Annotated in this window: 413 protein-coding genes, 10 tRNA genes, 3 rRNA genes and 27 pseudogenes (2 of these 453 only partly in view); 256 read left to right on the forward strand and 197 right to left on the reverse strand. The window is 74.2% G+C overall.

Annotation, left to right across the window (positions count from 1 at the left end; translation table 11 throughout):
- From dnaN to OVA14_RS04465, 17 genes are all read left to right on the forward strand, one after another.
- Positions 1-1,012: the 3' portion of a DNA polymerase III subunit beta gene (gene dnaN, locus OVA14_RS04385; protein ID WP_267505060.1), read on the forward strand. 131 nt of this gene lie to the left of the window's left edge; the window shows 1,012 of its 1,143 coding nt (coding positions 132-1,143); its start codon lies beyond the left edge, outside the window; the stop codon is at positions 1,010-1,012.
- Between the two features lie 47 nt (positions 1,013-1,059).
- Positions 1,060-1,941: a phosphogluconate dehydrogenase (NAD(+)-dependent, decarboxylating) gene (gnd, locus tag OVA14_RS04390; RefSeq protein ID WP_267505061.1), complete on the forward strand. Its 882-nt coding sequence runs from the start codon at positions 1,060-1,062 to the stop codon at positions 1,939-1,941.
- The gene (gene recF / locus OVA14_RS04395; RefSeq protein ID WP_267505062.1) at positions 1,942-3,117 is read left to right on the forward strand and encodes a DNA replication/repair protein RecF; all 1,176 of its coding nucleotides are present in this window, start codon (positions 1,942-1,944) and stop codon (positions 3,115-3,117) included.
- The gene (locus tag OVA14_RS04400; RefSeq protein ID WP_267505063.1) at positions 3,110-3,619 is read left to right on the forward strand and encodes a DUF721 domain-containing protein; all 510 of its coding nucleotides are present in this window, start codon (positions 3,110-3,112) and stop codon (positions 3,617-3,619) included. Before recF ends, OVA14_RS04400 begins: the two co-directional genes overlap by 8 nt.
- A 115-nt stretch (positions 3,620-3,734) precedes the next feature.
- Entirely contained in the window at positions 3,735-4,436 is a 702-nt protein-coding gene (locus OVA14_RS04405) for a FadR/GntR family transcriptional regulator (RefSeq protein WP_267505064.1), read from the forward strand.
- 166 nt (positions 4,437-4,602) lie between these two features.
- Positions 4,603-6,027, forward strand: a complete 1,425-nt coding sequence (locus OVA14_RS04410) for a four-carbon acid sugar kinase family protein (RefSeq protein ID WP_267505065.1) — start codon at positions 4,603-4,605, stop codon at positions 6,025-6,027.
- A 43-nt stretch (positions 6,028-6,070) separates the two neighbouring features.
- Positions 6,071-6,967, forward strand: a complete 897-nt coding sequence (locus OVA14_RS04415) for an NAD(P)-dependent oxidoreductase (protein ID WP_267505066.1) — start codon at positions 6,071-6,073, stop codon at positions 6,965-6,967.
- 2 nt (positions 6,968-6,969) lie between these two features.
- On the forward strand, positions 6,970-8,397 hold the full coding sequence (locus OVA14_RS04420; RefSeq protein ID WP_267505067.1) for a GntP family transporter: 1,428 nt from the start codon (positions 6,970-6,972) through the stop codon (positions 8,395-8,397).
- Between the two features lie 340 nt (positions 8,398-8,737).
- Entirely contained in the window at positions 8,738-10,801 is a 2,064-nt protein-coding gene (gene gyrB / locus OVA14_RS04425) for a DNA topoisomerase (ATP-hydrolyzing) subunit B (protein ID WP_267505068.1), read from the forward strand.
- A 25-nt stretch (positions 10,802-10,826) separates the two neighbouring features.
- Complete coding sequence (gene gyrA / locus OVA14_RS04430; RefSeq protein WP_267505069.1) at positions 10,827-13,427, forward strand: DNA gyrase subunit A; 2,601 nt, start codon at positions 10,827-10,829, stop codon at positions 13,425-13,427.
- Complete coding sequence (locus OVA14_RS04435) at positions 13,424-13,834, forward strand: DUF3566 domain-containing protein (RefSeq protein ID WP_267505070.1); 411 nt, start codon at positions 13,424-13,426, stop codon at positions 13,832-13,834. Before gyrA ends, OVA14_RS04435 begins: the two co-directional genes overlap by 4 nt.
- Before the next feature lie 75 nt (positions 13,835-13,909).
- Positions 13,910-13,986: transfer RNA gene (locus OVA14_RS04440), tRNA-Ile, on the forward strand.
- A 30-nt stretch (positions 13,987-14,016) separates the two neighbouring features.
- Positions 14,017-14,089: transfer RNA gene (locus tag OVA14_RS04445), tRNA-Ala, on the forward strand.
- 117 nt (positions 14,090-14,206) lie between these two features.
- Positions 14,207-15,601, forward strand: coding sequence for a threonine/serine ThrE exporter family protein (locus tag OVA14_RS04450; protein WP_267505071.1), 1,395 nt, complete (start codon positions 14,207-14,209; stop codon positions 15,599-15,601).
- A 132-nt stretch (positions 15,602-15,733) separates the two neighbouring features.
- Positions 15,734-17,686, forward strand: coding sequence for a BCCT family transporter (locus OVA14_RS04455; protein WP_267505072.1), 1,953 nt, complete (start codon positions 15,734-15,736; stop codon positions 17,684-17,686).
- Between the two features lie 80 nt (positions 17,687-17,766).
- On the forward strand, positions 17,767-18,201 hold the full coding sequence (locus OVA14_RS04460) for an NUDIX hydrolase (protein WP_267505073.1): 435 nt from the start codon (positions 17,767-17,769) through the stop codon (positions 18,199-18,201).
- Complete coding sequence (locus tag OVA14_RS04465) at positions 18,201-18,386, forward strand: hypothetical protein (RefSeq protein ID WP_267505074.1); 186 nt, start codon at positions 18,201-18,203, stop codon at positions 18,384-18,386. Before OVA14_RS04460 ends, OVA14_RS04465 begins: the two co-directional genes overlap by 1 nt.
- 79 nt (positions 18,387-18,465) lie before the next feature.
- Here the strand turns inward: OVA14_RS04465 and OVA14_RS04470 are convergent, their stop codons facing one another.
- Complete coding sequence (locus OVA14_RS04470) at positions 18,466-19,044, reverse strand: hypothetical protein (RefSeq protein ID WP_267505075.1); 579 nt, start codon at positions 19,042-19,044, stop codon at positions 18,466-18,468.
- A 144-nt stretch (positions 19,045-19,188) separates the two neighbouring features.
- Here OVA14_RS04470 and OVA14_RS04475 point away from each other — a divergent pair, with 144 nt between their 5' ends.
- Complete coding sequence (locus tag OVA14_RS04475) at positions 19,189-19,728, forward strand: peptidylprolyl isomerase (RefSeq protein ID WP_267505076.1); 540 nt, start codon at positions 19,189-19,191, stop codon at positions 19,726-19,728.
- 7 nt (positions 19,729-19,735) lie between these two features.
- Positions 19,736-20,596, forward strand: coding sequence for a rhomboid family intramembrane serine protease (locus OVA14_RS04480; RefSeq protein ID WP_267505077.1), 861 nt, complete (start codon positions 19,736-19,738; stop codon positions 20,594-20,596).
- Between the two features lie 113 nt (positions 20,597-20,709).
- Here the strand turns inward: OVA14_RS04480 and OVA14_RS04485 are convergent, their stop codons facing one another.
- Positions 20,710-20,979 carry a cell division protein CrgA gene (locus tag OVA14_RS04485; RefSeq protein ID WP_267505078.1) on the reverse strand — a complete coding sequence of 90 codons (270 nt, stop codon included), beginning with the start codon at positions 20,977-20,979 and terminating at the stop codon, positions 20,710-20,712.
- Between the two features lie 40 nt (positions 20,980-21,019).
- On the opposite strand from OVA14_RS04485, the gene OVA14_RS04490 reads away from it, so the two are divergent.
- From OVA14_RS04490 to OVA14_RS04500, 3 genes are read left to right on the forward strand one after another with little or no spacing between them, the layout of a single operon-like run.
- On the forward strand, positions 21,020-21,775 hold the full coding sequence (locus tag OVA14_RS04490) for a class E sortase (RefSeq protein WP_267505079.1): 756 nt from the start codon (positions 21,020-21,022) through the stop codon (positions 21,773-21,775).
- Positions 21,775-21,933, forward strand: coding sequence for a hypothetical protein (locus OVA14_RS04495; RefSeq protein WP_267505080.1), 159 nt, complete (start codon positions 21,775-21,777; stop codon positions 21,931-21,933). The genes OVA14_RS04490 and OVA14_RS04495 overlap by 1 nt, the downstream gene beginning before the upstream one ends.
- A 40-nt stretch (positions 21,934-21,973) precedes the next feature.
- Complete coding sequence (locus OVA14_RS04500; RefSeq protein WP_267505081.1) at positions 21,974-22,654, forward strand: anthranilate synthase component II; 681 nt, start codon at positions 21,974-21,976, stop codon at positions 22,652-22,654.
- A gap of 27 nt (positions 22,655-22,681) precedes the next feature.
- Here the strand turns inward: OVA14_RS04500 and pknB are convergent, their stop codons facing one another.
- The 7 genes from pknB to OVA14_RS04535 all read right to left on the reverse strand — a co-directional run bounded on the left by pknB (position 22,682) and on the right by OVA14_RS04535 (position 31,644).
- Positions 22,682-24,487 carry a Stk1 family PASTA domain-containing Ser/Thr kinase gene (gene pknB / locus OVA14_RS04505; RefSeq protein ID WP_267505082.1) on the reverse strand — a complete coding sequence of 602 codons (1,806 nt, stop codon included), beginning with the start codon at positions 24,485-24,487 and terminating at the stop codon, positions 22,682-22,684.
- Positions 24,488-24,584: 97 nt separating this feature from the next.
- Entirely contained in the window at positions 24,585-26,303 is a 1,719-nt protein-coding gene (locus OVA14_RS04510; RefSeq protein WP_267505083.1) for a protein kinase domain-containing protein, read from the reverse strand.
- Entirely contained in the window at positions 26,300-27,784 is a 1,485-nt protein-coding gene (locus tag OVA14_RS04515; RefSeq protein WP_324288044.1) for a penicillin-binding transpeptidase domain-containing protein, read from the reverse strand. The genes OVA14_RS04510 and OVA14_RS04515 overlap by 4 nt, the downstream gene beginning before the upstream one ends.
- Complete coding sequence (locus OVA14_RS04520; RefSeq protein WP_267505084.1) at positions 27,781-29,190, reverse strand: FtsW/RodA/SpoVE family cell cycle protein; 1,410 nt, start codon at positions 29,188-29,190, stop codon at positions 27,781-27,783. The genes OVA14_RS04515 and OVA14_RS04520 overlap by 4 nt, the downstream gene beginning before the upstream one ends.
- Positions 29,187-30,428 (reverse strand): PP2C family protein-serine/threonine phosphatase, encoded by a 1,242-nt coding sequence (locus tag OVA14_RS04525; protein WP_267505085.1) that lies wholly within the window; start codon positions 30,426-30,428, stop codon positions 29,187-29,189. Before OVA14_RS04525 ends, OVA14_RS04520 begins: the two co-directional genes overlap by 4 nt.
- Before the next feature lie 2 nt (positions 30,429-30,430).
- A complete protein-coding gene (locus tag OVA14_RS04530; protein WP_267505086.1) occupies positions 30,431-30,970 on the reverse strand; it encodes an FHA domain-containing protein FhaB/FipA in 540 nt (179 codons plus the stop codon).
- Positions 30,967-31,644, reverse strand: a complete 678-nt coding sequence (locus tag OVA14_RS04535) for an FhaA domain-containing protein (protein ID WP_267505087.1) — start codon at positions 31,642-31,644, stop codon at positions 30,967-30,969. Before OVA14_RS04535 ends, OVA14_RS04530 begins: the two co-directional genes overlap by 4 nt.
- 93 nt (positions 31,645-31,737) lie before the next feature.
- Between OVA14_RS04535 and OVA14_RS04540 the strand changes: the two genes are divergently transcribed.
- Positions 31,738-31,821, forward strand: a tRNA-Leu gene (locus tag OVA14_RS04540).
- 76 nt (positions 31,822-31,897) lie between these two features.
- Here the strand turns inward: OVA14_RS04540 and OVA14_RS04545 are convergent.
- From OVA14_RS04545 to OVA14_RS04565, 5 genes are all read right to left on the reverse strand, one after another.
- Positions 31,898-32,953: a M20 family metallopeptidase gene (locus OVA14_RS04545; RefSeq protein ID WP_324288045.1), complete on the reverse strand. Its 1,056-nt coding sequence runs from the start codon at positions 32,951-32,953 to the stop codon at positions 31,898-31,900.
- Positions 32,954-33,076: 123 nt separating this feature from the next.
- Positions 33,077-34,270: a M24 family metallopeptidase gene (locus tag OVA14_RS04550; RefSeq protein ID WP_267505089.1), complete on the reverse strand. Its 1,194-nt coding sequence runs from the start codon at positions 34,268-34,270 to the stop codon at positions 33,077-33,079.
- 205 nt (positions 34,271-34,475) lie between these two features.
- Entirely contained in the window at positions 34,476-35,198 is a 723-nt protein-coding gene (locus OVA14_RS04555; RefSeq protein WP_267505090.1) for a DUF3159 domain-containing protein, read from the reverse strand.
- Between the two features lie 86 nt (positions 35,199-35,284).
- Positions 35,285-36,670, reverse strand: a complete 1,386-nt coding sequence (locus OVA14_RS04560) for a glucose-6-phosphate dehydrogenase (RefSeq protein ID WP_267505091.1) — start codon at positions 36,668-36,670, stop codon at positions 35,285-35,287.
- Positions 36,671-36,737: 67 nt separating this feature from the next.
- A complete protein-coding gene (locus OVA14_RS04565) occupies positions 36,738-36,998 on the reverse strand; it encodes a hypothetical protein (RefSeq protein ID WP_267505092.1) in 261 nt (86 codons plus the stop codon).
- A gap of 219 nt (positions 36,999-37,217) precedes the next feature.
- On the opposite strand from OVA14_RS04565, the gene OVA14_RS04570 reads away from it, so the two are divergent.
- Both OVA14_RS04570 and OVA14_RS04575 read left to right on the forward strand, forming a co-directional pair.
- A complete protein-coding gene (locus OVA14_RS04570) occupies positions 37,218-37,799 on the forward strand; it encodes an HhH-GPD-type base excision DNA repair protein (RefSeq protein WP_267505093.1) in 582 nt (193 codons plus the stop codon).
- Positions 37,800-37,973: 174 nt separating this feature from the next.
- Positions 37,974-39,212: a PHB depolymerase family esterase gene (locus OVA14_RS04575; RefSeq protein ID WP_267505094.1), complete on the forward strand. Its 1,239-nt coding sequence runs from the start codon at positions 37,974-37,976 to the stop codon at positions 39,210-39,212.
- 137 nt (positions 39,213-39,349) lie between these two features.
- Here OVA14_RS04575 and nagB read toward each other — a convergent pair whose 3' ends face one another.
- The 7 genes from nagB to OVA14_RS04610 all read right to left on the reverse strand — a co-directional run bounded on the left by nagB (position 39,350) and on the right by OVA14_RS04610 (position 46,597).
- Entirely contained in the window at positions 39,350-40,132 is a 783-nt protein-coding gene (gene nagB, locus OVA14_RS04580; protein ID WP_267505095.1) for a glucosamine-6-phosphate deaminase, read from the reverse strand.
- On the reverse strand, positions 40,132-42,057 hold the full coding sequence (gene nagE / locus OVA14_RS04585) for an N-acetylglucosamine-specific PTS transporter subunit IIBC (protein ID WP_267505096.1): 1,926 nt from the start codon (positions 42,055-42,057) through the stop codon (positions 40,132-40,134). The genes nagB and nagE overlap by 1 nt, the downstream gene beginning before the upstream one ends.
- Before the next feature lie 94 nt (positions 42,058-42,151).
- Positions 42,152-42,886: a GntR family transcriptional regulator gene (locus tag OVA14_RS04590; protein ID WP_267505097.1), complete on the reverse strand. Its 735-nt coding sequence runs from the start codon at positions 42,884-42,886 to the stop codon at positions 42,152-42,154.
- 637 nt (positions 42,887-43,523) lie between these two features.
- The gene (locus OVA14_RS04595) at positions 43,524-43,721 is read right to left on the reverse strand and encodes a hypothetical protein (protein ID WP_267505098.1); all 198 of its coding nucleotides are present in this window, start codon (positions 43,719-43,721) and stop codon (positions 43,524-43,526) included.
- Positions 43,722-44,037: 316 nt separating this feature from the next.
- Complete coding sequence (locus tag OVA14_RS04600; RefSeq protein WP_267505099.1) at positions 44,038-45,042, reverse strand: pirin family protein; 1,005 nt, start codon at positions 45,040-45,042, stop codon at positions 44,038-44,040.
- Positions 45,043-45,125: 83 nt separating this feature from the next.
- A complete protein-coding gene (locus OVA14_RS04605) occupies positions 45,126-45,353 on the reverse strand; it encodes a hypothetical protein (RefSeq protein ID WP_267505100.1) in 228 nt (75 codons plus the stop codon).
- Positions 45,353-46,597, reverse strand: a complete 1,245-nt coding sequence (locus tag OVA14_RS04610; protein ID WP_267505101.1) for an inorganic phosphate transporter — start codon at positions 46,595-46,597, stop codon at positions 45,353-45,355. The genes OVA14_RS04605 and OVA14_RS04610 overlap by 1 nt, the downstream gene beginning before the upstream one ends.
- Before the next feature lie 107 nt (positions 46,598-46,704).
- Here OVA14_RS04610 and OVA14_RS04615 point away from each other — a divergent pair, with 107 nt between their 5' ends.
- From OVA14_RS04615 to OVA14_RS04635, 5 genes and pseudogenes are all read left to right on the forward strand, one after another.
- Positions 46,705-47,193, forward strand: coding sequence for a MarR family winged helix-turn-helix transcriptional regulator (locus tag OVA14_RS04615; protein WP_267505102.1), 489 nt, complete (start codon positions 46,705-46,707; stop codon positions 47,191-47,193).
- A gap of 24 nt (positions 47,194-47,217) precedes the next feature.
- On the forward strand, positions 47,218-48,528 hold the full coding sequence (locus OVA14_RS04620) for an MFS transporter (protein ID WP_267505103.1): 1,311 nt from the start codon (positions 47,218-47,220) through the stop codon (positions 48,526-48,528).
- A gap of 95 nt (positions 48,529-48,623) precedes the next feature.
- Positions 48,624-48,731 (forward strand): annotated as a pseudogene (locus tag OVA14_RS04625) (DUF2510 domain-containing protein); the annotation flags it as partial.
- Between the two features lie 121 nt (positions 48,732-48,852).
- Positions 48,853-49,335 carry an RDD family protein gene (locus OVA14_RS04630; protein WP_267505492.1) on the forward strand — a complete coding sequence of 161 codons (483 nt, stop codon included), beginning with the start codon at positions 48,853-48,855 and terminating at the stop codon, positions 49,333-49,335.
- Between the two features lie 89 nt (positions 49,336-49,424).
- A complete protein-coding gene (locus tag OVA14_RS04635) occupies positions 49,425-50,138 on the forward strand; it encodes a GOLPH3/VPS74 family protein (protein WP_267505104.1) in 714 nt (237 codons plus the stop codon).
- Here the strand turns inward: OVA14_RS04635 and treS are convergent.
- From treS to aztB, 5 genes are all read right to left on the reverse strand, one after another.
- A complete protein-coding gene (gene treS, locus OVA14_RS04640) occupies positions 50,135-51,841 on the reverse strand; it encodes a maltose alpha-D-glucosyltransferase (RefSeq protein WP_267505493.1) in 1,707 nt (568 codons plus the stop codon). The two genes, OVA14_RS04635 and treS, sit on opposite strands and share 4 nt — an antisense overlap.
- Positions 51,842-51,980: 139 nt before the next feature.
- Positions 51,981-53,201 (reverse strand): zinc metallochaperone AztD, encoded by a 1,221-nt coding sequence (gene aztD / locus OVA14_RS04645; protein WP_267505105.1) that lies wholly within the window; start codon positions 53,199-53,201, stop codon positions 51,981-51,983.
- Positions 53,202-53,282: 81 nt separating this feature from the next.
- Positions 53,283-54,191 (reverse strand): zinc ABC transporter substrate-binding protein AztC, encoded by a 909-nt coding sequence (gene aztC / locus OVA14_RS04650; protein ID WP_267505106.1) that lies wholly within the window; start codon positions 54,189-54,191, stop codon positions 53,283-53,285.
- The gene (locus OVA14_RS04655) at positions 54,191-55,447 is read right to left on the reverse strand and encodes a hypothetical protein (protein ID WP_267505107.1); all 1,257 of its coding nucleotides are present in this window, start codon (positions 55,445-55,447) and stop codon (positions 54,191-54,193) included. Before OVA14_RS04655 ends, aztC begins: the two co-directional genes overlap by 1 nt.
- Positions 55,444-56,364, reverse strand: a complete 921-nt coding sequence (aztB, locus tag OVA14_RS04660) for a zinc ABC transporter permease AztB (RefSeq protein WP_267505108.1) — start codon at positions 56,362-56,364, stop codon at positions 55,444-55,446. The genes OVA14_RS04655 and aztB overlap by 4 nt, the downstream gene beginning before the upstream one ends.
- A 43-nt stretch (positions 56,365-56,407) precedes the next feature.
- Here aztB and OVA14_RS04665 point away from each other — a divergent pair, with 43 nt between their 5' ends.
- Both OVA14_RS04665 and OVA14_RS04670 read left to right on the forward strand, forming a co-directional pair.
- A complete protein-coding gene (locus OVA14_RS04665; RefSeq protein WP_267505109.1) occupies positions 56,408-57,214 on the forward strand; it encodes a metal ABC transporter ATP-binding protein in 807 nt (268 codons plus the stop codon).
- A gap of 42 nt (positions 57,215-57,256) precedes the next feature.
- Positions 57,257-57,913 (forward strand): DUF6611 family protein, encoded by a 657-nt coding sequence (locus OVA14_RS04670; protein ID WP_267505110.1) that lies wholly within the window; start codon positions 57,257-57,259, stop codon positions 57,911-57,913.
- Here OVA14_RS04670 and OVA14_RS13760 read toward each other — a convergent pair.
- Together OVA14_RS13760 and OVA14_RS04675 are read right to left on the reverse strand one after the other, a co-directional pair.
- Positions 57,813-58,124, reverse strand: coding sequence for a substrate-binding domain-containing protein (locus tag OVA14_RS13760; RefSeq protein ID WP_420710643.1), 312 nt, complete (start codon positions 58,122-58,124; stop codon positions 57,813-57,815). The two genes, OVA14_RS04670 and OVA14_RS13760, sit on opposite strands and share 101 nt — an antisense overlap.
- Positions 58,125-58,170: 46 nt before the next feature.
- A pseudogene (locus tag OVA14_RS04675) lies at positions 58,171-58,716 on the reverse strand (hypothetical protein); the annotation flags it as partial.
- 363 nt (positions 58,717-59,079) lie between these two features.
- Here OVA14_RS04675 and OVA14_RS04680 point away from each other — a divergent pair.
- From OVA14_RS04680 to OVA14_RS04690, 3 genes are all read left to right on the forward strand, one after another.
- Entirely contained in the window at positions 59,080-60,426 is a 1,347-nt protein-coding gene (locus OVA14_RS04680; protein WP_267505112.1) for an ABC transporter substrate-binding protein, read from the forward strand.
- Between the two features lie 497 nt (positions 60,427-60,923).
- Complete coding sequence (locus tag OVA14_RS04685; protein WP_267505494.1) at positions 60,924-62,057, forward strand: carbohydrate ABC transporter permease; 1,134 nt, start codon at positions 60,924-60,926, stop codon at positions 62,055-62,057.
- Positions 62,054-63,028 carry a carbohydrate ABC transporter permease gene (locus tag OVA14_RS04690; protein WP_267505113.1) on the forward strand — a complete coding sequence of 325 codons (975 nt, stop codon included), beginning with the start codon at positions 62,054-62,056 and terminating at the stop codon, positions 63,026-63,028. The genes OVA14_RS04685 and OVA14_RS04690 overlap by 4 nt, the downstream gene beginning before the upstream one ends.
- Positions 63,029-63,330: 302 nt before the next feature.
- Here OVA14_RS04690 and OVA14_RS04695 read toward each other — a convergent pair whose 3' ends face one another.
- Positions 63,331-63,459, reverse strand: a complete 129-nt coding sequence (locus OVA14_RS04695; RefSeq protein WP_420710613.1) for a hypothetical protein — start codon at positions 63,457-63,459, stop codon at positions 63,331-63,333.
- 77 nt (positions 63,460-63,536) lie between these two features.
- Positions 63,537-63,773, reverse strand: a complete 237-nt coding sequence (locus tag OVA14_RS04700) for a PLDc N-terminal domain-containing protein (RefSeq protein WP_267505114.1) — start codon at positions 63,771-63,773, stop codon at positions 63,537-63,539.
- A 129-nt stretch (positions 63,774-63,902) separates the two neighbouring features.
- On the opposite strand from OVA14_RS04700, the gene nhaA reads away from it, so the two are divergent.
- On the forward strand, positions 63,903-65,156 hold the full coding sequence (gene nhaA, locus OVA14_RS04705; RefSeq protein WP_267505115.1) for a Na+/H+ antiporter NhaA: 1,254 nt from the start codon (positions 63,903-63,905) through the stop codon (positions 65,154-65,156).
- Positions 65,157-65,327: 171 nt separating this feature from the next.
- On the opposite strand, the gene OVA14_RS04710 is transcribed toward nhaA, so the two are convergent.
- Positions 65,328-67,199, reverse strand: a complete 1,872-nt coding sequence (locus tag OVA14_RS04710) for a glycogen debranching N-terminal domain-containing protein (RefSeq protein ID WP_267505116.1) — start codon at positions 67,197-67,199, stop codon at positions 65,328-65,330.
- A 113-nt stretch (positions 67,200-67,312) separates the two neighbouring features.
- On the opposite strand from OVA14_RS04710, the gene OVA14_RS04715 reads away from it, so the two are divergent.
- The 4 genes from OVA14_RS04715 to OVA14_RS04730 are packed head-to-tail and all read left to right on the forward strand — an operon-like array spanning position 67,313 to position 71,584.
- On the forward strand, positions 67,313-68,332 hold the full coding sequence (locus OVA14_RS04715) for a LacI family DNA-binding transcriptional regulator (RefSeq protein WP_267505117.1): 1,020 nt from the start codon (positions 67,313-67,315) through the stop codon (positions 68,330-68,332).
- 14 nt (positions 68,333-68,346) lie between these two features.
- Positions 68,347-69,585: a sugar ABC transporter substrate-binding protein gene (locus tag OVA14_RS04720; RefSeq protein ID WP_267505118.1), complete on the forward strand. Its 1,239-nt coding sequence runs from the start codon at positions 68,347-68,349 to the stop codon at positions 69,583-69,585.
- Between the two features lie 2 nt (positions 69,586-69,587).
- Positions 69,588-70,754 (forward strand): carbohydrate ABC transporter permease, encoded by a 1,167-nt coding sequence (locus OVA14_RS04725; protein ID WP_267505119.1) that lies wholly within the window; start codon positions 69,588-69,590, stop codon positions 70,752-70,754.
- Positions 70,751-71,584: a carbohydrate ABC transporter permease gene (locus tag OVA14_RS04730; RefSeq protein ID WP_267505120.1), complete on the forward strand. Its 834-nt coding sequence runs from the start codon at positions 70,751-70,753 to the stop codon at positions 71,582-71,584. Before OVA14_RS04725 ends, OVA14_RS04730 begins: the two co-directional genes overlap by 4 nt.
- Here the strand turns inward: OVA14_RS04730 and OVA14_RS04735 are convergent.
- From OVA14_RS04735 to OVA14_RS04785, 12 genes and pseudogenes are all read right to left on the reverse strand, one after another.
- Entirely contained in the window at positions 71,581-71,889 is a 309-nt protein-coding gene (locus OVA14_RS04735; RefSeq protein ID WP_267505121.1) for a hypothetical protein, read from the reverse strand. The genes OVA14_RS04730 and OVA14_RS04735 overlap by 4 nt on opposite strands.
- Positions 71,890-71,993: 104 nt before the next feature.
- Positions 71,994-72,335, reverse strand: a pseudogene (locus tag OVA14_RS13765) (amylo-alpha-1,6-glucosidase); the annotation flags it as partial.
- On the reverse strand, positions 72,307-73,566 hold the full coding sequence (locus tag OVA14_RS04740) for a glycogen debranching N-terminal domain-containing protein (RefSeq protein WP_267505122.1): 1,260 nt from the start codon (positions 73,564-73,566) through the stop codon (positions 72,307-72,309). The pseudogene OVA14_RS13765 and the gene OVA14_RS04740, both read right to left, overlap by 29 nt.
- Before the next feature lie 139 nt (positions 73,567-73,705).
- Positions 73,706-75,175: an MFS transporter gene (locus OVA14_RS04745; RefSeq protein WP_267505495.1), complete on the reverse strand. Its 1,470-nt coding sequence runs from the start codon at positions 75,173-75,175 to the stop codon at positions 73,706-73,708.
- On the reverse strand, positions 75,172-75,702 hold the full coding sequence (locus OVA14_RS04750) for a hypothetical protein (protein WP_267505496.1): 531 nt from the start codon (positions 75,700-75,702) through the stop codon (positions 75,172-75,174). Before OVA14_RS04750 ends, OVA14_RS04745 begins: the two co-directional genes overlap by 4 nt.
- A gap of 130 nt (positions 75,703-75,832) precedes the next feature.
- Positions 75,833-76,543 (reverse strand): annotated as a pseudogene (locus OVA14_RS13460) (glutamyl-tRNA reductase); the annotation flags it as partial.
- 118 nt (positions 76,544-76,661) lie between these two features.
- Positions 76,662-76,847: a CsbD family protein gene (locus tag OVA14_RS04760; protein ID WP_267505123.1), complete on the reverse strand. Its 186-nt coding sequence runs from the start codon at positions 76,845-76,847 to the stop codon at positions 76,662-76,664.
- 89 nt (positions 76,848-76,936) lie between these two features.
- Entirely contained in the window at positions 76,937-77,503 is a 567-nt protein-coding gene (locus OVA14_RS04765; RefSeq protein WP_267505124.1) for a hypothetical protein, read from the reverse strand.
- The gene (locus OVA14_RS04770) at positions 77,500-78,099 is read right to left on the reverse strand and encodes a hypothetical protein (RefSeq protein WP_267505125.1); all 600 of its coding nucleotides are present in this window, start codon (positions 78,097-78,099) and stop codon (positions 77,500-77,502) included. The genes OVA14_RS04765 and OVA14_RS04770 overlap by 4 nt, the downstream gene beginning before the upstream one ends.
- A gap of 21 nt (positions 78,100-78,120) precedes the next feature.
- Complete coding sequence (locus OVA14_RS04775; RefSeq protein WP_267505126.1) at positions 78,121-78,429, reverse strand: hypothetical protein; 309 nt, start codon at positions 78,427-78,429, stop codon at positions 78,121-78,123.
- Positions 78,426-78,614 (reverse strand): DUF2273 domain-containing protein, encoded by a 189-nt coding sequence (locus OVA14_RS04780; RefSeq protein WP_267505127.1) that lies wholly within the window; start codon positions 78,612-78,614, stop codon positions 78,426-78,428. Before OVA14_RS04780 ends, OVA14_RS04775 begins: the two co-directional genes overlap by 4 nt.
- The gene (locus OVA14_RS04785) at positions 78,611-79,018 is read right to left on the reverse strand and encodes an Asp23/Gls24 family envelope stress response protein (protein ID WP_267505128.1); all 408 of its coding nucleotides are present in this window, start codon (positions 79,016-79,018) and stop codon (positions 78,611-78,613) included. Before OVA14_RS04785 ends, OVA14_RS04780 begins: the two co-directional genes overlap by 4 nt.
- A gap of 184 nt (positions 79,019-79,202) precedes the next feature.
- On the opposite strand from OVA14_RS04785, the gene OVA14_RS04790 reads away from it, so the two are divergent.
- The 10 genes and pseudogenes from OVA14_RS04790 to OVA14_RS04835 all read left to right on the forward strand — a co-directional run bounded on the left by OVA14_RS04790 (position 79,203) and on the right by OVA14_RS04835 (position 88,113).
- The gene (locus OVA14_RS04790; RefSeq protein WP_267505129.1) at positions 79,203-79,760 is read left to right on the forward strand and encodes an RNA polymerase sigma factor; all 558 of its coding nucleotides are present in this window, start codon (positions 79,203-79,205) and stop codon (positions 79,758-79,760) included.
- Between the two features lies 1 nt (position 79,761).
- Positions 79,762-80,319 (forward strand): hypothetical protein, encoded by a 558-nt coding sequence (locus tag OVA14_RS04795; RefSeq protein WP_267505130.1) that lies wholly within the window; start codon positions 79,762-79,764, stop codon positions 80,317-80,319.
- On the forward strand, positions 80,312-80,656 hold the full coding sequence (locus OVA14_RS04800) for a hypothetical protein (RefSeq protein WP_267505131.1): 345 nt from the start codon (positions 80,312-80,314) through the stop codon (positions 80,654-80,656). Before OVA14_RS04795 ends, OVA14_RS04800 begins: the two co-directional genes overlap by 8 nt.
- Positions 80,657-80,711: 55 nt before the next feature.
- Positions 80,712-81,810 (forward strand): annotated as a pseudogene (gene hemE / locus OVA14_RS04805) (uroporphyrinogen decarboxylase).
- The gene (gene hemG, locus OVA14_RS04810; RefSeq protein ID WP_267505132.1) at positions 81,807-83,369 is read left to right on the forward strand and encodes a protoporphyrinogen oxidase; all 1,563 of its coding nucleotides are present in this window, start codon (positions 81,807-81,809) and stop codon (positions 83,367-83,369) included. The pseudogene hemE and the gene hemG overlap by 4 nt, the downstream one beginning before the upstream one ends.
- Before the next feature lie 81 nt (positions 83,370-83,450).
- Positions 83,451-84,158 carry a hydrogen peroxide-dependent heme synthase gene (gene hemQ, locus OVA14_RS04815; protein ID WP_267505133.1) on the forward strand — a complete coding sequence of 236 codons (708 nt, stop codon included), beginning with the start codon at positions 83,451-83,453 and terminating at the stop codon, positions 84,156-84,158.
- Between the two features lie 152 nt (positions 84,159-84,310).
- A complete protein-coding gene (locus OVA14_RS04820; RefSeq protein ID WP_267505497.1) occupies positions 84,311-85,486 on the forward strand; it encodes a ferrochelatase in 1,176 nt (391 codons plus the stop codon).
- Positions 85,483-85,740: pseudogene (locus tag OVA14_RS13770) on the forward strand (hydroxymethylbilane synthase); the annotation flags it as partial. The gene OVA14_RS04820 and the pseudogene OVA14_RS13770, both read left to right, overlap by 4 nt.
- 121 nt (positions 85,741-85,861) lie before the next feature.
- A complete protein-coding gene (locus tag OVA14_RS13775; protein ID WP_420710644.1) occupies positions 85,862-87,568 on the forward strand; it encodes a uroporphyrinogen-III synthase in 1,707 nt (568 codons plus the stop codon).
- A gap of 68 nt (positions 87,569-87,636) precedes the next feature.
- A complete protein-coding gene (locus tag OVA14_RS04835) occupies positions 87,637-88,113 on the forward strand; it encodes an aminoacyl-tRNA deacylase (protein ID WP_267505134.1) in 477 nt (158 codons plus the stop codon).
- A gap of 140 nt (positions 88,114-88,253) precedes the next feature.
- Here OVA14_RS04835 and OVA14_RS04840 read toward each other — a convergent pair whose 3' ends face one another.
- From OVA14_RS04840 to OVA14_RS04875, 8 genes are all read right to left on the reverse strand, one after another.
- The gene (locus tag OVA14_RS04840; protein ID WP_267505135.1) at positions 88,254-88,517 is read right to left on the reverse strand and encodes a peptide methionine sulfoxide reductase; all 264 of its coding nucleotides are present in this window, start codon (positions 88,515-88,517) and stop codon (positions 88,254-88,256) included.
- A 140-nt stretch (positions 88,518-88,657) separates the two neighbouring features.
- A complete protein-coding gene (locus tag OVA14_RS04845; protein ID WP_267505136.1) occupies positions 88,658-89,338 on the reverse strand; it encodes a response regulator in 681 nt (226 codons plus the stop codon).
- Positions 89,335-91,839 carry a sensor histidine kinase gene (locus tag OVA14_RS04850; RefSeq protein WP_267505137.1) on the reverse strand — a complete coding sequence of 835 codons (2,505 nt, stop codon included), beginning with the start codon at positions 91,837-91,839 and terminating at the stop codon, positions 89,335-89,337. Before OVA14_RS04850 ends, OVA14_RS04845 begins: the two co-directional genes overlap by 4 nt.
- A gap of 4 nt (positions 91,840-91,843) precedes the next feature.
- Entirely contained in the window at positions 91,844-92,449 is a 606-nt protein-coding gene (gene kdpC, locus OVA14_RS04855; RefSeq protein WP_267505138.1) for a potassium-transporting ATPase subunit KdpC, read from the reverse strand.
- An 18-nt stretch (positions 92,450-92,467) separates the two neighbouring features.
- Positions 92,468-94,597 (reverse strand): potassium-transporting ATPase subunit KdpB, encoded by a 2,130-nt coding sequence (gene kdpB, locus OVA14_RS04860; RefSeq protein WP_267505139.1) that lies wholly within the window; start codon positions 94,595-94,597, stop codon positions 92,468-92,470.
- Positions 94,594-96,285: a potassium-transporting ATPase subunit KdpA gene (kdpA, locus tag OVA14_RS04865; RefSeq protein ID WP_420710614.1), complete on the reverse strand. Its 1,692-nt coding sequence runs from the start codon at positions 96,283-96,285 to the stop codon at positions 94,594-94,596. The genes kdpB and kdpA overlap by 4 nt, the downstream gene beginning before the upstream one ends.
- 79 nt (positions 96,286-96,364) lie before the next feature.
- A complete protein-coding gene (locus tag OVA14_RS04870; protein WP_267505141.1) occupies positions 96,365-96,532 on the reverse strand; it encodes a hypothetical protein in 168 nt (55 codons plus the stop codon).
- An 84-nt stretch (positions 96,533-96,616) separates the two neighbouring features.
- The gene (locus OVA14_RS04875) at positions 96,617-97,675 is read right to left on the reverse strand and encodes a magnesium and cobalt transport protein CorA (protein WP_267505142.1); all 1,059 of its coding nucleotides are present in this window, start codon (positions 97,673-97,675) and stop codon (positions 96,617-96,619) included.
- Positions 97,676-97,966: 291 nt separating this feature from the next.
- Between OVA14_RS04875 and OVA14_RS04880 the strand changes: the two are divergent.
- From OVA14_RS04880 to OVA14_RS04905, 7 genes and pseudogenes are all read left to right on the forward strand, one after another.
- Positions 97,967-98,422 (forward strand): annotated as a pseudogene (locus OVA14_RS04880) (ATP-binding cassette domain-containing protein); the annotation flags it as partial.
- 941 nt (positions 98,423-99,363) lie between these two features.
- A pseudogene (locus OVA14_RS13780) lies at positions 99,364-99,462 on the forward strand (hypothetical protein); the annotation flags it as partial.
- A 539-nt stretch (positions 99,463-100,001) separates the two neighbouring features.
- Complete coding sequence (locus OVA14_RS04885; RefSeq protein WP_267505143.1) at positions 100,002-101,054, forward strand: serine hydrolase domain-containing protein; 1,053 nt, start codon at positions 100,002-100,004, stop codon at positions 101,052-101,054.
- Positions 101,055-101,130: 76 nt separating this feature from the next.
- The gene (locus OVA14_RS04890) at positions 101,131-101,583 is read left to right on the forward strand and encodes a hypothetical protein (RefSeq protein WP_267505144.1); all 453 of its coding nucleotides are present in this window, start codon (positions 101,131-101,133) and stop codon (positions 101,581-101,583) included.
- 145 nt (positions 101,584-101,728) lie between these two features.
- Positions 101,729-102,709 carry a porphobilinogen synthase gene (hemB, locus tag OVA14_RS04895; protein WP_267505145.1) on the forward strand — a complete coding sequence of 327 codons (981 nt, stop codon included), beginning with the start codon at positions 101,729-101,731 and terminating at the stop codon, positions 102,707-102,709.
- Positions 102,706-104,010, forward strand: coding sequence for a glutamate-1-semialdehyde 2,1-aminomutase (hemL, locus tag OVA14_RS04900; RefSeq protein WP_267505146.1), 1,305 nt, complete (start codon positions 102,706-102,708; stop codon positions 104,008-104,010). The genes hemB and hemL overlap by 4 nt, the downstream gene beginning before the upstream one ends.
- 99 nt (positions 104,011-104,109) lie before the next feature.
- Complete coding sequence (locus OVA14_RS04905; protein WP_267505147.1) at positions 104,110-104,754, forward strand: hypothetical protein; 645 nt, start codon at positions 104,110-104,112, stop codon at positions 104,752-104,754.
- Between the two features lie 12 nt (positions 104,755-104,766).
- Here the strand turns inward: OVA14_RS04905 and nucS are convergent, their stop codons facing one another.
- Positions 104,767-105,462 (reverse strand): endonuclease NucS, encoded by a 696-nt coding sequence (gene nucS, locus OVA14_RS04910; protein WP_267505148.1) that lies wholly within the window; start codon positions 105,460-105,462, stop codon positions 104,767-104,769.
- Entirely contained in the window at positions 105,459-106,649 is a 1,191-nt protein-coding gene (locus OVA14_RS04915; protein WP_267505149.1) for an MFS transporter, read from the reverse strand. The genes nucS and OVA14_RS04915 overlap by 4 nt, the downstream gene beginning before the upstream one ends.
- Before the next feature lie 82 nt (positions 106,650-106,731).
- On the opposite strand from OVA14_RS04915, the gene OVA14_RS04920 reads away from it, so the two are divergent.
- Both OVA14_RS04920 and OVA14_RS04925 read left to right on the forward strand, forming a co-directional pair.
- A complete protein-coding gene (locus OVA14_RS04920) occupies positions 106,732-107,688 on the forward strand; it encodes an ABC transporter ATP-binding protein (protein WP_267505150.1) in 957 nt (318 codons plus the stop codon).
- 4 nt (positions 107,689-107,692) lie between these two features.
- Complete coding sequence (locus OVA14_RS04925; protein ID WP_267505151.1) at positions 107,693-109,330, forward strand: hypothetical protein; 1,638 nt, start codon at positions 107,693-107,695, stop codon at positions 109,328-109,330.
- A gap of 144 nt (positions 109,331-109,474) precedes the next feature.
- On the opposite strand, the gene OVA14_RS04930 is transcribed toward OVA14_RS04925, so the two are convergent.
- The 3 genes from OVA14_RS04930 to OVA14_RS04940 form a co-directional block, all read right to left on the reverse strand.
- Positions 109,475-109,957 carry a hypothetical protein gene (locus OVA14_RS04930; RefSeq protein WP_267505152.1) on the reverse strand — a complete coding sequence of 161 codons (483 nt, stop codon included), beginning with the start codon at positions 109,955-109,957 and terminating at the stop codon, positions 109,475-109,477.
- Positions 109,958-110,088: 131 nt separating this feature from the next.
- Complete coding sequence (locus OVA14_RS04935) at positions 110,089-111,354, reverse strand: serine hydrolase domain-containing protein (RefSeq protein ID WP_267505153.1); 1,266 nt, start codon at positions 111,352-111,354, stop codon at positions 110,089-110,091.
- 230 nt (positions 111,355-111,584) lie between these two features.
- The gene (locus tag OVA14_RS04940) at positions 111,585-112,904 is read right to left on the reverse strand and encodes an MATE family efflux transporter (RefSeq protein ID WP_267505154.1); all 1,320 of its coding nucleotides are present in this window, start codon (positions 112,902-112,904) and stop codon (positions 111,585-111,587) included.
- A gap of 152 nt (positions 112,905-113,056) precedes the next feature.
- On the opposite strand from OVA14_RS04940, the gene OVA14_RS04945 reads away from it, so the two are divergent.
- The 5 genes from OVA14_RS04945 (at position 113,057) to OVA14_RS04965 (ending at position 116,450) form a co-directional block, all read left to right on the forward strand.
- Positions 113,057-114,997, forward strand: a complete 1,941-nt coding sequence (locus OVA14_RS04945) for a M13 family metallopeptidase (protein ID WP_267505155.1) — start codon at positions 113,057-113,059, stop codon at positions 114,995-114,997.
- Between the two features lie 118 nt (positions 114,998-115,115).
- Positions 115,116-115,385: a hypothetical protein gene (locus OVA14_RS04950; protein WP_267505156.1), complete on the forward strand. Its 270-nt coding sequence runs from the start codon at positions 115,116-115,118 to the stop codon at positions 115,383-115,385.
- A complete protein-coding gene (locus OVA14_RS04955; protein ID WP_267505157.1) occupies positions 115,385-115,822 on the forward strand; it encodes a phage holin family protein in 438 nt (145 codons plus the stop codon). The genes OVA14_RS04950 and OVA14_RS04955 overlap by 1 nt, the downstream gene beginning before the upstream one ends.
- Complete coding sequence (locus OVA14_RS04960; RefSeq protein ID WP_267505158.1) at positions 115,819-116,037, forward strand: DUF3618 domain-containing protein; 219 nt, start codon at positions 115,819-115,821, stop codon at positions 116,035-116,037. The genes OVA14_RS04955 and OVA14_RS04960 overlap by 4 nt, the downstream gene beginning before the upstream one ends.
- A gap of 2 nt (positions 116,038-116,039) precedes the next feature.
- Positions 116,040-116,450, forward strand: coding sequence for a pyridoxamine 5'-phosphate oxidase family protein (locus tag OVA14_RS04965; protein ID WP_267505499.1), 411 nt, complete (start codon positions 116,040-116,042; stop codon positions 116,448-116,450).
- Here the strand turns inward: OVA14_RS04965 and OVA14_RS04970 are convergent.
- A complete protein-coding gene (locus OVA14_RS04970; RefSeq protein WP_267505159.1) occupies positions 116,447-117,256 on the reverse strand; it encodes a class II glutamine amidotransferase in 810 nt (269 codons plus the stop codon). The two genes, OVA14_RS04965 and OVA14_RS04970, sit on opposite strands and share 4 nt — an antisense overlap.
- Positions 117,257-117,382: 126 nt before the next feature.
- Here OVA14_RS04970 and OVA14_RS04975 point away from each other — a divergent pair, with 126 nt between their 5' ends.
- The gene (locus OVA14_RS04975; protein ID WP_267505160.1) at positions 117,383-118,795 is read left to right on the forward strand and encodes an ATP-dependent DNA helicase; all 1,413 of its coding nucleotides are present in this window, start codon (positions 117,383-117,385) and stop codon (positions 118,793-118,795) included.
- A gap of 23 nt (positions 118,796-118,818) precedes the next feature.
- Here OVA14_RS04975 and OVA14_RS13470 read toward each other — a convergent pair whose 3' ends face one another.
- Positions 118,819-119,397 (reverse strand): MarR family winged helix-turn-helix transcriptional regulator, encoded by a 579-nt coding sequence (locus OVA14_RS13470; protein WP_324288046.1) that lies wholly within the window; start codon positions 119,395-119,397, stop codon positions 118,819-118,821.
- Between the two features lie 62 nt (positions 119,398-119,459).
- Between OVA14_RS13470 and idi the strand changes: the two genes are divergently transcribed.
- The 8 genes from idi to OVA14_RS05020 are packed head-to-tail and all read left to right on the forward strand — an operon-like array spanning position 119,460 to position 126,741.
- On the forward strand, positions 119,460-120,008 hold the full coding sequence (gene idi, locus OVA14_RS04985) for an isopentenyl-diphosphate Delta-isomerase (RefSeq protein ID WP_267505161.1): 549 nt from the start codon (positions 119,460-119,462) through the stop codon (positions 120,006-120,008).
- Entirely contained in the window at positions 120,005-121,024 is a 1,020-nt protein-coding gene (locus OVA14_RS04990) for a polyprenyl synthetase family protein (RefSeq protein ID WP_267505162.1), read from the forward strand. Before idi ends, OVA14_RS04990 begins: the two co-directional genes overlap by 4 nt.
- Complete coding sequence (locus OVA14_RS04995; RefSeq protein ID WP_267505163.1) at positions 121,021-121,977, forward strand: phytoene/squalene synthase family protein; 957 nt, start codon at positions 121,021-121,023, stop codon at positions 121,975-121,977. Before OVA14_RS04990 ends, OVA14_RS04995 begins: the two co-directional genes overlap by 4 nt.
- Positions 121,974-123,560: a phytoene desaturase family protein gene (gene crtI, locus OVA14_RS05000; protein WP_267505164.1), complete on the forward strand. Its 1,587-nt coding sequence runs from the start codon at positions 121,974-121,976 to the stop codon at positions 123,558-123,560. Before OVA14_RS04995 ends, crtI begins: the two co-directional genes overlap by 4 nt.
- The gene (locus OVA14_RS05005; RefSeq protein ID WP_267505165.1) at positions 123,557-123,886 is read left to right on the forward strand and encodes a lycopene cyclase domain-containing protein; all 330 of its coding nucleotides are present in this window, start codon (positions 123,557-123,559) and stop codon (positions 123,884-123,886) included. Before crtI ends, OVA14_RS05005 begins: the two co-directional genes overlap by 4 nt.
- Entirely contained in the window at positions 123,883-124,242 is a 360-nt protein-coding gene (locus OVA14_RS05010; protein ID WP_267505166.1) for a lycopene cyclase domain-containing protein, read from the forward strand. The genes OVA14_RS05005 and OVA14_RS05010 overlap by 4 nt, the downstream gene beginning before the upstream one ends.
- Entirely contained in the window at positions 124,205-125,119 is a 915-nt protein-coding gene (locus tag OVA14_RS05015; RefSeq protein ID WP_420710615.1) for a prenyltransferase, read from the forward strand. Before OVA14_RS05010 ends, OVA14_RS05015 begins: the two co-directional genes overlap by 38 nt.
- The gene (locus OVA14_RS05020; RefSeq protein ID WP_420710616.1) at positions 125,116-126,741 is read left to right on the forward strand and encodes an SDR family oxidoreductase; all 1,626 of its coding nucleotides are present in this window, start codon (positions 125,116-125,118) and stop codon (positions 126,739-126,741) included. The genes OVA14_RS05015 and OVA14_RS05020 overlap by 4 nt, the downstream gene beginning before the upstream one ends.
- A gap of 13 nt (positions 126,742-126,754) precedes the next feature.
- Here the strand turns inward: OVA14_RS05020 and OVA14_RS05025 are convergent, their stop codons facing one another.
- Entirely contained in the window at positions 126,755-127,411 is a 657-nt protein-coding gene (locus OVA14_RS05025; protein ID WP_267505168.1) for an NUDIX hydrolase, read from the reverse strand.
- 496 nt (positions 127,412-127,907) lie between these two features.
- Here OVA14_RS05025 and OVA14_RS05030 point away from each other — a divergent pair.
- The 3 genes from OVA14_RS05030 (at position 127,908) to rrf (ending at position 133,181) form a co-directional block, all read left to right on the forward strand.
- A 16S ribosomal RNA gene (locus tag OVA14_RS05030) occupies positions 127,908-129,431 on the forward strand.
- 404 nt (positions 129,432-129,835) lie between these two features.
- Positions 129,836-132,951 (forward strand): 23S ribosomal RNA (locus tag OVA14_RS05035).
- Positions 132,952-133,064: 113 nt separating this feature from the next.
- Positions 133,065-133,181, forward strand: a 5S ribosomal RNA gene (gene rrf / locus OVA14_RS05040).
- Together the 16S, 23S and 5S rRNA genes form the textbook arrangement of a ribosomal RNA operon.
- Positions 133,182-133,526: 345 nt before the next feature.
- Here the strand turns inward: rrf and OVA14_RS05045 are convergent.
- Positions 133,527-134,912: a DNA recombination protein RmuC gene (locus OVA14_RS05045; protein WP_267505169.1), complete on the reverse strand. Its 1,386-nt coding sequence runs from the start codon at positions 134,910-134,912 to the stop codon at positions 133,527-133,529.
- Positions 134,913-135,009: 97 nt separating this feature from the next.
- Between OVA14_RS05045 and OVA14_RS05050 the strand changes: the two genes are divergently transcribed.
- Complete coding sequence (locus tag OVA14_RS05050; protein WP_267505170.1) at positions 135,010-135,726, forward strand: MBL fold metallo-hydrolase; 717 nt, start codon at positions 135,010-135,012, stop codon at positions 135,724-135,726.
- Between the two features lie 58 nt (positions 135,727-135,784).
- On the opposite strand, the gene OVA14_RS05055 is transcribed toward OVA14_RS05050, so the two are convergent.
- Positions 135,785-135,997 (reverse strand): DUF5302 domain-containing protein, encoded by a 213-nt coding sequence (locus tag OVA14_RS05055; RefSeq protein ID WP_267505171.1) that lies wholly within the window; start codon positions 135,995-135,997, stop codon positions 135,785-135,787.
- A 66-nt stretch (positions 135,998-136,063) separates the two neighbouring features.
- Positions 136,064-137,164, reverse strand: coding sequence for a DUF998 domain-containing protein (locus OVA14_RS05060; RefSeq protein ID WP_267505172.1), 1,101 nt, complete (start codon positions 137,162-137,164; stop codon positions 136,064-136,066).
- Positions 137,165-137,246: 82 nt separating this feature from the next.
- Here OVA14_RS05060 and OVA14_RS05065 point away from each other — a divergent pair, with 82 nt between their 5' ends.
- Positions 137,247-138,461, forward strand: a complete 1,215-nt coding sequence (locus tag OVA14_RS05065) for a glutaminase (protein ID WP_267505173.1) — start codon at positions 137,247-137,249, stop codon at positions 138,459-138,461.
- Between the two features lie 3 nt (positions 138,462-138,464).
- Here the strand turns inward: OVA14_RS05065 and OVA14_RS05070 are convergent, their stop codons facing one another.
- The gene (locus OVA14_RS05070) at positions 138,465-138,872 is read right to left on the reverse strand and encodes a TIGR03618 family F420-dependent PPOX class oxidoreductase (protein ID WP_267505174.1); all 408 of its coding nucleotides are present in this window, start codon (positions 138,870-138,872) and stop codon (positions 138,465-138,467) included.
- The gene (locus OVA14_RS05075) at positions 138,869-139,501 is read right to left on the reverse strand and encodes a TetR/AcrR family transcriptional regulator (RefSeq protein ID WP_267505175.1); all 633 of its coding nucleotides are present in this window, start codon (positions 139,499-139,501) and stop codon (positions 138,869-138,871) included. Before OVA14_RS05075 ends, OVA14_RS05070 begins: the two co-directional genes overlap by 4 nt.
- A 519-nt stretch (positions 139,502-140,020) precedes the next feature.
- On the opposite strand from OVA14_RS05075, the gene OVA14_RS05080 reads away from it, so the two are divergent.
- Positions 140,021-140,254 (forward strand): hypothetical protein, encoded by a 234-nt coding sequence (locus OVA14_RS05080; RefSeq protein WP_267505176.1) that lies wholly within the window; start codon positions 140,021-140,023, stop codon positions 140,252-140,254.
- 83 nt (positions 140,255-140,337) lie between these two features.
- On the opposite strand, the gene nrdF is transcribed toward OVA14_RS05080, so the two are convergent.
- The 4 genes from nrdF to nrdH are packed head-to-tail and all read right to left on the reverse strand — an operon-like array spanning position 140,338 to position 144,276.
- Positions 140,338-141,456 carry a class 1b ribonucleoside-diphosphate reductase subunit beta gene (nrdF, locus tag OVA14_RS05085; protein WP_267505177.1) on the reverse strand — a complete coding sequence of 373 codons (1,119 nt, stop codon included), beginning with the start codon at positions 141,454-141,456 and terminating at the stop codon, positions 140,338-140,340.
- Between the two features lie 26 nt (positions 141,457-141,482).
- Positions 141,483-143,612 carry a class 1b ribonucleoside-diphosphate reductase subunit alpha gene (nrdE, locus tag OVA14_RS05090; RefSeq protein ID WP_267505178.1) on the reverse strand — a complete coding sequence of 710 codons (2,130 nt, stop codon included), beginning with the start codon at positions 143,610-143,612 and terminating at the stop codon, positions 141,483-141,485.
- 8 nt (positions 143,613-143,620) lie between these two features.
- Complete coding sequence (nrdI, locus tag OVA14_RS05095; RefSeq protein WP_267505179.1) at positions 143,621-144,019, reverse strand: class Ib ribonucleoside-diphosphate reductase assembly flavoprotein NrdI; 399 nt, start codon at positions 144,017-144,019, stop codon at positions 143,621-143,623.
- Positions 144,020-144,048: 29 nt separating this feature from the next.
- A complete protein-coding gene (gene nrdH, locus OVA14_RS05100) occupies positions 144,049-144,276 on the reverse strand; it encodes a glutaredoxin-like protein NrdH (RefSeq protein WP_267505180.1) in 228 nt (75 codons plus the stop codon).
- 453 nt (positions 144,277-144,729) lie between these two features.
- Between nrdH and OVA14_RS05105 the strand changes: the two genes are divergently transcribed.
- The 5 genes from OVA14_RS05105 to OVA14_RS05125 all read left to right on the forward strand — a co-directional run bounded on the left by OVA14_RS05105 (position 144,730) and on the right by OVA14_RS05125 (position 151,476).
- Complete coding sequence (locus OVA14_RS05105; RefSeq protein ID WP_267505181.1) at positions 144,730-145,269, forward strand: type 1 glutamine amidotransferase domain-containing protein; 540 nt, start codon at positions 144,730-144,732, stop codon at positions 145,267-145,269.
- Between the two features lie 494 nt (positions 145,270-145,763).
- Complete coding sequence (locus OVA14_RS05110; RefSeq protein ID WP_267505182.1) at positions 145,764-146,198, forward strand: iron chaperone; 435 nt, start codon at positions 145,764-145,766, stop codon at positions 146,196-146,198.
- A gap of 101 nt (positions 146,199-146,299) precedes the next feature.
- Positions 146,300-147,013, forward strand: coding sequence for a hypothetical protein (locus OVA14_RS05115; protein WP_267505183.1), 714 nt, complete (start codon positions 146,300-146,302; stop codon positions 147,011-147,013).
- Positions 147,014-147,198: 185 nt separating this feature from the next.
- Complete coding sequence (locus OVA14_RS05120; protein WP_267505184.1) at positions 147,199-149,724, forward strand: ATP-dependent Clp protease ATP-binding subunit; 2,526 nt, start codon at positions 147,199-147,201, stop codon at positions 149,722-149,724.
- A gap of 150 nt (positions 149,725-149,874) precedes the next feature.
- Complete coding sequence (locus OVA14_RS05125; protein ID WP_267505185.1) at positions 149,875-151,476, forward strand: DHA2 family efflux MFS transporter permease subunit; 1,602 nt, start codon at positions 149,875-149,877, stop codon at positions 151,474-151,476.
- Positions 151,477-151,489: 13 nt separating this feature from the next.
- Here the strand turns inward: OVA14_RS05125 and OVA14_RS13475 are convergent, their stop codons facing one another.
- The 8 genes from OVA14_RS13475 to paaA form a co-directional block, all read right to left on the reverse strand.
- Entirely contained in the window at positions 151,490-152,239 is a 750-nt protein-coding gene (locus OVA14_RS13475; protein WP_324288047.1) for a DUF805 domain-containing protein, read from the reverse strand.
- A gap of 57 nt (positions 152,240-152,296) precedes the next feature.
- Positions 152,297-153,040, reverse strand: coding sequence for a maleylpyruvate isomerase family mycothiol-dependent enzyme (locus tag OVA14_RS05135; RefSeq protein WP_267505186.1), 744 nt, complete (start codon positions 153,038-153,040; stop codon positions 152,297-152,299).
- A gap of 98 nt (positions 153,041-153,138) precedes the next feature.
- Positions 153,139-153,912: an enoyl-CoA hydratase/isomerase family protein gene (locus tag OVA14_RS05140; RefSeq protein ID WP_267505187.1), complete on the reverse strand. Its 774-nt coding sequence runs from the start codon at positions 153,910-153,912 to the stop codon at positions 153,139-153,141.
- A 110-nt stretch (positions 153,913-154,022) separates the two neighbouring features.
- Positions 154,023-155,180 carry a 1,2-phenylacetyl-CoA epoxidase subunit PaaE gene (gene paaE / locus OVA14_RS05145; protein WP_420710617.1) on the reverse strand — a complete coding sequence of 386 codons (1,158 nt, stop codon included), beginning with the start codon at positions 155,178-155,180 and terminating at the stop codon, positions 154,023-154,025.
- A gap of 2 nt (positions 155,181-155,182) precedes the next feature.
- Positions 155,183-155,677 carry a 1,2-phenylacetyl-CoA epoxidase subunit PaaD gene (paaD, locus tag OVA14_RS05150; RefSeq protein ID WP_267505188.1) on the reverse strand — a complete coding sequence of 165 codons (495 nt, stop codon included), beginning with the start codon at positions 155,675-155,677 and terminating at the stop codon, positions 155,183-155,185.
- Positions 155,677-156,576, reverse strand: coding sequence for a 1,2-phenylacetyl-CoA epoxidase subunit PaaC (gene paaC, locus OVA14_RS05155; RefSeq protein WP_267505189.1), 900 nt, complete (start codon positions 156,574-156,576; stop codon positions 155,677-155,679). The genes paaD and paaC overlap by 1 nt, the downstream gene beginning before the upstream one ends.
- On the reverse strand, positions 156,573-156,878 hold the full coding sequence (paaB, locus tag OVA14_RS05160) for a 1,2-phenylacetyl-CoA epoxidase subunit PaaB (RefSeq protein ID WP_267505190.1): 306 nt from the start codon (positions 156,876-156,878) through the stop codon (positions 156,573-156,575). The genes paaC and paaB overlap by 4 nt, the downstream gene beginning before the upstream one ends.
- A gap of 42 nt (positions 156,879-156,920) precedes the next feature.
- Positions 156,921-157,910, reverse strand: coding sequence for a 1,2-phenylacetyl-CoA epoxidase subunit PaaA (gene paaA, locus OVA14_RS05165; protein ID WP_267505191.1), 990 nt, complete (start codon positions 157,908-157,910; stop codon positions 156,921-156,923).
- 142 nt (positions 157,911-158,052) lie between these two features.
- On the opposite strand from paaA, the gene paaI reads away from it, so the two are divergent.
- The 4 genes from paaI (at position 158,053) to OVA14_RS13480 (ending at position 161,532) form a co-directional block, all read left to right on the forward strand.
- Positions 158,053-158,517 carry a hydroxyphenylacetyl-CoA thioesterase PaaI gene (gene paaI / locus OVA14_RS05170; protein WP_267505192.1) on the forward strand — a complete coding sequence of 155 codons (465 nt, stop codon included), beginning with the start codon at positions 158,053-158,055 and terminating at the stop codon, positions 158,515-158,517.
- A gap of 40 nt (positions 158,518-158,557) precedes the next feature.
- Complete coding sequence (gene paaK / locus OVA14_RS05175; protein WP_267505193.1) at positions 158,558-159,874, forward strand: phenylacetate--CoA ligase PaaK; 1,317 nt, start codon at positions 158,558-158,560, stop codon at positions 159,872-159,874.
- A gap of 76 nt (positions 159,875-159,950) precedes the next feature.
- Positions 159,951-160,565 carry a TetR/AcrR family transcriptional regulator gene (locus tag OVA14_RS05180; RefSeq protein ID WP_267505194.1) on the forward strand — a complete coding sequence of 205 codons (615 nt, stop codon included), beginning with the start codon at positions 159,951-159,953 and terminating at the stop codon, positions 160,563-160,565.
- A gap of 361 nt (positions 160,566-160,926) precedes the next feature.
- A complete protein-coding gene (locus OVA14_RS13480) occupies positions 160,927-161,532 on the forward strand; it encodes a transglycosylase family protein (RefSeq protein WP_324288048.1) in 606 nt (201 codons plus the stop codon).
- Positions 161,533-161,604: 72 nt separating this feature from the next.
- Here OVA14_RS13480 and paaZ read toward each other — a convergent pair whose 3' ends face one another.
- From paaZ to OVA14_RS05215, 5 genes are all read right to left on the reverse strand, one after another.
- Positions 161,605-163,665, reverse strand: coding sequence for a phenylacetic acid degradation bifunctional protein PaaZ (gene paaZ / locus OVA14_RS05195; protein WP_267505195.1), 2,061 nt, complete (start codon positions 163,663-163,665; stop codon positions 161,605-161,607).
- A 50-nt stretch (positions 163,666-163,715) separates the two neighbouring features.
- On the reverse strand, positions 163,716-164,615 hold the full coding sequence (locus tag OVA14_RS05200; protein ID WP_267505196.1) for a 3-hydroxyacyl-CoA dehydrogenase family protein: 900 nt from the start codon (positions 164,613-164,615) through the stop codon (positions 163,716-163,718).
- The gene (locus OVA14_RS05205) at positions 164,612-165,394 is read right to left on the reverse strand and encodes an enoyl-CoA hydratase/isomerase family protein (RefSeq protein WP_267505197.1); all 783 of its coding nucleotides are present in this window, start codon (positions 165,392-165,394) and stop codon (positions 164,612-164,614) included. The genes OVA14_RS05200 and OVA14_RS05205 overlap by 4 nt, the downstream gene beginning before the upstream one ends.
- Positions 165,395-165,476: 82 nt before the next feature.
- Positions 165,477-166,661: a thiolase family protein gene (locus tag OVA14_RS05210; protein ID WP_267505198.1), complete on the reverse strand. Its 1,185-nt coding sequence runs from the start codon at positions 166,659-166,661 to the stop codon at positions 165,477-165,479.
- 182 nt (positions 166,662-166,843) lie between these two features.
- Positions 166,844-167,038 (reverse strand): hypothetical protein, encoded by a 195-nt coding sequence (locus OVA14_RS05215; RefSeq protein ID WP_267505199.1) that lies wholly within the window; start codon positions 167,036-167,038, stop codon positions 166,844-166,846.
- Positions 167,039-167,166: 128 nt separating this feature from the next.
- Here OVA14_RS05215 and OVA14_RS05220 point away from each other — a divergent pair, with 128 nt between their 5' ends.
- A complete protein-coding gene (locus OVA14_RS05220) occupies positions 167,167-167,682 on the forward strand; it encodes a DinB family protein (RefSeq protein ID WP_267505200.1) in 516 nt (171 codons plus the stop codon).
- Positions 167,683-167,755: 73 nt separating this feature from the next.
- On the opposite strand, the gene OVA14_RS05225 is transcribed toward OVA14_RS05220, so the two are convergent.
- Positions 167,756-170,167 carry an ATP-dependent DNA ligase gene (locus OVA14_RS05225; RefSeq protein ID WP_267505201.1) on the reverse strand — a complete coding sequence of 804 codons (2,412 nt, stop codon included), beginning with the start codon at positions 170,165-170,167 and terminating at the stop codon, positions 167,756-167,758.
- Position 170,168: 1 nt separating this feature from the next.
- Positions 170,169-171,176: a Ku protein gene (locus OVA14_RS05230; RefSeq protein ID WP_267505202.1), complete on the reverse strand. Its 1,008-nt coding sequence runs from the start codon at positions 171,174-171,176 to the stop codon at positions 170,169-170,171.
- Between the two features lie 103 nt (positions 171,177-171,279).
- Between OVA14_RS05230 and OVA14_RS05235 the strand changes: the two genes are divergently transcribed.
- Positions 171,280-172,380 carry a carboxylate-amine ligase gene (locus OVA14_RS05235; RefSeq protein ID WP_267505203.1) on the forward strand — a complete coding sequence of 367 codons (1,101 nt, stop codon included), beginning with the start codon at positions 171,280-171,282 and terminating at the stop codon, positions 172,378-172,380.
- A gap of 81 nt (positions 172,381-172,461) precedes the next feature.
- Entirely contained in the window at positions 172,462-173,307 is an 846-nt protein-coding gene (locus OVA14_RS05240; protein ID WP_267505204.1) for a DUF1206 domain-containing protein, read from the forward strand.
- Between the two features lie 37 nt (positions 173,308-173,344).
- On the opposite strand, the gene OVA14_RS05245 is transcribed toward OVA14_RS05240, so the two are convergent.
- Positions 173,345-173,761, reverse strand: a complete 417-nt coding sequence (locus OVA14_RS05245) for a hypothetical protein (protein ID WP_267505205.1) — start codon at positions 173,759-173,761, stop codon at positions 173,345-173,347.
- Between the two features lie 159 nt (positions 173,762-173,920).
- Between OVA14_RS05245 and dcd the strand changes: the two genes are divergently transcribed.
- Genes dcd through OVA14_RS05260 form a run of 3 tightly spaced genes read left to right on the forward strand, consistent with a single transcriptional unit; the run spans position 173,921 to position 175,817 of the window.
- A complete protein-coding gene (gene dcd, locus OVA14_RS05250) occupies positions 173,921-174,502 on the forward strand; it encodes a dCTP deaminase (RefSeq protein ID WP_267505206.1) in 582 nt (193 codons plus the stop codon).
- Entirely contained in the window at positions 174,499-174,906 is a 408-nt protein-coding gene (locus tag OVA14_RS05255) for a hypothetical protein (protein ID WP_267505207.1), read from the forward strand. Before dcd ends, OVA14_RS05255 begins: the two co-directional genes overlap by 4 nt.
- Complete coding sequence (locus tag OVA14_RS05260; protein WP_267505208.1) at positions 174,903-175,817, forward strand: hypothetical protein; 915 nt, start codon at positions 174,903-174,905, stop codon at positions 175,815-175,817. The genes OVA14_RS05255 and OVA14_RS05260 overlap by 4 nt, the downstream gene beginning before the upstream one ends.
- Positions 175,818-176,131: 314 nt before the next feature.
- On the opposite strand, the gene OVA14_RS05265 is transcribed toward OVA14_RS05260, so the two are convergent.
- Positions 176,132-176,650 carry a 2'-5' RNA ligase family protein gene (locus OVA14_RS05265; protein ID WP_267505209.1) on the reverse strand — a complete coding sequence of 173 codons (519 nt, stop codon included), beginning with the start codon at positions 176,648-176,650 and terminating at the stop codon, positions 176,132-176,134.
- Between the two features lie 359 nt (positions 176,651-177,009).
- Here OVA14_RS05265 and OVA14_RS05270 point away from each other — a divergent pair, with 359 nt between their 5' ends.
- Complete coding sequence (locus OVA14_RS05270; RefSeq protein WP_267505210.1) at positions 177,010-177,750, forward strand: hypothetical protein; 741 nt, start codon at positions 177,010-177,012, stop codon at positions 177,748-177,750.
- Positions 177,751-177,842: 92 nt separating this feature from the next.
- Here the strand turns inward: OVA14_RS05270 and OVA14_RS05275 are convergent, their stop codons facing one another.
- Together OVA14_RS05275 and OVA14_RS05280 are read right to left on the reverse strand one after the other, a co-directional pair.
- Positions 177,843-179,300 (reverse strand): MFS transporter, encoded by a 1,458-nt coding sequence (locus OVA14_RS05275; RefSeq protein WP_267505211.1) that lies wholly within the window; start codon positions 179,298-179,300, stop codon positions 177,843-177,845.
- A 48-nt stretch (positions 179,301-179,348) separates the two neighbouring features.
- Positions 179,349-179,912, reverse strand: a complete 564-nt coding sequence (locus tag OVA14_RS05280) for an NUDIX domain-containing protein (protein WP_267505212.1) — start codon at positions 179,910-179,912, stop codon at positions 179,349-179,351.
- Between the two features lie 266 nt (positions 179,913-180,178).
- On the opposite strand from OVA14_RS05280, the gene dnaK reads away from it, so the two are divergent.
- From dnaK to OVA14_RS05310, 6 genes are read left to right on the forward strand one after another with little or no spacing between them, the layout of a single operon-like run.
- Positions 180,179-182,041 carry a molecular chaperone DnaK gene (gene dnaK / locus OVA14_RS05285; protein ID WP_267505213.1) on the forward strand — a complete coding sequence of 621 codons (1,863 nt, stop codon included), beginning with the start codon at positions 180,179-180,181 and terminating at the stop codon, positions 182,039-182,041.
- Positions 182,038-182,661, forward strand: a complete 624-nt coding sequence (locus tag OVA14_RS05290) for a nucleotide exchange factor GrpE (RefSeq protein ID WP_267505214.1) — start codon at positions 182,038-182,040, stop codon at positions 182,659-182,661. Before dnaK ends, OVA14_RS05290 begins: the two co-directional genes overlap by 4 nt.
- A 17-nt stretch (positions 182,662-182,678) precedes the next feature.
- Positions 182,679-183,641, forward strand: coding sequence for a DnaJ C-terminal domain-containing protein (locus tag OVA14_RS05295; RefSeq protein ID WP_267505215.1), 963 nt, complete (start codon positions 182,679-182,681; stop codon positions 183,639-183,641).
- Positions 183,641-184,075, forward strand: a complete 435-nt coding sequence (locus OVA14_RS05300; protein WP_267505216.1) for a heat shock protein transcriptional repressor HspR — start codon at positions 183,641-183,643, stop codon at positions 184,073-184,075. Before OVA14_RS05295 ends, OVA14_RS05300 begins: the two co-directional genes overlap by 1 nt.
- A 50-nt stretch (positions 184,076-184,125) precedes the next feature.
- Positions 184,126-185,427: a hypothetical protein gene (locus tag OVA14_RS05305; RefSeq protein ID WP_267505217.1), complete on the forward strand. Its 1,302-nt coding sequence runs from the start codon at positions 184,126-184,128 to the stop codon at positions 185,425-185,427.
- Positions 185,420-186,091 carry a hypothetical protein gene (locus OVA14_RS05310; protein ID WP_267505218.1) on the forward strand — a complete coding sequence of 224 codons (672 nt, stop codon included), beginning with the start codon at positions 185,420-185,422 and terminating at the stop codon, positions 186,089-186,091. The genes OVA14_RS05305 and OVA14_RS05310 overlap by 8 nt, the downstream gene beginning before the upstream one ends.
- 33 nt (positions 186,092-186,124) lie before the next feature.
- Here the strand turns inward: OVA14_RS05310 and OVA14_RS05315 are convergent, their stop codons facing one another.
- Complete coding sequence (locus OVA14_RS05315) at positions 186,125-186,613, reverse strand: Hsp20/alpha crystallin family protein (RefSeq protein ID WP_267505219.1); 489 nt, start codon at positions 186,611-186,613, stop codon at positions 186,125-186,127.
- 237 nt (positions 186,614-186,850) lie between these two features.
- On the opposite strand from OVA14_RS05315, the gene OVA14_RS05320 reads away from it, so the two are divergent.
- The 5 genes from OVA14_RS05320 to OVA14_RS05340 all read left to right on the forward strand — a co-directional run bounded on the left by OVA14_RS05320 (position 186,851) and on the right by OVA14_RS05340 (position 191,722).
- The gene (locus tag OVA14_RS05320; RefSeq protein ID WP_267505220.1) at positions 186,851-187,507 is read left to right on the forward strand and encodes a dihydrofolate reductase family protein; all 657 of its coding nucleotides are present in this window, start codon (positions 186,851-186,853) and stop codon (positions 187,505-187,507) included.
- Between the two features lie 78 nt (positions 187,508-187,585).
- On the forward strand, positions 187,586-188,263 hold the full coding sequence (locus tag OVA14_RS05325; protein ID WP_267505221.1) for a response regulator transcription factor: 678 nt from the start codon (positions 187,586-187,588) through the stop codon (positions 188,261-188,263).
- On the forward strand, positions 188,256-189,653 hold the full coding sequence (locus tag OVA14_RS05330; RefSeq protein WP_267505222.1) for a sensor histidine kinase: 1,398 nt from the start codon (positions 188,256-188,258) through the stop codon (positions 189,651-189,653). Before OVA14_RS05325 ends, OVA14_RS05330 begins: the two co-directional genes overlap by 8 nt.
- A 57-nt stretch (positions 189,654-189,710) precedes the next feature.
- Complete coding sequence (locus OVA14_RS05335; protein WP_267505223.1) at positions 189,711-190,517, forward strand: hypothetical protein; 807 nt, start codon at positions 189,711-189,713, stop codon at positions 190,515-190,517.
- Positions 190,518-191,302: 785 nt separating this feature from the next.
- Positions 191,303-191,722 (forward strand): GNAT family N-acetyltransferase, encoded by a 420-nt coding sequence (locus OVA14_RS05340; protein ID WP_267505224.1) that lies wholly within the window; start codon positions 191,303-191,305, stop codon positions 191,720-191,722.
- Positions 191,723-191,748: 26 nt separating this feature from the next.
- Here the strand turns inward: OVA14_RS05340 and OVA14_RS05345 are convergent, their stop codons facing one another.
- Positions 191,749-192,531: an alpha/beta fold hydrolase gene (locus OVA14_RS05345; protein ID WP_267505225.1), complete on the reverse strand. Its 783-nt coding sequence runs from the start codon at positions 192,529-192,531 to the stop codon at positions 191,749-191,751.
- A gap of 44 nt (positions 192,532-192,575) precedes the next feature.
- The gene (locus OVA14_RS05350) at positions 192,576-193,319 is read right to left on the reverse strand and encodes a Pr6Pr family membrane protein (RefSeq protein WP_267505226.1); all 744 of its coding nucleotides are present in this window, start codon (positions 193,317-193,319) and stop codon (positions 192,576-192,578) included.
- Positions 193,320-193,462: 143 nt separating this feature from the next.
- On the opposite strand from OVA14_RS05350, the pseudogene OVA14_RS05355 reads away from it, so the two are divergent.
- The 3 genes and pseudogenes from OVA14_RS05355 to OVA14_RS13490 all read left to right on the forward strand — a co-directional run bounded on the left by OVA14_RS05355 (position 193,463) and on the right by OVA14_RS13490 (position 197,305).
- Positions 193,463-195,689 (forward strand): annotated as a pseudogene (locus tag OVA14_RS05355) (ATP-dependent Clp protease ATP-binding subunit).
- Between the two features lie 319 nt (positions 195,690-196,008).
- Positions 196,009-196,518, forward strand: a pseudogene (locus tag OVA14_RS13485) (MFS transporter); the annotation flags it as partial.
- A 136-nt stretch (positions 196,519-196,654) separates the two neighbouring features.
- Positions 196,655-197,305, forward strand: coding sequence for an MFS transporter (locus OVA14_RS13490; protein WP_324288049.1), 651 nt, complete (start codon positions 196,655-196,657; stop codon positions 197,303-197,305).
- A gap of 34 nt (positions 197,306-197,339) precedes the next feature.
- On the opposite strand, the gene OVA14_RS05365 is transcribed toward OVA14_RS13490, so the two are convergent.
- Positions 197,340-198,668 (reverse strand): cytochrome P450, encoded by a 1,329-nt coding sequence (locus tag OVA14_RS05365; protein WP_267505227.1) that lies wholly within the window; start codon positions 198,666-198,668, stop codon positions 197,340-197,342.
- Between the two features lie 362 nt (positions 198,669-199,030).
- Between OVA14_RS05365 and OVA14_RS05370 the strand changes: the two genes are divergently transcribed.
- Complete coding sequence (locus OVA14_RS05370; RefSeq protein ID WP_267505228.1) at positions 199,031-199,927, forward strand: matrixin family metalloprotease; 897 nt, start codon at positions 199,031-199,033, stop codon at positions 199,925-199,927.
- 12 nt (positions 199,928-199,939) lie between these two features.
- On the opposite strand, the gene OVA14_RS05375 is transcribed toward OVA14_RS05370, so the two are convergent.
- Positions 199,940-200,377, reverse strand: a complete 438-nt coding sequence (locus tag OVA14_RS05375) for a MarR family winged helix-turn-helix transcriptional regulator (RefSeq protein WP_267505229.1) — start codon at positions 200,375-200,377, stop codon at positions 199,940-199,942.
- 116 nt (positions 200,378-200,493) lie between these two features.
- Between OVA14_RS05375 and OVA14_RS05380 the strand changes: the two genes are divergently transcribed.
- Both OVA14_RS05380 and OVA14_RS05385 read left to right on the forward strand, forming a co-directional pair.
- Positions 200,494-201,684 carry an MFS transporter gene (locus OVA14_RS05380; RefSeq protein WP_267505230.1) on the forward strand — a complete coding sequence of 397 codons (1,191 nt, stop codon included), beginning with the start codon at positions 200,494-200,496 and terminating at the stop codon, positions 201,682-201,684.
- Between the two features lie 321 nt (positions 201,685-202,005).
- Positions 202,006-203,631 carry a DEAD/DEAH box helicase gene (locus OVA14_RS05385; protein ID WP_267505231.1) on the forward strand — a complete coding sequence of 542 codons (1,626 nt, stop codon included), beginning with the start codon at positions 202,006-202,008 and terminating at the stop codon, positions 203,629-203,631.
- 139 nt (positions 203,632-203,770) lie between these two features.
- On the opposite strand, the gene OVA14_RS05390 is transcribed toward OVA14_RS05385, so the two are convergent.
- Entirely contained in the window at positions 203,771-204,364 is a 594-nt protein-coding gene (locus OVA14_RS05390) for a GAP family protein (protein ID WP_267505232.1), read from the reverse strand.
- An 896-nt stretch (positions 204,365-205,260) separates the two neighbouring features.
- Here OVA14_RS05390 and OVA14_RS13785 point away from each other — a divergent pair.
- The 3 genes and pseudogenes from OVA14_RS13785 to OVA14_RS05400 all read left to right on the forward strand — a co-directional run.
- Positions 205,261-205,398: pseudogene (locus OVA14_RS13785) on the forward strand (histidine kinase); the annotation flags it as partial.
- 356 nt (positions 205,399-205,754) lie between these two features.
- Entirely contained in the window at positions 205,755-205,886 is a 132-nt protein-coding gene (locus tag OVA14_RS05395; protein ID WP_267505233.1) for a hypothetical protein, read from the forward strand.
- A complete protein-coding gene (locus OVA14_RS05400; protein ID WP_267505234.1) occupies positions 205,883-206,539 on the forward strand; it encodes a response regulator in 657 nt (218 codons plus the stop codon). The genes OVA14_RS05395 and OVA14_RS05400 overlap by 4 nt, the downstream gene beginning before the upstream one ends.
- Positions 206,540-206,576: 37 nt before the next feature.
- Here the strand turns inward: OVA14_RS05400 and OVA14_RS05405 are convergent, their stop codons facing one another.
- Positions 206,577-207,533, reverse strand: a complete 957-nt coding sequence (locus OVA14_RS05405; protein ID WP_267505235.1) for an ROK family protein — start codon at positions 207,531-207,533, stop codon at positions 206,577-206,579.
- A 75-nt stretch (positions 207,534-207,608) separates the two neighbouring features.
- On the opposite strand from OVA14_RS05405, the gene OVA14_RS05410 reads away from it, so the two are divergent.
- Positions 207,609-208,736: an SRPBCC domain-containing protein gene (locus OVA14_RS05410; protein WP_267505236.1), complete on the forward strand. Its 1,128-nt coding sequence runs from the start codon at positions 207,609-207,611 to the stop codon at positions 208,734-208,736.
- A gap of 99 nt (positions 208,737-208,835) precedes the next feature.
- Here OVA14_RS05410 and OVA14_RS05415 read toward each other — a convergent pair whose 3' ends face one another.
- Both OVA14_RS05415 and OVA14_RS05420 read right to left on the reverse strand, forming a co-directional pair.
- Complete coding sequence (locus OVA14_RS05415) at positions 208,836-209,522, reverse strand: YdeI/OmpD-associated family protein (protein ID WP_267505237.1); 687 nt, start codon at positions 209,520-209,522, stop codon at positions 208,836-208,838.
- A 173-nt stretch (positions 209,523-209,695) separates the two neighbouring features.
- Positions 209,696-210,742 (reverse strand): threonine aldolase family protein, encoded by a 1,047-nt coding sequence (locus OVA14_RS05420; protein ID WP_267505238.1) that lies wholly within the window; start codon positions 210,740-210,742, stop codon positions 209,696-209,698.
- 397 nt (positions 210,743-211,139) lie between these two features.
- Between OVA14_RS05420 and OVA14_RS05425 the strand changes: the two genes are divergently transcribed.
- Positions 211,140-212,492: a cryptochrome/photolyase family protein gene (locus OVA14_RS05425; RefSeq protein ID WP_267505239.1), complete on the forward strand. Its 1,353-nt coding sequence runs from the start codon at positions 211,140-211,142 to the stop codon at positions 212,490-212,492.
- A 108-nt stretch (positions 212,493-212,600) separates the two neighbouring features.
- Here the strand turns inward: OVA14_RS05425 and OVA14_RS05430 are convergent, their stop codons facing one another.
- The 8 genes and pseudogenes from OVA14_RS05430 to OVA14_RS05465 all read right to left on the reverse strand — a co-directional run bounded on the left by OVA14_RS05430 (position 212,601) and on the right by OVA14_RS05465 (position 219,487).
- Positions 212,601-213,320 (reverse strand): hypothetical protein, encoded by a 720-nt coding sequence (locus OVA14_RS05430; protein ID WP_267505240.1) that lies wholly within the window; start codon positions 213,318-213,320, stop codon positions 212,601-212,603.
- A gap of 12 nt (positions 213,321-213,332) precedes the next feature.
- Positions 213,333-214,227 (reverse strand): annotated as a pseudogene (locus OVA14_RS05435) (ABC transporter ATP-binding protein).
- A complete protein-coding gene (locus OVA14_RS05440) occupies positions 214,224-214,583 on the reverse strand; it encodes a GntR family transcriptional regulator (protein ID WP_267505241.1) in 360 nt (119 codons plus the stop codon). The pseudogene OVA14_RS05435 and the gene OVA14_RS05440 overlap by 4 nt, the downstream one beginning before the upstream one ends.
- Before the next feature lie 243 nt (positions 214,584-214,826).
- Positions 214,827-215,690, reverse strand: coding sequence for a metal ABC transporter permease (locus tag OVA14_RS05445; protein ID WP_267505242.1), 864 nt, complete (start codon positions 215,688-215,690; stop codon positions 214,827-214,829).
- Positions 215,687-216,424: a metal ABC transporter ATP-binding protein gene (locus OVA14_RS05450; protein ID WP_267505243.1), complete on the reverse strand. Its 738-nt coding sequence runs from the start codon at positions 216,422-216,424 to the stop codon at positions 215,687-215,689. The genes OVA14_RS05445 and OVA14_RS05450 overlap by 4 nt, the downstream gene beginning before the upstream one ends.
- The gene (locus OVA14_RS05455) at positions 216,421-217,338 is read right to left on the reverse strand and encodes a metal ABC transporter solute-binding protein, Zn/Mn family (RefSeq protein WP_267505244.1); all 918 of its coding nucleotides are present in this window, start codon (positions 217,336-217,338) and stop codon (positions 216,421-216,423) included. The genes OVA14_RS05450 and OVA14_RS05455 overlap by 4 nt, the downstream gene beginning before the upstream one ends.
- Before the next feature lie 164 nt (positions 217,339-217,502).
- On the reverse strand, positions 217,503-218,609 hold the full coding sequence (locus OVA14_RS05460; RefSeq protein WP_267505245.1) for an ABC transporter permease: 1,107 nt from the start codon (positions 218,607-218,609) through the stop codon (positions 217,503-217,505).
- Positions 218,606-219,487, reverse strand: a complete 882-nt coding sequence (locus tag OVA14_RS05465) for an ABC transporter ATP-binding protein (RefSeq protein WP_267505246.1) — start codon at positions 219,485-219,487, stop codon at positions 218,606-218,608. Before OVA14_RS05465 ends, OVA14_RS05460 begins: the two co-directional genes overlap by 4 nt.
- 166 nt (positions 219,488-219,653) lie before the next feature.
- Here OVA14_RS05465 and OVA14_RS05470 point away from each other — a divergent pair, with 166 nt between their 5' ends.
- Positions 219,654-220,040 (forward strand): ester cyclase, encoded by a 387-nt coding sequence (locus OVA14_RS05470; protein WP_267505247.1) that lies wholly within the window; start codon positions 219,654-219,656, stop codon positions 220,038-220,040.
- A gap of 86 nt (positions 220,041-220,126) precedes the next feature.
- Here the strand turns inward: OVA14_RS05470 and OVA14_RS05475 are convergent.
- Positions 220,127-220,797: pseudogene (locus tag OVA14_RS05475) on the reverse strand (response regulator).
- Entirely contained in the window at positions 220,794-222,164 is a 1,371-nt protein-coding gene (locus tag OVA14_RS05480; protein WP_267505248.1) for a sensor histidine kinase, read from the reverse strand. Before OVA14_RS05480 ends, OVA14_RS05475 begins: the two are co-directional and overlap by 4 nt.
- A 239-nt stretch (positions 222,165-222,403) precedes the next feature.
- Between OVA14_RS05480 and OVA14_RS05485 the strand changes: the two genes are divergently transcribed.
- The 6 genes from OVA14_RS05485 to OVA14_RS05510 all read left to right on the forward strand — a co-directional run bounded on the left by OVA14_RS05485 (position 222,404) and on the right by OVA14_RS05510 (position 228,124).
- Positions 222,404-222,985, forward strand: coding sequence for an RNA polymerase sigma factor (locus OVA14_RS05485; protein ID WP_267505249.1), 582 nt, complete (start codon positions 222,404-222,406; stop codon positions 222,983-222,985).
- Positions 222,982-223,845 (forward strand): hypothetical protein, encoded by an 864-nt coding sequence (locus tag OVA14_RS05490; protein ID WP_267505250.1) that lies wholly within the window; start codon positions 222,982-222,984, stop codon positions 223,843-223,845. The genes OVA14_RS05485 and OVA14_RS05490 overlap by 4 nt, the downstream gene beginning before the upstream one ends.
- Positions 223,842-224,597, forward strand: coding sequence for a hypothetical protein (locus OVA14_RS05495; protein ID WP_267505251.1), 756 nt, complete (start codon positions 223,842-223,844; stop codon positions 224,595-224,597). The genes OVA14_RS05490 and OVA14_RS05495 overlap by 4 nt, the downstream gene beginning before the upstream one ends.
- Positions 224,598-224,766: 169 nt before the next feature.
- Complete coding sequence (locus tag OVA14_RS05500; protein WP_267505252.1) at positions 224,767-226,071, forward strand: hypothetical protein; 1,305 nt, start codon at positions 224,767-224,769, stop codon at positions 226,069-226,071.
- Between the two features lie 29 nt (positions 226,072-226,100).
- Positions 226,101-226,916: a hypothetical protein gene (locus OVA14_RS05505; RefSeq protein ID WP_267505253.1), complete on the forward strand. Its 816-nt coding sequence runs from the start codon at positions 226,101-226,103 to the stop codon at positions 226,914-226,916.
- A gap of 50 nt (positions 226,917-226,966) precedes the next feature.
- On the forward strand, positions 226,967-228,124 hold the full coding sequence (locus OVA14_RS05510; RefSeq protein ID WP_267505254.1) for a hypothetical protein: 1,158 nt from the start codon (positions 226,967-226,969) through the stop codon (positions 228,122-228,124).
- A 90-nt stretch (positions 228,125-228,214) separates the two neighbouring features.
- Here the strand turns inward: OVA14_RS05510 and OVA14_RS05515 are convergent, their stop codons facing one another.
- From OVA14_RS05515 to OVA14_RS05530, 4 genes are all read right to left on the reverse strand, one after another.
- Positions 228,215-229,456 carry an MFS transporter gene (locus OVA14_RS05515; RefSeq protein WP_267505255.1) on the reverse strand — a complete coding sequence of 414 codons (1,242 nt, stop codon included), beginning with the start codon at positions 229,454-229,456 and terminating at the stop codon, positions 228,215-228,217.
- A 155-nt stretch (positions 229,457-229,611) separates the two neighbouring features.
- Complete coding sequence (locus OVA14_RS05520) at positions 229,612-230,439, reverse strand: MetQ/NlpA family ABC transporter substrate-binding protein (protein WP_267505256.1); 828 nt, start codon at positions 230,437-230,439, stop codon at positions 229,612-229,614.
- A 48-nt stretch (positions 230,440-230,487) separates the two neighbouring features.
- On the reverse strand, positions 230,488-231,243 hold the full coding sequence (locus OVA14_RS05525; RefSeq protein WP_267505257.1) for a methionine ABC transporter permease: 756 nt from the start codon (positions 231,241-231,243) through the stop codon (positions 230,488-230,490).
- On the reverse strand, positions 231,240-232,262 hold the full coding sequence (locus tag OVA14_RS05530; protein WP_267505258.1) for a methionine ABC transporter ATP-binding protein: 1,023 nt from the start codon (positions 232,260-232,262) through the stop codon (positions 231,240-231,242). The genes OVA14_RS05525 and OVA14_RS05530 overlap by 4 nt, the downstream gene beginning before the upstream one ends.
- A 232-nt stretch (positions 232,263-232,494) precedes the next feature.
- Between OVA14_RS05530 and OVA14_RS05535 the strand changes: the two genes are divergently transcribed.
- The gene (locus OVA14_RS05535; RefSeq protein WP_267505259.1) at positions 232,495-233,277 is read left to right on the forward strand and encodes a hypothetical protein; all 783 of its coding nucleotides are present in this window, start codon (positions 232,495-232,497) and stop codon (positions 233,275-233,277) included.
- Here OVA14_RS05535 and OVA14_RS05540 read toward each other — a convergent pair.
- Together OVA14_RS05540 and dcm are read right to left on the reverse strand one after the other, a co-directional pair.
- A complete protein-coding gene (locus OVA14_RS05540; protein ID WP_267505260.1) occupies positions 233,230-233,838 on the reverse strand; it encodes a DNA cytosine methyltransferase in 609 nt (202 codons plus the stop codon). The genes OVA14_RS05535 and OVA14_RS05540 overlap by 48 nt on opposite strands.
- A gap of 370 nt (positions 233,839-234,208) precedes the next feature.
- Positions 234,209-234,706, reverse strand: a pseudogene (gene dcm / locus OVA14_RS05545) (DNA (cytosine-5-)-methyltransferase); the annotation flags it as partial.
- 367 nt (positions 234,707-235,073) lie between these two features.
- Between dcm and OVA14_RS05550 the strand changes: the two are divergent.
- Positions 235,074-236,183: a hypothetical protein gene (locus tag OVA14_RS05550; RefSeq protein WP_267505261.1), complete on the forward strand. Its 1,110-nt coding sequence runs from the start codon at positions 235,074-235,076 to the stop codon at positions 236,181-236,183.
- On the forward strand, positions 236,176-237,255 hold the full coding sequence (locus tag OVA14_RS05555; RefSeq protein WP_267505262.1) for a hypothetical protein: 1,080 nt from the start codon (positions 236,176-236,178) through the stop codon (positions 237,253-237,255). Before OVA14_RS05550 ends, OVA14_RS05555 begins: the two co-directional genes overlap by 8 nt.
- An 85-nt stretch (positions 237,256-237,340) precedes the next feature.
- On the opposite strand, the pseudogene OVA14_RS05560 reads toward OVA14_RS05555, so the two are convergent.
- The 4 genes and pseudogenes from OVA14_RS05560 to OVA14_RS05575 form a co-directional block, all read right to left on the reverse strand.
- A pseudogene (locus OVA14_RS05560) lies at positions 237,341-237,769 on the reverse strand (short-chain dehydrogenase); the annotation flags it as partial.
- 16 nt (positions 237,770-237,785) lie between these two features.
- On the reverse strand, positions 237,786-238,013 hold the full coding sequence (locus tag OVA14_RS05565) for a hypothetical protein (protein WP_267505263.1): 228 nt from the start codon (positions 238,011-238,013) through the stop codon (positions 237,786-237,788).
- Positions 238,014-238,033: 20 nt separating this feature from the next.
- Entirely contained in the window at positions 238,034-239,326 is a 1,293-nt protein-coding gene (locus tag OVA14_RS05570) for a M18 family aminopeptidase (protein ID WP_267505264.1), read from the reverse strand.
- Between the two features lie 74 nt (positions 239,327-239,400).
- Positions 239,401-239,811, reverse strand: coding sequence for a DUF3054 domain-containing protein (locus OVA14_RS05575; protein WP_267505265.1), 411 nt, complete (start codon positions 239,809-239,811; stop codon positions 239,401-239,403).
- 64 nt (positions 239,812-239,875) lie between these two features.
- On the opposite strand from OVA14_RS05575, the gene OVA14_RS05580 reads away from it, so the two are divergent.
- A complete protein-coding gene (locus OVA14_RS05580) occupies positions 239,876-240,241 on the forward strand; it encodes an SH3 domain-containing protein (RefSeq protein WP_267505266.1) in 366 nt (121 codons plus the stop codon).
- Between the two features lie 210 nt (positions 240,242-240,451).
- Here OVA14_RS05580 and OVA14_RS05585 read toward each other — a convergent pair whose 3' ends face one another.
- The 6 genes from OVA14_RS05585 to OVA14_RS05610 all read right to left on the reverse strand — a co-directional run bounded on the left by OVA14_RS05585 (position 240,452) and on the right by OVA14_RS05610 (position 246,138).
- A complete protein-coding gene (locus OVA14_RS05585) occupies positions 240,452-241,171 on the reverse strand; it encodes a GOLPH3/VPS74 family protein (RefSeq protein WP_267505267.1) in 720 nt (239 codons plus the stop codon).
- Positions 241,168-241,704 (reverse strand): small multidrug efflux protein, encoded by a 537-nt coding sequence (locus OVA14_RS05590; protein WP_267505268.1) that lies wholly within the window; start codon positions 241,702-241,704, stop codon positions 241,168-241,170. The genes OVA14_RS05585 and OVA14_RS05590 overlap by 4 nt, the downstream gene beginning before the upstream one ends.
- Before the next feature lie 121 nt (positions 241,705-241,825).
- Positions 241,826-242,722 (reverse strand): MerR family transcriptional regulator, encoded by an 897-nt coding sequence (locus tag OVA14_RS05595; protein ID WP_267505269.1) that lies wholly within the window; start codon positions 242,720-242,722, stop codon positions 241,826-241,828.
- Positions 242,723-242,871: 149 nt separating this feature from the next.
- Complete coding sequence (locus OVA14_RS05600) at positions 242,872-244,311, reverse strand: SDR family NAD(P)-dependent oxidoreductase (protein ID WP_267505504.1); 1,440 nt, start codon at positions 244,309-244,311, stop codon at positions 242,872-242,874.
- 223 nt (positions 244,312-244,534) lie between these two features.
- Positions 244,535-245,032, reverse strand: a complete 498-nt coding sequence (locus OVA14_RS05605; protein WP_267505270.1) for a LapA family protein — start codon at positions 245,030-245,032, stop codon at positions 244,535-244,537.
- On the reverse strand, positions 245,029-246,138 hold the full coding sequence (locus OVA14_RS05610; protein ID WP_267505271.1) for a diacylglycerol/lipid kinase family protein: 1,110 nt from the start codon (positions 246,136-246,138) through the stop codon (positions 245,029-245,031). Before OVA14_RS05610 ends, OVA14_RS05605 begins: the two co-directional genes overlap by 4 nt.
- A gap of 90 nt (positions 246,139-246,228) precedes the next feature.
- Between OVA14_RS05610 and OVA14_RS05615 the strand changes: the two genes are divergently transcribed.
- Entirely contained in the window at positions 246,229-248,721 is a 2,493-nt protein-coding gene (locus OVA14_RS05615) for a DEAD/DEAH box helicase (protein WP_267505272.1), read from the forward strand.
- A gap of 6 nt (positions 248,722-248,727) precedes the next feature.
- On the opposite strand, the gene OVA14_RS05620 is transcribed toward OVA14_RS05615, so the two are convergent.
- The 3 genes and pseudogenes from OVA14_RS05620 to OVA14_RS05630 form a co-directional block, all read right to left on the reverse strand.
- Positions 248,728-249,984, reverse strand: a complete 1,257-nt coding sequence (locus OVA14_RS05620) for a M20 family metallo-hydrolase (protein ID WP_267505273.1) — start codon at positions 249,982-249,984, stop codon at positions 248,728-248,730.
- 70 nt (positions 249,985-250,054) lie between these two features.
- Complete coding sequence (locus OVA14_RS05625; RefSeq protein WP_267505274.1) at positions 250,055-250,360, reverse strand: amidohydrolase family protein; 306 nt, start codon at positions 250,358-250,360, stop codon at positions 250,055-250,057.
- A 76-nt stretch (positions 250,361-250,436) separates the two neighbouring features.
- Positions 250,437-251,651 (reverse strand): annotated as a pseudogene (locus OVA14_RS05630) (amidohydrolase); the annotation flags it as partial.
- 174 nt (positions 251,652-251,825) lie between these two features.
- Here OVA14_RS05630 and OVA14_RS05635 point away from each other — a divergent pair.
- Positions 251,826-252,986: a helix-turn-helix domain-containing protein gene (locus OVA14_RS05635; RefSeq protein ID WP_267505275.1), complete on the forward strand. Its 1,161-nt coding sequence runs from the start codon at positions 251,826-251,828 to the stop codon at positions 252,984-252,986.
- 209 nt (positions 252,987-253,195) lie between these two features.
- Complete coding sequence (locus tag OVA14_RS05640; protein WP_267505276.1) at positions 253,196-254,533, forward strand: MFS transporter; 1,338 nt, start codon at positions 253,196-253,198, stop codon at positions 254,531-254,533.
- Positions 254,534-254,618: 85 nt separating this feature from the next.
- Here the strand turns inward: OVA14_RS05640 and OVA14_RS05645 are convergent, their stop codons facing one another.
- Positions 254,619-255,278 carry a VOC family protein gene (locus OVA14_RS05645; protein ID WP_267505277.1) on the reverse strand — a complete coding sequence of 220 codons (660 nt, stop codon included), beginning with the start codon at positions 255,276-255,278 and terminating at the stop codon, positions 254,619-254,621.
- Positions 255,279-255,408: 130 nt separating this feature from the next.
- On the opposite strand from OVA14_RS05645, the gene OVA14_RS05650 reads away from it, so the two are divergent.
- The 10 genes and pseudogenes from OVA14_RS05650 to OVA14_RS05695 all read left to right on the forward strand — a co-directional run bounded on the left by OVA14_RS05650 (position 255,409) and on the right by OVA14_RS05695 (position 265,681).
- Positions 255,409-255,603: a hypothetical protein gene (locus OVA14_RS05650; protein ID WP_267505278.1), complete on the forward strand. Its 195-nt coding sequence runs from the start codon at positions 255,409-255,411 to the stop codon at positions 255,601-255,603.
- 108 nt (positions 255,604-255,711) lie between these two features.
- The gene (locus OVA14_RS05655; protein WP_267505279.1) at positions 255,712-256,827 is read left to right on the forward strand and encodes a LacI family DNA-binding transcriptional regulator; all 1,116 of its coding nucleotides are present in this window, start codon (positions 255,712-255,714) and stop codon (positions 256,825-256,827) included.
- A gap of 117 nt (positions 256,828-256,944) precedes the next feature.
- Complete coding sequence (locus tag OVA14_RS05660; protein ID WP_267505280.1) at positions 256,945-258,627, forward strand: ABC transporter substrate-binding protein; 1,683 nt, start codon at positions 256,945-256,947, stop codon at positions 258,625-258,627.
- A gap of 31 nt (positions 258,628-258,658) precedes the next feature.
- Positions 258,659-259,639 (forward strand): ABC transporter permease, encoded by a 981-nt coding sequence (locus OVA14_RS05665; RefSeq protein WP_267505505.1) that lies wholly within the window; start codon positions 258,659-258,661, stop codon positions 259,637-259,639.
- Positions 259,636-260,583 (forward strand): ABC transporter permease, encoded by a 948-nt coding sequence (locus tag OVA14_RS05670; protein WP_267505281.1) that lies wholly within the window; start codon positions 259,636-259,638, stop codon positions 260,581-260,583. The genes OVA14_RS05665 and OVA14_RS05670 overlap by 4 nt, the downstream gene beginning before the upstream one ends.
- A pseudogene (locus tag OVA14_RS05675) lies at positions 260,580-261,629 on the forward strand (ATP-binding cassette domain-containing protein); the annotation flags it as partial. The gene OVA14_RS05670 and the pseudogene OVA14_RS05675, both read left to right, overlap by 4 nt.
- A 97-nt stretch (positions 261,630-261,726) precedes the next feature.
- On the forward strand, positions 261,727-262,251 hold the full coding sequence (locus tag OVA14_RS05680; protein WP_267505506.1) for an ATP-binding cassette domain-containing protein: 525 nt from the start codon (positions 261,727-261,729) through the stop codon (positions 262,249-262,251).
- A gap of 3 nt (positions 262,252-262,254) precedes the next feature.
- Positions 262,255-263,439, forward strand: a complete 1,185-nt coding sequence (locus tag OVA14_RS05685; RefSeq protein WP_267505282.1) for a glycoside hydrolase family 1 protein — start codon at positions 262,255-262,257, stop codon at positions 263,437-263,439.
- Positions 263,440-263,488: 49 nt separating this feature from the next.
- Positions 263,489-265,072 carry a glucoamylase family protein gene (locus OVA14_RS05690; RefSeq protein WP_267505283.1) on the forward strand — a complete coding sequence of 528 codons (1,584 nt, stop codon included), beginning with the start codon at positions 263,489-263,491 and terminating at the stop codon, positions 265,070-265,072.
- Positions 265,073-265,240: 168 nt separating this feature from the next.
- Entirely contained in the window at positions 265,241-265,681 is a 441-nt protein-coding gene (locus OVA14_RS05695) for a nitroreductase family deazaflavin-dependent oxidoreductase (protein WP_267505284.1), read from the forward strand.
- A gap of 69 nt (positions 265,682-265,750) precedes the next feature.
- Here the strand turns inward: OVA14_RS05695 and OVA14_RS05700 are convergent, their stop codons facing one another.
- Positions 265,751-266,362, reverse strand: coding sequence for an SDR family NAD(P)-dependent oxidoreductase (locus OVA14_RS05700; protein WP_267505285.1), 612 nt, complete (start codon positions 266,360-266,362; stop codon positions 265,751-265,753).
- Between the two features lie 51 nt (positions 266,363-266,413).
- Between OVA14_RS05700 and OVA14_RS05705 the strand changes: the two genes are divergently transcribed.
- Positions 266,414-267,103, forward strand: a complete 690-nt coding sequence (locus OVA14_RS05705) for a DNA alkylation repair protein (RefSeq protein WP_267505286.1) — start codon at positions 266,414-266,416, stop codon at positions 267,101-267,103.
- Here OVA14_RS05705 and OVA14_RS05710 read toward each other — a convergent pair.
- The 4 genes from OVA14_RS05710 to OVA14_RS05725 form a co-directional block, all read right to left on the reverse strand.
- Positions 267,100-267,477: a hypothetical protein gene (locus OVA14_RS05710; protein ID WP_267505287.1), complete on the reverse strand. Its 378-nt coding sequence runs from the start codon at positions 267,475-267,477 to the stop codon at positions 267,100-267,102. The genes OVA14_RS05705 and OVA14_RS05710 overlap by 4 nt on opposite strands.
- Before the next feature lie 89 nt (positions 267,478-267,566).
- Entirely contained in the window at positions 267,567-268,250 is a 684-nt protein-coding gene (locus OVA14_RS05715; protein ID WP_267505288.1) for a Pr6Pr family membrane protein, read from the reverse strand.
- Positions 268,251-268,400: 150 nt separating this feature from the next.
- The gene (locus OVA14_RS05720) at positions 268,401-269,039 is read right to left on the reverse strand and encodes an NAD(P)-dependent oxidoreductase (protein ID WP_267505289.1); all 639 of its coding nucleotides are present in this window, start codon (positions 269,037-269,039) and stop codon (positions 268,401-268,403) included.
- 92 nt (positions 269,040-269,131) lie between these two features.
- Positions 269,132-270,505 (reverse strand): DUF6421 family protein, encoded by a 1,374-nt coding sequence (locus tag OVA14_RS05725; protein ID WP_267505290.1) that lies wholly within the window; start codon positions 270,503-270,505, stop codon positions 269,132-269,134.
- A gap of 306 nt (positions 270,506-270,811) precedes the next feature.
- On the opposite strand from OVA14_RS05725, the gene OVA14_RS05730 reads away from it, so the two are divergent.
- Positions 270,812-271,324 (forward strand): hypothetical protein, encoded by a 513-nt coding sequence (locus tag OVA14_RS05730; RefSeq protein ID WP_267505291.1) that lies wholly within the window; start codon positions 270,812-270,814, stop codon positions 271,322-271,324.
- An 80-nt stretch (positions 271,325-271,404) separates the two neighbouring features.
- On the opposite strand, the gene OVA14_RS05735 is transcribed toward OVA14_RS05730, so the two are convergent.
- Positions 271,405-271,743, reverse strand: a complete 339-nt coding sequence (locus OVA14_RS05735) for a hypothetical protein (protein ID WP_267505292.1) — start codon at positions 271,741-271,743, stop codon at positions 271,405-271,407.
- Positions 271,744-271,757: 14 nt separating this feature from the next.
- Positions 271,758-272,570 carry an exodeoxyribonuclease III gene (locus OVA14_RS05740; RefSeq protein ID WP_267505293.1) on the reverse strand — a complete coding sequence of 271 codons (813 nt, stop codon included), beginning with the start codon at positions 272,568-272,570 and terminating at the stop codon, positions 271,758-271,760.
- Positions 272,571-272,643: 73 nt separating this feature from the next.
- On the opposite strand from OVA14_RS05740, the gene OVA14_RS05745 reads away from it, so the two are divergent.
- The 4 genes from OVA14_RS05745 (at position 272,644) to OVA14_RS05760 (ending at position 275,412) form a co-directional block, all read left to right on the forward strand.
- A complete protein-coding gene (locus OVA14_RS05745) occupies positions 272,644-273,192 on the forward strand; it encodes a maleylpyruvate isomerase N-terminal domain-containing protein (RefSeq protein ID WP_267505294.1) in 549 nt (182 codons plus the stop codon).
- Between the two features lie 34 nt (positions 273,193-273,226).
- The gene (gene pyrE, locus OVA14_RS05750) at positions 273,227-273,778 is read left to right on the forward strand and encodes an orotate phosphoribosyltransferase (RefSeq protein WP_267505295.1); all 552 of its coding nucleotides are present in this window, start codon (positions 273,227-273,229) and stop codon (positions 273,776-273,778) included.
- Positions 273,779-273,862: 84 nt separating this feature from the next.
- Positions 273,863-274,786, forward strand: coding sequence for an AEC family transporter (locus tag OVA14_RS05755; protein ID WP_267505296.1), 924 nt, complete (start codon positions 273,863-273,865; stop codon positions 274,784-274,786).
- 29 nt (positions 274,787-274,815) lie between these two features.
- Positions 274,816-275,412, forward strand: a complete 597-nt coding sequence (locus OVA14_RS05760) for a hypothetical protein (protein WP_267505297.1) — start codon at positions 274,816-274,818, stop codon at positions 275,410-275,412.
- A 96-nt stretch (positions 275,413-275,508) separates the two neighbouring features.
- Here the strand turns inward: OVA14_RS05760 and OVA14_RS05765 are convergent, their stop codons facing one another.
- Positions 275,509-276,327 carry an HAD-IIA family hydrolase gene (locus tag OVA14_RS05765; protein WP_267505298.1) on the reverse strand — a complete coding sequence of 273 codons (819 nt, stop codon included), beginning with the start codon at positions 276,325-276,327 and terminating at the stop codon, positions 275,509-275,511.
- A gap of 278 nt (positions 276,328-276,605) precedes the next feature.
- Between OVA14_RS05765 and OVA14_RS05770 the strand changes: the two genes are divergently transcribed.
- The 4 genes from OVA14_RS05770 to OVA14_RS05785 all read left to right on the forward strand — a co-directional run bounded on the left by OVA14_RS05770 (position 276,606) and on the right by OVA14_RS05785 (position 282,684).
- A complete protein-coding gene (locus OVA14_RS05770; RefSeq protein WP_267505299.1) occupies positions 276,606-279,434 on the forward strand; it encodes a hypothetical protein in 2,829 nt (942 codons plus the stop codon).
- Positions 279,435-279,512: 78 nt separating this feature from the next.
- Positions 279,513-280,973, forward strand: a complete 1,461-nt coding sequence (locus tag OVA14_RS05775; protein ID WP_267505300.1) for a SpaH/EbpB family LPXTG-anchored major pilin — start codon at positions 279,513-279,515, stop codon at positions 280,971-280,973.
- Positions 280,974-281,048: 75 nt separating this feature from the next.
- Entirely contained in the window at positions 281,049-281,987 is a 939-nt protein-coding gene (locus OVA14_RS05780) for a class C sortase (protein ID WP_267505301.1), read from the forward strand.
- A 19-nt stretch (positions 281,988-282,006) separates the two neighbouring features.
- Positions 282,007-282,684 carry a TrmH family RNA methyltransferase gene (locus OVA14_RS05785; RefSeq protein WP_267505302.1) on the forward strand — a complete coding sequence of 226 codons (678 nt, stop codon included), beginning with the start codon at positions 282,007-282,009 and terminating at the stop codon, positions 282,682-282,684.
- Between the two features lie 70 nt (positions 282,685-282,754).
- On the opposite strand, the gene OVA14_RS05790 is transcribed toward OVA14_RS05785, so the two are convergent.
- The 6 genes and pseudogenes from OVA14_RS05790 to argG form a co-directional block, all read right to left on the reverse strand.
- Positions 282,755-283,543: a DNA-formamidopyrimidine glycosylase family protein gene (locus tag OVA14_RS05790; RefSeq protein ID WP_267505303.1), complete on the reverse strand. Its 789-nt coding sequence runs from the start codon at positions 283,541-283,543 to the stop codon at positions 282,755-282,757.
- Between the two features lie 25 nt (positions 283,544-283,568).
- Positions 283,569-288,293 (reverse strand): annotated as a pseudogene (locus OVA14_RS05795) (DEAD/DEAH box helicase).
- 83 nt (positions 288,294-288,376) lie between these two features.
- The gene (locus tag OVA14_RS05800) at positions 288,377-289,180 is read right to left on the reverse strand and encodes an alpha/beta fold hydrolase (RefSeq protein ID WP_267505304.1); all 804 of its coding nucleotides are present in this window, start codon (positions 289,178-289,180) and stop codon (positions 288,377-288,379) included.
- A complete protein-coding gene (locus OVA14_RS05805; RefSeq protein WP_267505305.1) occupies positions 289,177-290,436 on the reverse strand; it encodes an RNA polymerase sigma factor in 1,260 nt (419 codons plus the stop codon). Before OVA14_RS05805 ends, OVA14_RS05800 begins: the two co-directional genes overlap by 4 nt.
- A gap of 16 nt (positions 290,437-290,452) precedes the next feature.
- Positions 290,453-290,782 carry a YciI family protein gene (locus tag OVA14_RS05810; protein WP_267505306.1) on the reverse strand — a complete coding sequence of 110 codons (330 nt, stop codon included), beginning with the start codon at positions 290,780-290,782 and terminating at the stop codon, positions 290,453-290,455.
- 167 nt (positions 290,783-290,949) lie between these two features.
- Positions 290,950-292,371: an argininosuccinate synthase gene (gene argG / locus OVA14_RS05815; RefSeq protein WP_267505307.1), complete on the reverse strand. Its 1,422-nt coding sequence runs from the start codon at positions 292,369-292,371 to the stop codon at positions 290,950-290,952.
- An 86-nt stretch (positions 292,372-292,457) separates the two neighbouring features.
- On the opposite strand from argG, the gene OVA14_RS05820 reads away from it, so the two are divergent.
- The 4 genes from OVA14_RS05820 to OVA14_RS05835 all read left to right on the forward strand — a co-directional run bounded on the left by OVA14_RS05820 (position 292,458) and on the right by OVA14_RS05835 (position 296,029).
- Positions 292,458-292,952 carry an SRPBCC family protein gene (locus OVA14_RS05820; RefSeq protein WP_267505308.1) on the forward strand — a complete coding sequence of 165 codons (495 nt, stop codon included), beginning with the start codon at positions 292,458-292,460 and terminating at the stop codon, positions 292,950-292,952.
- A 55-nt stretch (positions 292,953-293,007) separates the two neighbouring features.
- Positions 293,008-293,490, forward strand: coding sequence for an SRPBCC family protein (locus OVA14_RS05825; protein ID WP_267505309.1), 483 nt, complete (start codon positions 293,008-293,010; stop codon positions 293,488-293,490).
- A gap of 64 nt (positions 293,491-293,554) precedes the next feature.
- On the forward strand, positions 293,555-295,015 hold the full coding sequence (locus OVA14_RS05830; RefSeq protein WP_267505310.1) for a TIGR01777 family oxidoreductase: 1,461 nt from the start codon (positions 293,555-293,557) through the stop codon (positions 295,013-295,015).
- A 30-nt stretch (positions 295,016-295,045) separates the two neighbouring features.
- Positions 295,046-296,029, forward strand: coding sequence for a trypsin-like serine peptidase (locus OVA14_RS05835; protein ID WP_267505311.1), 984 nt, complete (start codon positions 295,046-295,048; stop codon positions 296,027-296,029).
- 87 nt (positions 296,030-296,116) lie between these two features.
- On the opposite strand, the gene OVA14_RS05840 is transcribed toward OVA14_RS05835, so the two are convergent.
- The 5 genes and pseudogenes from OVA14_RS05840 to OVA14_RS05855 all read right to left on the reverse strand — a co-directional run bounded on the left by OVA14_RS05840 (position 296,117) and on the right by OVA14_RS05855 (position 299,524).
- On the reverse strand, positions 296,117-296,611 hold the full coding sequence (locus tag OVA14_RS05840) for an FBP domain-containing protein (RefSeq protein ID WP_267505312.1): 495 nt from the start codon (positions 296,609-296,611) through the stop codon (positions 296,117-296,119).
- Between the two features lie 279 nt (positions 296,612-296,890).
- The gene (locus OVA14_RS05845) at positions 296,891-297,514 is read right to left on the reverse strand and encodes a YhgE/Pip family protein (RefSeq protein ID WP_267505313.1); all 624 of its coding nucleotides are present in this window, start codon (positions 297,512-297,514) and stop codon (positions 296,891-296,893) included.
- A gap of 702 nt (positions 297,515-298,216) precedes the next feature.
- Positions 298,217-298,306: pseudogene (locus OVA14_RS13790) on the reverse strand (hypothetical protein); the annotation flags it as partial.
- 157 nt (positions 298,307-298,463) lie between these two features.
- Positions 298,464-298,904 (reverse strand): annotated as a pseudogene (locus OVA14_RS13795) (YhgE/Pip family protein); the annotation flags it as partial.
- A complete protein-coding gene (locus OVA14_RS05855; protein ID WP_267505314.1) occupies positions 298,901-299,524 on the reverse strand; it encodes a hypothetical protein in 624 nt (207 codons plus the stop codon). The pseudogene OVA14_RS13795 and the gene OVA14_RS05855, both read right to left, overlap by 4 nt.
- Positions 299,525-299,615: 91 nt before the next feature.
- On the opposite strand from OVA14_RS05855, the gene OVA14_RS05860 reads away from it, so the two are divergent.
- Both OVA14_RS05860 and OVA14_RS05865 read left to right on the forward strand, forming a co-directional pair.
- Positions 299,616-300,149 carry a TetR/AcrR family transcriptional regulator gene (locus tag OVA14_RS05860; protein ID WP_267505315.1) on the forward strand — a complete coding sequence of 178 codons (534 nt, stop codon included), beginning with the start codon at positions 299,616-299,618 and terminating at the stop codon, positions 300,147-300,149.
- A 63-nt stretch (positions 300,150-300,212) separates the two neighbouring features.
- Positions 300,213-301,499: an adenylosuccinate synthase gene (locus OVA14_RS05865; RefSeq protein ID WP_267505316.1), complete on the forward strand. Its 1,287-nt coding sequence runs from the start codon at positions 300,213-300,215 to the stop codon at positions 301,497-301,499.
- A 70-nt stretch (positions 301,500-301,569) separates the two neighbouring features.
- Here OVA14_RS05865 and OVA14_RS05870 read toward each other — a convergent pair whose 3' ends face one another.
- Positions 301,570-302,196, reverse strand: a complete 627-nt coding sequence (locus OVA14_RS05870; protein ID WP_267505317.1) for a maleylpyruvate isomerase N-terminal domain-containing protein — start codon at positions 302,194-302,196, stop codon at positions 301,570-301,572.
- A 266-nt stretch (positions 302,197-302,462) separates the two neighbouring features.
- On the opposite strand from OVA14_RS05870, the gene OVA14_RS05875 reads away from it, so the two are divergent.
- On the forward strand, positions 302,463-304,028 hold the full coding sequence (locus tag OVA14_RS05875) for a glycosyltransferase (RefSeq protein WP_267505318.1): 1,566 nt from the start codon (positions 302,463-302,465) through the stop codon (positions 304,026-304,028).
- 10 nt (positions 304,029-304,038) lie between these two features.
- Positions 304,039-304,338 (forward strand): chorismate mutase, encoded by a 300-nt coding sequence (locus OVA14_RS05880; RefSeq protein WP_267505319.1) that lies wholly within the window; start codon positions 304,039-304,041, stop codon positions 304,336-304,338.
- 90 nt (positions 304,339-304,428) lie between these two features.
- Here OVA14_RS05880 and OVA14_RS05885 read toward each other — a convergent pair whose 3' ends face one another.
- From OVA14_RS05885 to purS, 6 genes are all read right to left on the reverse strand, one after another.
- Positions 304,429-304,893: an SRPBCC family protein gene (locus tag OVA14_RS05885; protein ID WP_267505320.1), complete on the reverse strand. Its 465-nt coding sequence runs from the start codon at positions 304,891-304,893 to the stop codon at positions 304,429-304,431.
- Positions 304,894-304,996: 103 nt separating this feature from the next.
- Positions 304,997-307,288 (reverse strand): phosphoribosylformylglycinamidine synthase subunit PurL, encoded by a 2,292-nt coding sequence (gene purL, locus OVA14_RS05890; protein ID WP_267505321.1) that lies wholly within the window; start codon positions 307,286-307,288, stop codon positions 304,997-304,999.
- A 71-nt stretch (positions 307,289-307,359) separates the two neighbouring features.
- Positions 307,360-307,851 (reverse strand): DUF3817 domain-containing protein, encoded by a 492-nt coding sequence (locus OVA14_RS05895; protein WP_267505322.1) that lies wholly within the window; start codon positions 307,849-307,851, stop codon positions 307,360-307,362.
- Positions 307,852-307,953: 102 nt separating this feature from the next.
- Positions 307,954-309,519 (reverse strand): AMP-binding protein, encoded by a 1,566-nt coding sequence (locus OVA14_RS05900; RefSeq protein ID WP_267505323.1) that lies wholly within the window; start codon positions 309,517-309,519, stop codon positions 307,954-307,956.
- 53 nt (positions 309,520-309,572) lie between these two features.
- Positions 309,573-310,262 carry a phosphoribosylformylglycinamidine synthase subunit PurQ gene (gene purQ / locus OVA14_RS05905; protein ID WP_267505324.1) on the reverse strand — a complete coding sequence of 230 codons (690 nt, stop codon included), beginning with the start codon at positions 310,260-310,262 and terminating at the stop codon, positions 309,573-309,575.
- On the reverse strand, positions 310,259-310,516 hold the full coding sequence (purS, locus tag OVA14_RS05910) for a phosphoribosylformylglycinamidine synthase subunit PurS (protein ID WP_267505325.1): 258 nt from the start codon (positions 310,514-310,516) through the stop codon (positions 310,259-310,261). Before purS ends, purQ begins: the two co-directional genes overlap by 4 nt.
- A 118-nt stretch (positions 310,517-310,634) precedes the next feature.
- On the opposite strand from purS, the gene OVA14_RS05915 reads away from it, so the two are divergent.
- The gene (locus tag OVA14_RS05915) at positions 310,635-311,528 is read left to right on the forward strand and encodes a neutral zinc metallopeptidase (RefSeq protein WP_267505326.1); all 894 of its coding nucleotides are present in this window, start codon (positions 310,635-310,637) and stop codon (positions 311,526-311,528) included.
- Here OVA14_RS05915 and OVA14_RS05920 read toward each other — a convergent pair.
- Positions 311,525-312,208, reverse strand: a complete 684-nt coding sequence (locus OVA14_RS05920) for a DUF4166 domain-containing protein (RefSeq protein ID WP_267505327.1) — start codon at positions 312,206-312,208, stop codon at positions 311,525-311,527. The genes OVA14_RS05915 and OVA14_RS05920 overlap by 4 nt on opposite strands.
- Between OVA14_RS05920 and OVA14_RS05925 the strand changes: the two genes are divergently transcribed.
- Positions 312,207-313,214 (forward strand): epimerase, encoded by a 1,008-nt coding sequence (locus tag OVA14_RS05925; protein WP_267505328.1) that lies wholly within the window; start codon positions 312,207-312,209, stop codon positions 313,212-313,214. The genes OVA14_RS05920 and OVA14_RS05925 overlap by 2 nt on opposite strands.
- Before the next feature lie 122 nt (positions 313,215-313,336).
- On the opposite strand, the gene OVA14_RS05930 is transcribed toward OVA14_RS05925, so the two are convergent.
- Together OVA14_RS05930 and purD are read right to left on the reverse strand one after the other, a co-directional pair.
- Positions 313,337-314,194, reverse strand: a complete 858-nt coding sequence (locus tag OVA14_RS05930; RefSeq protein WP_267505329.1) for a phosphoribosylaminoimidazolesuccinocarboxamide synthase — start codon at positions 314,192-314,194, stop codon at positions 313,337-313,339.
- Positions 314,191-315,450: a phosphoribosylamine--glycine ligase gene (gene purD / locus OVA14_RS05935; protein ID WP_267505330.1), complete on the reverse strand. Its 1,260-nt coding sequence runs from the start codon at positions 315,448-315,450 to the stop codon at positions 314,191-314,193. The genes OVA14_RS05930 and purD overlap by 4 nt, the downstream gene beginning before the upstream one ends.
- 108 nt (positions 315,451-315,558) lie before the next feature.
- On the opposite strand from purD, the gene OVA14_RS05940 reads away from it, so the two are divergent.
- From OVA14_RS05940 to OVA14_RS05955, 4 genes are all read left to right on the forward strand, one after another.
- Positions 315,559-315,924, forward strand: coding sequence for a sterol carrier family protein (locus OVA14_RS05940; RefSeq protein WP_267505331.1), 366 nt, complete (start codon positions 315,559-315,561; stop codon positions 315,922-315,924).
- A 291-nt stretch (positions 315,925-316,215) separates the two neighbouring features.
- The gene (locus OVA14_RS05945; protein WP_267505332.1) at positions 316,216-317,628 is read left to right on the forward strand and encodes a hemolysin family protein; all 1,413 of its coding nucleotides are present in this window, start codon (positions 316,216-316,218) and stop codon (positions 317,626-317,628) included.
- Positions 317,625-318,650, forward strand: coding sequence for a CNNM domain-containing protein (locus OVA14_RS05950; protein ID WP_267505333.1), 1,026 nt, complete (start codon positions 317,625-317,627; stop codon positions 318,648-318,650). The genes OVA14_RS05945 and OVA14_RS05950 overlap by 4 nt, the downstream gene beginning before the upstream one ends.
- 70 nt (positions 318,651-318,720) lie before the next feature.
- Complete coding sequence (locus OVA14_RS05955) at positions 318,721-319,608, forward strand: hypothetical protein (RefSeq protein WP_267505334.1); 888 nt, start codon at positions 318,721-318,723, stop codon at positions 319,606-319,608.
- 110 nt (positions 319,609-319,718) lie between these two features.
- On the opposite strand, the gene OVA14_RS05960 is transcribed toward OVA14_RS05955, so the two are convergent.
- Complete coding sequence (locus tag OVA14_RS05960) at positions 319,719-321,089, reverse strand: short-chain fatty acid transporter (RefSeq protein WP_267505335.1); 1,371 nt, start codon at positions 321,087-321,089, stop codon at positions 319,719-319,721.
- A 109-nt stretch (positions 321,090-321,198) separates the two neighbouring features.
- Between OVA14_RS05960 and OVA14_RS05965 the strand changes: the two genes are divergently transcribed.
- Positions 321,199-321,657 carry a hypothetical protein gene (locus tag OVA14_RS05965; RefSeq protein WP_267505336.1) on the forward strand — a complete coding sequence of 153 codons (459 nt, stop codon included), beginning with the start codon at positions 321,199-321,201 and terminating at the stop codon, positions 321,655-321,657.
- Between the two features lie 4 nt (positions 321,658-321,661).
- Entirely contained in the window at positions 321,662-322,822 is a 1,161-nt protein-coding gene (locus tag OVA14_RS05970; protein WP_267505337.1) for a hypothetical protein, read from the forward strand.
- Here the strand turns inward: OVA14_RS05970 and purF are convergent.
- Entirely contained in the window at positions 322,749-324,206 is a 1,458-nt protein-coding gene (gene purF, locus OVA14_RS05975) for an amidophosphoribosyltransferase (protein WP_267505338.1), read from the reverse strand. The genes OVA14_RS05970 and purF overlap by 74 nt on opposite strands.
- A 100-nt stretch (positions 324,207-324,306) precedes the next feature.
- Here purF and OVA14_RS05980 point away from each other — a divergent pair, with 100 nt between their 5' ends.
- Positions 324,307-325,206, forward strand: coding sequence for a macrolide 2'-phosphotransferase (locus OVA14_RS05980; protein WP_267505339.1), 900 nt, complete (start codon positions 324,307-324,309; stop codon positions 325,204-325,206).
- A 48-nt stretch (positions 325,207-325,254) separates the two neighbouring features.
- Here the strand turns inward: OVA14_RS05980 and OVA14_RS05985 are convergent, their stop codons facing one another.
- Complete coding sequence (locus OVA14_RS05985; RefSeq protein WP_267505340.1) at positions 325,255-326,433, reverse strand: glycine C-acetyltransferase; 1,179 nt, start codon at positions 326,431-326,433, stop codon at positions 325,255-325,257.
- Entirely contained in the window at positions 326,433-327,482 is a 1,050-nt protein-coding gene (tdh, locus tag OVA14_RS05990) for an L-threonine 3-dehydrogenase (RefSeq protein WP_267505341.1), read from the reverse strand. Before tdh ends, OVA14_RS05985 begins: the two co-directional genes overlap by 1 nt.
- Positions 327,483-327,665: 183 nt before the next feature.
- Between tdh and purM the strand changes: the two genes are divergently transcribed.
- From purM to OVA14_RS06005, 3 genes are all read left to right on the forward strand, one after another.
- A complete protein-coding gene (gene purM, locus OVA14_RS05995; protein WP_267505342.1) occupies positions 327,666-328,766 on the forward strand; it encodes a phosphoribosylformylglycinamidine cyclo-ligase in 1,101 nt (366 codons plus the stop codon).
- A gap of 132 nt (positions 328,767-328,898) precedes the next feature.
- Positions 328,899-329,366, forward strand: a complete 468-nt coding sequence (locus OVA14_RS06000; RefSeq protein ID WP_267505343.1) for a DUF4190 domain-containing protein — start codon at positions 328,899-328,901, stop codon at positions 329,364-329,366.
- Between the two features lie 94 nt (positions 329,367-329,460).
- Complete coding sequence (locus OVA14_RS06005; RefSeq protein ID WP_267505344.1) at positions 329,461-329,826, forward strand: hypothetical protein; 366 nt, start codon at positions 329,461-329,463, stop codon at positions 329,824-329,826.
- A 69-nt stretch (positions 329,827-329,895) separates the two neighbouring features.
- Here OVA14_RS06005 and OVA14_RS06010 read toward each other — a convergent pair whose 3' ends face one another.
- The 4 genes from OVA14_RS06010 to OVA14_RS06025 form a co-directional block, all read right to left on the reverse strand.
- Entirely contained in the window at positions 329,896-331,341 is a 1,446-nt protein-coding gene (locus tag OVA14_RS06010; RefSeq protein WP_267505507.1) for an L-serine ammonia-lyase, read from the reverse strand.
- Positions 331,342-331,485: 144 nt separating this feature from the next.
- A complete protein-coding gene (locus OVA14_RS06015; RefSeq protein WP_267505345.1) occupies positions 331,486-331,710 on the reverse strand; it encodes a DUF3073 domain-containing protein in 225 nt (74 codons plus the stop codon).
- Between the two features lie 153 nt (positions 331,711-331,863).
- On the reverse strand, positions 331,864-332,223 hold the full coding sequence (locus OVA14_RS06020) for a fluoride efflux transporter FluC (RefSeq protein WP_324288059.1): 360 nt from the start codon (positions 332,221-332,223) through the stop codon (positions 331,864-331,866).
- Between the two features lie 12 nt (positions 332,224-332,235).
- Entirely contained in the window at positions 332,236-332,640 is a 405-nt protein-coding gene (locus OVA14_RS06025) for a CrcB family protein (protein ID WP_267505346.1), read from the reverse strand.
- 72 nt (positions 332,641-332,712) lie between these two features.
- Here OVA14_RS06025 and OVA14_RS06030 point away from each other — a divergent pair, with 72 nt between their 5' ends.
- The 9 genes and pseudogenes from OVA14_RS06030 (at position 332,713) to OVA14_RS06065 (ending at position 345,051) form a co-directional block, all read left to right on the forward strand.
- Positions 332,713-333,453: a MerR family transcriptional regulator gene (locus OVA14_RS06030; protein WP_267505347.1), complete on the forward strand. Its 741-nt coding sequence runs from the start codon at positions 332,713-332,715 to the stop codon at positions 333,451-333,453.
- Positions 333,454-333,538: 85 nt separating this feature from the next.
- Positions 333,539-336,823, forward strand: a complete 3,285-nt coding sequence (locus OVA14_RS06035; protein WP_267505348.1) for an efflux RND transporter permease subunit — start codon at positions 333,539-333,541, stop codon at positions 336,821-336,823.
- 686 nt (positions 336,824-337,509) lie between these two features.
- Entirely contained in the window at positions 337,510-337,941 is a 432-nt protein-coding gene (locus OVA14_RS06040) for a DUF2510 domain-containing protein (protein WP_267505349.1), read from the forward strand.
- 233 nt (positions 337,942-338,174) lie between these two features.
- Positions 338,175-340,544, forward strand: a complete 2,370-nt coding sequence (locus OVA14_RS06045) for a DEAD/DEAH box helicase (protein WP_267505350.1) — start codon at positions 338,175-338,177, stop codon at positions 340,542-340,544.
- Between the two features lie 95 nt (positions 340,545-340,639).
- Positions 340,640-340,906, forward strand: a pseudogene (locus OVA14_RS13800) (hypothetical protein); the annotation flags it as partial.
- 130 nt (positions 340,907-341,036) lie between these two features.
- Positions 341,037-341,399 (forward strand): hypothetical protein, encoded by a 363-nt coding sequence (locus OVA14_RS06050; protein WP_267505351.1) that lies wholly within the window; start codon positions 341,037-341,039, stop codon positions 341,397-341,399.
- 35 nt (positions 341,400-341,434) lie between these two features.
- Positions 341,435-342,568, forward strand: coding sequence for a serine hydrolase domain-containing protein (locus OVA14_RS06055; protein WP_267505352.1), 1,134 nt, complete (start codon positions 341,435-341,437; stop codon positions 342,566-342,568).
- A 93-nt stretch (positions 342,569-342,661) separates the two neighbouring features.
- Positions 342,662-344,671 carry a DNA helicase RecQ gene (gene recQ, locus OVA14_RS06060; RefSeq protein ID WP_420710621.1) on the forward strand — a complete coding sequence of 670 codons (2,010 nt, stop codon included), beginning with the start codon at positions 342,662-342,664 and terminating at the stop codon, positions 344,669-344,671.
- A 2-nt stretch (positions 344,672-344,673) separates the two neighbouring features.
- The gene (locus OVA14_RS06065; RefSeq protein ID WP_267505353.1) at positions 344,674-345,051 is read left to right on the forward strand and encodes an RNA-binding S4 domain-containing protein; all 378 of its coding nucleotides are present in this window, start codon (positions 344,674-344,676) and stop codon (positions 345,049-345,051) included.
- Here OVA14_RS06065 and OVA14_RS06070 read toward each other — a convergent pair.
- The gene (locus OVA14_RS06070; RefSeq protein ID WP_267505354.1) at positions 345,048-345,464 is read right to left on the reverse strand and encodes a VOC family protein; all 417 of its coding nucleotides are present in this window, start codon (positions 345,462-345,464) and stop codon (positions 345,048-345,050) included. The genes OVA14_RS06065 and OVA14_RS06070 overlap by 4 nt on opposite strands.
- 159 nt (positions 345,465-345,623) lie before the next feature.
- Between OVA14_RS06070 and OVA14_RS06075 the strand changes: the two genes are divergently transcribed.
- Positions 345,624-346,475: an HpcH/HpaI aldolase/citrate lyase family protein gene (locus OVA14_RS06075; protein ID WP_267505355.1), complete on the forward strand. Its 852-nt coding sequence runs from the start codon at positions 345,624-345,626 to the stop codon at positions 346,473-346,475.
- A gap of 75 nt (positions 346,476-346,550) precedes the next feature.
- Here OVA14_RS06075 and OVA14_RS06080 read toward each other — a convergent pair whose 3' ends face one another.
- Together OVA14_RS06080 and OVA14_RS06085 are read right to left on the reverse strand one after the other, a co-directional pair.
- A complete protein-coding gene (locus tag OVA14_RS06080) occupies positions 346,551-346,742 on the reverse strand; it encodes a CsbD family protein (RefSeq protein ID WP_267505356.1) in 192 nt (63 codons plus the stop codon).
- Positions 346,743-346,826: 84 nt separating this feature from the next.
- On the reverse strand, positions 346,827-348,617 hold the full coding sequence (locus OVA14_RS06085) for an MDR family MFS transporter (RefSeq protein ID WP_267505357.1): 1,791 nt from the start codon (positions 348,615-348,617) through the stop codon (positions 346,827-346,829).
- 417 nt (positions 348,618-349,034) lie between these two features.
- Between OVA14_RS06085 and OVA14_RS06090 the strand changes: the two genes are divergently transcribed.
- Complete coding sequence (locus OVA14_RS06090) at positions 349,035-349,598, forward strand: M15 family metallopeptidase (protein WP_267505358.1); 564 nt, start codon at positions 349,035-349,037, stop codon at positions 349,596-349,598.
- 13 nt (positions 349,599-349,611) lie between these two features.
- On the opposite strand, the gene OVA14_RS06095 is transcribed toward OVA14_RS06090, so the two are convergent.
- On the reverse strand, positions 349,612-355,653 hold the full coding sequence (locus tag OVA14_RS06095) for an Ig-like domain-containing protein (RefSeq protein WP_267505359.1): 6,042 nt from the start codon (positions 355,651-355,653) through the stop codon (positions 349,612-349,614).
- A gap of 494 nt (positions 355,654-356,147) precedes the next feature.
- On the opposite strand from OVA14_RS06095, the gene OVA14_RS06100 reads away from it, so the two are divergent.
- A complete protein-coding gene (locus OVA14_RS06100) occupies positions 356,148-357,332 on the forward strand; it encodes a CapA family protein (RefSeq protein ID WP_267505360.1) in 1,185 nt (394 codons plus the stop codon).
- Positions 357,333-357,367: 35 nt separating this feature from the next.
- On the opposite strand, the gene pgm is transcribed toward OVA14_RS06100, so the two are convergent.
- Entirely contained in the window at positions 357,368-359,002 is a 1,635-nt protein-coding gene (pgm, locus tag OVA14_RS06105; RefSeq protein WP_267505361.1) for a phosphoglucomutase (alpha-D-glucose-1,6-bisphosphate-dependent), read from the reverse strand.
- 66 nt (positions 359,003-359,068) lie between these two features.
- On the opposite strand from pgm, the gene pheA reads away from it, so the two are divergent.
- The 4 genes from pheA (at position 359,069) to OVA14_RS06125 (ending at position 362,139) form a co-directional block, all read left to right on the forward strand.
- Positions 359,069-360,007, forward strand: coding sequence for a prephenate dehydratase (gene pheA, locus OVA14_RS06110; RefSeq protein ID WP_267505362.1), 939 nt, complete (start codon positions 359,069-359,071; stop codon positions 360,005-360,007).
- Positions 360,008-360,127: 120 nt separating this feature from the next.
- Positions 360,128-361,186: a YeeE/YedE family protein gene (locus tag OVA14_RS06115; RefSeq protein WP_267505363.1), complete on the forward strand. Its 1,059-nt coding sequence runs from the start codon at positions 360,128-360,130 to the stop codon at positions 361,184-361,186.
- A 26-nt stretch (positions 361,187-361,212) separates the two neighbouring features.
- Positions 361,213-361,440 (forward strand): sulfurtransferase TusA family protein, encoded by a 228-nt coding sequence (locus OVA14_RS06120; protein ID WP_267505364.1) that lies wholly within the window; start codon positions 361,213-361,215, stop codon positions 361,438-361,440.
- Positions 361,441-361,515: 75 nt separating this feature from the next.
- Positions 361,516-362,139, forward strand: a complete 624-nt coding sequence (locus tag OVA14_RS06125; RefSeq protein ID WP_267505365.1) for a putative glycolipid-binding domain-containing protein — start codon at positions 361,516-361,518, stop codon at positions 362,137-362,139.
- On the opposite strand, the gene OVA14_RS06130 is transcribed toward OVA14_RS06125, so the two are convergent.
- Positions 362,136-363,113 (reverse strand): diacylglycerol/lipid kinase family protein, encoded by a 978-nt coding sequence (locus tag OVA14_RS06130; RefSeq protein ID WP_267505366.1) that lies wholly within the window; start codon positions 363,111-363,113, stop codon positions 362,136-362,138. The two genes, OVA14_RS06125 and OVA14_RS06130, sit on opposite strands and share 4 nt — an antisense overlap.
- A gap of 106 nt (positions 363,114-363,219) precedes the next feature.
- Here OVA14_RS06130 and serS point away from each other — a divergent pair, with 106 nt between their 5' ends.
- The 9 genes from serS to OVA14_RS06175 all read left to right on the forward strand — a co-directional run bounded on the left by serS (position 363,220) and on the right by OVA14_RS06175 (position 370,011).
- Positions 363,220-364,482, forward strand: a complete 1,263-nt coding sequence (gene serS / locus OVA14_RS06135; RefSeq protein ID WP_267505367.1) for a serine--tRNA ligase — start codon at positions 363,220-363,222, stop codon at positions 364,480-364,482.
- Positions 364,482-365,279, forward strand: coding sequence for an HAD family hydrolase (locus OVA14_RS06140; RefSeq protein WP_267505368.1), 798 nt, complete (start codon positions 364,482-364,484; stop codon positions 365,277-365,279). The genes serS and OVA14_RS06140 overlap by 1 nt, the downstream gene beginning before the upstream one ends.
- A 103-nt stretch (positions 365,280-365,382) precedes the next feature.
- Positions 365,383-365,467: transfer RNA gene (locus OVA14_RS06145), tRNA-Ser, on the forward strand.
- Between the two features lie 16 nt (positions 365,468-365,483).
- Positions 365,484-366,755, forward strand: a complete 1,272-nt coding sequence (locus tag OVA14_RS06150) for an LCP family protein (RefSeq protein WP_267505369.1) — start codon at positions 365,484-365,486, stop codon at positions 366,753-366,755.
- Between the two features lie 65 nt (positions 366,756-366,820).
- Positions 366,821-366,909 (forward strand) — tRNA-Ser (locus OVA14_RS06155).
- Between the two features lie 228 nt (positions 366,910-367,137).
- On the forward strand, positions 367,138-368,958 hold the full coding sequence (locus OVA14_RS06160) for a cell wall-binding repeat-containing protein (protein ID WP_267505370.1): 1,821 nt from the start codon (positions 367,138-367,140) through the stop codon (positions 368,956-368,958).
- A 112-nt stretch (positions 368,959-369,070) separates the two neighbouring features.
- On the forward strand, positions 369,071-369,274 hold the full coding sequence (locus OVA14_RS06165; protein WP_188718584.1) for a cold-shock protein: 204 nt from the start codon (positions 369,071-369,073) through the stop codon (positions 369,272-369,274).
- Between the two features lie 82 nt (positions 369,275-369,356).
- A tRNA-Arg gene (locus OVA14_RS06170) sits at positions 369,357-369,429 on the forward strand.
- Positions 369,430-369,588: 159 nt separating this feature from the next.
- Positions 369,589-370,011 (forward strand): hypothetical protein, encoded by a 423-nt coding sequence (locus OVA14_RS06175; protein ID WP_267505371.1) that lies wholly within the window; start codon positions 369,589-369,591, stop codon positions 370,009-370,011.
- Positions 370,012-370,362: 351 nt separating this feature from the next.
- Here the strand turns inward: OVA14_RS06175 and OVA14_RS06180 are convergent, their stop codons facing one another.
- Positions 370,363-370,785: an OsmC family peroxiredoxin gene (locus OVA14_RS06180; RefSeq protein ID WP_267505372.1), complete on the reverse strand. Its 423-nt coding sequence runs from the start codon at positions 370,783-370,785 to the stop codon at positions 370,363-370,365.
- A 112-nt stretch (positions 370,786-370,897) separates the two neighbouring features.
- Here OVA14_RS06180 and OVA14_RS06185 point away from each other — a divergent pair, with 112 nt between their 5' ends.
- Both OVA14_RS06185 and OVA14_RS06190 read left to right on the forward strand, forming a co-directional pair.
- Positions 370,898-372,640, forward strand: coding sequence for a cation:proton antiporter (locus tag OVA14_RS06185; RefSeq protein WP_267505373.1), 1,743 nt, complete (start codon positions 370,898-370,900; stop codon positions 372,638-372,640).
- Positions 372,641-372,667: 27 nt separating this feature from the next.
- On the forward strand, positions 372,668-373,039 hold the full coding sequence (locus OVA14_RS06190) for an FKBP-type peptidyl-prolyl cis-trans isomerase (protein ID WP_267505374.1): 372 nt from the start codon (positions 372,668-372,670) through the stop codon (positions 373,037-373,039).
- 103 nt (positions 373,040-373,142) lie between these two features.
- Here the strand turns inward: OVA14_RS06190 and OVA14_RS06195 are convergent, their stop codons facing one another.
- Entirely contained in the window at positions 373,143-374,504 is a 1,362-nt protein-coding gene (locus OVA14_RS06195) for an FAD-binding oxidoreductase (protein WP_267505375.1), read from the reverse strand.
- Complete coding sequence (locus OVA14_RS06200) at positions 374,501-375,046, reverse strand: histidine phosphatase family protein (RefSeq protein WP_267505376.1); 546 nt, start codon at positions 375,044-375,046, stop codon at positions 374,501-374,503. Before OVA14_RS06200 ends, OVA14_RS06195 begins: the two co-directional genes overlap by 4 nt.
- Positions 375,047-375,138: 92 nt before the next feature.
- Here OVA14_RS06200 and OVA14_RS06205 point away from each other — a divergent pair, with 92 nt between their 5' ends.
- The 5 genes from OVA14_RS06205 to OVA14_RS06225 all read left to right on the forward strand — a co-directional run bounded on the left by OVA14_RS06205 (position 375,139) and on the right by OVA14_RS06225 (position 378,586).
- A complete protein-coding gene (locus tag OVA14_RS06205; RefSeq protein WP_267505377.1) occupies positions 375,139-375,642 on the forward strand; it encodes a methylated-DNA--[protein]-cysteine S-methyltransferase in 504 nt (167 codons plus the stop codon).
- Positions 375,639-376,118: an RNA polymerase sigma factor gene (locus OVA14_RS06210; RefSeq protein WP_267505378.1), complete on the forward strand. Its 480-nt coding sequence runs from the start codon at positions 375,639-375,641 to the stop codon at positions 376,116-376,118. Before OVA14_RS06205 ends, OVA14_RS06210 begins: the two co-directional genes overlap by 4 nt.
- Positions 376,111-376,728, forward strand: coding sequence for a methylated-DNA--[protein]-cysteine S-methyltransferase (locus OVA14_RS06215; RefSeq protein WP_267505379.1), 618 nt, complete (start codon positions 376,111-376,113; stop codon positions 376,726-376,728). Before OVA14_RS06210 ends, OVA14_RS06215 begins: the two co-directional genes overlap by 8 nt.
- Positions 376,729-376,758: 30 nt before the next feature.
- Complete coding sequence (locus OVA14_RS06220; RefSeq protein ID WP_267505380.1) at positions 376,759-377,676, forward strand: asparaginase; 918 nt, start codon at positions 376,759-376,761, stop codon at positions 377,674-377,676.
- Between the two features lie 142 nt (positions 377,677-377,818).
- Positions 377,819-378,586, forward strand: a complete 768-nt coding sequence (locus OVA14_RS06225; RefSeq protein ID WP_267505381.1) for an alpha/beta fold hydrolase — start codon at positions 377,819-377,821, stop codon at positions 378,584-378,586.
- Between the two features lie 266 nt (positions 378,587-378,852).
- On the opposite strand, the gene OVA14_RS06230 is transcribed toward OVA14_RS06225, so the two are convergent.
- Together OVA14_RS06230 and upp are read right to left on the reverse strand one after the other, a co-directional pair.
- Positions 378,853-379,614, reverse strand: a complete 762-nt coding sequence (locus OVA14_RS06230) for a winged helix-turn-helix domain-containing protein (protein ID WP_267505382.1) — start codon at positions 379,612-379,614, stop codon at positions 378,853-378,855.
- 590 nt (positions 379,615-380,204) lie between these two features.
- Entirely contained in the window at positions 380,205-380,843 is a 639-nt protein-coding gene (gene upp / locus OVA14_RS06235) for a uracil phosphoribosyltransferase (protein WP_267505383.1), read from the reverse strand.
- A 51-nt stretch (positions 380,844-380,894) separates the two neighbouring features.
- Between upp and tadA the strand changes: the two genes are divergently transcribed.
- Entirely contained in the window at positions 380,895-381,356 is a 462-nt protein-coding gene (gene tadA, locus OVA14_RS06240; protein ID WP_267505384.1) for a tRNA adenosine(34) deaminase TadA, read from the forward strand.
- A gap of 24 nt (positions 381,357-381,380) precedes the next feature.
- Here the strand turns inward: tadA and OVA14_RS06245 are convergent, their stop codons facing one another.
- On the reverse strand, positions 381,381-381,797 hold the full coding sequence (locus OVA14_RS06245; protein WP_267505385.1) for a hypothetical protein: 417 nt from the start codon (positions 381,795-381,797) through the stop codon (positions 381,381-381,383).
- Positions 381,798-381,844: 47 nt separating this feature from the next.
- On the reverse strand, positions 381,845-382,807 hold the full coding sequence (locus OVA14_RS06250; protein ID WP_267505386.1) for a cation diffusion facilitator family transporter: 963 nt from the start codon (positions 382,805-382,807) through the stop codon (positions 381,845-381,847).
- A 124-nt stretch (positions 382,808-382,931) separates the two neighbouring features.
- Between OVA14_RS06250 and OVA14_RS06255 the strand changes: the two are divergent.
- Positions 382,932-383,597, forward strand: a pseudogene (locus tag OVA14_RS06255) (pyrroline-5-carboxylate reductase family protein); the annotation flags it as partial.
- Between the two features lie 148 nt (positions 383,598-383,745).
- On the opposite strand, the gene OVA14_RS06260 reads toward OVA14_RS06255, so the two are convergent.
- The 4 genes from OVA14_RS06260 to OVA14_RS06275 are packed head-to-tail and all read right to left on the reverse strand — an operon-like array spanning position 383,746 to position 386,786.
- Positions 383,746-384,315 (reverse strand): hypothetical protein, encoded by a 570-nt coding sequence (locus OVA14_RS06260; RefSeq protein WP_267505387.1) that lies wholly within the window; start codon positions 384,313-384,315, stop codon positions 383,746-383,748.
- Positions 384,312-384,695, reverse strand: coding sequence for a YchJ family protein (locus OVA14_RS06265; protein WP_267505388.1), 384 nt, complete (start codon positions 384,693-384,695; stop codon positions 384,312-384,314). Before OVA14_RS06265 ends, OVA14_RS06260 begins: the two co-directional genes overlap by 4 nt.
- The gene (locus OVA14_RS06270; protein WP_267505389.1) at positions 384,692-385,363 is read right to left on the reverse strand and encodes a potassium channel family protein; all 672 of its coding nucleotides are present in this window, start codon (positions 385,361-385,363) and stop codon (positions 384,692-384,694) included. The genes OVA14_RS06265 and OVA14_RS06270 overlap by 4 nt, the downstream gene beginning before the upstream one ends.
- Positions 385,356-386,786 (reverse strand): TrkH family potassium uptake protein, encoded by a 1,431-nt coding sequence (locus OVA14_RS06275; RefSeq protein ID WP_420710624.1) that lies wholly within the window; start codon positions 386,784-386,786, stop codon positions 385,356-385,358. The genes OVA14_RS06270 and OVA14_RS06275 overlap by 8 nt, the downstream gene beginning before the upstream one ends.
- A 128-nt stretch (positions 386,787-386,914) precedes the next feature.
- Here OVA14_RS06275 and OVA14_RS13805 point away from each other — a divergent pair, with 128 nt between their 5' ends.
- Both OVA14_RS13805 and OVA14_RS06285 read left to right on the forward strand, forming a co-directional pair.
- On the forward strand, positions 386,915-387,592 hold the full coding sequence (locus OVA14_RS13805; protein ID WP_420710625.1) for an ArsR/SmtB family transcription factor: 678 nt from the start codon (positions 386,915-386,917) through the stop codon (positions 387,590-387,592).
- A gap of 127 nt (positions 387,593-387,719) precedes the next feature.
- Positions 387,720-387,818, forward strand: a complete 99-nt coding sequence (locus OVA14_RS06285) for a 30S ribosomal protein bS22 (RefSeq protein ID WP_021011861.1) — start codon at positions 387,720-387,722, stop codon at positions 387,816-387,818.
- 98 nt (positions 387,819-387,916) lie between these two features.
- Here OVA14_RS06285 and OVA14_RS06290 read toward each other — a convergent pair whose 3' ends face one another.
- From OVA14_RS06290 to OVA14_RS06300, 3 genes are all read right to left on the reverse strand, one after another.
- Entirely contained in the window at positions 387,917-388,171 is a 255-nt protein-coding gene (locus OVA14_RS06290) for a glutaredoxin family protein (protein WP_267505390.1), read from the reverse strand.
- Positions 388,168-389,484, reverse strand: a complete 1,317-nt coding sequence (aspS, locus tag OVA14_RS06295) for an aspartate--tRNA(Asn) ligase (RefSeq protein ID WP_267505391.1) — start codon at positions 389,482-389,484, stop codon at positions 388,168-388,170. The genes OVA14_RS06290 and aspS overlap by 4 nt, the downstream gene beginning before the upstream one ends.
- 61 nt (positions 389,485-389,545) lie before the next feature.
- Complete coding sequence (locus tag OVA14_RS06300) at positions 389,546-389,842, reverse strand: hypothetical protein (protein WP_267505392.1); 297 nt, start codon at positions 389,840-389,842, stop codon at positions 389,546-389,548.
- A gap of 80 nt (positions 389,843-389,922) precedes the next feature.
- On the opposite strand from OVA14_RS06300, the gene OVA14_RS06305 reads away from it, so the two are divergent.
- The 5 genes from OVA14_RS06305 to ccsB are packed head-to-tail and all read left to right on the forward strand — an operon-like array spanning position 389,923 to position 394,616.
- On the forward strand, positions 389,923-390,576 hold the full coding sequence (locus OVA14_RS06305; RefSeq protein WP_267505393.1) for a histidine phosphatase family protein: 654 nt from the start codon (positions 389,923-389,925) through the stop codon (positions 390,574-390,576).
- The gene (locus tag OVA14_RS06310) at positions 390,576-391,154 is read left to right on the forward strand and encodes a TlpA family protein disulfide reductase (RefSeq protein WP_267505394.1); all 579 of its coding nucleotides are present in this window, start codon (positions 390,576-390,578) and stop codon (positions 391,152-391,154) included. The genes OVA14_RS06305 and OVA14_RS06310 overlap by 1 nt, the downstream gene beginning before the upstream one ends.
- Before the next feature lie 56 nt (positions 391,155-391,210).
- Positions 391,211-391,924 (forward strand): cytochrome c biogenesis CcdA family protein, encoded by a 714-nt coding sequence (locus OVA14_RS06315; RefSeq protein WP_267505511.1) that lies wholly within the window; start codon positions 391,211-391,213, stop codon positions 391,922-391,924.
- Positions 391,908-393,677 carry a cytochrome c biogenesis protein ResB gene (gene resB, locus OVA14_RS06320; RefSeq protein WP_267505395.1) on the forward strand — a complete coding sequence of 590 codons (1,770 nt, stop codon included), beginning with the start codon at positions 391,908-391,910 and terminating at the stop codon, positions 393,675-393,677. The genes OVA14_RS06315 and resB overlap by 17 nt, the downstream gene beginning before the upstream one ends.
- A 9-nt stretch (positions 393,678-393,686) precedes the next feature.
- A complete protein-coding gene (gene ccsB, locus OVA14_RS06325) occupies positions 393,687-394,616 on the forward strand; it encodes a c-type cytochrome biogenesis protein CcsB (protein ID WP_267505396.1) in 930 nt (309 codons plus the stop codon).
- Positions 394,617-394,683: 67 nt separating this feature from the next.
- On the opposite strand, the gene OVA14_RS06330 is transcribed toward ccsB, so the two are convergent.
- Entirely contained in the window at positions 394,684-395,535 is an 852-nt protein-coding gene (locus OVA14_RS06330; protein WP_267505397.1) for an endonuclease domain-containing protein, read from the reverse strand.
- Positions 395,536-395,764: 229 nt separating this feature from the next.
- Positions 395,765-396,736 carry an o-succinylbenzoate synthase gene (locus OVA14_RS06335; protein WP_267505398.1) on the reverse strand — a complete coding sequence of 324 codons (972 nt, stop codon included), beginning with the start codon at positions 396,734-396,736 and terminating at the stop codon, positions 395,765-395,767.
- Between the two features lie 237 nt (positions 396,737-396,973).
- Between OVA14_RS06335 and OVA14_RS06340 the strand changes: the two genes are divergently transcribed.
- The 7 genes from OVA14_RS06340 to OVA14_RS06370 all read left to right on the forward strand — a co-directional run bounded on the left by OVA14_RS06340 (position 396,974) and on the right by OVA14_RS06370 (position 403,045).
- Positions 396,974-397,306: a hypothetical protein gene (locus tag OVA14_RS06340; protein ID WP_267505399.1), complete on the forward strand. Its 333-nt coding sequence runs from the start codon at positions 396,974-396,976 to the stop codon at positions 397,304-397,306.
- A 57-nt stretch (positions 397,307-397,363) separates the two neighbouring features.
- Positions 397,364-398,356 carry a hypothetical protein gene (locus tag OVA14_RS06345; protein ID WP_267505400.1) on the forward strand — a complete coding sequence of 331 codons (993 nt, stop codon included), beginning with the start codon at positions 397,364-397,366 and terminating at the stop codon, positions 398,354-398,356.
- Positions 398,357-398,442: 86 nt separating this feature from the next.
- The gene (locus tag OVA14_RS06350) at positions 398,443-398,784 is read left to right on the forward strand and encodes a hypothetical protein (RefSeq protein ID WP_267505401.1); all 342 of its coding nucleotides are present in this window, start codon (positions 398,443-398,445) and stop codon (positions 398,782-398,784) included.
- Between the two features lie 64 nt (positions 398,785-398,848).
- The gene (locus OVA14_RS06355) at positions 398,849-399,943 is read left to right on the forward strand and encodes a hypothetical protein (RefSeq protein ID WP_267505402.1); all 1,095 of its coding nucleotides are present in this window, start codon (positions 398,849-398,851) and stop codon (positions 399,941-399,943) included.
- Positions 399,944-399,987: 44 nt separating this feature from the next.
- A complete protein-coding gene (locus OVA14_RS06360) occupies positions 399,988-401,055 on the forward strand; it encodes a hypothetical protein (RefSeq protein WP_267505403.1) in 1,068 nt (355 codons plus the stop codon).
- 41 nt (positions 401,056-401,096) lie between these two features.
- Entirely contained in the window at positions 401,097-402,023 is a 927-nt protein-coding gene (locus OVA14_RS06365; RefSeq protein ID WP_420710626.1) for a 1,4-dihydroxy-2-naphthoyl-CoA synthase, read from the forward strand.
- Positions 402,011-403,045: an AMP-binding protein gene (locus OVA14_RS06370; RefSeq protein ID WP_267505405.1), complete on the forward strand. Its 1,035-nt coding sequence runs from the start codon at positions 402,011-402,013 to the stop codon at positions 403,043-403,045. Before OVA14_RS06365 ends, OVA14_RS06370 begins: the two co-directional genes overlap by 13 nt.
- A 33-nt stretch (positions 403,046-403,078) precedes the next feature.
- On the opposite strand, the gene OVA14_RS06375 is transcribed toward OVA14_RS06370, so the two are convergent.
- The 3 genes and pseudogenes from OVA14_RS06375 to OVA14_RS06385 form a co-directional block, all read right to left on the reverse strand.
- Positions 403,079-403,849 (reverse strand): response regulator, encoded by a 771-nt coding sequence (locus OVA14_RS06375; RefSeq protein ID WP_267505512.1) that lies wholly within the window; start codon positions 403,847-403,849, stop codon positions 403,079-403,081.
- Positions 403,846-404,364 carry a sensor histidine kinase gene (locus OVA14_RS06380; protein ID WP_267505513.1) on the reverse strand — a complete coding sequence of 173 codons (519 nt, stop codon included), beginning with the start codon at positions 404,362-404,364 and terminating at the stop codon, positions 403,846-403,848. Before OVA14_RS06380 ends, OVA14_RS06375 begins: the two co-directional genes overlap by 4 nt.
- Positions 404,365-404,626: 262 nt before the next feature.
- A pseudogene (locus OVA14_RS06385) lies at positions 404,627-405,118 on the reverse strand (histidine kinase); the annotation flags it as partial.
- Between the two features lie 131 nt (positions 405,119-405,249).
- Here OVA14_RS06385 and OVA14_RS06390 point away from each other — a divergent pair.
- The 4 genes from OVA14_RS06390 (at position 405,250) to OVA14_RS06405 (ending at position 409,503) form a co-directional block, all read left to right on the forward strand.
- Positions 405,250-406,272 carry a tripartite tricarboxylate transporter substrate binding protein gene (locus tag OVA14_RS06390; RefSeq protein ID WP_267505406.1) on the forward strand — a complete coding sequence of 341 codons (1,023 nt, stop codon included), beginning with the start codon at positions 405,250-405,252 and terminating at the stop codon, positions 406,270-406,272.
- Between the two features lie 5 nt (positions 406,273-406,277).
- Positions 406,278-406,919 carry a tripartite tricarboxylate transporter TctB family protein gene (locus OVA14_RS06395; RefSeq protein WP_267505407.1) on the forward strand — a complete coding sequence of 214 codons (642 nt, stop codon included), beginning with the start codon at positions 406,278-406,280 and terminating at the stop codon, positions 406,917-406,919.
- Between the two features lies 1 nt (position 406,920).
- Positions 406,921-408,456 (forward strand): tripartite tricarboxylate transporter permease, encoded by a 1,536-nt coding sequence (locus OVA14_RS06400; RefSeq protein WP_267505408.1) that lies wholly within the window; start codon positions 406,921-406,923, stop codon positions 408,454-408,456.
- Positions 408,457-408,531: 75 nt separating this feature from the next.
- Positions 408,532-409,503: a 1,4-dihydroxy-2-naphthoate polyprenyltransferase gene (locus OVA14_RS06405; protein ID WP_267505409.1), complete on the forward strand. Its 972-nt coding sequence runs from the start codon at positions 408,532-408,534 to the stop codon at positions 409,501-409,503.
- Between the two features lie 49 nt (positions 409,504-409,552).
- On the opposite strand, the gene OVA14_RS06410 is transcribed toward OVA14_RS06405, so the two are convergent.
- On the reverse strand, positions 409,553-409,912 hold the full coding sequence (locus tag OVA14_RS06410) for a DUF4229 domain-containing protein (RefSeq protein ID WP_267505410.1): 360 nt from the start codon (positions 409,910-409,912) through the stop codon (positions 409,553-409,555).
- A 49-nt stretch (positions 409,913-409,961) separates the two neighbouring features.
- Here OVA14_RS06410 and OVA14_RS06415 point away from each other — a divergent pair, with 49 nt between their 5' ends.
- The 6 genes and pseudogenes from OVA14_RS06415 (at position 409,962) to OVA14_RS06440 (ending at position 415,076) form a co-directional block, all read left to right on the forward strand.
- Positions 409,962-410,441: a PLDc N-terminal domain-containing protein gene (locus OVA14_RS06415; protein ID WP_267505411.1), complete on the forward strand. Its 480-nt coding sequence runs from the start codon at positions 409,962-409,964 to the stop codon at positions 410,439-410,441.
- A pseudogene (locus tag OVA14_RS06420) lies at positions 410,323-410,769 on the forward strand (thiamine pyrophosphate-binding protein); the annotation flags it as partial. The gene OVA14_RS06415 and the pseudogene OVA14_RS06420, both read left to right, overlap by 119 nt.
- 286 nt (positions 410,770-411,055) lie before the next feature.
- A complete protein-coding gene (locus OVA14_RS06425; RefSeq protein WP_267505412.1) occupies positions 411,056-412,135 on the forward strand; it encodes a 2-succinyl-5-enolpyruvyl-6-hydroxy-3-cyclohexene-1-carboxylate synthase in 1,080 nt (359 codons plus the stop codon).
- Positions 412,113-413,024, forward strand: a complete 912-nt coding sequence (locus OVA14_RS06430) for an SDR family NAD(P)-dependent oxidoreductase (protein WP_267505413.1) — start codon at positions 412,113-412,115, stop codon at positions 413,022-413,024. The genes OVA14_RS06425 and OVA14_RS06430 overlap by 23 nt, the downstream gene beginning before the upstream one ends.
- Positions 413,024-414,199, forward strand: a complete 1,176-nt coding sequence (locus OVA14_RS06435; protein WP_267505414.1) for an AI-2E family transporter — start codon at positions 413,024-413,026, stop codon at positions 414,197-414,199. Before OVA14_RS06430 ends, OVA14_RS06435 begins: the two co-directional genes overlap by 1 nt.
- Before the next feature lie 43 nt (positions 414,200-414,242).
- Positions 414,243-415,076, forward strand: a complete 834-nt coding sequence (locus tag OVA14_RS06440) for a PPK2 family polyphosphate kinase (protein WP_267505415.1) — start codon at positions 414,243-414,245, stop codon at positions 415,074-415,076.
- A 125-nt stretch (positions 415,077-415,201) separates the two neighbouring features.
- Here OVA14_RS06440 and OVA14_RS06445 read toward each other — a convergent pair whose 3' ends face one another.
- A complete protein-coding gene (locus OVA14_RS06445) occupies positions 415,202-416,422 on the reverse strand; it encodes an isochorismate synthase (protein WP_267505416.1) in 1,221 nt (406 codons plus the stop codon).
- 67 nt (positions 416,423-416,489) lie between these two features.
- On the opposite strand from OVA14_RS06445, the gene OVA14_RS06450 reads away from it, so the two are divergent.
- From OVA14_RS06450 to OVA14_RS06465, 4 genes are read left to right on the forward strand one after another with little or no spacing between them, the layout of a single operon-like run.
- On the forward strand, positions 416,490-417,251 hold the full coding sequence (locus tag OVA14_RS06450) for a class I SAM-dependent methyltransferase (RefSeq protein WP_420710627.1): 762 nt from the start codon (positions 416,490-416,492) through the stop codon (positions 417,249-417,251).
- Positions 417,251-418,261, forward strand: coding sequence for a polyprenyl synthetase family protein (locus OVA14_RS06455; RefSeq protein ID WP_267505418.1), 1,011 nt, complete (start codon positions 417,251-417,253; stop codon positions 418,259-418,261). The genes OVA14_RS06450 and OVA14_RS06455 overlap by 1 nt, the downstream gene beginning before the upstream one ends.
- Before the next feature lie 40 nt (positions 418,262-418,301).
- Entirely contained in the window at positions 418,302-419,657 is a 1,356-nt protein-coding gene (locus OVA14_RS06460; RefSeq protein WP_267505419.1) for an FAD-dependent oxidoreductase, read from the forward strand.
- The gene (locus OVA14_RS06465; RefSeq protein ID WP_267505420.1) at positions 419,654-420,550 is read left to right on the forward strand and encodes a sulfite exporter TauE/SafE family protein; all 897 of its coding nucleotides are present in this window, start codon (positions 419,654-419,656) and stop codon (positions 420,548-420,550) included. The genes OVA14_RS06460 and OVA14_RS06465 overlap by 4 nt, the downstream gene beginning before the upstream one ends.
- Positions 420,551-420,567: 17 nt before the next feature.
- Here the strand turns inward: OVA14_RS06465 and OVA14_RS06470 are convergent, their stop codons facing one another.
- Positions 420,568-422,019 carry a phospholipase D-like domain-containing protein gene (locus tag OVA14_RS06470; protein ID WP_267505421.1) on the reverse strand — a complete coding sequence of 484 codons (1,452 nt, stop codon included), beginning with the start codon at positions 422,017-422,019 and terminating at the stop codon, positions 420,568-420,570.
- Between the two features lie 25 nt (positions 422,020-422,044).
- The gene (locus OVA14_RS06475) at positions 422,045-422,533 is read right to left on the reverse strand and encodes a YajQ family cyclic di-GMP-binding protein (protein ID WP_267505422.1); all 489 of its coding nucleotides are present in this window, start codon (positions 422,531-422,533) and stop codon (positions 422,045-422,047) included.
- Positions 422,534-422,583: 50 nt separating this feature from the next.
- Here OVA14_RS06475 and OVA14_RS06480 point away from each other — a divergent pair, with 50 nt between their 5' ends.
- Positions 422,584-423,102 carry an AAA family ATPase gene (locus OVA14_RS06480; protein ID WP_267505423.1) on the forward strand — a complete coding sequence of 173 codons (519 nt, stop codon included), beginning with the start codon at positions 422,584-422,586 and terminating at the stop codon, positions 423,100-423,102.
- 35 nt (positions 423,103-423,137) lie between these two features.
- Here OVA14_RS06480 and OVA14_RS06485 read toward each other — a convergent pair.
- Positions 423,138-423,222, reverse strand: a tRNA-Tyr gene (locus tag OVA14_RS06485).
- A gap of 141 nt (positions 423,223-423,363) precedes the next feature.
- On the opposite strand from OVA14_RS06485, the gene OVA14_RS06490 reads away from it, so the two are divergent.
- The gene (locus OVA14_RS06490; protein ID WP_267505424.1) at positions 423,364-424,167 is read left to right on the forward strand and encodes an inositol monophosphatase family protein; all 804 of its coding nucleotides are present in this window, start codon (positions 423,364-423,366) and stop codon (positions 424,165-424,167) included.
- 174 nt (positions 424,168-424,341) lie between these two features.
- Complete coding sequence (locus tag OVA14_RS06495; RefSeq protein WP_267505425.1) at positions 424,342-425,538, forward strand: M23 family metallopeptidase; 1,197 nt, start codon at positions 424,342-424,344, stop codon at positions 425,536-425,538.
- A 53-nt stretch (positions 425,539-425,591) separates the two neighbouring features.
- Here OVA14_RS06495 and OVA14_RS06500 read toward each other — a convergent pair whose 3' ends face one another.
- The gene (locus OVA14_RS06500; RefSeq protein WP_267505426.1) at positions 425,592-427,250 is read right to left on the reverse strand and encodes a glycoside hydrolase family 13 protein; all 1,659 of its coding nucleotides are present in this window, start codon (positions 427,248-427,250) and stop codon (positions 425,592-425,594) included.
- A 164-nt stretch (positions 427,251-427,414) separates the two neighbouring features.
- On the opposite strand from OVA14_RS06500, the gene OVA14_RS06505 reads away from it, so the two are divergent.
- The 7 genes and pseudogenes from OVA14_RS06505 (at position 427,415) to OVA14_RS06535 (ending at position 436,055) form a co-directional block, all read left to right on the forward strand.
- Complete coding sequence (locus tag OVA14_RS06505) at positions 427,415-428,668, forward strand: sugar ABC transporter substrate-binding protein (protein WP_267505427.1); 1,254 nt, start codon at positions 427,415-427,417, stop codon at positions 428,666-428,668.
- Positions 428,669-429,076: 408 nt separating this feature from the next.
- A pseudogene (locus OVA14_RS06510) lies at positions 429,077-430,147 on the forward strand (ABC transporter permease subunit); the annotation flags it as partial.
- 306 nt (positions 430,148-430,453) lie between these two features.
- The gene (locus tag OVA14_RS06515; RefSeq protein WP_267505514.1) at positions 430,454-431,353 is read left to right on the forward strand and encodes a sugar ABC transporter permease; all 900 of its coding nucleotides are present in this window, start codon (positions 430,454-430,456) and stop codon (positions 431,351-431,353) included.
- Between the two features lie 125 nt (positions 431,354-431,478).
- Positions 431,479-431,820: a DUF485 domain-containing protein gene (locus OVA14_RS06520; protein ID WP_267505428.1), complete on the forward strand. Its 342-nt coding sequence runs from the start codon at positions 431,479-431,481 to the stop codon at positions 431,818-431,820.
- Positions 431,817-433,445 (forward strand): cation acetate symporter, encoded by a 1,629-nt coding sequence (locus OVA14_RS06525; protein ID WP_267505429.1) that lies wholly within the window; start codon positions 431,817-431,819, stop codon positions 433,443-433,445. Before OVA14_RS06520 ends, OVA14_RS06525 begins: the two co-directional genes overlap by 4 nt.
- Before the next feature lie 95 nt (positions 433,446-433,540).
- On the forward strand, positions 433,541-434,056 hold the full coding sequence (locus OVA14_RS06530) for a GNAT family N-acetyltransferase (protein WP_267505430.1): 516 nt from the start codon (positions 433,541-433,543) through the stop codon (positions 434,054-434,056).
- Positions 434,057-434,084: 28 nt separating this feature from the next.
- On the forward strand, positions 434,085-436,055 hold the full coding sequence (locus OVA14_RS06535; protein WP_267505431.1) for a glycoside hydrolase family 13 protein: 1,971 nt from the start codon (positions 434,085-434,087) through the stop codon (positions 436,053-436,055).
- Positions 436,056-436,121: 66 nt separating this feature from the next.
- On the opposite strand, the pseudogene OVA14_RS13810 reads toward OVA14_RS06535, so the two are convergent.
- A pseudogene (locus OVA14_RS13810) lies at positions 436,122-437,106 on the reverse strand (EamA family transporter).
- A gap of 87 nt (positions 437,107-437,193) precedes the next feature.
- Between OVA14_RS13810 and OVA14_RS06545 the strand changes: the two are divergent.
- From OVA14_RS06545 to OVA14_RS06590, 10 genes are all read left to right on the forward strand, one after another.
- A complete protein-coding gene (locus tag OVA14_RS06545; RefSeq protein ID WP_267505432.1) occupies positions 437,194-438,105 on the forward strand; it encodes a LysR family transcriptional regulator in 912 nt (303 codons plus the stop codon).
- A 50-nt stretch (positions 438,106-438,155) separates the two neighbouring features.
- A tRNA-Thr gene (locus tag OVA14_RS06550) sits at positions 438,156-438,227 on the forward strand.
- 38 nt (positions 438,228-438,265) lie between these two features.
- Positions 438,266-438,339 (forward strand) — tRNA-Met (locus OVA14_RS06555).
- 312 nt (positions 438,340-438,651) lie between these two features.
- Complete coding sequence (locus OVA14_RS06560) at positions 438,652-438,918, forward strand: hypothetical protein (protein ID WP_267505433.1); 267 nt, start codon at positions 438,652-438,654, stop codon at positions 438,916-438,918.
- 47 nt (positions 438,919-438,965) lie between these two features.
- A complete protein-coding gene (locus OVA14_RS06565; RefSeq protein ID WP_267505434.1) occupies positions 438,966-439,412 on the forward strand; it encodes a MaoC family dehydratase N-terminal domain-containing protein in 447 nt (148 codons plus the stop codon).
- Positions 439,412-439,840 carry a MaoC/PaaZ C-terminal domain-containing protein gene (locus tag OVA14_RS06570; RefSeq protein ID WP_267505435.1) on the forward strand — a complete coding sequence of 143 codons (429 nt, stop codon included), beginning with the start codon at positions 439,412-439,414 and terminating at the stop codon, positions 439,838-439,840. Before OVA14_RS06565 ends, OVA14_RS06570 begins: the two co-directional genes overlap by 1 nt.
- Positions 439,841-439,849: 9 nt before the next feature.
- Positions 439,850-441,022 (forward strand): UDP-N-acetylmuramate dehydrogenase, encoded by a 1,173-nt coding sequence (locus OVA14_RS06575; RefSeq protein WP_267505436.1) that lies wholly within the window; start codon positions 439,850-439,852, stop codon positions 441,020-441,022.
- Between the two features lie 161 nt (positions 441,023-441,183).
- Complete coding sequence (locus OVA14_RS06580; RefSeq protein ID WP_267505437.1) at positions 441,184-442,368, forward strand: adenosylhomocysteinase; 1,185 nt, start codon at positions 441,184-441,186, stop codon at positions 442,366-442,368.
- Between the two features lie 49 nt (positions 442,369-442,417).
- A complete protein-coding gene (locus OVA14_RS06585) occupies positions 442,418-442,831 on the forward strand; it encodes a VOC family protein (RefSeq protein WP_267505438.1) in 414 nt (137 codons plus the stop codon).
- A 47-nt stretch (positions 442,832-442,878) separates the two neighbouring features.
- Positions 442,879-443,388 (forward strand): hypothetical protein, encoded by a 510-nt coding sequence (locus OVA14_RS06590; RefSeq protein ID WP_267505439.1) that lies wholly within the window; start codon positions 442,879-442,881, stop codon positions 443,386-443,388.
- 191 nt (positions 443,389-443,579) lie between these two features.
- Here OVA14_RS06590 and OVA14_RS06595 read toward each other — a convergent pair whose 3' ends face one another.
- A complete protein-coding gene (locus OVA14_RS06595; RefSeq protein ID WP_420710628.1) occupies positions 443,580-444,776 on the reverse strand; it encodes a pyridoxal phosphate-dependent aminotransferase in 1,197 nt (398 codons plus the stop codon).
- Positions 444,777-444,853: 77 nt separating this feature from the next.
- Positions 444,854-445,318, reverse strand: a complete 465-nt coding sequence (gene rraA, locus OVA14_RS06600; protein ID WP_267505440.1) for a ribonuclease E activity regulator RraA — start codon at positions 445,316-445,318, stop codon at positions 444,854-444,856.
- A 135-nt stretch (positions 445,319-445,453) separates the two neighbouring features.
- Here rraA and OVA14_RS06605 point away from each other — a divergent pair.
- The 3 genes and pseudogenes from OVA14_RS06605 to nusG form a co-directional block, all read left to right on the forward strand.
- Positions 445,454-445,526 (forward strand) — tRNA-Trp (locus OVA14_RS06605).
- 141 nt (positions 445,527-445,667) lie between these two features.
- Positions 445,668-445,865: a preprotein translocase subunit SecE gene (secE, locus tag OVA14_RS06610; RefSeq protein WP_267505516.1), complete on the forward strand. Its 198-nt coding sequence runs from the start codon at positions 445,668-445,670 to the stop codon at positions 445,863-445,865.
- Positions 445,866-445,982: 117 nt separating this feature from the next.
- Positions 445,983-446,098 (forward strand): annotated as a pseudogene (gene nusG / locus OVA14_RS06615) (transcription termination/antitermination protein NusG); its annotated part runs 493 nt beyond the window's last position; the annotation flags it as partial.

Raw genomic sequence — 446,098 nt, forward strand, 5'->3', positions numbered from 1 at the left:
CTCGTCCTTCGACTTCGAGTCGTCGGCGCGCACGAAGGTCGCCGCCGACGTCGAGGCCGAGGGCGTCGTGCTCGTCTCCGGCCGGCTGCTGAGCGACATCGCTTCGAAGCTGCCCCAGCGCGAGGTGCGCGTCGAGGACGACGGCACGAAGGTGACGATCCGCTGCGGCAGCGCGAACTTCTCGTTCGCCCGCATGCCGCTCGAGGAGTACCCGACCGTGCCGACGGTGCAGGGCCTCACCGGCGTCGTCGAGGGCAAGGCCTTCGCCGAGGCGATCGGTCAGGTCGCGATCTCGGCCTCCCGCGAGGACGTCACGCCCGTCATCACCGGCGTGCAGCTCGAGGCCGCCGACACGACCCTCACGCTCATCGCGACCGACCGCTACCGCGTCTCGGTGCGCAGCGTGCAGTGGGACGCCGGCGACCGCACCGAGCCCGTGACCTCGCTCGTGCCTGCGCGCACCCTCGTCGAGGTCGGCCGCACCTTCGGCTCGGCGGAGCGCATCGAGATCACGCTCTCGGAGCCCGGCGATCGTCAGCAGATCGCGTTCTCGACCGCCGACCGCACGGTCACGAGCCTGCTCATCAAGGGCAACTACCCGCCCGTGCGCCGCCTGTTCCCCGAGAGCGTCGACCACCACGCCGTCGTCAACACCGCCGAGCTCATCGACGCGACGCGGCGCGTGCAGCTCGTGCTCGACGCCGAGGCCGCCATCCGCTACACGTTCTCGGAGGGCCAGGTGCAGCTCGAGGCGATCGGCTCCGAGCAGGCGCAGGCCTCCGAGACGATCGACTGCGTGCTCGACGGCGAGGAGATCGTGCTCTCGATCAAGCCGCAGCTGCTCATCGACGGCATCAACGCGACGCACTCGGAGTTCGTGCGGATCGCGTTCACGCGCTCCGAGAGCACGAACAAGCCCGGCCCCATGCTCATCCGCGGGCAGACCTCGCGGGACGACGCCGAGGCCACCGACTTCAAGTACCTGCTGCAGCCGAACCTGCTGCTGCGCTGAACCGCCGGGGGCGGGCCGAGGCCGCGAGGGCGGCAGGAGGAGCGATCATGCACATCGGACTCGTCGGGCTCGGCCGCATGGGCGGCAACATGCGCCAGCGGCTGCGCGAGCGCGGCGTCGAGGTCACCGGCTACGACCGGAACCCCGAGGTCACCGACGTCGCGGACGTTGACGCGCTCATCGCGGCGCTGCCGGCGCCGCGCATCGTCTGGGTGATGGTGCCGGCGGGCGAGATCACCGACGCCGTCGTCTCGGAGCTCGGCGCGAAGCTCGAGCCGGGCGACCTGGTGATCGACGGCGGCAACTCCCGCTTCACCGAGGACGAGCGCCACGCGGCGCAGCTCGCCGAGCGCGGCGTGCGCTTCGTCGACGCCGGCGTCTCCGGCGGCATCTGGGGCCTCGAGAACGGCTACGGCCTCATGGTCGGGGGCGAGCCGGGCGACATCGCCGAGCTCATGCCGGTCTTCGACGCGCTGCGGCCCGAGGGTCCGCGCGAGGAGGGCTTCGTGCACGCGGGACCGGTGGGCGCCGGCCACTACGTGAAGATGGTGCACAACGGCATCGAGTACGGCCTCATGCAGGCCTACGCCGAGGGCTTCGAGCTGCTGGAGAAGAAGGAGCTCGTGCACGACGTGGCCGGATCCTTCAAGGCCTGGCAGCGCGGCACGGTCATCCGCTCGTGGCTGCTCGACCTCATGGTGCGGGCGCTCGACGAGGACGACGACCTCTCGGAGATCGAGGGCTACGTCGACGACTCGGGCGAGGGTCGCTGGACGGTGGAGGAGGCGATCGCGAACGCGGTGCCGATGCCCGTCATCGCCGCCTCGCTCTTCGCGCGCTTCGAGTCGCGCCAGGACGACTCGGCCGCCATGAAGGCGGTCGCGGCGCTGCGCGCCCAGTTCGGCGGGCACGCCGTCAAGCAGGCGTAGGTGCGCGTCAGCCGGCTCGCGCTGACCGACTTCCGCAACTACCGGACCGCGGACGTCGCCTTCGAGCCTGGCGCGAACCTGCTCGTGGGCCGCAACGGCCAGGGCAAGACGAACATGGTCGAGTCGATGGTGTGGATCGCCACCGGCTCGAGCCACCGCGTGCCGACCGACGTCGCGCTCATCCGCGCCGGCGAGCAGCGCGCCGTCGTGCGCTGCACCGTCACGAACGACGAGCGCTCGTTCCAGCTCGACGTGCAGCTGAACGCGAAGGGTGCGAACCGCGCTGTCGCGAACGGCACCGGCGTGCGGATCCGGGACCTGCCGCGCTACCTGCAGGCGGTGCTCTTCAGCCCCGAGGACCTCCAGCTCGTGCGGGCGGACCCCGCGGGGCGCCGCCGCTTCCTCGACGAGCTGGCCGTCATGCGGGCGCCGCGCCTCGCGGGCGTGCACGCCGACCTCGACCGCGTGCTGCGGCAGCGCAACTCGCTGCTGAAGAGCGCGAGGGCGTCGCGGCTGCGGCCGGACGAGCTCACGACGCTCGAGGTGTGGGACGGCCGGCTCGTCGAGCTCGGCATCGAGGTGCGCCGCACCCGGCAGGCGCTCGTGGCCGAGCTCGCTCCGCACGTCGCCGAGGCGTACCGGCTCGTCGCGGGCGACGAGCACCGAGCCGAGATCGCGCTCGTCACGAACGTGCCCGAGACGCCCGAGGCGTTCCACGCGCTGCTGCAGCAGCGGCAGCGCGACGAGCTCGACCGGGGCGTGAGCCTCGTGGGCCCGCACCGCGACGACCTCGAGCTGCAGCTCAACGACCTGCTCGCCCGCCACTACGCGAGCCACGGGGAGTCGTGGTCGTTCGCGCTCGCGCTGCGGCTCGGCTCCGCGCAGCTGCTGCGCGACGGCCTCGGCGGCGACCCCGTGATGATCCTCGACGACGTCTTCGCCGAGCTCGACGCCGGGCGCCGCCAGCGGCTCGCCGAGGCCGCGGGCGGCTTCGAGCAGGTGCTCATCACCGCCGCGGTCGAGGAGGACGTGCCCGAGGCGCTGCGCCACCACCGCATCCGCATCGACGCCGGCGAGGTCGTCGAGGGCGACGCCCCGCAGGCGGCGACGGCCGACCCCGAGTCGGACCCCGTGGCCGATCCGGTGCCCGAGGCTGCGGGGGACGGCCGTGGCTGAGCAGCCGTGGCAGCGCCTCGCGCCGACCGAGCCCGAGCGGGTGTGGCTGCGGCTCAAGGCGAAGATGGGCGACCCGGAGGTCGTCACGCGCGACGGCCGTCGCCGCTCCCGCCGCGACCCGGACGCCTCCGTGCCGTTCGGGAAGGGCAGGGATCCGCGGGCGCTCGGCGACGTGCTCGGCGGCTTCGCCGACGACCGCGGCTGGACGGGCACGCTCGCGAAGGCCGACGTCATGGCGCACTGGCCCGACCTCGTGGGGGAGGAGAACGCCGCGAAGACCGAACCGGTGGGCTTCGAGGACGGCGTGCTCACGGTGCGCTGCGCGTCCACCGCGTGGACGCAGCAGATGATGATCCTGCGCGCGGAGACCACGACGCGCATCATCCAGCGCTTCCCCGACTGCGGCCTCACGCAGCTGCGCTTCGAGGGGCCGAGCCTGCCGAGCTTCCAGCGCGGCCGCCGCTCGGTGCCGGGCCGCGGTCCGCGCGACACCTGGGGCTGAGCATCGCGCGGGCTGAGCATCGCGCGGGTCGAGGGTCCCGCGCGCTGGGCGTCGCGCGGCGTCGACTCGCCCACCCGCAGGGGCTACGCTGTCTGACACCAACGGAGGAGGACGGATGCCGAGGCCATCGCGCACCCACGACGCCGTCGACCGCCTGCTCGACGCGATCATCCAGGGCACGCTCACGGCAGGGGAGCAGCTGCCGCCGGAGGGCCACCTCGCCGTCGAGTTCGGGGTCTCGCGGCTGACGATGCGCGAGGCCGTGCGGCTGCTGCAGGCGCAGGGCGTCATCGTGCAGGTGCCGGGCAGCCGCCACCGCATCGCCCCCGTCGCGGAGTGGACCGGCATGGACGCCGTCGTCCGCCACGCGCGGAGCGCCGGCGAGCGCGAGCGCTCCTCGCTCGAGCTGCTCGACGTGCGCATGATGATCGAGACGGGCGCGGCGCAGCTCGCTGCCGCGCACCGCACCGAGGAGCATCTCGCGCAGCTCGAGGCGACGCTCGCCCGCATGCTCGCGCAGCACGAGGCGGGCGACGTCGACGCCTTCGTCGAGGCGGACCTCGAGTTCCACGACGTCGTGCTGCACGCAGCCGACAACCGCATCCTGGTCGCCGCGCTCCTGCCGCTCACGACGATGCTCGCCGAGACCCGCGGCGAGACGAGCGCGATCCCGGAGATCCGGGAGCACGCGATCGCCGAGCACCGCGCGGTGCTCGAGGCCGTGCGCGGCGGCGACCCGATCGAGGCGCGCGACGCGATGGCGAGCCACATGCAGCAGACCCGCGACGACCTCGTCGGGCTCGTGCACCGCCGCTGACCCGCGGCTCCCCGCTCGCCGGTCGGGCGGCTCGCGGTGGTGGCTGCGCCGGCGAGCCGAGGTCGGCACGACGGGGCTTGACATCGCCGTGCGTCGTCTCGCATGATGTCTGATATCTGATGGGGAAGCGCGTCGCGCGACCCGACCATGGACGAAGGAGTCTTCCGTGCACGTCGACCTGCTGCTCGCAGACGCACCCGCCCCCATCGAGGTCCCCGCCGAGCGCGTGCGCGCCGCGATGGATCCGGCCTCCGTGCTCGTCGTGCTCGACGACGACCCCACCGGCACGCAGTCGGTCGCGGGCCTGCCGGTGCTCACGCGCTGGGAGCGCGAGGACCTCGACTGGGCGATGGCGCAGGACGCCCCCGCCCTCTACGTGCTCACGAACACCCGGTCGCTCGACCAGACCGCCGCCGAGCAGCGCAACCGCGAGATCGTCGCCGTCGCGCTCGACGCCGCCGAGGCGCGCGGCAGGCGCGTGACCTTCGTCTCGCGCAGCGACTCGACCCTCCGCGGCCACTTCCCGCTCGAGACCGACGTGCTGACCGAGGCCATCGTCGCGCGCGGTCACGCGGCGCCGCACCTCGTGGTGCTCGTGCCGGCCTTCCCGGACGCCGGCCGCATCACGGTCGACGCCGTGCACCACTGGGTGGTCGACGGCGAGGCGACGCCCGTGGGCGAGACGCCCTTCGCGCAGGACGCGACCTTCGGCTTCCGCTCGAGCGACCTGCGCGACTGGGTGGCGGAGAAGACCGGCGGCAGGATCGCCCGCGAGGCCGTCCACTCGCTCGCGCTCACGACCATCCGCCGCGGCCCCGAGGCCGTCGCCGACGAGCTGCGGACGCTGCCCGCCGGCACGGTCGTGGCGGTCGACGTCGTCGACGAGCACGACATGCGCGCCGTCGCGATCGCCCTGCACGAGCTCGACCGCGAGGGCCTCGGCGCGCTGCTGCGCGTCGGCCCGCCCTACCCCCGCGCCCACATCGGGCAGGAGGTGCCCGACGTGGTGCGCCCGGAGGACCTCGACCTCCGCGCCGAGCGCGGCGGCCTCGTCGTCGTCGGCAGCCACGTGCCCCTCACCACCGCCCAGCTCGCCGCGCTCCGCGAGGCCCGGCCCGCGACCGCCACGATCGAGCTCGACGCGCGCAGCATGATCGACGAGCGCCGGGAGGCGCACCTCGACGCGCAGGCTCGTGCGGTCGCCGACGCGATCGAGGCCGGCACGGTGATCGTGCACACGAGCCGCGAGCTCATCACCGGCGCCGACGGCGACGCGAGCCTCGACATCGCCCGCCGCGTCTCGAGCGGCATCGTCGAGCTCGTCGCGCGCGTGCTCGAGCTCGCACCGCCCCGCTTCGTCATCGCGAAGGGCGGGATCACCTCGAGCGACGTCGCCTCGGAGGCCCTGCGCATCCGACGCGCGCAGGTCGTCGGTCCCATGCTGCCCGGCATCGTCTCGCTCTGGCAGCCGGAGGCGGGCCCCGCGGTCGGCATCCCCTACATCGTCTTCGCCGGCAACGTCGGCGACACCGACTCCCTCGCCGCCGTCGTGCAGACCCTCGCGGGCGACGACGACCCCGCGGCCGGCTGACGGCTCGACCGTCCCCACCACCACAGAATCGGAAGGATCCGAGATGACCAGCACCGTCGCCGTCATCGGGCTCGGCGCCATGGGGCTCCCCATGGCGTCCCGCCTGGCCGAGCAGTTCGACGTGATCGGCTTCGACATCGCCGAGGCGCGCCTCGCGCTCGCCGCCGAGCAGGGCGTGCGCCCCGCCGGGAGCGCTGTCGAGGCCGCGGCCGACGCGGAGGTCGTGCTCGTCGCCGTGCGCACCGGCGAGCAGCTCGAGTCGCTGCTCTTCGGCGAGCAGCCGCTCGCCGAGCACCTGCGCCCCGGCGCCGCCGTCCTGCTCACGAGCACCGTCGGCACCCGCGGCATCGCCGAGCTCGCCGCGCGCCTCGAGGCGATCGGCGCGCACCTCGTCGACGCCCCGCTCTCCGGCGGGCCGCTCCGCGCCGGCCAGGGCGACCTGCTCATCGTGGTCGGCGCGACCGAGGCCGCGCTCGCGATCTCGCGCCCCGTGCTCGAGCAGCTCGCCTCCACCCTCACCGTCGTCGGCGACCGCCCGGGCGACGGCCAGGCGCTCAAGACCGTGAACCAGCTGCTGTGCGGCGTCCACATCGCCGCCGCCGCCGAGGCGCTCGCGCTCGCCGACGCGCTCGGCCTCGACCGCGAGCGCACGCTCGAGGCGCTCCAGGCGGGGGCCGCAGGCTCGTTCATGCTCGGCAACCGCGGACCGCGGGCGCTGCAGGCCTACGACGAGGACGGCGCCGAGGTGCTCAGCCGCCTCGACATCTTCGTGAAGGACCTCGGCATCGTCGGCGACGCCGCGCGCGCCCACCACCTCTCGACCCCCGTCGCCGCGGCGGCCGAGCAGCTCTTCCTCATCGGCGAGGCCGCGGGCCTCGGCGAGCTCGACGACTCGGCGGTCATCCGGGTCGTCGCCCCCCGACGCGCGAAGGAGCGCTGACCATGGAACTGCCCCTCCCCGCCCTCATCGCGATCGGCCTGGGCGGCATCGCGCTGCTGCTGGTGCTCGTCATCACGCTCAAGATGCAGGCGTTCTACGCCCTCATCCTCACGGCCATCGTCGTCGGCATCGTCGCCGGCCTGCCGCTCTCGACGATCCCCGCCACCGAGACCGAGCCGGAGCGGCTCGGCGTCATCCAGGCGATCATCGCCGGCGTCGGGGGCACCCTGGGATCGGTCGCGGTGCTCGTCGCCCTCGGGTCGATGCTGGGCAAGATCATCGAGATCTCGGGCGGCGCCGACGCGCTCGCCGGGAAGTTCACCGGCTGGCTCGGCCCGAAGCGCGTGGGCGTGGCCCTCACGGCGGCCGCCGCGATCCTGGCCATCCCCGTCTTCTTCGACGCGGGCTTCATCATCCTCATCCCCATCGTCTACGCCTTCTCGAAGGCGGCCGGCCTCAGCCCCATGAAGTTCGGCCTGCCGATCGCCGGCATCATGCTCGCGGTGCACGTGGCCGTGCCGCCGCACCCCGGCATCGTCGGCGGCGCCACGATCCTCGGCGCCGACATCGGCTGGATCACGATCCTCTCGCTGTTCATCTCGATCCCGCTCGCCGTCGTCTCGTACGTCGTGGCGAAGCGCTTCAACCGCAGCGAGTACCCGATGCTGGCGGCGACGAAGCAGATGTTCGACGAGTTCGGCTCCGAGCAGGGCCCGCGCACCGGCACCCTCTCGGAGGGCGAGCGCGCCCCGAGCGCCTGGACGATCCTGGCGATCATCATCCTGCCGCTCGCCCTCATCATGGTCGGCACGACGATCGCGCCCGCACTGCCCGAGGGCAGCTTCGAGCGCGGCCTCCTCGGCATGATCGGCCAGCCGATCTTCGCCCTCATGGTCGCGATCGCCGCGGCGATGATCCTCCTCGGCGCCCGCCGCGGCTGGTCGCGCGAGAAGCTCGGCGAGGTCATGGAGTCGGCGCTCCCCGCGGCCGCCGTCATCATCCTCGTCACGGGAGCCGGCGGCGCCTTCGGCCGCATCCTCACCGAGACGGGCATCGGCGGCGCGGTCGCCGAGGTGCTCGCGGGCACCGGCATGCCGATCCTCCTCGCAGCCTTCCTCATCGCGCTCATCATGCGCGCGGCGCAGGGCTCGGCGACCGTCGCGATCACGACGGCCTCGGGCCTGCTGCTGCCGACGGTCGCGGCGCTCGGGCTCGGGCCGATCCAGCTCGCGCTCGTCGCGCTCGCGATCGGCTACGGCGCGCTGGGCCTCAGCCACGTCAACGACTCGGGCTTCTGGATCGTCACGCGGTACCTCGGCCTCTCGGTCAAGGACGGCCTGCGCACCTGGACGCCCCTCACGACGATCCTCGGCGTGGTCGGCTTCCTCATCGTGGTGGCGATCTCGCTCGTCGTGCCCGTCGGCGCATAGCCGGGAGCACCCCATCGGACGGCCCGCGGACGCGCTCCGCGGGCCGTTCCGCGCACGTGCGGGATGATGGAGGTGCGGGCCCCGACGCGGCATCGGGCGGCCCGCACCGCTCCGAGCGGGGGATCGTCCCCGTTGCTGGAGCGCCTCGCCCCGGCCCTGCACGGCATCCCTCGCCGCCGAGCGCGACCTCGGCACCCATTCGGATCGTCGTGACGCCCGATCGAGGCGCAGAGCGGCGCTGTGCGTCGCCCGACCTCGCCGATCGCGGTAGACTGGGGAGGTTGTCGGACCCGCGTTCCGCGGATCGACGGATGCACACCGAAGGCGGATGCGAGAGACGATGGCAGAGCACGACGAGGCAGCAGCGCAGCCGGAGCAGCCGACCGAGGAGCAGGCGGCGCCCGCGCCCCGCGGCGGCTCCGCGCCCGAGGTCGAGTACGGCGCCGACGCGATCCAGATCCTCGAGGGCCTCGAGGCCGTGCGCAAGCGCCCCGGCATGTACATCGGCTCCACGGGCCCGCGCGGCCTGCACCACCTGGTCTACGAGATCGTCGACAACGCCGTCGACGAGGCGCTCGCCGGGCACTGCGACGACATCCAGGTGACGATCCTCCCCGACGGCGGCGTGCGCGTGCGCGACAACGGTCGCGGCATCCCCGTCGACCCGCACTCGAGCGACCCGACGAAGTCGACGGTCGAGGTCGTGCTCACCGTGCTGCACGCCGGCGGCAAGTTCGGCGGCGGCGGCTACGCGGTCTCCGGCGGCCTCCACGGCGTCGGCTCCTCGGTCGTGAACGCGCTCTCGACGACCCTCGACGTCGAGGTGCGCCGCCAGGGCCACGTGCACCGCCAGTCCTTCTCGGTGGGCGTGCCCGACGGCCCGCTCGTCACGGGCGAGGCGACCGACGAGACCGGCACGACCGTCACCTTCTGGCCGAGCAGCGAGATCTTCGAGACGGTCGAGTTCGACTACGAGACCCTCGCGAAGCGCTTCCAGCAGATGGCCTTCCTCAACAAGGGCCTGCGCATCGCCATCGAGGACCTCCGGCCCGAGGCGATCGTCGAGCCCGACGCCGGTGACGAGGGTGCCGAGCCCGCGCCCCGCTCCGACGACTTCCGGTACGAGCACGGCCTCAAGGACTACGTCGCCTACCTCAACGAGTCGAAGAAGGCCGACCCGGTGCACCCGGAGATCATCGACTTCGAGTCCGAGGACACCGAGCGGCGCATCTCGGTCGAGATCGCGATGCAGTGGACGACCTCGTACCAGGAGGGCGTCTACACCTACGCGAACACCATCAACACGCACGAGGGCGGCACGCACGAGGAGGGCTTCCGCGCGGCGCTCACGACGCTCGTGAACAAGTACGCCCGGTCGACGAACCTCCTCAAGGAGAAGGACGAGAACCTCTCGGGCGACGACGTGCGCGAGGGCCTCACCGCGATCGTCTCCGTGAAGCTCGGCGAGCCGCAGTTCGAGGGCCAGACGAAGACGAAGCTCGGCAACACGGAGGCCAAGGCCTTCGTGCAGCGCGTCACCTTCGAGGAGCTCGGCCACTGGTTCGAGTCGAACCCGCAGATGGCGAAGGAGATCGTGCGGAAGGCCATCCAGGCCGCCACCGCGCGCATCGCGGCCCGCAAGGCGCGCGAGCAGACCCGCCGCAAGGGCCTGCTGGAGTCGGGCGGCATGCCCGGCAAGCTCAAGGACTGCCAGTCGAAGGACCCGGCGATCTCCGAGATCTTCCTCGTCGAGGGCAACTCGGCTGGCGGCTCCGCGGTGCAGGGCCGCGACCCGCACACGCAGGCGATCCTGCCGCTGCGCGGCAAGGTGCTGAACGTCGAGAAGGCGCGCCTCGACCGCGCGCTCGGCAACGCCGAGATCCAGTCGATGATCACCGCCTTCGGCGCGGGCCTCGGCGAGGACTTCGACCCCGAGAAGGCCCGGTACCACAAGATCGTGCTCATGGCCGATGCCGACGTCGACGGCCAGCACATCACGACGCTCCTGCTGACGCTGCTCTTCCGCTACATGCGCCCGCTCATCGACCTCGGCTACGTCTACCTCGCCGCGCCGCCGCTCTACAAGATCAAGTGGACGAACGCCGAGCCCGAGTACGCGTTCAGCGACCGCGAGCGCGACGAGATGATGGCGCAGGGCCAGGCGGCGGGGCGCCGCATCCCGAAGGACAACGGCGTGCAGCGCTACAAGGGCCTCGGCGAGATGAACTACCAGGAGCTGTGGGAGACCACCATGGATCCCGAGACGCGCATCCTGAAGCAGGTCACCCTCGACGACGCCGCCGTGGCCGACGCGATCTTCGCGACGCTCATGGGCGAGGACGTCGAGGCGCGACGCACCTTCATCCAGAAGAACGCCCGCGACGTCCGCTTCCTGGACATCTGAGCCGGATCGGCGCTGAGAGACACCCATGACTGACACGAACACCCCCGACGAGCCCCAGGAGCGCACCGGCATCGAGCAGGTCGACCTGCAGCTCGAGATGCAGCGCTCGTACCTCGACTACGCGATGAGCGTGATCGTCGGCCGCGCCCTGCCCGAGGTCCGCGACGGCCTGAAGCCCGTGCACCGCCGCGTGCTCTACGCGATGTACGACGGCGGCTACCGCCCGGACAAGGCGTTCTCGAAGTGCTCGCGCGTCGTCGGCGACGTCATGGGCCAGTTCCACCCGCACGGCGACTCCGCCATCTACGACGCGCTCGTGCGCCTCGTGCAGCCGTGGAGCCTCCGCTACCCGCTCGCGCTCGGCCAGGGCAACTTCGGCTCGGCCGGCGACGACGAGGCCGCCGCCCCGCGGTACACCGAGACGAAGATGTCGCAGCTCGCCATGGAGATGGTGCGCGACATCGACGAGGACACCGTCGACTTCCAGGACAACTACGACGGCCGCACCCAGGAGCCCTCGGTGCTGCCCGCGCGGTTCCCGAACCTGCTCGTCAACGGCTCCGTCGGCATCGCCGTCGGCATGGCCACGAACATCCCGCCGCACAACCTCCGCGAGGTCGCCGACGGCGCCATCTGGCACCTGCAGCACCCCGATGCCACGAAGGAGGAGCTGCAGGCGGCGCTCCTCCAGCGCATCCACGGCCCCGACTTCCCGACGGGCGCGCAGATCCTCGGCACGAAGGGCATCCAGGACGCGTACCGCACGGGCCGCGGCTCGATCACGATGCGCGCCGTGGTCACGGTCGAGGAGATCCAGGGCCGCACCGCGCTCGTCGTCACCGAGCTGCCGTACCAGGTGAACCCCGACCGCCTCGCGGTCCGCATCGCCGAGCTCGTCAAGGACGGCAAGCTGCAGGGCATCGCGAACCTCGAGGACCAGACCTCGGGCCGCACCGGCCAGCGCCTCGTCATCACGCTGAAGCGCGACGCGGTCGCGAAGGTCGTGCTGAACAACCTCTACAAGCACACGCAGCTGCAGGAGAACTTCGGCGCGAACATGCTGGCGATCGTCGACGGCGTGCCCCGCACGCTCTCGGTCGACGGCTTCATCACGAACTGGGCCGAGCACCAGGTCGAGGTCATCGTGCGCCGCACGCAGTACCGCCTCGCGCAGGCGGAGGAGCGGATGCACATCCTGCGCGGCTACCTCAAGGCGCTCGACGCGCTCGACGAGGTCATCGCGCTCATCCGCCGCTCGTCGACGACCGAGGCGGCGCGCGACGGCCTCATCGAGCTGCTCGAGATCGACGAGCAGCAGGCCCGCGCGATCCTCGAGCTGCAGCTGCGCCGCCTCGCGGCGCTCGAGCGCCAGAAGATCCACGACGAGGCCACCGAGCTCGAGGCGCGCATCGCCGACTACCGCGACATCATCGCGAGCCCCGACCGCCAGCGGTCGATCATCGTCGACGAGCTCACCGAGATCGTCGACAAGCACGGCGACGACCGGCGCACGCAGATCCTGCACGGCTTCGACGGCGACGTCTCGATCGAGGACCTCATCCCCGAGGAGCAGGTGGTCGTCAGCCTCACGCACGGCGGCTACATCAAGCGCACCCGCATCGACCAGTACCGCGCGCAGCACCGCGGCGGCAAGGGCGTGCGCGGGGCGCAGCTGCGCAGCGACGACGTCGTCGACCACTTCGACATCACCTCCACGCACGACTGGCTGCTGTTCTTCACGAACCTCGGCCGCGTCTACCGCATGAAGGCGTACGAGATCGCCGAGGCCGGCCGCGACGCCAAGGGCCAGCACGTGGCGAACCTGCTCGCGATGCAGCCGGAGGAGCAGGTGCAGACGGTGCTCCGCCTGCGCACCTACGACCAGGCCGACTACCTGGTGCTCGCCACGCAGCAGGGCCAGGTGAAGAAGACGCGCCTCGAGCTGTACGACACGAACCGCACGGGCGGCATCATCGCGATCAACCTCGCCGAGGGCGACCGCCTGATCTCGGCGATGCTCGCCGACGCCGACGACCAGATCCTCGTGGTCACGAAGCAGGGCCGCGCGGCCCGCTTCGAGGCGACCGACGCGGCGCTGCGTCCCATGGGTCGCGCGACGGGCGGCGTGCGGGGCATCCGCCTGCGCGAGGACGACGAGGCGCTCGCCGCCATGGTCATCGGCGACGAGGGCTACGTGTTCGTCGTCACCGAGCAGGGCTTCGGCAAGAAGACCGCCGTCGACCAGTACCCCTCGAAGGGCCGCGGCACGCAGGGCGTGCTGACGTTCTCCTCCGACCACGACCGCGGCGTGCTCGTGGGCGCGACGATCGTGCACGACGGCGACGAGCTGCTGCTCATCCGCGCCTCCGGCAAGGTCATCCGCTCGAGCGTCGACGAGGTCGAGGCGCGCGGCCGCACCACGATGGGGGTGCAGTTCGCCGAGCGCAGCGAGAAGGACCTCGTCATCTCGATCGCGCGCAACGTCGAGCAGGAGGTCGAGGAGGAGGTCGCGGCCGCCGTCGAGGGCGCGGCCGATGCCCCTGGCGCTATCGTGGACGCCACGGATGCTCCCGCGTCCGACGCCGAGACCGGCACCGACTCCGGCACCGAGGGGACCGACGCATGACCAGCATCGCCGAGAAGCTGCAGAGCAAGGCCCCGCGCCGCTCCGGCTCGGGCAAGCAGGTGCGCCTGCGCCTCGTGCACATCGACTTCTGGTCGGCCATGAAGGTGTCGGCGATCCTGGGCCTCGTGCTCGGCATCGTGCAGCTCGTGGTGACCTTCGTCATGTGGACGCTGCTGCAGGTCGTCGGCCTGTTCGGCAAGATCGACGAGGTGCTGCAGGACATCCTGTCGCAGCCCGAGTTCGCGATCACGTCGATCCTGTCGCTGCCGCAGGTCATGATGTTCACGCTGCTCGTGGCGGTGCTGAACTTCGTCGTCATCACGGTGCTCGGCGCCGTGATCGCCGTGCTCTACAACCTGTCGGTGCGGGTCACCGGCGGGCTGCAGGTCGGCTTCGCCAACCAGTAGGCGGATCCGCGCGAGCGACGCGCAGGCGGCGGTCCTCACGGCCCGCCGGGTCTGGTAGAGTCGTTGCTTGTGCTCGGGGCTATAGCTCAGGCGGTTAGAGCGCTTCGCTGATAACGAAGAGGTCCCTGGTTCGAGTCCAGGTAGCCCCACCACGCACAACTCCCACGGCCAGCGCCGGCCACGGGGCCTTAGCTCAGTTGGTAGAGCGCCTGCTTTGCAAGCAGGATGTCGGGAGTTCGATTCTCCCAGGCTCCACGCCTCAGCCCCTGCTCTCGCGGGGGCTTCGTCGTACCCCGGCCCGATCGCCGGGACCTCGGCGCGCGGCATCTGCCCGCGGCGAGCCGCCGAGCGGCGGATGCCAGGATGGAGCGGATGGACCAGCAGCGACCGGGGCTCCTCGCCCGACTCACCCGCGCGATCCGCACCGATGCGTCGTCGAGGCCCGCCACCGAGCTGCTGCAGACGGTCGACGTCGTCCGCGCGACCCGCGTCATCGACCTCGCGATGCGCATCGCCGAGGCGCTCATGACGGTGGGTGCCTCGGCGAACGATGTCGCCCTCGCGACGAACCGCGTCGCCGCGGCGCTCGGCATCCGACCGCTCCACACCGACGTCACCTACAACTCCATCGGCGTCTCCTACCACCGCGGCGACGACGACGACCCGATCACGCTGCTCCGCGTCGTGCGCGCGCCCTACCCCGACCACGCGAAGCTGCAGCGCCTCCAGGCGCTCGTCGCAGAGATCGAGGCCGGGCTCGAGCTCGAGGCGGCGCGCGCCCGCTTCCACGCCATCCGCCGCACGCCCTTCCTGTACCGCCCGGCGATCGTCGTGCTGGCGCAGGGGCTGCTCGGCGCCGGCGTCGGCGTCTACTTCGGCGCGACCTGGGCGGTCGTGCTCATCGCGTTCCTCGCATCGTGCGCCGCGGCCGTCGCGCAGCGGGGCATGGCACGGCTCCGGGTGCCCTTCTTCTTCTCGCAGATCGCCGGCGCGCTCGTCGTCACGGCCGCAGCGGTCGCGGCCAACCAGCTCGCGCAGCTGGGGATCCCGTGGCTCGCGGGCATGCGCCCCTCGATCATCGTCGCCGCCGGCATCGTCCTGATGCTCGCGGGCCTCACGGTCGTCGGCGCGGCCCAGGACGCGATCGACGGCTTCGCGCTCACGGCGGGCGGTCGCATCCTCGACATCGTGCTGCTCACGCTCGGCGTCGTCCTCGGCATCGTCGGCGGCCTCACGATGGCGAGCAGCCTGGGGATCGGCTTCGCCGTCACGAGCGCGGCGCCGCCCGTCGGCGCGCCGCCGCTGCAGGCGATCGGCGCCGTGCTCATCGCCATCTCCGTCGCGGTGATGAACGGCGCGGGCCTGCGCACGACCGTCGTCAGCGCCGTGCTCGGGTGCATCGCCTGGGCCGGCTTCTCGCTCGCCGCGCTCGCGGGCGTGGAGGTCGCGCTCGCGAGCGGCCTCGGCGCGCTCGTCGCCAGCTTCGTGGGCATCCTCGTCGCGCACCGCCTGCACGTGCCGTCCATCGCCGTGACGACGGCGGCCATCGTGCCGCTCGTGCCCGGCTACGCCGTCTTCCGCGGCCTGCTCGAGCTCGTCGAGGCCGGGCAGGACGCGGCGAGCATCGTGGTCGGCGCGTCGACCCTGGTGGGCGCCGGCGCGATCGGCATCGCGCTCGCCTCCGGCGCGAGCCTGGGGCTCTTCCTCGGCGCGCCGCTGCGCGACTCCGTCGAGAGCGTCGTGCGAGGTCGCGGTCGCGCTCGCTGACCGCTCGAACCCCGCTCTGACCGGGGAGATCTGATCTCGACTGGCCATCGCCGTCGCACAGGCGTATCGTGGCGCGGTCCACCGATGCCGCCGCACGACCTGCGGTGCATCGTCGCGCGCACCGAGAGATCCATGACTGAGACGACACCGAAGCACGACATCGAGACCGAGAACGCCCCGAAGCCGCAGGAGCTCCAGCAGCCCGAGCGGCGCACGCGCTCCGCTCGCAGGCCCGAGCCCCTCCACCCCGCGCTGGACGCGCCGCCCGCGCCCGATGCCGGAGCCCCCCGCCGACCCCTCGATCGCATCGTGTTCGGCGTCGCCGCGGCGGTCGCCCTCGCGTTCGTCGCGTGGGGCATGCTCTCGACCCCCTCGCTGAGCGCCGCCTCGGCCGCCGGCGTCGACTGGGTCGTGCACAGCACCGGCTGGCTCTTCGCGCTCGCCGCGACCGGCTTCGTCGTCTTCGTCATCTGGATCGCCGCGAGCCGGTTCGGCACGATCCCGCTCGGCGACGACGGCGAGGAGCCCGAGTTCTCGACCGTGTCGTGGATCGCGATGATGTTCTCGGCCGGCATGGGCATCGGCCTCGTCTTCTTCGGCGTGACCGAGCCGGTGAGCCACCTCGTGACGCCCCCGCCCGGCACGGGCGGCGGCGACGATGCGGAGGCCGTGCGCACCGCCATGGCCACCACGATGTTCCACTGGTCGCTGCACCCGTGGGCGATCTACGCCGTCGTCGGCCTCGCGCTCGCCTACAGCGTCTTCCGGAAGCGCCGCTCGCTGCTCGTCTCCTCGGCGTTCACGACGCTGCTCGGCCGGCGCACGGTCGAGGGCCCCCTGGGCCGCGCCATCGACATCTTCGCGATCTTCGCCACGCTGTTCGGCTCCGCCACCTCGCTCGGCCTCGGCGCCCTGCAGATCGCCTCGGGCCTCGAGATCGTCGCGGGCATCGGCCCCGTCGGCAACGGCGTGCTGGTCGCCATCATCGCGATCCTGACGATCCTGTTCGTCATCTCCGCGGTCTCGGGCATCTCGCGCGGCATCAAGTGGCTCTCGAACACCAACATGGTGCTCGCGGCGCTGCTGGCCCTCTTCGTCTTCGTGCTCGGCCCCACGGTCTTCATCCTGAACCTGCTGCCGACGACGGTCGGCGGCTACGTCGAGCAGCTCGCGCTCATGTCGGCGCGCACCGAGGCCGCGGGCGGCGAGGAGGTCGCGGCGTGGCTCTCGGGCTGGACGATCTTCTACTGGGCCTGGTGGGTCAGCTGGACGCCCTTCGTCGGCATGTTCATCGCGCGCATCTCGCGCGGCCGCACCATCCGGCAGTTCGTCACGGGCGTGCTCGTCGCGCCCACGCTCGTGTCGCTCGTCTGGTTCGCCATCTTCGGCGGCCTGGGGATCGACCTCGAGCGGGCCGGCGTCGACCTCGGCAGCTCGGGCACCCCGGAGGCGACGCTGTTCACGGCGCTCGAGTCGCTGCCGCTGGCGCAGGTCTCGGCCGTCGTGGTCATGGTGCTCGTGGCGATCTTCTTCGTCTCGGGCGCCGACGCGGCCTCGATCGTCATGGGCACGCTCTCGCACCGAGGCTCGCTCTCGCCCTCGCGGCGCACCGTCGTCTTCTGGGGCATCGCCACGGGCGGCGTCGCGGCCATCATGCTGCTCATCGGCGGCGAGGACGCGCTCACCGGCCTCCAGCAGGTGACGATCGTCGCGGCGCTGCCGTTCGTCGTCGTCATGATCGGCCTCGCCGTCGCGCTCACGAAGGACCTCTCGCAGGACCCCGTCGTGGTGCGTCGCGCCTACGCGGTCGCCGCCGTCGAGCACGCCGTCGTCGCAGGCGTCACCGAGCACGGCGACGACTTCCAGCTCTCGGTCGAGCAGACCGCGCCCGGCGAGGGCGTGGGCGAGCTCGTGCCGACGCCGGATCAGGCGCCCGAGGTCGCGGCCCAGTCGCCCGCGGAGGCGGCCGATCCTCCGGCGCCGCGCGACGACGGAGACGCGGGCGGCGGCGGCGAGCCGACCGACGAGGCGACCGACGAGCACGCGCCGCAGCGGGAGGGCGCGCCCCGGCACCCCGGCGCCTGAGCGCACCGGCCGCGCCTCGACGCCCGAGCCCGCCCCGATCCGTCGGGGCGGCGCTCGGGCGTCGCCCGTAGGATGGCAGGATGCGCATGCGAGTCGCCGCCTACGCCCTCATCACGAGGGGCGAGGGCGATGCGCGCGAGGTGCTGCTGCCGCACTGGAACGAGGCGGGCATGAGCGGCTGGACGCTGCCCGGCGGCGGGATCGACGCCGGCGAGCACCCGGCCGACGGCGCCGTGCGCGAGGTGCGCGAGGAGACGGGCTACGACGTGCGGCTCACGGGGCTGCTCGGCGTCGACTCCGCGGTCGTGCCCACCTCGTCGCGTGGCGACGCGATGCAGGCGCTGCGCATCCTCTACCGCGCCGAGGTGATCGGCGGCGAGCTCGCCGTCGAGGTCGACGGCACGACGGACGACGTCGCCTGGCACCGGCTCGACGAGGTCGCGGCGCTGCGCCGCGTGCACGCCGTCGACTGGGCGCTCGGCCACCTCGACGATCCGGGGAGCCCGCTGCGCTGATGCCTCCGCTCGTCATCCTCGGCATCGGCCTCATGGTCGCGTGCATGCTCGTGAGCGGCTTCGACGCCGTGCGCACGATGCGGCACGGGCGCGAGCCCGAGCGGCGCATCCGCGCGTTCCTGCTGGCCGCGGGGCTGCTCGTCGCGGGCGGCATCTGCGTGGCCGTCGGCTCGGCGACCGCCTAGGTCCCGCGATCCGCCGCGCCCGCGCTGCGGGCACGCGAGAGGGGCCCCGCCGCGGCGGAGCCCCTCGTCGAGCGCTGGATCAGGCCTGGGCCGAGCCGGCCTCCGGGCCGTCGGCGATGCCGCCGCGGCTGGGGCCGTCGACCGAGTCCTCGGTGTCCGGGATCCACAGGTCGTCGTCGGCGCGCAGCGTCTGCCACGCGGCGTAGCCGGCGGTCACGACCGCGACGGCGCCCACGCCGATGAGCACCCACTGGAACGCGTTGGGGCCGGAGCGCGACGACTTCGAGGGCTTCACCTCGGGCACCGTCGCGTACTTCTTCACGTTGTCGATCGCGCCCTTGACGCGCTCGTCCTTCGCGATCTGCGCGAGCGCCGCGAACGAGCCGAGGCCCGAGGCGATCGCGGGAACGACGTTGCCGTTCCAGCCCTTCGTCGCGCGCGAGAGCGTGTCGCGGCCCGCGTCGACGCCGCGGTGCACGAAGCGCTCCGCGGTCGGCACGAGGGACTCGCCGGAGTAGGCCTTGGCCTGATGGCCGGCCTCGCGGGCGATCTTGGCCGCGTGGTCGGCGACGACCTTCTGCTCCGCCCACAGCTTGTCGGCCTGCTTGCGCAGCTTCTTGAGCTGCTTGGTGCGCTTGCGCGTCAGTTCGAGCGACATGAGTGTCCTTCCCTGTCGAAGCCTGGGCTCGATCATTGCACCTCTCCCTGAGCGGCGTCACCCAGCCTGCGCGCGGGTTTCGCTGTCGTCGAACGGGGCGGCCGCGACCGGTGCCCGCGGGGGCCGCTGTGGGATGATCGAGCCATGGCACACCACACCGCTGTCGCGACGATCCGCACGAACCTCGGCGAGATCAAGGTCGAGCTCCTCGGCGACCACGCGCCCCACACCGTCAAGAACTTCACCGACCTGGCCACCGGCGGCCGGGAGTGGACGCACCCCGGCACGGGGAAGACCTCGACCGACCGCCTCTACGACGGCGTCGTCTTCCACCGCATCATCCCCGACTTCATGATCCAGGGCGGCGACCCGCTCGGCCAGGGCGTCGGCGGCCCGGGCTACGAGTTCGACGACGAGATCCACCCCGACCTCACGTTCGCGAAGCCCTACGTGCTCGCGATGGCGAACGCCGGCACGCGCGGCGGCAAGGGCACGAACGGCTCGCAGTTCTTCATCACCACCGTGCCGACGCCGTGGCTGCAGGGCAAGCACACGATCTTCGGACTCGTCGAGGACGAGGCGTCGCAGCGCGTGGTCGACGCGATCCAGGCCGTCGCCACCGACGGCCGCGACCGCCCGCTCGAGCCCGTCGTGATCGAGACCGTCGAGATCGCGCAGGCCTGATCCTGCCGTGACCGCGTCGACGTCGGCGGACCGCTGCTACCGGCACCCGGACCGGCAGAGCTGGGTGCTCTGCAGCCGGTGCGGCCGCACCATCTGCGGCCAGTGCCAGACGCAGGCGCCCGTCGGCGTCCGCTGCCCGGAGTGCGTCCGCGAGGAGCGCGACGAGCAGCGGCAGACGCAGCGGCAGACCCGCATCGCGCACGGCGGCCCACGCACCGAGCTGGGCCGCCGTGCGCGCGCGTACTTCGCGCAGCCGACGCCCGTGACGACCTCGATCGGCATCGTCACGATCCTCGTCGGCGTGCTGCAGGTGCTCCCCGGCGACCTCTCCGCGTCGCTGCTGTGGTACCTGCCCTACTCGCTCTCCGAGCCGTGGCGCTTCGTGACCTGGGCGCTCGTGCACGCGAGCCCGCTCCACCTCGCGTTCAACATGCTCGTGCTCTTCATGGTGGGACCCTCGATCGAGCAGCGCATCGGCAAGCTGCCCTACCTGGCCGCCTACGTCGTGAGCGCGATCGGCGCGGCCGTCGCGATCGCCTGGCTGCAGCCGGGCTCCGCCGTCGTGGGCGCCTCCGGTGCGATCTACGCGCTCTTCGGCATGGCGATCGGCATGCAGCGCATGCTGGGGCGCGTGCAGCCCGCGCTGCTGCTGGTGGTCGGCATCAACCTCGCCATCACGTTCCTCTTCGGCGGGATCTCGTGGTCGGCGCACGTCGGCGGCCTCGCGGTGGGCCTCGCGCTCGGCTTCGGCATCGGCCTCGTCGACCGGCGGATGCGCTCGGGCGCCGGGGTCTGGATCGTCATCGCCGCGGTCGCCGCGGTGTGCGCTGCGGCCTTCGCGCTGCGCATCCTCTCGCTGCTGGGCTGAGCGCGCGCGATGCCGCCGCCCGGGTCCCGGGCGTGCGGCCGCGTGCGCGGCGGGGTAGTTATCCCCAGAGTTCTCCACACCTGGGGAGAACTACACCGGTGTAACTCGCTCGACTACTTCCAGCGCGTGGTCATGATGAAGCCCACGAACATCACGGCGAAGCCGATGACGATGTTCCACGAGCCGAGCGCCTGCACGGGCAGCGTCGTGCCCGAGATGTAGTAGACGATGACCCACAGGAACCCCAGCAGCATGAAGCCGAACATCACCGGCTTGAACCAGGCGGGGTTGCGCTCCTCGTCGTGCGGGGAGCGGGCCGGCTTGCCCTCGGCCTTGCGCACGGCGCGGGCGGAGGCCTTGTCGACGGACTTCTCGGGGCTCATGGCACCCCATGGTAGTGCAGGAGGCTCGTAGGATTGAGCCGTGGTCCGGCAGCAGCGAGCGCATCGGCGCCCCAGGCGGCGCGCCACGTTCGCGAGCGTGCTCGGCGAGCTCCTGCTCACCGCGGGCGTCCTCGTGCTCGGCTACCTCGCCTGGCAGGTGACGCTCGGCGACGCCGTGCTCGGCGAGCAGCAGCAGCAGGCGGGGCGGGCCTTCGCGCAGGAGCTCGACGCCGCCGCGGGCATCGCGCCCGAGGCGGTCGCCGCGACGCCCCTGCGCACCGACGAGCCACCGGCGGAGGTGCGGGCCGGCGACCGGGAGTCCTTCGCCGTCGTCTACATCCCGCGCCTGGGCGAGTTCGAGCGCGTCGTGGGCGAGGGCACGAGCCGGGAGGTGCTCGACTCGCTGCAGCAGGGCCTCGCGCACTACGAGACCTCGGCGATGCCGGGGGAGCTCGGCAACTTCGCCGTCGCCGGCCACCGCAACGGCCAGGGAGGCCCCTTCACGCACCTCGACGAGATGCGCCTGGGCGACCGGATCTACGTCAAGACGACCGAGGCCTGGTACGTCTACGAGTTCCGCAACCACGAGTACGTCGACCCCTCCGCCGTCGGCGTCGTCGCGCCCGTGCCGCAGATGCCGCAGGTGCCCGCGGACGGCCGCTACCTCACCCTCACGACCTGCAACCCGGAGTGGTCGCCGGCCGGTCGCCTCATCGCCTACGCGACGATGGTCGGCTGGAGCCCCCTCGACGCCGGCATGCCCGCCGACCTGGCCGCAGGCCTCGGGGGCGCCTGATGTACGCGGCGCTGTGGCGCATCCTGCCCGGGCCCTGGTTCGTGCGGCTCCTCATCGTGCTCGCGCTGCTCGCGGCCGTCGCCTCCGCGCTCGTCCTCCATGTGTACCCGTGGGTGATGCAGACCTACTTCCCCACGCCAGACCCCGTCCTCGAATGACGCGCACCCCGCGTCGTCGAGCCCGACCGAGAGCCCAGGCATGACCCGCATCCTCGTCGTCGACAACTTCGACAGCTTCGTCTACACCCTCGCCGGCTACCTGCAGGAGCTCGGCGCCGAGGTCACCGTCGTCCGCAACGACGAGGTGGAGGCCTCGAGCATCGGCGACTGGGACGCCGTGCTGCTCTCGCCCGGGCCCGGGGCGCCCGCCGACGCGGGCGTCTCGATCCCGATGGTGCACGCCGCCATCGAGACCGGCACGCCGCTCCTCGGCGTGTGCCTCGGCCACCAGGCGATCGCCGAGGCGCTCGGCGGCGTCGTGACGCACGCGCCCGAGCTGATGCACGGCAAGACGAGCCTCGTCGAGCACGACGGCTCGAGCGTCTTCGCGGGGCTGCCGAGCCCCCTGACGGCGACGCGCTACCACTCGCTTGCGATCGTCGAGGGCACCGTGCCCGACAGCCTCCGGGTGACGGGCCGCACCGCGCACGGCGACGCCGCCGACCCGGGGTCCGAAGGCCCCGGCGTCATCATGGCCGTGGAGCACCGCGAGGCGCCGGTCTGGGGCGTGCAGTTCCACCCGGAGTCGGTGCTCACCGAGGGCGGCTACCGGATGCTAGGCAACTGGCTCGAGGCCGCTGGCCTCGCCGGCGCCGCGGAGCGCGCCGCCGGGCGCGCGCCGCTCGTGACGCTCGCTCCCGCACCCGACCACATCGCCTAGGCGCGCCGCGGAGGAGCCGCGAGGGGATCAGTCCTCGTCGCCGCCGTCGCCGCCGTCCCCGCCGCCGTTCCCGTTCCCGCCGCCGTTCCCGTTCCCAGGGCCCGGCTGCTCGGTGGGCTGCGGGTCGGGCTCTGCCGTCGGGGAGGGCCGGTTCGAGCCGTTGCAGTAGAGCAGCGTGATGGTGCTGCCCTGCGGGTGGCTGCCGGGCGTGAGCGACTGCTCCACGACGTCACCGCCGACGCAGCGCGTCGTGAAGCGGCGCTCCACCTGCAGCCCGAGCGACGCCATCTCGGCGGCGGCGCTGTCGATCGACTGCCCCGTGACGTCGGGCACGGCGACCTCGCCGGTCGAGAGCACGAGGTTGACGGTCGCGCCGCGCGCGACGTCGGTGCCTGCCTCGGGGTCGGTGCTGATGACGAGGTCGGACGCGACGGTCGCCGAGTCCTCGCGCGAGACCGAGCCGACGACGTAGCCCGCGGCCTCGAGCGCCTGCCGGGCCTGCGCCTCGGTCAGGTTCGCCACGCTGAGGAGCGGCGCGGGCGGCGGACCGTTCGAGACGACGACCTGCACGGTCGTGCCCGGGGAGATCGCGATGCCGGCCTCCGGGTCCGTGCGCAGCACGGTGCCCGCGTCGGCCTCGTCGATGACGCGACGGACCTCCGCGGCGAGGTCTGCGCCCTCGACGGCGGCCACGGCCTCGTCCTCGGTGAGGCCCACGACCTCGGGCACCGTCGTCGACAGGCCCGCGATCGGCAGGCTGCCGCCCAGGCTGACCGCCCACACGACGGCGGCGACCACGAGCAGGCCGATGAGCGCGACCGAGCCCCACAGCCACGCGAGCGGCACGCGGCGGTCGCGCGGCGGGGCCTGCTCCTCCGCGGGGTCGTCGGCGGCGAGCGCGGCGAACATCGTCGTGGCGGCGCCGATCTCGACCGGCGCGGTCTCGGTGCGCTCGAAGGGCACCAGCACGCCGGCGAGCGCGTCGTCGAGCGCCTCCTTGAAGTCGGAGGCCGACTGGAAGCGCGCCTCGCGGCGCTTCTCGAGCGCCTTGCCGACCACCGAGTCCATCTCGGGCGAGATGCCCGGCGTGATCGTCGACGGGGCGGGCGGCTCCTCCGCGACGTGCTGGTACGCGACGCCCACCGCGGTGTCGGAGGTGAAGGGGGCAGAGCCCGTGAGGAGCTCGAAGAGCACGACGCCCGTGGCGTAGAGGTCGGTGCGGGCGTCGACCGACTCGCCGCGCGCCTGCTCCGGGGAGAAGTACTGCGCCGTGCCGAGGATCGTGCCGGTCTGCGCGACGTTGGCGCTCGTCTCGGTGACGGCGCGTGCGATGCCGAAGTCCATCACCTTGATCTGGCCGCCGGGCGTGACCATGACGTTGCCCGGCTTGATGTCGCGGTGCACGATGCCTGCGCGGTGCGAGTACTCGAGGGCCGTGAGGATGCCCTTGGTGATCCGCACCGCCTCGGACTCCGGCAGCGGGCCCTCGGCGATGATGTCCTTCACCATGCGGCCGTCGACGTACTCCATGACGATGTACGGCACGGCGGCTGGCTCGCCCTGGGCGTCGACGGCGGGCTCCTCGCCCGCGTCGAACACGCGCACGACCGTGGGGTGCGACATGCGCGCGGCGGACTGGGCCTCCTGTCGGAAGCGCGTGCGGAACTCCGGGTCGAGCGAGAGCTCGGGCTTCAGGAGCTTGACGGCCACCTGCCGGTCGAGCCGGGTGTCGCGCGCGAGGTGCACCTGGGCCATGCCGCCCTGGCCGATCAGCTCGCCGATCTCGTAGCGGTCGCCGAGGGTGCGCAACGACGCGATGATGCTGTCGGTCATCGCCGCTCCTCCCCGGGGCCCGGTCTCGGGCCCGTGCCATCCATGCTCCACGACGTCCCGCTGGGTGCGGGACCGGACGATTCTACGCCAGGCCCGCTCAGGGCAGCGGGACGCCGGTCTCGGTGGGCGTCGGCTCGGGCGTCGGCGTCTCCTCGGCGGTCGCCGTCATCGTGAGCGTGGGGGAGTCGCCGCTCGTGAGCGTCTCCCCGCCGTCGACCTCGCACGCGTAGGAGTAGGAGATCGTCGTCTCGCCCTCGGCCATGTCGGTGAAGTCGACGCGCGCGGCGCCCGCCTCGACGACCTGCTCCCGGCCTCCCGGGTACTGGATCGTGGCGGTGTACCCGCCGAGCGAGTAGCCGGCGGGGCAGCTGGCCTCGTCCCACACGACCGAGACGTCGGAGCCTGCGACGATCGCCGAGGGGTCGGAGTCGTCGGACATGCGGGGCGACTCGCTCGGGTCGTCGAGCGAGGCGACGCCGGCGTAGATCGTGCCGGTGATCGTCGAGCCCTCCGTCACGGGGCCGGTCGGGTCGACGACGTAGATCGTGCCCGCGTCGGCGGCGCTCGTGGCCGCGTCGCCCGTCTGCACCGAGGCGCTCAGCCCCAGCTCCTGGATGGCCGCGCGGAACTCCGACTCCGTCATGCCCAGGAAGTCGGCCTGATCGATCTCGATGGTGTCGGGGCCGGACTCGGTGGGCTGCTGCGAGGTCTCGGTGGGCACCGGCTCGTCCCGGCCGCCGTTCAGCAGCATCATCGCGATCGCGACGCCTGCCGCGACGAGCAGCACTGCGAGGATGACGACGGGCCAGATCCAGGGGTTGCGGCGGCGCTCCCGCTCGCGCTGCTGCTGCACCGTCGCGCGCGTCACGGGCAGCGATGCCGTCGCCGGGCTCGACTGCGTCGTGATGATGCGCGTTGCCGCCTGCGTGGGGGAGTCGATCGTGGCGAACGAGTCGGTGGAGGCGATGCCGGGCACGATCGCCGCGGCGCCCGCGATGTCGCCGCGGCGCAGCATCGTCGCGGCGCGCGAGAGGTGCGCCGCCGAGGTCGGGCGGTCGGCGGGCGTCTTCGCGATGCACGAGAGCACGAGGTTGCGCACGGGCTCCGGGATGGTGCCCGGCAGGTCCGGCGGGGTGTCGTTGATGTGCGCCATCGCGATCGCGACCTGCGACTCGCCCGTGAACGGTCGGCGGCCCGCGAGGGCCTCGTACGCGACGATGCCGAGCGAGTAGATGTCGGTCGCGGGCGCGGCCGCTTGCCCCGAGGCCTGCTCGGGCGAGAGGTACTGGACCGTGCCCATGACCTGGCCGGTCGCGGTGAGCGGCACCTGGTCGGCGATGCGCGCGATGCCGAAGTCGGTGATCTTCACCCGGCCCTCGGGCGTGATGAGCAGGTTGCCCGGCTTGATGTCGCGGTGCACGAGGCCGGCCTGGTGGGCCGCGTGGAGCGCCGCAGAGGTCTGCGCGACGATGTCGAGCACCTTGTCGGCCGAGAGCGTGCGATCGCGGTCGAGGATCGCGCTGAGCGGCTCGCCGGGCACGAGCTCCATGACGAGGAAGGCGCTGCCCTCCTCCTCGCCGTAGTCGAAGACGTTCGCGATGCCCTCGTGGTTGACGAGCGCGGCGTGGCGGGCCTCGGCGCGGAAGCGCTCCAGGAAGCCCGGATCGCCCATGTACTCGTCCTTGAGGATCTTCAGCGCGACGGTGCGCCCGATCACCTGATCGGTCGCCTGCCACACCTCGCCCATGCCGCCGATGGCGATCCTGCTGGTCAGCTGGTATCGCCCACCGAAGGTGAGTCCGCTGGAAGGTCTCATGGGTTCAGCACCGCCTCGATCACTGCTCTCCCGATAGGTGCGGCGACGACGTTGGACGTGTCACCGACGATGTTCTCATCCGGCACGACGACGGCGGCGACCGCCACGCTCCGGTCTCCCTGCTGACCGTACCCGGTGAACCAGAGGTTGAAGGGGTCGGCCGGGTCGGAGGTGTTCTCGGCCGTGCCGGTCTTGCCGCCCACGGTCGCACCCTCGACCTGCGCGTTCGTCGCGAGGCCCTCGCGCACGCCGCGCTCCATCGCCTGCCGCAGCGCCGCCGCGGTCTCGGACGAGATCGGGTTGCCCTGGATGGTCGGCTCCGGATCCTCGAGCACGTCGAGGTTGGGGGCGAGCACGCGGTCGACGAGGTTGGGCGCCATCATCGTGCCGTCGTTCGCGATCGCGGCGCTCACCATCGCCATCTGCAGGGGCGTGACGCGCACGTCGAACTGGCCGAACGACGTCAGCATGACCTCGGCGGGCGAGAGGCCCGTCGGGTACTGCGAGGGCGTGACGGTCATCGGCACGGCGAGCTGCTGGCCGAAGCCGAAGGCGGCCGCCTGCGCCGCGATGGCGTCCTCGCCGAGCTCGGCGCCGAGCTCGGCCATGGGGATGTTGCAGGACAGGACGAGCGAGAGCTCGATCGTCGCCTCCTCGCCCGGCCCGCAGGTCTCGCGGGAGGCGTTGCGGATCTCGCGGGTCGACTGCGGCAGCTGCAGCGTGGCGGGGTTGGGGAACTCGGAGTCGAGGTCGTACTCGCCGGACTCGAGCGCGGCCGCCGTGACGACGAGCTTGAAGACCGACCCGGGGAAGTACAGGTCGCCCGCGATCGCGCGGTTCGCGAGCGGCTGCTCGGGGTCGGCGTTCAGCTGCGCGTAGGTGTCGCGCACCGCGGCGAAGTCGTGGCTCGCGAAGGTGTTCGGGTCGAAGGTGGGGCTCGAGTACATCGCCAGGATCTCGCCCGTCTCGGGATCGAGCGCGACCACGGCGCCCTCGCGGTCGCCGAGGGCCTCCGCTGCCGCCTGCTGCGCGGCCGGGTCGATCGTGAGCTCCACCGAGGAGCCCGCGGGGTCCTGGCCCGTGATCGTCGAGAGGATCTGGTCGAGGAACTGGCTGTTCGCGGTGCCCGTGAGCTCCTCGTTCATCGCGCCCTCGATGCCCGTGTTGCCCTGGCCGAGCGTGTTGTAGCCGGTCACCGAGGCGTACAGCGGGCCCTGCGGGTACTCGCGCTGGAACTCGTACTCGTCGCCGGAGGGCGTCGAGAGCGCCACCTGCACCCCATCGACGACGATCGAGCCGCGCTCGACCGCGAACGAGTCGTAGAGGGTGCGGGTGTTGCGGTCGTCCGCGTGCAGGGCGTCCGCCTGCACGGCCTGGATCATGGTGGTCGACCCGAAGAGGCCGATGAACATCACGAGCAGCAGCGTGCTGACGCGCCGGATGGGCCGCCGCATGCTCTGCTCCCGGTCTGCGCTGGTCATGCGAACCCCCTCCCGCGCACCGAGTCGCTCAGCCGCAGCAGGAGCGCGACGATGAGCCAGTTGGCCAGCAGCGAGGAGCCGCCGGCGGCGAGGAACGGCGTCGTGAGGCCCGTGAGCGGGATGAGCCTCGTCACGCCGCCCACGACGATGAAGACCTGCAGGCCGATGACGAACGCGAGGCCGACGGCGAGCAGCTTGGTGAAGTCGTCGGGCCCCTGGAACCCGATCCGGATGCCGCGCGAGACGAGCACCATGTAGAGGCACAGGATCGCGATGATGCCCGCGAGCCCGAGCTCCTCGCCGAGCGAGGGGATGATGTAGTCGCTGTTGGCGTAGGGCGTGATCTCCGGCCGCCCGAGCCCGAGGCCCGTGCCGAGCAGCCCGCCCTGCGCCATGCCGAAGACGCCCTGCACGATCTGGAACGAGCCGCCCGTCGCGTTGTAGATGTCGTTGTCGAAGGCGTGGATCCACGAGTGGATGCGGCGCTGCACGTAGGAGAGCAGGAAGTAGGCCGCGACGCCGCCGACCGCGACGAGGCCGACGCCGATGACCATCCACGACCGCCGGCCCGTGGCCACGTAGATCATGACGAGGAACAGGCCGAAGTAGAGCAGCGAGGTGCCGAGGTCGCGCTGGAAGACGAGCACGAGCATGCACATCGCCCAGACCAGGAGGATGGGCCCGAGGTCGCGCACGCGCGGGAAGCGGACGCCGAGCACGCGGCGGCCGACGACCGAGAGGGAGTCGCGCGCCGTCATGAGGTAGCCGGCGAAGAAGATCGCGAGGGCGATCTTCGCGAGCTCGCCCGGCTGGAACGAGAACGGCCCCAGCCCGATCCACACCGTCGCGCCGTTCACGGTGCGGCCGATGCCGGGCAGCAGCGGCAGCACGAGCAGGACGAACGCGGTCGCCATGGCGACGAAGCGGTAGCGCGCGAGCACGCGGTGGTTGCGCACGATCACGATCGCGAGGATCGCGATGACGAGCGCGATGCCCGTCCAGGCGATCTGCCGCATCGACGCGGCCTCCCACCCGGACGCGCCCATCGCGATGTCGATGCGGTAGATCATCGCGATGCCGAGGCCGTTGAGCGCCGTCGCGACCGGCAGGATGATCGCGTCGGCCTCGCGCGCGACGACGCGCAGCGCGATGTGCAGGGCGAGCGTGAGCGCGGCGAGGAAGCCGGCGAGCTGGAGCGGGAAGAGGTCGACGCGCTGCAGGGCGCCCAGCTGCACGAGCACCATCGCGCCGCCGCCGACCGCCCACGCGACCACGAGCAGGAACAGCTCGAGGTTGCGCAGCTTCGCGGGGTTGCGGATGCGCACCTTGATGGCCTCGGTCACCTCGCGCAGCTGCACGATGCCGGTCTGGAGGGCGCTGGGGGAGGTCTGGGGGGCCGTGCTCATCGTTGGGCCTCCAGGCGGGCGACGATCGCCTGCGCCGCCTCGAGCGAGCCGGCCGAGATGGTCTGCTCGACCGTGCGCTGGTTGAAGGGCGTGAGGTCGGCGATGGCGATGTCGGTCTCCTCGACCACGGTCGACAGCGCGATCGGGCCGATCGCCTGCTGGATGCCCTGGTAGATGGCGACGTTGCCCGCCTCGTCGACGCCGACGAAGTAGCGGTCCTGCGTCCACTGGTAGAAGACGGTCGAGGCGGCGACGATGCCGACGATCGCGACGATCGCGCCCACGCCCCAGCTGACGCGGCGGTTGCGGCGCATCCGCCGCTGCTCGGCGAGCAGCTCCTGCAGGAACTCCTCGCTCTCGGGCTCGAAGTGCTCGAAGGCCGGCTGCTGCCGGGACTGGCGGGGGTGGAGGAGGAGCTGCGACAGGCTCACCGAGGTGCGCTCCGGCTCGATCGCCTCGTACGAGATCGGGGCCGCGGCGGAGCCGACCGTCGTCGGCTCGATCGACGACGAGCGCCGGTCGGCGATGTCGCACATGACGACCGTGACGTTGTCGGGGGCGCCGCGCGAGAGGGCCTCGTTGACGAGGCGCTGCACGGTGGAGGGCGTGTCGAGGCCCTGCTCCAGGATGGCTCGGATGCGGTCCTCGTCGACGTAGCTCGAGAGGCCGTCCGAGCAGACGAGCCAGCGGTCGCCGTCGAGGGCGTCCTCGACGCCCATGTCGATCTCGGGGTTCGTCTCGACGTTGCCCAGCACGCGCATCACGACGTTGCGGCGCGGGTGGTGCTCGGCCTCCTCGCGCGTGATGCGGCCGGCCTCCACGAGCTTCTGCACGAAGGTGTGGTCGGTCGAGACCTGCTCGAGCGCGCCGACGCGGTAGCGGTAGATGCGGCTGTCGCCGATGTGCGCGATCGCGATGCGGTCGCCCACCCGCACGATGCCGGAGCCGGTCGTGCCCATGCCCGAGAGCTCGGGGTGCTCGACCATCGCCGCCTGCAGCGCGTCGTTGCCGGCGCGGAGCGCGTCGGCGAGCGACTGCGCCGCCTCCTCGGCCGTCGCGTACTCGCGGTCGGCCTCGCGCGCGCGGCGGGTGACGATCGCGCTCGCGACGTCGCCGCCCGCGTGGCCCCCCATGCCGTCGGCCACGAAGAACAGGTGCGCGCCCGCGTAGCCGGAGTCCTGGTTCTCCGTGCGGATGCGACCGACGTGGCTGATCGCCGCGGCGAGGGGGGCGCTCAAGCTCAGCGCCTCAGCTCGAACGTGGTCGTGCCGATGCGGATGGAGCTCCCGACGCGCACGGGCGTGGCCTCGGTGACGCGCTTGCCGTCGACGAAGGTGCCGTTCGTGGAGCCCTGGTCCTGCAGCATCCACTGGTCGCGCCAGCGCACGATCTTGGCGTGGGCGCCGGAGGTGTAGTCGTCCTTGATCTGCAGGCCAGAGCCGCTCGAGCGGCCGATCGTGAGGCCCGTCTCGGGCAGGTCGAGCTCGAGGCCGGCCTTGGGGCCGGAGGTGACGACGATGCGGCGCGCGAGCGCGTCGCCGCCGCTCGGGGCCGCGCGCTCGGTGACGGTCGTCGGGGTGTCGGCGCCGGCCGCGCTCGGCGCCGGCGCGGTGGCAGCCGCGGCGCTGCGGGAGCGCTGGCTCTGCACCGCCACCTGCTGCAGCTGCGTGAGGCGCGGGCCGAAGAGGTCGCTGCGCAGCGAGTAGAGCACGATGAAGATGAAGAGCCACAGGAGGGCGAGGAAGCCGATCCTGATGATGATGAGGGTGAGTTCGCTCACGCTTGCTCCTTCGACTGCGCGAGCACCCGGTAGACGATGCGGGTGGCGCCGATGTCGATGATCGAGTCGGGCTCGAGCAGCGCGGTCTTCAGGGCCCTGCCGTTGAGCGTGGTGCCGTTGGTCGACCCGAGGTCGCTCACCTGGGCGCGCGTGCCGTCCCAGATGATCTCGGCGTGCTTGCGGCTCGCGCCCGCGTCGTCGACCGTGATGTCGGCGTCGGAGCCGCGGCCGATGACCGTCCTGCCCTTGCGCAGCGTGTGCCGCTTGCCCTTGATGTCGACCACCGCGGTCCAGACGACCTCGCCGGCCTCGGTGTCGGCGTCGATCTCGAACATGCCGGTCGTGAGCGCCTCGTCCTGCTGCAGCCCCAGGTCGACGGGGCCGGGGAACGAGTAGCCCGACTGCCGCGCGTGGGTCTGCACGGCGCCCGTGAGCTCGTCGAGCAGGGCGTCGCCGAGGCGGCGCAGGCGCTGGTGGTCGGCGGGCGCGAGCCGCACCGTGAGCCGGTTGGGCACGAGGATGCGGTCGCGCGAGACCACGGTGGCGCTCGTGTCGAGCTCGCGCTTCAGGGCGCTCGCGATCTCCACCGGCTCGACGCCGGAGCGGAACGTCTTCGCGAAGGCGCCGTTGACGGCCTTCTCGAGCCCGCGCTCGATCGAGTCCAGGAATCCCATCGGTGACCGTCACCTCCTTCAGCCGCCCCAGCGTACCCGGAGCGGCTTGGAACCTGATATTCTCGGGGGGTTGCCCGGGCTGCCCCGGGCGTCGCGCGAGTGGCGGAATTGGCAGACGCGCTGGCTTCAGGTGCCAGTGTCCGTACGGACGTGGGGGTTCAAGTCCCCCCTCGCGCACGATCGGCCCCGGGCTCCACCCCGGGGCCGTTCCTCGTCTCCGGGGTCTGCTCGGTCGCCGTGCCGGCGGCGCGGCTCAGCGCGCGGCGAGGGACAGGGCGAGGCGCGCGTACGTGCGCGCCGCCGCTTCGAGGTCGGCGATCCGCACGCGCTCGTCGGGCTGGTGCGCCTGCCCCGTGATGTCGCCCGGGCCGAGGATGATCGCGGGGCAGCCGTGGTGGCGCGCCACGAAGCCGCCCTCGCACGCTGCCGTCCACGCCTCCACCGGAGCCGGCCGGCCCTCCGACTCGAGCGCCGCGACCGCGGCGCCGACGAGCGGGTGCGCGGGCGACGTCTCGAACCCAGGCATCTCCATGAGCAGCTCGGCGCTCGCGGCGCAGCCCGTGCCGGCGATCGCTGCGGCGATGCCGACCTCGAGCTCGGCGAGCGCGGCGGCACCCGTCTCGCCCGGCATCAGGCGCCGGTCGACGAGCAGCGTGCAGCGGTCCGGCACGATCGACGTGCCATGGCCGCCCTCGATGCGGCCGACGCTCCAGGTGGCGGAGCCCAGCAGCCCCGCGGCGCCCTCGCGCAGCCGCGCCTGGTCGCGCGCGATCCAGTCGACGATGCGCGCGGCGGCGGTGATCGCGCTCGCGCCGTCCTCCGGTCTGCCGGCGTGCGCGGCGCGTCCCTCGACCTCGATGCGCAGGTTCGCGGCGCCGCGGCAGGCGACGACGACCGCGAGGTCGGTGGGCTCGGCGACGATGCAGCCGAGGTAGGGCCGCGGCGGCAGGGCGAGGTGCGCCGCGACGCCGGTCGCGAGGTCCTCCTCGTCGACCGTCACGAGCAGCTCGAGCGGCAGCGACGGCCGCACCCGGTGCACGGCGGCCAGCGCCTGCAGCGCCGCCGCGAGGCCGCCCTTCATGTCGACGGCGCCCCGCCCGGTGAGCCAGCCGCCGTCGGCGCGCGGGCTGAAGGGGTCGGCGCTCCAGCCCTCCCCGGCAGGCACGACGTCGCTGTGCCCGAGCACGAGGACCCCGGGGGCCGATGCGCTCGGATCCGGCCCGAACCGGATCGACAGGTTCGGCCGCCCGGGCGCGACCTCCTGGCGGCTGCTCCGGCCGCCGAGGCGCGACGCGATCGCCTCGAGCACGCGGACCGCGGCGAGCTCCGTGCCGCCGGGGTTCTCGCTCGCGGCGAGGATGAGCGCCGCGGCGTCGGCGACGACCGTCGCGCCGTCGACGAGCGCGCGCCGCCGCCGCGTCCGCGCCCGCCGTCATCCCGCCTCCCGCACGATGAGCTCGCGCGGCGCGTCGGTGAGCACCTCGACCGCGCCCTCGCCGATCGCGACCGACTCGCTCAGCTCGCAGCCGAAGCCCTGCATCCACATGCCCGCGATCACGTGGAGGCACATGCCGGGCTCGAGCACCGTGGGGTCGTCCTGCCGCACCGAGACCGTGCGCTCGCCCCAGTCGGGCGGGTAGCCGATGCCGATCGAGTAGCCGAGCCGCGATGCCTTCTCGTAGCCGGCACGGGCCAGGTGGGCGCGCCAGCCGGCATGCACCTCCTCCACCGCGCGGCCGGGGCGCAGCGCGTCCAGCACGAGCTCGAGCCCCTCGGCGGTCACGGCGGCGAGTCGCGCGAGCTCTGGCGTCGGCCGGCCGAGCGCGACCGTCCGCGCGAGCGGCGCGTGGTAGCGGCGGTGCGCGCCCGCGAGCTCGATCGACACCGCCTCCCCGGCTGCCAGGCGGCGACCGGACCACGTCATGTGCGGGGTGTCGGCCGACTCGCCCGTCGGCAGCATCGGCACGATCGCGGGGTAGTCGCCGACCACCTCGCCGACGCCGGAGGCCTGCACCTGCGCGATCGCGGCCGCGACGTCGGCCTGCCGCACGCCCGGCGCGACCGCAGCGACGCCCGCGCGCATCGCGGCGCTCGCGACCGCGCCCGCGCGACGCATGAGCTCGAGCTCCGCGGGGCTCTTCACGAGGCGCACCCAGTTGACGAGGTCGTGGGCGTCGACGAGCTCCGCGCCGGGCAGCCCCTCGCGGAGCGCGAGGAACGAGCGCACCGTGAGGAAGTGCGCCTCGCCCTCGTAGCCGATCCTGCCGCCGCCCAGCCCGCGGGCGCGGAGCTCGGCGGCCGCCCAGTCGAAGGGGTGCGCGTCCGTGCGGTGCACGAGCGACTCCGGGTAGCCGAGGATGCGGTCGGCCGGCAGCGCCGCGGAGCGGTGGGCGCCCGTCGCATCCATCGCGCGCATGACGAGCAGCGGCTCGGCGTCGAGCCGCACGAGCAGCACCTGCGGCATGTAGAACGACCACGCGTCGTAGCCGGTCAGGTAGTGGAGGTTGGCGGGATCGACGACGAGCAGCCCGTCGAGGCCCTGCGCCCGCATCCGCTCCCGCGTGCGCTCGAGCCGTCGCCCGAGCTCGGTCGCGCCGCTCGGCGGATCGGTGGGGGTGCCTGGCATGCCGCTCCTCGGATCGCTCGCGTGGGGTCACCCTACGACGGCGACGCCGGGAGCCGGGGATGGGAGCCGGGAGTGCGGGCCGGGCAGGAAGAAGCGGTGCGGACTGGCTCAGTGACGCTCGCTCAAGTGCAAGTCCTGGTGAAGGCGCCTGGTCGGTCCGCACCGCTCGGCTTGGCGGCGACTCTACGCCCGCGCGCCGCCGCGGTCAACGGTCGGTCTGCGGCGCCTCGGCGAGCGCCGGAGCGGGCACGGGCCGCGGCCTCCGGATGCCCGGGTGGCCCTTCGGGATCGAGGCGAACAGCACCCAGCCGGAGGCCGCGACGCACGCGATCACCAGGGGATACGTGAGCGCGACGCGCATGATCGCGAGGGCGGTCGTCTCGTCGAGCCACCACAGCGCCGTGAAGACCACGACCCGCACCACGTACTGCAGCACCCAGATCCAGGAGGCCCGGCCGTAGGCGCGCACGAGCACGGGGTCGCGGCGCCACCGGGTGCGCGTGCCGATGACGCCGCCCACGATGACGCCGAGCAGCGGCCACCGCACGAGGATCGAGAGGGTCCACGCGAGCGCGCTCGCGGCGTTCGAGAGCAGCTGCACGAGGAAGACGTTGCGCGCCTCGCCCGTCCAGAGCGCGAGCAGGGCGGCCACCGCCATCGCGAGCATCCCGACGAGCGCGGCGCGAGGGCTGCGACGCCGCGCGAGCGCCGCGACGACGAGCACGGCGCTCGCGGCGAGCGACCAGCCGACCGCGGCGGCGACGTCCTCGCGGGAGGCGACCCAGGCGACGAGGAACGCGACGGGCGGCAGCGAGGCCTCGAGCGCCGCCCTGCCGCCGCCGAGCAGCCGCGCGAGCGACTCCTCGCGCGTGGGGTCGGCGGCCGGCGCCTCGGGCGCCGCGGGGCCGTCGGGAGGGGTCGCGCGCATGAGGTGAGGGTACCCTTACCTCGGTGCCGACGGCCAGCGCGTCGCGGCTCCTCGGCGCGGTGTTCGTCGGTTCGCCGCTCCTCGGCTCAGCGGCCCTCGGCGCTCGTCGCCCAGGCCTCGGGGCCGCGGGATCCTGCCGGGTAGGCCTCCATCGGCACCGCGTCGTCGCGCCAGGCCGCGAGCACGGGCTCGACGATGCGCCAGCACTCCTCGGCCGCGTCGCCCCGCACCGCGAGGCGCGGGTCGCCGTCGAGGATCGAGGCGAGCACCTCGCCGTAGGGGAGCAGCTGCCCGCCGCCCAGCTCGCCGCGCAGCACCGTCTGGTCGAGCGTGAAGGGGTCGCCGCGGCCGTTGGTCGTCAGGTGCAGCTCGAAGCCGTCGGGCTTGAAGTCGATGACGAAGCGGTCGGGGGTGTCGCGGCCGTGGAGGCCCCGGGGCACGTGGGCCGGCGGCCGCCAGTGCACGACGGCGCGCTTGCGCACGCCGCCGAGCGACTTGCCCGAGCGCAGCACGAAGGGCACCCCGGCCCAGCGCTGGTTCTCGATCGCCACCTCGACCTCCGCGAGCGTCTCGGTGCCGCGGCCCGCGTCCACGCCCTCCTCGGCGGTGTAGTCCGGCACCTCGCGCCCCTCGACCGAGCCCGCGGCGTAGCGGGCGCGGCGCGAGTCGCGCACGGGATCGACGACCCGCGCGGCGCGCAGCACCTGCCCCACCGCGTCGCGCAGGTCGCGCTCGCCGACCGACGCCACCGGCTCCATCGCGAGCATCGCCATGATCTGCAGCAGGTGCGACTGGATCATGTCCCGGAGCGCGCCGTTGCGGTCGTAGTAGCCCGCGCGGCCCTCGAGCGTGACGGTCTCGTCGTAGAGGATCTCGACCCGCTCGATGCCGTCGCGGTCCCACGTGGGCTCGAGCAGCCGGTTCGCGAAGCGGAGGCCGAGCAGGTTGAGCACGGTGTGGAGGCCCAGCATGTGGTCGATGCGGAAGACGCGCTCCTCGGGCACGATGCGCGTGACGAGCGCGTTCAGCTCGCGGGCGGCGGCGAGGCTGTCGCCGAACGGCTTCTCGACCGCGAGGATCGTGCCCTCGGGCACGCCGACGCGCTCGAGGGCCTCGCACACGAGCTCGGTGACCTGCGGCGGCAGCGCGAAGTAGAGCACCAGGCGGTCGCAGGCGATGGAGGCGAGGAGCGCGCTGAGGGCGTCGTCGGCGGTCGCGTCGCCCGCGACGTAGCGCGTCGAGGCGACGACCGCCTCGGCCGCGGGGCCGGCGGCGCCGCCCTCGGCGAGCGCGTCGCGCACGCGCGAGCTCCAGTCGTCGGCCTCGAGCTCGCGGAGGTCGGCGCCGACGATGTGCACCCGCCGCTCCGGCTCGGCCGCGAGCAGCGTGCCGATGCCCGGTAGCAGCAGGCGCCGGGTGAGGTCGCCGGAGGCGCCGAGGATGAGCAGGGTGGTCGCCGGCTGGCTCGTCATGGGCCCCATGCTTCCACCGCCGCGGTCGGCGTCGGCTGAGCGGCGGGCGCTCAGGCGCGCCCCCGGCTCACCAGAGGACGCCGCCGCCGATCGAGATGCCGCCGTAGGTCAGGAGCACGACGACGCCCGCGACGACGGCGGGCGCGATGCCGCGGCCGCCCGCGTGACGCGACTTGAAGAGCGCGATGACCGCGAGGATCGCGGCGATCGCGGCGAGGCCGCCTCCGAGGATGAGGCCGATGAAGAGCGGGATGGGCATGAGGACGAGGCCCAGGAGCCCGATCCAGAACGCCCACCACGCCCACGGGTTGGAGCGCTTGGTCTGCATGCCTCCAGGATCCCAGCGGGCGCCTCCGAACCGGCCGGGAGCCGTGCGGATCGCGCGTCCGGAACGCGGTGGGGAATCCTATTGCGAACACTGTTATGCGTGTGCTTCACTATCCCCAGGCCAAGGGTCCGGCCCCCCGCCGGAGCCCCTCGACCAAGAGCCGTCTCCCCGGGTGTCGTGACCACCCGGGGAGGCGGTTCTCTCTGTCAGGCTGGAGCCATGACTCGCGACCTGCACCTCACCGGCGACGACGCCGCGGACACCCTGCTCTCGCAGGACGACTTCGCGCTGCTCACGGGCATGCTGCTCGACCAGCAGATCACGATGGAGGCCGCCTTCTCCGGCCCGGCGAAGCTCCACGACCGCCTCGGCGGGCTCGACGCCGCCGCGGTCGCCGCCATGGATCCGGAGGCCTTCCAGGCCGCGATGGCCGAGAAGCCGGCCGTGCACCGCTTCCCGGGCTCGATGGCGAAGCGCGTGCAGCAGCTCGCGCAGGCGATCGTCGACGACTGGGGCGGCGACGCCGGCGCGCTGTGGCGCGAGGGCTCGCCCGACGGGCGCGAGGCGCTGCGACGCCTGCAGGCGCTGCCGGGCTTCGGCGAGCAGAAGGCGCGCATCTTCCTGGCGCTGCTGGGCAAGCAGTGCGGCTTCGACGGCGCAGGCTGGCGGGAGGCCGCGGGCGTCTACGGCGAGGAGGGCTCGAAGCGCTCGGTCGCCGACATCGTCGACCCTGCGTCGCTGCAGGAGGTGCGCGCCGCGAAGCAGGCGGCGAAGGCCGCCGCGAAGGCCGCGAAGGGCTGAGCTGCCCGCAGGGTCACCGCGAGGCGGCGGCGCCTCCGGTGCCGTCGCCTCGACCAGCGAGCCTGTGGAGAGAGATCCGGAACCTGACTCACTCGTCAGGTAGCGTGCGGAGCAGCCCGTCGTGGCAGCCCGGTCGATGGCGCCCGGGCACGGCGGGCGGACAGGAGCGTCCGCATGCCCATTCGCCCGTCCCGCCGCCCGCTCGCCCTGCTGGCAGCCGCAGCAGCGGCCGCCCTCGGGCTCGTCGGCGTCGCCGTCGCCCAGCCGCCCGCCGCGCAGGCCGCCGGCGCCTGGTCGACCCAGACCATCGCCGGCATGACCGTGCACGTCTACGTGCCCTCGGCCGCCCCCATCGTCGAGGGCGGCCGCGCCCTCATGGTCAGCCTGCACGGCTGCGTGCAGTCGGCGAGCGCGATCCGCGACGGCGGCCAGTGGGTGGGCGCCGCCGAGGAGACCGGGATGGTCGTGGCGGTGCCCGCCGCGCCGAGCGGCGGCGTGCTGCTCGGCTGCTGGGACTACTACGACGGCAACCACTCGCGCACCGCGCCCGCTCGGCACGACGACAACCTGCTCGACCTCGTCACGGCGCTCCGCGGCCGCGCCGACCTCGCCATCGACGCCCGGCAGGTGTACCTCTCGGGCCTCTCGTCCGGCGGCGGCCAGACGATGGTGATGGGCTGCCTCGCGCCCGACGTCTTCGCCGGCATCGGCATCAACGCGGGCCCGACGGTCGGCACGACCTCTGGCCAGATCGGCTCGGTCGCGGTGACCGAGGCCCAGGGCCGCGCGACCTGCGAGCGCTTCGCCGGCGCCGCCGCCGGCTCCTTCTCGACGCAGCTCACCTCGGTGGTCTACGGCTCGAACGACACCACCGTCGCCCCGGGCTACAACACCCTGAACGGCCGCATCATGGCAGGGCTCTACGGCGCGACGACGCAGTCCTCGTCCTCGCTCGCCGGCCTGCCGGGCTCGAGCACGAACGGCACCGAGACGCGGTGGTCGGATGCCGAGGGTCCGCGGGTCTCGGTGATCCAGAACACCGGGCTCGGCCACAACTGGCCCGCGGGAGGCGGCTCGGGCGGCGCCTACATCTCGACCACGAGCATCGACTACCCGCGCACGGTCACGCGCTTCTTCTTCGAGCACAACCGGCGGGTCGACGGGGTCGCGCCCACGCCCACGCCGACGCCGACGCCGACGCCGACCCCGACGCCGACCCCGGATCCGCAGGGCTGCGTGACCGCGACGAACGCGGCGCACCAGGCGGCCGGCCGGGCGGTGAGCTACGGCGTGAACCCCTACAACCCGTTCTACGCGATCGGCACGCAGGACTACCTCGGGCAGGGGGATGCGACGGTCACGAGCCTGCAGCGCCTCAGCGCCACGAGCTGGGACCACGTGCCGAGCTGCTGAGGCGGCGCTCCGCGCGCGCTCGATCGGCCGGAGCGGGAGGTCAGCCGCATATCGCAGCTGCCTCGTCGCTCAGGCCGATCGAGCGCGGGCCGCCCTCCCGCCGTCTGAGCTGCTCCGCGGCCGGAGGCCGCCTGCGCCTACGCGCCCGGCTGCACCGCGGCGCGGTGCGCCACGGTCGCGCGGTAGTAGTCGGCGAGCCGCAGCTCCGAGGCCGCGGCCTCGTCGATGACGACCGTCGCGCGACGGTGCAGCTGCAGCACCGAGCCCGGCCACATCGACGACACCGGCCCCTCCACGACCTCCGCGATCGCGCGCGCCTTCGCGGCGCCGTGGGCGACGAGCAGGGCGCGCCGCGCGTCGAGGATGGTGCCGAGCCCCTGCGTGAGGCAGTGCATCGGCACCTCCTCGGCGCTCGCGAAGAAGCGCGCGTTGTCCTCGCGGGTGCGGGGCGCGAGCGTCTTGACGCGCGTGCGGGAGGCGAGGGAGGAGGTGGGCTCGTTGAAGCCGATGTGGCCGTTGGTGCCGATGCCGAGCAGCTGCAGGTCGATGCCGCCCGCCGCGACGATCTGCGCCTCGTAGTCCTCGCAGGCCGCGTCGAGGTCGGCGGCGAGGCCGTCGGGCACGTGCACGAGCGCGGGGTCGAGGCCGAGCGGCCGCACGACCTCGCGGTCGACGACCGCGTGGTACGACTCCGGGTGGTCGCGGCGGATGCCGACGTACTCGTCGAGCGCGAACGCCGAGACCCGCGAGAGGTCGAGCCCCGCATCCGCCCGCGCGGCGAGCGCGCGGTAGGTCGCGAGCGGGCTCGAGCCCGTCGCGACGCCCAGCACCGCGCGCGGCCTCGCTGCCACGAGCTCGGCGATGCGCGCGGCCGCGAGGGCCCCGACCTCCTCGGGGCCCTCGACGATCACGACCTCCATCAGCGCAGCCGCAGCTGGGCGTCGCCGCCGTTCAGCAGGATGACCGGGGTCACGGTCGCGAGGCCCTCGGCTCGGATCGCGCCGAGGTCGAAGCGCAGCAGCGGCTCGCCCTCGCGCACGTGCTGGCCCTCGGCGACGAGCGTCTCGAAGCCGCGGCCCTGCAGCCGCACGGTGTCGATGCCGACGTGCACGAGCAGCTCGGTGCCGTCGTCGAGCAGCAGCGCGACCGCGTGGCTCGTGGGGAACACGTGCGCGACGGTGCCGTCGGCAGGCGCCACCACGGTGTCGCCCGTGGGCTCGATCGCGACGCCCGGGCCCATGATCCCCTCGGCGAACGTGGGGTCGGGCACCTCGGCGAGCGGCACGACGCGCCCCTCGAGCGGCTGGCGGATCGTGACGACCGAGGTCGCGACGGCCGCGGCGGTGGCCACGCCGCCCGCGGCGGGCGCCGCGTCGACGACGGCCCGCACCTGCGCGGTGGTGGGGGAGGCGACGCGGCCCGCGATGAGGTCCTCCATCGCGTCCTTGACGAACTGCACCTCGAGGCCGTAGATCACCTGCACGGAGCGGCCGCCGGGCTTCATGACGCCCGCGGCGCCCGCGCGGCGGATGGCGGCGTCGTCGACCTTCGCGACGTCGGCGACCTCCATGCGCAGGCGCGTCGCGCAGTTGTCGAGGTCGACCACGTTGTCCTTGCCGCCGAGGCCCGCGAGGATCGCGGACGCCTGCGCGAGGAACTTCGACGAGCCCGAGGCGCCCTCGATGCCCACCTCGTCGTCCTCGCGGCCGGGGGTCTTGAGGTCGAAGCGCTTGATGAGGAAGTAGAAGACCACGAAGTAGATGGCGAACCAGACGACGCCCATCACGAGGATCATCCACGGGTTCTGCGCGAGCGGGTTGACCCAGTTGAGCGCGAGGTCGATGAAGCCGCCGGAGAAGCCGAAGCCCATGCGGACGGGCAGCATCGCGCTGATGGCGAGCGAGATGCCCGTGAACGCCGCGTGCACGACGTAGAGCCAGGGCGCGAGGAACATGAACGCGAACTCGAGCGGCTCGGTGACGCCCACGAAGAACGACGCGAAGGCGGCCGAGATGAGGATGCCGGCGGTCACCTTGCGGCGCGTGGCCCTGGCCGTGAGGTACATCGCGAGGGCCGCGCCCGGGAGGCCGAACATCATGATCGGGAAGAAGCCCGTCATGTACTGGCCGGTGACGCCGTAGGTGCCGGTGTTGTTGAGGAAGTCGCCGAGGTCGTTGATGCCGGCGACGTCGAACCAGAACACCGAGTTGAGCGCGTGGTGCAGGCCCGTGGGGATGAGCAGGCGGTTGAAGAAGCCGTAGATGCCCGCGCCCACGGGGCCGAGGCCCACGAGCAGCTCGCCGAAGCCGACGAGGCCGGAGTAGACGACCGGCCAGAGGAAGAACAGCGCGAGCGCGACGACGAGCGAGGCGCCGGCCGTGACGATGGCCACCGAGCGCTTGCCCGAGAAGAACGAGAGCGCCGTGGGCAGCTGGACGTCCTTGAAGCGGTCGTAGCAGAGGGCGCCGATGAGGCCCGCCAGGATGCCGATGAAGGCGTTCTCGATGTTGCTGAAGGCGGGGTTCACCGCCTCGACGTCGGCGGCGCCCGTGAGGCCGGCGACCGTCTCGGGCGAGAGCAGCGTCGTGATGACGAGGTAGGAGACGAGACCGGCGAGCGCGGCCGTGCCGTCGGACTTCGAGGCCATGCCGAAGGCGACGCCGATCGCGAACAGCAGCGGCAGGTTGTTGAGCAGTGCGCCGCCCGCGGCCGCGAAGAACGCGGAGGCGACGTTCTCGCCCGCTGCGGTGGCGATCCAGTAGCCGATGCCGGAGAGGATCGCCGCGACGGGCAGGACGGCGATCGGCAGCATGAGCGACTTGCCGAGCCTCTGGAAGAACTTCATCGTACGACTCCAAGGGTGCGAGGGAGGGTCGTGCGGACTCTACCCCCGATCCGCACGCTGGTCTAGACCACCTTTCGGCGGCGGTCCGGTCGCGTCAGGCGAGCGGCAGCGCGAGCCGCTCGGCGAGCGGGAAGGTGAGCTCGTAGCGGTCGGCGGGGAAGGTCACGCGCGAGAACTCCACCGGCACGCCCGCCGAGACCGCGGTGCGCGTGAGCCGCAGCACCGGGAAGGTCGGTGCGATGCGCAGCTGCTCGATCTCCTGGGCGTCCGGCAGCGACGCCGTCACGACCTCCGTGCCCTCGGTCGGCAGCAGGTCGAGCGACTCGAGCAGCTCGTAGAGGCTGCCCTCGGCGGCCCGGCGGTCGAGGCCCGGCACGAGCGCCACGGGCAGCCACGCGTCCTCGAGCGCGAGCGGCACGTCGTCGCCGAGCCGCAGGCGGCGCAGGTGCACGGTCTCGGCGTCGTCGGCCAGCCGCAGGTGCGCGGAGACCTCGGCGGGGCGGTCGGTGCTGCGGGCGTAGGAGAGCACGCGGGTCTCGGGCCGCAGCCCGTGCTCGCGCACGGCGCTCGCGAACGAGCGCAGCCGCACCTGCAGTCGCACGGGAGGCGCGAGGCGCTCCGTGCCGACGCCGCGCCTCGTGCGCACGAGGCCCTCGCGCTCGAGCACGTCGATCGCGCCGCGCACCGTCATGCGGGCCACGCCCAGCTGCGCGGCGAGCGCGCGCTCGGCGGGCAGCAGGCTCGCCCGGCGCCAGGGCCGAGGCGAGGGCGCGCACCGCCTCGAGCGCCGATGCTCCGCCGGGTGCCGCCATGCCCTCCAGCATCCCACCTCGACCCGTGCGGCGGCGGAGCCGGCGCGAGCCGGCGGGCCGGGCGGCTCCCAGGGTGCGCGGCTAGCGTCCGGCCATGGCCGCCCTGCTCGACCGCCTCCGCCCGCTCCCGACGCCCGAGGACCCTGCGGCGCTCGCGGCGCTGCAGGCGGATCGCGCCCGCAGCGCCCGCGCGTGGCTGCTCGCCGGCACGGTCGGCGCGCACGTCGCCTCGCTCGCCGTGCAGGGCACGATGGGCGGCCCGACCCTGCCGATCGCCATCGGGGCGGTGCTGCTCGCGGCGTGGCTGCTCGTGCTCGGCACGACGCAGGCGGTGCTGCTCATGCGGGCCGAGCCGCGGCGGCGTCCCGCCTGGCTGGGCGCGCTCGCGGGCGTGGCGGTCGCGGTGCTCGCATCGCCGCTCGCCGGGCTCCTCGCGTTCGTCGGGGCGATGCTCTGGTACGTCGCCGCCGTGGGCGTCGCGCTGCTCGGCCTCGTGCTCGTCGTGCTGGGGATCCGCGTGCGCGGTCCGCGCCCGAGCGGCGGCGCCGCGCTGCTGGGCCTCGCCGCGGCCCTCGTCACCATCGCGCTGAACGCGATCGACGCGCTGGTGCTGCTGCCCGCGACCCTGCTGCCCGGGCGCTCGATCGACGAGGCCTACGCGGCGCTCGGGGTCGCGGGCGAGGGCAGCGCGCCCGTCGTGGCCGCGACGCTCTGCGCGCTCTGGGCCGCAGGCGCAGCGCTCGTCGCGATCGCGCTGTGGCTCCACGCCGCGCCGTCCCAGCTCGCGCTCGGCTGGATGCTGGCGCTCGCCGCGCTCGCGGCGCTCGGCCGCTCGGTGCTGACGCTCGTCATGGGGTGGGCGCTCGACGACGCCGGGGGCCGCGGCGGCATGTCGATCGCCGACGCGCCGCTGTGGCTCCTCGCGCTCGCGCTCACCGCCGCCGCCAGCTGGCTGCTGCTGGGCCGCCCGCGCCGCTACCGCGCCGTCGGTCGAGGAGCGCGGCCGCAGGCCGCTCGCGCCGCTAGCTGCGCCGTCGGTCGAGGAGCGCGGCCGCAGGCCGCTCGCGTCACGAGACCCGCGTCGCGCGAGGGCTCTCGTGACGGCAGCGCCTGCGGCGCGGCCTCCTCGACCGACGGCGACGACGGCAGCGCCTGCGGCTCGCGGCCGCTAGCGGTCGCGGCGCTTCGCTCGGCCGCGCGGCAGCAGCTCGACGTCGGGGATGCGGGGGCTCGGCAGGGGCGCGGCGTCGTCGTCGACGACGGTGCCGAAGCGCTCGCGCGCGCCCGCGTCGTCGCGCTCGCGCATCCACGTCTCGCGCGCCTCGGCCACGACGGCGTGATCCGTGCCGACGAAGTTCCAGAACATGACGACCTCCTCCTCGAAGGGCTCGCCGCCCAGGAGGATCGCCACGGCGTCGGCCTCGGCCGTCACGACCGCGTCGGTGCGGCCGGGGTCGAGGTAGGCCATCGCGCCGCGCGGCACCGGCACGTCGTCGACGAGCACGCCGTCGGTGAGCGCGAGCACGCCGTGCTCGAACGCCGGATCGAGCGGCAGCCCGGCCTCGGCGCCCGCGCCCAGTCGCAGCTCGACGCCCAGGAGCGGCGTGAACGCCGGCACCGCGCTCGTCGCACCGCCCCACGAGCCCACGAAGACGCTCGCGAGCACCCCGGGCGCCGGCTCGGTCGTCGGCACCGCGTCGTGCCCCGCGAAGCCGGGCTCGCGCTCGCGCTCGCCGCGCGGCAGCACCGTCCACAGCTGCACCCCGTGCAGCACGCGGGTCTCGGGCGTCGAGTACTCGCTGTGCGCGATGCCGCGGCCCGCGGTCATGAGGTTGATGCCGCCGGGGCGCACGACGTGGCGGCCGCCCGCGGAGTCGCGGTGCTCGATCGCGCCGTCGACGAGCCACGACCAGGTCTGCAGGCCCGTGTGGGGATGCGGGGGCACGTCCATGCCGGGGCCGTCGCCCAGGTCGGTGGGGCCGAACGCGTCGGCGAAGCACCAGGCGCCCACGAAGTGCCGGTGCTTGTTCGGCAGCACGCGCTGCACGGGCATCGCGCGAGGCCCGCCGAGCGGCACGTCGCGGGGGAGCAGCAGCTCCACGCCCGCCTCGAGCGCCTCCTCGACGCAGGCGCGCTCGCTGTCCTCGACGATCGTCGCCTCGTCGTTGCTCATGCCCCGAGGCTACGCGCCGCGCCTGCGCGGCCGCCGCCGCCTCCGGCCCCTGCCCTCACGCCACAGGATGCGCGGCGCGCGCCTCAGATGCCGAAGAGCGCCTTGCCGAAGACGATGACGACGATGCCGGCGAGCGCGAGGACCACGCAGAGCGCGAGGAGGCCGCGGCCGACGGCGGTGGAGCCCGGGCGGCCGCTCTCGAGCGAGCGGATGCCGAGGGCGTAGACGAGCGGGATGCCGGCGCCCAGCAGCAGCCCGACGGCCAGCACCGACGCGATCGCGACGCCCAGGGCGCCCAGGTCGAAGCCCATCAGCGGTCCTCCTCGCGCAGCGTGCGCCGCTTGCGCGGCTTCGACACCGGCGCGACGCCCGAGGCGACGGCGCTCAGCTCGCGGTCGATGCGGCGCTTGCGGGCCTTCTTGGGCTCCTTCGGGGCCTCCCACTCGTCGGCGACGTTGCGGTGGTCGACGTGGCTCGCGCGCGAGCGCACCCACATCGCGGCGCACGCGGCGATGAGGATCGCGGTGACGACGACCGAGCCCCACAGGTGCCCGAAGATGCCGGCGATCGCGAAGCACAGCGCGCCGACGGCGCCCGCGGCCGGCAGCGTGATGAGCCACGCGAGCAGCATGCGGCGGGCCACCGACCAGCGCACCTTCGCGTCGGTGCGGGCCATGCCGGAGCCGATCACCGAGCCGGAGGCCACGTGGGTCGTCGACAGCGGCAGGCCCAGGTGGCTCGAGGTGAGGATGATCGAGGCGCTCGAGAAGTCGGCCGACATGCCCTGGCGGGGCGAGATGTCGACGATGCCCTTGCCGAGGGTGCGGATGACGCGCCAGCCGCCCATGTAGGTGCCGGCGGCGATCGCGACGGCGCAGACCACGCGCACCCACAGCGGCATCTCGGCCTCCGGGTCGAGGCTGCCGTGCGCGACGAGCGCGAGGAAGATGACGCCCATCGTCTTCTGCGCGTCGTTCGTGCCGTGCGCGAGCGACATGAGCGACGCCGCGCCGATCTGGCCCCAGCGGAAGTCCTTGCGCTCGGCGCGCTCCGAGAGCCGCGCGGTCGCGCGGTGCACGAGCCAGGTGCCGACGAACGCCACGAGGCCCGCGATGACGGGGGCGAGGAGCGCGGGGATGAGGATCTTCTGCGAGACGCCGCCCCACAGCACGCCGCCGACGCCGAACGCCGCGATCGTCGCACCGATGAGGCCGCCGAAGAGCGCGTGGCTCGACGAGCTCGGCAGGCCGAAGAGCCAGGTCAGGACGTTCCAGATGATGGCGCCCGTCAACCCGCACAGGACGATGAGCATGAGGCTCTCGCCGTCGACGCCCGTGAGGTCGACGATCCCGGAGCCGACCGTGCGCGCCACCTCGATCGAGAGGAAGGCGCCGACGAGGTTCAAGGAGGCCGAGAGCGCGACCGCCGCCTTCGGCTTCAGCGCTCCCGTGGCGACGGACGGTGCCATCGCGTTCGCCGTGTCGTGGAAGCCGTTCGTGAAGTCGAAGGCGAGGGCCACGAGCACGACGATCACGAGGATCGCGAGTTCCTGCATCGCGCCAGTCTTCACCACGGGCCCGCCCGCGTCCAACGGAGCGGCGATCCGGTCGCGCGGAGGCGCAGGGCCTGGACAGATGCATAAGTTGCTTATATGATTGTGGGATGCACAGCGGAGACGACCAGGGCGGAGACGAGCGCAGCGGCGCGGCCGAGCCGCTCGACGCCGCCGCGCGACTCGCCGCCGCGGTCGACCGCCTGGTGCGCATGCACCGGCGCACCGAGCTGCCGGGTGCGCTCAGCCCTGCCCGCGCCTCCGCGCTCTACACGCTCGTCGAGCGCGGGCCGCAGCGCCTGGGCGCGCTCGCCGAGGGCGAGCGCGTGAGCCAGCCCGCCATGACACAGATCGTGCAGGCGCTCGAGGCCGACGGCCTCGTGGAGCGCGCGCCCGACCCCGCTGACCGCCGCGCGACCCGCATCGCGATCACCGCGGCGGGCCGGGCGCTCTCGGCGGAGCGCCGCGCGCTCCGCGCGGGCACCGTCGCCGCCGTGCTCACCACCCTCGACGCCGACGACGCCGGCGCGATCGCGAGGGCGCTCCCGGCGCTCGAGCGGCTCGCGGACGCCGCCGACGCCGTCCACCCGCCGCGCTGACGCGCGGCCGAACCGAGGAGTCCCATGGCATCCGTGCCGACCGCATCCGCGCGCGCCCGCGCAGCCGAGACCGCCGCCGAGACCGGTGCCACCCGGCCCGAGGCGGCCCGCAGCAGCCTGCTCCAGCAGCCCAAGGCCGTCTGGGCCGTCGCCTTCGCCTGCGTCATCTCGTTCATGGGCATCGGCTTCGTCGACCCGATCCTCCCCGCGATCGGCGAGCAGATGCACGCCTCGCACGCCGAGGTCGAGCTGCTCTTCACGAGCTACCTGCTCGTCACCGCCCTCGCGATGCTCATCACCGGCTGGGTCTCGAGCCGCATCGGCGGCAAGCGCACGCTCATCCTCGGCCTCGTGATCATCGTGGCCTTCGCGGGCCTCGCCGCCCTCTCGCCCACGATCGGCGCGATGGTCGGCTTCCGCGCCGGCTGGGGCCTCGGCAACGCCCTCTTCATCGCCACGAGCCTCGCCGTGATCGTCGGCAGCGCCTCGGGCGGCGTGCCCGGTGCCATCGCGATCTACGAGGCGGCGATGGGCATCGGCATCGCGGTCGGGCCGCTGCTCGGCGGCCTGCTCGGGTCGATCGGCTGGCAGCTGCCGTTCCTGGGCGTCTCGGCGCTCATGCTCGTCGGCCTCGTCGGCACGGCGCTGCTCGTGCCTTCCGCGCCCACGGCGCCGAGGCCCATCGGGGTGCTCGAGCCCCTCAAGGCCCTCCGGCACCGCGCCCTGCTCATCCTCAGCCTCGTCGCCCTGCTCTACAACTGGGCGTTCTTCACGGTGCTCGCCTACGCGCCCCTCGTGCTCGGCCTCGACGCGCTCGCGCTCGGCGGCGTCTTCTTCGGGTGGGGGCTGCTCGTGGCGATCTTCGCCGTGGCCGTCGCGCCCCGCCTCGAGCGCCGCTTCGGCCTCGTGCCCGTGCTCGTCGGCACGTTCGCGGTCATGGCGCTCGACCTCGCCGTCATGGCCGCGTGGACCGACGTGCCGGCCGTGCTCATCACGACCGTGATCGTCTCGGGCGCGTGCTCGGGCCTCAACAACACCCTCGTCACGCAGGCCGTCATGCAGGTGGCGCCGGTCGAGCGCCCCGTCGCCAGCGCCGCCTACAGCTTCGTGCGCTTCCTCGGCGGCGGCCTCGCGCCGCTCGTCGCGGGCCTCGTGGGCGCGGCCGTGAGCATCCACCTGCCGTTCTGGCTGGGCGTCGCCGCGCTCGTCGCGGCCGTCGTGCTGCTGCTGTCGGTGGGCCGCCGCGTCGAGGAGGCCGTGGAGGCATCGACCGCGGAGGTGCTGCCCGAGATCGCGGGCGACAGCCCCGCCGAGGTGCCCGTGCAGCAGCGCTGACCGCCGCCCGCGGCGTCCGTCCGCCGCACCGGCCCCCGGCGGGCGGCGCCCGCGGGCACGGGGAGGCGCCTGGCCGCGCCGCCTACCATGGAGGCATGAGCGAGCAGCCCGCCGGGTGGTACCCGGACCCCTACGCGGCGATCCCCGGCACCGAGCGCTGGTGGGACGGCGCGCAGTGGCTCGCGCAGACGCGCGAGGCGCAGCCGGCGGCCGGCGCCCCCGGCGCCCAGCCCTCGTGGCAGCGCCCCGGGCCGCAGGGCTCCTGGCAGCCGCAGCGGCCCGAGGGGCCCGACGGGGTCGAGCTCGCGAGCCTGGGGCCGGCGCCTGGGCGCCTACGCCCTCGACCTCATCCCCTTCATCGTGCTCTCGCTCGTGATCGTCGGCTCGTCCGGCTACTTCGACGCCGTCTCGCGCGCCGTCGCGAGCGGCGACGAGCAGCTGACGGAGGCCATGGAGATCCTCGCGCCGGGCTCGCAGACGGCCGTGACGCTGACCGTCGTGACGCTCTTCGCACAGCTGCTCTACAACGTCGGGCTCCACGCCACGACCGGGCAGACGATCGGCAAGCGGCTCGTGGGCATCCGCCTCGTGCGCGCCGACGAGCCCACCCGCAGCCCCGGTCTCCCCGCGGCCTCGCTGCGCTGGCTCATCCAGCTGGGCGCGCCGCAGGCGCTGCAGGGCGTGCCCGTCGTCGGCTTCCTCGTGGGCCTCTTCGGCCTCGCCGACCACCTGTGGCCGCTGTGGGACCAGCGCAACCAGGCCCTGCACGACAAGGCAGCCCGCACGCTCGTCGTGCGCGTGCGCTGAGGTTCCCTCCGCCGGGCGTCGGAGGGCGCCGCCCGCCGATCGGCCGATCGGGGGATCCGCTCCCGCTCCGTCGTGCGTAGCGTCGGAGCATGGACATCACGATCCCCGAGGCCCTGCTGCTGCTCGCGCTCGACGACGAGCGGGGCACCGCGATCCTCGACGACGGCACGCTCGGCACCGCGCTCTCGGCTGCAGCGATCGCGCAGCTGCTCGTCGACGGCCGCGTCCGCATCGCCGGCGAGGGCGAGCCCGGCGCGAGGCCCGGCCGCCTCGTCGAGGCGGCGGGCGCCAGCGACGACCGGCTCGAGCCGCTCGTCGCGCGCATCGCGGGCCGCACGCCGACGAGCGCCCTCCAGATCGCGGCGGGATTCGGCGGCGCGGGCTCGCCGAGCGGCAGGGTGCGCCGGCAGCTGCTCGACGACTTCGCCGAGCTGGGCGTGCTCGTCCGCGAGCAGGACCGGTTCCTCGGCATGGTGTGGCGCGACCGCTGGGAGCGCGGCGAGCGTCGCGAGCTCGAGGACGCCCTCCAGGCGCGCGCCCGCGCGGTGCTCGCCGATGCCGACGGCGCCGCCGACGACCCTGCGGACGCGCCGATCGACGCGGCGCTCGCGATCCTCCACGGCGCCGACGCGCTGCCGAAGGCCTTCCCCGACCTCGACGAGGCGGCGCTGCGGGCCCGCGGCGAGGCGCTCGCCGAGGGCTCCTGGGCGAGCGCGCAGGTGCGCGAGGCGGTCGCATCGATGCAGGCGGCGATGACGGCCGTGCTGCTCACGACCGTCATCATGCCCGCGTCGTCGAGCTAGGAGATCCCCAGCCAGTAGAACGTCTGCGTGCCGAAGGTGAGCGAGAAGCGGCCGTCCTCGGCGATCGTCGGGAAGGCGCCGCCGCCGAAGAGGTCTCGCAGCTGCCTGCCCGCGAACTGCTGCGCGTCGATCGTCACGTGCACGGGGTTGTGGCTGAACGAGAAGACGCACAGCACGTCCTCGGCGCGCGGCCCCGAGTAGGAGCCGTCGCCCCCGTAGGAGCGCACGAACGCGAGCACCGCCTCGTTGTCGGTGTCGAGCACCGTGATGCTGCCGAGGCCGAACACGGGGTGGGCGCGGCGCACGTGCAGCACCGAGCGGATCCAGTGCAGGAGGCTCGTGGACTGCGCCATCTGCGACTCCACGTTGACCGCGGCGTAGTGGTAGACGAGCGACTGCACGACGGGCAGGAACAGCTTGCCCGGGTCGGCGGCGGAGAAGCCGGCGTTGCGGTCGGGCGTCCACTGCATGGGCGTGCGCGAGGCGTCGCGGTCGTCGAGCCAGATGTTGTCGCCCATGCCGATCTCGTCGCCGTAGTAGAGGAACGGCGAGCCGGGGAGCGAGAGCAGCAGCGCGTTCGCGAGCTCGAGCTCGGCGCGCGAGTTGTCGAGGAGCGAGGCGAGCCGACGGCGGATGCCGACGTTCGAGCGCATGCGCGGGTCGTACGCGTACCAGCCGTACATCGCCTGCCGGTACTCCTCGCTCACCATCTCGAGCGTCAGCTCGTCGTGGTTGCGCAGGAACACGCCCCATGCGGCGCCCGGCGGCACCTCCACCTGCTCGGCGAGGATGCGCTTCAGCTCGAGCGCGTTCTGCGCGCGCAGCGAGTAGAAGATGCGGGGCATCGTCGGGAAGTCGAAGGCCATGTGGCACTCGGGCTCCTCGGCGGTGCCGAAGTAGGCGGCCGTCTCGGCCGGCCACTGGTTGGCCTCGGCGATGAGCACGCGACCCGGGTACTCGTCGTCGACCATGCGGCGCAGGTGGCGGATGTACTCGTGCGTCGCGGGCTCCGACTCGCCGTTGCCCTCCTCCGACTCGTAGAGGTAGGGGATCGCGTCGAGGCGGATGCCGTCGACGCCGAGGTCGAGCCAGAACCGCAGCACGTCCTCCACCGCCTGGTGCACGGCGGGGTTCTCGAAGTTGAGGTCGGGCTGGTGCGAGAAGAAGCGGTGCCAGTAGAACTGCCGGCGCACGCTGTCGAACGCCCAGTTCGACTCCTCGGTGTCGACGAAGATGATGCGGACGTTCGGGTAGCCCTCGTCGGTGTCGCGCCACACGTAGAAGTCGCCGTAGGGCCCCTCCGGATCCTCGCGGGAGGCGAGGAACCAGGGGTGCTGGTCGGAGGTGTGGTTGATGGGCAGGTCGATCATCACGCGCATGTTGCGGGCGTGCGCCTCGGCGACGAAGTGCCGGAAGTCGTCGATCGTGCCGTACTCCGGGAGCACCGCCGTGTAGTCGGCGACGTCGTAGCCGCCGTCCTTCAGCGGCGACTGGAAGAACGGCGGCACCCAGATGCCGTCGATCCCGAGCCACTGCAGGTAGTCGAGCTTGGAGGTGAGGCCCTGGAAGTCGCCGAAGCCGTCGCCGTTCGAGTCGACGAAGGATCGCACCATCACCTCGTAGAAGACGCTCTTGCGATGCCAGTCGCGATCGAGCGCCAGGCCGGGCACGTTGCCGCCGATGATCGGGATCGGCGAGGTCATCGGGTAGGACACGGAGGCTCCTCCTCGTCGTACGCAGGGGCATCCAGCCAACCACGTCCGCCGGGGAGCGCGCAGGATGCGCGCACAGCGACGGCGCCGGCCCCGCGGGATGCGGGGCCGGCGCCGTGGGGTCGGACCGTCAGCCGACGAGCGCGAGCTCGTTCGGGGTGCCCTCGATCGTGCCGGTCGCGAGCACCTCGCCCGTGGCGAGGTCGATGCGGTGCACGGCGTTCGCCGCGGGCTCGGTGACGATCGCCTGGTCGCCGTCGACGACGAGCGCGGGGTGCGCCTCCTGCCACTCGGCGGGGCCCTCCCAGGCCTCGATCACCGGGTAGGAGGCCGTGATCGCCTGCGTCTCGACGTCGATGCGGTGCAGCGCGCCGTCGGTGCCGAGGAGCCACGCGGCGCCCTCGGCGTCGCGGCCGACGCCGCGCCAGGTGTACTCGACGCCCTCGGGCAGGTCGACGACGTCGAGCTGCGCGCCGTCGAGGTCGGCCGCGGCGGTGTCGACGAAGCCGACGCGGTGCAGCAGCGAGCCCTCGGCGTCCGGGTCGTCCTTGTAGTCGACGACCGCGATGGCCGACTCGTCGGTCACGTAGGCGTTGCCGACGCGGCCGAACTCGTCCGGGCTCTCGAGCTTCGCGAAGGCGCCGTCGACGTAGGTGAGCACGCCGTCCTCGCAGCCGAACAGCACGGCCTCGTCGGCGGCGACGCCCTCGCCGTGGACGGCGGGGCACTCCTCGAAGCGGGCGGTCTCCTCGCCCTGCGGGTCGAGCACGCGCACGCCGCTGCGCGACTCGCTGTCGCCGAGCGTCGAGAGCATCGTGCCGTCGGCGAGCTCGACCGCGACGCCGTGGTGCGCGGCCTCCGAGGTGAACTCGGTCGTCTCGGGCAGGCCCTCCGCCCCCAGCAGCGCGTCGGTGTCGAACGCCCAGAAGTCGCCGGTGCCGTCGTCGAAGAGCACGGTGCGCCCCTCGTGGCGGACGACGTGGCCCGGGGTGGTCGCGGGGAAGGTCGTGCCGGTGAGCTCGGGCGCGCTGCCGTCGGCGCCGGTCGCGAGCACCTGGAAGCCGCCCTCGGTCGTGACGAAGGCGTGCTCGCCGTCGCCGGCGGTGTTGAGCCGGTTGAAGCCGGGCAGCGGGATGTCGGCGAGCTGCTCGAGGGTGACGGCGTCGAGCACCGCGAGGCCGCCGTCGTAGGCGATCGCGAGGCGCTGGCCGGGCTCGGCGGCCGCGCCGGTCGTGGTCGGCGCGGCGCTCTCGCCGGGCGCCGCGGCGCTCGTGCAGCCGACGAGCGCGATCGCCGCGGCGGTGGCGAGGCCGAGCGCGGCGGCTCGGCGGCGGGGGGATGCGATGTGCATGGGGTCCTCTCTGGGAGTGGTGGTGGGTCTCAGGTGGTGGTGGGCCGCACGTGGCGGTGGGTCGCAGGTGGTGGGGGAGGCTCAGCCGAGCGCGGCGACGATGCGGTCGCCGTTCGCGGCCATGAGCTGGAGGTAGGTCTCGGCGCCGCCGCCGGGGGCGGTGAGCGACTCGGTGAAGAGCGTCTCGACGCGCACGTCGACGCCCGCCTCCTCGGCGAGCACCTGCACGAGCCGGTCGGGCTGCGAGGAGTCTGCGAAGAGCACGGGCACGCCGCCCTCGCGGATCGCGCCCGCGAGGTCGGCGAGGTCGCTCGCGCTCGGGGCGGCGAGGGTCGAGCCGCCGGGGATGACGGCGCCGACGAGGCGGAAGCCGTAGCGCTCGGCGAGGTAGCCGAAGACGTGGTGGTTCGTGACGAGGGCGCGGCGCTCCTCCGGGATCGCGCCGAAGCGCGTCTCGAGGTCGGCATCGAGCGCCTCGAGCTCGTCGACGGAGGCGTCGGAGGCGGCGTCGAGCGCGGCGCCGTCGATCCCCTCGACCTGCGAGAGTCGCGCGCGCAGCGCCTCGACGACCGAGACCATCTGCGTCGGGTCCGTCCAGAAGTGCGGGTCGGGACCGGCGGCGTCCTCGCTCGAGTACTGGAGCACCTCGACGTGGTCGCCGGCGGTCAGGATCGGCACCCCGGCCGCCGCGGCGGCCTCGACGTGCTGGGCGAGGCCCTCCTCGAGGCCGAGGCCGTTCTCGACCACGAGGTCGGCGGACTCCATGGTCGCCGCCTGCTGGGCGGAGATCTCGAAGGAGTGGGGATCGGCGTCCGGCGGCATGAGCACCGTCACCGCCGCCTGCTCGCCCACGAGCCCGTCGACGACGTCGCCGAGGATGTTCGTGGTGACGACGACGGAAGGGCGGTCGTCGCCCGCAGCCGGACCGCTGCAGCCGGTCGCGACGAGCGCGGCGGCGGCGAGCGCGACGATCGCGCGGCGGGCGCGCATCAGCCGGCCTCGACGAGGTGGAGCGGCGAGGGCAGGGCGAGGGTGCGCGCGATGCGTGCGCCGTCGGCGTAGTCGACCTCGAACACGGCGTCGGAGGTCGCGTCGGGCACGTAGGCGCGGCTCGCGTCGACCTCGAGCGAGAGCGCCTCGGCCGCCTCGGGGTCGGCCAGGGCGCCGGCGAGCAGGGGCTCGCTCGCGCCGATCGGCGCGCCGGCCCCGTCGAAGGCGAGCACGCGGCCCTCGGCGTCGATCGCGACGACGTGGCCGTCCGCGTCGTCGACAGCGGCGACGCGCACGAGCGGCGCCTCGGTCTCGACGAGGGTCCACGCGCGCTCGCGGGTGTCGAGCAGCCAGTAGCCCGCCTCGCCCGCGACCGCTGCGGCCGTCGCCCGGCCCGCGCGCATCGCGAAGGCGGTCGGTCGGAGCGCCGCGCCGGTGCCGGCGGGCAGGTCGATGCGCTCGAGCGCGACGCCCGCGTCCTCCTCGACGGCGAGCACGGCGCCCTCGGCGCAGCCGAGCACGACGCCGACGCGGGTCCGGATGCCGCCCGCGGCGTCGGTGCAGGGCACGCTCTCGGCGACCGCACCCTCCGCATCCCTCGCCTCGACGGCGGAGGCGGTGGCGAGCACGAGGCCGTCGCCGAGGGGGGCCGCGAAGCCTGCGGGCGCGGCGCCCTGCTGGCGGCCGAGCTCGACGACCTCGCCCTGGCCGAGCGCGTCGCGGTCGAGCAGCACGACCTCGTCGCCGGCCCGCACGGCCGTGACCGACTCGCTCGACACGATCGCGACCGCGCCCTGGGGGTCGCCGGTGCCGGCGTCGAGCGTGCCGACGTCGAGCGTGCCGACGATGCGGGGCTCGGCGCTGTAGTAGTGGGCGTGGTCGCCGTGGTCGACGGTCCAGGCGCCCGCGTCGACGATCACGACGCCCTCGGCCGTGGTGGCCGCGAGGAAGCGGCCGTCGTCGGCGACGTGGGTCGTGGCGCCGATGCCGCCCAGCTCCTCGACCTCCTCGGTCACCGGGTCGAGCAGGCGCACGGCGCCCGCGGCATCGATCGCGGCGAGCAGGTGGGCGGGCTCGGCGAGCTCGGCGGCACCCTCGACGTAGCCGTGCGGCCGCGCCTCGTCCGCCGCGGTCGACGCGGCGGGCGCCGGGGCGGGGGCTCCCGCGCAGGCCGTGAGCACGAGGGCTCCGGCCAGGGCGGCGGCGGCCGGGGCCGCCCGTCGGATGCTGCGGGCGGCGGTGGGTGACGGCGTCACGCGATGCTCCTCTCGAGGGCGCCCTCGGCGCCGGTCTGCTGCTCGGTGGGCGGTGCGGTGCGCGCGCCGTCGCGCGCCCGGAGGTCGGTGAGGCCGCGGATGCCGGCGGAGGCCGCGAAGGCGAGCACCGCGGCGATCGCGATCGAGGCGCCCGCGGCGGTGCCGAGGTGCCAGGAGCCGAGGAGCCCCGCGGCCACCGCCGCGGCGCCGAGGGCCGCGCCGAGCACCATGGTCGCGAGCATGCTGCGGGTCCAGAGCGCGGCGGCCGCGGGCGGGGCGACGAGGAGCGCGACCACGAGCAGCGTGCCAACGGCCTGGTAGGAGGCCACGACCGCCACGGTGACGAGGGCGGCGAGCCCGACGCGCGCGAGGCCGGGGCGGAGGCCCAGGGTCGCGGCGATGCGCTCGTCGAACGCGAGGGCGGTGATCGGGCGGTGCAGCGCCGTCGCGAGGAGCGCGGTGGCGGCGAGGCCGATCGCGAGGGCGACGAGCTCCGGCTCGCGCACGGCGAGCACGTCGCCGAAGAGGATCGCGGTGACGTCGGTGGCGAAGGAGCCCGAGGCCGAGACGACCACGACGCCGAGGGCGAGCATGCCGACGAAGGCGATGCCGATCGCGGTGTCGTCGCGCAGCGCCCGGCGCCGGGTGAGCCACCCGATGCCCGCAGCCATCGCCGCGGCGCTCACGGCGGCGCCGGCGAGCGGCGAGCCGCCGAGGAGCGTCGCGATGGCGACGCCGGGCAGCATGCCGTGGCCGAGCGCCTCGCCGAGGAAGGCCATGCCGCGCGCCACCACCCAGGCGCCGGCGATCGCGCAGATCGCGGCCGCCAGCACCCCGCCGAGCAGCGCGCGCACGAAGAACGCGGTCTCGAACGGGGCGAGGAGCACGGCGAGGCCGGGCAGATCGGTGGGAGGCACGCGTCGACCATAACGATAATCGTTCTCAACGTACAATCGAAGCGTGCGCACAGCCTCCGACCCCGTCACGACCTCCGCCATCACGACATCCGCCGACGCCGCCTCGGCCGCGGCCGCCCACGACGTCGCCGTCCGCGGCCTCGCGGTGCGCAGAGGCGGCGCCCTCGCGCTCGTCGACGTGACCTGCACGCTGCGCGCGGGCGCCGTGACGGCCGTCGTGGGCGGCAACGGGAGCGGCAAGTCGACGCTGCTCGAGGCGCTCGCGGGGCTCCTGCCGATCGCCGCGGGGCGCATCGACGGGCCGCCGGCGGCCCGCGCGCTCGTCGTGCAGCGCTCCGAGGCCGACGACCGGGTGCCGCTGCGTGCCCGCCAGGTGGTGGCGATGGGGCTCTGGCGCGAGCGCGGCGCGCTCGGCCGGCTCGGGCGCGAGGACCGCGCGCGCATCCTCGCCGCCCTCGAGGAGGTCGGTGCGGCCGACCTCGCCGACCGGCAGCTCGCCTCGCTCTCGGGCGGGCAGCGCCAGCGCGTGCTCGTGGCGCAGGGGCTCGTGCAGCGGGCGCCGCTGCTGCTGCTCGACGAGCCGGCCGCGGCGGCCGACGCCGCGGCGCGCGACCGCATCGACGCGGCGCTCGCCGCCGCGGCGGGTCGCGGCGCGGCGGTCGTCGTCGCGACGCACGACCGCACGAGCCTCGCCCGCGCCGACCGCGCGCTGCTGCTCGACCGCGGCCGGGTCGTGGTCGAGGGCTCGCCGGCCGCTGCGGCGGCAGCGCAGGCCGAGGCTCGCCGCGGCGGCGCTCGCCCTCGGGAGGGCGTCGTGAGGATGCGCGCCGGGGCCGTGCGGGATCCGTGAGCGGCGCGCCGCCGCGGCTCCCGCGGGCGCACCATCGGAGCCGTGCCTATCCACGCAGCCCCCATCCGCCCCGGTCGCGCCTCGGCCGTGCGCCCGCGCCCGAGCCGCCTCCACCCCTGGGGCTCCTGCACGCTCACGGTCACCCGCTACGGCGGCGCCATCACCTCGCTCACCCTGCTGCCGCCGGACACGAGCGCCGATCGACGGCGATGGGTCGCGATCTCGTCGGTCGCGCCGCTCGTCGCGTGCGTCGCGACCGTGCTCGTGGGGCTCGGGCTCGCGGCGCTCGGGGTCGACGGCACCCTCGCGTTCGGCGTGCCCGCGGTGCTGGGCCTCCTGCTCGTCGTGACCGCGGCGCGCGAGGCGGGGCCGGCGCTGCGCCGGGCGGTCCGAGTCTCGGCGCGCGTCTCCGCCGTCGCGCCGCGCGCCTCCATGCAGCGCGAGGTCGCGGTGCTCGAGCGCCTCGTGGCGCCGATCGAGGCCGCCGAGCGCGCGTGGCGCGAGGGCCGCGGCTCGGAGGCGTCGCTCCGCGAGGCCTGGCGCGCCGCCTACGACGAGCCTGCGCCTGCGCGAGGCTCGTGCGCGCGGGCGTGCTGCGCTAGCCGCGGGGCGCGGTCGAGCCGCGCACGACGAGCTCGGGCGCGTAGCTCGTGTGGCCCGTGTCCGGGCCGCCGGCGGGGGCCTGCACGCGCTCCATGATCCAGGCCACGGCATCACGGCCGTGCTGCGCCGGGTCCTGCCGGACGGTCGTGAGGCCCCACGCGCCGGCCGACGGCACGTCGTCGACGCCCGTGATGCTGAGGTCCTCCGGCACGCGCAGCCCCAGCTGGTGCGCCGCGAGCACGATGCCGAGCGCGACCTCGTCGGTGCCGGCGGCGATGGCGCGGGGCCGATCGGGGCCCGCGAGCAGGCTCGCGCGCCGCGGCGTGCGCGCCCGCGAGGGTCGTGGGCACCGTGACGACGGGGCGCGGCTCGAGCCCGTGGCGGCGCATCGCGGCGTCGTACGCGGAGGAGCGGCGGTCGGACGACGAGGCGGCGAAGGGCTGCACCTCGGTCGCGCTCGAGACGTGCAGCACGTCGCGGTGGCCGAGCGCCACGAGGTGGTCGACGGCGAGCGTGCCCGCGGCGGCGTCGTCGAGGCTGAACGAGCGCACGTGGGGCGCCGGCTCGCCGACCGTGGCGACCGGCACGCCGCGCGCCGCGAGCAGCCGCAGGTCGTCGTCGCGGAGGCTCCAGGTGATGCTGAGCAGCCCGTCGACCTCGCCGCGGCGCAGGAACCGCTCGATGCGCTCGTGCCCGCCCTGCCCGAGCTGGCCGATGTCGTAGAGGATGACGTCCTGCTCGTGCGCGTCGGCGGCGTCGGCGATGCCGTGCAGCACCGAGCCGAAGTACCAGCGGTCGGGAGCGGGCGAGAGCACGCCGATCGTGCTCGTCACGCCCGTGGCGAGGCGGCGGCCGGCGCCGGAGGCGCGGAAGCCCGCCTGCTCCGCCGTCTCCTGCACGCGCGCTCGCGTCGCGGGCGAGACGCCCGTGACGCGCGCGCGAGAGCGCGCGCGACGCGGTGGCCTTCGACACGCCTGCGGCGCGCGCGACGTCGTCGAGCCTCGGCATGCCGCCTCCTCGCGCCACCCCCGGCGGGCTGTGCCCGCGGGGCTCCACCGGAACCGGTTCCGATCCTAGCGCCGCGCACGCGGGGGTCGGGGAGGAGGATCACGGACATCGTTGCCGAATCGCAACCATCCGATCGTGGGGCGGCGCGGGGGAGGTGAGGTAGCGTCAGCGGCAGTGGAACCGGTTCCGGTTCGGCGACGCCACCGCATCCTGCGCACGGCCCGCCCCCTGCACCAGCGAACGAAGGAGTTCATGTGAAGCACGCACGACGCGTCGGCCTGCCGCTCGGCATCGCCGGCGCCACGGCGCTCCTGCTCACGGGCTGCGTCGGCGACGCCGCACCCGGCAGCAGCGAGGACCCGGGCACCGCCCCCAGCGGCGACTGCGCCGACTACGCCGACTACGGCACCTTCGACGGCGCCGAGGTCAACATCTACGGCACGATCCTCGACGCCGAGGCCGACCGCCTCAACGAGTCGTGGGCCCAGTTCGAGGAGTGCACGGGCATCGACGTGGTCTACGAGGGCTCGGCCGAGTTCGAGGCCCAGATCAACGTCCGCGTCCAGGGCGGCAACCCGCCGGACCTCGCGATCTTCCCGCAGCCGGGCCTCCTGGCCTCCGTCGCCGCAGGCGGCAGCGTGCTGCCCGCCCCCGAGGCCGTCCAGGCCAACGCCCAGGAGTTCTGGACCGAGGACTGGCAGAACTACGGCACCGTCGACGGCACGTTCTACGCCGCGCCGCTCATGGCCTCGGTCAAGGGCTTCGTCTGGTACTCGCCGTCGGTGTGGGAGGAGAACGGCTGGACCGTGCCCACGACGCTCGACGAGCTCGACGAGGTCACCGCGTCCATCGCGGAGTCCGACGTCACGCCGTGGTGCGTCGGCTTCGGCTCGGGCGAGGCCACCGGCTGGCCGGGCACCGACTGGGTCGAGGACTACGTGCTCCGCACCGCGGGCCCGGACGTCTACGACCAGTGGATCACGCACGAGATCCCCTTCGACGACCCGGCGATCGCCACCGCGCTCGACCGCGTCGGCGACCTCATCAAGAACCCCGACTACGTCAACGGCGGCATCGGCGACGTCTCGACCATCGCGACGACGGACTTCGGCGAGGCGGGCCTGCCCGTGCTCGACGGCGAGTGCGCGATGCACCACCAGGCGTCGTTCTACGAGGGCTTCTGGCCCGAGGGCACGACGGTGGCCGAGGACGGCGACGTGTGGGCCTTCATCACGCCCGGCACCGAGGCGGGCGCGCCCGCCGTCACCGGTGGCGGCGAGTTCGTCGGCGCGTTCAGCGACGACGAGGAGGTCGTGGCGGTGCAGACGTTCCTCTCGAGCGACGTGTGGGCCAACAGCCGCGTCTCGCTGGGCGGCGTCATCTCGGCCAACTCGGGCCTCGACCCGGCGAACGCCTCGAGCCCGCTGCTGCAGCAGGCCGTGGAGATCCTCCAGGACGACGCCACGACGTTCCGCTTCGACGGCTCGGACCTCATGCCGGGCGCCGTGGGCGCGGGCACCTTCTGGACCGGCATGGTCGACTGGATCTCGGGCGCCGACTCGGCGTCGGTGCTCTCGACGATCGAGCAGAGCTGGCCGTAGCAGGCAGCTGACGCCCGCTGTGGGGGCCGCGAGAGCGGCCCCCACAGCGGCATCACGGAGGAGAACGCATGACCACGATGGATCTCATCGGCAAGGTGCTCCAGGCCGTCGTCGGCCTCGCGGCGTTCGGCGTCGTGCTGGCGCTGCTGCTCTCGTTCCTCGATCGCGAGGATCGGGTGGGCGAGCGGCAGGGCTTCGTCGCCTCGCTGAAGCAGGGGCTGCGGCCCCGCATCATCATCGCCGCGGCCTTCGTGCTGCTCGCGGTGCTCGCCCGCGTCCTCTACGGCGTCGTGCCGTGGATGACGCAGGCCCTCACCAACTCCCTCATCCTCATCGGCATCGCCGGCGTCGTCGGCGTCGTGCTGCAGCTGGTGCTCGACCGCGCGCTCGCGCCGGCCGCGCCTGCGCTGCGCTCCGCCGTCTACCGCCTGCTCGGTGCCGCGCTCGTCGTCGTGCTCGTGGTGCTCGCCCCCATGGGCGAGAGCGGCGCGATCCCGATGCTCGAGTGGGTGACCCCGGCGCTCGCGCTCGCGGCGGGCATCGTGGGCTGGCCGCTCGTCGGCGGCCTCGTGCTCACCGCGCTCATCGCCTTCGCGCCCGCCGCGTGGCGCCGCTCCGCGCGGCTCGCCGCCTGGGTGCTCGCGGCGGTCGCGGTCGTCGTCGTCGCGACCGTCCTGGAGGCCGGGCGCGAGCAGCCGATCGGCGTGTGGCCGTGGGCGTTCGCCGCCGCCCTCAGCATCGCGGGCATCCTGGGCTTCCTCGCCGACCGCGACGAGGACTCGAAGCCCATGCTCGTGTTCCTCATCCCCTCGGCGCTGCTGCTCACGATCGGCCTCGTCTACCCGGCCGTGCGCACCGCGATCCTCGCCTTCACCGACAGGACCGGCACCTTCAACGGCGTCGACAACTTCGTGTGGATGTTCACGCAGCCCGAGGCGCTCATCACGCTCGCGAACACCGTCGTGTGGGTCGTGCTCGTGCCGCTGCTCTCGACCGCGATCGGCCTCGCCTACGCCGTCTTCATCGACAAGAGCCGCGGCGAGCGCGTCTACAAGATGCTCGTGTTCATGCCGATGGCGATCTCGTTCGTCGGCGCGGGCATCATCTGGAAGTTCATGTACGCGTACCGCGGACCGCAGCAGGACCAGATCGGCCTCATCAACCAGCTGATCGTCCTCTTCGGCGGCGAGCCGCAGCAGATCCTCCAGAACAGCCCGTGGAACACCCTCGCGCTCATCGTCGTGATGATCTGGATCCAGACCGGCTTCGCCATGACGGTGCTGTCGGCCGCGATCAAGGGCGTCCCGACCGAGCAGATCGAGGCGGCCTCGCTCGACGGCGCGAACCCGTGGCAGCGCTTCGCGAACGTGACGCTGCCGGGCATCCGCTCGTCGCTCGTCGTCGTCGTGACGACGATCTCGATCGCGACGCTCAAGGTCTTCGACATCGTCCGCACGATGACGGCCGGCAACTTCAACACCTCCGTGGTGGCGAACGAGATGTACACCCAGGCGTTCCGCTCGGGCGAGCCCGGACGGGGCGCGGCGCTCGCGCTCGTGCTCTTCCTGCTCGTGCTGCCGATCGTCGTCTACAACATCCGCGTCCTCAACCAGCAGAAGGCGATCCGATGACCAGCGCAGCGATCACCCCCGACCCCGAGATCACCCGGGCCTCTGCCGATCGAGCGCTCGGCGCGAAGGCCGATCGCGTGAAGCGCCGCCTCACGAGCCCGTGGGCGACGATCGCCGCGATCGTCATCGCGGTGCTGTGGACGATCCCCACCTTCGGCCTGCTCCTGTCGTCGTTCCGCCCGGCGGACCAGATCGGCACGAGCGGCTGGTGGACCTTCTTCAGCGACCCGCAGCTCACGCTCGCGAACTACGGCGACGTGCTGTTCTCGGGTTCCGCGAGCTCGCCGCAGCTCGGCGAGTACTTCGTGAACTCGCTGCTCATCGCGATCCCGGGCACGCTGCTGCCGCTCGTGCTCGCCTCGCTCGCGGCGTACGCCTTCGCGTGGGTCAAGTTCAAGGGCTCGTCGACGCTGTTCGTGGTCGTCTTCGCGCTGCAGATCGTGCCGCTCCAGATGGCGCTCATCCCGCTGCTCCAGCTGTTCGTCACCTTCCTGCAGCCGTTCCAGGACGCGCTGCACGAGGCGGTGCCCTTCATCTCCGAGCGGCAGTACCTGCCGGTGTGGATCGCGCACACGATCTTCGCCCTGCCGCTGGCGATCTTCCTGCTCCACAACTTCATCTCGGAGATCCCGGGCGAGGTGATCGAGGCGGCGCGCGTCGACGGCGCGGGCCACGGCCAGATCTTCTTCCGGATCGTGCTGCCGCTGGCGATGCCGGCGATCGCGTCGTTCGCGATCTTCCAGTTCCTGTGGGTGTGGAACGACCTGCTCGTGGCCCTCGTGTTCTCCTCCGGCACACCGGACACGGCGCCGCTCACACAGCGATTGGCCGAGCTCGCGGGCTCCCGCGGCGAGAACTGGGAACGCCTGACGGCAGGCGCCTTCGTCTCGCTCGTGGTGCCGCTGCTCGTGTTCTTCGGCCTCCAGCGGTTCTTCGTGCGCGGCCTGCTCGCGGGCTCCGCGAAGGGCTAGGCCGCCGAGCGCTGCTCGACGCGGATGCGGGGTGCCGGGAGACCGGCACCCCGCATCCGCGTGAGCGGCCTCGGGCGCGAGACGGGCCTCGTGACGCGAGTGCCCTGCGGCCGCGCGCGCCTCGACCAGCGCGGTCGGGGAGCGGCCTCCGGCGCCGCCAGCGCGCATCCGGGCCGGCGAGCGGTCGCTCGCGGCGTCGTCGGTCGTCGAGCGGTCGCGTGCGGCGGCTCGGGTCGCGTCCCGCCGACCACCTGCGACCGCTCGGCGTGGGCCGCTGGCGGGAGCGACCGCTCGGCGCGGGCTCAGGCCTCGCGGACGCGGCCGTCGTGCTGCTCGAGCATGTGATCGGCGCGCTGCACGAGCAGCGGGTCGTGCGTGGCGACGACGGCCGCGATGCCGCGCGTGCCGACGAGGTCGACGATGACGTCCATGATCGTCGCGGCGGTGCGCGAGTCGAGCGGGCCGGTGGGCTCGTCGGCGAGCAGCCTCGGCGCGGGCTGGACGGGCCTCAGCGCACCGGCTCGCCCATCATGCGTCGGCCGACGACGAACCACGCGAGCGGGCCGAGCACGGGCACGAGGAGCACGAGCGCGATCCACACGAGCGAGACCGCGAGCGGCGTCGAGCGCGCGCGGCGCGAGATGCCGACGAACGCGGCGACGCCGAGCCCGACGACCGCCACGAACGCGAACGCCCAGATGACGTCGTAGGAGGCGGGCAGGAGGGGGTTCGCTGCGGTCGGCATGCCCCGCACGCTACCGGCATCGCCCGGGATCGTCGCAGGGCGTCCGCGGTAGGATGGGCCATGGTGTGCCGGGAAGCCTGGTCGGCGTCGCCGGGCAGCTCGCCCGGCGGGTGACGAGAGGAGTTCCCCGTGGAGCACACCCCCGCCGCCGGACGCCGCGCGCGCATGGCGCAGGCCCTGAGGCTCGAGACCACGAGCGGCGCCCTGCTGCTCGCCGCCGCCGCGATCGCGCTCATCTGGGCCAACTCGCCGTGGCGCGAGTCCTATGCCGACCTCATGGCCCTCCGCATCGGGCCCGAGGCGCTGCACCTCGACCTCAGCGTCGCCGCATGGGCCGCCGACGGCCTGCTCGCGGTCTTCTTCTTCGTCGTCGGCGTCGAGCTCAAGCACGAGATCGTCGCGGGCAGCCTCCGCAACCCCCGCCAGGCCGCGGTGCCCGTGCTCGCGGCGATCGGCGGCATGGCGCTGCCGGCGCTCGTGTACGTCGGCGTCGTGCTCGTCGGGAACGACCCGGAGGCCCTCAGCGGCTGGGCGATCCCCGCCGCCACCGACATCGCCTTCGCGCTCGCGGTGCTCGCGATCTTCGGCCGCGGCCTGCCGATCGGCCTGCGCACCTTCCTGCTGACGCTCGCGGTCGTCGACGACCTCCTGGCGATCATCGTCATCGCCGTCTTCTACACCTCGGGCGTCGCGATCCTCGCGCTCCTCGGCGCCCTGCTCGCCGTCGCCGCCTTCGCGGTCGTCGTGCGCACCCGCTGGGCGCGCTGGTGGCTGCTCATCCCCATCGCGCTGGTCGCCTGGTGGCTCATGCACGAGTCGGGCGTGCACGCGACGATCGCGGGCGTGCTGCTGGGCGCCGTGGTGCCGGCGAAGGCGATCCACGGCGAGGCCGAGCCGCGCACGCACGCCTACGAGGCGGCGGTGCGGCCCTGGTCGACCGCGATCGCGCTGCCGGTCTTCGCGCTGTGCTCGGCCGGCGTCTCGGTCGCCGACGGCGGCGGCTTCGCCGAGCTCGCGGCGCAGCCGGTGCTGCTCGCGGTCGCGGGCGGCCTCGTCGTGGGCAAGCTGCTGGGCGTGCTCGGCGTCACGGCGCTCGTGACGCGCCTGACGCCGCTGCGCCTGCCCGACGGCATCGGCATCCGCGACCTCGTGCCGGTCGCGCTGCTCACGGGCATCGGCTTCACGGTCTCGCTGCTCATCGCCGAGCTCTCGTTCGACGACGCGGGCCGCACCGACGCCGCGAAGCTCGCGGTGCTCATCGGCTCGGGCGTCGCGGCGGTGCTCGCCGCGCCGCTGCTGCGCTGGGACGCGAAGCGGCAGCGATCGGCCGACGAGAACGAGGACGGCGTCGCCGACGCGCCGCAGGAGCGCATCGGGGGATAGCGGGCCTCGTGACGGCAGCGGCTGCGCCGCGGCCTCCTCGGCCGACGGGGTGATGGCAGCGGCTGCGCCGCGGCCTCCTCGGCCGGCGGAACGGGCGCCGCGCAGCCCGGCCCGCCGGCCGAGGAGCGCGCCGCGCAGCCGCTCGGGTCACGAGACCCGGACGCGCCGCTCCTACCGGGCAGTGAGCGCGGCGTGCACGGGCACGACGGCCGCCGCGCTCCAGGCCTGCGGCCTGCAGGAGGCGGGGTAGGCGACGGGCGTCGCCGCCTCCTCGGTCGAGAAGCCGGCGAAGAGCTCGGGCAGGCGCCCGTCGAAGGCGTCGGCCGTGCGCACGAGCTGCGCGGCGAGCGCCCTCGCCTCGTCGACGAGGCCCGCGCGCAGCATCCCCTCGATCACGACGCCCGTGTCGTGCGGCCACACCGAGCCGCAGTGGTACGACAGCGGCCAGTACCCGCCCTGGTCGTCCGCCATCGTGCGCAGGCCCCAGCCGGAGGCGAAGGCGGGCGCGACGAGGAGGGCCGCGACCGCCGCCTCCTCGTCGGGCGTCAGCAGCGTCGTGCCGAGCAGCTGCCCCATGTTCGAGGTCTTGGCGTCGACAGGCTCGCCCGCACCGTCCAGCGCGATCGCGGGGTAGCGCTCGCCCCCGCGCTCCACCCAGAAGGCCTCGCGGAAGCGCTCGCGCATGGCCTGCGCCCACGCGCGCCACTCGCCGCCGTCGGCGCCGAGCGCCTCGAGCAGCGCGGCGCCGCCCTCGGCGGCCAGGCACGCCTGCGCCTGCACCTCGCAGAGCGCGATGGGCCCCTCGGCGATGCGGCCGTCGCGGTAGCGGATGGAGTCGCCGGAGTCCTTCCAGCCCTGGTTCGCGAGCCCGGTGCCGGTCTCGTCGACGTACTTGAGGAAGCCGGAGCCGTCGGGGCTGCCGTGGTCGCGCAGCCACGCGAGCGCCGCCTCGAGCGCGGGCCGCAGCTCGGCAACGACCTCGAGCGGCAGGCCGGCGCGCCACGCGTCGTGCAGCAGCGAGATCCACAGCGGCGTCGCGTCGACGGTGCCGTAGTAGACGGGCGGCAGCACGATGCCCTCGCCGGGCATCGTGAACGTCGCCTGCCGCACCTCGTGCAGGATCTTGCCGGGCTGCTCGGCGGTCGCGGGGTCGACGGCGACGCCCTGGCGCGCGGCCAGCGTGCGCAGGGTGCCCTCGGCGAGCTCGAGCGAGAGCGGCAGCAGCAGGCGCGCGGCGATGATCGAGTCGCGGCCGAAGAGGGTCATGAACCACGGCGCGCCCGCCGCGGCGAAGGGACCCTGGCCCGCGTCGAGCAGCAGGGCCCGGAGGTCGTCGGCGGCGCGCGCGGCCCAGCGGTCGAGCGAGGCGTCGCCCGAGGGCGGGAGGTCGTCGATGCGGCGGGAGGATGCCGGGCCGACGACGATGGTCGGGTCGTCGATCGCGAGCTCGAGCGCGACCTCGGCGGCGCCGCCCGGCGGCACCTCGAGGCGCCAGCGCGCGACGACGGCGTCGCCCTCGCGGCCCGTGGTGGCGCCGGCAGCGGCGATCGACACGGAGCGCGTGCCGTCGCCGGCCCGGAGGCCCTCCCACGCGAGGTCGACGGGCGCGGGCACGCCCGACTTCACGCTCGAGAGCTCGGCGACCGAGACCTCGATGCGCAGCTCGACCTCCGCGACGACGGGCTCGTCGAGCCCGTTCGCGATCGCGACGTGCTCGGCGAGCGCGCCGGGCGCGACGCGGCGGACGCGCTCGACGAGCACGCGAGGGTCGGGCGTCTCGTCGTCGATCGCGCGGGCGACGCCGTGGAAGGCGGCGCTCGTCGCGTCGCGCGCGGTGCCCGTGGCCTCCACCGGCTCGCCCGCCACCCGCAGCTCGAGCGCGCGCACGTAGCGCCAGTCGCCGTGGAAGACGCCGTGGATGGGGGAGCCTCCCAGGTCGCCGGACGGGCTCGACCAAGCCTGCGTCGGGGCCTCGAGCACGACGAGCGCGTCGTTCAGCAGCGGCTGGCGGCCGCGGGGGGTCTGGGGAGCCTCGTCGCTCATGATGGCCTTCCGGCAGGGTTCACATCGGGCGAGGCATACGCTACCGTCAGTTTTGGAACGATCCAAGACCGGCGCCGAGCGCGTCGGTCGGCACGAGGGAGTGAGGCCGGGAGATGGTCGCGAGCACGAGGCTCTCCGATGTCGCCGCGCACGCCGGCGTCTCGGTGCAGACGGTCTCGAACGCCCTCAACAACCCCGACCTCCTGAAGCCCGCGACGCTGCAGCGGGTGCTCGCATCGGTCGACGCCCTCGGCTACGCGCCCAACATCCAGGCGAAGCGGCTGCGGCAGCGCACCGTCTCGACGATCGGCCTGCGCATCGAGCCCGTGACCGACAACATCGCCTCGGGCCTCCTCGACCGCTTCCTCCACGAGCTCACGGCCCGCGCCGACGAGCTCGGGCGCCACGTGCTGCTCTTCACCGCCGCGAGCGACGAGGAGGAGGTGCAGAAGATCCGCCGCCTGCAGTCCGAGCGCGCGGCCGACCAGTTCGTGCTCTCCGGCACGCACCCGGGCGACGGCCGCGTCGACGCGCTGCTGGCCGCGGGCCTGCCCTTCGTCGCCTTCGGCCGGCCCTGGGACGCGAGCCCCGAGCACGCTTGGGTCGACGTCGACGGCGCCGAGGGCACGCGGCAGGCGACCCGGGCGCTGCTCGAGGCCGGGCACCGCCGGATCGGCTTCGTCGGCTGGCCCGCGGGCTCCGGCTCGGGCGACGACCGGCGCTCGGGCTGGGCGGGCGCGATGCGCGAGGCCCTCGGCCTCGACGAGGCCGCGCTCGAGCGCCTCACCGCCCGCAGCGTCGACCGCGTCGGCGAGGCCGTCGGCGTCGCGGCGCCGCTGCTGCCGCACGTCGACGCGCTCGTGTGCGCCTCCGACTCCCTCGCCGCCGGCGCCATCGCCGCGGCGGCGGCGAGCGGCGCGCGGCTGCCCGTCGTCGGCTTCGACAACACCTCGCTCTCGGCGGGCCTCGGCTTCCCGAGCGTCGACCAGAGCCTCGACCAGGTCGCGTCCGCGGTGCTCGCCGCGTTCGACGACCCCGCGTCGACCACCCTCGTGCGGCCGCGCCTCGTGCGCCGCGACGACACGCGGTGGGGGATCGCCCCCGCCGCCGAGCGGGGCACGACCCCATCCTGAAAGGAAGCAGCACCATGCGACACAGCACCAAGCTGGGCAGCGTCGCCCTCGCGGGCGCGCTGGCCCTCGTCCTGGCCTCGTGCTCGTCCGGCGGCGGCGCCGGCGAGAGCGCCGAGCCCGAGACCGGCCAGGCGCTCACCATGCTCATCGGCTCCTCGGGCGAGGCGGAGACCGCCGCCGTCCAGGCCGCGGCCGACGCGTGGGGCGAGGAGACCGGCAACACGGTCGAGGTCATCGCGGCCTCCGACCTCAACCAGGAGCTCGCGCAGGGCTTCGCGGGCGACCAGGCGCCCGACGTCTTCTACATGGGCTGGGACCAGTTCCAGACCTACGCCGACGACGGCTTCCTCGAGCCCTACGCGGGCAGCCTCGCCAATGCGGGCGACTTCTACCCGGCGCTCGTCGACACCTTCTCGTTCGACGGCGAGTTCGTCTGCGCCCCGAAGGACTTCTCGACCCTCGGCCTCGTCATCAACACGCAGCTGTGGGCCGACGCCGGCCTCACCGACGACGACATCCCCACGACGTGGGAGGAGCTGCAGAGCGTCGCCGAGACCCTCACGACGGGCGACGTGACGGGCCTGTCGATGGGCGCCGAGTACGCGCGCGTCGGCACCTTCATGGCGCAGGCGGGCGGCGGCCTCATGGACGGCGACGCGGTGACCGCGAACTCCCCCGAGAACGTCGAGGCGCTCGAGTACGTGCAGGGCCTGCTCGCCTCCGGCGCGCTCGCCTGGCCGGCCGACCTCGGCGCGGGCTGGGGCGGCGAGGCCTTCGGCAACCAGTCGGCCGCGATGGTCATCGAGGGCCCGTGGATCAACGGCGCGCTCGAGAACGACTTCCCCGACGTCGAGTTCCAGGTGGCCGAGCTGCCCGCGGGCCCGGCCGGCCAGGGCACCTTCACGTTCTCGAACTGCTGGGGCATCCCCGAGGGCCAGGACACGGCCGAGACCGCGCAGGACCTCGTGGCGTTCCTCACGAGCGACGAGCAGCAGCTCGCCTTCTCCGACGCCTTCGGCGTGATCCCCTCGACGCAGGGCGCCGCGGCGACCTACGCCGAGACCTACCCGGAGAACGCGGCCTTCGTCGCGGGCGCCGAGTACGCCGAGAGCCCCGTCGCCTTCAAGGGCGCCGCGGACGTCGTGTCGGAGTTCAACAACGCGATCACGACGCTCGGCGACGCCGACGCGCAGGCCGTGCTCGACCAGCTGCAGTCGCAGCTGGAGACCGCGTACGAGGCCTCGCAGGGCTGATCGTGACCACCACCTCGAACGCCCCGGCGCCGCGCACGCGGCGCCGGGGCGGACGGGGCCCCTCCGCGCGCAGCGGCGAGGCCGTGGCCGGCTGGCTCTTCACGCTGCCGGCGCTGCTCATCATCGGCGTCTTCCTCATCGCGCCGATCGCGCTCGCGCTCTGGGTCTCGTTCACCGACTGGAACGGCCGCAACTCACCGCTGTTCAACGACGCCGTCGACGTCGTCGGCCTCGACAACTACGCCGCGATCACGACCGACGACAGCCTCACGCGCGAGCTCTTCGGCCGCTCGATCCGCAACAACGTCTTCTACGTTCTGCTCGTCGTGCCGCTCCAGACCGCCCTCGCGCTCTTCCTCGCCGTGCAGGTCAACCGGCGGCTCCTGCGGGCCAAGGGCTTCTTCCGCACCGCCTTCTACTTCCCGTCCGTGACCTCGTCGATCGCGATCACGGGCGTCTTCCTCTTCCTCTTCTCCGCGACGGGCGTCGTCAACCGCATCCTCGGGTTCCTGTCGATCCAGGGCCCCAACTGGTTCGCCGACCCGCGCGGGCTCGTCCACATCGCGCTCGCCGGCGTCGGCCTGACCTCGCCGCCGGCCGGCTGGGACGCCCCCGGCTTCCTCGGGGTCAGCGGCTGGGAGTGGATCGCGGGGCCCTCGGTGGCGCAGTCGGTGCTCATCATCCTGGCCGTCTTCACGACGTCCGGCACCTTCATGCTGCTCTTCCTCGCGGGCCTGCAGAACATCGGCGCGGAGGTCGGCGAGGCCGCCGTCATGGACGGCGCGGGGCCCGTGCGCACCTTCTTCTCGGTGACGCTGCCGATGCTGAAGCCCACGCTCTTCACGGTGCTGACGCTCGGCCTCATCGGCACGTGGCAGGTGTTCGACCAGGTGTACCTCACGCGCGGCACGCCCGCGGCGCCGACGATGTCGAGCCCCGCGTACCTCGCGTTCAACCAGGCCTTCGAGAACAACGAGCCGGGCATCGCCGCGGCGATCGCCTTCATCCTCTTCCTCATCATCATCCTCATGACGCTGCTGCAGCGCTGGGCGCTCGCCGACCGCGACCCGAGCGGCTTCGGCCGATCGCGGCGCGGTCGCAGGCAGGCGCTCGCCGACGCGACGGCGCGCACCCGCGCGAGCAGCGCGACCCCGGGAGGCGCACCGTGAGGCAGCGCATCACCGGCGGCCTCGTCGCCGGCTACGTCGTGCTCGTCGTGCTGGCGGCGGTCTACATCTACCCGTTCGTCATCGCCGTCGTCGACTCGTTCAAGACCGACGCCGAGGCGACGAGCGACCCGATGGGGCTCATCCCGCAGACCTTCACGTTCGCGGCCTACGAGCGGCTCTTCCTCGGCACCGACCTGCCGCTGTGGGCGATGAACTCGGTCGTCATCACGGTGATCGTGACGGTGTTCCGCGTGTTCTTCGACTCGCTCGCCGCCTACGCGCTCTCGCGCCTGCGGTTCCGCGGCCGCGGCGCGATCTTCGCGCTCTTCATCGCCGTGCTCGCGGTGCCCTCGGTCGTGCTCATGATCCCGCGCTTCCTCGTCATCAAGGAGCTCGGCATCTACGACACCTACGCGGGCATGATCATCCCGCTGCTGGCGGACGCCGCGGGCATCTTCATCATGAAGCAGTTCTTCGACTCGATCCCCGCCTCGATCGAGGAGGCGGCCAGGATCGACGGCGCGGGCGTGTTCCGCACCTTCTGGTCGGTGACGCTCCCGATGGCGACGCCCGCGCTCATCACGCTGACGATCCTGTCGTTCCAGGGCTCGTGGAACGAGTTCGCGCACTTCGTCGTCTCGCGCCAGAGCCCCGAGCTCCACACGCTCACGACAGGCGTCGCCTCGCTCGTCTCCGGGCAGCTGGGCTCGGGCAACCAGTTCCCGCTGAAGCTCGCGGCGGCGGTGCTCATGACGATCCCCGTCGCGGTCGTGTTCTTCCTGTTCCAGAAGCGGATCATGGCCACGACGGAGGGCGCCGAGAAGGGCTAGTCGTCGTGGGGCCGCATCTCCGATGGGCGGCCGTCGACGATCCGGAGCGCGCCGCGTCCACCGGCATCCGATCCCCGAGGATGCGGTGAGCGCGGCGCGAGCCCCGTGAGCAGGACGGGCATGGGCCCGCCGTCGGCGCCGATGACGACGCGGCGCCGGTGGATGTCGCGCGGCGCGGCCGCGTCGCGGGTCGTGACGGCGCGGTGCACCGCGAAGGCGCCCGCGGCGGCCCAGGCGGCGACGCCGCACGCGCCCGGCAGCGGCACGGGCACGGCCGACTCGTCGAGGCCGTAGCCCGCGAGCACGCGGGGGAGCCTGCCGTCGAGGGCCGCGGCGGCGCGCTCGAGCCTGCTCGGCGAGCCTGGCGCGCCTCGGCGCCGAGGCCCGCGCGGAGCAGCCCGTCGATCGCCACGGCCGTCTCGTGCGGCCACACGGCGCCGCCGTGCGGCGCGAGCGGCCAGTGGTCGGGCGAGGCGGCGTCGAGGCTGCGGAGGCCGAAGCCGCTCGAGAGGCGCGGGTCGAGCAGGAGCCGAGCGACCTCCTCCTCCTCGTCGGCGTCGAGCAGGCCGGAGCCGGGCAGGTGGCCGATCGCGGCGGTGAGCGCGTCGACGGGCTCGCGGTCGGCGTCGAGCGCCGCGGCGGGACGGCGCTCGGCGCCGTCCTCGATCCAGAAGTCGGCGCGGAAGCGCTCCCGCAGCCGCTCGGCCCACGCCCGCCAGCCGTCACCGTCGTCGCCGAGCGCGGTGAGCAGGCTCGGCCGCGGCCGCGGCCGCGGCGTGCGCGAGCGCCTGGGCGTCGACGGGGAACCACTCGCGCGCGTCGTCGCCCTCCGCGGCGGGCGGCAGCCACTCCTCGTACGGACCCGTGGGGAGGCGCCCGAGGTAGCCCTCGCCGATGCGCTCGATCATCCACGCGAGCGAGGCGTGCAGCGCCGGCCGCAGCTCGCGCACGGCGTCGAGCGGCATCCCCGCCCGCCACGCGTCGTGCAGGAGCACCACCCACGCGGGCGTCGCGTCGAGCGAGCGGTAGTCGCCGCCGCGCTCGAGCGCGTTCGGCATGCGTCCCGGCTCCTCGCCGCTGCGCGCGTCGACGCGCACGCCCTGGTGCGCGGCGAGGGTGCGGAGCACGCCCGCGGCGGGTCGCGGATCGACGGGCAGGAGCAGCCGCGCGGCGCCGATCGCGTCGCGCGCGAGGATCCCCAGGCGCCACGGGGCGCTCGCGGCCGGCACGGGGCCGTGGCCGACGTCGAGCAGGAGGGTCTCGATGTCGGACACGGCCCGCGCGGTCCAGCGGTCGAGCGCGGGCCTGCCGGTGAGCGGCGGCGCCGAGAGCTCGACGGTCGACGCGCGGTCGTCGACGGCGGGGTCGTCGAACTCGAGCTCGACGTCGAGGGTCGCCCAGTCGCCGTCGCGCACGATCGCGCGGCGCGAGACGACGATGCGGCGGCCGCGCACGCGCACGGCGCCGCCCTCGGAGGTCACGGCCATGCTGCGCTCGCCGCTGCGCACGAGCGCGCCCGCGGGCAGCTCGGCGATGTCGACGTCGCCGTGCTCGGGCCGCCCGCCCGCGATCGCGTCGACGGGCGAGCCGCACACCTCGAGCTCGAGCTCGAGCATGATCGCGACGGGCACCTCCTGGCCGTTCTCGATCGTGATGCGCTCCACGAGGCCGCGCGACCACGCCTCGCGGGTGCGGTGCACGACGACGCGGTGCTCGGCGCGGGCGCCGTCGAGGCCGCCGACGAGGCCGCGGAAGGTCACGCGGCCGTCGTGGTCGACGCTCGAGAGCGGCTCGACGCCGCGGCCGTCGACCGTGAGCGAGAGCCCGCAGATCCACCGCACGCCCGCGTGGTGCACGCCGTGCGCGCCGTCGCGCATGCCGCCGTCCGGGTCGGACCAGGCCTGCGTGGGCGCAGCGATGGCGGGGAGGGAGTGGTGGAGGAGCGGCGGCCTGCCGGGACCGCGCCCGAGCCGGTCGCACATCGTGACTTCCGATCGCTGCTGAACGCTTGTCTGCACGCTAGACCTGCCGCCGATCGCCCCCGCCCAAGGCGGCCTCAGCCTTGGCGCACGGGAGCCTGAGGCGCGCGCGCGGCGCGCCGATCCGGGGCCGGATGCCTTGCTACGGCGTCGGCGTGCGCGCGTCGTAGGCGAGGAAGGTGCCCTGCACGCGCGTCACGACGGCGATGAGGGCGACGACGAGCAGGCCGCCCACGAGGGGCGGGCACCAGAGCGCCACGAGCGAGGCGGCGGCGCCGGCGTAGAGGTCGCCCATCCGGGGCCCGCCGGCGACGACGACCGTGAAGATGCCCTGCGTGCGCCCGCGCATGTCGTCGGGCGCGGCCGTGAGCAGCATCGTCGAGCGGAAGATCGCGCTGATCTCGTCGCTCGCGCCCATGCCGGCGAGCGCGAGCGCGGCGAGCGCGAGGGCGGGCCACGAGACCTCGGCGATCGTCGCGCCCACGCCCACGCCCCCGCCGAGCCCCAGCTGCATCCAGAGGATGACGGCGCCGAGCAGTGCCGAGCAGCCGCCGTAGAGCGTGATCGAGCGTGCGACGGCGAGGCCGTGGCGGTGCACGTGCGCGACGGGCCCCGAGAAGAGGCTCGCGAGCAGCGTGCCGACCGCGGCCGCCGCCGTGAGCACGCCGACCGTCACGGGCCCGCCGCCGATCGCGATCGCCCCGACCGCGGGCAGCAGCGCGAAGGGCCGGCCGAAGGTCATGGCGATGATGTCGACGAGGAACGACATCCGGATGTTCGGCGCGTGCCGCAGGAACCGCATCCCGTCGCGCAGCGACTCGAGCCCGGGCTTCGCGACCGCGCCGAGCGGCGGCAGCTTCGGCAGGCCCAGGATGCCGAGGAAGCCGGCGGTGAAGAGCACGGCGTCGATCGCGAAGGTGATCGGCAGGCCGACGCTCGCCACGAGCACGCCCGCGAGCGCGGGGCCGACGGTGAGCATGATGCCGATCGCGATGCCGTTGAGCGCCGTCGCGCGCGAGATGAGGTGGTCCGGCAGGATGCGCGGCGTGACGGCGCTGCGCGTCGCGCCCGAGATCGTGGCGGCGACGGCGTTGAGCGTCGTGAGCACGTAGAAGGGCCAGACGGCGGCTCGCTCGCCCTGCGCGATGAGCATCGCGTCCCAGCTCGAGAGCGCCACGAGGCCGAGCACCGCGGACCAGCCGACGAGGCTCGAGACGAGCAGCACGCGCCGGCGGTCGAAGGCGTCGGCGAGCATGCCGCCCCAGAGGCCCGCGACCACCATGGGCAGCAGGGCGATGCCGCCGACGAGCGCGACGGCCATGGTGCTCGCGGTCATGTCGTAGAGCTGGAGGCCCACGGCGACGATCGTCATCTGCGCGCCGATGCCGCTGACGGCGTTGCCGATCCAGAGGCGCGCGAAGGCGGGGGAGGCGCGCAGCGGCGCGAGGTCGACGAGGCGGCGGACCTTCGTGGGCGCGGTGGCGGCGCCGGGGGCGGCCCCGTCGATGGCGCCGGGCTCGTCGAGCGCGGCGCTCGCGGGCGGCAGGATGCGGTGCGACCCCGTCGCCGGGTCGGCCTCGCTCGGTCCCTCGTCGGCGCGCGGGCCGCTCACGCGACGTCGTCGATGCCGAAGAGGGCGTCGACCGCGGCGAGGAAGTCGTCGTGGCGGCCGTCGGCCGCGAGCTCGCGCGCGCGCACCGTCGGCTTGTGCAGCAGGACGCCCGCGAAGTGGCGCAGCGCCTGCTCGGCGACCTTCCGCTCCTCCTCGGTGCCGCGCTTGGCGACGCGCGAGAGCTCGGCCTCCAGGGCCTCCTCGACGTGCTGCCGCAGCGCCGTGATGGCGGGGGCGACGCGGCGCTCCTCGGTGCCGCGCTCGAAGCGGCGCGCGGCCTTCCGCACGATCTCGCGGGCGTCGTCGGTGGCGGTGAGGTGCTCGAGCGGCGCGTGCAGGCGGATGGTCTCGAGGTCGAGCAGCTCGATGCCGTGCACCTCGCGCACGTCGGGGTCGACGTTGCGCGGCAGGCCCATGTCGACGATGACCTGCGCGGGGCGGCCGTGCTCGACGGGGCAGGAGGCCTCGGCGCCGCCCACGTGCATGGGGCACGTGGAGGGGTCGGCGTGGCCGCCGTGCACGGCCACGGGGCAGCCGGCGCTCGAGGCGGCGAGCCTCGAGGCCGGGGTGCGCGTGCGTGGCGGCGAGGCGGGCGCGGCCCGCGCGCACGAGGGCGGCGTCGACGACGTGGTGGTCGGCGCTCGTGCAGGTGACGACGACGTCGGCGGAGGCGATGGCCAGGTCGGCGTCGCGGCCGTCGACGGCGGGGATGCCGTGGCTGCGGGCGAAGCGCTGGCGGCCGGAGGGGCTCCACACCTCGATGGAGGATGCGCCGCGGCGGCGGAGCTCGGCGAGCGAGACGGCGGCGAAGCGGCCGGTGCCGACGAGCAGCACGCGGGCGGTGGTCCAGTCGACGCGGGCGCTCGCGAGGTCGAGGCCGAGCCGCACGATCGAGCGGCCGGCCTCGCCGAGCCCGGTGCGGTTCTTGATGCCGCGCTGGGTCTCGGAGGCGCGCTGGAAGAGGCGCTCGAGCTGGGGCGAGGTGGTGCCCGCGCGCTGCGCGGACGTGAGCGCGCGGCGCACCTGGCCAGCGATCTCGCCCTCGCCGACGACCACGGACTCGAGGCCCGCGGCGACGGCGAAGAGGTGCTCGGCCGCGTCGCCGTCGGCGAGCGGCGCCATGGCCTCGGGGTGGTGGTCGCCGAGCGCGGCGGCCGCGGCGGCCTGCGCGATCTCGGGGGCGTCGTGCTCGTCGGCCGCGACGTCGAGGTAGAGCTCGAAGCGGTTGCACGTGGAGATGACGACGGCGCCGGCCACGGCGGGGTGCGCTGCGAGGGAGGTCGGCATCGCCTTGGCGTCGGCCGTCGCCAGCGCCTCGAGGGCGGTGAAGTCGGCGTTCTTGTGGCTCGCCGTCAGGCAGATCAGCACTGCCCCATCCTACCGTCGCGAGGATCCGTCCCCCAAGCCGGTCGGCGGAGCCGCCGTCCGCCCGCAGCGGACGACGACGACCCCCGGCACGAGGGCCGGGGGTCGTCGCGGTGCTGGCTCACTTGCCGAAGGCGTCCTTCGCGGCGTCCTTCACGTGCTCGCCGGCCTGCTTGGCCTTCGCCTCGGTCTGGTCGGCCTTGCCCTCGGCCTCCAGGCGCTCGTTGCCGGTCGCGGCGCCGAGCACCTCCTTGGCCTTGCCGCCGAGCTCCTCGGCCTTGTTGCGGATCTTGTCGTCCATGCCCATGGGGGCCTCCTTCTTCGCGTGCGGCTCGCGCCGCGGGGTGGTCGGCGGCGAGCGCCGCCGGTGGTCGGGTCGTGGTCGGGTGGGGGTGGCTACTCGGCGCGCTTCGTGTGGGCGACCGCGGCGCGGAGCCCACCGCCGAGGTGCAGCACGATCGGGGCGCCGACGCCGAGGCGGGTGCGGGTGGCCCGGGCGGCCTCGGCGGTGCGGTCGAGCACCTCGTCGAGGCGGGCGCCGGTGCGCACGGTGACCGCGATGCGCCAGCTGCGGCGGCCGCGGCGCGAGCGCCAGGGCTGCACGCTCGACTGCAGCACGTCGGGGTCGTCGCCCAGCGCGTGCTCGAAGAGGTCGAGCACCGCGGCGCGGTCGACGCGGATGTCGCCGACGACCGCCGCCTCGGCGGTGCGGCCGCGGCCGCGGGTCGTGGCGTGCACGATCGCGAGCACGAGCAGCGCGGCACCCGCGATGGCGCCGACGAGCGCCCAGTCGAGCGGCAGGCCCGCGGTGCCGGCGGCGATCGCCGAGTCGAGGGTGGGCTGCACGGGCGCGAGCAGCTGCGGCGCGGCCGTCGTGGCCAGCAGCCACGCGCCGCCGGCGAGCCAGGCGAGGCCGAGCACGACGAGGATCGTGCGGTTCAGGGAGCGGCTCGAGCGGCTCATGCGTGCTCCTCCTTCGCGGTGACGCGCAGGCGTCCCTTGGGGCGCAGGGCGTCGACGAGCGCGGCGGCGCCCTCCTTCGCGGCGGCCGCGTCGAGGCGGTAGCCCGGCTGCGTGCGCAGCGCGACGTGGGCGCTGCCGCGCGAGACGAGCGTGCGGGCGCGGTCGGGGGTGGATCGGGCGGCGCGGGCCGCGGCGCGCGAGAGCGCAGCGGCGATCACGCGGTCCTCGGCGATGACGACGACCCCGTCGCGCTCGAGCGCGTGGCGCGCGCGCCGACCCCGGGTGAGGGCCAGGCCGAGGAGCACGAGGCCGAGGACCAGCGCCGCGATCGCGATGCCGATGCCCGCGGGCGAGCCCTGGGCCGCGACGGCGTCGACCTCGGCCGAGCCGGGCAGCGCGAGGCCCGGGATCGCGATGCCCGCGCGCTCCGCGAGCACGAGGGCTCCGGGCGCGAGGACCGCGAGCGCGGTGGCCGCGAGCGCGATGCTCGCCGAGAGCGAGCGCGATCGGTGCAGCTCCCGGCGCTCGAGCCGGCGCATCGTGCGCCGCTCGGCGGGGGAGAGCGCCGGCAGCGCCTCCTGCGTGGTGTCGGTCATGGGTGCTCCTGTGTCTGGGGGTCAGCGCGCGCGGGGCGCGTCGGCTGCGAGCAGTGCGGTGATGCGCAGCTCGCAGCGGTCGAGCTGGGCACCGGTGATGCGTGCCGCCTGCTCCAGCAGGCGACGGCGGGCCGCCTCCGCCGCTTCGACGACGGGGGCCTCGCTGAGGCGGACGGGGGTGGCCACGCGGAGGTCGAGCGAGCGTCCCCGCTCGACGACCTCCGCGCGGACCTGGGCCGGGGGTGCGCCGAACGCCTCGGCCGCGGCCGCGCGCACCGCATGCTGCAGCGCGCGCGGCGCGATCCGGATGGCGCCCGGGACCTCGGTCATCCCGCGCTCCGGCCCCGCGCCGCGTCGATCGCTGCGCGGAGGTCCACCTTCCGCGAGGCGACGGCGCCGATGAGGGCGCCGATCGCGCCGAGCACGACGGCCAGGAGGAAGCCCCAGAAGCCGAAGGCCAGCCCGATCGCGGCGAGCGCGATGCCGGTGAGGAGTCCGATGGTCACGGCGTTCATGCGACTCGCGACTCCTCGGGCTCGGGCTCGTCGCCCGGGATGTGCACGTCGGAGACGGTCACGTTGACCTCGGCGACGTCCATGCCGATGAGGTCCGTGATCGCACGGCCCACGGCACGACGGACGCCCTCCGCGACGACCTGCAGCTGCTCGGGGTAGGCGACGACGACGGTCACGTCGGCCGCGACCTCCTTCTCGCCGACCTCGACGCGGACGCCCTGGCCGAGGTCCGTCTGGCCGATGGCGTCGCGCACGGCGCCGACGACTCGGGCGGCGCCGCCGCCGAGGGCGTGCACGCCGGGCACCTCACGGGCGGCGATGCCGGCGATCTTCGCGACGACCGGGTCGACGACCGTGGTCGTGCCCTTGATGGCCTCGGTCTGCTGAGCGGTGTTCACAGCCATGTTCGTGTCTCCTTCATGTCTCGGGGGCCGCTATCGCGACCCTTCGACACTGAGACGGCACGAGCGGGAGGTTCGTCACGGATCCGTCGGACTTTCTTCTCGGAGGCCTCGTACGAGCGATCCTCGGCCCGCTCCCAGCACCTGCTCAGCGATCGGTTCGTCCCCCTTGGCTACGGTCGGCGCGATGACCATGCGACTCGAGGACGCGCCCGACGCCCTCCTCGCGCAGCGCGCGAAGGACGGCGACGACCGGGCCTTCGCCGTGCTCGTGCGCCGGCACTCGCCCTTCCTCGTCGCGTTCGCGACCCGCTACCTCGGCGGCTCCGCCGACGCCGACGACGTCGTGCAGGAGGCGCTCGTGGCCGCCTGGCGCCGCCTCGACGAGCTGCGCGAGCCCGAGCGCATCCGCTCCTGGCTCGCGACCTCCGTCGCCCGCCGCGCGACCGACGTGCTGCGCACGCGCGCCCGGCGCGACGTGCAGCGGCTCCCCGAGGTCGAGCAGGCCGACGACCGCTCGCCCGACCCCGAGCGCGCGGCCGAGGGCAGGCTGGCGACGCGCGCGCTCGGCGACGCGCTCGCGCGACTGCCGCGCGAGCAGCGGGAGGTCTGGCTGCTGCGCGAGATGGCGCAGCTCTCGTACGACGAGATCGCCGCGCGCGTGGGCGAGCCCACGGCGACGGTGCGGGGCAGGCTCGCCCGCGCGAGGAGCGCGGTGCTGGCCGCCATGGAAGGGTGGAGGTGACATGGACGAGACGATCGGCGACTCCGGCCACACGCTCGAGCAGCTCTCCGCCTACTTCGACGCAGGCCGCGTGCCGCGCATCGCGGCGATCGAGGCCGATGCCGAGGCGCGCGCCGTGCTGGCCTCCATGGAGCGGCTCTCGCGGCTGACGCGCGAGCTGGCCGACGAGGAGTCGACCGCGGCCGAGCCGGCCTGGGTCGAGCGGGTGCTCGACGTCGTGCGCAGCGAGGTGCGGGCGGGCCGCGACCTGCCGATGCACGCGATCGACGCGCGCACCGAGACGACCGTGACCGAGGGCGCCCTGCGCGAGCTCGCGCGGCGCGCGGGCGACGACGTGGGCGACGTGCTCGTCGGCAGCGTCCTGCTGCGCTCCCGCGCCGACGCCCTCGACGTCCGCATCACGATCGGCGTGCGCTTCGGCGCACCCGTGCGGCTGCGGGCAGATGCAGTGCGCGAGGCGGTCCGCTCGGCCGTCGAGCCTCACGCGCCGCGGCCGCTCGGCCGCATCGACGTCGTCGTCGACGACATCTTCGAGGTGGGGGAGGGCGACCATGCCTGACCAGGGGTCCGGCGCCGTCGAGGCGCCCCGGGACGCGACCCCGCAGCGCGTCGCGGAGCTCGCGGACGCCGCGGTCGCTGCGACGCCGGGCGTCGTGCGGGCCTACCGCGCGGCACCCGCGCTCGGCGGCGGGCTCGCGCCCTCGCCCGTGCTCGCGCACGTCTCGATGCTGCCGAGCCGCAGCGTCCTCGTGAGTGTGGGCGTCGACGCCGGCGCGAGCGCGCGCGACGTCGCCGACGCCGTCGCGGCCGCCGTGCGGGCCGCGCTGCCCGCCGACTGGGCCGACTGCCGCGTGCGCGTGCAGGTGCGCCGCATCGAGTCGCCGGAGCCCGCCTGAGGCGCTCCCGCCCGCGCGGCGCCCTCATAGCGTGGAGTGGGATGATGGGGGCACGATGCCTGCGCTGCGCGACGACCACCCGCTGAACACCCGCACCGGCGCCGCCCGCCTGGTGCGCGCCTACCGCGGCGACCGCCCCGACGTCACCCCCGTCTGGTTCATGCGCCAGGCGGGCCGCTCGCTGCCTGAGTACCGGGCGCTGCGCGTGGGGCGCGACATGCTCGACACCTGCCTCGACCCCGAGCTCGCGAGCGAGATCACGCTCCAGCCCGTGCGCCGCCACGGCGTCGACGCCGCCATCTTCTTCAGCGACATCATGATCCCGCTGCGCCTCGTGGGCGTCGACGTCACGATCGAGCCCGGCGTCGGTCCCGTGCTGCCCGAGCCCGTGCGCACGCCCGCCGACGTCGAGCGCGTCACGGCCCTCGATCCCGCCGTGCTCGACGCGACGCTCGCGCCCGTGCGGGAGGGCGTGCGCCGCACGGTCGCGGGCCTCGCCGAGCTCGGCGACGGCACGACGCCGCTCATCGGCTTCGCGGGCGCCCCCTTCACGCTCGCCGCGTACCTCGTGGCCGGCCGCCCCTCCAAGGACCACCTCGAGGCGCGCCGCCTCATGCGCGCGCACCCCGAGGCCTGGGATGCGCTCATGCGCTGGGCCGCCGACGTCACGGGCCGCTTCCTGCGCGCGCAGGTCGAGGAGGGCGCGAGCGCCGCGCAGCCTGTTCGACTCGTGGGCGGGCTCGCTGCCGCTCGAGCAGTACCGCGAGCACGTCGCGCCCGCCAGCCGCCGCGCGCTCGACGCCGTGCGCGACCTCGTCGACGCCACGGGCCGCCGCATCCCGCTCGTGCACTTCGGCGTCGGCGCGGGCGAGCTCTACGGGGCGATGGACCTGGGCGTCGACTGCATCGGCGTCGACTGGCGCGTGCCCCTCGACCAGGCGCTCGAGCGCATGGGCGCCGACGTCACCGTGCAGGGCAACCTCGACCCCGCGGTGCTCGGCGCCGACTGGGCCACGATCGAGGCCGCGATCGACCACGTGCTCGTGGCCGGCTCCGTCGCCCGCGCCCACGTGTTCAACCTCGGCCACGGCGTGCCGCCGGAGACCGACCCCGCGGTGCTCACGCGCATCGTCGAGGCGGTGCACGCCCGATGAGCGCCGCGGCCGGGCAGCCGCGCTGGGACACGATCGTCGCGGGCGCCGGCATGGGCGGCCTCGTCGTCGCCCACGAGCTCGCGGCGCGCGGCTACCGGGTGCTCGTGCTCGACGCGGCCGAGCACCTCGGCGGCGTCGCCTCGCGGCTCGAGCTCGACGGCCTCGTGCTCGACGCGGGCGCGGAGTCGTTCGCGACGCGCGGCGGCGCCGTCGCGGAGCTCGCGGCCGAGCTCGGCCTCGGCGACGACGTCGTGGCGCCGAACCCCGCGGGGGCCTGGCTGCAGCTCGACGACCGCGCGGTGCCGCTGCCGAAGGCCACGCTGCTCGGCATCCCCTCCTCGCCGCTCGCTCGCGACGTCATCGACGCGGTCGGCTGGGGCGGGGCGCTGCGCGCCTACGCCGACCGCCTCATGCCCGTGCTGAAGCTCGGCAAGGACGAGGCGCTCGGCCCGCTCGTGCGGCGCCGCATGGGCACGAAGGTGCTCGACCGCCTCGTCGCGCCGCTCGCGGGCGGCGTCTACTCCGCCGACCCCGAGGCGCTCGACGTCGCCGTCGTCGCGCCCGGGCTCAACAACGCGCTCACCCGCACGGGCTCGCTCTCGGGCGCCGTGGCCCTCGTGCTCGAGGATCGCGCCGCCGCGGTGCGCTCCGGGGAGGCGGCGCCCTCGAACGCCTCCCGCCCCGGCTCGGCCGTGCTCGGCATCCGCGGCGGCGTCCACCGCATCGCCGAGGCCCTCGTCGAGCGCGCCCGCGCGCACCGCGCCGAGCTGCGCACGGGCGTGCGCGTCGTGGGGGCCGAGCAGGCTGAGGACGGGTGGATCGTGCGGACCGAGTCGGGCGAGGCGCTCGAGGCCTCGTCGCTCGTCGTCGCGATGCCCGAGCGGCAGGCGCTGCGGATCCTCGGCGGGCTCGAGGGCTTCGAGGCGCTCGCGGCCGACGCCGACGGCGCGGGCGTCACCGTCGAGCTCGTCACGCTCGTGCTGCCCGAGGGCGCGGTCACGGGCGACCCGCGCGGCACCGGCGTGCTCGTCGCGGACGACGCCGCGAGCATCCGCGCCAAGGCGATGACCCACTCGAGCGCGAAGTGGCCGTGGCTGCGCGAGGCGGCCGCGGGCCGCGAGGTCGTGCGGCTCTCGTACGGCTCCGGCGCCGGCGCGCCCGCCACCGAGGGGCGCACGGATGCCGAGGCGGCCGAGCCTGGCGCTCGCCGACGCCCGCGCGATCTTCGGCCGCGACCTCCCCGCCCCGCTCGCCTCGGCGCGCGTGCGCTGGGAGCAGGGCCAGCCCTCGAGCGTCGTCGGCGCCCGCGGCCGCCAGCAGGCCCTCCGCGACGCCGCCGCCGCGCTGCCCAACCTCGTGCTCGTCGGCTCGGCCGTCGCCGGCACCGGCCTCGCCCAGGTCGTGCCCGACGCGCGCGCCGCGGCCAAGCGCATCCGCCGCGAGGGCTTCGCCGTGCCCGGCACGCCCTGGAGCGACGACGTCGAGGCCGAGGTCGCCGCACACGAGGCGGAGGTCGAGGCCGCAGCGGCCGGCGCCGGCCCCGGCACCCCCGGACCTGACACCACCGGACCTGACACCACCGCGGCGGAGCACGCCGCACCCGAGCCCGGCGAGGCGCCGGGCACCACGCGAGGAGAGGCATGAGCGACCACGCCCACCACCGCGCCGAGCCCGCAGGGCACGGCGACGCCCACGCCGCGCCGCAGGGCGACGGCTACACCCTGTTCACCGTGCACCGCCGCGCCGGCGCGCCCTCGGGCGGCGCGCCGCTGGCCGACGCGCTCGCGGCCGTTGAGGCGGCCGGCGTCGTCGTGCGCGGCATCTACGACGTCTCGGGCCTCCGCGCCGACGCCGACCTCATGGTCTGGACGCACGGCAGCGACCCGCAGGCGCTGCAGGCGGCGGCCCGGCGCATCCGCCGCTCCGCGGAGCTCTCGGGCACCGAGCTCACGTGGAGCGCGATGGGCGTGCACCGCGACGCCGAGTTCAACAAATCGCACGTGCCCGGGTTCCTCCGCGGCATCGACCCCAAGGGGTGGATGACGGTCTACCCCTTCAACCGCTCCTACGACTGGTACCTGCTGCCGCCCGAGGACCGCAGCCGCATGCTCGCCGAGCACGGCCGCGCCGGCGCGGCCTTCCGCGGCGTGCTCGCGAACACCGTCTCGGCGTTCGCGCTGGGCGACTACGAGTGGCTGCTGCCGCTCGAGGCCGACGACCTCACCGAGCTCGTCGACATGATGCGGGAGCTCCGCAACACCGAGGCGCGCCTGCACGTGCGCGAGGAGGTGCCCTTCTTCACGGGGCGCCGGATCGAGACCCACGAGATCGAGGAGGTGCTCGCATGAGCGAGCAGACGAGCGGCTGCTGCGGCGGCGGATGCTGCGGCGGTGCCGCCCAGGCGCCCGCCCAGGACGTGGCGCGCCAGCAGCAGGAGATCCAGGCGCAGGCCCAGCAGGAGCAGCGCCGCGAGACGAAGCCCGCGGGCGCCACGGGCGTCATGCTCGCCGAGGGCGCGCTCGTGCCGAGCGCGAGCCCCGCGGCGCAGGGCGGCCCCGAGCACGTCGAGGAGCCCGTCGCCTACGACGGCATCCTCCTCTCCGGCTTCGGCGGCCCCGAGGGGCAGGACGACGTCATCCCGTTCCTCCGCAACGTCACGCGCGGCCGCGGCATCCCGGACGAGCGCCTCGAGGAGGTCTCGACCCACTACCGCCACTTCGGCGGCGTGAGCCCCATCAACCAGCAGAACCGCGACCTCATCGTCGCGCTCCGCGCGGCGCTCGACGAGGCCGGCGTCGACCTGCCGATCTACTGGGGCAACCGCAACTGGGCGCCCTACCTCGACGAGGCGCTGCAGGAGGCGGCCGCCGCGGGCGCACGCACGCTCCTGGCGATCCCCACCTCCGCCTACTCCTCCTACTCGTCGTGCCGCCAGTACCGCGAGGACTGGGCCGACGCGCTCGAGGCCGCCGGCCTGCAGGAGACGCTGCGGATCGACAAGGTGCGCCAGTTCTTCAACCACCCGGGCTTCCTCGCGCCCTTCGTCGACGGCGTGCGCGCCTCGATGGCCGAGGCGCGCGACGCGGGCTTCGCCGACGCCGAGGTCGAGGTGCTCTTCGCGACGCACTCGATCCCCACGGCCGACGCCGAGCGCTCCGGCGCCCCCGACCTCCACGAGTGGGGCGAGGGCGGCGGCTACGCGGCGCAGCACCTGGCCGCCGCCGAGTGGGTCATGGAGCAGGCGGCGCCCGAGGTCGCGTGGCAGCTCGTCTACCAGTCGCGCTCCGGGCCCCCCTCGCAGCCCTGGCTCGAGCCCGACATCAACGACGCGATCGAGGCGCTGCGCACCGACGGCGCCGGCGCCCGCAAGGCCGTCGTCATCGTGCCGCTCGGCTTCGTGAGCGACCACATGGAGGTCATGTGGGACCTCGACGAGGAGGCCATCGAGACGGCCACCGAGGCGGGCCTGTGGGTGCGCCGCGCGCCGACGCCGGGCGTCGACCCGCAGTACGTGGGCGCCCTCGTCGACCTCGTGCAGGAGCGCCTCGAGGGGCGGCCCGCCGCGGAGCGCAAGTCGGTCACGTCGATCCACACCTGGTACGACACCTGCCGGCCCGGCTGCTGCGAGAACCCCCGGCTCGGGTTCCGCCCGGCGATCGCCGGGCTGCAGCCGTGACGCTCAAGGTCGGCACCCGCGGATCGGCCCTCGCGCTCGCGCAGACGCGCGCGCTCGCGGCGCGCTTCGCGGGCGAGGTCGAGATCGTCGAGGTCACGACGCAGGGCGACGTCGACCGCACCTCGCTGTCGCAGCTGGGCGGCTCGGGCGTGTTCGTCTCGGCCCTCCGCGACGCGCTGCTCGCGGGCACGGTCGACGTGGCGGTGCACTCGATGAAGGACCTGCCGACCGCGCCGGCCGGGGGCATCGAGATCGCCGCGGTCACGAAGCGCGAGGACGCCCGCGACGCCCTGTGCGCGCGCGACGGCCTCACGCTCGCCGAGCCTCCCCGAGGGCGCGCGCGTCGGCACGGGCTCGCCGCGGCGGGCGGCGCAGCTGCGCGCCGCGCGACCCGACCTCGAGGTCGTCGACATCCGCGGCAACGTGCCCACGCGCCTCGCGCGGGCGCAGGGGGATCCGGAGACGGGGGATGGCGCCGACCTCGACGCCGTCGTGCTCGCGCTCGCGGGCCTGCGCCGCCTCGGGCTCGAGGCGGCCGCCACCGAGGTGCTCGACATCACGCGCTTCCCGACGGCGCCTGCGCAGGGTGCGCTCGCGGTCGAGGTGCGCGCGGGCGACGCCGCGGCGCGGCAGGCGGTCGCGCGCACCGACCACCTGCCGACGCGCGCGGCGGTCGACGCGGAGCGGCGCGTGCTCGCGGGCCTCGAGGCCGGCTGCGCCGCGCCGCTCGGCGCGCGCGGCGAGCTCGAGGACGGCATGCTCTTCCTCACCGCCTCGGCGTACGCGCTCGACGGCTCGCGCCGCATCACGGCCTCGCACGCGCACACGCTCGACTCGGCCTCCGACCGCGCCGAGGCTCGCGGAGGCCGCGGAGGACGTCGCGTCCCGCGCGGTCGCCGAGATGCTCGAGGCGGGCGCCGCCGAGCTCGTGGCCGCCGCGCGGTAGCGGCGCCGCCCGCCGGCGACCGCTGCCCGGATCCGTCGGTCGAGGAGACCGCTGCCCCTCGCCGTCGGTCGAGGAGGCCGCCGCCCCTCGCCGTCGGTCGAGGAGGCCGCCGCCGCAGGCGGCTGCCGTCACGAGACCCCGCCGGCACGCCGGGCCTCGTGCCGCGAGCGGCCCCGCCGCGCGCTCCTCGACAGGCAGGGCACCGCACCACCTGGCAGACTGTCCGCACGATCCACCCCGGAGGAGCCATGCGCGTCCTGATCCCCAGAGGCGGCAGCTGGGGCGACGACGTCGCCCGGCGCGTCGCCGACGCCGGCCACGAGCCGCTCGTCCTGCCGCTCGTCGCCATCGAGCCCGCCGACGACCAGGAGCGACTGCGGGCCTCGATCCAGCACCTCGCCGAGGGCCGCTTCGACTGGCTGGTGGTGACGAGCCAGTCCACGGTGCGCGTGCTGCCGCGCATCCCGGCCTCGGTGCGCGTCGCCGCCGTGGGCTCCGTGACGGCCGCGGCGCTGCGCGAGCGCGGCGTGCCGGTGGCGTTCATCCCCACGCGGCAGTCGGCCGCGGGCCTCGTCGACGAGTGGCCGATCCGCGAGGGGCGCGTGCTCTGGCCGCATGCGCGCGATGCGCGGCCCACGATCGCCGAGGGCCTGCGCCACCACGGGATGCAGGTGAGCGAGGTCGTCGCGTACCGCACCGAGCCCGTCTACGCCGACGGCGAGGCGCTGCGCGCGGCGCTCGCGGCGGATGCGGCCGACGGCCCGGGCGCCGAGCCTGCCGATGGCGAGCCGCTGCAGCCGCAGGCCGAGCTGCAGGCGGCCGGGCACGACGCCGCGCCGAGGGCGACGGGGACCGCTGCCGACGAGGTCGGCTCCGAGGCCGGCACGGAGCGCGACGCCGCCGTGGCCGACAGCGCCTCGGCGCCCGTGCCGATCGACGCGGTGCTCGTGACCTCCGGCTCGATCGCCAAGCAGGTGGCGCGACTGACGCTGCCGGAGGCGACGCGGGTGATCGCGATCGGCGAGCAGACCGCCGAGGACTGCCGCAAGCACGGCCTGCGGGTCGCGGCCGTCGCGGCGCAGCCGAGCGCGGCGGGCCTCGTCGCCGCGCTCGTCGCGGCGCCCCCCGCCGCCTGAGGCCGCGCGCCGCCCTCGCCCTGGCCCCGCCCCGCCGTGGCCCGCAATGCCGGGCGTAGCCTGGGCGCATGAGCGAGACGAACCCCGCGCTCGACGCGCTCGCGGCCTCCGGCCTCGCGCACGAGATCACCCGCCACGGCCGCGTCGGCTCGCTCGCCGAGGCCGCCGCCGCCCGCGGGGTCGAGCCCCGAGACATCGTGAAGACGATGGTCGTGCGCCGCGGCGACGACGACCACCTGCTCGTGCTCGTGCCGGGCGACCGCGCGATCGCGTGGCCGAAGCTGCGCGCGCTGCTGGGCGTCAACCGGCTCTCGATGCCGGATGCGGATGCCGCGTTCGCGGTCACCGGCTTCCGCCGCGGCACCATCACGCCCTTCGGCACGACCTCGCCGCTGCCCGTCGTGGCCGACGAGCGCGTGCTCGGCCGCCGCGTGTCGATCGGCGCCGGCGCGCACGGCGTCGCCGCGACCCTCGACGGCGACGCGCTCGTCGCGCACCTGCGCGCCACGGTCGCCGAGGTCACGGAGCCCGAGCCGCCCCGCTGACGGCTGGCACCGCTAGGGGCGGCGCGCCGGGCAGCCCGAGGGGTGCCCGAGCGGATGAGCGGTGCCGGTGCACCAGCACCTCCCGTCCGGCCGAGCACCGCTCGGCGGCGCGGCCGACCGCAGCCGCGCGCCGCGTCGACTCAGCGCCGATCCGGCAGCGCCCGCAGCACCGCGAGCACCTGCTCCTCGGGCATCTCGCACGGGCGCAGCACCGTGCCGGCGCTCGTGCGCCACACGTTCGCGTCGATCCGGCCCCTGCCGCCCAGCTCCTCGCCCGCGATCGTCGCCGAGCGCCCGCCGCCGTGCTCCACCCGCGTGAGCCCCCAGGCCCGCCCGTGCACGACCTGCCGCGACCACCCCTCGGGCACCCGCGCCACGAGCGCCGCCAGCTCCTCGCCCTCCATCCCCACACCCTCCCACCCGCACATGTGCAGAGATTCGTCGGAATGCACCCGCCAGAACGGCAGATCCCTGCACATGTGCGGGAGGCCGGCGGAGGTGGAGCGGGCGGGGCGGAGAGGGGTGGGGTTGGGCTGGGAGGGGGTCAGGGGGTCGAGAGGAGGCGGTAGCCCATGCCGGGCTCCGTGAGCAGGTGCACGGGGTGGGCCGGGTCGGGCTCCAGCTTCTTGCGCAGCTGGGCGACGTACAGGCGCAGGTAGCCGGTGTCGCGCACCTCGGCGGTGCCCCACAGCTCGGTGAGCAGCTCGGCGCGCGTCACGAGGCGCCCCTCGGCGCGCGCGAGCTGCTCGAGGATCCGCCACTCCGTGGGCGTCATGCGCACGCGCTCGCCCTCGCGGAGCACCGCCTTCGCGGCGAGGTCGATCTCGACCGCGCCCAGCCGCACCACGGGGTCGGTGGGCTCCCCGCTGCCGCGCCGCCGCCCGAGGGCGCGCAGCCGCGCCAGCAGCTCGTCGATCGCGAAGGGCTTCGTGACGTAGTCGTCGGCGCCGGCGTCGAGCGCCTCCACCTTGTCGGCCGAGCCCGTGCGGCCCGAGACCACGAGGATCGGCACGTCGCTCCAGCCGCGCACCGCCTCGATCACCTCGACGCCGTCGAGCCGCGGCATCCCGAGGTCGAGCATGAGGATGTCGGGATGCTCGGAGGTCGTCAGGCGGATCGCCTCCGCGCCGTCGGCCACCGTCACCACCTCGTAGCCCACGCTCTGCAGCGTGAGCCGCAGCGCCCGCACGATCTGGGGGTCGTCGTCGGCGACGAGCACCTTCACGGCGCCACCTCCTCGTCCGCGATGCGCAGCCGCACCACCATCGTCAGGCCGCCGCCCGGGGTCGTCTCCGCCTCGATCGAGCCGCCCATGGCCTCGGCGAAGCCGCGCGAGAGCGCGAGGCCGAGCCCGAGGCCCGTGTCGTTGTCGGTGTCGCCGAGCCGCTGGAAGGGCACGAAGGCGCGGTCGCGCTCGGCGGGGGCGATGCCCGGGCCGTGGTCGGCCACGCGCACCTCCACGTGGTCGCCGAAGGCGCTCGTGGCGACGGTCACGGGCCGATCCTCGGGGCTGTGGCGCAGCGCGTTCGTGAGTAGGTTGACGAGCACGCGCTGCAGCAGCACCGGATCGGCGACCACGGCGGGCACGCGGTCGAGCTCGAGCGCGACGGCCGCGGGGCGCGCCCCGCACTCCTCGAGCGCGGGCAGGATCGCCGCGTCGACGTCGACGGCGCGCGCGGCGACCGCGAGCGCGCCCGCCTCCACGCGGCTCACGTCGAGCAGGTCGGTGACGAGGCGGCCGAGGGTCGCGAGGCTCTCGTCGGCGGTCTCGAGCAGCTCGGCCCGCTCGGCCTCGCCCAGCGGGATCGACGCCGATCGGAGGGCGCCGACCGAGGCGGCGGCCGCGGCGAGCGGGCGACGGAGGTCGTGGCTCACCGCGCGCAGCAGGGCGGCGCGCACGCGGTCCTGCTCGGCGAGCGGCTCGAGCTCGCTCGCGACGGCAGCGACCGAGCGGTGCTGCAGCGAGGCGGCGAGCTGGTGCACGACGACCTCGAGGATGCGGCGCTCGCCCGCGTCGAGCAGGCGCCCGTGCAGCTCGAGCTGGGCGCTGCCGCCGACGTCGACGACGAGGGGCGCGCGGCCGCTCTCGCCCGCACCGTCGACGGGGAGGCCGTCGAGCGCGACGACGTGGTCGCCCTGCAGCAGGCGCACGCCCGTGAGGCCGAGCGCCTCGCGCGTGCGGGCGAGGATCGCCTCGATGGAGTCCTGCCCGCCGAGCACCCCCGAGGAGATCGCGGCGAGCAGCTCCGACTCCGCGGCGGAGCGCCCCGCGACGCGGGTGGTGCGCGCGGCGCGGTCGACGACCCACGAGACGAGCAGCGCCGAGACGAAGAACACGACGACGGCGACGACGTGCCAGGGCTCGGCGACCGAGAGCGTGAAGGCGGGGTCGACGAGCACGAAGAGGAAGAGCAGCCCCGACAGCAGCGCCGCGAAGGTCGCCGCCCAGATCCCGCCGATGAGCGCGACGACGACGACGCCGAGCTGCAGCAGCAGGGCGTCGGCCGCGATGGAGGCCTCCTCGGCCGAGAGGTAGAGGCCCCAGACGAGCAGCGGGATGCCGAGCGCCGCCGTCGCCCAGCCGACCAGCTGGCGCGCGCGCGAGAGCGGCGCGTCGGGCAGCGAGGGCAGGCGGCGGCCCTGCGCGGCTGCCGCGTGGCTCACCATGTGCACGTCGATGTCGCCGGACTCCCGCACGACGGCCTGCCCGATCCCCGGGCCCGTGAGCATCGTCTGGAGCCAGCTGCGGCGGCTCGCGCCGATCACGAGCTGCGTCGCGTGGCTCGCGCGGGCGAACTGCACGAGCGCCCGGGGCACGTCGTCGCCGACGACGGTGTGGAAGGTGCCGCCGAGCCGCTCGACGAGCGCGCGCTGCGCGGCGAGCGCGGCGGGGTCGCGGTCGACGAGGCCGTCCTGCCGCTGCACGTGCACGGCCAGCAGGTCGCCGCCCGAGGAGCGCGCGGCCACGCGGGCGCCGCGCTTCAGCAGCGTCTCGCCCTCCTGGCCGCCCGTGAGCGCGACGACGACGCGCTCGCGGGTCTCCCACGCGGCGTCGATGCCCTGCTGCTCGCGGTAGCGCTGCAGCGCCTGGTCGACCTCGTCGGCGAGCCACAGGAGCGCGAGCTCGCGGAGGGCCGTGAGGTTGCCGAGGCGGAAGTAGTTCGAGAGCGCGGCGTCGACGCGCGCCGCGGGGTAGACGTGGCCGGCCTCCAGGCGCGCGCGGAGCGCCTGCGGCTGGAGGTCGACGAGCTCGATGCGGTCGGCGGCGCGCAGCACGGCGTCCGGCACGGTCTCGCGCTGGCGGACGCCCGTGATCTGCTCGACGACGTCGCCGAGCGACTCGAGGTGCTGCACGTTGACGGTCGAGACGACGTCGATGCCCGCCGCGAGCAGCGACTCGACGTCCTGCCACCGCTTCTCGTGGGCGAGGCCGGGCGCGTTCGTGTGGGCGAGCTCGTCGACGAGCGCGACCTCGGGGGCCCGCGCGAGCACCGCCTCGAGGTCGAGCTCCTGCAGGGCGACGCCCCGGTGCCGGACCTCGCGGAGCGGCACGAGCTCGAGCCCCTCGACGAGCGCGGCGGTGGCGGCGCGGCCGTGGGTCTCGATGACGGCGGCGACGACGTCGCGGCCCGAGGCGCGCAGCTGGTGCCCCTCCTCCAGCATGGCGAAGGTCTTGCCGACGCCGGGAGCGGCGCCGAGCAGCACGCGCAGCGCGCCTCGGGCCATGCGGTCACCCCCTCGCGAGCTCGTCGAGCGCGAGGTTGAGCTCGATGACGTTCACGCTCGGGTCGCCGAGGAACCCGAGGTCGCGCCCCGCGATCCTACGCTCCACGAGCGCGGCGACCTCGGCTTCCGGCAGGTCGCGCGCCTCGGCGACGCGCGGCACCTGCAGCCGCGCGTAGACGGGGCTGATGTGCGGGTCGAGGCCCGAGCCGGAGGCGGTGAGCGCGTCGGCGGGCACGGCCGCCGGGTCGACGCCCTCGAGGGCGGCGATCGCGGCACGGCGCTCCTCGATGGCGGCGACGAGGTCCTCGTTCTCGGGGCCGAGGTTCGAGCCGCTCGAGGCGCCGCCGTCGTAGCCGTCGCCGGCGGCGGAGGGCCGCGACTGGAACCACTCGGGCAGCGGGGCGCCGTCGGCATCGGTCCAGGACTGGCCGACGAGGGCCGAGCCGACGACCTGCCCGTCGGGCTCGCGCACGAGCGAGCCGTTCGCCTGGGCGGGCAGGAGCGCCTGGGCGGCGCCGGTGATGACGAGCGTGTAGCCGACGCCGAGCACGAGGGTGGCGACGAGCATGGCTCGGAGGGCGGTGAGGTGGGTCTGCAGCAGGGTGCGCATGATGGCTCCGTTGCGGGCTCAGAGGCCCGGGATGAGGCTCACGACGAGGTCGATGAGCTTGATGCCGAGGAAGGGGGCGATGACGCCGCCGAGGCCGTAGATCAGCAGGTTCCGGGACAGCATCCTCGAGGCGCTCTCGGCGCGGGTGCGCACGCCGCGGAGGGCGAGGGGCACGAGCGCGACGATGACGAGCGCGTTGAAGATGACCGCCGAGAGGATGGCCGAGGCGGGCGACGACAGCTGCATGATGTTGAGCGGCGCGAGCTGGGGCAGCGCGACCGCGAACATCGCGGGGATGATCGCGAAGTACTTCGCGATGTCGTTGGCGATCGAGAAGGTCGTGAGCGCGCCGCGGGTGACGAGCAGCTGCTTGCCGATCCGCACCACGTCGATGAGCTTCGTCGGGTCGGAGTCGAGGTCGACCATGTTGCCGGCCTCCTTCGCGGCGGAGGTGCCGGAGTTCATGGCGACGCCGACGTCGGCCTGCGCGAGCGCGGGCGCGTCGTTCGTGCCGTCGCCCGTCATCGCGACGAGGCGGCCGCCCTCCTGCTCCTTGCGGATGAGCGCGAGCTTGTCCTCCGGCGTCGCCTCGGCGAGCACGTCGTCGACGCCGGCCTCCTCGGCGATCGCCGTGGCGGTGAGGCGGTTGTCGCCCGTGATCATCACGGTGCGGATGCCCATGGCGCGCAGCTCCGCGAAGCGCTCCTTCAGGCCGTCCTTCACGATGTCCTTGAGGTGGACGACGCCGAGCGGGCGCGCCATGTCGCCGATGCGCTCCGCGACCACGAGCGGCGTGCCGCCGGAGCGGGCGATCTCGTCGACGCTCGCCTGCAGGCGCACGTCGGCCTCCTGCCCGAGCCACGCGAGCACGGCGCTCGAGGCGCCCTTGCGGATCTCGCGGGTGCCGCGCGCGTCGGGCAGGTCGACGCCCGACATGCGGGTCTGGGCCGTGAACTCCACGGGCACGCCCTCCGCCTCGCCGACGCGGTGGCCGTCGCGGCGCGCGAGCTCGACGATCGAGGCGCCCTCGGGCGTCGGGTCGGCGAGCGAGCCGGCCGCGGCGGCCTCGGCGAGCTCGGCCACGTCGACGCCGGGCATCGGCAGGAAGGCGACGGCGCGGCGGTTGCCGTGCGTGATCGTGCCGGTCTTGTCGAGCAGCAGGGTGGAGACGTCGCCCGCCGCCTCGACGGCACGGCCCGACATCGCGAGCACGTTGCGCTGCACGAGGCGGTCCATGCCGGCGATGCCGATGGCGCTGAGGAGCGCGCCGATCGTCGTGGGGATGAGGCACACGAGCAGGGCGACGAGCACGGTGACGCTCACGGGGCTCGCGACGTAGCCCGCGATGGGGTTGATCGTGAGCGTGACGACGAGGAACACGATCGAGAGGCTCGCGAGCAGGATCTCGAGCGCGATCTCGTTGGGCGTGCGCTGCCGGTCGGCGCCCTCGACGAGCCCGATCATCCGGTCGACGAAGCTCTCGCCCGGCTTCGTCGTGATGCGCACGACGATGCGGTCGCTCAGCACGCGCGTGCCGCCGGTGACGGCGCTGCGGTCGCCGCCGGACTCGCGCACGACGGGCGCCGATTCGCCCGTGATGGCCGACTCGTCGACGCTCGCGATGCCGTGCACGATCTCGCCGTCGCCCGGGATGACCTCGCCGGCGACGACGACCACGTGGTCGCCGAGGCGCAGCTCGCTCGAGGCGACCTCCTCGAGGTCGGCGCCCTCCGCGCCGCGGTCGGCGGGCGACCAGGCGGCGAGGCGGCGGGCGGCGGTGGTCGTGCGCGTGCGGCGGAGGCTGTCGGCCTGCGCCTTGCCGCGGCCCTCGGCCACCGACTCCGCGAGGTTCGCGAAGAGCACGGTGAGCCACAGCCAGATCGCGATGGCCCACGTGAACAGCAGCGAGGGCTGGCCGGGCTCCGGCAGGAACGGCTGCGCGATCGCGATGGCGGTCGTGAGGGCCGCGCCCGCCTCGACGATGAGCATGACGGGGGTGCGCAGCATGTGCTTCGGGTGCAGCTTGCGCAGCGCGCCGGGCAGGGCGGCGCGCACCTGCGCCGCGGTGAGGGCGCGGCTCGGGCGGGTGCCGGAGCGGGGCGCCGAGGCGGCGTCCGCCTCGGTCGGGGTGTGCTGGGTGACGGTCACAGGAGGCCCTCCGCGATGGGTCCGAGGGTGAGGATGGGGAAGTAGGTGAGCGCCGTGACGATCACGGTCACGCCCACGAGGAGGCCGACGAACAGCGGCCGGTGCGTCGGCAGCGTGCCGACGGTGACGGGGCGGCGGCCCTGCGCGGCGAGCGTGCCGGCGAGCGCGAGCACGAGCACGATCGGCACGAAGCGGCCGAGCAGCATCGCGACGGCGAGCGCGGGCGCGAGCCAGTCGGTCGAGGCGGTGAGGCCCGCGAAGGCGGAGCCGTTGTTGTTCGCCGCCGACGTGAAGGCGTAGAGCACCTCCGTCATGCCGTGGAGGCCCGGGTTCCAGATCGAGGTGCCCGTCACCGACTCGCGCACGCCGGGGATGGCGAAGCTGAGCGCGGTGCCGACGAGCACGAGCGCGGGCCCGACGAGGATGTAGAGCGCCGCGAGCTTCATCTCGCGCGGCCCGATCTGCTTGCCGAGGTACTCGGGCGTGCGCCCCACGAGGAGGCCCGCGACGAACACGGCGATGATCGCGAGCACGAGGATGCCGTAGAGGCCGGCGCCGACGCCGCCGGGGGCGACCTCGCCGAGCATCATGTTGAGCAGCGGCATCATGCCGCCGAGCGCCGTCCACGAGTCGTGCATCGAGTTCACGGCGCCCGTCGAGGTCAGCGTGGAGGCGGTGCCGAAGAGGGCAGAGCCGAGCACGCCGAAGCGCACCTCCTTGCCCTCCATGGCGCCGCCCGCGAGCTCGGGCGCGGTGCCCGCGCCGATGCTCTCGGCCGCGGAGGCGGCGACGAGCGAGACGGCGGCGAGCACGGCCATGGTGCCGAGGATCGCGAGGCCCTGGCGGCGGTCGCCGACCATGGTGCCGTAGGTGCGCGTGAGCGCGACGGGGATGAGGAGCAGCAGCGCGATCTGCAGCAGGCTCGTCCAGGCCGTGGGGTTCTCGAGCGGGTGCGCGGCGTTCGCGTTGAAGAAGCCGCCGCCGTTCGTGCCGAGGTTCTTGATCGCCTCCTGCGAGGCGACGGGGCCGAGCGGCACGGTCACCTGGGCGCCCGTGAGGCTCGTGGCGGTGCCGAAGGGCGAGAGGGTCTGCACGACGCCGCCGAGCACGAGCACGAGCGCCGCGAGCGCCGACAGGGGCAGCAGGATGCGCACGCACGCGCGGGTGAGGTCGACCCAGAACGAGCCGATGGTGCCGGTGCGCACGCGCGCGAGGCCGCGCACGAGCGCGATCGCGACGACGATGCCGACGGCGGCCGAGACGAAGTTCTGCACCGTGAGGCCGCCGAGCTGCACGAGGTGGCCCATCGTGAGCTCCGGCGAGTACGACTGCCAGTTCGTGTTCGTCGTGAACGACGCGGCGGTGTTGAGGGCGAGCAGCTCGGGCACGGCGGGCAGGCCGTTCGAGAGCGGCAGGAGCGCCTGGGTGCGCTGCAGCAGGTAGAGCAGCAGCACGCTGATGAGCGAGAACGCGAGCAGCGCCTTCGCGTAGGCCTGCCAGGACTGCTCGCGAGCGGGGTCGACGCCGAGCAGGCGGTAGGCGCCGCGCTCGACGGCGAGGTGCCGCTCGCTCGTGAAGGTGCGGGCCATGAAGTCGCCCGCGGGCTTCCAGGCGAGGGCGAGCAGGAGCACGAGCGCGGCGACCTGGCCGATGCCCGCGAGGAGGGTGGTGGTGTCCACGGCGGTCATCCCTCCGGGTGCACGAGCGTGCGGAGCAGGAGGCCGAGCGCGGCGATGCCGAGCGCGAGCGCGATGATGTCGAAGGCGATCACAGCGAGTCGGCGCCCTTCACGAGGAGGCCGAGGAGCGCGAAGATCGCGATCGTGCCGGCGACGACGACGAGGTCGAGCATGTGGAGTCCAATCCCGGTGCTGGGTGCTGGCGGCGCCGCACGCGGCAGCCGGGCCCGTGGCGCGGACCGAGGACGATCGAACACCCGTCGCCCGCGCCCCGAGCCCGCTCCTCACGAACCCCTCACGCACTCCCTCACGGGCCTCACGCACCCCTCACGGGGCGGCGCTCAGAGCCAGCGGTTGCGCTTGAAGGCCACCCACAGGCCCACGCCGAGCGCCGCCATCGCGACGATCGACGCCGGGTAGCCCCACTCCCACGCGAGCTCGGGCATGTGCTCGAAGTTCATGCCGTAGACGGTGCCGACGAGGCTCGGGGCGAAGAGGATCGCGGCCCAGCTCGTGATCCGCTTGATCTCGTCGTTCTGCGAGATCGCCTGCTCCGAGAGCCGCTGCGTCTCCTCGCTCTGCGCGAGCCCAGCCTCCGAGAGTCGCCGCATCGCGTCGTTCTGCTGCTGCGAGACGAGCGTCGAGTGCACGGTGAGGGCGCTCTCCAGGAGCGTGCGGAACGCCTCGGCCCGCTCGGCGATCCGGAGCGCGTGGTCGAGGACGTCGCGGTAGCGCGTCTGCAGCTCGACGGCGAGGTCGTACTTGTCGGCGCCGTCGAGCAGCGACTCGACGATGCCGCGGAGCGGGCTCGTGGCGCGCTGGAAGCCGATGACCTCGCTGAGCAGCTCGTAGATGCGGCGCGAGACCTGCTCGTCGCCGCCGAAGAGCGAGTCCTCGATCTCGTCGATGTCGTTCTCGAGGCCCGCGACGACGGGGCTGTAGCCGTCGACGATCTGGTCGAGCACCGCGTAGAGCACCGACTCGGGGCCGAGGCGCAGCAGCTCGGGGCTCGCCTCCATGCGCGTGCGGACGCCGGTGAGCTCCGGCTTGGCCGCATGGCGCACGGTCACGACGAAGCTCGGCCCGATGAACACGTGCACCTCGCCGAAGTGCACGGTCTCGGTCGCGTCGACGTACCAGGCGGGCCGCAGCACGAGGAAGAGCGTGTCGCCGTAGCGCTCGACCTTGGGGCGCTGGTGGCCCTTGCGCGCGTCCTCGACGGCGAGCGGGTGGAGCGAGAACTCCTCGGCCACCGCCGCGAGCTCGCCCGCGCTGGGTTGGAACAGCCCGATCCAGGCCATGCCCGAGTGCTCGTGCAGCTCCTCGAAGGTGTCCTCGAGGCTCGGGGGCGTCGATCGGCGCACGCCGTCCACGTAGATCGCGTTGTCGATCAGAGCCATCGTGCCCGCCTTCCCGCCCGTGTCCGCGGGCAGTCCCGGCGGCCTCTCGCCGCCCCCAGGGAGCATAGATCGGCGCCGGCCGCGCCGATGCGCACGCTCGCCGGGGCTTCCGGAGGCCGCACGGCTCCGGTAGCGTGGCCGGGTCCTCGCCGGTGGTGTCAGCACCGGCGCCGCAGACACCGGGAGACGCCAGCATGACCGAGATCCACGGAGCCGCGACCGCGCGCTGACCCGACGACCCACGCATCGTCGACGCATCCGTCAGCGCACCCCACGCTCTCGGAGGACCTCTTGGCACATCCCGCCATCGCGCTCTCGCGCGTCCAGCTCACCTGGCCCGACGGCACCGTCGCGCTCGACGGCGTCACCGGCGCCCTCGGCCACGGCACCACCGGGCTCGTCGGCCGCAACGGCGCCGGCAAGACCACCCTGCTGCGCCTCATCGCCGGCGAGCTCGCGCCCACCGCGGGCGAGCTCTCGGTGCAGGGCGGCGTCGCGACGCTGCCGCAGCGGCTCGCGCTCGGCCCGGGCACCGTCGCCGACGCGCTCGGCATCGCGCCCGTGCTCGCCGCGATCGAGGCCGTGGAGGCCGGCGACGTCGCGCAGGCGCGCTTCGACGCCATCGGCGACCGCTGGGGCGTCGAGGCCGAGGCGCTCGCGGCCCTCGCCGCCCTCGGGCTCGCCGGCGACGCGGCGCTGCTGCGGCGTCCCGTCGCGTCGCTCTCGGGCGGCGAGGCGGTGCTCGTGGGGCTCGCGGCCATCCGGCTGCAGCGCGCCGACGTCGCCCTGCTCGACGAGCCCACGAACGACCTCGACGCCGAGGCGCGCTCGCGCCTGCACGACGCCGTCGGCTCCTGGCGCGGCACGCTCGTGGTCGTCAGCCACGACGTCGCGCTCCTCGAGCGCGTCGACCGCATCGCCGAGCTCCACGGGCGGGAGCTGCGCACCTTCGAGGGCCCGTACTCCGCCTACCGCGCGGCGATCGAGGCCGAGCAGGCCGCGGCGGCGCAGGACGTGCGCGACGCCGAGGCGCTCGTGCGGCGCGAGCGGCGCGACCGCATCGCGGCGAACGAGCAGCGGCAGCGCGCGGAGGCCGCGGGTCGCCGAGCGTCGCTGGCGGGCGGCATCCCGAAGATCGTCGCGAACGGCCTGAAGAACAGCGCCGAGCGCACGACCGCGCGCTCGAAGGGCCTCCACGAGGGCCGGGAGGCGGGCGCCGTCGCGCAGGCTCGAGGCGGCCGAGGCGCGCGTGCGCGACGACGCGACCATCCGCATCCGCCTGCCCGAGACGCGCGTGCCCGCCGGGCGCGACGTGCTCGCGCTGCGGACGCCCGACGGCCGCGACCTCCTGGTGCGCGGGCCCGAACGCGTGGCGCTCACGGGGCGCAACGGCGCGGGCAAGTCGACGCTGCTCGGCGCGATCGCGCGCTTCGGCGGCGACGGGCGCGCCCCGCTCGGCGCGCCCGAGCCCGCCGCGCGCGTCGTGCACCGCATCCGGGAGGCGGGGATGCTGCCGCAGCGCATCCGCTTCGACGACGAGGCCGTCGGCCTCGTGGAGGCGGTGCGCCAGACCGCGCCGGAGCGGCCGCCGGGGGAGGTGCGGGCGCAGCTCGCGCGCTTCGGCTTCCGCGGGGCGCGCGGCGAGCAGCGGGTGGCGCAGGCTCTCCGGCGGCGAGCGGTTCCGGCTCGCGCTCGCGAGGCTGCTGCTCGCGGAGCCCGCGCCGCGGCTGCTGCTGCTCGACGAGCCCACGAACTCGCTCGACCTCGCGTCGATCGACCGGCTCGTCGAGGCGCTCGCGGCCCACGAGGGCGCCCTCGTCGTGGTGAGCCACGACGAGCCCTTCCTCGAGCGCCTCGGCATCACGCGCCGCTGGTCGATCGCCGACGGCGTCCTCGTCGACCGCCCCGCCTGACCGCCCCGCCCAGCCCGACGCCCCGCCCCGCCTGACGGCCCGCCCCGCCTGACCGCCCCGCCCCGCCCGACGCCCCGCCCCGGCTACCCAGCCCGCCCAGCCCGCTCGGGTGTGGTCGCTTCGCGCCCCTTCCGGCCCCTCTGCCGGGCCTCACGTGACCACACCAGGGGCCGTGAGCGACCACACCCCGGCTGGGTGTGGTCACTTCGCGCCCCTCTCCGCCCGCTCCGAGGGCCTGAAGCGACCACACTCCGCCGGCGCGGGGCGCGGGGCGCGGGGCGCGGGGCGCAGGGCTGGCGGGGCGCGGGGCCGGCCGGCCACGGGGCTGGCGGGGCGCCACGGGGCCGGGTAGCGTCGGTCGGCTGGCCGCACGGCCACCCGCACCGCCCGGTCCGGCGGCGACAGGGGAGACCATGCCCGGCACGACCACGCCCAGCGCCCGCATCCAGGTGGACGAGGCAGCGCTCGACGCGGCCATCGCGGAGGCGTCGTTCTCGGGCGTCGTCGTCGTCGACGTCGGGGGCGAGCGCGTGCTCGAGCGCGCCGAGGGCTGGATGCACCGCGGCTTCCGCGTGCCCATGCGGGCCGATGCCCGCATCGCGATCGCGAGCGGCAGCAAGCTGCTCACGGCGCTCGCGGTGCTGCGGCTCGTCGAGCAGGGCGCGCTGCGGCTCGACCAGCGGGTGCGCGAGCTGCTCGGCCACGACCTGCCGCTCATCGACGACGCCGTCACGGTCGAGCACCTGCTGGGCCACACCTCCGGCATCGGCGACTACCTCGACGAGGAGGGGGACTGGTCGCCCGCCGACTTCCCGCTGACCGTGCCGCCGCACGCGCTCACGACGGCGGAGGCGTTCCTGCCGCTGCTCGGCGGCTTCCCGCAGCAGCACGCGCCCGGCGCCCGCTTCGCCTACTGCAACGGGGGCTACGCGGTGCTCGCGATCGTGCTCGAGCGCGTCGCGGGCGAACCCTTCCAGGCGGTCGTCCGCCGCCTCGTGCTCGAGCCCGCGGGTCTCGCCGCCACCGACCACCTCCGGCTCGATGCGCTGCCGGGCGACGCCGCGCGACCCTACGTCTTCGACGAGGGCGACGAGGAGGCCGTGCTGCGCCTGCCCGTGCAGGGCAGCGGCGACGGCGGCGCGTTCACCACGGCCGCCGACCTCCATCGCCTCTGGCTCGCGCTGCTCGACGGGCGCATCGTTCGCCCGGAGACGGTCGCGCTGATGACCGCGCCGCGCCACGAGGTGCCCGGCGAGGGGAAGCGCGCGGGCCTGGGCGTGTTCCTCCACGGCGAGCACGACGCGCTCGTCGTGGAGGGATGGGATGCGGGGGCGTCGTTCCGCTCGACCCACCTCATCGCCTCCCGCACCACCGTGAGCGTGCTCGGCAGCACCTCCGACGGCGGCTGGCCCGTGATCGGCGCGCTCGAGCCGGCGATCGACGCGGCGCTCGCGGCGGGCGCCTGAGCGGGGATCGGCCGCGCGTTCGATCGAGCGCGGATCGCCCGGCCCGCGCGGCCGCCCGCGGTGGCAGGATCGCGGCATGAGCGATCCGCACGTGCTGGGGGAGGGCCTCGCGCCCACGCCGTTCACCGCCGAGGAGATCCGGCGCGGCTGCCCCGACGGGCACGAGCTGCGCATCCGGACCACGGAGGGCGGCGCGACGAGCCTGCGCGCCAGCCGCTTCGAGGACGGCGACGCCGAGGGCGCGACCATCGTCTCCGGCCCCGTCGACGAGGCGGGCGCGTGGCTCGGCGAGCCGGTGCGGGCCCGCGCCACCTGGGCGCAGCTGCAGGCACACGCCGCCTTCCCCGCCGACCGCACGACGATCGCGGCCGAGCGCGTCGCGCTCTCGATCGGCGAGCGCGACTGCCTGTGCTACGCGGTGCGGGGCGAGGAGGGGGTCAGCACGTTCTGGTTCGCGCTCGCGCACCCCGGCATGCCGCTGCGGTACGGCTCGGGCGACGCGCTCGTGGAGGTCGTCGCCATCCGCTGAGGCGTGCGCCGGCGGCTCCGTCGGCGATCGGGGACCCCCGCGCGCATCGGGGACCCCAGGAGCGGGTCCCGGATGCGCGAAGGGGTCCGCGATCGAGCGGGCCGACCCGGCCGCGGGTGGGCGCGCGAGAGTACCCTGGAGGGACATGAACCCCACCCTCCGCCCCCGCCGGCTGCGGCAGAGCGCGCCCATGCGCCGCCTCGCGGCCGAGACCCGCATCCACCCCGCCCAGCTCGTGCTGCCGATGTTCGTGGCCGAGGGCATCGACGAGCCGAAGCCGATCTCGTCGATGCCGGGCCAGGTGCAGCACACGCTCGACTCGGCCGCCCGCGAGGTGGAGCGCGCGATCGCGGCGGGCGTCGGCGGCGTCATGCTCTTCGGCGTGCCCGAGCGCAAGGACGCCGTGGGCTCCGGCGCCGACGACCCCGAGGGCATCCTCAACCGCGCCACCGCGTTCCTCGCGGAGCGCTTCGGCGACCAGACGGTGATCCAGACCGACCTGTGCCTCGACGAGTTCACCGACCACGGCCACTGCGGCGTGCTGTCGGCAGACGGCGAGGTCGACAACGACGCCACGCTCGAGCGCTACGCCGCCATGGCGATCGCGCAGGCCGAGGCCGGCAGCAGGCTGCTGGGCCTCAGCGGCATGATGGACGGCCAGGTCGCGCACGTGCGCGAGGCGCTCGACGCCGCGGGGCACGAGGGCACCGCGATCCTCGCCTACTCGGCCAAGTACGCCTCCGCGCTCTACGGCCCCTTCCGCGAGGCCGTCGACTCGAGCCTGACGGGCGACCGCAAGACCTACCAGCAGGATCCCGCGAACCGCCGCGAGGGCCTCCGCGAGGCGCTGCTCGACATCGCCGAGGGCGCCGACGTCGTCATGGTGAAGCCTGCGAGCCTCTACCTCGACGTGCTCGCCGACGTCGCCGCGGCGTCCGACGTGCCCGTGTGGGCGTACCAGGTCTCCGGCGAGTACGCGATGGTCGAGGCCGCTGCCGCGAACGGCTGGATCGACCGCGACCGCCTCATCGCCGAGAGCCTCACGAGCATCGTGCGCGCAGGCGCCGACGCCGTGCTCACCTACTGGGCGATCGAGCAGGCCGAGTGGATGGGGGCGCGCGCATGAGCACGAACGCAGAGCTCTTCGAGCGCGCGAAGGCCGCGATCCCCGGCGGCGTCAACAGCCCCGTGCGCGCCTTCGGCTCGGTCGGCGGCACGCCTCGCTTCCTCGTCGACGCGAAGGGCCCGCACGTCACCGACGCCGAGGGCCGCCAGCTCGTCGACCTCGTGGCCAGCTGGGGTCCGGCGATCCTCGGGCACGGGCATCCGGAGGTCATCCGCGCCGTGCAGGACGCCGCGTCGCACGGCCTCTCGTTCGGCGCGTCGACGCCCGCCGAGGCGCTGCTGGCCGAGGAGGTCGAGGCGCGCGTCGCCCCCGTGGAGCGCCTCCGCATGGTGTCCACGGGCACCGAGGCGACGATGACGGCCATCCGGCTCGCGCGCGGCGCGACGGGCCGCGAGCTGCTCGTGAAGTTCGACGGGCACTACCACGGGCACTCCGACGGCCTGCTCGTGGCCGCGGGCTCGGGCCTCGCGACGCTGGCGATGCCCGGCTCCGCCGGCATCCCGGAGGCCGTGGCCGCCACGACGCTCGTCGTGCCCTACAACGACCGGGCCGCGATCGAGGCCGTCTTCGCGGCGCACGGCGACCGCATCGCGGCCGTCATCGTCGAGGCGGCGGCCGCCAACATGGGCGTCGTGCTGCCCGACGGCGACTTCAACGCCTTCCTCGCCCGCACGGCGCACGCGCACGGCGCGCTGCTCATCAGCGACGAGGTGCTCACGGGGTTCCGCGTGCACCGCGCGGGCATGTGGGGCCTCGAGGGCTGGACGGGCGACGACGCCCCCGACCTCCTGACCTTCGGCAAGGTCATCGGCGGCGGCATGCCGCTCGCCGCGCTCGGCGGCCGCCGCGAGCTCATGGAGCTGCTGGCGCCGCTCGGCCCGGTGTACCAGGCGGGCACGCTCTCGGGGAACCCCGTCGCGGTCGCGGCGGGCCTCACCACGCTGCGCCTCGCCACCGACGACGTCTACGACCGCCTCGGCCACGCGGCCGACGTCATCACGGCCGCGCTCGCGGATGCGCTCGCGGCCGAGGGCGTCGCGCACGCGATCAGCCGGGTCGGCAGCCTCTTCTCGGTCGCGTTCCGCGAGGGCGCCCCGCGCGACTTCGACGAGGTGCGGGCGCAGGACGCGTTCCGCTACCCGCCGTTCTTCCACGCGATGCTCGAGGCGGGCGTGAGCCTGCCGCCGAGCGTGTTCGAGGCCTGGTTCGTGACGGCCGCGCACGACGAGGCGGCGCTCGGCCGCATCGTCGAGGCGCTCCCGGGCGCTGCCCGCGCGGCGGCCGCGGCGACGCGCGACTGAGCCGCGGCGCCCCGGCGCCGGCGGCGCTCGCGTCCCCCGACCGCTGGGGGAGCGCTGGGAGCCCTCGACGGCGGCGCCGCGCGGGCGTAGCGTGAGCGCATGGCGAGCCGCCCGGGGTGCCCCAGCTGCGGCACGGCCCTGCGCGAGATCGTCTGGGGCTACGGCACGATCGCCGATGTGGCCGACGCCGGCGAGGTGGTGATCGGCGGCTGCGTCGTCGACGTCGACCAGGACGGCCGGGTGGCTGTGCTGCAGTGCCCCGCGTGCGGCACCCGCACCGACGACGCCGGCGTCGCGCTCGCGCAGCCCGCGCCGGTCGTGGGCGTCGTCGAGCACCCCTTCAGCGTCGGGATGGGCGGAGCCGGCACCGCGCCGGCCGCCGCGGATCGGGAGGTCGTCATGACGGATGCGCAGCAGCCGGGCTGGAGCGGAGAGGACTTCGGCGGCGCGGTCGGCGAGGGCTCGTGGCCAGGCCGGGCCGAGCCGTACGCCTCCCGCGAGGATGCGCTGCCGCCGGCCTCCGCGCCGCTGCCCGACCACGTGGCGCCGTACGCCTCGCGCGACCGCGAGGCGCCGCCCGCGGGGACGAGCACGTGGCACGACCACATCGACCCCGTCGAGCCGCCGAAGCCAGGGCCCGATCGCGCAGCAGCGCCCGATGCGGCGCGCGAGGCTGCCGACACCGGCACGAGCGACGTCACCGACGCCGAGGAGGAGGGCTGGCCGCCGAGCCGCTCCGACTGATGCCGCGAGGCCTCAGAACAGCCGCGCGTGCCCCGAGTCGATGCCGCGCATGTCGTCGTAGTCGAGCACGACGCAGCGGATGCCGCGGTCCTCGGCGAGCGTGCGCGCCTGCGGCTTGATCTCCTGCGCCGCGAAGACGCCCGTCACGGGCGCGATGCGCGGGTCGCGGTTCAGGAGCTCCAGGTACCGCGTCAGCTGCTCGACGCCGTCGATCTCGCCGCGCCGCTTGATCTCGACGGCCACGGTCGCGCCGCCCGCATCCCGCGCCAGGATGTCCACCGGCCCGATCGCCGTCATGTACTCGCGCCGCCACAGCTCGTAGCCGTCGCCGAGCCGCTCGATCTGCTCGGCCAGCAGCACCTGCAGGTGCGCCTCCACGCCGTCCTTGACGAGGCCGGGGTCGACGCCCAGCTCGTGCGAGGAGTCGGCGTGCACCTCGTGCACCGAGACGATGAGCGAGTCGCCCGTCTTCCGGTGCTTCACCGTCCACACCTCGGTGATGCCGGCGGCGGCCTGCTCCTCGTCGGGCTCGGAGGCCTCGAAGGTCGCGGGCGGGCTCATCCAGTTGAGCGGCTTGTACGAGCCGCCGTCCGAGTGCACGAGGATCGAGCCGTCGGCCTTCAGCATGAGCACGCGGGGCGCGAGCGGCAGGTGCGCCGAGAGGCGCCCGGCGTAGTCGACGGAGCAGGTGGCGACGACGAGCCTCATGCGGATGCCTCCTCGGGCGTGGGGGAGCGGCGCTCGCGCGCGACGTGCGCGGTGACGAGCGACATGAGCACGAACGCGAGCACGGCGGTGAGCGCGAGGCGGATGCCGAGCTCCTCGCCCAGCAGGCCCAGCAGCGGCGGCCCCGCGAGGAACGCGAGGTAGCCGATGGCCGAGACGGTGCCGACTCGAGCGCCCGCGAGGCGCGGGTCGTCGGCGGCGGCGCTCATGCCCACGGGGAAGCCGAGGCTCGCGCCGAGGCCCCAGAGGACGACGCCGGCCACGACGAGCGCGGGCAGGTCGGCGACGATCACGAGCAGCAGGCCCGCGGCCGCGACGACGGCGGAGGTGCGCAGCACCGGCACGCGCCCGAAGCGGTCGAGCAGCCAGACGCCGCCGAGGCGGCCGGCCGTCATGGAGGCCAGGAACAGGGCGAGCATGAAGGCGCCGCCCTCCTTCGTGAAGCCGTGGCCGTCGACCATGACGAGCGCGAGCCAGTCGTTGGCCGAGCCCTCGGTGAGCGCCATGCCGAGCACCATGAGGCCCAGCAGCAGCGTGCGCGGATCCTTCCAGACGCGCAGGCGCTCCGCGAGCGTCACGGGCTCCTCGTGCGCCTCGGCGATCTCGTCCGGCAGGCGCCGGTAGGCGTAGGCCGCGACGCCGGCCGTGAGGGCGAGCACGACCGTCGCCTGCACGCCCAGGCCCACCCCGAGCAGCTCGAAGAGCCCGCCGATGCCCGCGCCGGCGACGGTGCCGAGCGAGAAGAAGGCGTGGAAGATCGGCATGATCGAGCGGCCGAGCGCGCGCTCGTTCGCGGCGCCGGAGATGTTCATGGCGACGTCGGTGATGCCCGTGAGGCTGCCGCCGATGATGAAGCCGAGCACGAGCAGCCAGGTGATGCCGGCCTCCGCGGCCCAGCCGGCGATCGCGAGGCCCGTCGCGGTCGCGACGAGGCCCACGCCCACCGCGCGGCGCGTGCCGAAGGCGTGCACGACGTGGCTCGCGGCCAGGAGGCCCGTCACCGAGCCGAGCGAGATGCCGAGCAGCAGCAGGCCCATCTCGCCCGTGGTCGCGCCCAGCGTGTCGCGCACGTGCGGCACGCGCGCGAGCCAGCTGGCGAAGCCCATGCCCATCGTGAAGAAGGCCGCGAAGACGGCGTTCCGCCATGCGGCGAGCTGGGGCTGGGGCACCACGACATCCTGCCGCATCCCGTGAGCCGATGCTCGGCTCCGCCAGCGCGTCGCCTGGGGCGATCGGGAGTACGTTCCGAGCATGGGCGATCCCGTGATCCTCACCCAGGGCCTCGTGAAGCGGTTCGGCAGGGTGCGCGCGCTCGACGGCCTCGACCTCGAGGTCGCCGCCGGGGAGGTGCGCGGCTTCCTGGGCCCCAACGGCGCCGGCAAGTCCACCACGATCCGGGTGCTGCTCGGCATGCTGCGGGCCTCCGAGGGCGCGGTGCGCGTGCTCGGCATGGACCCGTGGCGCGACGCCGTGCCCATCCACCGGCGGCTCGCCGCCGTGCCGGGCGACGTCACGCTGTGGCCGAACCTCACGGGCGGCGAGGCGATCGACACCATCACGCGCCTCCGCGGCCACCACGCGCCCGCGCCCGAGCGGCAGCGGCTCATCGAGGCGTTCGACCTCGATCCCCGCAAGCGCGCGAAGACCTACTCGAAGGGCAACCGCCAGAAGGTCGCGCTCATCGCGGCCCTCGCCTCGGAGGCCGACCTCTACGTCCTCGACGAGCCGACCAGCGGCCTCGACCCCCTCATGGAGGCGGTGTTCACCGAGGAGGTGCGGCGCATCGCCGACCGCGGCGCCACCGTGCTGCTCTCGAGCCACATCCTCAGCGAGGTGGAGCGGCTCTGCTCGCACGTCTCGATCATCCGGGCAGGGCGGATGGTGGAGTCCGGCACGCTCGAGCAGCTGCGGCACCTGCAGCACACCGCCGTCGCCTACACGGGCCCGGCGCCGGAGGGGCTGCCGGTGAGCGACGTGGCGGTCGACGGCGCCCGGGTGCGCATGAGCGTCGCGCCCGACGACCTCCCCGCGGTGCTCGGCTTCCTCGCCGCGCGCGGCGCGGCCGCGGTCACGATGCAGCCGCCGAGCCTCGAGGAGCTGTTCCTCAGGCACTACGGGCCGGAGGCCGCGGCCGAGGACGCCGCGAGGTCCGGGCCGTCCTCCGAGCGCGGCGCGTCCGCCCACGGCCGCCGCGCGAAGCGGCGGTGACCCCGTGCGCGGCCTGGGCCTGCTGCTCGGCTCGATCCTGCGGCGCGAGCGGCTGCTCCTGCTCGTGTGGACGGTCGGCATCGTGGGCCTGTGGGCCGCGGGACTCGGCGGCGTCGGCGCGGCCTTCGACGAGGAGGCCCGGCGCGGGCTCGTCGCGCTGCTCGCGGCGCAGCCGGCGCTCCTGCTGCTGCGCGGCGCGCCGGCAGGCATCGAGCTCGGCGCCGTCATGTTCGTCTCCACCGCCGGCTACCTGGCGGTGATGCTGGGTCTGATGCTGACCTTCTTCGCCGTGCGGCACTCCCGCGGCGACGAGGACGCCGGCCGCGCCGAGCTCGTGCGCGGCGGCGCGGTGGGCCGCTGGGCGCCGCTCGCCGCGACGGTGCTCGCCGGTCTCGTCGAGGTCGCCGTCGTGATCGGGCTCTTCCTCGCCGTCTCGGTGGCGCAGGGGCTCGACGCCTGGCCCTCGACGCTCGCGGCGCTCGGCCTCGCGGGGGTCGGCGTCGCGGCGCTCCTCGTGGGGATCCTCGCCGCGCAGGCGATGCCCTCGTCGCGCGGCGCGAACAGCGCGGCGGCGCTGATCGTGGGCGCGTGGTTCGTGGTGCGCGGCATCGGCGACGCGCTGGGCGAGGCGAGCGCCGACCTCACGCGAGTCACGCCCGCGTGGCCCGCGTGGGCGTCCCCGATCGGCTGGGCGAGCCTCGCGCATCCCTTCGCCGATCCGCCGTGGGAGCCGGATCCCACGCCGCTGCTGCTGTTCGTGCCCCTGGTGCTCGTGCTCGGCGGCGCCGTGGTGGCGGTGGAGTCGCGGCGCGAGCTCGGCGGGTCGCTGCTGCGGTCCCGCCGAGGCCGCGGCACGGGCTCGCCGCTGGTCGGGATGAGGCCGCTCGGCGCACCGCTCGGCCTCGCGCTCCGCGTGACGCGCGGCGGCGTCATCGTGTGGGTGGTCGTCGCCGCGGTGCTCGGCGCGGTCGCGGGGCGCCTGGCGCCCGCGGTGGCGGGCGCGCTCGACGACAACCCGGCCCTCCGCGCGCTCGTGCAGGCGATCGGCCAGGACTCGGGCACCGACACCGAGGGCATCTTCCTCACGGCGCTCGCGGGCATCGTCGGCGTGCTCGCGTGCGCCGCGGCGATGCAGCCGGTGCTGCGGCTGCGGCACGAGGAGCTCGCGCACGGCGAGACCGTGCTGGCCGCCGCGGTGCGCCGCACGGGCTGGCTGGCCAGCCACCTGCTGCCTGGCCTGCTCGCCTCGCTGCTGACGCTCGCGGTGTTCGCAGGGGTCGTGGGCGGCTCGCTCGCGGCCGCGGGCGACGAGCGCTGGTCGCAGCTGGTCGCGATCCAGGTGACCCACCTGCCGCTCGTGGGGATCTTCCTGGCCGCGGCCGCCGCGATCGTGGCCTTCGTGCCGGCGGCGGCGCAGTGGCTGGGCTGGCTGCTGCTCGTCGGGCTCCTGCTCGTGGGCGAGTTCGCGCCGCTGTTCGGGGTGGACTGGGAGTGGGTGCAGCGCGCGAGCCCGTTCTTCTGGGTCGCGAACCCGCTCGACGCGGAGCCCGACTGGGCGGGCTCCTGGTGGATGCTCGGCGTCGCCGCGGCGCTGCTCGCGGCGGCCTTCGCACGCTTCGCCCGCCGCGACGTCACGGTCTAGGCGGCCTCCGCCGCTGGTCGAGGGGCGCGCGGCGCCGCCGCGCGCGCCACGAGGCCCCGGAGGATTCCGCTCCCAGCGAGGCGCCGACTGGACCATCCGCTCGGCTCCCCGCTCAGGGCCGATTCCTCCGGGCTGCCGTGCGGCTCACGCCGGGCGCCACCGCGCGAGGTCGTCGGCAGTGGCGGCGAGGAAGCGGTCGAGGATCCCGTCGACGTCGGCGCGGCTGCGTCCTCCGCGCAGCTCGAGCTCATCTCCGAGCGCCACGATCGGTTCGAGCACGGCGTCCTCGGAGTGCCCGATCGCGTCGTGCGCCCACGCCGTCACCTCGGGGAGGCTCCGTGATCCGGCGCGCGCCTCCAGCACGAGCGCCCGCAGCGCGATCCGGCGGGCGTCCGGCAGGGTCAGACGTTCGAGGCCCGACCCCAGCTCCTCGTGCGCCCGCGCGACGAGCTCGGCGGCCTCCGAGCGGCTCGCGTCGGGGTGGGCTGCCGCGAGCGCGACCACCGCCTCGCCGTCGTGCCCGTCCAGCAGCGCCATGGTCGCCGCGTCGATCGAGGGCTGCAGCCGCCCGTGCACGAGCAGCGCCGCATGCGCCGCGGCCATCGCGTCCGCCGTCCCCGCCTCCATGGCCCCATGCAAGCAGAGTCGGGGCGCGCAGAGGCCCGGAGGAACCAGCGCCCAGCGGTGCCATGGCCGCGCATCGCAGCCATGTGCCCGCTCAGGGCCGATTCCTCCGGGCCCCGCTCGGGCCGCGAGCGTCAGCAGCTCGCGAGCAGCATCGGCACGAGCAGCTCGTTCAGGTTCCAGAGCGGCGGCTGCTGGCCCGAGGCGTCGCGGCCCGTCACGCCCAGGGACACCTGCCGCGAGCCGTCCGCCGAGGTGTACGCCACGCTGATGGTGCCCAGGGCCGCGCCGTCGTGGCCGTAGAGGAACTCGCCCGGCACGCACGGGTCGGGCACGCGGTAGACGCCGAGGCCGTACTCCAGCAGGTCGGTCGTCACGGGCGTCACCATCTCGTCCACGAGCGGCTGCGGCACCACCTCGCCGGTGATGAGCGCCTCCGTGAAGGTCGCGAGGTCCTCGGTGGTCGAGACGAGCGCGCCCGCCGCGGCGAACACCGTCGGGTCGAAGTGCTGGAGGTCGGTCCAGGTCGCGCCGTCCCACATGGCCTCGCGCAGCTCGCGCCCGCGCATGCCGGGGCGCTCCGCGTAGCGGCTGTCGTCCATGTCGAGCGGCTCGAGGATGCGCTCCTCGATGAGCTCGCCGAGCTCCTCGCCCGTCGCGGTCTCCAGCGCCGCCCCCAGCACGACGTAGGCGACGTTCGAGTAGACGAAGGCGCCGGGCTCCGTCCACGCGCCGCCGTCGGCGACGGCGAGGTGGTCGGTGTCGGGGAAGCGCTCGCCGATCACCGCGACCGACTCCTCGACCGAGGTCGGGTCGTCCATCCGGCCGGCCAGGAGCGCGTCGGTGCCGTACGGCATGCCGGAGGTGTGGCTGAGCAGCTGTCGCAGGGTCGCGTCGGGATGCGCCGGGAGGATCGTCGGGTCGATCTCGCCGATGGTCGAGTCGAGGCTCCAGGTGCCGGCCGCGACCTCCTGCAGCACGAGCGCGGCCACCAGCATCTTCGTGGTGCTGGCCGCGCGGAACGGGCTGTGCTCGAGGGCCGGCGGCCGCCGATCCTGGATGCGGCTGCCGGCGGCGTCCGCCCACACGCGGTCGCCCGACTCGACGCGCGCGGTCACGGCGATGGCGCCGTCGTCGACGAGCCGCTGCACCGCGGCCTCGAGCGCCGGGCCCTGCTCGCCCGGCACGGCCTGCGGCGGGCTGCCGGCCTCGGCCTGCGGCGCGGTGCCGGTCTCCGCGTGCGGCGCGGTGCGCGCCTGCGGCTGCGGCGCCTGCCAGAGCTGCTGGTGCAGCACCACCTCGTCGGGCAGGGGATCGGGCACCGGCTGCACGGCCCCTCCCGTGAGCGCCATCGCTGCTGCGATGGCGGCGGCGGTCGTCAGGGCGTTCCTCGTGCGCATCCGTGTCTCCTCATCGATCCCGTGTGCCTGCTCCGAGCGTCGCCGCCGCGGTGGCCGCCGACCCCTCCACGCAAGCAGGTCGCCCCCGCGCCCCGCATCCGTCGCCCGACGGAACCGCCGCTCCGCCCTCCGGCCGACCGCCCCTCCCGTCGTGCAGGCTCAGCGGCGAGCGGGCGCGACCATCGCGTCCGCGGCCCGCTGAGCCTGCAGTACCGGAGCGGGGGGCGGCCTCAGCGCGCGCGGCCCGGCCGCAGCCACGCGCCCGTGCGGGCCCGCAGCCCGAGCGTCGTCGCGCGCGCGCCGAGGTAGCCGAACGAGAACGCCGCCCACACGACGGCGAGGGCGTCGACGCCCGGCAGCAGCGCGAGGAGCAGCAGCGGCAGGTAGACGAGCACGTTGAGGATGCCGGTCCAGGCCAGGTACCGCACGTCGCCGGCGCCGATGAGCACGCCGTCGAGCACGAACACGAAGCCCGCGATCGGCTGCGCGAGCGCGAGCAGCGCGAGCGCGACGGGCAGCGCCGAGAGCACCTCGGGGTCGGCGGTGAAGGCGCGCCCCGCGACCCACGCGAGCGCGAGCAGCAGGACGCCCACCACGACGCCGAAGCCGATGCCCCACGCCTGCAGCCGGCGCGTGACCGCCCGCGCCTCGGCCACGTCGTCGGCGCCCAGCGCACGGCCCACCATGGCCTGGCCCGCGATCGCGAGCGCGTCGAGCGCGAACGCGAGGGTCGAGAAGATCGCGAAGGCCACCTGCGTGGCGGCGAGCGTCGCCGTGCCCGCCTGCGCCGCGACCACGGTGGTCGCCACGAGCCCCACCCGCAGCGAGAGCGTGCGCACGAGCAGCCATCCGCCCGTCGAGGCCGTGCGGCCGAGGCTCCCGAGCCGGAGGCCCAACGGCACCGCCTCGCGCCGTGCCTCGCGCAGCGCGATCGCCCCGAGCCACGCGGCCATGCCCCACTGCGCGAGCACCGTGCCGATCGCGGAGCCCGCGATGCCGAGGTCGAGGCCGTAGATGAGCACGGCGTTGAGCACCGCGTTGGCGCCGAAGCCCGCGCCGGCCACCAGGAGCGGCGTGCGGGTGTCCTGCAGGCCCCGCAGGAGCCCCGTGACGGCGAGCACGACGAGCATCGCCGGCAGGCCCAGGATCGAGATGCCCGCGTAGGTCGCGGCGTGCTCGGTCACCTCGGGCGCCGCGCCGAAGGCCGCGACGACGGGCCGCGCGAGGGGCAGCGCGACCAGCAGGGCGGCCCCGACGACGACCGCGAGCCAGACGCCGTCGATCCCAGCGCGGATCGCGGCGGGCCGGTCGCCCGCGCCCAGCAGGCGCGCCACGGCGGGCGTCGTGCCGTAGGCGAGGAACACCAGGAGGCCCACGACGGTGCCGATCACGGTGGTGCCGATGCCGACGCCCGCGAGCTGCTCGGCGCCGAGGTGCCCCACGAGCGCGGTGTCGACGAGCAGGAACGCCGGCTCGGCCACGAGCGCACCGAGCGCGGGCACGGCGAGGCGCAGGATCTCCCGATCCCGGCCGTCGAGCCGCGCGCGCACCCTGCCACGCTAGCCGCGACCGCCCACGCGAGGACCCTCCCGGCGGCGCTGCCGCATCGCGCCGTCCGCCCAGGGCGGACCCTGCAGCATCGCGCCGTTCGCCCAAGGCGGACGCCGGGGCGTCGCGGCGGCCGCCACCCTAGGATCGGCACATGACGACCCTGCCCTCCGGCCTCCCCGTCGACGACTTCTCCGACCGCATCCGCCCGCAGGACGACCTGTTCCTGCACGTGCACGAGCGCTGGCTCGAGCGCACCGAGATCCCCGACGACCGCGCCCGCTGGGGCTCCTTCGCCGTGCTCGCAGAGGCGGCCGAGGGGGCCGTGCGCGAGATCGTGATCGAGATGCAGCAGGCCGAGCCCGGCACCGAGGAGCGCAAGGTCGGCGACCTCTACGCCTCCTTCCTCGACGAGGCCGCGGTCGACGCGAAGGGCATCGAGCCCATCCGTCCGCTCCTCGAGCGCATCGACGCCGCGACGACCGTCGACGAGCTGCTCGTGCTGCTGGGCGAGATGGAGGCCGAGGGCGGCCCGAGCTTCGTCGGCCAGTGGGTCGACAACGACCCGGGCGACCCCACCCGCTACCTCGTGCAGATGGTGCAGGGCGGCCTCGGCATGCCCGACGAGTCGTACTACCGGGAGGAGGCCTTCGCCGAGATCCGCGAGGCCTACCTCGCGCACCTCGCGACCATGCTCGGCCACCTGGGCGCCGAGCAGCCCGAGGCCGAGGCCGCCGTGGTCTTCGCGCTCGAGACCGAGCTCGCGCTCCACCACTGGAACCGCGTCGACTCCCGCGACGACGAGAAGACCTACAACCTCCAGCGCCCGCTCGAGGACCACCCGCGCCTCGCGCCGTGGCTGCGCGCGGTGCGCGCGCCCGAGGGCACGTACGACGAGGTCGTCGTGCGCCAGCCGAGCTTCCTCACGGGCCTCGCCTCGATGCTCGTCGACGAGCGGCTCGAGGAGTGGCGCTCGTGGGCCCGCGCGGGCCTCATCCGGGGCTACGCGCCCTACCTCACGACGCAGATCTCGCGCGACCAGTTCGCGTTCCAGGGCACGGTGCTCACGGGCGCCGAGGTGCAGCGCGAGCGCTGGAAGCGCGGCGTCGCGCTCGTCGAGGGGCTCCTGGGCGACGCGGTGGGCCGCATCTACGTCGAGCGCCACTTCCCGCCGGAGGCGAAGGACGCGATGGACGTCCTCATCGAGCACCTCGTCGAGGCGTACCGCACCTCCATCGAGCAGCTCGACTGGATGGGCGCCGAGACGCGCGAGCGCGCGCTCGCGAAGCTCGACGCCTTCACGCCGAAGATCGGCTACCCGAAGCGCTGGAAGGACTACGGCGGCGTCGAGATCGGCGACGACCTCGTGGCGAACGTGCGCGCGGCCTCGGGCTTCGAGCACGACCGCGAGCTCGCGAAGGTGGGCAGGCCCATCGACCGCGACGAGTGGTTCATGAACCCGCAGACGGTCAACGCGTACTACAACCCGGGCTTCAACGAGATCGTCTTCCCGGCCGCCATCCTGCAGCCGCCGTTCTTCGACGCCGGCCGCGATGCGGCCGCGAACTTCGGCGGCATCGGCGCGGTCATCGGCCACGAGATCGGCCACGGTTTCGACGACCAGGGCTCGAAGTTCGACGGCGACGGCCGCCTGCAGGACTGGTGGACCGAGGACGACCGGAGGGCCTTCGAGCTGCGCACGGGCTCGCTCATCGCGCAGTACGACGCGCTCGAGCCCGCGGCCGCCCCCGGCCACAAGGTGAACGGCGCGCTCACGATCGGCGAGAACATCGGCGACCTCGGCGGCCTCGGCATCGCGTGGAGGGCCTATGTCGCCTCGCTCGGCGGCGAGGAGCCGCCGGTGATCGACGGCCTCACGGGCGCGCAGCGCTTCTTCCTCTCGTGGGCGTACGCGTGGCAGCTGAAGATCCGGCCCGCCGAGGCCGTGCGCCTCGTCTCGGTCGACCCGCACTCGCCCAACGAGCACCGCACGAACCAGGTGGTGAAGAACATCGACGCCTTCGTCGAGGCCTTCGACGTGCGCCCGGGCGACCGCCTGTGGCTCGACCCGGAGGCGCGCGTCACCATCTGGTGAGGCGCGCCGGGAGGCCCGCTCCGGGGGACGTTGCTGGGAGCGGGCACTCGGTCGCCGTGGGTATCGTGGGCGACGGACCAGGCCAGCCGATGCTGGCACCTCGACGGCAGGAGCAGACATGCGCGGCAGGATCCTTCTCGTGATCGGCTTCGGCGCGGGCTACGTGCTCGGCGCGAAGGCCGGTCGTCAGCGCTACGAGCAGATCGCGAGCGCGGCCGACAAGCTGTGGAACTCGCAGGGCGTCGCGAAGCAGCGGCACGAGGTGCAGCGCTTCGTCGAGACGAAGGCGCCGAAGCTCGTCGAGGCGGCGACCGATGCCGCCGGCGAGGCGATCGACAAGGTGACGCGACGCGACAAGGGTCGCGGCGCGGGCTCCAAGGGCGCCTGATGCCCCAGCGAAAGTCGCTCGGCGAGCTCCTCGCCGAGACCCCCACGCTGATCGTCGACCTCATCAAGTCGGAGGTCGAGCACCTCAAGGCTGAGGTCGCCTCGAAGGCGAAGGGCTACGGAATCGGCGCGGGGCTGCTCGGCGCGGCCGGCTTCTTCGCGATCTTCCTGTTCGCGTGGCTGCTGCACGCGGGCTTCGAGGGCCTCAACGAGGTCTTCGCGCCCTGGCTGTCGGCGCTGCTCGTGGCCGCGTTCCTCCTGTTGCTCGTCGGGATCCTCGCGCTCGCGGGGCTCGCCTCGATCAACCGCAGCAAGGGCGGCCTCGAGACGATCGACTCCATCAAGGACGACGTCAACATGGTCAAGGGCCTCGGCCACGCCGCCGACGGCACCGACCCCCTCGACGACCTGCCGAGCCGGAACGGAGGCGCGCGATGAGCGACCAGCGCGAGATCGACCGCAAGCGCGAGGAGGTGCGCCAGCACCTCGAGGAGATCGAGGCGCGGGTGAACCCGAAGAAGGTCGCCGACCGCGTCATCGGCCGCGCGCAGGACTCCTACAACGAGGATCCGACGCCGTGGCTCGCCGCGGCGGCCGGCGCCGCGGTGCTCGTCGTCGGCGGCATCGTGCTCGCCGTCCTCGGCAAGCGCTGACCCTGGACGGTCGCGCGCCTGTCGCGCTCACCGAGGAGGGCCTGGCCTTCCTCGCGGAGCGCCACCTCGCGACGCTCTCGACGATGCGCCGCGACGGGTCGATCCACGTGACGGCCGTCGGCTTTACGCTCGAGGTGCGCGAGGGCGGCCTCGTCGTGCGCGTCATCACCGACGGCGCCTCGCAGAAGGCGCGGAACCTGCTGCGCGATCCGCGCGCGAGCGTCGGCCAGGTCGACGGCGCGCGCTGGATCTCGTTCTCGGGCACCGCCGCCGTCACGGACGACCCCGAGCGGGTCGCCGAGGCCGTGGCGAGGTACGCGGACCGCTACCGCCAGCCCCGCGAGAACCCCACGCGCGTCGCGATCGAGATCGCGGTCGATCGCGCGATGGGGTCGCGCGGCCTCGTCGCCTAGGCCGCGACGGCCGCGGAGGCGGCGAGCTCGCGGCGCTCGACCTGCAGCGTGGCGAGGTCGACGCGCACGGCGGTCTCGGGCGCCATCTCGTGCCAGCCGTCGCCCGTGAGGCCGCTCGAGGTCACGGCGATCGAGCCGTCCTCCGAGCGCCGCCACGACAGCCGGTAGTAGTGGTCGACGTGGTCGGCCGGCAGGTCGCAGCCGAGGCCCGAGGCCTCGAACTCCTGATGCGGGATGGGGGCGCCCTCGTTGGCGTGCACGGCCACGAGCTCGTCGGGGGAGAGCACGAGCAGGTTGAGCGCGGCCCGCGGGAACTCGCGGCGCAGCTCGACGACGGTCGCGGTGACCGCGTCGAAGAGCGGCTCGCCCGCCGCCAGGCGGCGCAGGATGAGCGCGAAGACCACGGCGGTGTCGGTGTCGCCGCCCACGCGCGCGAGCTCGGCGTCGGTCACCTTCGCGCGCAGCTGCGGGAAGGGCGAGATCGAGCCGTTGTGCGCGAGCGCGATGTCGTCGACGCGGAACGGGTGCGTGTTCGAGACGCGGTTCGCCATGCCCTCGGTCGCGAGGCGCAGGTGCGTGAGCCGCGCCCGCGAGGGGGTGTCGCCCAGCGCACCCGTGAGGTCGGGGCTGTCGATGCCCTTCGCCGGGTCGCGGTAGCGGCGGATCTCCTGGCCGTCGAGCCATGCCGTGCCCCAGCCGTCAGCGTGCAGCCGGCCCAGCCGCTGCCACTCGGCCGCAGCCGAGTCGCCGATGACGTCCTTCGTGGTGGCAGGGGCGGGGGAGACGTGCGCGAGCAGTCGGCACATGGGTCTCACCTTCCTTCCTGTTCCCACCATCATCCCGCATCCTGCGACGCGATGCAGGGCGCGTGCGTCATCCTGCGTCATGCGCGCCGCCCGGCGCGGGCGCCCGAGGTGCGGGAGGATGGTGGGATGCGAGTCGAGCTGAGCCTGGAGCAGCGGGCGATCCTCGAGCGCATCGAGGGCGGCGAGCAGCACCTCTTCATCACGGGCCGGGCCGGCACGGGCAAGTCGACGCTGCTGCGGCACCTCGTCGAGGGGTCCGACCGGCAGGTGGTCGTGTGCGCGCCGACGGGCGTCGCGGCGCTCAACGTGGGCGGCCAGACGATCCACTCGCTGCTCAAGCTGCCGCTGGGCGTCATCGCCGACGCGCCGCTGCGGCAGAGCGCCGAGCTCAAGCGCATGCTGGGCAAGCTCGACCTGCTCGTCATCGACGAGATCTCGATGGTGAACGCCGACCTCATGGACGCCATCGACCGCTCGCTCCGGCAGGCGCGGGGCGTGCGGGCCGTGCCCTTCGGGGGCGTGCAGGTGGTCATGTTCGGCGACCCGTACCAGCTCTCGCCCGTGCCGGGCGACGGCGAGGAGCGGGCCTACTTCGCCGACCACTACGACTCGATGTGGTTCTTCGACGCGCGCGTGTGGCGCGAGGAGGCCGAGCTGCACGTGGTCGAGCTCGTGCACATCCACCGCCAGGCCGACCTCGAGTTCAAGCAGGCGCTGAACGCGGTGCGGCACGGCACGGTGACGGCCGAGATCGCGCACCTGCTGAACGCCGCGGGCGCGCGCACGCCGCCGGACGACGACGTGCTCACGCTCGCGACCCGCAACGACACCGTCACGCGCATCAACGGCCGCGAGCTCGCGCGCCTCCCCGGGCGCCCCAAGACCGCCTCGGCCGAGATCACGGGCGACTTCGGCGGTCGGCAGTTCCCCGCCGACGCCGAGCTCGAGCTGAAGCTCGGCGCGCAGGTGATGTTCCTGCGCAACGACTCCGAGGGCCGCTGGGTCAACGGGTCGCTCGGCAAGGTCGTCGACATCGGCGGCACCGTGTGGGTCGAGGTCGACGGCGAGCAGCACGAGGTGGAGCCGGCGGTGTGGGAGCAGTACCGCTACTCGTACTCGCCGACGACGAAGGAGATCAAGCGGGACGTCGTGGCCGAGTTCACGCAGTTCCCGCTGCGGCTCGCGTGGGCGGTGACGATCCACAAGTCGCAGGGCAAGACCTTCGACCGCGCGATCGTCGACCTCGGGCAGCGCGCGTTCGCGCCCGGCCAGACCTACGTGGCGCTCTCGCGCCTCACCTCGCTCGAGGGCCTCTACCTCTCGCGCCCGCTGCGTCCGGGCGACATCATCGTCGACCAGCGCGTGCGGCAGTTCATCCACGGCATCCGCGAGCGGGAGGCCGCGCGGGCCGCGGGCGCCGACCTGCGCGAGGAGCCGGCGGCCGCGCCGGGCGCGGTCGTGCCCACCGAGACGGCGGCGGAGGCGGACCGCCGCGACCGCGCGGACGCCTTCGCGCCCGACGGGCCGACGCCCTTCTAGGCGCGGCTCCGGGCCGCGATCGCTCAGGCGGCGCGCCCGCCGCCCGCCGCGGCGTGGTCGAGCACGGGCAGGGCCGCGAGCTCCTCCAGGAACCGCGTCGCGGCGAGGCGCTCGTCGCTCGAGAGGCGCGCGGCGACCTCGAAGCGCCGCGTGTGGTCGCGGCCCACGGACTCCTGCGCGGTGCGGCTCGTGGCCTCGGTGACCACGATCGACAGCGCGCGGCGGTCGGTGGGGTGGGGCTCGCGGCGGATGTGGCCGGCGCGCTCGAGCCGGTCGAGCATCTTCGTCACCGAGGGCCCCGTGATGCCGAGGTGCTCGGCGAGCATCGTCGACGTCACGATCGTGCCGTCGTGCCCGGTCGCGAGCACGAAGCGGATGGCGCGCATGTCGTTCCTGCCCAGGCGCATGCGGCGTCGGCTCGCCTCGCTGTGCGCGTCGGAGGCGCGATGCCAGCGGCGCAGCGCCGCGAAGAGCGCGACGATCTCGTCGATGTCGCCGTCCGAGAGCCCGGCGCTGCGGATGAGCTCGGCGGAGGCGTCGAAGCGGCGCGGGTCGAGCATGGCCCGCTCGCCCGCTCCCGCGTCGTCCGCGAGGTCAGCCATGCGCCGAATACTACTCATCAATCTCGTAGTTGCAACGGCTAACCATTTGCTACGCTCCCCGCATGGGCTTCCCAACCGACCCCGGCGAGGAGCTGGTCGTGCTGCTCGGCGAGGACGGCGAGGCGATCGGCACGGCCCCCAAGGCCACGGTGCACAGCACGTCCACGCCGCTCCACCTGGCCTTCTCGTGCCACCTCCTCGACGCCGAGGGGAGGATGCTCGTCACGCGCCGCGCGCTCTCGAAGATCGCCTGGCCGGGCGTCTGGACGAACGCCGCCTGCGGGCATCCCGCCCCGGGCGAGGCGATGGAGGACGCGGTGCGCCGCCGCCTCGCGCAGGAGCTCGGCACGGGCGTGACGGGCCTCGAGCTCGTCCTCCCCGCCTTCTCGTACCGGGCGGTCGACGCGAGCGGCATCGTCGAGCACGAGGTGTGCCCCGTCTACGTCGGCCGGATCGACGGCGCGCTCGAGCCGAGCCCCGCCGAGGTCGCCGAGTGGCAGTGGGTCGAGCCCGAGCGGCTCGCGCAGGCGCTCCGCGCCACCCCGTGGGCCTTCAGCCCCTGGCTCGTGCTGCAGGCCGAGCAGCTGCCCGTGCTGGCGGGTGCCGCGTGACCGCGGTCGACGCCCCCACGACCCTCGCGGAGGTCGAGTCGCGCATCCGCGCCATCGTCGCGCCCACCGGCCCGCACCCCGTGCAGTCCGAGGCCGAGCGCGCCGCCGTCGGCGGCAAGCTGCTGCGGCCCCGCCTCGTCATCGCGGCGGCGGGCGAGGGCGCGGACCACGACGCCGTCGTCGCCGTCGGCGCCGCCCTCGAACTGCTGCACGTCGCGCTGCTCGTGCACGACGACGTCATCGACGGCGACGACGAGCGACGGGGCGTCCCCTCGATCGCCGGCGCCGCGGTCCGCGCCGCCCACGAGGCCGGCCTCGGCGCCGAGCACGCCGCGCGCCTCGGCCTCACGACCGCCGTCGTCTCGGGCGATGTGCTGCTCGCGCGCGCCCTCGCCGAGCTCGTCCGGCTCGACCTGCCGCTCGGCGCCCGCCGGGCCATCGCCGACGTCGTCGAGCGCTCGCTCGTGCGCGCGGCCGAGGGCGAGCACGACGACGTGATGCTCGCGGGCGGCGAGGCCGACGAGCAGGCGATCCTTCGCGTGCTCGAGCGGAAGACCGCCGACTACTCCTTCCGCGCTCCGCTCGAGCTCGGCGCGATCCTCGGCGGACGGCCCGCTGCGGCCGTCGCCGCGCTCGGCGAGATCGGCATGCGCATGGGCGTGGTGTACCAGCTGCGCGACGACGTCCTGGGCGTCTTCGGCGACGAGGCGATCACCGGCAAGAGCGCGCTCAGCGACATCCGCGCGGGCGCCCCGACGATGCTCGCGCTCCTCGCGCGCCGCGACGCCGCGTGGGCGACGATCGAGCGGCACTACGGCGACCCCGCGGCCGACGAGGGCGCGGCCGCCCGCGTGCGCGCCGTCGTACGCGGCAGCGGCGCGCTCGACGAGCTCGAGCGGCGAATCGCGGACGGCGCCGACGAGGTGCGCGCGCTCATCGACGCCGCCCCGGTCGAGGAGGCGCTGCGCTGCGCGCTCACCGGCATCCTCGAGCGCTGCGTGGAGCGAGCGCGATGACCGCCGCGCCCACGTCCCGCACGGGCTCCGGCACCACGGGCCTCGCCCTCTACACCGCCACGGCGCGGCGCGCGAGCGAGACCGTCATCCAGGCGTACTCGACCTCCTTCGGCATGGCGAGCAGGCTGCTGCCGCCCGGCATGCGCGGCGACATCCAGGCGGTGTACGCCCTCGTGCGCGTCGCCGACGAGATCGTCGACGGGCCGGGCGCCGAGTCCGGCCTCGACGCGGCGCAGTGCGGCGAGGTGCTCGACGCGCTCGAGGCCGAGGTCGCCCGCGCGATCGCCACGGGCTTCAGCGCCGACCTGGTCGTGCACGCCTTCGCCGAGACCGCGCGCCGCGCGGGCATCGGGGCCGAGCACACCGCGCCGTTCTTCGCCGCGATGCGGCGCGACCTCGACCCTGTCGACTTCGCCGACGAGCGCGAGCTGCGCGACTACGTCTACGGCTCCGCCGAGGTCGTCGGCCTCATGTGCGTGCGCTGCTTCACGGCGGGCCGGCCCATGCAGGACGCAGAGGCCCGGCGCGTCGCCCGCGGCGCCCGTGCCCTGGGCAGCGCCTTCCAGGTCGTCAACTTCCTGCGCGACCTCGGCGCCGACGCCGACGGGCTCGGCCGCGCCTACCTGCCCGGTCTCGACCCGGCGCACCCCACCGAGCAGGCAGTCGCGCGCGTGCTCGACCGCCTCGAGGGCGAGCTGCGCATCGCCCGCGCCACCATCCCGAGCCTCCCGGCCGAGGCCCGGCCCGCGGTGCTCGCCGCGCACGACCTCTTCGCCGCGCTCGCGCGCCGCATCCGCGCCACGCCGGCCGCCGAGCCGCCGCGCCGCCGCATCAGCGTGCCCGCGGGCGAGAAGGCCGCGATCCTCGCGCGGGCCGCGCTCGGCGCCGGCGTCGCGCGCGCGGGCCTCGCCCGCCGCGAGCAGCCCGCGCCCGTCCGAGGGCTCGCCCGATGAGCCGCATCGTCGTCATCGGCGGCGGCATCGCCGGCATCGCCTCCGCGGGTCTCCTCGCGCGCGACGGCCACGAGGTCGTGCTGCTCGAGCAGTCCGAGGAGCTCGGCGGCCGCGCGGGCGTGTGGCGCGAGGGCGGCTTCACCTTCGACACCGGCCCCAGCTGGATGCTCATGCGCGAGCCCTACGAGCACGCGTTCCGGATGCTCGGCTCGAGCCTCGAGGCCGAGGTCGACGTGGTGCGCCTCGACCCCGCCTACCGCGTGCTCTACGAGGGGCGCGAGGAGTCGCTCGTGGTCTCGGGCGACGTCGAGGAGACCATCGCCCGGGTCGAGGCTATGGAGCCGGGCGCGGGCGAGCGGCTGCGCGCGTACCTCGCGTCGGCGACCGAGACGGCGGAGCTCGCCACGAAGGGCCTGCTCTCGAACCGCTTCGACAGCCCGAGCGCCTTCGCGGGCCTCGGTCTCGCCCGTCGGCTGCCCACGCTCGGGCGGCTGCTCGTCGAGACGCTCGAGCGCCGCGTCGCGCGCTCGTTCCGCGACCGCCGCATCCGGCAGGCGCTCGGCTACCCGGCCGTCTTCCTCGGCACGGAGCCCAAGGCCGCACCGTCGATGTACCACCTCATGAGCCACTTCGACCTCGTCGAGGGCGTCTGGTACCCGCAGGGCGGCTTCGGCCGCATCGTCGACGCGCTCGCCCGGCTCTCGCGCGAGGCGGGCGCCGAGCTCCGCACGGGGGAGCGCGTCGAGCGGATCCTCGTGCGCGGCGGCCGCGCGACCGGCGTGCGGCTCGCGAGCGGCGAGGAGCTCGCGGCCGACCTCGTGGTCTCCGCCGCCGACGGCCACGCGACCGACACGCGCCTCCTCGCCCACGTGCCCGGCCTCGCCGAGCGCGCCGAGCGCCGCTGGTCCTCCAAGGTCGCCGGCCCCTCGGCCGTGCTCGTGATGCTCGGCGTCGACGGGCCGCTGCCGCAGCTCGAGCACCACACGCTCCTGTTCACCGAGGACTGGGAGGCCGGCTTCGACCGCATCTTCGGTCCGGAGCCCGCGGATCCCTCGGCGGGCGTCACCGACCCGGCCTCGCTCTACGTCAGCCGCACCTCCGCCACCGACCCCTCGGTGGCGCCCGAGGGCTCCGAGGCGCTCTTCGTGCTCGTGCCGGTGCGCGCCGATCCGAGGCTCGGCGCCGGCGGCGTCGACGGCGCGGGCGACCCGGCCGTCGAGCGCATCGCCGATGCCGCGATCGCGCAGATCGCGGAGTGGGCGGGCATCCCGGACCTCGCCGAGCGGGTGCGCGTGCGCCGCACGATCGGCCCCGCCGACTTCGCGCGCGACCTCGACGCCTGGCGCGGCACGGCGCTCGGGCCCGCGCACACGCTCCGCCAGAGCGCGATGCTGCGCGGCTCCACGAAGCACCGCGAGATCGACGGGCTGCTGCTCGCCGGCTCCACGACGGTCCCCGGCATCGGGGTGCCCATGTGCCTCATCTCCGCCGAGCTCGTCGTGAAGCACGTGCGCGGCGAGCGCACGACGGGGCCGCTGCAGCCGCTGCCCGCCGGCCGCCGCGCCTCGGCGGACGCCTCGTGAGCCTCGTCTACCTCGGCGCGATCCTCGTCTCGGCGCTCGGCGTGGGCGCGATCGACGCGCGCTGGCGGCTCGCGCTCTTCCGCGACGCGCCGCGCGCGATCGGCGCGGTGCTGCTCACGGCGCTCCTGCTGCTCGTGCTCGACCTCTCGGCGATCGCCACCGGCAACTTCCGGCTGGGCGAGTCGCCGTGGATGACGAGCATCGAGGTGCTGCCGCACCTGCCGATCGAGGAGCTCGCGTTCATCACCTTCCTCGCCTACGTCTCGCTCGTCGCGATCGCGGGCGCCGAGCGGCTGCTCGCGGCGCGCAGGAGGGCGGAGCCGTGACCTATGCCGTGCTGCTGCTGCCGTTCCTGGCGGTCTCCGCCGCGCTCGCGGTGCTCGGCCTCCGCAGGGGCAGGAGGGCCTGGGCCGCGCTCGCGCTCGGCGGCGCCGCGGTGCTCGCGCTCACGCTCGTCTTCGACTCCCTCATGATCGCCGCCGACCTCTTCCGCTACGACGACGCGAAGCTGCTCGGCATCGAGATCGGCCTCATCCCGCTCGAGGACCTCGCCTACGCCCTCGTCGCGGTGCTCGCCGTCGCCGGGCTCTGGCGGCTGCTGCCCGCCCGGCAAGACGCGGGCGCGCGCGCCGCGGCGCGACCGGATGACCGCGCGTCGGGCGAGGGGCACGGGCGTGGCTGACACCGCCGAGCTGCGCCTCGGCCGCCGCCTGCTGCTCGCCTCCCGGCCCGTCAGCTGGATCAACACGGCCTTCCCCTTCGCGGCGGCGATGCTGCTGACGACCGGCCAGGTCGACCTCCGGCTCGTGGTGGGCACGCTCTTCTTCCTCGTGCCCTACAACCTCGCGATGTACGGCATCAACGACGTCTTCGACTACGCCTCCGACGCGCAGAACCCCCGCAAGGGCGGTGTCGAGGGGGCGCTCCTGCCGCCGTCGACGCACCGCGCCACGATCACGTGGTCGATCGGGCTCGCGGTGCCGTTCGTCGTCGCGCTCGTGCTGCTCGGCGGCCCTGCGTCGTGGGCGGCGCTCGCGGTGAGCCTCTTCGCGGTCGTCGCGTACTCGGCGAAGGGCCTGCGCTTCAAGGAGGTGCCGGTGCTCGACTCGATCACCTCGAGCACCCACTTCGTGAGCCCCGCCGTCTACGGCCTGCTGCTCGCGGGCGCCGAGTGGACGCCGGGCCTGTGGGCGCTGCTCGCGGCCTTCTTCGCCTGGGGCATGGCGAGCCACGCCTTCGGCGCGGTGCAGGACGTCGTGCCCGACCGCGAGGGAGGCATCGGCTCGATCGCCACGGCGCTCGGCGCGCGCGCCACGGTGCGGCTCGCGATCGGCCTCTGGGCGCTCGCCGGCGTCCTCATGCTCACGACCCCCTGGCCCGGCCCGCTCGCCGCGCTCGTCGCGCTGCCCTACATCTGGCTCGCCGCGCCCTTCTGGTCGGTGACCGACGCGGGCTCGGGCGCCGCGAACCGCGGCTGGCGGCGATTCCTGTGGGTCAACTACGGATGCGGCTTCCTCATCACCATGCTCTGCATCTGGTGGGCGATGATGGGCCGATGAACGAGCGGCAGGGATCCACCGGCCCCGCTCCCCGGGCCACCACCGAGACCACCTCCGAGCCCGTCGAGGTCGACGCGCTCGACCCCGACCTCGCGCCCGAGGCGCCCATGGACCCCGTGCCGGAGGCCGAGCGCCGCCGGGTGCTCGTGACGGGCGCCACGGGCTACGTGGGCGGCCGCCTCATCCCGCGCCTCCTGCACGTCGGGCACTCGGTGCGGGCGCTCGCGCGCGACCCCGGTCGCCTCGCCGACGCCTCCTGGGCAGGCGACGTCGAGGTCGTGCGCGGCGACCTCGAGGACCCGGGCTCGCTCGTCGAGGCCTTCGCGGGCCAGCAGGTCGTCTACCACCTCGTCCACGCCATGAGCGCGGGCGGCGACTTCCAGGCGGCGGAGCTCGAGCAGGCCCGGAACGTCGCGCGCGCGGCGCGCGAGGCGGGCGTCGAGCGCATCGTCTACCTCTCGGGGCTGCACCCGGAGGGCGAGGAGCTCTCGAAGCACCTCGCCTCGCGGGTCGCGGTCGGCGACACGCTGCTCGCCTCCGGCGTGCCCACGATCGTGCTCGAGGCGGGCATCGTCATCGGCACCGGCTCCGCGTCGTTCGAGATGATCCGCCACCTCACCGAGGTGCTGCCGTACATGCCGGCGCCGAAGTGGGTGCGCAACTTCGTGCAGCCCATCGCGGTGCGCGACGTGCTGCACTACCTCGTGCACGCCGCCGTGGTCCCGGCCGAGGTGCACGGCGCCTTCGACGTCGGCGGTCCCGACGTGCTGCGGTACGGCCAGGTCATGAACGGGTACGCCCTCGAGGCGGGGCTCAAGCAGCGGCCCATCGCGTCGCTGCCGGTGCTGACGCCCTGGCTCGCCTCCCACTGGGTCAACCTCGTGACGCCCGTGCCGCGCGCGATCGCGATGCCGCTCATCGGGTCGCTCATGCACGACTGCGTCGTGACGGAGCGCCGCATCGACGCGATCATCCCGCCGCCGGCCGACGGCCTCATCGGCTACCGCCGCGCGGTGCGCCTCGCGCTCGTGCGCGAGCAGCGCGGCGACATCGAGTCGAGCTGGCGCTCGGCCTCCGCGGCGGGCGCGCCCTCGGATCCGCTGCCGAGCGATCCGGGCTGGTCGGGCTCCACCGTCTACGAGGACGCGCGCGAGCGCACGACGAGCGCGCCGCCGGATGCGGTGTGGGAGGTCGTCGAGTCGATCGGCGGCGAGAGCGGCTGGTACTCGGTGCCCATGCTGTGGAGCATCCGCGGCCTCATGGACCGCATCGTCGGCGGCGTCGGGCTCCGGCGCGGCCGCCGCGACCCCGAGCGCCTGCGCGCGAACGACGTCGTCGACTTCTGGCGGGTGGAGCGCATCGAGCGGGGCCGGATGCTGCGGCTGCGCGCCGAGATGAAGGTGCCGGGCCGCGCGTGGATCGAGTTCCGCGTCGACCCGGCCGACGAGCCCGGGTGCACCCGCTACCGGCAGCGCGCGATCTTCCTGCCGAGCGGGCTCGGCGGACGGCTCTACTGGTGGTCGCTCGTGCCGGCGCACCACGTCATCTTCGACACGATGACGACGCGCATCGTGGGCGCCGCCGAGGCGCTCGCCGACGAGCGGCGCCGCGCGCGCGGCTGAGCACCGGTCGCGACTAGCGCCACTCCAGGCGCCACGGGAGCGAGTGCATCGTGAGGCGGTGCCGAGGGCCGTCGTCCGTGTCGGGGGCGCCGTCGTAGCCCTCGTCGCCCTCCCAGCGCACGATGCGCCGGGCCTCGTCCTGCTTCGTCGCATAGCGGCGCGGCTCGCGGCGGGCGATCGCGGCGAGGGCGGCGTCGACCGTGGGGTGGGCGAGCAGCGAGTCGAGCGTGATCCAGGTGGGCGGGAAGAGGCGCATCTGGCCCGCGCCGTGGCGCTTCAGCGCATCGGCCGGCTTGATCCACTCGCTCGCGACCACCTCGGCCTGCTGCAGCCGCAGCTCGCCCTCGACCGCCGGTGCCACGAAGAACCAGGTGATGAAGCGCGTGGCCAGCCCCTCGGGCGGCGTCCAGTGCGCGAGGGGCACGAGGGACGCGGGGTCGATCACGAGGCCCACCTCCTCCTCGGTCTCGCGCACGGCCGCCCGGCGAGCGGCCGTGAGGTCGTCGCCGTCCGCCTGCGCCTCGTCGTGGGGCTCGACGCGGCCGCCGGGGAACACCCAGCCGCCCGCGAAGGAGCCGCGGTCGGGGCGCTGCAGGAGGAGGACCTCGATCGCGCCATGGTCGCCGTCGCGCAGCAGCACGAGGGTCGCTGCGGCAGGGATCTCGCTCATGCGGTCAGGCTACGGCCGGGGCGCGCGACCGCCCGCTCGAATCGCCAGGATCCCGCGCCGTTCCGGGGCAGGGCCGGTCGCCGTCGGCCCCGAGGCACGGCGCGAGCGGAGCCGCCGACCGGGCCCGCGGCCGACCTGCGACACGCGGTGTCGCGCGGAGGTCAGATTGTGTTGTACAGTAGTCAAGTTGCCACCGAGCAGGACTGAGAAGCGGGTGTGAATCTGACACCGAGCGGCGAGTCCGCTGGACAGAGTCCGGCAGGGTGGCAGCCATCGAGAAGTTGCCTCGGCGCTGACCCGGAAGGGAAAGCACGAGAGCGTCCGATCCTTGAGAACTCAACAGCGTGCACAATGTCAAATGCCAAATTTTACTCGTCGTGACCTTTCGGGGTCGCAACGATTCCTTTGGATGATGATGGATTGTCAGTTGACGATCCTTGTTGTCAGATCGAACTCGCTGCCGTCCGGTTTTTCCCCGGTCGGTCAGCAACATTTCTTTACGGAGAGTTTGATCCTGGCTCAGGACGAACGCTGGCGGCGTGCTTAACACATGCAAGTCGAACGATGAAGGAGGAGCTTGCTCCTCTGGATTAGTGGCGAACGGGTGAGTAACACGTGAGCAATCTGCCCTTGACTCTGGGATAAGCGCTGGAAACGGCGTCTAATACCGGATACGACCCTCGGAGGCATCTCCTGTGGGTGGAAAGAACTTCGGTCAAGGATGAGCTCGCGGCCTATCAGCTTGTTGGTGAGGTAATGGCTCACCAAGGCGACGACGGGTAGCCGGCCTGAGAGGGTGACCGGCCACACTGGGACTGAGACACGGCCCAGACTCCTACGGGAGGCAGCAGTGGGGAATATTGCACAATGGGCGCAAGCCTGATGCAGCAACGCCGCGTGAGGGACGACGGCCTTCGGGTTGTAAACCTCTTTTAGCAGGGAAGAAGCGAGAGTGACGGTACCTGCAGAAAAAGCACCGGCTAACTACGTGCCAGCAGCCGCGGTAATACGTAGGGTGCAAGCGTTGTCCGGAATTATTGGGCGTAAAGAGCTCGTAGGCGGTCTGTCGCGTCTGCTGTGAAATCCCGAGGCTCAACCTCGGGCTTGCAGTGGGTACGGGCAGACTAGAGTGCGGTAGGGGAGATTGGAATTCCTGGTGTAGCGGTGGAATGCGCAGATATCAGGAGGAACACCGATGGCGAAGGCAGATCTCTGGGCCGTAACTGACGCTGAGGAGCGAAAGCGTGGGGAGCAAACAGGCTTAGATACCCTGGTAGTCCACGCCGTAAACGTTGGGAACTAGATGTGGGGACCATTCCACGGTCTCCGTGTCGTAGCTAACGCATTAAGTTCCCCGCCTGGGGAGTACGGCCGCAAGGCTAAAACTCAAAGGAATTGACGGGGGCCCGCACAAGCGGCGGAGCATGCGGATTAATTCGATGCAACGCGAAGAACCTTACCAAGGCTTGACATGTACGAGAACGCGCTGGAGACAGCGAACTCTTTGGACACTCGTATACAGGTGGTGCATGGTTGTCGTCAGCTCGTGTCGTGAGATGTTGGGTTAAGTCCCGCAACGAGCGCAACCCTCGTCCTATGTTGCCAGCACGTCATGGTGGGAACTCATGGGATACTGCCGGGGTCAACTCGGAGGAAGGTGGGGATGAGGTCAAATCATCATGCCCCTTATGTCTTGGGCTTCACGCATGCTACAATGGCCGGTACAATGGGCTGCGATACCGCAAGGTGGAGCGAATCCCAAAAAGCCGGTCTCAGTTCGGATTGAGGTCTGCAACTCGACCTCATGAAGTCGGAGTCGCTAGTAATCGCAGATCAGCAACGCTGCGGTGAATACGTTCCCGGGCCTTGTACACACCGCCCGTCAAGTCATGAAAGTCGGTAACACCCGAAGCCGGTGGCCTAACCCTTGTGGAGGGAGCCGTCGAAGGTGGGATCGGTGATTAGGACTAAGTCGTAACAAGGTAGCCGTACCGGAAGGTGCGGCTGGATCACCTCCTTTCTAAGGAGCATCTCGCCCTTCGGGGCGCAGAGCCACTTCGGTCGCGAACGTCGATCGGTGGTCAGCTCATGGGTGGAACATTGACATTGGTGCTCGGACGATCTGTCCTTGTCTAGTACGGCTGCTTCGGCGGTCAGGAAGAGCAGGGTCGGGGAGGCCGGGCACGTGCACGCTGTTGGGTCCTGAGGGACCGGACGGCGCCTTTGGGCGTTGGACGAACCTCTGGGCCGGCCGGCTTCGCAGCAGTGCTGCGGATTCGACGGCACCGACCGTATGTTGAGAACTACACAGTGGACGCGAGCATCTTAGATTCGAGCTTCGGCTCGAGTCTTGATGATCTTTATAGATCATTGGTCGCCGTCGCCTCCGGGTGACGGTGTCCTAACCAAAATACTCATGTATGTGGTCAAGTTTCTAAGAGCAAACGGTGGATGCCTTGGCATCTGGAGCCGATGAAGGACGTAGTAATCTGCGATAAGCCTCGGGGAGCTGATAAACGAGCTTCGATCCGAGGATCTCCGAATGGGGAAACCCCGCTGGGCGGCGTGCCGACCCAGTGACTCCCGCCTGAATATATAGGGCGGGTAGAGGGAACGTGGGGAAGTGAAACATCTCAGTACCCACAGGAAGAGAAAACAACAGTGATTCCGTCAGTAGTGGCGAGCGAACGCGGATCAGGCTAAACCGATCGTGTGTGATAGCCGGCAGGCGTTGCACGATCGGGGTTGTGGGACATCTCAGCTGTTCTGCCGAGCAGCAAGCGTGACAGACCGCGGTAGGCGAAGGACTTGGAAAGGTCCATCGAAGAGGGTGACAATCCCGTAGCCGAAACCGCGCGATGGCGCGAGGTCCATCCCAAGTAGCACGGGGCCCGAGAAATCCCGTGTGAATCTGCCAGGACCACCTGGTAAGCCTAAATACTCCCAGATGACCGATAGCGGACAAGTACCGTGAGGGAAAGGTGAAAAGTACCCCGGGAGGGGAGTGAAATAGTACCTGAAACCGTTTGCTTACAAACCGTCGGAGCAGCCCTAGCAGCTGTGACGGCGTGCCTTTTGAAGAATGAGCCTGCGAGTTAGCGATATGTGGCGAGGTTAACCCGAGTGGGGTAGCCGTAGCGAAAGCGAGTCTGAATAGGGCGATTCAGTCGCATGTCCTAGACCCGAAGCGAAGTGATCTATCCATGGCCAGGTTGAAGCGAGGGTAAGACCTCGTGGAGGACCGAACCCACTTAGGTTGAAAACTGAGGGGATGAGCTGTGGATAGGGGTGAAAGGCCAATCAAACTTCGTGATAGCTGGTTCTCTCCGAAATGCATTTAGGTGCAGCGTTGCGTGTTTCTTGCCGGAGGTAGAGCTACTGGATGGCCGATGGGCCCCAAAAGGTTACTGACGTCAGCCAAACTCCGAATGCCGGTAAGTGAGAGCGCAGCAGTGAGACGGTGGGGGATAAGCTTCATCGTCGAGAGGGAAACAACCCAGACCACCGACTAAGGTCCCCAAGCGTGTGCTAAGTGGAAAAGGATGTGGAGTTGCTTAGACAACCAGGAGGTTGGCTTAGAAGCAGCCACCCTTGAAAGAGTGCGTAATAGCTCACTGGTCAAGTGATTCTGCGCCGACAATGTAACGGGGCTCAAGCACACCACCGAAGTCGTGGAATTCGCGCAACAGCTCGGCAGCCCTTGTGGCTGTCCAGGCGTGCGGATTGGTAGGAGAGCGTCGTGTGGCGAGTGAAGCGGCGGAGGAATCCAGCCGTGGACGCCACACGAGTGAGAATGCAGGCATGAGTAGCGAAAGACTGGCGAGAAACCAGTCCTCCGAAAGACCAAGGGTTCCAGGGTCAAGCTAATCTTCCCTGGGTAAGCCGGGACCTAAGGCGAGGCCGACAGGCGTAGTCGATGGACATCAGGTTGATACTCCTGAGCTGGCGAAGAACCGCCCCAGTCAATCCAGTGGTGCTAAGAGTCCGAATCCTCGGGCCGAACCCTTCGGGGGGACGCCCTTGGGCTAGCACTCGACCCCATGCTGGTGCGGCTAGCGTATTAACAGGTGTGACGCAGGAAGGTAGCAGAACCGGGCCGATGGTTGAGTCCGGGTAAGCCGTAGGGCGTGCGATAGGCAAATCCGTCGCACATATAGCCTGAGAGCTTTGCCGAACCCTAGAGGGAAGTCTGTGATCCTATGCTGCCAAGAAAAGCATCGACGCGAGGTTCTAGTCACCCGTACCCCAAACCGACTCAGGTGGTCAGGTAGAGAATACCAAGGAGATCGAGAGAATCGTGGTTAAGGAACTCGGCAAAATGCCCCCGTAACTTCGGGAGAAGGGGGGCCTGAGGCGTGACAGCACTTGCTGCTGGAAGCGTTTGAAGGCCGCAGAGACCAGTGGGAAGCGACTGTTTACTAAAAACACAGGTCCGTGCGAAGACGCAAGTCGATGTATACGGACTGACGCCTGCCCGGTGCTGGAAGGTTAAGAGGAAGGGTTAGCGCAAGCGAAGCTCAGAATTTAAGCCCCAGTAAACGGCGGTGGTAACTATAACCATCCTAAGGTAGCGAAATTCCTTGTCGGGTAAGTTCCGACCTGCACGAATGGCGTAACGACTTCCCAGCTGTCTCAACCGCGAACTCGGCGAAATTGCACTACGAGTAAAGATGCTCGTTACGCGCAGCAGGACGGAAAGACCCCGTGACCTTTACTACAGCTTGGTATTGGTGTTCGGTGTGGCTTGTGTAGGATAGGTGGGAGACTGTGAAGTATGCACGCCAGTGCATGTGGAGTCATTGTTGAAATACCACTCTGGTCACTCTGGATATCTAACTTCGAACCGTGATCCGGTTCAGGGACAGTGCCTGGTGGGTAGTTTAACTGGGGCGGTTGCCTCCCAAAAAGTAACGGAGGCGCCCAAAGGTTCCCTCAACCTGGTTGGCAATCAGGTGTCGAGTGTAAGTGCACAAGGGAGCTTGACTGTGACAGTGACAACTGGAGCAGGGACGAAAGTCGGGACTAGTGATCCGGCAGTGGCTTGTGGAAGCGCTGTCGCTCAACGGATAAAAGGTACCTCGGGGATAACAGGCTGATCTTGCCCAAGAGTCCATATCGACGGCATGGTTTGGCACCTCGATGTCGGCTCGTCGCATCCTGGGGCTGGAGTAGGTCCCAAGGGTTGGGCTGTTCGCCCATTAAAGCGGCACGCGAGCTGGGTTTAGAACGTCGTGAGACAGTTCGGTCCCTATCCGCTGCGCGCGTTGGAAGTTTGAGAGGATCTGACCCTAGTACGAGAGGACCGGGTTGGACGAACCTCTGGTGTGTCAGTTGTTCTGCCAAGAGCACCGCTGATTAGCTACGTTCGGGATGGATAACCGCTGAAAGCATCTAAGCGGGAAGCCGGCCTCAAGATGAGACTTCCGTGCCTTCGGGCGAGAGGCTCCCAGCCAGACTACTGGGTTGATAGGCCGGATGTGGAAGTGGGGACTAACGACCCATGGAGCTGACCGGTACTAATAAGCCGATGACTTGATAACAACAACATGAGCTTGCTGCTCGCGTCCACTTTGTGGTTCTCGATCGACGGTCGAGAACCGCACCGCACCCCGACACGTTCGGGGAGCTGTGCAGACTGAAGCATCGATAGTGTTTCGGCGGCCATAGCGAGAGGGAAACGCCCGGTCACATTCCGAACCCGGAAGCTAAGGCTCTCAGCGCCGATGGTACTGCAGGGGGGACCCTGTGGGAGAGTAGGACACCGCCGGACTTTCTTTGAGGAAGGGGCCCCAGAACGATCTGGGGCCCCTTTCGCCTTTCCAGGTGGGTGCTCGCATTCGTGCGAGCCCATCGCTGGTCCTTCCGAGGGCTCGTGCTGCGGCACGGGCCCTTTCGTCGTTCCTCCATAGGGCTCGTGCTGCAGCACGGGCCCTTTCGTCGTTCCTCCAGAGGGCCCTTGTTGCGGCACGGTCCGCGTGTCCGTTCCCCGAAGGAACGCAATCGGGCGCGGTGGCCTCGGTCGTCTGCGTCGGCATGCCATCGGCTGCGCCTGGGACGACGAAGGGCGCGCACCCCGCGGCACGCGCCCTCGTGGAGCCGGTCGGTCGCTCGCCGCTCAGGCGATGGCGTCGCTCGTCGCGCCCTCGGCGTGCAGGTCGGGCTTCTGCGCCGGCACGGCCAGCACCTCGAGCGGCGGGGTGCGCTCGAGCGAGGGCTCGAGGCCCTGCAGGCTCGAGAAGCGCCGCGCCTGCGTCACGACGTTGCGGTCGAGCGAGCTGTTGAAGGCGTTGTACGCCTCGACGGCGCTGTTGAGCCGCTTGCCGAGCGTCGTGAGGTGCGTGCCCATCGTGCCGAGGCGCTTGTGCAGCTCGCGGCCGACGGTGAGCACCTGCTGGGCCTCCGCGGTGAGCTGCTCCTGGCGCCAGGTGTAGCCGACGGTGCGCAGCAGCGCCACGAGGGTGGCCGGGGTCGCGAGCACGACGTCCTTCTGGAAGGCCCGCTCGAACAGCGTGGGATCGCGCTCGAGCGCGGCGCTGAGGAAGGTCTCGGCCGGCACGAACATCACCACGAACTCCGGGGTGCCCTGCACGGTCTGCCAGTACGCCTTGCCGCCGAGCTGGTCGATGTGCTCGCGGAGGTGCCGCGCGTGCGCGTCGAGCCGCTGGCTGCGCGTGGCGTCGTCGCGAGCCTCCATCGCCTCGAGGTAGCCGTGGAAGGCGACCTTGGCGTCGACGACGACGCGCTTGTCGCCCGGCAGGTGCACGAGCATGTCGGGCCGGAGGGCGCCGTCGTCGGTGACGTGGTGCGCCTGCTCGGTGAAGTCGACGTGCTCGACCATGCCTGCGGCCTCCACGACGCGGCGCAGCTGCATCTCGCCCCAGCGCCCGCGCACCTGGGGCGCGCGGAGGGCCGTGACGAGCTGCCGGGTCTCGAGCGTGAGCTGCTCGGAGGAGGAGCGCATGGCGGCGAGCTGCTCGGCGAGCGCGGCGCCGGCCTCGGCCCGCGCCCGCTCGGCAGCGGTCACCTCGCCCTGCACGGTCTCGAGCGACTTCGTGAGCGGTGCCACGAGCTGCCGCACCGCCTCCTCGCGCTTCGCGAGCTCGGCCGCCCCCTCGGTCTGCGAGCGGCGCAGGCGCTCCTCGGCCTGCTCCAGGAAGACGGCGGAGTTGCGCTCGAGCGCGGCGCGGCTGAGCTGCGCGAACTCGTCGGCGCGTCGTGCGGCGTCCTGCTGGATCTCCGCGATCGCCTCGCGCCCCCGCTCGCGCTCCTCGCGCACGCGGCGCTCCGCCTCGGCCCGCACCTCGCCGAGCCTGGGCCGCGTGGCGGCGCTCGGCCGCGTCGCGCTCCCGTTCGCGCTCGGCCGCGACGACCTCGAGCCGCTCCCGCGCGGCGCGCCCTCGGCTGCGGCGCCCGCGCGCCCGAGCCGCTGCCCGAGCAGCACGCCGAGCCCGGCGGCGGCGAGGACGGCGAGGGCGGTGAGCACGAGGGCGATCGGATCCATGCCCCCATGGGAGCAGAGGCGGGTGACATCGCCGGGGCGGCGCGCCACGCTGAGCGCGCGCCCAGGGGCGCCCTCGCGGCGTCGATAGCGTGGGGGCATGATCGCGATCGAGCGCATCCTCGCTCCCAATCCCGGTCCCATGACCCTCGACGGCACGAACACGTACGTCGTCGGCGGTCGGGTCGTCGTCGACCCGGGCCCCGCGGATCCCGACCACCTGGAGCGGCTCGCCGCTCTGCGCCCCGGGCTCGTGCTCGTGACGCACCACCACCTCGACCACACCGAGGGCGCGGTGGAGCTCGCCCGCTCCACGGGCGCGCAGGTGCGCGGCATCGACCGGCACGGCTGCTACGCGGGTGCGGCCCTCGTCGACGGCGAGGAGATCGAGGTGGAGGGCGGCACCATCCGCATCCTCGCCACCCCCGGGCACACGCGCGACTCGATGTGCGTGGTCGTGCCGGGCCAGGCGGTGCTCACGGGCGACACGATCCTCGGGCGCGGCACGACCGTCATCATGCACCCCGACGGCGCCGTGGGGCCCTACCTCGAGAGCCTCGACCGCCTCGAGGCGCTCGGCGACCTCGAGGCGCTGCCCGGCCACGGCGAGTCGCTCGCGTCGGTCGCCGAGGCCGCGCGGGCGTACCGCGCGCACCGCATGCAGCGTCTCGAGCAGGTGCGGGAGGCGCTGCGCGCGCTCGGCGAGGACGCCTCGCTCGAGCAGGTCGCCGACGTCGTGTACGCCGAGGTCGACCCCTCGGTGCGCGACGCGGCCGAGGCGTCGCTCGCCGCGCAGCTCGCCTACCTGCGCGCATAGCGGAGCCTCCCCGGGCGCCGCGAGCACGCGGTGCCGAGGAGGCTCTCGACGGGTGGGGTCAGCCGGACTTCCGGCGGTGCATCCGCTTGGCGACGGCGGGCCCGCTCACGGCGGACACGCCGGCGTTCGAGGTCATGCCGGCGCCGTGGTGGCCCTGCTTCTTCTTCTCGAGCGCCTCGCGGAACTTGCGCCGCTGGGCGTCCTCGGGCGACTCGGTGCCCTCGGGGGTGTCCTGCGGGGTGGCCTGCTCGGCCTCATCGTGCGCTGTCATGCCTTCACCCTGCCCGCTCGGGGGCGCGGTGTCGAGTCGCCCGGCCGACGACCGCGCCTGCGGGGCTCACGCGCCGAGGCCCGGGCGGAGCGGCGAGCGCGCGCCGGAGGGCCGGGACGCATCGGGTGCGACCGTCGCGATCGTGCGCACGAGCGTCGTGAGCCACACGAAGGCGAGGCCGACGGCGATCGCCTCGAGCGCCGCGACGTTGAGGAGGCCCAGCGGGCGCCACAGCAGCAGCGCCGCGCCGACGCCTGCGCCGAGGCCCGCCGTGGTGAGCACGAGCGGGAGCGGCCGCTCGGGGATGACCGCGAGCAGCAGCGCCGCGGTGGCGGCGAAGGCGGCGATCGAGCCGAAGGCCGCGATGTTGTGGACGAGCCGCGCATCCGGCAGGGGGAAGGCGCCGACGCCCGCGAGCAGCGCGCCGGCGAGCACGAAGCCGCCGACGACGCCCGCGATGCGCGGGAGCGCCGCATCCCCGAGCCAGCGGTGCAGGTCGCGGCCGAGGTAGAGGCCGATGACCGCCACGAGCAGGCCCGCCACCACGATCGTGCCGTTGAACGCCCAGGCGCCGGGCCCGCCGCCCACGCCCAGCTGCGAGAAGTGGCGCTGCCACCAGCGCGGGTCGTCGCTCGTGAGCATCGCGAGCACCGTGCCGATCGCGAGGAACACGAACAGCAGCGTCGCGAGGTCGCGCGTGCGCAGCGCCGCGCCGGCCTGCGCCGCGAGCCAGGCGCCGGCCGCGCAGGCGACGCCCGTGAGCGCGGCGCCCAGCACGGGCGGCGCCGCGAGCCCGACGAGGCCGCGCGCGAGCACCTCGGCGCCCGCGAGCGCGCCGAGGTAGGCGACCGCGGCGAACGCGACGGTGAGCGCGGCGCCGGAGGCCGTGGAGACCGCGCGCTGCCAGCCGGGCATCGGGGCGGTCTCGTCGCGCCGGTGCAGCAGCCACGACGCGGCGAAGGAGGCGGCGGTCACGATCGCCGCGATGCCCGCGGCCGGGAGCGCGACCGAGCCCTCGCCCGCGATCGGGCGCGGCTCGCCGGCGAGCGCGACCAGTCCCGCGACGACGCCCACGCCGAAGCCCGTCCACGCCGCCGCGATCGCCCGGCCCTCGACGCGGCGCTCCGCGCTCCCAGCGTGCTCGCGCGCCGCGCTCGTCCCGGTCATGCCTCGCCGCGCCTCCGCCATGCCCTCGATGGAAGCACGGCCCGGTGACCGTCCGCTCGGGCGGCGCCGATAGCGTGGCGGCATGCGGACTCCGGTGCCCGACCATCTCGACGACGTGCTGCGGGAGTGCGGCGCCGGAGGCGCCGAGGGCGAGGTGGCGGCGTACATCCCCGAGCTCGCCGAGGCCGATCCGGCGCTCTTCGCGCTCGCGCTCTGCACGATCGACGGCACCGTCTACGCGGCGGGGGACGCCCAGCACCGCTTCACCATCCAGTCGATCTCGAAGCCCTTCGCGTATGCCCTCGCGCTCGCCGACCGCGGGTTCGAGACCGTCGCCGAGCACGTGGGCGTCGAGCCCTCGGGCGATGCCTTCAACGAGATCTCGCTCGAGGCGAGCGGCCGGCCCCGCAACGCGATGATCAACATCGGCGCGATCACGGCGCACGCGCTCGTGGGCGACGCGAGCACGACGGGCGAGCAGCGCGTCGAGCGGGTCGTGCGCGGGCTCTCGGCCTTCGCGGGGCGCGAGCTCGAGGTCGACGAGGCGGTCTGCGCCTCGGAGCTCGGCACCGCGAGCCGCAACATGGCGCTCGCCTACATGGTGCACGCGCAGGGCAAGCTCGAGGGCGAGCCGCACGAGGCGGTCGAGGGCTACATCCGCCAGTGCTCGCTGCTCGTCGACGTGCGCGACCTCGCCGTCATGGCCATGACCCTCGCGGCCGGCGGCCGCAACCCCGTGACGGGCGAGCAGGTGGTGCCGGCGTGGGTCTGCCGCCAGGTGCTCTCGGTCATGGCGACCTGCGGGATGTACGACGCGGCGGGGGATTGGATGAGCACCGTCGGCATCCCGGCGAAGAGCGGCGTCGCGGGCGGCGTGCTGGGCGCGCTGCCGGGGCAGGTGGGCATCGGGGCGTTCTCGCCGCCGCTCGACGAGTTCGGCAACAGCGTGCGCGCGGTGCGCGCGTGCGAGCGCCTCTCGAGCGACATGGGCCTCCACCTCATGCAGGCGCCCGAGGTCGCCGCGCACGTGCTCTACGGCGTGGTCGAGCCCGATCGCGACGGTGACGGCGTGCGCGAGGTGGCGCTGCAGGGCCCGATGCACTTCGCGGCCGCCGAGGTCGCGCTCCGCGAGCTGGAGGACGTGCCGGAGGACGGCGCGGCGCTCGTGCTCGACCTCACGCGCGTGACCTCGACGAACGACGTCGGCCGCCGGATGCTGCGGGAGGGCGTCCGCCGCCTCGAGCTCGACGGCCACGAGGTGCGCGTCGAGGATCCGGACGGGCACCTCGAGCGCTGAGGGCTACTCCCCCTGGAACGCGCCCCAGCCCGAGGCGCGCAGGATGCGGGCGCGCACGTCGACGCGCGGCCGCTCGTGGTCGGGGTAGGGCCGCCCGCCGTAGTGGCGCGACAGCGCGTCGATGCCTGCGAAGCCGTCGTCGTCGCGGATCTCGTCGACCTCCAGCTGCAGCGACACGTGGGTGTACCAGTTCTCGCCGTCGATGACGTCGAGCGCGAAGCGCGGATCGCGGCGCAGGTGGGCGAGGCGCACGCGCTCCGCGTCGAGGTTGACGAGGATGCGGCCGTCGTCCTCGAGCAGGTACCAGGTCGCGACGGCGACGGGACGGCCGTCCTTCGCGAGGGTCGCCATGACCGCGGGGTTCGGCTTCCGCAGGAACTCGATGGCCTCGGGGCTCGGCGTCGTCGTCATGCGTCCACGGTAGTGGGGGCGGCCTGCGCCGCACGGCGCGGGCCCAGCACGGCCTCGGTGGCGAGCGCGAGGGTCTGCGCCTCGGTGGTGAGGGCCGAGGTCTCGGTCGGCATGCCGCGGGCGAGCGAGAGCCCGTCGACGACGGCGCTCAGGAACCTCGCGGCCGCCGGGATGCCGACCGGGTCGAGCGCGTCCTCCTGGGCGAGCACGCCCAGCCAGTGCTCGATGCGGCGCTCGCCCTGGCGCACCAGCGCCACGTAGCCGGCGCGCGCCGCCTCGCTCGGCGGCGCGGCCATGTAGGCGTCGACGACGCGCATCCAGCTGCGCCGCGCCTCGTCGCCCATGCCGACGAGGCCCACGACGCGGTGCAGGCACGCGGCGAGCCGGTCGTGCGCGGGGAGGGAGGTGTCGTGGATCCCGTCGTCGGGCGCGACGTGCTCGACGATGCCGGCGAGCACGGCGTCGTGCAGCTCGCGCTGCGTCGGGAACTGGAACCGCAGGGAGCCGACGCTGACGCCCGCGCGCGCGGCGACCGAGCGGACGCTGAGCGACGTCGCGGGGTCCTCGCCGATGAGCTCGGCGGCCGCGATGAGGATGCGGTCTCGCGTGCTGCGCTGCGCCTGCGCCATGCCTGGCCTCCTCTGCCTGTCGGTGCTTCCACCCTACTGGTACAGCGTGCTAGCCTGCTGACTGGTACACCGTACTAGTGCAGGAGGATCCGATGGCGCAGGCCAGGTGGCGGCAGCGATGGGTCGAGCGGCGCGTGCGCGCGGGCGACGGTCGACCGCTGCGGCCGTACCGCTGGTGGCAGCAGCTCACCCGTTCCCTCTTCGAGCTGCGGCTCGAGGGCGCGGCCGGTGCGGTGGTCTACGCCGTCGACGTGCGGCACTCCGGCGACGCCTCCGACGGGGTCGTGCGGGCGAGGCTGCATCGCGACGGCCTGCAGGCGGCGGTCTCCAGGATGCCGGCGCGGTTCCCCGTGGAGGGCGGCGCGATCGAGGTCGCGGCCACGCAGTTCGGGCTCCGCCGGTGCCACTACGTCGATCACGCGGGGCGCGAGCGGCAGGCTGGCGCCGCATCCGCGCTCCGGCGCCGGGCGGCGCGCTCGGCTCGCCCGCGAGCGGCCCGCGCTGAGCCGCGCGATCGGCGTGCTCTCGGTCGCGGTGCTGCTCGTCGGGGCGACCCTGCTCGGGCTCGAGCTCGCCCAGCGCGTCACCGAGCTGCCGCCCGTCGTCGAGCGGCTGGGGTGGAGCTTCGTCTCGCCGATCCGGCTGGGGGTGTGGGAGACGGTCGCAGTGGGCCTCGCGACGGCGCTCGCGAGCACCGAGCGCGCGCTGCGGCTGCGCTACCACTGGCTGCTCGACCCGGCGGGAAACGGCTGAGCCGCGACGCCCGCGGCCGGGGACGGCGGAGGCCCCGCACCTGCTGGTGCGGGGCCTTCGTGCTGCTGCGGACGCTGCGGGGATCAGAAGTCCCAGTCGTCGTCCTCGGTCGCGACGGCCTTGCCGATCACGTACGACGAGCCCGACCCCGAGAAGAAGTCGTGGTTCTCGTCGGCGTTCGGCGACAGGGCCGAGAGGATCGCCGGGTTGACGTCGGTCACCGTCGACGGGAACAGGGGCTCGAACCCGAGGTTCATGAGCGCCTTGTTCGCGTTGTAGTGCAGGAACTTCTTGACGTCCTCGGTGAGGCCGACCGAGTCGTAGAGGTCGGCCGTGTACTTCGACTCGTTCTCGTAGAGCTCGTAGAGCAGCGAGTACGTGTAGTCCTTGATCTCGGCCTGCTCCTGCTCCGAGAGCTTCTCGTAGCCCTTCTGGAACTTGTAGCCGATGTAGTAGCCGTGGACGGCCTCGTCGCGGATGATGAGGCGGATCATGTCGGCCGTGTTGGTGAGCTTCGCGTGGCTCGACCAGTACATCGGCAGGTAGAAGCCCGAGTAGAAGAGGAACGACTCGAGCAGCGTCGAGGCGACCTTGCGCTTCAGCGGGTCGTCGCCCTCGTAGTAGTCGATGATGATCTCGGCCTTGCGCTGCAGGTACGGGTTCTCCGTCGACCAGCGGAAGGCGTCGTCGATCTCCTTCGTCGACGCGAGCGTCGAGAAGATCGACGAGTACGACTTCGCGTGCACGCTCTCCATGAAGGCGATGTTCGTGAGCACCGCCTCCTCGTGCGGCGTCAGCGCATCCGGGATGAGCGAGACCGCGCCGACCGTGCCCTGGATGGTGTCGAGCAGCGTGAGGCCCGTGAACACGCGCATCGTGAGCTTCTGCTCCTCGGGCGTGAGCGTGCCCCACGACTGCACGTCGTTCGACAGCGGCACCTTCTCGGGCAGCCAGAAGTTGTTCACCAGGCGGTTCCAGACCTCGAGGTCCTTGTCGTCCTGGATGCGGTTCCAGTTGATCGCCTGCACGAGGTGGTTGTGCCGGTGCTGGCGCTCCTGGGCCGCGGTCTGCGGCTTGCCGGCGCCGAGCGCCTCGCCGACCTCGCTGCGCTCGGCCTCGATCGCCGCGCTCGCCTCCTCGGCGGGCACGGGCGAGTCGGTGAGCTCGTCGAAGGCGGATGCCTTGGTGTCCTGCGTGTCCATGTCGTTCTCTCCGTCGTTCCCCAGCGTCACAGCATGCAGCTGACGCAACCCTCCACCTCTGTGCCCTCGAGGGCCAGCTGGCGGAGTCGCACGTAGTAGACCGTCTTGATGCCCTTGCGCCAGGCGTAGATCTGGGCCTTGTTGATGTCGCGGGTGGTGGCGGTGTCCTTGAAGAACAGCGTCAGCGACAGGCCCTGGTCGACGTGCTGCGTCGCCGCGGCGTAGGTGTCGATGATCTTCTCGGGGCCGATCTCGTACGCGTCCTGGAAGAACTCCAGGTTGTCGTTCGTCATGAAGGGCGCCGGGTAGTAGACGCGCCCGATCTTGCCCTCCTTGCGGATCTCGATCTTCGACGCGATCGGGTGGATCGACGACGTCGAGTTGTTGATGTACGAGATCGAGCCGGTCGGCGGCACCGCCTGCAGGTTCTGGTTGTAGATGCCGTGCTCCTGGACCTTCGCCTTGAGCTCGAGCCAGTCCTGCTGCGTGGGGATGCGGATCTCCGAGGTGTCGAACAGCTCCTGGACGCGGGCCGTGGCCGGCGCCCACTCCTGCTCGGTGTACTTGTCGAAGAACTCGCCCGTGGCGTACTTCGAGCGCTCGAAGCCGTCGAACACCTGACCCTTCTCCTGCGCGATGAGGTTCGACGCGCGGAGGGCGTGGAACAGCACCGTGTAGAAGTAGATGTTCGTGAAGTCGAGGCCCTCCTCGGAGCCGTAGTGGATGCGCTCGCGGCCGAGGTAGCCGTGCAGGTTCATCTGGCCGAGGCCGATGGCGTGGCTCATCGAGTTGCCGCGGGCGATCGAGGGCACCGAGCCGATGTCCGACTGGTCGGAGACGGCGGTGAGGGCGCGGATCGCCGTCTCGACCGTCTTGCCGAAGTCGGGCGAGTCCATCGACAGCGCGATGTTCATCGAGCCGAGGTTGCAGGAGATGTCCTTGCCGATCGCCTCGTAGCCGAGGTCGTCGTCGTACGCCGAGGGCGTGTTCACCTGCAGGATCTCGCTGCAGAGGTTCGACATGTTGATGCGGCCGTCGATGGGGTTGGCCCGGTTCACCGTGTCCTCGAACATGATGTACGGGTAGCCCGACTCGAACTGGATCTCGGCGAGCGTCTGGAAGAACTCGCGCGCGTTGATCTTCTTCTTCTGGATCCGGGCGTCGTCGACCATCTCGTGGTACTTCTCGGTGACCGAGATGTCCGAGAACGGCTTGCCGTAGACGCGCTCGACGTCGTAGGGGGAGAACAGGTACATGTCCTCGCCCTTCTTCGCGAGCTCGAAGGTGATGTCGGGGATCACGACGCCCAGCGAGAGCGTCTTGATGCGGATCTTCTCGTCCGCGTTCTCGCGCTTGGTGTCGAGGAACCGCATGATGTCGGGGTGGTGCGCCTGCAGGTACACCGCTCCCGCGCCCTGACGGGCACCCAGCTGGTTCGCGTACGAGAAGCTGTCTTCGAAGAGCTTCATCACGGGGATGACGCCGGAGGACTGGTTCTGGATCTGCTTGATCGGGGCGCCGTACTCGCGGATGTTCGTGAGGTTGAACGCCACGCCGCCGCCGCGCTTCGAGAGCTGCAGGGCCGAGTTGATCGAGCGGCCGATCGACTCCATGTTGTCCTCGATGCGGAGGAGGAAGCAGGAGACGAGCTCGCCGCGCTGCTTCTTGCCCGCGTTGAGGAAGGTGGGCGTGGCCGGCTGGAAGCGGCCGTTCACCATCTCGTCGACGTAGGCCTCGGCGAGCTGCTCGTTGCCCTCGGCGAGCGCGAGCGCGACGTTGACGACGCGGTCCTCGTAGCGCTCGAGGTAGCGCTTCCCGTCGAAGGTCTTCAGCGTGTACGACGTGTAGTACTTGAAGGCGCCGAGGAACGTGGGGAAGCGGAACTTGTAGCCGTAGGCGCGCTTCATGAGCGACTTGATGAACTCGAACGAGTACTGCTCGAGCACCTCGCCCTCGTAGTACTCGTTCTCGACGAGGTAGTCGAGCTTCTCCTTGAGGGAGTGGAAGAAGACCGTGTTCTGGTTGACGTGCTGCAGGAAGTACTGGTTGGCAGCCTCGCGGTCCTTGTCGAACTGGATCTCGCCGTTCGGGCCGTAGAGGTTGAGCATCGCGTTCAGCGAGTGGAAGTCCATCGCCGAGGCCTTGCCCGTGGTCATCTCTGGCGTCACTGTCGCCATAGTGCGTCCAATCGCTCGTTGACGACGCGCACGTCGTCAGGGGTTCCGAAGATCTCGACCCGGTGGAGGTGCGGCACCTCGCACTTGCGGGCGATGATGTCGCCCGCGATGCAGAAGCCCGCGCCGAAGTTGGTGTTGCCCGTGCTCACGACGCCGCGCAGGTGCTTGCGGTTCTGCTCGTCGTTGAGGAACCGGATCACCTGCTTGGGCACCGCGCCCTTGCCGTCGCCGCCCCCGTAGGTGGGGACGATCAGCACGTAGGGCTCGTGCTGCTCGAGCGGCGGCTCGGTGGCGTGGAGGGGGATGCGCGTGGCCGGGCGGCCGAGCTTCTCGACGAAGCGCGCGGTGTTGCCCGACACGCTCGAGAAGTAGACCACCGATGCCACGGCTTCCCCCGACGCCGTCACGCCTCGGCTCAGGCCGCGACGATCGCCTTGATGCGGTCGGGCTGGAAGCCCGACCAGTGGTCGGCGTCGGCGATGACGACCGGGGCCTGCATGTAGCCGAGGTCCTTGACGGTCTGGAGCGCCTTGTCGTCGGCGGTGACGTCGAAGATCTCGTACTCGATGCCCTGCGCGTCGAGCGCGCGGGTGGTCATCGTGCACTGGACGCAGGCCGGCTTGGAGTAGACGGTGACGGTCATGAGCGGCGCTCCCTCGTGATCTGGGCGGTGCTGGTGCTGGGTGCTGGATGCTGTGCGGCCGGGGCCGGGCTCCCACTATATGTGGGGTCTGCCGCGGAGCAACGCCACAACATGGTGTGTTTCTCCACACCTGTGTCAACAAGGACTCCACAGGTGTCATTCCCGCCGCGGAACGGCGCGGAATCGGCTGTGGAGAGCGGTCGCGCACAGCTGTGCAGACGGCTTCGACGGATCTGCGCGACACGCCGGAGACGAATCACACCGGTGTGGTTCGCGGTCCGCATCGCTGCCTCCGGGGGTCTCGACGATGCTTCGACGCTACGCCCGGCCACCCACATGCGCACGGGCGGACGTGCCGGCTCCGGGGCCCCGCATGGCGGCCGCACACGCGCCGTCCAGACCCCGGGGATAGCGTCTCGGACGTACCCCATCCACGACCGAGAGGAGCGGCACATGGCCGACATCACCGGCAAGAAGGTCGCGTTCGTCCTGACCGACGGCTACGAGGACTCGGAGCTCACGAGCCCCTGGGAGGCGGTGCAGGGCGCGGGCGGCGCCCCCACGCTCGTCGCTCCCGCTGCGGGCGAGCTCACCGGCAAGAACGGGCACGTCGCGACCGTCGACATGCTCTCGAGCGAGGCCTCGGCCGACGACTTCGACGCCCTCGTGCTGCCCGGCGGCGTCGTGAACGCCGACAAGATCCGCATCGACGAGCCCTCGGTGGCGCTCGTCAAGCGCTTCGTCGAGAGCGGCAAGCCGATCGGCGTCATCTGCCACGGCGCGTGGATCCTCATCGAGGCCGGCGGCGTCTCGGGCCGCACCATCACGAGCTACCCCACGCTCCGCACCGACCTCGTCAACGCGGGCGCGACGTGGGTCGACGAGGAGGTCGTGACCGACCAGGGCCTCGTCTCGAGCCGCACGCCCGACGACCTCCCCGCCTTCAACGACAAGGTGCTCGAGGAGATCGCCGAGGGCGTGCACCCGCGCTGACCCTCCCGACGCCGGTCCTCCGGCGCACGGCCCCGACGGCCGCTCCGCGCATCGCGGGGCGGCCGTCGTCGTGCGTGACGCCGCGTGACGGGCGGGCCTGCGCGCCGACCGGCGCTCCGATGGGATGGAGGTGAGGGTCGCCGGCCGCACGCGCGGACGGGCGGCCCTGCCCGACGCGGCTGCCGGGAGGTCGATGCCGGGGGCGGCGTCGGCCGGCAGCCGGCCCGAGCGCGCTCGGGCGCGGGGGCGGGGCGCGGGGGCGCTCCGCCCCCGTGGCGCGCGAAGCCCTCGCCTGCGATCCGCCGTGCCGCTCGGATCGCGGACCCCGTCGCGCATCCGGGGCCCGCCAGGCGGGGTCGCCGATGCGCCGAGGGGTCCCCGATGCGTGCAGGGCTCTCCTGCGCGACGAGGGCGAGCAGGATCGGGGCAGCGCAGCGCCGCCGGCCGCGCCATGATCGGAGCAGCGCAGGGCGCGCGACGACGAGGAGGACGACATGGCGGGCGACGACACCCTCTCGAAGGAGGAGCGCGCGGCGGTCAAGCAGCGCGCGGCCGAGCTCAAGCGGCAGGCGAGCCGCACGGGCGGCAGCAAGCGGGAGCGCGAGGCGCAGGACTGCCTCGACGCCATCGCGGGCCTCCCCGAGCCCGACCGGGCGATCGCGCAGATGGTGCACGACGTCGTCACCGAGGTCGCCCCCGACCTCGACCCGAAGACCTGGTACGGCTTCCCGTCCTATGCCCGCGACGGCAAGGTGCTCGTGTTCTACCAGCAGGCCTCGAAGTTCGGCACCCGCTACGGCACGCTCGGCTTCCAGGACCAGGCCGCGCTCGACGACGGCGAGCTGTGGCCCGCCTCCTACGCCCTCGTGGGCACCTCGTCGGCCACGCGCGAGCGCATCGCCGCGCTCGTGCGGAGGGCCGCCGGCTGAGCCGGGGCGCCGATCGGCCGGCTGCGGCCCGACCGGGACGGCCGCTCACAGTCGACGCGCATCCGGCGGGCGCATGCTCGACCTCCGACGAGGAGGTGCGGATGCGATCCGGTCTCGTGCGCGCGGCGACCGCCCTGGTGCTCGCGACGATGCTCGCGGGCTGCGCGCCCGGCGCGCTGGCGCCCGGTGACGAGCGGGGCGCGAGTGCCGAGGCGTCGCCGAGCGCGGCCGCCGACGCCTCGGCGACCCCGACCGCCTCTCCGACGCCCACCCTCGACGCGGGCGCCGGGCCGGACGACGTAGCCGTGCCCGCGCCGACGCCCGATGCGGCGCCGCCGACCCCCGGGTCGTGCGACGACATCGGGGCCTCGCCGCTCGCCGCGCGCTGGGTGCAGCAGGGGTTCGCGCTCGAGCCCTTCGACGGCATCATCGTGGGCGGCGGCTTCCCCGCCGCGACGGCCGCGGGCGGCGAGCTCGCGGTGCACTGCATCCTCTGGACGGCCGCGGGCGCCCGCGGGCCCCACGTGCTCGTCGAGCTCTACCGCGGCGCGCCCCTCGGCGCGGTGCTGGCCGACCCGAGCGTCGCGCACCTCGAGCCGTCGACGCTCGCGACCGCCCACGGCGACATCGTGCTCGCCGACTCCGGCGGCTTCGGCATCTCGTCGTCGCAGGAGACCGTGGGCGGCCACGACGACGTCGTGCTGCGCACCTTCACGGTGGGCTTCCCGACGGAGGGGGCCGCCGCGGACGCCATGAACGGGCCGCTCGCACGCGGGCTGCTCTTCGAGAGCGCCTTCGGCGTCGCGGCGCCCTGAGCCGGCGGAGGCCGAGCCGCGGCAGACGCCAGCACGGTCGCTGTGGCGGGGGTCGGCCGCGTTCGCGCTCGGCGAACCCCGGCGGCCCCCAGCAGGGAATCGCAGCGCTCTGGAGGCGTTCACATCTGAGTGGAGTCGACTCAAGTTCGACCGCACGCAGCACGCCGACCAGGAGGGATGCACGAGTGGCAGCCATCTACGGGCCCTTCGGGGCCGACGGATCCTACGAGGACTTCATCGCGCGCATCCTGCGCGAGCAGCGCCTGCCCGCGCAGCGCGCGATCGACCTCTCGCGCCTCGTCTCGCGCCGCACATCCTCGGTGATGGCGAGCGCCGTCGAGCACGCGCGTTCCCACGGCCACGCGGAGGTCGACGCGCTGCACCTGCTGCGCGCGCTCACGGAGGTACCGCAGGTGGAGCAGGCCGTGCGGGGCTCGGGCGCCGACCTCGAGGCGCTCCGCACGGCCGTCGAGGACCGCCTGCCCGCCGAGGGCGGCACGGCCGCGGAGGGGCGGCCGGCGCTCACCCCCTCGGCGCAGCGCGCGCTCCGCGACGCCTACCAGATCGCCCGCGCCAACGGCTCGAGCTACATCGACCCCGAGCACCTCTTCTTCGCCTTCCTGCTCGCGGGCGACAGCGCCGCGGGCGGCCTGCTCCAGGCTGCCGGCGTCACCCAGGAGGCCCTGCAGCGCGCCGCGATGGAGGCGCAGCAGGAGGCGCGCGGCGGCCTCGAGCGCCGCCGCGCCGCCGAGGTCGACCCCGACTCCACGACCCCGACCCTCGACGAGTTCGGCGACGACCTCACCGAGCGCGCCCGCGGCGGCGGCCTCGACCCCGTCATCGGCCGTGCCGACGAGATCGAGCAGACCATCGAGATCCTCAGCCGCCGCACCAAGAACAACCCCGTGCTCATCGGCGAGGCCGGCGTCGGCAAGACGGCGATCGTCGAGGGCCTCGCCCGCGCGATCGTCGACGGCGCGGTGCCGAAGCAGCTCGTGGGCAAGCGCGTCGTCGCCCTCGACCTCACCGCGATGGTCGCCGGCACCCGCTACCGGGGCGACTTCGAGGAGCGCATCACGAAGGCCGTCGACGAGATCACCGCCCACAAGGACGAGCTCATCGTGTTCGTCGACGAGCTGCACACGATCCTCGGCGCCGGCTCCGGAGGCGAGGGCGGCATGGACGCCGCGAACATCCTGAAGCCGCGCCTGGCCCGCGGCGACCTCCACATGATCGGCGCGACGACGCTCGCCGAGTACCGCCGCATCGAGAAGGACGCCGCGCTCACCCGCCGCTTCCAGCCCGTCATGGTCGCCGAGCCGAGCGTCGAGGACGCCATCACCATCCTCGACGGCCTGCGGCCCGCCTACGAGGCGCACCACCGCGTCAGCTACACGCCCGAGGCCATCGCCGCCGCGGTCGAGCTCTCGCACCGCTACATCAGCGACCGCTTCCTGCCCGACAAGGCCATCGACCTCATCGACCAGGCGGGCGCCAGGCTGCGCCTGCGGCTGGGCGCCAAGGTCGACCTCGAGTCGCTCGAGCGCGAGAAGGCGCACCTGGAGGACGAGAAGCGCGCCGCCGTCGAGGCCGAGGAGTTCGAGGAGGCCACGCACCTCCGCGACCGCATCGCCGCGATCGCCGCGTCGATCGAGTCGGGCTCCGGCGAGGACGGCGTCGTCGACGAGGCGGACATCGCCGAGGTCGTCGCGCGCGCCACCGGCATCCCCGCCTCCCGCCTCACCGAGGGCGACCGGCAGCGGCTCGCGCGCCTGGAGGAGGAGCTGCACGAGCGCGTCGTCGCGCAGGACGAGGCGGTCTCGGCCGTCGCGAAGGCCGTGCGGCGCTCGCGGTCGGGCCTCGGCGACGCTGGGCGGCCCATCGGGTCGTTCCTGTTCCTCGGCCCCACGGGCGTGGGCAAGACCGAGCTCGCGAAGGCGCTCGCGACGAGCCTGTTCGGCTCGGAGGGCGCGCTCGTGCGCTTCGACATGTCGGAGTTCGGCGAGCGGCACACGGTCGCGCGCCTCATCGGCGCCCCTCCCGGCTACGTCGGCTACGACGAGGCCGGCCAGCTCACCGAGCGCGTGCGGCGCCAGCCGTACTCGGTCGTGCTGCTCGACGAGATCGAGAAGGCGCACCCCGACGTCTTCAACCTGCTCCTGCAGGTGCTCGAGGACGGCCGCCTCACCGACGGGCAGGGCCGCACCGTCGACTTCCGCAGCACCGTCGTCATCATGACCTCGAACCTCGGCTCGGAGGTCCTGGCCTCGAAGGCGGGGCCGATCGGCTTCCACGCCGGCGACGGGCGGGGGAGCGAGGGGGAGCTGCGCGCGAAGGTGCTCGGCCGCCTGCGCGAGCAGATGCGCCCCGAGCTCATCAACCGCATCGACGAGATCGTGCTCTTCCGCAGGCTGGAGCGCGAGCAGCTGCGGCAGATCGTGACGCTGCTGCTCGAGCGGGTGGGCACCCGTCTCGCGGCGCGGGGCCTGCGGCTCGAGGCGACCGACGCTGCGCTCGACTGGCTCGCCGAGCACGGCGCCGAGCCCGAGTACGGCGCGCGGCCGCTGCGCCGCCTGATCCAGCGCGAGGTCGAGGATCGGGTGGCCGACCTCGTCGTCGACGGGCTGGAGTCCGGCGTCGTCCGCGTCGACATCGAGGGCGGCGCGCTGACGGTCGAGGCTGCGGAGGAGCGGACGACGCCCGCGACGTGAGGTCTCGCCGTGCACGCCGAGGGGCGGTCCGGGCACGGGCCGGCCCTCGGCGGTCCATGGCGGATCCCCGGCGCCTCATGGAGGCCACCCCGATGCGCTCGATGCGTAGGGAGACTACAGTTGCGCTGTCCGTCCGACGGGAGGAGCCCCATGGCGCAGCGCACCGCCTCCGATGCCACCCAGCAGGACCGCTTCGTGCGCTACCGATGGTGGGGCCTCCTCGCCATCAGCCTCGGCGTCGCGATCATCATCATGGACTCGACGATCGTCTCGGTCGCCGTGCCCACGATCGTCGCCGACCTCGGCATCTCGAGCACCGAGATCCAGTGGGTGCAGGAGATCTATACGCTGCTCTTCGCGGCCCTGCTGCTCACGTGGGGCCGCGTGGCCGACCGGGTGGGGCGGCGGCGGATCATGCTCGTGGGCGTCGTGGTCTTCGTCGTCGCCAGCATCGCGTGCGCGCTCGCCGACAGCGGGCCGCTGCTCATCGCGGGCCGCGCGCTGCAGGGCCTCGGCGGCTCGATGATCCTGCCCACGACGCTCGCGCTGCTCAACGCGAACTTCCGCGGTCGCGAGCGCGGCATCGCCTTCGCCGTCTGGGGCTCGACGATCGGCGGCATGGCGGCCGTCGGTCCGCTGCTGGGCGGCTGGCTCACCGAGCACGCGAGCTGGCGCTGGGCGTTCGGCATCAACGTGCCCGTGGGCGTGCTCATCGTCGCGGGCCTGCTGCTCTTCGTCGCGGAGTCGCGCGAGGGCTCGGGCGCGCAGCGGCTCGACCTCATCGGGGCGCTGCTGTCGATCGTCGGCTTCGGCGCGCTCGTCTTCGGCCTCATCGAGGGCCGCAGCTACGGCTGGTGGGAGGCGAGCGCCGACGCGCCCTTCGCGATCGGGCCGCTCTCGCCCGTGCCCGTCGCCTTCGCGCTCGCGGCCGTCGTGCTCACCGCCTTCGTGCTCGTCGAGCTGCGGCGCTCGCGGGCGGGCAAGGGCGTGATCCTCGACCTCTCGCTCTTCCGCATCCGCTCGTTCGCGAACGGCAACGTCACGGCGCTCATCGTGAGCTTCGGCGAGTTCGGGCTCATCCTCTCGCTGCCGCTGTGGTTCCAGAACGTGCTGGGCTTCACGGCCTTCGAGGCGGGCCTCGCCCTGCTGCCCCTCGCGATCGGCTCGTTCGTGGCCAGCGGCGCCGTCGCGGCGCTCTCGCGCAGGATCGCCCCCATCGTCGTCGTGCGGATCGGCCTCGCGCTCGAGATCGCGGCGATCGCGGGCCTCGCGCTGCTCATCCGGCCCGACAGCACCGCGTGGCTCACGTCGCCCGCGCTCTTCGTCTACGGCATCGGTGTGGGCCTCGCCACGGCGCAGCTCACGAGCGTGGTGCTGGCGGACGTGCCGGTCGAGCGCAGCGGCCAGGGCTCGGCGACGCAGTCGACCGCGCGGCAGATGGGCTCGGCCCTCGGCATCGCCGTGCTCGGCACCGCCTTCTTCAGCACCCTCGCCTCCGGCACGGCCGATCGGCTCGCCGAGGCGGTCGCGGCCCAGCCGGGCCTGCAGGCCGCCGTCGACGCGATCACCGCGAGCTCGGGCGGCTCGATCCAGGCGCTCGCGGCCGACCCGCGCACGGCCGCCGTGGCCGAGGCTGCACGCGCCGCCATGACCGACGGCACGGCGCTCGCGGGCTGGATCGCCGCGGCCGCGCTCGTGGTGGGGCTGCTCTCGAGCCTGCGGATCCGGCCCGCGGCGACCGAGGAGGGCTGAGCGGCCCGTGCGGTCAGCGCTGCTGCTCGGGCGGCGGCGTCGACGCGCCGTAGGGGCCGCTCGACGGCGGCGGGCCGTAGGGCTGCTCGGCGCCGCCGCGGCCCTCGGCGGGCGCGGTGAACGGCTGGGCCGGGGCACCGTAGGGCTGCATCGGCGCGCCGTAGGGCTGGGCCGGAGCGGCGTACGGCTGGCCGGCCGCGCCGTAGGGCTGCGCCGTGCCGTAGGGCTGTGCGCCGCCGTAGGGCTGCGCCGTGCCGTAGTGCTGCGCACCCGCCCACGCCGCTCGCGTCGCGGGGTCGAAGCGGACGCCCGCAGGGCTCGGCGGCAGGCAGGCCATCACGAAGGGCACGATGCCGAGGCTCACGAGCGAGAGCAGCGACCACGCGCCGTGGAAGCCCGCGTCCTGCAGTCGGCGCCAGTACAGCGCGAGCAGCGGCAGCGTCAGCGCGAGCGAGACCAGCAGCACGACGCCGGATGCGAGGAAGGTGGAACCGATCATGGTCGTCACCGCGACGCCGATGGCAGCCTCGTCCTCGGTCGCCGCGGCCGCGATGATCGCGGGCACCGTGCCGAGCGACGCGACGACCAGCAGGATCGTGGCCGGCAGCACGATGAGCTGCACGAGCAGCATCGCCCACCAGAACTCGCTGCGGCTCGCGCGACCCGAGAAGCCGACGTACTGCCGGAAGAAGCGGCGGACGGCCTGGCCGAACGACGCGCCGACGAGCGGCTGGCCGAGCGGAACCGGGTTCGGGTTGGTCATGCATCCATCATCCCGCACGCCAGCGGCGGCGGCGAACGCGGCGACCTCCCGTGACGCCTAGGGCGTCAGGCCGCGCGCGAGCTCGGCCGCGGCGAGGGCGCGGTCGCCGTCGACGTCGAGCGCGGCGTCGTCGAGGCTCGCGCGGCCCCACGCGAGCAGCGCGAGCGAGCGGACCGGCCCGCGCACGACGACCTCCGGGGCGTCCGCGGGCGCACCCTGCAGGGTCCAGGTGCCGTCGACGTCCTCGGGCGCGAGCGTCACGCGGGCCTCGGGTGCGGGCGCGCGGCCGAGCCGCACCTGCCGCGGGTGCATCGTGCCGACGACCTCGTCGAGGCAGTCGAGCCAGTCGGCGTCGTCGCCCGCGCAGCCCTCGCCCGTGGCGATGCGGAGGTCCCACAGGTGCACGAGCGTCTCGAGCAGCTGACGGCGGTGCCAGAAGGCGACGGTGCCGGTCTGCTCGGCCCGCGGGATGCCGTCGTCGAGCAGCGTCCAGGCCCGCGCATCCGGGTCGAGGCGCGCGAGCGCCTCGCGCAGCTCCGCGGCGCACGCGGCGTAGAGCGCGGGCAGGTCGAAGGGTCCGCGGCCGAGCGGCACCTCCTGCCGGCGCTCGGCCTGCGCGGCGGCCCAGTGGTGGATGCGGGCGAGGTGCACGACGAGCTGCCGCACGTCCCAGCGGCCGCACGAGGGCACCTTCGTCGCGGGATCGGCACGCTCGGCGCTCGCGAGGAACGCCGCCTGCAGCTCGGCGAGCCGCGCGAGCCGATCGCGGTCGGGGAGCGCCGGATGCGCCTGCTCAGCCATGCCGAGAGCGTACGACGCACCACCCGCCCGATCTCAACCGGGTCAGTGGTCGGCAGGCGCGATTATTGCGTCTGCCGACCACAGGACCGGTTGAGAGCTCAGCCGCGGCCGGTGAAGACGGGCGGGCGCTTCTGCTGGAAGGCGGCGAAGCCCTCGCGGTAGTCGGCGGTGTCGCACAGGGCCGCCTGCGCGCGGTTCTCGTCGGCCATCGAGCGCCACAGGCCCAGGCGCTCGTCGCGGATCGCGGCGACGAGCCGCTTCGAGGCGAGGAAGGCCTGCGTCGGCCCCTCCGCCGCGCGGGCCGCGGCGGCGCGGGTGGCGTCGAGCACCTCGTCGTCGGGCAGCGCCTGCGAGAAGAGGCCCGCCGCCACGGCCTCCGCGCCCGTCATGAGGCGGCCGGAGTAGATGAGGTCGAGCGTGCGATGCGCGCCCAGGCGCTCCACGAACAGGGCGTGGCCGCCCGAGTCGAGGGTGGCGCCGAGTGCCGCGAACGGGCTGCCGAGCTTGGCCGACTCCGCGACGTAGACGACGTCGGTGGCGATGAGGAGGCCGAGGCCGACCCCGAGCGCGGCGCCGTGCGCCGCCGCGAACGTCGGGGCGGGGAACGCGCTCATGCGCTCGAGCAGCGGCTGCACGCGGCCCGCGAGGAAGCCCTCGACGTCGTCCTCGCGCGGGTCGACGCGGCTGATGTCGCGGCCCGCGCAGAAGCCCTTGCCCTCGCCGCGCAGCACGAGCGCGCGGACGCCCGCGCGCTCGGCCTCGGCGTACGCCTCCGAGAGCTCGGCGATCGCGGACTCGTCGAGCGCGTTCCGTCGCTCGGGCGCCACGAGCGCGATCTCGGCGACGCCGCCGTCGATGCTGAGGTCGATCATCCGGACTCCTTCGTTCGGTGGTGCTTCCAGCGTCGCAGGCTCAGCTGCGCGCGGGCGCGACCATCGCGTCTGCTCGCCGCTGAGCCTGCAGAGGCGGAGGGGTGGAGGGGCTAGACGTCGTAGTCGACGACGACGCGCTCGCCCTTGGGGTGCGACTGGCACGTGAGCACGTAGCCGCGCTCGAGCTCGTCGGGCTCGAGCGCGTAGTTCTCGCTCATCGAGACGCTGCCTTCGACGACGCGCGCGCGGCACGTGCCGCACACGCCGCCCGCGCACGCGAAGGGCACGTCGGGTCGCACGCGCAGCGCCGCGTTGAGGATCGACTCGCGCGCCGCCACGGGGCTGCGAACCTGCGAGGACTGGCCGTCGAGCGTGAAGTCGAGCGTCCAGGCCTCCTCGCCCGCCTTCGCCTCCACGGGTCGCCCGCGGTCGCCGCCGGCGTCGAGCGGCCGACCGGTCGTGAACAGCTCGAAGCGCACGTGCGCCGCGTCGACGCCCACGTCCTCCAGCACGTCGCGGCACAGCTGCACGAGCTCGAACGGGCCGCACAGGAACCACTCGTCGACCGAGTCCGGACGGATGATCGAGCCGAGCATGGCCCGCAGCCGCTCCTCGTCGATGCGGCCCGACATGAGCGGCGACGCGCGCTGCTCGCGCGAGAGCACGTGGTGCAGCGCGAGGCGCGCCGGGTAGCGGTCCTTGAGGTCGGCGAGCTCCTCGACGAACATCACGTCGAGCGTCGAGCGGTTCGAGAACACGAGCGAGAACGTGGCGTCGGGGGAGCCCGCGAGCACCTCGTGCGCGAGCGCCATCATCGGCGTGATGCCGGAGCCCGCGGCGATGCCGACGACGTGCGCGCCCGCGAGCGACTCGAGGTTCGACGTGAACGTGCCCTGGGGGCTCATGACGTCGATCTCGGTGCCGGGCTCGAGCTCCTCGTTCGCCCAGGTCGAGAACCGGCCGCCCAGGTCGCGCTTGATCGCGACCGAGATGGAGCCGGGGCTCGGCGGGCGGCAGATCGAGTAGCTCCGGCGCAGCTCGTGGCCGTCGACCTCGGCGCGGAGCGCGAGGTGCTGGCCCGCGACGTAGGCGAACTCGTGCTGCAGGGCCTCCGGCACGGCGAAGGTGACCTCGACGGAGTCGGCGGTGAGCGGCCGCACGTCGGCGACGGCGAGGCGGTGGAAGCGCCCGCGGCGTCGGGCCGTCGCGGTGCCGCCGGGCAGGCCCGCCGAGGGGAGCCCGGTGCTGCCCAGGTTGATCGCGGCCATCGTCAGTGCACCTTGAAGTGGTCGAAGGGCTCGAGGCACGCGAGGCACTCGAAGTGGCTCTTGCACGCGGTCGAGCCGAAGCGCGAGACCTCGCGCGTCCGCAGCGAGCGGCACCGCGGGCACTGGACGCCGAGCGAGAGCGGGATCGGGCCCTGCCGCTCGCCCGCGCGGTGCGTGGGCGGCGCGATGCCGAACTCCTCGAGCTTCGCCTTGCCGGCCTCGGACATCCAGTCGGTCGTCCAGGCTGGGGAGAGCGTGAAGTCGACGCGGATGTCGCGGAAGCCCTCGGCGGTGAGCGCGAGCAGCACGTCGTCGCGCATCTGGTCGATCGCGGGGCAGCCCGAGTAGGTGGGCGTGAGGGTCACGACGATCGTGCCGGCCTCCTCGCGCACGTCGCGGAGCACGCCGAGGTCGTCGATCGTGAGCACGGGCACCTCGGGGTCGACGACCGCCGCGGCGACGCGGCGGGCGCGCTGGACGTCGAGGGTCTGCACCATCACCACGTCGCCCCCGGGTGGCGCCGCGCGAGCACCTGCATCTCGGCCAGCAGCGGGCCGAGGTGGGTGGAGTGGTGGCCCTGGCGGCCGCCGCCGGACGACTGGCCGATCTTCGAGCTCACGAACTCGGCCTCCGCGATCTCCGCCTCGGCGAGCACGGCGCCGACGACCTCGTCGTAGCCGGCGCGCAGGCTCGAGGGCGCGGGGACGACGCCGTCGAGGCGCTCGGTGAGGGCGTCGTCGCGGAAGAGCTCGTCGGTGTAGGGCCAGGTGTCGGCGAGCGCCACGAGCAGCCGCGCGCGCGACTCCTCGGTGCCGCCCGCGAGCCGCAGCGTCCACTGCACGGCGTGGTCGCGGTGGTAGGCGACCTCCTTCACGGCCTTCGCCGCGATCGCCGCGAGCGTCGCATCCGACGAGGACGACAGCGCCGTGTAGAGCTCCTGCATCCAGGCGCTCGCGATGAGGCCGCGCACGATCGTGTGCGCGAAGTCGCCGTTCGGCTGCTGGAAGAGCCACGCGCAGCGGAACTCCGGCTCGTCGCGCCAGTAGGCGAGGTCGTCCTCGCTGCGGCCGGAGGCGGTGCCGGCGTAGTGGAGGAGCGAGCGGGCGTGGCCGAGGAGGTCGAGCGCGATGTTGCCGAGCGCCATGTCCTCCTCGAGCTCGGGCGCGCGCGAGATCCACCAGCCGAGGCGCTGGCTGAGGATGAGGGCGTCGTCGCCGAGGCGCAGGGCGTACTCCGCGACGTCCTCGGAGGCGGTGCCGCCGGCACCAGCGAGCTCGGCGGCGAGGTCGAGCTCGTCGACGGTGACGTCGCCGTGCGCCTCGGCGGCCTCGGCCTCGTAGGCGGCGTCGACCGCGGCTGCGCTGCGTCGCTCGTTCGCGGGGGGCTGGGGGCTCACAGGTGCGGCACCTCCGCGCTCTTCTCGTAGTACTTCGCGTGGCGGTAGTTCTTGCCCGCGGGGCTCTCGAAGAACGCGCCCTTCTGGTCGGGGTCGCTCGTCGTGATCGCGGTCGAGCGCACCACCCACACCGAGACGCCCTCGTTGCGGCGCGTGTAGAGGTCGCGCGCGTTGCGCAGCGCCATGTCGTCGTCGGGGGCGTGCAGCGAGCCGACGTGCACGTGGCTGAGGCCCCGGCTCGCGCGCACGAACACCTCGTAGAGCGGCCAGGCCTCGCCTGCCACGTCACCGGGGGTCGACATCCTCGTCTCCTCTTGCTCGGTCGGTCTGGGATCTGGTCGCGATCAGGCCGCGGCGCGGGCCTCGGCGGCCTGCTTCTCCGCGTACGCGGCGGCGGCCTCGCGCACCCACGCGCCCTGCTCGTGGGCGTCGCGGCGGTGCTGGATGCGCTGCGCGTTCGCGGGGCCGCGGCCGGCGAGCACCTCGTGGAACTCGGTCCAGTCGATCTCCGACATGTCCCACTGCCCCTCCGCCTCGTTCCAGCGGAGGTTCGGATCGGGCAGCGTGAGCCCGAGCACCTCGGCCTGCGGCACGAGCATGCCGACGAAGCGCTGGCGCAGCTCGTCGTTCGAGAAGCGCTTGATCTTCCACGCCATCGACTGCGCCGAGTTGGGCGACTCGTCGTCGGGCGGGCCGAACATCATGAGCGACGGCCAGTACCAGCGGTCCACGGCCTCCTGCGCCATCCGGTGCTGCTCGGGCGTGCCCTGGCTGAGCTCGAGCAGGATCTCGAAGCCCTGGCGCTGGTGGAACGACTCCTCCTTGCAGATGCGCACCATCGCGCGGCCGTAGGGGCCGTAGGAGGCGCGGCACAGCGGCACCTGGTTGCAGATCGCGGCGCCGTCGACGAGCCAGCCGATGGCGCCCATGTCGGCCCACGTGGGCGTGGGGTAGTTGAAGATCGAGGAGTAGCGGGCGCGCGAGGCGATGAGCTGCTCGGTCATCTCCTCGCGGCTGATGCCGAGCGTCTGCGCCGCGGAGTAGAGGTAGAGCCCGTGGCCGGCCTCGTCCTGCACCTTGGCCATGAGGATGGCCTTGCGCTTCAGGCTCGGCGCGCGCGAGATCCAGTTGCCCTCGGGCTGCATGCCGATGATCTCGGAGTGCGCGTGCTGCGAGATCTGGCGGATGAGCGTCTTGCGGTAGGCGTCGGGCATCCAGTCGCGCGGCTCGATGCGCTGGTCGGCCTCGATGAGCGCGTCGAAGCGCGCCTGCAGCTCGGCCTCGGTCGCCTCGGGGGCGGGCCCGGCGGCGGGGGCTTCGGGGGTCAGCGTCATCGTCGGCTCCTGTTCGCAGATCGGAATTACTGATCGAACGTTCAGTGAGTATAGTGGACCACGACGCGCCCGTCGAGGGGGCGTCGAGCTCCGGGCGACGACGCTCCGCGCCCCGCCCGGCCGCCGACTCGATGGAGAGCGCATGACCGGAACGACGGGCCTCGTGCCCGACCTCGACCCCAGCTGGGCCGCGACGATCATGGCGCGCACCGACACCGCCAAGGACGCGATGGGCGTGACGATCGACGAGCTCGAGCGCGGCCGCGCCGTGCTCTCGATGACCGTGCGGGACGAGATGGCCAACGGCTTCGGCATCACGCACGGCGGCTACGTCTTCGCGCTCGCCGACACCGCCTTCGCCTACGCGTGCAACGAGGACGGCCGCGTCACCGTGGCCGCCGGCGCCGACATCGCCTTCGCCCGCGCCTCGCACGTGGGCTCCCGCCTCACCGCCACCGCGGAGCGCCGCTGGCGCTCCGGCCGCAACGGCCTCTACGACGTGCGCGTCGTCGACCAGGACGGCGAGGTCGTGGCCGAGTTCCGCGGCCGCTCGTTCACCACCGACCGGCCGCTGCCCGAGGTGCCCGGCGCCTCCGCGCCCGCCTGACCGGCCCCCGCCTCCACCCGCCGCCGACGAAGGAGTCCGCATGCCCCGCACCGCCGCCGCTGCCGAGCCCGACACCCTCGACCTCGCCGAGCGCCTGACCCTCGACGAGCTGCGCGCGCTGCAGCTCGAGCGCCTGCAGGCCAGCGTCCGCCACGCCTACGAGCACGTGCCGGTCTACCGGCAGAAGCTCGACCAGGCGGGCGTGCACCCCGACGACATCCGCTCGCTCGACGACCTGCGCCGCATCCCCTTCACCACGAAGGAGGACCTGCGCCAGAGCTACCCCTTCGGCATGTTCGCGGTGCCGATGGACGAGGTGGCGCGCATCCATGCCTCCTCCGGCACCACGGGCCGCCCCACCGTCGTCGGCTACACCTCGGGCGACCTCGACCGCTGGGCCGACGTCGTCGCGCGCTCGCTGCGCGCCGCCGGCATCCGGCGGGGCTGGAAGGTGCACAACGCGTACGGCTACGGCCTCTTCACCGGCGGCCTCGGCGCGCACGCGGGCATCGAGCGGCTCGGCTGCACCGTGATCCCCGTCTCGGGCGGGCAGACCGCGCGGCAGGTGCAGCTGATCCGCGACTTCGAGCCCGACGCCATCCTCTGCACCCCCTCCTACCTCCTGACGATCGCCGACGCCTTCGAGGCGCAGGGGCTCGACCCGCGGCAGACGAGCCTCAAGGTGGCGGTGCTGGGCGCCGAGCCGTGGACGAACGAGATGCGGCGCGAGCTCGAGGCGCGCCTCGACATCGACGCCGTCGACATCTACGGGCTGTCGGAGGTGATGGGGCCGGGCGTCGGCAGCGAGTGCGTCGAGACCAAGGACGGCCCGCACATCTGGGAGGACCACTTCCTGCCCGAGGTCGTCGACCCCGAGACGCTCGAGCCCGTGGCCGACGGCGAGATGGGCGAGCTGGTCTTCACCTCGCTCACGAAGGAGGCGTTCCCGGTGCTGCGCTACCGCACGCGCGACCTCACGCGGCTGCTGCCGGGCTCTGCGCGCTCCGCGATGCGGCGGATCGAGAAGATCACGGGCCGCAACGACGACATGATCATCCTCCGCGGCGTGAACCTCTTCCCGACGCAGATCGAGGAGATCGCGCTCGAGATCGAGCACCTCACGCCCCACTTCGTGCTCGAGCTCGTGCAGCGCGGCCGCATGGACGGCCTCGTCGTGAAGATCGAGTGCACGCCGGGCGTGAAGCCCGTGATCGAGACCGCTGCCGCCGAGGTGCTGAAGGCGCGCATCAAGGAGCGGATCGGCACCTCCGTCGACGTGGAGGTCGTGCCCTCGGGCTCCCTACCGCGCTCGGAGGGCAAGTACAAGCGCGTCTACGACCTGCGCGACCAGGGCTGAGGGGCAGCCGCTGGTCGAGGAGCGCGCCGCCGCAGGCGGCACGCGTCACGAGGCCCTCGCTGACAGGATGGAGCCGATGACCACCGACGCCGCCACCGGCAGCGCCGCCGCCCGCCGCGGCCGCCCCGGCTACGACCGCGACCGCTTGCTCGCGGTCGTGGTGCAGGCGTTCAACGACCACGGCTACGAGGCGACGAGCCTCGGCATGCTCTCGGAGCGCCTCGGCCTCTCGCGCTCGGCGATCTACCACCACTTCGACTCCAAGGAGCAGATGCTCGAGGTCGCGCTCGCGCAGGCGCTCGACGGGCTCGAGGCGGTCTTCGACGAGCCCGAGGCGACCGCAGGGCCGGCGGATGCGCGCATCCGCCACGTGCTGCGCGGCGCCGTGCTCGTGCTCACCGCCGAGCTGCCGTCGGTGACGCTGCTGCTGCGCCTGCGCGGCAACACGGAGGTAGAGCGCGCGGCGCTCGCGCGGCGGCGCGCGATCGATGCGCGCCTGCGGGCGCTCTTCGAGCGCGCGCGCGACGAGGGCACGCTGCGGCCGGAGGTCGACCCGCGGCTCGCGGAGCGGCTGACCTTCGGCATGGTGAACTCGCTCGTCGAGTGGTACCGGCCCGACGGCCGCACCTCGCCCGAGGCGCTCGCGGACGCCGTGCTCGCCTACGTCGACGCGGGGCTCACCGCGCGCTGAGCGGGGCCGTCGCGCCGCGCTCGATCGGGCAGAGCGCGACCCCGGGCGCACTGTGCGCCCGCCGCCCCGCTCCGGCCGATCGAGCGCGCGCCGCGGCGCGGGGGGCGCGATCGCACGATCCTGCGCGGTCCGCAAGATCGTTACCCAATCGTGATCTTCGTGTATCGTCGTCGGCTTGCAACCGCGACGGGCCGCCACCGCATCCGCCCCGAGAGCCCGCCGCGCCACGGAATCGACAGATCCGGCCGGGCGGACGCGGCGCAGCCGACGAGGTGGGGCCGCGGAGTGCACATGCAGAACCCCACCACCTCGCCCCGCCCGAAGCGCCGCGTGCGCGCCGGCATCGCCGTCGCCGCCTCCGGTGCGGCCGTCGCGGCCGGCCTCATGGTCGCCCCGGCGGCGAACGCCGCGAGCGACGCCACCTGGGACCAGGCTCGCGCAGTGCGAGTCGAGCGGCAACTGGGCGGCGAACACGGGCAACGGCTACTACGGCGGCCTGCAGTTCTCGCTCTCGACCTGGCAGGCCTACGGCGGCTCGGGCAACCCGGCCGACGCCTCGCGCGCCGAGCAGATCCGCGTCGCCGAGAACGTGCTGGCCGGGCAGGGCTGGGGCGCATGGCCCAGCTGCTCGGTGCAGATCGGCGCGAGCGGCTCGGCCGAGCCGCGCCAGGCGACGCCGGCACCCGCGCAGGAGGCGCCCGCGCAGCAGGCGCCCGCAGAGGCGCAGCAGCAGCCGCAGGACGTGCCCTCGCAGGAGGCCGTCGCCGCCGGCGCGTCGTACGAGCTGCCGGACGTCGAGCGCTCGGACGAGACCATCACGATCGAGCCCGGCGACACGCTCTCGTCGATCGCCGAGCGCGAGGACATCGAGTCGCAGTGGCTCGGCCTCTTCGCCGTGAACCAGGACACGATCAGCGACCCCGACCTCATCCTCGCGGGCGAGCAGCTGTACCTGCCGCAGGACTGATCGCACGCCGCAGCACGGACGGCCCGCCCCTGTCAGGGGCGGGCCGTCCGTGCTGCGAGGCGAGCGCTCGGCTCAGCGGGTCTTCGCGACGTGGGTCAGCACGTCGTACCTCGCGACGACCTCGTCGCGCTGGTTCTCGAGCACCGCATCCCACCGCACCTCGCCGTAGTCCTCGGTCTCGCGCGGCGTGATCTGCTTGGCCGTCAGCGTCACGCGGATGCTGTCGCCGGGCGACACCGGCGTCATGAACCTCAGCCCCTCGAGGCCCGTGTTCGCCAGCACCGGACCCGGCGCGGGCTCGACGAAGAGCCCCGCCGCGAACGACACGAGCAGGTAGCCGTGCGCCACGCGGCCCGGGAAGAACGGGTTCGCGGCGGCGGCCTCCTCGTCCATGTGCGCGTAGAACTCATCGCCCGTGAAGCGCGCGAAGTGCTCGATGTCCTCCAGTGTCACCTCGCGCGGCGCCGAGACCACCTGATCGCCGATCCGCAGCTCGGCGAGCGACTTGCGGAACGGGTGCTCGCCCTCCGACGACGCGGGTGCGCCCGGGTGCCAGACGCCCGTGACGGCCGTGAGCATCGCGGGGCTGCCCTGGATGGCCGTGCGCTGCATGTGGTGCAGCACCGAGCGGATGCCGCCCAGCTCCTCGCCGCCGCCCGCGCGGCCGGGGCCGCCGTGCACGAGCATCGGCAGCGGCGAGCCGTGGCCGGTGGAGGCGCGCGCGTCGTCGCGGTCGAGCAGCAGGATGCGGCCGTTGTGCGGCGCGATGCGGCGCGTGAGGTCGGCGACGAACGCGGCGTCGTGGCTCGCGACCGAGGTCACGAGCGAGCCGCCGCCGCGCCCCACGAGCTCTGCGGCCTGCTCGGCCGAGCCGTACTCGACGAGCGACGAGACCGGGCCGAACGCCTCGATCGAGTGCAGGGCCTCCGCCTCCGGGTCGGCGAAGCGCAGCAGCGTCGGCGCGACGAAGGCGCCGCTCTCGGCCGCGCCGCGCGAGCCGTCGGCGAGCAGCACGTCGGTCGCGCCGCCGCCGCCCACGAGCACCTCGGCGCCGCCGTCGGTGAGGCGGCCCACCTGCCGCAGCACCTCGTCGCGCTGCTCGACCGACGCGAGCGGCCCCATCGTCACGCCCTCGGCGCGCGGGTCGCCCACGACGACCTTCGCGGCGATGCGCTCGCGCACGGCCGCTGCCACCGCATCCGACATGCCGCTCGGCACGATCGCGCGGCGGATGGCGGTGCACTTCTGGCCGGCCTTCGCGGTCATTTCGGCCACGAGGCCGCGCACGTAGGCGTCGAACTCGGGGGTGCCCTCCACCGCATCCGGGCCCAGCACCGAGGCGTTGATCGAGTCGGTCTCGGCCGTGAAGCGCACGCCGCGCTCCTGCACGGCCGCGTGCGTGCGGAGCCCGTCGGCCGTGGAGGCGGAGCCCGTGAAGCCAACGGTGTCGCCGAGGCGCAGGTGGTCGAGCAGCTCGCGCGCCGAGCCCGAGACCAGCTGCACCGAGCCTGCGGGCAGGAGGCCCGACTCCACCAGGATGCGCACCATGTGCTCGGCGACGTAGCCCGTGGGCGTCGCGGGCTTGATGAGCGTGGGCATGCCGGCGAGGAACGCGGGCGCGAGCTTCTCGAGCGAGCCCCAGACGGGGAAGTTGAAGGCGTTGATCTGCACCGCGACGCCGGGGAGGGTCGTGGCGATGTGGCGGCCGAGGAACGAGCCGTCCTTCGAGAGCGGCTCGACGGGGCCGTCGAGGTAGACGGTCGACTGCGGCATCTCGCGGCGGCCGCGGCTCGAGTAGGCGAAGAGCACGCCGATGCCGCCGTCGATGTCGACCCACGAGTCGGCCTTCGTGGCGCCCGTGCGGCTCGAGCGCTCGTACAGCTCGCCCTTGCGCTCGGTGAGCGCGAGCGCCATGCGCTTCAGGAGGATCGCGCGCTGGTGGAAGGTGAGCGGCGCGAGGCTGTGGTGGCCGACCTGGCGGGCGTGCTCGAGCGCGGCCGCGACGTCGAGGCCCTCGGTCGAGACGAGCGCGACGGGCTCGCCGGTGCTCGCGTCGCGCACCTCGGCGGTGCGGGCGCCCTCGGCGGGCTCCCACCAGGCGTCCTGGACGTAGCTGGGCAGGGTGCGGGTCATCGTCGTCCCTCTCGGTGTGCGGTCGGTGTCGGTCGGAGGCGCGGAGCGCGTCACTCCCAGTCGTAGAAGCCGCGGCCGCTCTTCCGGCCGAGGCGGCCCTCCGCCACCATCTGCCGCAGCAGCGCGGGCGGGGCGAAGCGGGGGCCGAGGTCGCGCTCGAGCTGCTCGGCGATGCCGAGGCGCACGTCGAGGCCGACCACGTCGGTGAGGCGCAGCGGTCCCATGGGGTGCTTGTAGCCGAGCTCCATGGCGGCGTCGATGTCGCCGGGGCTCGCGACGCCCTCCTCGACCATGCGGATGGCCTCGAGGCCGATCGCGACGCCGAGCCTCGAGGAGGCGAAGCCGGGGGCGTCGTGCACGGTGACGGGCACCTTGCCGATCGCCTCCACCCACGCGCGCGCGGCGTTCGCGAGCTCGCCCGCGGTCTCCTCGCCCAGCACGATCTCGACGAGGCCGGAGGCCGGCACCGGGTTAAAGAAGTGGAGGCCCACGAACCGGCCCGGGCGCTGGAGGCCGGCCGCGAGGCGGGTGATGGAGATGGAGGAGGTGTTGCTCGCGAGGGCGGCGCCGACCGGCAGCACCGCCTCGACGCGGGCGAGGGCCTCGGCCTTCAGCGCCTCGTCCTCGGGCACCGCCTCGATGACGAGGCCGCAGCCGGCGAACGCGGCGACGTCGATCGCGGTCGTCAGGCGCCCCTCGAGCTCGTCGAGCGGCTCGCCCCAGCCGCGCTCGACGCTCTTCGCGAGGCTCTCGCGCACGCGGTCGGCGGCGCCCGCGGCGGCCGCCTCGTCGCGCTCGACGACGACGACCTGGCTGCCGGCGAGCACGAAGGCGTGCGCGATGCCGGCGCCCATGCGCCCGCCGCCGAGCACGCCCACGCGCTCGGGCGCGCCCGCGCCCACCTCGGCGTCGGTGTCGGGGGCGTTGCTGGTGAAGCTCGTCCCGGTCATGCCTGGGCCTCCCGCGTGGCTCGTCGCTCGGCGTCTCCGGCCGAGCGGCTTCGCCGCTCGAGGAACGCGGTCATCCGCCGCTCCTTCTCGGGGCTCTCGAAGAGCACGGCCTGCTCGGCGAGGTCGACCTCCGGGTGCGCGGCGCGCGGCGCGCGCAGCATCCGCTTCGTCGCCTGCGTGGCGGCGGGGTCGAGCCGCGCGATGCGCTCGGCGAGCTCGACCGCTCGCTCGAGCGCGGCCTCCGGCTCGAGCACCGCCGAGACGAGGCCGGCGGCGAGCGCCTCGTCGGCGCCGAGGATGCGGCCGGTGAGCAGGATCTCGGCGGCCATCGCGTCGCCGACGATCTCGGGCAGGCGCCACGTGGCGCCCGCGGCGGCGATGATGCCGAGGCCCGTCTCGGGGTTGCCGATCTGCAGCGTGGGCGTGCCGATGCGGAGGTCGGCGGCGTAGGCGAGCTCGGCGCCGCCGCCGAGCGCGTAGCCGTCGAGCACGGCGATGACGGGCATCGGCAGGGCGCGGATGCGCTCGAAGCATCGGGTGTTGATGCCCGCGAGCGCGTCGGCCGCGCGGCGCTCGCGGAGCTGCGCGATGTCGGCGCCCGCCGCGAACGAGCCGCCCGCGCCCGTGAGGATGAGCGTGCGCCGCTCGACCTCGAGGCGCGCGCAGAGGCGGTGCAGCGCATCCACGAGCTCCTGGTCGATCGCGTTGCGCTTCTCGGGCCGGTCGAGGGTGGCGAGCACGTGGCTGCCGCGCTCCTCGATGCGCAGCGTCTCGCTCATCGCGCCCCTCCGATCTCGACGTCTGGGCGCGCATCCCGAGCCCGCAGGAGCGCCGGCGTGCGCGTGGAGACGTCGAGGCGGCTCACACGCGCTCCAGGATGATCGCGGTGCCCTGGCCGACGCCGACGCACATGGTGGCGAGGCCGTAGCGGCTGCCCTCGCGCTCCATGCGGCCGAGCAGCGTGACGATGAGGCGCGATCCCGAGGAGCCGAGCGGGTGGCCGAGCGCGATCGCGCCGCCGTCGGCGTTGACGCGCGCGGGGTCGAGCCCGAGACGGCGGATGCACGCGAGCGACTGGGAGGCGAAGGCCTCGTTGAGCTCGACCGAGCCGATGTCGTCGATCGTGAGCCCGGCCCGCCGCAGCGCCGCCTCCGTGGCGGGCACGGGGCCGAGGCCCATGACCTCGGGCGCGAGGCCGGCGGCGGCGTGCGCGACGATGCGGGCGCGCGGCGCGAGCCCGTGCTCGGCGACCGCCGCCTCGCTCGCGACGAGGATCGCGGAGGCGCCGTCGTTGAGGCTCGAGGCGTTGCCCGCGGTGACCACGGATCCACCGGTCACCACCGGGCGGAGGCCCGCGAGGGCCTCCATCGTCGTGCCGCGGCGCGGGCCCTCGTCGGTGTCGACGAGCCCTGCGCGGGTCTCGACGCCCACGATCTCGGCGGCGAAGCGCCCGGCGTCGATCGCATCGAGGGCGCGGCGGTGGCTCTCGAGCGCGAAGGCGTCGGCGTCTTCGCGGCTGATGCGGTCGAGGCGCGCGACCTCTTCGGCCGTCTCCGGCATCGAGAGGGTGGCCTTGTCGCGCGCGACCAGGCGCGGGTTGGGGAAGCGCCAGCCGATCGAGGTGTCGTAGGCCTCGCCGGGCTTCGCCCACGCCCGCTCGGGCTTCGCCTGCACCCAGGGCGCGCGCGTCATCGACTCGACGCCGCCTGCGACGAGCAGGTCGGCGTCGCCGGCGCGGATCGCCTGAGAGGCGGTGGTGACGGCCGACATGCCGGAGGCGCAGAGGCGGTTGAGCGTCATGCCGGGCACATGGTCGGGCAGGCCCGCGAGGAGCGCAGCCATGCGGGCGACGTTGCGGTTGTCCTCGCCGGCCTGGTTCGCGGCGCCGAGCAGCACCTCGTCGATGCGGTCGGTGGGGGCGCCGGAGCGCGCGACGGCCTCGCGCACGACGAGCGCGGCGAGGTCGTCGGGCCGCACGCCGGCGAGGGCGCCGCCGTAGCGGCCCACGGGGGTGCGGACGCCGCCGACGAGGTAGGCCTCGGCCATGGGACTCCTGACTCCGTCGTCTGCTGTCGCGCTCGGCCGCGAATTAGTGACCGATCGTTCAGGAAAACTGTAGTCGCGGCCGGAGCCCCTCGCAACACGCGCCCGGTGCATCCTCGACCGGTGCTGTGGTCGGCAGGCGGGACTCTCGCGTCCGCCGACCACAGGACCGGTCGAGCGTTCGGTCAGGAGGCGGTGGCGGGGCGCAGCGCGGTGGTCGCGCGGCGCTCGGTGCGGCCCGCGCGGCGGGCGGCGAGCGAGCCGGCGAGCGCGACGAGGCCCAGCACCGCGGCGCCCAGCACGGCGACGGTGCCGGCCGCGATCGCGAGCGCGGCGAGCGAGGTGAGGGCGACGGTCTCGAGCAGGTCGAGCATGAGCATGAGGGGCTTCCTTCCTTCCCTCACGACGCTAGGAACCCGGCCCCGACCGCCGCGTCCGCCCGGAGTCGCCGCGGCGTCATCCGCTCGGATGATCCGCGCGCCGCCGCGGGGCGTGGGATGCTCGCCCCATGCCCATCGAGCCCGACACGAAGGACTGGACCTGGGTGCTGCGCGAGCGGTGCCCCGAGTGCGGCTTCGACCCCGCGGCGGTCGACGTGGCGGAGGTCGGCGCGCGCAGCCGCGCGGCCGCCGCCGCGATCCACCGCCGCCTCCACGGCGAGGGCGCGACGACGCGACCCGACGATGCGACCTGGTCGCCGCTCGAGTACGGCGCGCACGTGCGCGACGTGTGCCGCGTGATGCTCGTGCGCCTGCAGCAGATGCTCGAGCACGACGATCCGGAGTTCGCGGACTGGGACCAGGACCGGGCGGCGATCGACGACGACTACGCGGGCCAGCAGCCCGAGCGCGTCGCGGTCGAGCTCGACCTCGCGGCCGCGGCGTTCGCCGAGGCGGCGGATGCGGTGTCCGCCGATGCGCTGCAGCGCCCCGGCCGCCGCTCCAACGGCTCCGTCTTCACGGTCGAGACGCTGCTCGTCTACGCGCTGCACGACCTCGAGCACCACGTGCACGACGTCGCCTGATCTCAACGTCGCTGCGCGCATCCCGACCCCGCTGCAGGGCTCGAGGTGCGCGCCCAGACGTCGAGACGCGAGGTCAGAGGTCGCGGAGCGACTTCTCGGGGCGGAGGGCGCGCCAGACCGGGTGGCGGAGCGCGCCGGAGGCGGTCTCCTCCGCGTGCTCGACCTCGCCCACGACCGCGCGCACCCAGCGCACGCGGCCCGCGACGTCCGCCGGCACGCCGTCGATCCGGGGCGCCGTGCGCCTCGGCCGCAGCGTGGTGCGCAGCCGCTCCCGCTCGGCGGCCGAGAAGCCCGTGCCCACGCGGCCCACGTAGCGCAGCCGCCGGCCCTCGGGCCGAGCGAGCACGAGCGAGCCGACCGTGCCCGCGAGCGCCCCCTTGCCCTCCAGCCAGCCGACGACGGCGACCTCTGCCATGCGCTGGTGCTTGAGCTTCAGCCAGTCGTGCGAGCGCGCGCCGGGCCGGTAGCGGCTGTCGTCGCGCTTGGCCACGACGCCCTCGAGCCCTCGCTCGCGCGTCACCTCCAGGATGTGCGCGAGCGAGCCGCGCAGCGGCGTCGAGAGCCGCACGCGCCGCGACTCCTCGACGATCGCGTCGAGCCGCCCCTGCCGGTCGGCGAGGCGCTCGGCGAGCAGCCGCTCGCCGTCGACCTCGAGCGCGTCGAAGAGCAGCAGCGTCACGGGCGTCCGCTCGGCCGCTCGCCGCGCCTCCCGCGCGGTCAGCCCCGCGCGCGCCTGCAGCGCCGCGAAGTCGGAGGCGCCCTGGCGGCCCAGCACGACGATCTCGCCGTCGAGCACCGCGCGGTCGGCGGTCACCGCCTCGGCGAGCGCAGCAGGCAGCTCCGGGAACAGCGGCGTCAGGTCCGTGCCCGACCGGCTCGTGAGCCGCACGTCGCCGCCGTCGACCTCCACGATCGCGCGCCAGCCGTCCCACTTCACCTCGAACGACCACTCGCGCTCGTCGTCGAGGTCGCGAGGCTCCGCGGCGCTCGCGAGCATGGGCCGCAGCTCGCGCGAGTAGGCGCGGCGGCCGCCGGAGGCCGGCCTCGGCTTCGCGCGCGGCGACGGCTTCGGCCGTCTCCGCGATGCCCGCACCCCGCCGCCGGCCGCCTGCTCCTGCATGCGGTGCAGGAGCCACTGCCGCTTGTCGGCGTCGGTGCGGATGAGCGCGCAGCGGTACGGCTCGCCGCCCAGCCCGCCGCCCTCGCGCCCGTGCAGCACCGCGATCACCTCGTCGTCGTGCCACCGCTCGAGCTCGTACGTGCCCGCATCCCAGATCCGCACCGTGCCGGCGCCGTACTCGCCCTTCGGGATCGTGCCCTCGAACTCGCCGTACTCGACCGGGTGATCCTCGGTCTGCACCGCGAGCCGGTTCTGCTCGGGGGTGGTGGGCGGCCCCTTGGGCACGGCCCACGAGACGAGCACGCCGTCGTGCTCGAGCCGCACGTCGTGGTGCTTCGCGCGCGCCCGGTGCTCCTGGATGACGAAGGTGCGCTGCCCGCGGTCGCGGGAGGGCGCCTCCGGCACGGGCTCCGGCGTGCGCTCGGCGGAGCGCATCGAGCGGTATCGCGCGAGGCGATCGGGCGGAGGGTCGAGCGCGGCGATGAGGTCGCCGTCGCGCTCGAGGCGCCGCAGCACGTCGGCCATCTCGAGCTGCTCGAGGCCGCCGCGCTCGATCTCCTCCCAGGTGCGGGGCGCCGCGACCGTCGGCCGCACGCGGCCGCGCAGCGAGTACGGAGCGACCGTCGTCTTGGCCGCCGAGTTCTGGCTCCAGTCGACCATCACCCTGCCGCGCCGCTTCGCCTTCGCCATCTCGCTCACGACGCGGTCCGGGTGCAGCTCGGCCAGCGAGCGCGCGAGCTGCTTCGCCACGTCGCTCACCTGGCGCGAGGTGAGCGAGCCGTCGAGCCGCGCGTAGACGTGGATGCCCTTGGAGCCGCTCGTGAGCGGCACCGGCTGCAGCCCGATCTCCTCGAGCAGCTCGCGCACCTCGAGCGCGAGCCAGGCGCAGTCGTCGAGGTCGGCGCCCTCGCCGGGGTCGAGGTCGAGCACGAGGCGATCGGGATGCTGCCGCTCGGAGTCGACGCTCGCGCCGTGGCCCGCATCGGCCCGCCACTGCGGCACGTGCAGCTCGAGCGCCGCGAGGTTCGCCATCCACGCGAGCGCCGCGGGCTCCGAGGCGAGCGGGTAGGCCTTCGCGCCCTCGGTGTGCTGGATCTCGACGGTCCGCAGCCAGTCTGGGGCGCCGCGCTCCACCTGCTTCTGGAAGAAGACCTGGCCGGGCTTCCGCGCCGTGCCGACGCCGTCGACCCAGCGCTTGCGGGTGACGGGGCGCCCGGCGACGTGGGGGAGGAGCGCGTCGGCGACCTCGAGGTAGTAGTCGACGACCTCGCGCTTCGTCGTGCCGGTGGACGGGTAGAGCACCTTGGCCGGGTTCGAGAGCCGCACGGTGCGGCCGCCGACCTCGAGCTGCTCGGCCGCGGCCACGTCAGGAGGCCTGCTCGGGCTTCTTGGTGGAGGTCGACCTCGTGGAGGTGGACCTCGCCGACGCCTTCGTCGCCGACGCCTTCTTCGCGGACGCCTTCTTCGCCGCCGTCTTCTTGGCCGCCGTCTTCTTCGCCGATGGCTTCTTCGCCGCCGTCTTCTTGGCCGCCGTCTTCTTCGCCGCCGTCTTCTTCGCCCCCGAGCCCTTCCCCGATGCACCCGACGCCCCGCGCCTCCGATCCACCGAGCGCTGCAGCGCCTCCATGAGGTCGATGACCTCGCCGCCCTCGTCGTCCTCCGACTCCCCGAAGGTCGCCGCGGTGTCGAGCGCCTCGCCCTCGTCGAGCTTCGCCTCGACGAGCGTGCGCAGCTGCACCTGGTAGTCGTCCTCGTAGGCGGCCGGGTCGAAGTCGCCCTCGAGGTCCTCGACCACCGAGCGCGCGAGCTCCATCTCGCGCGCCGAGATGCGCGGGCTCCCGCCCTCGAGCGACTCGAAGGACGCTTCGCGGATCTCGTCGGCCCAGCGCAGCGTCTGGATCATGAGCACGTCGCCCTGCACGCGCATCGCGCCCAGGCGCGTGCGCTGCCGCAGCGAGAGCCGCACGATCGCGGTCCGGTCGGTCTCCTCGAGCACCCGCCGCAGCAGCACGTAGGCCTTGCCGCTCCTCGAGTCGGGCTCGAGGTAGTAGCTCCTGTCGAAGAGGATCGGGTCGACCTGCTCGGTGGGCACGAACTCCACCACGTCGATCTCGCGGCTGTGCTCGGCGGGCAGGGCCGAGAGGTCGTCCTCGGTGAGCACGACGGTCTGCTCGCCGTCGTCGAACGCCTTGTCGATGTGCTCGTAGGCCACCTTGCGCCCGCACACCTCGCATCGGCGCTCGTACCGGATGCGCCCGCCGTCGGCGTCGTGCACCTGGTGCAGCGACAGGTCGTGCTCCTCCGTGGCCGAGTACAGCCTCACCGGCACGTTGACGAGCCCGAACGTGATCGAGCCCTTCCAGATCGCTCGCATGCCTCCACTGTCCCCCGGTCGGCTGGACGCCAGCAGGGCCCGGTGGGGCAGATCCCCAGCCGGATGCGAGGGACGCCCAGGGAGCGTGCGGGACGCTCCTCGCATGACGATGACGGCGCCCGCGCGCGCTCGGGTGCGGACGTTCGGCATCGAGGAGGAGGTGGTCCTCCTCGATCCCGTGACGCTCGCGCCCGTCGACGTCGCCGATGCCGTGCTCGACGCGCTGCCGCCCGGCACGGAGGGCGTGGAGCGCGAGCTGCTGCTCGCGCAGCTCGAGTACGCCTCGCCCGTGCTCGTCGACGCGGCGACCGCGAGCGCGGCGCTGCGCGGCTTCCGCGCGGCCCTCGCCGTCGCGGCGGAGTCGCGCGGGGTGCTCGCCGCGAGCGTCGGCTCGCCGCCGGGCGTCGGCGCCACCCGCGTGCGCGACGGCGAGCGCTACGCGGGCTTCGAGGGCACGATGGGCGCGCTGCTCGCCGAGCACCGCATGCAGGGCCTCCACGTGCACGTCGGCATCGCCTCGCGCGACGAGGGCGTGCGGGTGATGACGGCGCTGCGGCCCTGGCTCGCGCCGCTGCTCGCCGTGACGGCCAACGCCCCGATCGCGGGCGGCGCGGACACGGGCTTCGCGAGCTGGCGCACGGGCATCGCGCGGCGGCTCACGATCTCCGGCGTGCCCCCGGCCTTCGTCGACGCCGCCGACTACGACCGCCGCGCTGCCGCGCTCATCGGCCTCGGCACGACGACCGACGCCGCATCGCTGTGGTGGTCGCTGCGGCTGTGCGAGCGCTACCCGACGGTGGAGGTGCGGGTGTGCGACGCGCAGCCGACGGCCGAGGAGTCGGTGGCGGTCGCGCTGCTCGTGCGCGCGCTCGTCGAGGTCGCGGCGGCGGACGAGCTGCCCCACGCCGCGGCCGCATCGGCTCCGGAGCTCATCGACGCCGCCGTGTGGCACGCCGCGAAGCACGGCATGGGCGAGCGGCTGCTGCACCCGGGCACGGGGGAGCCAGCGGCGGCGTGGACGGTCGTCGAGGCGATGGTCGACGGCGCACGGCCGGCGCTCGCGGCCTCCGGCGACCTCGCGCGGGTCGAGCGCTGGCTCGCGCTCGTGCGCCGCGAGGGCACGGGCGCCGAGCGGCAGCGGGCGGCGTTCGCGCGGGGCGTCCCGGCGCTCGCGACCGCGCTGCGCGACGGCTTCGTGGCCTAGCGCGGGCGCAGCCCTCGTCGTCCCGGGCCCCCGCCGACGCGGAGCGCCCGCCCTCAGCCGCGCGAGCGTACGGTGTGCTCCATGACGAACGCAGATCGGGCGCGCGACGCGGCCTCCGACGCGAAGCGGGCGGCCTCGCGCGCCGCCGACGTGGCCCAGGACATCGCGGGCGACGCGGAGTCGCACCCCGCCGCGCGCTGGGTGCAGGGGGTCGGGATGGCCGCCAACGGCATCGTGCACTTCATCATCGGGGCGATCGCGCTCGGCGTCGCCTTCGGCGGCTCCGGCAGCGCCGACCAGTCGGGGGCGATGCGCACGCTGCAGCAGCAGCCGCTCGGCGGCGTCGCCATCTGGTTCGTGGCGATCGCGATGCTCGGCCTCGCGCTGCACGCGATCGTCACCGCGATCGCGCAGTCGCAGCTCGACGGCAAGGAGGCCCTGAAGTCGGTGGGCCGCGCGGTGGGCTACGGCGCCGTGGGCGTGACGGGCCTCACGACGGCGCTCGGCGGCAGCAGCGACGGCGAGCAGCAGACCGAGACGCTCTCCGGCCAGCTCATGGCCGCGCCGTTCGGGCTCGTGCTCATCGGCGCGCTCGGGCTCGTGGTCGCAGGCGTCGGCGCCTACTTCGTCGTGCGCGGCGCGAAGAAGAAGTTCCTGAAGGACGTCGCGCCGCCCGCCCGGTTCCGGCAGGCGACCGAGACCACCGGCATGGCCGGCTACATCGCCAAGGGCATCGCGATCGCGATCGTCGGCGTGCTCTTCGTGGTCGCGGCCGTCACGCACGACCCCGAGCAGGCGGGCGGCCTCGACGGCGCGCTGCAGTCGCTCACGACCGTGCCGTTCGGCCAGATCCTGCTCGTGGCGATCGCGCTGGGCCTCGTCGTCTACGGCGCGTACTGCTTCGCCCGGGCGGCCTGGCCGCGCTGAGCGGCCGCCCCGGCCCGCGAGGCGGCCGGGCCTCCGCCTAGTGCGCGCCGGGCTTCCGGCGCGGGTGGGGGAGGATCGGGTTCCGCAGGCGGGCGAGCTGGCGGGCGAGGTCGGCGGGCCGCGTCGCGTCGCGCACCTGCTCGGCGGGCAGCTCGTCGAGCGTGGGCTCGGGCGAGGGCTCCGGCTCGTCGCCGGGGGCAGCCGGCACGTGCGGCGCGTCGTGCGCGCCGCGCAGGCGCGCGTCGAGCGACGTCAGGTCGGCGCCCTCGGCCCTGTGCGCCTGCAGGTCGCGGCCCAGGGCTCGCAGCACCCGCACGACCGTCTCGCGGTCCTCCGCCGAGACGGTCGCCTCGATGCGGCGCGCGACCTCGTCGTCGCCGAGCGAGCCGCGCGCCTTCGCGACCGCGGCGGCGGCGAGCTCGACCCAGTCCTCGAGCCGTCGACCTCGATGCATCGCGCACCTCCCGCCTCCATCGTCCTCCTCCCGCGCTCGACGCGCCCTGCGGATCTCGCGCCGGCGCCGCTCGCGCCTGCGCGCATCCCGTCGTGCGGCCGCGGCGACGGGTGGAGGCGCGCCCCAGGTGGCGCGGCGCACGGGCGGTACGCTCGGCGGGTGCTGCTGAGCGACCGCGACATCCGAGCCCGCATCGCCGCGGGCGACCTGGGCCTCGATCCCTTCGACCCGGCCATGGTGCAGCCCTCGAGCGTCGACGTGCGGCTCGACCGCGGCTTCCGCCTCTTCGACAACCACAAGTACCCGTTCATCGACCCGGCCGAGGACCAGCCCGACCTCACGCGGCTCGTCGAGGTCGGCCCCGACGAGGCGTTCATCCTGCACCCGGGCGAGTTCGTGCTCGGGGCCACCTACGAGCGGATCACCCTGCCCGACGACGTCGCCGCGCGCCTCGAGGGCAAGTCGTCGCTCGGCCGCCTCGGCCTCCTCACGCACTCGACCGCGGGCTTCATCGACCCCGGCTTCACGGGCCACGTGACCCTCGAGCTCTCGAACGTCTCGACGCTGCCGATCAAGCTGTGGCCCGGCATGAAGATCGGGCAGGTGTGCTGCTTCCAGCTCTCGAGCCCCGCCGAGGCGCCCTACGGCCAGGGCTCGAACCTCAACCGCTACCAGGGGCAGCGCGGGCCGACGGCGAGCCGCTCGCACCTCTCCTTCCACCGGACGCGGATCGAGGGATGAGCGCCGCGCCCGCGTACGTGCGCTTCCGCTCGACGGCGGCGAACGCGCGCGGGGTGCAGGTGGGGGTCTTCGCGCTCGCGAACGGGCTCGCGCACGACGACAGGCTCGACGCGGCGCAGCGGCGCTGGTGGCGCGCGGCGAACGACTGGTACGACGCGGCCTACGCGGCGCCGAGCGCCGACGAGGACGGCCCGTACGACCGGGACCGCCACCCTGGCGCGGTCGCGTGGTTCAAGGCCGATGCCTCCCACCTGCTCGAGCGCGTCGACGGCTACCTCGCGCTCCTCGATGCGCACGGGGTGCCCTGGGAGCGCGCCGTCTCCGACGACCCGGGCCGCATCGTGTACGAGGACGACGTGCAGGTGGTCGCGGTCCCGCGCGCGACCGGCGAGGCGCCCCGGTGAGCGGGCCGCTGCGCGTCGAGCGCGACGTCGAGGTCGGCCGCTGGATCCAGGACGCGCTCGCCGAGGACGGCACGGTGGCGGCCGTCGTGCCCGACGCCTTCGAGGCGTATGCGCGGGTGCTGCATCCGGCGTCGATCGCGGCGCCGCATCCGGAGGGGCCGGACCCCCGCTGGCCGGATGAGCCGCGCTGGGGCGAGTGGCACCCGCTGCGCTGGGCTCGCTCGGGCGAGCTGCTCGAGCGCGAGCCGCGCGAGGGGCCCTGGGCCGACACCTTCGGCGACGAGCAGCTGCGGCTCGACGACGGCTCGCTCGTGAGCCCGCCCGAGAGCGGCGAGCCGCCGCTCGACCTGCTCACCGCGATCCTCGAGACGGTGCTCGACGAGCAGGGCGACGCCGAGGTGCTCGCGGGCGTGTGGGAGGGGCGCGGGCTCGACCCGCGGAGCGTCGCGCACTTCTCCTGGGAGGAGGGCGACGAGCATCGCTCCCGCGCCGAGATCGCCGCGCGGGCCGAGGCCCTGACGCAGCGGATGCGCCTCGCGATGGCCGAGCGGATCGACCCCGAGGTGCGCGCCGCCATGCGCGACGGCGCCGTCCTCGGGCTGCCGCGCGAGGGCTGGGGCCGCGGGCACGTGCTGCTGCGCGCGCGGCTGCGGGCGCTCGTCGATCCGGCCTGGGTCGAGCTCGCCGGGCTCGGCTGGCCGGCACCGCAGGGCGAGCAGATGCCGGGCGACGGCCGGACGCCGAACATCCTCTGGCCGACGGAGCCCCAGGGGGCGCCCGCGTGGATGGTCGCGACCGACCTCGATGTCGACTCGACGATCGTCGCGGGCTCCGCGCGGCTCGTGGGTCGCATCCTGGCCGACGACCGCCTGGAGGCGGTGCGCGCGACCCCCGCGACCCGCATCGCCTGACGGGTCTGCCGACGGCCCATCCGCTGGTCGACGCGGCCGCGCCGCAGGCGCAGCCGTCCCGAGGCCCCTCCGCACGGGCGGCGGCCGCCCCGTACGCATCGGCGGCGTGCTGCACCCATCGGCGCCGCTCTGCACCCATTGGCGCCGTTCTCCATCGAGTGGCGCCGATCGGTCGTCATTCGGCGCCACACCCAGCCGATCGTCGCCACTCGATCCCGGGTGGGCGTGGCACCGGTGGGGGCGGACGGGTGGGGGGGCGGACGGAGGGCGCGGCCGGGAGGGCGGACGGGTGGGCGCGAGCGGGGCGACCCGGGTCAGGCCAGCCGCGTGACCGTCGCCGTCTCGGGCGCCCAGTGCCGGATGCCGGTCGCGGTCGCCTCGATCGGCCCGCCGAGCAGGGCGAGGGCCGACGGGAGGTCGTCCACGCGCAGCCGCCGCGCGAGCGTCAGGTGGGGCATCCAGCGGCCGGGCAGGAATGCGTCGGCGTCGTCGTGCGCGCCGGCCGCCTGCCGCACGCGCGCCTGCAGCGCGAGCAGCGCCCCGCTCGGCGCGATCGCGCGCACGAGCACCCGACGGTCGCCCGCGCCGAAGAGCATCGGCGGTCCGAGCAGCAGCGGCAGCGGCAGCGCGTCGTCGAGCCTCGCGGTCGCCAGCGCATCCACGGGCACCTCCGGCCGCGCGAGCAGCGTGACGTGCGGCCGGTTGCTGGCCGAGCCGCTCGCGCCCATGCTCGAGAGCTGCGCGCCGGCGAGCGCCGCCCACTCGCCGCGCACGGCGGCCTCCGCGCCGTCGTCGAGCACGAGCTCGACGCTGACCATCCGCACCCGTTCCACCCCCACACTCTCCCGCCCCTACCCGCACATGTGCAGAGACTCGTCGTTCTGAGCGCCCCGAAACGACGAATCGCTGCACATGGGCGGCTCGCGGAGAGGGGAGCGCGCGGTCGGAGTCGTCCACAGGCCGTGCGTCGGCTGTGGCCACGGGGTGTGGTGCGGAGGCACGATGCGGCATGCGCACTCCTGGGGAGATCCCTGCGAAGCTCCGAGACCGCGCGTTCTCGGTCGGTGAGGGACGTGCCTCGGGCATGACCGCGCGACGGCTGCGGACCCGCGACCTCGAGCAGCCCTTCGCGGGCGTCCGAGCGCCGGCAGTCGGCTCGGTGCGAGACCTGGCGACCGCCTACGCGGCCCGCATGGATCCCGGCCATGCCTTCGGCGGGGTCACGGCCGCGCGGCTCTGGGGACTGCCGCTGCCGGATCCGTGGCACGCGGCCGAGCGGCTGGTCATCGCGCGACCACATGGCGCGACCCGCGGCAGCGCCCGCGGGACGCGGCACATCGCCTACGCCCCGGATCTGCTCGAGGTCGGCGCGCTCGACGGCCTGCGGATCCTCGGGCCCGCAGCCACGACGCTGACGCTCGCGCGCTGGATGCCGCACGAGCCGCTCGTGCACGTCGTCGATGCGCTGCTCACGGGCTCCGATCGCTACCCGGACCTCCGACTCCCGTCACGGCCGCACGCCGACCGGGGCTCGCTGGAGTCCTTCCTGGCCCGCTGCAGAGGCCACAACGGGGTGCCCGCGCTGCGGCGCGCGCTGGCGGATGCGCGGTGCGGCGTCGACTCGCGCTGGGAGAGCATCACGCGGCGGGCGATCGTGCGGGCCGGGCTGCCGGAGCCGGAGATCCATCCCGTCGTCCGGCTGGCGGACGGACGCGAGCGTCGACCGGATCTGGGGTTCACGTCCCTCCGCATCGCCGTCGAGTTCGAGGGCGACGGGCACCGCGAGCGCCGCCGATGGGTCTCGGACCTCCAGCGCTACGCCGACTTCGAGGAGGTCGACTGGATCGTCGTGCGCGCCACGAGCGTCGACGTCACCGGCGCGGCCACGCCGCTCATTCGCCGCCTCACCGCGGCCATCGCGCGGCGAGCGTGACCCCGCTGGGTCTCCTGCCGCACATGTGCATGGATTCGTCGTCATGAGTGCCTCAGAACGACAGTCCTCTGCACATGTGCGGGAGGGAGGGGTCAGGGGGTCGGGGAGTTCGTCGCGGGGGCGTCGATGAGGGTGGGGCGCGGGTGCACGGGGAGGAGAAGCAGCAGGCCCACGAGCAGCACGAGCACGATGCCGAGGATGCCGAAGCGGGTGTCGCCCGCGAGCGAGACGAACGCGGCGAAGAGCGCGGGCGCGAGGAACGACACCGCGCGGCCCGTCGTGGCGTAGAGGCCGAACATCTCGCCCTCGCGGCCCTCCGGGGTGATGCGCGCCATGAACGAGCGCGAGGCCGACTGCACGGGGCCTACGAAGGTCGACAGCGTGAGGCCGAAGACCCAGAACATCCCCTTGCCGTCGACGAAGAGCACCGCGGTGCCGGCGAGCACGAGCGCCACGAGCGAGACGACGATGACGGCCTTCGGACCGAAGCGGTCGTCGGCCCAGCCGCCCACGAAGGTGCCGACGCCCGCGGCGACGTTCGCGGCGATCGCGAACAGGATGACCTCCGACGACGAGAAGCCGAACACCGACGAGGCGATGATCGCGCCGAAGGTGAACACGCCCGAGAGGCCGTCGCGGAAGACCGCGGAGGCCACGAGGAACAGCAGCGTCCGCGGCGCCTGCCGGCCGATGCGGCCGATGGTGCGGAAGAGGATGCGGTACGACTCGAGGACGCCCACGCGCGGCGGCGCGGCGCCGGTGGGCGGCAGCTCGGGCACCCGCAGCAGCAGCGGGATCGCGAAGACGAGGAACCACGCGGCCGAGGCGAGCACGGCGAAGCGGATGTCGAGCGCGCCGCCGTCGCGGCCGCTCGGCAGCTGCAGCAGGCCGCCGCCCTCGCCGGCCCCGATGAAGACCACGAGCAGCACGCCCAGCAGCACGATGCCGCCCACGTAGCCCATGCCCCAGCCGAAGCCCGAGGTGCGGCCGAGCGACGCCTTCGTCGACACCTGGTGCAGCATCGCGTTGTAGTTGACGGAGGCGAACTCGAAGAACAGGTTGCCGGCCGCGAGGAGCGCCGCCCCCAGCCAGATGTACTCGGGCACGGGCGCGACGAACCACATGCCGACCATCGCGACGATCGTCACGCCCGTGTTCGCCGCCACCCACAGCTTGCGCCGGCCGCCGCCGTCGGAGCGCTGGCCGATGACGGGCGCGAGGAGCGCCACGAGCAGGCCCGCGATCGCGACCGCCCACGCGACGATCGAGGCGTTCTCGGCGAGCGCGAGCGTGAGCTCGGGGGAGCCGTCCTCGCCCGCGGCCGCGACGATCGCCGGGTCGACGAAGAGGTCGGAGGCGATGTAGCGCGAGAAGACGAAGGTCGTCACCACGGCGTTGAACGACGCGGAGCCCCAGTCCCACAGCGCCCACGCGGTCGCGCGGCGGCGCAGCTCGCGGCGCGCGACGGGCGCGACGCCCGCCTGCGAGGGCTGGACGAGCTCGTCGGGGTCGGGGCGGCCGGCGGCGCTGCGCGGCTCGGAGGCGCTCATGGTGCGAAGCGTATGCCCGCGAGGCGGACGCCCGGTGCCGCGGCGCGGCTAGTCGAGCGCGGTCTCGGGCCCGCCCGCGACGCGCCCGAGCCGCAGCAGCGCGTAGAGCAGCGCCGCGACGGTCTCGCCGTCGTGGATGCGGCCGTCCGCCACCATCGCGAGCACCTCGGGGATCGGCACGCGCCGCACGGCCGCGATGCCCTCCTCGCGCTGCGATGCCTCGGCGCCCGCCGCCTCGCGGAGGCCGCGCGCGAGGAAGACGTGCTCGGCGGCCCGCGCCACCCCGTTGAGCGCCTGCATGCTGCCGATCGGCTCCCAGGAGGCGGCCTCCAGCCCGGTCTCCTCGAGCAGCTCGCGGCGCGCGGCGACGAGCGGCTCCTCGTCGTCGCCGCCGCCCGCGGGCACCTCGAGCGAGCGCCCGGTGGTGTGGCGATCGACGTCGACGAGCACGATCCGCTCCTCCTCGTCGACTGCGACGACGAAGACGGCGTCGCGCAGCTCGAGCACGCCGTAGAGCCCCGGCTCGCCGTCGGGCCGCACGACGCGGTCCTCGCGGATGCGGATCCACGGGTTCTCGAAGGCGATGCGGGAGTCGGTGACGGGCCAGGCCATGCCCCGAGACTAGGCGCGCGGCGCATCGGCGGCCCGCGACCGGGCGCGCGGCTCAGGGCGGATGCACAGCCCCAGAACTTGACTCCCCTCGACTCAAGGTGAGAAAGTTGAGCCATCGCGACTCAAGTCGAGCGCCCGACCGGGCGCCAGGCCGCGAGCCGGGGTTCCGGGGGACGAGTCCACCGCCGATCTGGGGGGACGTCGGTGGATTCCTCCACCGGAACCAGGCACACCGCAGCGCATCCCGCGCAGAGGAGGACCACACCATGGCACGAGCAGTCGGCATCGACCTCGGCACCACCAACTCCGTCGTCGCGTTCCTCGACGGCGGCGAGCCCACCGTCATCGCCAACGCGGAGGGCTTCCGCACGACCCCCTCGGTCGTCGCCTTCGTCAAGGACGGCGAGACCCTCGTCGGCGAGCCGGCCAAGCGCCAGGCCGTCACGAACGTCGACCGCACCATCGCCTCCGTGAAGCGCCACATGGGCACCTCCTGGAAGCAGGAGATCGACGGCAAGCAGCTGACGCCGCAGGAGATCTCGGCGCGCATCCTCGGCAAGCTCAAGCGCGACGCCGAGACCTACCTGGGCGAGCCCGTCACCGACGCGGTCATCACCGTGCCCGCCTACTTCAACGACGCCGAGCGCCAGGCGACGAAGGAGGCCGGCGAGATCTCCGGCCTCAACGTGCTGCGCATCATCAACGAGCCCACCGCGGCCGCGCTCGCCTACGGCCTCGACAAGGGCAAGGAGGACGAGCTCATCCTCGTCTTCGACCTCGGCGGCGGCACCTTCGACGTCTCGCTCCTCGAGGTGGGCAAGGACGACGACTTCTCGACCATCCAGGTGCGCTCGACCGCGGGCGACAACCGCCTCGGCGGCGACGACTGGGACGAGCGCGTCGTCGAGTGGCTGAAGGGCCGCTTCAAGGACCAGACGGGCGTCGACGTCTCGAACGACAAGATCGCGATGCGCCGCCTCAAGGAGGCCGCGGAGCAGGCCAAGAAGGAGCTCTCGTCCTCGTCGTCGACGAGCATCCAGCTGCCCTACTTCTCGCTCACCGAGGCCGGCCCCGCCAACCTCGAGGAGACGCTGACCCGCGCGCAGTTCGAGAACCTGACGAAGGACCTCCTCGAGCGCACCCGCAAGCCCTTCGAGGACGTCATCCGCGAGGCCGGCATCACGGTCTCCGAGATCGCGCACGTCGTGCTCGTCGGCGGCTCGACCCGCATGCCCGCCGTCACCGAGCTCGTGAAGCAGCTCGCGGGCAAGGAGCCGAACAAGGGCGTGAACCCGGACGAGGTCGTCGCCGTCGGCGCCGCCCTGCAGGCCGGCGTCCTCAAGGGCGAGCGCAAGGACGTCCTGCTCATCGACGTCACGCCGCTCTCGCTCGGCATCGAGACCAAGGGCGGCATGATGACGAAGCTCATCGACCGCAACACCGCGATCCCGACGAAGCGCTCCGAGACCTTCACGACGGCCGAGGACAACCAGCCCTCCGTCGCCATCCAGGTCTTCCAGGGCGAGCGCGACTTCACGCGCGACAACAAGGCGCTCGGCACCTTCGAGCTCACCGGCATCGCGCCGGCGCCGCGCGGCATCCCGCAGATCGAGGTCACCTTCGACATCGACGCGAACGGCATCGTGCACGTGTCCGCCAAGGACAAGGGCACCGGCAAGGAGCAGTCGATGACGATCACGGGCGGCTCGAGCCTCTCGAAGGAGGACATCGACCGCATGGTGAAGGACGCCGAGGACAACGCGGCGGCCGACCACGCCCGCCGCGAGGCCGCGGAGCTGCGCAACACGGGCGAGACGCTCGTCTACTCGGTCGAGAAGGTGCTCGTCGACAACGCCGAGCAGCTGCCGGAGGACGTCAAGACGGAGGTCCAGGCCGACGTCGACGCCGTGAAGTCGGCGCTCGCGGGCGACGACGACGAGGCCGTGAAGACCTCCGTCGAGAAGCTCCAGCAGTCGCAGGGCAAGCTCGGCGAGGCGATCTACGCGCAGGCGCAGGCGGAGCAGCCGGCCGAGGACGGCGCCGGCGAGCAGCCGCAGGCCGACGCCTCGCAGGACGACGACGTCGTCGACGCCGAGGTCGTGGACGACGAGGACGAGAAGAAGCAGTGACGCACGACGACGCCCGTCCCGACGACGCCCGCGAGCCCGACGAGCAGCAGCCCCAGGAGCCGGTCGAGGCCGGCTCCGGGGCGCAGCCCCAGGGGGCGGCGCCCGCCGCCCCCGAGGGCGACGCCGCCGACCTGAGCGCCGAGGACCAGGCGCTGCTCGACCAGGAGGCCGGGGCCCTCGCCGCCGAGCGCGAGGCGCTCGAGGCGAAGGCCGCGCAGCACCTCGACGAGCTGCAGCGCCTGCGCGCCGAGTACGTCAACTACCGCAACCGCATGGAGCGCGAGCGTGCCGCCGACAAGGAGGCCACCACGGCCTCCGTCATCGCGGCGCTCCTGCCCGCGCTCGACGACCTCGACCTCGCCGAGAAGCACGGCGACCTGGCCGAGGGCCCGCTCGCGATCGTCGCGCAGAAGCTGCGCGGCTCGTTCGCCCAGCTGGGCGTCGCGCGCGTGGGCGAGGCCGGCGAGGCGTTCGACATCGACAAGCACGAGGCCGTCGCGCAGCTGCCGAACCCGGAGGTGGCCGAGATGGTCGTCGCCGACGTCGTGCAGGTGGGCTATCGCGTCGGCGACCGCGTGATCCGCGTCGCCAAGGTCGCGGTGTTCGTGCCCGCCGAGTGAGCTGAGGAGGGGAGCGGATGGCCAGCAACGACTGGTTCGACAAGGACTTCTACGCCGTCCTCGGCGTGGCGAAGGACGTCTCCGCTGCCGACCTGAAGAAGCAGTACCGCAAGCTCGCGCGGCAGTTCCACCCGGACTCCAACCCGGGCGACGCGAAGGCCGAGGCCCGCTTCAAGGAGATCTCCGAGGCGCACTCGGTGCTCTCGGACCCGAAGCAGCGCCAGGAGTACGACGCGGTCCGCGCGATGGCCGGCGGCCGTCCGCGGTTCGCGCCCGGCGGCTCCGGCGGCTTCGAGGACGTCTTCGGCGGCTTCGGCGGGGCCGGTCCGCGCGTGCAGTACTCGCAGGGCGACTCCTTCGAGGACCTGCTGGGCGGGATGTTCGGCGGCGGCGGGGGCTTCGGCGGATTCGGCCAGCAGCGGCGCCCGCAGCGCGGCCGCGACGTCACGGCGCGCGCGGCGCTCGACTTCCAGTCGGCGGTGCAGGGCGACACGCTCAAGCTCACGGTCGGCGGCCGCACGATGACGGTCAAGGTGCCCGCGGGCGTCCACGACGGCCAGCGCATCAAGCTGGCCGGCAAGGGCGACCCGTCGATCACCGGCGGCGAGAGCGGCGACCTCATCCTCACGGTCTCGGTGCGCCCGCACCCGGTGTTCACGATGGACGGCCTGCACCTGCGGGTCGACGTGCCCGTCACCTTCGCGGAGGCCGCGCTCGGCGGGACCATCGAGGTGCCGACGCTCGGCGGCAGCCCCGTGCGGCTGAAGGTCGCGCCCGGCACGCCCTCGGGCCGCGTGCTGCGCGTGAAGGGCCGCGGCGTGACCGCGAAGCAGGGCACGGGCGACCTGCTCGCGACCATCCAGGTGGCGGTGCCCAGCCACCTCACGAAGGCGCAGCGCGAGGCGCTCGAGGCGTTCGCCGCGGCGAGCCCCGACGAGTCGCCGCGCGCCGAGCTGCTCGCGAAGGCGAAGGCGTCCTGATGCGCGGAGTGCCCGAGGGCTTCGACGAGACCTCTCCGATCTTCTCGATCGCGGCGGCCGCCGAGCTCGCGGGCCTCCACGCCCAGACCCTGCGGCAGTACGACCGGCTGGGGCTCGTGCAGCCCAGCCGCACGGCTGGCAACACGCGCCGCTACTCGATGCGCGACATCGGGCGGCTCCAGCAGGTGCAGCTGCTCTCGGGCGAGGGCGTCTCGCTCGAGGGCATCCGCCGCATCCTCGAGATGAGCGACGAGAACCGGGAGCTCCGCGCCCGGGTGCGCGAGCTCGAGGGCGCGCTGGCGGATGCGGTGATGCAGCAGCAGGGCCGCCGCGTGTTCGCGGCGGGCCAGGCGGGCATCACGACGATCCGCTCGGGCGCGCGCCCGGCGAAGGCCAACCAGCTCGTGATCTGGCGCCCGCAGCGGCGCGACTGACGCGACCTCCCGTGCGGCCCGCGCTCAGCGCGCTCGCGTAGGTTCCGGGCGTGCACGACTCCGACACCGGCGCCCCGCCGCCGCCCGGCGCCGACACCCCGGTGCCGTCCGACGCCGCGGCGCGCGCGGCGGCGGCCGGTCGGGCTCCGCGGGCGCGACGGGCCGAGGGCCCGGCGTCGGAGGACCGCCTCGTGCCCGACACCGCGCTCGAGCAGCGCGCCGCCGCGCGCGCCGAGCAGCGCCGCCGCGCGACGCCGTGGTGGCAGCAGCCGCCGCCCGGGGCCGTCGGCAACCCGGCGGCCGGGATGGCCCATGCGGGCACGGCGCCGACCGCGACGCTGCCGCCCGGGCTCGCGCCCGCGGTGGCGGATGCGATGCCGCAGCGCTTCGTGCCGGTCGCGTGGCAGCAGCCCGCGTGGCAGCCCGCCGCGCAGCAGCCGGGGTGGCCGCAGCAGCAGTCGCAGGCCCCGCAGGTGTGGCCCCAGCACGCCCCGTCCCCGGCTCTGCAGGCGTGGACCCAGCAGCCGGGGTGGCCGCAGCACGCCCCGTCGCCGGCCGCGCAGGCGTGGCCGCCGCCCGCCGCGCAGGCGTGGGCGCCGCCGCCCGGGCAGCCGTGGCAGCAGGCGGCCTGGGCGCCGCCAGGCGCCTGGCCGCAGCAGCCGCAGCAGCTCGTGCTGCAGGTCCCGCCGCTGCCGCGCATCCGATGGTCCGGGCGGCAGCGCGCGGCCGCGATCCTCGGATCGTGGGCGGGCCAGACGATCATGGCGCTCGCGGTGCACCTGCTCATCGCGGCGAGCCTCGTCGTGGGCCTGTTCGCGCTCGTCCTGGAGGCCGATGGCACGAGCGCCGCCGACATCGAGGGCGACGCCTTCTCGTCGGTCGTCGCGCTCTGGTCGACGCCCGAGCGGCTGTGGGCGACGGCGCTCGTCGTGCTCGCATCGACGGGCGCCGTCCTCGCCCTCGGCTGGCTCGTGCAGGCGCTCTGGCAGCGGCAGGCGGGCCTGGCCGCACCGCACCGCTCCACGTGGCTCGCGTGGCTGTGCACGACGGCCGCCACGGGGCTCCTCGGCACGGTGCTCTGGCCGGGAGCGCTCGTCGCCGGCGCGTTCGTGCTGCTCGCGAGCAGCGACGCCTCGTTCTCGACCGGGTCGCTCTGGGCGGTGCTGTTCGTCGAGCTGGCGGGAGCGGTCGTGCTCACGGGGCTCGTGGGCCTGCTCTTCGGCTGGCTGTTCCTCTCGACCTCGCGGCCGCGGATCGATCCGGCCGCGGAGGATGCTGCGGCGGAGGCCGCGGCGCGCGCCCACGACGAGGCGGAGCTGGGGCGCGGCCGCGATCGCTGGGCCGATGCCTGAGCCGGTCGCCGGGGCTCGCCCGGCGGCGCCCGGCGGGCCGGCCGCGCCCCGGCGCCCGGGCTCGCGGCGCGCGCGCCGCCCCGATCCGCTCACGCCCGCGCAGCGCGCCGCGGCCGCCCGCGCCGGCGGCGTCGGGCTCGCGCTCGTCTCCGCGGGTGCCGCGGTCGGCTCCGGCCTCCTCGCCGCATCGCTCGTCGTCGCGGCGCTGCGGTGGGCGATCATCGACCTCTTCGACGACGAGGCCTGGACCATGCCGGTGGCGCGGTGGGTGCAGGGACTCGACGCGTCCTGGCTGGTGCCGATCGTGCTCGTGCTCGTGCTGCTCGCGGTGGCGGCGGGGGCCCTCGGCTGCTGGCTGAGCGCGCGCCGGCTCGCGGCGGGCGGGGTGCCGGACCCCGTGGGCGTGACGGTGCGGGGCGCGGCGCTCGGCACCGGCCTGCAGGCGGTGCTAACGACCGCCTCGAGCTGGCTGCTGGGCCTGCTCGTGCTGCTCGGCGGCGCGCTCGCGGGCTGGCTCGTCGCAGCGCTCTGGATCGCGCTGTCGGTCCTCAGCTCCGCGCTCATCGGCTGGCTCGCGGGCCCGCGCACCTGGGCGGCGATCGCGCGTCGGCAGGCGCGCCTCGCGGCGCCGGATCTGCACGTGGGCGGGCCGCCGAGCGCATAGTGCGCCCGGCGGCCCGCTGGGGGAGGATCCGGCTCAGCCGCCGACGGGGGACGGGCGCGCGGCGTCCGCCGGACCCGGATCCGCACCCGCGTCGCGCGCGATCGACGCCTGCTCGCCGCGGTGCTCGACCTGGATGCGCCGCGGCTTCGCGCGCTCGGCGACCGGGATCGTGAGGGTGAGCACGCCGTGCTCGTAGGCGGCGTGGATCGCGTCCTGGTCGATGTCGCTGCCGAGGCTCAGCTGGCGCACGTAGCGACCGGCGGGGCGCTCCTGCGCGAGCCACTGGGCGCCGTCGGCCGCGCCGAGCGTGCGCTCGGCCTGGATCGTGAGCGTGCTCGCGTCGACGTCGAGCGCGATCGAGCCCGGGTCGACGCCCGGGAGGTCGACGTGCACGACGTAGCGGTCGCCCGCGCGGTAGAGGTCCATCGGCATCCAGCTCGCCGAGCGCTGCGTGCCGCCGCTCGTCATGAGGCGAGCGGCCATGCGGTCCATCTCGCGGAACGGGTCGAAGGTCAGTGCCATGACAACCACCTCCTCCTCTGGGGCGGCCGCCCTGTGCGGCCCGCCCGGGTGCCTGGCGGCTCCGCGGGCGCCCCGCGGAGCACCTCCCAGTGTTGGCACTCCTGCTTGGAGAGTGCCAAGAGGGAGCCTCGAGCAGCCTCAGGACGAGCGGAGGTCAGGCCGGTGCTTGCGCGCCTGGCGCGGCTGCGGCCATGCTCGACGGGTGCCGCGACGGAGCGGCCGAGCGGAGGGATCCGGATGCGACTGGTCGCGCACGAGTTCATGACCCTCGACGGCGTCATGCAGGGGCCCGGCGGCTCCGAGGAGGACACCAGCGGAGGCTTCCGCCACGGCGGCTGGGTGGCGCCCGCGTTCGACGACACGGTCGGGGAGGTCGTGACCGGCTGGTTCGCGCGCACCGATGCGCTGCTCTTCGGCCGCACGACGTACGACATGATGGCCGCCTACTGGCCGCTCGTCACCGATCCGGACGACCCCGTGGCCCAGCGGCTCAACACCGCGCCGAAGCACGTCGTCTCCACGACGCTCGACCCCGCCGAGGCGCCCTGGCAGGGCACGGCGTCGGTCATCGCCGACGACGTCGTCGCCCGCATCCGCGCGCTCAAGGACGGCGGCGAGGGCGAGCTGCAGGTGCACGGCTCCTGGCAGCTGCTGCAGACGCTCATCGACGAGCGGCTGCTCGACGAGCTGCGGCTCATCGTCTTCCCCGTCGTCGTCGGGCGCGGCAAGCGGCTCTTCGACGACGTCGCGCGGCCGAGCGGCTTCGACGTCTCCGACGTGCGCGTGGCCGAGAGCGGCGCCGTCGCGATGGTGCTCGTGCCGAGCCCCTTCCGCATCGCGACCTACGAGGTCGTCGACGGTGCCGAGGTCATGGTGGAGGATCCGGCCGGCTGAGCGCGCGGCCGGCGCGCGCGGGCGGCGCGGCGCGCGGCGTTCAGCGCCGCGTCAGGCCCGGCGGGGGATGCTCGGGGCATGCGCGTGCTGCTGGTCGACGACGAGGTGCGGCTCGCCGACGGCGTGCGTCGCGGGCTCGAGGCGGAGGGCATGGTGGTCGACGTCGCGCACGACGGCGTCGACGGGCTCTGGCGCGCGCGCGAGTTCGCGTACGACGTCGTGCTGCTCGACGTCATGATGCCCGGCATGAGCGGCTACCGCGTCTGCCAGGCGATGCGCGCCGAGGGCATCTGGACGCCCGTGCTGTTCCTCACCGCGAAGGACGGCGAGTGGGACGAGGTCGAGGGCCTCGACACCGGCGGCGACGACTGGCTCACGAAGCCCTTCTCGTTCCCGGTGCTCGTGGCGCGCATCCGCGCGCTGGCGCGCCGCGGCGGCCGCGAGCGCCCGACGGTGCTCGAGGCGGGCGACCTGCGGCTCGATCCCGCCGCGCGCACCGTGCACCGCGGCGAGGCGGCGATCGAGCTCACGGCCCGCGAGCTCGCCGTGCTCGAGCTGCTCATGCGTCGCCGCGGGGAGGTCGTCACGAAGCGCGAGGTGCTCGACGACGTGTGGGCCGAGGACTTCGAGGGCGAGGCGAACATCGTCGAGGTCTACGTCGGCCGCATCCGCCGCAAGGTCGACCGGCCCTTCGGCCGGGATGCGGTGCAGACGGTGCGCGGCGCCGGCTACCGGCTGGCGGCCGACGGTGGCTGAGGCGCCGGCCGGCCCGGCGCCGGCAGCCGCCCCGGCGCCGCGACGGCCCGCGCGCCGCGCGGGCGCCTCGATCCGCCTCCGCATCCTCGCCGCCGCGCTCGCGGCCGTCACGCTCGTGCTCGGGCTCGGCGGCGTCGCGATGGTCATCACGCTCGAGCGGATGCTGCAGGACGCGACCGCCGAGCAGCTCGCCGACGAGCTCGCGGCCCTCGCCGACGGCGTCGACGCGGGCACGGTCCAGACCGCGGCGCTCGTCGAGCGCGACGACGACGTGCTCGTCGCGCTCCGCTCCGGCACCGGCGTGGTGGTGAACGCGGAGGCCGCGGCGGGCCTCCGCGCGCCCGTCGGCGGCGCGGCCGTCGAGGAGGTCGACGGCGAGCGCTACATCGTCGTCGCCGACGAGGTGGCGGCCGGCACGATCGTCGTCGCCCGCTCGGCGCAGGGCATCGACGACGCCGTGCGCTCGGCGACCGCCCTGCTGCTCATCGCCGTGCCGCTCACGATCGTGCTCGTCGGCACCGTGGTGTGGATCGTCGTCGGCCGCGCGCTCGCGCCGGTCGACCGCATCCGCGCGCAGGTCGACGGCATCGACGCGGCCGCGCTCGACCGGCGCGTGCCGACGACGGGCCGAGGCGACGAGGTCGACCGGCTCGCCGCGACCATGAACCGGATGCTCGCGCGCGTCGAGGCGGGCGCCCGCGCCCGGCAGCGGTTCGTCTCCGACGCCTCGCACGAGCTGCGCTCGCCGCTCGCGACGATGCGGCAGTTCGCCGAGCTCTCGCGCGCCCACCCGGCCACGACCTCCGCCGACGAGCTCGCGGGCGTCGTGCTCGACGAGGGGGAGCGGATGCAGGGCATCGTCGCGGGGCTGCTGCTGCTCGCGCGGCTCGACGAGCACGGCGGCGGCACGCGGCGGGCGGCCTCGCTCGACGCCATCGCGCGCGAGGAGGTCGAGCGGGTGCGCGGCCTCGGCGGCGCGATCGACGCCGCCGGCGTGCGCCCCGCGCCCGTCGAGGGCGATCCGCGGCTGCTCGCGCGCGCCGTGCGCAACCTCGTCGACAACGCGCTGCGGCACGCGCGCGGCGGCATCGCGATCGGCTCGGTCGTGCGCGAGGGGCGGGCGATGCTGTGGGTCGACGACGACGGCGCGGGGCTCGCGCCGGACGACCGCGAGCGGGTCTTCGAGCGCTTCGTGCGGCTCGACGAGGCGCGCGCCCGCGACGAGGGCGGCTCGGGCCTCGGGCTCGCGATCGTGCGCGAGGTGGCGCGCGCCCACGGCGGCGAGGCGTGGGCTGGCGTCGCGCCCGCGGGCGGCGCGCGGTTCGTGCTCGAGCGCCCGCGGCGCGGCCGTGACCGCGCTGCCGCTGCCCTGCCGCCCGATGCTCGCTGAACCCGCGTTCAGGATCGTTCAGACCCGCGTCAGCGGCCGGCCGGGAAGGTGGTGCCCATGAACGAGCAGACGCCCCGCGATCCCGAGCAGATCCCCGCCGCGCACGACGCGACGAACGACCCCGCCCCGCGCAGCCCCGAGGCGGCGCCCGCGGCCGAGACCGCGCAGGTCGCGGCCGCCGAGCCCGCGCCCCGCGGCCGCGGCATCCTCCGCCCCGTGCTCATCGGCTCGGCTGCCGCGCTCACGATCCTCGCGGTCGCGGGCGTCGGCATGACGATCGCCGACGCGGTCGGCGACGACGACGACCAGGGCCGCGGCGACGTCGCGGCGACCGCGCCCGCCCCCAGCGGCTCCGGTGCGGCCCCCGGCGCCACCGACGCGCCCGGTGCCTCCGACGCGCCCGGTGCTTCCGGCGGGCCCGGCAGCACGCCCGCCCCGGGCGGCGAGGACCGTCCCGGCGCCGGCTCCGACGAGCCCGCCGACCTCGTCGCGGCGATCGACGCCGCCATCGCGGCCGCCGGCGGCGGCGAGGCCACGAGCATCGAGGTCGAGCGCGACGGCTGGGACGTCGACGTGCGCCTCGCCGACGGCACCGAGGTCGACGTGCGCGTGCTCGCCGAGGGCGAGCCGGTGGTCCGCGCCGACGACGACGGCGACGACACCACGAACGACCCGGCGCTCGACCCCGCGCGCATCGCCGACATCCGAGATGCCGCGATCGCCGCGGCGGGCGGCGGCTCGCTCGTGAGCATCGAGACCGACGACGAGGGCGGCCAGCTGCGCTTCGAGGTGGAGGTCGCGAACGGCGGCGACGATGTCGACGTCGAGCTCGCCGACGACCTCTCGGTCATCGAGGTGGGCTGAGCCTCGCCGCCCGAGGCCCTCGCGCTGCGGCGCGGGGGCCTCTGCGCTGCCTGCGGGGACGGCGCGGCGGTCAGCGTCGCGCGAGCATCCGCCGCGCCGCGCGGACGCGCACGGGGCGGCAGCCGGCCGCGGTGAGCCTCGGCGACGATCGCCGGCTCGCGGCGTGCGAGCAGCAGCCCGCGGCGCACGAGGAACGCGGGGCTCTTGCGGTGCTCGCGCAGGTCGCGCGCGAACCGCAGGCCCATCGTCACCCAGCGCGAGCGGCGCACGCAGATCGCGTCGGCGAGGATGCCGCGGCGCCGCGCCTCGGCGACGACCTCGGCCACGAAGATGCCCTCGGCGACGAACAGCGGCGCGTCCCCGAGCACCACCTCGTGCGTGCCGCTCGCGCTGCTCGTCGAGATGTCGTAGACGGGCGCGCTCGTGCGGCCGGTGCGCGCGAGCTCCTCGAGCGCGTCGACGGCGCGGTCGGCGTGCCAGGAGCCCGGGTGGTCCCAGTCGGCCTCGCCGGTCTCGAGGAGCGGCAGCGTCGGGTCGTCGCCGTCGCGGTAGAAGTCGTCGAGCCGCAGCACCGTGAGGCCGGAGCCCTCCGCGATCCGCGACTTGCCGGAGCCGGACGCGCCGCCGATGAGGACCACGCGGGCGCGGGGCTCGGCTGCGTCGGGCATGGGCTCCATCCTCCCACGCGCCGGGCGGCGCGGATCCCGAGCGGGCGTCGGCCCATGGCGCCGCCGGCGTCAGCAGCGGGCTCCGCCCACGTCAGCGCGGCGCGGCAGGATGGGCGCATGACCGACCCCGCCGGCTACGAGCCCCGCGCCGCCCCTCCCGCCGTCGACGGCTACCGGAGGCTGCGGCAGGTCACCGGGCTCTCGCCCAAGTCGGAGGCGCAGGCGGCCGCGGCGATCGCCGGCACCTGGTCGTGGCGCACGGCCCTCGCGGCCGACGGCTCGATCGCCGCGATGGGCCGCGTGGTGGGCGACGGCGGCTGGTGCTTCCTCATCGCCGACATGGCGACGCTGCCGGAGCACCAGGGGCGGGGCCTCGGGCGCGCGATCCTCGTCGCGCTCCTCGACGAGATCCGCGAGCGCGCCGAGCCGGGCGCCTACGTGACCCTCACGGCCGATCCGCCGGGGCGGCGGCTCTACGAGCCGCTCGGATTCGACGACGTCGCGCCCGGCCGCACCGGCATGCACCAGGTGCTCTGAGCCTCCGCTCCGGCGGCCGCGAGGCGTCAGGCGTCGTCGAGGAAGCGGCGCAGCAGCTCGGTGACGACCGCCGGCCGCTCCGCGTGCACCCAGTGGCCGGCGCCCTTCACCGTCACGCGGCGCACGGCCGGGAACCGCGCCTCCATCGCCTCGCGGAACTCGTCGCGCACGTAGCCGGACTCCGAGCCCGCGATCCACAGCACCGGGTCCTCGTAGACCGCGTCGACCTCGGGGAAGCCGCGCAGCGCGTCGAGGTCGCGGCGCAGCACCTCGAGGTTCGGCAGCCAGCGCCAGCCCTCGTCCTCGCGCTGGAGGTTCTGCAGCAGGAAGCCGCGCACGCCCGGATCCGGCACGGCCTCCGCGAGCGCCGCATCCGCGTCGCCGCGCGAGCCCAGCGCGCCCAGGTCGATCGCGAGCATCGCGTCGATGAAGCGCCGGAACTCGTCGGCGGAGCGGTAGGCGACGGGCGAGACGTCGACGACGACGAGCCGCTCGACCTGCTGCGGGTGCCGCAGCGCCGCGAGCATCGCCGCCTTGCCGCCCATCGAGTGGCCCACGAGCGCGGCGGGCTCGTCGATGAGCGCGGCGACCGAGTCGGCCATCGCGAGGTAGTCGAGCCGCTCGGTCCAGGGCGAGCGCCCGTGGTCGGGCATGTCGACGAGGGTGACGCGGTGCCGGTCGGCGAGCGCCTTGCCGATCTGCGACCAGTTCTTGCCCTGCCCGAAGAGGCCGTGGCAGAGCAGCACGGGGGAGCCCTGCTCGCCGAGGGTCGTCGTGCGCAGCGCGTCGGGCGCGGGGGAGTCGGTCACCCCGCCACGCTATCGAGCGCGTCGGTGCCGAGCCGGGCGGTCGCCTACGGACGCGCGTCGACCGCGGCCGCCGTGCGCGCGCCGCGCCAGCGGGCGAACCACAGCAGCAGCGCGCCGCCGGCGACGACGATCGCGGCGACGACGACGCACATGACGGCGACGCCCGCGAAGCCGCCGTCGTGGTTCGCGGGGTCGAGGAACGGGTAGGGGTACCAGTAGGGCTTGCCGGAGGCGAAGGTGTCGTCGATGAGCGGTGCCCGCAGCAGCGTGTAGGCGAGCCACACGAGCGGGTAGATCGCGACGACCCCGAGATCGCGCCAGCGCAGCTCCCGCCGACGGGGGCTCAGCAGCCAGTCGAGCAGCATCCACAGCGGCGCGACGAGGTGCAGCACCTCGTTCGACCAGCCGAGGGTCGAGCCCTGCGGCAGCTCGATGCCGCGGAGCAGGATGTTGTAGACGATGCCCGTGACGACCATGTAGGTCGTGGCGCACAGCAGCAGCACGTCGAAGCGCCGCCCGATGCGGGGGCGGCCGAGCTGCGCGGCCACGAGCACGCCCAGCGTGACCATCGCCAGCAGGTTGGACTGGATCGTGAAGAACGAGAAGAAGTTGCCGACGTTCTGACCGATGTCGGGATCGCCCCGCTCGGTCCAGAAGCCGAGGCTCACCACGAGCTGCCCGATGACCGCTGCGAGGATCAGGAGCGCGATCGCGGCGCGACCCACCAGCAGGGCGCGGCGGAGGCGGGAGGCGTTGGCCGAGGGCTCGACGACCGGGGTGGTGCTCACATCGCCCATCATGCCGTGCCGGGCGCCTCCGACGCCGCGCCGCGGCTCGCATCGCATGATCCGCGCATCGGCAGTGGTGCTCCGAGCCCGTCCGGAGTAAACTTGAGTCAACACCACTCAAGTTTCTGATCAGGAGGAGACGGATGGCACGGATGGGCGGCATGATGCCCGGTCAGGACGACCAGCGCTCGGCGCTCGAGCAGTTCGGCACCGACCTCACCGCGATCGCGCGCGCCGGCAGGCTCGACCCCGTGATCGGGCGCGACGAGGAGATCCGTCGCATCAGCCAGGTGCTCTCGCGCCGCACGAAGAACAACCCGGTGCTCATCGGCGAGCCGGGCGTCGGCAAGACGGCCGTCGTCGAGGGCCTCGCGCAGCGCATCGTCGCGGGCGACGTGCCCGAGAGCCTCAAGGGCAAGGCGCTCGTCTCGCTCGACGTCAACGCGATGATCGCCGGCAGCAAGTACCGCGGCGACTTCGAGGAGCGCATGAAGAACGTGCTCGCCGAGATCGACGAGGCGCAGGGCCGCATCATCACCTTCATCGACGAGCTGCACATCATCATGGGCGCCGGCGCCGCCGAGGGCAGCCAGGGCGCGAGCAACATGCTGAAGCCCATGCTCGCCCGCGGCGAGCTGCGCCTCATCGGCGCCACGACGCTCGACGAGTACCGCGAGTTCATCGAGAAGGACGCCGCGATGGAGCGCCGCTTCCAGCAGGTGTACGTCGGCGAGCCGAGCGTGGAGGACACCGTCGCGATCCTCCGCGGCCTCAAGGAGCGCTACGAGGCGCACCACAAGGTGACGATCGCCGACGGCGCGCTCGTGGCCGCGGCCTCCCTCTCGAACCGCTACATCACCGCGCGCCAGCTGCCCGACAAGGCCATCGACCTCATCGACGAGGCCGCGAGCCGCCTGCGCATGGAGATCGACTCCTCGCCCGTCGAGATCGACCAGCTGCGCCGCACGGTCGACCGCATGGAGATCGAGCGGCTCGCGCTCAAGAAGGAGAAGGACGACGCCTCGCGCCAGCGCCTCGCCGAGCTCGACGCCGCCCTCGCGGGCCAGCGCGCCCGGCTCGACGAGCTCGACGCCCGCTGGAAGGCCGAGCGCGCGAGCCTCAACCGCATCGGCGCGCTGCGCGAGCGCCAGGACGAGCCTGAAGATCCGCGCCGAGCGCGCGCAGCGCGAGGGCGACCTCGAGCGCGCGGCGCGGCTGCTCTACGGCGACCTGCCGAAGGTCGAGCGCGAGCTCGCCGAGGCGGAGGCCGCCGCGGCCGAGGCGGGCGCGCGGATGGTGGGCGACCAGGTGGGCGCCGACGACATCGCGGCCGTCGTCGCCGCCTGGACGGGCATCCCCGTGGGCAGGCTGCTGCAGGGCGAGACCGAGAAGCTCCTCGCGCTCGAGCAGGAGCTGGCCGGCCGCGTCGTCGGTCAGCGGGCCGCGGTCGCGGCGGTGTCGGATGCCGTGCGCCGCACCCGCGCGGGCGTCAGCGACCCCGACAGGCCGACCGGCTCCTTCCTCTTCCTCGGCCCCACGGGCGTCGGCAAGACCGAGCTCGCCAAGGCGCTCGCCGAGCTGCTCTTCGACGACGAGCGCGCGCTCGTGCGCATCGACATGTCGGAGTACGGCGAGAAGCACTCGGTCGCGCGCCTCGTGGGCGCCCCTCCCGGCTACGTCGGCTACGAGCAGGGCGGCCAGCTCACCGAGGCCGTGCGGCGCCGGCCCTACTCGGTCGTCCTGATGGACGAGGTCGAGAAGGCGCACCCCGAGGTCTTCGACCTGCTCCTGCAGGTGCTCGACGACGGCCGCCTCACCGACGGCCAGGGCCGCACGGTCGACTTCCGCAACACCATCCTCATCCTCACCTCCAACCTCGGCTCCGGCTACCTCACCGATCCCACGATCGAGCCCGCCGCGGCCCGCGAGGCCGTCATGGCGGCGGTGCGGCAGGCGTTCAAGCCGGAGTTCGTCAACCGCCTCGACGACATCGTCGTGTTCGACGCGCTCTCGCCCGAGGAGCTCGGGGCGATCGTCGACATCCAGGTGCGCGGCCTCGACCGGCGCCTGCGCGACCGCCGGCTCGTCGTGGAGGTCACGGATGCCGCCCGGCAGTGGCTGGGGGAGCGCGGCTACGACCCGCTCTACGGCGCGCGGCCGCTGCGCCGCCTCATGCAGCGCGAGATCGACGACCGCCTCGCCCGGGCGCTGCTCGGCGGGGAGGTGCGCGACGGCGACACGGTCGTCGTCGACGTCGCGCCGGGGGGCTCGGGCCTGTGGCTCGGCCCCGAGGGCGCGGAGCGCCCGGCGCAGTGGTCGTTCGACGCGGGCGCCGACGACGACGCCGAGGAGGGCGAGCTGCTCGACTGACCCTCGCCCCCCGCACCGATCGGCCCCGGGGTGACCGCCTCCGGGGCCGATCCGTGCATCCGCGCAGGGCCCATCCGCGCAGGGCCCGCGCATCCGCCAACGAACGCCGCATTCGCCGCGGAGCGCGCGGGGAGGGCAGGATCGATCGGTGCGCCCGAGCGGGCGCGCGGGATCGGAGGCCGATGTGACGGCGACGCAGGGAGCGAGGGGCGCCGCGGCGCTGCCGCCGCTGACGACGGGGCCCTGGGGCGCGCGCCTCGGCGTCGTCTCGATCGTCGCGTGCTTCGGCGGCCTCCTGTTCGGCTACGACACGGGCGTCATGAACGGGGCGCTGCGCCCCATGAGCGCCGAGCTCGGCCTCGACGCCCTCGAGCAGGGGGTCGTGACCTCGTCGCTCGTGTTCGCCGCCGCGATCGGGGCGCTCGCGGGCGGCCGCGCTGCCGACCGCTGGGGCCGCCGCACCGTGATGGTGGCGCTCGCGGTGCTGTTCTTCGCGGGCACGGTCGTGCTCGTCGCGGCACCCGGGCTCGCCGTGCTCGTGGTCGGTCGCGTGCTCCTCGGCATCGCGGTCGGCGGCGCCTCCACCGTCGTGCCGGTCTACCTCGCCGAGCTCGCGCCGCACGAGATCCGAGGCTCGATCTCGGGCCGCAACGAGGTGGCGATCGTGCTGGGCCAGCTCGCGGCCTTCGTCGTCAACGCGATCCTCGGGGCCACGCTGGGGCACCTCGACGGCGTCTGGCGCATCATGCTCGCCGTGTGTGCGCTGCCGGCGATCGCCCTCTTCGCCGGCATGCTGCGGATGCCCGAGTCCCCGCGCTGGCTCGTCGAGCGCGGCCGCGGCGAGGAGGCGCTCGCGGTGCTGCGCACCGTGCGCCCCGAGCCTCGCGCGGCGGCAGAGCCTCGCGCAGATCGAGGCGGCGCGCGCCGCGCGCGGGCCGGGGGAGCCGCGGCTGCGCCTGCTCGACGTGCTCGCCTCGCCCGTGCTCCGCCGCATCCTGCTCGCGGGCGTCGTCGTGGCGGTCGCGCAGCAGCTCACGGGCATCAACGCGATCATGTACTACGGCCAGACGGTGCTCGTGGAGTCGGGCTTCTCGGAGGCCGCGGCGCTCGTCGCGAACGTCGCACCCGGCGTCATCGCGGTCGTCGGCGGGCTCGTGGCGCTCTGGATGATGGATCGCGTCGACCGCCGCACGACGCTGCTCGTCGGCTACGGCCTCACGACCGCGTGCCACCTGCTCATCGGGCTCGCCTCGGTCGTGCTGCAGCCGGGCGACGCGGCGCGCCCGTGGGTCATCCTCGTGCTCGTCGTCGCCTTCGTCGGCGCGATGCAGACCTTCCTCAACGTCGCGACGTGGGTCGTGCTCTCGGAGGTGTTCCCGCAGCGGATGCGCGGGCTCGGCATCGGCGTGGCCGTGCTGCTGCACTGGCTCACGAACGGCACGCTCGCGCTGCTGTTCCCCTCGCTGCTCGCGGGCCTCGGGATCGGCGGCGCCTTCCTGCTCTTCGCAGGGCTCGGCGCGGCGGCGCTCGCGCTCATCGCGCGCGCGGTGCCGGAGACGCGCGGCCGCTCGCTCGAGGGCCTCGAGGCCGCGCTCGCGGAGCCCGCCGGGCGCTGACGCGCCCGCAGCGGTGGCCGGGCGCTGCGCGCCCTCAGCGGTGGAACGGGCAGCCTCGCCCGGCGCCGCGCTCCGCGGCGCCGCGCTCCCCGGCGCCCGCCCCCGCCGCGCGCACGCGCCCGCCGGAGGCGGGCTTCGTGGGCAGGCGACGCAGGTCGACCTCGAGGCCCTCGGCGAGGATCTCGACGCGCGGGTCGCTGAGCGCCGCGACGGCCGCCGCGAGGCCCGCGATCGCGAGCCGCTCGCCGGGGCAGCGGTGCCCCGTGGGCACCTCGCCGCCGCCGTGCGGCACGAAGGCGCGGAGGGCCTCGAAGTCCTCCACGCCCACGAAGCGCTCGGGGTCGAACTCGCCCGCGCGCTCCCACGAGCGCTCGTCGGTGTCGGTGCCCAGCAGGTCGAGCACGATGCGGTCGCCGGGCTCGACGCGCTGCCCGTCGAGCTCGGCCGCCGCGATGGCGATGCCGGGCAGCACGGGCACGAACGGCGAGGTGCGGCGCACCTCCTGCGCGAACGCGACCGCGAGCGGGCCCGCCACGAGCGAGCCGCGATCGGCGGCCTCGGCCGCGATCCGCTCGCGCCAGCCGGGGTGCTCGTGGAGCGCCTTCGCGGCGTAGGCGACGAAGCGCGCGACCGCGATCATCGGCCGCAGCACGTTCTGCAGCTCGACGCCGGCGAGGCGCGGCGGCAGGAGCTCGCCCGAGCGGTCGCGGTGCCAGGCCCAGGCGTGCAGCGCCGTGCCCTCGCGGGCCTCGAGCGTGCCCTGCCGCACGGCCTCGACGAGCCGCGCGGCGTGCCGGTCGGAGAAGGCGCGGTCGAGGATGGCCGCGAGGAAGCCGGGCTCGCCCGGGGCGCCGAAGCCGTCGACGATGCGTGCGAGGCGGCGTGACCAGCGGGTGCGGGCAGCGGCCGTGCCCGGCAGGCCCGCCCAGCGCATGATCGCCCGTCCGAAGGCGTCGACGGCGGCCTCGTAGGCGCTGCTGCGGCCGCCCGCCGCCCACGCCTCGAGCTCGGCGCGCCACTCGCGCTCGAGGATCGGCAGCAGCCGCGCGACCTGCGCGTCGTCGTAGGCGACCTCGACGAACGTGGCCTTGCGGTGCCGATGGTCGGCGCCGTCGATGCTGTGCACCGAGCCGTGGCCGAAGAGCGTCTCCTGCACGGGCGCGGGCATCGCGCCGCGGCGCCGCACCACGGCCGGATCCGTGAAGAGCGCGACGCCCTCCCCGCCGCGCACGAGGATGCCGCGGTCGCCGAGCAGCCGGAGGGGTGCGGCGCGGGCGCCGGGCCGGACGCGCTCCCAGATGCGCGGCGCGAAGCCGTAGCCGCGGGTGAGGAGCGAGGGGGCGTCGTCGTGCGGGAGGCGCATCCGGCGACGGTAGTCCCTCCGCCTGGCCGCGGCCTCCGGGCTCGCCCCGCTACCGCATCCCGCGGAGCCCGCGACACGCCGAACCGGCAATGATGCAGATCCTGCACTTGCGCGGCGGGGTTTCCTGAGCCGATACTTGGCGTCCTGAGCGGGAGCGAGGTTCCGGATGGTCACGATCCGACGTCGAGCGCTCGGCCAGCTCGCCATCGCGGGCCTGGTCGCAGCGGGCATCGTGGTGCCTGCGGCGGGCGCGCCCGCCTGCCCCGCCGGCGCCGCGCCGATCCCGCTCGCGCAGGTCGACGAGCCTGGTCGCGAGCGGCTGCGCGCTCGACGGTGCCCTGCTCGACGTCGACGGCGCCGCGATGCGGATCCCGGCGGCGGGGGAGGTCGTGCTCGCCTGGAGCATGGTCGACGGCGGCGAGCCCATGGGCCTCGGCGTCGAGACCGCGCCCGACGGCGCGGTGCGGGTGCTCGAGGGCGATGCCCTGCTCGAGGCGCTCGGTGGTCACGGCCACGACCACGACGCGGACGACGCGCACGACGAGGGCGCGCACGACGAGGCGGCCCGCACCGCAGGAGCCGTGCCCGCCCTGCCCGCCCTGCCCGGGACCGTCGGCGCCACCGCCCACGCCGCGACCGCGCGCACGCCGGTCGCCACGAGCGCCGGCGGCCGCTGCACCGATCGCCAGGTGCGCGTCGCGCCGGGCCGCTGGCAGAGCGGCACGATGCCCTTCGTCGTCAACACCGCCGAGCGCAGGCCCTCGAACATCGGCGCGAGCGCCTTCCGCGCTGCCGTGAGCACCTCGCTGTGGGTGCTCCAGACCGGCCAGACGAGCGGCTGCGGCACGGGCGGCATCGGGCTGCGCACCTCGCTCGGCACCTCGAGCAGCGCCGACGCCGCGGTCACGGGCGGCAACGGCTGCGGAGCCGCCGATGGCCGCAACGTCGTCGACTTCGGCCCGATCTCCGGCTCCGCGCTCGCGATCACGTGCGTGTGGATGGCGGGCGGCCGCATCTACGAGGCGGACACGCGCGTCGACACGACGGGCCGCGCGTGGACGACGAGCAGCAGGGGCTGCCGGAGCGCCTACGACCTCCAGGGCATCCTCACCCACGAGCTCGGGCACGCCGTCGGGCTCGCGCATCAGCCCGAGCGCGGCGGTGCCGACCAGACGATGAGCGCCTCGGCGCGGCCCTGCGAGTTCGCGCAGCGCCTGCTGGGCGGCGGCGACCTCGCGAGCCTCCGCGACCGCTACTGAGGCCCGGCGGCCTCAGCCGCGCTGGATCGCGTCGACGAGCGGTGCGAGCTCGTCGAGCTCGCCCGCCGCGGCGAGCTCGGCCTCGAGGGCGTCCTCGTAGGCCGGTCGCGCGGCCTCGACGAGCGCCCGACCTGCGGGGGTGAGCTCGGTGTAGATGCCGCGCCGGTCGTCGGCGCAGAGCACGCGCACGAGCAGGCCGCGATCCTCGAGCCGCGTGACGAGGCGCGTCGTGGCGCTGGGGCTCAGCGCTGCGGCACGCGCGAGCTGCTGCATGCGCATGTGCCAGCCGTCCTGCCGCTCGAGGGTGCAGAGCACGGCGTGCTCGACGACCGAGAGGCCGGCCTCGGCCTGCAGCACGCGCTCGAGCCCCTGCTCGATGCGGGCGTGGAGCGCGGCGAGCGTGCGCCAGCCGCGGGCGCGCACCTCGACGGCGTCGTCGGGGACGGACACGGGGGCCTCCAGGGGTCGCGGACAGGTCGTTGCTTGCGCGGGTTAGTTGCGTGTGCAACGATGTATCCCGCGTCTGCAACTACATGCTACGCGTCCCACCCCCTGGAAGGAAGACCATGCCCCTCGGACTCCTCGCGCTCGCGCTCGGCGGCTTCGGCATCGGGCTCACCGAGTTCGTCATCATGGGCCTGCTGCCCGAGGTCGCCGCCGACTTCGGCGTCGACGAGGCGGCGGCAGGCTGGCTCGTGACGGGCTACGCGCTCGCGGTCGCGATCGGCGCCGTCGTCATCACCGCGCTCGCCCTGCGGCTGCCGCGCAAGGCGACGCTGCTGGGCCTGCTCGTGCTCTTCATCGCCGGCAACCTGCTCTCGGCGCTCGCCCCCACGTTCGACGTCATGCTGCTCGCCCGCGTCGTCGCCGCGCTCAACCACGGCGCGTTCTTCGGCATCGGCTCGGTGCTCGCGGCGAGCCTCGTCGCGCCGGAGCGCAAGGCCGCGGCCGTCGCCATCATGTTCACGGGCCTCACGGCCGCCAACGTGCTCGGCGTGCCCTTCGGCACGTTCCTGGGCCAGGCCCTCGGCTGGCGCGCGACCTTCTGGGCGATCACGGCCATCGGCGTGCTCGCGCTCATCGGCATCGCCACGACCGTGCGCGAGCCCCGCGGCGAGCGCGAGGTGCCGAGCCTCCGCCGCGAGCTCGGCGCCTTCCGCCGCCCGCAGGTGTGGCTGACCCTCGCGATCACCGTGCTCGGCTACGGCGGCGTCTTCGGCGCCTTCACCTACCTCGCCTACACGCTCACGGGCGTCTCCGGCTTCGACGCCGCCGCCGTGCCGTGGCTGCTCGTGGTGCTCGGCCTCGGCCTCTTCGCCGGCAACATCCTCGGCGGACGCGCCGCCGACCGCGCCCGCGACCGCACGCTGCTCGTGGTGCTCGGCGCGCTCGTCGTCGTGCTCGTCGGCTTCGCGCTCACGGCCTCGAGCGCCCCGGCGACCGTCGTGTGGCTCGCGCTCCTCGGCGGCTTCGGCTTCGCCACCGTGCCCGGCCTCCAGACCCGGATCATGGCCGTCGCCGAGGGTGCACCGACGCTCGCGAGCGGCGCGAACATCGCGGCCTTCAACGTCGGCAACGCGCTCGGCGCCTTCCTCGGCGGCCTCGGCATCGCCGCGGGCCTCGGCTACACCTCGCCCATCTGGATCGGCGCGGGGCTGACGCTGCTCGGGCTCGGCGTGATGGCCGCGGCCGCGCGCGGCATCCGCCGCGACGAGGCGGGCGCAGGGCGCGCACGGCGCGAGCTCGTCGACGCCTGAGACCGCCTCGCCAGCAGGGCCCGGACGCGCTGCGGGCCCTGCTGATAGCATGGAGGCACTGCGCGAGCGGTCCCCGCTCGCCTGCGTCGTAGAACGCTCCTCTCTCCGCCTCCCTCCGCCCGTCGCACGGGCCTGGATCCGGGCGTCGATGAACCTTCCGCGGCGAACGATCGCGGCTCCCGCCGCGCTCGCCGAACTGCGCCGCCGCATCCCGCCCCGCCACCCGGAACCGATCCGGGCGCCGGCCGGGCGCCGGCCGCTCCGGGTGATCCCGAGCGCCGGAGGGATGCCGCGCGGCGCCAGCAGACAGAGAAGACACGCATGCAGACCACCGTCCCCACGTTCGCCGACCTCGGCGTGCCCCAGAAGCTCGTCACCGCCCTCGCGGGCATGGACCGCACGAGCCCCTTCCCCATCCAGGTCGACACCCTGCCCGACACGCTCGCGGGCCGCGACGTGCTCGGCCGCGGCAAGACCGGCTCGGGCAAGACCCTCGCGTTCGCCATCCCGCTCGTCGCGCGCCTCGCGGGCGAGCTCGCGGGCGGCGGCCGCCGCAAGGGCCTCCCGCTCGGCCTCGTGCTCGCGCCCACGCGCGAGCTCGCGACGCAGATCGCGGCCACCGTGACGCCGCTCGCGAAGGCCGCGGGCCTCACCGTCACCACGATCTTCGGCGGCGTCTCGCAGCGTCCGCAGGAGGCCGCGCTCCGCGGCGGCGTCGACATCGTCGTCGCCTGCCCCGGCCGCCTCGAGGACCTCATGCAGCAGGGCATCGCCTCGCTGCAGGCGATCGAGATCACCGTCATCGACGAGGCCGACCACATGGCCGACCTCGGGTTCCTGCCGGTCGTGACGCGCATCCTCTCGAAGACCCCGCAGTCGGGCCAGCGCATGCTGTTCTCGGCCACGCTCGACAACGGCGTGGACAAGCTCGTCAAGAAGTTCCTCCACGACGAGGTGCTGCACTCGGTCGACGAGGCGCACTCGCCCGTCGCGGCGATGACGCACCACCTGTTCGAGGTGGAGGCGGGCGACAAGAACGCGCTCGTGCGCCGCCTGGCCTCGGGCCTCGGCCGCCGCATCCTCTTCACCCGCACGAAGCACCAGGCGAAGAAGCTCGCCAAGCAGCTCACGGCCTCCGGCATCCCCGCGGTCGACCTGCACGGCAACCTCTCGCAGAACGCCCGCGACCGGAACCTCGCCGCCTTCTCGGACGGCTCGGTGAAGGTGCTCGTGGCGACCGACGTCGCCGCGCGCGGCGTGCACGTCGACCACGTCGAGCTCGTCGTGCACGTCGACCCGCCCATGGAGCACAAGGCCTACCTGCACCGCTCGGGCCGCACCGCGCGCGCCGGCAGCGAGGGCGACGTCGTGACCGTCATGCTCCCCGAGCAGCGCCGCGACACGATGCAGCTGCTGCGCAAGGCCGCGATCGACGTGCAGGCGCAGCGCGTCAGCGCGCTCTCGGCCCCCGTCGAGGCGCTCGTGGGCGAGGCCGCGCCGCACGTCGAGCCCGTGCCCGGCGGCCCCGGCGCCGGCAACGAGGTGCAGCAGCAGGCCGGCGGCGGCCGCTCGACGGGCGCCAACGCGCAGCGCAAGCGCGCGGCGCGCGAGGCCCGCGGCGGCGCCGCGGCATCGGCCGCGCACGGTGGGCAGTCGCGCGAGCGCGACGACCGGCCGCGCCGCGACCGCTCGGGTCGCCCGGAGGCGAAGGCGGGCCGTCCGGCCCGCTCCGGCGCCCCGGCCGCGGGCGGCCGCTCGGGCGGCCAGCGCCGCAGCGCAGGCGCGGGCGGCGGCCAGCGCCAGCAGCAGCCGCGCGGCGGCTCCTCGGTCGCGTGGTCGTCCACGGGCGGCGGCTCGATGCAGGCCGGCGACCCCGGCCGCCCGGGCGCCGGCCGCTCCGGCGGCCAGCGCGGCGGCTCGCGCCGCGCGCAGCGCCCGCAGGGCTGAGCCCCGCGCCTCCCGCGCGCACCCATCCGGAGCCCCGTCCCCGCGCCTCGTCGCCGGCGGCGGGGCTCCGTCGTGCCCGCGGTGCGTGCGTCGGCACGCCGCGCGGGTGCGGGTGCTCGCGGGGCGCGGCGGGCGCGGATCAGCCGGGGCCCAGCAGTGAGCCGATGCCGTCGGTGAGCGCGTCGACGAGGCCGCCGATGCCGCCGATGGGTGCCGCGCCGAGGTTGATGAGCAGCACGCCGACGAGGCCGGCGACCCACGCCGTCAGCTCGCCCGCCTGCTTCGTGAGCCACGCGTTGAGGCGCTGCAGGGCCGGCTCGACGGCGCGGTGCGCCACGAGCCGCACGACGAGCAGCACCAGGGCGGGCAGCACCATGACGAGGCAGTAGCCGGCGAGCGCCGCCGCGTGCAGCGGGAGCGGCAGCGCGGCGCGGTCGAGGATGCCGATCGCCACGAGGTAGGGCAGGAGCGTCGCGATCTCGAGCAGGGTGGCCGCGAGCGCGAGCCCCATCAGGGGCCGGAGCGACCCTGCCTCGGCGCCCACGGCCCGCTCGCGCCACCGCAGCAGCCTGCCGCTGCGCGCGCCCTCCGAGCTCCGCTGCGGCAGGAGCGCGACGACGAGCAGCACGAGGCCCACGACCACGAGGATCCCGCCGCCGACCGGCGACGCCACCCAGGCCTGCAGGTCGTCGAGCAGCAGCCGGGCCCCGAGCGAGAGCAGCGCGCCCAGCATCAGGTAGGCTGCCGGCGACCGTGCCGAGGTAGGCGAGCACGCGGCCCGGCCGCGGCCGGGTGGAGGCCAGCAGGAGCCAGACGGGGATGAGCAGCGTGCCGAAGCTCGTGGAGTCGGCGAGGGCGAGCAGGGCGAGCATGCCGATGGTGGGGAGGTCCATGCCTGCGAGGCTCCCGCGGCCCGCGCCGCCGCGCGTCCGGCGGAGGATCGAGGCCACCACCGCGGGCCTCCATCCTTCGGAGGAGCCGGGGGAGGCCGCGACGTGCTGGGATGGAGGCATGGCCGCCCCCGCTCCCGCCCCGCTCGACGCCTGGGTGCTGCCGCGCATCCGGTACGGCTCCGCCACGGGCGACGCCGCGGTGGCGGTGCTGCTGCTCGTCGTCGCTGGGGTGCTCGCGCTCGGCGGCAGCGGCCCCGCGCACGATCCGGCCCTGCCGCTCGGCGAGCCGTGGGCGCCGTGGGCGATCGTCGTCGCGGCGGCGGCGGCCACCCTGCCGAAGCGGCGGCTGCCCGTGCTCGCGACCGCGATGCTGGGCGCGCTGCTGCTCGTCGACGCGGCGTGGGTGGGCGGCGCGCTGCCCGTCGTGCCGCTGCTCGCGCTGCTCGACGCCGTCTACGCCGCGATGCTGCACCCCTCGGCGCGCGCCCGCGCGTGGGCGCTCGGCGTCGCTGGGGCGACCGCGCTCGCGATGCTCGTGCTCGCGCGGCCCGCCGATCCGGCCGACGCGGTGCAGGTCGCGGCGATGCTCGCGATGCTGCTCGGCACGCCCGCGCTGTGGGGCACCTCGGTGCGGCAGCGCGACGCGCTGCTCGGCGTCGAGCGCGAGCGCTCCGCAGCGGTCGCCGCCGCCGCGGAGGCCGAGCGCGCGGCGGCGCTCCGCGACGAGCGCGCCGCGATGGCGCACGAGCTGCACGACGAGCTCGCCGCTCGGCTCTCGGCGATCGCGCTGCAGACGGGCGCGCTCGCCGGTCGCGCGCATCCGGATCCCTCGACCGCAGCCTCGGTGGCCGCGGTGCGGCGGTCGAGCCTCGAGGCGCTCGACGAGCCTGCGCCAGGCGATCGCGGTGCTCGGCGGCGAGCGCGCCGACGCGGCGCCCCGCACGGCGGCGAGGATCGAGGATGCGGCGACGCTGCAGGCCGAGGCTGCGCGCTTCGGGGTCGAGCTGGAGGCCCGGGGCGAGGTGCCCGAGGGCGTGCTCGGGAGCACCGCCTCGCACGCGCTCGCGCGGATCGCGCGCGAGGCGATCGCGAACGCCGCGCGGCACGCGCCGGGCGCGCTCGTGCGCCTGACGACCGCGGTCGAGCGCGACGGCGTCGAGCCTGCGCGTCGAGACGGCGCTGCCGGGGCGGCCCGCGGCGGCGGCCGGCACGGGCCTCGGGATCCCGCTCATGCGCGAGCGCTGGCGCGCCGCGGGCGGCGAGGGCGAGGCCGGGCCGACGGAGGCCGGCACGTGGCTCGTGCGGGTGCGCGTGCCCGCGCTCGCCCGGGCGCGCGACGCCGACGCGGTCGTGGTCGCGTGAGCCGCCCCCTCCGCGTCGTCGTCGCCGACGACCACGCCGCCGTGCGGGCCGGCGTGACGGCCGTGCTCGCCGCCGACGCGGGCATCGAGGTCGTGGGCGAGGCCGCCGACGGCCGCGCGGCGATCCTGCAGGCGCGGGCGCTCCGACCCGACGTCGTGCTCATGGACGTGCGCATGCCGCGGGCCGACGGCATCGAGGCGACCGCGGCCGTCGTCGCCGAGGGCGTCGCGGTGCTCGTGCTCACGACCTACGACGTCGACGAGCACGTCGACGGCGCGCTCGCGGCGGGCGCCTCCGGCTACCTCCTGAAGACCGCGGAGCCGGGCGAGATCGTCGCGGGCGTGCGGCGGGTCGCGGCGGGGGAGGGCGTGCTCGCGCCCGAGGTCACGCGTCGCGTGCTCGAGCGGCTGCGGCACGCTGCGCCCGCCGCTCCGGCGCGCGCCGACGCCGAGGTGCTCCTCGCGCCGCTCACGGCGCGCGAGCGCGAGGTGCTCGCGGGGCTCGGCGAGGGCCTCTCGAACGCGCAGCTCGCGGCGCGCCTGGGCATCACGGAGCCCACCGCGAAGTCGCACGTCTCGCGCATCCTCGCGAAGCTCGACGCGCCCTCCCGGATGCGCGCGGCCGTCGTCGCGCGCGACGCGGGCCTCGTCTGACGGTCGCGCCGCGATCGTCGGGCGGACGGCCCCGCGCTCAGCGCTCGGCGGCGCGCTCCGCGAGCACGGCGCCGCCGATGGCGGCCGCGTGGCCGCCGAGCTCCGCGAGCACGAGGCGGCGCGGCTGCGGCACCCCTTGCAGCGGGGCGTGGTCGGCGAGCTCCCGCTCGATCGTCGGCAGCAGCAGATCGGTGCACTCGAGCAGCACGCGCCCGCCCAGCACCACGACCTCCGGGTCGAAGGCAGGCAGCAGCCGCCGCAGCCCCGCCGCGACCGCGCGGCCCGCGCGCTCGAAGAGCGCGATCGCGGCCGCGTCGCCGGCCCTCGCGGCGGCGGCGGCGTGCTCGGCCCGCGCGACGCCGTCGGGCGCGAGGGCCACCGCGGCGGGGATGCCGGCCGCGTCGCGCGCGAGCGCGTTGCCGCCCGCGTAGGCCTCGATGCAGCCGCGGGCGGTGCACGAGCACAGCGGCCCCGACTCGTCGACCGTCACGTGGCCGAGCTCGCCCGCGAGGCCGTGCGCGCCGATGAGCGGCCGGCCGTCGAGCACGAACGCGCCGCCCACCCCCGTGCCGAGCGCGATGAGGATCGCCGAGCGAGCACCGCGGGCGGCGCCGAGCGCGGCCTCGCCCACGAGGTAGCCGTTGGCGTCGTTGTCGATCGTGACCGGCACGCCGAGCCGCTCGGCGAGCGCCGCGCGCAGCGCGAACTCGCGCACGCCGAGGTGCGCCGCCCAGGTGACGACCTCGCGGTCGACCGTGAGCCAGGCGGCGATCGCGAGGCCCACGGCCCGGATCGGCGGGTGCCCCGCCGCTGCCAGCTGCGCGTCGAGCTCGCGCACCGCGCCCTCGAGCGCGTCGACGAGCGAGGCGGGGCCCGCGACGGCGTGGGGCGCGTGCAGGCGCGCGAGCACGCGGTCGTCGCCGACCGCCGCAGCGGGCGCGAGCGCGACCCCGGCGATCTTCGTGCCGCCGATGTCGAGCCCTGCCGTGGTCATCCCTCCATCCTGCCGCCTCGCGCGCCGCCCCGCGGCACGGATGCGCTCCCGAGCCGTCGGCGGGAGGATGGGGCCATGCGCATCCTCGTCACCGCCTTCGAGCCCTTCGGCGGCGACGCCGAGAACGCGAGCCTCGAGGCGGTGCGGCGGCTCGAGGCCGCCCGCCGCGAGCGGCCGCAGCCCGGCGTCGAGCTCGTCACCGGCGTGCTGCCGGTGACCTTCGCGGGCGCGGGCCCCGCCCTCCGGGCGCTCGTGGCCGAGCACCGGCCGGATGCCGTGGTGGCCGTGGGCGAGGCCGGCGGCCGGGCCGCGGTGACCCCCGAGCGCTGGGGCGCGAACGAGGACGACGCGCGCATCCCCGACAACGCGGGCGCGCAGCCGCGCCGCGCGCCGATCGAGCCCGAGGGGCCGTCGCGGCGCGCGTCCGGCCTCGACGTCGAGGCCCTCGTCGCCGCGATCGAGGACGCGGGGGTGCCGGCGGCCGCGAGCGACGACGCCGGCCGCTTCCTCTGCAACCACGTCGCCTACCTCGTGGCGGGGCTCGACGTGCCCGGCGGCTTCGTGCACGTGCCGGCGGTGCGCTCCGCCGGGGTCGCGGGCGTCGGCGGCGAGACCGACGCCGGCGCGGCGCCCGTGGATGCGGGGCTCGGGTTCGACGACCTCGCGCGGGCGCTCGAGGCCGTCGTGGGGGCCGTGGCGCGGGGCGCCGCCCGGGGCGCGCCCCACCCGACCCGCGCCCGCGTGGATCGCGCCTCCACCGTGGTCGTGGCATCGCCCGCCGAGGCCTACGCCGCGCTCGTCGACCCCGCCGCGCTCGCGGCCTGGCTGCCGCCCGAGGGGTCGACCGGCACGATCGAGGACTTCGACGGCCGGGAGGGCGGCGGCTACCGCGTGGTGCTGCGCTTCGCCGCGAACGACGACACGAAGACGACCGACGACTCCGACGTCTCGCGCGTCGAGCTGCTGGAGCTCGTGCCGGGCCGCCGAGTGGTGCAGCGCATCCGCTTCGAGACCGAGCTGGAGCGCTTCGCGGGCGCGATGACGATGACGTGGCTGCTCGAGCCCGTCGCGGCGGGCACGCGCGTGACCGTCGAGGCGACCGACGTGCCGCCCGGCATCGGCCAGGCCGACCACGAGGAGGGGCTGGGCTCGTCGCTCGCGAACCTCGCCGCGCATCTGCGGCGTCGGGCGCCAGGGGCCTGAGGCCGCACCGCGGCCGCCCGCCGGTCGAGCGGAGGACGGGCGATGGTCCGCCGCCGGTCGAGGAGCGCGCGGCGCAGCCGCACGCGTCACGAGGCCCCCTCAGCGAGCAGCCGCCGCCGCAGCCGCCGCCCGCGCCACCCACTTCGGCGTCGCGCCCGGCCGGAACGGCGGCACGAGCCTGCCGGCGGCCGAGTCGTCGCGCAGCTGCTCGGCGCGCGCGACGCGCGTGGGCTCGCGCTTGGCGCTCTGCACCCACACCGTCGTCTGCTTGCGGTAGCCCGGCGTCGCCTCGGCGAGGAAGGCGACCGCGGCGGGTGAGGCGTCGACGATCGCCTGCAGCGCGTCGGGCAGGGCGACGTCGTCGGGCTGCTCGTGCGAGTACACGCCCACGTCCTCGGGGCGCCGCGCCTCGAAGGCGGCGATGCCCGCCGGGTGCATGCGGCCCTCGGCCGCGAGCCGCTCGACGTGCGCCACGTTCACGGCCGACCAGATCGAGCGCGCCTTCCGCGGCGTCCAGCGCTGCCGCCGGGCGTCGTCGTCGATGCGCTGCGAGACCGAGTCGATCCAGCCGAAGCACAGGGCCTCCGGCACCGCCTCGGCCCACGTGAGCCCGCGCGGCTCGACGTGCTTGGCGGTGAGGCCCATCCACAGCTCGGTCGCCGTGGCGTGGTGCGCCTCGAGCCAGGCGCGGAACTCCGCGGCGTCGCGGAAGAACGTGGCGGGCCGCTCGGCCGAGCCGCCCGGCGTGCCTGGAGCGCCCGGCTCCGCTGCCGCATCCGTCGTCATGCGCCCATGCTGGCACGCGCCGCCCACGCCGCCCCCAGCCGCATCCCCTCCGACATCGCAGGCTCAGCGGCGAGCAGGCGCGACCATCGCGCCCGCACGCCGGAGAGCCTGCAACAGCGGATCGCGGGATCGCGGGACGGCGGATCGCCGGAGCGGCAGGACGCCGGGTCGGATCAGGCGGCGGCCTCGCGCACGAGCGCCGCGAACGCGTCGACGTCGTCCTCGGCGGTGTCCCACGTGCACATCCAGCGCACCTCGCGGCCCGTGGCGTCCCAGTCGTAGAAGAAGAAGCGCTCGCGCACGCGGTCGGCGACGCCCGCCGGCAGCTGCGCGAACACGCCGTTCGCCTGCGTCGGGTAGGCGAAGGCGACGCCCGGCACGTCCTCGACCGCTGCCCGCAGGCGCGCGGCCATCGCGTTCGCGTGACCCGCGTTCTCGCGCCACAGGTCGCCGTCGTAGAGCGCGAGCAGCTGCGCCGAGATGAAGCGCATCTTCGAGGCGAGCTGCATGTTGAGCTTGCGCAGGTACACGAGGCCCTCGCCCGCGCCCTCCGAGAGCGTCACGATCGCCTCGGCGCCCATCGCGCCGTTCTTCGTGCCGCCGAGCGAGACGATGTCGACGCCCGCGTCGGTCGTGACGTCGCGCAGGCCCGCGCCGAGGGCGACGGCGGCGTTCGAGATGCGGGCGCCGTCGAGGTGCACGAGCATGCCGAGCGAGTGCGCGTGGTCGGCGATCGCCCGGATCTCCTCGGCCGTATAGAGGGTGCCCAGCTCGGTCGACTGGGTGATCGAGACCGCGAGCGGCTGCGCGCGGTGCTCGTCGCCGAAGCCGTGCGCCTGCAGGTCGATGAGCTCGGGGGTGAGCTTGCCGTCGGGCGTGGGCACCGTGAGCAGCTTCATGCCGCCGACGCGCTCGGGCGCGCCGCCCTCGTCGACGTTGATGTGCGCGGTGGTCGCCGCCACGACGCCGCCCCAGCGCGGCAGCAGGGACTGCAGCGCGAGCACGTTGGCGCCCGTGCCGTTGAAGACGGGGAACGCCTCGGCGCCCTCGCCGAAGTGGCCGCGCACGACCTCCTGGAGCCTCGCCGTGTACTCGTCGGCGCCGTAGGCGCTCTGGTGGCCGCCGTTCGCGGCCGCGATCGCGTCGAGCACGGCGGGGTGGACGCCGGAGTAGTTGTCGGAGGCGAAGCCGCGGCGGGCGGTGTCGTGGAGAGGCTGCACCCGACCATCCTGGCACCGCCGCCCCCGAGCGCATCCCGCTCCGCCGCCCGTGCCTGCCCGGTGCTGCCCGCCCCGACCGGTCGCTCCCGCCACCGCCCCCCCTCGAGCGGTCGCGCGTGGCGGCCGAGCGCCGCACGCGGCAGCCGTTGGCGACCGCTCGACGTGGATGCCTGGCGGGAGTGACCGGTCGGGAGCGGTCGGGCGGAGGTGACCATGCGGGACGAGGAGGGCGGGCGAAGCGGTGCACGGCGGCGGTGTCGCTGGGCGTGGCGTCCGCCTCGGTCGACGCGCGGCATCCACCGCGCGCGGCGCGCGGCGTCCGCCAGGCGCGGCGCGCGGCGTCCGCCCGGGTCGGCGCGGCAGATCCCGCCCAGGCGGCGCGCGTATCGTCGCCCGCATGCCCGCGCAGATCGTCTGGTTCCGCCGCGACCTCCGGGTCGCCGACCATCCGGCGCTCGTGGCCGCGGCCGAGGCCGGCGCCGTGCTGCCGGTCTTCGTGCTCGACCCGGTCTTCGACGGTTCGGGCGACGCCCGCACCGCGGCGCTGCGCACCGCGCTCCACGCCCTCCACCGTGCGACCGACGGCGCCCTCGTCATCCGATCCGGGAAGCCCGAGCGCGTCATCCCCGACCTCGTGGCCGAGGTGGGCGCCGAGGCCGTCCACGTCTCGGAGGAGACTACGCCCTACGGTCGCCGCCGCGACCGCCGCGTCGAGCGCGCGCTCGACGTGCCGCTCGTCGCGACCGGCAGCCCCTACGCCGTGACGCCCGGCCGCGTGCGGAAGGGCGACGGCGATCCCTTCCGCGTCTTCACGCCGTTCTCGAAGGCGTGGCTCGAGCACGGCTGGCGGGCGCCGGCCGAGCTGCCTGGCGACCACCGCTGGGTGCGCAGGGCCGACTCCGAGGGCCTCCCGGAGATCCCGGAGGTCGAGGCAGACCTCACCTGGGCGAGCGAGGAGGGTGCGCTCGAGCGCTGGCACGAGTTCCTCGACGACGCGATCGACGACTACGCCGACGCCCGCGACCGCCCCGACCTCGACGGCACCTCCCGCCTCTCGATCGCGCTGAAGCTCGGCGCCGTGCACCCCCGCACGCTGCTCGCCGACCTCGACCGCGTCGCGCCGAGGCGGGGCGCCGGGGCCCAGCGCTCGCTCAAGGTGTTCCAGACCGAGCTCGCCTGGCGCGAGTTCTACGCCGACGTGCTGCACCACCAGCCGCGCTCCGCCTGGCACGACCTCACCGACGCCCTCGAGCGCATGCCCTACGACGAGCCGGGCGACCTCTTCGAGGCGTGGCAGGAGGGCCGCACCGGGTTCCCGATGGTCGACGCCGGCATGCGGCAGCTGCGCGCCGAGGGCTGGATGCACAACCGGGTGCGCATGCTCACCGCGAGCTTCCTCACGAAGGACCTCCACGTGTGGTGGCCGCACGGCGCCCGCCACTTCCTCGACCTGCTCGCCGACGGCGACATCGCCTCGAACAACCACGGCTGGCAGTGGACCGCCGGCACCGGCACCGACGCCTCGCCGTACTTCCGCGTCTTCAACCCGGTGCTGCAGGGCGAGAAGTTCGACCCCGACGGCGCCTACGTGCGCCGCTGGGTGCCCGAGCTGCGGCACCTCGAGGGCAAGGCCGCGCACCAGCCGTGGAAGCACGACGACGGCTACGCGCACGACTACCCGGAGCCGATCGTCGACCACAAGGAGGAGCGGCAGGAGGCCCTCGACCGCTACCAGGCGGCGAAGGGCTGACGCCGCGCCAGGGGACGCGCGCCCGACCGCGCTCGTGCAGCGCGGTGATGCACCGGACGGCCCCCTCGGCGATGCCGACGGGGCCGTTCGGTGCACGGGAGCGGCGGGCTAGCGCGCCTGCGCCCGCCGCACGAGCGTCAGCCAGACCGCGGCGCCGACGGCGCCGAACGCCGCGATCACGCCCATCCACCCGATCCACGGCATCCGCGCGAGCTCGACGAGCGCGGCGCGGAAGCCCTCGGAGAGGATCGTGGCGCCCGCGACCGCGACGACGATCGTCGCGAGCGTGAGCCAGAAGGTCCAGAGGAAGGGCTGCGCCCAGCGGTGGTAGGCCGTCGTGATGGCGGCGCCCACGAGCATGACGGCGAGGATGAGCAGGAAGGTCTGCACGAGCGTCTGCCACCACGGCCCGATGCCCGTGAAGTAGGTGTCGAAGAAGCGCACGCCCAGGCCGAAGCCGCCCGTGGCGAGCTCGATGGCCTTGCCGATCGTGACGACCGTCGCGTAGAAGGCGGCGTTGCCGACGAAGACGAGCGCGGTGCCGAGCGCGAACTCGCGGCGCGTGAGGCCGAGGCCGAGCGCGAGGGGGAAGTACTGCCCCATCGCGGTGAAGCCGAAGCCGATGAGCGGCCCGAGCAGCGCGAAGATCGCGCCGTTCCACTGCATGCCGTTGTGCATGCCCGCCCGCGCCTCGGGGCCGCCGACGCCGAGCACGAGCCCGCCGATGACGAGCACGAGCGCGAGCGAGAAGCACATGATGAGCAGCGGCCACCCGAAGGCCTGCATGCGGTTGACGGTGTGGAGCTGGACGACGTTGCGGATGCGCATGGTGCTCTCCTCTCAGACGGCGGCGACGTCGGTCGCGCGGGTCGAGGCGTTGGCGGTGGTCAGGTGCACGAAGAGCGCCTGCAGGGAGACGGGGCTCACGTCGAGCCCCGCGGAGGCGGCGGCGCGCTGGGCCTCGGGCCCGCCCGGCACCGTCGCGGTCGCGAGGGTGCCGAGGGCGGTGCGCTCGAGCACCTCGCGGCCGGCGAGGAAGGCGTCGACGTCGGCCGCGCGGCCGGAGACCGTGAGGGCGGCGTCGTGCAGCTCGTCGGTGTCGGCGTCGAGCAGCACCCGGCCCTCGTCGAGGATCACGACGTGCTCGAGGAGGTTCGCGACCTCGTCGATGTGGTGGGTCGAGAGCACGACCGTGCGCGGGTGCTCGGCGAAGTCGGCGAGCAGGCGGTCGTAGAAGAGCCGGCGGGCGACGGCGTCGAGGCCGAGGTATGGCTCGTCGAAGAACGTCACGGGGGCCCGCGAGGCGAGGCCGACGACGATGCCGATCGCCGAGAGCTGGCCGCGCGAGAGCCTTCTTGATGGGCCGCTGCACGGGCAGGCGGAACTCCTCGACCAGCTGGTCGGCGAAGCCCTGGTCCCAGCGCGGGTGGGCGCCCGCCGCGATCCGCAGCACGTCGATCGCGCGGAAGGTGTCGGGGTAGCGCTGCGACTCCTGGATGAAGCACGTCTGCGAGAGCACGTCGACGTTCTCGACGGGGTCGCCTCCGAGCACGCGGGCGGAGCCGGAGGTGGCGAAGATCTGCCCGGTGAGCAGCTGCATGAGCGTGGTCTTGCCGGCGCCGTTGCGGCCGAGGAGGCCGTGGATGCGGTGCTCGGCGAGCGCGAGGTCGACGTCGTCGACGGCGCGCACCTCCTTGTAGTGCTTGCTGAGGCCCGTGGTGGTGATGGCGGTCATCGACCCGCCTCCTTCGTGATCATGCCTGCGAGGTCCTCGGGGGTGATCCCGAGCTGTCCTGCCTCGCGCAGCAGCGGTGCGATGAACTGGGCGGCGAACGCGCTGCGGCGGCGCTCGCGGAGCGCCGCGGGGGCGCCGGGGGCGACGAACATGCCGATCCCTCTCCTCTTGATGAGCACCCCGGCGTCGACGAGCAGGCCGAGGCCCTTGCCGGCGGTCGCGGGGTTGATGCGGAGGAAGGCGGCGAGCTCGTTCGTCGACGGGACGGGGCCGTCCTCGGCGTAGGTGCCGTCGAGGATGCCGTCCTCGATCTGCTCCGCGAGGGCGACGAAGAGCGGCTTGCTGTCGTCGAGCACGCTGCCTCCTAGGGGGTGTGGGGTTCGGATGTGCGCACATCCGGGAGCGGGCTGCGCATCCTGCTCCGCGGGTTCATTACTCAAGTAATGAACCATGGAACTGGGCGTGTGTCAACCGCGGATCGGCGCATCGTCGGGCGAGGAGGCCGCGGCGCAGCCGCTGCCGTCGCGAGACCCGCGCGGCCATTCGGGTCTCGCGACGCGTGCGGCCTCCGGCCGCGCGCTCCTCGACCCGCGAGGTGCTCAGGCGGCAGCCGCCGCCGGCCGCCGCCGCAGCGCGCGCACCAGCAGGCCGCGCCGCGGCGCGAGCAGGTAGGCGAGCGCGAAGGCGATGCCGTGCACGACGACGATGAGGCCGCCGGAGGCCGCGTCGATCCAGTAGCTCGCCACGAGGCCCGCGGCCGTGCACGCGATCGAGATGGCGGGCGCGAGCACGAGCATCCGCCCGAAGCGGTCGGTGAGGAGGTGCGCCGTGGCGCCGGGGATGATGAGCAGCGCCACGACGAGCACGACGCCCACGACCTGCAGCGCCACGACGCACGTGAGCGCGAGCACGCCCAGCAGCACGGCGCCGAGCAGCCGCGGGCGCAGGCCGATCGCGTGCGCGTGGGCGGGGTCGAAGGCGAAGAGCGTGAGGTCGCGCCGCAGCACGAGCAGCACCGTGAGCGCCACCGCGGCGAGCACGAGCACCTGCACGAGGTCGGCGGCCGAGACGCCGAGCACGTTGCCGAAGACGATGTGCGAGAGGTCGACCTGGCTCGGCGTGACCGAGATGAGCACGAGCCCGAGCGCGAAGAGCGTCGTGAACACGATGCCGATCGCAGCGTCCTCCTTCACGCGGCTCGTGTCGCGGATGAGCCCGATGAGCGCCACGGCGAGCACGCCGAACACGAGCGCGCCGAGCGCGAAGGGGGTGCCGAGCGCGTAGGCGAGCACGACGCCGGGCAGCACCGCGTGCGAGACGGCGTCGCCCATGAGCGACCAGCCGATGAGCACGAGCCAGCACGAGAGCGTCGCGCACACGGCCGCGGCGACGACGCTCGTCGCGAGCGCGCGCAGCATGAACTCGTACTGGAAGGGCTCCAGCAGCACGTCGAGCGGGCTCATGCGCCGGGCCGATCGAGCGGGTCGAGACCGAAGGCGAGCGCGAGCCGCTCGGGGCGCAGCGCCTCCTCGACGCCGCCGTGGAAGACGACGCGGCGCAGCAGCAGCACCGCCTCGTCGGCGAGGCGCGGGAGCGCGTGGAGGTCGTGGGTCGAGACGAGCACGGCCCTGCCGTCGTCGGCGAGCTCGCGCAGCAGCGCGACGATCGTCGCCTCCGAGGCCTTGTCGACGCCCGCGAAGGGCTCGTCGAGCAGCAGCACGTCGGCCTCCTGCGCGAGGCAGCGGGCGAGGAAGGCGCGCTTGCGCTGCCCGCCCGAGAGCCTGCCGATCTGGCGGTCGGCGAGCGGCGCGAGGTCGACGCGCTCGAGCGCCGCTTCGACGGCGGCGCGGTCGGCGGGGCGCGCGCGCCGCCCGATGCCCTGGAAGCCGTAGCGCCCCATCATCACGACGTCGCGCACCGAGAGCGGGAACGACCAGTCGACCGCCTCGCTCTGCGGCATGGAGGCGACGCGACCGCGGCGTCGGGCGGCGGCGGGCGCCTCGCCGCCCACGAGCACCGTGCCCGCATCCGGCCGCAGCCTGCCGGAGATCGCCTGCAGCAGGGTGGACTTGCCGGCGCCGTTCATGCCGATGAGCGCCGTGACCGCGCCATGGGCCACGGCGAGGTCGACGCCGTCGAGCGCCGTGACCTCGCCGTAGCGCACGGTGAGGCCGCGCACCTCGATCGCGGCCGTCATCGCCCGCCGCCCGTGAGCCCCGCCGCGATCGTCTCGGCGTCGTGCCGGATGAGGTCGAGGTAGGTGGGCACGGGGCCGTCCGCCTCCGAGAGCGAATCGACGTAGAGGGTGCCGCCGAAGCGCGCGCCCGTCGCCTCGACCACCTGCTGCATCGGCGCGTCCGAGACCGTCGACTCGCAGAACACCGCGGGCACGTCGCGCTCCTCGACGAACGCGATGACGTCGGCGATCCGCTGCGGGGTGGCCTGCTGCTCGGCGTTGACGGGCCAGAGCGAGCGCTCCTCGAGGCCCGCGTCGCGCGCGAGGTACGAGAAGGCGCCCTCGCACGTCACGAGCGCGCGCTGCTGCTCGGGCACGGCGGCGAGGTCGGCCACCAGCTCGTCCTGCACCTGCTGGAGCTCGGCCCGATAGGCGTCGGCGCGCTCGGCGAAGCCCTCGGCGTGCTCGGGCGCGAGCTCCGCGAAGGCGGCCTCGATCGTGTCGACGTAGCGCTGCACGTTCGTGGGGCTCATCCAGGCGTGCGGGTTGGGGCGGCCGGCGGAGGCGTCGGCCGCGATCTCGATCGGCTCCACGCCCTCGCTCGCGACGACGCGCGGCGCGTCGGCGTCCTGCACGAACCGCTCGAACCAGGCCTCGAGGCCCAGCCCGTTGTCGAGGAGGAGATCGGCCTCGGATGCGCGGGCGACGTCGCGCGGCGTCGGCTCGTACCCGTGGACCTCGGCGCCGGGGCGGGTGATCGACTCCACCCGCAGGTCGTCGCCCGCCACCGCGCCCGCGATGTCGGCGAGCACCGTGAAGGTCGTGAGCACGACGGGTCGGTCGTCCTGCGGCTCGCCCGCGCCCGCCCCGGCGCAGCCGGCGAGCAGCAGGGCGGTGGCGGCGAGGGCGGCGGAGGCGAGGGCGGAGCGGCGCATGGATCCTTCGGAGGCTCGAACATCAGGTTTTCGGTGTGCCGAAATCATCCCGCGACAGCGGCCCTCCGCGCAAGCCGCGCGCCGGGTCCGGTGCGATCAGCGTGGAGCGGGCACATGGCCGCGCATCGCGTCCATGTGCCCGCTCCCGGCCGATCTTTCCGGCGTCAGCGCTTCAGCGCATCCCGCCACTTCACCATCGCGCCCGTCTTCAGCAGCGAGCGCTCGTAGACGAGGGCGGCGAAGAGGATCGCCCCCACGGTCGTCGCGGCGAGGATCGCGAGCGAGAGCAGCGGCTCCCACCACTCCATCGTGCCGAGGTAGACGCGCATGGGCACCGCGACCGGCGCCGAGAACGGCACGTACGACATGATCTGCAGCGCGAGCGGGTTGTTGTTGAAGATGATCACGAGGATGTACGGGATCATGATCAGCATCATGAGCGGGCTCGAGGCCGAGCCGAGGTCCTCCGAGCGCGAGACGAGCGCGGCCGCTGCCGCGTAGAGCGCCGCGAGCATCACGAAGCCGATCGTGAAGAGTGCCACGAACCAGATGATCGGCATGCCGAGCCCGTCGAGCAGCAGCTGCGAGCCGGTCACCGCCCCGCCCAGCAGCACCACGCCCGCGATCAGCGCGATCTGCCCGAAGGCGAGGATCGAGTTGCCGAGCACCTTGCCCGCGAGGATCGCGCGCGCCGGCACCGTCGCGAGCATGATCTCGACGATGCGCGACTGCTTCTCCTCCACGACCGACTGCGCGATCGTCTGGCCGAAGGTGATCGCCGACGAGAAGAAGACGATGCCGAAGGCGATGCCGATGAAGTAGGTGAGCATCGGGTCGGGCGCGTTCGGGTCGAGCAGCTCGAGCTCGGGCTGCACGCTCAGCAGCTGCAGCACGCCGGTCGGGGCCTCGCGGTCGCCGACGACGAGGAGGCCCGAGGGGCCGTCGTCCTGCAGCACGCCGGCGCTCACGTCGCCCGACTCCACGGCCTCCCGCACCGCCTGGGCGCTGCCGAGCACCTCCACCTCGTAGCCCTCGACGCCCTCGATCGCGCTCGCGGTCTGCTCGGTGACGGCGACCCGCGTGGTGGAGTCGAACAGCTGCGGGCCGAGCGACGACAGCAGCACCATGACGAAGATCGCGCCGACGAAGAGCGCGGTCGAGACGAGGAAGGCCTTCGAGCGCAGCTTCGTCATGATCTCGCGCTGGGCGACGATCGCGGCGGCCTGCGCGAACGGGGTGCGGCCGCGGCGGGCGGCGGTGGCGGTGGTCATCGGACGACCTCCTGGAAGATCTCGGTCAGCGGGCGGATGGAGGGGGCGAAGGAGCGCACGCGGCCGCGCTCGATGGCCTCGCGCAGCACGGCGTCGGCGCGCGAGGGGTCGTCGGCGGTGAAGCGCACGTGGCCGCCGTCGAACTCGACGACCTCCACGCCGGGGATGCCGCGCACGAAGCCGCCGTCGTCGGTCTCGAGCACCCACTCGGGCGCCGAGTGCCGCTCGCGCAGCTGCTGGCGGGTGCCGGCGGCGCGCACGCGGCCCTCGGCGAGGATGACGAGCTCGTCGCAGAGGCGCTCGACGACGTCGAGCTGGTGGCTCGAGAACAGCACGGGCGCGCCCGAGCGGGCGACGTCGCGCAGCACCTCGAGCGTCACCTCGACCGCCATCGGGTCGAGGCCCGAGAAGGGCTCGTCGAGCACGAGCGCGGCGGGATCGTGCACGAGGGCGGCTGCGATCTGCGCGCGCTGCTGGTTGCCGAGGCTCAGCGACTCGAGCGTGTCGTCGCGGCGCGGGCCGAGGCCGAGGCGCTCGAGCAGGTCGTCGGCGCGGCCCGCGGCGGTGCGGGCGTCCATGCCGTGGAGGCGCGCGAGGTAGACGAGCTGCTCCTTGACGCGCATCTTCGGGTAGAGGCCGCGCTCCTCGGGCATGTAGCCGAACTGGGCGCGGTCGTCGGCGGTGATGGGGCGGCCGTCCCAGCGGACCTCGCCGCCGTCGGCCGCGAGCACGCCGAGGATGATGCGCATGGTGGTGGTCTTGCCGGCGCCGTTCGCGCCGACGAAGCCGGTCATGAGGCCGTCCTTGACGTCGAAGCCGACGTCGCTGAGGGCGAGATGGCCGCCGAACGAGCGGGAGATCGCGTGGAGGGAGAGCATGCTCCGACGCTACGGCGGCGGGCCGGGGCCGGGCCTCCCCCTCCCGGCTCGACCTGGGCTCCCCCGTGCGGGGGAGGGGCGGGCGCTGCCGACGCCCGCTGGTCGAGGAGGCCGCGCCCGCAGGGCGCTGCCGTCACGAGACCCGCCGAGCCGCGAGGATGGACGCATGGAGCCCTGGGAGCTGCACGCCTGGCACGCCGACTTCCTCGACGCGTGCAACACCCACGACCTCGAGCGCATCCGGGAGCACCTGGCGCCAGGTGTGCGCCGCGCCCACCTGCCGGGCGGCGCGGAGGCGTGGATCGCCGACCTCGCCGAGCTGTTCCACGCGTTCCCCGACTGGCGGTGGAAGCGCATCCAGGTCGTGGCCGAGGACGACCGGATCGCCGTGCACCTGCGCGGATCCGGCACGCACGTGCGCGAGTTCCGGGGGATCGCGCCCACGCGCCGCCGCGTCAACGTGGCCGAGTTCGCGATGCACCGCGTCGAGGCCGGCCGCATCGCCGAGACCTCCGGCACCGAGCCGCACGAGCTGCTCGCCCAGCTCCGCTGAGGATCTCAACCGGTTCTGTGGTCGGCGGACGCGATGATCGCGCCTGCCGACCACTGGCCCGGTTGAGGATCCTCCGCAGGGCGGGCTCAGGCGCGCGGCGCGACCACGCCGTGCTCGTACGCCCAGATGACCGCGTGGATGCGGTCGCGGATGCCGAGCTTCATGAGCACGTTCGACACGTGCGTCTTCACGGTCGCCTCGCCGACGTAGAGCTCGGCCGCGATCTCGGCGTTCGACCGGCCGCGGGCGAGGCGCAGCAGCGTCTCGCGCTCGCGCTCGGTGAGCCTGCGCGAGCGCCGCGTCAGCCTGCGGGCGCGGTGGCGGGCGCGGGCGCGGCGGGCGCCGCGAACCGCTCGATGACCCGCCGCGTCACCTCGGGCGAGAGCAGCGCATCCCCGCGCGCGAGGGCGTGCACGGCGTCGATGAGCTGCTCGGGCTCGGCGGTCTTCAGCAGGAATCCGGAGGCGCCGGCCGAGAGCGCCTCGAAGAGGAAGTCGTCGCGGTCGAAGGTCGTGAGCATGAGCACCGAGGCGCCCGAGGGGCCCTCGCACACCGCGCGGGTGGCGGCGAGGCCGTCCATGACGGGCATCTGCACGTCCATGCAGATGACGTCGGGCGCCAGCTCGGCCGCCAGGCGCACGCCCTCGGCGCCGTCGGCCGCCTGGCCGACCACCTCGAAGCCCGGCTCCGAGCCCAGGATCGTCGCGAAGCCGGAGCGCACGAGCGCCTGGTCGTCGACGAGCAGGATGCGCGTCACGACCCCTCCTCCAACGTCTCCGCGCGCACCTGAGGCCCGGATCCGGGGTCGGCGTGCGCGCCCAGACGTTGAGATCCAGCGGGAGCGGAGGCGGCGGCCGCGGCGTCCGCGGGCGCGGGCGCCGACGGCACCGAGCGGATCGTCGGCACCACCGGCAGCGAGGCGCGCACGAGGAAGCCGCCGCGCGACTTCGGGCCCGCCTCGAGCGCGCCGCCGATCGCGGTCACGCGCTCGCGCATGCCGATGAGGCCCATGCCGCTGCCGAGGCCCGACCGCGCGGCGTGGGGGCTGCCGTGGCCGTCGTCACCGACCTCGACCTCGAGCGCATCCGGCGCGAAGCGCAGCCGCACGTCGATCGTCGCGGCGGCGCCCGCGTGCTTGCGGGCGTTGGTCAGGGCCTCCTGCACGACCCGGTAGGCGGTGAGCTCGACCGCGGGCGAGAGCGCCGAGCGCTCGCCGATGCGCGCGAGCCCGACGCGCTGGCCGGCGTCGCGCGCGGCCTCCACGAGCGCGTCGATGCCCGAGAGGTCGGGCGCGGCGCCCGTGCCGTCGTCGTCGGAGCGCAGCGTCAGCACGAGCGAGCGCAGCTCGCTGATCGCCTCACGGGCCGAGCGCTCCACGTGCTGCAGCGCATCCCGCGCCGCCGCGGGGTCGCGGTCGAGCACACGCCGCGCTGCGCCCGCCTGCACGCCCATCGCCGAGACGTGGTGCGCGACGACGTCGTGCAGCTCGCGCGCGATGCGCATCCGCTCGAGCGTCACGGCCTGCTCGGCGAGCTGCGCCTGCTGCGCGCGGATCTCGTCGTGCGCGCGAGCGAGCTGCTCGCGCTCGACGGCGCTCGCCCAGGCGCGGTCGCCGAAGATCCAGGCGCCGCCGAAGAAGATCGCGTTGATCGCCACCTGGATGCCGAGGAAGGCGAAGTAGGCGGCCACGCCCCGCTCGCCGGTCTCGGGGTCGAGGAAGCCGCGCACCGCGCTGCTCGCGAGCCATGCCGCCATGATGAGCACGATCGCGAGCCGCACCCAGCGCGCCCGCGCCCGGTGCGACTCCCAGGCCCCGATCGAGTAGAGGCCGAGGAAGAGCGCGATCTGCGAGGCGTAGAACTCGATGGCGCCCAGCTCGCCGAACACGATGTAGACGACCGACTGCGCGATCGCGACGGGCACGGGATGCACGCGCCGCAGCACGAGCGGCGCCGCGAGCAGCACCGAGCCGAGCAGCGCGACCCACACGGGCATGTCCTCGCCGACGAGGAGGCCCGCGACGTCCGAGAGGGCGACCATGACGCAGCCGCTGAAGGCCAGCGCCGCCGCGACGACGAGGTCGGCCCGGAGCGATCGCGGATCGGGTCGGGAGCGGGCGGCCATCCCGCCAACCTATGCGAGCTCGGCCCCGAGCCGCCTCCGCCGCTCGACGGAGCCCGGCCTCCCCGTCCACCCCCGGCCGCACATGTGCACGAGATGGTCGGAACGGGTGCTCCAGAACGACCATCTCGAGCACATGTGCGAGCCGGGATCGGCGCCCGGCGGAGAACAAGCGGAGGCGGGTTCCAGGAACTCCGCGCGCCGCGCTGTAACCGTCGGGCGCCTCCCGGACAATCCTGGATGTGGACCTCGCCCAGACCGACGAGCACCTGTGGCGTGCCGTCGTGCGGGGCGATGGAGTGGCGTTCGCGGCGATCTTCGATCGGCACGGCGACCGCGTGTGGCGCCACGCCTGGAGACTGATGCAGCACCGACAGGACACCGAGGACGTCACGGCCGCCGTGTTCGCGGAGGCGTGGCGCAAGCGTTCGCGCGTGCGCATCGTCGACGAGTCCGTGCTGCCGTGGCTGCTCGTCACCGCCACGAACTGCGCCCGCAACGCCCGGCGCTCGGTGCGCCGCAACGAGCGCCTCATCGCGCACATCCCGCTCGGGCCGGATGCGCCCGACGCCGCCGACGTGGCCGCCGACCGGATGGGCCGGCTGGAGGCGGGCTCGGCGGTCGCGATCGCCATGGCCTCGCTGAACGACAAGGACGCCTCGCTCGTCTCGCTCGTGCTGCTCGAGGAGATGCCGCTCGCCGATGCCGCGCGGGCGCTCGGCATGACGTACGGCGCCGCCAAGACGCGCATGAGCCGCGCGAAGGAGCGACTGCGCGGGCACCTCGCCGCGCAGGCCGTCGAGGGCGAGGAGGTGCGCGCATGAGCGACGAGCGCCCTCCGGGCATGAGCGAGGAGTTCCAGGCCCGCATGCGCCTCGGGCTGTCGACCATGGCGGTGCGCGAGCGCGTGCGCGAGCGTCGCCGCAACCGCGCCATCGCGGGCGGGGCGGTGGCGGCCGCGGTCGTCGCGGTCGTGGCGGTGCTCGGCGGGCAGGTGCTCGCGGGCGGCGCGAGCGAGCGCGACGTGGCGGTGCCGACGCAGACGGCGGAGCCGACGACCGAGCCGACCCAGCCCTCGCTCGACACCCCCACGCCCGAGCCGACGGAGACGGAGCCCGCCGAGCCCACGCCGCCGCCCGGCTTCGAGGGCGTCGCGGCGGGGGAGCCCTCCGTGCTCGACTCCGTGGATTGCAGCGAGGGCGGCTGCGGCGATGCCGGCGCCGCCGGCGGACCGTCGGTCGAGGGGGTCTATGACGTGTACGTGCTGTGCCAGGGCACCGGGCAGGTGCGGTTCGGCGACAGCGTGTGGATCGACTGCACCCAGTTCGACCCGGGCACCGGGTGGGCGCTGCTCGCCTACGACGACACGGTCGGCGACGGTGATCCGGAGTTCACCGCGACGAGCGAGTTCGACGGTCGCCTCGACGTGCTTCCCACGGGCGAATCGCCCCAGGGCCGGGCGCAGGCGTCGACCGCCACGGTCTACTACGACTGCAGCGGATTCGAGGAGGGCCCGATCATCGACGGCGTGCAGTGGGACTGCCGGCAGGGCGGGTTCAGCATCATCCCCGACCTCGGTGCCTGGGGCGTGCCGATCCCCGAGGGCTCGTACGCGCCCCGGATCCGGCACGACGGCGACGGCTCGCTGGGCACCTCGATGGTCCGCTGGGTGGAGGAGCGATGAGGCGCCTGCTCGCGCTCCCGCTCGTGCTGCTGCTCGCCCTGGGCCTCAGCGCCTGCGGCGACGCGGACACCGTCGCACCCTCCTCGAGCGCGAGCGCGCCGGCGCCCTCAGCGATCGCATCGACCACGCCCACGCTCACGCCATCGCCGACGCCGACGCCCACCCCCTCCGCGGCCCCGCGCCGCATCGAGCCGCCGCCCGTCATCGCACTGCCGCCCTCGGGTCGTGTCGTGTCGTCGACCGTCCCGGTCGATGGCGTGCCTGTGCGGGAGGGCGGCCGGTACGACATCTACGTGCAGTGCCTGGGCGAGCTGGCGCTGTGGGGCGGGGCCCGGGCGGGGGATGCTCGGGAGTACACGAGCGAGGACGACGAGCTCGGATGCGGCTCGGACTCCGTCGTCGGTGCGGTGGTCGCGCGCCTCGGCGTGGGCGCCGAGCGGGCGGTCGTGCTGGGCGTGATCGAGCCGGACTCGCAGCTGCCGATCGTGGTGCGGGTGCCCGAAGGGCAGCCGCTCTCCGAAGCCCAGCGGGCGCGGTTCATGCCGGCGCTCGCGGGCGTCGAGCGATTCGAGATCGTCGTGGGCTGCATGCGGCAGGGCGGGACCGTGCAGGTCGGCGATCAGGAGCTGCCCTGCATGGCGGACGGCTATGTGCGCGGGGCGGTCGCGATCGGAGAGGGCGGTTCCGTGCCCGCCGTCGTGGGCGCGGACGGCTTCGCCGGCATCGTGCGCCTATGGCCGGAAGGGCGCTGACCCTCGCGCCGCAACCGCAGGGCGGACCGGCTCCCAGCCTCTTCGAAGCGGCGCGTGACCGGATCGTGATCGCCGTGACCGAACCGTGACCGAATCCGTGTGACCTCCGGCCTCATGCTGGACATGACACAGCAAGCGGACAGGTGATCCGCAGGAGAGGACGCGTGCGATGCGCGCAGGGACGGGCCGCCGGATGGCGGCGCTGACGACGATGGTCACGACGATCGCGGTGCTCGCCGCGTGCGCGCCGACGGAGGATCCGGCAGAGGCGCCGACGGCGCCCCGCACGAGCTCGGCGCCGACGGCCGGGGCCGGCCCCGATCCGAGCGCCGCGCCGACGCCGACGGTCGCGCCGCAGGTGCCCGTGGTCACGCCGCCCGCCGCCTCGTCCGGCGCCGCCGAGCCGCTGCCGCTCGACCGCGTGGTGGAGTCGCAGGACGGCGCCGTGCGGCTGCACGTCCCGTCCTCCTGGCCGGTCACCGACTCCAGCTGGCTCCAGACGGGGCGCGAGACGCCCAGCGACTGGATCAACAACCTCTTCGCAGTCGCCGAGGACGGCGAGCTCCACATCTCCTACCAGGAGGGCCCCGACTACGGCTCGGGCGCCTGGGAGGGCGAGACCTGGGGCATCGTCGACCGCATCGACGCCGGCGGCGGCCTCGAGGCCGTCGCCTGGTGGTCGCGCCACGGCGACGGCCTCCTGCAGCCGCAGCTGACGCTCGGGCCCGCCGTGGCACAGGGCGAGCGGCCCGTGCGCGCCGTGCCCTTCGGCGAGCAGGTGCGGCACCTCGCCGCCATGTTCTCGGCGCACCACGACATCGAGACCGTCGAGGAGGCCGAGCAGGTGCTCCACGGCGAGCAGGCGCAGACGGCGCTCGCGATCCTCGCCACCGCGGAGCTGCGCGACCTGCCGGCCCAGACCTTCCCCGCGTCCATGCTCGAGACCGTCGACGGCGAGCAGATGCTCCGCTACACGACGAAGAACGGCAGCTCCTCGTTCCTCGTGCCGCTCGACTGGACCATCGAGGACCACAGCCACGAGTTCACGCAGGGCGACGGCCGTACCCGCTGGGAGAACAGCGTGTGGCTGTACGACGACCGCGACTACCCGCAGATGTACTACAGCGACTACCTCAGGTGGGACGAGTCGCACCGCGACCAGCCCGGCTGGCGCCTGGGAGAGGCTCGCGAGACCGCGGACGGCTGGCGGGCGGCCATGTGGTCGCACGACTCCGGCACCTGGGAGTGGGAGCACACGCTGGGCGTGTACCTGGCCGACGCGGGCAACGACGAGCCGCACCTGAGCAGCGCCTGCCGCGGCGACTTCTGCCGCAGCTTCTGGGGCGAGGGCACCGACCGCGAGTACGGCGTCGTCGACCCCGACGAGTGGTTCGCCGGCGAGCGCGCCACCACCATGCTCACGCTGGTCGCATCGCTCGAGGCGCACCACGACGACTTCTACCGGATGCCCTGACGGGCCTCGAGCGACAGGAGATCGCCACCATGACGACCAGCACAGCCGCCCGCCGCGGCGCCCGAGCAGCGCTCGCGGCCGCCGCATCCATCGCCCTGCTCGCCGGCTGCGCGTCGGCCGGGGAGGCCCCCGACGCAGCGCCCACGACCACGCCTACGCAGGCCGAGAGTCAGGCGCCCGCGCCGGCGCCGACCGCCAGCGCGACCCCCACCGCCGACCCTTCGCCCTCGCCCACCGCGACGGTGCGCCCGCCGGCGCCCGTCACCCCGCCCGGCGACCTGACGCCCGTGCCCGACTCGGGCCCGCACGACCAGCCGCCTCAGCAGGTCGAGATCGATGGGCGGCAGTACACGCTCGAGCCCTCGTCGCTGGGCGGCGTCACGCTGCCGATGCCCGAGGGGTGGACGGCGGAGCGGCGGCAGTACGACGACGGCAACGGCGTCATGGACGTCCTCACCGTCATCGATGGGCGCGGCGACCCCGTCATCACCTACCTCGACGGCCCGGAATCGGCGATGTTCAACATCAACACCACCGACACGTGGGTCGAGGGCGAGTCGCGCTCGATGGGCGACGGGCTCGAGGTGGTCTCGTGGTCGTACGAGTTCGAGTACATGCCGCCGGACCTCTCGCTGCAGCAGGGCGTGGGCATGCGCGCGATCGGCCAGGAGGCGATCCCCGACACCCCCGTGTGCGTCGACGGCTTCTGCCGCCAGCTGAGCGGCTCGTTCCCCGACTGGTACACCGACATCCGCAGCGCCGAGGCGTGGTTCGCCAGCGACCTCAACGCGCAGATGCTCACGATCGTTGAGCACGCGCAGCTCCACGAGCGCAGCGACCGCTGAGCCACCGCCCGACCGCCCGACCGCCGCCGATCCGACAGGAGCCTCCGATCGTGACGAACCGCATCGCACCCCGGCGCTGGGGCGCCGCCCTCGCGGCCCTCGCCTCCGTGGCCCTGCTCGCCGGCTGCGCGACGTCCGCGCCCGGCACCGGATCCGCCTCCGCGCCGCCCGCGCCGCTTGGCGAGACGCGCACGGTGACGACCGCCAACGGCACCGCGAGCTTCGAGGTGCCCGTGGCGTGGGAGGTCGTCGACCTGGGCTTCGAGAGCGCGAGCCAGGCGGGCGAGGCCTCCTGGACGAACGGCTACGACCTGCTGGGCGCGGGCATCCCGCTCTTCTACTCCGACGGTCCGCCCTCCGACGTGCGCAGCTTCGCCTCGGAGGGCGACTGGGGCGAGGTCGACCGCCGCGACCTCGGCCGCGGGCTCCTCGCCATGGCGTACTGGCAGGGTGCGCCCGGCCACTTCGAGCCGCGGCTCGACCTCGTGCACGCCGGCAACGGCCGCCTCGACCACCCCGCGCGCATGGGGGCCGACGAGATGGAGGTGCGGTTCGTCTCGGAGTGGACCGACGAGCGGGGCGAGCGGCTGTCGTTCGAGACCGAGGCGGAGGCCGTCGAGGCGCTCGAGGCCCCCGAGGTGCAGCGCGCGCTCGACGTGATGGCGACGCTGCAGCTGCACGGGCCCTCGTACCTCGCCCTCCCGGAGGGCGTCGGACCGCAGCCGGCCGCCGACGAGCCGGCCTCCTTCACCGCCGCGTCGGGCGCGATCACCCTCACGGTGCAGCCGGGCTGGACGGTGCGCGACGAGAGCTGGCAGGACGCGGCGGGCGCCGACTGGACGATGGTCACGCTGCTCGGCCCCGACGGCGCGATGCTCCAGTACGTCGAGGAGCCCGCGTACGCGTCGGCGTCGAGGCCCGGCCCCGATGCCGATCGGCAGGTGCGGGCGACGACCGTCGACGGCTATGAGGTGGTCGCGGCGCGCGAGCGATCGGGCGACGACCCGGATGCGCCCTATGTGGTGCACCTCTCGCTCGCCGAGCCGGCAGGAGGGGGCGCGCAGCCGCTGTGCGACGACCGGTGCGTGAGCTTCGCCGGCGGGCTCGGGGCGCAGGTCGCCGATGCGGCGGAGGCGGACGCGCTGCTCGCCTCGGAGGTCGTGGAGCAGATGGTCGCGACGATGGCGTCGTTGGAGCGCCTCGGCTGAGGCCGCGTCGCCGCGTGCGGCGACGGGTCGTCGCGAGACGAGGGTCCGGGCCGCGGACGCTGCCGCACGAGCCCCGGAGCGGACGGGTCCCTACGCCACCGGCGGCGTCGTCAGCGCCGGCCCCGTCAGCGTCGGCGGCTCGTCGACGACCGGCCGCCCGCCGCGCCCGAAGCCCAGCATCGTGCCGCCGGCGATCACCCAGATCGCGCCCGACATCGCGAGCAGCACGAGCGGGTCGACGCCCGCGAGCGCCCCGGCGACGGCGGTGCCCGCGGCGCTCGCGGTGGTGCGGAGCGCCGCGCCTACGGTGAACACCTGCGCGACGACGCCGTCGGGGCTCTCGGAGCGCCGCAGCACGAGCATCGCCGCGGTCGGGGCGGCCGTGCAGAGCCCCGAGAGCGCCACGAGCGCCACCGTCCACGGGAAGCCGATGCCGATCGCGGCGCCGAGCGTGAGCACGCCCGTGGCGGCGAAGCCGATGGCCATCGTCGCCTGCGGGGTGAGGCGCCGGGGCCGGATCGGCTCCACCGCGGCGCCGATGAGCGCGCCGATCGCGAAGGCCGTGACGATCGCGGCGCTCGCCGCCGCATCCCCCAGCTCGCGCAGTGCGAGGCTCAGCGCGGCGATGGGGAGGATGCCGCGGCCGAGCTCGGCGAGGGCGCCGGAGGTCGTGACGACGGCGAGCCTCCGATGGGTCGTGAGGGCTCGGAGGCCCGCGAGCATCGCTGGCACGAGGCCGTCGTGGTGCACGTCGCGCGGCTGCATCCGCAGCATCGGGTAGGCGGCCACGGAGGCGAGGGCGATGACGGCCATCGCCGCGAGCGCCCAGCGCGGCCCGATCGTGGGCGCGAGCAGCGCGACGAGCGCAGGCCCTGCGACGCCGCTCACGTTGTAGCTGAGGGCGTCGAGCGCATAGGCGCGGTGGGCGCCCGCGCCGGTGTCGGCGGCGACGAAGCTCGAGAGCCCGCCGAAGCCGAAGGGCGTGAGCAGGCCGCTGACGACGAGCGCGGCAGCGACGGCCCACACGGGCAGCGGATCGAGGCCGGCCGCGACCGCGTAGGCGAGGGCGCTCGCGGCGGCGGCGGCCATGAGCAGCCGCCGCGGCCGACGGGCGCGATCGAGCACGGCGCCCACGAGCGGCGCCGCGACGATGCTCGGGATGAGCGCGAGCGCCACGAGCAGCGCGCCCAGGCCGATGTCGCCCGTGCGGTCGACCACGAGGATCGGGATGGCGATCTGGGTGCCGGAGGCCGCCGTGCGGAACGGCACGGAGGCCGCGAGCTGGCGGAGCGCGCCGGGGCCGGCGCCGGGCGCGGGGGGCGAGCCGCTCATCCCGGTCCTCGCACGCACACGCCCATCCTCTCCCACTGCCGGCCTCTCCCACTGCCGGCGCCGACGCGGCACCGTGCGGCCCGTCGCTGCCGCCGCCCGCACGTGCGGAGGGCCCGCATCCGGCGCGGATGCGGGCCCTCGTGCGTGCGCAGTCGTCAGTCGGCGACGGGGATGATGAGGCCGCCCCAGGTGTCGAGGATGTGCTGCTTCGTCTCGGGCGACGTGAGCAGCTCGGCGAGCGCCGCGATGCGGGGGTCGTCGGCGAGCTCCGGCGTGGTGGCGAGGATGTTGAAGTAGTTCGAGTCGTCGCCCTCGACGAGGATCTGCTGCTCGGTCGTGAGTCCCGCGGGCAGCGCGAACGAGGCGGTCACGAAGACGGCGTCGTTGTCGGGGAGCGCGAGCGGCAGCGTGGCGTTCTCGACCTCCGTGAACTGGAAGTTCGAGGGGTTGGCCGTGATGTCCTGCAGCGTCGTGGCGCCGTCGGCGATCTCGATGAGGCCCTCCTCCGCGAGCAGGCCGAGCGCGCGGCCCTCGTTCGTCGGGTCGTTGGGGATGGCGATGGTCGCGCCCTCCTCGAGCTCGTCGAGGCTCGTGAGCGTCTCGGAGTAGAACGCGGCGGCGGGCAGGTAGATCTCGCCGGCCGAGACGAGCGAGCCGCCCGCCTGCTCGTTGTACGTCTCCATGAACGTGGCGTTCTGGAAGAGGTTGGCGTCGGTCGAGCCGTCGGTGAGCGCCGGGTTGGGCGTGTTGTAGTCCGAGAACTCGACGAATTCGATGTCGAGCCCGGCCTCCTCGGCCAGGTTCTCGTCGACCCAGCGCAGCAGGTCGCCCGCGGGCACGGGGAGGGCGCCGACGCGGACGGTGCCGAGCGTGCCGTCGTCGGGCGTCTCGGCGGGAGCGCCGGCGGAGCAGGCGGCGAGGGAGGCGACGGCGAGGCCGCCGGCGAGCACGGCCGCGGCGCGGCGGCGGAGGGTGGTGGTCATGGTGATCCTTCGGGATGCGGTGGTGCGGGGCGGGTGGGATGCGCGGCGTCAGGCGCCGGCGGGCTGGATGCTCTCGGCGGCCGCGACGCGGCGACGCTTGGCGGGCTCGATGCCGGCGCGCTTGGCGAGCAGGGTGAAGAGGCCCTGGATGAGCTGCACGAGCACGAAGAGGATGATGACGACGCCCACGATGTGCACCCAGCTGTAGCGCTGCATGCCGTAGGTGAGGGCGACGTTGCCGAGGCCGCCGCCGCCGACCACGCCGACCATCGCCGAGAAGTTGATGATCGAGGTGAGCGTGGTGGCGGCGCCCAGCAGGATCGCGGGGGTCGCCTGCGGCAGCAGCACGCGGCGCACGAGCAGCCAGCGCGAGGCGCCCAGCGACTCCGCCGCCTCGAACAGGCCGGGGTCGACCTCGCGCACCGCGATCTCGACGACGCGCACGAAGAATGGGATGGCCACGATCGTGAGCGGCACGATGGCGGGACCGGTGCCGATGAACGAGCCGAGCAGCAGGCGCGTGAACGGGATGAGCGCGATCATCAGCACGATGAACGGCACGGAGCGGCCGAGGTTCACGACGAAGCCGAGCACGGCGTTGATGCCGCGGCCGAGCGCGCGGCTGCCGAAGGGCGCCTCGAGGAAGCGGCCGCGCTCGGTGCCGACGAGCAGGATGCCGAGCGGCAGGCCGACGATCGTCGTGATGACCATCGCGACGCCGACCATGTACAGGGTCTCGAGGGTGCCCTCGAGCAGCACCTGGATGAGGTTGGGCCAGAACTCCGGCGCGGTCGGGTCGATCATGCCGCCACCTCCGTGGTCTGCCGCGCGGTCGTGGCCGGGGCGACCTCCCAGGCCGTCACGCCGTGGTCGCCGAGCCGGTCGATGACGCGGCGGGCGGTGGTCTCGTCGCCGGGCACCGCGAGGCGGGTGCGGCCGGCCTGCACGCCGCCGATGGTCTCGAGGGCGGCGCCGAGGATGCTCAGGTCGAGCCCGAACTCGCGGGCGAGCTGCGCGATGACGGGGCGGTCGGCGCTGAGGTCGGCGTAGGTGACGTCGACGATGCGGTGACCGGGGATCGCGTGGGCCTCGCCCACGGGGAACAGCTCGGCGGCGACGCGGCTGTGCGGGGTGGTGATGAGCTGCTCGAGCGTGCCCTGCTCGACGACGCGGCCGTCCTCCATGAGGGCGGCGGCGTCGCAGATGCGCTTCACGACCTCCATCTCGTGTGTGATGAGGAGGACGGTGAGGCCGAGCTCGCGGCTGAGGCGCTGGATGAGGTCGAGGATCTGGCGCGTCGTCTCGGGATCGAGGGCGCTCGTGGCCTCGTCGCTCAGCAGCACGTCGGGGCCGGAGGCGAGGGCGCGGGCGATGCCCACGCGCTGACGCTGGCCGCCGGAGAGCTGCGCGGGCTTGTCATCGGCCTTGTGCGCGAGGCCCACGAGGTCGAGCATCTCGAGGGCCTTGGGGCGGCGCTTGCTCTTCGCGGCGCCCGTCGCCTCGAGCGCGAACTCGACGTTCTGCGCCACGGTGCGGTTGCCCACGAGGTTGAAGTGCTGGAACACCATGCCGATGCGGTGGCGCGCGGTGAGCAGCGCCTGGCCGCGCAGGCTCGTCACCTCGACGCCGTCGACGACGACGCGGCCGGAGTCGGGGCGCTCGAGGGCGTTGACGGTGCGCAGCAGCGTCGACTTGCCGGCGCCGGACTGACCGACGACGCCGAAGATCTGGCCGCGCGCGACCTCGATGCTCACGTCGTCGAGGGCGACGACCGCATCGGGGCCGCCGCCGAAGCGGCGGCTCACGTGCTCGATGGAGATCACTGGGTGCTCCTGGGGGCGAGGGGCATGGGCGCCCGATCCGTTGGGTGACGGAGCGGGTTCCGGGTGCGCGCTTGGAGGCGCGCTCGCTTGGGGGATGCGTCGGCCCCGGCACCGCGCGCGTGACCAGTGTGGCGCGAGATCAGATAGCGCGGCGGAATGTGACGGTGTGTGACTGGTGGGAGCGATGTCGGACCCTCAGCCAATGACGTCGGATTCCGGATAGCGTTTCCGCATGACGCTGCTTCCCTTCGAGTACCTCGGTGAGGGCTCGGATACCTCGGGCTCCGAGCACTTCGACCGCCTGCGAGCCGGACTCGCCAAGGACGCATCCGTGCGGAGTGAAATCGAAGCTGCGATGCGACTCAACGTCGATCGGGTCAATCCCTCCGACCCCGGCAATCGATTCGTCGTGGGAGGCGCCGTAGAGTGGCTCATCGCCGCAGCAGCGTGGGCGCTCGGGGTCCTCACGATCCCCGGCGGGCACTCCACACGGGGGTTCGACCTCATGGATCTGCAGGATGCTGCCCGCGGTCTGTGGTCGGTCAAGGCACAAACGTCCGCGAACAAGGGATCGTTCCGCCTGACCAATGGTCTCGGCGGCAGCGGGAAGGGCTTCCAGGATCCGACTGTGTTCGTCTCCCCGCACCTGCCGGGGCTGGTGTTCATCGACCCAGCCCGACACAAGGATGCGGCGGAGGCTGTGCGTGTGAAGCCCGACGCCGTGGAGCTGCCGTTCGCTGCTGTCGCTAAGCACGCGCAGAGGCACCCGGAGTGCGTCGCCGTGATCGCCGCGCCGAAGAACGAGGGCCGAGGCGCCGAGAACCCGTTCCTCGCCTACGCGGAGACGATCGCGACTCCGGATCGCTTCCCGCGGCTCGCGACCATGTTCACGGCAGCGAAGCCGGCGACCTCCGGCCGTGCCGCGGAGGTCGCCGAACTGCTCTCGTTGAAGCAGTCGGGAGCGATCTCAGACGCTCAGTTCAACGCGCTCGTCAACCAAGTCGCTGGACTCTGACGCCGCTGCGCGGGCCTGGCCGGCCTTTACAGCGCGCTCGATCGGCTCGGTCGGGTTCGAGGGAGCCTTGCTGATCGCCTCGTAGATCGCTCGGCCCTTGGGCGTCGCGAGCAGCAGGTCCTTGTCGCGCTCCACGTGGGCCTTCAGCACGTTCCAGACCACGCCGGTGTTCACGCCGTTGCCCATCTGCTTGTAGGTCAGTGCGTCGCGCTGCGGGCCGAAGTCGAACGAGTCCGGAAGTCCCTGCATGCGCGCTGCTTCGCGGGGCGCGAGACGCCGCTTCAGCGGGCCGAGGATCGGGGTCTGCGTGATCGCGACCAGAGCGGGCAGGTGTGTCATCTTCTTGGCTCGGATGCCCGATGGCCGCAGCGAGATGGCGCAGTCCCACAGGCTCTCGGCGTCCTGGGCCTGCCACTCGAGCTTCTGACGGCTCTCGGGGAAGTTCCTCGTCTTCCGGAGCCAGCGGTCGAGCCACTTCGCGTCGGCGCGCTCGCGCAGGGCGTCGTAGAGCCTCCCAGTTCTTCTCGAGAAAGTTCGCCTTCCAAGCGGGCACTCGGTCATAGCCGTTCGGGTACATCAGGTCGTTCCGGCGCGCTCGCGATGCGGTCCAGACCTGCGCCCAGATCGGGAAGCCGGGCAGGGGGCGGGCGGTCTCACCAGCAGCATCGGCGTCAGCGATCCGGAAGGCGCGCACAAACTGCACCCACTCGTCCCAGTGCGCGATCCACCGGCGTTCGTCGGCGCTCAACTCGGTGCCCGCCGGCGCCTCCGTCTCGGCCGTCCGCAGGTCAAGCTGGAGATCCCAGGGGTGGTGCATCCTCGACGCGTCGGGCAGGGCGATCGGTTCGATGTCGGGGTCCGCGACCATGCCATCGGGCACGAGGGTTGCGGTGATGAAGACTCGCTCACGCACCTGAGGGCTGCCGCCGTGCTCGGGCTTGATCTGATGCGGCGAGACGATCGCGGGCGCAGACGACACCTGGTAGCCCGCACTGCGCAGGCGCTCGATGATCACCTCCCACTCGTGGACGTGGCGAGGGCCGACGAGATTGCGAACGTTCTCCAGCACGACGACGGTCGGGCGCCGCTCGCGGACGATCTCCATGATGTTGAAGAAGAGCGTGCCGCGGGTCTCGTCCATGCCTCGCTGCGCGCCCGACTTCGAGAACGGCTGGCAGGGGAAGCCTCCGGCGACGATGTCGTGCTCGGGCACGTTCATGACGCCGTCATCAGCGTCCTTGGTCACGTCGCCGAGAGCGGAGACACCCCAGTTGCGCTCGTACACAGCGGCTGCGTGCTTGTCGATCTCGACCGCGTAGGCGTGCTCGCCACCAAGACCAGACAGTGCTGCCGCGAACCCGCCCACGCCAGCGAACAGGTCCGCGAAGTGGAAGGGCGCATCACCGGCGTCGTGAGGGAGCTCGAACATACGTACAGCTTAGCGATTGGCACGCCCGGACACGCCGACCTCAGGCCCGCGAGTCGGGACTAGGACTGTCGGCCGCCGTCGAACCTGGTCATGTCAAGCCTGGAGCTGGTGATGGCTCGTCGCGCTTGAGTCACGACGTCACGGGGCAGGCCCCGGACACGGAAGGCGTCTCGATTCGAGATATAGCCTGGCGCGCTCCGAAGGCGAGAGCGTCAACAAAGGAGGTGTGCGAGGTGGCCGCCGCGACGTTGGGTGCTCGGGCGCTACTGGCTTGATTCTGGTGCGCTGAGACCTTCGTCGCAATACAGAATAAGCAGCTACGCTGCTGGTGGCGGCACCGACACCGCCGCTTCCCGAGGAGATCCGAATGCCAGAGATCGACTTCCAGACGATTGAACTGGAACACCTCTATTTCGACCCGGAGAACCCCCGACTGCCGCTTAGCGTTGACGGTGACGACGAGCGTCAGGTGCTCGAATGGATGCTTGACGATGCCGGCCTGGTTGAATTGATGGGGTCGATCGCTGTCAACGGTTATTTTGCTGCGGAGCCGCTCCTCGTCACGAAAAGGAAGAGCGGCGACGGATACTGGGTGCTCGAGGGGAATCGACGTCTGGCAGCGGTTCGGTTGCTTAACGAGCCTTCGCTGGCGCCGATAAGGCGCCAGGCGGTCCATAAAATCGCTCATGAGGTTGCTGACGGTGTCGAGTTGACGAATTTGCCGTGTGCGGTGTTCGAGCGGCGTGAAGACGTGCTGGACTACCTGGGATACCGCCACATCACAGGCGTAAAACAATGGGAGCCTGAGGCGAAAGCGCGTTACCTGCAGTCGCTGTACCTATTGCATAGGGACTCGGCCGGGGGTGACATCTACCGCGTCATAGCGCGCCTGATCGGTAGTCGCTCCGATTATGTTGTGCGCCTTCTCGCGTCGCTCGCTCTTCATGATCAAATGCGAACAGATCAGCGCCTCGCGCAGCAACTTGCGGCGAGCGCGATTCCCTTCTCGTTGCTGACCCTGGCAATGAGTTACGAGACTATCGTCAAATACCTGGGTTTAGATGCGCTGGAGGTTGCGGTAGTCGAATCAGAACAGGGCCCCGCTGATGCTGAAGCGCTCCGCGACGTAGCAACCTGGCTCTACCGAGAACTTCCGGATCTCGGGCGCACGCAATTGGGTGAGAGCCACAACATGAAACTGCTCGCCCAATCTCTATCCAATGATCGGGGCGTGGATGCGCTTCGAAACGGTGAGATAGTGGAGGAGGCTGCACGTGCCTCTATCGATCCAGACGCGCTCATCGTCAGGGCGATTAGGCAGTCGATCGAGCGCCTCGTGATCGCCCAGAGTTTGCTTCATCGATCCGAAGTCACAGATGCCACTCTGCAGGCCGTCGAGGAGATCGAGGACCTTGTCGACCAACTAGGCGGCGCGATCCGTCGAAAAGCCAAGCGCAATATGGTCCAGGATGCTTAAGCACGTTCGGATCCCGAAGCAGAGTGAGTTGCACCACTGGGCGGACTTCGTCGAACTGAGGTGTCTGGTCGATGTCGACGGCCGCTTCAGTGGCGAGCGCCTGCTGACCGCTAAGAAGCAGGGCATCGACACGGGTGAGGGCGTCGCTGAAGCGCAGGACCAAAGTGAAACCGACGCGATCGATCAATTGCTTGGTAGCGATGGTCCGCAGCTCGGCGATCTCCTCGTCGACTTCGGGGCGAAAGCGGATGACGACGAAGTCGAGCCCGAGGCAGACGAGGAGGAAGATTCGTTCGGCAGAAGTGCTGAAGTCGCGGACAATCTCGACAACTGGGCGAAGAGGATCTTCGTTCTGTTAGGAGAGCGGGCTGATTCGCTTGGAGTGGCGTACCCTTTCGATGTCGATACGCCGGGGATGACAATAGTATCGCGCGACAAAGACGACATGCGCCGCCGATATGTCTTCTTTTTGATAGCTTCGTCGCTGGGGCGACTAGATGCGTCGCCTCAGGCAAGAGTCCCTGCCGAGTTCGAGCGTGTTTCGCTCCAATTGTTGCGCATTATGTTGCCAGTGCCTTTCGAGATTGACCATTTCGGCACTGCGGGAAGGGGTGGGAGTAGGTTCGACGGAGGCATCTTCGATCGGATCTGCCAACTTGCGGATGTCCTTAATGGCGCCGTATTGTGCTCGCGCGATACTTTCCATCCCAAAGACAACGGCGACAATGGCTTGGATATTGTTGCGTGGCTACCGTATGCGGATCCTGGCCAGGGAATTGCATCATTTTTTTGTCAATGCGCGTGCGGAATTGAGTGGGAGCCGAAGCAGGCTGAGCCTGCCTACAATCGCTGGCGTCGTTACATCGATCTTGCTAGTCCGCCGGCCACCGTCGTCATTACTCCCCAATATTTTCGTCAGTATCGCGAGCACTGGTATGTGGACGAAGAAGTCTCGGGAATCCTACTCGACCGCCTCCGCTGCCTCCGCTTGACTACAGAGACTTCCGAGCTCTCGGAATATGAGCGATCGGTCGTGGAAGCAGTGTGGAAGCCGCATCCCGATTTGGGCTAATCCGCTCGATCACACGGTAGTCGGGACCGCGATGCGCCATCTCTCCGTCGTTCCGGAACGGTGCGCTCACGCACGGTCCAATGGCTCACCAATACCCCACCGAATAGTCCTTCAGGAACACCCCGAACAGGTCCTCGCCGGCCTCGCCGCGAACGATCGGGTCGTACGCGCGGGCAGCGCCGTCGACGAGATCCAAAGGAGCGTGGAAGCCTTCCTCCGCCAGCCGCACCTTCGTGAAGTGCGGGCGCTCGTCGGTGATCGAGCCGGTGTCGACGGCGGTCATGAGGATGCGGTCCGACTCGAACATCTCGCGGGCGCTCGTGCGCGTGAGCATGTTGAGCGCGGCCTTCGCCATGTTCGTGTGCGGGTGGCCGGGGCCCTTGTAGCCGCGGCCGAACACGCCCTCCATCGCCGAGACGTTCACGACGTAGGTGCGGCGCGCGCCGGAGGCGGCCATCGCCGGCCGCAGCTTCGACACGAGCAGGAACGGCGCCGTCATGTTCGCCAGCTGCACGACGGCCGCTGAGCGCTCAGCCGCGTCGCGCCTCCCGTGGTGCCGGAGGCGGCGGCACCTCCTTGGCGAGCAGCACGTCGCGCAGCGCGACGGTCACGTCGCCAGCGCGCGTTCGCACCACGCACGACGCCGCATCCCGCGACACCAGCTCGCCCAGCGCATCCGAGGCGCGGTGCGTGTCGCCGTGCAGCCGGTAGCGCACCACCACCCGCGTGCCCAGAGGCACACCGTTCAGCAGTGCCAAAGCGGCAGCAGCCCCCAACGTCAGCCCGCGAAGAACGCGCCGGCCGCCCGCGTCAGGTCGGCCAGGTCGTTGACGCCCGCCAGCTCGCGCGCCGAGTGCATCGAGAGGATCGGGATGCCCACGTCGACCGTGCGGATGCCGAGGCGCGTGGCCGTGATCGGGCCGATCGTCGAGCCGCACGGCACCGTGTTGTTCGAGACGAACTCCTGTGAGGCGACGCCTGCAGCCGAGCACCAGCCGTGCCAGGCCGCGGCGCCCGCGCCGTCGGTCGCGTAGCGCTGGTTGGCGTTGATCTTCAGGATCGGGCCGGAGCCGAGCAGCGGCAGCACCTCGGGGTCGTGCTTCTCGGCGAAGTTCGGGTGCACCGAGTGGCCCACGTCGCTCGAGACGTGCCAGGAGGCGGCGAGCGCGCGCATCCGCTCCTCGCGCGAGGCGCCGAGGCCCAGGCCGATGCGCTCGAGCACGTCCTCCAGGAACGGGCCGGCCGCGCCCGAGCGGGTGGCCGATCCGATCTCCTCGTGGTCGAAGATCGCGAGCACGGGGATGTGCGGGGCGTCGAAGCCGTCGGCGGCCGCGGCGAGCGCGACGGCGCCCGCGTGCACGCTCGCGAGGTCGTCGAGGCGGCCGGCGGCGAAGAACGCGTCGTCCTTGCCGAACACGGCGCCGCGCGCCGCATCCGCCGTGACGATGTCGTAGCCGCGGATGCGCGCGGCGTCGACGCCGGCGGATGCCGCGAGCTCGCCCAGCAGGTCGGCCGAGTCGGCCTGGCCGAGGCCCCAGACGGGCTGCGTGTGGCGCTGGCGGTCGAGGGTGAGCCCGTCGTTCGCGGCGCGGTCGAGGTGGATCGCCAGCTGCGGCAGGCGCAGCAGCGGGCCGGAGTCGGCGAGCGCCTCGGTGCCGTCGTCGAGCACGAGGCGGCCGGCGAGGCGCAGCTCGCGGTCGAGCCACGAGTTCAGCAGCGGCCCGCCGTAGACCTCCACGCCCGCCTGCAGCCAGCCGAAGCGGCCGGTGGTGGGCTGGGGCTTCAGCTTGAAGCCGGGGGAGTCGGTGTGGGCGCCGAAGACGCGCACGGGCGTCGTCGCCGCGGCGCCGGCGGGCACGATCCACGCGATGAGCGCGCCGTCGCGCACCACGAGGTAGCGGCCTGGGACTTGCGGCCAGGCCTCGGTCTCGTCGAGCGGCCGGAAGCCCGCGGCCTCGAGGCGGCGCGCCACCTCGGCCGCCGCGTGGAAGCTCGAGGGGGAGGCGGCGACGAAGTCGGCGAGGTCCTCGGCGTGGGCGAGCGGCTCGACGGTCGTGGGCGCTGCGGGCACGGGGGAACCTCCAGGTCGGTGCGGTGCAGCGAGCCTATCGAGGCGGCCCGGCGGCCCGGTCGCGGTGCGCGACCTCAGGAGGCGCGGCGCTCGCGCGCCCGGCGCAGCGAGCCGGCCAGCAGCCGCCACCCGACCAGCAGCACGAGCAGCGTGAGGGTCGCGACGATCACGAACGGCAGCGCGATGCCCTCGCCCAGCAGGAAGCGGCCGACGAGGCCCAGCACCAGCGTGATCGCCCACACCGGCAGGCCGGTCCGCACGGCGGCGAGCGGCGCGCGCCACGCGAGCGTCACGAGCCACGCGATGGCGAGCCCCACCAGGAACGGCAGCGCCACCATCGTCACGCCCCACGACGACACCTCGCCGTCGTTGTGGCTCGCGAGCCCCACGGCGGCGAAGAGCAGCACCACGGCCACGTCGGCGACGAGCGCGAGCACGAGGTCGCGCGCCGAGACGGGGGTGCGGGCGGGAGCGGTGTCGGGCATCCCGTCAGGCTACTCCGGAGCCGGTTCGCGGGCGCATGTCAGGGGCACGGGGCACCATGCCTGCATGACCGAGGAGCGCATCGCCATCGACGACCACGAGATCCCCGACGGCTCGCCCCTCGCGCTCGCCGTCGGCGACGCCGTGTCGGTCGGCGACCGCGACTCCACGTGGCCCGCGTTCGTGTTCGTCGAGACGGCGGAGGGCCGCGCCGGTTGGGTGCCGGCCCGCCACCTCTCGGGCCCCGGCCCCCGCGCCGAGGCCGTCGCCGCCTACGACACCACCGAGCTGCCCGTGCACGCGGGCGAGCGCGTGGCCGTGCTCGAGGACGACGTGGAGTCCGGCTGGTGCTGGTGCCAGGCCGCCGACGGCCGCGAGGGCTGGGTGCCGCACGAGGTGCTGGAGCCCGTGCCGGCCCGGCAGGTCTCGTGACGCGTGCGGCCGGCTGCCGCGTGCTCGTCGCCTCGCGGCAGCTGCGCTGAACCGCGCCATGGGTAGGGCATCGCGCAGAGCGCCGTGCCCTGCCGACTGGCCGGTCGAGACCGGGCGGGAGTGTGCCTGCTGCTCTTTCAACCGGTTCAGTGGTCGGCGGACGCGATCGTCGCGCCTGCCGACCACAGAGCCGGTCGAGATGCCCGGCGGTCAGCCCTTCGGCAGCACCGCCGCCGCGATCGTCACGTTGCCGACGATGATGGCGGTCATCGTGCGGGCCACGGCCTGCGCCGCGGCGTCCGCGCCCCAGTTGCCCTGCTCGAGCTCCTTCGCGCGCACCGCGACCGCCGTGCCCCACGGGATCTCGCGGTGCAGCTGCGGCAGCGCGCCGCTGGCCGACACGAGCGCCGCGAGCGCCCCCACCCGCTCCGAGGGCGCCTCGCCGTCCACGAGCACGGCCCGCACCGCGGCGACGAGTGCCGCGCGCCGTTCGCCGCCGTCGCCCTCGAGCACCCGCGTCTCGAAGAGCCCGAAGGCCCGCCGCACGCCGCGCTCGATGTCGCCGCGCGCGACGAGCCGCTCGAGCACCGGCTCGCGCAGCTGCGGCCCGACCGCGGCGAGCACCGTCTGCACGCCGCGCGGCTTCTGGGCGACGTAGTCCCAGGCGCGGCGCAGCAGCGGATCGGCCGGCACCGCATCCGTCGCGCGCACGCGGCCGACGCCACCCGCGACCTCCGCGCGCACGTGGCCGCGCATCCCGAGCTCCGCCAGCACCGCGCCGGCGAGGGCGTAGAGCAGCACGCCCTCGGCGGCGATCACGCCGGTGCCGGAGGGGCCGGAGCCCGGCTGGAAGAGCACGAGCATGAGGTCCTCGGCGAGCGTCGGCTCGGCCTGCGGCACGGCGAGGCCGGTCAGGTCGTCGCCGCTCACGCGAGCACCGCCTGCACCGCCACCCACAGCAGCGTCGTGGTGAGCGTCGTCCACAGCACGATCGCGATGCCCTGCCACAGCAGCACCCAGCCGCGCGCGACGCCCGAGCCGACGAGCGTGGCCGCGGTGAAGTGCGTCGGGATCGCGAGCGGGCCGAGCAGGCTCGCGCCCGGCACGCCGAAGCGCACCAGCCAGCGCTTGAAGCGCTGCGTGCCCTTCGACTCGGGCTTGGCGGGCGGCTCGTGCTCGAGCGTCGCGATGCCGCCGCTGCCGCCCGAGCGGCGCGCGACCACCGCCTCGCGGGTGCGGGAGGTGACGAGCACCACGACGAGCACGGCGAGGAAGTTGCCGGCCGCGGCGGCGATGCCGGCGACGATCGGGTGGATGCCGCCGATCACGCCGATCGGGGCGCCACCCTCGCCCTCGATGAACGGGATCATGCCCGCGAGCATGACGACGAGCGGCTGCACGACCTCGGGCACCTGGGCCACGAGGTCCTGGAATCCTCGGATGAGGTCGACGATGGGGTTCACGAGCGGCGCTCCTTCTGCGTCTGGTCTGCGTGCCGCCGGCGCTTCCGGCGACGCATCCCAGTAGGCACCGTGTGGTCACCACAGGGTCAAGCGCGATCCTCGGATCGGGCTCCGCGCGGGGTCAGGAGGCCGCGGTGCCGTCGTGCTCCGTGCCGTCGTGCTCGGTGCTGTCGTGCTCGCCGCGGTCGCGCGCGCGGCCGTCGGCCTCCCGGGCCGCGGCGTCGCCCGCTGCCTCGCCGCCCTCCACCTCGGGCGACGCGGCGCCGGCGAGCGGCGGCAGCGGCGTGCCGCGCGCCTGGAGCAGCGCCCGCGCGGCGACCCCGGCGCGCGCGAGCACCTCCACCTGTGCCTCGTTGTAGAGCGTGACCACCGCCTCCACGAAGGTCGCCTGGCTGATGCGCTCGTCCTTCGCGAGCCGGCCCGCGGGGTCCTGCAGCCACGGGTAGTCGGTGAGGTGCTGCGCGAGCGAGGGGGCGAGCGCGTCGCCCAGCCGGATGCGCTCCGCCTCGGGCGCATCGGCCGGCAGCGCCTCGAACGCGCGCTCCGCCTCGCTCTCGATGTCGGCCGCGACCATCTGCCGCAGGTCGTCGAGCGCCTCGGAGTCGTACAGCTTCGACGAGATGTGGATCATCGACCGGTCGGCCTCGCTGAGCCGCGCGGCCACGCGCTCGAAGCCTCGCGGCGCGTGCGCGGGCGCATCCTCCGCGACGATCGCCGCGATGTCCTCGCGTGCCTGCTGCAGCTGCGCGATGCGCTCCTCGAGCTGCGCGTCGACCTCGTGCAGCGCCTCCTGCGAGCCCTCGCCGCCCTCCTGCAGCAGCTGGATCTGCCCCAGCGGCACGCCCAGCTCGACGAGGCGCCGCACGCGCAGCAGAGCCACGAGATGCGGCACGCCGTACTGCTTGTAGCCGTTGACGCGTCGCTCGGGCTCGGCGAGCAGGCCGAGCTGGTGGTAGTGCCGCACCGCGTTGACGGTGGTGCCCGCCAGATCGGCGAGCTCGCGCGTGCTCCAGGCCACGCCGCGACGCTAGCGCGGCAGCCTGCGCCCGCGCTGGCCGCTGCCCTTCGCCCGCTCGCGCCGATCTCAACCGGCTCAGTGGTCGGCGGACGCGATAGTCGCGCCTGCCGACCACAGAACCGGTTGAGGATCCGGCAGCACCGGCAGGGCTACCAGGCGCCGACCGCGTAGTCCTTCAGGAAGACGCCGAAGAGGTCCTCGCCGGCCTCGCCGCGCACGATCGGGTCGTAGACGCGGGCGGCGCCGTCGACGAGGTCGAGGGGCGCGTGGAAGCCCTCCTCGGCCAGCCGCACCTTCGTGAAGTGCGGGCGCTCATCCGTGATCCAGCCGGTGTCGACGGCGGTCATGAGGATGCGGTCGGACTCGAACATCTCGCGCGCGCTCGTGCGCGTCAGCATGTTGAGCGCCGCCTTCGCCATGTTCGTGTGCGGGTGGCCGGGGCCCTTGTAGCCGCGGCCGAAGACGCCCTCCATCGCCGAGACGTTGACGACGTAGGTGCGGCGCGCGCCCGACGCTGCCATCGCGGGCCGCAGCTTCGACACGAGCAGGAACGGCGCCGTCATGTTCGCCAGCTGCACCTCGAGCATCTCGATCGGCTCGACCTGGTCGACGTGCTGCGTCCAGGAGTTCACGTGCTCCTCGTCGGGCACGAGCCCGCCCGCGTCGATCGCGGTGCCCGCGGCCATGCGCTCGAGCGACGACGATCCTGCCGTCATCGCCTCGCGCGCGAGCCGCTGCGCGTCGAGCGCGTCGGCCTCGCGGGCGGCGCTCGCAAGGATCGGGTGGTTCGCCACCGAGGCGGCGAGCGCGAGCGGATGCGCGTCGTTCGTGTGGCCGAAGGTCACGAGCTCGGGCAGGGGTCCGCCGCCCGTCGACGACTCCGGCAGCGGCGCGAGCTCCGCCTGCACGAGCGGCTGGTAGGCGCCGGGGGAGCGGCGCACGGTCTGCGCCGCGTTGTTGATGAGGATGTCGAGGGGGCCGGCGCCGGCGACCTCCTCGGCGAGGCCGATGACCTGCGCCGGGTCGCGGAGGTCGATGCCCACGACCTTGAGGCGGTCGATCCACTCCGGCGCATCCGGCAGCGACGAGAAGCGCCGCACCGCGTCGCGCGGGAAGCGGGTGGTGATCGTGGTGTGGGCGCCGTCGCGCAGCAGCCGCAGCGCGATGTGCATGCCGATCTTCGCGCGGCCGCCCGTGAGCAGGGCGCGCTTGCCGGTGAGATCCGTGCGGGCGTCGCGCTTCGCGTGGCTCATCGCCGCGCAGTCGGGGCAGAGCTGGTGGTAGAACGCGTCGACGAGCGTGTACGGCTGCTTGCAGATGTAGCAGCCGCGGGCCTTCAGGAGCGTGCCGGCGGTGGGGGCCACGACGCGGGTCGCGAGCGGGATGCCCCGGGTCTCGTCGTCGATGCGGTCGGGGGCGCCCGTGGCGGTCGACTCGACGACGGCGCGGTCGGCGGCGGCGATGCGGGCGCGCTTCTCGCGGCGACCCGCCTGCTTCACCTCGCGGAACATGCGCGCGGTCGCCTGCCGGACGGCCACGTAGTGCGGGTCGTCGCGGTCCATGCCGTGCAGGGTGTCGAGCACGCGGATGGCGGTGGCGACGTCCTCGGCGGAGACGGTGGCCGCAGCCTCGGCGGCTGCTGCGGCCTCCGATGCGGGCGCCCCGTCGTGCGCGTCGGCGGCCGTCGCGGGCGCCTCGTCGGGGCGCGCGGGCGCACCGGAGTCGGGCTCAGCAGGGGTGGGAGGCACACGAGATCCTACCGCCGCGAAGAGCGACGGCAGGGTTCCGCCGCATCCGCGGCTGCAGGATCGCCTAGCGGATGGCCTGGCGGATCGTCTGCCGCTCCTTCTCGAGCTTGCGCACGCGCCGGCCGAGCTTGAACAGCCGCACCGAGCCGAGCAGCGCCGTGATGAGCACGCCGGCGATCGCCGCGAACAGCATCGCGACGCCCAGCGGCAGGCTGAACTGCACGCCGAAGTAGGCGAACTCCGCCGGCACGTTGTTCTGCAGGATGAAGATGAGCAGCAGCACGAGGATGACGGTGCCGAGGATCAGCGCGATCCACGTGCCGCCCGAGAGCCCCTGGCGCTGGTGCTGGTCGAGCGAGGGGTCGAGCTGGATGCGCGTGGGCTCGACGCGATCGGCGGCCGGTGCGGCCGCGGTCGCTCCGCCGGTGCGGGCCGCTGCCGGGCGCTCGCCGTCGAGGCGCGCGGTGGGCGCGGTGCCCTCGGCCGGCCGGTCCCCGGGGGCCGCAGGAGCAGCGGCGGCGTCGTGCCGCCGGTCTGCGGGATCGAAGGTCTCGTTCGTCACGGCTGGCTCCTCGCTCGCGGTGGGTCGCCAGGATAGCCCCGGCCGCGGCGAGCCAGCCGGGTGCGGTCCCGGCGCTCGCGGGCGCCGCCGCGCCGGGGCTCGCGCGGCAGGCGAGCGCCGTCGGCAGGCATCCGGACGATCAGGGCCCCCGGCTCGACGGTGAGGCGGGCGGCGACGACGGCGCCGAAGTCGTCGCCGTCGAGCTGGATGGTCTGGCCGGTGCGGAAGCGCACGTCGAAGCGCCGCGCCTGCGCGAAGTGCAGGCCGCCCGGCGCGGGCACCACGCGCAGCAGCCACCGGCCCGCTCGCGTGGTGCGCAGCGGCCCGCCCAGGCTGAGGCGCGAGCCGATCCGCGCCCACGCCGCCGCCGAGCGCGGGCGGAACAGCGCCACGTCGAGCAGCCCGTCGTCGACCTCGGCGCGCGGCATGAGGAGCAGCCCGGCGGTCAGCGTGCCGCAGTTGCCGACGATCACGGTGTGCGCCCGCACCGACCGCGCGCGGCCGCCGTCGATCCGGTAGTGCAGGAAGAGCTGGGCGTCGCCGAGGATCGAGCGCGCGATCGGATCGACGTACGCCGCCCAGCCGATCCGTCGCTTGAGCGCCGCGTCCGTGTTCGCGGCCATGCTCGCGTCGAGCCCGATGCCCGCCATGACGACGAACCGATGCGTCGTGCGCCCGCCGTCCTCGCGCTCGAGCCGCGCGACGGCGAGGTCGACGGCACGATCGACCCCGGCGAAGGCCGTCGCGACCGAGCTGCGCAGGTCGGCGAGCGGGAGGCCGAGGTTCCTCGCGAGCAGGTTGCCGGTGCCGGAGGGCGCGAGCGCGACGGGGATGCCGGTGCCCCGCAGCGCCGTGGCGGTCACGCGCACCGTGCCGTCGCCGCCGGCGACGAGCACCACCGCGGGGCCTCCTGCGGCGGCCGCGGCGGCCGCCTCGGCGCCGCCGTCGTGCGCGGCCGTGGGGTACCAGCGGGCCGGCGCCCAGCCGTGCGCCGCCTCCGCTTCGCGGAGGAGCGGCTCCAGCCGCCGCCGATCCGCCTTGCCGGGGTGATGCACGACCGCGACGTGCGGCCCGGCCACGCCGGGCTCGTGCTCGTGGTGCGCCATGCGGCGACGGTACGCCGGTCCGCTGGCAGCTCGGCCGTCCCGGGCGCCGCCGCCAGGCGTCGCCGCCGCGCATGCGACAGACTCGACGCGATGCCCCTCCTCGACCACGCCCCCAGCCCCTGGGATCCCGACGCCGCCTTCGACGCCTTCGCGGCCTGGGCGCTCGAGGAGCGCGGGCTCAGCCTCTACCCGGCGCAGGAGGAGGCGGTGCTCGAGATCGTCACCGGCGCGAACGTCATCCTCTCCACGCCCACCGGCACCGGCAAGTCGCTCGTCGCGATCGGCGCGCACTTCGCGGCGCTCGCGCAGGGACAGCGCTCCTTCTACACCGCGCCGATCAAGGCGCTCGTGAGCGAGAAGTTCTTCCAGCTCGTGGAGGTCTTCGGTGCCGAGAGCGTGGGGATGGTCACGGGCGACTCGAGCGTCAACGCCGACGCCCCGATCATCTGCTGCACCGCCGAGATCCTCGCCAACCTCGCGCTCCGCAACGGCGAGCAGACCGACGTCGGCCAGGTCGTCATGGACGAGTTCCACTTCTTCGCCGACTCGCAGCGCGGCTGGGCGTGGCAGGTGCCCCTGCTCACGCTGCCGCAGGCGCAGTTCATCCTCATGTCGGCCACGCTCGGCGACGTCACCCGCATCGCCGACGACCTGAGCACCTCCACCCGCCGCGAGACCGCGCAGGTCACGGGCGTCGAGCGGCCCGTGCCGCTGCACTTCGAGTACGCGCTCACGCCCGTGCACGAGACGATCGAGGAGCTCCTCGCCACGCAGCGCGCGCCCATCTACATCGTGCACTTCGCGCAGGCCGCGGCGCTCGAGCGGGCGCAGGCGCTCACCTCGACGAAGGTCGTGAGCCGCGAGCAGCGCGACGCGATCGCCGAGGCGATCGGCGACTTCCGCTTCACGACGCGCTTCGGCCAGACGCTCTCGCGGCTCGTGCGCGCCGGCATCGGCGTGCACCACGCCGGCATGCTGCCGAAGTACCGCCGCCTCGTCGAGCAGCTCGCGCAGCAGGGCCTCCTGCGCGTCATCTGCGGCACCGACACCCTCGGCGTCGGCATCAACGTGCCCATCCGCACGGTGCTGCTCACGGGTCTCACGAAGTTCGACGGGCAGCGGATGCGGCACCTCACTGCCCGCGAGTTCCACCAGATCGCGGGCCGCGCGGGCCGCGCCGGCTACGACACCGCCGGCACCGTCGTCGCGCAGGCGCCCGAGCACGAGGCCGAGAACGCCAAGATGCTCGAGAAGGCGGGCGACGACCCGAAGAAGCGGCGGAAGCTCGTGCGCAAGAAGGCGCCGGAGGGCTTCGTCTCGTGGGGGAAGCCCTCGTTCGAGAAGCTCATCGACGCGGAGCCCGAGCCGCTGCAGCCGCAGATGCAGGTGAGCCACTCGATGCTGCTGAACGTGATCGGCCGCGGCGGCGACGCCTTCGCCGACATGCGCGATCTCATCCGCGCCTCCCACGGCACGCGCCGCGAGCAGCTGGCGCTCGAGCGGCGGGCGCTCGCGATCTACCGCACCCTCCGCACCGCGGGCATCGTCGAGCAGCACGACACCGCGCCGCGCATCCGCCTCACCGTCGACCTGCCGCCCGACTTCGCGCTCAACCAGCCGCTGTCGCCCTTCGCGCTCGAGGTCATCGACGTGCTCGAGCCCGCCTCGCCCACGCACGCGCTCGACGTCGTCTCGGTCATCGAGGCCACCCTCGACGACCCGCGGCCGATCCTCGCGCAGCAGCAGTTCCTCGCCCGCGGCGAGGCGGTGGCGGCGATGAAGGCCGACGGCATCGAGTACGAGGAGCGCATGGCGCTGCTCGAGGAGATCACGCATCCGAAGCCGCTCGAGGAGCTGCTGCGGGAGGCGCTCGCGGTGTTCGCGTCGTCGCAGCCGTGGGTGGGCGACTTCGCGCTGTCGCCGAAGAGCGTCGTGCGCGACATGTGGGAGCGGGCGATGACCTTCGCCGACTACGTGCAGCACTACGGGCTCTCGCGCTCCGAGGGGCTCGTGCTGCGCTACCTCTCGGATGCGTACCGCGCGATCCGGCAGACGGTGCCGGAGGAGGCGAAGGGCGAGGAGCTGCTCGACCTCATCGAGTGGCTGGGCAGCGTCGTGCGGCAGGTCGACTCGAGCCTGCTCGACGAGTGGGAGGAGCTGCTGCACCCGACCGCTCCCGGGGAGGCGCCGATCGCGCCGCCGCCCCCGCCCTCGGTCGTCGCGAACCCGCGCGCCTTCCGGGTGCTCGTGCGCAACGAGCTGTTCCGTCGCGTGCAGCTGGCCGCGCTCGACCGCGCCGACGACCTCGGCGAGCTCGACGCCGCCTCCGGCTGGGACGCCGCGGCCTGGGGCGAGGCGCTCGACGCCTACTTCGACGAGCACGACGCGATCGGCACGGGCGCGGAGGCGCGCAGCAGCCGGATGCTCGTCGTCGGCGAGGGCGTCGACACCTGGGAGGTGCAGCAGATCCTCGCCGACCCTGCGGGCGACCACGACTGGCGCATCTGGGCCTCGGTCGACCTCGCGGCCTCCGCGGAGTCCGGCGCCGCGGTCGTGCGCGTCACCCGCGTCGGTCGCCTGTAGGGGGCGCTAGAGGCCGGGCACGAAGGCGGCCTCGGCGCCCAGCTCGCCCGCGACGAGCCGCGCCGTCACCTCGGTGAGGAGCGCGACGCCCGCGAGCGCGTCCTCGTCGCTCGTCGCCTCGCCCTCGTTGTGCGAGATGCCCTCGATGCTCGGCACGAAGAGCATCACGGTGGGCGCGACGTCCTTCATGTTCGTGGAGTCGTGGCCCGCGACCGTCATCGTCCTCGCGTGCGAGAGCCCGAGCCCCTCGGCCGCCGAGCGCGCGAGCTCGACGCCCTCCGGCTGGTACGACAGCAGCCCCCACCGGTGCGTGAGCCGCTGCTCGACGCGCACGCGGGCCCGCTCCTCGATCTGCGCGATGCGCTCCTGCAGCAGCGCGTCCGCGCGCTCGAGCACGCCCTCGTCGGGGGAGCGGAGGTCGAGGTTGATCTCGACGCGGCGCGCGACGGTCACGGGGGAGTTGGGCGCGAGCTCCAGCTCCGAGACGGAGGAGTGGAGCATGCCCGCCGGCAGCTCCTCGGTGAGCTCCCGCGCGGCCACGATGAGGAGGGCCGCGCCGTACAGGGCGTCCCGCCGGTCGGCCATGATCGTCGAGCCCGTGTGGCTCTGCTCGCCGTGCACGACGATGCGGCGCTTGCTGGCCGCCCACGTGCGATCCACGAGCCCGATCGTCGTGCCCGACTCCTCGAGGCCGCGGCCCTGCTCGATGTGGATCTCGGCGTAGGCGGCGACCGGAGGCACCGCGAGGTCGAGGGCGTCGCCGGGAGCGGCGATCGCCTGGGCGACGGTGGCGCCCGCGCGGTCGGTCGCGGCGAGGGCCGCCTCGAGCGGCAGCGCCCCGGTGAGCACCGAGGAGCCCATCATGCTGGGCGTGAAGCGGCTGCCCTCCTCGTTGAACCAGTTGACGACCGCGAGGTTGCACGCGGCTGCCAGCTCGCCCGCGCGCACGCGCCGCACGACCTCGCGGGCCGCGTGCGCGGCCGCGAGCACGCCGTAGGCGCCGTCGAAGCGGCCCGCGAGCGGCTGCGAGTCGAGGTGCGAGCCCACGAGCACGTAGGGGGCGCCCGGCACGAGCTCGACGATGCCGTACTGGTTCGAGATCGCGTCGTGCCGCACCGCGAAGCCCTCGGCCTCGAGCCAGCCGCGGAACCACGCGCGCACGGCGTGGTCCTCCGCCGTGCCCGCCTCGCGCTCGACGCCGCCGCCCGGCGTCGCCCCGTGCGCCGACATGGCGGCGAAGTCCTCGAGGAAGTCGGTGTGCATGTGCCCTCCTTGGCGTGCGCCGCGCGTGCGGCGGTGTCCTGCTGCGCCGCCGGTGCGGCGACGCGGATGCTCAGCGCTCGTCGAGCGCGCCGTGCACGGCCTCGCCGCCCACGAGCGTCGCGACCACGTCGATCGCGCCGATGCGATCGGCGGCGACCGCGCGCGGGTCGTCGCCGAGCACCACGAGGTCGGCGAGCGCGCCGCGCGCGAGCACGCCCTTGCGGCCGCCCCACCCCGTCGCCTCCGCCGCGCCGACGGTGCAGGCCCGGAGGGCCTCCGCCACGGTGAGGCGCTCGTCCGGGCCGTACTGCGCGCCCGACTGCGTCGCCCGCTCGACGAACGACTGCACGACGCGCAGCGGCTCGCCCGGCGCCACCGGGCGATCCGAGAGCGCCGGCCAGCACCGCGCCCGCCCGCAGCACGCTCGCCGCGGGGTAGGAGCGCGCGGTGCGCTCGGCGCCGAGCTTCTCGGCCATGCCGTCGCCGAACTCGGCGATGAACCGCGGCTGCGGCACGAGGGCCACGCCGAGCCTCGCCATCCGGGTCAGCTGGTCGGGCCGCACCACGCCGCCGTGCTCGATGCGGCTGGGCATCGCGGCGCGGCCGTGCTCGGCCTGCGCCTCCTCGACGAGGTCGAGGGCGTAGTCGACGGCGGCGTCGCCGATCGCGTGGAGCGCGAGCGCCCAGCCGCCGCCCGCGGCGTCGAGCACGCGCCGCCGCATCGTGGCCGGGTCGCCCAGCAGGTAGCCGTGGTTGCCGTGGTCGTGCTCGTAGTCCTCGGTCATCGCGGCGGTCGAGCCCAGCAGCGAGCCGTCGGTGAAGACCTTGACGGGCCCGAGCTGGAGCAGCTCGTCGCCGATGCCCGAGCGCAGCCCGCCCGTCAGGCCGATCGCGCGGGGGTCGTCGGCGTGGCCGCCGAGCTCGTGCAGCGCATCGAGCGTGACCATCGCCTGCATCCGGGTGCGCAGCAGGCCGCGCTCCAGGGCGCCCTGGTAGCCGGCGAGCTCGCGCGGGCTGTGGCCGATCCAGCCGCCGACGGTGCCGGCGTCGGTCACCGAGGTGAGGCCCTCGCGCGCGTACTGGGCGGTGGCCCGGCCCAGCGCGTCCTCGATCGCCCGCAGCGGATCGGGCAGGAGCACGTCCTGCACGAGCCGCATCGCGTTCTCCTCCAGGAGTCCCGTGGGCCTGCCCCGCTCGTCGCGGACGATGACGCCGCCCTCCGGATCGTCGCGCGGGCCGTCGTCGACGCCGATGCGCCGCAGCCCCTCGCCGCTGAGGGTCGCCGCGTGCCCGGAGGCGTGCTTGAGCCACACGGGCCGGCCGCCGGCAGCGCGGTCGAGGCCGTCGCGGTCGACCCCTCCGCGGATGCCGAGGGGGTTGAAGCCGGAGGCGATGATCCACTCGTCGTCGGTGGGCGCTGGCGACGCTGCCGCCGCGATGCGGTCGAGGACGCCCTCGGCCGTGCGCTCCTGCGCGAGGTCGACCTCGGCGAGCGACTGCCCGAACCAGACGCTGTGCGCGTGGGCGTCGACGAAGCCGGGCAGCAGGGTGGCACCCTGCGCGTCGAGCACGACGTCGGCCGAGGCGCCGTCGAGCTCCTCGTCGAGCCCGATCACGCGGCCGGCCCAGATGCCGATCCTGCGGGCCGTCGGGCGCTCGGGATCCATGGTGCGGATCCGGGCGTCCTCGATGATCGCGTCGATGCGCACGGGGCCTCCTCGGGTCGTGCCTCCATTGAATCTGGGCGATCTGCCGCCGACAATGCGAGACGAGCACGGGATCAGCGCCGTAGGCTGTGCATGCGCACAAGCGCGCTCGACGCGAGGAACGAGGCGGCAGCGATGGTGGCAGCGGATGGCGCGGCGTCGGAGCAGTGGCAGCGGCTGGTGGATCGGCTCGACGCCCAGATGGACGCGATCGTCGACGACTTCATGGCCGAGCTCGGCGAGCGGGGCCGCTACGACCGCGACGCAGTGGGCGAGCAGGACCTCCGCGACACGGCCGCCGACACCCTGCGGATGCTCGTCGCGCGGCTCGGGGGCAGGGCGCCCACCCACGAGGAGGCGGTGCTCGCCACCTCGCTCGGCGTGCGGCGCGCGCGCCAGGGCGTGCCGCTCGACGCGCTCCTGGAGGCCGTGCGGCTCGACTTCCGCGTCCTCTGGCGCTGGCTCACCCGGCTCGCGGGCGAGGGACAGGACGCCGTGCTCGTCGCGCAGGTGGAGCGGGTCCTGACGGTCGTCGAGGGATACGTCGACGAGGTGCAGCAGTCGTTCCTGCTGGAGCGCGCCGCCATGCAGCGCGACGCGCGGCTCGCGACCGAGCGCCACCTCGCGCGGCTCCTGAGCGGCGACGCCCCGGGCGCGGCGGCGGTCGAGGCGATCGCGCAGGGGCTCGGCGTGGATCCCCAGGCGCGGTTCGACCTCGTGGCGGTGCCCGTCGACCGGATCGAGGCGGCGCAGCGGGCGCTCGCCGCGCGGCTCGCCGCCGGCAGCGCGTTCGCCGGGGCGCTCGGCGACGCCTACTGCGTCTTCCAGGTGCAGGGCGGCCACGCCCTCGACGCGGGCCTCGAGGGGCTGCCCGGCGTCCGGCTGCCCGGGCTCCGCGGCCTCTCGGCGGTGGCGCTCGCGGCCCGCTCGGCGCTGCCGCTGCTCGCGGCGCTGCCCGACGGCTCGGGCATGCTCGACCTCGAGGAGCTGTGGCCCCACGTGGCCGCGCACCGGCTCGCAGCGCTCGTGCCGGGCTTCCTGCAGGATCGCGCATCCGGCCTCGACGCCCTCACCGACTACCAGCGCGGCGCGATCCTGAGCACGGTGCGCGCCTACCTCGCCACGGGCTCCGTGCACGCGACGGCCGGGCGGCTGTTCTGCCATCGCAACACGGTGCTGAACCGGCTCGCGGCGTTCCGGGATCGCACGGAGCTGGATGTGCAGGTGCCCGTACAGGCATCGCTGGCGCAGGTGCTGCTCGCGGCGCACGGCGACGCCGTCGCGCGCGCGGTCTGAGCGAAGTGGGCGTCTGCACAATCCACTCGCCGGAATGCGGGTCGCCCGGCCATTGAGCGCCCGCCGCGCCTCCGGGACGATGTCAGGAACCCGGGGCGCCGCCCGCCGGCACCCGGGCCGCGCCGGCCAGCACCGCTCGGCGCCTCCCGTCCGCCCCCGCAGCACCCCCGCGCCGCCGCGTCCCTCGGCGGCCCCGAGGAGGAGATCCCATGACCCAGGCAGACGGCGCCACCACGGCGCCCCCGGCCGACGAGATCGTCGTCAGCCCCAAGGACGTGCGCCGCATCGCCGGCGCAGCCTTCGTCGGCACCGCCCTCGAGTGGTACGACTACTTCCTCTTCGGCACGGCGGCCGCCCTCGTCTTCAACCGCCTCTTCTTCACCGAGCTCGACCCGAGCGCGGCCGTGCTCGCCTCGCTCGCGACCTTCGGCGTGGGCTTCGCGGCGCGCCCGATCGGCGCGTTCATCTTCGGCGTGCTCGGCGACCGCATGGGGCGTCGGCCCACGCTCGTGCTCACGATCGTGCTCATCGGCATCGCCACGGGCGTCATCGGCCTGCTGCCGACCTACGCCGACATCGGCCTCCTCGCGCCCGCGCTGCTCGTGACGCTGCGGCTCCTCCAGGGCCTCGCCGTCGGCGGCGAGTGGGGCGGCGCCACGACGATCGCGATCGAGCACGCGCCCGTCTCGCAGCGCGCCCGGTACGCCGCGCTCGTGCAGGTCGGCTCGCCCGTCGGCACGCTCATGTCGTCGGGCGCCATCGCGCTCGTGCTGCTCTTCCCGCCCGCCGAGTTCGACGCCTGGGCCTGGCGCCTGCCGTTCCTCGCGGCCTTCCCGCTGCTCGCGATCGCGCTGTGGATCCGGCTGAAGGTCGAGGAGTCGCCCATCTTCGAGGACCTCGTGCGCCTCGACCAGCGGGCCAAGGTGCCCGCGCTGCAGGTGTTCACGAAGGCCTGGGGCCGCCTCATCGTCGCGGTCGCTGCTGCGTTCCTCGGCGTCGGCGGCTTCTACGTCATGAACACCTTCGTCGTCAGCTACGCCGCGAACACGCTCGGCGTCGACCGCCAGGTGGCGGTGAACGCCACCCTCATCGCCGCCGGCGCGCAGATCGTCGTCATCCTGCTCTGCGGCCGCCTGGCCGAGCGCATGGGGCCCGGGCGCGTCACCTTCTGGGGCGGCATCCTCACCGCCGCGGCGGCCGCGCCGCTCTTCTGGCTCATCGACACCGGATCGCCCCTCGCGATCACGTTCGCGGTCACGGCCGGCATCGCGCTGCTCACGATCACCTACGCCGTCACCGGCGCGCTGCTCACCGAGCTCTTCCCGCCGGAGCTGCGCTACAGCGGCGTCTCGCTCGGCTACAACATCGCCGGCGCGCTCTCGGGCTTCCTGCCCTTCGTCGCCACCTGGCTCATCGGCCTGAACGAGGAGCCGGTGTCCTGGCCCGCCGTCGTGATCCTCGCGATCGTCTCGCTCATCACCGCGGCCGGAGGCTTCTTCGGCGAGCGGCTCCGGGTGCGCGACAAGGCGATCGTGCAGGCGGCCTGACCTCCGCACCGCGGTCGGACGGCCCCGGTCCGGCGGACGCGAGCAGCGCCCGCCGGCCCGGGGCCGTCGTCGGTCGTAGCGGTCGTCAGTCGCGCGCGTCGGGCCAGCCCGCGATGTCGACGCCGTGGTTGTCGGGGGAGGCGAGGGTGACCCACGCGGGCGCCTGCGCCTCGTCGGCGATGCGGCCGCCGGCCTCCGCAGCAGCCTCCACGCGGGCCCGCCATCGATCGGCGGGCACGAAGACGTCGAGGTGCGTGCGGCCGCGGCCGGCCGCGTCGCCCGTGATCGGGTTCACCGCCAGCTGCGGTCCGCGGCGCAGCGGATCGACCGCGTCGGCGTCGCCGAACGGCTCGTAGCCGAGCGCGGCGAGGAAGAACGCCCGCACGTCGGCCTCGCTGTGCTGGGCGACGTAGAGCTGGATCGACTGCACGAGGGCGGGCTCGGCCCGCAGCCCCAGGGCGGCGCCCGCGCTCGACACCGCGGCCGCGAAGGGTGCGGCGCCCGCGGGGATGCCCTCGAAGTCGGGGTGCGGCACGCTCACGACCGCGGCCTCGGGCCGCAGGTCGACGTCCGGCCGCACGCCGTGCCGCTCGGCGGCCTCCGCGACCGCCGCCACGAGCGAGGCCGCGTGCGCGAAGGAGTCGGCGAGGAAGACCGCCTGCGGGCCCGTCGCCACCACGCGCCAGTCGCCCACGCCCTCCGCCGCGTGGAAGGCCGCCGTCGTGATCCGCTCGTCGTCGTGCATGCGTGCTCCTCGCTCCGCGGCCGCGCCCGCCGCCGATCCGCCGTGCCCAGCATCCTCGCGGCGCCCCGGCAGCGCAACGGCGCGATCGCAGCGGGCGCCGGAGCCGCCCGGAGGCGCGTAGCCTCGGAGCATGGACGACGCCACGATCACGCCCGTCGAGCTCTCGCGCGAGCTCGGGATGGACCGCAAGGGCAAGCAGATCCGCGGCTTCCTGCGGAACCCCGCCGACGGGCGCGGCCCCTTCGAGGGCCACGAGATCGGCACCCCCTGGCACCTGACCGCCGAGCAGGCCGACCGCATCCGCGCGCACTTCCGCAAGGGCTGAGCCGCCTCGGCGTCGGGGGCGCGACGCGACGCCCGGCCGCCGGCCGACGAGCAGGCGCTGGCGCGCAGCCTCCGAGCCGCCCCGCGAGCGCGGCGCTACGGTGGCACGGTGCCGAAGCAGCCCACCGTCTACGACGTCGCCCGGAGGGCGGGCGTCTCGACCGCCACGGTCTCGCGCACGCTCAGCCGGCCCGACGAGGTGCGGGCCGCGACGCGCGACGCCGTGCTTGCCGCCGTCGACGAGCTCGGCTACGTGCCGAGCGCGGCGGCGCGCGGGCTCGCGAGCCGCCGCGCGGGCACGCTCGGGCTGCTCTTCCCCGACGCGGACGGCGTCGGGGCGACCGACACGGGCGAGCTGCCGGTGCTGACGACGACGGGCCGCACCGAGGTGGAGATCGTGCGCGACCGCCGCACGGCGCCCACGACCTCGATGGTCGACCTCTTCACGGCCGAGGTGGTGCGCGGCGCCGAGCTCGAGGCGTGGCGGGCGGGCCTCGCCGTCACGATCGCCGTCGCCCGCGGCTCCTCCGCGACGGCGATGGCCGCAGACATGGCGGGGCGCGTCGACGGCATGGCGGTGCTCTCGGCGACGCTGCCGGACGACGACCTGCAGCGCATCGCGCGCCGCATCCCCGTGGTCGTGATGGCCGCCCACGACCGCGAGGACGGCCTCGACCACGTGCACGTCGACAACCGCTCCGCGATGCGCGCGCTCGTCGGCCACCTGGTCGACGAGCACGGCTACCGCGACCTCGCGTTCTTCGGCGGCCCGGCAGGCTCGCCCGACGGCGAGGAGCGCTTCGCGGCGTTCCAGGAGGTGCTGCGCGACCGAGGCGTGCCGGTGCCGGAGGCGCCCATCGCGCGCTCGGCCTTCACCTACGAGACGGCGCGCGAGGCGACGACGGCGCTGCTCCAGCGCGGCGTCGGCGCGCTGCCGCGCGTGCTCGTCTGCGCCAACGACCAGACGGCGCTCGGCGCGCTCGACGTGCTGCGCGAGGCGGGCGTGGAGGTGCCCGAGCGCGTGGCGCTCACGGGCTTCGACGGCATCGACGCCTCCGCGCGCTCTCGACCGCGCCTGACGACGGTCGAGCAGCCGATGCGCGACGTCGGGAGGGCCGCGATCGACCGCCTGCTCGCGCGACTGGCTGACCCCGCACTCCCCGCCGCGACCGTGGGGCTGCCCGTGCGCGTGCTCCTGCGCGAGAGCTGCGGCTGCACCGGTTGAGCCGCGCCGCGGGATCGCATCACGGGTTGCGCCCCGCCGATGTATGCGCTTACACTCGCCGGGACGCACCGACGGCGGTGCAGCTCGGCGACGGGCACCTCGACGAGGAGGAGCAAGATGCGCAGGCATGGAAGCAGGGACCAGCGGGCAGCGGCCTCGCGATCGATCGCGAGGAAGGGCCTCGCGGCGGTCGCCGGCGCGGCGGTCGTCGCGCTCGTGGCGGGCTGCGCGGGCGGCGGCAGCGGCGAGGGCGGCGCGGCGAGCGGCGACACCCCGCTGCTCGTGGCGATGGACAACGGCTCGCCCACCTTCACGGCGAACTTCAACCCGTTCAGCCCCAACAAGCGCACCGCGTCGCTGCTCATGTACGAGCCCCTCATGGTCTTCAACGCCATCGACGGCGAGGGCACCCCCTTCATCGCCGAGTCGATGGAGCAGCCCGACGCCCGCACCGTGGTCTTCACGATCCGCGAGGGCATCACGTGGAGCGACGGCGAGGCCCTCACGCCCGACGACGTGGCCTTCACGCTCCAGCTCATCAAGGACTTCCCCGCGCTCGACGTGCGCGGCGCGTGGACGAACATCGAGTCGGTCGCGGTCGACGGCCAGGACGTCGTCGTGACCCTCAACGGCGAGAACGTGCCGGCAGCGCGCGCCATCGCGCAGACGGTGATCGTGCCCGAGCACATCTGGGCCGACGTCGAGGATCCGACGACCTTCCTCAACGAGCAGCCGGTCGGCGCGGGCCCCTACGTGCTCGGCGAGTTCACGCCCAACGAGTACACGCTCGACCGCAACGAGGACTACTGGCAGGTCGAGGAGGTCGCCGCGAGCGAGCTGATCCTCCCGGCCGCGAACACCGAGCTCGAGATCGTCAACAACCAGTACGACTGGGCCTACTCCTACATGTCCGACGTCGACAGCACCTGGGGCGCGGCCGAGGAGGGCAACACCCACTGGTTCCCGCCGGGCGGCACGATCTCGCTCATGCCCAACCTCACGCAGGCGCCCTTCGACGACCCGGAGTTCCGCCAGGGCCTCTCGCTCGCGCTCGACCGCGACCGCATCGCCGACGTCGCCGAGGAGGGCTACGTCGAGGCCGCGGGCACCACGGGCCTGCTGCTGCCCAACCAGGAGGCGTGGCTCAACCCCGACATCCCGGACGCCGGCGCGGTCTCGCAGGACCTCGACGCCGCCGAGGAGCGCTTCGCGAACGCCGGCTACACGATGGAGGGCGACCGCCTCGTGGGCCCCGACGGCCAGCAGCTCGAGGTGACGCTCACGACGCCGAACGGCTACACCGACTGGCTGCGCGGCGCGACCGAGGTGCAGGAGCAGCTCACCGCCGCCGGCATCGCGGTCACGCTCAACCAGCCGCAGCCCGCGGCGTACCAGCAGGAGCTGCAGAACGGCAACTTCGAGCTGATCATCGGCTCGTTCGGCGGCACGGGCTCCGTGTACGACGACTTCAACGCGCTCATGTCGTCGAGCTTCTACCAGGAGGTCGGCACCACGACGACCGCCAACTTCCAGCGCTACCGCTCGGACGAGGCGGACGCCCTGCTCGACCAGCTGCGCGTCACGACCGACGAGGCCGAGCAGCGCGAGATCGGCTACCAGCTGCAGACGATCATGCACGAGGAGCTGCCCGTCGTGCCGCTCTTCTACGGCGGCCTGTGGGGCCTGTTCTCGGAGCAGCGCTTCACCGGCTGGCCGAGCGCCGAGGACCCGTACGCCACCCCGCAGACGTGGGACGCGAACCCGCTCCTCATCGTCACGAGCATCGAGGCCGTCGAGTGACGCCGGCCGAGCCGCGACAGGAGGCGTGAGCATGCGGTACGTCGCCCGGAAGGTCGGGCTCCTGCTGCTGACCCTCTGGGCGGCGATCACCGTCAACTTCTTCCTGCCGCGGCTCATGCCGGGCTCGCCCACCGACGCCGCGCTCGCGCGGCTCGCGCAGAACGGGCCCGTGAGCCCGGAGGCGCGGGCGGCGATCGAGGCGCAGCTGGGCGTGCCCGGCGGCAACCTCGCCGAGCAGTACCTCGACTACCTGGGGAACGTCGTCACCCTCGACTTCGGCGTCTCCTACACCTTCTTCCCCCGCACCGTGGGCGAGCTCGTGCTCGAGGCGCTGCCGTGGACGCTCGTGATGGTCGGGATCGTCACGATCCTCGCCTTCATCATCGGCACGCTCATCGGCGCGATGGCCGCCTGGCGCCGCGGCAGCTGGCTCGACTCGCTGCCGACGCTCTCGGGCACCTTCCTCGCGGCCTTCCCCTACTTCTGGACGGCGCTCCTGCTGCTGTTCTTCGTGGGCTACGGGCTCGACTGGTTCCCGACCTCCGGCGCCTACTCGCGGCGCGCGACCCCCGAGCTCACGCTCGAGTTCCTGCTCGACGCCTCGTACCACGCGGTGCTGCCGGCCCTCACGATCCTGCTCACCTCGGTGGGCGGCTGGATCCTCGGGATGCGCAACGCCATGATCAACACGCTCGGCGACGACTACGTGACCTTCGCCGAGGCCAACGGCCTGCGGCCCGGCACCGTCGCGCTCCGCTACGCGGCGCGGAACGCCGTGCTGCCGAACCTCACGGGCTTCGGCCTCGCGCTCGGCGGCGTCGTCGGCGGCTCGCTGCTCGTCGAGCAGGTCTTCTCCTACCCGGGGGTCGGCTACCTGCTGTTCAACGCCGTCACCAACCAGGACTACCCGCTCATGCAGGCGCTGTTCCTCATGATCACCGTGAGCGTGCTGCTCGCGAACTTCATCGTGGACCTCCTGTACGGCGTGCTCGACCCGAGGACCCGCCGATGACCGCGCAGAAGCCCCAGCCGGAGACCGTGGCGTCGCGGCTCGAGGAGATCCAGGCGGGCCGGCCCGCCGCCCGCCGCCCCGGCGGCGCCACCGTGCTGCTCCGCTCGTTCTCGACCCTGTGGTCGGTGCCGAAGGCGCGCATCGGGCTCATCATGCTGGGCGTCTTCCTGCTGGCCGCGGCCTTCGCGCCGCTGCTCGCGCCCTACGACGCGCACGACAACTCCTTCGGCCGCAACGAGGCGCCGAGCGCCGCGCACTGGTTCGGCACCACGGGCGCCGGCGAGGACGTGCTCTCGCAGGTGATCTTCGGCGCGCAGGTGTCGGTGCTCGTGGGCCTCGTGGCCGGAGCGGGCGCGATGCTCATCGCGGTCGTCGTGGGCCTCGCGTGGGGCTACGCGCGCGGCTTCGGCGCCGACGTCGCCGACTTCGTCGTCAACCTGTTCCTCGTCATCCCCGGGCTGCCGCTCATGATCGTCCTCGCGGCGTACCTGCGCGGCGGCGGCCTCGTCATGATCATGCTCGTCGTCATCGTCACCGGGTGGGCGTGGGGCGCGCGCGTGCTGCGCGCGCAGGCGCAGACCCTCCGCAGCCGCGACTTCGTCACCGCCGCGCAGTTCTCGGGCGACGGCACCGCGCGCATCGTCTTCCGCGAGATCCTGCCGAACATGCTCTCGCTCATCACGGGCGGGTTCTTCGGCTCGGCGACCGCCGCGATCCTCGCGGAATCGGGGCTCTCGTTCCTGGGGCTCGGCGACCCGCAGACCGTCAGCTGGGGCTCGATGCTCTTCTGGGCGCAGAACTCGAACGCGCTCCTCACCGGGCAGTGGGTGCTGCTGCTCGCGCCGGGTCTCTGCATCGCGCTGCTCGCGACCTCGCTGACGCTCATCAACTTCGGCGTGGACGGGCTCTCGAACCCGCGCCTGCGAGAGGGGAAGGGCCGATGACCGAGCCGCTGCTGCAGGTGCAGGACCTGTCCGTCGTCTACGAGCCGGCGGGCGCCGAGCCCGTGCACGCCGTCGAGGGCGCCACCTTCGACCTCGCGCCCGGCGAGTTCATCGGCCTCGTGGGGGAGTCGGGGTCGGGCAAGTCGACGCTCGGCTTCGCCGTCACGCGCCTCACGAAGGCGCCCGCGCGGATCGCCGCGGGCAGCATCCGCTTCGACGGCGTCGACGTGGCCACGCTCGAGGGCGAGGCGCTGCGCGCGCAGCGCCGCGGCGGGTTCGCGATGGTGCTGCAGTCGGGCATGAACGCGCTGAGCCCCGTGCGCACGATCGCCGACCACTTCCGCGACATCTACCGCGCCCACGGCCACGTGCCGCGCGGCCGGGAGCGCGCCCGCAGCGCCGAGCTGCTCGACAAGGTGCGCCTGCAGGGCGCCGTGCTCGACCGCTACGCCCACGAGCTCTCCGGCGGCCAGCGGCAGCGCGTCGCCATCGCGCTCGCGCTCGCGCTCGAGCCGCGGCTGCTCGTGTTCGACGAGCCGACCACGGCGCTCGACGTGCTCGTGCAGCGCTCGGTGATGGAGACCATCCGCGAGCTGCAGGCGGCCGAGGGCTTCAGCGCCATCCTCGTGAGCCACGACCTCGGCCTCGTGCTCGAGTCGACCTCCCGCACCCTCGTCATGCACGAGGGCCGGATCGTCGAGGACGCGCCGTCGGAGGACGTGCTGCTGCGCCCGCGTGCCGACTACACGAAGGGGCTGCTGCAGCACTACGCCGACCCGCGCGCCGAGGTCGTCGAGCTGCCGGGCCTCGTCTCGCGCGGCGGCTCGATCGAGGTCGCCGCCTCCACGGCGCTGCCCTCGCGGCGCGGCGCCACGGTGCCCGTCGTGCTCGACGGCGTCTCGAAGACCTATCCCGGCCGGCGCCGCAGCGACGACCCGGTCGTGGCCGTCGACGACGTCTCGTTCACCCTCGAGCCCGGCCAGTCGATGGCGCTCGTCGGCGCCTCCGGCTCCGGCAAGTCGACCATCGCGAAGCTCATCACCGGCGTCGAGCGGCCCAGCGCGGGCACGATCCGCGTGGGCGAGCGCCAGGTGGAGCGGCTGCGGCGTCGCGAGCCTGCGGGGCCTGCGCCACGACGTGCAGATGGTCTTCCAGGATCCGTACTCGGCGCTCAACCCGCTCCACACCGTCGAGTACGCGCTCATGCGGCCCATCCTGAACTTCTCGGGCCTCCGGGGCGACGCCGCCCGGGCGCGGATGCTCGAGCTGCTCGACTCGGTGGGCCTGCGCCCCGTCGAGCAGTTCGCGGCGAAGCTGCCGCACCAGCTCTCCGGCGGGCAGCGGCAGCGCGTCGTCATCGCCCGCGCGCTCGCATGCGAGCCGCAGGTGATCATCGCCGACGAGCCGGTCTCGATGCTCGACGTCTCACTGCGCGCCGGCGTCCTCGCGCTGCTGCAGGACCTCCGCGCGCAGTGGGGCGTGAGCATGCTCTTCATCACCCACGACCTGCTGAGCGCGCGTGTGGTGACCGATCGCATCCTCGTGCTCGACGGCGGCCGCGTCGTCGAGCGCGGCGACACGGCGCACGTGCTGCGCCACCCCACGGACGACTACACGGTGGCGCTGCTCGACGCGGTGCCGCAGCCCGCACGGGCAGGAGAGGACTGAGCCATGACCGATCGCACGCGCACCTTCCCCGAGGGCTTCCGCTGGGGCTCGGCCACCGCCGCCCACCAGGTCGAGGGCAACAACGTCAACAACGACTGGTGGCCGCGTGAGCACGCCGAGGGCACCTCGATCGCCGAGCCGAGCGGCGACGCCTGCGACAGCTACCACCGCTACCGCGAGGACATCGCGATCCTCGCCGACCTCGGCCTCGACACCTACCGCTTCTCGATCGAGTGGAGCCGCATCGAGCCCGAGCCCGGCTTCGTCTCGCGCGCCGAGGTCGACCACTACCGCCGGATGGTGGAGGCCTGCCACGAGGCGGGCCTGCAGCCGATGGTCTCGCTCATGCACTTCACCGTGCCGCAGTGGTTCGCGCAGCAGGGCATGTGGCGGGCGCCCGGCGCCGTCGACCGCTTCCGCCGCTTCACCGAGCTCGCGCTGCCGATCGTCGGCGAGGGCGTGCCGTGGATCTGCACGATCAACGAGCCCAACATCGCCGCGATGATCGCGGGCGGCGAGGACCCGGCGAACCTCGTCGCCTACGGGCTGCCCGCCCCCGACCTCGCCGTCGCCGACACCCTCCTCGCCTGCCACCGCGCGAGCCGCGAGGTGCTCGGCGAGCACACGGACGCCATGACGGGCTGGACGGTCGCGACGCAGGCGTTCCAGCCGGAGCCCGGCTGCGAGGAGATCGCCCGCGAGTACGGCCACCAGCGCGACGACTGGTACCTCGAGGCCGCGCGCGGCGACGACTTCGTGGGCGTGCAGGCCTACACGCGCACCATCATCGGGCCCGACGGGCCGAAGCAGCCGGCCGAGGGCGTCGAGACGACCCTCACCGGGTGGGAGTTCTACCCGGAGGCGCTCGAGATCGGCGTCCGCGCGGCGGCCGAGCTCGCGGGCGCGCCCGTGTTCGTCACCGAGAACGGCATCGCCACGGCCGACGACAGCCGCCGCATCGCCTACACGCGCGGCGCGCTCGAGGGCCTGCACCGCGCGATCGACGACGGCATCGAGGTGCTCGGCTACCTGCACTGGAGCGCCCTCGACAACTACGAGTGGGCGAGCGGCTACCGGCCGACGTTCGGGCTCATCCACGTCGACCGCGAGACCTTCGCGCGCACGCCGAAGCCCAGCGCCCGCTGGCTCGGCGAGGTCGCGCGACGCAACGCGCTCGAGGCCGCCTGAGGCCTCGGCGCCGCACCGACGACCTGAGGGAACACGAGGGAGTGGAACCATGACGAACCGAACGAGGGCGCGGATGCTGCGCGGCGCCGTCGCCGCAGCGGCGGCCGCGGCGATCGCCGCCGTGGGCGTGCTGGCGCCGGGGGCGCCCGCAGAGGCCCGCGGCGGCCACGGGGGAGGGCCCGGCTCCGACCGCGCCGACCTGCAGCGCTGGGCAGAGGGCACCTGGGCCTCGATGGATGCGATGACCGATCCGTCCACGGGCCTCCCTGCCGACAACATCGAGGGCGACCTCGACCCGGCCACGAGGTCGGGCTACACCTCGCCCACGAACATCGGCGCCTACCTGTGGTCGACGATCTCGGCGCGCGAGCTCGGCATCGTCTCGCGCGCCGAGGCGCGCGAGCGCATGGCGACGACCCTCGACACGCTCGCCGCGATGGAGCGGCACGAGGCGAGCGGCATGTACTTCAACTGGTACGACGAGGCCACGGGCGAGCTGCTCGACGTCTTCCCCGGCAGCGGCGAGGTCATCCACCCCTTCGTCTCGACGGTCGACAACGGCTGGCTGGCCGCGGCCCTCATGTCGGTGCGCGCGGCCGAGCCGCGCCTCCGCGCCGACGCGCAGGCGCTGCTCGACGGCATGGACTTCGGCGTCTTCCACAACGCCGAGGCGCGCGGCGGCGAGCTGCCCGGCTGGAACCGCGGCGGCTTCTGGGTGGAGGCGCCTCCCGGCTGCTCGACCCCCGGCGACTACCTCGGGAACGGCGAGGAGCTGCACTACACGTGCCACCACTACGACGTGCTGAACTCCGAGACGCGCATCGCCGTCTACGTCGGCATCGCGCTCGGCGACATCCCCGCCGAGGCCTACTTCTCGCTCTACCGCACGCTGCCGGCCGGCTGCGACTGGTCGTGGCAGGAGCAGGAGCCCGTGGGCGAGACCCGCACCTACCGCGGCATCGACGTCTTCGAGGGCGCCTACGAGTACGACGACCAGCGGGTCGTGCCCACCTGGGGCGGCGCGATGTTCGAGGAGCTCATGCCCGACCTCTTCGTGCCGGAGGCCCGCTGGGCGCCCGACAGCTGGGGCGTCAACCACCCGCTCGCGGTCGAGACCCACATCGAGCACGGGCTCGACGAGGCCGGCTACGGCATCTGGGGCTTCTCGCCCTCCTCCGACCCCTACGGCGGCTACCGCGAGTACGGCGTCGACGCGATCGGCATGCGCTCCGACGGCTACGCCTCCGACGTGGAGGAGACCGACGTCGACCTCGGCTACGGCGAGTGCCGCGAGGCCACGAACCCGGCGCCCGACTTCGGCGAGGGCGTCGCGACGCCGCACGCGGCCTTCCTCGCGCTGCCGTACGACCGCGACGCGGCGGTCGACAACCTCCGCGTCATGGAGGACGAGCTGGGCGCCTACGGCCCCGGCGGCTTCTACGACGCCGTGACGAGCACGGGCGTCGCGGCCGAGCGGTACCTCTCGCTCGACCAGGGCATGATCATGGGCGCGCTCGGCAACGAGCTGGGCCACGACGTGCTGCAGCGCACCTTCGCGCGCGGCGAGGCCCAGCAGGTGCTGCGGCCGCTCATCGCGGAGGAGGAGTTCTCGGCGGGTCGCATCGAGCGCTGAGGCGCCCGCGCCTCCCTGCGCGACCACACGGAGCGCCGGCCGCGGAACAGCGGCCGGCGCTCCGGCGTTCCTGTTCTCAACCGGGTCAGTGGTCGGCGGACGCGATAGTCCCGTCCGCCGACCACAGGACCGGTTGAGATGCTGGGAGTCGAGCACGAGGAGGGGCGCATGCCGCTGCAGGGAGAGTACGCACCGAGCACGTCCGCATGGGCGCGCGAGCAGGCCGAGCGGTTCGAGGCGACGAACGGCGCCGAGGCCAACGACATGAACGGGATGCCGATCATCGTCCTCACGACGGTGGGCGCGCGCAGCGGCAAGCTGCGGAAGACGGCGCTCATGCGCGTCGAGCACGAGGGCGAGTACGCGGTCGTCGCCTCGAAGGGCGGCGCCCCCGAGCACCCCGTCTGGTACCGCAACATGCGCGAGCACCCGCTCGTCGAGCTGCACGACGTCGGCCACAAGCACGACTACCTCTCGCGCGAGCTGCCGGAGGGCCCGGAGCGCGACGCGTGGTGGGCGCGCGCCGTCGAGGCCTACCCGCCCTACGCCGACTACCAGGCGAAGACCGACCGGCGCATCCCGGTGCTGCTCCTGACCCGCGCCGACTGATCTCGACGTCTCCGCGCGCAGCTCGGCCCCGGATCCGGGGCCGGCGTGCGCGCGGAGACGTTCGATCGCTCAGGCCAGGTCCGCCGCGATCTCGGCGGCGAGCGCGTCGACGTCGGTCGCGCCGGGGAACGAGCGCTCGGGCTGCGCGGCGCGCTCGGCGTCGGTCACGAGCGCCTTCACGCGCTTGACGATCACGCGTGCCGGCGTCTCGCGCAGCGCGTGCCCGACGGCGGCGAGCCACGCCTCGGCGGCCGCCTTCAGGGCCACGTAGTTCGCGTTGCCCGCGGTGGGACGCTCGAGCCCCGTCGTCGAGATCGCGACGATCGCGCCCCGCTCCGAGCGGCCGATCGCATCGGCGAAGGCGCGCGTCGTGTGCCGCAGCGTGCCCACGACCCGCCCCTCGAGCCACGCCCAGTCCTCGTCGCTCTGGCCCGCGAGCCCGCCGCCGCCGCGCCAGCCGCCCACGAGGTGCACGAGCGCGTCCAGCTCGCCCACCTCAACGGCGAGCGCGTCGACCGCCGCCGCGTCGGCGAGGTCGCACACGAGGTGCTCGCTGCCGTCGACGAGGCCGAGCCGATCCGCGTCGGAGCCGACGACGATGACGTGGTGGCCGGCGTCGAGGAGCGCCGTGGCGGTGGCCCGGCCGAGGGCGCTCGTGGCGCCGGCGATGAGGATGCGCATGGCACCATCCTGCCGCGCTCGGTACCCTCGGGGCCACGACGAGGAGGCAGCGTGCCCGAGACCGCGACCGCATCCGTGCCCGAGCTGCTCGACGAGCTCGCGGCGATCGAGGATCCGCGCATGCGCGCCGTGAACGAGCGCCACGGCAACGACTACGGCGTCAACCTCTCGAAGCTCCGCGCGATCGCGAAGCGGCTGCGCACCCAGCACGAGCTGGCGCTCGAGCTCTGGGCGACCGGACGCACCGACGCGCGGCTCCTCGCGATCCTCGTCGCGCGCCCGAAGGCGTTCGACGAGCCCGAGCTCGACGCGATGCTGCGCGAGGCCCGGGCGCCCAAGGTGCTCGACTGGCTCACGAGCTACGTCGTCGCGCCCGGCCCGCACGCGGAGGCGCTGCGGCTCGCGTGGCTCGGCGACGCGGATCCGACGGTGGCGGCCGCGGGCTGGGCGCTGACGAGCGTGCGCGTGCGGAAGCGCCCCGAGGGGCTCGACCTGTCCGCGCTGCTCGACGCGATCGAGGCCGGCATGGCGGAGGCGCCGGAGCGGCTGCAGTGGGAGATGAACGCCTGCCTCGCGCACATCGGCATCGAGCACCCGGCCCATCGCGAGCGTGCCATCGCGATCGGTGAGCGGCTGCGCGTGCTCGAGCACTACCCGACGCCCCCGAACTGCACCTCGCCCTACGCGCCGGCGTGGATCGCCGAGATGGTGCGTCGCCAGGGACCCGCGCTCGCGCCCTAGACGGGCGCCGCGTTCACCGTGTGCAGCTCGATGCCCGCGATGACGACCGCGGCGGTGATCGCGAGCCCGAGGAGCCCCACGGGCCACGCGCGCCGCCGCGCGAGCAGCAGCCAGAGCACCGCGGCGACCGTCGCGCCCGCCGCGATCGGCGGCGCCCACACCGTGAGCACCTCGACGACCGCACGCACCCGCTCCGCCGCGAACGGCGAGCACCGCACCCCACCAGGGCACGCCGCCGCCTGCGTGATCGCGCCGGCCGAGGCGAGCATCCAGCCCGGCAGCAGCAGGAGGAGCGGCAGCGGTGCGAGGGTCGCGAGGCCGAGGAGCGCCTCGCCCGTCCGCTGCTCCCGGCGGAGGTAGGCGACGGCCGTCATGCCAGCAGTGTGGTGCGGTGCGCTGGGTGCGGCCTCCGAGCGCGGTGCGGCCGGCGGGCCGCGACGGTCGCCTCGCGTCCCCGCCCCGCCTACGCCCCCGGCTCCTCCTCGGGCAGCAGGCTCGGCGCCCAGCGGTCCACCGCGAGCACCGCCGCGCCGAGCGCAGCACCGGCGACGAGCGCGATGCCGGCTCCGGCGAGCGAGGCGAGCAGGCCGCGCTCGGCGACGTCGAGGAAGGGGTAGGGGTACCAGCCCTCGATCGAGCCGTGCGCGAAGGTGTAGGCCATCCACGCCGCCGGGAGCGCCATCGCGCGCACGACGCTCGACCACGTCCACCGCCGTCGCGAGCCGAGCGCCAGCCAGCCGGCCGCGTAGAGGATCGGCGTGACGACGTGCAGCAGCATGGAGGTGAGCTCGGCCTCGAAGCGGAGGGCGTGCTGCGGGGCCACGAGCGATCCCGCGCCCGCGCCCGTGACGACGATCGACAGCAGGGTCGCCAGGTGCAGCACCCGCCACAGCCGCCCGTCGCGGTGCGGGCGCAGCGCGAGCAGCACGGAGGTGCCGAGCACCATGGAGTTCGACAGGATCGTGTAGAAGCTGAGGGTGCGCACCACCCGCACCTCGATGGGGCGCACGAACGCCGCCTGCTCGGGCACGGCGTGCGCGTCGACCGTCAGCACGAGGAAGGTCTGCAGCGCGAACGCCGCGACCACCACGAGCGCGGTGCCGGCGTGCAGCGCACGCGCGGCCGTCGTCGTCGACGGAGCCCCCATGGCAGGAGCATGCACGAGCGCCCACCGCGACGCGCCGTGCGCGGGGGCCTCCTGAGGCGTGTCGTGAGCCGATCCTGGGCAAGCCGTTCGCCTGGCGAACGGAGTCGTGCGCCGGGCGGGCGGGAGGGCCGGATGCGGGCCTGCGCGGGCTCAGTAGGCGAACGAGATGTGCTCGCGCACGTGCGCGCCCGCCTCGAGCTCGTCGACCACGGCGAGCGCGAAGTCGGGGCCCGAGATGCGCGAGCGGCCCTCGGCGTCGGCGAAGGCGTCCTCGCCGCCCGTGCGGTACTCGCCGCGCCGCGACTGGTCCTCGATGTAGCCGCCGAACTCCCCGGCAGGGCTCACATAGGTCCAGGCGACGTCGGTCGCCGCGACCGCCTGGAAGGCGGCGAGCAACTCCTCCGACTCCGGCCGGTAGGCCGGCTCGAAGGCGGCCGTCTCGACGATGCGCGTGCCCGAGGCGTCCTTCAGCGAGCCGTAGCCGCCGACGATCGCGAACCGCGCGTCGGTGCCGGCGAGGCGCTCGGCGACCGCGGCGTAGACGCGCGCCACCTTGCCCGCCATGTCGCCGCGCGGCGAGAGCGCGCCCACGACCGCGTCGGCGCCGTCGAGGGCCTCGGCGAGCACGTCGCCGTCGAGCGCCGAGCCCGTGAGGACCCGGGCGCCGGCGGGGGCGTCCTGCGGCGTCGAGCGCGAGAGCATCGTCACCTCGTGGCCGCGGCTCGCGGCCTCCTTCGCGATCCAGCCGCCCGCGAAGCCCGTGGCGCCCAGCACCGTGATCCTGGCCATGGCCCATCCCATCCGTCGAGGAAGTCGTACGGAGGGGGCAACCGCGAGCGGGGGCCCGGCATTCCGCCGAGCCCCCGCACGATCCACCTGGATCAGACCGCGTCGGCCGTGATGCCCTTCGTCGAGGCGATGACGTCGCGCATCTTCTTCTCGAAGGCCTCGAAGAACATCGACAGCGGGAACTCGTCGTCCATCACGAGGTCGGTGAGCTGGCGCGGCGTGCCCTCGAGCGGCAGGTCGCCGCGCTTCCACGCCGAGGCCGGGTGCGGCTCGACGACGCCCGAGACGAGCTCGTACGCGGCGAGCCAGTGCGCGACCTTGGGGCGGTCGATCGAGCGCCAGTAGAGGTGCTCGATGGCCTCGCCGAGCCTGTTGACGACGTCCGGCACCTCGTCCCAGTCGAACGCGAGCTGCGTGTCGGTCCAGTGCAGCACGCGGTGCTGGTGCAGCCACGCGAACAGCAGCTGGCCGCCGAGGCCGTCGTAGTTGCGGGTGCGGCCGCCGGTGATCGAGAAGCGGAAGATGCGGTCGAAGATCACCGCGTACTGCACGAGCTTCGCGTGCTTCGCGAGGTCGAGGTCGGCCTCCGACGGCGCCTCCATCGCGGCGATGCGGCGCTCGATCGCGACCGACTCGCGGAACGCGGTGAGGTCGCAGCGCAGCTCCTCGAGCGAGTAGAGGAAGAACGGCATGCGCTGCTTGATCATGAACGGGTCGAAGGGCAGGTCGCCGCGCATGTGGGTGCGGTCGTGGATGAGGTCCCACATGACGAAGGTCCGCTCGGCGAGGCCCTGGTCGGCGAGCATCTCGGCGGCGTCGGCGGGCAGCTCGAGCTTCGTGACTTCGCACGCGGCCTCGACGACGCGGCGGAAGCGCGCGGCCTCGCGGTCCTGGAAGATCGCGCCCCACGTGAACGAGGGGATCTCGCGCATCGCGACGGTCTCGGGGAAGAGCACGGCGGAGTTCGTGTCGTAGCCGGCGGTGAAGTCGATGAAGCGCAGCGGCACGAAGAGCGCGTTGCCGTAGTCGCCCGCCTCGAGGTCGGCGATGAAGTCGGGCCAGATGACCTCGACGAGCACGGCCTCGACCTTGCGCTCGGAGGAGCCGTTCTGCGTGTACATCGGGAAGATGACGAGGTGGCGCAGGCCGTCGACGCGGTGCTGCTGCGGCTGGAAGCGCACGAGCGCGTCGAAGAAGTCGGGCTCGCCGAGGCACTCGGCGGCCCAGCGCTCGAAGTCGACCGCCGCCTGCGCGAGGTAGTCGGCGTCGTGCGGGAACTCGGGCGCGATCTCGCGGATGCCGGCGACGATGTCGGCGACGTGGCCGCGCGCGGCCTCGTGATGCGCGGCGTCCTCGACGGCGCCGCTCTTGGACTGCAGGGGCTGCAGCGCGGTGGCGGCAGCCTTGATGCGGAGCCACGCGGGGTGCTGGCGGAGGTCGGCGGCGGTGGCCTGGGTCATCGTCATGGGAGCCTCCTCGGCGTCGGGGCAGTGGTGCGGAACGGCCGCGATCCCGCCCTCGGGGGCGGGATCAGCGCGTGAATCCAGCGTATGGAGACTCTCGCGCACGTATCTTGCGAACAGCCCCGGGTCGCCCGCCCGTTCCCGGGATTCCGCGGAATGCGGCCGCGGCCCGCAACGGAGTTGCGTGAGGGGGTCGTGAGGGCGCCGCGAGGGCTCCGCGAGGGCCGTCGAGGGTCGGCCGCGGTCGGGCCGGGGCGGCGGGCGATCCCGCCCCTGGTGCCTCGGGCCCGGCGGTCCTACCGTGGCGCTATGACCGACAGCGCAGCCCTCGCAGCTCCTCGCGCCGTGCCCGTCGGTGCGCATCCCGCGGCGCACGCCGTCGCCGTCACCGCGGCGCGCTGGCTCGCGGCGGTGGCGCTGCACGCGGTGGGCTTCGCGCTCCTGGCCTGGGCCGTCGATCCCGTCATCGGCGAGACGGGCGACTGGGGATGGCCGAGGGCCGCGCTCGTCGAGCAGTACGGCCTGCTCTGGGCGCAGACGACGGTCGTGCCCGCGCTCGTGTGGCTCGCGTACGGGCTCGGCCGCGCCGCGCTCCGTCGTCGCGTCGAGGGCACCGCCTTCGTGCTCTCGGCCGGGGTCGTCGGCCTCGCCGCGCTCGTGCTCGCGATGCCGCTCGTCGTGCTGCAGGTGCCGGTGCAGGCCGTCGGCATGGCGATCTCGGCCTGGTGCCTCGCGGGCGCGGCCGGCGTCGTCGTCGTGGCCGCCGTGGCGCGGACCGCGCGCCGCGCCCGCGCCGCCGCGGCGCGCGCGTCCGCCGCCTGATCTCGACGTCTCCGCGCGCATCCCGACCCCGGATCCGGGCGCGAGATGCGCGCCGAGACGTCGGGCTCGGGGCCTGCAGGTCAGAGGGAGGCGGTGGCGACGGCGAAGGCGGTCCAGCAGCCGACGAGCGCGAGCAGCGGGCCGGCGATCGCCCAGCGCCGCCGCATCGCCGCGGCCGCCGCGCCCACGCCGTTGCCGACGAGCGTCGCGGCGAGGATCGCGATCCAGTAGCCCTGCCGCACGGCCCCGTCGTCGACGCCTGCGGCGTCCGCCGCCTGCTGCAGGCCGCCGTCGCCGATGGGCGCGAGCATGAGCACGCCCAGCACGTTGAGGAACACGAGCGCCCACGTGGCGACGCGCAGCCGCAGCTCGGGCGTCCACTCGCGCCGCGGCTCCAGCTCCTCCTCGTCCCAGGTCACGGTCCGGCCCCGGCTCAGAAGATCATCGGGCGGTCGTCGTCGAGCTCGGTGTCGAGGTCGAGGTCGACGACCACGGGCACGTGGTCCGAGGGGGCGTCGCCCGCGCGCTCGGCGCGGTCGATCGAGGCCTTCGCGACGAGGTCGGCGAGCTCGGGGGAGCCCAGCACGAAGTCGATCCGCATGCCCTCGCCCTTGTTCCAGCGGCCCGCCTTGTAGTCCCAGTAGGTGTACCCGGGGGCGCGGTCGCGCACGACGTCGACGAGGCCCGCGTCGAGCATCGCGCGGAAGGCGTCGCGCTCGGGCTGCGAGACGTGCGTCGAGCCCTCGAAGGCGCCGATGTCCCAGACGTCCTCGTCGAGCGGCGCGATGTTGTAGTCGCCCATGAGCGCGAGCGGCTGCCCGCCCCACGTGCGCACGTGGCCGGCGAGGATGCGCAGCCAGTCGAGCTTGTAGCCGTAGTGCGCGTGCGCGAGCTCGCGGCCGTTCGGCACGTAGAGGCTCCACAGCCGCACGCCCTCGACCGTCGCGGCCATCGCGCGCGCCTCGACCACCGGGTCGCCGGTGTTCGCGTAGCCGGGCTGCTCGGGGAAGTCGCGCACGACGTCGGTCATCGGCAGGCGCGAGGCGATCGCGACGCCGTTCCACTGGTTGTGGCCGTGCGCCTGCACCTCATAGCCCGCGGCCTCGAAGACCTCGTACGGGAACTGCTCGGTCGTGCACTTGATCTCCTGCATGGCGAGCACGTCGACGTCGCTGCGCTCGAGCCAGTCGACGATGCGGGCCGTGCGGGCGCGCACGGAGTTCACGTTCCAGGTGGCGATGCGCATGAGGCGAGCCTACGGCCCGCGCGCCAGCGGCGATCCGGATGGGGGACACAGCCCCAGGGTGCACCATGGGTCGATGACCTCCCCCCGGGATCGCTTCCTCATCGCGCTCGACCTCTTCTCCGCAGAGGCGCGCGCCGCCGCCGACGGGCTCGGGCGGCGCTCGGCCTGCTCGGGCTGGACGATCGGCGACGTCGTCCGGCACGTCACGGGCGTGCAGCGCGAGCACGCCGGCGTGGCGCTGCTGCAGGAGGAGGAGGCGGCGCCGTCGGCGCCTGTCGACGAGACCGAGGCGCTCGACGCGTGGGAGCTGCTCTCGGCCGAGCTGCGCTCCGCCGCCGTCGACGCCGAGGACGACGCCTTCGGCGAGCTCGCGATGCCGACGCTCGACCTCGCGCTGCACGCGTGGGACATCCGCTGGGGCACGATCGGCAACGGGCTCGGGCGCAACCTCGAGTTCCCGCGGGCGCTGCTGGAGTGGATGGAGGAGTTCCGCTGGCACGCCAACGAGGCCTCGGTGCGGGGCCCCGGCATCTTCGCCGCCGCCGTGGTGCCGCCCGACGGCGCCACCGCCTCCGAGCGCCTGGCCGCCTGGGCGGGCCGCGATCCGCGGGTCGCGGCCTAGCGGGAGCGCGCGCGGGAGCCTCTAGCCTGGGGGCGTGACCGCGCGCGACCAGCTCATCCAGCTCATCCGCGACGAGGCCGTCTTCCACGGCGACTTCGTCCTCACCTCGGGGAAGCGGGCGTCGTACTACATCGACCTCCGCAAGCTCTCGCTCGACCACCGCGCGGCGCCGCTCATCGGCGACGTGCTGCTCGACCTCGTCGCCGACATCCCCGACGTCGCGGCGATGGGCGGCCTCACGATGGGCGCGGACCCGCTCGCGAACGCCGTGCTGCACCGCGGCCTCGCCCGAGGCACCGCCGTCGACGCCTTCGTCGTGCGCAAGCAGCCCAAGGACCACGGCCGCGGCCGCCAGATCGAGGGCCCCGACCTCGCGGGCAAGCGCGTCGTGGTGCTCGAGGACACGTCGACGACGGGCGGCAGCCCGATCGCAGCCATCGAGGCACTCCGCACGGTCGGTGCGGAGGTCGTGGCGGTCGCCGTCATCGTCGACCGCGCGACGGGCGCGCAGGCCGCGATCGAGGCGGAGGGCGTGGAGTACCGCGCCGCGATCACGCTCGACGACCTGGGCCTCGCCGCGCAGTAGCCCGCTGGAGCTGACGGCGGCGCCCCGCCGACATGTCAGACTTGTCCTCGGAACTCGTGAGGCGGGCGAACGATCGGAGGGCGCATGGGCGGCGTGCTCATCGGCTTCGCCATCATCGGCTTCGTCATCCTCGTCGGCTGGCTGCTCGCGCGCCTCGGCATCGTCAGCCAGGAGGGCCGCCTCGTCCTCAACAAGACGTCGTTCTTCGCCGCGAGCCCCGCCCTCCTCTTCACCGTCCTCGCCGAGGCCGACGTGCGGCTGCTGTTCTCGAGCGTGCTCGCGGTCGCCGCGCTCGGCTTCCTCGGCGTCTTCCTGCTCTACGCCGTCATCGCGCGCATCTGGTGCACGAAGGATCCCGCGCGCATCGCCCTCGCGGGCACCGCGGCCGGCTACTCCAACGTGAACAACATCGGCCTGCCGGTGGCGATCTACGTGATCGGCGACGCGCAGTTCGTCGGCCCGATGCTGCTCCTGCAGCTGCTCGTGCTCGCGCCGCTGCTGCTCGCGAGCCTCGACATCATCACGGCAGGCAGGGCGTCGTTCGTCGGCATCGTCACGCAGCCGCTCCGCAACCCCATGCTCATCGGCGGCGCGCTCGGCGCGCTCGTCTCGGCGCTCGGCATCGAGCTGCCCGCTCCTGTGCTCGCGCCGCTCGAGATCCTGGGCGGCGCGGCGGTGCCGCTCATGCTGCTGGCCTTCGGCATCTCGCTGCGCGGCGACCGGCCGCTGCAGCCGGGCTCGGGCCGCAAGGAGGTGGCGCTCGCGGTCGTGCTCAAGTCGTTCGTGCTGCCGGCGCTCGTGTACGTGCTCGCGCGCTTCGCCTTCCGGCTCGACGACCAGCTCGTCTACGCCTGCACGGTCATGGGCGCCCTCCCCACCGCGCAGAACATCTACCAGTACGCGCTGCGCTACGACCGGGCCACGGTCATCTCGCGCGACATCGTGCTGCTCACGACCGTGCTCTCGCTGCCGGTCATGCTGGTCGTGGCCGCGGTGCTGAAGCCCTAGCGGCCACGGGCGGGGCGTAGCGTGGATCCGTGCGCTGGACCGACCGCCTCTACCGGGTGCCGCCCGTGATCGCCGGGGGCTCGATCGCCTCGTCCTGGGTCGGCATGCTGCTCGCGTGGGCGGCCGCGGGCTTCGGCGCGGCTGCCGCGGCGCGGTCGGCGGGCATCCTCATCTCGTTCGACGAGGGCGCGTGCAGCACCTCGGACGCCGTGTGCCAGGTGAGCGGATGGGGCGGGCTGCTGCTCGGGGTCGTCGCGCTCTTCGGCGCGCCCGTGCTCTCGCTCTTCGCCGCCCGCGGCTTCGGGCCGCCCGTGACATGGTGGGTGCTCGCGATCGGCCTCGGCGCGATCGCCGCCGCACCCTTCTCGACGGCCGAGGGCGCGCTGCTCTCGCCGCTGTGGCTGCTGCTGTCCGGCGTCGCGGCGGTCCTCGCGCTGCTGCTCGCCGTCGGGGCGGTGCGGCGCGGCTGGCCCGCCCTCGTCGGCTGGATCCGCCTCGACGGCCTCGACGCCCGCGAGGTGCCGCTGCGCGCCGTCGACCGGCTGGTGATGGTCGCGGCGCTCGCGGCGGCGATCGCCGGAGCCGTCTTCGGCGGCCACGTCATCCGCCTCCTCGCCGACGCCTGACGAGGATCTCGACCGGGCCTGTGGTCGGCAGGCGCGACATCCGCGCCCGCGAACCACAGAACCGGTTGAGGAGGAGGACGAGGAGAGCGGGGAGGGTCAGAGGTCGGGGCGCGGCGCGTCGAGCTCCGACTCGGCCGGCGCGGCGTCGACGAGCTCGAAGACGCCCTGCAGCATCTCGTCGGGCCGGAACGGATAGGTCTCGACGAGCGCGGGGTCGGAGATGCCCGTCATGACGAGCACGGTGTGGAGGCCCGCCTCCATGCCGGCGATGATGTCGGTGTCCATGCGGTCGCCGATCATGCCGGTGACCTCCGAGTGCGCGCCGATCTTGTTGAGCGCCGAGCGGAACATCATGGGGTTGGGCTTGCCGACGATGTAGGGCACGCGGCCCGTGGCCTTCGTGATGAGGGCGTTGATGGCGCCCGTGGCGGGCAGGATGCCGCTCGCGCTCGGGCCGGTCGCGTCGGGGTTCGTCGAGATGAAGCGCGCGCCGCCGGCGATGAGGCGGATGGCCTTCGTGATGGCCTCGAAGGAGTACGACCGCGTCTCGCCGATGACGACGAAGTCGGGGTCGGTCTCGGTCATCGTGAAGCCGATCTCGTGCAGCGCCGTGATGAGCCCCGCCTCGCCGATCACGTAGGCCGAGCCGCCCGGCATCTGGTCGTGCAGGAAGTCGGCGGTCGCGAGCGCGCTCGTCCAGATGCGCTCCTCGGGCACGACGAGGCCCGACGCGCGCAGCCGCGCCGAGAGGTCGCGCGGCGTGAAGATCGAGTTGTTCGTGAGCACGAGGAACTCGGTGCCGGCGTCCTGCCACTGCTGCAGCAGCTCCTGGGCGCCGGGGAGGGGCCGCTCCTCGTGGACGAGCACGCCGTCCATGTCGGTCAGCCAGCATTCGATGTCGTCGCGCGTGCGCATGCGGCCAGGCTACGCGCCCCGTGTCACCGGCAGGTGAACTCCGAGCGGCAACGAGATTGCAGGGGATGCGCAGGCCCTCCTGCAGAGCCGGCTTGGCGTTCCCTGAGCAACCTCAGCCCCACCTGAGCACTCCTCAACGCGACCTGAGCATGGCTCAACGCCTCCCGAGCGAAGCGGAAAACCGGCCCGGAAGCGCTTCCGAGGCTCGTAGCGTCATGCCTGTCACCACGGCTCGGAGCACCTCCGGCCACCACCATCCCGTCACGAGGGAGCAGGCCATGAGCCGGATCGAGCGAGCAGCGTCGCGATCGCGCATCGTCGCGATCGCAGCGGCGATGCTCGTCGTGCTCGTGACGCTCGTCGCCCCCGTGCAGGCCCCCGCGGCCCAGGCCGTCACCGGTCCCGAGCCGACCGTGTCCGGGCCCTACCTCTCGTGGCGCGTGGCCGACTCGACCACCGACGCGCTCGTGGGCGGCGCGAGCTTCGAGGTGCAGCGCAGCCAGCGCTCGCGCAACAACGTGCGTCAGAACTTCAGCAGCTGGAGCGCGTTCTCGACCATCGCGACGATCGCCGACTGCACGGCCGCCGGCTGCGCGGCCACGGGCGACCGCGATCCCGACGCGGGCGAGTTCCAGCTGACCAACGGCGTCATCGACAGCACGAACCTGCTGCAGTACCGCTACCAGGTGCGCGAGGTCATCGACCCGGCCGGCTACGGCTTCGACTCGAGCGCCTTCGTCGCCACCGCCTCCCCCTGGGGCAACGGCGCCCAGAGCCTCGGCACCTTCACCGTCACGCAGCGCGCCGCGGTCTCCTGCACCGCCGGCACGATCTACTCGGTGCTCGCCACCGGCGTCGTGCGGCAGATCGTCTTCGGCTCGGGCACGCCCGCCGTCACGACCTTCGGCGGCTGGAACGTGAACAGCACCCAGGTCAACTCGCTCGGCATCGGCCGCGACGGCACGAGCATGTACGCGCTCATCCGCGGCACCCTCGGCTCGGCGATCAACGCCGACGTCACCTCGATCCTGCGCTACACCGTCGCTGCCGGCTGGGAGGTGCTGCCCGACACCGCGTACGCCACGGGCAACAGCGCCAACCTCATCGCGGGCGCCGTGAGCCTCACGACCGGCGAGTACTTCTTCGGAGGCCCCCACCTCTCGGGCGGCGCCTGGTCGTTCCGCCTGCACAAGTTCGACCCCGCCACGGGTGCCTCGAGCTTCGTCGGCAGCATCGCCACGGGCCAGAGCGTGCTCAGCAACGGCGACATGGCGTTCGACGCGGCCGGCAACCTCATGCTCATCCAGAGCAACGCCGCCGGCACGACGCGCTTCATGGTCGCGGCCGACGACCTCGCCGCGGGCACGGGCGGCACGCTGCCCGCCGACACCGCCCCCGCCGGCTCGATCGGCACCGCGATCAACGGCATCGCCTACGACGGCGACGCGACGATCTTCGCGGGCGACGGCACCACGGTCCGCCGCTACGACACGACGACCTGGACGCAGATCGGCTCGCCCGCCACCGGCGTCAACACCTCCGTCACCGCACAGAGCACCGACCTCGCCGGATGCATCGCGCCCGTGACGATCACGGTGCAGAAGCAGGTCGTCGGCCGCGTCGCCGCCACCGACCAGTTCGCGCTCTCGGTGCGCGAGGGCTCGGCGGGCGACGTGCTTGCCACCGCCACGACGAGCGGCACCGCGACCGGCCTCCAGGCGCAGCGGATCACCGCGGTCACCGTGCCGACGTCGGCGAGCTACACGATCGCCGAGACCATGGCCTCCGGCACCGCGGCGAACTACGCCTCGAGCTGGGCGTGCACGAGCGACGGCGCCCCCTTCGGCTCCGGCACGGGCACCACGATCGGCCTCACGACCCCCGCCGCCCCCGGCGCGAACGTCGTGTGCACCTTCACGAACGCCCCGCTGGTCACGACGATCTCGATCCGCAAGGACATGCAGGACGTGGACGGCCGGAACGCGGCCCCGCGCCAGGGCTGGACCGTCGGCGCGGCGATCGTCTCGGGCGCGACCCAGATCGGCCCCGTCACGACCTCGAACCAGTCGACCGCGGCGAACGGCACCGCGAGCTGGACGCTCCGCCACGCGAGCGGCGCCACGAACGCGCAGGTGACGATCTCCGAGGCGCGGCAGGCGGGCTTCGCGTTCGTGAGCGCCTCGTGCACCGTGCGCACCGCCGCGGGCGCCACGAGCACGGTCGCCCTCCCCGGCGAGGCCGGCGCGACCCTGACGCTCTCGCCCGGCTCGGCCGTGAGCTGCGTGTTCACCAACAAGGTCAAGGCGACGACGCTCACGCTCGTGAAGCAGGTCACCTTCGGCACGGCGCCCGCGAACCTGTTCACGCTCACGGCCACCGCGCCCGCCGGCGCCCTCGCAGGGCCCACCGGCGCGAGCGGCGCGGCGGCGACGACCGGCGCGCGCATCACGCCCGCCGTCGCCTACCGGCTCTCGGAGTCCGGCGGCCCCGCCACCTACGCGCAGGTCGGCAGCTGGACGTGCGTGAACCAGGACAACGCGACCGTCCCCGTCTCGACCGCGGGCGACGTCACGGCGGCGCAGGGCGACAGCGTCACCTGCACCGTGCGGAACGCGACGGCGAGCCTCGTCATCCTCGAGCGCATCGAGGGCTCCACGCAGCTGACTGCCGGCCAGTTCTCGCTCACGAGCACCCCTGCCGCGGGCGTCGCCGGCCTCCAGCCCACGACCGTCACCGGCTCCGAGGCCGTCGCCCCCGCGAACACGATCCAGGTGCGGCCCGGCCACGGCTACTCGCTCGAGTCCACCTCGACCGCCGCGTTCATCGGCCTCCGCTTCGAGCGATACGTCGGCCCCGCGGTGCCGAGCGGCGCGGTCGACCACACGAACCCCAGCTACTGGGTCGCCGCCGACCCCGCGTCGGTCTCGGTCGCCGCGGCCACGACGAGCATCTACCGCTTCGTCGCCACCAGCCCCACGCCCTTCTCGCTGCCCCTCACGGGCGGGATCGGCGCCGACCAGATCCAGCTCGTCGGCGGCGGCCTCGCAGCCCTCGCCGTCCTCGCGGGCCTCGCGCTCCTGCTCCACCGCAGGCGCCGCACGGCCTGACCCACCCACCCCACAGCCCCACAGACCCGGCGCCACGCCGAACCCCGGTCCCCGGACCGGCCCCATCAAGGAGACACCATGAACACCACCATCCGCAGGAAGGGCAGCCGCCTCGTCGCCGGCTTCGTCGCCGCGGGCATCGGCGTGGCCGCAGCCCTCGGCATGGCGACCCCGGCCATGGCCGCCCCGGACGCCTCGAACATCGACATGGACGCGCTCGGCTCGCTCACGGTCCACAAGCACGAGACGCCCGATCCCGTGAGCACCTCGCGCTCGACCGGCTCCGAGCTCGACGTCGCGCCCGCCAACCCGCTCGAGGGCGTGACGTTCTCGGTGCGTGAGGTCACGCATCCCACCGCGCTCGACCTCGAGGACTCGACGACCTGGGAGACGCTGCACGAGCTCACCCCGGCGCAGGTGCTGGCCGACGGTAGCGGCTACTCGCTCGGCGCCGCCGTCAGCGACACCACCGACGCTGCTGGCGAGGCGGACTTCACCTCGCTGCCCGTCGGCGTCTACCTCGTCGAGGAGACCTCCGTGGGTGACAACCCGATCGCCCTGCGCTCCCAGCCGTTCCTCGTCTCGATCCCGCTGCCCGAGAACGGCGCCTGGGTCTACGACGTGCACGTCTACCCGAAGAACTCGCTCACGGGCATCACGCTCGAGCAGGACCTCACCGGCGCCGTCGCGCTCGGCGACACGATCGTCTACACCGTGACGACCGAGGTGCCCAACAAGCAGGCCGACAACACCATCACCGAGTACGCGATCACCGATGTGCTCGACACCACGCAGGTCGCGTACGTGCCGGGCTCCGCGGTCGTCACGCTCGTCGACGGCGGCACGACCACGGAGCTCGTCGAGGGCATCGACTACGAGCTGTCCGTCGTCGACGGCGTCGTCAAGGCGACGCTGACCGACGAGGGCCTGGTCAAGGTCAACGCCGCGAACAACGGCGCCAAGGTCGTGCTGGAGCTCGACGCCACGGTGATCGCGCTCGGCGACGGCAGCATCGAGAACGACGCCTCGCTCACGATCCGCGACTCGCAGTACTCCTCCACGATCGAGGCCGTGCAGGTCGTGTCGTACTGGGGCGCCGCGCGCATCATCAAGCACCCCTCGACCGACGACACGCTGCGCCTGCAGGGCGCGGTCTTCGAGGTCCGCCTCCCCGGCACCACGACGGCCATCCCGGTCGGCACGGCCACGCCCCGCCAGACGCAGTTCACGACGGGCGAGGACGGCGAGGTCGTCGTGCCCGCCCTCATCGCCGGCGACTACGAGCTCGTCGAGGTCGTCGCGCCGGTCGGCTACCAGCTGAACCCGACGCCGATCCCCTTCACGGTCACGGCCGGCTCCACGGCCGACGCCGTGCAGATCGAGGTCGCCAACTCGCAGGTCCCGGCCTTCGCACTCCCCATCACCGGTGGTGACGGCCAGATGGCCTTCATGATCGGTGGGGGCGCGCTCCTCGTCGTCGCCGCGGGCGCCTTCCTGATCCTGGCCGGTCGCCGCCGGTCCGAGCAGCAGCAGGGCTGAACCACCCGGGAGGCCGCGGCCGCGGCCGCGGCCTCCCTCCCGCTCGCAGCACCCGTCCCCGTCCCGAGGAGCACCATGCGCCGCATCGCTCGCCTCCGTCGCGCCACGCGCGGCGCGGTCGCGGTGGCGGTGCTGACGATCCTCGGGGCGGGGACGATGCTGTACCCGGCGGGCGCCTCCTGGTTCTCGCAGCTGGAGCAGTCGCGCCTCGTGCTCGACTACAGCGTCGAGCGCAGCGGCGAGGGCGCCGCGGTCGAGCAGCAGGCGCTCGAGGCGGCGCGCGCCTACAACGAGACGCTGCCGGGCGGTGCGCTCGGCGACCCGCAGGACCCCGCCTCGGCCGACGGCAGCGGCGCGATCGCCGACGGCTACCGCGCGCAGCTCGCCACCGACGCGAACGGTGTCATGGCGCGCATCCGCATCCCCGTGATCGCCGTCGACCTGCCGGTCTACCACGGCACCTCGGAGGAGACCCTCCGCGCGGGCGTCGGCCACCTCTTCGGCTCCTCCCTGCCGGTCGGCGGCGTCGGCTCGCACGCGGTGCTCACCGGGCACCGCGGCCTGCCCGAGTCGGCCCTCTTCACCGACCTCGATCGCGTGGTCCCCGGCGACCTCGTCCAGATCGACGTGGAGGGAGCGACCCTCACCTACCGGATCGTCTCGTCGGAGGTCTTCGACCCCACCGACACCGACCCGCTGCTCCCCGTCGCGGGCCGCGACCTGCTGACGCTCGTCACGTGCACGCCGCTCGGCGTGAACAGCCAGCGCATCTTCGTCACCGCCGAGCGGATCGAGAACCCGCCGGCCGGCGACCCCGCGGTCGCCATGCCCGAGATCCCGGGCCCGCCGTGGTGGAGCGTCGGCCTCGCGGGCGCCTTCCTGCTGGCCGCCGTGGTCGTCACCGCCACCGCCCGCACGCGCGGACCGGCGCCGCTGCCGGCGCGCCACGGCAGGGGCCGGGCGGGCCAGCACGCCCAGCTGCCCCTCCCCGCCCCGGCGCGCACCTTCGTCTGAGCCCGCCTAGCCTGGGCGGATGGACGATCTCGATCGCGCCGACGAGCAGCCCTCGGATCCCCGGCTGCTCGTCGGCGCAGGGCCCTGGCTGGGGCCGCCGCCCGAGGGCGAGCACTGGGACCCCGAGCTGCTCGCGCTCGGCGACCGGCGCAACGTCGTCGACCGCTACCGCTACTGGTCGATGGACGCGATCGTCGCCGACCTCGACGCGCGCCGGCACCCGTTCCACGTCGCGATCGAGAACTGGCAGCACGACCTCAACATCGGCTCGATCGTGCGCACCGCGAACGCCTTCGCGGCGGGCGCCGTGCACATCGTCGGCCGCCGGCGCTGGAACCGCCGCGGCGCGATGGTGACCGACCGCTACCAGCGCATCGAGCACCACGAGGGCATCGACTCCCTCGTCGCGTGGGCGCGCGCGGAGGGGCTGCCGATCGTGGCCGTCGACAACACGGCCGGGTCCGTGCCCGTCGACGCGGCGCCGCTACCCGAGCGCTGCGTGCTGCTGTTCGGGCAGGAGGGCCCCGGGCTCACCGAGGAGGCGATCGCGGCGGCCGACGCGCACGTCGCCATCCGCCAGTTCGGCTCGACCCGCTCGATCAACGCCGCCGCGGCCGCGGCGATCGTGATGCACGAGTGGGTGCGCGTCCACGCCGCGCCGGAGGATCCGGCCCTGAGCGCCGAGCCGACCGGATAGTGCGCTCGGCGGTGCGCTGAGCGCCGATTCCTCCGGGCTGCTCGGACCTGGGCTGCGGCTGCGGCTCCGGCTACGGCTCCGGCTGGCAGCGCGGGCACCACTGCACCTGCCGCAGCATGCCGTCCTCGAGGCCCAGCTGCGCGTCCCGGATGCGGGTGCCGCAGCGCAGGCACGGCTGCCCGCCGCGGCCGTACACCCAGGTGCGGCGCCCCCGCCGCGCGTCGCCCGTGAACGTGCGCTCCACGCGGTCGCGGTTGGCCACGAGCAGGCGGCGCGCGAGCGCCACGAGCGGCTCGACGTCGACCTGCGCGATCGGCGTCGCGGGATGCAGGCCGCGCAGGAAGCAGAGCTCGCCGCGGTAGACGTTGCCGACCCCCGCCATCGCGGTCTGGTCGAGCAGCGCGACGCCCACGGGCGCGCCGGTCGCGCGCAGGCGCCGCGCCGCCTCGGCGGCGTCGGCGTCGCTCCACGCGGGCGAGAGCAGGTCGGGCCCGAGGTGCGCCACGGCCTCGCCGTCGCGCTCGCGCGGCAGCAGCTCGAGCACGGGCAGCGCCGAACCGACGACCTCGTGCTCGGCGGTCGCGAGCACCGCGCGGATCGTGTGCGCGGCCACGGGCGCGCGCTGGCCGGGGCGCAGGATGTGCCAGAGGCCGTCCATGCCCGCGTGCGAGTGGATCGTCCAGCGCTCGCCGCGCATGAGCAGGTGCTTGCCGACGCTCACGACCTCCTCGATGCGCTCCCCGGCGAGGTCGGTCGTGGCGAGCCGCGGCACGCGGAAGTCGGTGCGCACGAGCTCGCGCCCGGCGAGCACGGCCCGCAGGTTCACGGCGGCGCGGTGGATGGTGTCGCCCTCGGGCATCAGCGCGCCCGCCGCGTGCGGGCGCTCACGGGCTGATCCGGAAGCCCCGGGGCGTGCGCCGCAGCCCCGCCTCGTCGAGCAGCGGCGCGACCTCGGCGTCGAGCGAGGAGCGGCCGTCGACCTCCTCGATCACGCGCCGCCTGCCGCCCTGCCGCGCGACGGCGTCGGCGAGGCTGCCGAGCGCGCGCACGAGCGTCGCGCGGTCGTCGTCGAAGGTCGTGAGCGACTTGCCGCCGCGCTCGAGGTGCAGCACCGCGCGACCGGCGACGATCGTGGTGAGCGCGCCGACGCGCCGCGCGGGCCGCCGGTCGCCGCGCGGCTCCGGCCACGGCAGCGCCGCGCCGAAGGGGTTCGCGGGATCGACGGCGGCGACGGTGGCGACGGCGTCGCTCGGGCCCGCGTGCTGCCGGGCCCGCAGGGCGTCGACGACGGGCGTGTCGGCGAACTGCGCGGCGCCGAGGCCGTCGACGAAGTAGCCGCGGCGCGTGTGCCCGGCCTCCTCGAAGGCCTTGAGCACCTGGTAGACGCCGTGGAAGCCGCCCGGCACGTCCTCGGCCTGCACGCTGCCGCGCGTGACGACGCCGTAGCGGGCGAGCAGCGCGTCGGCGACCGCCGCGGCGCGCTCGGTGGGGGTGCCGACGGGCGCCGAGGCCAGCAGCCACCGGCCGCCGAGCGTCGGCAGGGCCTCCGAGCGGATGGGGCGCGCGGCCTGCAGGCGCCGGCGGCTCACGGGCGCGGCGCGGCGGCTGGGCGGGGGCGCGGTGCGGGCGCGCGCGCCCAGCAGGTGCGCGCGCAGCGGCGCGATCGTGTCGTTCGTGACGCGGCCGGCCCAGACGAGCGGCCACAGCACGTCCGAGAGCCGCTGCAGGTCGAGCGCGAGCTCGTCCGAGAGCTGCTTCGCGAACATCGCGCCGCCGCCCGCGAGCGCCTCGAGCAGCGCCTGCGCGTCGGGGTCCTCGTGCTCGGTGTCGCGCCGCTGCTCGACGGTGTCGGCGGGGCGCAGCACGATCCGGCCGTCCCTGCCCGTGAGCGCGCCGGCGCCCGTCCAGGTCACGAGGCCCGTGGCGGTCAGCTCGTCGAGCATCGGCGGGCGGTAGTCCTTGACGCGGCTCGGCAGGATGAGCGTCTCGAGCGCGCTGAGCGGCAGCGGGATGCCGTCGAGCCCGTCGAGCGCCTCGAGCACCCCGTCGGTGCCGCGGAGCGGCCGCGTGACGTGCTGGTGCGCGAGCAGGTGGTCGGCGAGCACCGCGTGGTCGACGGGCTCGACGTCGCTGCGCAGCGCCTGCAGGCTGCGGCGCTTCAGCCGCGAGAGCACCTGCGCGTCGATCCACTCCTCGCCGCTGCCGCCGGGCCGGTAGGCGCCCGCGAGCACGCGGCCCTGGCGCTCGAGCGCGCGGAGCGCCGTGCGCACGACGGCGACGGGCAGCGCGAGCCGCGCCGAGGCCTCCTCGACCGTGAAGGGGCCGTGCGTGCGCGCGTCGCGCGAGACGACGTCGCCGATCGGGTCGTCGACGGCGTCGAGGTAGGCGGAGGGCACGCCGGCGGGCGGCGGCACCCCGAGGGCGTCGCGGAGCCGGCCGACGTCCTCGATCGCCGCCACGCGCTCCGCGTCGCCGATGCGCAGGCGCACGGCGCGACGCGCCGCGACGAGGCTCGTCGGCGAGCGCGGCGGCGCCGGCCTCGCCGAGCGCGTCGCCCTCGCCGGATCCCTCGAGCCGCTCGCCGAGGCTCTGCGGCCGTGAGCGGGCCGAGCAGCCGCAGCAGGTCGGCCGCGCCCTCCACGCCGCGCGCGCGGCGGTCGGGCGCGAGGCGCTGCAGGCTCGAGCTCGGTGCGCGCCACGACCTCGGGGTCGAGCAGCTCGCGGAGCGCCGCCTGGCCGAGCACGTCGGCGAGGAGGGCCGGGTCGAGGGTCAGCGCGGCCGCGCGGCGCTCGGCGAGCGGCGCGTCGCCCTCGTAGAGGAACTGCCCGACGTAGCCGAACAGCAGGTGGTGCGCGAAGGGGGAGGGGCTCGGCGTCTCGACCTCGACGACGCGGATCGCGCCGTGCTGCAGCCGCTCGGCGATCTCGCGCAGCGCCGGCAGGTCGTAGGCGTCCTGCAGCACCTCGCGGAGCGCCTCGAGCACGATGGGGAAGTCGGGGTAGCGCTTGGCGACGTCGAGCAGCTGCGCGGCCCGCTGCCGCTGCTGCCACAGCGGCGCGCGGCGGGCCGGGTCGCGCTTCGGCAGCAGCAGGGCGCGCGCGGCGCACTCGCGGAACCGGCTGGCGAAGAGCGCGGTGCCGCCCGCCTCGGTCTCGACGATGCGCGCGAGCTCCTCCGGCTCGAAGCGGATGAGGTCGGCGCCGGGCGGCTCGGCGTCGGAGTCAGGGATGCGGATGACGATGCCGTCGTCGGAGGCCATGGCCGCGGCGCCGAGGTCGCGGTCCTCGCGCAGCCGGCGGTCGATCGCGAGCGCCCACGGCGCGTGCACGCGGCGGCCCCAGGGCGAGAGCACCACGAGGCGCCAGTCGCCGAGCTCGTCGCGGCTGCGCTCGACGACGATCTGCTGGTCGGTGGGCACGGCGCCGGTGGCGGCGAGCTGGTCGCGCACGTAGGCGTCGAGGTTGCGGCGCGCGCGCTCGTCGTGGTGCGGCAGCTCGATCCCCTCGCCGGCCGCGAGGGCGGCGGTCGCGCGGCCGATCGAGGCGCCGAGGTCGGCGGGCCGGCCCTCGGCGTCGCCGTGCCAGAAGGGCAGCTTGCCGGGCTCGCCGAAGGCCGGCACGACGAGCACGCGGTCGTGCGTGATGTCGACGACGCGCCAGCTGGTCGCGCCGAGCGCGAAGACGTCGCCCGCGCGCGACTCGTAGACCATCTCCTCGTCGAGCTCGCCGACGCGCGCGCCGGGCTTGCCCTCCTGGCCGGCGAGGAAGACGCCGAAGAGGCCGCGGTCGGGGATCGTGCCGCCGGAGGAGACGGCCACGCGCTGCGCGCTCGGGCGGCCCGTGATCGTGCCGGCGTCGCGGTCGTAGACGACGCGCGGTCGCAGCTCGGCGAACTCGTCGCTCGGGTAGACGCCGGAGATGAGGTCGAGGCACGCGTCGAAGGCGCTGCGGGGGAGGGAGGCGAAGGGGGCCGAGCGCCGCACCGCCTGGAACCAGTCGTCGACGACGAGCTCGTCCATCGCCGCCGCCGCGACCGTGTGCTGCGCGAGCACGTCGAGCGGGTGCCGCGGCGCGCGGAGGGGCTCGAGCTGCCCCCGCGCCATGCGGTCGGCGACGACGGTAGCGTGCAGGAGGTCCGCGCGGTGCTTGGGGATGATGACGCCGCGCGAGGCGTCGCCCACGCTGTGGCCGGCGCGGCCGACGCGCTGGAGGCCGCTCGCGGTCGACGGCGGCGCCTCCACCTGCACCACGAGGTCGACCTCGCCCATGTCGATGCCGAGCTCGAGGCTCGAGGTGGCGACGACGCAGCGCAGCACGCCCGACTTCAGCTGGTCCTCGATCTCGGCCCGCTGCTCCTTCGAGACGGAGCCGTGGTGGGCGCGCGCGAGGGGCGGGCCCTCGGCGTCGTCGCCGCCGTGCTCGCGGGCGGCCCTGCGCTCGGCGAGCCGCAGGCGGATGTGCTCCTGCACGTCGCGCAGGATCACCCCGCGCCCGCGCTCGTCGGTCGCTGGCGCGGCGGCGCTCGCGCCCGACCCGCCGGTCGCGCTCGCGCCCTGCCCGCCGGTCGTGACGCGCGCGCCGGGGGCGCTCGCGTCACGAGGCCCCTCCGCATCCCCGTCCTCGGCCTCCGCCGCGTCCAGCCGCTCCGCATCGAGCTCGTTGAGCCGCGCCGTCAGCCGCTCCGCTGCCCGCCGCGCGTTCACGAACACGATCGTCGAGCGGTGCCGGTCGACGAGCTCGAGCACCTCGCGCTCGATGTGCGGCCAGATCGACGGGTTCTGCGGCTGGGTGCTGCCGAAGGCGGAGCCCGAGGGCGCCGCCTCCTCGTGCGCGGGCCCGCGGAGGTCGGTCATGTCGTCGACGGGCACCGTGATCGTCAGCTCGATGCGCTTGTCGCTCGGCGGCGCCACGACCGTCACGGGGGCGGGGCCGCCCAGGAAGCCCGCGACCTCCTCGATGGGGCTCACGGTGGCCGAGAGGCCGATGCGCTGCGCGGGCTGCGGCAGCAGGTCGTCGAGGCGCTCGAGGCTCAGCGCGAGGTGCGAGCCGCGCTTCGTCGGCACGACGGCGTGCACCTCGTCGACGATCACCGTCTCCACGGTGCGCAGCGTCTCGCGGGCGCGGCTCGTGAGCAGCAGGAAGAGCGACTCGGGCGTGGTGATGAGGATGTCGGGCGGGTCCTTGACCTGCGCGCGGCGCTCCTCCTGCGGGGTGTCGCCCGTGCGGAGCCCGATGCGCACGGCACGGGGCTCGAGCCCCTCGCCGCGCGCGCGCGCCGCGACGCCCGCGAGCGGCGCGCGCAGGTTGCGGTCGACGTCGACGGCCAGCGCCTTGAGCGGCGAGACGTAGAGCACGCGCACGCCGGGCTCCCGCTCGGCCGCGTCGGCGCCCGAGGGCACCCGCTGCAGCCGGTCGATCGCCCAGAGGAACGCGGCGAGCGTCTTGCCGGAGCCGGTGGGGGCGACGACGAGCGTGTGGTCGCCCTTCGCGATCGAGGCCCATGCCTGCTCCTGCGCGGGCGTGGGGGCGTCGAACGCGGCCGCGAACCAGGCGCGGGTCGCGGGCGAGAACGGCGCGAGCGCGCCCGCCTCAGGCCCCGTGGCTCCCATCGGCTCAGTGAAGCACAGCGATCCCGGGGGACAGCCGGGCGCGTTCGTCGCCCGCCCGCGGGCGAGGCCCGCCGGGCTCCGCCTCAGCCGGCGGCGAGCGCTCCGAGGTGCTCGTCGAGGTGCTCGAGCATCGAGACGTGGCCGTCGCCCGGATGCAGCACGAGCGCCGCCTGGGGCAGGAGCCCCGCGAGGAGCCGCGCGTGCAGCGGCGGCACGACCCGGTCGTCGGTGCCGTGCGCGATGCGGCAGCGCGCGCCCGTCGGCATCGCCGCGCCCCACGGCAGCACGAACGCCAGGTCGTCGTCGACGAGGCCGAGCGGGCCCGTCTCGCCGCCGGCCTGCGCATCCGCCCCGAGCGCGCTCCAGCCGCCCTCGAGCGCCGCCCAGTCGCGGGCGACGAAGCTGCCCGGCTCGAAGCGCTCGGGATGCGCCTCGCGCGCGGCCGCCCCGGCCTCGGCGGCGCGCAGCGCCGAGGGGTCGGCCATCCCCTCGAACCACGCGGGGTCGCCGTGCGGCGCGACCGAGGCGAGCAGCATCAGGGCGCCCGTGCGCTCCGGCGCCGCTGCTGCGGTGGCGATCGCGTGCGGGCCGCCGCCCGAGTAGCCGACGACCACGACGTCACGCGCGTCGAGCAGCTCGAGCACCCGGATCGCATCGGCGGCGCCCTCGGCGACGCTGCGCCCGGGACGCCGAGGCGTGCCGGCGTAGCCGGGTCGGGCCACGGTCACCACGTCGCGGCCGACGGCCGCGGCTGCGGCGCGCACGGGTTCGAGCACCGTGCCCGCGTGGGGCGAGCCCGGATGCCACAGCACGATGCGATCGAGCGCTCCGGCGGGCGCCGACGCGTGCACGACGGCGTCGGGCAGCTCGGTCTCCAGGATCCTCATCGGTCGTCCTCCTCCTGCGCGGCGGCGAGCAGCGCCCGCCGCTCCTGATCGGTCGGCGCGAGCGCCGCGCCGTGGCGCAGCGCCTCCGCCGCCTCGCGGCGCCTACCGAGGCGCGCGAGCGCGTCGCCGCGCGCCGCGTGCAGCAGGTGCTGCCGGCCGAGCGCGGCCTCGAGGCCGTCGAGCGCCTCGAGGCCGCCCGCCGCGTCGCCGGCGTTCGCCTGCGCGATCGCGCGGTTCAGCACGACGAAGGGCGAGCCGTCGAGCTGCTCGAGCACCCGGTAGAGGGCGACGACGCGGCGGTGGTCGATGTGCGCGGCGAGCTCGGGCCGCACGTGCTCGGCCGCGATCGCGGCGTGCACGAGGTGCCTGCCGCCCGCGAGCCCCGTCGAGGCCGCGAGCGCGATCGCCGCGTCCACGAGCGCGAGGCCCTCGTCGGCCGCGGCTCGGTCCCAGCGGCCGCGGTCCTGCTCGGGCAGCGGCACTGCCGAGCCGTCGGCGCGCAGGCGCGCGTCGCGGCGCGCGTGCTGCAGCAGCATGAGCGCGAGCAGCCCGTCGGCCTCCAGCCGCTCGTGCGTGCGCTCCGGCGTCAGCTCGCGGCACAGGCGCGCGAGCCGGATCGCCTCGTCGGCCGCGGCTCGGGCGTCGGCGTCGGCGGGCGCGGCGTAGCCGATCGCGAAGAGGCCGTAGAGCACCTGGCGCACGCCCTCGCTGCGCGCCGGCCGCTCGGCCGGGCCGGGCACGCGGTAGGGGATGCGCGCGTGCCGGATCTTCGCGCGCGCCCGCACGAGCCGCTTCTGCATCGCGTCCTCGCCGACCCCGAAGAGCCGCGCGATGCGCGCGACGGGCACGCCCAGCACGGCGCGCAGCGCGAGCGCGGCGCGCGCGTCCGCCGCGATCGCGGGGTGGCAGGCGGTGTGCAGCAGGGCGAGTCGCTCGTCGTCGTGCGGGAAGCCGGCCTCGGGCGTCGCGGCCGTCTCGGGCGCGGGTTCGCGCGCGAGGCGCTCCGCGGCGCGGTCCGCCGCGGCGCGGCTGCGCAGCAGATCGATGCCGCGGCGGCGGGCGACGGTCGTGACCCAGGCCGCGGGGCTGTCGGGCACGCCGTCGGCCGGCCAGCGGGCGAGCGCGCGCTCGAGCGCGTCCTGCACCGCGTCCTCCGCGACCGACCAGTCGCCGAGGGTGCCGACGACGGCGGCCATGACGCGCGCGTGGTCGTCGGCGACCACCGCGGCCACGGCCGCCGAGGCGTCCGGCGCCATCAGCGCGGCCCTCCGATCAGAGCGGCCACACCGGCCGCACCTCGATGCGGCCGAGACGTGCCATCGGGTGCCCGGCCGCGATCTCGATCGCCGCGTCGAGGTCGTCGGCCTCGATCACGTCGAAGCCCGCGATCCACTCGCGGCTCTCGGTGAACGGACCGTCGGTCACGATCCGCTCGCCCGCGCGGACGCGCACGGTCGTCGCGTCCTCGACCGGTCGCAGGCGGTCGCCGATGACGTAGCGGCCCGATGCCTGCAGCGGCTCCCACCACGCCTGGGGGTCGTCGGTCGCGGCGTCGTAGGGCTCGCCCTCGGGGTCGGTGCAGATGAACAGCACGTAGCGCATGGTCGCTCCTCGGTCGGTGGCATGCAGTCAACCCCATGACGGATGGGCGGTGCGAGGGAGGACACCCGCTCGTCCTGCGACCAGCGCTCGATCGGGCGCGGCGAAGGGCCGGCCGCGCAGTGCGGCCGGCCCTCAGGAGCGCCCGATCGAGCGCGGCGAGCGGCGGCTCAGTCGGTGCCGAGGTCCATCGCCGCGCGGTCGTTCCACTGCTCGAGCGCCTCGGGGTCGTCGACGGGCGCCGAGACGATCGCCTCGGCCGCGCCCACCTCGAGCGCGCCGAGGAGCGCCTTCGTCTCGCCCTCGATGAGGCCGGCGGCGGCGTACGACTCCAGGCGCGAGCGCGAGTCGGCGATGTCGAGGTTGCGCATCGTCAGCTGGCCGATGCGGTCCTCCGGGCCGAAGGCGGCGTCGCCGACGCGCTCCATCGACAGCTTGTCGGGGTGGTACGAGAAGCCCTCGCCGCGGGTGTCGAGGATCGTGTAGTCCTCGCCGCGGCGCAGGCGCAGCACGACCTCGCCCGTGACGGCCGAGCCCACCCAGCGCTGGATCGACTCGCGCAGCATGAGCGACTGCGGGTCGAGCCAGCGGCCCTCGTACATGAGGCGGCCGAGGCGGCGGCCCTGCTCGTGGTACGTCGCGACGGTGTCCTCGTTGTGGATCGCGTTCAGCAGCCGCTCGTAGGCGATGTGCAGCAGCGCCATGCCCGGCGCCTCGTAGATGCCGCGGCTCTTGGCCTCGATGATGCGGTTCTCGATCTGGTCGCTCATGCCGAGGCCGTGGCGGCCGCCGATCTCGTTCGCCTCCTGCACGAGCGCGACGGCGTCGTCGAACTCCTGGCCGTCGATCGCGACGGGGCGGCCGGCCTCGAAGCGGATCGCGACGTCCTCGGTCGGGATCTCGATCGACTGGTCCCAGTGGGCGACGCCCATGATGGGCTGCACGATCTCCATCGACTCGTCGAGGTGCTCGAGGGTCTTCGCCTCGTGCGTCGCGCCCCAGATGTTCGCGTCGGTCGAGTAGGCCTTCTCGGTCGCGTCGCGGTAGGGGTAGCCGTGCTCGACGAGCCACTCCGACATCTCCTTGCGGCCACCCAGCTCGGTGACGAAGCGCGCGTCGAGCCAGGGCTTGTAGATGCGCAGCGAGGGGTTGGCCATGAGGCCGTAGCGGTAGAACCGCTCGATGTCGTTGCCCTTGTAGGTGGAGCCGTCGCCCCAGATCTCGACGCCGTCCTCCTTCATGGCGCGCACGAGCAGCATGCCGGTGACGGCGCGGCCGAGCGGCGTGGTGTTGAAGTAGGTGCGGCCGCCGGAGCGGATGTGGAAGGCGCCGGTCGCGAGGGCGACGAGGCCCTCCTCCACGAGCGCTGCCTTCGCGTCGACGAGGCGCGCGGCCTCGGCGCCGTACTCGGAGGCGCGGCCGGGGACCGCGTCGATGTCCGGCTCGTCGTACTGCCCGATGTCGGCCGTGTAGGTGAAGGGCACGGCGCCGTTGTGGCGCATCCAGGCGACGGCGCACGACGTGTCGAGGCCGCCCGAGAAGGCGATGCCGACGCGCTCGCCGACGGGCAGGGAGGAGAGGACCTTGGACATGCGCTCAATCCTACGAGCGCGCGCGATCCCAGCCGAACCTGGGAGCCCGCCCCTTGTCCCCCAAGGGGGCCCGTGGGAGGGTCGGGTTGGGGGACACGATCCCCGCCCTGACGATGACGGAGGACGCGATGCTGCAGGTCGACGAGACGTTGGACATCGCAGCACCTCCGGAGGCCGTGTTCGCGGCGTGGGACGACGCGGCGGGCCTCGCGGCCTTCCTCACCGGCGTCCGCAGCGTGCACGCCGAGACGCTCGAGCGGATGCGCTGGCGCGTCGACATCGCGGGCATCGACCCCGTCTTCTACGCCGTGCTGCTCGAGCGGCTGCCGGGCGAGCGCCTGCTGTGGACGAGCGTCGACGCGATCACGCACCACGGCCTCGTCGACCTCGCCCCGCTGCCCTGCGGCGGCACGCGCATGACCGTGCGCCTCGCCTGGACGCCGCGGCCGCTGCGGCCCGACGAGCCCGTCGGCATCGACCTCGACGAGCTGACGGTGCGCTGCGACCTGCAGCGCCTCAAGCGGCGCATCGAGAGCGCGCACGCACGCGACGCCCAGGCTGCCGCCCCGGCCGCCGCGTAGCGTCCACGACCAGCACCGGCCCAGCACGCCGATCCGAGACCGAAGGAGCACCACCATGCCCCAGCTCACCGACAGCGTCGACGTCAAGGCCCCCATCAGCGCGGTCTACGCGCTCTGGACGCGCTTCGAGGACTTCCCGACGTTCATGAGCGGCGTCGACAGCATCACCCAGACGTCCGACACCGAGCTCCACTGGGAGGTGTCGATCGCCGGCGTTGACCGCTCGTTCGACGCGACGATCACCGAGCAGCATCAGGACGAGCGCGTCGCCTGGGCGAGCACCGACGGCGAGACGCACGCGGGCGTCGTCACGTTCCACCGCCTCGCCGACGACGAGACGCGCGTCAGCCTGCAGCTCGACTGGTCGCCGCAGGGCATCGTGGAGCGGATCGGCGCGCTGCTGCAGATCGACGACCTGCAGATCGCGAACGACCTCAAGCGCTTCAAGGAGATCGCCGAGCAGGCGCCCTCGTCCCACGCCGCGCAGTCCGGCTGGGAGGGCGACGTCGAGCGCCCCGCGGACAGCACCGGCCACTGAGCCGCGCACCGGGCCTGGGGGTCGCCGAGGGGCGGCACCCAGGCCCGACGCGTAGCGTCGCGCCATGAGCATCGAGCACCGGAGCATCGTCCCCGCGCCGATCGGCGAGGTCTGGGCCTGGCACGAGCGGCCGGGCGCCTTCCAGCGGCTGCAGCCGCCGTGGATGCCCGGGCGCATCGTGCAGGAGGCCGACTCCCTCGAGGACGGGCGCGCGGAGCTCGCGCTGCCCGCCGGCCAGCGCTGGATCGCGCGCCACGACCCCGCCGGCTACCGCCGCGGCTCCTCGTTCGTCGACGAGCGCGTCGACGAGGGGCTCGCCTCCCTCGCGCTCTCGCCCGTGCGCTGGCGCCACGAGCACCGCTTCGTCGCCGAGGGCGACACGACCCGCGTCGTCGACCACGTGACGACGCCCATCGGCTCGCGCGCGCTGCGCCCCATGTTCGCCTACCGGCACCGCCAGCTCGCCGACGACATCGCGCGGCACCGCGCCGCGGCCTCCGCCCCGCTCCGCATCGCGATGACGGGCGCCTCGGGCCTCGTCGGCACGGCGCTCGCCGCGTTCCTCACGACGGGCGGCCACGAGGTCGTGCGGCTCGTGCGCGGCGAGCCCGGGCCGGGCGAGCGGCGCTGGGCGCCGGACGCCCCGGCGACGGGGCTGCTCGACGGCATCGACGTCGTCGTGCACCTCGCGGGCGCCTCGATCTTCGGCCGCTTCGACGACGAGCACCGCGCCCGCATCCGCGACAGCCGCGTCGGCCCGACGCGCGCGCTCGCCGAGCTCGCGGCCGCCGCCGGGGTGCGCGCCTTCGTGAGCGCCTCGGCGATCGGCATCTACGGCGCCGATCGCGGCGACGAGGTGCTCGACGAGTCGGCCAGCGCCGGCGAGGGCTTCCTCGCGGAGGTCGTGGAGGCGTGGGAGGCCGCGACGGCCCCCGCGGCGTCGGCCGGCGTGCGCACCGCCCAGATCCGCACGGGCATCGTGCAGAGCCCGCGCGGCGGCACGCTCCAGGTGTTCCGGCCGCTGTGGTCGGCGGGCCTCGGCGGCCCGCTCGGGGGCGGCCGGCAGTGGCAGTCGTGGATCGACCTCGACGACCTCGTCGACGCCTACCACCTCGCGATCGTCGACGACCGGGTCTCGGGGCCCGTGAACGCCGTCGCGCCCGAGCCTGTGCGCCAGGGCGAGTACGCGCGCGTGCTCGGCGCGGTGCTCCGGCGTCCCGCGGTCATCCCCACCCCGTCGCTCGCGCCGCGCGCGCTGCTCGGTGAGGAGGGGATGCGCGAGCTCGCCCTCGCGAGCCAGCGGGTCGCGCCCGCGGCGCTCGTCGAGCCTCGGCCACCGGTTCCGCCGGCCGGTGCTCGAGGGGGCGCTGCGGCACCAGCTCGGGCGTCGCGGGTAGCGCGGCTCGGGGCTGCCGGTAGCGCAGCGCGCCAGCGCTCGCGCGGCGGTCGAGCGTGCCTGTGGACAACTCCCGCTGCGCTGAGGTTGCCTTTGGTTCACTCTGAGCACGCGCTGAGCCGTTCTTGAGGTTCAGCGGTCACGAGAGAGAAGGAACCCATGCAGCACAGCACGACCCCGGGCGCTCGCCGCTCGCGCCGCACGCTGGCCTGGCTCACCACCGCCCTCGCCACCTCGGCGCTCGCGCTCGGCGGCGCGCAGGCCGCCGGCGCCGCGCCGCAGGCGCCCGTCGACGTCCACGTCACGGACGCGTCGACCTCCGCCACGAGCGCCTACTGGACCCCCGAGCGCATGGAGTCGGCGATCGACGCCGACCAGCTCGCGGTCGACGCGGCGACGGCGCCGTCGACCTCGGTCGAGCGCGGCGCCCCGACGACGATCGCGCCGCAGGCGGCGACGCGCCCGACCGCGCGCGGCGGCCAGCAGCTCATGGCCGTCACGCCCGTCTCGCACATCGGCAAGGTCTTCTTCACGATGGGCGGCGCAGACTACGTGTGCTCCGGCAACTCGGTCGTCTCGGCCAACGAGCGCACGGTCTCGACGGCCGGCCACTGCCTCAACGAGGGCGGCGGCGCCTGGGCGTCGAACTTCGTCTTCGCCCCGGCCTACCAGAACGGCAGCACGCCCTACGGCCTGTGGACCGCCACCGAGCTGCACGCGCCGAGCGCGTGGACCGGCAGCGGCGACATCAACTACGACACCGCGTTCGCGGTCGTCGCGAGCCCCGCGGGCTCGTCGGCCACCCTCACCGACACGGTCGGCGCCTCGGGCGTCGCCTTCAACCAGTCGCGCGGCCTCACCTACCAGGCCTACGGCTACCCGGCGGCGAGCCCGTTCAACGGCCAGACGCTCGAGACCTGCTCGGGCACCGCGCGCACCGACACCTACGGCGGCACGCAGTCGCAGGGCATCCCCTGCACCATGACCGGCGGCTCGTCGGGCGGCCCCTGGTTCATCGGCTCGGGCTCGTCGGGCGTGCAGAACTCGGTGAACAGCTTCGGCTACAACACCGTGCGCAACGTCATGTGGGGCCCGTACTGGGGCTCGGTCATCCAGTCGACGTACACCGCGGCCCAGAGCTGATCGGCTGAGACCGCCGCGCGATGCGCGGCAGGAGGACCCGGAGGGCCGGCGCCTCAGGGCGCCGGTCCTCCGGCACGTCCGCGGGGCCTATCGGCCCTGCAGCATCGTCTCGGCGAACGCCGCGACGCGCAGCCGCAGCTCGTCGACGCGGCGGTCTCGGGCGGCGAGCACGTCGTAGCCGTCGTACGGCGCCGTCGGCGGCCGCCGCGCGTTCGCGCTGCACTGGAACGACTCGCACACGAGGGTGCCGATCGTGTCGCCCTTGCGGCCCGCGGCCCCGGCGCGTCGCGCGCTGAAGAACACGACGTCGTTCGGCAGGCGCACGTCCTGGCACCAGGTGCACTGCGCCCGGGCGCGCGGCGAGGCCTCGGCCTGGCGCAGGAGCACGCCGACGTGCGCGCCCTCCAGGGTGGGCAGCACCGCGTACGCGCGGCGCGGCGCCTTGGGGTCGCGCCAGCCGAGCAGGTCGAGCGAGCCCCAGTCGGCGTCGTCGAACCAGGCGGGCAGGGTCAGGCCGGCGACCTCCTTGCGGCTCGCGTTCACGAACGCGCCGCGGAGGGCCTTCTCGGAGATGGGGAGCATGCGGGATCGCCTCTCGTCATGCCGGGCGAGGGCCCGGCAGGGATGGGTGGAGGCACGGCGGCGTGCGTCCCTCTGCGCTCATGGCTCTGAGGGGTCGGCCGCGGTGCCGCTGGCCGGCGGGCGCGGAGCGCGCGTGCCGGGAGCGGCTAGGCCCTGCCGCCGGCGAGGACGCCGACGACCTCCTCGCGCCCGGAGGGCTCCATCCCGATGCTCACCGGACCACCCTACGCCTCACCCGGTCTGGGCCTCACCCGGTGCGGGCCTCACCCGGTGCGGGCCTCACCCGATCAGGCTCGGCTGCAGGTCGCGGAGCGTGCGGTGGTCGACCATCCGGGCGACCCCCAGCACCACGAGCGCGAGCGCCGCCGCGGCGAAGGCGGCGAGCACGAGCGCGTCGGCCGCCGCCGCGGCCATCGAGCCCCCGTACATGAGCTGCCGGATGCCGTCGACCGCGTAGGTCATGGGGAGCGCGTGGTGGAGCGCCGCGAGCGGGGCCGGCAGCGTCTGCCAGGGGAAGGTGCCGCCCGCGGTGACGAGCTGCAGCACCATGAGCACGAGGCCGAGGAACTGGCCCACCGAGCCCAGCCACGCGTTGAGCGCCACGATGATCGCGGCGAAGGTCGCGACCGCGAGCACCATCATCCCGAGCATGAGCGCGGGATGCGCGATCGAGAAGCCGAGGCCCAGGCCCACCACGGCGAGCAGCGCGGCCATCTGCGCGGCGCCGATGAGCGTCGGGATGAGCCATGCCGCGAGGCCGACGCGGACGGGGGAGCGCAGCGCCGTGATCGCGCGCCGCGAGAGGGGCCGCAGGATGAGCATGAGCGCGTACATGCCGATCCATGCCGCGAGCGAGAGGAAGAAGGGGGCGAGGCCCGCGCCGTAGGAGCCGGCGGACGCCACGGCGTCGGCATCGGTCTCGACGGGGTCGGCGATCGTGGAGGCCTGCGCGGCGCGCTCGTCGGCGGTCGAGTCGGGGATCTGCTCGACCGCGTCGCCGAGTCCGTCGCGCAGCCGCGCCGCGCCGTCCTGCAGCTGCGCGATGCCGCCGTCGAGCCTCGTCGGCGCCCTCGGCGAGCGCGCCCGCGCCGTCGGCTGCGTCGGCCGCGCCGCCGGCGAGCCGTGCGGCGCCGTCGCGGGCGGAGGCCGCGCCGTCGGCGAGGGCGCTCGCGCCGCCGGCGGCGCTCGCGACGCCGTTCGCGAGCCGCGGCGCGGCCTCCGCGGGGGTCGATGCGCCGTCGGCGACCTGCTGCGCGCCGTCGGCGAGCCGATCGAGCCTGCGCGGTCGCGCCCTGCACGCGGGCGTCGGCGGCGGCCACGTCGTCGCCGACCGCGTCGAGCGGCTCGAGCGCCGCCGCGACCTGCGCGTCGGTGAGGCCCGCCGCCCGCAGCCGCTCGACGATCGCGGCGCGCGCCTCGGGCACGCGGCCCGCGAGCGGCGCGACGGCTCCGGCGACCTCGTCGCCGATCGCCGCGATGCGGGCGTCGCCCTCGGCGACCTGCTGGGCGCCGTCGGCGAGCCGTCGCGCCTGCGCCGGCAGCGAGGCCGTGGCCTCCTCGAGCCTGACCGAGGCCGTCCTCCAGGCGCGCGGCGCCGTCGGCGAGCTCGGCCGTGCCGTCGCCGAGGGCGCCCGCGCCCTCGGCGAGCCTGCGCGGTGCCGTCGGCGAGCGTGTGGGCGCCGTCGGCGAGCCGATGGGCGCCGGCGCCGGCCTCTGCGGCGCCGTCGGCCAGCTGCGCCGCGCCGTCGTGCGCGTCGACGACGCCCTCGCGGATGTCGCTGATCGCGAGCAGCAGCCGCGCGGCGGCCTCCTCGCCGACCGACTGCGCGACCGCCGTGCGGATGCGCTCGGCGGCCTGCGTGCCGATCGTCGAGGCGAGGTAGCTGTTGGCGTCGTTCGTCGAGAGCTCGACGACGGCCCGGTGGGGCGCGTCGCCGGCGGCGCTGCCGAGGTCGGCCGAGAACGCGGCGGGGAGGGTGACCGAGAAGTCGTAGGTCGCGTCGGCGACGCCTGCCGCGGCCTCCGCCGCATCCACCCGGTGCCAGTCGAAGGCGGCGTCCTCGACGAGCCGGTCGGCCACCTCGTCGCCGATCACGCGCCCGTCGCTGCCCGCGTCGTCGACCACGAGCGCCACCGGCAGCTCGTCGAGTCGCGCGTAGGGGTCCTGGTTGGCCCACAGGTACACGCCGCCGTACAGCAGCGGCACGAGCCCGAGCGCGAGGAGCGCGATGCGACCCATGCGCGTGGCCGTGAGGCGGCGGAGCTCCGCCGCGATGAGCTGGGGGATCGTCATGCCGCCGCCTCCGCTTCCTCCTCCGCCGCCTCGTCCGCGCGCAGCACGGCGTCGGCCGCCTCGCCGCACAGCACGAGCACCGCGAAGCCGCGCGCGGCGAGCCGCCGCGCCTGCGCCCACCACGCCCTGGGGTCGCCGCCGTGGCGGTCCGGGCTCACGAGCACGACCGCCTCGACGCGGTCGCGCAGCACGGCGAGCTCGGTGAGCACCCGGATGCGCGTGGCGGGCTCGACGTCGGCCATCGGCAGGTCGCGCTCGGCCTCCACGCCCAGCTGCGCCGCCCAGCGGCGCACGCTCCGCGGGTCGCCGGGCACGCCCGCGAAGAGCAGCTCCTCGGCGATGGCGCCCGCGAGCGAGACGTCGGGCTCGGGGTCGCTCACGGCGGGCGCGTCGACGAGCGCGGTGCGGTGCCGCACCTCGCGGCGCCGGCCCGGTTCGCCGTCGAGCAGCACGGCGCCCTCGTCGGGGCGCATGCGGCCGCTCGCGAGGAGGCCGAGCACGGTGGGCCGCTGCTCGGTCTCGACGACGACCCGCACGGCCTCGCCCGACTCGACGGCCAGCGACGTCAGCGGCAGGGCCACCCCTCCCTGCTTCACCACGCGATCCAGCTCGATGCGCATCACGGCTCCTCTCCGCCCGACACCGTATACTAGACTGACCAGTCAGTACAACAATGGATGCGCCAGGATGCTGGCAGACCGAGGAGGCCGCATGCCACGCCCCAACCGCAGCCGGGCCAAGGTGCTCGAGGCCGCGGCCGAGCTCGCCGCCCGCCGCGGCGTGAGCGCCACGACCGTCGACGACATCGCCGCGCTCGCGGGCGTCGCGAAGGGCAGCGTCTACTACTCCTTCCCCTCGAAGGAGGCCGTCTTCGAGGCCCTCATCGACGAGGCGATCGCCCGCGTCTCCCAGCGCATCCGCACCGCGCGGGACGGCGCCGACGACGGCGTCGCGACGGCCGCCGTCGCCCGCGCGCTGCTCGTGGGCCTCGAGGAGCAGCCGCACGTCGCGAAGGTCGTCGTGGGCGAGCTCTTCCGCACCGACCGCCCGTGGCGCGAGGCGCTCGCGGGCCACCGCGCGGTGCTGCTCGACGAGGCTCGCGGCGGCGCTCGCGGCCGACGGCCTGCCCGCCGAGCCGCTCGACGCCGCCGCCCGGCTCGGCGCGCTGGTCATGGTGGGCTTCGAGCGGCTCGCGTTCTCGCCCGAGCGCACGATCGCGCAGTGCGTCGCCGCCGTGGTGCCTGAGGCCTCCGGATCCGCTCCCCGATAGGCTGGGGCGTACGCCGAACCCGTCCGAGGGGAAGACCCATGCCAGGAATCGTGATCGTCGGCGCCCAGTGGGGCGACGAGGGCAAGGGCAAGGCCACCGACCTGCTGGCCAGCCGCACCGACTACGTCGTCAAGTTCAACGGCGGCAACAACGCCGGCCACACGGTCGTGGTCGGCGACGAGCGCTACGCGCTGCACCTGCTGCCCTCCGGCATCCTGACCCCTGGCGTCGTGCCCGTGATCGGCAACGGCGTGGTCATCGACCTCGAGGTGCTCTTCGACGAGCTCGAGGCGCTCTCGGCGCGCGGCGTCGACGTCTCGAAGCTGCGGGTCTCGGCCAACGCCCACATCATCACCGACTACCACCGCACGCTCGACAAGGTGAGCGAGCGCTTCCTCGGCAAGCGCTCGATCGGCACGACGGGCCGCGGCATCGGCCCCGCCTACGCCGACAAGATCAACCGCGTCGGCGTCCGCATCCAGGACCTCTTCGACGAGTCGATCCTGCGCCAGAAGATCGAGGGCGCGCTCGACACGAAGAACCACCTGCTCACGAAGGTCTACAACCGTCGCGCGGTCGCGGTCGACGAGATCTTCGACGACCTCGTCTCCTACGTCGAGCGCCTCCGCCCCATGGTGGGCGACACGGGCCTCGAGCTCTCGCAGGCGCTCGACGCCGGCCAGACGGTCGTGTTCGAGGCGGGCCAGGCCACGATGCTCGACATCGACCACGGCACCTACCCCTTCGTCACCTCCTCGACCGCGACGACCGCGGGCGCCGCCGCGGGCTCGGGCGTCGCCCCGAACCGCCTCGACCGCGCCATCGGCATCGTGAAGGCGTACACGACGCGCGTGGGCGCGGGTCCGTTCCCCACCGAGCTCTTCGACGAGTGGGGCGAGCTGCTGCGCAAGAACGGCTTCGAGTTCGGCACCACCACGGGCCGCCCGCGCCGCTGCGGCTGGAACGACACCGTCATCACCCGCTACGCCTCGCGCATCAACGGCCTCACCGACATCGTGCTCACGAAGCTCGACGTGCTCACGGGCATCGAGCGGATCCCCGTGTGCGTCGCGTACGACGTCGACGGCCAGCGCTTCGACGAGATGCCCGTGTCGCAGTCCGACTTCCACCACGCGACGCCGGTGTACGAGACGCTGCCCGGCTGGACCGAGGACATCACGGGCGCGCGCTCGTTCGACGACCTGCCCGCGAACGCGCAGGCCTACGTGCGCTTCCTCGAGGAGCGCTCGGGCTCGCGCATCTCGGCGATCGGCGTCGGCGCCGACCGCGACGCCATCGTGCAGGTGCACGACCTCATCGACTGACCCGCCCCGGCGCAACGTCTCTGCGCGCATCCCAGCCCCTCCTCGGGGCTCGGGATGCGCGCAGCGACGTTCATTCCGGCTCTCCGGCGGCGAGGATGCCGGCGAGGCCCGCCTCCGGGCGGCGGCCCGTGAGGAGGCGCAGGGCCTCGAGGCCCCGATCGCGGGCGGCCGCGCTGCCCGCCGCCAGCTGCAGGGCGTCGAGCACGAGCGCGGGCTCGGGCGTCCAGTCGAGGCCCGCGGCGTCGGCGATGTCGACGCCGTGCACCGTGAGCTCGAAGCAGCGGGTGCGCAGGTACTCGTCGAGCCGCATGGCGTTGCCGCCGCCGCTGCCGACCGCCACGAGCCGATGCGGGTCGGACGCCTCCACGGCCGTGCTCGCCTCGTCCGCAAGTCGGCAGATGCGCGTGAGGAGGTCATCGCCGAGCTCGGCGGCCATCGCGCGACCGCGGGCCTCGATCGCCGCGTCGTCGCCCTGCTGCCGCAGCACGACCCCCAGGTACTCCTCGGCGGACGCGATGGTCGCCTCCGCCGGGGCGGGGAGCCTGAGGTAGTCGACGACGGTCGAGAGCGCCCGCGCGGTGTGGCCGATGAGCTCGCGGAGCGTCCACGCCCCGAGCCCGGGCCCGTCGAGCCGCTCGGCGGGCACGAGCTCGACGAGCTCGACGAACCCGGACGCCGCCTTCGCGAACCTGCGCATGCCGCATGGTCGCACCTCCCGTACCCGGGCGTCGAGGGCAGGTCGGCTGGGCGCGGCACGGCCTGCGCGGTGCGCGGTCGCAGTCGCGGCGCGCGGCGCGGCGCCGGGCGCGGCCAGAGGATCCGACCCGGCATGCGCGCCTCAGCCCTGAGGAGGATGCGCCTCCACCGCGAGGGCGGGATCCGAGGCGGCGTCCACGTCGCGCTGAGGCGGCCCGGCTAGCGTCGCACCATGCAGCCCCGCCTCGACCGCATCCCGGCGGCCGCGTGACCCGCCTCGCGCCGCTCCCCACCGAGCGGCAGCAGCGCCCGCGGCCGCTCGCCCGCATCGCGCCCGTCGCGCTCCTGCTGCTCGCCTGGTCGCTGCTGGCAGGTGCCGCGGGACTCGCGCTCGCGATGCTCGCGACCCCCGTCCACGCGTTCGGCTGGGCGCTCCTCGTGCCGGCCGCGGCGGCGCTCGGGCTCGCCGCGCTCGTCGGCCTGCGCACCGCGGCGATGCTCGTGGCCGCGCGCCGCGCGCCGGGGCCCGGGGCGCCGCTCCCGGCCTCCGACGATCGCGCGCGCGTCGCGATCCTCTACCCGGTCGCCGACGACTTCCGCGCCGACGTCGTGCGGCGCAGCGCGCGCCAGACGCATCCCGACACGCGGACCGTCGTGCTCGACGACTCGCGCGACCCGGTGGTGCGACGGCGGATCGACGCGCTCGTGGCCGAGGGCGGCGTCGAGGTGCACCGCCGCGCGGCGCGGCAGGGCGCCAAGGCCGGCAACCTCAACGCCTGGCTCGCGGCGCACGGGCACGAGGTCGAGCACGTCGTCGTGCTCGACGCCGACCAGGAGGCCGAGCCCGAGCTCGTCGCCAGGGCGCTCGCGCGCGCCCACCGGGATCCGGCCATCGCCGTCGTGCAGGGCGCGGTGCGCTCGCGCACGGGCACGACCGCGTTCCAGCGCGACTTCGCGCCGCTGTTCGACCGCCACGCGCGCTCGCAGCTGGCGGCGCGGCAGGCGCTCGGCGTCGATGCGTTCTGCGGGCGCGGGGCGCTGCTGGAGGTGGCGGCGGTGCGCGCGTGCGGCGGCTTCCCGGAGCTCGTCATGGAGGACACGGCGCTCACGATCGAGCTCGCGCGGCGCGGCCGCCGGATCGTCGCGGCGCCGGAGGCGGTCTCGTTCGAGGACGCCCCCATCGATCACGCCGCCTTCGCGGTGCAGTTCGGCAAGTTCACCGAGGGGGCCGTGCAGCTGCTCGCGGGCGCGGCCGGCGCGGCCGGGGATGCGCGGCTGCCCGTGCGTCGCCGCCTCGACCTGCTCCTCGAGCTGCTGATGCCCGTGGCGGCGGCGGTCGTGCCGACGGTGCTGTTCGCCTTCGCGGTGGCGGCGGCCGCGACGGGCGCGCCGCCCTTCCCGTGGCAGCTGGGCCTCATGCTCGGGGCGCTCGGCGTGCTCCCGCTCCTGCCGGCGATCCGCGACCGCATCCGCGAGCGCGGACCGCTGCGCGCGCTGGCCTTCGCCTTCCGCGCCTCGATGCTCTACGCCTCGGTCGGCGTCGTCGCGGTCCGCGCCCTCGTGCGCGTCGCGATCTCGGGCCGTGCGCGGTTCCGCATCACGCCGAAGGCGGTCGCGGGCGGCGACCGCGTGCAGGCGGTGCTCCGTCGGGCACCGGAGGTGCTCGCCGCGGTCGCCGCGGTGCTGCTCTCGACCGCGCTCGCGGGTGCGCCCGCCGCCGCGATGCCGTTCGTCGGGATCGCGGCGGCGGCCCTCGCCTTCGGCCTCCGCGACGCCTCGGTGCCGGTGCGTCGGCCGATCGCGGCCGTCGGCGCGGAGCCCGCCGACGCCTAGGCTGGGAGGCATGACGAGCCCCGAGGAGCAGCTGCAGCGCTACCGCGCGAGCATCGACAACGTCGACGCCGTGCTGATCCACACGCTCGCGGAGCGCTTCAAGCTCACGCAGGCCGTCGGCGAGCTCAAGGCGCGGCACGGGATGCCGCCGAGCGACCCCGGCCGCGAGGGCCGCCAGATCGCGCGCCTGCGCCGCCTCGCCGAGGACGCCGAGCTCGACCCGGAGTTCGCCGAGAAGTTCATCACGTTCGTGATCGCGGAGGTCATCCACCACCACGAGCGCATCGCCTCGGGCGACGCGGCCGACTGAGCCGGGCCGTCGGCTCCCGCACCGATCGGCGGGTCGGGCGCCGGGCGCGCCGGCCGATCGGTGCCCGAACGGCCCGCGCAGGCGGCCGGCTCAGGCGGCGCGCTCCGCCGACGCGGCGATGTCGTCGAGGTCCTGCTGCATCGCCTTCCGGGTGGCGGCGAGGCCGAGGCCCGAGGTGAGCCTCGCGGCGGCGCGCTGCAGCCACGAGGTGCTCTGCAGCGTGCCCGCGAACGACATCGTGAGCAGCGTGCCGGCGGCTGCGGGCTCCACACGCAGCACCGAGCGGTAGGCGACGCCGTGCGCGTCCGCGGCGATCGTGGTGGAGCGGCCCTCGTCGATGCCGACGACCTCCATCTCCTCGCTCGCCTCGCGGCCCAGCATCGTGCGAGTCTCGCGCCAGCGCGTGCCGACGCCGTAGGCGGGGCCGGCGAGCCGCTCGATGCGCGTCACGCCCGAGAGCACCGCGGCCGTGCCGTCGAGGTCGGTGATGATCGCCCACACCCGCTCCGGCGCGGCGGCGATCTCGCGGGACAGCGTCAGCTCCATGTCTGCCATGGGCCCATCCAACCGCACGAGTGCCGACGCCGGAACGGCCCGGCGGGCGGCCGACGCGGAGACCGCGTCCACCGTCCGCCGGGCCGTTCCCAGCGGGGGCGGGTCAGGCGCTGAAGCGCTCCCGGATGGGCGCGCGGTTCGCGGCGCGCAGCGCCTCGAGCGGGAGCGTCGCGACGTCCTGGATCTCGACGGTCCCCGAGGTCGCGTCGGTCACGCCGATGCGCAGCACGGGCACGCCGCGCGCCTCGCACATGCCGGTGAACTTCACCTCGTCCTCGCGGGCGACGGCGACCAGCGCTCGCGCGCCCGACTCCGAGAACAGCGCGGCCGTCGCGTCGACGCCGTCGCGCTCCTGCAGCGAGTCGGTCCAGATGCGGGCGCCGATGCCGAAGCGCAGCGCGCCCTCGACGAGCGCCATGCCGAGCCCGCCCTCCGAGAGGTCGTGCGCGGCGGTCGCGAGGCCCTCGAAGGCGATGCCCCGCATGAGGCCTGCGAGCGCCGCCTCGGCGGCGAGGTCGGCCTTGGGCGGCAGGCCGCCCAGGTGGTCGTGGATCGTGCCCGCCCAGGCCGAGCCGCCCAGCTCGTCGTGCGTCGTGCCGAGCAGGAACAGCGCCTGGCCGTCGTCCTGCCAGCCCGAGGGGATGCGGCGGTCGACGTCGTCGATGATGCCGAGCACGCCCACGACGGGGGTCGGGTGGATCTGCGTCTCGCCCGTCTGGTTGTAGAACGACACGTTGCCGCCCGTGACCGGGATCGAGAGCTCGACGCAGGCGTCGGCGAGGCCGTCGACGGCCTCCGCGAACTGCCACATGACGGCAGGGATCTCGGGGTTGCCGAAGTTGAGGCAGTCGGAGACGCCCACGGGCGTCGCGCCCGTGACGGCGACGTTGCGGTACGCCTCGGCGAGCGCGAGCCTCGCGCCCTCGCGCGGGTCGAGCTGGCAGTAGCGGCCGTTCGCGTCGACCGCGACCGAGAAGCCGAGACCCGACTCCTCGTCGATGCGCACCATGCCGGCATCGTCGGGCGTCGAGAGCGCCGTGTTGCCGAGCACGTAGTCGTCGTACTGGTCGGTGATCCACGAGGCGTCGGCGAGGTTCGGCGAGCCCACGAGGCGCAGCAGCTGCTCGCCGAGCTCGGCGCCCGTCGCGCGGGGGAGCGCGGAGGCCGAGTCGGCCTGCAGCGCGTCGAGCCACTCGGGGCGTGCCATCGGGCGGTCGTAGACGGGGGAGTCGACGGCGACCGTCTTGGGGTCGACGTCGACGATGACCTCGCCGGAGTGCGTGATGACGAGGCGGCCGTCGCCCGTGACCTCGCCGAGCACGCTCGTCTCGACGTCCCACTTGCCGGTGATGGCGAGGAATGCGTCGAGCTGCTCGGGCGCGACGACCGCCATCATGCGCTCCTGCGACTCCGACATGAGGATCTCCTCGGCCGTGAGCGTGGGGTCGCGCAGCAGCACGTGGTCGAGCTCGACCCGCATGCCCGAGTCGCCGTTGGCGGCGAGCTCGGAGGTGGCGCACGAGATGCCGGCCGCGCCGAGGTCCTGGATGCCCTCCACGACGCCCGCGGCGTAGAGCTCGAGGCAGCACTCGATGAGCACCTTCTCGGCGAAGGGGTCGCCCACCTGCACGGCGGGGCGCTTGGCGGGACCCTCGTCGTCGAACGACTCGGAGGCGAGGATCGAGGCGCCGCCGATGCCGTCGCCGCCGGTGCGGGCGCCGAAGAGCACGACCTTGTTGCCGACGCCCGTGGCGTTGGCGAGGTGGAGGTCCTCGTGGCGCAGCACGCCCACGGCGAGCGCGTTGACGAGCGGGTTGCCCTGGTAGACGGCGTCGAAGACCGTCTCGCCGCCGATGTTCGGGAGGCCCAGGCAGTTGCCGTAGAACGAGATGCCCGAGGTCACGCCGTGCACGACGCGCGCGGTGTCGGGATGGTCGATCGCGCCGAAGCGCAGCGCGTCCATGACGGCCACGGGGCGCGCGCCCATCGAGATGATGTCGCGCACGATGCCGCCGACGCCCGTCGCGGCGCCCTGGAAGGGCTCGACGAACGAGGGGTGGTTGTGCGACTCCACCTTGAAGGTGACGGCCCAGCCCTCGCCCGCGTCGATGACGCCGGCGTTCTGGCCCATGCCCACCATCAGGCGCTCGCGCATCTCGGGGGTGACCTTCTGGCCGAAGGTGCGCAGGTGCGTCTTCGACGACTTGTACGAGCAGTGCTCGCTCCACATCACCGAGTACATCGCGAGCTCGGCGCTCGTGGGCCTGCGGCCGAGGATCTCGCGGATGCGCTCGTACTCGTCGGGCTTCAGCCCCAGCGCTGCGTAGGGCTGCTCGCGCTCCGGCGTGGATGCGGCGACCTCGACGGTGTCACGGGGCGGGCGGGATGCGGTCACGGCTCTCCTCGAGCTTGCGGCGGCGGTGCTGCCAGCCTACCGCCGTCCGCGATCCCGGATCGGCCCGCGCGTCAGGCGAACCACTCGCTCGGCGGGCCCGCCTGCAGCAGCACGGCGAAGACGATCGCGACGACCGCGAGCACGACGAGGGCCGTGAGGATCGGGTGGCGGACGGCCCAGCGGAAGAGGCGGTCGATCGCGCTCGCGTCGCGCGGGTCGTCGCCCGCCTCGGTGCGCCAGCCGCCCGCGAGCAGCCCGCGGCGCGCGATGCGGCGCTCCCACGGGATCGTCGCGTAGGGGATGACGGCGGTGACGATGCCGACCAGGATCGTGCCGGCGCGCCAGCGCTGGTTGCGGCCGACCACGAGCTGCATCGCGCCGTAGGCGAGGAAGACGAAGCCGTGGATGGGGCCGGCGATCGGCACCGCCCAGTCCTGCCCGGCGCCGTAGCGCAGCACCATCGCGGCGATGAGGAGCGTCCACGTGATGGCCTCGGCGATCGCGAGGGCACGGTAGAGCCGCTCGGGAGTGAGGCCGGTGGTCGTCGAGGTCGCCGCGGTCATGCAGACAGCCTACACTCCGGGCGATGCCGACCGCAGGCCCGTGCGCGCCGGGCCTCAGCCGCGCAGGTCCTCAGCCGCGCCGGGCCTCAGCCGCGCCGGGCCTCAGCCGCGCAGGTCCTTCCGCAGGATCTTCCCCGAGGCCGACTTCGGGATGGCCTCGACGAACTCGACCGCCCGCACCCGCTTGTACGGCGCGAGGCGCTCGGCCACGAACGCCATGACCGACTCGGCGGTCGCGCCCTCTGCGGCGCGCACGACGAACGCCTTCGGGATCTCGCCCGCCTCCTCGTCCGGCACGCCCACGACCGCGGCGTCGGCGACCTCGGGGCTCGTGAGCAGCAGCGCCTCGAGCTCCGCGGGCGCCACCTGGTAGCCCTTGTGCTTGATGAGCTCCTTGCGGCGATCCACGATCGCCACGTTGCCGTCGGCGTCGACCTCCGCGATGTCGCCGGTGTGCAGGAAGCCGTCGGCGTCGATGGTCTCGGCCGTCGCGGCCTCGTTGCCGAGGTAGCCGAGCATGACGTTGGGGCCGCGCACCCACAGCTCGCCGCGGGCCGAGACGCCCTCGGTCGGCAGCGGCACGTCCTCGCCGGTCTCGAGGTCGACGATGCGCGACTGCATGTTGGGGATCGTGGGGCCCGAGGTGCGCAGCGGCGCGCGGGAGCCGCGCGGCGTCACGTGCGAGACGGGCGAGAGCTCGGTCATGCCGTAGCCCTGCAGCATCTCGACGCCGAGCCGCGCCTCGACCGCGCGGCCCAGCGCCTCGTCGAGCGGTGCCGCACCCGACATGATCGTGTGCAGGCTCGAGAGGTCCCGGCCCTCGACCATCGGATGCTTCGCGAGCGCGACCGCGATGGGCGGCGCGATGAACGCGAAGGTGATGCGCTGCTCCTCGAGGATCCGCAGGAACTCCGCGAGGTCGAAGCGCGGCATCGTCACGAGCGTCGCCCGCTGGTGCAGCGCGATGTTCAGCAGCACGGTCATGCCGTAGATGTGGAAGAAGGGCAGCACGGCGACCACGCGGTCCTCGGCGCGCACGTCGATGAGCGAGATGCACTGCACGACGTTCGCGACGAGGTTGCGGTGCGAGAGCATGACGCCCTTCGGGGCGCCCGTCGTGCCGGAGGAGTAGGGGAGCACCGCCACGTGCGTCGCCGGGTCGATCTCGACCTCGGGCGCGGGGCGGCCCTCCGCGAGCAGGTCGGCGAGGCTCGCATGCCCCTCGAGGCCGTCGAGCACGACGATCCGCTCGGCGCCGATCCCTTGTGCCGCCGCGGCCTCGAGCGCGGGGCCCGCGAGCGGCGAGACGGTGAGCACCATCGTGGCGCCGGAGTCGGCCAGCTGCTTCTCGATCTCGCCCGCGGTGAGGAGCGCGTTCACGGTCGTCGCGGTCGCGCCGGCGCGGAGGATCCCGTGGAAGGCGACCGCGAAGGCCGGCACGTTCGGGCTGTGGAGCGCGACGACGTCGCCGACGCCGACGCCGCGCGCGGCGAGGGCGCCCGCGAGCGCCGACGCGCGATCGATGAGCTCCCCGTAGGTCGTGGCGGCGCCGGAGCTGCCGTCGACGAGCGCCGTGCGGTCGCGGTCGGCGTCGCTCAGCTCGCCGAAGAGCAGGTCGAAGACGCCCACCTCGGGGATCTCGACGGGGGCGTGGGGGCTCTCGAACATCCGGACTCCTTCGTCTGCGGTGTGCGAAGGAGCATAGGCCGCCCGGCTCGGCGTCAGGCCGCGACGGCCTCCAGGGCGCTCTTGAAGAGCTCGAGCCCGTCGAGGCCCGCCTTCATGCGCGTGGTCGTCGGGCCGAAGCCGAGCTCGACCGCGTGCTCGGGGTGCGGCATGAGGCCCACGACGTTGCCGCGGGCGTTCGACAGGCCCGCGATGTCGTCGAGCGAGCCGTTGGGGTTCTCGCCCACGTAGCGGAAGGCCACGAGGCCCTCGCCCTCGATGCGCGCGAGCTCCTCAGGGGTCGCCACGAAGCGGCCCTCGCCGTTCTTCAGCGGGATGACGATCTCCTGGCCCGCCTCGAAGCGGTTCGTCCACGACGTCGAGGCGCGCTCGACGCGCAGCACCTGGTCCTTGCGCACGAACAGGCCCGAGGCGTTGCGCACCAGGCCACCCGGCAGCAGCCGCGCCTCGGCGAGCATCTGGAAGCCGTTGCAGATGCCGAGCACCGGCATGCCCCGGTTCGCCGCGTCGACGACCTCGGTCATGATCGGCGAGAGCGAGGCGATCGCGCCGCAGCGCAGGTAGTCGCCGTAGGAGAAGCCGCCGGGCAGCACGATCGCCTCGACGCCCTGCAGGTCGTGCTCGCCGTGCCAGAGCGCGACGGCCTCGTGGCCCGCGAGCCGCACCGCCCGCTGCGCGTCCCGGTCGTCGAGCGTGCCCGGGAAGGTGACGACGCCGACCCTCATCGCGCGTCGTCCACCACGTGGACGCCCACGACGTCCTCGATCACCGTGTTGGCGAGCACCTCGGCCGCGACCTCGCGCACCTGGGCGAGCAGGGCCTCGGTGGCCTCGCCCTCGACGCGCAGCTCGAAGCGCTTGCCGACGCGCACGTCGCCGACGGCCTCGTGGCCGAGGCGGGCGAGCGCGCGGGTGACCGCCTTGCCCTGCGGATCGAGGATCTCCGCCTTCGGCATGACGTCGACGACGATGAGGGCCATGGGTCGCTCCCGGGGTTCGGTGGAGGGGGTGCGACCAGTCTACGGAAGGCCGCGAGCCGCGGCCGCTCGACGAGGCCTGCTCCCGGCGCACGCCGCGCTCCGGGGCTACGATGCGGGCATGACGTTCCGGGGCGACGCGCAGTTCGACACCTCCGCGGTGAGCAGGGGCGGCGGCGGAGGCCGCGGCGGTGCGATCGCGATCGGCGGCGGCGGCATCGTCACGGTGCTGCTCGTGATCGCCTCGATGATCTTCGGCGTCGACCTCACGGGGCTCGCGCCCTCCGAGCCGATCTCGCCGCAGTCGCAGCAGCAGGGCCAGGAGGTCACGGGCTGCACGGGCGAGGACGCCAACGACCCGGCGAACGTCACGTGCCGCATGGAGGGCGGGGCCGACTCCATGTCGGCGTTCTGGACGGCGACGATGGCCGCGAACGGCCTCGACTACGCCGATCCGACCGTGCAGCTGTTCGACCGTCAGGTGCAGACGGGCTGCGGCGCCGCCACGAGCGCCGTCGGCCCCTTCTACTGCCCGCCCGACCGGCGCATCTACCTCGACGAGACCTTCTTCCAGGACATGCGCACGCAGTTCGGCGCCGAGGGCGGCAACCTCGCGGAGCTCTACGTGCTCGCGCACGAGTGGGGCCACCACATCCAGCAGTCGACCGGCCAGCTCAGCCGCGTCGAGCAGGGCGACACCGGGCCGCAGTCGTCGGCCGTGCGCTCGGAGCTGCAGGCCGACTGCTATGCGGGCGCCTGGATCCAGGGCGCCGCCGAGACGCCCGACGACGGCGGCGGCGCACCGGTGCTCGAGCAGCCCACCGAGGAGCAGCTGCTCCAGGCGCTCGACGCCGCCGAGACGATCGGCGACGACCGGCTGCAGGAGATGAGCGGCGGCGGCGTGAACCCCGAGGGCTGGACGCACGGGTCGAGCGAGCAGCGGCAGCGCTGGCTCATGGCGGGCGTCGAGGGCGGCGTGGCCGCCTGCGACACCTGGAGCGCCGCGGAGGTCTAGCCGCCGGGCGCCGACGCGGCGGCGTCCCGCTCGACCCGGTAGGCGAACGCGCCGGTGTAGCGGAAGACCTCGCCGACGAGCGCAGCGCGCACGCGCGCGTCGACGTGCTGGAGGCCGGTCCGGTCGTCGACCCGCTCGCGCACCTCCACGCTCGCGACGGGCGGCAGCGGCACGCGGCGGCGCCCGACGTGCCAGGCGAGTGCGCGGGAGGCGAGCACGAGCCCGCCGTCGACGACCTGCGCGTCGAGCACGACCTCCAGGCCGCCGCGCCTGCCGAGCCGATCGACGAGCGCGCCGCGCTCGACGCGCATCGCGTCGAGCATGCGGCGCTCGCGCCCGGGGAGGCGGAAGGAGCGGATCGCGCGGAGCGTGCCGCGGGCGTCGTACCGGTTCTCGACCGCGAGCGGCACGTCGGTGCCGCGCTCGGGGAACAGCACGTCGCGCGCCGCGAGCGCGTGGAGGATCGGGCGCAGGATCCGCCAGCGCGGGCCGACAGCCTCGTAGGCGCCCTCGGCGATCCCGACGCGGCCCGTGGGGATGGGGCCGCAGTAGCGGCGCAGCGCCGGCGCGAGCTCGGCGAAGCGCTCGCCGAGCGCCCGCTCGTAGACCGAGCGCGTCACGCGCGACTCCCAGCGGACGAAGAACTGAACATGTTCAGAAAGTACTACGCTGCCCTGCATGGACGCCACATCCCCCGTCACGCCATCCGCCGCCGCGCTGCCCCGAGCCGTCGTCGCCGGCTCGCGCGGCTTCGTCGGCACCGCCGTCGTGCGCGCGCTCCTCGACGAGGGCTACGCGGTCACGCGCATCGGGCGCGCGGAGGCGGCGTGCTGGGGCGACGCGGCCTCGATCGCCGCGGCCGTCGACGGCGCCGCGCTGCTCGTGAACCTCGCCGGGAAGTCGGTCAGCTGCCGCTACCGCGACCGTGCGCGCGACGAGATCCTGCGCTCCCGGGTCGACACCACGCGGCAGCTGCGCGAGGCGGTGGCCGCGGCAGCCGTGCCGCCCGCGGTATGGCTGCAGGCCTCGACCGCGACGATCTACCGGCACGCGACCGACCGGCCGAACACGGAGGCCGAGGGCGAGCTCGGTGCCGGCTTCTCGGTCGACGTCGCGCGGGCGTGGGAGCGCGAGCTCTTCGCGGGCGAGCTGCCCGGCACCCGCCGCGTCGCGCTGCGGATGGCGATCGTGCTCGGCGACGGCCCCGCCACGCGGCTGCTCGCCAACCTCGCGCGCACGGGCCTCGGCGGGCCGCAGCACGACGGCTGGTGCCCGCCCCACCGCCGCTACCGCGGCATCGGGCCCGAGCCCACGGGCGGGCGCCCGCCCTGGTACCGCACGCGCGGCAGGCAGCGCTTCAGCTGGGTGCACATCGACGACGTCGTCGGGGCGATGCGGTTCCTGCGCGACCGCGACGACCTCGAGGGCGTCGTCAACGTCGCGAGCCCGCACCCGCGCGACAACCGCACCCTCATGCGCCTCCTGCGCGAGCGCGTGGGGATGCCCATCGGGCTGCCGTCCTGGCGGTGGATGCTCGAGCCGGCCATGTGGGCGCTGCGCACCGAGCCGGAGCTCGTGCTGAAGAGCCGGTGGGTGCTGCCGGAGCGGCTCGAGGCGGCGGGCTTCGCCTTCGCCCACCCGGGCCTCGAGGGCGCGCTCGACGACGTGCTCGCGACGCGCCGCTGATCGCGGACCGTCGGTCGAGGAGCGCGCGGCGCAGCCGCACGCGTCACGAGACGCTGCGGGCGAGCGGGGTCTCGTGATGGCAGCGCCCTGCGGGCGCGGCCTCCTCGACCAGCGGGGGTCCGCTAGTCGGTGAGGCGCGCGATGAGCTCCGCGTAGCGTGCCGAGGTGCGGGCCACGACGTCGTCCGGCAGCGCGGGCGCCTCACCCTCGCCGTCCCAGTGCGCCGCGAGCCAGTCGCGCACGATCTGCTTGTCGAACGACTCCACGCGGCCCTCCGCGAGCGCGGCGGCGTCCCAGTAGCGCGAGGAGTCGGAGGTCAGCACCTCGTCGGCGAGCACGAGCTCGCCCGTCGCGCGGTCGACGCCGAGCTCGAGCTTCGTGTCGGCGAGCACGAGCCCTGCCTCCGCGGCGATGGCCGCGGCCGCGGCGAACACCGACAGGCTCACGTCGCGGAGCTTCGCGGCGCGGGCGGCGCCGACGAGCTCCACCGTGCGCTCGAAGGAGACGTTCTCGTCGTGCTGGCCCTGCGGGGCCTTCCACGCGGGCGTGTAGATGGGCTCCGGCAGCAGGTCGCCGTCCTCGAGGCCCGCGGGCAGCGCGACGCCCGAGATCGCGCCCGTCTGCCGGTACTCCTTGAGCCCGGAGCCGGTGATCCGGCCGCGCACGACGCACTCGACGGGGAGCATGTCGAGCGTGCGCACGAGCATCGCGCGGCCGCGCACGGCCTCCGGCGTGCGCGCGTCGGCGTCCGGCGCCAGCTGGTCGGGCAGGCCGAGGCGCTCGATCCACCAGCGCGTCAGCGTCGTCAGCAGCTCGCCCTTGCCGGGGATGACGGGCTCGAGCACCTGGTCGAAGGCCGAGACGCGGTCGGAGGCCACCATGAGCATCTCTGGCGCCGCGTCGAGCGTGGATCCCGCGGGCACGTAGAGGTCGCGGACCTTCCCGCTGTACGCGAGGTCCCAGCCGGGCAGGCCGCTCACGCGCGCGCCGCGATGTCGGTGCGCGCCTGGCCGCCCTCGAGGCGGATGCGGCCGAGGCCGTCGTAGGCGCGCTCGCGCGCCTCGGCGAGCGTCGCGCCCGTGCCGACGACGTTGAGCACGCGGCCGCCCGTGGCGGTGAGGCCGTGCTCGCCCGCGCCCGTGGCCGCGTGGAGCACGCGGACGCCCTCGAGCGCGTCGGCATCCTCGACGCCCTCGACGACGCGGCCGGTCACGGGGTCGCCCGGGTAGCCCTCGCTCGCGAGCACCACCGTGACGGCGGCCGAGTCGTGCCACTCGAGCGGCGCCGCCTCGGCCAGCGTGCCGGTCGCGGCCGCGAGCAGCGCGCCGCCGAGGCCCGAGGCCACCCGCGGCAGCACGACCTGCGTCTCGGGGTCGCCGAACCGCGCGTTGAACTCGATGACCTTGACGCCCTGCTCGGTCACGATGAGGCCGCAGTAGAGCAGGCCCTGGAAGGGCGTGCCGGCCTCGGCCATGGCGCGGATCGTCGGCAGCGCGACGGCCTCGACGACCTCGTCGACGAAGGCCTGCTCGGAGCCGAAGCGCTCCGCGAGCCAGGGGAGCGGCGAGTAGGCGCCCATGCCGCCCGTGTTGGGGCCGGCGTCGCCGTCGGCGAGGCGCTTGAAGTCCTGCGCGGGTGCGAGCGGCACGGCCGTCTCGCCGTCGGTGATGACGAAGAGGCTGACCTCGGGGCCCGCGAGGAACTCCTCGACGAGGATCGGGCCGTCCGGCAGGAAGGCTTCGGCGTGCGCCTCGGCCGCCGCGCGGTCCTCGGTCACGATGACGCCCTTGCCCGCCGCGAGCCCGTCGGCCTTCAGCACCCACGGCGCGGGGGAGGCGTCGAGCGCGGCGCGCACCGCCTCCATGCTCGTGACGCTCGAGTCGGCGCCCGTCGGCACGCCCGCTCGCGCCATGACCTCCTTCGCGAACGACTTCGAGCCCTCGATGCGGGCCGCGGCGCGCGAGGGGCCGAACGCGGGCACGCCCGCCTTCCGCAGCGCGTCCGCGACGCCGGCGACGAGGGGCGCCTCCGGGCCGATGACGACGAGGTCGTAGCCGCCGTCGACCGCGAGCTCGGTGACGAGGTCGGGGTCCTTGATGTCGATGCGCACCGTCTCCACGTCGCGGGCGATGCCCGCGTTGCCGGGAGCCGCCGTGATCTCGTGGCCGCCCTCCGACTGGAGCGCCGCGATGATGGCGTGCTCGCGCGCGCCGCTGCCGAGTACCAGGATCCTCACCAGACCATCCTACGAAGCGGGGCGCGCCGGGCCGAAGCAGCGGCTCGCATGGATCCGCTCCGACCTCCCTGGACGCGCGGCGTCGGTGGCGCCGCCTAGCCTGGGTCCGTGGCGAAGCGCATCCCCGACCTCGACGGCGCCGACGCGGTGCGCGCGGCCCTCGAGCCCGGCGCCGCGCGGCCGACGACGGCGCTCGCGGTGCGGTACAGCCTGCAGTGCCTCGCCGAGCGTGCGCCCGGGAAGAGCGTGGAGGTGCGGGTGCCGCCCTTCGGCGCGGTGCAGGCGGTCGAGGGCCCGGGCCACACGCGCGGCACGCCGCCCAACGTCGTCGAGACCGACGCGGCGACGTGGCTCGCGCTCGCGACGGGCGCCGAGACCTGGGCGGAGGCCGTCGGCCGCGGCGCCGTGCGCGCCTCCGGCGTGCGCGCCGACGTCTCGCCGTGGCTGCCGCTCGTGCGGCCCGGCGCCGGGTAGCGCCGAGGGGAGGGCCACGCCGACCGGCGGGGTCGGGACCCGCGCGAGGCCTCGGACCATCCCTGGCGGGCGCATAGGCTCCGCCGATATCCTGTCGGCTGCCGCGCCGCGATCCGCCGCGCGATCCCGCATCCCTGACCCACGAGAGAGAACCGTGAGCCATCGAAGCCCCGCCCCCGACTCGGAGGGCCGAAGTCCGTCTGCCGATTCGGAGGGACGAAGTCCCGCCCCCGACTCGGAGGGCCGAAGTCCCGGCCTGACGCCCCGCGCCGCCCGAGGGGGTGAGCGCTGATGCTCGAGGCGACGCTCACGCTCCTCCTCGGCGTGCTCCTCACCCTGGCGATCATCGCCGCCTGCGGCTTCTTCGTGGCCCAGGAGTTCGCCTACATGTCGGTCGACCGCTCGCGCATCGCCGCGAAGGCCGCCGCGGGCGACCTGCAGGCCAAGCGCGTGCAGGCCATCACGAAGCGCACGTCGTTCATGCTCTCGGGCGCCCAGCTCGGCATCACCGTGACGGGCCTGCTCATCGGCTACGTCGCGGAGCCGCTCATCGGCGTCTCGCTCGGCACGCTCCTCGGCGGCGTCGGCATCGACCCCGCCGTGAGCGTGCTCATCGGCACGACCGGCGCGCTCGTGCTCGCCACCGTCGTCACGATGATCTTCGGCGAGCTGTACCCGAAGAACTACGCGATCGCGAACCCGGAGCCGCTCGCGCGCTGGCTCGCGATCCCCACCCGCATCTACCTGCTGGCCTTCGGCTGGCTCATCGCGGTCTTCGACATCGCCGCGAACGCGCTCCTGCGCCTGCTGCGCATCGAGCCGCTCGAGGACGTCGACGCGAGCGCGAACGCCCGTGACCTCGAGGCGATCGTCGAGGAGTCGCGGGCGAGCGGGCACCTGCCTGCCGAGCTGTCGATGATGATCGACCGCATCCTCGACTTCCCCCAGCGCGACGTCGAGCACGCGATGGTGCCGCGCTCGCGCGTCGACTCGGTGGCTCCGGAGACGACGATCGGCGAGGTGCGGGCGCTCATGGCGGTCGCGCACACCCGCTATCCCGTCGTCGACGACCACGACTCGCCCGTCGGCGTCGTCGAGCTGGTCGACGTGCTGCGCTCCGGCGCGGCCGACGACGAGCCCGTCTCCGCCGTCATGCGCGACGCGGTCGTGCTGCCGGCGACGATGCTGCTGCCCGCGGCGCTCGACCGCATGCAGCGCACGCGCAACGAGCTCGTGTGCGTCGTCGACGAGCACGGCTCCTTCGACGGCATCCTCACGATCGAGGACCTCACGGAGGAGGTCGTGGGCGAGCTGGCCGACGAGCACGACACCGATGAGGTCGACGTCGTGATCGACGGCGACCATCGCTGGGTGCTGCCCGGCGACGTGCACGTCGACGAGGTCGAGCGCCTCATCGGCCACGACCTGCCCGAGGGCGACGAGGAGACCATCGCGGGCGTCGCGATCCTCCACCACGGCGACCTGCCCGCAGCGGGCGAGGTCGTGCGCGTCGACCTGCCCGAGCGCGCAGGCGAGGCGGTGGAGGGCATCGAGATCGACCGCTGGCTCGAGATCGAGGTCACGGAGGTCGAGCGGCACGTGCCCTCGCAGGTCGCGCTGCGCCTGCTCGAGCTCGACCGCAACGCCGAGGCGGAGGGCGATGCGCCCGACGCCCCGGCCGTCGACGAGGAGGTGGCCCGATGAGCCCCTGGATGGTCGCGCTGATCACGACGCTGCTCATCGTCGCGAGCGCATTCTTCGTCATCGTCGAGTTCGCGCTGCTCGCCGCCCGCCGCCACCGGCTCGAGGAGGAGGCGCCCCGCAGCGCCTCCGCGAGGGCCGCGCTCCGCGGCGTCAACGAGCTCACGGTCATGCTCGCGTTCGCCCAGCTGGGCATCACGGTGTGCACCTTCCTGCTCGGCGCCATCACGAAGCCCGCGATCGACTACGCGCTCTCGCCCGTGCTCGAGGCGTGGGGCTGGCCCGCGGTGCTCGCCGACGTCGTCGCGTTCGTCCTCGCGCTCATCGTCGTCACCTTCCTCCACCTCGTGGTGGGCGAGATGGCGCCGAAGTCGTGGGCCATCGCGCATCCGGAGGCGGCCGCGAAGGCGACCGGCATCCTGGCGCGCGCCATGACCTGGCCGCTGCGGCCGTTCCTGCTGTGGATCAATCGCATCGCGAACCGGCTCGTGCAGGCGTCCGGCGTCGAGCCGGTCGACAAGGCCGCCGCGGGCGGCCAGGACGTCGACACGATCCGCGAGCTCGTCGCGCACTCGCGCGCGGCGGGCGTGCTCGAGACGCAGTACTCGGCCCCGATCCAGAAGGCGATCGATCTCGTGAGCCTCACGGTCGCGGACATCGTGCGCACGGATGCGGCACCGACCTCCGTGGGCCTCGCGGCGACCGCCGCGGACGTGCGTGCCGCCTCGGCGCGCACGGGCCACCTCCGGGTCCTCGTCGGCTCCGACGCCTCGGCGCGCGTCGTGCACGTGCGCGACACGCTCCCGGTGGACGACGCCACCCCGGTGGGCAACCTCGCGCGCGAGCCCTTCCGGGTGACCCCGGAGGCCTCGGTGCACGACGCACTCTCCCGCATGCGGCGCGACCGCGTGCAGCTGGCGACCGTCGTGTCCGGCGACCGGCTCGTGGGCGTCGTGACGCTCGACGACCTCCTGCGCGAGGTGCTGCCGGGACCGGCCGAGGAGCCGGAGCCCGCGCTCGCCTGAGCCGGGCTCGCCCGAGCGGCGCGTCCGCGCCTCGGGCCATGCTCCCAGCACCGCCTGCGATGCTGGGAGCATGGCCCAGGTCGTGCGCCCGCAGGGCATCATCGGACCCATCGTGCTGCTCGTGGTCGGCGCGATCGTGCTGCTCAACGCCGTGCCCGCGGCGTTCCAGTGGATCGGGTGGATCGCGCAGTCGTCGTTCGCGCTGGGCGTCGAGGGCGCCCTCGAGACGGCGCTCGTGCCGCTCGGCCTCGCGGTGGGCGCCACGTTCGTGGGCTTCCTCATGGTGCGCGGCGCGTGGGGCTCGCTCCGCCGCTCGCTGCGCGGCGCGAGCCGGCGCGCCTACGACCAGGCGCGCTCCGGCGTGCAGGGGGTGCGCGACGAGGCGGAGCGACGCTACGCGGACACGCAGGCGCAGATGCGGCGCGCGAGCCAGGGCATCAGCGACGCGGGCGGCGCGTCCGCCCCGCAGTCGTGGCGCGACCGCATCGAGGCCGTCGCGCGCGAGGCCGAGGCTGCGCGGCAGCAGCGCCCGCAGCAGGCGATGCCGGGCCAGCAGCAGTGGCAGCCGCCGCAGCAGCCCGCGCAGCCCCGCCAGCCGGCGCCCGCCCCGCAGCAGCGGCAGCCGCAGCAGGCGCCGGGCAGCGATCGGCTCGCGCGCATCGAGCAGCTGCGCAGGCAGGTCGACGAGCGTGCGCGCCAGGCGCGCGGCGGCGGCGACGCGCGCCAGCAGGCGCAGCGGGCGGCCGCCGAGGCGCAGCGCCTCGCCGAGCGCGCAGCCTCCGCCGTCGACCCGAGCGCGATCGACGCGGAGGTGGCGGCGCTCGTCGGCAGGCTCGACGTCGCCGACGCCGAGCGGATGCGGCGCCGCGGCTCGTCGCTCACGAGCTCGTCGCTCACGACGGGCTCGCTGGCCCGCACCTCGCTGACGCTGAACTCGCTGCTCCAGCACCGCCGCTGAGGCCGTCGGGCGGTCTCGCGACGGCTGCGCCCTGCGGGCGCGGCCTCCTCGGCCAGCTGCCGATCCGCAGGCCGAGGAGCGCGGCGCGGCCGCTCGCTGCGCGGGGCTCGCTACAGCGAGACGAGCAGCAGCGTCGTCGCGAACACGAGGCCCGAGGCGATGAGCGTGACCGTCGTGTAGCCGAGGATGTCGCGCATCTTCAGCCCGGCGATCGCGAGGAGCGGCAGGGCCCAGAACGGCTGGATCATGTTCGTCCACTGGTCGCCGTAGGCGACGGCCATGATCGGGATCGCCGGGTCGACGCCCAGGCGCTCCGCGGCGTCGAGCATGATCGGCGCCTGCACCGCGAACTGCCCGCCGCCGGAGGGCACGAAGAAGTTCACGATGCCCGCCGCGAGCAGCGCGAGCACGCCGAAGGTCTGCGGCGTCGCGACCGCGACGAGGGCGTCCGAGAAGACCTGGATGAGCCCTGAGGCCGTCATCATGCCGAGGATGCCGGCGTAGAGCGGGAACTGCAGCAGGATCTCGCCCACGTTCGACGCGGCCTCCTTCGTGAGCCGGATGATCTCGAAGGGGCTCCGCACGAGCAGCAGGATGAGCGCGAGGAACGTCCAGTTCACGATGTCGAGCGTGATGGTGCCGCCGCGCACGAAGTGGATCACGAGGTAGGCGACGAGCGCGACGCCCACGAGCAGCGTCGGGATCCGGCTGGCGTCGATGCGGTCGGCGGGGGTGACGACCTGCTCCTCGACGGCCTCGCCGTCGCGCGCGTCGACCTGCAGCTCGACCACGCGGTCGGCGCCGCGCGGCGCGACGAGCGCGAGGGCGCCCGCGACCGCGAGCACCGTGGCGACGGCGGCGATCATGTTCCAGCTCGAGAAGGTGGTCTCGGTGACGGGCAGCGTCGCGCCCAGCTGCTCGGCGATGAAGGAGTCGGGCGTCGCGGCCGTGAGCGGCCCGGAGCCCGAGTAGCCCATGTGCCACACGACGAAGCCCGAGAAGCCGGCTGCGACGAGCATCGGGAAGTGCAGGCGCACCCCGCGCTCGCGGCCGGATGCGGCGACCTCCTTGGCCAGCAGGCCGCCGACCACGAGGCCGAGGCCCCAGGTGATGAGCGAGGCCACGGCGGCGATCACGAAGACGAAGAGGTAGGCCTGCAGCGGCGTCTGCGGCAGTGCGGAGAGCCGCGTGAGCAGGCGGCGCACGGGCCGCGTGTTCGCGAGCATGTGGCCGAGCAGCAGGATGAGCGCCATCTGCGTCATGAACGCCAGCAGGCCCGAGAGGCCGTCGCCCCAGCCCTGCACGAGGTCGACGGGATCCGTGGGCGTGATGACGAGCGCGAGGATCGCCACCACGAAGGTCAGCACGATGCCGAAGACGAGCGCCGAGGGGATCCACCGCTCCACGAGCGAGTTGACGGGGCGCATCGCCCGCGCGAGCGGCGCGCCCGAGGGCGGGGTCCGGACAGGGCTGGTCGACATGGTCCACTCCATCGTGCGTGTCGGGGCTGCGGGGCCGATGCCCCGCCTCGACCCTAGCCAGATCTCTCCCGGGGCCCGACCGGCACCGCGGGGATGGGATCATGGAGGCATGGCTGACTCCCGTGACGACGACCGCGCCGAGGGCCGCGCGCCCGGCGACGCCCACGAGGTCGAGGTGCGGGTGCGCCGCACGCCCAAGTACGGCGTCTTCATGGCGATCGGCGCGCTGCTCGGTGCCGTGGCCGCATGGCTGCTCGCCGCGGCGATGGGGCCGGGCGTCGACGAGGCGGGGCAGCCCGTCGACACGAACCCCGTGATCGGCCTCTCGGTCGTCGTCGGCTTCGTGGTGGGCGCGGGCATCGGCGGCGTCGTGGCGGTGCTCGTCGACCGCTCGCTCGCGAAGCGCTCGCGCACGCTCGTGGCCGAGCACGTCGTCGTCGAGGAGGTCGTGGAGGCCGAGGCGGTCGAGGAGCCCGCGGCGCAGGTCGAGGGCTCGTTCGAGCGCGTCGAGCCGAGCCCGGCCGACGATCGGGAGCAGGCGGACCCCGACCGCCCGCGCGAGGGCTGAGCCCGTGGCGAGCCCGCGCGCCCGGATGGTCGTCGCGCACGCGCTCGCCTGGATCGGCTGGGGCATCGCGGCAGGCGTCGCCGCCCAGCAGGCCGTGCCGCCCGCGTCGCTCGCGCTCGCTGGCGCCGTCACGGCGCTCGTGGCGGCGCTCGGCCTCGCGCTGCCGGTGCGCGCCGCGCCCGCGCGCCACGCGGCGATCGCGCTGCTCGTGACACTGTCGATCGAGGTCGCGCTCGGGGCGGGCGCGCTGCTCGCCGCCGACGCCGAGCGGCTGGGCGCGCTCGGCGTCGCGGCCGGCGCCGCGGGCCTCCAGGCGCGCGCCGCGCGCGCGGCCGCCGACGACGACCCATCGCTCGCGCCTGCGCTGCGCCTCGCGCCCACCCTCGCGGCGCTCGCGGGAGGGTCCGCGCTCGCGGCCGCCGCAGCGGCGCTCGGCGTCGGCGCGATCCTGCCGCTCGCCGCGGTCGTCGCGCTGCACCTGGGTGCGCTCGCGCTGCTCGTCGCAGGCCGCGCCGCAGCGCCGCGACGCGCCGAGGCCGCACCGGTCGCCGCGCTCGGCGGCGCCTGGCCGCTGCTGCTGCTCGCGGCAGGCGGCGCCGCGGCGATCGTCGCGCTCCGCCCCGCGCTCTCGGCGCTCGGCGGGGTCGAGCCGCAGCCGGCGGGACCCACGGCCCTCGCGCTCGCGATCGGCGCCCTGCTCGGGCCGCCGCTCGCGCGCGTCGCGGTGCGGCTGCCCCGCGGCGCGGGTGCGCCTGCGCTCGCGACCCTCGCGGGCGCCGCCGCGCTCGCCGCCCCCGTGGCGCGGCCGGGCACGCTCGACCTCGTCGCCGCGGCCGTGCTGGGCCTCGGCGCCGCCGCGGCGGTGGCCCTCGCCGAGCCTGGCGCGCCGCGGCGGGGCGAGCCCGGCGCCGCGGCAGCTCGCGGTGCTCGCGCTCGCGGCGGCGGGCGGCGCGGGCGTCGCCGCGCTGCTGCTCACGAGCGTGCCGGTCGCCGATGTCGTGCTCGGCGCGGCGATCGCCTGCCTCGTCGCGGGGCTCGGCGCGTGGGCGCCGGGCGTCCGCGAGCGCGTCGCCGCCTGAGCGGCGGGCGGCTCAGGAGAGCTGCGAGCGCTCCACCCACTCGAGGTACTCCGGCGTCACCGAGCCCGTCACGTACTCGCCGGTGAAGCACGAGAGGTCGAGGCCCTGGATGTCGGTGCCGTCGAGGATGGCGCGCTGGAGGTCGTCGACCTCCTGGTAGACGAGGAAGTCGCTGCCGAGCGCGTCGTTCACCTGCGGGATCGTGCGGCCCGAGGCGATGAGCTCGGCGCGCGAGGGCATGTTGATGCCGTAGACGTGCGGGTAGCGCACGGGCGGTGCGGCCGAGGTGAACGTGACGCTGTTCGTGCCGACCGAGCGCATCATCTCGACGATCTCGCGGCTCGTGGTGCCGCGCACGATCGAGTCGTCGACGACGAGCACGTTCTTGCCGCGGAACTCGCTCTCGAGCGCGTTGAGCTTCTGCCGCACCGAGCGCTTGCGCTGCTGCTGGCCCGGCATGATGAACGTGCGGCCCACGTAGCGGTTCTTGTAGAAGCCCTCGCGGTACTCGATGCCGAGGCGGCGCGCGACCTCCATCGCGGCGGGGCGCGAGGAGTCGGGGATCGGCATGACGACGTCGATCGAGCCCGAGGGCGTGAACTGCTGGATGGTGTCGGCGAGCCGCTCGCCCATGCGCAGGCGCGACTCGTAGACGTTGATGCCGTTCATCACGGAGTCGGGGCGCGCGAGGTAGACGTACTCGAACGAGCAGGGCAGCAGCACGGGGCTGTCGTGCGTCTGCGCCGCAGCGAGCTCGCCGTCGGGCGTGATGAAGATCGCCTCGCCGGGCGCGACGTCGCGCTCGATCGCGTAGCCCGAGCCCGTGAGCGCCACCGACTCGGAGGCGACCATCCACTCGGTGCGGCCGCTGTCGCTCAGGCGCGAGCCCAGCACGAGCGGGCGGATGCCGAAGGGGTCGCGGAACGCGAGCAGGCCGTGGCCGGCGATGAGCGCGATGACGCCGTAGGAGCCCTCGACGCGCTCGTGCACGCGGCGCACCGCCTGGAACAGGTGGTCGGCGTCGAGGCCCGAGCCGTTCACGAGCGACTGCAGCTCGGAACCGAGCACGTTCACGAGCATCTCGGTGTCGGAGCCGGTGTTCACGTGGCGGTGGTCGACGGTCGCGAGCTCGCGCTCGAGCTCGCGCGTGTTCGTGAGGTTGCCGTTGTGCACGAGGACGATGCCGTAGGGCGCGTTCACGTAGAACGGCTGCGCCTCGAGCTCGTTCTCGGCCTCGCCGCGCGTCGCGTAGCGCACGTGGCCGAGGCCGAGGTCGCCGAGCAGGGCGCGCATGTCGCGGGTGCGGAACGCCTCGCGCACCTGGCCCTTGGCCTTCCGCATGTGGATCGAGCGGCCCTGGGCCGTGGCGATGCCGGTGGAGTCCTGCCCGCGGTGCTGGAGGAGGGCCAGGGCGTCGTACACCTGCTGGTTGACGCCCGAGTCGGAGACGATGCCGACGATGCCGCACACAGGCGAGCTCCTTCTGCCGAGGGGGGAGGGCTCCAGCCTAGCGCCGGGCGCGTGCACGGGCGTGGGGCTCCGCCCCAGCGGCGGCTGGCACGGTGGGGGCATGACCGCGATCGACGACGCCCTCGACCTCGCCCGCTCCCACGGCCTCGAGCTCGCCGCCCATGGCGCGACGCGCTCGGAGGCGGGCCTCGACTACCGGGTGGTGATGGCCGACGACGCCGAGGGCCGCCGGTGGGTCCTGCGGCTGCCGCGGCGCGACGACGTCGCCGACGGCATCCCGGCCGAGGCGCGCATCCTCGACCTCGTCGGCCCTGCGCTCGCGGACGCGGGCGTCGCGGTGCCCGACTGGCGCATCCGCGAGCGCGATCTCGTCGCCTACCCCGCGCTGCCCGGCGCGCCCGGCCTCACGCTCTCGCCCGCCGGCGAGCCGGTCTGGCACATGGATCCGCAGAGCCCCGACTACGCGGCGCGGCTCGGGCGCCTGCTCGCGCGGCTGCACGCGATCGACGTCGACGCGGCGGCCGGCGCCGGTGTCGAGGTGCGCACCGCCGAGGAGGTGCGCGCGGCTTGGCGCGACTACGTCTCCCGCGTCGAGGACGGCTTCGCGGTCGCGCCCGCGCTCGTCGACGCATGGCGGGCGTGGCTCGACGACGACGCGTGCTGGCCCGTGCGCACCGTGATGACGCACGGCGAGATCTACCCCGCGCACGTGCTGCTCGCCGACGATGGCGCCTTCACCGGCGTGCTCGACTGGACCACCGCCCGCGTCGACGATCCCGCCCGCGACCTCGCGGCGCAGTTCGGCGCGGGCGGCGAGGCGGCGCTCGCGGCGGCGATCGAGGCGTATGGCGAGGCGGGCGGCGACGCGCATCCGGGCCTCGCACGGCAGGCGCAGCGCCTCTGGGAGGCCTCGCCCATCGGCTACGGCCTCTATGCGCTCACGACCGGCGCGCCCGCCGACCGCGAGGCCGCGCAGGCCGTGCTCGACCCGCGCGGCTGAGCGCCGCGCAGGCCGAGCTCGCCGGCGCGGCACCCGGTCGCGGCGGCGCTACGCCGAGACGCGACCGCGTGCGGCCGCGAACGCCGCGACCGCGCGGTCGACGTCGTCGTCCGAGTGCGCGGCCGAGAGCTGCACGCGGATGCGCGCTTCGCCGCGCGGCACCACGGGGAACGAGAAGGCGGTCACGTACACGCCCTCCTCGAGCATCGCGTCCGCGACGTCGGCCGCGAGCCGCGCGTCGTGGAACATGACGGCGGTGATGGGGTGCTCGCCCGGCAGCAGCTCGAAGCCCGCCTCCTCCATCCCGGCGCGGAAGCGGCGCGTGTTGCGCCGCAGCCGCTCGCGCAGCTCGCCGGCACCCTCGACGAGGTCGAGGGCCGCGAGCGAGCCCGCCACCACCGAGGGGGCGAGCGCGTTGGAGAAGAGGTAGGGGCGCGAGCGCTGGCGCAGCAGGTCGACGATCTCGCCGCGGGCGGCGATGTAGCCGCCGGAGGCGCCGCCGAGGGCCTTGCCGAGCGTGCCCGAGATGATGTCGACGCGGTCCTGCACGCCCGCGAGCTCCGGGGTGCCGGCGCCCGTCTCGCCCGTGAAGCCGACGGCGTGCGAGTCGTCGACCATCACCATCGCGTCGTAGCGGTCCGCGAGGTCGCAGATCGCCTCGAGCGGCGCGAGGTAGCCGTCCATCGAGAAGACGCCGTCGGTGACGATGAGGCGGCGGCGGGCGCCCTGCGCGTCCTGGAGGTGCGCCTCGAGCTCGGCCATGTCGCGGTTGGCGTAGCGGTAGCGCTTCGCCTTGCACAGCCGGATGCCGTCGATGATCGAGGCGTGGTTCAGGGCGTCCGAGATCACGGCGTCGTCGGGGCCGAGGATCGTCTCGAACAGGCCGCCGTTCGCGTCGAAGCACGACGAGTAGAGGATCGACGCCTCCTGGCCGAGGAAGCGCGCGAGCCGCTCCTCGAGCTCGAGGTGCTGCGTCTGCGTGCCGCAGATGAACCGCACCGAGGCCATGCCGAAGCCCCACTCGTCGAGCGCGGCCTTCGCCGCATCCACGACCCGCTCGTCGTCGGCGAGGCCCAGGTAGTTGTTGGCGCAGAAGTTCAGCACCTCTCGGCCGCTCGCGACGACGGTCGCGGCCTGCGGCGAGCTGATGGCGCGCTCGCGCTTCATGAGGCCGGCGGCCTCGATCTCGGCGAGCTCGTCGGCGATGGATGCGCGTGCGGAGAACATCAGCTTCCTTCCGTGAAGTCGAGGATGACCTTGCCGGCGGCGCCCGAGCGGGCGCGCGCGAAGGCGGCCTCCCAGTCGGCGAACGCGAAGCGGTCGGTGATGACGGGGGAGACGTCGAGGCCCGTCTGGGCCATCGACGACATGGCGTACCAGGTCTCGTACATCTCGCGGCCGTAGATGCCCTGGATCGTCAGCATGTGCGAGACGACCTTGCCGAAGTCGACCTCGATGGGGCGGGAGGGCAGGCCCAGCATGGCGATGCGCCCGCCGAAGTTGAGGTTCTCGATGATGCCGACGAGCGCGCTCGGGGCGCCCGACATCTCGAGCGCCACGTCGAAGCCCTCGGTCATGCCGAGGTCGCGCTGCACGGCGCGGAGGTCGGTGGCGCTCGTGTCGACGGCGCGGAAGCCCAGCCGCTCGGCGAGGGCGAGGCGCGCGGGCGCGATGTCGGTGACGACGATGTGGCGGGCGCCCGCGTGCCGGGCGACCATCGCGGCCATGAGGCCGATCGGGCCCGCGCCCGTGACGAGCACGTCCTCGCCGATCACCGGGAACTTCAGCGCCGTGTGCACCGCGTTGCCGAACGGGTCGTAGATGCCGAAGACGTCGAGCTGCGCAGGCGTCGCCGTCTCGAGCGTGACGCCCGGGTGCATCCAGACGTTCGCCGCCGGGAGCACCACGAGCTCGGCGAAGGCGCCGTCGCGCTGCACGCCGAGGTTCGAGGTGCGGATGCACAGGTGCCGCCGGCCCGCGCGGCAGTTGCGGCAGTGCCCGCAGACCACGTGGCCCTCGCCGCTCATGAGCTGCCCCACGCGATAGTCGGTGACGCCCTCGCCCACCTCGACGATCTCGCCGCAGAACTCGTGCCCCACCGTGAGGCCCGGCGTCACCGCCGACTGCGCCCACGCATCCCACGCGTCGATGTGCAGGTCGGTGCCGCAGATGCCGGCGCGCAGCACGCGCACCTTCACGTGGCCGGGCGGCGTGGTGGGCTCCGGGATGTCGACGAGCCGGAGTCCCGGCTCGCCTCGGGTCACGAGTGCTCGCATGGTGGCGGTCTCCGTCGACTGGGGTGGGGTGGTGGGTGTGCCGCGACCATCCTGGCACGCAGCCTTCCCAACGTCTCCGCGCGCACCTCGGGCCCGGATCCGGGGTCGGGATGCGCGTGCAGACGTTGAGATCGCAGGGGCGGGGGCGCGGTCGGGCGCGCGGCGCTCGGTAGATTGGAGGCCATGACCGATCCGTACGCGTCCGCGGGCGTCGACACCGAGGCGGGCGACCGCGCGGTCGAGCTCATGAAGGCCGCCGTCTCCCGCACCCACGGCCCCGGCGTCCTCGGCGGCGTGGGCGGCTTCGCCGGCCTCTTCGACCTCTCGGCGGTGGGCAGCTACCGCAAGCCCCTGCTCGCCACGAGCACCGACGGCGTGGGCACGAAGCTCGCGCTCGCGCAGGCGATCGACAAGCACGACACGATCGGCCAGGACCTCGTGGGCATGGTCGTCGACGACATCGTCGTCGTGGGCGCGAAGCCGCTCTTCATGACCGACTACATCGCCGTCGGCCGCGTCGTCCCCGAGCGGATCGCCGACATCGTCCGCGGCGTCGCCGAGGCCTGCGAGGCCACCGGCACCGCCCTCGTCGGCGGCGAGACCGCCGAGCACCCGGGCGTCATGGAGCCCGACGACTACGACATCGCGGGCGCCGCGGTCGGCGTCGTCGAGGCGGATGCGGTGCTGGGCGCCGAGCGCGTCGTCGCGGGCGACGTCGTCGTCGCCATGGCGTCCTCGGGCCTCCACTCCAACGGCTTCTCGCTCGTGCGGCACGTGCTCGCGGAGCGCGGCATCGGCCTCACCGACCGCGTCGACGAGCTCGGCGGCGTCGCGGCCGAGGCGCTGCTCGAGCCCACCCGGCTCTACACGCTGCCGCTGCTGGGCATGCTCGAGGCCGCCCACGGCATCCGCTCGATCTCGCACGTCACGGGCGGCGGCATCGCCGCGAACCTCGCGCGCGTGCTGCCCCGGCACCTCGCGGTCGAGGTCGACCGCGCGGCCTGGTCGGTGCCGGAGGTCTTCCGCGCGCTCGCAGGGCTCGGCGGCTTCGGCCTCGAGCAGGCGGAGGGCACCTGGAACCTCGGCCTCGGCATGCTCGTCGTCGTCGACGCCGCGGACGCCGCCGCCGTCGTCGCCGCGAGCGAGCGCGCGGGCATCCCCGCCTTCCCCGTCGGCACGGTGCAGGAGGCGCCGGCCGAGGCCTCGCTCGTCGAGGGCGGCTGGATCCGCGGCGCCAAGGGCGTCGACGGCGGGGCCGTGCGCCTCGCCGGCTCGTTCCGCTGACGCGGCGGGCATCGGCGGCCGCGCTCAGCAGGAGCGACGGTCGCACCCAGGGGGCTCGGAACCTCCGGGCGTAGCGTTGCGCCCGGCTCGAGTCCACCACGCACCGTTCCCGAGCGAGGAGGAGTTCGCGGGATGCAGTCCGACGACCGGTACCGGCAGCAGGGGTCGACGCCCCAGGGCGACGGGGCTCGCCCCTCGTACGCGCCACCGCCCGGGTGGCAGTCGCCGTGGTCCGGGGCGCCCGCGAGCGACGCGCCGCTCATCCACCCCGCCGCGGCGCAGCAGTCGAGCGCCACGTCGTACGGCGTGCCCGTCTACCGCGCCCCCACGGTGGTGCTCGCGCCGCCGCCCAGCCGCAGCCTCTCGATCACGGCGCTCGTGCTGGGCCTGTGCTCGGTGACGTTCGCGTGGATGATCGTGGTCGTGCCGCTCATCGGGCTCGTCTTCGGCTTCCTCGCCGTGCGTCGCGAGCCCGCGGGCCGCGGCCTCGCGATCGCCGGGCTCGTGACCTCGGCGATCGGCGTGCTGCTGGTGCTGCTGGTCTACGTGCTCCCGCTCGTCGGCTTCCTCGCGGCGCTGACCTTCTCGATGGGCTCCTGACGCGCCGCGCGGCTCCCGGCGGACGCCCATGCTCGGTGCATAGGATCGCCGCGTGCGGCGAGCGCCGCGACCCCGACGCATCCGCGGAGACCCCATGACCTACACGCCTCCGGAGCAGCCCGCCCAGGGCGGCTACCAGCCCGCCGGCTACCAGCCGGCGTCGTCGACGCCGTCCTACGGCTACGGCGCCCCTGCCTCGACCTCGAAGAAGCTCTCGCTGTGGGGCCTCATCCTCGGCATCTCGAGCATCGTCATCCCCCTGTTCCTCAACGCGATCGCGGGCGCCGTGCTCTCGGGCATCGGCATCGCCAAGGAGCCCGCCGCCAAGGTGATGGCGATCTGGGGCCTCGTGCTCTCGATCCTCGGCCTCATCTGGGGCTTCGTCTTCTGGTTCGCGGTGGTGCCGCTCGTCGTGCTCGCGGCCCTCGCGGCCTCGTACTCCACGTCCTACTCGCCCTGAGTCCGCACCACGAGCGAGCGCCCGTCCCCTGCAGGGGGCGGGCGCTCGTCGCTGTGCGGGCGGCGCCGCTCAGCACTCGACGTAGGTGACGGCGAGGCCGCCGAGCGCGGTCTCCTTGTACTTGTCGCTCATGTCGGCGCCCGTGCGGCGCATCGTCTCGACGGCGGTGTCGAGCGAGACGTAGTGCGTGCCGTCGCCCTGCCGCGCCATGCGCGCGGCGTTGATCGCCTTCACCGAGGCCATCGCGTTGCGCTCGATGCAGGGGATCTGCACGAGGCCCTTGATGGGGTCGCACGTGAGGCCGAGGTTGTGCTCGATGCCGATCTCGGCGGCGTTCTCGATCTGCGCGGGCGTCGCGCCGAGCACGGCGGCGAAGCCCGCCGCCGCCATCGCGCACGCCGAGCCGACCTCGCCCTGGCAACCGACCTCGGCGCCCGAGATCGAGGCGTTCGACTTGATGATGATGCCGACCGCGCCGGCCACGAGCAGGAAGCGCACGGCCCAGGGCACCTCGTCCTCGGTGCAGTCGGCGAAGCGGTCGGCGTAGTGCATGACGGCGGGGATGATGCCCGCTGCGCCGTTCGTGGGCGCCGTGACGACGCGGGCGCCCGCGGCGTTCTCCTCGTTGACGGCGAGCGCGTAGAGGTTGACCCACTCCATGCCCTCGAGGAGGTCGGGGCGGCCCTGCTTGGGGGCAGCGTCGCGGGCGAGCAGCTTGTCGTGCCAGGCCTTCGAGCGGCGCTGCACGTCGAGCCCGCCGGGCAGCACGCCGTCGGTCTCGATGCCGTGGGCGACGCACTCCTGCATGACGGCCCAGATGCGCTCGAGCTGCGCGATGGTCTCCTCGCGGCTGCGCCAGGCGGTCTCGTTCTCAAGCATGAGGTCGGAGACCGAGCGGCCCGTGCGGGCGCAGAGCGCCACGAGCTCGTCGCCCGTCGTGAAGGGGTGCGGCACCTCGTGCAGCTGCGGGGCGGGCGCCGGCACGGGCGAGAGCACGTCGCCCTCGTCGTGCCGCATGACGAAGCCGCCGCCGATCGAGTAGTAGCCCGCGGTGACGAGCGTCTCGTCGTCGGCGTCGTACGCGGTGAGGCGGAGCGCGTTCGGGTGCTCGGCGCGCACGGTGAGCGGGCGGAAGACGAAGGCCTTCACCTCGTCGAAGGGCACCACGCGGTCGCCGCCGAGCCGGAGCGCGCCGGTCGCGCGGATCTCGGCGAGGGTCGCCGCGATCTGCGGGGTCTCGACGGTGTCGGGCGCGAGGCCCGAGAGGCCGAGCATGACGGCGGTGTCGGTGCCGTGGCCGGAGCCGGTGGCGCCGAGCGAGCCGAGCAGGTCGACGCGCAGGCGCGCGATGCGGTCGAGGACGCCCGCGGCCCGCGCCTGGTCGACGAAGTCGAGCGCGGCGCGCATGGGCCCCACGGTGTGCGACGAGGACGGCCCGATCCCGACCTTGAAGAGGTCGAGCACCGAGAGCGACTCGAAGACCGGCGCGGTGGCGGTGGCGTGCTCGCCGACCACGGTCGGCTCCTGCGCCTGGCCGTTCGTGATGGCCGACGCCGGGATGGGCGTGTTGGTGGTGGACCGCGACGTCACGGATCGGCTCCTTCGCCTCGTGCGGCCGAGCCGGGGTGGTGGCTCAGCGATGCTCGGGCGTCCGCGCGATCAGGCGCTGCGCCCTTCCTGTCGATCGTCAGCGTAGTCGTCGCTGTCGTCGTCCTGGTCGGGCTCGTAGTCGGCGTAGTCGGCCCACTTGTCGACGAGCTCGGAGTCCTCCTCCGAGGTGCCGCCCAGCTCCTGCTGGAGCACGGAGTAGTTGACGTTCGGGCTGAACGACTTCAGCTCACGCGCCAGCTTCGTGTGCTTGGCCTTCTGGCGACCACGACCCATGCTGGACCCCCTCGCGGAACGGATCGGACTTCCCGCCTGCTCGTCGGCGGAGGACTCCCGTAGCAAGTCCAACCTGCATCGTAGCATCGCGCCCGCCCGCCGGTGCGCCTCCGGAGGGGCGCGCGCGGCGCCCCGCGGGCGCGGCCGGGCGCCCTACGCGGCGGCGGCGGGCACGAGCAGGGCGCCGAGCAGCAGCCCGAGGCCGGCGGCGATCGCGCCGCCGACGACCGTGAGGGCGAGGGTGGCCGCCGCATGGCCCGCGCGCCGCCGCTCGAGCTGCTCGACGGACTGCACCGCGAAGGCCGAGTAGGTCGAGAGTCCGCCGCAGAAGCCCGTCACGAGGATCGCGCGGAGGGCCGGATCGGCGACGAGCGCGGCGGTCGCGAGCCCGGCGACGAGGCTCGCGACGAGGTTGACGGCGATCGTGGCGCGCACCGGGCGCCCGCGCGATGCGGCGCCCGCGAGGAACCGGACGAGGGCGCCGAGGCCGCCCGCGGCCGCGATCGCGAGCAGGCTCGAGCGCGCTCATGGCGCGACTCCCGCACGGGCCCGGGCGATGCGGCGCCCGAGCGTCAGGCCGGCCCAGGCCGCGGCCAGGCAGGCGGCGAGCTGGCCGAGCGCGATCGCGATGCCCGGCAGCGCCGGCACGAGCATCGCGACGCCGCCGCTCGAGGCGCCGGCGGCGACGCTCGCGATCGCGACGGCGCTGAAGGTCGTGAACCCGCCGAGCACGCCCGCGCCCACCCCGTGCCGCAGCCACGCGGGGGCGGCGGCGAGCGCTGCGGTCGAGGCGCCGAGCAGCAGCGAGCCCGAGACGTTGATGAGCAGCAGCGACCACCAGTCGGCGATCGCGGCGTCGAGCGCGGCCCGCGCGGCGGTGCCGAGCATCCCGCCGACGAGCACGGCGAGCGCGGAGGCGACGAGCGGCATGCCCGCAGGCTATCGGCGGCCCACGGATCTCGGCTTGCGGTTGCCGCAGCGTCAACCTCTAGCGTCGAGCGCATGGAGTGGTCCATCCAGCGCATCGCCAAGCTCGCCGGCGTCTCGAGCCGCACCCTGCGGCACTACGGGGCGGTCGGCATCCTGCCGCCGTCCCGCGTCGACGCGGGCGGCATGCGCTGGTACGACGAGGCCTCGCTCGCGCGGCTGCAGCGCATCCTGCTGCTGCGCGGGCTGGGGGTCGGCATCCCGGCGATCGCCGACAGCCTCGAGCGCGCCTCCGACGAGGAGGCGCTCGCGGCGCACCTCGTCGACCTCGGGCGCGAGGCCGACCGCATCCGCAGGCAGATCCGCGCCGTCGAGCAGACGCTGCGGGCACGACAGGGAGGAGCCGCCATGACGGCGGAGGAGGCGCTCGACGGGTTCGAGCACGGGCAGCACGAGCGGGAGGTCACCGAGCGCTGGGGCGCCGACGCCTGGCGGAGCGGGCAGGACTGGTGGGGCGGCCTCGCGGCCGACGACCGGCAGGCCTTCCAGCAGGAGCATCGCGACATCGCTGCGGGCTACGCCGAGGCGCGCGAGGCGGGGGAGGCGCCGGGCTCGGCGCGCGTGCAGGCGCTCGTCGCCCGCCACCACCGCTGGGTCGGCGCCGGCTGGCAGACGCCGGAGCCGGACCTCGACGCCTTCGAGGGGCTCGGCGACATGTACGTCGCCGACGAGCGCTTCGCCGCGAGCTACGGGGGAGCGGAGGGCGCGGCGTTCGTGCGCGACGCCATCCGCGCCTTCGCCGCTGCGCGCCGCTGACCGGCGCCCATCCTCGGCCCCCGTCCGACCAGGACGGGGGCCATCCCCCGGGCGGACGCCCATCCGGCGGTGGGAGGATCGGCACGTGCACCTGCTGTCCCTCGCGAGCCTCAAGAACCGAGCCCTCGTCGCCCTCGCGACGCTCTGCATCGCCGTCTTCGGCGGCGTGGCGCTCTCGAGCCTCAAGACCGAGCTGACGCCCGAGCTCGAGCTGCCCGCGGTCGTCGTCACGACGACGCTCCAGGGCGCGAGCCCCGAGATCGTGAGCGCCGACATCACGACGGCCGTCGAGCGCGCCGTGCAGGCCGTGCCGGGCCTCGAGGGCACGAGCGGCACCTCGTCCACGGGCGTCAGCACCGTGATCGCGTCGTTCACGTACGGCACGAACATCCCGACGACCGAGCAGCGCGTGCAGCAGGCGGTGAACCGGATCCAGTCGCAGCTGCCCGCCGAGGCGGAGTCGACGGTGCTCACCGGCTCGATCGCCGACTTCCCCATCCTGCGCATCGCGGTCTCCGGCCCCGGCGACCGCGCGGCGCTCGTCGACCGCATCGAGACGATCGCCGTGCCGCAGCTCGAGCGCGTGGAGGGCGTGCGCGCCGTGCAGCTGCAGGGCGCCCCGGGCCAGCGCATCACGATCGCGCCCGACGACGCGGCGCTCGCGGCCCAGGGGCTCTCGCGGCAGGACATCTCGACGACGATCGACGAGAGCGGCCGGCTGCTGCCGGGCGGCACGGTCGACGCGGGCGACCAGACGCTCAGCGTGCAGATCGGCGAGCGGCTCGGATCGGTCGACGACGTCGCGGCCCTGCCGCTCACCGACGCCGTGACGATCGGCGACGTCGCCGACGTCGCGCTCGCCGAGGATCCCTCGTCGTCCATCGCGCTCGTCGACGGCGAGCCCGCCATCATCCTCTCGATCACGAAGACGCAGGCCTCGAACACCGTCGACGTCTCGCACGCCGTGACCGACATCCTCCCCGCGCTCCGCGCCGAGCTCGGCGACGGCGTCGAGCTCACGACGGTGCTGGACCAGGCCCCCTACGTCGAGGAGTCGATCGAGGCGCTCGCGGTCGAGGGCGCGCTCGGCCTCGCCTTCGCCGTGCTCGTCATCCTCGTCTTCCTGTGGTCGCTGCGCTCGACGCTCGTGACGGCGGTCTCGATCCCCGTCTCGGTGCTCATGACCTTCATCGGCATGTGGGGCGCGGGCTTCTCGCTCAACGTGCTCACGCTCGGCGCCCTCACGATCTCGATCGGCCGCGTCGTCGACGACTCGATCGTCGTGATCGAGAACATCAAGCGGCACCTCGCCTTCACGGCCTCCCGCGCGCGGGCGATCATGGACGCCGTGCGGGAGGTCGCGGGCGCGATCACCGCCTCGACCGTCACGACCGTCATCGTCTTCCTGCCGCTCGCCTTCGTGAGCGACATCACGGGCGAGCTCTTCCGGCCCTTCGCGCTCACGGTCTCGCTCGCGCTGCTCGCCTCGCTCGTCGTGGCGCTCACGATCGTGCCCGTGCTCGCCTACTGGCTGCTGCGCGGGCCGCGCGGCGCGGACGACGAGCCCGAGGCCGAGCTCGCGGCCGCGGAGCCGGTGCCTGCCGCCGTCGCGGTCGCCGCGGCGCCGCAGGACCCGCGGCCGTGGCCGTGGCGCCTCCTGCCGCGCCGTGCGCGCGCCGCGGCAGCCGCCGCCTCGCCGCAGCCCCCGGTCGTCCCCGCGCACGAGATCGCCCGAGCGCAGGACGTCCCATCGCATGACGAGGAGCGGCCCGATCGCCTGCGGCGCGCGTATCGCCCGATCCTCGCGCGCACGCTGCGCCACCCCGTGCTCGTGCTCGTCGCGGCGGTCGCGATCCTGGGCGGCAGCGCGGCCGCCGCGCCGCTCCTCGCCATCAACTTCCTCGGCGACGACGGCCAGACCTCGGTGCAGGTGACGCAGCGGCTCGAGCCCGGCGCCTCCCTCGACGCCCAGCTGGCGGCCGCCGAGGCGCTCACCGACGACCTGGAGTCGCTCGACGGCGTCGAGACCGTCTCGGCGACCGTCTCCTCGGGCGCCGCGGCATCCTTCGCCGCCTTCACAGGCGGCGGCGGGGCCGGCGCGATCTCGTACTCGGTCATCGCCGCGGAGGGCACCGACATGCCCGAGCTCCGCGAGCGCATCCGCGACGCCTCGCAGGACGCGACGGGCGAGGTGACCGTGGGGCAGGCTGCGGGCCTCGCGGGCGGCGACATCGAGGTGCAGGTGCAGGCGCCCACGCCCGCGGCACTCGAGGCGGCGACCGAGGAGGTCGTGGGCGCGATGGACGGCGTCGACGGCGTCGCGCAGGTCGACGACTCGCTCGAGGGCGCCCAGCCGCTCGTGCAGGTGGCCGTCGACCGCGAGCTCGCCGCGGGCCTCGGGCTCAGCGAGGCGGCGGTGTCGGGCCTCGTCGCGCAGGCGATGCAGGCGACGCCCGTCGGCGACATCCAGCTCGACGGCGCCATCGTCACGATCTACCTCGACGCCATCGCGCCCGCCGCGACGCTCGACGAGCTGCGCGCGCTCGAGCTGCCGACCCCGCAGGGGCCGCTGCCGCTCTCGGACGTCGCCGAGGTCACCGAGGTGGAGGGCCCCGTCTCGATCGAGACGAGCGACGGCAGCCGCACCGCGACGGTCACCGTCACCCCCGACGCGGCCGACGTCGGCGGCGTCTCGGCGCGCGTGCAGGCCGCGGTCGACGAGCTCGCGCTCGAGGACGGCGCGACCGCCGAGATCGGCGGCGTCGCGACGCAGATCTCGGACGCGTTCACGCAGCTCGGCATCGCCGCGCTCGTGGCGGTGCTGCTCGTCTACGTGGTCATGGTCGCGACCTTCAAGAGCCTCCTGCAGCCGTTCCTGCTGCTCGTCTCGGTGCCCTTCGCGGCCACGGGCGCGATCGCGATGCAGCTGCTCACGGGCGTGCCGCTGGGCGTCGCCTCGATGGTCGGCGTGCTCATGCTCGTCGGCATCGTCGTGACGAACGCGATCGTGCTCATCGACCTCGTCAACCAGTACCGGGATCGCGGCCTGGGGGTGCGCGAGGCGCTCATGGAGGGCGCGGAGCGACGGCTGCGGCCGATCCTCATGACGGCCGCGGCGACGATCTTCGCGCTCATCCCGATGGCCGCGGGGCTCACGGGGCAGGGCGGCTTCATCTCGCAGCCGCTCGCGATCGTCGTGATCGGCGGCCTCGTCTCGTCCACCGTCCTCACGCTCGTGGTGCTGCCGGTGCTGTACCTCGTGGTCGAGGGCGCGCTCGAGCGGCGGCGCGTGCGCCGCGGCTCCGGCACGCGGGCCGAGCGGCGGAGCGAGCTCGAGGACGCGGGGCGCAGGACGACCAGCCGGCGCTGACCTCCCTCCCAGGCCGCTCCTGCCATCGCGTGCTTCGATGGTCGATCGCCAGCAGCGGGATCGACGAGCGCGTGAGGAGGGAGCCCGGGTGCCCAGCTTCCTCATCGTGCGATCCGCCGCCCAGGACGGCAGGATCGACGCGTTCCGACAGCCGCCGACGCTCGACGTGGGCGGTCGGCGCGCGCCCCTCGACTGGGGCGACGTCACGCTCCACGTGCCCGCGGGCGACCTGCCGGTGACGCTCTTCGTGACCCGCGCCGACGGCCAGGTCGAGGGCTCGACGATCACCGTGCGCGTGCCGGCCGGCACCGGCACGCGCCTGACGTTCGTGCCGCCGGACGCACCTGGCGGGCTCGCGCAGCTGCGGATCGACGGCCAGTGGCCCTCCGACGCCTCCATGTACTACTACGCGGCGCGGGATGCGCGCGTGCTCGTGCCCGCGACGACGCCGATCGCGAGCGCCCCGGCCGCGCCGAGCGCCGGCAGGGGCGGCGCGCAGGCTCGGGCTCGTCGCACCCTCGCCCAGCGCCGCCGCGCCCGACGAGGCGGCGCCGCGCATCCTCGGCACCTCGTCGCCCCTGCCCTCGGCGCCGTCGCCCGCGGTCGGGCCCACGCCGGGGTCGACCGCCTCCGTCCCACCGCACGGGTCGAGCTTCGGGCAGCGCACGGGCGCGCTCGTCGACCCGGTGCTGCAGAGCGACGAGCCCGCGCCGGCGCCGGTCGGCGCGATGCCCTCCGCCGCCGCGCAGCCGCAGCCCTCGGGGCCCGTGCCCGCCCAGGAGCGCGACCTCTACGGCCGGGCGGTGGGCCCGGGCGCCGCGGCCCCCATCCCGACGCCGGCGGAGTTCGACCGGCTCGAGCGCGCGTCGCACGAGCAGCAGGCGCGGGCCTACGAGGCGTGGCTCGCGGCGCAGCGCCCCGCTGCGCCGCGGCTCGGCGCGGACCCGCACCACGGGGCGCCCGCGCGCGTCGGCCTCGCCCCGGGCTCGGCCCAGCAGGCACGGCAGGACTGGTACCCGGACCCGTTCCGACGCGCCGACCTCCGCTGGTTCGACGGCCGCGGCTGGACCTCCTCGGTGATGCGGGGCGGGCTCCGCGGCACCGACCAGCCTGGCTGAGCGCGAGCATCCGGCCCCGCCGGGCCGAGCCGCGCATGCGGCCCGCCCTCGCGCTCGCGCCCTCGGTGCCGTAGCCTGGGATGGTCGGCTCGGGACATGGCGCAGGTGTGCGCCGCGATGGAGTGTCGCCGCGGCCGGAGATCCCGCGAGCACCCTCGCGGTCGACCACCCCCGCGATGATCAGCGGCTTCACCATGCGCGAGCACGTCCTCGCGCGCAGAGAGATACGAGCGATGGCACGACCCGACGACCGCCCCGGCGGCGCCCGACGACCGAACGACCGACCCGGCTCCCGCAGCCAGGGCCACCGCGGCTACCGCGACGAGCAGCCCGGCAAGCGCCGCTGGAGCGACGAGGACCGCGACCGCCGCGCGCAGCGCGGCGGCCCCGGCGGCCAGCAGGGCGGCTCGCGCCGTCCCAACTGGACCCCGCCGGAGGAGCGCGACCGCGAGCGCGGGCGCGGCCCGGCCTTCCGCACGCGCGGCGACGCCCGCGGCGGCCGCGACCACCAGCGCGACGACCGCCTGCACCGCGGCGAGCGCCCGCGCGGCTTCGACCGCAGCCGCGACGAGCACCACGGCCGTGGCCCGCGCCGCGACGACCGCGGCTTCGGCGACCGGCCCCGTCGCTTCGAGGACCGCGACGACCGTCCGCGTCGCTTCGAGGACCGCGGCCCGCGCCGCGACGTCGGGGGCGACCGCCGCGACGACCGTCGTCAGGACGACCGTCCGCGCCGGTTCGAGGGTCGCGACGAGCGTGGCCCGCGCCGCGACTTCGGCGACCGTCCGCGTCGCTTCGAGGACCGCGAGGAGCGTGGCCCGCGTCGCGACTTCGGCGACCGCGGCCCCCGCCGCGACTTCGGCGGCGACCGCCGCGATGAGCGCGGCCCGCGCCGCGACTTCGGCGGCGACCGCCGCGAGGAGCGTGGCCCGCGCCGCGACTTCGGCGGCGACCGCCGCGAGGAGCGTGGCCCGCGCCGCGACTTCGGCGACCGTCCGCGTCGCTTCGAGGACCGCGATGAGCGTGGCCCGCGCCGCGACTTCGGCGGCGCCCGCCGCGAGGAGCGTGGCCCGCGCCGCGACTTCGGCGACCGTCCGCGTCGCTTCGAGGACCGCGAGGACCGCGGGCCGCGCCGCGACGTCAGCGACCGTCGCGACGACCGTCGCCAGGACGACCGTCCGCGTCGCTTCGAGGACCGCGCGCCGCGCGAGGACCGCCGCGACGAGCGCCCGCACCGCGACCGCGACGCGCAGCCGCGCCGGGACTCCACCTACTACCCCTCGAACGACGCCAAGCCCTTCGAGGCCAAGGAGGACGTCGTCCTCGAGCGCCTCGAGGCGCAGGCGACCGCGGCGGCGGACGTCGAGGGCGTCACGTTCGCCGACCTCGGCCTCGGCGCCGGCATCGCGGGCGCGCTGAAGTCGATGGGCGCCGAGACGCCCTTCCCGATCCAGGCGGCCACGATCCCCGACGTGCTGGCAGGCAAGGACGTGCTCGGCCGCGGCCGCACGGGCTCCGGCAAGACCATCGCGTTCGGCTCGCCGATCGTCGAGCTGCTGCTGCGCAACCGCCCCGAGCGCCGCGAGATCGGGCGCCCGCCGCGGGCGCTCATCCTCGCGCCGACGCGCGAGCTCGCCCAGCAGATCAACCACACCGTCATGGGCGTGGGCCGCGCCGTCGGCATCTTCACGACCGTGATCGTCGGCGGCGTCCGCCAGGGCATGCAGGTGGAGTCGCTGCGTCGGGGCGTGGACATCCTCATCGGCACGCCCGGTCGCATCGAGGATCTCGTCGAGCAGGGCGTCCTCAACCTCGGCGCGATCGAGATCGCCGTGGTCGACGAGGCCGACCACATGTGCGAGCTCGGCTTCCTCGAGCCCGTGCAGCGCATCCTGCGCCGCACGCGCCCCGGCAGCCAGAAGCTGCTGTTCTCGGCCACGCTCGACGCGGAGGTCGCCACGATCGTGCGCGAGTTCCTGCCCGAGCCGGCCGTGCACGAGGTGGCGGGCGAGGACCAGGCGACCTCGACGATCGACCACCAGGTGCTCGTGACCGATCGCTACGACAAGGACGCGGTGCTCGAGCAGATCGTGCGCAACCCCGGCCGCATCGTGGTCTTCACCCGCACCCGCGCCTACGCGGAGCGGCTGCAGGAGCAGTTCACCGACGCGGGCGTCACGGCCGTGAGCCTCCACGGCGACCTCACGCAGGCGCGCCGCAACCGCTCGCTCGAGAAGCTGCGCCGCGGCAAGGTCGACGTGCTCGTCGCCACCGATGTCGCGGCCCGCGGCATCCACATCGACGACGTCGCGCTCGTCGTGCAGGCCGATCCGCCGGACGAGTACAAGACCTACCTGCACCGCTCCGGCCGCACGGGCCGCGCGGGCCGCGACGGCCGCGTCGTGACCGTCATCGCCCCGGCCCGCCGCAAGCGCATGCAGCAGCTGCTGGAGCGCGCCGAGATCGAGGCGCCGATGCTGCCCGTCGTCCCCGGCGACGACCTGCTCGACACGCTCACGGTCATCGAGGCGGCCGAGGCGGAGGCGGTGGAGGCCCCCGCGGCCGAGCCCGCCGCCGCGTCCGAGGCTCCCGCGGAGGACTGACGCCGCACCGATCCGGCCCCGTCGTCGCCCCCGGCGACCGCGGGGCCGGATCGTCGTCTGCGGGGAGGCACAGGCTGCGGGCGTAGCGTGGGGCCATGCGCATCGTCGTGATCGGCGGATCAGGGAACGCGGGCTCGGCCATCGTGCGGGCGCTCGGCAGGAGCGGCGCGGAGGCCGTGCCGCTCTCGAGGTCCGGCAAGGCCATCGCGGGCGCCCCGGGCGTCGCGGCCGACATCGTCTCGGGCGAGGGCCTCGACACGGCCTTCGCGGGCGCGGAGGCGATCGTCGACGCCTCGAACTCGCGGAACCCGCTCGACCTCCGCCCCTTCACCGTCGGCGCCCGCAACGTCGTCGCGGCCGCGGAGGCCGCGGGCGTCGAGCGGGCCGTCGTGCTCTCGATCCTCGGCGTCGACCGCTCGAAGGCTGTCCTACCACCGCAAGAAGCTCGAGCAGGAGGACGTCTACCGCGCCTCCGCGCTCGAGGCGGTCGCCGTGCGCGCCTCGCAGTTCCACGAGTGGCCCGTCGACATGTTCGAGGCGGGCGCCGCGCTCGGCGCGATCCCCGTGATGCTCGGCGGCCGCCTGCAGACGGTCGACGTGGGCGAGGTCGCCTCGCTCGTCGCCGACGAGGCGACGGAGCCCTCCGGCAAGGAGATCGTGCCGATCGCGGGACCGCAGGTGCGCGTCTCGCGCGATCTCGCGAAGGCGTGGCAGGCCGCGACGGGCGCGCGCGGGCTCATCGTCAACGGCCCGTTCCCGCCCTCGCTGCTCGAGTACGTGCGCTCGGGGGCCAACCTCACCGAGGAGCGCAAGGGCCGCGTCACCTTCGAGGAGTGGCTCGCGCGCAGGCGCTGAGCCGGGCAGCCGAGGGGCGGCCGAGCATGGGAGCCGTGCAGGGGATCGCCGACGAGGCGGTGCGCGCGCACGGGGTCCCTGGCGTCGTCGCGGCGATCGCTCGACCGGTCGACGAGGACGTCGGGGTCGCGGGGGCGCGCACGATCGGCGGGCCGCCGATGGAGCGCGGCACCGTGATGCGGATCGCCTCGGTGACGAAGCCGATCGTCGCCGTCGCGACGCTCGCGCTCGTCGACCGCGGCGCGCTGCGGCTCGACGACCCCGTCGAGCGCTGGCTGCCGGAGCTCGCCGCGCCGCGGGTGCTGCGCGACCCCTCCGGACCGCTCGACGACACCGTGCCGGCGGAGCACCCGATCGAGGTCGGGCACCTGCTCGCGCTCCGCGGCGGCCTCGGCTTCACCACCGACTTCGACGCCCCGCTCGCGCACGCGCTCGCCGGGCTCGGCCAGGGGCCGCCGGATCCCGCGTGCGCGCGGCCGCTCGACGAGTGGCTCGCGGCGATCGCGCAGGTGCCGCTCGCGCACCAGCCGGGCGCGGGCTGGACCTACAACACCGGCCTCGACCTCGCCGGCGCGCTGCTCGCGCGACTCGGCGGCTGCCTGGGCGCGGTGCTCGACGAGACGGTGCTCGGCCCGCTCGGGATGCGGGAGACCGGATTCCGGCTGCGACCGGAGCAGGTGGCGCGCACGGCCACCTCGTACCGCTTCGAGGGCGACGCCCCCGTCGTCGTCGATCCGCCCGACGGCGGCTGGGCGGGGGAGGTGGCCTTCGAGTCGGGCGCCTCGGGCCTCGTCTCGACGCTCGACGATCTGCTCGCGCTCGGCCGGATGCTCGTCGACGGCGGGCGGTCCGGCTCCGGCGAGCAGGTGCTCTCGGCCGAGTCGCTCGCCCTGCTGCTGCGGCCGGGCGCGCCGAGCGATCCGGCCGACCCGTTCCTCGACGGCCAGTCGTGGTCGCTCGGCGGCTCCGTCGACGTCGTCGAGCGCGAGCCGTGGCACGCGCTCGGCCGCTACGGCTGGATGGGCGGCACCGGCACCGCGCTGTACGCCTACCCGCGCTCGCGGCAGGTGGCGGTGTGGCTCACGCAGCGCCAGCTGGCCGCGCCCGACGACGCAGAGCGGCTCGTGCCGCTGCTCGCCCGCGCGGCCGAGCGCGACCGCGCCGCCTGAGGGCCGCGGCCGCCCACACCCGCCCGGCGCCGCGGCGCGCCGCGTCGGCGGCCGCGCCTAGGGTGGGAGGCGCACACGAGCGGAGGGGGAGCCGTGACCGACGCGAGGCACGACGAGTGGGCGCCGCCCAGCGACGACGACGCACCCGACGCGTACGGCGACTGGGGCGCCTTCGACGCGCCGGACGACGGCTGGGTGCCGCCCTCCGATGCCGATGCACCCGCCGGCGACGGGGCCGGAGGGAGTCGTGCAGGCGTGCCCCGGTCGTTCGCGTCCGCGCCGCGGGCCCCGGGCGTCGCCGCCTCCGCGAAGGCCGCGACGCCGCTCGAGGCGCTCACGCGCGTGTGGGGCTACGACGCCTTCCGCGGCCCGCAGGGCGAGATCATCGACGAGCTCGTCGCGGGCCGTGACGCCGTCGTCCTCATGCCCACCGGCGGCGGCAAGAGCCTCTGCTACCAGATCCCCTCGCTCGTCCGCGAGGGCACGGGCGTCGTCATCAGCCCGCTCATCGCGCTCATGCACGACCAGGTCGACGCGCTCGAGCAGCTCGGCGTGCGCGCCGCCTACCTGAACTCCACGCAGTCGGTCGACGAGCGCCGCGACGTGGAGCGGCGGCTCCTCGCGGGCGAGCTCGACATGCTCTACCTCGCGCCCGAGCGCCTGCCCGTCGCGCAGGCGCTGCTCGACGCCGCGCCCATCGCGCTCTTCGCGATCGACGAGGCGCACTGCGTGAGCCAATGGGGCCACGACTTCCGCCCCGACTACCTGGGGCTCTCGATCCTCGGCGAGCGCTGGCCCGAGGTGCCGCGCATCGCCCTCACCGCCACCGCCACGGTCGAGACGCGCGCCGAGATCGTCGAGCGCCTGGGCCTGGGCGGCGCGCGCGTGTTCGTCTCGAGCTTCGACCGCCCCAACATCCAGTACCGGATCGCGCCCAAGCAGGACGCCAAGGCGCAGCTGCTGCGCATCATCCGCGACGAGCACGAGGGCGCGGCCGGCATCGTCTACTGCCTCTCGCGCCGCTCGGTCGAGCAGACGGCCACGTGGCTGCGGCAGCAGGGCATCGACGCGCTGCCGTACCACGCGGGCCTCGACGCCGCCGTGCGCGGCGCCAACCAGCGCCGCTTCCTGCGCGAGGACGGCGTGGTCGTCGTCGCGACGGTCGCCTTCGGCATGGGCATCGACAAGCCCGACGTGCGCTTCGTCGCGCACCTCGACCTGCCGAAGTCGGTCGAGGGCTACTACCAGGAGACGGGCCGCGCCGGCCGCGACGGCGAGCCGTCGACCGCGTGGCTCGCCTACGGCCTGCAGGACGTCGTGCAGCAGCGCCGCCTCATCGCCGACGGTGATGGCGACCAGCAGCGCAAGCGCGCGCAGTCGCTCCACCTCGACGCCATGCTCGCGCTCTGCGAGACGGTCGAGTGCCGCCGCCAGCAGCTGCTCGCGTACTTCGGGCAGGAGTCCGAGCCCTGCGGCAACTGCGACACCTGCCTCTCGCCCCCCGACGCCTACGACGGCACCGTGCCCGCGCAGAAGCTGCTCTCGACGATCGTGCGCCTGCAGCGCGAGCGGCGGCAGTCGTTCGGCGCCGGCCACCTCGTCGACATCCTGGTGGGCGCCGACACCGAGCGCATGCGCCGCTTCGGCCACGACCAGCTCGCCACATACGGCATCGGCGCCGACCTCTCGGGCCCGCAGTGGCGCGGCGTCGTGCGGCAGCTGCTCGCGCAGGGGCTGCTGCGCGTGCAGGGCGAGTACGGCGTGCTCGCGATCACCGAGGAGTCGTCGGCGGTGCTCGCGGGCGAGCGGCCGGTGCGGCTGCGCCACGAGGCGGCGCAGCCCGCGCGGGCGCCGAAGCGCTCGGCCTCCACCCTCGAGCTCGACGACGCCCAGCAGGCCACGTTCCAGACGCTCCGCTCCTGGCGCGCCGAGACGGCCAAGGAGCAGGCGGTGCCCGCCTACGTCGTCTTCAACGATCGGACGCTCGCGGCGATCGCCGAGCGGCGGCCCGAGACCCTCGTCGAGCTCTCGACCATCTCGGGCGTGGGCGAGTCGAAGCTCGAGCGCTACGGCGAGGCCGTGCTCGAGGTGCTGGCGCGCTGACCATGAGCGGGAGCGTGCGGCTCGATGCTTGGATCTGGGCGGTGCGGGTGACCAAGACCCGCTCGGCCGCGACCGCGGCCTGCCGCGGCGGCCACGTGAAGGTCAACGGCCAGAGCGCGAAGGCGGCGCAGCCGGTGCGGATCGGCGACGAGGTGCGGGTGCGGATCGCGGGCTTCGACCGCATCCTCGTCGTGCAGCAGCTGCTGACGAAGCGCGTGGGGGCGCCGCTCGCGGCGGCCGCGTTCGAGGACCGCACCCCCGCGCGCCCGGATCCGGTCGCTGCCCAGATGGTGCCGCGCCGCGACCGCGGCGCCGGGCGCCCCACGAAGCGGGAGCGGCGCGAGCTCGACCGGCTGCGCGGCCGCGACGACGAGCGCTAGCCCACCTCGCCGGCGGGCGGGTCGCCCTGGTAGCCGATCAGCCAGCGGACGCCGAACCGGTCGGTCACCTGCCCGTCCGAGTCGCCCCAGGGGCGCCGCTGCAGCGGATCGACATCGGTGCCGCCCTCGGCCAGGGCGTCGAACCAGCGGTGCAGCGTCGCGGCGTCGGCGGTGCCGAGCAGCGAGAGCAGCACGCCCTCGAGGCGGAGCGGGGCGTCGCCCGGGCCGGCGTCCGAGCCGAAGAGCTCGACGGGCCCCTGCAGCATGCCGTGGGCGATCGCCTGCGGGTCGCCCTCGGCGCCGAACTCGCCCTTCGTGTGCAGCACGAGCTCGCCGCCGAAGACGTCGCGGTAGGCGGTGAGCGCCTCGCGCGCGGTGCCGGGGAAGGAGAGGTAGGGCGTCAGCCGGGTCATCGTCGTCTCGTCTCGTCGCTCGCGGTGGGCGCCCGGGTCCGGCCGCCGAGCGCGACGCTACTCCTGACGGCTCCGCGGCCGGTCGGGCGAGCGGGCGCCGGCGCGACCGCAACGCACGCAACCCCGTCGGCCGCGGGCGCCCTCGGTAGGCTGGAGGGCGTGCCTCACACCGCCGTGTCCCCGCAGATCGCCCGCTCCTGGCTCCTCGTGCCGGCCTCGAAGCCCGAGCTCTTCCAGATCGCGCAGGAGAGCGAGGCCGACGCGATCATCATCGACATCGAGGACGCCGTCGCCGCGAAGGACAAGGCGCAGGCGCGCGAGGAGACCGTGCGCTGGCTCTCGAGCGGGCACCGCGCGTGGGTGCGCATCAACGACGCGGCCTCCGAGTTCTGGAGCGGCGACTGCGCCGCGCTCAAGGACGTGCCCGGCCTCGTCGGCGTGATGCTGGCGAAGACGGAGTCGTCGAGCCACGTGAACGACACCGCCGACCGCCTGCCGGAGGGCATGCCGATCCTGGCGCTCGTCGAGACGGCCCGCGGCCTGCAGCGCGTCGCCGAGATCGCGAACGCGCCCTCGACCTTCCGCATCGCCTTCGGCACGGGCGACTTCAAGCGCGACACCGCGACGGGCGAGGACCCGATGGCGCTCGCGTACGCCCGCTCGCAGCTCGTCATCGCCTCGCGCGCCGCGCGCCTGCCCGCACCGATCGACGGCCCCACGCTCTCCGCCGACGCCCTCGCCGAGGGCACCCGCCTCACGAAGGAGATGGGCATGTCGGGCAAGCTCTGCCTCACCCACACGCAGGCCGCCGCCATCAACGCCGGCCTCGCGCCGAGCCCCGAGGACGTCGCGTGGGCGCACGGCTTCGTGCGTGCCTTCGAGGAGTCCGGCGGCAAGATCACCGACGGCTCCGACCTGCCGCGCCTCGCCCGCGCGCAGAAGATCCAGGCGCAGGCGGCCGACTTCGGCATCGAGGTCGACGCCGCGACGCTCGCGAACCTCAACTACTGAGGCTGCGCCTGCGGGCGCACGCAGAAGGCCGGGCGGTGCTCCGCCCGGCCTTCCGTGTCTCACCGCAGCGAGCGCTCAGCGGAACGCGTCGCCTGCATCCTTCGCTGCGTCCTTGACGTGCTCGCCGGCCTGCTTCGCGTTCGCGGCAGCCTGGTCCTGCTGGCCCTCGGCCTGCAGTCGCTCGTTGCCGGTCGCGTCGCCGATGGCCTCCTTGGCCTTGCCGACGTGCTCCTGGGCTGCGTTCTTGATCTTGTCGTCGAGTCCCATGGGCCCTCCTTCGATCGTCCGTGGCGGCCGGGCGAGTGCCGCAGCGCCTGGGGGACAACCTAGGCGCTCAGCCTGGACGTCGGCTCACGAATCGGTCGGAGCCTCCGATGGGCCGCGCGCGGCGCGCACCACGGGCACCGAGGCCGTCACGGGCGGCGCGACGGAGCCCGGGATCGACGCGTCCTGCTCGAGCTGCGCCTGCGCGGCGCGGCGCTCGAGCGCCTCCTCCATCGCCGACTTCTGCCGCAGCGGAGGAGCCTTGAAGAACAGCGCGATCACGACGGCGACCGAGACGACCGCGAGCGCCACCCAGAAGGGCGTCGTCGTGGCCGTCGAGAAGCCGTCGAGGAACGGGGCCGCGAGCCGCGGGTCGGCCGTCGTGAGGAACGACGAGTCGTCGTTGAGCGCCTCGCCGATCTGCTCGGGGTGGGCCAGGATGTCGAGGATGCGGGCGTTGCCGGGATCGGCGGCGACCGCGGGGTCCTGCAGCGCGGCCCCGAGGTCGGCGCGCAGGTCGTCGCGGCCGAAGGCGGCGCGCAGCGTCTCGGGCAGGCGCGAGAACAGCAGCGAGAACACCACCGCGACGCCCGCGGTGCCGCCGAGCTGGCGGAAGAAGGTCGCCGAGCTCGTGGCGACGCCCATGTCCTTCGGGTCGACGGCGTTCTGCGAGGCGATCGTGAGCGTCTGCATGAGCATGCCGAGGCCGAGGCCGAGGATCAGCTGGCCGACGAGCAGCATCCACAGGGGGCTGTCCCACTGCAGGGTCACGAGCACCCCGTAGGCGGCCGCCATGATGCCGAGGCCGACGACGGGGAAGAGGCGGTAGCGGCCGGTGCGGGCGATGATCTGGCCGGAGCCGATCGAGGAGATCATGAGGCCGAGGATCATCGGCAGGGTCGCGAGGCCGGCCTCGGTGGGCGTCATGCCGTGCACGATCTGCAGGATGAACGGCAGCAGCATCATGCCCGCGAACATGCCGAAGCCCGTGAGCACGCCGAGCACGGTCGCCATCGCGAAGGTGCGGCCGCGGAAGAGCGCGAGCGGGATGAGCGCGGCGTCGCCCATGCGCGACTCCACCCACACGAAGGCGACGACGCCGAGCGCGCCGACGACGTAGCAGGCGATCGCGGCGACGGAGCCCCAGCCCCACACGCGTCCCTGCTCGGCGACGAGCAGCAGCGGCACGACCGCGACGGCCAGCAGCGCCGCGCCCCACCAGTCGATGCGCACGCGCTCGTGGTGCGACGGGAGGTGCAGGAAGCGCCAGACCATGAAGAGCGCGGCGGCGCCGATGGGGAGGTTGAACAGGAAGACCCAGCGCCAGCCGTGGAGGCCCAGGATCTCGGGCGTGCCCGCGAAGAGCCCGCCGATGAGCGGGCCGAGGATCGACGAGACGCCGAAGATCGCCAGGAAGAACCCCTGGTACTTCGCGCGCTCGCGGGGGCTGAGCACGTCGCCCATGATCGTGAGCGGCAGCGAGAACAGGCCGCCCGCACCCAGGCCCTGCAGCGCGCGGAACGCCGCGAGCTGCACCATGTCCTGCGCGAACGAGCTCGCGATCGAGCCCGCGAGGAAGAGCACGATCGCGATGAGGAACAGCGGCCGCCGGCCGAAGATGTCCGAGAGCTTGCCGTAGATGGGCGTGACGATCGTCGAGACGATGAGGAAGGCGGTGACGACCCACACCTGCAGGTCGAGCCCGCGGAGGTCGTCGGCGATCGTGCGCATCGACGTGCCGACGACCGTCTGCGAGAGCGACGAGAGGAACATCGCCATCATCAGGCCGGCGAGCACCAGCAGGATCTCGCGTCGGGTCATCGGCGCCGCGGGGGCGGCGGCCGCGGCGTCCGTGGATCGCTGCGGGGTCTCTGGCATGGGGCTCCTCAGGTGCCGGGGGCGGCGTGCTGCGCCGGGCTGCCGTCGACTCCTCTGAGGAGGTCGTTAGCCGGGCGAATGGTCGACCGACCAATGCTACTCCTGCGGGCGCGCGACCGGAAGCGCGATGGGTCGCGCGGGGGCCGTGGGGACGCGTGCGAGCATGGATGCGTGCGGATGCTCCACAGGATGCTGACGGCCGCGATCGCGGTCGGGCTGCTGATGACGGGGTGCGCTGCCCCCGCGCCCGGGCCGACCGGATCCCCGCAGCCGCTCCCGCCGACGTCGGCTGCGCCGAGCGGGGCGCCGGAGCCATCGGAGGACGCGACGGCACCGACGCCGTCGGCGGAGCCGACGTCTCCGGCGGCGCCAGCGCCCTCGGAGCGGTGGGACATCGACGCCGGGTCGAGCCTCACCGTGCTCGTGAACAAGCGCCGGCCGCTGCGGCCCCAGGACTATGCCCCCGAGCTCGTCGAGCCCTCGGTCTCGCACGATGCCGGCGAGGAGGCGATCCGGCCGGAGGCGGATGCGCCGCTGGTCGCCCTGGATGCGGCGATGCGCTCCGACATCGGCGAGGGCGTGCACGTGTTCTCCTCCTACCGCTCGTTCCAGCGGCAGACGGCGCTCTACGACGGCTACGTCGCGCGCGAGGGGCAGGCGCGGGCCGATACGACGAGCGCGCGGCCCGGTCACTCCGAGCATCAGACGGGCCTGGCGATCGACGTCGTCGGCACGGGCCTCGCGTGCCGCCTCGACGTGTGCTTCGGTCGCACGCAGGCCGGCGCCTGGATCGCCGAGCACGCCTGGGAGCACGGCTTCGTGGTGCGCTACCCCGAGGGCGAGGACGCGGTGACCGGCTACGCCTATGAGCCGTGGCACCTGCGCTACGTCGGCGTCGACGTCACGACGGCGATGCGCGAGGCCGGGGAGACCACGCTCGAGGCGTTCTTCGGCACGGGCGACGCGCCCGACTACGGCTGAGCGGCTCCAGGCGCTACGGCAGCGCGTAGCCGCACGCGACGATGTGCTCGCTCTCGAGCCCGCCGCTGTCGATCGCGCGCACGCGGATGCAGGCCTGGTTCCCGGGCTCGCGCCCGCCGGAGAACGAGCCGTCGGCGGCCGGGCGCACGACCGTCCAGCCCGAGGCGCCGTCATCGAGGATCCACTCGAGGCGGTCGAGCGGTCGATCGGTCGTGCCGTTGGGCCCGAACGAGAAGGTCACGCCGCCCGAGTAGCCCGTGACTGCCGCCCTCGGCTGCGGGGGCGGCGCGTAGCCCGCTGCGACGGGCCCGATGGTGATGCGGTCGCTCACGTTGCCGTCGACGTCGACGACGATGGCGGTCATGTAGGCCTGGTGCCCGGGCGAGAGCTGCTGCGTCTGCGAGCCTGCGGCGGGCGAGACCCGCTGCATGTTCTGCCCGTTCTCGTACTGGGTCCACTCGATCCTGTCGAGCGCACGGCCGTTGCTGCCGTTCGGTGCCCATTGGTAGGTCACCTGGTGGACGCCGGGCGTGATGGAGATCACGGGCGCCGGCGGTGGCCCGAACGGGCGGGCCTGGTTCGAGGAGACGGTCCAGCCGCTGGCGAGGGCCTGGCCGTCGATCGTCGCGGTCGCGCGCACCTCGATCGTGTACGGCCCTCCCGTGTTCGACAGCCCCGTGTAGGTGCCGCCGGGGCCGAACGACTGGACGCCGCCGCCGTTCGCCCGCACCTCGAAGCGCACCTCGTCGGCGCGGAGGCCGTTGCGGCTCCCGGGCGTCCAGTCGACCCGCACCTGCCCGTCGCCGTCCGTCACGCGCACGGCGCTCGGTGCCCCGGGTGCCGTCGCGGCGGTGCGTGCCTCCGTCGGGGCCGAGGCGGCGCCGGTACCCACCGCGTTCGTCGCAGCGACCGTGAAAGTCACCTGCGAGCCGTCGAGCGGCACCTGCGCGAAGCGCGCGGACGTGCCGGTCACCGTCTGGGAGAGCCCGGTCGAGGAGCGCACCAGGTAGCTGTCGACCGCGATGCCGTTGCCGCTCGCGGCCTCCCAGGTGACCGTCATCTGCACCTCCCCGGGCGTCGAGCGGTCGACCGCCGCGCTCGCGCCGCTCGGCGCGGAGGGGAGGCCCGCGGGGATCGTCGGCGCGGACGGGGCGGAGAGCTCGCTCGGCTCGGGCGCCGCGTTGTGCGCCTGGAGGCGGAAGGTGTAGGCCGTGCCGTTCGCGAGCCCCTGCCACGTGTGGGCGGTGACGGCGGCCAGCTCGACCGCGACGGTGCCGTCGGGCGCGGGCGGCTGGATCTGCAGGGTGTAGCCGCTGACGGGGGACCCGTTCGAGACCGCGGGCGCCCACGCGATCGCGAGGCTGCCGTCGCCGCGCGTCGCGCTGGGCGCCGAGGGCTGCTCGGGCCGGCGGTCGGGGCGCGCGTCGGCGGATGCGGGGGAGGGCTCGGAGTCGCCGACCTCGTTCTGCGCCACCACCTGGAAGCGGTAGGTCACGTCGTTCGTGAGGCCCTGGACGACGCACGTCGTGGCGGCGCAGGGCTGCGAGATCGCGCCGTCGGCCGAGCGCACGAGGTAGCCGGTGATGGGCGCTCCGTTGGGCGCGGGCGCCGCCCAGGTGAGGGTGACCTGCGCGTCGCCGACCGCGTCGACGTTCGGCCGCGGCGGCGCATCGGGGCGGCCCTTGACCGTCACGGTCGCCGTGCCCGAGACCTGCCGCTCGGTGAGGCCCGTGCCGTCCTGCACGACGTATCGCACGGTGAGCGTGCCCGAGAAGTCGGCGCCCGACGTGACGGCGATCCGCCGGCCGGCGACGGCCGCCGAGCCGTCACCGCCCACGACCTCCGCGGAGACGAGCTCGAGCGGCACGCCGTCGCGCGCGAAGGGGTTGACGTCGTTGGCGAGCACGTCGACCTCGATCGGCACGCCCTGCTCGCCCTCGGCGCGATCGGCGTTCGCGATCGCGAGCGGCCGGTTCGTGGCGACCACCTCGACGAGGACGGTGCCGGTCACCTCGTTGCCGTGCGGGTCCTCGAGCCGGACGGTGTAGGCGCCGCTCGTGCCGGGCGTCGCCGTGCGCTCGGCGGCCAGCACGATCGAGGAGCCCTCCAGCCGCGCCTCGACGCCTCGCACCCCGCCCTCCAGGCCGGAGTAGCGCATGGCCTCGAGGTCGCCCGGGTCGGGGTCGCTGGTCGCCGAGCGCAGGTCGAAGCGCGTCTCCTGCTCGCCGGCGACGGCCTGCAGGCTCGCGCCCGCGAAGCTGGGCGGGATGACGCTCGAGGCCACGACCTCGATCGGCAGCGTCAGCACCGCCGTCGCGCCGTCCGGGTCCTCCGGGCCCGTGCCGTCGGTCACCTCGAAGGTGACCGAGGCCGGGCCGACGTAGCCGGGCGCGGAGCGGAAGCGCAGCGTCTGGGTGTCGACGACGAGGCCGGAGCCGTCGTCGTTGACGGCGGTCACGGTCTCGCCGGCCGTGATGCGCGGCGCGTTGCCGCTCGAGACGGCCACGACGTCGCGCAGCGGCAGCAGCCGCTCCTCGCCCGAGGGGATCTGGAGGGGCTCGCCGATCGAGAGGACCGGCTGGCGGTCGCGCACCGGCGGCACGCCGACGAACGCCTCCGCGGTCTGGCCGTCGATGTCGGTCACGCGGTAGGCGACGACCTGGAACGACTCGGTGGGGATCACCTGCACGGCGCTGCCCGCGACGGTGCCGGGGCCCGTCACGATCGAGAGCTCGAGGTCGTCGGGGTCGCCGTCGGGGTCGAGGTCGTTCTCGAGCACGGGCACGTCGGTCGCCTGGCCGAGCACGAGCTCCGCGGCGCTCACGGGGTCGTCGCGCGCGATGGGCGGCTCGAGCGCGGCGGTCTCCGAGACCGTGAGCATGACGATGCCGGTGGTCGTCAGGCCGCGAGCGTCGGCGACGACGTAGGTGAGCTGGTGCACGCCCTCGGCATCCGGCGTGACGAGGTCGACGGTGCCGCGCTCCACGTCGACCGTCGCCCCCGCGAGCTCCGGCGGCAGGTCGAGCCCGTCGGGCTCGAGGCGCAGCGGATCCTGGTCGGGGTCGGAGTCGTTCTCGAGCACGGGGATCGCGATGGCGCGCCCGGGGCGCGCGGTGACCGTGTCGGTCTCGGCGAAGGGCGCCTGGTTGACGTCCGCGGCCTGCGCGATGCCGATCGTCGCGGTCGCGGTGGCGCTCGCGCCCCACCGGTCGCGGACGCGGTAGGTGAACTCGACGGTGCCCCCGGCATCCGGGTAGGCCTCGAAGTCGAAGTGGTCCGGCCCCGTCTCCTCGATCCGGCCCTGGTCGGGCGCGGTGTCGTAGCCGACCAGCTCCACGCCGTCGCCGTCGCCGTCGATGCCGTCGAGCGGGATGGGGATGCGCACGGTGGCGCCGGCGAGCACCCGTGCCGTCACCGGCCGCGGGCTCGGCGCCGCGTTCTGCTCGGGGTCGCGCGGCACGATGCGGATCGTGACGGTCGCGGTGTCGCGGTTGCCCTGCTCGTCCTCGACCTCGTAGGCGACGGTGGCGCGCGAGGGCGCGCCCTCGAGCGCGTGCACCCGCAGCATGCCCTCGGAGACGAACGCGACGCCCTCCTCCACGGAGGCGAAGCTCGAGCTGACGACCTCGCGCACGAGGGTGAAGGGCGCGCCGTCGGGCGAGAAGTCGTTCGCCAGCACGTCGATCGACTGGAAGTCGCCCGCGCGGACCGTCGCGGTGTCGTCCACGGCGACGGGCGCGCGCGGCTGGGCGGGCGGGGCGACGGGGATCACCTCGACGGTGCCGGTCTCGGTGAAGCGGCCGTTGGAGACCGCGTAGGTGAGCTGCAGCGGCGCCTCGAGACCGCGCGAGTCGCGGATCCGGAGGAGGCGCCGGTCGACGAGCTCGACGGTGATGGGCGAGGCGCCCTGCACCGCGATCGACTGCACGACGAGCACGCCGCCCGCGGGGTCGACGTCGTTCTGGAGCAGGTCGACGAGCGCTTGGCCGCCCTGCGGCAGGAGCGCGGTGTCGCGCACGGCCACGGGCCGGGCCTCGTCGTCGGCGTCGCGCACGTCGACGCGGATGCGCCCGGTGGCGGAGGTCGTGCCGCTGCCCGCCACCACGTACGTCAGGTAGTGGGTGCCGAGGGGCGCGTCGAGCACCTCGACGATCCCCGTCGCGCCGTCCCAGCGCATCTCGATGCCCGGCTCCTCCTGCACGAGCGCGAGCCGCAGCGGGTCGCCCGAGGGGGAGGAGTCGTTGAGGAGCGGCCGGATGCTCGCCTCGCGGCCGACGATCGTCGAGACGAAGTCGGCGTTCGCCTGCGGGGCCGCGTCGCCGCGCTCGCGCACGTCGACCGACAGGCGGCCCGCGGCCTCCTCGCGGCCGTCGGAGATCCGCAGCTCGACGTCCTGGAGGCCGGCCTCGCCGGTCGCGGTGTAGACGAGGCGCCCGGAGGGGTCGGTCTGGACGGTGTCGCCGGAGGGGCTCGTGGCGCCCATGAGGTAGAGGTCGTCGCCGTCGGGGTCGAGCCAGTCCTGCAGCACCTGGTACTCGACCGTCGCGCCCTGCTCGACGACGAGCGTCGCGTCGCGCAGGGACCGCGGCGCCTCGTTCTCGTCGTCGCCGCGGACGTCGACGTCGACGGTCGAGGTCGCGGTCTCGCCGCGGCCGTCGGCGATCCGGTACTCGAAGGCGAAGTCGCCCGTGAACCCCTCCGGCAGCTGCACCTGCAGCTGCGAGTCCTGCTCGACCGGGGCGACGACCACGCCGTCGGGCAGCGATCCCGCGACGCTCGCGGTGAGCACGTCGCCGTCGGGGTCCGAGTCGTTCCACAGCACCGGCAGGAGGGTCGCGCGGCCGTCGCGCGCGCCGAAGGAGTCGGGGTTCGCGACGGGCGGCTGGTTCTCCTCGGAGGGCGGCGGCAGCTGGTCCTCGAAGCGGTCCTCGGTCGACTCGTCCTCCTCGTCGCTCCGCTCGTCCGAGGTGGGCGGCACGAGGTCCGTCCAGTTGTCGACGAGCACGAGGCGGTCGGAGAGCAGCCACGAGGAGCCCTCGGCGACCTGGTTGAGCACGACCGTGCCGCGGTTGACGCGGAAGACCGCCTCCGAGCCGTCGAGGCCGTCGACGAGGTGCTCCGCGTCGCGCGCGTCGTCCTCGCAGTCGCGCACCAGCACGCCGGAGCCGGGCCAGACGCCGTAGGCGCAGCCGCCCAGCTGCACGGGCGCCACGGCCTCCGCGGCACCGCCGCGCTCCTCCTGCGCCGGGGCGCCGCCGTCGAGGGGCTGGTGCACGAGCGCGGTCGCGGTGGCGAGGACGACCGCGTCGGAGGCGTCGCCCACCTGCTGGAGCACCGAGCCCTCGGGCGCCTCGACCGCGCCGCCGGGCAGCAGCAGCGAGCCGCGCCCGGCGTCGAGCACGACGGGCTCGTCGCCGACGACGGTGAGGCTCGGCGCCGCCATCGCCGAGAGCTCCCGACGCTCCTGCCGCTCCACCCGCGTGCCCTCGTCGTCGAGCACGACGCGCACCTGGGTGGCCGACTCGGGCGAGATGGCATGCACCTCGCCGCCGAGCGAGACCGCGGCGACGAGCCCGGGCTCGAGCTCGAGGGTCGGCTCCGCGGTCGCGGGGTCGAAGCCGGCGATGTCGTCGAACGGCATCGCCCACAGCCGGCCGCTCGCGGGGTCGGTGATCGCGAGGACGCCGCCGCCGAGCGCGATGCCGCCGCCGGCGGGCAGCTGCACGCTCGCGCCGAGCTCGACGTGCACGGGGTCGACGAGGATCGCCGCGCCGGAGTCGCGCGCGAGCAGCAGCACGTCGTCGCCGTCCTGGAGCACGTCGAAGTCGTCGGTCGGGGCCACGAGGCCGGCGTCGAGCGCCTCGGCCTGCACGTTGAGGTGGCCGAGCTGCTGCGTCTGGGTGCGGGTGACCCAGACGCCGCCGTCGTGGAGGTCGACGTCGGTGGCGGTGAAGCCGTCGTAGGCGACCGCGAGCACGCCGAGCACGATGCTGACGGCGCTGATGAGCGCCGCGGCGGCCGCCGAGCGGCGGTGCCTGCCGAGCTTGCGCAGCACGACCGCATCACCCCTCTCCGGTCGTCCGACCGCAGCCGCCCTCCGGACGGCGGGGTGGTCGTGCGTCCATGATCGCCCATCGGCGCGCGGGCGCGCTCGGGGTTTCCACGGATGCGGTCGGCCGCGCCGCGCGGATGCGGCGCTCGCGCAGGCGCGGGACGTAGCCTCGGCGCATGGCGAAGGCAGGGCGATCGATCGGCAGGTCCGGCGGCGGCGGCTCGTTCGGCGGCGGGGCCCGGAGGTTCTCGGGCGGCGGCTCGCGCTCCTCGGGCGGCGGCTCCTTCGGCGGGCGCCCGCGCTCCTCGGGCTCGTCGTGGGGCCGGGGCTCGTCGTGGAGCCTGGGGCTCCGGCTCGGGCGGTTCCGGCTCGAGCGGCTCCGGCTCGTCGTCGCGCTCCCGCCCGCACGGCGGCGCCCCGGCGACGGGCAGGGACTGGGCGATGGCCGCGATCGCGATCGTCGTCGTCCTCGTCGTCTACGCGATCCTCGCGGGCTCGTGAGGCGCCCCGCGCTCGCCGCCGCGATGCTCGCGGCGCTCGCCCTCGCCGGGTGCGCGCCCGGCCAGGCGAGCCCCTCGCCGTCGGCCGAGGAGCCCGCCGCCTCCGCGGCGCCCACGCCCACGCCGACGCCCGAGCCCGTCGCGGTCTCGGTGAGCGCGATGGGCGACATGCTCCCGCACGACTCGGTCACCGCCGACGCGCAGCTGCCCGACGGCTCCTACGACTACGGCCGGTTCTTCGACGCCGCGCGCGGCATCTGGGCCGACAGCGACCTCGTCTACTGCAACCAGGAGGCGCCGAGCGGCGGCGTGGAGCTGGGCCTCAGCTACTACCCGGCGTTCAACGCGCCCGTCGAGTTCGCCGAGGGCATCGACGCCGCCGGCTGCAACACCATCGGCCTCGGCAACAACCACACCTTCGACCGCGGGCAGGAGGGCGTCGACCGCACCCGCGCCGTGTGGGACGACCTCGATCCGCTGCTCATCTCGGGCGCCTACCGCGACGCCGAGGAGCAGGCCGAGGTGCCCACGACCGAGATCGACGGCCTCACCGTCGCCTTCCTCAATTTCATCGACCTCTCGAACACGCCCACGAACGACACCGTCGTCACGTGGCTCGACGACCCGCTCGTCGAGCAGCAGATGGCGCAGGCCGAGGAGGCCGCCGACGCGACGATCGTCGCCGTCCACTGGGGCGACGAGTACTCGCAGGTCGTGAACGCCCGCCAGCGCGAGCAGGCGCAGCGCCTCGCCGACCTCGGCGCCGAGGTGATCCTCGGCACGCACCCGCACGTGCTGCAGGAGGCCGAGTGGCTCGAGCGCGAGGACGGCTCGCGCGCGTTCGTCTACTACTCGCTCGGCAACGCGCTCTCGACGCAGATGGCCGTGCCGCGCGTCGTGAGCGCCGTCGCGCAGTTCGACCTCGTGGGGCTGCCGGGCGGCGACGTCGAGGTCGTCGACCCCTCGGCGGTGCCGATCTACATGCACTTCGACCTGACGCCGCAGCAGTTCGTCTCGGGCGCGTGGGCCAACCGCCGCAACCTGCAGCTCTACCCGCTCGTCGACGCCGCGGAGCCGATCACGCGCTCCGCCTGGCGGAACGAGCTGACGGTGGAGTCGGGCATCGCGCTCGTGACCGAGGTGCTCGGGCCCGACGTCCGGATCGACACCGAGACCCGCTAGCGCCGTCCCCCGAGCGCGGGGCGCCGCCGCGAGGCCTACGCCGAGAGCGCGGCGTCGACGATCGCCTTCGCCTCCGCCTGCACCTGGCGCAGGTGCTCGGCGCCGACGAACGACTCCGCGTAGATCTTGTAGACGTCCTCGGTGCCCGAGGGCCGCGCGGCGAACCACGCGCGCTCGGTCACGACCTTGAGCCCGCCGATGGCGGCGCCGTTGCCGGGCGCCTCGACGAGCTTCGCGACGATGGGGTCGCCGGCGAGCTCGGTCGCCGTCACCGCGTCGCCCGAGAGCCTCCCGAGCCGGGCCTTCTGCTCGCGCGATGCCGGCGCGTCCACGCGCTCGTAGACGGGCGCGCCGAAGCGCTCGGTGAGCTCGGCGTAGAGCTGCGAGGGGCTCTTCCCCGTGACCGCTCGGATCTCGGAGGCGAGGAGGCACAGCAGGATGCCGTCCTTGTCGGTCGTCCAGGCCGTGCCGTCCTGCTGCAGGAACGACGCGCCCGCGCTCTCCTCGCCGCCGAAGACGACCGAGCCGTCGATGAGGCCGGGGACGAACCACTTGAAGCCGACCGGCACCTCCCACAGGCGCCGCCCCAGCGACTCGACGACGCGGTCGATCATCGACGAGGAGACGAGCGTCTTGCCGATCGCCGCGTCCGACGACCAGCCGGGCCGGTGCTCGGCGAGGTACTGGATCGCGACGGCGAGGAAGTGGTTGGGGTTCATGAGGCCGCCGTCGGGCGTCACGATGCCGTGGCGGTCGGCGTCGGCGTCGTTGCCGGTGAGGATGTCGAACTCGTCCTTGCGGGCGAGCACCGAGGCCATCGCGCTCGGGCTCGAGCAGTCCATGCGGATCTTCTCGTCCCAGTCGAGGGTCATGAAGGCCCACGTGGGGTCGACCACGGGGTTCGTGACCGAGAGGTCGATGCCGTAGCGCTCGGCGATCGCGCCGTAGTAGTCGACGGCGGCGCCGCCGAGCGGGTCGGCGCCGATCCGGATGCCGGAGGCCTTGATGGCCTCGAAGTCGATGACGCCGCCGAGCGCGGCCACGTAGTGCTCGCGGAAGTCGTAGAGCTCGACCCGCGGGTCGCTCGAGCCCTCGACCTCGGTGCGCAGCACGCCCTCGAGCCCCGTGGCGATGAGCTCGTTGGCCCGCTTCGCGATCCAGCCGGTCGCGTCGGAGTCGGCGGGGCCGCCGTGCGGCGGGTTGTACTTGAAGCCGCCGTCGCGCGGCGGGTTGTGCGAGGGCGTCACGACGATGCCGTCGGCCCGGTCGTCGGGCCCGGCGGTGGCGTTGTGGGCGAGGATCGCGCGCGAGACCGCGGGCGTCGGCGCCACCGAGCCGCGCGCGTCGGCCGTGACGCGCACGCCGTTGGCGACGAGCACCTCGAGCGCCGAGCGCTCCGCGGGCAGCGAGAGCGCGTGGGTGTCGCGGCCGATGAAGAGCGGGCCCGTGATGCCCTGCGCCGCGCGGTACTCGACGATCGCCTGCGTGATCGCCACGATGTGGGTCTCGTTGAACGCGGCGTCGAGGGCGCTCCCGCGATGGCCGGAGGTGCCGAACGCGACCGCCTGGTCGGGGTTCGACACGTCGGGCACGAGCTCGGTGTACGCGCGCTCGAGGGCGGCGACGTCGATGAGGTCCTGGGGCTGGGCGACCGTGCCTGCTCTGCTCATGCGCCCATCCTGGCACCGTCGTCCTGCGAGCGGAGGCGCGGATGCGCGCCCGCCTAGGCTGGGCGCATGGCCAGCGCGCGCACCGTCAGCTTCCTCGGGCCCCGGGGCACGTTCACCGAGGCCGCGCTCGACCAGGTGCCCGGCATCGGGGGCTGGGAGCGCCGGCCGGTCGCCAACGTGCAGGCCGCGATCGCCGACGTGGCGGAGGGGCGCTCCGACGCGGCGATGATCGCGATCGAGAACTCGCTCGAGGGCGGCGTCACCGCGGCGCAGGACGCCCTCGCGGCCACGCCGGGCATCCGCATCCTCTCCGAGCACCTCGTGCCGGTCGACTTCTCGCTCGTCGCGCTCGCGGGCACGCGGCTCGAGGACGTGCGGGTGGTCGCGGCGCACCCGGTCGCGCTCGCGCAGTGCTCGCGGTGGCTGCAGCAGGCGCTGCCGGGCAGGGCCCACCTGCCCGCGCCCTCGAACGTGACGGCGGCGGCCGACCTCGTGCAGGGCGTCGCGCAGGCGGCGCTCTCGACGCCGACGATCACCGACTGGGTCGAGGGCCTGGAGGTGCTGGCGGCCAACGTGGCCGACTCGCGCCACGCGGTCACCCGCTTCCTGCTCGTGGGCCGCTCCGGCGCGCTCCCGGAGCCCACGGGCGCCGACAAGACGAGCCTCGTCGTCGAGCTGCCGAGCGACGAGCCCGGCGCCCTGCTCGACATGCTCGAGCAGTTCGCGACCCGCGGCGTGAACCTCACGCTCATCCAGTCGCGCCCGATCGGCGACCGCCTGGGCCGGTACCGCTTCGTCATCGACGCCGACGGGCACGTGCGCGACGAGCGCGTGGCCGACGCGCTGCTGGGGCTCAAGCGCTCGAGCCCGCGCGTGACCTTCCTCGGCTCCTACCCGAAGGCCGACGGGGAGCGCTCGAGCGTCGAGCGACGCTACGCCGACCGCCGCTTCGAGGACGCGCGCGACTGGCTGCGCGGCATCCTGGGCGCCGAGCCGGGGGCGTAGCCGCTCGCCCAGCGCTACGCGCTGTGACTATGGCAGCCATAGCCTCTTGTTAGGGTTGGGGTGCGCGACGGGCCCGACGGCCGCGCGCACGGACCCCGCACCCACCAGGAAGGCACCCCTGTGATCCTCACCGGCCTCGCCCTCGGCGCCGCGCTCGGCTTCGCGCTCCAGCGCGGGCGCTTCTGCGTCACCGGCGCGTTCCGCGACGTCTGGCTCGCCGGGCAGACGCGCTGGCTCACCGCGTTCCTCATCGCGATCGCCGTGCAGTCGGTCGGCGCCTTCGCGCTCGACGCGGCAGGCGTCATCGAGCTCGGCGGCGGCACGTTCCCCTGGCTCGCCGCGATCGTCGGCGGACTGGTCTTCGGCTTCGCGATCGTCTACGCGGGCGGCTGCGCCACGGGCACCTACTACCGCGCGGGCGAGGGCCTCATCGGCTCGTGGATCGCGCTCGCGACCTACGCGCTCGCGGCCGCGATCATGAAGCACGGCCCCGGCGCCCCCGTCGTCGAGGCGCTGCGCGGCGTCACCGCGCCCGTCGGCACCGTGCACGAGCTGCTGGGCGTGAGCCCCTGGCTGCTCGTCGGGCTCCTCGTCGTGGGCACGGGCGCGGCCGCCTGGCACCACCTTCGGAAGGACGCCGCGCGGCCGAAGCCCGTGCAGCTGCCGGCTCGCCGGCGGGGCCTCGCCCGCATCCTCTTCGAGCGCCCCTGGCACGCGTTCGCCGCCGCGATCGTCATCGGCGCCCTGGGCGTCCTGGCCTTCCCGCTGTCGTGGGCGACCGGGCGAGAGAGCGGCCTCGGCATCACCACGCCGAGCGCCGACATCGTCGCCTTCCTCGTCACGGGCGACGTCGAGCTCGTCGACTGGGGCGTCATGCTCGTGCTCGGCATCCTGCTGGGCTCGTTCGTCGCGGCGAAGGGCTCGGGCGAGTTCCGCGTGCGCGTGCCCGACGCGCAGACCGTGCTGCGCTCCACGGGCGGCGGCCTGCTCATGGGCGTCGGCGCCGCGATCGCGGGCGGCTGCACCATCGGCAACGCGATGGTCGGCTCCGCCACCTTCACGCTGCAGGGCTGGACGGCCTTCGCCGCCATGCTGCTCGGCACGGGCCTCGCGGTGCGCCTCGTCTTCGGCCGCCGCGGCGCCGCCGCCGCTCCCGCCCCGACGCCCGTCGGGGTCTGACCGACCACCTGCGAAGGAGGACCTCCATGACCGTCCACGTGCTCGAGACCGAGGGCCAGGTGTGCCCGTTCCCGCTCGTCGAGGCCAAGCGCGCGATCGCGGCGATCCCCGCGGGCGACGAGCTGCGCATCGACTTCGACTGCACGCAGGCCACCGACTCGTTGCCGCGCTGGGCCGCGGACGAGGGCTACCCCGTGACGGCCTTCGACCGCACGGGCGATGCGAGCTGGACCATCACGGTCCGCAAGCCCTAGCCCCCGCCTTGCCTCGGCCCGCGCCCGCCCGGCGGGCCGAGGCGTCGTGTGGGCGGCGGCGCGTACGGTGCGGCTGTGGCACGGATCGCAGCATGGCGGGGCGTCGACGACCCGAGCAGGATCGATCGCGCGGTGCTCGACCTCGGCGCCGAGCAGGATGCGCACGGGATTGCCGGGCGCGGCGGCATGCGCGCGCACGGCACCTCCACGACCGAGCGCTACGCGCTGTCGTGGCGGCTCGTGGTCGATCCCGGGTGGATCTCGCGGACGCTCGAGGTCGCCGTGCACGGCGACGCGTGGTCGCGGGCCCTGCGCCTCGAGCGCGGCGACGACGGTACGTGGAGCGCGCTCGTCCGCGCCCACGGCGACGCGCAGCTCGCGCCGGCGGGCATCGTCGACGCCCGGGCGCTCGACGGCGCCCTCGACTGCGACCTCGGGCTCTGCCCCGTCACCAACTCGATGCCCATCCGTCGGCTCGGCATGCTCGAGCGCGGTGCCGCGCCCGCTCGCATCGTCGCCGCGTGGGTCGAGGTGCCGAGCCTCCGCGTCGTGGCCTCCGAGCAGCACTACGCGCCGCTCGGGCCGGGGCGCGTCGAGTACGCAAGCGCATCCCGCGACTTCGTCGCCGAGCTCGAGGTCGATCCGGATGGCGTCGTCGGGCACTACCCGGGGCTCGCCGTGCGGCTTCCCGAGGGCTAGACGGGCAGGCCGAGCCCCGCGCGGCGCTTCGGCACGCGCACGACGAGCGCGTCCTCGCGCACGAAGGCGCGGAGCGCGACGGCCTTGCCGACGATGTCGCCGTCGACCTGCACGGCCCTCGGCTCCTCCAGCCGCGCCTGCGTCTCCTTCGCCTGGCCGTAGCCGAGCGCGGGCCCGGTGCGCTGGCGCCCGAGGCGGCCCGTGCGGCGCAGCAGCTTCGTCACCAGCAGGTTGTTGCGCGCGATGTAGCCGCCCACCTGCATCCAGCCGCGCACGCCCTTGGGGCGCACGAGCGCGATGTCGAGCATGCCGTCGTCGACGACGGCGTCGGGCAGCACGACGATGCCGTTCGTGACGGTGCCGCAGTTGCCGATGAGCAGGGTGTTGACGCTCGAGCGCACCGTGCGACCGCCGTCCATGCGCACCTGCACCCGCACGGTGTCGAGGGAGTTGATGACCTTCCCCGCCGCGTCGACGTAGGCGAGCCAGCCCACCTTCTTCTTCAGGTCCTCGTCGGTGCGGTCGATCATCTCGGCGTCGAGGCCGAAGCCCACCATGACCGCGAAGGCGTGCTTCGAGCGCGAGCCGTCGGGCGCCTCCACCTCGAGCTCGCCCAGGTCGATCTCGCGGTCCTCGCCCTCGAAGGCGCTGCGCACGGAGCCGCGGAGGGTCGTGACGTCGATGCCGAGGTTGCGGGCGAGCAGGTTGCCCGTGCCCGCGGGGATGATCGCGAGGGGCACGCCGCTGCCCGCGACGAGGTCGGCCGCGACGCGCACGGTGCCGTCGCCGCCCGCGACGAGCAGCAGGTCGATGCCCTCGTCGAGCGCGCGCCGCACCGCGGCCGCTCCTGCGTCGTCGGCGTCGGTCTCGAACCACACGGGCTCCGACCACTCGATGGGCTGGGCCGACTCGACCTGCGCTGCGAGCGCGTCACGGTCGGCCTTGGCGGGGTTGAAGACGATGCCTGCGCGCATGCCGCGACTGTACCGCCGCGCTCGCCGCGCCAGCCGGGAGCGCCCGCGATCGCGGTGCGGCGGCGGCGCGCAGCAGGCGGCCCTCCGGCGCTCCTAGGATTGAGGGGTGATCGATCCCCAGCTGCTGCGCGAGCAGCCCGACCTCGTCCGGGCCAGCCAGGAGCGTCGGGGCGACCCGGTCGGGCACGTCGACGACGCGCTCGTCGCGGAGTCGGCTCGTCGCGCCGCCATCACCGAGTTCGAGCGCCTGCGCGCCGAGCAGAACGCCCACGGCAAGCTCGTCGGCGCCGCCTCGAAGGAGGACCGCCCCGCGCTCATCGAGGCTGGCCGCTCGCTCGCCGCGGGCGTCAAGCAGGCCCAGGCGCGCGTCACCGAGGCGGAGGCGGCCTTCGACGCCGCGCTCTCGCGCGTCGGCAACCTCGTGCACCCCGACGTCCCCGCAGGAGGCGAGGAGAACTTCGTCACGCTCGCGACGCACGGCGGCCAGGGCTCGCTCGGCTTCGAGCCGCGCGACCACGTCGAGCTCGGCGAGATGCTCAAGGCGTTCGACATCGCCCGCGGCGCGAAGGTCGCCGGCAGCCGCTTCTACTACCTCACGGGCATCGGCATGCGGCTCGAGCTCGCGCTCATGCTGCTGGGCCTCGACGAGGTGCTGCGCGACGGCTTCACGCCGCTCACGACGCCCACGCTCGTGCGGCCGGAGATCATGCGCGGCACCGGCTTCCTCGGCGAGCACGCCGACGAGGTCTACCGCCTGCCCGCCGACGACCTCTACCTCACGGGCACCTCCGAGGTGGCGCTCGCGGGCTTCCACGCGGACGAGATCGTCGACCTCGAGCAGCCGCTGCGCTACGCGGGCTGGTCCACGTGCTACCGCCGCGAGGCGGGCTCGGCGGGCCGCGACACCCGCGGCATCCTGCGCGTGCACCAGTTCAACAAGCTCGAGATGTTCGCCTACGTGCGGCCCGAGGACGCGGAGGCCGAGCACGAGCGCATGCGCGCCCTGCAGGAGCGCATGCTGCAGGCGTGCGAGCTCGACTACCGCGTCATCGACGTCGCCGCGGGCGACCTCGGCTCCTCGGCGGCGCGCAAGTTCGACATCGAGGCGTGGATCCCCTCGCAGCAGCAGTACCGCGAGCTCACCTCCACCTCCAACTGCACGACCTTCCAGGCGCGCCGCCTCGGCACGCGCTACCGCACCGAGACGGGCCGCACCGCGCCGGTCGCGACGCTCAACGGCACCGCCGCGACGACGCGCTGGCTCATCGCGATCCTCGAGACCCACCAGCAGCCCGACGGCTCGGTGCGCGTGCCGGAGGCGCTGCGGCCGCACCTGGGCGGCATCGAGCGCATCGAGCCGGTCGCCTGATGCGGCTGCTCGTCGCCCTCGACATCGACGGCACCGTCGTCCGGGAGGACGACTCGCTCTCGCCGCGCGTGCGCGACGCGGTGCGGGCGGTCGTCGCCGCCGGCCACGTGGTCGTGCTCGCCACCGGTCGCTCGCAGGCGACGACCGAGTCGACGGCGGCGCGGCTCGGGATCGAGCCCGACCACCTCATCGCGGCCAACGGCGCGCTCGTGCTCGAGCGCGCCGGCGACGCGTACGAGCCCGTGCACGTCGAGACCTTCGACCCCTCCGACGCGCTGCGGACGATCGCGCAGGGCCTGCCGACCGGGTCCTTCATGGTCGAGGACGCCCGCGGCCACCGCCGCTACACCGACGGCATGGTCGACTGGAACCTCGACGCCGCCGAGCGGGTCGAGTTCGAGCAGCTGCTCGAGGTGCCGGCGCTGCGCGTCGTCGTCATGAGCCCCGACCACGAGGTCGACGAGTTCCTCGAGATCGTCGAGGGCATGGGCCTCCACAAGGTCTCGTACGCCATCGGCTACTCCTCGTGGCTCGACATCGCGCCCGACGGCGTGAACAAGGCGACGGGCCTCGCGCGCGTCGCGGAGGAGCTCGAGATCCCGCGCGAGCGCATCGTGGTCGTGGGCGACGGGCGCAACGACATCGAGATGTTCGAGTGGGTCGCGGCGGGCGGCGGACGCGCCGTGGCGATGGGCCAGGCGCCGGACGAGGTGGTCGCGGCGGCGACCGAGCGGACGGCATCGGTCGACGACGACGGGCTCGCGCTGCTGCTCGAGTCGATCGTCCGCGCGGCCTGAGGCGCACGCACAGCCCCCTGCGAGCGGCGGCAGGGGTGCCTCGGCGCGCCGGATCGGTAGAATCGTGGGCGGCCGCCGCGCCGATCCAGCGCTCGGCGGGCGAGGAGGGCTGTCCGAGCGGCCGATGGAGCCGGTCTTGAAAACCGGTGGGCAGCGATGCCTCGTGGGTTCGAATCCCACGCCCTCCACGGAAAGGGGAGCAGCATGGCATCCGACCAGGCGAGGACCGTCGTCGACACCTCGGCGATGTCGCCGCGCCACGGGCGCCTGCGGCGTCGCAACGGCCTCACGCACGTGCTGCGTTGGGTCGCGCTCGGCGTGGCGGTCGTCGTGGCCTCCGCCGTCGGCATCGTCGGCGTCTCGGCGCTGCGCCTGACGCAGGGCATCGCCACGGTCGACCTCGGGGGCGAGGCGCCCCCTGCGCAGCCCGGCTTCGCGCCCTACCAGGGCGGCTTCAACATCCTGCTCGTGGGCTCCGACCAGCGCACGGGGCAGGGCTCCGCCTTCGGCGAGTCCTCCTACGGCGAGGGCCGGCTCAACGACGTGACGATGCTGCTCCACGTCAGCGAGGACCAGCAGAGCGCGACCGTGGTCTCGTTCCCGCGCGACCTCATGATCGACTTCCCGGAGTGCGAGGACCCGGAGACGGGCCAGGTGAGCCCGGCCGCCTCGAACGTGCAGTTCAACCAGGGGCTCTCGCGCGGCGGGCTGTCGTGCGTCGCGGCCTCCGTGTCGGAGCTCACGGGGCTCGAGGTGCCCTTCGCCGCGATGATCACGTTCAACGGCGTCATCGAGATGTCGAGCGCCGTCGGCGGCGTGCCCGTGTGCTTCGCGGGACCGGTCGACGACCGCTGGTCGGGCCTGCAGATCCCGGAGGCCGGCACCTACGAGCTCGAGGGCGAGCAGGCGCTGCAGTTCCTGCGCTCGCGCCACGGCGTCGGCGACGGCTCCGACCTCGCGCGCATCTCCTCGCAGCAGGTCTTCATGTCGTCGCTCGCCCGCACGATGCAGTCGGACGCGGTGCTCACCGACATCACGAAGCTGTACGCGATCGCGCAGGTCGCCGCCGACAACATGACGCTCTCCTCCGGCCTCGCCGACATCGGCACGATGGTCTCGATGGGGCGCGTGCTCGCAGACATCCCGCTCGACACGATGCAGTTCGTGCTCTACCCGAACGTCCCGGCGGGCAACCGGGTGGCGCCAGACCCGGTGCGTGCCGAGGCGCTGATGGAGCTCATCCGCGCCGACCGGCCCATCCAGCTGGGCGCCGACTCCCTCGGCGTCGCCTCGACGAGCGAGACGCCCGGCGCCACCGAGACGCCCGGCGCCACTGAGGAGCCTGCCGCGACCGAGACCGCGGATCCCGCCGCCTCCGGCACGCCGGAGCCGACGCCGACGGAGTCGAGCGCCCTCGAGGGCGTCGTCGGGCAGGACGCCGCACAGGAGTCGTGCGTGGTGCCCTTCGGCAGCTGATCCCGGCGCGCACGGGCGGGTGCCCCGGGTTTGGTAGAGTCGACCCCGGCCCGCCTGCGGGCCGAGGAGACGTCGCATAGTCCGGCCGAGTGCACCACCCTGCTAAGGTGGAGTCCCCAATAGGGGACCGAGGGTTCAAATCCCTCCGTCTCCACTCCACTCTCGAAGGCCCCGGCCGCTCCCAAGCGGTCGGGGCTTCGTGCATCCGGCGTGTCGTCACGACGCCGTGCAGGTGCGCAGAGCCGCGCTTCCCCCGCCTCCTGGCTAGTAGGACGCCGTTACGGGCGGCGCAGGCTAGCAGGCCTCCCTCTTGACACTTCCGCGACACGCGGATGCTGTGTACTGTCGCGTGCGTCACGGCCCCAGCACGGAGGAACGACCCATGCGCTCCCGCCCCCTCGCCATCATCGTCGCCCTCGCGTCAGCGGTCGCGGTCGCGGTGCCCCTGGTCGGCGCCGCCCCCGTCAGCGCCTCGTCCATCGACCTCGGCCGGGGCACGCTCGTCGAGCGCTCGACGATCGGGGAGTCGACGACGGTGTTCGAGGGCATCAACACCTACCGGGTCCAGCAGGGCCTCGCGCCGCTCCGCTTCATGCCGCAGCTGCGCGACGTCGCGCAGGACTGGAGCGATGAGCTCGGCGAGACCGATGCGTTCGCGCACCGGCCGAACTTCTTCGCGAGCTACCCCAAGGGGGCGCAGAGCGGCGGCGAGATCATCGCGATGCGCAGGGACGGCAACGCTGCGGGCCTCGTGACCCAATGGATCGACTCCCCGCCCCACCGGGCGCTCATGGTCGGCAACTACTCGGTGATGGGCACCGGCGTCTCGCTCGCCACCGACTACCGCGGCACGTCGAGCTCGACGGCGATGCTCGGGGTGACCAACCTCGCCCGGTACCCCAGCACGGGAGGTCCCGCCACCTATGCCTCCGTCGACGGCTGGCTGCAGGCCTCGGGTCGGACGCTGCACGACGTGGTCGCGCAGCTGGACTCCGTCACCGTCAACCCGGATCACTCGATCACCGTGCGCGGCTGGGCGTACGACCTCAGCGACCACGGCGCGAGCGTCACCGTCTCCCTCTGGGTCGAGGGACGACCTGCGGTGCGCGTCGCGGCGAACCGGGCGTGGCAGCCCCTCGGCGACGAGGGCGTGCGGGGAGCGCACGGCTTCGTCCACACGTTCGCGGCAGGGCCCGCGCAGAGCCTGCGGGTGTGCGGGCTGGCCGCGAACGCGGTCGGCCCCGGAGCGCACCAGTCGCTCGCGTGCATCGCCCGCGAGACCGGACCGGCGCTGACGCGCGTCCCTGCTCGAGACACCATGCAGGCCTCGGTCGACTTCTCGCGGGCCAGCAACGTCGCGAGCCAGGTGCGCGAGGTGTACCTCGCGCCGAGCCACGTCTTCTACGAGTCGCTCCTGGCTGCCCCCGCGGCCGCGCGCACCGAGGGCGCGCTGCTGCTCGTCGACCCCGCGGGGCCGTCGTCCGCGCTGCTCGCCGAGCTCCGCCGGCTCGCGCCGACGGCGATCACGGCGGTCGGGACGTCGGACGTGCTCAGCGAGGCAGCGCTCCGGTCGATCCGCGCCGCGCTGCCCGCGGCGTCGGTGGCGCGCGTCCCGGGTGCCGACCTGGCGGAGATCGGCACGAACCTGGCTCGCCGCGCCTTCCCCGGGGCGGCCGGCGCCTACCTGTCGGCGGAGGGCAACCTCTCCGACACGATCTCGGCGTCGTCGGCAGCCGCGGCGCGCGGCGTGCCGCTGCTGATCGTGCCTCGTGCGGAGGCGCTCGCCCCGTCGGTCTCCTCGTACGTCGCCCAGGCCCGGCCGGCACGCGTCACGATCGTCGGCGGCGCTCCCGCGCTGGCGGCTGCCCACGAGCGGCAGGTCGAGGCTGCGGCCGCGGGCGTCGACGGCGTGCAGGTCCGTGGTGCCGATCGGTTCATCACCAACGCCGCTGCCCTGCGGACCGCGTGGACGTCGAGCGCGGACTCGGTGTACCTCGCCTCGGCCATGATGTTCGGCCACGCGAGCCTCGGCAGCGCGATCGCCGTGGGCGACGGCCCGATGGCACTCACGGCAGTGGCGTGCGTGCCTCCGTCGCCGCACTCCTTCATCACCACGACCATCGACCCAGTGGAGGTCGTGGCGATGGGATCGAGCTGGACGGTGAGCGACCGGGCAGCGGGGCTCGGTCGCTGCTCGAGCTGAAATCGAATCGCGTTCGGGGATCCGCGCCGTTCGACGCTAGGCTGAGTGCGGGTGCAAGGCCCGAGACAGACGCGTCGCTGCTACGGCGCGGATTCAGCACCCAGGAGGATGCATGGCAACCGGAACCGTCAAGTGGTTCGATTCGGGCAAGGGCTTCGGCTTCATCGCCCCCGACGACGGCGGCAAGGACCTGTTCGCCCACTACAGCCAGATCGCGTCGAGCGGCTTCAAGACGCTCGAGGAGGCGCAGGCCGTGGAGTTCGAGGTCGTCGAGGGCACCAAGGGTCCGCAGGCGGCGAACATCCGCCCGCTCTGAACCTGATCGGGTGAGGCGACTCGCCCCGATTGGCGCTCGGGCCGGGGGTCGGCTAGGCTGATCCCCGGCCCGAGAAGGCCAGGCGCCCGTAGCTCAACGGATAGAGCATCTGACTACGGATCAGAAGGTTGGGGGTTCGAGTCCCTCCGGGCGCGCACTGTGTTGAGACAGTAGGAGGCCACCTGCGGAAGCAGGTGGCCTTCGTGGTTCCCGGGGAGCCTCGGCGCTCGCGACGCCGATCGCGATCCTGCGTTCGATCCGCCGCCGCCGCGATCCATGTCGCTCGGAGCCGCGGCCGGGCGGAAGATGGGAGCATGGCCGCGACCCACACGATCGACTTCGACCGCATCCGGGCCGAACGGCCTGCCGGCTCGATCGGCGGTCGGCTCGAGGCGCTGCTCGACGCCGCCCTCGGGTCCGCGGCCGAGCCGACGGTCCGCAGCGATGCCGCCCGCCAGATCGTCTACCGGCTGCGCGACGCCCTCGCCGCGACGCCCTCTGCTGACGATCTCGAGCCTCGGCGGCAGGAGCTGACGCTGCTCCTCGCCGAGCACGTCGTGCGCTCGGGTGGGGCGACCCGCATCGACGGCTCCATGCAGCGCGGCGACTTCGAGGCCGACGACTGGGAGGCGCACCTGACGGCGATGCAGATCCTCTGCTTCCTCGACGGCGGGTACCTCTCCCTCGTGCGCCCCATCGCCCCTCCGCAGGGCGTCGCCGCAGGCGACCCCGCCTGATGCCGCGGCGAAGCCACACGCGTCGGCGGTCGGCAGCGCTCGTCCGTGCCGGGACGCACGCGGCCCCGGACCAGGCATGGTCCGGGGCCGCGTGCGGTCAGCGAGGCTGACTAGCGCATGATGATCCACGGGTCACCATTGCGCATGGTGGCCTCGAGGACCGGGTCCTTGTCCTTGCTCAGCGACAGGTCGTTCTTGTTGGGACGCATGGCGCGCTCCTTCGTTCAGTGGGGGATCCGACGATTCAGTTGTACAGGTCGAACGCGACTTTCCGCTACGGCAAAGTTCCGACACTCCGGAGGAGTCTCGAAGCGACCGTCCTGCGCTCGGATCGTAGGCGCGCCGCAGGCCTCAGGACTGCAGCGACGCGGCCTCGAGCTGGATCTCCACGCCCGAGAGCGCCTGCGAGACGGGGCAGCCCTGCTTGGCCTGCTCGGCGTAGCTCGCGAACTGCTCCTCGGTGAGGCCGGGCACCCAGCCGGAGACGGTGAGCACGCTCGTGGTGATGCCCGTGCCGGGCACGAACGACACCTTCGCGCTCGTCGAGAGCGTCTCGGGCTCGTGGCCGGCCTCGCTGAGGGCGTGCGAGAGCGCCATGGCGTAGCAGGAGGCGTGCGCCGCCGCGAGGAACTCCTCGGGGGTGGTCGCGCCGCCCTCCTCCGCACGGGCCTTCCACGTGAGGTCGAAGCTGGAGCCGGTGCCGAGGGTCGTCGTGCCGGTGCCTGCTGCCAGGCTGCCGTTCCAGGTGGTGCTCGCGGTCGAGGTGATGGGCATTCGGGAACCTCCTCAGGATGCCGGGCGCCGTCTGCGCCGGCCGTGGCGAGGCTACTGCCGGGTGCTGTGCCCGACCCGGGCGCGGCCATGGCGTCGGTCATACGCTCGAGCCATGCCACCGCTCGAGCAGCTCACGATCATGGCCGCGGCCGCCGTCGTGATCGTCGGCTTCGTCTCCCACTTCGCGAGCCGCATCGGGGTGGCCGCGCCGCTCGCGCTCGTGGTCGTCGGCATCGCGCTGGCCGTCATCCCCGGCACGCCCGAGATCGAGCTCGAGCCGGAGCTCATCCTCACGGTCGTCCTGCCGCCGCTGCTCTACGCCGCGGCCCTGCAGGTGCCCTTCGTCGAGCTGCGCCGCAACCTCCGCGTGATCGGCTTCCTGTCGGTCGTGCTCGTCGTGGTCTCGGCCGCGGTCGCCGGCCTCGTCGTGCACGCGCTGCTCGGCGGCGTCGGCCTCGCGCTCGCGATCGCGCTCGGCGCGGTGGTCTCGCCGCCCGACGCCGTCGCCGCGATCAGCCTCGGCAAGCGGCTCGGGCTCCCGCCCCGCATCGTGACGATCCTCGAGGGCGAGGGCCTCGTCAACGACGCGACGGCGCTCGTGCTGCTCAGCACCGCGCTCTCGATCGCGACGGCCGATCAGGGCCTCGCGCTCGACGGCTGGGACGTCGTGCGCGACTTCGCCTGGGCCGTCGCGGGCGCGCTCGTGCTCGGCTGGCTCGCGGGCACCGCCGCGGTGCGGCTGCGAGCGCGCGTGCGCGACAGCGTGCTCGACACCGCGGTCTCGCTCGTCGTGCCCTTCGTGGCCTTCCTCGCGGCCGAGCAGATCGCGGCCTCCGGCGTCGTCGCCGTCGTGGTCGCGGGGATCGTGGTCGGCAACGGCGGGGCCTACCGGATCCGCGCCGCCCACCGCCGCGCGGAGGGCGTGAACTGGCGCACGTTCACGATGCTCGTCGAGAACGGCGTCTTCCTGCTCATGGGGTACCTGCTGCCGCCCGTCGTGCTCCACGTCGCCCAGGGGCAGGAGAGCCTGGGCCTCGTGCTCGGCGTCGGGCTCGTGCTCACCCTCGTGCTCATCGCGCTGCGGCTCGCCGTGATGCCGCTGCTGCTGTGGTCGATCCGGGCGCGGGCCGGCACGCTCGCCCGCCGCCAGAGCGTCGCCGTCGACCGGATGGCCGCGGCCGACGAGCGCTTCGGCGCCGTCGACGACGCACGCATCCGCAGCCGGCTCGATCGCTTCCGCGGCATCGTCGACCGCAACCAGCACGACGTGACCGCCGAGCGCGACGGCGCGCTCGGCTGGCGCGACGGCGTCGTGCTCGGCATGGCCGGCATGCGCGGCGTCGTCACGATCGCCGCGGCGCAGACCCTGCCCGGCGACCATCCGCTCTACGAGTCGCTCGTGCTCATCGCCTTCGTCGTCGCGATCGCGACGCTGCTCCCGCAGGGCCTGCTCCTGCCGGTCGTCGTGCGGCGGCTGCGGCTCGCGCGCGACGTCGACGTGAGCGAGCGCGCGCAGCTCGCGCGGCTCGCGGGCCGCCTGCAGGAGGTCGGCGCGGCCGCGATCGAGGAGGCCGCCGACGGCTCCGAGCTCGATCGGCGCGCGGCAGCGACGCTGCGCCGCCGCATCGACGAGCGCGCCGCCGACGCCGCGGCGATGGCGGGAGGCGGCGACGACGAGGCGCGGATCGCGCTGCTGCGCCGCATCGGCGAGCTGCAGCGCGCCGAGATCGATGCCGAGCGCGCTGCCCTCGACGTCGAGCGGCGGCGCGGGGAGTTCTCGTCCGAGGCGATCGCGGCGGTGCTGCAGGCGCTCGACGACCAGGAGATCCGCCTGGAGCGGATGCAGGGCGACTGACGCGCCCGCGGATGCTTGGATGGGTGCATGACTGAGAAGCCCCAGATCGACGCCCCCGAGGGCCCCGCGCCCGATGACCTCGTCATCACCGACATCACCGTCGGCGACGGCGACCTCGCCGAGGCCGGCAAGCAGGTGTCCGTGCACTACGTGGGCGTGACCCACTCCACCGGCGAGGAGTTCGACGCCTCCTACAACCGCGGCGCGCCGCTCGAGTTCCCGCTCGGCGTCGGCATGGTCATCAAGGGCTGGGAGCAGGGCATCGAGGGCATGCGCGTCGGCGGCCGCCGCCAGCTCGTCATCCCGCCCCACCTGGCCTACGGCGAGCGCGGCGCGGGCGGCGTGATCGGCCCGGGCGAGACGCTGATCTTCGTCTGCGACCTCATGGGCGTGAAGTAGCCCCACCGCTCCGCGAGAGGTACGCCTCCGCCCGGCAGGTACTGGTGGACCGGTACCCCTCGGGCAGAGGGGTACCTCTCGTTGCGTCCGACGGAGGGGCGGGCTAGAGGGCCTTGCCGGGGTTCAGGATGCCCTGGGGGTCGAAGGCCGCCTTGATCGCGTGCTGCAGCGCGAGCTGCCGCTCGCCCAGCTCGTCGACGAGCCAGCGGCGCTTCAGCGTGCCGACGCCGTGCTCGCCCGTGAGCGTGCCGCCGAGCTCGAGCGCCGCCTGGAACACCTCGTCGGCCGCCGCCCACACGGCCGCGGGCGGCTCCAGGCCGTCGGGGCCCTCGCCCTCGAAGACGAAGGTGGGGTGCAGGTTGCCGTCGCCCGCATGGCACGTCACCGGCAGGCGGACGCCGTGGCGCGCCGCGACGTCGCGGCAGATGCGGAACATGTCGGCCATGCGCGAGCGCGGCACCGACACGTCCTCGACGAGGATCGACCCGAACGACTCGAGCGCGAAGTGCACCTGGCGCCGCACCTGCGTCAGCAGCTCGCTGCGCGAGGGGTCGTCGGTGACCTCCACCTCGCCGCCGTGCGCCTCGAGCATCGCGGCGGCCGTGCGCGCGACCTCCTCGGCTCCGGCCTCGTCGGCCTGCAGCAGCACGAAGGCGCCGCGCATCGGCTCGCCCGTGTAGGCGGCGAGCATCTCGACGCCCTGCCGGTCGACGAGCTCCATGATCGCGGGGCGCAGCCGCGCCGCGGTGATCGCGGTGCACGCCGCGGCCGCCCGCTCCTCGTCGGGGAAGAACGCGCCCACCGTCCACACCGGTCCGGTCACGGCGGGGCGCAGCTGCAGCACCGCGCCCACGACGATGCCCAGCGTGCCCTCCGAGCCGATCATGAGCGCCGTGATGTCGAGCCCCGTCACGCCCTTCACGGTGCGGTGACCGGTGCGGATCAGCTCGCCGTCGGCGAGCACGACGTCGAGCGCGCGCACCCACTCGCGGGTCACGCCGTGCTTCGCGCAGAGCAGGCCGCCCGCGTTCGTCGCGATGTTGCCGCCCACCGAGGCGATGGCGCGGCTCGCGGGGTCGGGAGGCCACCACAGGCCGTGGCTCGCGAGCAGCTCGTCGAGCTCGAGGTTGCGGATGCCGGGCTCGACCGTGCAGGTCTGGTCGACGAGCGAGACGTCGAGGAGTCGGCGCATCCGGTCGACCGAGACGACGAGCTCGCCGGGGCCGGCGTTGGCGCCGCCGGCGAGGCCCGTGCCCGCGCCGCGCGCGACGACGGGCACGCGGTGCGCGCTCGCCCAGCGCATGGCCGCCTGCACGTGCGCCACCTCCTCCGCCTCGACGATCGCGAGCGGAGGGCCGTCGGAGCGGTGGCCGGAGCGATCGGCTCGCACGGCCTCGAGCCTCGCTGGCTCGGTGACGAGCACGCGATCGGGGAGGGCCGACCGCAGCTCGTCCAACGGGGTCACCGCAGCACCAGCCCCTCCGCCGCGACCCAGGCCCCCGGCGCGCCGGTGAAGCGCACGGAGTGCGCGTTGTCGGGCGTCTCGGTCTCGAGGCCCGTGACGGCGTCGGCGAAGGCGCGGATGAAGGTGCCGTGGCACACGATGACGAGGCCGTCGACCGGATGCGCGGCGGCGACCGCGTCGACGGCCGCGACGGCGCGCTCCTTGAGCGCCGCGAACGGCTCCTCGCCCGGCCAGTCGGTGCCGAAGCGCTCGAGGGCCTCGGCCTTCGTGAGCCCCTCGACCTCGCCGTAGGCCCGCTCCACCAGGCTCTCGTAGCGGCCCGCGACCTCGAGGCCCAGCGCCGCAGCGACGATGTCGGCCGTCACCATCGCGCGGCCGAGCGTGGACGAGACGACGGCGTCCCAGCGCTCGTCGGCGAGGAGCCGCGCGGCGGTCCGCGCCTGCGCGATGCCGGTCTCGTTGAGCGGGATGTCGCTCGTGCCCTGCATCCTGCCGTGGAGGTTGAAGTCGGTCTGGCCGTGGCGGACGAGGGCGATCTCCATGCCCCGAGCCTACGTCGGCGAGGATGCCGCCCATCCACAGGCTCACATCTCGGCCTCCCCGCGCGAACGCAGGGCATGAGAGGAATCCGGGCATGACGCACACCACCATCGAGACCCCCATCGGCACCCTCACGCTCGTCGCGGGCGAGGCAGGCCTCACCGGCGCCTACATGGAGGGGCACCGCCCCGCGCCCGACGAGACCACCTGGGGCGAGCGCGACGACGCGCCCGCGGCCGGCACGCCGCTGGCGGAGGCGGCCGCGCAGCTCGCCGCCTACTTCGCGGGCGATCGCACCGGCTTCGACCTGCCGCTCGACCCGGGCGGCACCGACTTCCAGCGGAAGGTCTGGGCGGCGCTCGCCGAGATCCCCTACGGCGAGACCCGCACCTACGGCTGGATCGCCGAGCGGATCGGGCAGCCGACGGCGGTGCGGGCGGTGGGGCTCGCGAACAGCCGCAACCCGCTCTCGGTCATCGTGCCCTGCCACCGGGTGGTGGGCTCGACCGGCAAGCTCACCGGGTATGCGGGCGGCGTGGAGCGGAAGTCCCTCCTGCTCGATCACGAGCGCGGCGCGCGGCTAGATTCGGTCGCGTGAGCCGTGCGCCCTTCGAGAGGATCGTCGCCGCGCACGGCGACCGCGTCTGGCGGGTCTGCCGGGCGCTGCTGCCGCACGCCGATGCCGAGGATGCCTGGAGCGAGACGTTCCTCGCCGCGCTCGAGGCGCATCCGACGCTCGACGACGCCCGCATCGAGGGGTGGCTCGTGACCGTCGCGCACCGGCGCTCGGTCGACGTGCTGCGGCGCTCGTCGCGACTCGTGGCGGGGGAGCCGGCCGAGCGGGCCGCCCCGGAGCGCGCCCGCGACCTCGACCTCGCGCGCGCGCTCGGGCTGCTGCCGGAGCGGCAGCGCGAGGCGGTCGTGCTGCACCACCTGGGCGGGCTGCCCTTCCTGGAGGTCGCGGCGCAGCTGGGGTCGACCCCCACGGCGGTGCGCCGCGCCTCGTCCGACGGGGTGCGGCGGCTGCGCGAGCTCATGGGCGCGACGGCGGAGCGAGGCGGAGCGGATGCCTGACGACGTGCTGCCCGACGGCTCCCCGGCCGGGGACCTGGCCCTCGACGTCCCGCCCGCACCGCTCGACGCGCTCCGCACGCGGCTCGCGGCCGAGGCCGCCAGGGCCGGGCTGCTCGACGTCGCCTACCGCCGCCTCGACACGGCCGTCGGCGCGCTGCTGGTCGCCGGCACCGAGCGAGGCCTCGTCTCCGTGACCTTCGACGGCGCCGACCCCGATGCCACGCTCGAGCGGCTCGCGCGCGAGCTGTCGCCGCGCCTCCTCGAGGCGCCCACGCGCCTCGACGCCGCGGCGCGCGGCCTCGAGGCGCTCGTCGACGGCTCCGCCCGCGCCTACGAGGGCTCGCTCGACCTCGCGCTCGCACATGGCTTCGGCCGCACGGTCGTCGAGCGGCTGCGCGAGATCCCCTATGGCCAGACGCGCTCGTACGGCGAGGTCGCGGTCGCGGCCGGCTCTCCGCGCGCGGTGCGCGCCGTCGGCACCGCCTGCCGCCGCAACCCGCTGCCCATCGCGATCCCGTGCCACCGCGTCGTGCGCTCCGACGGCTCGCTCGGGCAGTACGCGGGCGGGCAGGAGGCGAAGCGGCTGCTGCTGCAGGTCGAGGGGCGCTGACCGGGGCCGACCGGCGGCTAGGTTGGTCGGGTGCCACACACCGAGCTCCTCGCCGTCGTCGAGCGCGACGGCTTCGTCGAGTCCGAGCACCGCGGCGTCGCGGTCGTCCTCGATCCGGACGGGCGGGTGATCGAGCGCCACGGCGACGTCGCGCTGCCCTTCCTCGCCCGCAGCGCCCTGAAGCCCCTCTACGCGGCCTCGATCGTCGAGGCAGGGCTCGTCGACCTCGAGCCCGCGTGGGCGGCGCTCGCGAGCGCGAGCCACCACGGCGAGCAGGTGCACGTCGACACGGCGACCGCCATGGCCGCCGCGCTCGGCGTCGACGAGGCGGCGCTCCGCTGCCCGCCCATGCGCGCCCCCGGCGGCGGCGAGCGGCGCTTCGCGCACATGTGCGTCGGCAAGCACATCACGATGGCCGCGGCGGCGCGCGCGATGGGCGCGCCCGACGACTACTGGGCCGACGCGCATCCGCTCGCTGCGCTCCTGCGGCGCGGCGTCGCGGAGGCGGCCGGCGAAGCGGAGGGCATCGTGGCGCACGACGGCTGCGGCGCGCTCGTCTTCTCCACCACGCCCGTGGGCATGGCCCGGGCGTTCCAGCGCCTCCGCCCGGGCGGCGACGACGCGTTCGCGCGCATCGGCGACGCCATGCGGGCGCACCCCGTGCTCATCGACGGCGCGGGCAAGCCCGACGCGGTCGTCATCGCCGAGACCGGCTGCGCGACGAAGTTCGGCGCCGAGGGCACGCAGGCGATCGTCGCGCCCGACGGCACGACCGTCGTCGTGAAGGCCGCCGACGGCGCCCGGCGGGCGGGCGCGCCGGTCGCGCTCGCGCTGCTCGAGCGGGCGGGCGCGATCCCCGCAGGCACCGGCGAGCGCCTCGCCGAGCCGCTCGGCCTCGTGCAGCGCAGCGCCGACGAGCCGGTCGGCATCCTCCGCGCGGTGGTCTGAGCGGGCCGCGGCCGCCGCGGCACGCGGGGACGCCGAGCGGCACGTGGCGTCGCCGCCGTGCCCGGCACGCGCTCGCGGATAGCCTGGCCGCGGTCGGGTCGTCGCACCGCCTCCCGGCCTCCGCAGCCTCGGGAGGAGCCCCGTGACCGTCTTCGCCATGTCGCCCGACGGCGTCCGCATCGCCCTGCACGAGCTCGGCGACCCCGAGGGCCTGCCCGTGCTCATGATCCACGGCTTCTCGTCGAACGCGCGGCGCAACTGGATCGACACGGGCTGGGGGCGCGCGCTCGAGCGCGAGGGCCTGCGCGGCATCGCGATGGACCTCCGCGGCCACGGCGACAGCGATCGGCCGACGACCGGCTACGAGGTGCCCCGGTTCCTCGACGACGTCGACGCCGTGCTCGAGCAGCTCATGCTCGACGAGCCGCCCGCGGCGATCGGCTACTCGATGGGCGCTCGCCTGCTCTGGCGGCACGCGGGCACGCGCACGCTCGCCTTCCGCGCGCTCGTGCTCGGCGGCCTCCCGGCCGGCGATCCGTTCCAGCGCTTCGACACGGCGCTCGCGCTGCGCGCCCTGGAGGGGCAGGCGGAGCCCGGCCCGATGGAGTCGTTCGTCGTCGACCTCGCCGGCGTCTTCCCCGAGCACGACCCGGCGACCCTCGTGCATCTCGCGGGGGAGGTCTCGCACACGCTCTTCGACGCGGCGGCCGCGCCGCCGCCGCAGCCGACCCTGCTCATGACCGGCGACGAGGACGCCCGAGCAGCCGACACGCGGACGCTCCTGCCGCTCCTGCCGCAGGGCTCGTTCCTGCCGATCCCCGGCAGGAACCACATGAACGCCCCCGTCTCGGGCACGTTCCGCCGCGAGGCGACGCGGTTCCTCGCGACGCAGCTGCGCGGCGAGGGCTGACGGGGCGCCGCCCGGCAGGATGGGCCCCTCGCGTCGCGGTCGGGGACCGGTGCCGGACATGATGCAGGGCCGGTCGGGTTCTCCCGACCGGCCCCAGTCCCTTGCACCAAGCGGAGCATCGAGCTTCGCTTCCGTCGACCGCCACAGCACTACGATCGACGTGAGACGAATGTATAACGGATCGGTAACGAGCGCGCCCAGATCCCCCTGAGAAAAGCCTGTGGCTCGGTGGCAGATCGAGCGCTCGCGCCCCCTCCGACGCCCGCTCAGACGCGGTCGGGGCTCGGCCCCGTCGCGAGCACCGTGACGTCGGCGTGGCGGTCGAAGCGGTAGCCGGAGCCGCGCACGGTGCGGATGATCTCGGCGTAGTCGCCGAGCTTCGCGCGCAGGCGCCGCACGTGCACGTCGATCGTGCGCTCGTTCGGCCGGCCCGCGTCGGCCTCGTCGGGCCACAGCGCGTCGATGATCGTCTCGCGCCCGACGGTCGAGCCCTCGCGGAGCACGATGTGCTGCAGCAGCTCGAACTCCTTGTAGGTGAGCGGCGCGATGTCGTCGCCGATGGCGACGCGCTTGCGGGTGAGGTCGATGACGATGCCGGAGTCCGGCTCGGCGACGGGCTGCTGCACCGCGGGGTCCTGCAGGGCGCGGCGGACGACGTCGACGTCGCGCCCGCCGGCGCCGGCGGGCGCGAGGGCGACGGCCGCGTGGGTCTCGGCGCTCGGCGCGAGGCGCGAGGTGAGCGTGCGGAGCTCGGCGACGAGGCGGGCGAGCTCGATCCGGTCGGCGGCCGCCGCGCCCTCGCCGAGGCCGACGTACAGGACGAAGCCGCGGGCCTCCGTGCCGTCGGGCACGGCGCGGACGGCGGGCTTCGCGGCCTCCGGGGCGACGCGCACGGGGCGGGCGACGGGGGCGGCGATGCGGGCGCGCGCCGGGGCGTCGATCGCGATGGCGGGCCGCGGGGCGAGGGCGGTGGCGCCCTGCGTGCGGAGCGTCGAGGGGCGGCGGGTGGGGAGGGCGGTGAGCGTCATGGGAGGGCCTTCCGGCGTGCGGTCGACGCCGCCCCCGAGGGGCGGTGGGTCTGTCGACCTGGGGTGTCGAGGTGTCGTGCGAGTCGCGAGGACTCACGGACCGCTCGGCCTGCGGGCGTCTGCTCAGTGCGGGCCGGTGCCGGATGCCGGGCCCGGCTGGATGCAGCGGCGGGCCTCAGCGCAGCGTGTCAGCTGCCGGCGGGAGCGGTCGGACGGGGTGCGAGCGAGGGCTCAAGCACACATTCGACGCATGTCGACCATCGGCATCATCATGCCGTTCGTCCCCTGGGCCGCGAAGACGGGCTTGAGGGCAGTGGTGGTCGTCATGGATGCGAGTATCCCTGCGCATGACGCCGCGTGTCAAACCATGACGCTGCCGAACATGACGGAATGTGACGCCGTCGGATGCGAGACGCCCATCGCTCCTCCCTGCGACTGCGCAGTTCGTGCATCGGGAGCGGCCCAGCGGGTCGCGGAACGCCCACGGCCGACGCGCGGGATGCGCAATCCCGACGACATCGCGGATCCGGCCGGATGCGGCGAGCCCCCGCGCTCCGGAGGGAGGCGGGGGCTCGGGCTGCCGCGGGGCGTCAGTCGCCGACGGTGCCGTAGAGGCGGTCGCCCGCGTCACCGAGGCCCGGCACGATGAAGCCGTGCTCGTCGAGGCGCTCGTCGAGCGCGCCGAGCACGATCGTGACGTCGTGGTCGCCCATCTCGCGCTCGATGCGCTCGAGGCCCTCGGGGGTGCCGAGCAGGCAGATGGCGGTGACGTCGACGGCGCCGCGGTCGAAGAGGTACTGCATCGCGGCCGCGAGCGAGCCGCCGGTGGCGAGCATCGGGTCGAGCACGAAGCACTGGCGGTCGGAGAGGTCGTCGGGCAGGCGCTCGGCGTAGGTGTAGGGCTCGAGGGTCTCCTCGTTGCGGGCCATGCCGAGGAAGCCGACCTCCGCGGTCGGGACCATCGTGGTCATGCCCTCGAGCATGCCGAGGCCCGCGCGCAGGATCGGCACGACGATGGGCTGCGGCTCGGCGATCGCGACGCCCACGGTGGAGGTGACCGGCGTGCGGATCTCCTTGGGCGTCACGCGCACGTTCCGCGTCGCCTCGTAGGCGAGGAGCGTCATGAGCTCGCCGACGAGCGCGCGGAAGGTCGGCGAGGGCGTCCGCTCGTCCCGCAGCACGGTGAGCTTGTGGGTGATGAGCGGATGGTCGGCAACGTGCACTCGCATAGGCTCCAGGGTAGTGGCGGCGAGCGGCTCGGCGCCCGGGAGGGCGGGGCCATGCGGGTGGACGCGCGCGACGAGGCGGCCATGCGGCTCGCCCTCGCGGAGGCCGACGCCGCGACCGCCTCCGACGACGTGCCCGTGGGCGCGGTCGTGCTGGGCCCCGACGGCGCCGTGCTCGGTCGCGGCCGCAACGAGCGGGAGCTGCACCACGATCCGACCGCGCACGCGGAGGTCGTCGCGATGCGCGAGGCCGCTGCGGCCCGCGGCGGCTGGCGGCTCGACGGCTGCACGCTCGTCGTCACGCTCGAGCCGTGCGCGATGTGCGCGGGCGCGATCCTGCAGGCGCGGCTGGACCGCGTGGTCTTCGGCGCCTGGGACGAGAAGGCGGGGGCCGCGGGCAGCGTGCTCGACGTGCTGCGCGAGCGGCGGCTGCCGCACCGCGTCGAGGTGGTCGCGGGGGTGCTCGCCGACGAGGCCGAGGCCCGGCTCGCCGCGTTCTTCGCCGACCGGCGCTAGCGAGGCGTCAGCGCGCTGGCGCGCTCAGCGCCAGAGGACGGCGATGAGCAGGTTGACGACGGCGAGACCGCCCGCGGTGTGGAAGAAGGGGCCGAGCTTGCGCTCGATCGCGACGTCGGCGACGACGCTCGCGCCGTTCGTGGTGAGCGTCGCCCGCTCCTTCGTGATCGCGCGCTGGCGCAGGAAGCCGACGAGCGCGGCGACGAAGACGACGAGCGCGATGAGCCCCTTGATGCCGAGCTTCATGTGGTTGACGGGCTCGTCGCCGGCCATCAGCAGGCCGTACAGCGCGATGCCCGAGACGAGCTGCACCGAGGCGCCGATCAGCATGATCGTGAATGCGTGGCCCGAGCGCGCGCGCATCTGCAGGATGAAGGTGCCGACGAGCATCGAGAGCCCGACGAGATGGGCGATCAGCAGCAGCGAGTGCAGGAGCTCCATGCAGACAGCCTACACAACCGACGGCCGGCGACGGCGGGCGTCCGGGGCTAGTTGCCCGACTGGATGACGATGTGGTCGGTCGAGGGCGCGATCTCCGGCTCCTCGACGTAGAGGTCGGGCTCGAGGTAGATGACGCGCGCGTGCGGCACGCGCTCGCGGATCGCGCGCTCGAGCGCGTTGATCGAGCGCGCGATGTGCTCGACGGTCGAGCGCGGCGGGAAGGCGACCTTCGCGGCGACCATGAGCTCCTCGGGGCCGAGGTAGAGCGTCTTCATGTGGATGAGCGCCTCGACGCCCGGGGCCTCGTTGATGAGCGCCTGGATGGCCGCGTGCTCCTCGTCGGTCGCGCCCTCGCCGATGAGCAGCGACTTCATCTCGAACGCGAGCACCACCGCGACGACGATGAGCAGCGCGCCGATGCAGAGCGTGCCGATCGCGTCGAAGACGGGGTTCCCGGTGAGCACGGTGAGGCCCACGGCGAGGAAGGCGAAGGCGAGGCCCGTGAGCGCCGCGAAGTCCTCGAGCAGGATCACGGGCAGCTCCGGCTGCTTCGCCTTCCGGATGTACTGGCTCCACCGCGCGCCGCCGCGGGTGCGGTTGGCCTCGCGGATCGCGACCCGGAACGAGAGCGACTCCATGACGATCGCGATCGCGAGCACCGTGAGCGGCAGCCACGCGTTCTCGAGCTCGTGCGGGTTCTGCAGCTTGTCGATGCCCTCGACGATCGAGAACAGGCCGCCGACCGAGAAGAGCACGAGCGCGACGATGAAGGCCCACACGTAGCGCTCGCGGCCGTAGCCGAAGGGGTGCTCCTTCGTCGGCCGGCGCTTGGCGAGGCGGCCGCCGAGCAGCAGCAGCAGCTGGTTGCCGGCGTCGGCGACCGAGTGGATCGCCTCCGCGAGCATCGAGGCGGAGCCGGAGAAGGCCCACGCGATGAACTTCGTCACCGCGATGCCGGTGTTCGCCAGGAAGGCGGCGATGACTGCTCTGGTGCCGTGCTCTGCGCTCACGGCGGCGAGTCTACGCGCGGCGCCGATGCTGGGCCGGGGAGCACTGGCTGGTCGGCGCCCCTGCGCCCGGCGATAGCGTGGAGCCATGTCGCAGCCCACCATCGCGTTCCTCGGCACCGGCTCCATGAGCGGCGCCATCCTGGCGGGCCTCGTCCGCAGCGGCTCCGGCCGGGTCCTCGCCACGAACCGCACCCGCGAGAAGGCCGCGGCGCTCGCGGAGGCGCACGGCTCGGCCGACGTGCGCGCCATCGCGCTCGAGGACGAGCCCGACGGCAACCGTCGCGCCGCCGCCGAGGCCGACCTCGTCGTGCTCGGCGTGAAGCCCTACGGCATCGTCGACCTCGCGCGCGAGATCGCCGACGAGCTGCGCCCCGGCGCCGTGGTCGTCTCGATCGCCGCGGGCACGCCCATCGCCGCCATCGAGGCCGTGCTGCCCGAGGGCGCCGCCGTGGTCCGCGCGATGCCGAACACGCCCAGCCACGTCGGCCTCGGGGTGACGGGCGTCGCGGGCGGCACCCGCGCCTCCGACGAGCAGGTGGCGCTCGCGGTGCGGCTGTTCGAGGCGGTCGGCGAGGTGCTCGTCGTCGAGGAGGGCCAGATCGATGCGCTCTCGACGATCTCGGGCTCGGGCCCCGCCTACGTGTTCCTGCTCATCGAGGAGCTGACGGCCACCGCGACCCGGATGGGCTTCAGCCCGGAGCAGGCGGCGACGATGGTGCAGGGCACGTTCCGCGGCGCGAGCGAGCTGCTCGCGGCCGAGGGCCTCGACCCGGCGGAGCTGCGCCGCCGCGTCACGAGCCCCAAGGGCACCACGGAGCGCGCGGTCGGCGTGCTGCAGGAGGCGCAGGCTGGGCGAGGTCTTCGACCGCGCCACCGCAGCCGCGCTCGCGCGCGCCCAGCAGCTCGCCGCGGGCTGATCCCTCGCCGCCGGCCGATCCTCAGTCGCGGGCGAGGCCCCGCGCCGCCTGCACGAGCCGCAGCAGCTCGGCGGGGGAGCGCTCCAGCTGCGTCGGGAGGGCGAGGGCCCACCGGCCCGGGCGCGCGTCACGACGGCGCCGGAGCAGCCCTGCGTTCCACCGCGCGAGGAGCCGCTGCGGCGGCCGCAGCCCTGCCGCGGCGTGCGGACCGTCGAGCCGCAGCACGACGAAGCGCTGCCCGAGCAGCGTCTCGAGCCGCGCCGAGCGCACGGCCGTCCACGGCGCGCGCGAGCCGTCGCCGAGCAGCACGCCGTGCCGGTCGAGCCGCACGGCGCGGTCCGCGGTCGCGGCGCGGTGCACGAGCACCGGCACCCCCACGACCCCGAAGAAGAGCACGGCGGCGGCGCCCACGAGGGCGGCGGGGATCCCGGCGGCGCTCCCCGCGGCGACCGCGCCGACGAGCAGCGCGGCGCCGACGGCGGCGAAGGCGATCGAGCCCCCGATCGCCCAGCCGATGCCCGCGCGGGAGGCCCGCACGGTCGTCGCGCCCGTGCTGCGCAGCTCCGCCGCTGCGTCGGCGGGGTCGATCACAGGGGCGTGCCGTCGAGGTACTGCCAGGCGCGGTCGCGCCGGAAGCGCGAGAGCTCGCGCATCGAGCCGCGGGTGCCGTCGGCCACCCAGTGCGCCTCGAACGCCACCGTGCCCTCCGCGTCGAACGGCCCGCCCCCGGTCGTGCCGAGCACGTCGAGGCGCAGCCATCGGATCGCGTCGTCGAGCTCGAGCGAGCGGGGCCGGGTCGAGGAGTGCCAGGAGGCCAGCAGGTGCTCGACGTCGCCGAGCGCGAAGGCCGTGAAGCGCGAGCGCATGAGGGCCTCCGCCGTCGCGGCCTCGCGCTCGCCGGCGAGCACCGGGCCGCAGCACTCCGCGAGCGGCAGGCCCGTGCCGCAGGGGCAGCGGGTGGGGCGCGTCACGAGCCGAGGCCGGCGAAGCGCTCGATGTCGTCCTGGTTGCCGGAGACGATGATGAGGTCGTGGTTCGAGACGACGGTCTCGGGCGTCGCGTACGTGAACTCCCCGCCGGGGCTCTTCACGCCCACGACCGTGAGGTGGTACTTCGAGCGCACCTTCGATTCCGCGAGCGTCACGCCGCGGATGTGCTTCGGCGGGTACATCTTCACGATCGCGAACTGGTCGTCGAACTGGATGTAGTCGAGCATGCGGCCCGAGACGAGGTGCGCCACGCGCTCGCCCGCCTCGGCCTCGGGGTAGATGACGTGGTTGGCGCCGATGCGGCTGAGGATCTTGCCGTGCGACTGGCTGATCGCCTTGGCCCAGATCTGCGGCACGCCGAGGTCGACGAGGTTGGCGACGATGAGCACGGAGGCCTCGATCGACGAGCCCACCGCGCACACCGCGATCGAGAACTCGTGCGCGCCGACCTGCTTCAGCGCGTCGATCGAGCGGGCGTCGGCCTGCACGGTGTGGGTCAGGCGCTCCGACCACTTCTGCACGAGGTTGATGTCGCCGTCGATCGCGAGCACCTCGCGGTCGAGCCGCGCGAGCTGCCCCGCTGTGGCGGCGCCGAAGCGGCCGAGGCCGATGACGAGCACGGGGGCGTCGTGCGGGATCCTGTCAACCAACGATCGGCCTCTCCTCGGGGCGGGTGAAGAGCTGGGTGCGCTGGTTGGCCGCCAGCGCCGCGGCGAGCGTCACACTACCGATGCGCCCGGCGAACATCGTCAGCGCGAGGATGACCTTCGCGGGCTCCTCGAGCCCCGGATGCGTGAACCCGGTCGACAGCCCCACGGTGGCGAAGGCGCTGATGACGTCGAAGAGCACGAACGACAGCGGCGCCCCCGTGATCTCGAGCAGCACGATCGTGACGCCCGCCACGATCGTCGCGCTCCACAGCGTCACCGAGACCGCGAGCCGCAGGACGTCGGACGGGATGCGACGGCCGAACGCCTCCATCGAGCGACGGCCCCGAGCCTCTGCCACGGCCGCCAGGAACAGGATGGCGAGCGTCGTCACCTTGATGCCGCCGGCGGTCGAGGCCGAGCCGCCTCCGACGAACATGAGCATGTCGGTCACGAGCAGGCTCGAGTTGTGCAGCAGGCCGAGGTCGTGCGTCGCGAAGCCGCCGGAGCGCGCCATCGACGAGAGGAAGAACGACTGCAGGACCTGCTGGCCGAAGTCCTCGCCGCCCCACGAGTCCTGGTTGCCCCACTCGAGCACCAGGAACGCGAGCCCGCCCGCCAGGAACAGCGCCACGGCGACCGTGATCGTGAGCTTGACGTGCAGCGACCACTGGCGCGGGCTGCCGAGGTTCTTCAGCAGCACGAAGTAGACGGGGAAGCCGAGCGAGCCGATGAAGACGCCCACCATGAGCACCGTGAGGAACCACGGGTCGGTCGCGTAGGGCGCGAGCCCCTCGACGGTGGGCACGAAGCCGGAATTCGTGAAGGCCATGAACGCCCAGTAGACCGCCTCGTAGAGCGCCTGGAGCGGGTTGGTGCCCTCGAGCAGGATGCGCGGGTACAGCAGCAGCAGGAGCAGCGCCTCGAACACGAGCACCGAGAGCGCGACCGTGCGCAGCAGCGAGCCGATGTCGCCGAGCCGGATCGCCTGGTTCTCCATCACGGCGCCCTTGCGCACGCGCGAGGGGTTGGAGTCGCCCGCCGCGAGGAGGCGCTGGCGCAGGCCCAGCCTGCGAGCGACGGTGAGGCCGAGGATGGAGGCGAGGGTCAGCACGCCGATGCCGCCCACCTGCACGCCCACGAGCACGAGCGCGTTGCCGAAGGGGCTCCAGTGCGTGGCCATGTCGACGACCGTGAGGCCCGTGACGCAGATGATCGAGACGGCCTGGAAGAAGGCGTCGACGAGCGGGGTGCCCTCGCCGTCGGCGGAGGCCCACGGCGTCATCAGGAGGGCCGTCCACAGCAGGTTGAGCGAGGCGAAGACCCCGATCGCGAAGCGCGACGGGTACTGCGCCGCGAACTGCTCGAAGCGGTCGCGCCAGCGGCCGAGGAGGCTGCGCTCCACGGTGGTCCGCTGCTCAGCCACGGATCCGCCTCCTGCGAAGGGTGGTGCGCCGAGGGCGGCGCGAGGACGAGGGCCACTGTAGACCCGATCTCTGACCTCGGGCGTCGTGGCGGTTTGTCGGCACTACCGCGCCCTGCCATGCTTGCGCCATGGCCGACATCTTCTCCGTCATCGCCGACAGCACGCGTCGCGACATCCTCTCCGTGCTGCTCGACCGGCGAGCCACGACGGGGGAGGCGAGCGTCAGCGAGATCGTCGACGCGCTGGGCATCCCGCAGCCCACCGTCTCGAAGCACCTGCGCACGCTGCGCGACGTGGGTCTCGTGACGGTGCGCGAGGAGGGCCAGCACCGCCTCTACGCGATCGTGCTCGAGCCCTTCGACCAGGTCGACGACTGGCTCATGCCGTTCATCTTCGCCGAGGGCCAGCAGGCCGACGAGGCCTCGCTCGGCGCCGCGGCCTTCGCCGCGTGGGCGGGCGCGCGCGTGCCGGAGCCCATCCGCGCCGCCGCCGACCAGGCGCGACAGGCCGCCGAGCAGGCGCGCGTCGCAGCGGAGCAGGCCCTCGCGCGCGTCTCGGAGCGCGTCGAGCACCCCGCGCCGATCGGCGCCTCGCTCGGGCGCCGCGCGGCCGAACGGGTGCACGACGTGCAGGACAAGCTGCAGGAGGCGCGCGACCGCATCCACGAGGTGCAGGACCGCGTGCAGGAGCTGCAGCAGCGTGCCTCCGCCCGCATCGACGAGACGCGCGACCGCATCAAGGGCCGCGACGGCGAGCTCGAGGAAGGCCGCGCCGCGCGCGACGAGGACGACGCGAAGCTCGACTGAGCGGCCCCCCGCAGCCCGGGTGTGCGGTGCGCGCGAGGGTTCGGTACGATGCTCTGAGCGTTTTCCTGCGCCGGTCGACCCGATCGCGCAGCGTCGACGAGCAATCCGATGGAAGTGAGGAACCTCGATGGGTTCTGTGGTCAAGAAGCGCCGCAAGCGCATGGCGAAGAAGAAGCACCGCAAGCTGCTCCGCAAGACGCGCCACCAGCGCCGCAACCGCAAGTAGCGCGGACGCGACGAAGCCGGGACCTGCACCGCAGGATCCCGGCTTCTCCATGTCCGGTGGCCGTTCGCCGAGGGCCGCGCGGCGCTGGGCCCCGGACCCTAGGCCCCCAGGCGCTCCCGGAGGCGGTCGGCGAGCTTGCCGGGATCGACGCGCCACGAGGAGTGCGGCCGCCCGTCGATGAGCACGACGGGGATGTCCTCGCTCCAGCGCTCGGCGAGCGCCGGGTCGTCGAGGATCGAGCGCTCGACGAGGGTCACGCCCGCGAAGCCGGCCACCACCCGCTCCACGACGGGTCGCGCCTCGTCGCACAGGTGGCAGCCCGGCTTCGCGACGAGCGTGACCTCGACGCTCACGGCGCGAGGCGCGTCGGGCCGCGGAAGAGGAACGTGGTCTCGCGGATCGAGCCGAGGCCCAGCATGAGCATCACGACGCGGGCGAGGCCCATGCCGAAGCCGCCGTGCGGGGGCACGCCGTACTCGAAGAAGCCGAGGTAGTCCTCGAGCTCCGCGACGTCCATGCCCTTCTCGGTCGCCTGCTCGCGCAGGCGCTCGATGCGGTGCTCGCGCTGCGCGCCGGTCGAGATCTCGACGCCGTTGTAGATGAGGTCGTAGGAGTTCGTGACCTCCCCGCGGCCCTCGGGGCGCAGGTGGTAGAACGGCCGCACCGTCGACGGGTACTCGGTCACGAAGACGAAGTCGTGGCCCAGCTGCTCCTTGACGTGCGCCGAGATGCGGCGCTCCGCCTCGGGGTCGAGGTCGCCGTCGGCGCGCTCGATCGTGTGGCCCGAGGCCTCGACGATCGCCTTGACCTCGGCGTGCGGGATGCGCGGGAACGGCAGCGTCGGCGCCTGCAGCTCGATGCCGAAGCGCTCCTGGATCTCGGCGCCGTGGCGCTCGATGACCGCCGTGACCGCCTTCGCGAGCAGCTGCTCGTGGAGGGCCATGACGTCCTCGTGGCTCTCGACCCACGAGATCTCGGCGTCGACCGAGGTGAACTCGGTCGCGTGGCGGCTCGTGAACGAGGGGTCGGCGCGGAAGGCCGGGCCGATCTCGAAGATCTTGCCGAAGCCGGCCGACTGCGCCATCTGCTTGAAGAGCTGCGGCGACTGCGCGAGGTAGGCGGTGGTGTCGAAGTAGGGCACCTCGAAGAGCTCGGCGCGCGATTCCGAGGCCGTCGCCATGAGCTTCGGCGTGTGGATCTCGATGAAGCCCTCGTCGATCCAGTGCTGGCGGAAGGCGTGCTCGATCGTCGTCTGCACGCGGAAGATGAGCTGCGCCTCCGGGCGGCGGAGGTCGAGGAAGCGCCAGTCGAGGCGCTTGTCGATCGACGAGTCGTCGGCGATGGGGGAGTCCTTGGCGACGGTCTCGACGACGAGCTCCTCCACCTTCACCTCGAGCCCGCCGAGCTTCACGCGCTCGTCGGCCTTCAGCTGGCCGCGCACCGTGATGAACGAGCCGTGCATGAGGCCCGAGATCGTCGCGGCGGTGGCCGCGGTGTCGTCGTTGACCGGGTTGACGAGCTGGGCCGAGCCCGACTCGTCGCGGAGGATCACGAACTGGACGCGCTTCTGGTCACGGACGGTCTCGACCCATCCCTGCACGGTCACGGGGCCGTCGGGGAGGGCGGCGAGGTCCTTGATGAGGGTCCGGGGCTGGGTGGCAGTCACGGCGTCGATCCTAGCGACGGCGGCGGGCGGCAGGCGTCGGGGCGCGGCCGGGCGCGGGGCCTCAGCGGCGGCGCGGGGCGTCGCGGCGCGCGGGCGCCCAGCGGAGCAGCGCGAGCCAGCCGCCCGCGAGGCCGAGCGCGGCGACCGCGAGCAGGCTCCAGCCGAGCGCGGCGCTGCCGGGATCGTCGACCTGCTCCGAGGCCACGATCGCCCACATGCCCGCCGCCGCGAGCACCGAGACGGCGAGCGCCGAGGGGGCGCCGAAGTCGCGCTGCGCGAGGTAGCGCACGTGCACCCACATGAACGCGGCGCCGAGCACGACGAGCAGCGCGAGCGCGAGGGGGACGAGCAGGGGCATGCCGCCATTCTGCCTGCACGGGCGGTCGGAGGCCCTGGCGGGCGCCACGATTGATAGGAACGGCCGGTACCCTGGAGGCCATGCCCGCCCGTCGCATCCATCTCGTGCGCCACGGCGAGGTCCACAACCCCGATCGCATCCTCTACGGGCGCATCCCCGGCTTCCGGCTCTCGGAGCGCGGCGAGCGCATGGCTGCGCTCGCGGCCCAGCACCTCGCCGCCGGCCCCGCCGCCCGATCCGTCGTGCGCCTCGCGGCCAGCCCCCTCGAGCGCGCCCAGCAGTCGGCCGACCCGTGGGCCGCGGCCTTCGGCCTCGAGGTGCGCACCGAGCACCGCGTGATCGAGCCGACGAACGCGTTCGAGGGCAAGACCTTCGAGGCCTCCGGCGCGCTCGCGCACCCCTCGTCGTGGCCGCTGCTGCGCAACCCCTTCCGTCCCTCGTGGGGCGAGCCCTACAAGGCGATCGCCCAGCGCGTCGTCGCCGCGATGGAGGACGCCTGGGACGAGCTGGCGGAGTCGGACGACGACGGCGACGCCGTGCTCGTCTCGCACCAGTCGCCGATCTGGATCGCGCACCGCCACCTCGCAGGCGAGGCGCTCTGGCACGACCCGCGGAAGCGCCGCTGCCAGCTCTCCTCCATCACCTCCTTCGAGCGCCGGGACGGCCGCTTCGTCGAGGTCGCCTACGCCGAGCCGGCCGCCGCGGTCGACGCGATCGATGCGGGGGCCGTGTGATGCGCCGCCGGAGCCGCCTGGCCGCCGCCGTCGCGGCCGCCGCGCTCGCGCTCGTCGGCTGCGCCTCCTCCGAGGGCGGCGTCGAGCAGAACGTCGGCGACATCGGCTACATCGCCGGCGACGGCTACGTCACCGAGATCCCGGTCGACCAGCGCTCCGCGCCCGCCGCGTTCTCGGGCCCGCTCGTGACCGGCGGCGAGTTCGACTCGAGCGAGCTCGACGGCGTCGCGGTCGTGAACTTCTGGTACGCCGGCTGCCCGCCGTGCCGCATCGAGGCGCCCGTGCTCGCCGAGCTGCACGCAGAGCTCGGCGACGAGGTCGACTTCCTCGGCGTCAACACCCGCGACGGCGCCGCGCAGGCGCAGACCTTCGAGCGCGACTTCGGCATCGAGTACCCCTCGATCCTCGACGACGAGACCGCCCAGGCGCAGCTCGCCTTCTCCGGCATCGTCGCCCCGAACGCCGTGCCGACGACCCTCGTGCTCGACGCGGAGGGCCGTGTGGCGGCCCGCGTCTCCGGCGCGGTGGAGGACACGAGCATCCTCGCCACGCTCCTCCGGGAGGAGCTCGAGCGGTGAGCGCCCCGCTCGCCGCCCTCGCGCCGCTCGCGTCGTTCGACCCGGCCGGCGCGGTCATGAGCGGGCAGCTGCTCGTCTCGATCCCCATCGCGCTGCTCGCGGGGCTCGTCTCGTTCGCGAGCCCGTGCATCCTGCCGCTCGTGCCCGGCTACCTCGGGCTCGTCGGCTCGCTCGTCGGCGACCGGGAGACCGGCCGCGGCCGCCTCGTGGCGGGCGTCGCGCTCTTCATCGCCGGCTTCACGCTCGTCTTCGTGCTCGCCAACACGATCGTCGGCGCGATCTCGGGCTTCCTGCTGCAGCACGGCGACCTGCTCGTGCGGATCCTCGGCGCCGCGCTCATCGTCATGGGCCTCGTCTTCGTCGGCCAGTTCTCGTTCCTGCAGCGCGTCTGGAAGCCGCAGCAGGTGCGCTCGGGCGGCATGTGGTCGGCGCCGCTCGTCGGCGTCGTCTTCGCGCTCGGCTGGACCCCCTGCTCCGGCCCCACCCTCGCCGCCATCAGCGCCCTCACCGTCACCACCGGCAGCGCCTGGCAGGGCGCCGTGCTCGGCCTCGCCTACGCGCTCGGCCTCGGCATCCCCTTCCTCGCCATCGCGCTCGGCCTCGGCTGGGCCGGCGGCGCCGTCGGGTGGCTGCGCCGCCACATCCGCGCCGTGAACATCGCCGGCGGCGCCATGCTCATCGCCGTCGGCCTGCTCATGGTCAGCGGCCTGTGGAACGCCCTCATGTACGAGCTCCAGGGATGGATCGCCTCCGTTGTCACGATCGTCTGAGTCCGACCCGCTCCGCCCGAGCGACCACATCGACGCCGCGCCGGCGGAGCCGGGCGAGGGCGGCAACCCGCGCCTCGGCGCGACCGGCTGGCTGCGCTTCCTGTGGCGCCAGCTGACCTCGATGCGCACGGCGATCGTGCTGCTGCTGCTGCTCGCGATCGCGGCGGTGCCCGGCAGCCTCGTGCCGCAGCGGTCCTCCGACCCCAACGGCGTCATCCAGGTGCGGGCCGAGAACCCCGAGCTCGTCTGGCTCTACGACGCGCTCTCGCTCCACGACGTCTACTCGAGCCCGTGGTTCTCGGCCATCTACCTGCTGCTGTTCACCTCCCTCGTCGGCTGCGTGATCCCGCGCCTCGTGCACCACTGGCGGGCGATGCGCGCGCAGCCGCCGAAGACGCCCGTGCGGCTCTCGCGCCTCGTCGGCTTCCAGACGGTGCCGGGCTCCGCGGCCGACCTCGACCGCGCCGAGGGCGTCCTGAAGCGGCTCGGCTACCGGACCGCGCGGTACGGCGACTCGATCTCGGCCGAGCGCGGCTACCTGCGCGAGACCGGCAACCTCGTCTTCCACATCTCGATGCTCGCGCTGCTGCTGGTCGTCGGCATCGGCTCCGGCTTCGGCTACACCGGGCAGCGCCTGCTCGTCGAGGGCCGCGGCTTCGCGAACACGCAGGTCTCCTACGACACCTTCACCTCCGGCCGCTGGTTCGACGAGGGCATGCTCGAGCCGTTCTCGGTCTCGCTCGACGACCTCGACGTCGTCTACGAGATGGAGAACCCCAACGCCATCGGGGCGCCGCTCGACTTCACGGCGAGCGTGACGGTCACCGAGCTCGGTCAGGAGCCCTATCAGGGCCAGATCAAGGTGAACGAGCCGCTGCGGGTGCAGGGCGCCGACCTCTACCTCATCTCCAACGGCTACGCGCCGCGCGTCATCGTGCGCGATCCCGAGGGGCAGGTGGTCTTCGACCAGTACACGCCCTTCCTCGCGCAGGACGACGCGATGACGAGCCTCGGCGTCGTCAAGGTGCCGGACGGCCTCACGGAGCAGCTGGGCCTGCGCGGCTTCTTCTACCCGAGCGTCGCCACCCTCGACACCGGCGCGCTCACCTCGATCTACCCCGACCTCCTCGACCCCGTGCTCTCGCTGCAGGCGTTCACGGGCGACCTCGGGCTCGACGCGGGCGTGCCGCGCTCCGTCTACTCGCTCGAGACCGACGCGCTCACGCAGATCGCGGGCGGCGACTCGGGGGAGGGCTCCCTGACGGTGCGCGTGGGCGAGACGGCCGAGATCCCCGGCGGCCTCGGCACGATCGAGCTCGCCGACGTGCAGCGCTACGGCGTCATCGAGGTGCACGAGGACCTCACGCAGCAGCCGGTGCTGTGGATCGTCGTCGTGCTCTTCTTCTCGCTCCTGGCGTCGCTGCTCATCCCGCGCCGGCGCATGTGGGTGAAGGCCGCAGGAGGCCGGCTCGAGCTCGCGGGCCTCGCGCGCGGCGAGGACCCCACGCTCGAGCGCGCCGTGGGGCAGCTGGCGGATCGGCTGCGCGGCGAGGGCGAGGGCCGCGGTGCCGACGGGGTCGACGCCGCGGACGCCGGCGAGCGGGCCGCGGCCTCGGAGCCCGCCGCCGCGAGCGCCTCGGCGCGCGATGCCGTCGCGAGCCCTGCGGAGGCCGCCGAGCCCGCACCCGACATCCCTGCGGAGCCCGGCTCCGACGACGAAGCGCCCGGTCGCGACCGGCGCCCCCGACGATAGGATCGACCCATGCCGATGGCTGATCTCGACGCGATCTCGCTGCTGCTCGTCTACTCGGCGATGGCCGTCTACACGGCTGCGTTCATCGCCTTCGCGGTCGACGTCGCGCGCCGCTCGGCCGCGCGTCCCGTGCCGCAGCACGAGCTCGTGGGCGCTGGCGGGCCGCCGGTCTCGGCGCCTGCTGCACCTGCGGCGCCTGCCGCCGTCGGCGCGGGCCGCGGTGCGCGCGTCGGCTATGCCCTCGTCGTGCTCGGCTGGGCGCTGCACGTCGTCTCCGCGATCCTCCGCGGCCTCGCGGCCGGCCGCGTGCCCTGGGCCAACATGTACGAGTTCGCGCTCACCGGCATCGCCGTGATCGTGGGCGTCTTCGTGCTCTCGCAGCTGTGGCGCGACCTCCGCTTCCTCGGCGTGTACATCTCGGGCCTCGCCGTCGCCTTCCTCGGCGTCGCGACCGTCAACTTCTACGTCGCGCCGGTGCCGCTGCCGCCCGCGCTGCAGTCGTACTGGCTCGTCATCCACGTGTTCGTGGCGACGCTCGCGACGGGCTTCTTCGCGCTCGGCTCCGGGCTCTCGATCCTGCAGCTCATCAAGGAGCGCCGCTCGGGCGGCTTCCTGCGCTCGCTGCCCTCGACGACGCAGCTCGAGGACCTCTCGTACCGCGTCTCGGTCATCGGCTTCATCGCCTGGACCTTCACGCTCATCGCCGGCGCCGTGTGGGCCGAGCACGCGTGGGGCCGCTACTGGGGCTGGGACACCAAGGAGGTGTGGACCTTCATCATCTGGGTGGTCTACGCCGGCTACATCCACGCGCGCGCGACGCGCGGCTGGCGCGGCTCGCGCTCGGCGTGGCTGCAGCTCGTCGGCTTCGCCGCGGTGCTGTTCAACTTCACGGTCGTCAACCTCTTCTTCAAGGGCCTGCACGCCTACTCCGGCCTCTGATCCCAACGTCTCCGCGCGCAGCTCGGCCTCGGGAGCGGGCCTCGCCTGCGCGGAGCGACGTTGAGCACTACGCGGCGCGGGGAAGGAGACGCCGCGCCGCCCGGATCCTGGCGACGATCTCATCGCCGCGTTCCATGACGGAGCGGTACGAGACGCGGATGACGACGTAGCCCGCTGCCGCGAGCCGCGCGTCGCGCTCGCGATCCCGCTCGTAGTTCGTCGTCCCGCCGTGCCAGAGGCGTGAGTCGCACTCGACCACGAGCCGCGCTCCGATGAGGAAGTCGACCCGGATGCCGGACAGCACGGCGACCTGCTGGCGGAACGCGATGCGCGCGAGTCGGAGCAGTTCAGCGAGTCGCGCCTCGGAGCAGCTCTCCGATCGGCCATCGATGGCGAGGAGGCCCGCGCGGCCTCGTTGCGGCAGGGTCGCGACGAGGCAGCGGAGCTCGGGCACGGTCACGAAGCCCTTCGCGACTGCATCGCCGACGATCGTGATCAGGTCGAGCCGTCCGACGCAGGTCGCCGCAGCTGCGATCGCATCGAGGACGGAGTCGACGCCGAGCGTCGGGCGCCGTTCGTGATGGCGCTCCCGAAGCCTGTGGAGGATCGCGTCAGCGCGTGCGGCGCTCGCAGCGGTCCGATCGCTGTGGGTGCGGCGGACGACGCGCACGTGCAGTCGGGCGTCCTCCGGTGTCCAGATGCCGAGGCTGCGCAGCAGCGAGAGGCACGACAGCACACCACCGAGCCCCAGCGCTGCGGTCCGGGCGTCCCGCACGCCGACCAGCGCGATCCAACCCCGCAGCGGTGCCCAGACGTTCGTGCCACGCATCGAGTCGAGCTCGGCCCTGCCGACCCGATCGAGGGCGGCCTCGAGAGAGCACAGTCCACCGACGTCGTGGAGCCAGTCGAGGAAGCGCATGGTCGGAGCATGCGTCGCGCCCGTCCACGCCCGAGACCCGATGTCGGAGACCTGTGGACGACGGCGGACCCGACCGCCTGCCCCGCACCGCACAGTTCGCAGTCCTGCCGGGCTGCACCGAGGGCTCCCGACACGACTGCACAGCGGGCCTCAAAGCGGACCTCAACGTCGGTGCGAGCAGGCGAGGGGCGCTGGGGCCGCGGAGGTGCGCGCAGAGACGTTGAGTGGATCAGAGGTGGGGGAGGGCGGCGGCGAGGCGGGCGCGCCAGGCGGCGGTGCGCTCGGGGCTCGCGGCGTGGGCCGCGAGCAGCGCGGGGTCCGGCGCCACGCGCGCGGGGGAGACGGCACCCGCCACCGGTACGAGCGGCGACGATGCGACGTCGGCGGCGAGGAGCGCGCCGGTGCCGAGCCCGCAGTCGTGCGGCAGCGAGGGCAGCGACGCGGCGAGCGCCGCACCCATCGACAGCCCGACGCTCGAGTCGAGCGCCGACGACACGACCGCCGGCAGCCCCGCCTCCGCCACGATCGCGAGCGCCGCCCGCACGCCGCCGAGCGGCTGCGCCTTCACCACCAGGATGTCGGCCGCGCCCGCCCGTGCCACGAGCAGCGGATCCTCGGCCCGCCGGACCGACTCGTCGGCGGCGACCGGGATGCCGAGGCGATGGATGCGCCGGCGCAGCTCCGCGAGCTCCGGCACGGTCGCGCACGGCTGCTCGACGTACTCGAGGTCGAAGCGCTCGAGGGCGCGGATGGCGGTCTCGGCCTCGTCGACGCCCCAGCCGCCGTTCGCGTCGACGCGGATGCGCGCATCCGGCAGCAGCGACCGCACCTCGGCGATGCGCGCGACGTCGTCGGCGAGCGTCTGGCCGCGCTCGGCGACCTTCGCCTTCACGGTGCGGCAGCCGTCGTAGCGCGCGAGCACGTCGGCCACGCGAGCCGGCTCGACCGCGGGGAGCGTCGCGTTGACGGGCACCGACGAGCGCACCTGGGCAGGACGCTCGAGCTCGGCGTCCTCCAGCGCGGCCCGCAGCCAGCGCGCGGCCTCGACGGGCGGGTACTCGAGGAACGGGCTCCACTCGCCCCAGCCGGCCGGGCCCGAGAAGAGCGCCACCTCGCGCTCCTCGACGCCGCGGAACCGCGTCGCGAGCGGCAGGGAGACGACGTGCATGCGGTCGGCGAGCCGCTCGAGGTCGAGGTCCACGCGGCCATGCTCCCACGCGCGGCCGAGGGCGGCTCGGGAGCGTCGGAGGCGCGCCGCTGCGCCCGCGCGAGTCCCGGCTGGCCTGCGCCCGCGCGAGTCCTCGGCGGGCCTGTGCCCGCGCGAGTCCCCGGCCCGCCTGTCGGCCTCGAGCGCATCCGGAGGCGCTCCGCGCCCTCGCCGCGCTCCGCTCCCGGGCACCCGCCCGGATCCCGAGCGCGGCCCTGCCATGATGGCGGCGTGGAGCTCCCCTGGGTGATCGAGACGCGGCAGGCGCCCGGCCGCCGTCGCAGCGTCGTGTGGGGCGTGCTCGCGCTCGTCGCGGCGATCCTCTGCGGCGGGCTCTTCCTGCTCTGCTTCGCGGTCGCCACCTGGGGCCTCTCGAGCCTCGTCGTGTGGTTGCTGCCCGTGTGGGGCATCGTCACGCTGCTCGCGATCGCCTTCGCGATCATGGCCGCCGCCCGCCGCGGCGCGGCCAACGTCACGCTCGCGTCGATCTCGGCCGGCCTCGTCGTGATCTCGAACCCGGTGCTGTTCCTCGTGATCGGCTTCGCGCTCGGCATCCTGCGCTGAGCCCGCGCCGGGCGAAACCTCGGCCCGCGGGAGGCCCCGCGGTGGCATCCTGATCGCATGGCGGAGATGCCGCAGTTCCGGATGCCCGGGGATCGCACCGGGGCGGCCCCCGGGGATGCGGGCGGCGCGCCGCGACGCCGCTGGGTGGAGGCGGCCGCCGAGCGGCGGCTCGGTCGCTCGCACCTCGTGGTCGCGCTCGTGGCGCTGCTGCTCGGCGTCGTGGGCACGCTCGGCGTCCAGGGGATCGCGCAGCAGACGGGGCCGCGGTCGGAGGCGGCGGCTCGGGAGGCCGCCGCCTCGCACCTCCGGGCGATCGCGGCGGGCGACGACGAGGCGGCGTCGCTCGGCCTCCTCTCGTCGGCCGAGCGCGCCGCCGCGCCGCCGAGCTCGATCGACGAGGAGGGCCGGATCCGGAGCCCGCGCGTCGTCGCCGCGAGGCTCGGCGACGGCACGGCGCGCGTCGACGTGGCCTACGTGGTGGGCGACCGCACGGTGCTGCGTCCGCTCGACCTCGTCTACGCCGACGGCGCCTGGCGGATGCAGCGCACGCTCGGCGAGCAGGTGCCGATCGCCGCGGCGCTCCCGGTGCCGGTGCAGGTGGACGCGATCGCGGTCGTGCCCGCGACCCGCACGCTGCTGCTCCTGCCGGGCGTGCATCGCGCGGCGCCCATCGAGACTGCGCTCGTGACGATGCCGGGGCAGGTCTTCGAGGTCGACGGCGACGCGCGCTCGACGGTCGCGCTGGACCTGCGGCCCTCGCTCACCGAAGACGCGCTCGCGCAGCTTCGGGCGGCCGCGATCCGCCGGCTGGAGGCCTGCGAGGCGTCGCGCGGCTGCGCGCTGCCGGCGGGCCTCGACCCCGCGTCGATCCCGGATCCCGTCGTGACGCCGCGCGCGGGACCGGCGGGCGAGATCGCGGTGGAGGTGCCGATCGTGCAGGGCGACGTGGCGACCTCGATGCTCGTGGTCGGCCGGATGAGCCCCGACCTGTCGACGTTCGAGTCCCTTCGATGCGCGCTCGCGCTCGAGGACGCCGTCTCCTGCGGCTGATGCGGCTCCCGCGATCGCCGCGCTCCTGCGGCTGACACGCCGCGGCGTCGTCGTGCGGGCCGCGCCGCCGCTCGTACGATCGCCGGATGACCGCCGTGCTCCGACGCCTCGACCGCGCCCGCCTCGGCCCGCTCTCGCTGTGGCTGCTGCTGGCGGCGGTGGTGCTGCAGGGCGTCTCGCTCGTGCAGCAGCTGAGCTACACGTTCGCCCCGCGGCCGGGCGAGCTGCCCGTGCTCGTCGCGGTGCTCGTGACCGCGGTGGCGGTGGGCCTGTGCGCCGTCGTGTGCGGCGCGCTGTCGCTCACCTCGCCCCGCGGGCGCCGCACGGGCGCGTTCGGCGCGGCGCTGGGCCTCGCGACGCTCGTGCTCTTCGGCGCGGCGTCGACCTTCCTGTGGGGCTTCCTCGAGGCGCTCTCGACCTCGGCCTGAGCGATGCGGAGCGCGGTTCCGCGCGTCGCTCGACCTCGCGCGCCCGGCGCGCGATGATGGCGGGGTGTCGTCGTCGATGCCCGAGTTCGAGATGCCGCCGGAGCGCGTGCCGGCGACGTCCGGCGAGCCCGGGGGCGACGGTCCGCACGACGGCGCCGCGGTCGGCGCGCCGACGGGCGACGCCGGGCTCGACGGGGCCGGGCGCGGCGACGAGCGCCAGGAGCGCCGCCGCGGCCGGAGGCGGCTGGTCGTCGGCGTCGCGGCCGTCGCGGCGATCGCGATCGTCGCGGGCTCCGCCGCCGTCACCCAGGACCTGGAGCGCCGCGCGGCCGAGGCCGACGTCGCGGCGCTCACCGAGGCGACGCTCGCCTACGTCGGTGCCCTCGAGGATGGGCGCGCCGAGGAGGCGACGGCCCTCGTCCCCGTGGTCGGGGACGCCTCCCTGCTCGTCGACGCGGTGCTCGGTGCCGCCGACCGGATCGCCGAGGCCGAGGTCGTCGCGGTCGAGGTCGAGGGAGACGCAGCGCGCGTCGAGCTCGCGTACCGCTCGACCTCCGGTCCCGTGGGGCGCACGCTCGAGGCCGAGCGCCGCGCCGAGGGCTGGGCGCTCGTGACCTCGCTCGCCGAGCCCATCGCGCTCGATCCCGCGCAGATCATGGGCCTGCGGCCCACGATCGCGGGTGTCGAGGTGGTGGAAGCAGGTCGCCTGCTCTACCCCGGCGTCTACCGCACCGACGCGGTCGAGCGAGCGCTGTGGGCCACGGAGCCGATGGCGCTCCCGGTCGACGGCGACCCGCGCACGCCCGTCGTCGCGCCCGAGGTGCCGATCGTCGTGGGCTCTGTGCCGTTCCCGGAGGCGTTCGAGCGCTCGCGCGCCCACTTCGAGGCGTGCCAGCTGGCCGGCTCCTGCCCGATCGCAGACGGCGCCCTCGCCGAGCAGGGCTCCATGAGCCTCCTCGACCTCGGCGCCGACGGGAGCGTGACGATGCAGGCCGACCTGCTGGCGCTCCGCAGCAGCGCGTCGGGGCTCACGGAGCTGCGGATGGGCGTGCGCGCGGCCACCGCGGAGGACGGCGAGGTCGTGTGGGAGTGCACGAACCCGACGCTGCGCGACGAGCAGGCCGCGCCGCCCTTCGTGCCGTGCGCGGTCGCGCCGTGAGCGGGGCGGAGCGCGAGGCCGGCCGCGGCGCATCCGGCGGCGGGATGCCCGAGTTCGAGATGCCGCCGGAGCCGCTGGGCCCGCCGCCCGCGCCGAGCCTCGAGGCGCCCTCGCGCGTCGTCGCCGACGCGCCCGTCCGCGGGGCGCGGGAGGCGCCCGCGCGCGGCGGCCGCGGGTTCTCGCTGCGGGCGCTCGCCGCCGTCGGCGCCGCGGGTGTCGTCGCGGGCGCGCTCCTGCCGGGCGGCATCGAGATCGCCGAGCGCGCCGCCGCGGCCGCCGACCGCTCGAGCCTCGAGCAGGCCGCGCTCGACTACGCCACGGCGATCGCCGAGGGGCGCGCGCTCGACGCTGCCGCGCTCGTCGCGCCGCCCTCGTCGGGTGCCGACCTGCTCGTCGACGCCGTGCTCGCGGCCGGCACGCCGCTCGCCGAGCCCAGCGTCTCGATGGTGCTCATCGACGGCGACGAGGGCCGCGTCGAGCTCGGCTACCGGGTCGCGCGCTCCGACCTGCAGCGCACCCTCGAGGCGGAGCGCGAGGGCGGCGGGTGGCGCATCACCACTCCGCTCGTCGAGCGCGTCGAGCACTACGACGCGACCCAGATGGCGGCGATCGGCGGCGTGCCGCTCCCCGCGGGCCCGCTGCTGCTCTACCCCGGCGTCTACGAGGTGACGGGCGTCGACAGCGGGGTGGTGACGGTGCGCGCGGCGGAGGTGCGGGTCGACGGCGACCCGGCGACGATGACCGACATGTACCTGGAGACGAGCCTGCGCCCCGACGTCGAGGCCGAGGCGCGCTCGCTCGCGGAGCGGATCGCGGCCGGGTGCGCGGCCTCGGGCGAGTGCCCGGGCGTGCTCGCCGCCCCGGGCGCGGTGCCGCAGGTGGAGCAGGTCTACGTGCAGGGCCGCAGCGACCTCGACGGCGTCCTCGGCCTCCAGCTCGCGGCGACGGTGTCGCTCATCGACCCGAGCGATCCCTCGACCGCGTCCTGGGTCGACGTCGGCCTCCAGCTCTCCACGGGCGAGGGCGGCGAGGCGCGTGACTGGACCTGCTTCCCGCCGGGCGCGCCGGCGGGTGCCTGGGGTGCCGGCGACGGCGAGGCCTGCACGCCGTAGGGCTCGCGCGCGCTCGAGGACGCGGCGCGCCCAGGCCGAGCATGGCGCTCGCGACTAGGCTTGCGAGGGTGACGATCTCGCCCCTGTTCGACCCCGCCGAGTGGGCGGACGCGGCGCCCGGGTACGAGGACATCACGCTCCACAGGAGCCGCGACGGCCGCATCGCGCGCGTCGCCTTCGACCGCCCGGAGGTGCGGAACGCCTTCCGTCCGCGCACGGTCGACGAGCTCCACCGGGCCCTCGACGACGTGCGCCAGGATCCGCGCATCGGCGTCGTGCTGCTCACCGGCAACGGCCCGAGCCCGAAGGACGGCGGCTGGGCGTTCTGCTCGGGCGGCGACCAGCGCATCCGCGGCCGCGACGGCTACCGCTACGCGGAGGGCGAGACGGCCGACTCGATCGACCAGGCGCGCTCCGGCCGCCTCCACATCCTCGAGGTGCAGCGCCTCATCCGCTTCATGCCGAAGGTCGTCATCGCGGTCGTGCCCGGCTGGGCCGCGGGCGGCGGCCACTCGCTGCACGTCGTCTGCGACCTCACGATCGCGAGCCTCGAGCACGGCCGCTTCAAGCAGACCGACGCCGACGTCGGCTCGTTCGACGCGGGCTACGGCTCGGCCTACATGGCGCGCCAGACGGGGCAGAAGTTCGCGCGCGAGGTCTTCTTCCTCGCCCGCGAGTACTCGGCCGAGCGCGCGCTGCAGGCCGGCGCGATCAACGCGGCGGTGCCGCACGACGAGCTCGAGGCGACCGCGCTCGACTGGGCGCGCGAGATCCTCACGAAGAGCCCGACGGCGATCCGGATGCTGAAGTTCGCCTTCAACGCCGTCGACGACGGCATGGTGGGCCAGCAGGTGTTCGCGGGCGAGGCGACGCGCCTCGCCTACGGCACCGACGAGGCGGTCGAGGGGCGCGACGCGTTCCTCGAGAAGCGGGAGCCGGACTGGTCGCCGTTCCCATGGCAGTACTGACGCACGAGGAGGTGGAGCGCATGCCGATCGTCGTCGAGACGAGCGGGTCGAGCGGCACGCCCAAGCGCGTCGTCATCTCGGAGGAGGCCGTGCAGGCCTCGACCGACGCCGCCAACGAGCGGCTCGGCGGGCCCGGGCAGTGGGTGCTCGCCCTGCCCGAGCAGTACATCGCAGGCAAGAACGTGATCTGGCGCAACGAGGCATCGGGGGCGCCGCTCGTGCGCACCGCCGGCTCGTTCACCGCCGAGGCCTTCGTGGAGGCCGTGCACCAGCTCGAGCACGACCGCACCTTCACCTCGCTCGTGCCGACGCAGCTCGCGCGGCTCGTCGACGCGGCGCAGCTCGACCGCTCGTTCATCGGCCCGATCGCGCGCCTCGACCGGATCCTGCTGGGCGGCCAGCGCGCGCCGCTCGGGCTCATCGAGCGCGCCGCGCGGCTCGGCTGGCGGGTCACGCGCACCTACGGCGCGACCGAGACCGTGGGCGGCTGCGTGTGGGACGGCAGGCCGCTCCGCGACGTGAAGATCCGGCTCACCGACCAGATCGAGATCGCGGGCCCGCAGCTCGCGGACGGCTACGAGGACGCCGAGCTCACGGCCCGGCGCTTCATCACCGACGGCGGCGGCGTGCGCTGGTACCGCACGGGCGACGCCGGCTCGCTCATCGGCGGCACCCTGCAGGTCTCCGGCCGCATCGACGACGTCATCATCTCCGGCGGCGTGAAGATCTCGCTCGCCTCGGTCGAGCACGTCGTGCAGGTGTTCGCGCCGGACGCGGTGGTCGTCGCGGCCCCGCACCCGGAGTGGGGCGAGGTGCCGGCGGTCGTGACGACGCTGAAGCCCTCGCTCGCCGAGATCCGCGCCGCCGTCGGCAACGCGCTCGGCAAGCCCGCGCGCCCCAACCACCTGGTCACGGTCTCGGTGATGCCGACGACGGCCTCCGGGAAGCCCGACCGCAAGCGCCTGCAGAAGCTCGTCGCGAGCCGCACGAACGAGCGGCGCCGGCGCGGCCTCTTCGGCTGAGGCCGCGGGCGGCCGCGGGCGGCCCCGGCGCGCTCAGGCTTCGGGCCGGGGCGCGAGCCGGTACAGCACCTGCGGCCGGCCGCGGCGCCCGTAGCGGTGCGCGAGGTCGATCGCGCCGACGGCGACGAGGTGGTCGAGGTAGCGCCTGGCGGTGGCGCGCGAGGTGCCCGAGGCCTCGGCGACCTCGGCCGCCGACGCGAGCGCGGTGGGGCTGAGCGCCGCGAGGATGCGCTCGAGCGTCACGGGCGCGAGGCCCTTCGGCAGCGGCTCCGGCGCGGTGCGCGGCTCGCCCTGCCGGGCAGGGGCCTGCACCCGGATGCCGCCGGTCGTGAGCAGGCGGTCGATCTCGCCCTGGGCGAGCGGCTGCTCGCGCTCGAGCCGCGCGCGGGCCCGGCGCTCGTGCGCGTAGGCGGCGAGCCTGCGGTGCAGCACCTCCTCGGTGAAGGGCTTCACCAGGTAGCCCGCGACGCGCGCGGCGATCGCCTGGCGCACGGTCACGCGGTCGCGGGAGGAGCTGATGACGAGCACGTCCGGGCCCTCGCCCGCGAGCGTGCGCAGCCGGTGCAGCACCTCGACGCCGCTGATGTCGGGCAGGCGCATGTCGAGCAGCACGAGGTCGACGCCGCCCGCGCAGCGCGCGAGCGCCTCCTCGCCGGTGGCGGCGGTGCCGATGACCGCGAAGCCCTCGGCCGCGGCGACGAAGCGGCGGTGGAGGGCGCGGGCCCCCGGGTCGTCGTCGACGACCAGCACGCGCACGGGCCCGCCGTCGCGGGCGTCGCCGCGCGCCCCGTCGTGCGCGCTCACCGGGCGGCCATCTCGAGCTCGAAGCGGGCGCCGCCGAGCGGCGAGCGCGAGAGCGTCACGGCGCCGTCGCGCGCGGTGACGACCCTCCGCACGAGGTCGAGGCCGATGCCCCGGCCGAGGCCGGAGGGGTCGGCCTTCGTCGAGCGCCCGCGCTCGAACACCCGCTCGGCGTCCTGCGGCGCGATGCCGGGGCCGTCGTCGTCGACGACCGCGCGGAGCCGGTCGCCCACCTGCTCGACGGCGCAGCGCACGCGGCCCGCGCCGGCCTCGGCGGCGTTGCGGCACAGGTTCGCGATGCACAGCACCACGTCCTCGTCGACCTCGAGGCCCTCCTTCGCCTCGAGCGCGAGGTGCGTGCCCGTCGCCACGAGTTCGGCGCGCAGGCCCTGCACCGCGCCCGCGAGCGCCGCGGTCCTGCCGCCCTCGTCCTCGCGCTCGAGCGCGAGCACGGGCACGATCCCGTCGATGTAGTCGAGCGCGTCCTGCGCGGCGCCGGCCGAGACGAGGCCGTGCACGACGTGGAGGCGCGTGCCGAACTCGTGCGACTGCTCGCGCAGCGCCCCCGCGATCCGCCGCGTCTGCTCGTGCTCGGCCGCGAGGTCGTCGGCGCGACGCAGGCGGCGCTCGACGGCCGCAGCGATCGCGGAGCCTCGCGAGCGTGCCCACCACGAGCGCGCCGAGCGCCCACGGCAGCAGCTGCGCCAGCGCGGCGTCGCGGTCGTCCGAGAGGCTCGACTCGAGCACGCCGACGGCGACCATGCCGACCACGCGGCCGTCGTCGCCCTGCACGGGCAGCTTCGCGCGCAGCGAAGCGCCGGAGGCGCCGGTCTCGGTGCCGACGAAGGGCTCGCCCGCGAGCACCGAGGCGTTCGTCGTCGACACCTGCACGCCGCGCTCGCGCTCGTCGGGGTGCGTGATCCGCACGCCCTCGTCGTCGGTGATGACGACGTAGTACACGCCGGAGGTGCCCTCGGCGAGGTCGGCGAGGGGCTGCAGCGCCTCGGTCGCCGGGGCGAGGGCGGCCGCGTCGGCGAGCGCGCCCGGCCGCCCCGCGTCGACGACGTCGGCGAGCGCGGCGCGCACCTCGCGCAGGCCCGCGAGGCTCGAGGCGACCTGCAGCACCCGCTCGGCCGCGGCCTCCCGGATCGCCCGCTCCTGCAGCGAGGCGGCGAGCAGCGCGGTGCCGCCGACGGCCAGGAGCACCACGAGCGTCGGGAGCACGAGCAGCGCGCGGCGGACGGTCCGCGCCGCGCGGTCGGCTGAGGGCATGCAGGGCTCCGAGGGTCGTGGCGGCCGTGAGCATCTATGAGCACAAGCCCGCGAGGGGCGTCGCCGCCGCCGGTCGGCCACCAGGGTAGTGCTTCGGCGGCGACGACGGAGTCCGCCTCGGAGGAGCGATGATGACGACCGATGCACCCCACGGCGACGCCCAGGGCGGCCGCTCCCGGAGGCGGCTCGCCGCGCGGATCGCGGGCGGCGCGATCGCCGCGGCCGCGATCGGGGTCGCGGGCTGGGGCTCCGCCACCTCCGCCGCCACCGGCTCCGACATCCACGCCTCGATGACGATCGTCGCGCCCGCGGCCGCGGGCGGCGGCTGGGACGGCGTCGCGCGCGAGCTGCAGCAGGCGCAGAAGGCGAACGGCCTCGTCAACACCGTGCAGGTCGTCAACATGCCGGGCGCGGGCGGCACGATCGCCCTGGGCAACGTCGCGACCCTCGCGGGCCAGCCCGGCACCATGCTCGTGGGCGGCACGGGGCTCCTCGCCGCGACGATCCAGTTCGGCTCGGCGGCGACCCTCGACGACGTGACGCCGCTCGCGGTGATGGTCGAGGAGTACGACGTCATCGTCGTGCCGGCCGACTCCCCGCACGAGACCCTCGACGACCTCGTGGAGGCCTGGCGGGCGGATCCCGGCGCGGTGCCGTGGACCGGCGGCGGCTCCTTCGACCAGCTCGTCGTCACCGACCTGGCGCTCGCGGCCGGCATCGACCCCGTCGACACGACCTACATCAGCTCCGACGGCGGCGGCGAGGCGATCCAGGCGCTCCTGAACGGCACCGCGCAGGCGGCGGCCGGCGGCTACCCGGACAACATCGACCAGATCGAGTCGGGCCGCCTGCGCGCGCTCGCGCTCGTCGCGGCCGAGCCCGTCGAGGGCATCGACCTGCCGACCGCGGCCGAGCAGGGCTACGACGTGACCCTCACGAACTGGCGCTCGCTCTCGGCGCCCCCGGGGCTCGAGGAGGACGAGGTGGCGGCCCTCCGCGAGCTCGTGCTCGAGTCGATCGCGACGCCGCAGTGGGCCGACGCGATGGAGCGCTACCGCTGGACGGAGCGGGTCATCACGGGCGACGAGCTCGACCGGTTCCTCGCCGACGAGCACGAGCGCATCGAGCGCCTGTACGAGGAGATGGGGCTGTGAGGTCGATGGCGAACCCGACCTCGGCGTCGGCGGTGCTCGGCGAGGACCTCGAGCTGCGGGCGGGGCGCTCGCGCGCCGCCCGGCTCGCCGCGGGGCTGCTCATGCCCGCGCTGCTCGCGGCCTTCGCCGCCTACCTGCTCGTCGGCATGGCCACGATGCAGGTGCCGCCGAGCGCGGCGTTCCCCGGTCCGCGCTTCTTCCCCGGCATCATCGCCGCCGCGCTGCTCCTCCTCGCCACGCTGCTCGCGGTCGAGGCGATCCGCGGCGCGCGGCGTGCGGAGCCCGCGACGGGCGCCGTGCAGGTCGCGGCGTCCGGGCAGCCGGGCGAGGCCGACATCGCCGAGGCCGGCATCGCCGAGGCCGACGCCGCCGAGCCGGCGGCGCAGCCCGCCCGGCGCGTCCGCGTCGACTGGGCCTCGTTCGCGTGGGTGGTCGGCTCGTTCCTGGCCTTCGTGCCGCTGCTCGAGCTGCTCGGCTGGGTCATCGCCGGCGGCCTGCTCTTCTGGGGCGTCTCGCGCGGCTTCGGCGCCGCCCGGCCGCTCCAGTCGCTCGTGGCGGGCCTCGCCGTGAGCTCGATCGCCTACATCGCCTTCGACATGCTGCTCGGCATGTCGCTGCCGTCGGGCCTGTTCGGATGGGGGTCCTGAGATGGATGCGCTGCAGCTGCTGGGCGAGGGCTTCGCCTCGGCCCTGACGTGGCAGAACATGCTCTTCGTCGTCATCGGCTGCCTGCTCGGCACCGCGGTCGGCGTCATGCCGGGCCTCGGCTCGTCGATGGCGGTGGCGCTGCTGCTGCCCGTCACGTTCTCGCTCGACCCGACGGCGGCGTTCATCATGTTCGCGGGCGTCTACTTCGGCGGGCTCTTCGGCGACTCGACGATGGGCATCCTCATGAACACGCCGGGGCAGGCCTCGGCGATCGCCTCGACCTTCGAGGGCCATCGCATGGCGCTCGGCGGCCGCGCCGCGCAGGCGCTCGCGACCGCCGCGATCGGCGCCTTCGTCGGCGGCTTCGTCGCCTCGATCGCGGTCGTCTTCCTCGCGCCGCTGCTCGCCGACCTCTCGAGCAGCTTCGGGCCCGCGGAGTTCTTCGCGCTCGCGGTCTTCGCGTTCGCCGCCACCTCCTCGGTCGTCACCGACGACGCGCGGCGCGGCCTCGCCTCGCTGTGCCTCGGCCTCGGCATCGCGGTCATCGGGATCGACGGCGTCTCGGGCGCCCCGCGGTTCACGATGGGCTCGCCGCAGCTCTTCGACGGCATCTCGCTCGTGACCGTGACCGTCGCGATCCTCGCGCTCGGCGAGGTCATCCACGTCGCGAGCCTCGAGCGGCACCTCGGCACGAAGCCCATGCTGCGCCCCTCCGGCCGTCCGTGGCTCTCGCGGAAGGAGTTCCGCGAGGCCGCGCCCGCCTGGGCGCGCGGCACGGCGGTCGGCCTGCCCTTCGGCATCGTGCCCGCCGGCGGCTCCGAGATCCCCACGTTCCTCGCCTTCGGCCTCGAGAAGCGGCTCGACCGGCGTCGCACGGATCCGCAGTTCGGCAAGGGCGCGATCCGGGGCCTCGCGGCGCCGGAGGCCGCGGGCAACGCCACGACCGGCATGGCGATGGGCTCGCTGCTCGCGCTCGGCCTGCCCATCTCTGCGACGGCGGCCATCATGCTCGCCGCCTTCCGCCAGTACGGCCTGCAGCCGGGGCCGCTGCTCTTCGAGCGCTCCCAGGAGCTCGTGTGGGCGCTCCTCGCGAGCTTCTTCATCGCGATGGTCGTGCTGCTGGTGCTCAACCTGCCCTTCGCGATGCTGTGGGCGAAGCTGCTGCTCATCCCGCGGCCCTACCTCTACGCGGGCATCACGGTCTTCTGCGCCCTGGGCGCCTACGCCTCCTCGGGCTCGACGTTCGACCTGCTGCTGCTGCTCGGCATCGGCGTGCTGGGCTTCGTCATGCGGGCGCTCGACTACCCGCTCGCGCCGCTCATCATCGGCATGGTGCTCGGGCCGCTCGCCGAGACGAGCCTCCGCGACGCGACGATGAGCGCGAACGGCGACTTCGGGGTGCTCGTGCAGGGGCCCATCCCCATCGTGCTCTACGGCCTCCTGGTGGTCGTCCTGGTCGTCGCGGTGCGGCAGCGGATCGTCGCCCGCCGCGCCGCCGCGGCCCCCGCCCCGCGCGAGGAGGTCGCGGCGCGCTGAGCCGGCCGTCGCCCGCGCCGCGATGGGCGGCGCGGGCGTCGCCGTCCATAGACGTCGCGTCTAGCATCGGAGGCGATGGCAGCGCAGAGGACCAACCAGCGATCCGGCAACCCCGCACGGCGGGCGCAGGTGGCGGGCACCGCCCCGGCCCCAGCGACCTGGCGCGACTGGATCGCGGCCTCCCGGCCGCGCACCCTCTCGATGGCGATCGCGCCCGTCGCGCTCGGCACCGCGGCGGCGTTCAACGCCGAGGGCTACCACCTGGGCATCGCGCTCGCCTGCCTCGCGCTCGCGCTCTGCATGCAGATCGGCGTCAACTACGCCAACGACTACGCCGACGGCGTGCGCGGCACCGACGCGCTCCGGGTCGGCCCCGGCCGCCTCGTCGGCGCAGGCAGGGCCTCGGCGAGGGCGGTGCGGAACGTCGCGATCGGCTTCCTCGCGGCGGGCGCCGTCGCCGGCGTCGTCGTCGTGCTGCTGTCGCAGCGCTGGTGGCTGCTGCTCGTCGGCGCGGTGTGCATCGTGGCGGCGTGGACGTACACGGGCGGCAAGCGCCCCTACGGCTACCTCGCCCTCGGCGAGCTCGTGTCGTTCCTCTTCTTCGGCCCGGTCGCCGTGGTCGGCACGACCTACGCGCTCATCGGGCGCGCCACCGACGACGCGATCACCCTCGGCATCGCGATGGGCTGCTTCTCGGCGGCGCTCATGCTCACGAACAACCTGCGCGACATCGACACGGATCGCGCCGCGGGCAAGCGCACCGTACCGACGCTCATCGGCCGCCGCGCCTCGAAGGCGCTGTACGCGGTGCTGATGCTCGTGCCCTTCGGCATCCTCTGGGTCTACTCGTACGCGCTCGCGTACGGCGCGGTCGTGCTCATCGTGCTGCTCGTCGCGGCGCCCGCGATCGTCATCGTGGCCCTCTCGCGCTCCGCGCGCGACCTCATCATCGCGCTCGGCCTCACGGGCCTCACGGCGCTGCTCTACGGTCTCGGCCTCGCGGTCGCCATCTGGGGCGGTCCGGCCGGCTTCGTGCCGGCGCCGTAGCGCCGAGCCGCATCGCGGTCGCCCGCGCGGGCTCGGTCTCCGCGGCGGCTCAGCGCCCCGTCGTGCCGCCCGCGCGGCCGTCGTCGGCGCGGTCGTCCGCGCGGTGGCCGTCGGCGCGGTCGTCGGCGGGCGCGTCGCGCTCGCCCGCATCGCCGTCGCCGAGCGCCTCGTCCTCGACGTCGCCGTCGTCGGCCCGCGCGCCCTCGCGCCGCCTGCCCTCCCGCATCCGCTGGAGGTCGGCCGCGGCGTCCTGCCGGAGGCGGCCGAAGAAGACGATGCTCGCGGCGAACGCGAACGCGAGCGACACGAGCAGCGACAGCCACCAGGGCACGCTCGCGACCATGAGCAGGGCGAACGGCACCAGGAACAGGAGCGTGCGCACGACGAGGTATCGCAACGAGGGGGCCATGCATCAATCCTATGAGCGGCGCATAGGTCGGCGTCGTAGTGTGATCCCTATGAGGTGGCTCATCATCGGCGCGATCCTGGCCCTCGTGGTCATGGTGTACGCGCTCGTCGACCTCACCGTGACGGACGACCGTCGCATCCGTCGCCTGAACCGCGTGCTCTGGGTCGTGCTCATCGTGCTCGTCCCCGTGCTCGGCGCGATCGCGTGGCTCGTGTGGGGCAAGGGCCCGCGCACCGCCGCGCGCCCCATGGCGCCCGACGACGACCCCGCGTTCGGCCGCTCGAAGGACGTCACCGACGCCGAGGCCGACCGCCGCATCGCCGAGCTCGAGGCGCAGCTCGCCGCGCTCGACGCCGAGGAGATCGTGCGGCCGCAGCGCCCCGTCCCCGAGCAGGGCGCGGCCGACGACGATGCCGCCGCCGAGGCCGAGCCCGACGCCGCGGACGAGCAGCCCGAGGCCGCGTCGGACGACGAGTCCGACGAGAGCGACCGCACGACGCCGGGCGACGGCCCCGCGGCGCGTGCCTGAGGCGCAGCCGCCCGAGGCCCCTGCCACCGGGCAGCCGCTGCAGGCCGCCGCCTACGCCGACCGCCTCGTCGCAGCGCTCGCCGCCGCGGGCGTCGCCGACATCGTCGTCTGCCCCGGCTCGCGCTCCCAGGCGATCGCCCTCGCCGCGGCCCGTGCCGCGCGCTCCGGCGGTGCCGCCCTCCACGTCCGCATCGACGAGCGCAGCGCTGCCTTCCTCGCGCTCGGCCTCGCGCGCGAGACCGGCGCACCGGCCGCGGTCGTCGTCACGAGCGGCACGGCCGTCGCCAACCTCGCGCCCGCGTTCCTCGAGGCGCACCACGCCGACGTGCCGCTGCTCGCGATCACGGCCGACCGGCCCGCCGAGCTGCAGGGCATCCGCGCCAACCAGACCACGCGGCAGCCGGGCGCGCTCGGCGAGGGCGCCCGCGTCGTGCTCGACATCGCCGCCGAGGCGCTCGTCGACCCCGAGGCCGACGCGGTCGCCGCGGTGCGCGCGGCGCTCGGGTGGCGCGAGGGCGGAGCGCACACCGAGGCGGGCCCCGTGCAGCCTGAACCTCGCGCTCCGCGAGCCGCTCTCCGGCGGACCCGTCGCCGCGGGGCCCGCGGTCGCGCGCGTGGAGCGGCCGCCGCTGCCGCAGTCGGCGCTGCGGGCCGCCGCGCGCACCGTCGTCATCGCGGGCGCCGACGCCGGCGCGGCCGCGGTCGATCTCGCCGAGGCGCTCGGCGCTCCGCTCGTCGCCGAGCCCACCTCGTGCGCGCGCTTCGGGCCGCACCTCGTGCAGCACGGCAGGGAGGTCGTGGCGCGGCTCGCGGGCGAGGTGCGCCGCGCGGTGGTCGTCGGCCACCCGACGCTCTCGCGGTCGGTCACGGCGCTCCTCCGCGATCCCGCCGTCGAGGTCGTGGTGCTCGGTCGAGAGGGCCAGGACAACGTGCGCGGCACGGGCACGACGACCGTGCTCACGGGCCGCATCCGGGTCGAGGAGGCCGAGGAGGTCGACCGCGCCTGGATCGACCGCTGGGTCTCGGCGGGGCGCGAGCTCGCGGCCGCCGCAGACGCCGAGGCCGCGCCCGACTCCGGGCTCGCCCGCGCGGCGTACGCGCGCGCCGAGCTCGCGGAGGGCCGCACCCCGCTCTCGCGGCGCGACCTCGTCACCGCGGTCTGGGACCGCACGTGGCCCCACGACCGCCTGGTCGTCGCGGCCTCCCGCCTCATCCGCGAGCTCGACGACCACGCGGGACCCAAGGCGGTCACGGCGCGCGCCAACCGCGGCCTCGCGGGCATCGACGGCACCGTGTCGACCGCCGCGGGCGTCGCGATCGCGCACGAGCGCGAGCAGCCCGGCGGCCTGACGCGCCTCCTGATCGGCGACCTCGCGCTGCTCCACGACGCGGGCGGGCTGCTCGTGCCGCCGGGGGAGGAGCGGCCCCGGCTGCAGATCGTCGTCGGCAACGACCGGGGCGGCTCGCTCTTCGAGCTGCTGGAGGTGGCGGGCACCGCCGACCCCGACGACTTCCGGCGCGTGCAGCGCACCCCGCACGACGTCGACCTCGAGCACCTCGCGGCCGCCTACGGCTGGCCGTTCGAGCGCGTCACCGACCGCGCGGGCCTCCGCCGGGCCCTCTCGCAGTCGCGGCCTGGCATCGTGGAGGCGGTCCTGGAAGGGGGCACGGATGCCGAGCAGCAGCACGCCTGAGCGCGGCGGCGCCGACCGACGCGCGCGGCGAGGCCGCGCGCCCGTCCTGGCGCTCGGGTCGGGCTCCGTCGTCGTCGTCACGGGCGGCGGCTCCGGCATCGGCAGGCTCGTGGCGCTCGGCGCGGCGCGGAAGGGCGCGCACGTGGTGCTCTGGGACCGCGACGAGGCGGCGGCGCTGCGCGTCGCGGTCGAGGCCGAGGCGGTCGGCGGCCGGGGCACCGCGATCGGGGTCGACCTCGCCGACGCCGACGCGATCGCCGAGGCGGCGCGGCGCACGCTCGAGCTCGGCGGCGTCGACGTGCTCGTGAACAACGCGGGCGTCGTCTCCGGCCGCCCGCTCGCCGAGCTCGAGGTCGCGCAGATCGAGCGCACGATGCGCGTCAACGCCATCGCCCCCATCCTCGTCACGCGCGCGCTGCTGCCCGCGATGGAGTCGCGCGGCGCCGGCCGCGTCGTCACCGTCGCGAGCGCCGCGGGCTTCATCGGGGTCGCGGGCCAGACCGACTACGCGGCGTCGAAGTTCGCCGCGGTCGGCTTCATGGAGTCGCTGCGCGCCGAGCTGCGGCGCTCCGGATCGCCCGTCACGGCCCTCACCGTCGCGCCGTACTACATCGACACCGGCATGTTCGACGGCGTCACCACCAAGGTGCCCGCGCTGCTGCCGATCCTCTCGGCCGCCGCCGTCGCGACGCGCATCCTCGCCGCGATCGAGTCGCGCCGGGCGCTCCTGGCGCTGCCGCCGCTCGTGCGGGCGGTGCCGGCGCTGCGTGCGCTGCCCGTCGCCGTGGTCGACCGGCTGGCCGACGCGCTCGGGCTGCAGGAGGGCATGGCCGGCTTCCGGGGTCGCGCGTCCGCGGCCCCCGCGCCCCTCGACGGGGCGGTGCGCTGATGCGCTGGCCGTGGCAGCGCCGCAGGCCCGAGCCGCCGCTCGTGCAGGTCACCGAGGAGCAGGACCGCCGCTGGGCGCTGCCGCGCGCGCTCATCGTGCTGCTGTCGATCATCGCCGTGATCGCCACGCTCATCCTGCTCAGCCAGGTGGCGTCGTTCGTCGCCCCAGTGTTCCTGGGGTTCAACCTCGTCATCGCCGTCATGCCGCTGCAGCAGTGGCTGCTGCGGATCGGCGCGCCGCGGGCGGTGGCGGCGCTCGTGGCGATGCTGACCGTCTTCGCGTTCCTCATCGCGCTCTTCTGGTCGCTCTACTGGTCGGTGCAGTCGCTCGTGCAGGAGCTGCCGGGCTACTCGGCCGAGTTCAACGCGCTCTACCGCGAGACCCTCTCGTGGCTCGAGGGCTTCGGCATCTCGCAGGACGAGGCGCTGCACCAGCTGCAGGCGGCGCTCAGCCCGAGCGCGATCACCTCGGCGCTCACGAGCATCCTCTCGAACGCGGGCTCGGCGCTCGGCTTCCTCGCGACGCTGTTCGTCGTCGTGTTCTTCCTCGCGTGGGACTCGATGCAGCTGCCCGCGCGCATGCAGCGCATCGCGGCCACCAACCCGGGCCTCGTGCGCGGCATCGACCGCTTCGCCTCGGGCGTGCAGCGCTACTGGGTGGTCGCGACGCTCTTCGGCCTCATCGTCTCGGCCCTCGACCTCGTCGCGCTCACGCTGCTCGGCGTGCCGCTCGCGCTCGTGTGGGCGGTCTTCGCCTTCGTCACGAACTACATCCCGAACGTCGGCTTCGTCATCGGCGTCATCCCGCCGACGCTCATGGCGCTGCTCGCCAACGGGGCGCTGAACGCGCTGCTCACCGCGATCCTCTTCAGCGTCATCAACTTCGTGATGCAGTCGCTCATCCAGCCGAAGGTGGCGGGCGACGCCGTGGGCGTCACGCCCGCGACCTCGTTCCTGTCGCTGCTCGTGTGGGCCTATGCGCTCGGGCCCGTCGGCGCGCTGCTCGCGCTGCCGGCGACGCTCGCGGTGAAGACGATGCTCGTGGATCGGGATCCGCGGCTCGCGTGGATCAGCCAGATCATCGCCTCGAAGCCCGCGGGGCACGCCGACGGGCGCATCGGCAAGGCGCTCGCGCCCGGCGTGGGGCCCCGCACCGAGCCGCCGGAGCAGCGCTGAGGCCTCCCGACGGCCGCGCGGCGGGCAGGGCTATGCTCCGCGCATGAGCGAGTTCACCGACGCCCTGCGCGTCTCGGGCGCCGTGCGCCTCGCCGACATCGACCCCGCGGCGACGCCCGGCTCGGCCGGCTCGAAGCGCGAGGGTGCCGCCGCGCTCGAGGAGGGCGGCGCGAGGCTCGCAGCGCTGCAGGAGCGCCTCTTCGCCGCGAGCCGCGGCGGCGGCACGCGCGCCGCGCTGCTGATCGTGCAGGGCATGGACACCTCCGGCAAGGGCGGCATCATGCGCCACGTGGTCGGCCAGGTCGATCCGCAGGGCGTCGCGATCCGGGCCTTCAAGGCCCCCACCGAGGAGGAGCGCGCGCACGACTTCCTGTGGCGCATCGAGCGCGCCCTGCCCGGGCCGGGCATGCTCGGCGTCTTCGACCGCTCGCACTACGAGGACGTCCTCATCCATCGGGTGCGCGGGCTCTCGGCACCTGCGGAGGTCGAGTCGCGCTACGGCCGGATCGTCGCCTTCGAGCAGGGCCTCCTCGATCGCGGCATCGAGGTCGTGAAGGTCATGCTCCACATCTCGCGCGAGGAGCAGGGCGCCCGGCTGCTCGAGCGGCTCGACCGGCCCGAGAAGCACTGGAAGTACAACCCGGGCGACGTCGACGAGCGGCAGGAGTGGGACGCCTACATGGAGGCCTACGAGGTCGCGATCGAGCGCACGGGCATCGCGGTGCCCTGGCACGTCGTGCCCGCCGACCGCAAGTGGTTCGCGCGGCTCGCGGTGCAGGAGCTGCTCATCGAGGCGCTCGAGCGCATCGACCCCCGCTGGCCCGAGGCGGACTTCGACGTGGCGGCCGAGCGCGAGCGGCTGCTCGCGACGGGCTAGCGCGCGGCGGCCTGCTCCGTCGGTCGAGGAGCGCGCGGCGGAGCCGCTCGCGTCACGAGACCCGAGCCGCCTGCGGGGCCTCGTGCCGGCAGCGGCTGCGCCGCGGCCTCCTCGACCAGCGGGGCCTACGGCAGCGGGTCCGCGAGGGCGTCGGTGATGGGTCGCAGCTTCACGGCCGTCTCCGCGAGCTCGGCCTCGGGGTCGGAGCCCGCGACGACGCCGGCGCCTGCGAAGGCGCGGATCGCGCCGTCGGCGGCGATCTCGGCGCCGCGCAGCGCGATCACCCACTCGCCGCCGCCCTCGCCGTCGACCCAGCCGACCGGTCCCGCGTACCGGCCGCGGTCGATGCCCTCGAGCTCGCGGATGATCCGCAGCGAGGCCTCGCGCGGCGTGCCGGCGACGGCGGCGGTCGGGTGCAGGAGCGCGAGCACGTCGAGCGTCGAGCGCGCCCCGAGCGTGCCGGTGATGTCGGTCGCGAGGTGCCAGAGGTTCGGCAGCCGCAGCGGGAACGGCTCGGAGGCGCTCGCGTCGGGCGCGATGGCGCGCAGCACCTCGATCGCGGAGTCGGCGGCGAAGCGGTGCTCGCGGAGGTCCTTGTCGCCCGTCGCGAGCGCCTCGGCGATCTCGGCGTCGAGCGCGGGCGTCGCGCCGCGCGCGGCGGTGCCCGCGAGCACGCGCGAGAAGAAGTGGCCGCGGTGCGCGGCCACGAGCGTCTCGGGGCTCGCGCCCACGAGCCCGTCGACCGCGTAGGCCACGGCGTCCGGGTAGCGGCGCCCGAGGCCCACGATCACCGAGCGCACGTCGCCGCCCTCGGGCAGCGCGCCCACGCGGTCGCGCGCGACCACGAGCTTCTCGGCCTCGCCGGCGCGGATGCGCGCCACGGCCTCGGCGACGATCGCGCGGTAGCGCTTGCGCCCGATCGCGCCGTCGGCGAGGCCCACGCGCACCTCGTCGATCGCGGTCTCGTGCATCGGCAGGTCGTCGTCGCCCTCGGCGCCGATCCGCGTGATCCACTCGTCGTCGCCGCGTCGGCCCACGACCAGGCGCGGCACGACGAGCACGCTCTCGGCGGCGGAGGCGTCGTCGAAGGCGAAGGCGCCGAAGGCGACGAGGCCCGAGCCCGGCACGCCGACGGCGTCGTCGACCTCGGCGGCCGCGGCGACCTCGCGCCACGCGGCGGCGGCGTCGGCGAAGCGACCGGCGCCGCGGAAGGTGAGGCGCAGCGCCTCGCCGCGGCCCACGATGCCGTCGGCGCCGCGGCGGATCGCGAGCGGCGAGCGAGGGCTCGCGTGCTCCAGCAGGCGCCCGAGCTCCGCGCGCTCCGAGCGCGCCCGCAGGCCTCCCATGGCTGCCAGCCTACGCCCGCCGAACCCTGGACGACCGCCCGGCGGCGCGCACGCGCGGACGCCTAGGATGGAGGGCGTGAGCAGGGCAGACATGCAGAAGGATCCGAGCGAGATCGCGGGCATGTTCGACGCGACCGCCAAGCGCTATGACCTCCTCAACTCGCTGCTCTCCGGCGGCAACGACCGCCTGTGGCGCATCCACATGCAGCGGGCCGTGCGGCCGCAGCCGGGGGAGCGCATCCTCGACGTGGCCGCGGGCACGGGTGCCTCGGCGGCGCCGATGGCGAAGGCCGGCGCGCTCGTGACCGCCCTCGACCTCAGCGCCGGCATGGTCGAGGAGGGCCGCCGCCGCCACCCCGACATCGAGTTCGTGCTCGGCTCGGCCGAGGAGCTGCCCTTCCGGGCCGACACCTTCGACGCGGTCACGATCTCCTTCGGCCTCCGCAACGTGCAGCACCCGCGCCAGGCGCTCTCGGAGTTCCTGCGCGTGCTGAAGCCCGGCGGCCGACTGTTCGTGTGCGAGTTCTCGCAGCCGCCCGTCGACGTCGTGCGGCGCTCGTACGAGGCCTACCTCGGCACGGTGCTGCCGGGCCTCGCCCGCGTCGCCTCCTCGAACCCCGAGGCCTACCGCTACCTCGTCGAGTCGATCCGCTCGTGGCCGGAGCAGCAGACGCTCTCGCAGTGGATCCGCACGGCGGGCTTCACGCGAGTCGCGCACCGCAACCTCACGATGGGCGTCGTCGCGCTGCACCGCGGCCGGAAGCCCACGGAGGCGACCGCGGCCATGCGGATCCCCCGCCACGCCCTCCCGGAGGACCAGGACGCCTGATGGCATCGACCGTCTCGGCCTTCGGGCTCACCGGCGCGCGCTTCGCGACGCCGGCCGACAAGCGCGTCGTCGACGCGGTCGACCGCGGGCTCGCCTCGCTCGAGGAGCGCCTCGAGCGGCACCTGCGCATCACCGACCCCGTGGTCGACGCCGTCACCCGCTACCTGCTCGAGGCGGGCGGCAAGCGCGCCCGGCCGCTGCTGCTGCTGCTCGCCGCGCACCTGGGCGACGGCATCGACGACGACGTGCTGACGGCCGCCGAGGTGGTCGAGCTCACCCACCTCGCGAGCCTGTACCACGACGACGTCATGGACGAGGCCGACACCCGCCGCGGGGTGCCCTCGGCGCACACCGTGTGGGGCAACTCGGTCGCGATCCTCGCGGGCGACCTCCTGTTCGCGCGCGCGGGCGCGCTCACCGCGCCGCTCGGCTCGGAGGTCGCGGCGCTGCAGTCGCGCACCTTCGAGCGGCTGTGCCTCGGCCAGCTGCACGAGACCCTCGGCCCCCGCGACGGCGATCCCGTGCAGCACTACCTGCAGGTGCTCGCCGACAAGACGGGCTCGCTCATCGCGGCCGCGGGCGAGCTCGGCGTGCTCGTGAGCGGCGCCGACGCCGCCTACCGGGAGCCGGTGCGCGAGTTCGGCGAGCGGATCGGCGTCGCCTTCCAGCTCGTCGACGACGTCATCGACCTCTCGAGCGACCCCGACACCGGCAAGGATGCCGGCACCGACGTGCGCGCGGGCGTCGTGACCCTGCCGACGCTGCTGCTCGCGGCCCGTACCGACGACGCCTCCGTGGCGCTCCGGGCGCGCCTGGCCGAGCCCGCCGACGAGGCCGACCTCGCCGCGGCGGTCGCCGAGCTCGCCGCGCACCCCGTGGTCGCCGAGACCGTCGCCGAGGCCGAGCGCTGGCAGCGCGACGCCCTGGCCGCGCTCGAGGCGCTCCCGCAGGGCACCGTGCGCCGCGGACTCGTCGCGTTCGCCGAGCACGTCGTCGCCCGCACCCGCTAGCCAGACCGGGCGCACGCGCGCCCCGCACCCGAGGAGGACCGTGAGCGAGACGCTCCGCATCGCCGTGGTCGGCGCCGGCCCCGCCGGCATCTACGCAGCCGACATCCTGAAGAAGGAGGTCGCCGCGCGCGGTGGCGAGGTGCTCATCGACCTGTTCGAGCACCTGCCCGCGCCGTACGGCCTCGTCCGCTACGGCGTCGCCCCCGACCACCCCCGCATCACGGGCATCATCCGGGCGCTCCGCGAGGTGCTGGAGTCGGGCGTCGTGCGGCTGTTCGGCAACGTGCGCTTCGGCGAGGACGTGACGCTCGAGGACCTCCAGCAGCACTACCACGGCGTCATCTTCGCCACCGGCGCCACGAAGGACGCGCCGCTCGACATCCCCGGCATCGACCTCGAGGGCTCCTACGGCGCCGCCGACGTCGTCTCCTGGTACGACGGCCACCCCGACGTGCCGCGCGAGTGGCCGCTCGAGGCGAAGGAGATCGCGGTCATCGGCGTCGGCAACGTGGCGCTCGACGTCGCGCGCGTGCTCGTGAAGCACCCGGAGGACCTGCTGCCGACCGAGGTGCCGGCCAACGTCTACGAGGGCCTCCGGGCCTCGCCGGTCACCGACGTGCACGTCTTCGGCCGCCGCGGGCCGCTCGGCGTGAAGTTCACGCCGCTCGAGCTGCGGGAGCTCGGCGAGCTGCGCGACGTCGACATGATCGTCCACGACGAGGACTTCGGGATCGACCCGAACGAGGAGCAGCAGAAGCAGAACAAGCAGATCCTCGTCATCTCGCGCACGCTCGAGCAGTGGCGCACGCGCGAGGTCGGCCAGGCCTCCCGCCGCCTGCACCTGCACTTCTGGTCGCGGCCGGACGCCGTGCTCGGCGACGGCAGGGTCGAGGCGCTCCGCATCGAGCGCACGCAGCCGACGGAGGACGGCACGGGCGTCGAGGGCACGGGCGAGCTGCGCGAGTTCCCGGTGCAGGCGGTCTACCGCGCCGTCGGCTACTTCTCGTCGCCGCTGCCCGGCGTGCCCTTCGACGAGCTGCGCGGCGTCATCCCGAACGAGGCGGGCCGCGTGATGGACGGGATGCGCCCGGTGCCCGGCCTCTACGCGACCGGCTGGATCAAGCGCGGACCGGTGGGCCTCATCGGCCACACGAAGTCCGACGCGAAGGAGACGATCGAGCAGCTGCTCGCCGACGACAACAGCCGCTGGGAGCCGCAGCCGTACGACGCCGACGCGGTGCCCGCGCTGCTGGCGGAGCGCGGCGTCGCGTGGACCGACATCGCGGGCTGGATCCGCCTCGACGAGCACGAGATGTCGCTGGGCGAGCCCGAGGGCCGCGCACGCATCAAGGTCGTGCCGCGCGACGAGATGGTGCGCGTCTCGCGCGCCGAGTGACCCGCCCGTCGCGGCGGATCGCGTCGCCCCGGCTGGTCGAGGAGCGCGCGCCGCAGGCGCACGCGTCGTCCCCGCTGGTCGAGGAGCGCGCGCCGCAGGCGCACGCGTCACGAGGCCCCCGCGCACCGTGGAGCCTGAGCGGCGTCCTCCTCGTCGCGCTCGCGGCGGTCGTCGCGGGCGCGATGAACGCCGCGGCGGGCGGCGGCACGCTCATCACGTTCCCCGCGATGCTCGCGGCCGGCATGACGCCGCTCGCGGCGAACATCACCTCCTCCGTCGGCCTCCTCGCGGGCAGCGTCGGAGGCGCGCTCGCGTACCGCGACGAGCTGCGCGAGCGCCGTCGTCGGTTCCTCGTGAACGCGCCGTGGGCGGCGGTCGGCGGCGTGCTCGGCGCGGTGCTGCTGCTCGTGACGCCGTCCGACTCGTTCACCGCGATCGTGCCGTGGCTCGTGCTCGCCGCCGCGGGCCTGTTCGCGGTGCAGCCGCTCGTGACCCGCGTCGTCCAGCGGCGCGCCGAGGGCGAGCCGGACCCTGCGGCCGCGGGCGGCTGGGGCGTTCGGATCGCCTTCCTGGCGATCGGCGCCTACGGGGCCTACTTCGGCGCAGGGATCGGCATCATGATGCTCGCGCTGCTGGGCGTCGCGATCCACGACAGCCTGCAGCACCACAACGCGATCAAGAACCTCGTCTCGTTCGTCGTGAACGCCGCGGGCGTGCTCGTGCTGGCGTTCTCGCCGCTCGTCGAGTGGGGGCTCGTGGCCATCATGCTCGTCGGCTCGCTCGTGGGCGGCGTCGTGGGCGGCCGGCTCGCCCGGCGCGTGCCTGCATGGGTGCTGCGCACGATCGTCGTGGCCGTGGCGCTCGTGCTCGCGCTCTCGATGCTGCTCGGCTGAGGCCGGGCCGGACCGGGCTACTGCAGCGCCGAGGTGAGCCGCGCGATCGAGTCGAAGATCTGCGCGATGCGCGGCCGCGCCATCCAGTCCTCGAGCGTGAGCGTCGTCGACTGCCGCCGGTAGCCCTCGGCGATGCCATCGAGCTGCGTGACCATGCCGCGGCCCTCGACGAGCATCGAGACCTCGAAGTTGAGGCTGAAGGAGCGCAGGTCGATGTTCGACGAGCCGATCACCGAGACCTGGTCGTCGAACACCATGAACTTCGAGTGCAGCACCGTGGGGGAGGAGAACAGCGTGATCGCCACGCCCGCCTCCAGCAGCTCCTCGTAGTAGCTGCGCTGCGCGTGGTGGGTCCAGAACTGGTCGCCGATCTCGCTCGCGAAGAGCTCCACCTGCACGCCTCGCAGCGCCGCAGAGGTGATGGCGTAGCGCATGGAGTCGTCGGGCACGAAGTACGGCGAGACGATGATGATGCGCTCCTCGGCCGCGTGCACGAGCTCGAGGAAGACCCGCAGGTTCAGCTCGCCCTCGAAGCCGGGCCCCGAGGGCACGATCGATGCCAGCAGCTCGCCGCCGGGCGCCGGGTCGGTCGAGGCCAGCTCGACGAGCTCGTTCGACTCCGCCCACCAGTCCGACCAGAACAGCACGTCGAGCTCGCGCACGGGCGGGCCGCTCAGCTCCACCCACGCGTCGCGCCACTGCAGCCCGCGTCGGATGTTCTTGCGCAGCAGGTAGGAGGGGTCGACGAGGTTGAGCGAGCCGGTGAAGCCGACCTGCCCGTCGATGACGACGAGCTTGCGGTGGTTGCGCAGGTCGGGCCGCTGCCACTGCCCGCGCCACGGCCGCAGCGGCAGCATGTCGCACAGCTCGGCGCCCATGGCCTCGAGCCGCGCCTTCGTCTCCCTGCGGCGCGGGTAGCGGATGCTCGTGAGGTGGTCGACGAGCACGCGGACGGTGACGCCGCGCGCCGCGGCGCGCTCGAGCGCGGCGAAGAACGGCTCGGTGCGCTCGGAGGCGACGATGAGGTAGAACTCGACGTGCACGAAGTGCTCGGCCTCGTCGATCCGGCGGGCCATCGCCTCGAGCTGCGTGTCGAACTCGCCCCACACGATCGCGTCCGCGGGGCCCGCGTGCGGCATCGACGAGAGCGCGCGGTTGAGCTCGAGCACGCCCGGCAGCCACTCGGGCCGATCGCGGCGCGCGGGCGCGTCGTCGATGTCGGCGGTCGACTCGGCGATGAGGTCGCGGATCGCCGCCATCTTCGCGAAGCGGCCGCGCGGCAGCCGGTTGTTGCCGAGCAGGCCGAACACGATCCAGCCGAGCACCGGCTGCAGCTGGATCACGAGCAGCCACGCGATCGCCGCCGCGGGCCGCCGGTTGTACGGCACGACGATGAGGGCGGCGATGCGCAGGGCGACGTCGAGGACGATCCAGGGCCAGTACAGCGCCTGCAGCAGCTCCTGGATCACGGCGCGTCGCGGGGGAGCGTCGGCGTCAGCGGAAGTTGACGAACTGCAGGTCGATGTCGAGGTCGGCGCCCTTGAGCATCGCGATCGTCGCCTGCAGGTCGTCGCGGCTCTTGGAGGTGACGCGCACCTCGTCGCCCTGGATCTGGCTCTTCACCGTCTTGGGCGCCTCGTCGCGGATGAGCTTCGAGACCTTCTTCGCGTTCTCGCTCGAGATGCCGTCCTTGATGCCGACCTCGATGCGGTACTCCTTGCCCGAGGGGTAGGGGTCGCCCTGGTCGAGCATCTTGAGGTCGATGCCGCGCTTGATGAACTTGGTCTGCAGCACGTCGAGCACGGCCTTCACGCGCTCCTCGGTGCTGGCCTTCAGCAGCACCTTCTCGCCGCTCCAGGAGACGTCCGCGCCCACGCCCTTGAAGTCGTAGCGCTGCTCGACCTCCTTGCGGGCCTGGTTGACCGCGTTGTCGGCCTCCATCTTGTCGACCTTGCTGACCACGTCGAAGCTGGAATCTGCCATGCGCAGATCCTATGCGCCCCGCCTGCGCGCCGCTCCCTAGGCTCGGTCGCATGCTCATCGTGATGGCGGGGCTCCCCGGGAGCGGCAAGAGCACGATCGCCGCTGCGCTCGCGCGCCGCATCGGCTGCGCGGTCGTGGCCGCCGACCCCATCGAGGCGGCCATGCTCCGCGCCGGCATCGCGCCCGACCAGCCCACGGGCCTCGCGGCCTACGTCGCCGCCGAGATGGTCGCGCGCGAGCAGCTGCGGCTCGGCCACGACGTCATCGTCGACGCCGTGAACGACGCACCGGAGGCGCGGCAGCAGTGGCGCGACCTCGCGGCGGCCGAGGGCGTCGACCTCCGCTTCGTCGAGGTGCTCGCGCCGGATCGCGGCGCCCACCGCGAGCGCCTCGAGGGTCGCGCCCGCGACCTCCCGGGCATCCCGGAGCCCACCTGGGCGTCGGTCCAGGCCCGCCGCGAGGGCTGCGCGACGTGGGACGAGGATCGGATCCGCCTCGTCGCCGATCGCGATCCTGCGCACGCCGCCGCCGCGATCGAGCGCGGGCTGCGCGCCCGATCGCGCCCCTGAGACGCCGGAAGCCCCGCCGAGGCGGGGCTTCGCGATGGTGGCGAGTGAGGGATTCGAACCCCCGAAGTCGATGACAGCTGATTTACAGTCAGATCCCTTTGGCCGCTTGGGTAACTCGCCGTGGCCCGAAAGCCGAGGACGATCCTAACATCCGCCGCCGACCGCCTCCGACGACCGCGCGTCTCGGCCTCCGGGCGGCGTCGTCCACCGCCGCTCGACGCCCCGACGACGGGGCGCCCGCGCGCGCGGTAGGTTCGGAGCATGCGCGAGCTCCACGACCTCGTCGTCGGCCTGGCGGTCGAGGCCGCCGACCTGGCGCGCACCCGCCGGGCCGAGGGCGTCGACGTCGCCGCCAGCAAGACGAGCCTCGTCGACATCGTCACGGAGGCCGACCGCGAGGTCGAGCGGCTCGTGGTCGACCGCATCCTCGCCGCCCGCCCTGACGACGGCATCCTCGGCGAGGAGGGTACGAGCGTCGCGGGCACGAGCGGCCTCACGTGGGTCATCGACCCGATCGACGGCACGGTCAACTACTTCTACGACATCCCGGCCTATGCGGTCTCGATCGCGCTCGTCGAGGGCGAGCCGGATCCCACCACCTGGCGCGCGCTCTCGGGCGCGGTGGTCAACGGCGCCACGGGGGAGCGCTTCGAGGCGCTCCGCGGGGGCGGCGCGCGGCTCGACGGGCGCCCCATCCGCGTCGCGGAGGCCGTGGCGCCCGAGGTCGCGCTCGTCGGCACCGGCTTCGGCTACGACGCGGAGCGGCGCATGCGGCAGGGTGCGGTGCTCGCGGGCCTGCTGGGCGAGGTGCGCGACGTGCGCCGTGGCGGCTCGGCCGCGCTCGACCTCTGCTGGGTGGCCACCGGGCGGCTGAACGCGTACTACGAGCGGGGCCTCAACCCGTGGGACATGGCCGCCGGCGCGCTCGTGGTCCAGGAGGCGGGCGGCGTCGTGCAGGGGCTCGGCGGCGGCCCTGCGAGCTCGGGCTTCCTGCTCGCCGCGGCGCCCGGGCTCGTCGACGAGCTCGACGCGCGCCTCGGCGCCCTCGGGGCCGATCGGGTGTGACACCCTTGCGACGCCGTTACCATTCCGTTACATTGGGTGGCTGGATCGGCCAGGACGTCCCCGCGCGCCGTTGCCTCCGTGCACGGCGCCATGCGACGATCGGACGCACGCATCGCGACTCCAGCTCCTGGCCGCGCGAGAGCACGCCGAGCTGACGAAGGAACCGACATCACCGTGACGCACCCCACACGACGCGCCCTGCGCGCGTCCGCTGCGGGTGCCGAGCGACCCCACGAGTCGGGTCCCACCCGTCGGCAGCTGCGCGAGCGGGAGCGGGCCGCCGAGGCGATCGTCGAGACCGCGACCGAGGCGGATGCAGCCGAGGCCGTGCACGTCAGCCCCGACTCCGCGCCCCTCTACACGAGCCGCCGCGCCATGCGCGAGGCCGCGACCCAGGTCGCCGAGGAGCTCCCCGTGCAGATGGCGGAGGCCGCCTTCGAGGCGCCCGTCATCACGGTCGACGCCCCCTCGCTCGGGGCAGGCGAGGCCGCGCAGATCCCGCCGCTCGTCGTGCGCCAGCCGCGGTCGCTCGCGCCCCGCACGCTGTCCTCGGCGCCCGCCGCCCCGCCCCGCGGCCGCTCCTCCCGCCGCGCGCGCCGGCTCGCGCAGCGGATCACCGCCGCGGGCTCCCTGCTCTTCATCGGCTCGCTCGTCGTCGTCACCTCGCTGCCCGCGCAGGCCGTGCAAGCCCCGGGCGGCATCGACCCGACGGTCGCGCAGATCGAGTCCGGCGAGCAGACGCTCGAGGGCGTCGCGAACGGGCAGCCGCAGTTCCTCGCGCGCGACGACGTCGTCGTCCACGACCAGATCGCGGCCGCGCGCATGTCGCCGGGCGAGCTCGCCGCCTACCAGGCCGTCGCCGACGGGGAGGCGGCCGGCCCCTCCTACACGGGCGACCCCGCCTTCCCGCAGGTGTGGGGCATGCTGCAGACGAGCTACGTGCAGACGCCCCTCCCGCACATGGACCAGGTGCCCGTCTCGAGCGGCTTCGGCTACCGACCGGGCGGCTTCCACGGCGGCTCCGACTTCACCCCCGGCCTCGGCACCGAGATCCGGCCGATCGCGAACGGCGTCGTCTCGGCCGTCTGGCAGGGCAACAACCCGGGCGGCGGCGGCTACGCGGTCTTCATCGACCACAACATCGACGGCGAGTTCGTGCAGTCCTGGTACGCGCACATGCTGCCCGGCTCCATCCAGGTGGAGGTCGGCCAGGTCGTCGACATCACGACCGTCATCGGCCAGGTCGGCAACTCCGGCCGCTCCACGGGCCCGCACCTGCACCTCGAGCTGAAGAACAGCGACTACGTCTCGTTCGACCCCGTGCTCTGGCTGCAGACGCGCGAGCAGAACCTCGAGTACCGCGGCTACTGAGCCTCCGGCACGACGAAGGGCCCCGCCAGCGGCGGGGCCCTTCGTGCATCCGGTCAGCGCGTGCGCACCCAGACCACCTCGTCGGCGGCGAGCGAGGCCGAGTCGAGCGACGACGAGGCGAGCAGGATCTCGCCGCGCGGCACGTCGACCGCGTCGTGGCCGAGGTTCGCGACGACCGTCACGTCGCCGTTGCGGAACGCGAGCGCCGTGCGGCCCACGTCGAGCCACTCCACCGAGCCCGAGCCGAGCCCGTGCTCGGCGCGCAGCGCGAGCGCGCGGCGGTAGAGCTCGAGCGTCGAGCCGGCGTCGCCCTCCTGGCGGTCGCGCGCGAGCTCCGCCCACGCGGGCGGCTGCGGCAGCCAGCTCTCGCCCGTGCCGCTGAAGCCGTAGGCCGGGGCGTCGGCCTCCCACGGGATCGGCACGCGGCAGCCGTCGCGGCCCCACAGCTCGCCCGCGGTGCGCGCGAAGGTCGGGTCCTGGCGCTGGTGGGCCTCGATGGCCGTCACCTCCGGCAGGCCCAGCTCCTCGCCCTGGTAGACGTAGGCGCTGCCGGGCAGCGCGAGCATGAGCGCGGTGGCGGCGCGGCCGCGGCGGAGCGAGACGGTCGGGTCGGCCTTCGACGCCGAGGTCGGGCCGATGCCCGCGCCGTGGGGCGGCGGCGGCACGAGCGCGAGGCGCGTGCGGTGGCGGATCGTGTCGTGGTTCGAGAGCACCCAGGTGCTCGGCGCACCCACCTCGCCGAAGGCGCGCAGCGAGCGGTCGATGACCTCGCGCAGGCGCGCGGCGTCCCAGGGGGTCTCGAGGTAGACGAAGTTGAAGGCCTGGTGCATCTCGTCGGGCCGCACGTAGCGCGCCATCTTCTCGAGCGGCGAGACCCACGCCTCCGCGCACAGCACGCGGTCGCCCTCGTACTCGGCGAGCACGCGGTGCCAGCGGCGGTAGATCTCGTGCACGTCCTCCTGGCCGAAGAACGGCGACTCCATCGACCCGGCCTCGACCATCTCGGCGTCGATGTCGGGCAGGCCCGGCGCCTTCACGTTGCCGTGGGCGACGTCGACGCGGAAGCCGTCGACGCCCCGGTCGAGCCAGAAGCGCAGCACGTCGACGAACATCTCGCCGACCTCCGGGTCCAGCCAGTCGAAGTCGGGCTGCGAGGAGTCGAACAGGTGCAGGTACCACTGGCCGTCGGGCACGCGGGTCCACGCGGGGCCGCCGAAGATCGACTGCCAGTTGTTCGGCGGCAGCGAGCCCTCGGGGCCCGTGCCGTCGCGGAAGATGTAGCGCGAGCGCTCGGGGCTGCCGGGCGCGGCCGCGAGCGCCGCCTGGAACCACTCGTGCTGGTCGGAGGAGTGGTTCGGCACGAGGTCGACGATCACCTTGAGGCCCAGCTCGTGGGCCGTCGCGAGCATCGCGTCGAAGTCATCGAGGGTGCCGAAGAGCGGGTCGACGTCGCGGTAGTCGGCGACGTCGTAGCCGGCGTCCTTCTGCGGCGAGGTGTAGAACGGGCTCAGCCAGATCGCGTCGACCCCGAGCGCCGCCACCTGCGGCAGGCGCGCGGCGATGCCGGCGAGGTCGCCGACGCCGTCGCCCGAGGCGTCGGCGAAGGAGCGGGGGTAGATCTGGTAGATCACGGCGGTGCGCCACCACTCGCCGCCGGGGCTCTGGTGGCCGGCGGGCGCGGGCGCCGCGGAGTGCGTCGAGGCGTCGGTCATGCTCCAAGGCTATGGGTGCTCGACAGCCAAGGTCACGAATTCGGAACGATCCATGTCTGGACCCTCGTTCGACTTGCACGGATGGGGGACCGGCCCCCACGATGTGCCAGGCCCCGCCGACGATGGCCGTCGGCAGACGGGGCCGTGCAACGAGAGAAGGCACCATGCAGCACAGGAGCTTCATGACGGCCGCGGGGGTGGGCGCGCTCGCGCTCACGCTCACCGCGTGCGCCGGCGGCGGGACCCCCGCGCCGGCGGAGACCGAGACGCAGGCCGCAGGCGGCGGCGCGCTCACCATCTGGATGGACCAGAACCGCGCCGACGCCCTCGAGGGCGTCATCGCCACCTTCGAGGAGGAGACCGGCACGACCGTCGAGGTCGTCGTCAAGGACTTCGGCACCATCCGGGACGACCTCACCACCCAGGCGCCCTCGGGTGAGGGCCCCGACATCGTCGTCGGCGCGCACGACTGGATCGGCAAGCTCGTGCAGAACGGCGTCGTCGCGCCCGTCGAGCTCGGCGACGGCGCGGCCGACTTCGAGGACGTCTCGGTGCAGGCCATGACGTACGAGGGCAGCGTCTACGGCGTGCCCGTCTCGATCGAGAACATCGCGCTCGTGCGCAACACCGCGCTCGCGCCCGAGGCCCCGGCCACGTGGGACGACCTCGTCGCCACCGGGCAGGCCGCGGTCGAGTCCGGCGACGCCGAGTACCCGATGCTCGTCGGCATCGACCCGAACAACGCCGACCCCTACCACCTGTACCCGATGCAGGCCTCCTTCGGCGGCCCCGTCTTCGGCCTCAACGAGGACGGCTCGTACGACGCGGCCGACCTGCAGCTCGGCAACGAGGGCAACGTCGAGTTCGCCTCGGCGCTCGCCGAGTGGGGCTCGCAGGGCATCGTGAACCTCAACATCTCGCAGGACATCGCCAAGGAGCAGTTCGCGAACGGCGCCTCGCCGTACACGATCACGGGCCCCTGGAACCTGCAGACGTTCCAGGAGGCGGGCATCGAGTACGCGATCGACCCGATCCCCTCGGCCGGCGGCCAGCCCGCCACGCCGTTCGTGGGCGTGCAGGGCTTCATGCTCTCGGCCTACTCCGAGAACCCGATCGTCGCGACGCAGTTCCTCACGGAGTATGTGGCGAGCGAGGAGGCCCAGACGGCCATCTTCGAGTCGGGCCAGCGCGCGCCCGCGCTCTCGGCGGCCTTCGAGGCGGCGCAGTCGAACGCCGACGTCGCCGGCTTCGGCGCGGTCGGCGCCGAGGGCGTCCCGATGCCGAACATCCCCGAGATGGACGCGCTGTGGGCCGACTGGGGCACCACCGAGGCGCAGATCATCGGCGGCCAGGCCTCCGACCCGGGTGCTGCCTGGACCCAGATGGCCGACAAGATCCAGTCCACGCTCGAGGGCTGATCGCCCGCCGCGGCGGCTCCGCGACGACGCGCTCGTCGTGGGGCCGCCGCGGCTCCCGCGCTCCCGCGCACCACGCACCCAGCACGCACCACCCAGCACCCAGGAGCCCGCGTGACGACGACGTCCGCCCCCGAACGACCCGACGCGCCCCGCGCAGGCCGCCGCGGCGCCGCGCCGCGCCGCGGCATCCACCACCAGCCGCCCAGCATGCGCGTGCTCGCGGTCAAGATCGCATTCCTCGCGATCGTCGACGCGATCGCGGTCTTCGCGATGTCGGCCCTCTTCTTCCGCGAGGACTGGCTCGTGCTCGGCATCGTCGCCGCCGTCACGCTGCTCGTCAACGTCGTCTACCTGAACCCGGGCTTCCTGCCCGCGAAGTACCTCGTGCCGGGCCTCATCTTCCTGGCGATGTTCCAGCTGTTCGTCATCGTCTACTCGCTCTACATCGCGTTCACGAACTACGGCGACGGCCACAACTCCACGAAGGAGGACGCGGTCGCCGCGATCGTGCTGCAGAACACGCAGCGCGTCGAGGGCTCGCCCGCCTACCGCGTGCAGGTGGTGGAGGGCCCCGGCGGCCTCGGCCTGCTCGCCACGAGCCCGGAGGGCGAGGCGCTGCTCGGCACCGCCGAGGAGCCGCTCGAGCCCGTCGACCCGGGCACCGTGACGCTCGAGGGCGGCCGCGCGACGGCCGTCGAGGGCTGGACGAGCCTGGGCCTCCAGGACATCCTGCAGCGCCAGCAGGAGATCGCGAGCCTCCAGGTGCCGCTCGGCGAGGAGCTCTCCGAGGGCTTCCTCCGCACGACCGACGCCACGAACGGCTTCGAGTTCCGCTCGATCTTCGTCTACGACGAGGAGGCGGGCACCATGACCGACTCCGAGACCGGCACCGTCTACCGCGACCTCGGCGCCGGGCAGTTCGAGTCGGAGGACGGCCAGGTGCTCGGCACCGGCTGGCAGATCGTCGTCGGCTTCGAGAACTTCCTCTACCCGTTCCAGAACCAGCAGTTCGGCAGCGCGCTCGTCTCGGTGACCATCTGGACCTTCGCGTTCGCGGTCCTGTCGGTCGGCATCTCGTTCTTCCTCGGCCTGTTCCTCGCGATCACGCTGAACGACCCGCGGATGCGCTCGCGCAAGGTCTACCGGATCCTCGCGATCCTGCCCTACGCGTTCCCGTCGTTCCTCTCGGCGCTCGTGTGGCTCGGCCTGTTCAACACCGAGTTCGGCTTCATCAACGAGGTGCTGTTCGGCTCGGCGAACATCCCGTGGCTCACGGATCCCGTGCTCGCGAAGATCTCGGTGCTCATCGTGAACGTCTGGCTGGGCTTCCCCTACATGTTCCTGGTCTGCATGGGCGCCCTGCAGTCGATCCCCGAGGAGCTGACCGAGGCGGCGACGGTCGACGGCGCGAGCGCCTTCTCGATCTTCCGCCTCATCAAGTTCCCGCTGCTGCTCGTCTCGACGGCGCCGCTGCTGATCTCGTCGTTCGCGTTCAACTTCAACAACTTCAACATCATCTACATGCTCACCCGAGGCGGGCCGCGCATGGCCGCGCATGCAGGGGGTCGACGAGAACGTCGGCCACACCGACCTCCTCATCACGCTCGTCTACAAGACGGCGTTCGAGGCGGGCACCCGCGACTACGGCCTCGCGGCCGCGCTCGCGATCATCATCTTCGTCATCGTGGCCGTGGTCTCGGCGGTGTCCTTCCGCCAGACGCGTGCGCTGGAGGACCTCAACTGATGAGCATCGACATCGACCCCCAGAACGTCGACCCGCAGGCGATGCGCGAGGGCGCGCCGCCGCTGCGCACCATCCGGCAGCCGCGCATGGGCTTCGGCCGCTGGATGCGCGAGCTCGGCTGGCGCCACGTCATCGGCGTGGCCGTCGTGATCTTCGCGACCTTCCCGATCATCTACGTCATCAGCGCCTCGCTGAACCCGAACGGCACGCTCACGGGCTCGAACCAGCTGTTCCAGTCGGTCTCGGGCCAGAACTACGTCGACCTCTTCTCGGACCCGCGGCGGCCCTTCGCCAACTGGTTCGCGAACACGATGATCGTCGGCATCGTCACCTCGGTCGGCACGGTCTTCCTCGGCGCGCTCGCCGCGTACGCGTTCAGCCGGATGCGCTTCGCGGGCCGCCGCGGCGGGCTGCTGAGCCTCATCCTCGTGCAGATGTTCCCGCAGCTGCTCGCGGTCGTGGCGATCTACCTGCTCATGCGCGGCATCAGCGAGATCTTCCCCGCGATCGGCCTCGACAGCCTCATCGGCCTCATCATGGTCTACCTCGGCGGCGCGCTCGGCGTGAACACCTACCTCATGTACGGCTTCTTCAACACGGTGCCGTCGTCGATCGACGAGGCCGCGAAGCTCGACGGCGCGGGCCACGCGCGCATCTTCTTCACGATCATCCTGCGGCTCGTCGCGCCCATCCTCGCGGTCGTCGGCCTGCTCTCGTTCATCGGCACGACGAGCGAGTTCGTCATCGCGTCGACCCTCATGACGAGCCCTGAGAACCTCACGCTCGCGGTGGGGCTGTTCCGCTACGTGTCGGAGGAGACGAACTCCAACTACCCGATCTTCGCGGCGGGCGCGGTGCTCTCGGCCATCCCGGTCGTGGCCCTCTTCCTCTACCTGCAGAAGTACATCGTGGGCGGGCTGACGGCGGGCGCCGTCAAGTAGCCGGACGCGCGCGCGAGGACGGGCTGTGGGAGGTTCCCGCGGCCCGTCCGTCGTTCGCGGCTAGGGTGGCGGGACTTCGACGGTGAAGCAGGCGCAGCGTCGCGCCTGGGAAGAGGAGCAGCACGATGCCCGAGCCCGATCCGATCGCCGAGCGCAGCGCCGAGATGCAGCGCTCGCCCGAGTTCCAGCGCCTGCGGCGCACCTTCATGGCCTTCATCGTGCCGCTGGTGGTGGTCTTCCTCGCCTGGTACCTCGCCTACGTGCTCATCGCGGGCTTCGCGCCGGGCTTCTTCGCCACCCCCATCGGCGACTCGAACATCAACGTCGGGCTGCTGTTCGGGCTGGGCCAGTTCGTGACGACCTTCGCCATCACCATGCTCTACAGCCGCTGGGCGAACCGCACCTACGACCCGATCGCCGAGCCGCTCGCGCACGAGATGGAGCGCGCGGCGGGGGCCGCACGATGAGCGCCGCGCTCGCGGCCGCGCCGCTCGGCGCCGCGGCGGCGCCCGAGCTGCAGCAGGTCGACCCCGTCATCAACATGGTGGTGTTCGCGGCGTTCGTCGCGGTCACCCTCTTCATCGTCTTCCGCGTCTCGCGCCGCAAGGCCTCCGAGAACGAGTTCTACGCGGCGGGCCGATCGTTCTCGGGCCGCCAGAACGGCATCGCCATCGCGGGCGACTACCTCTCGGCCGCGAGCTTCCTCGGCATCTGCGGCGCGATCGCCGTCGCCGGCTACGACGGCTTCCTCTACTCGATCGGCTTCCTCGTGGCGTGGCTCGTCGCGCTGCTGCTCGTCGCCGAGCTGCTGCGCAACACGGGCCGCTTCACGATGGCCGACGTGCTGAGCTTCCGGCTCAAGCAGCGTCCCGTGCGCATGGCCGCGGCGCTCGCGACCCTCGCGGTGTGCTTCTTCTACCTGGTCGCGCAGATGGCGGGCGCGGGCAACCTCGTCGCCCTGCTCATGGGCTTCACCGACCCGATCGCGAAGGACGTCACGATCGCGCTCGTCGGCGGCCTCATGATCGTCTACGTCATCTTCGGCGGCATGAAGGGCACCACCTGGGTGCAGATCATCAAGGCCGTGCTGCTCATCGCCGGCGCGGGCATCCTCACGCTCATGGTGCTCTTCATCGTGCAGTTCGACTTCGACGAGCTGCTCGCGCGGGCGATCGAGATGTCGCCCGACGGCGAGGCGATCCTCGTGCCGGGCCTGAAGTACACGAACCCCGTCGACTTCCTCTCGCTCGGCCTCGCGCTCGTGCTCGGCACCGCGGGCCTGCCGCACGTGCTCATGCGCTTCTACACCGTGCCGAGCGCCAAGGAGGCGCGACGGAGCGTCGTGTGGGCCATCTGGCTCATCGGCATCTTCTACCTCTTCACGCTCGTGCTCGGCTTCGGCGCCGGCGCGCTCGTGGGGCCGGAGACGATCCGCGCCGCGGCCGGCGGCGAGAACTCGGCGGCGCCGCTGCTGGCGCTCGCGCTCGGCGGGCCGATCCTCATGGCGGTCATCTCGGCGATCGCGTTCGCGACGATCCTCGCGGTCGTCGCGGGCCTGGCGATCACGGCGGCGACCTCGTTCGCGCACGACATCTACGCCTCGGTCATCAAGCGCGGCGACGTCGCGCCGGGTGCCGAGGTGCGGGTGGCGCGCATCACGGTGGTCGTCATCGGCATCATCGCGATCGTCGGCGGCATCATCGCCCAGAACCAGAACGTGGCGTTCCTCGTCGCGCTCGCCTTCGCGGTCGCGGCGTCGGCGAACCTGCCGACGATCCTCTACTCGCTGTTCTGGCGCCGCTTCAACACCGGCGGCGCGCTGTGGTCGATGTACGGCGGGCTCGTCTCGTGCGTGCTGCTCATCGTGCTCTCGCCCGCCGTCTCCGGCCGCGAGACGTCGATGTTCCCCGAGGCCGACTTCGCGGTCTTCCCGCTCTCGAACCCGGGCATCGTCTCGATCCCGCTCGCGTTCGTGCTCGGCATCGTCGGCACGCTCGTCACGAAGCCCTCCGCCGACCACGCCGCGAAGCAGGCCGAGATGGAGGTGCGCTCGTTCACGGGCGCGGGGGCCGAGAAGGCCAGCGAGCACTGACCTCACGCGGAACCTGCCGAGGGCCGTCCGGCCGCCATCAGGCGCCGGGCGGCCCTCGCGGATACCGTGGCGGCACACGACGAGGGGAGCGCAGGATGGGCGAGCAGGGCGAGCGGGGCGTGTCGGCAGGGCAGGCGGCGGAGGGTCGACCGGCGGTCGGGCAGGTCGCCGTTCGACCGGTCACGGCCGACGACGAGGCCGCCTGGAAGGCGCTCTACCGGGGCTACCGCGACTTCTACCGGCTGACGCCCGACGACGCGGTCATCGATCGCGTCTGGGCGTGGATCCAGGACCCGGCGACGGTCGTCGAGGGGCTCGTCGCCGAGCTCGAGGGCGAGCTCGTGGGCCTCGCCAACCACCGCGCGTTCCACCGCCCATCGACGGGCACGATCGGCACCTTCCTCGACGACCTGTTCGTCGACCCCTCGCGCCGCCGCACGGGCGCCGCCACGGCGCTGCTCGCGCGGCTCGGCGAGGATGCGGCGGCGCAGGGCCGCTCGGTCGTGCGCTGGATCACGGCGGGCGACAACGCCGATGCGCGGGCGCTCTACGACCGCGTGGCGACGGCCACGCCGTGGGTCACCTACGACCTCTCGCCCCGCGCGCGCTGAGGGCCGCGGCATGCCCTAGCGTTGCCTCGTGCTCCAGCCCCATCACGACGGCTCCGCCCTCCACGTCTCCACCCTCGAGCCGCGGCTCGGCGACACCGTGCGGGTGCGCCTGCGCATCCCCGTGGGCGCCGACGCCCCCCTCGAGGTGCTCGTGCGGTCGAACCCGGACCGCGAGCCCTTCTTCAACAAGGCGGTGCACCTGGGCACCGCCGGCGGGCACGACTGGTGGGAGGCCGAGATCCGGGTGGCGAACCCCGTGCACCGCTACCGGTGGCTCGTGCACCACGAGTCGGGGCTCACGCAGTGGATCAACCAGGAGGGCGTGCACCGCATCGAGACGCGCGACGACGCCGACTTCGCGCTCGTCGCGCACGAGCCGCCGCCCGCCTGGGCGACCGACGCCGTGCTCTACCAGGTGTTCCCGGACCGCTTCGCGCGCTCCGCGGAGGCGGATGCGCGATCCACGCCCGCGTGGGCGGTGGCGGCCGGATGGGACGAGCCGGTCGTGGGCTCGGGCCCCGGCGTCTCGGAGCAGTACTACGGCGGCGACCTCGCGGGCGCCGAGGCGCACCTCGACCACCTCGTCGACCTCGGCGCCACGGTGCTCTACCTCACGCCCGTCTTCCCGGGCGAGTCGAACCACCGCTACAACGCCTCGACCTTCGACGAGGTCGACCCGCTGCTCGGCGGTGACGAGGCGCTCATCTCGCTCGTCGAGGCGGCCCACGCGAAGGGCCTGAAGGTGCTCGGCGATCTCACGAGCAACCACACGGGCGACACGCACGCGTGGTTCCTCGCGGCGCAGGCCTCGGAGGACGCCCCGGAGCGCGCCTTCTACTACTTCCACGAGGGCGGCACCTACGCGTCGTGGCTCGGGCACGCCTCGCTGCCGAAGCTCAACTGGAACAGCCAGGAGCTGCGCGACCGCTTCATCGAGGGCCCCGACTCGGTCGTGGGGCGCTGGCTGCGGCCGCCGTACTCGCTCGACGGCTGGCGCATCGACGTCGCCAACATGACGGGCCGCTACGAGGACGACGACCTGAACGCCGAGGTGCGGCAGATCATCCGCCGCACGATGGTCGAGATCGACCCCGACACGCTGCTGCTCGGCGAGTCGACGAACGACGCGACCGACGACTTCCAGGGCGACGCCTGGCACGGCGCGATGACCTACGCCAACTTCACGCGTCCGGTGTGGGGCTGGCTGTCGGTGCCGGGCTCGGCGGCCTTCGGCGGCCTCGGCATGGCGCGCTCGGTCATCCCCTCGTACACGGGTGTCGACGTGCACGCGCAGCACCAGCGCTTCGTGGCCGGCATCCCGTGGCGCACGCGCCTGCACAACATGAACGCGCTCGACACCCACGACACCCCGCGCTTCGCGACGAACGCGCTGCCGGGGGCCGTGCCGGTCGCGCTCGGCATGGCGGTCTCGCTGCCGGGCATCCCCGTGGTGTGGGCGGGCGACGAGCTGGGCCTCACGGGCGTCAACGGCGAGGACTCGCGCACGCCGATGCCGTGGGCGTCGTTGGGCGAGCACGAGGCGACGATCGCCGTCCACCGCGAGCTGCTGGCGCTGCGGGCGGCGCAGCCGGCGCTCCGCGGCGGCGGCATGCGCTGGCTGCACGTGGGCGAGGAGGTGCTCGTGTGGGTGCGCGAGACCGCCGCGTCGTCGGTGCTCTGCGTCGCGGCGCGCGGCTTCTACGACGTGGTCGTCGAGGAGGGCGACGTCGTGCTCGAGGGCGCCGAGCCCGCGCCGCTGTGGGGCGATGGCGGCGCCGCGGTGTTCGGCGAGGGCGGCCTGCGGCTCACGGGATCGGGCCCGTCGTTCACGGCGTGGGCGCTGCCGGGCGTGGCGGTGCCGGTCGCCGACGAGCCGGAGGAGCTCGCGGAGCGCGAGCTGCTCGACCAGAACGCCGCGCAGGACGCCGCGCTCGCCCACGGCGAGCCGGCGGCGCCGACGGAGACGGCCGCCTGGAGCAAGGACACGCTGGCCGACTGAGCGGCCGCTCGTCCGCGGGTCGGGCCGGCTCGCCCGCCTCCGCTGATCCCGCGGGTGGGCGACCGCTCAGCGCGCCCCGACGATCCCGATCGGTTCCGTGCCGGCCCTGGGCTCTGCGTCCGGCTCCTCGAGCGGCGCGGGCTCGACCAGGTCGGCCTCCGGCTCGACCGTGCGCCGCCGCCCGAGCGGCACCGCGCCCGAGCCCAGGAGCACGCCGAGCACCACGACAGCCGCGCCCGCGACCTCGCCCGCCGTCAGCGTCTCGCCCAGCACGATCCACGCGGTCAGCAGCCCGACGACGGGCACGAGCATCGAGAACGGCGCGACGCGCGAGGAGGGGTGGTTGCGCAGCAGCCAGGTCCAGATGCCGCTGCCCACGACCGTGCCGAACAGCATCGTGTAGCCGAGGCCCGCGAGGGCCCAGAGCCCGGTGGGCTCGCCGAGGCCGACGAACGAGGCGCCGATCGCCGCGGGGCCCTCGACGGCGAGCGAGACGCCGAGCATCGGCAGCACGGGCACGACCGACATCCAGAGCGTCAGGTGCAGGGGCTTCGAGGGGCGCGCGAGGCGGCTGGAGAGGTTGCCGAGCGCCCAGCCGAGCGCCGCGAGCAGGGTCAGCAGGAACGGCCCGAGCGCCGCGGTGCCCAGCCTGCTGCCCGCCGATCGCGGTGAGGCCCGCGACGGCGAGCACGATGCCGATCACCTGGCCGCGGTCGAGGCGCTCGCGCAGCAGCGTCGCGCCGAGCAGCACCGTCATGGGCGCCGACGACTGCAGCACGAGCGAGGCGAGGCCCGTGGGCATGCCGGTGGCCATCGCCCAGTAGAGGAAGAGGAACTGCAGCGTGCCGAAGCCGAGCCCGTAGCCGAGGAGCCAGCGCAGCGGCACGTCCGGGCGGGGGATGAGCAGCATCGTCGGGATCGCGAGGAGGGCGAAGCGCAGCGCCACGAGGAAGAAGGGTGGGAACTGCTCGAGCGAGAGGTGGATGGCCAGGAAGTTCAGCCCCCACAGCACCGCCACCAGGATCGCCGCGAGCCGCTCGGTCGTGGTCATCGCGCGCTGGATCATGGGGCTACCCGATCAGACAGCGATCCTGCAGCACAAGCGAACGTCGCTTGACCGTCTGTGTAGCGTTGCTGCATGGAACTGCGTGACCTCTCGCTGCTCCGCGAGCTCGACGAGCGCGGCAGCCTCACCGCCGTCGCTCGCGCCCTGTCGGTGACGCCCTCCGCCGTCTCGCAGCGGCTGCGCGCGCTCGAGCGCTCGCTCGGCCTCGCGCTCACCGAGCCGCAGGGCCGAGGCGTGCGGCTCACGGAGCCCGGGCGCCTGCTCGCCTCCGGCGCGGTGGAGGTCGCGGCGGTCGTCGCGAGCGTCGAGGCGCGGCTCGCCGCGTTCCAGGGCGGCATCGGCGGCCGCATCGAGATCGCCGCGCTGCCGAGCGCCGGCGTCGTGCTGCTGCCGGCGCTGCTCGAGGCGCTCGACGATGAGGTGGAGGTGCGCCTCCACGACCACGACGTCGCGGAGGCCGACTACGCGGCCCTCGCGCGCGACCACGACCTCGTGATCGGCCACCGCATGTCGGCGGCGCCGCTCCGGCAGTGGCAGCGCCTGCGCGTCGTCGACCTGCTGCGCGAGCCGCTCGACATCGCGCTGCCCGCCGCGCATCCGCTCGCCCAGCGCGATCGCATCGCGCCCGGCGACATCGCGGGGGAGCGCTGGATCGGCGTGCCGGAGGGCTACCCCTTCGACGACCTGCGCGTCGCGATCGAGGCGGCCGCGGGCGAGCCCTTCCGCGTCGTGCAGCGCGTGCGCGACAACCGGCTCGTCGAGGCGCTCGTGGAGGCGGGGCGCGGCATCGGCATCCTGCCGCGGCTGAGCACCCGGCCGTCGGCGGCGATGCGGCTCCTGCCGCTCGCGGGGGTGCCGACGGGCCGCGTCATCAGCGCGCTCGCGCGCCCCGAGGTGGCCGAGCGCGCGGTCGTCCGGCACGTGCTCGAGGCGCTCCACGGGTGCGCCGCGGTCATCGCGCCGGAGCCGCCCCGCCGAGTGTGAGCGAGGCTCTGCGCGGTGCTATGATCGTCCGGTTGCCGTCGCACGGCAGCGCCCCGATAGCTCAGTGGTAGAGCACTTCCATGGTAAGGAAGGGGTCGCGAGTTCAATCCTCGCTCGGGGCTCTCGTCCGCTTGGTGCCTCGCGCCTGGGCGGGCGTCGCGGCGGGGTAGCTCAGCTGGTCAGAGCGCACGACTCATAATCGTGAGGTCGCGGGTTCGAGCCCCGCCCTCGCTACCGCCGCAGGACCCCCGGTCGCTCACGCCTCCGGGGGTCCGTCGCATCTCCGGGCCGCTCGCAGCCGGGGCGCGACGCGCAGGCTCCGTCCAGGGCGGCCTGCCATGCTGAGCCAGCGGTGGTTCGCGCGCCGCAGATCCAGCTTCGAGGTGTGGAGCGTCCACCGCAGCGACGGCACGACCGTCGCGGAGGGAACCCCATGGTCCTCGACCTGTTCGGCGACATCTGTCCTCGATGCCGCAGCCTGCTCACGATCGCCGAGCGGCGATGCCCCTCGTGCGGCTTCGTCATGCCCGAGGAGGACGGCGACCGATGACGGATCCGACGCCGGGACGGCCGGAGCACCCCACCCGCCGCCTGCTGCTGCGCGACGCCGACGTCGACGAGATCCTCGCCGAGCTGCAGGAGCAGGCGCCCGATCCCCAGGCGCTCCGCCGATGGGCCGCCGGGCGCGGGGTGCGCACCGCGCTCGTGCGCGCCGGGGCGCACGGCATGTCGGTGCGCCTCGTCGGCCGCACGCCGGGCGGCGCGTGGGTCGAGCTGGCATCCGTCGACGGCACCTGGCGCCGCACCCGGTGAGGTCCGCGCGCCGACCGCGCGGCCGCGCCCCGCACTAGGCTCGGCGTGTGCCAGTGAACCCCGAGATCCAGGGCCGTCAGTACCCGCCGACGGCCCCCTACCTGGTGGGCCGCGAGAAGGTGCGCGAGTTCGCGCGCGCCGTGCAGGCCACGCACCCCGAGCATCACGACGTCGAGGCCGCGCGCGCCGCCGGCCACGCCGACGTCGTCGCGCCGCCGACCTTCCCGATCGTCATCCAGCAGCTCACCTGGAACCAGCTGCTCGACGACCCCGAGGCGGGCATCGTGCTCTCGCGCATCGTCCACGGCGACCAGCGCTTCACGGCCACCCGGCCGATCGTCGCGGGCGACGAGCTCACGGCGCAGCTGACGGTGACCCGGGTGCGCTCGCTCGGCGGCAACGACATGGTGACCTGCGAGACGGTCGTGACGGATGCGGACGGCGCGCACGTGGTCACGGCCACGTCCTCGCTCGTCGTGGGAGGGGACGCCTGATGGCCGATCTGCAGGAGTTCGACGGCGGCCCGCTCGAGGTCGGCCAGGTCGTCGCGGAGCGCGAGCTCGCGTTCACGCGCGAGTCGCTCGTGCGCTACGCGGGCGCCTCGGGCGACTTCAACCCCATCCACTACCGCGACGACGTCGCCGAGGCCGTGGGCCTCCCCGGCGTGCTCGCGCACGGCATGCTCACGATGGGAGCCGCGGTGCAGCCCGTCGTCGACTGGGCCGGCCCCGGTCGCGTGCTCGACTACCAGGTGCGCTTCACGCGCCCCGTCGTCGTCGACCCCGCGGAGGGCGCCGCGCTGCGCGTCGTCGCGACGGTCGGCAGGGCCGAGGAGGGCTCGGCGCGCATCGACCTCACGGTGACGGTCGGCGAGCAGGCGGTGCTGGGCAAGGCCCAGGTCGTCGTCGCGACCGGGTCGTAGGGACGAGCCGTGACCGCCGCAGCGGCCGAGCCGCGCACCCTCGCCGACGCGACGACGATGCGCGTCGGCGGCGCACCTTCGCGCTGGATCGAGGCGACGACGCGCGACGAGGTCGTCGCCGCGTACGCCGAGCTGCTCGCGCAGGACGAGCCGCACATCCTGCTCGGCGGCGGCTCGAACACGGTCGCCTCCAGCGAGCCCTACGAGGGCACGGTGCTGCGCATCGCGACGCGCGGCATCGAGGCCCTGCCCGTGGCGGCCGCGCCGCACCGCCCGGCCGGCGAGGAGCCGCCCGCCGACGACGCGGTCGTGCTCCGCGTCGAGGCGGGCGAGGGCTGGGATGCGCTCGTCGAGCGCACCGTCGCCGACGGCCTCGCGGGCCTCGAGGCGCTCAGCGGCATCCCCGGCTCCGTCGGGGCCGCGCCCATCCAGAACATCGGCGCCTACGGCCAGGAGGTCGCCTCGACGCTGCAGGCCATCGAGCTGCTGTGCGTGGATGAGCACAGCGCCGAGACGCTCGCGGTGCGCCGCATCCCCGCCTCCGAGCTGCGGCTCGGCTACCGCGACTCCGCGCTGAAGCGCGGCGACCTGCAGGGCGTGGTGCTCTCGGTCGACCTGCGCCTGCGCCGCAGCCCCGACGGCCGCAGCCAGCCCGTCGCCTACCAGCAGCTCGCGACCGCCCTCGGCGTCGAGCTCGGCACGCGCGTGCCGCTCGAGGACGTCCGCGCCTCCGTGCTCGCGCTGCGGTCGTCGAAGGGCATGGTGCTCTCGGACGACCCCGACTCCGTGAGCGCCGGCTCGTTCTTCACGAACCCCGTCGTCTCCGCGCGCTTCGCCGCCGGGCTGCCGAAGGACGCCCCCCGCTGGTCGGTGGCGCCCGAGCCCTCGGCCACCGTGCTGCCGCTCGACGCCGACACGCCGCTGCCCTCGCTCGACCGGCCCGTGCCGCGCGTGAAGCTCTCGGCCGCGTGGCTCATCGAGCAGGCGGGCATCGAGCGCGGCTTCGCGCTGCCGGGCTCCCGCGCTGCCGTCTCCTCGAAGCACACGCTCGCGCTCACGAACCGCGGCGGCGCCACGGGCGAGCAGGTGGCCGAGCTCGCGCGCTTCGTGCAGGCGCGCGTCGAGAACCAGTTCGGCGTGCACCTGGTGCCGGAGCCGGTGCTCGTGGGCCTGCACCTCTAGCGGGCCGGATCGCGCCGCTCGCGGGCGGCGTGCGAGGATCGGGGCAGGTGCGGGACATCCGCTCCTCCGGGATGCGACGATGCGCATCCGTCGCGGCCGCGAGGCACGAGCCCCGCTGCGACGACCCGAGCGCCGCGCTCGCGGCGGAAGGGCCACCTCCCATGCACGACCTCACCTCCGACGCGCCCGCGGACCTCGCGGCCGAGGGCGCGGCCCGCATCGCCTGGATCCGGTCGCGGATGCCGCTGCTCGCGTCGCTCCGCGACGAGCTCGCCGTCACCCGTCCGTTCGCGGGGCGCACCATCGGCGTCTCGCTGCACCTCGAGCCCAAGACGGCCGTGCTCGTCGAGACCCTCGCGGCAGGCGGCGCCGGCGTCGTCGGCACCGGCAACCACGGCTCCACGCAGGACGACGTCGTCGCCGCGCTCCGCGCCTCCGGCGTCGATCTCTTCGGCCGCCGCGACGACACGCTCGACGACCATCGCGCCAACCTCGAGCGCACCCTCGCCGCGCGCCCCGACATGCTGCTCGACAACGGCGCCGACCTCGCGCTCGGCGCGGTCGAGCACGGCTTCGCGCACGAGGTCGTCGGCGGCACCGAGGAGACCACCTCCGGCGGCTTCCGCCTGCGCGAGGACGGGGTGGCCGTGCCGTTCCCGGTGATCGTCATCAACGACTCCCGCATCAAGGCGATCGGCGAGAACCGGCACGCGGTGGGCCAGAGCGCCGTCGAGTCGCTCATGCGCATCACGAACCTGCAGGTGCCGGGCAGCCGGTTCGTCGTCATCGGCTACGGCTGGTGCGGCCGAGGGGTCGCGCAGTACCTCGCGGCGCTCGGCGGCAAGGTGGGCGTCGTCGAGCGGGATCCCGTGACGGCGCTCGAGGCGGCCTTCGACGGCCACCGCGTCGGCTCGCTCGACGAGCTCGTGCCCTGGGCGGAGGTCGTGGTCACCGCGACGGGGCGCCCGGACGCCCTGCCGGCCGCCGCGCTGCCGCTCCTCGCCGACGGTGCCGTGCTCGCCAACATCGGCCACTTCCCGTGGGAGATCGACGTCGACGCGCTGCGCGAGGGAGCCCGCACCACGCAGGTGGCGCCCGGCATCGAGCGCGTCGAGCGCGACGGCAGGCGCGCGATCCTGCTCACCGAGGGGCGCATGGTCAACCTCGCCGGGCCGAACCCCAAGGGCAACTCGATCCAGTCGATGGATCTCGGCTTCCTGCTGCAGGCGCGCTCGCTCGAGCGCGTCGTCGCGGGCGGTCTCGCGGCCGGGCCGCAGGGCGTCCCGCGCGAGATCGAGCGGGGCGTGGCCGCAGCGATGCTCGCGGCGATGGGGGCGGCGCGCTAGCGGGACGGCCGTCAGGAATGGCCTCCGGGCGGGCGGCGTTCTGCTCCCCATGGCAGCAGACGCCCCCGTCCAGCTCCGCCTCGTCGTCGAGGCCGAGGACTTCGAGGCCGCGCTCGCGTTCTACCGCGACGCGCTGGGCCTGCCGGAGCAGGAGGCCTACGAGGGCGAGAGCGACGCGCGCGTCGTGATCCTCGACGCGGGCCGCGCCACGCTCGAGCTCGCGAACCCCGCGCAGGTCGCGCTCATCGACCGGGTCGAGACGGACGGCCTCCGCAGCCCGCGGCTCCGCGTCGCCTTCGAGGTGTCCGACGCCGAAGGCACGACCCGCCGGCTCGAGGGTGCCGGCGCGACCGTTGTCGCGGAGCCGCGCGAGACGCCGTGGCGCTCGCGGAACGCGCGGCTCGAGGCGCCCGCGGGACTCACTCTCACCCTCTTCCAGGAGCTCGACGCGTCCGGTTCCTGAACCCCCGCCTGTTGCCGGGCTCGCGCCGGCGTGGGATGGTCGAGGCGATGGGGGACATGATGGACGACCAGTCACAGACCGACCCGCAGGCGCCGCTCGCGGCGCACGACGCGCAGGGCTCAGGGGAGCAGGGCGATCCGCGCGGCCCCGTGGAGCACGTCCTCGACGTGCCCGTCAGCCGCACCCGCGCCTACGACGCCTACGTGCTGGGCCTGACGGAGTGGTGGCATCCGGGCTGGACGTCCAGCGGCTCCGGCCTCGACCGCATCGACGTCGAGCCCCACGAGGGCGGCCGCATCGTCGAGCATGCGCGGGACGGCAGCGAGGCCGAGTGGGGCGAAGTGACGGAGGCCGAGCCGGGCGCCCGCTTCGCCCACACGATCTCGCTGCGGCGGGGCGACGCGCCCTCGACCGTCATGGTCACCTTCGCCGATCTGCCGCACGGCGGCACGCGCGTGCTGCTCCAGCACAGCGCACCGGCAGCCGGAGGTGCCGCGCGCCTCCCGGACTGGCCGCTGCTGCTCGATCGCTACCGCGCCTACGCCACGCACGTCTGACGCCCGTCCCGCGCTCGCGCCGCGAGCGTCCGCCGCGGGTGACTCCCGCGGGGAGGTGACGGCATCGAGCGGTCGCCAGTGGCGGTCTCGAGGACCGTCTTGCCGCCGCACGTGACCGCTCGGCGCCCATCCGAGGCACGCGCCGCGCGCCACCGCTGCGCGAGCGACCGCTCGGGGAGCGGCGCGAGCGGCTAGTGCGTGCCGAAGAGGCGCTGCAGGCGCTGGATGCCCTCGAGCAGCTGGTCGTCGCCGAGCGCGTACGAGAAGCGCAGGTAGCCGGAGGGCCCGAAGGCCTCGCCGGGCACCGCTGCGACCTCCGCCTGCTCGAGGATGAGGTCGGCGAGCTCGAGGCTCGTGGTCGGCGTCACGCCGCCCCACTCGCGGCCCAGGAGGCCCGTGACGTCGGGGTAGGCGTAGAACGCGCCCCGCGGCGTCGGCACCGAGACGCCGGGGATGCGCGAGAGCTCCTCGACGATCGTGCGTCGGCGGCGGTCGAACGCCGCGAGCATCTCGCCCACCGCGTCCTGCGGGCCGGTGAGCGCCTCGATGGCGCCGCGCTGCGCGACGTTGTTCACGTTGCTCGTGAGGTGCGACTGGAGGTTGCCGGCGGCCTTGATGACGTCGGCGGGGCCGACCATCCACCCCACGCGCCAGCCGGTCATCGCGTAGGTCTTCGCGACGCCGTTCACGAGGATCGTGCGGTCGGCGAGGCCCGGCACGGCCTCGGTCACCGACACCGCGCGGGCGCCGTCGTAGACGAGGTTCTGGTAGATCTCGTCGCTGATCACCCAGAGGCCGTTCGCGTCGGCCCACTCGGCGATCTCGCGGATCTGCTCGGCGGAGTAGACGGCGCCCGTGGGGTTCGAGGGGCTCACCATGAGGAGCGCCTTCGTGCGGTCGGTGCGCGCGGCCTCGAGCTGGTCGACCGTCACGAGGTAGCCCTGGTCGGCGCCCGCGAACACGTCGACCTGGCGGGCGCCCGTGAGGCCGATCGCCTCGGGGTAGGTGGTCCAGTACGGCGTCGGCACGAGCACCTCGTCGCCCGGGTCGAGGATCGTCTGGAAGGCCTGGTACACCGACTGCTTGCCGCCGTTCGTGACGAGCACCTGCGAGGGCTCGACCTCGAGGTGCGAGTCGCGGAGCGTCTTCGCGGCGATCGCCTCGCGCAGCTCGGGCAGGCCGGCGGCGGGCGTGTAGCGGTAGTTCCTCGCGTCGGCGAGGGCGCGCTGCGCCGCCTCGACGATGTTCGCGGGCGTCGCGAAGTCGGGCTCGCCCGCGGCGTAGGAGATCACGTCGCGGCCCGCGGCCTTCAGCGCCTTGGCCTTGGCGTCGACCTTCAGGGTGGCGGACTCGTTGATGGCAGCGATGCGAGCGGCGATGCGGTTCACGGCACACAGCCTAGGCCGCGGGCCTGCGCGCGTGCGGCACGCTCGCCCGGCCCGTCGCGGACGAGGCGCCACGGGCCTCAGCGCTCGACGACGACGCCGTCCTCGTCGGCCCAGAGCATCGCGCCCGGCCGGAACGCGACGCCGCCGAACGCGACCACCGCGTCCACCTCGCCGGCCCCGTCCTTCGCGCTCTTGCGGGGGTTCGAGCCGAGCGCCTTCACGCCGAGCGGCAGCACGCCGAGCGCAGCCCGGTCCCGCACGGCACCGTGGACGACGACGCCCGCCCAGCCGTGCTCGACGGCGGAGGCCGCGATCATGTCGCCCATGAGCGCGCTCGCGAGCGAGCCATCCCCGTCGACGACGAGCACCGCGCCCTCGCCGGGCGTCGCGAGCACCTGCTTCACGAGGCCGTTGTCGCGATGGCAGCGCACCGTGCGGACGGGGCCGGAGAACCGCGTGCGGCCCCCGACGTCCTGCAGCTGCAGGTCGAGCGACTGCAGCGCGTCGCCCAGCTCGTCGACCAGGTCCGCGGTGCTCTGCATGCCTGCACCGTAGCGGGACGCGCCGCCAAGTGGACAGCAGGTGCCTCCACGACGTAGTCTGTTCCCTTGGTGGTTGACAACCGCCATGCTGACGTATGCCCATGACGGGTGCGTCGGGATGGCTTCCACCCGCCGAGGGCGGTGGCGCAATTGGTAGCGCAGCGGTCTCCAAAACCGCAGGTTGCAGGTTCGAGTCCTGTCCGCCCTGCTCGGGGCGCCCGCGAGGGCGCCTGACGGGCCCTGGCACACGCCGGGCCGAACGAATCGAAGGGTCACCGTGGCTGAGAACGCGATCGAGGAGGCACCCCGCACGCGCGAGGGTGCGTCTCGCAACCCGTTCGTGCGGCTCATGACGTTCTTCCGCGAGGTGCTCGTCGAGCTCCGCAAGGTCGTCACGCCGACGCGCCGCGAGCTCATCCGCTACACGCTGGTCGTGCTCGTGTTCGTCGTGATCATGATGCTGCTGGTGTCCGGCCTCGACCTCCTGTTCGGCTCGTTCGTGGGCTGGGTCTTCGGCGACCTGCCGATGTTCGGCCTCGGCGGCTGAGCCCGACCCGGCGACTGAAGGAGAAGGTGGACTGTGTCTGACGTCAACGACCTCGACATCGAGCTGAACGAGGCGCTCGACAAGCTCGTGCCTGCCGACGAGACGGCCGACGAGCCGACGGCCGACCCCTACGAGGACTTCAAGCGCGAGCTGCGCGCGAAGCCCGGCCGCTGGTACGTCATCCACTCCTACGCCGGCTACGAGAAGAAGGTCAAGGCGAACATCGCCTCCCG

Source organism: Agrococcus sp. SL85 (assembly GCF_026625845.1).
Lineage (GTDB): Bacteria > Actinomycetota > Actinomycetes > Actinomycetales > Microbacteriaceae > Agrococcus.

Excerpts from the sequence above, each read along its gene's own strand:
- OVA14_RS06520 (WP_267505428.1), top strand. The coding sequence starts at position 431,479 with ATGCCCGAGCCCGATCCGATCGCCGAGCGCAGCGCCGAGATGCAGCGC.
- OVA14_RS06140 (WP_267505368.1), top strand. The coding sequence starts at position 364,482 with ATGCGGCTGCTCGTCGCCCTCGACATCGACGGCACCGTCGTCCGGGAG.
- paaI (WP_267505192.1), top strand. The coding sequence starts at position 158,053 with ATGACCGGAACGACGGGCCTCGTGCCCGACCTCGACCCCAGCTGGGCC.
- OVA14_RS06590 (WP_267505439.1), top strand. The coding sequence starts at position 442,879 with ATGGGGGACATGATGGACGACCAGTCACAGACCGACCCGCAGGCGCCG.
- nucS (WP_267505148.1), bottom strand. The coding sequence starts at position 105,462 with ATGAGGCTCGTCGTCGCCACCTGCTCCGTCGACTACGCCGGGCGCCTC.
- OVA14_RS05140 (WP_267505187.1), bottom strand. The coding sequence starts at position 153,912 with ATGATCGACCTCAGCATCGACGGCGGCGTCGCCGAGATCGCGCTCGTG.
- crtI (WP_267505164.1), top strand. The coding sequence starts at position 121,974 with ATGAGCCGCATCGTCGTCATCGGCGGCGGCATCGCCGGCATCGCCTCC.
- OVA14_RS05300 (WP_267505216.1), top strand. The coding sequence starts at position 183,641 with ATGCGCGGAGTGCCCGAGGGCTTCGACGAGACCTCTCCGATCTTCTCG.
- OVA14_RS04690 (WP_267505113.1), top strand. The coding sequence starts at position 62,054 with ATGACCAGCGCAGCGATCACCCCCGACCCCGAGATCACCCGGGCCTCT.
- OVA14_RS05495 (WP_267505251.1), top strand. The coding sequence starts at position 223,842 with ATGAGGCGCCTGCTCGCGCTCCCGCTCGTGCTGCTGCTCGCCCTGGGC.
- OVA14_RS04550 (WP_267505089.1), bottom strand. The coding sequence starts at position 34,270 with ATGCCAGGCACCCCCACCGATCCGCCGAGCGGCGCGACCGAGCTCGGG.
- OVA14_RS05755 (WP_267505296.1), top strand. The coding sequence starts at position 273,863 with ATGGGCGGCGTGCTCATCGGCTTCGCCATCATCGGCTTCGTCATCCTC.
- OVA14_RS04485 (WP_267505078.1), bottom strand. The coding sequence starts at position 20,979 with ATGAGCCCCGAGAAGTCCGTCGACAAGGCCTCCGCCCGCGCCGTGCGC.
- OVA14_RS04945 (WP_267505155.1), top strand. The coding sequence starts at position 113,057 with ATGACGACCCTGCCCTCCGGCCTCCCCGTCGACGACTTCTCCGACCGC.
- OVA14_RS06120 (WP_267505364.1), top strand. The coding sequence starts at position 361,213 with ATGACCGTCCACGTGCTCGAGACCGAGGGCCAGGTGTGCCCGTTCCCG.
- OVA14_RS06475 (WP_267505422.1), bottom strand. The coding sequence starts at position 422,533 with ATGGCAGATTCCAGCTTCGACGTGGTCAGCAAGGTCGACAAGATGGAG.
- OVA14_RS05275 (WP_267505211.1), bottom strand. The coding sequence starts at position 179,300 with ATGAGCGCCTCCGAGCCGCGCAGCGCCGCCGGCCGCCCCGACCCCGAC.
- OVA14_RS05715 (WP_267505288.1), bottom strand. The coding sequence starts at position 268,250 with ATGGGGGCTCCGTCGACGACGACGGCCGCGCGTGCGCTGCACGCCGGC.
- OVA14_RS04795 (WP_267505130.1), top strand. The coding sequence starts at position 79,762 with ATGGACGAGACGATCGGCGACTCCGGCCACACGCTCGAGCAGCTCTCC.
- pknB (WP_267505082.1), bottom strand. The coding sequence starts at position 24,487 with ATGACCGACAGCATCATCGCGTCGTTGCGCACCCTCGGCGACCGCTAC.
- nrdH (WP_267505180.1), bottom strand. The coding sequence starts at position 144,276 with ATGACCGTCACCGTCTACTCCAAGCCGGCCTGCGTCCAGTGCACGATG.
- OVA14_RS06360 (WP_267505403.1), top strand. The coding sequence starts at position 399,988 with ATGCCCGAGTTCGAGATGCCGCCGGAGCCGCTGGGCCCGCCGCCCGCG.
- gnd (WP_267505061.1), top strand. The coding sequence starts at position 1,060 with ATGCACATCGGACTCGTCGGGCTCGGCCGCATGGGCGGCAACATGCGC.
- OVA14_RS06395 (WP_267505407.1), top strand. The coding sequence starts at position 406,278 with ATGGCGAACCCGACCTCGGCGTCGGCGGTGCTCGGCGAGGACCTCGAG.
- OVA14_RS06070 (WP_267505354.1), bottom strand. The coding sequence starts at position 345,464 with ATGACCCGGCTGACGCCCTACCTCTCCTTCCCCGGCACCGCGCGCGAG.
- OVA14_RS06585 (WP_267505438.1), top strand. The coding sequence starts at position 442,418 with ATGGCAGCAGACGCCCCCGTCCAGCTCCGCCTCGTCGTCGAGGCCGAG.
- OVA14_RS04595 (WP_267505098.1), bottom strand. The coding sequence starts at position 43,721 with ATGACGAGCGTCAGCACCGAGCGGCCGAGCGCCGCGAGCGCGGCGAGC.
- OVA14_RS05410 (WP_267505236.1), top strand. The coding sequence starts at position 207,609 with ATGCGCATCCTCGTCACCGCCTTCGAGCCCTTCGGCGGCGACGCCGAG.
- OVA14_RS04920 (WP_267505150.1), top strand. The coding sequence starts at position 106,732 with ATGGGCGATCCCGTGATCCTCACCCAGGGCCTCGTGAAGCGGTTCGGC.
- OVA14_RS06175 (WP_267505371.1), top strand. The coding sequence starts at position 369,589 with ATGGCCGCGACCCACACGATCGACTTCGACCGCATCCGGGCCGAACGG.
- OVA14_RS05135 (WP_267505186.1), bottom strand. The coding sequence starts at position 153,040 with ATGGCTGAGCAGGCGCATCCGGCGCTCCCCGACCGCGATCGGCTCGCG.
- OVA14_RS04935 (WP_267505153.1), bottom strand. The coding sequence starts at position 111,354 with ATGCGCACGAGGAACGCCCTGACGACCGCCGCCGCCATCGCAGCAGCG.
- OVA14_RS04950 (WP_267505156.1), top strand. The coding sequence starts at position 115,116 with ATGCGCGGCAGGATCCTTCTCGTGATCGGCTTCGGCGCGGGCTACGTG.
- OVA14_RS04715 (WP_267505117.1), top strand. The coding sequence starts at position 67,313 with ATGGTCGCGAGCACGAGGCTCTCCGATGTCGCCGCGCACGCCGGCGTC.
- OVA14_RS05615 (WP_267505272.1), top strand. The coding sequence starts at position 246,229 with ATGCCCCTCCTCGACCACGCCCCCAGCCCCTGGGATCCCGACGCCGCC.
- OVA14_RS05055 (WP_267505171.1), bottom strand. The coding sequence starts at position 135,997 with ATGACAGCGCACGATGAGGCCGAGCAGGCCACCCCGCAGGACACCCCC.
- OVA14_RS05670 (WP_267505281.1), top strand. The coding sequence starts at position 259,636 with ATGACCGCGCAGAAGCCCCAGCCGGAGACCGTGGCGTCGCGGCTCGAG.
- OVA14_RS05895 (WP_267505322.1), bottom strand. The coding sequence starts at position 307,851 with ATGACCGCGGCGACCTCGACGACCACCGGCCTCACTCCCGAGCGGCTC.
- OVA14_RS04955 (WP_267505157.1), top strand. The coding sequence starts at position 115,385 with ATGCCCCAGCGAAAGTCGCTCGGCGAGCTCCTCGCCGAGACCCCCACG.
- OVA14_RS04475 (WP_267505076.1), top strand. The coding sequence starts at position 19,189 with ATGGCACACCACACCGCTGTCGCGACGATCCGCACGAACCTCGGCGAG.
- hemB (WP_267505145.1), top strand. The coding sequence starts at position 101,729 with ATGAACCCCACCCTCCGCCCCCGCCGGCTGCGGCAGAGCGCGCCCATG.
- OVA14_RS04695 (WP_420710613.1), bottom strand. The coding sequence starts at position 63,459 with ATGGACGTCATCGTCGACCTCGTCGGCACGCGCGGCATCGCGGCCGTC.
- OVA14_RS04890 (WP_267505144.1), top strand. The coding sequence starts at position 101,131 with ATGAGCGATCCGCACGTGCTGGGGGAGGGCCTCGCGCCCACGCCGTTC.
- upp (WP_267505383.1), bottom strand. The coding sequence starts at position 380,843 with ATGCGAGTGCACGTTGCCGACCATCCGCTCATCACCCACAAGCTCACC.
- OVA14_RS05070 (WP_267505174.1), bottom strand. The coding sequence starts at position 138,872 with ATGACGACGACGCCGAGCCCCGAGGCCATCGAGTTCCTGCGGAAGCCG.
- OVA14_RS05395 (WP_267505233.1), top strand. The coding sequence starts at position 205,755 with ATGCGCGAGCGCTGGCGCGCCGCGGGCGGCGAGGGCGAGGCCGGGCCG.
- tdh (WP_267505341.1), bottom strand. The coding sequence starts at position 327,482 with ATGCGAGCACTCGTGACCCGAGGCGAGCCGGGACTCCGGCTCGTCGAC.
- OVA14_RS05830 (WP_267505310.1), top strand. The coding sequence starts at position 293,555 with ATGAGCATCGAGCACCGGAGCATCGTCCCCGCGCCGATCGGCGAGGTC.
- OVA14_RS04770 (WP_267505125.1), bottom strand. The coding sequence starts at position 78,099 with ATGACCGACACCACGCAGGAGGCGCTGCCGGCGCTCTCCCCCGCCGAG.
- OVA14_RS04820 (WP_267505497.1), top strand. The coding sequence starts at position 84,311 with ATGCTCGCCGAGGGCGCGCTCGTGCCGAGCGCGAGCCCCGCGGCGCAG.
- OVA14_RS05105 (WP_267505181.1), top strand. The coding sequence starts at position 144,730 with ATGGCCGACATCACCGGCAAGAAGGTCGCGTTCGTCCTGACCGACGGC.
- OVA14_RS06570 (WP_267505435.1), top strand. The coding sequence starts at position 439,412 with ATGGCCGATCTGCAGGAGTTCGACGGCGGCCCGCTCGAGGTCGGCCAG.
- OVA14_RS05540 (WP_267505260.1), bottom strand. The coding sequence starts at position 233,838 with ATGACCGAGTGCCCGCTTGGAAGGCGAACTTTCTCGAGAAGAACTGGG.
- OVA14_RS06065 (WP_267505353.1), top strand. The coding sequence starts at position 344,674 with ATGAGCGGGAGCGTGCGGCTCGATGCTTGGATCTGGGCGGTGCGGGTG.
- OVA14_RS04620 (WP_267505103.1), top strand. The coding sequence starts at position 47,218 with ATGGCATCCGTGCCGACCGCATCCGCGCGCGCCCGCGCAGCCGAGACC.
- OVA14_RS05775 (WP_267505300.1), top strand. The coding sequence starts at position 279,513 with ATGAACACCACCATCCGCAGGAAGGGCAGCCGCCTCGTCGCCGGCTTC.
- paaK (WP_267505193.1), top strand. The coding sequence starts at position 158,558 with ATGCCCCGCACCGCCGCCGCTGCCGAGCCCGACACCCTCGACCTCGCC.
- OVA14_RS05765 (WP_267505298.1), bottom strand. The coding sequence starts at position 276,327 with ATGCGCACGCGCGACGACATCGAATGCTGGCTGACCGACATGGACGGC.
- OVA14_RS05015 (WP_420710615.1), top strand. The coding sequence starts at position 124,205 with ATGACCGCGCGTCGGGCGAGGGGCACGGGCGTGGCTGACACCGCCGAG.
- OVA14_RS05465 (WP_267505246.1), bottom strand. The coding sequence starts at position 219,487 with ATGCTCTCCCTCCACGCGATCTCCCGCTCGTTCGGCGGCCATCTCGCC.
- rraA (WP_267505440.1), bottom strand. The coding sequence starts at position 445,318 with ATGCAGAGCACCGCGGACCTGGTCGACGAGCTGGGCGACGCGCTGCAG.
- OVA14_RS04780 (WP_267505127.1), bottom strand. The coding sequence starts at position 78,614 with ATGAACGCCGTGACCATCGGACTCCTCACCGGCATCGCGCTCGCCGCG.
- OVA14_RS06005 (WP_267505344.1), top strand. The coding sequence starts at position 329,461 with ATGACCTACACGCCTCCGGAGCAGCCCGCCCAGGGCGGCTACCAGCCC.
- OVA14_RS05865 (WP_267505316.1), top strand. The coding sequence starts at position 300,213 with ATGCCAGGAATCGTGATCGTCGGCGCCCAGTGGGGCGACGAGGGCAAG.
- OVA14_RS04635 (WP_267505104.1), top strand. The coding sequence starts at position 49,425 with ATGGACATCACGATCCCCGAGGCCCTGCTGCTGCTCGCGCTCGACGAC.
- OVA14_RS04435 (WP_267505070.1), top strand. The coding sequence starts at position 13,424 with ATGACCAGCATCGCCGAGAAGCTGCAGAGCAAGGCCCCGCGCCGCTCC.
- OVA14_RS06410 (WP_267505410.1), bottom strand. The coding sequence starts at position 409,912 with ATGGCCCCCTCGTTGCGATACCTCGTCGTGCGCACGCTCCTGTTCCTG.
- OVA14_RS06185 (WP_267505373.1), top strand. The coding sequence starts at position 370,898 with ATGCCACCGCTCGAGCAGCTCACGATCATGGCCGCGGCCGCCGTCGTG.
- OVA14_RS06030 (WP_267505347.1), top strand. The coding sequence starts at position 332,713 with ATGGAGTGGTCCATCCAGCGCATCGCCAAGCTCGCCGGCGTCTCGAGC.
- OVA14_RS05740 (WP_267505293.1), bottom strand. The coding sequence starts at position 272,570 with ATGCGCATCGCCACCTGGAACGTGAACTCCGTGCGCGCCCGCACGGCC.
- OVA14_RS05730 (WP_267505291.1), top strand. The coding sequence starts at position 270,812 with ATGACCGACAGCGCAGCCCTCGCAGCTCCTCGCGCCGTGCCCGTCGGT.
- OVA14_RS05555 (WP_267505262.1), top strand. The coding sequence starts at position 236,176 with ATGCTTAAGCACGTTCGGATCCCGAAGCAGAGTGAGTTGCACCACTGG.
- OVA14_RS04995 (WP_267505163.1), top strand. The coding sequence starts at position 121,021 with ATGACCGCCGCGCCCACGTCCCGCACGGGCTCCGGCACCACGGGCCTC.
- nagB (WP_267505095.1), bottom strand. The coding sequence starts at position 40,132 with ATGGAGGTCGTGATCGTCGAGGGCCCCGAGGAGGTCGGGGCCCTCGCG.
- OVA14_RS05835 (WP_267505311.1), top strand. The coding sequence starts at position 295,046 with ATGCAGCACAGCACGACCCCGGGCGCTCGCCGCTCGCGCCGCACGCTG.
- hemQ (WP_267505133.1), top strand. The coding sequence starts at position 83,451 with ATGAGCGACCACGCCCACCACCGCGCCGAGCCCGCAGGGCACGGCGAC.
- OVA14_RS05900 (WP_267505323.1), bottom strand. The coding sequence starts at position 309,519 with ATGTTCGAGAGCCCCCACGCCCCCGTCGAGATCCCCGAGGTGGGCGTC.
- OVA14_RS06080 (WP_267505356.1), bottom strand. The coding sequence starts at position 346,742 with ATGGGACTCGACGACAAGATCAAGAACGCAGCCCAGGAGCACGTCGGC.
- secE (WP_267505516.1), top strand. The coding sequence starts at position 445,668 with ATGACGTTCTTCCGCGAGGTGCTCGTCGAGCTCCGCAAGGTCGTCACG.
- OVA14_RS04850 (WP_267505137.1), bottom strand. The coding sequence starts at position 91,839 with ATGGCCCGAGGCGCGCTGCGCGTGCTGCTCGGCGCCGCTCCCGGCGTC.
- OVA14_RS05075 (WP_267505175.1), bottom strand. The coding sequence starts at position 139,501 with ATGGCGCAGGCGCAGCGCAGCACGCGAGACCGCATCCTCATCGCGGCC.
- OVA14_RS05380 (WP_267505230.1), top strand. The coding sequence starts at position 200,494 with ATGCCCCTCGGACTCCTCGCGCTCGCGCTCGGCGGCTTCGGCATCGGG.
- OVA14_RS06525 (WP_267505429.1), top strand. The coding sequence starts at position 431,817 with ATGAGCGCCGCGCTCGCGGCCGCGCCGCTCGGCGCCGCGGCGGCGCCC.
- OVA14_RS06450 (WP_420710627.1), top strand. The coding sequence starts at position 416,490 with ATGGAGGGCGTGAGCAGGGCAGACATGCAGAAGGATCCGAGCGAGATC.
- OVA14_RS05450 (WP_267505243.1), bottom strand. The coding sequence starts at position 216,424 with ATGACGGCCGCGATCGAGGTGCGCGGCCTCACCGTGCGCTACGGCGAG.
- OVA14_RS06230 (WP_267505382.1), bottom strand. The coding sequence starts at position 379,614 with ATGACGCTCACCGCCCTCCCCACCCGCCGCCCCTCGACGCTCCGCACG.
- OVA14_RS06430 (WP_267505413.1), top strand. The coding sequence starts at position 412,113 with ATGCCGAGCAGCAGCACGCCTGAGCGCGGCGGCGCCGACCGACGCGCG.
- OVA14_RS04500 (WP_267505081.1), top strand. The coding sequence starts at position 21,974 with ATGACCCGCATCCTCGTCGTCGACAACTTCGACAGCTTCGTCTACACC.
- OVA14_RS04975 (WP_267505160.1), top strand. The coding sequence starts at position 117,383 with ATGCGAGTCGAGCTGAGCCTGGAGCAGCGGGCGATCCTCGAGCGCATC.
- OVA14_RS05320 (WP_267505220.1), top strand. The coding sequence starts at position 186,851 with ATGCGACTGGTCGCGCACGAGTTCATGACCCTCGACGGCGTCATGCAG.
- hemL (WP_267505146.1), top strand. The coding sequence starts at position 102,706 with ATGAGCACGAACGCAGAGCTCTTCGAGCGCGCGAAGGCCGCGATCCCC.
- OVA14_RS06310 (WP_267505394.1), top strand. The coding sequence starts at position 390,576 with ATGCGCCGCCGGAGCCGCCTGGCCGCCGCCGTCGCGGCCGCCGCGCTC.
- OVA14_RS05690 (WP_267505283.1), top strand. The coding sequence starts at position 263,489 with ATGACGAACCGAACGAGGGCGCGGATGCTGCGCGGCGCCGTCGCCGCA.
- OVA14_RS05925 (WP_267505328.1), top strand. The coding sequence starts at position 312,207 with ATGGACGCCACATCCCCCGTCACGCCATCCGCCGCCGCGCTGCCCCGA.
- nagE (WP_267505096.1), bottom strand. The coding sequence starts at position 42,057 with ATGAAGTTCTTCCAGAGGCTCGGCAAGTCGCTCATGCTGCCGATCGCC.
- paaA (WP_267505191.1), bottom strand. The coding sequence starts at position 157,910 with ATGACGCTGACCCCCGAAGCCCCCGCCGCCGGGCCCGCCCCCGAGGCG.
- OVA14_RS04460 (WP_267505073.1), top strand. The coding sequence starts at position 17,767 with ATGCGCATGCGAGTCGCCGCCTACGCCCTCATCACGAGGGGCGAGGGC.
- OVA14_RS04575 (WP_267505094.1), top strand. The coding sequence starts at position 37,974 with ATGCCCATTCGCCCGTCCCGCCGCCCGCTCGCCCTGCTGGCAGCCGCA.
- OVA14_RS05415 (WP_267505237.1), bottom strand. The coding sequence starts at position 209,522 with ATGACGACGGATGCGGCAGCGGAGCCGGGCGCTCCAGGCACGCCGGGC.
- OVA14_RS13475 (WP_324288047.1), bottom strand. The coding sequence starts at position 152,239 with ATGACCAACCCGAACCCGGTTCCGCTCGGCCAGCCGCTCGTCGGCGCG.
- OVA14_RS05470 (WP_267505247.1), top strand. The coding sequence starts at position 219,654 with ATGGAGCCCTGGGAGCTGCACGCCTGGCACGCCGACTTCCTCGACGCG.
- purQ (WP_267505324.1), bottom strand. The coding sequence starts at position 310,262 with ATGAGGGTCGGCGTCGTCACCTTCCCGGGCACGCTCGACGACCGGGAC.
- OVA14_RS04615 (WP_267505102.1), top strand. The coding sequence starts at position 46,705 with ATGCACAGCGGAGACGACCAGGGCGGAGACGAGCGCAGCGGCGCGGCC.
- OVA14_RS05825 (WP_267505309.1), top strand. The coding sequence starts at position 293,008 with ATGCCCCAGCTCACCGACAGCGTCGACGTCAAGGCCCCCATCAGCGCG.
- OVA14_RS05695 (WP_267505284.1), top strand. The coding sequence starts at position 265,241 with ATGCCGCTGCAGGGAGAGTACGCACCGAGCACGTCCGCATGGGCGCGC.
- OVA14_RS05950 (WP_267505333.1), top strand. The coding sequence starts at position 317,625 with ATGAGCCCCTGGATGGTCGCGCTGATCACGACGCTGCTCATCGTCGCG.
- OVA14_RS05205 (WP_267505197.1), bottom strand. The coding sequence starts at position 165,394 with ATGAGCGAGACGCTGCGCATCGAGGAGCGCGGCAGCCACGTGCTCGCC.
- OVA14_RS06015 (WP_267505345.1), bottom strand. The coding sequence starts at position 331,710 with ATGGGTCGTGGTCGCCAGAAGGCCAAGCACACGAAGCTGGCGCGTGAG.
- OVA14_RS06180 (WP_267505372.1), bottom strand. The coding sequence starts at position 370,785 with ATGCCCATCACCTCGACCGCGAGCACCACCTGGAACGGCAGCCTGGCA.
- OVA14_RS06165 (WP_188718584.1), top strand. The coding sequence starts at position 369,071 with ATGGCAACCGGAACCGTCAAGTGGTTCGATTCGGGCAAGGGCTTCGGC.
- OVA14_RS05770 (WP_267505299.1), top strand. The coding sequence starts at position 276,606 with ATGAGCCGGATCGAGCGAGCAGCGTCGCGATCGCGCATCGTCGCGATC.
- OVA14_RS04835 (WP_267505134.1), top strand. The coding sequence starts at position 87,637 with ATGAGCGAGACGAACCCCGCGCTCGACGCGCTCGCGGCCTCCGGCCTC.
- aztC (WP_267505106.1), bottom strand. The coding sequence starts at position 54,191 with ATGCGCGCCCGCCGCGCGATCGTCGCGCTCGCCGCCGCCGCGCTCGTC.
- nrdE (WP_267505178.1), bottom strand. The coding sequence starts at position 143,612 with ATGACCACGGGCAAGGCCTCGGCGATGGACTTCCACTCGCTGAACGCG.
- OVA14_RS05480 (WP_267505248.1), bottom strand. The coding sequence starts at position 222,164 with ATGGCCGCCCGCTCCCGACCCGATCCGCGATCGCTCCGGGCCGACCTC.
- OVA14_RS04465 (WP_267505074.1), top strand. The coding sequence starts at position 18,201 with ATGCCTCCGCTCGTCATCCTCGGCATCGGCCTCATGGTCGCGTGCATG.
- OVA14_RS06530 (WP_267505430.1), top strand. The coding sequence starts at position 433,541 with ATGGGCGAGCAGGGCGAGCGGGGCGTGTCGGCAGGGCAGGCGGCGGAG.
- OVA14_RS04570 (WP_267505093.1), top strand. The coding sequence starts at position 37,218 with ATGACTCGCGACCTGCACCTCACCGGCGACGACGCCGCGGACACCCTG.
- OVA14_RS05620 (WP_267505273.1), bottom strand. The coding sequence starts at position 249,984 with ATGCACACCGACTTCCTCGAGGACTTCGCCGCCATGTCGGCGCACGGG.
- OVA14_RS05020 (WP_420710616.1), top strand. The coding sequence starts at position 125,116 with ATGAACGAGCGGCAGGGATCCACCGGCCCCGCTCCCCGGGCCACCACC.
- OVA14_RS05025 (WP_267505168.1), bottom strand. The coding sequence starts at position 127,411 with ATGAGCGAGATCCCTGCCGCAGCGACCCTCGTGCTGCTGCGCGACGGC.
- OVA14_RS05945 (WP_267505332.1), top strand. The coding sequence starts at position 316,216 with ATGCTCGAGGCGACGCTCACGCTCCTCCTCGGCGTGCTCCTCACCCTG.
- OVA14_RS05920 (WP_267505327.1), bottom strand. The coding sequence starts at position 312,208 with ATGCAGGGCAGCGTAGTACTTTCTGAACATGTTCAGTTCTTCGTCCGC.
- OVA14_RS05220 (WP_267505200.1), top strand. The coding sequence starts at position 167,167 with ATGCCCATCGAGCCCGACACGAAGGACTGGACCTGGGTGCTGCGCGAG.
- OVA14_RS13470 (WP_324288046.1), bottom strand. The coding sequence starts at position 119,397 with ATGGCTGACCTCGCGGACGACGCGGGAGCGGGCGAGCGGGCCATGCTC.
- OVA14_RS04885 (WP_267505143.1), top strand. The coding sequence starts at position 100,002 with ATGCCCGGCACGACCACGCCCAGCGCCCGCATCCAGGTGGACGAGGCA.
- OVA14_RS04415 (WP_267505066.1), top strand. The coding sequence starts at position 6,071 with ATGACCAGCACCGTCGCCGTCATCGGGCTCGGCGCCATGGGGCTCCCC.
- OVA14_RS06365 (WP_420710626.1), top strand. The coding sequence starts at position 401,097 with ATGGCGCTCGCGACTAGGCTTGCGAGGGTGACGATCTCGCCCCTGTTC.
- OVA14_RS06205 (WP_267505377.1), top strand. The coding sequence starts at position 375,139 with ATGACGCACACCACCATCGAGACCCCCATCGGCACCCTCACGCTCGTC.
- OVA14_RS05110 (WP_267505182.1), top strand. The coding sequence starts at position 145,764 with ATGGCGGGCGACGACACCCTCTCGAAGGAGGAGCGCGCGGCGGTCAAG.
- OVA14_RS04495 (WP_267505080.1), top strand. The coding sequence starts at position 21,775 with ATGTACGCGGCGCTGTGGCGCATCCTGCCCGGGCCCTGGTTCGTGCGG.
- OVA14_RS06285 (WP_021011861.1), top strand. The coding sequence starts at position 387,720 with ATGGGTTCTGTGGTCAAGAAGCGCCGCAAGCGCATGGCGAAGAAGAAG.
- OVA14_RS05725 (WP_267505290.1), bottom strand. The coding sequence starts at position 270,505 with ATGACGATGACCCAGGCCACCGCCGCCGACCTCCGCCAGCACCCCGCG.
- OVA14_RS13805 (WP_420710625.1), top strand. The coding sequence starts at position 386,915 with ATGGCCGACATCTTCTCCGTCATCGCCGACAGCACGCGTCGCGACATC.
- OVA14_RS05680 (WP_267505506.1), top strand. The coding sequence starts at position 261,727 with ATGGTCTTCCAGGATCCGTACTCGGCGCTCAACCCGCTCCACACCGTC.
- OVA14_RS05295 (WP_267505215.1), top strand. The coding sequence starts at position 182,679 with ATGGCCAGCAACGACTGGTTCGACAAGGACTTCTACGCCGTCCTCGGC.
- OVA14_RS05710 (WP_267505287.1), bottom strand. The coding sequence starts at position 267,477 with ATGACGGCCGTCGCCTACCTCCGCCGGGAGCAGCGGACGGGCGAGGCG.
- OVA14_RS05855 (WP_267505314.1), bottom strand. The coding sequence starts at position 299,524 with ATGCGCATCGAGCTGGATCGCGTGGTGAAGCAGGGAGGGGTGGCCCTG.
- OVA14_RS05955 (WP_267505334.1), top strand. The coding sequence starts at position 318,721 with ATGGCCCAGGTCGTGCGCCCGCAGGGCATCATCGGACCCATCGTGCTG.
- OVA14_RS04930 (WP_267505152.1), bottom strand. The coding sequence starts at position 109,957 with ATGGAGGCGGGGACGGCGGACGCGATGGCCGCGGCGCATGCGGCGCTG.
- OVA14_RS04800 (WP_267505131.1), top strand. The coding sequence starts at position 80,312 with ATGCCTGACCAGGGGTCCGGCGCCGTCGAGGCGCCCCGGGACGCGACC.
- OVA14_RS06085 (WP_267505357.1), bottom strand. The coding sequence starts at position 348,617 with ATGCCAGAGACCCCGCAGCGATCCACGGACGCCGCGGCCGCCGCCCCC.
- OVA14_RS04610 (WP_267505101.1), bottom strand. The coding sequence starts at position 46,597 with ATGCAGGAACTCGCGATCCTCGTGATCGTCGTGCTCGTGGCCCTCGCC.
- OVA14_RS05065 (WP_267505173.1), top strand. The coding sequence starts at position 137,247 with ATGCGGACTCCGGTGCCCGACCATCTCGACGACGTGCTGCGGGAGTGC.
- OVA14_RS05215 (WP_267505199.1), bottom strand. The coding sequence starts at position 167,038 with ATGCTCATGCTCGACCTGCTCGAGACCGTCGCCCTCACCTCGCTCGCC.
- OVA14_RS05575 (WP_267505265.1), bottom strand. The coding sequence starts at position 239,811 with ATGCCCGACACCGCTCCCGCCCGCACCCCCGTCTCGGCGCGCGACCTC.
- OVA14_RS06245 (WP_267505385.1), bottom strand. The coding sequence starts at position 381,797 with ATGGAGCTCCTGCACTCGCTGCTGCTGATCGCCCATCTCGTCGGGCTC.
- OVA14_RS04700 (WP_267505114.1), bottom strand. The coding sequence starts at position 63,773 with ATGCCGACCGCAGCGAACCCCCTCCTGCCCGCCTCCTACGACGTCATC.
- OVA14_RS05810 (WP_267505306.1), bottom strand. The coding sequence starts at position 290,782 with ATGCGCTACGTGCTGTTCATCTGCACCGACCCCGAGGGCGAGCCCTAC.
- OVA14_RS05500 (WP_267505252.1), top strand. The coding sequence starts at position 224,767 with ATGCGCGCAGGGACGGGCCGCCGGATGGCGGCGCTGACGACGATGGTC.
- OVA14_RS05370 (WP_267505228.1), top strand. The coding sequence starts at position 199,031 with ATGCGGATCCCGGCGGCGGGGGAGGTCGTGCTCGCCTGGAGCATGGTC.
- gyrA (WP_267505069.1), top strand. The coding sequence starts at position 10,827 with ATGACTGACACGAACACCCCCGACGAGCCCCAGGAGCGCACCGGCATC.
- ccsB (WP_267505396.1), top strand. The coding sequence starts at position 393,687 with ATGCCGATGGCTGATCTCGACGCGATCTCGCTGCTGCTCGTCTACTCG.
- gyrB (WP_267505068.1), top strand. The coding sequence starts at position 8,738 with ATGGCAGAGCACGACGAGGCAGCAGCGCAGCCGGAGCAGCCGACCGAG.
- pheA (WP_267505362.1), top strand. The coding sequence starts at position 359,069 with ATGGCCAGCGCGCGCACCGTCAGCTTCCTCGGGCCCCGGGGCACGTTC.
- OVA14_RS04555 (WP_267505090.1), bottom strand. The coding sequence starts at position 35,198 with ATGCGCGCGACCCCTCCCGACGGCCCCGCGGCGCCCGAGGCGCCGGCC.
- OVA14_RS06315 (WP_267505511.1), top strand. The coding sequence starts at position 391,211 with ATGAGCGGGCAGCTGCTCGTCTCGATCCCCATCGCGCTGCTCGCGGGG.
- OVA14_RS04875 (WP_267505142.1), bottom strand. The coding sequence starts at position 97,675 with ATGGCTCTGATCGACAACGCGATCTACGTGGACGGCGTGCGCCGATCG.
- OVA14_RS06455 (WP_267505418.1), top strand. The coding sequence starts at position 417,251 with ATGGCATCGACCGTCTCGGCCTTCGGGCTCACCGGCGCGCGCTTCGCG.
- OVA14_RS06330 (WP_267505397.1), bottom strand. The coding sequence starts at position 395,535 with ATGCGCTTCCTCGACTGGCTCCACGACGTCGGTGGACTGTGCTCTCTC.
- OVA14_RS05115 (WP_267505183.1), top strand. The coding sequence starts at position 146,300 with ATGCGATCCGGTCTCGTGCGCGCGGCGACCGCCCTGGTGCTCGCGACG.
- OVA14_RS04520 (WP_267505084.1), bottom strand. The coding sequence starts at position 29,190 with ATGAGCACGGCCCCCCAGACCTCCCCCAGCGCCCTCCAGACCGGCATC.
- OVA14_RS05860 (WP_267505315.1), top strand. The coding sequence starts at position 299,616 with ATGCCACGCCCCAACCGCAGCCGGGCCAAGGTGCTCGAGGCCGCGGCC.
- OVA14_RS06345 (WP_267505400.1), top strand. The coding sequence starts at position 397,364 with ATGGCGGAGATGCCGCAGTTCCGGATGCCCGGGGATCGCACCGGGGCG.
- OVA14_RS04760 (WP_267505123.1), bottom strand. The coding sequence starts at position 76,847 with ATGGGCATGGACGACAAGATCCGCAACAAGGCCGAGGAGCTCGGCGGC.
- OVA14_RS05800 (WP_267505304.1), bottom strand. The coding sequence starts at position 289,180 with ATGAGGATCCTGGAGACCGAGCTGCCCGACGCCGTCGTGCACGCGTCG.
- pgm (WP_267505361.1), bottom strand. The coding sequence starts at position 359,002 with ATGAGCAGAGCAGGCACGGTCGCCCAGCCCCAGGACCTCATCGACGTC.
- OVA14_RS04535 (WP_267505087.1), bottom strand. The coding sequence starts at position 31,644 with ATGGGATTCCTGGACTCGATCGAGCGCGGGCTCGAGAAGGCCGTCAAC.
- OVA14_RS06400 (WP_267505408.1), top strand. The coding sequence starts at position 406,921 with ATGGATGCGCTGCAGCTGCTGGGCGAGGGCTTCGCCTCGGCCCTGACG.
- OVA14_RS06500 (WP_267505426.1), bottom strand. The coding sequence starts at position 427,250 with ATGACCGACGCCTCGACGCACTCCGCGGCGCCCGCGCCCGCCGGCCAC.
- OVA14_RS05840 (WP_267505312.1), bottom strand. The coding sequence starts at position 296,611 with ATGCTCCCCATCTCCGAGAAGGCCCTCCGCGGCGCGTTCGTGAACGCG.
- OVA14_RS06390 (WP_267505406.1), top strand. The coding sequence starts at position 405,250 with ATGACGACCGATGCACCCCACGGCGACGCCCAGGGCGGCCGCTCCCGG.
- OVA14_RS05455 (WP_267505244.1), bottom strand. The coding sequence starts at position 217,338 with ATGCGCCGCTCCGCCCTCGCCTCCGCCGCCCTCGCCGCCACCGCCCTG.
- OVA14_RS05125 (WP_267505185.1), top strand. The coding sequence starts at position 149,875 with ATGGCGCAGCGCACCGCCTCCGATGCCACCCAGCAGGACCGCTTCGTG.
- OVA14_RS05960 (WP_267505335.1), bottom strand. The coding sequence starts at position 321,089 with ATGTCGACCAGCCCTGTCCGGACCCCGCCCTCGGGCGCGCCGCTCGCG.
- OVA14_RS05335 (WP_267505223.1), top strand. The coding sequence starts at position 189,711 with ATGAACGAGCAGACGCCCCGCGATCCCGAGCAGATCCCCGCCGCGCAC.
- OVA14_RS06215 (WP_267505379.1), top strand. The coding sequence starts at position 376,111 with ATGCCTGACGACGTGCTGCCCGACGGCTCCCCGGCCGGGGACCTGGCC.
- OVA14_RS05720 (WP_267505289.1), bottom strand. The coding sequence starts at position 269,039 with ATGGCCAGGATCACGGTGCTGGGCGCCACGGGCTTCGCGGGCGGCTGG.
- OVA14_RS04560 (WP_267505091.1), bottom strand. The coding sequence starts at position 36,670 with ATGACGAGCCAGCCGGCGACCACCCTGCTCATCCTCGGCGCCTCCGGC.
- OVA14_RS04455 (WP_267505072.1), top strand. The coding sequence starts at position 15,734 with ATGACTGAGACGACACCGAAGCACGACATCGAGACCGAGAACGCCCCG.
- OVA14_RS06150 (WP_267505369.1), top strand. The coding sequence starts at position 365,484 with ATGGCATCCGACCAGGCGAGGACCGTCGTCGACACCTCGGCGATGTCG.
- OVA14_RS05210 (WP_267505198.1), bottom strand. The coding sequence starts at position 166,661 with ATGGCCGAGGCCTACCTCGTCGGCGGCGTCCGCACCCCCGTGGGCCGC.
- OVA14_RS05980 (WP_267505339.1), top strand. The coding sequence starts at position 324,307 with ATGACCGCGATCGACGACGCCCTCGACCTCGCCCGCTCCCACGGCCTC.
- OVA14_RS06405 (WP_267505409.1), top strand. The coding sequence starts at position 408,532 with ATGGCAGCGCAGAGGACCAACCAGCGATCCGGCAACCCCGCACGGCGG.
- OVA14_RS05460 (WP_267505245.1), bottom strand. The coding sequence starts at position 218,609 with ATGACCACCGCCACCGCCGCCCGCCGCGGCCGCACCCCGTTCGCGCAG.
- OVA14_RS06580 (WP_267505437.1), top strand. The coding sequence starts at position 441,184 with ATGCACGACCTCACCTCCGACGCGCCCGCGGACCTCGCGGCCGAGGGC.
- OVA14_RS04605 (WP_267505100.1), bottom strand. The coding sequence starts at position 45,353 with ATGGGCTTCGACCTGGGCGCCCTGGGCGTCGCGATCGCGTCGGTGCTG.
- OVA14_RS06305 (WP_267505393.1), top strand. The coding sequence starts at position 389,923 with ATGCCCGCCCGTCGCATCCATCTCGTGCGCCACGGCGAGGTCCACAAC.
- OVA14_RS05180 (WP_267505194.1), top strand. The coding sequence starts at position 159,951 with ATGACCACCGACGCCGCCACCGGCAGCGCCGCCGCCCGCCGCGGCCGC.
- OVA14_RS05045 (WP_267505169.1), bottom strand. The coding sequence starts at position 134,912 with ATGGATCCGATCGCCCTCGTGCTCACCGCCCTCGCCGTCCTCGCCGCC.
- OVA14_RS05610 (WP_267505271.1), bottom strand. The coding sequence starts at position 246,138 with ATGGCGCACCACGAGCACGAGCCCGGCGTGGCCGGGCCGCACGTCGCG.
- OVA14_RS06200 (WP_267505376.1), bottom strand. The coding sequence starts at position 375,046 with ATGGAGATCGCCCTCGTCCGCCACGGCCAGACCGACTTCAACCTCCAC.
- OVA14_RS04905 (WP_267505147.1), top strand. The coding sequence starts at position 104,110 with ATGGCGAGCCGCCCGGGGTGCCCCAGCTGCGGCACGGCCCTGCGCGAG.
- OVA14_RS05785 (WP_267505302.1), top strand. The coding sequence starts at position 282,007 with ATGGACGATCTCGATCGCGCCGACGAGCAGCCCTCGGATCCCCGGCTG.
- OVA14_RS04510 (WP_267505083.1), bottom strand. The coding sequence starts at position 26,303 with ATGAGACCTTCCAGCGGACTCACCTTCGGTGGGCGATACCAGCTGACC.
- OVA14_RS04740 (WP_267505122.1), bottom strand. The coding sequence starts at position 73,566 with ATGTGCGACCGGCTCGGGCGCGGTCCCGGCAGGCCGCCGCTCCTCCAC.
- OVA14_RS06515 (WP_267505514.1), top strand. The coding sequence starts at position 430,454 with ATGCGCGAGGGCGCGCCGCCGCTGCGCACCATCCGGCAGCCGCGCATG.
- treS (WP_267505493.1), bottom strand. The coding sequence starts at position 51,841 with ATGACCTCGCCGATCCCGATCATCGGCGGCAACGTGCCCGGCCTGGCG.
- OVA14_RS05650 (WP_267505278.1), top strand. The coding sequence starts at position 255,409 with ATGGACGACGCCACGATCACGCCCGTCGAGCTCTCGCGCGAGCTCGGG.
- OVA14_RS06300 (WP_267505392.1), bottom strand. The coding sequence starts at position 389,842 with ATGCCCCTGCTCGTCCCCCTCGCGCTCGCGCTGCTCGTCGTGCTCGGC.
- idi (WP_267505161.1), top strand. The coding sequence starts at position 119,460 with ATGGGCTTCCCAACCGACCCCGGCGAGGAGCTGGTCGTGCTGCTCGGC.
- OVA14_RS05390 (WP_267505232.1), bottom strand. The coding sequence starts at position 204,364 with ATGCTGGGCGCGCTGCTCTCGCTCGGGGCCCGGCTGCTGCTCGACGAC.
- OVA14_RS05515 (WP_267505255.1), bottom strand. The coding sequence starts at position 229,456 with ATGAGCGGCTCGCCCCCCGCGCCCGGCGCCGGCCCCGGCGCGCTCCGC.
- OVA14_RS06130 (WP_267505366.1), bottom strand. The coding sequence starts at position 363,113 with ATGCGCGCAGGCATCGTCTTCAACCCCGCCAAGGCCGACCGTGACGCG.
- OVA14_RS05790 (WP_267505303.1), bottom strand. The coding sequence starts at position 283,543 with ATGCCCGAGGGCGACACCATCCACCGCGCCGCCGTGAACCTGCGGGCC.
- OVA14_RS04405 (WP_267505064.1), top strand. The coding sequence starts at position 3,735 with ATGCCGAGGCCATCGCGCACCCACGACGCCGTCGACCGCCTGCTCGAC.
- OVA14_RS05050 (WP_267505170.1), top strand. The coding sequence starts at position 135,010 with ATGATCGCGATCGAGCGCATCCTCGCTCCCAATCCCGGTCCCATGACC.
- OVA14_RS05660 (WP_267505280.1), top strand. The coding sequence starts at position 256,945 with ATGCGCAGGCATGGAAGCAGGGACCAGCGGGCAGCGGCCTCGCGATCG.
- OVA14_RS04450 (WP_267505071.1), top strand. The coding sequence starts at position 14,207 with ATGGACCAGCAGCGACCGGGGCTCCTCGCCCGACTCACCCGCGCGATC.
- OVA14_RS04970 (WP_267505159.1), bottom strand. The coding sequence starts at position 117,256 with ATGTGCCGACTGCTCGCGCACGTCTCCCCCGCCCCTGCCACCACGAAG.
- OVA14_RS04685 (WP_267505494.1), top strand. The coding sequence starts at position 60,924 with ATGCTCGAGTGGGTGACCCCGGCGCTCGCGCTCGCGGCGGGCATCGTG.
- OVA14_RS04775 (WP_267505126.1), bottom strand. The coding sequence starts at position 78,429 with ATGACCGAGGTCCCGGGCGCCATCCGGATCGCGCCGCGCGCGCTGCAG.
- OVA14_RS05060 (WP_267505172.1), bottom strand. The coding sequence starts at position 137,164 with ATGACCGGGACGAGCGCGGCGCGCGAGCACGCTGGGAGCGCGGAGCGC.
- OVA14_RS05385 (WP_267505231.1), top strand. The coding sequence starts at position 202,006 with ATGCAGACCACCGTCCCCACGTTCGCCGACCTCGGCGTGCCCCAGAAG.
- OVA14_RS06505 (WP_267505427.1), top strand. The coding sequence starts at position 427,415 with ATGCAGCACAGGAGCTTCATGACGGCCGCGGGGGTGGGCGCGCTCGCG.
- OVA14_RS05280 (WP_267505212.1), bottom strand. The coding sequence starts at position 179,912 with ATGGCCTGGCCCGTCACCGACTCCCGCATCGCCTTCGAGAACCCGTGG.
- OVA14_RS05870 (WP_267505317.1), bottom strand. The coding sequence starts at position 302,196 with ATGCGCAGGTTCGCGAAGGCGGCGTCCGGGTTCGTCGAGCTCGTCGAG.
- OVA14_RS05535 (WP_267505259.1), top strand. The coding sequence starts at position 232,495 with ATGACGCTGCTTCCCTTCGAGTACCTCGGTGAGGGCTCGGATACCTCG.
- OVA14_RS05490 (WP_267505250.1), top strand. The coding sequence starts at position 222,982 with ATGAGCGACGAGCGCCCTCCGGGCATGAGCGAGGAGTTCCAGGCCCGC.
- paaD (WP_267505188.1), bottom strand. The coding sequence starts at position 155,677 with ATGGTGCAGACCCTCGACGTCCAGCGCGCCCGCCGCGTCGCCGCGGCG.
- OVA14_RS05270 (WP_267505210.1), top strand. The coding sequence starts at position 177,010 with ATGGATCCCGGCCATGCCTTCGGCGGGGTCACGGCCGCGCGGCTCTGG.
- OVA14_RS05640 (WP_267505276.1), top strand. The coding sequence starts at position 253,196 with ATGACCCAGGCAGACGGCGCCACCACGGCGCCCCCGGCCGACGAGATC.
- OVA14_RS05880 (WP_267505319.1), top strand. The coding sequence starts at position 304,039 with ATGACGAGCCCCGAGGAGCAGCTGCAGCGCTACCGCGCGAGCATCGAC.
- hemG (WP_267505132.1), top strand. The coding sequence starts at position 81,807 with ATGAGCGCCGCGGCCGGGCAGCCGCGCTGGGACACGATCGTCGCGGGC.
- OVA14_RS06445 (WP_267505416.1), bottom strand. The coding sequence starts at position 416,422 with ATGGGAGGCCTGCGGGCGCGCTCGGAGCGCGCGGAGCTCGGGCGCCTG.
- OVA14_RS04470 (WP_267505075.1), bottom strand. The coding sequence starts at position 19,044 with ATGTCGCTCGAACTGACGCGCAAGCGCACCAAGCAGCTCAAGAAGCTG.
- OVA14_RS06370 (WP_267505405.1), top strand. The coding sequence starts at position 402,011 with ATGGCAGTACTGACGCACGAGGAGGTGGAGCGCATGCCGATCGTCGTC.
- OVA14_RS05430 (WP_267505240.1), bottom strand. The coding sequence starts at position 213,320 with ATGCGCATCCGCAACGTCGTCCAGCTCCACACCGTCAACCGCATGCAG.
- argG (WP_267505307.1), bottom strand. The coding sequence starts at position 292,371 with ATGTCCAAGGTCCTCTCCTCCCTGCCCGTCGGCGAGCGCGTCGGCATC.
- OVA14_RS04960 (WP_267505158.1), top strand. The coding sequence starts at position 115,819 with ATGAGCGACCAGCGCGAGATCGACCGCAAGCGCGAGGAGGTGCGCCAG.
- OVA14_RS05245 (WP_267505205.1), bottom strand. The coding sequence starts at position 173,761 with ATGCATCGAGGTCGACGGCTCGAGGACTGGGTCGAGCTCGCCGCCGCC.
- OVA14_RS05200 (WP_267505196.1), bottom strand. The coding sequence starts at position 164,615 with ATGACCGGGACGAGCTTCACCAGCAACGCCCCCGACACCGACGCCGAG.
- OVA14_RS05685 (WP_267505282.1), top strand. The coding sequence starts at position 262,255 with ATGACCGATCGCACGCGCACCTTCCCCGAGGGCTTCCGCTGGGGCTCG.
- kdpA (WP_420710614.1), bottom strand. The coding sequence starts at position 96,285 with ATGACCGCCGTGGACACCACCACCCTCCTCGCGGGCATCGGCCAGGTC.
- paaZ (WP_267505195.1), bottom strand. The coding sequence starts at position 163,665 with ATGACCCGCACCCTGCCCAGCTACGTCCAGGACGCCTGGTGGGAGCCC.
- aztD (WP_267505105.1), bottom strand. The coding sequence starts at position 53,201 with ATGCACATCGCATCCCCCCGCCGCCGAGCCGCCGCGCTCGGCCTCGCC.
- OVA14_RS05255 (WP_267505207.1), top strand. The coding sequence starts at position 174,499 with ATGAGCGCCGCGCCCGCGTACGTGCGCTTCCGCTCGACGGCGGCGAAC.
- OVA14_RS05505 (WP_267505253.1), top strand. The coding sequence starts at position 226,101 with ATGACGACCAGCACAGCCGCCCGCCGCGGCGCCCGAGCAGCGCTCGCG.
- OVA14_RS05635 (WP_267505275.1), top strand. The coding sequence starts at position 251,826 with ATGGTGGCAGCGGATGGCGCGGCGTCGGAGCAGTGGCAGCGGCTGGTG.
- OVA14_RS05985 (WP_267505340.1), bottom strand. The coding sequence starts at position 326,433 with ATGTTCTCCGCACGCGCATCCATCGCCGACGAGCTCGCCGAGATCGAG.
- OVA14_RS06490 (WP_267505424.1), top strand. The coding sequence starts at position 423,364 with ATGCGCGAGCTCCACGACCTCGTCGTCGGCCTGGCGGTCGAGGCCGCC.
- OVA14_RS06435 (WP_267505414.1), top strand. The coding sequence starts at position 413,024 with ATGCGCTGGCCGTGGCAGCGCCGCAGGCCCGAGCCGCCGCTCGTGCAG.
- OVA14_RS04720 (WP_267505118.1), top strand. The coding sequence starts at position 68,347 with ATGCGACACAGCACCAAGCTGGGCAGCGTCGCCCTCGCGGGCGCGCTG.
- OVA14_RS04600 (WP_267505099.1), bottom strand. The coding sequence starts at position 45,042 with ATGAGCAACGACGAGGCGACGATCGTCGAGGACAGCGAGCGCGCCTGC.
- OVA14_RS05240 (WP_267505204.1), top strand. The coding sequence starts at position 172,462 with ATGACGAACGCAGATCGGGCGCGCGACGCGGCCTCCGACGCGAAGCGG.
- OVA14_RS04840 (WP_267505135.1), bottom strand. The coding sequence starts at position 88,517 with ATGGAGGGCGAGGAGCTGGCGGCGCTCGTGGCGCGGGTGCCCGAGGGG.
- OVA14_RS05425 (WP_267505239.1), top strand. The coding sequence starts at position 211,140 with ATGCCCGCGCAGATCGTCTGGTTCCGCCGCGACCTCCGGGTCGCCGAC.
- OVA14_RS05805 (WP_267505305.1), bottom strand. The coding sequence starts at position 290,436 with ATGGCGCCGGACGCCTCGGCGGCCGTGGCCGCGGTGGTCGCCGACGAC.
- OVA14_RS06560 (WP_267505433.1), top strand. The coding sequence starts at position 438,652 with ATGACGGATCCGACGCCGGGACGGCCGGAGCACCCCACCCGCCGCCTG.
- OVA14_RS06350 (WP_267505401.1), top strand. The coding sequence starts at position 398,443 with ATGACCGCCGTGCTCCGACGCCTCGACCGCGCCCGCCTCGGCCCGCTC.
- OVA14_RS04420 (WP_267505067.1), top strand. The coding sequence starts at position 6,970 with ATGGAACTGCCCCTCCCCGCCCTCATCGCGATCGGCCTGGGCGGCATC.
- OVA14_RS05915 (WP_267505326.1), top strand. The coding sequence starts at position 310,635 with ATGACGTTCCGGGGCGACGCGCAGTTCGACACCTCCGCGGTGAGCAGG.
- OVA14_RS05745 (WP_267505294.1), top strand. The coding sequence starts at position 272,644 with ATGACCTCCCCCCGGGATCGCTTCCTCATCGCGCTCGACCTCTTCTCC.
- OVA14_RS05230 (WP_267505202.1), bottom strand. The coding sequence starts at position 171,176 with ATGCGAGCGATCTGGAAGGGCTCGATCACGTTCGGGCTCGTCAACGTG.
- OVA14_RS05340 (WP_267505224.1), top strand. The coding sequence starts at position 191,303 with ATGACCGACCCCGCCGGCTACGAGCCCCGCGCCGCCCCTCCCGCCGTC.
- OVA14_RS04515 (WP_324288044.1), bottom strand. The coding sequence starts at position 27,784 with ATGACCAGCGCAGACCGGGAGCAGAGCATGCGGCGGCCCATCCGGCGC.
- OVA14_RS06000 (WP_267505343.1), top strand. The coding sequence starts at position 328,899 with ATGCAGTCCGACGACCGGTACCGGCAGCAGGGGTCGACGCCCCAGGGC.
- OVA14_RS05965 (WP_267505336.1), top strand. The coding sequence starts at position 321,199 with ATGGCTGACTCCCGTGACGACGACCGCGCCGAGGGCCGCGCGCCCGGC.
- OVA14_RS04765 (WP_267505124.1), bottom strand. The coding sequence starts at position 77,503 with ATGAGCCGCTCGAGCCGCTCCCTGAACCGCACGATCCTCGTCGTGCTC.
- nrdF (WP_267505177.1), bottom strand. The coding sequence starts at position 141,456 with ATGGACACGCAGGACACCAAGGCATCCGCCTTCGACGAGCTCACCGAC.
- OVA14_RS05315 (WP_267505219.1), bottom strand. The coding sequence starts at position 186,613 with ATGGCACTGACCTTCGACCCGTTCCGCGAGATGGACCGCATGGCCGCT.
- dnaK (WP_267505213.1), top strand. The coding sequence starts at position 180,179 with ATGGCACGAGCAGTCGGCATCGACCTCGGCACCACCAACTCCGTCGTC.
- OVA14_RS05645 (WP_267505277.1), bottom strand. The coding sequence starts at position 255,278 with ATGCACGACGACGAGCGGATCACGACGGCGGCCTTCCACGCGGCGGAG.
- OVA14_RS06190 (WP_267505374.1), top strand. The coding sequence starts at position 372,668 with ATGACTGAGAAGCCCCAGATCGACGCCCCCGAGGGCCCCGCGCCCGAT.
- OVA14_RS05310 (WP_267505218.1), top strand. The coding sequence starts at position 185,420 with ATGCCTGAGCCGGTCGCCGGGGCTCGCCCGGCGGCGCCCGGCGGGCCG.
- OVA14_RS05235 (WP_267505203.1), top strand. The coding sequence starts at position 171,280 with ATGACGATGACGGCGCCCGCGCGCGCTCGGGTGCGGACGTTCGGCATC.
- paaE (WP_420710617.1), bottom strand. The coding sequence starts at position 155,180 with ATGGCCGCGATCAACCTGGGCAGCACCGGGCTCCCCTCGGCGGGCCTG.
- OVA14_RS05665 (WP_267505505.1), top strand. The coding sequence starts at position 258,659 with ATGCGGTACGTCGCCCGGAAGGTCGGGCTCCTGCTGCTGACCCTCTGG.
- OVA14_RS05580 (WP_267505266.1), top strand. The coding sequence starts at position 239,876 with ATGACCGAGGAGCGCATCGCCATCGACGACCACGAGATCCCCGACGGC.
- OVA14_RS04785 (WP_267505128.1), bottom strand. The coding sequence starts at position 79,018 with ATGGCTGTGAACACCGCTCAGCAGACCGAGGCCATCAAGGGCACGACC.
- purS (WP_267505325.1), bottom strand. The coding sequence starts at position 310,516 with ATGGCCCTCATCGTCGTCGACGTCATGCCGAAGGCGGAGATCCTCGAT.
- OVA14_RS06415 (WP_267505411.1), top strand. The coding sequence starts at position 409,962 with ATGAGGTGGCTCATCATCGGCGCGATCCTGGCCCTCGTGGTCATGGTG.
- OVA14_RS06480 (WP_267505423.1), top strand. The coding sequence starts at position 422,584 with ATGCTCATCGTGATGGCGGGGCTCCCCGGGAGCGGCAAGAGCACGATC.
- OVA14_RS04790 (WP_267505129.1), top strand. The coding sequence starts at position 79,203 with ATGACCATGCGACTCGAGGACGCGCCCGACGCCCTCCTCGCGCAGCGC.
- purM (WP_267505342.1), top strand. The coding sequence starts at position 327,666 with ATGACCGATCCGTACGCGTCCGCGGGCGTCGACACCGAGGCGGGCGAC.
- OVA14_RS05700 (WP_267505285.1), bottom strand. The coding sequence starts at position 266,362 with ATGCGCATCCTCATCGCCGGCGCCACGAGCGCCCTCGGCCGGGCCACC.
- OVA14_RS05405 (WP_267505235.1), bottom strand. The coding sequence starts at position 207,533 with ATGACCACGGCAGGGCTCGACATCGGCGGCACGAAGATCGCCGGGGTC.
- OVA14_RS05525 (WP_267505257.1), bottom strand. The coding sequence starts at position 231,243 with ATGATCGACCCGACCGCGCCGGAGTTCTGGCCCAACCTCATCCAGGTG.
- OVA14_RS05445 (WP_267505242.1), bottom strand. The coding sequence starts at position 215,690 with ATGAGCCCGCTCGACGTGCTGCTGGAGCCCTTCCAGTACGAGTTCATG.
- kdpC (WP_267505138.1), bottom strand. The coding sequence starts at position 92,449 with ATGCGCACCCTGCTGCAGACCCACCTCACCGCCCTCCGAGCCATGCTC.
- OVA14_RS06440 (WP_267505415.1), top strand. The coding sequence starts at position 414,243 with ATGAGCGAGTTCACCGACGCCCTGCGCGTCTCGGGCGCCGTGCGCCTC.
- OVA14_RS05550 (WP_267505261.1), top strand. The coding sequence starts at position 235,074 with ATGCCAGAGATCGACTTCCAGACGATTGAACTGGAACACCTCTATTTC.
- OVA14_RS05325 (WP_267505221.1), top strand. The coding sequence starts at position 187,586 with ATGCGCGTGCTGCTGGTCGACGACGAGGTGCGGCTCGCCGACGGCGTG.
- OVA14_RS06160 (WP_267505370.1), top strand. The coding sequence starts at position 367,138 with ATGCGCTCCCGCCCCCTCGCCATCATCGTCGCCCTCGCGTCAGCGGTC.
- OVA14_RS06025 (WP_267505346.1), bottom strand. The coding sequence starts at position 332,640 with ATGCCGCTCGTCGCCTCCGCGCTCGCCGTGCTCGTCGGCGGGATGCTC.
- OVA14_RS06045 (WP_267505350.1), top strand. The coding sequence starts at position 338,175 with ATGGCACGACCCGACGACCGCCCCGGCGGCGCCCGACGACCGAACGAC.
- OVA14_RS05885 (WP_267505320.1), bottom strand. The coding sequence starts at position 304,893 with ATGGCAGACATGGAGCTGACGCTGTCCCGCGAGATCGCCGCCGCGCCG.
- OVA14_RS04565 (WP_267505092.1), bottom strand. The coding sequence starts at position 36,998 with ATGCAGACCAAGCGCTCCAACCCGTGGGCGTGGTGGGCGTTCTGGATC.
- OVA14_RS05365 (WP_267505227.1), bottom strand. The coding sequence starts at position 198,668 with ATGCGCCTCCCGCACGACGACGCCCCCTCGCTCCTCACCCGCGGCTAC.
- paaB (WP_267505190.1), bottom strand. The coding sequence starts at position 156,878 with ATGTCGACCCCCGGTGACGTGGCAGGCGAGGCCTGGCCGCTCTACGAG.
- OVA14_RS04710 (WP_267505116.1), bottom strand. The coding sequence starts at position 67,199 with ATGAGCGACGAGGCTCCCCAGACCCCCCGCGGCCGCCAGCCGCTGCTG.
- tadA (WP_267505384.1), top strand. The coding sequence starts at position 380,895 with ATGCGGGTGGACGCGCGCGACGAGGCGGCCATGCGGCTCGCCCTCGCG.
- OVA14_RS06545 (WP_267505432.1), top strand. The coding sequence starts at position 437,194 with ATGGAACTGCGTGACCTCTCGCTGCTCCGCGAGCTCGACGAGCGCGGC.
- OVA14_RS05520 (WP_267505256.1), bottom strand. The coding sequence starts at position 230,439 with ATGACCACCACCCTCCGCCGCCGCGCCGCGGCCGTGCTCGCCGGCGGC.
- OVA14_RS05780 (WP_267505301.1), top strand. The coding sequence starts at position 281,049 with ATGCGCCGCATCGCTCGCCTCCGTCGCGCCACGCGCGGCGCGGTCGCG.